Below are 455,640 nucleotides of genomic sequence, written 5' to 3'. Positions count from 1 at the left end.
TCGGCCGCGGCGCGCCCTCTGTCATGTCCTTCATTCTCCTTCTCGCGACAGGTGGTCCAGAATCCGGGCCGCGGCCGTGCGGGCGGTCGCGATGCAGGCGGGGACGCCGATGCCGTCGTAGGCCGCGCCGCACACGGCGAGCCCGGCGGCGCCCGAGACCGCGGCGCGCACCCTGGCCACCCGGTCGAGGTGGCCCACGTTGTACTGCGGCAGCCCGCCGCCCCAGCGGGTGACCCGGCTGTCGACCGGCAGGCCGCGCACGCCGATCACGTCGGCCAGCTCGGCCGTGGCCAGCGACACCAGCTCGGCGTCGTCGCGCTGGAGCAGGTGCTCCTCGCCGATCCTGCCGACCGAGCAGCGGACGAGCAGCAGGTCCTGGGCCAGGTGGGGCCACTTGACCGAGCTGAACGTCACCGCCTTGACCGGCCGGCCCTCCACCGGCGGCACCAGGTAGCCGCTGCCGGTCGGCGGCTGCGGGAGCGCATCGATCGGGTAGGCGAGCGTGACGACGGCCATGCTGGCGTACTCGATCCTGGCCAGCTCGGCGGCGGCCTTGGGCACCTCGGCCTTGAGCAGGCGGGCGGCGGCGGGCGCGGGCGTGGCCAGGATGACGGCGTCGGCCTCGATCACCTCGGGCCGCGGCACCGGCCCGGCGACCAGCCGCCAGCCGTGCTCGGTGCGGTGGAGCTCGCGCACGGTCACGCCGGTGCGGACGTCGGCCCCGGACGCCTTGGCCACCGCCTCGGGCAGGCCGCCCAGGCCCTGGCGCAGCGTCGTGAAGACCGGCCCGCCGTTCTTGGGCGCCTCCTCGACGATGTGCCGGGCGGCGCTCAGCAACGAGCGCTCGGCCCTGGCGACGGCCGCGACCTGCGGCATCGTCGCCTCCAGCGACAGCATGTCGGAACGGCCGGCGTAGACCCCGCCGAGCAGCGGCTCGACCAGGCGCTCGACGATCTCACCGCCCATCCTGGCCCGGATGTAGGAGGCCACGGACACGTCGGTGCGCACCAGCGTGGGCGGCAGGACCTGGTCGAGCGGCACTCGCAGCAGGCCGCCGGGCGAGACGATGCCGGACCTGGCCAGCTCCGCCAGGTCGGCCGGCACGCCCATGACGTGCCCCTTCGGCATCTGCCGCAGCGCGCCCCTGGAGTAGACGGCCGACCGCACGGTGCCGGGAAGGACCAACTCGTCCTCCAGCCCGACAGCCTTGGCCAGCTCGACGCCCTCCGGCCGGCGGGCCAGCATGGCCTCGGCCCCGGCGTCGAGGCTCACCCCCGCGACCTCGGAGGCGTGCAGCTTGCCGCCGAGGCGGGGGCTGCCCTCCAACACGGTCACCTTGACCTGCTCGCTCGTACCCTGACGGAGGAACCACGCGGCCGCCAGGCCGGAGATCCCACCGCCGATGACGACGACGTGCGCCCGTTTCCCTTCCACGTCTCCTGACGCTACCGCCTCGGCAGACCACCCAGCTGATCGGGGCACGTGACCCTACCGTGATGTATGTCGCCAAACCGGGGTGATCCAGTTTCCGTCATAAGGGCATGAGGAGAATCCGGTTAGGCATCGCGCTCTCGGCCTGCGCCACTCTGCTGCTCGCGGGCTGCGGCGGCGGCAGCGCCGAGATGACGTCGGGCGGCTCGCCCGCGGTGGCCTCGCAGGGCATGGCCGCCCCCGAGGCGCGGGACCTGGCCGCGCCGCAGAAGCAGGCCGCGCCGCAGGACGGCGACAGCGCGGTCTCCGGCGTCAAACTGGCCCAGCGGCAGCTGGACCGGCAGGTGATCTACACCGGCAGCATGACCGTCCGCGCCAAGCAGGTCACCTCGGCCGCGCAGCAGGCCAAGCAGCTCGTCACGGCGGCGGGCGGCTACCTGTCGAAGGAGGAGGCCGAGTCGGCCGGCGACACCGAGGACTCGGCCCTGCTGGAGTTCAAGATCCCGCCCACCCGGTACGCCGACGTGACCGCCAGGCTGGGCAAGGAGCTGGGCAAGCAGCTCTCGATGACCCAGGGCACCCAGGACGTCACCCTCCAGGTCGCCGACGTCGAGAGCCGGCTGAAGTCGGCGCAGAAGTCGCTGGAGTCGCTGCGCACGCTGCTGAAGAAGGCCGAGACCATCGGGCAGGTGCTGCAGGTGGAGCGGGAGATCAACTCCCGCGAGGCGGACCTGGAGGCGTTGCAGGCGCAGCAGAAGGAGCTTGCCACCCAGGTCGCGATGGCCACGCTGACGCTCCGGCTGGTCGGGCCGGTGACCGTGGTCGAGGACCCGGCCGAGGAGCCGGCGGGCTTCCTCGGCGGGCTGAAGACCGGGTGGGAGGCGCTGGTGTCGTTCACCAAGACGGCGCTGACCGTGGTCGGCGCGCTGCTGCCGTGGCTGCTCGTCCTGGCGCCGCTGGTGGCCGTGGCGGTGTTCCTGGTGCGGCGCAACCGCGCGCGCCGCCCCGCGCGCCCTGCCGAGCCCGAGCCCGCCGAGCCCGAGCCCGCCGAGCCCGGGCCGTCGGCGGCGTGAGGGTCAGGCGCCCGCTTCGTGCACCAGGTCGGTCAGGCGCTTGAGCTGGTCGGGGTCGGTCGAGGGGAGCACGCCGTGGCCGAGGTTGAACACGTGCCCCTCGGCCGCCGCGCCGCGCCGCAGCACCTCGCGGGCCCTGCGCTCCACGACCTCCCACGGCGCGAGCAGGATCGCCGGGTCGAGGTTTCCTTGCAGCGCCTTGCCCGGCCCGACGCGCCGGGCCGCCTCGTCGAGCGGCACCCGCCAGTCGACGCCCACGACGTCGGCCCCGGCCTCGCCGAGCACGCCGAGCAGCTCGCCGGTGCCCACGCCGAAGTGGATGCGGGGCACGCCCGCGACGCCCTCGAAGATGCGCCGGGTGTGGGGCAGGACGAACTCGCGGTAGTCCTCCGGGGCCACCGCGCCCACCCACGAGTCGAACAGCTGGATCGCCGAGGCGCCGGCCGCGATCTGGATGCGCAGGTGCTCCAGCACGATGTCGGACAGGCGTTCCATGAGGGAGTGCCACAGGGCGGGCTCGCCGTACATCATGGCCTTGGTGCGGTCGTGGTTCTTCGACGGGCCGCCCTCGATGAGGTAGGACCCGAGCGTGAAGGGCGCGCCGGCGAAGCCGATCAGCGGGGTGCCGCCCAGCTCGCCGACCAGGGCCGAGATCGCCTCCGTCACGTACGGCACGTCGCCCGGCTCCAGCGGGCGCAGCGCCTCCACGGCCCGCGCGTCGCGGATCGGGTCGGCGACGACCGGGCCGACGCCCGGCTTGATGTCGAGGTCGACGCCGATGGCCTTGAGCGGGACGACGATGTCGCTGAAGAAGATGGCCGCGTCGACGCCGTAGCGGCGCACGGGCTGCATGGTGATCTCGACGATCAGGTCGGGCGTCGCGCAGGCGGTGAGCATCGGCACACCCTCGCGGACCTTCAGGTATTCGGGCAGCGATCGCCCGGCCTGCCTCATGTACCAGACCGGGGTGTGCGGGACGGGCTGCCTGCGGCAGGCGCGCAGGAAGGCTGAGTCGGCGAGATTCACCCTCCAAGGGTGCCATGGCACCCGATCGGCCGGGACATCGGCGCGGGGTGACCGGATCGGCCGGGACATCGGCGCGGGGTGTCGGAAAAACATGCATTGGATACCCAAAATCATGATCAGATAGCCAGATGAAGGTTTACCGGTCTGCCCGGCAGCGGCGTCACACTCGGGTCGAACACACCCCATGCCCGCCCAGAGAGCCGGTCTCGACTGGACCAAATGTTCACCAACCCACCGCGCGGCACCGATTCAGCGACCACTTTCGGGACACGCCGAGCGCGTTGCGGGGAATTGTCAGCGGCTCGTGCCAACGTCGGAGCCACGACCCGAAGAAAGGCCCCGGTTCGATGACTGGTGCGATGACCGCGTTGTGGAGTTCCCCGGAGGTTCGCAGCGAGCGCTGTGCTGCCTGCGCCGGCGAGCGGCTGTTCGAGCAGCCGCCCTGCTTCGACGGACACGGTCCTGGCGAGTGCCCGGAATGGTCCTGCGCCGAATGCGGCCACGCGATCCTGCTCGGCTCGGCCGAGACCACCCGACCGGTTCGCCAGCTGGTTACGGCAGCGGCTTGATCACCAAGGATGAGCACCCCCGTGGTCCCCTTCCGTCCGTCCTCGACCTACGCTTCGGCTATGACCCTCGGTGACCAGCCACCGCCGCCCGCCGCGTTCACCCGCGCGGCGCAGAGCCTGCGGCTGTCCGAGGTCAGGCCGGAGATCGAGCTGGAGGACCTCCCCGCGCCGCAGCGGCTGGCCCCCTACTCGGCCGCCATCGGCGCCTCGGTCTACCGCGACGACGACGAGCTCGCGGTCGGCCGGCTGATCCTGCTCTACGACCCCGACGGCCAGCGCGGCTGGGAGGGCCCGTTCCGGCTGGTGGCCTACGTCCGGGCCGACATGGAGCCGGAGATCACTTCCGACCCGCTGCTCGGCCCGGTCGTGTGGAGCTGGCTGACCGAGGCCCTGGAGGCGCACGAAGCCGACTACTCCGCCGCGGGCGGTACCGTGACTAGAGCCGTGTCCGAGGGCTTCGGCAACAAGGCGGAAGACCCGGTCACGACCGAGCTTGAGCTGCGTGCGTCCTGGTCGCCCGCCGAGGAGGATCTGTCCGGCCACGTCGCCGCCTGGTGCGACCTCATGTGCCTGGCGGCGGGGATCCCGCCGCTCCCGCCCGACGTGGCCGCGCTGCCGCGCCGACGTGATGATCCGGAGAGTGACCGTACGAAGTGAGGGCACCAGTCAAGACAGCACCAGCGTCATGAGGTCGGTGAGCTCATGACAGAAGAACGCATCGTCGAGCCCCTGCTCGAACCCCGCGAGGGCATCCCCCCGGTGATCGCCGACGCGCACGGGCTGGCGCGGGTCGTCGACGCCTTCGCCGCGGGCACCGGCCCCGTGGCGGTCGACGCCGAGCGCGCCTCCGGCTACCGCTACGGCAACCGGGCCTACCTGGTCCAGCTCCGCCGGGCCGGCGCCGGCACCGCGTTGATCGACCCGGTCGGCTGCCCCGACCTGTCGGCGCTCGACGCCGCGCTCACCGGCACCGAGGTCGTGCTGCACGCCGCGTCCCAGGACCTGCCGTGCCTGATGGAGGTCGGCTTCAAGCCGCGCGAGATCTTCGACACCGAGCTGGCCGGCCGGCTGCTCGGTTACGAACGCGTCGGGCTCGGCACGATGGTCGAGACCGTGCTCGGGCTGCGGCTGGAGAAGGGCCACTCGGCCGCCGACTGGTCCACCAGGCCGCTGCCGGAGGACTGGCTGCGCTACGCCGCCCTCGACGTCGAGGTGCTGGTCGAGCTGCGCGACATGCTCCACCAGGAGCTGGCCGGGTCGGGGAAGCTGGAGTGGGCGCGCGAGGAGTTCGCGGCCGTGCTCAACACCCCGCCGCCGGCGCCGCGCTCCGACCCGTGGCGGCGTACGTCGGGCATCCACAAGGTGCGCAACGTGCGCGCGCTGGCCATCGTGCGCGAGCTGTGGACCATGCGCGACACGATCGCCAGGGAGAACGACCTGGCCCCCGGCCGGGTGCTGCCCGACGCCGCGATCGTCACCGCCGCCCTTGAGGGGCCCCGCACGAAGAAGGCCCTGACCGAGATCTCGGCCTTCACCGGCCGCAGCGCCCGCCGCTACATGAACGACTGGCTGGCCGCCGTCAACCGGGCGCGGACGTTGCCCGACGGCGAGCTGCCCCAGCCGAGCACGCCCGGCGACGGGCCGCCCCCGCCCAACCGCTGGGCCGACCGCGACCCGGCGGCGGCCAAGCGTCTCGCGGCGGCGCGGGCCGTGGTGGCCGCGCTGGCCGAGGAGCACCGCATGCCCACGGAGAACCTGCTCCAGCCCGACGCGGTGCGCAGGCTCACCTGGGAACCCCCCGCTGAGATCACCGACGAGAGCGTGACCGCGCGGCTGCGGGCGCTCGGGGCGCGTGAGTGGCAGCTCTCGCTCACGGCCCATCCCATCGCCAAGGCGCTGGCCCGGCTCGACGGTTAGCTTTCCCCGCCGGCGTACGGGCGGAGGGCCCGCCTCCGCCCGCCGGCGTCACCGTCCCACTTGACGCTCGGAGGGGGACGGCCGTACGTTTCGGGAAAGCGCTTTCCCCATCCGTTGCCTGAAGGGATCCCCATGAGCGTGCGCACCATCGGCGTCGTGATGAACGGCGTCACCGGACGAATGGGCTATCGCCAGCACCTCGTCCGTTCCGTCCTGGCCATCAACGAGCAGGGCGGCGTCACGCTCTCGGACGGCGACCGGGTCAGGCTGCGCCCGGTCCTGGTCGGCCGGAACGCCGACAAGCTCGCCGACATCGCCGACCGGCACGGGATCCCCGACTTCACCACCGACCTCGACGCCGCCCTCGCCGACGACGACAACCTGATCTACTTCGACGCCCAGGTCACCAGCGCCCGCGTCAAGGCCGTGCTCAAGGCCATCGAGGCGGGCAAGCACGTCTACGCCGAGAAGCCCACGGCCGAGTCGGTGCAGGAGGCCGTCGCGCTGGCCGAGGCCGCCACGGCCAGGGGTGTGAAGAACGGCGTCGTGCAGGACAAGCTGTTCCTGCCGGGCCTGCTCAAGCTGAAGCGGCTGATCGACGGCGGGTTCTTCGGCCGGATCCTGTCGGTGCGCGGCGAGTTCGGCTACTGGGTGTTCGAGGGCGACTGGCAGGAGGCGCAGCGCCCGTCCTGGAACTACCGGGCGCAGGACGGCGGCGGGATCGTGCTCGACATGTTCCCGCACTGGCACTACGTGCTGGAGAACCTGTTCGGCCGGGTCCGGTCGGTCTACGCCAAGGCCGTGACGCACGTCCCGTCCCGGGTGGACGAGCAGGGCCGCGCGTACGAGGCCACCGCGGACGACGCCGCGTACGGCATCTTCGAGCTCGAAGGGGACGTGATCGCGCAGATCAACTCCTCCTGGACGGTCCGCGTGAACCGCGACGAGCTGGTCGAGTTCCAGGTGGACGGCACGCACGGCAGCGCCGTCGCGGGCCTGCGCAACTGCCGCTTCCAGCACCGGGCCGCCACCCCCAAGCCGGTCTGGAACCCCGACCTGCCCGCCACGGCCCGCTTCCGCGACGACTGGCAGGAGGTGCCGGACAACGCCGAGTTCGACAACGGGTTCAAGGTCCAGTGGGCGGCGTTCGTCCGGCACGTGCTGGAGGACGCGCCGTTCCCCAACGACTTCGCCTCGGGGGCGCGCGGCGTGCAGCTCGCCGAGCTGGGCCTGCGCTCGAACGCCGAGGGCCGCCGGATCGAGGTGCCGCAGCTGTGAGGATCGACCTGCCGGGCGGCGCGTACGAGCTGCGCGAGCCGGTGACCTGGCCGGCCTCGGCCGCCCCGGCCGCGAGCCGGGTGGTCTACGCGGCCGCGCACGTCGTCGCCGACCCGCTCGGCGACAACACGCCGGGCTCCCCCGCCGCCGTCGACTGGGAGGCCACGCTGCGCTTCCGCCGCCACCTGTGGTCGCACGGCCTGCGGGTGGCCGACGCCATGGACACCGCCCAGCGCAACATGGGCCTGGACTGGGCGGCGACCAGGGAGCTGATCCGGCTCAGCGCCGAGGAGGCGCGCGCCTTCGGCGACCCGGCGGCGCTGGTGGCCTGCGGCGCGGGCACCGACCACGCGCCCGGCGCCGCCGACCTGCACACGATCACCGCCGCGTACGCCGAGCAGGTGGAGGCCGTCCAGGCGGCCGGGGCGGGCGTGATCGTGATGGCCTCCCGGCAGCTGGCCAGGGTGGCGGCCGGGCCCGCCGACTACCACCAGGTGTACGGCAAGGTCCTCGGCCTGGCCGACCGCCCGGTGATCCTGCACTGGCTGGGCGAGATGTTCGACCCGCAACTCGCCGGCTACTGGGGCGCGCCGGACGTGGACGCGGCGACGGAGTCGTTCCTGGAGCTGGTCCACGCCCACGCCGCCGTGGTGGACGGCGTCAAGGTGTCGCTGCTGGACGAGGAGCACGAGGTGCGGCTGCGCGCCGCGCTCCCCGAGGGCGTCCGGCTCTACACCGGCGACGACTTCAACTACCCCTCCCTCATCAGGTCGGGCTCGCACGCGCTGCTCGGCATCTTCGACGCGATCGCCCCGGCCGCCGCCGCCGCCCTGCGCGAGCTGGACGCCGCCGAAACAACCAGTGGCGAGGAGGCGGCCCGCCACCTGGCCCGCTACGACGAGATCCTGGCCCCCACGGTCGCCCTGTCGCGGAAGATCTTCGAGGCGCCGACGTACCACTACAAGACCGGCATCGTCTTCCTGGCCTGGCTCAACGGCCACCAGGACGCGTTCGCCATGGTGAACGGCGCCCAGTCGGCGCGCTCGCTGCGCCACCTGGCGGAGGTGTTCAGGCTGGCCGACCGGGCCGGGCTGCTGGCCGACCAGGAGCTGGCCGTGCGCAGGATGACGGCGCTGCTGGCGGTGAACGGCCTGTGAGCCTGTCGCTGAACCAGTGGACGACCAGGCGCTGGTCGGTCGCCGAAGCCGTGGACGGCTGCGCGCGGCACGGCCTGGAGGCGATCGGGCTGTGGCGCGAGAAGGTGGCCGAGGAGGGGCTCGCGCGCAGCGCCAAGCTGGTGCGCGAGGCCGGGCTGCGGGTGTCCTCGCTGTGCCGGGGCGGCTTCCTCACGGCGGGCGGGCTGCCCGGCGAGGAGGGGCGGCGCGCGTTCGAGCGGGCGCTCGACGACAACCGGCGGGCCGTGGACGAGGCGGCCGAGCTGGCGGCCGCGTGCCTGGTGATGGTGGTCGGCGGGCTGCCGGGAGTGCGGCCGGGCGAGCCGCTGCCGTCCGGTTTCTCCAAGGACGTCGCCGGTGCGCGGGAGCGGGTCGCCGAGGCGCTGTCGGTGCTGGCGCCCTACGCCGGCGAGCGCGGCGTCAGGCTGGCGCTGGAGCCGCTGCATCCGATCTACTGCCCCGACCGGGCGGTGCTGTCCACGCTGGGCCAGGCGCTCGACCTCAGCCTGCCCTACCCGGAGGAGCAGGTCGGGGTGGTGGTGGACACCTTCCACGTGTGGTGGGACCCCAGGCTGGCCGAGGACGTCGCGCGGGCCGGGCGGCGCATCGCGTCGTACCAGGTGTGCGACTACCTGCACCCGCTGCCCGCCGACGTGCTGCTCGGGCGGGGCATGATGGGCGACGGGGTGATCGACTTCGCGCCGATCACCCGGGCCGTGCTGGCCGCCGGGTACGCGGGCGACATCGAGGTCGAGATCTTCAACGCCGACGTCTGGGCGGCCGACCCGGACGAGGTGCTGGCCACGATGAAGGCCCGCTACGCCGAGCTGGTGGTCTAGACGCGGCCGGGGTCGATCGTGCCGTCGAGGGTGAGGGCGGCTTCGAGCAGGAAGTAGTCGCCCCAGACCAGCTCGTGGGCGGTGGCCAGGCCCTTGCGCCGGTCGTAGCAGCCGTCCACCAAGCCGCCGTGCTCGTTGAGGTGGTCGCGGGCCAGCGCGTCCAGCGTGCGGGCGGCCTGCTCGCGGTAGCCGTCCTTGGCCAGCGGCGCGAGCTTGGCCAGGGCGGCGGCGGCGATCGCGGTGGCCGAGGTGTCGCGGGGCGCGGCGGGGATGCCGGGGTCGTCGAAGTCCCAGTAGCAGACCAGGTCGGACGGGACGTGGGCCAGGTACCAGTCGGCGACCTCGGTGGCCGGGCCGATGAACTCGGCCGACAGGTGGGCGGCCTGGGCCAGGCCCAGCATGGCCCACGCCTGCGCGCGGGCCCAGGTGCTGGTAGGAGAGGAGCCGTTGACGGCGCCGGCCGAGGTCTGGGCGACCGAGCCGTCCTCCCGTACGCACATGGCGTAGCCGGTGCGGGCGTGGGACTCGGCCATCACCAGCAGCTCGCGGGCTCCGGTGCGTTCGCAGGCGAAGGCCAGCAGCGGGACGGTGCCGGGCAGGCCGTCCACGCAGGCGCCGGGGCGCGGCCAGCCGTATTTGACGACGTCCTCCTCCTGGGGCGGCAGCAGGCCGGCCAGCGGGTCGAAGCCGATGCTCAGCGACCGGGCGGCGGCCACGGCGGTCGTGGCGCCGGGGTCCTCGTCGCCGGCGAGCACGGCCGGGAGCGCGGCGCCGTACCAGAACAACATGCCGCGCAGCAGCGTGGGGGCGTCGGTGCGGGCGGCCAGCCGCTCGGCGACCTGGCCGGCGGCGCGGGCGTAGCGGGGCTCGCCGGTGGCGGCCGCGGCCAGGGACAGCAGGCCGCCCCAGAAGCCGCCGCACCAGTCTCCGTCCTCGGACCAGGTCCATTCGCCCGTCACGGGGTCGGCGTAGAGGGGGAAGCGTCCTTGAGACTGCGGGAGGGTCCCGCCGACCCTGCGCACCAGCTCTGTGACCAGCATGGAACCGCCTCATCCGGAAACGTGATGCCTCCTCCGGTTACCCGGGGCGGCACGGGCTTAACGGGACGCGTCCCAGACGATCAGGTAGCGCCGCAGCAACAACCGGCGGAACCGGCAGCCGGGGGCGCGGGACGAGCCGGGTGGGATCAGGCTGAGCACCAGCCGCTGGTAGTGCACGTTGTGATTCCAGTACGGATCGGGCACCTGATCACCATAGTGCTCTAAAGGGTCACCGTGCCCGCCGCTCCGTCGACGGTGATCTCCTGGCCCGTGGCGATGCGGCCGGTGGCGTCGCGGACGCCGACGACGGCGGGGATGCCGTACTCGCGGGCCACCACGGCGCCGTGCGACATGGCGCCGCCCATCTCCATCACCAGGCCGCCGGCCGTGAGGAACAGCGGGGTCCAGCCGGGGTCGGTCGAGGGGCAGACCAGGATCTCGCCCGGTTCGAGGTGGGCGCCGTTCGGGTCGAGCACCACCCTGGCGAGGCCGGTGACCGTGCCGGCCGAGGCCGCCGTGCCGGTCAGCGCGCCGTCGGGGACGGGCCCGGCCAGGGCCTCGGGCTCGGTGCCGTCGGAGAGCATGATCCTGGGCACGTGCCGGCGGCGCGACTCCCGCTCGTACGCCGTCCGCCGCTCGCGCACCAGGTCGCGCAGGTCGCCGCCGGACAGGGCGGGCCTGGCCTCCTCCAGGCGCAGGAAGTACACGTCGGCGGCGTCGTCCAGGACGCCGGCGGCGACCAGGTGCTCCCCGACCGCGCGCAGGCTGTGCCGGACGGCGGCGATGGCCCTGACCGCGTGGTACTTGGGCAGTTCGCGCAGCCCCGCGTACGCCCGGGTGCGGCCGAGCGCGAAGCGCACCACGGGCGCCCGCCACCGGCCCCTGCGGGCGGCCAGCGCGGCGACCCGCTCGACCTCCTCCCGCGCCGCCCGCGCGCTCCCGGCGAACAGCGCGTCGGGGGCGAGGGCGGAGCCGGCGTCCATGCGCAGGTAGTTGGCCAGTACGCCGAGGATGTGCGTGGGGTCGTCGGACCAGCGGGGCACGCCGACGTCGATCTCGGCCACGCCGCGGTGGCCGTACCGGCCGAGGAAGGCGGCGAGCTCCTTCTGGGCCAGCGGCGGCAGCTCGCCGGCCCGGTAGCGGCGGGCCAGCTCGGCCGCGGGCGCCTCACGGAACGCCTCGGGCTCGACGCGGCCGGCCAGGTCCCACAGTTCCAGGTCCATCTCGGTGGTCGGGTTGTTCGGGACGCCGCGCAGGACGTCCTGCAGGTCGCCCACCCGCGTGCCGGAGAGCCGGGCGGCCAGGCCGAGCAGGGCGTAGCCGGTGATCACGATCGGCATGATCGAGACGATGGCCGGGAACGTCCCGGCGAGCAGGCGTTCGGCGTGGTCGAGGCGCTGGGCGGGGGTGGCGCCGGGCGGCGGTTCGAGCCTGCGGTCCAGCTCCTCGCCGACGCGGGCGGCGTGGGCGAGCGCCCTGGCCGGGCTCAGCAGCGCGTCGCGGACCCGCGCCGGCGCGTGCACGCGGCGCGCGAAGCGGCGCAGCCCGCGCAGGAACGGGCGCGGCGAGGTCTGGACGACCGACAGCCGCGGGTCGCCCGCCAGCTCCCGCACGACGGCCGCGGCCCGCGCCTCCCCCAGGGGCATCATGCGGGTCAGGACCGCCCGGCCGGTACGGCTGCGCAGCGGCGTGGTCAGGTCGATCCACAATCGCTGCCCCGCCTCGGACAGGAACGCCGGGCCGTCGAGCCGGTCGGCGGGCGCGTGCCCGAACAGGGTCGCCGCCCCCGAGGCGACCAGGTTGAACACCGACACCCCCATCGGCGTGAACGGCCCCATCACGCCCTGGGCGACGTTGAGCGACAGGTGGACGCGCAGGCCGGGCCCGGCCGGCCGGGGCAGCGGATAGAGGGTGGTGATCGGCCTGGCCTGGGTGAGCCAGAGCGTGCCGTCCTGGCCGATGGCCCACTCGGTGTCCTGCGGCGTGCCGTAGTGGTCCTCGACGCGCGCGCCGAGCTCGGCCAGGGCGAGCACCTGCGCGTCGGTCAGGCACAGGCCCCCGGCGGCGGTCCCGACGTGTTCGACGCCGCCGCCGGGCAGCGGCCGGACGGCCGGCTTCGGGCCGCCCGCCCGCCGTTCCAGCACCTCGCCGCCCGAGACGACGAACCGGTCGGGATCGACGGCTCCGGAGACGACCGCCTCGCCGAGTCCGGGTGCGGCGTCGAGGACGGTCTCGCGCCGCCTGCCGGTCACCGGATTCGCGGTGAACATCACCCCGGCCACCCGCGCGTCCACCATCACCTGGACGACCACCGCGAGCCGGACGCCGGCGTGGCCGACGCCGCTCGCCTCCCGGTAGGCCACGGCCCGGTCGCTCCACAGCGAGGCCCAGCAGCGGCGCACGGCGTCGAGCACCGCCTCGGCGCCCACCACGTTGAGGAAGGTGTCCTGCTGGCCGGCGAAGCTGGCGAACGGCAGGTCCTCCGCCGTGGCCGAGGAGCGCACGGCCACCGGGACGTCCGCGCCGAGCCGCGCGTAGGACGTCACGATCGCCGCGCGCACCGGGGCGGGCATCTCGGCCCGCAGCAGGTGGCGCCTGGCCCGCGCGGCGAGCCCGTCGTCCGGGGTGAGGTCGAGCCCCGCGGCGACCTGCCGGTAGGCGTCGGTGGTCAGGGCCCAGCCGGGCGGGACGGGCAGGCCGGCGCGGGTCAGCTCGCCGAGGTTGGCGGCCTTTCCGCCCACTTCGGCGAGCATCGTGGCGTCGATCTCGGAGAGGTCGAGTGTGGTCCTCATGGAAGGCACCCCTTCTCCGGAGTCTGCCACAAATTCACCAACTGTTGAACAGCGGCGTCCCGTCCAGTTCCCAGGCCGGGTCGAGCGGCACGCCGAGCAGGGCCAGCGCGGTCGGGCCGACGTCCACCAGGCGGGGCTCGGCCAGTGGGCGGCCGCCGAGGTCCGCGTCCAGCCGGTTCGCGATGACGAACACCGTGCGCTCCTCGGCCGAGGTGCCGCCGTGGCCGCCCTCGTCCACGTGGCCGTGGTCGGTGGTGACCAGCACGGTCCAGCTCTCCCCCGGACGGGCGCGGACGGCGTCGAGCAGGCGGCCCAGGTAGGCGTCCTGGGCGTGCAGGGCGGCGGCGTACTCGGGGCAGTGGGGGCCGAGGGCGTGGGCCACCTCGTCGGTGTCGCCGAGATAGACGAAGGCGAGGTCGGGGCCGGTCTCGGCGAGGTGGCGCTCGGCGGCGTCGGCGATCTGCCGGTCGGCGGCGGTCCAGGTGAGGGCGTAGCCGTCCAGGACCATGCGGTGGTCGATGGCGGGGCCGAACGCGCCGTGCTCGCCGAGGGCGGCCCAGGAGAGGAAGGCGGCGGTCACGAGGTCGGGGCGGGCATTCTTCGCACGACTCAAAAAGTCCGGAAATTTCGTGAACTGGGGGCTGATGAAGCTGTTGTCCACGACGCCGTGTTTGTCAGGCCAGGCGCCCGTGGCGATCGACGACCAGCCGGGGCCCGAGTCCGTGCGCGACCTGATCACGCGGCCCGCCGCCGGCGGCTCCGGAGCCTTGGGCACGACCTCGCCGGGCGACTCCGTCCTGGGGGCCGCCGCCTCGCCGTACGGGAGCTTGCTGGTGCCGTACGCGCCGGAGGCCATCAGCGACGACAGGACCGGCGGGGCCAGGGCGACGAGCCGGTCGAAGCGCAGGCCGTCCATGCCGACCACGAGGACTTTGTTCTTGTTAAGGGGCATTCCCCTATCTAAGCGGTGAACCGTCGCACCCAGGCGACCGCGCCCGGCAGGATCTCCTCGACCGGCGCCACGTCCGGGTACCAGGTGCGCTCCCACTCCAGCGAGACCCATCCGGCGTACCCGGCCGCGCGCAGCAGGTCGCCGGCCTCCTCCAGCGGGACCGAGCCCGTCCCCATCGGGACCGGGGTGGTGTCCTCGGCCGAGACGGCGTCCTTGACCTGGACGTAGGCGAGCGAGGGGCCGAGCGCCGCCAGCGTGGCGGCCGGGGACTCGCCGTGCCGCCAGGGGTGCAGCAGGTCCCACAGCGCGCCGGTGACCTCGGGGCGGCCCGCCTCGGCCAGCAGCCCGGCCACGGCCGCGCCGGTGGGCATCCGGTCGTGCGTCTCGACCAGGACGCGTACACCGAGGGCGGCGGCCGTACCGGCCACAGACCTCAGCCGGCGGGCGCCGACCGCCGGATCGTCGCCGCGCGGGAACACCCGCACGCCCGGCGCGCCCAGATCGGCGGCCAGCCGCAGGTCGGCGAGGAGCGCGTCGGCGACCGGCGCGTCCGGTCCCGGCTCACAGATGCCGACATATCCAGCCAGGGCAGCGATCTCCAGCCCCGCCCGCTCCACCCGTTCCCGCACCGCGCGCCGCTCCCGCGCGGTGAGCCCGGCATGGACGCCGGTGTCCGGATGCAGCCGCAGCTCAAGCCCCTGGCAGCCGTGCGCGACGGCGATCCCGGCCGCCCGCTCCAGCCCCTCCCCCGGCATCCCCAACGTGCTGACCGCCGGCTTCACGCCGTCACCCCGGCTTCCGCGCCCGTCACTCTCACGCCATCCTCCTAACGCTCTCCCGCAGCACGACCTCGCCCGCGACGTGCTCGACCACGGGGGCGGCGGCGTCCTCGCGGCCGAGCGCGAGCTCCAGGGCCCGCGCCCCCATGTCCGTCAACGGCAGCCGCACGGTCGTCAGCGCGGGCACATGATCACGCAGCGTGACGATGTCGTCGAACCCGGCCACCGAGACGTCCTCGGGCACCCGGATCCCGCGCTCGCGGCAGGCGGCCAGCGCGCCCACGGCCATCACGTCGTTGACCGCGAACACGCAGGTCGTCGCCGCGCCGATCTCGGTCGCGGCCCGGTAGCCGCCGTCACGGTCGAACGGCCCGTGGACCACGACGGGCTCGGGCAGGCCCAGCTCCCGCAGCGCCTGCGTGAACCCCTCGCACCGGTCGGCGGCGGTCACCAGGTGGGGCGGCCCGGCCAGCACGGCGAAGCGTGTGTGCCCGAGCCCGGCCAGCGCGCGGGCCAGGGCCGCGGCGCCGGCCCGGTTGGCGGGCGCGACGGTGTCCACGCCGAGCAGGTCCTGGCCGACGCACGCGGCCCGCCCGCCGCCCTCCTGGTAGCGGGCCAGCTCCTCGCGCAGTCGCCCGGTCACGACGGGGTCGGCGACCCGCGAGCCGACCAGCAGCACGGCGCGCACGCGCTGGGCGTTCATGGTGGCGACGTAGGCGATCTCCTGCTCGGGGTCGCGGTGGGTGGTGCCCACCATGACGAGCATGCCCTCGGTGGCGGCGGCCCGCATCGCGCCGTCGGCCAGCGCGGCGAAGTAGGGGTCGGTCAGGTCGTGGACGACGATGCCGATGACGTTGCTCGCCCCCCGGGCCAGCGTCTGGGCGGCGATGTTGGCGCGGTAGCCGAGCTCGTCGGCGGCCCGTTCGACGCGGGCCCGCAGGGTCGCGCCCACCTGGCGGGTGCTGCCGTTGAGCACCCGCGAGGCGGTGGCGAGGGAGACGCCGGCCTGTTTGGCGACGTCCTCAAGCGTGACCACGAGACCTCCCGGAAAGCGGTTTCCAAGTCTGCCAGACGACGACCTGGCTCCGCATCCTCGCACGCCCGCCCGCGGCGGTGACACAACTCGCGGCACCGCGCTCACCAGGACGGCGACGGGACCCTCACGCCCAGGGGAACAGGATGTCGAACAGGCCCTTCTTCTCGCTCGGCGTGGGGGCGGGCTGCTCCTGCTGCGCGGGCGGCGCCTGGGTGGGGGGTGCGCTCTCCTGCCGCTCCGGCTGCCTGGTGGCGGGCGCCTTGGCAGCCGAGTCCTCGGCCGAGTCCTCGGGGGTGCCGTCGGAGGTCTCGTTCATCCCGTCCTGCGGGCCGTGGGTGACCTTCTCGTCGGGCGTGGCCGTCGGACGGCTCTCGCGGGTGGCGGTGGGCCGCGCCGACGGCTCGCGGGTGGGACGGGGGCGGCGGGCCACGGGGGTGGGGGTTACGGTCTCGGACACGGTCGGCTCGGCGGTGTCCGTTTCCTCGGGCTCGGGGGCGGACTCGGTCTCCTCCGGGAGCGCGGTCTGCGGCGGGGCGGTGACCTGGCTCGCGCCGGCGCAGGCGCCGACCCCGCACGGGTCGTCGGAGGAGGTGCCGGTGAGCAGCCAGCCCGCCCCGGCGCCGACCAGCACCACCGCGGCGGCCGCCAGCACCAGCACCCTGGTACGCCGGCGCACCTCGCGATCGCGCCCGGCGCCGCCCCGGCGGTCGTCGGCGTCGTCGGTCCAGCCGGAGCCGAGGAAGCCGCGCCTGGTCTCGCCCGCGTCGTCGTCGCCGTCGGGCTTGTAGCCCTGGTCCAGCGGCAGGTAGGGCAGGTCGTCGTCGTCGTGGGCCGCGCGGTCTGCGCCGGGGACGTCGGGGCCGTCCGCCCCGACGACGGCGTGCGGCCCGCTCAGGCTCTCGTGCGGCCCGGCCAGCGTCTCGTGCGGCCCGCTCAGGGCCTCGTGGGACCCGCTCGGCCCGTCCAGGACGTCGTGCGGGCCGCTCGGGCCGTCGAGCACGTCGTGCGGCGCGTCGGCCGGGGCCACGGGAGGCGCGGGGGTCGCGGGGGTCGCGGGGGTCGCCGGGGCTTCGACGGGCTGCGCGGCCTGGCCGGCCGGGAGGATGTAGGTCTCGTTGCCGGAGACCTGGATCGCGGGCTGCTCGTCGGTGTCCTCGGTGCTCCACCGGGGGGACAGCACGTCTCCGGTCAGCTCCGGGTTTAACGGTTTACCCTGCCCATCCTCGTACGGCCTGTCGTTCTCGTCGCGCGCCACGATGGAACCTCTCTAGCTCTGAATACGGACCGCGACCTTTCTTAACAGACTTGTCCGGAAATTTCACATGTTTCACTAAAGTTACTCAGCGTCACATTCGTCCCAGCCAGCGGGCGAGCGCGGCCTCCAGCGGGTGCCCCCGCGCCTCCGACGTCCAGGCCGTATAGCCGTCGGGCCGCACGAGCAGCGCCTCGGCGTCGTGCTCCGCGCTGCCCCGCACGATCTCCAGCCGGTCCGCCCACGGAGCGGCCGCCGCCACCAGGTCGTCGCGCCCGCCGAGGTCCAGCAGCAGCGCCCGGCCTCCGCGCAGCAGCTCCGCGGTGCGTACCACGCCGCCGGCCGTCTTGACCGGCAGGTCGGGAGCCATCCGCCCGGCTCCGGGCACGCCCACGTCGTAGGCGGTGTCCACCCCGGCGATCATCCCGCTCAGGTACTCGTTGACCTGGTCGAACCGCATCAGCTCGGCGAACAGCTCGCGCAGCGGGTCGACGGCCGGGTCGGGGTGGGCCAGCGCGCTCTGGGCCCGCACGTTCCACAACACCCGCGCGCCGACCGGATGCCGCTCCGCGTGGTAGCTGTCCAGCAGCCCGGCGGGGGCCTCGCCGCGCACCTCGGCGGCCAGCTTCCAGCCCAGGTTGAAGGCGTCCCCCAGGCCGGTGTTGAGCCCCTGGCCGCCCCACGGGAAGTGCACGTGCGCGGCGTCCCCGGCCAGCAGGACGCGGCCCGCGCGGTAGGTCTCGGCCTGCAGGGCGGCGTCGCCGTACCGGGACAGGTTGCGCGCGCCGGCCATCGGGACCGGGACGCCGAGGATGTGCTCGGCCGCCTCCTGGAGCTCCTCGATCGCGACGGGCGCCTCCCGGTCGGCGTGCGGGGCGCGGAAGTCGTAGGTGGTGACGCGGCTGTGCCCGGCGGGGTCGAGCCAGACGATGGCCCAGCCCCGCGGCGTACGCGTGTAACCCGGCGGCACCGTGTACGGGTCGAGCAGCCGCACGTCGCCCATGAGCGCGGCGACGCGGGCCCCGGCGCCGGTGAACGGGATGCCGGCGGCCTTGCGCACGACGCTGCGCGCGCCGTCGGCGCCGACGACGTAGCGGGCGGTCAGCTCGCGGCCGTTCACGGTCAGGGCGACGTGGTCGTCCCGCTGCTCCAGGCCGGTGACCTCCTGGCCGCGCCGGATCTCCGCGCCGAGGGCCGCCGCGCGGCGGGCGAACACCTGCTCGGCCCACGCCTGAGGGCTGCCCACGATGCTCGGGCCGCCGTCCGAGACCGCGCCGAGGTCGAGCCCGAACATGCCGGAGAAGTGGAAGCTCACGCTCCCGTACGTGGACCGCCCCACCGCCTCCAGCAGCCCCCGCCGGTCCAGACTCTGAGCCGTGCCCGCGTGCAGCGTCCCGGCCTTGGACTGGCCGGTCGGCACGGCGAGCCGTTCGAGCACCAGCGGCCGCACCCCCTGCAGGCCCAGCTCGGCGGCGAGCAACATGCCCACGGGCCCGCCACCCACCACGGCGACATCGAACACAGGAGCCTCCTCGAACCCGGATGAGTACGTAATCCTCGTACATACGAACAATGTCCGTCAAATCACCGTTCGTGTTATCCGTACAATGGCGGCATGCTGCACCCGTCGCGTGACCAGATCCAGTTGGTGGAGGTGCTCGCCGCGCTCGGCCATCCCGTACGCGCCAAGATCGTGCGCGCGCTGGCCTCGGGGGACGAGCTGTTCTGCGGCGAGGTCGTGGCCGACGTGCCGAAGTCGACGCTGACCGCCCACTGGCGGGTGCTGCGCGAGGCCGGCGTCATCTGCCAGCGCCCGGAGGGCCGCAAGTTGTTCATCCGGCTGCGCCGCGACGACCTCGACGCCCGCTTCCCCGGCCTGGTCGATCTGCTGCTGGCCGAGGACCTCTAACCCGCCGGCCGGGTCACAGGCAGGGGTTCGTGGTGGAGTCGACCACCTTGTCCTTGAGCGAGCCCGGGATCGCCGACGCCACCCGCACGCCCGGCCAGTCGGCCCCGATGACGAGCTGCACGATCGGCCCGTCGGGCAGCGGGGTGACCTTGGTCGCGTACGGCTTCGGGTTCACCGGGGCGACCTTGCCCGCCACCGGCGTGCGCTTGTCCTTCGACAGCCGGGCGGCCACGGCGTCCCCGTAGGCGGCGCCGTTGTCGGCGTCCTTCTTCGCGTACCGGATCGACGTGGTGGCCACCGGCGCCGCGTTGCCGACCTGGACGACGGCGAACCCCTGGTCGGCCAGCTCGTCGGCCACCTGGCCGGCCTTGCCGAGCTCGGTGGTGCCGTTGAGCACCTGGACGCGCACCCGCCCGTTCTCGACCTTCGGCTTGGCGGCGGCCGAGGGCGGGGTCACGTTGACGTCGGAGCGCACGGCCTCGAAGAAGTTGCGCGCGTCCGGCTGCTTGAGCTGCACCCGGTTCTTGTCGGCCGGGTACGCCTCCACCGGCACGGTGATGCCCTTGAGCTCCTTGGCGGTCAGCCCCTTGACGCTGCCCGCGATCTCCAGCATCCGCGACAGCGTGAGCTTGTCGTCCACGGTGACGGCCTTGATCGCGGCCCTGAGGAACCCGTCGGCCTTGATGGGGTCGGTGAGCAGCCCGCCATCGGTGATCTTGTCCAGCACCTTGGTGAGGAAGACCTGCTGACGCTGGATGCGGCCGAGGTCGCTGCCGTCGCCGAGGGTGTAGCGGGTGCGCACGTACCCGAGGGCCTGCTCGCCCTTGACGACGTGCTTGCCCGCGCTGAGCACGAGCTTGGCCTTGGGGTCGTCGACCGCCTTGGGCAGGCAGATCTCGATGCCGCCCAGGGCGTCGACGATGCCCTTGAAGCCGGTGAAGTCGACCTTCACGATGTGGTTGATCTTGATGTTGGTGAGCGACTCCAGCGTGCGGACCGTGCAGTCGATGCCGCCGTCGTTGAAGGCGGAGTTGATCTGGCGCAGCCCGCCGGCCAGCATCGTGCCGGTGCGGCTCCGGCACTGCGGGATCATGACCATGGTGTCCCGGGGGAAGCTGATCATGGTGGCCTTGTCCCGGTCGGGGGAGATGTGCAGCACCATGATCGTGTCGGTGCGCTCGCCGAGGCCCTGCGACTTCGCGCCGTACTTCTTGTTGTCGCCCTCGCGCGAGTCCGAGCCGACGAGCAGCACGTTGAGCGCGCCGGTCTCGGGCGGCCGCGACGGCCCGGCGTCCACGGAAATGCGCGGGATCCCGTTGTCGATGCTGCGGTAGTACGCGTACCCGCCCAGCGTGACGGCGACCAGCACGAACGTCAGCGCCATGCTCACCCACGCCATCGGCGTGATCCGCCGCACGCGCCCCGGGGGCCGGCCCGGGCGACGGTCGGGGCGCTGATCGGGGTGGCGGTCCGGGCGGCGGTCGGGGCGATGCTGCGGCCGTTCCGGCGCTCTCCGGCCCTCGCTCACGCGCCCCCCTCTACGCGCGCCCGCACAGGACGCAACCCCGCGCGCCCCTCGCAGAGCGCGGCCCCCTCTGGTGTGACGCGCAGCATACTGATAATCCGCCGCATATACGGCGTGTCGCAAATTTCACCCCATAGCAGCCTCCGGCGGACGCGTCCGGCGAGGGCTCCATGCAATGCGCGCGAATCCACGGCGTCACTACGGTCCGTGACGCCATCATGACGTCCATGCTTCTGACCGAGATGGCGCCCCCTCCAGGCGCCGAGGCGCTGGCCGGGCTGCGCACCGCCGCCCGGACCGCCCGCCGGGCCGTCTTCGTCGCGCTCGCCGGCTCGATCGCGCTGCTGGCCACGTCACAGGTGCTGGCCGACCGCGCGCCGACCAGAGAGCAGACGTTACCGCTCGCCGTGCTCTCGCTGGTGGTATTCGCGATCGCGGTGCCCGTCCTGGCGGTCACCCAGCTGGTGTGGGGCGCGCGGGCGCGCCTGGTGCGCCGGCGCGAGCGCGAGCTGTTCGCCGTGCCGCCCTCGGCCCGGCGGCGTCCGCTGAGCCGGCTCGGCGTCGCGTCCGGCTGGGCCGTGCTGCTGCTCCTCGGCGCCACCTCTCCCGGCCAGTTCAGGGCGGCCGCTCTGTACGCCTTCGCCGACGCCCTGAGCTGGGCCGTCGAGGCCGCCATGGTGATCGGCCTGGCCGCGGGGGTGTCGTTCCTCATCTGGTGGGCACGGGACGCCCTGGGGATAGTGGCGCGCGCCGGTCGTCCGGGAGGATCACCTGGCGATCCGTGGGATCCCGGCCGGGGCGCGCGTCCACGAGGGGGCGCGGCGCTCTGGACGGGCGCGGCCGTGGCGGTCGCCGCCCTGCTCGGAGCCCGCGCCCATCTCTGGGAACCGCCCATGCCGATCGTTTACGCGCTGCTGACCGCCGCCCTCGTCTGCGGGGTGGTTACCGACGAGTAGCATAGGCGCGGAACCCCATCCAAGAACGAGGAGCGAATCCGTGCCTTCCTCTCGTGACGTCGTGTTCGTCGACGGCGTACGCACGCCCTTCGGCAGGTCAGGGCCGAAGGGACTGTACGCGGAGACCCGCGCCGACGACATGGTCGTCCGCGTCATCCGCGAGCTCATCCGGCGCAACCCCGGTCTGCCTCCCGAGCGCGTGGACGAGGTGGCCATCGCCGCGACGACCCAGATCGGCGACCAGGGCCTGACCATCGGCCGCTCTGCGGCGGTGCTGGCCGGTCTGCCCAAGAGCGTGCCCGGCTACGCGATCGACCGCATGTGCGCGGGCGCGATGACCGCGGTCACCACGGTCGCGGGCGGCATCGCCTTCGGCGCCTACGACGTGGCCATCGCCGGCGGCGTCGAGCACATGGGCCGCCACCCCATGGGCGAGGGCGTGGACCCCAACCCGCGGTTCCTGTCGGAGAAGCTGGTCGACCCGAGCGCGCTGGTCATGGGCATGACCGCCGAGAACCTGCACGACCGCTACCCGTCGATCTCCAAGGAGCGCGCCGACGCCTACGCGGTGCTCTCGCAGGAGAAGGCGGCCAAGGCGTACGCCGACGGCAAGATCCAGCCCGACCTCGTGCCCACCGCGGTCCGGACGGCCGAGAAGGGCTGGGGCCTGGCCGCCGAGGACGAGGCGCCGCGCCCCGGCACCACGATGGAGGCGCTGGGCGCGCTCAAGACGCCCTTCCGCCCACACGGCAACGTCACCGCGGGCAACTCCTCCGGCATCAACGACGGCGCCACCGGCTGCATCGTGGCCGCCCGCGAGGTCGCCGGCGAGCTGGGCCTGACGCCGAAGATGCGCCTGGTCTCCTACGCCTTCGCGGGCGTGGACCCCGAGGTGATGGGCGTGGGCCCGATCCCGTCCACCGAGCGGGCGCTGCGGCTGGCCGGGCTGTCCATCGGCGACATCGGCCTGTTCGAGATCAACGAGGCGTTCGCCGTCCAGGTGCTGGCCTTCCTGGAGCACTTCGGCATCGCCGACGACGACCAGCGCGTCAACCCCTACGGCGGCGCGATCGCCTTCGGCCACCCGCTGGCCTCCTCGGGCGTCCGGCTCATGACGCAGCTCGCCCGCCAGTTCGGCGAGCGGCCCGACGTGCGGTACGGCATCACCACCATGTGCGTCGGCATGGGCATGGGCGGCACTGTGATCTGGGAGAACCTGGCATGAGCGACATCGAGACCTGGCGCGCGCTGCTGAGCGGGCGCAACACCGACGAGGTCGTCACCAAGGCCCTCGTGCGCGACGTGCCGCTGCCCGGCGGCGCCGGCACGATGGCCCTGATCACCCTGGACAACGGCTTCGACCACACCAAGCCCAACACCTTCGGCCCGCACGGCCTGTTCGCGCTGGAGGAGGCCCTGTCGCGGATCGCGGAGCGCACCGACCTGGCCGCCGTGGGCGTCACCGGCAAGCCGTTCATCTTCGCCGTCGGCGCCGACCTCAAGGGCGCGGCCGCCGTGGCCTCCCGCGAGGAGGCCGAGGCCATCGGCGCGCTGGGCCACCACGTCTTCCGCAGGCTGGGCGAGCTGCCGATCCCGACGTTCGCGTTCGTGAACGGCGCGGCCATGGGCGGCGGCCTGGAGATCGCGCTGCACTGCGCGTACCGGACGATCTCCTCCGGCGTGCCCGCGGTGGCGCTGCCCGAGTGCTTCCTCGGCCTGGTGCCCGGCTGGGGCGGCACGCAGCTGCTCCCCCGCCTGATCGGCCCGGCGAACGCGATCAAGCTGATCATCGAGAACCCGCTGTCGCAGAACCGCATGATCAAGGGCGCGGACGCGTACAAGCTGGGCGTCGCGGACGCGATGTTCGAGCCGGCCGACTTCCTTGAGGAGTCGCTGCGCTGGGCCGCCCGCGTGGTCAAGGGCGAGGTCGCCGTCGAGCGGCAGGAGCACGACGGCTGGGACAAGGCCGTCGCCGACGCGCGCTTCCTGGTGGACATGAAGCTGCGCGGCGCCTCTCCCGCCCCCTACCGGGCGCTCGACCTGATCGCCCTGGCCGCGACCGCCTCGCGCGACGAGGGCTTCGCCGCCGAGACGCAGGCGCTGGCCGACCTGCTGATGGGCGACGAGCTGCGGGCCGGGCTCTACTCCTTCGACCTGGCCCAGCGCCGGGCCAAGCGTCCGGCCGGCGCGCCGGACAGGTCGCTGGCCCGCAAGGTCACCAAGGTCGGCGTCGTGGGCGCCGGGCTGATGGCCTCGCAGATGGCGCTGCTGTTCGCCCGCCGCCTGGAGGTCCCGGTCGTGCTGACCGACCTCGACCAGTCCCGCCTGGACAAGGGCGTGGGGTACGTGCACGCCGAGGTCGACAAGCTGCTGGGCAAGGGCCGCGTCTCCGCCGACCAGGCCAACCGGCTCAAGTCCCTGGTCACCGGCTCCCTGACCAAGGACGCCTTCGCCGACGCCGACTTCGTCATCGAGGCCGTCTTCGAGGACATGGCGGTCAAGAAGCAGGTGTTCGCCGAGGTCGAGGCCGTGGTGTCGGCCGAGTGCGTGCTCGCCACCAACACCTCCTCGCTCTCGCTCACCGAGATGGGCGCCGGGCTGGCGCACCCCGAGCGGCTGGTCGGGTTCCACTTCTTCAACCCGGTCGCCGTGATGCCGCTGCTGGAGATCATCAGGGGCGCCTCGACCGACGACGCCACGCTGGCCACGGCGTTCGCGGTGGGCAAGTCGCTGCGGAAGTCGTCCGTGCTGGTCAAGGACGCGCCGGCGTTCGTGGTCAACCGGCTGCTGACCTGCTTCATGGGCGAGGTCGTGGCCGCCGTGGACGAGGGCACGCCGCTGGAGGTCGCCGAGCACGCGCTCGACGGCCTGGGGCTGCCGATGACGCCGTTCGCGCTGCTGCAGCTCGTCGGCCCGGCCGTCGGCCTGCACGTCGCCGAGACGCTGCACGCGGCCTTCCCCGAGCGGTTCGGCGTCTCGGAGAACATGGCCAAGCTGGTCGCCTCGGGCAAGCCCGGCGTCTACCGTCCGGACTTCTCGCTCGACCCGGAGGCGGTGGCCCTGTTCGCCGGCGGCACGTCGCCGTCCACGGCCGAGCAGGTCCGCGAGCGCGTGCTCGGGGCGCTGTCCCGGGAGATCCGGATCATGCTGGACGAGGGCGTCGTCGCCGGGCCGCAGGACATCGACCTGTGCATGATCCTGGGCGCCGGCTGGCCGTTCCATCTGGGTGGCATCACGCCTTATCTGGACAGGTCGGGGATCGCCCAGCCCCGGTTCCTTCCGCCCGGTGTGGCCTCGCTGCCCGCGTGATTTTACGGAGGCCCGCCCGGCGGGTCTCCGTACGTCATGGCCGCCTTCGCCGTAGCGTACTGTGCCGTCCTACGAACGGAGAGTAACCATGATGCGAGCAGTCGGCACGATCGCTCTGTGCGGAGCCCTCGTGCTGGGCGCGTCGTCGCCCTCCCTGGCGGCGGCGCCCCCCACCCCCAAGGTCGTCCTCAAGGTCACCGTGGCAGTGAAGAACGGCCCCACCAAGGGCGCCTGGCTCAACTGCAGCCCCGACGGCGGCACCCACCCCTCCGCCCACGCCGCCTGCGAGCTCCTGCGCAAGGTGAAGGGCGACCCGGCCAAGATCAACGTCTCGCCGAAGGCGGCCGCGGCCTGCGGCAAGGAGGTGGAGCCGCGCGCCGTCATGATCCTCGGCAAGTGGTACGGCAAGACCGTCCAGTGGGGCAAGGTCTACACCAACGCCTGCACGATGAAGGCGGGCCTCGGAACGCTCCTGGCGATCTGAGCGGGTGAGGGGGGCGGGCGGCCGGCCCGCCCCTCTCGCGCGTCACCGGCCGGGCACGGCGCCCCGCCTGCTGTGCCGGTAGCCGTAGGCGAAGTAGACGACCACGCCGATGATCATCCAGACGACGAACCTGAGCCAGGTCTCCAGCGGCAGGTTGAGCATCAGGTAGAGGCAGGCCAGCACCGACAGGATCGGCAGCAGCGGCACCATCGGCACCCGGAAGGCCCGCTCCAGGTCGGGCCGGGTGCGCCGGAGCACGATCACGCCGACGGACACCACCATGAACGCGAACAGCGTGCCGATGTTGACCAGCTCGGCCAGCTCCCCGAACGACACGAACCCGGCCAGCGCCATGGTCACCAGGCCGATGAGGACGGTGAGCCTGGCGGGCGTGCCGAAGGTCGGGTGGACGACGGCCAGCCGGCGCGGCAGCAGGCCGTCGCGGCACATGGCGAACAACACTCGGGTCTGCCCGAGCAGCAGCACCAGCACCACGGTGGTCAGACCGGCGATGGCGCCCACGCTGATGATGGCGGCCAGCCAGGGGTGGCCGACGGCGGTGAACGCGTCCGACAGCGGCGCGCTGGTGCTCAGCTGCTTGTACGGCTGCATGCCGACCACGACCAGCGAGACGGCGACGTAGAGGATCGTGCAGACGGCCAGCGAGCCGATGATGCCGCGCGGCACGTCGCGCTGCGGGCGCACGGTCTCCTCGGCGGCGGTGGCCACGATGTCGAAGCCGATGAAGGCGAAGAACACGATCGCCGCGGCCGAGAAAATGCCGATCACGCCGAACGCGACGGGCGTGACCCCGAACAGCACCTGGATCAGCGGCGCCTTCAGCCCCTCGACCCGCGGCGAGGCCACCGGCTCGGGGATGAAGGGCGTGTAGTTGGCGGCCTTGACGAAGAACAGCCCGGCCACGATGACCAGCAGCACCACCGTGATCTTGGTGATCACCAGGATCAGGTTGACCCGCGAGGAGATCTTGATGCCGGCCACCAGGATCGCGGTGAGGATCAGCACGATGGCCACCGCGGGCACGTTGACCACGGGATCGTCGCCCGCGATGGAGGCCGGCAGGTGGATGCCGACGGAGTCGAGCATCGAGGCGAAGTAGCCCGACCAGCCGACCGACACCACGGCCGCGGCCAGCGCCAGCTCCAGGATCAGGTCCCAGCCGATCACCCAGGCGGGGAACTCGCCGAGGGTGGCGAAGGAGAAGGTGTAGGCGGACCCGGCCACGGGGATCGTCGAGGCGAACTCGGCGTAGCACAGCGCCGCCAGTCCGCACACGACGGCCGCCACGACGAACGAGACCGCGACCGCCGGCCCGGCCACCTCCTTGGCCACCTGGCCGGTGAGCACGAAGATCCCGGTGCCGACGATCACGCCGATGCCGAACACCATCAGGTCCATGGCGGTCAGGCGTTTACGCAGCTGATGCTCGGGAGTCTCGGTGTCGCGGATCGACTGTTCGACGCTCTTCGTGCGAAAGATGTCCACGATCAGCGATCCTTCCCAGACCCTCCGTGATCATGCGCTCGGGCCGCGCCGGCCGGTGAAGCGCCTCGTCGGGGGTAGCGGACCCGCATCATGGTGGACGACCTGCTGGACACGCTGGCCGGTCAGGACGTGGCGGTGGTGCTGGCGCTCGTCCTGGTCTTCCTGACCCTGGACGCCTCGGTCGGGATCGGCCTGATCACGCCGGGCGACGGCCTGCTGATCGTCGCGGGCGCCACGTCGGGCAGCGTGCCGGAGACGCTGGCCCTGATCGGCACCGGCGTGCTGGCCTGCCTCCTGGGCGCGACGGGCGGCCACCGCCTGGGCCGCCGGTACGGCCTCCGCCTGCGCAACAGCAGGCTCGGCCGGCGCGTCGGCGAGGAGCGCTGGAGCCGGGCGGAGCAGATCCTGCGGCGCAGCGGCTGGGCGCTGGCCCTGGCCTACTTCTTGCCGGTGGTGCACGCGCTGACGCCGGCCCTGGCGGGCGCGGTGGGCATGCCCTACCGCCGGTTCATGCCGTGGGCCCTGCTGGGCAGCACGGCGTGGGTGAGCACGTACATCGTGCTGGGGGCGGTGGCCGGGCAGATGGCGCGGCGGGAGGCGGGCCTGCTGCTGCCGGCGGCGGCCGCGGCGGTGGTCGTCATGCTGGCGATCACCGCCGTGGTCCGCCGGGTGCTCAACGGCGGACCGGCTGCTCCACGCGGGAGGTCCGCTTCGCGACGGCCTCGGTGATCTGGCGCGCGAGGTCCTGGCCGGTCAGGCCGATGCGGCCGAGGATCGCGGCCCGCTTGGCGTGGTCGAGGAACTCCTGCGGGATGCCGAAGGTGCGCACCGGGACGTCGACGTCGGCGTCGCGGAGCAGGCGGGCCACGGCGTCGCCCACGCCGCCCACGCGGCCGTTGTCCTCGACCACGGCGACCAGCTTGTGGGCGCCGGCGGCCAGCGTCAGCGCCTCGTCGAGCGGCTTGACCCAGCGCGGGTCGACCACGGTGGCCGAGATGCCCTGCGCGTCGAGCAGGACGGCCGCCTCCATGCACACGTGCGCCATCGGGCCGACGCCCACCAGCAGCACGTCCGGCTCGCCCTCGGCGGCCCGCAGCAGGTCCATCTCGCCCAGGCGGCCCACGGACTCCAGGGGCTCGGCCACCGGGCCCTTGGGGAAGCGCAGCACGGTCGGCCCGTCGGTGACCTCCACGGCCTCGCGCAGCAGCTCGGTGACGCGGTCGCCGTCGCGCGGCACCGCGATCCGCAGGCCGGGCACGACCTGGAGGATCGACAGGTCCCACATGCCGTTGTGGCTGGCGCCGTCGTCGCCGGTGACGCCGGCCCGGTCGAGGACGACGGTGACCGGCAGCCGGTGCAGGGCGACGTCCATCAGGAGCTGGTCGAAGGCCCGGTTGAGGAAGGTGGCGTAGACGGCCACGACCGGGTGCAGGCCGCCGAGCGCCAGACCGGCGGCGCTGGTCAGCGCGTGCTGCTCGGCGATGCCGACGTCGTAGATGCGGTCGGGGAAGGCGTCGGCGAAGGCGTTGAGGCCGGTGGGGTGGAGCATGGCCGCGGTGATGGCGACCAGGTCCTCGCGCTCCTTGCCGAGCCTGACCAGCTCCTCGCTGAAGACGTTGGTCCAGATGCGCGGCTTGGGCTTCTCGGCGCCGGTGGCGCGGTCGAAGGCGCCGGGCGAGTGGAACTGGTCTTCGTCGTGGTTCTCGGCGGGGGTGTAGCCGCGGCCCTTCTGGGTGAGGGCGTGGACGATGACCGGGCCGCGGAAGGCGCGGGCCTTGCGCAGCGCCGCCTCCATGGCCTGCTCGTCGTGGCCGTCGATGGGGCCGACGTACTTCAGGCCGAGGTCCTCGAACATGACCTGCGGTGCCAGGACGTCCTTGACGCCCTTCTTGAAGCCGTGGAGGGCGTCGTAGAGGACGGGAACGTTCCCGAGCTTGTCCTTGACGTATTCGAGCATGTCCTCGTAGCGGCGGTTGACGCGCAGCGAGGACAGGTGGGAGGCCAGGCCGCCGATGGTCGGGGAGTAGGAGCGGCCGTTGTCGTTGACCACGATCACGACGGGCAGGTCTTTGATCGCGGCGATGTTGTTCAGCGCCTCCCAGGCCATGCCGCCGGTGAGCGCGCCGTCGCCGATCACCGCGACGACCGTGCGCTCGCGCTCGCCGCGCAGCTTGAACGCCTTGGCCAGGCCGTCGGCGTAGGACAGCGCGGTGGAGGCGTGGGAGTTCTCGACGAAGTCGTGCTCGGACTCGGTCTGGCTCGGGTAGCCGGACAGGCCGCCCTCCTGCTTGAGCGCCTCGAAGCCGGCCGCGCGGCCGGTGAGCAGCTTGTGCACGTACGCCTGGTGGCCGGTGTCCCAGATGACCGGGTCGCGCGGGGAGTCGAAGACGCGGTGGACGGCGATGGTGAGCTCGACCACGCCCAGGTTCGGCCCGAGGTGGCCGCCGAACCTGGCGCAGGCGTCGACGAGCAGGTCACGGATCTCCCCCGCGAGCCGCGGCAGCTCATCGACAGCGAGCCGTTTGACGTCGTGCGGTCCCTCTATCGAGCCCAGCAACCCGCTCACGGATGCGACTCCCCTCTGCCTCGTTCGCCGTCTGTTCCTTTTCGACGACGCAGAAGAGTCTAGTTCGCCGACGTCTCGCTGACTCCATCGAGTCAAATCCGCCCACCTATGTCAGATCTTGACCTAGTCTTGCAGGACATATGAACTCCGTCCCAAAAGGTAAGGTCGCGGCATTGGTCGGCGCGGCCATCGCGCTCGCCCTGGCCGCGGCCTCCCTGGTGCTCGTGCTCGCCGAGGTCGCCACGACCTCGACCGGGCGCTCGCCGATCAACGAGGCCCAGCAGGTCGCCTCGCCGCCGGCCAAGGCGACCGCCAAGAGCAAGGGACCGACCACCTCCGGCGGCAGGACACTGGCCACGGCCAACCCGCTGTACAGGACCGGCAAGCTCGTGGACGTGAACTGCGAGCCCGGCGACCTGCCCCCGGGCAGCATGATCGCCTACCGCCGCTACCTCACCCGGGTCACGAACTGCCTCAACAGGACGTGGGCGGCCCAGTTCCGCAAGGCGGGGCTGCCGTTCACCAAGCCGCGCCTGCGCATCATCACCAAGAAGGTCAGGACGCCCTGCGGCGCGTGGAACACCGGCGCCGACGGCGTCTACTGCTCCACGGACCGCACCATGTACCTGATGATCAGCCGCGACCAGCTCCGCAACCCGTTCCCGCTCGGCATCACCCGCCTGGTCGCCCACGAGTACGGCCACCACGTCCAGCAGGCCTCCGGCATCTGGAACTACTACTGGACGGCCAGGTCCACCGCGAGCAAGGCCAGGCGCCTGCAGTTGTCGCGCAACTCCGAGCTCCAGGCCGAGTGCTTCTCCTCCATCTTCATGAGCACGATGAAGGAGTCGCCGCTGGTCACGCAGTCCGACTGGGCCTACACGGTGGAGTGGTTCTACAAGAACGGCGCCAAGGGCTGGCCGCAGAACGACCACGGCAAGGGCCCGACGCAGGCGGCCTGGATGACCAGGGGCTTCAACCGGGGCGCGCCGGGCTCGTGCAACACGTGGGCGGCGGCTGCGCGAAACGTCCAGTGACGTCTGGCATTTCCGCTTTACCTTGATCTCTCTCTTTTGTAGTGTGCCTTCCCATGCGTACCCCCCGATTGGCGATCATTGCCGGAGCCCTGGCGAGCGTTTTCGTCGCCGGTACGGCCCACGCGGCCGTGGCCGCCCCGGCGAGCAAGCCGGTCCTGACGAAGAACCCGATCTACAAGACCGGCCGGCTCGCGCTCAGGACGTGCGAGGAGCCGCCGGTCCGGTCCGGGACCGAGGACGAGGCGCGGGTCTACTTCGAGGCGGTGCTCGAATGCCTCGACAAGGCCTGGGCCCCCAAGCTCAAGCAGGCGGGCTTCGCCTTCAGCAAGCCGAAGTTCCAGGTGATCACCAAGCTGGGCGCCCCCACGGGCTGCGGCGGCTTCCCGGAGGGCGCGCAGGCGCTGTACTGCCCGGTCAACAAGACGATGACCCTCCTGCTCAGCCCGAACGTCGTGGAGGAGCCGTCGGACCCGGTGCTGATGCTGGTGGTGGCCCACGAGTACGGCCACCACGTCCAGAAGCTCACCGGCATGCTCCGGCACAACAAGCGCGGCGAGTACGTCCTGGACAACCCGCGGAACCTGGAGCCGGTGCGCCGCACCGAGCTGCAGGCCGAGTGCTACGCCGGGGTGTTCATGGGCAGCGTCTGGGACTCGCTGGGCCGTAGCCAGAAGGAGTTCGACTCCCTGCTCAAGGGCACGCACGACCCGGCCGACCTGAGCGCGCTCGGCGTGAAGACGCGCTCCTCGGCCGACCTGAGCCACGGCTCGGACGCCAACGTCGCGTGGTGGCTCAAGCGCGGCTTCACCGGCAAGTCGGCGGGCTCCTGCAACACCTGGGCCGCCCCCAAGGGCAAGGTCAGCTAAGCCAAACTCGTACAAACTCCTCTAAGATCCGCGATCGTGCGCATTCCCCTCATGGCGCTCGCCATGTGCATGATCGCGGTTCTTCTGTCGCCGGCTCCGTCGGCCGCGGCGGGCCGCCCGGCGCGAGGGGGGTTGTCGGCCGCGCCGGTCGTCTCACGGGAACGCCTGGCCTGCGCCGTCCCCGCCATCCGGGCGGGCAGCGCCGCCTCGCTCAAGTCCTTCCACCGGGCCATGGCCAGGTGCGCCGACCGGTTCTGGGCCGGCCGGTTCGCGGCCGCGGGCCTGACCTACACCCCGCCCGAGGTGACCGTCACCACCGGCGCCGACTCGGTCTGCGGCCGGATCACCGCCAACGGCGCGCAGTACTGCCCGGTGCAGCGCACGATCGTCATCCGCGTCATGAAGCACGACCTGGACGACCCGTTCCGGATGAACGTCGCGCACTCCGTCGCGCACGAGTGGGGACACCACGTCCAGGAGCTCACCGGCGTGCTGGACGCGCAGAACGCCCTGTACCAGCCCGCCTCCACGGGGGCCCGCACCCTGCTCAGCCACCGGCTGGAGATGCAGGCCGAGTGCTTCGCCGGCGTCTTCTACAGCGCCGCCCTCGCCTCGATCAAACCCGACGTCACCTGGCGCGAATGGCTGGACGCCGTCCGCCGGGCGGACTACAGCAAGATCCACGGACGCCCGCGCAACCTGGCCTACTGGCAGAACCGCGGCTACCGCGACGGCTCCGCCGCCGCCTGCGACACCTGGACGGCCCCCAAGGCCCGGGTGCGCTAGGAGCTGACCCTGGCCAGCACTTCCAGCGGGTCGGCCAGCACGTGGGCGAAGGCCAGCTCGGCCGCCCCGACCAGGGTCACGTGGTCGCCGAGCGCCGACGTGCGCAGCCGTACGTGCTCGCGCTGGGGGGCCATGGCGTGCAGCGCCAGCCGGGTGCGGACCTGCGCCGCCGAGCCGAGGTAGACCTCCCGCAACATGCCCCCGAAGATCACCATCTCCGGGTTGAAGATGTTGACCAGGTTCGCCACGCCGAGCCCGAGCCAGTCGCCGACCCGGCTCAGCGCCTCCTGCGCGACGATGTCGCCCCGGTCGGCCGCGTCGACCACGGCGCGGACCGCGTCGCGGCCGTGCTGGCCGGGCCCGAACCGGCCGGCCAGCTCCAGCAGCGCCCGCTCCCCCACCTCGGCCTCCAGACAGCCGTGCGAGCCGCAGGAGCACTCGCGCCCGCCGGGGTTGACGACCATGTGGCCGACCTCGCCGCCGTAGCCGTCGAAGCCGCCGAGCAGGTGGCCGCCGGTGATGATGCCGCCGCCGATGCCCACGTCGCCGTGCAGGCAGATGAGGTCGCGCACGCCCACGCCGAGGCCCCGGCTGTGCTCGGCCAGGGCCGCCAGGTTGGCGTCGTTGCCCACGCTGACCGGCAGCCCGAGGCCCAGCCTGCGGCCCAGCTCCTCGCCGAACGGCACGTCGTGGGCCATCAGGTTGGGCCCGAACGTCACCACGCCGTCGCCCTTGCGCACCCCGCCGGACACGGCGGCGGCGGCGCCGACGCACACGGTGTCGTCGCGCGTCTTGCGCCGCATCTGCCTGGCGAACCCCGACAGCACCCCGGCCAGCTCGTCGAGGGCGAACCTGCCCCGGTCGCGGGTGGTCTCCCTGCGGTCGAGGATGACGCCGCCCAGCCCCACCCGCGCCGCCACGAGCCGGTCGGGGCCCACGTCGAACGCGAACACGTAGACGCGCGCCGACTCCGGGCGCACCACCAGCGAGGGCCGGCCGGCCCGGCCGGTCTCGCGCGGCAGCTCCTCCCGCACCAGCCCGGCGGCGGTGAGGTCGGACGTCAGCGCCATGATGGTGCTGCGGTTGAGCCCCATCTTCGAGGTCAGCTCGGCGCGCGAGATCGGCCCGCCCAGATGGACATGGCGAAGCAGCGCGCCGAGATTGTGGCGCCTGATGTCCTCCTGGGACGGTCCGGCACGCATCGTCTGGGGTTCCTTCAGGGGCTGCGGGTCGCTGATCACCTTAGACCAGCAGCCGCCGCCCGCTTGCGCGCCAGGGCGTCGACGCCCGCGGCGAGCAGCAGCACGCACCCGGTGACCAGGTACTTCACGCTCGCACCGTAGCCCATCAGGCCCATGCCGTTCTCGATCACGGCCACCACGGCGCCGCCGAGCACCGCGTCGAGCACCCGCCCCTTGCCGCCGAACAGGCTGGTGCCGCCGATGACGGCCGCGCCGACCGCGTACAGCAGCACCGAGCTGCCGCCCGTGTTCGGGTCGACCGAGCTGGCCCGGGAGGCGGCCACGATCCCGCCGACCGCCGCCATCGCGGAGCAGATCACGAACGCCGCGATCTTGATGCGGTCGACCGGGATGCCCGCCCGGCGCGCGGCCTCGGTGTTGCCGCCGACCGCGTACAGGTGCCGGCCGAACGCGGTGCGCCGCAGCACCAGCGTCCAGACCACCAGCAGCACGACGATCACCGGCACCACGATCGGCACGCCGGTGAGCGAGACCAGCGCGGGGTTGCGGCTGCGCTCCAGGTTGAGCACGTAGACCGCGAGCCCGCCGAGCAGCGCCAGGGCGCCCACACGGGCCGCGATCAGCGACAGCGGGTCGGCGACCAGGCCGCGCGCGGACCGGTTCCTGGCCCGCAGGAGCTGCACGGCCGCGAAGCCCGCCACGCACACCGCGTACAGGATCCAGCCGAGCAGCGGCGGCAGGTTCTTGTTGGCCACGGCGACGATCACGCTGTCCCGGACGGAGATGTTGGTGCCCTCGTTGACCAGCACCAGGACCAGGCCCTGGAAGGCCAGGAAGGCGGCCAGCGTGACCACGAACGACGGTATGCCGACCTTGGCCACCAGCGTGCCCAGGACGATGCCGATGAGCACGCCGGTGGCGATGGCGGCCAGTACGCAGACGTACCAGGGCAGGCCGAAGGTGGCCAGTGTGACGGCGAGCACCGCCGCGCAGACGCCGCTGGCGAAGCCGGCCGACAGGTCGATCTCGCCCAGCAGCAGGACGAACACCAGGCCCATGGCGATGAGCGTGACGTTCGCGCCCTGGGTGAACAGGTTGGCGAAGTTGATCGAGGTGACGAACGCGGGCCGGGCCAGGGCGAAGACCGTGCAGAGCACGATCAGGCCGAGCACGGCGGGCAGCGCGCCCATGTCGCCGCCCCGGACGCGCTCCCAGTACGCCCGCACGCTGTGCGCGATCGACGGGGACTGCGCGGCGACGACGATGGCCTCGCCCGGGAGTTCCTTGACCTTGCTCATGGGGTGACCCCGTTCTTGAGGCCGAGTTCGCCGCTGCGACCCGAGGTGATCAGCTCGACGACCTGGGCGTGCGTCACGTCGGCGGTCTTGACCTGGGCGGCCATCCTGCCGAGGTAGAGCGCCGCGATCCGGTCGGAGACGGCGAACACGTCGTTCATGTTGTGCGAGATGAGGACGACCGCGAGGCCCGTGTCGGCCAGCCTGCGCACGAGTTCGAGCACCTGCGCCGTCTGGGCCACGCCGAGGGCCGCGGTGGGCTCGTCGAGGATGACGACCTTGCTGTTCCACAACACGGCCTTGGCGATCGCGACGGTCTGCCGCTGGCCGCCGGACAGGCTGGAGACCTGCTGCCTGATGGACTTCACCGTGCGCACGGACAGGCTGCTGAGCGTCTTCTCGGCCAGCTCCTCCATGCTGTCCTCGTCGAGCAGGAAGCCGTTCTTGCGTTCCCTGCCGAGGAACATGTTCTGGACGATGTCGAGGTTGTCGCAGAGCGCCAGGTCCTGGTAGACGATCTCGATGCCGAGCTCGCCCGCGTCCCGGGGGGTGTGGACGGCGACCTGGCGGCCGTCGAAGAGGATCTGGCCCGAATCGATGGGGTAGATGCCGCCGATGCACTTGACCAGCGTCGACTTGCCGGCGCCGTTGTCGCCGACCAGCGCCGTGACCTCGCCGGGGTAGGCGGAGAACTCGACCTCGTGCAGCACCTTCACCGGACCGAAACTCTTGTCGATCCCGCGCACTTCGAGGAGGGGGGTCATGGGGCTCCCTAAAGAGGGGCGCGGCCTCGCGCCGGTGGCACCCGGCCGCGCCCGTCCATGCTATTGAATTCCGGCCTCAGTGCACTTCTTGGCGAAGTCGGCGGTGCAGAGCTCCTCCTTGGTGACGTAACCGTCGGCCACGACGTCCTTGACGTTGTCGAAGGTGATGGCCTGCGGCTCCAGCAGCTCGGAGGGCACGTCCTGGCTGGTCTCGGGGTCCTTGACGCTGGCGCTCGCCGTGGGCTTCTCGCCCTTGGCCAGCGCGACGGCGAGCTTGGCCCCGGCGTCGGCCTCCTTCTTGACCGCCTTGTAGACCGTCATGCACTGGTCGCCCGCCAGGATGTTCTGCAGGCCCTGGACGGTGGCGTCCTGGCCGGTGACCGGCACCTTGCCGTTGAGGTTCTGCTTCTTCAGCACGGTGATGGCGGCGTTGCCGAGGCCGTCGTTGGCGGCCAGCACCCCGGCGATCTTCGGCTGCTGGGTGAGCATCTGCTCGAAGATCGTCCCGGCCTGGGTGTTGTCCCAGTCGGGCACGGCCTGGTCGGGGCCCTTGACGTACTCGCCGGCGTCGAACTTGGGCTTGAGCACGCCGTCGTAGCCGTTCTTGAACAGGGTCGCGTTGTTGTCGGTCGGCGAGCCGTTCAGGTAGGCGACGATGGGCTTGTCGGCCTTCTTGTCGGCCAGGCACTTGCTCAGGCCCTCGCCCTGGAGCGTGCCGACCTTGGTGTTGTCGAAGCTGACGTAGTAGGCGGCGCCGCCGCCCAGGGTCAGGCGGTCGTAGTCGATGGTGGCCACGCCCTGCGACTTGGCCTTCTCGATGACGGCCTTGCCGCTGCCGCTGTCCAGGTTGACGATCATCAGGACGGTGGCCCCGTTGGTGATCATCTGGTCGGCGATGGTCTGGAACGCCGTCTTGTCGTTCTGGGCGTTCTGGATGTCGTACTGGACGCCCGCGGCCTTGAACGCCTCTTCCAGGTACTTGCGGTCCGCCGTCTCCCAGCGCGCCGACGACTTGCTGTCCGGGAGGATGACGCCGATCTTGCCGGCCTTCGCGGCCTGCGTCGCCGAGGCGGAGGAGGTGGAGGTGGTGCCGGTCTGACCGCTGTCGCCCCCGCAGGCGGTGAGACCGAGGGCGAGCGTCGCCGCCGCGGCGGTCAGGCTGAGGATCCCCTTGCGCATGATGCAGGGTCCTTTCTTCCGGAGGGGCCCGGATGAATGTTGTTTGCGGCAACGTATTCCGCCGCGGCCTGCTTTGGAAGACCCTTCCGTCCAGCAGTTTGTTGTTTCCGGTAACAATCCAGAAACGTGGAGGCGAAGGATGGTAACTGACAGTGACTGTTTAGTTACTGTGCGTGACGGACGGGGCGCATGAGGATGGAGAGGCCCTCGAAACGAAAGGAATCCCGCCCATGCGCCACCGTGCCCGCCTGGCCGCGCTGAGTCTCGCCCTCGCCTCCGCGACCGCCGCGCTCCTCGCGCCCCTGCCCGCCCAGGCCGCGACCGGTCAGGTCGTCGTCTTCCAGGTCGAGCCGCTGCCCCTGGAGATCTACAACGACCCCGGCGGCTGCACGAAGCTGCCCGCCGCCGCGCACGTGCTCAACAACCAGACCGATCAGGTCGTCCGCATCTACGGCGACCCGTTCTGCTTCGGGTCGTCTGTCACGGTCCGGCCCGGCTACGGCAGCCACGTCCCGGCCGGGTCGGGAAGCTTCTCCGTGGCGTAGTCGAGCGCCGTACCGCGAACGGCCCCCGCGGGGGCCGTTCGCTCAGCGGCGTGGGGTGTACGGAGCCAGCGCCCCGAAGTCGACGTCCGCGTCCGGCCACCGGCGCCGCAGGGCCGCGCCCGCCTGGCGGCACCATCCGGCCAGCCGGGGCAGCGCCCCTTCCGCGGTACGGGCGGCCGCCTCCAGGGTCGCGACGAGCTGGGCCCGGCTGTCGTCCCCCGCCGGGCGGCCGTCCAGCACGGCCAGCCGGGTGAGCCGGGCCAGCGCGTACGACACGCACGCCGCCGCCAGCCCCCTCCCGTAACGCCCGTCGTCCTCGGCCTGCGGGACGCCGGCCGCCAGCGCCCGCCGGTAGACCTCGCCCTCGGCGGGGCCGCCCAGCGACAGCCAGCCCGGACCCGGCACGTGCAGGGGGACCGCGTCGTGCAGCGCGTGCGTGAACCCGGCGAACTCGAAGTCGATCAGCCGCGCGTCGGCCGGCCCCGCCGCGTGCACCAGGACGTTGTTGGCCTCGGCGTCGCCGTTGCTGAGCACCAGGAACGGCCCGGGCTCGGCCAGTTCCGCCAGCGCCGCGCCGAACTCCCGCTCCACCCCGCCCGGGACCGGCACCCCGGGCAACGACGGCATCCCCGACTCGCGCTGCCGGGCGACCCGTCCGAGCCGGTCGGCGGCCGGATCGACCGGCCCGAGCGCGGCCCGCCGCCGGTAGTACGCCTCCGCGTGGCCCGCGGTGAGCGCGCCGAGCTCGCCCCGGGCGCGGGCGGCGGCCGTCAGCCGGTCCGCGTGCGCGGCGGCGCCGTGGCGGCGCAGCAGCCCGTCGAGCGCGGTCCGCGGCGCGAGGTCCTCCAGCACCAGCCGCCCCTCCGCCAGATCGACGGCCAGCACGCGCGGCGCCAAGGCCGCCCCCAGGTCCTCCGACAGGAACCGCAGGGCGGCCGCCTCCGTCCGCAGCCGCCACGGCTCGTCGCGGACGCGGGAGGCGTGCGGCCCGGTCCACTTGATGATCACGGTCTCGTCGCGGTCGGTACGGGCGCGGGCGACCCGCCACGGCTCCAACCTGGTCCACTCCACCACGTTGATCACCATGCGAGCGTACCGAAGGACCGCGAATCGCCCCATCGCTAGACTGCCCGACCATGACCGAATTCGACGAGCAGGGACGCCCAGAACCGCCCTTCATGGGCGACGAGACCGAGACCCTCCTGGGCTTCCTCGACTTCCTGCGGGCCACCCTGGAGTGGAAGTGCTCCGGCCTCGACGCGGCGGGCCTCGGCGCCACCATCGCCGCCTCCCCGATGACGCTCGGCGGCATGCTCAAGCACCTGGCCTACGTCGAGGACCACTGGTTCTCCCGCCGTCTGCACGGGAACGACTTGAACGCCCCGTGGGACGCCGTCGACTGGACGGCCGACCCCGACTGGGACTGGCACTCCGCCGCCCACGACTCCCCCGACGAGCTGCGCGCGCTCTGGCGGGACGCGGTGGCCCGCTCGCGCGCCCTGACCGCCGAGGCGCTGGCCGCCGGCGGCCTCGACCAGCCCGCCCAGCGTCCCTGGCCGGACGGCCGCCGCCCGCACCTGCGCTGGATCCTCGTCCACATGATCGAGGAGTACGCCCGGCACAACGGCCACGCCGACCTCATCCGCGAGTCCGTCGACGGGCAGACCGGCGAGTAGCCCGGCGGATCAGGCCAGCAGGCTCTGCGCGATCAGGGCCAGCGCCGACGCGGTCGCCACGACCAGGACGGCCGCCCGCACCTTGCCGCCGTCCAGGTAGCGGCGCAGCGGCCGCGACGCCAGGAAGCCCAGGACCATCGGCACGATCAGGGTCGCGCCGGTGGCCAGGGCGCGGGCGGGCAGATGGCCGACGAACGCCAGGATGGCGATCGACTGCGCGGCGCTCAGGAAGAAGAACATCGCCAGGGTGGCCCGGATCTGCGGCCCCTTGGCGCTCTGGTACACCAGTGCCAGGGGCGGGCCGCCGATGCCCGTGGCGGTGCCGGTGATCCCGGACACGAAGCCCGCGCCGGTGATCGTTGCGCCGTTGCGGACGACGCTGACCGTACGCGCGGTGAGCCCGACCGCCAGCAGCACCATCACCCCGACCAGCACGCCGAGCGCCTGGACGGAGACGTACACGACGATGACGGCGCCGACGGCGCTGCCGGGGACCCGGCCCAGCAGCGCGAACCCGAGCCCCCGCCAGTCCACCCGCCGCCACTCGGCGGCCAGCGTGAACAGCGGCAGCGTCATGTTGACCACCTGGATCGCGCCGGGCATCAGGCTGTGGTCGAGCATCGTCAGCACGGGCGCGGCCACCAGCCCCAGCCCGAACCCCACACTCCCCTGCACGACCGCACCCAGAAAAACCGCCATACTCCCGACAAGCAACACAAATCCCGCATCACTCACGCCGAAAGTCAACCACCCTCACCCAGCGTCACCCTTGATGGACAGCCCCACCGGGCGAGCGGGCCGCGGGGGCGGGGCGCGGGGTGCGGGAGCGGGGTGCGGGAGCGGGGTGCGGGAGCGGGGTGCGGGAGCGGGGTGCGGGAGCGGGGTGCGTTGGCCGGGAAGCTCTATGCTGCTCACCGTGCACTCCCCCGCTCCGCGTGCCCTCGTCGCCCTCGTCGCCCTGTCGGTGCTGGCGGTCGTCCTTCAGGCCGGGCCCGTGGAGGCCGTCGCGGCGCCGAGGCTCGCCCGGTCGGCCTGCCCCGAGACGCCGATGAGCTCAGGCGGGATCCCCAGGAGCCGCGAATACCTCACAGCGCTTCTGAAGTGCCTGGACAAGTCGTGGTCCGCCCATTTCAGGCGCACCGGCCGGACGTTCCGCAAGCCCGTCGTCCGCTACTACGACGAGCCGGTGCGTGAGGTGTGCGGGTTCGCCTGGCCCGAGCACGCGGCGGCCTTCTACTGCATCGGCCGTGACACCCTCGTCCTCCCGCTGACCGGCGCCTGGATCGAGGGCCGCACCGACCTCTACCCGTTCAAGGTCGCCGCCCACGAGTACGGCCACCACGTGCAGAGCCTCCTCGGCGTGCGCAAGGGCGCGCAGAGCCGGCGCTACGAGCTCCAGGCCGACTGCCTGGCCGGCGCGTTCCTGGGCAGCGTGTGGCCGTCGCTGAGCCGTACCCGGCAGGACTGGACGGCGCTGCTCGACGCCACCAGGGCCACCGGCGACGAGGGCGAGGAGCACAGCCACGGCACGGGCGCCAACCGGGTGCGCTGGCTGGAACGCGGCTACCGGGCGGTCTCGCCGGCGGCCTGCGACACCTGGTCGGCCCCCGCCTCGCAGGTCTCCTGACGGTCGAGGCGGGCCTGCATGCCGTCGAGGATGAGCCGCAGCCCGTCCTCGAACGACCGCTCCCCCTGCGGGTCGCCCACCTCCGCCAGCCCGGCCGTCAGCCGGGGGTGGGCCCGCTGGAAGGCGGCCATGTCCGGCATGGCGCCGCCGGCGTCCGGCCGGGTCCGGTCGGCCTGCTCCTCCAGCACGAACCCGGCGACGTACACGCTCGTCGCGAACAGCCCGCGGACGGCGTCGCCCACCGCGAACCCGGCGGACTCCAGGGCCGCCACCGACCGCTCCACCACCTCGAACAGCAGCGGTGACGGCCGGGTGCCGGCCACCAGCCGGGCGCCGTCGCGGTAGGAGTTGAGCATCGCCCGGTCGCGGTGGGCGTGGTCCCTCATCCACTCGCGCCAGGCGGCGGGCTCGGTGAGCGCGGGGCGGGTCAGGTGGGCGGCGGTCATCGCCTCGGCCATCGCGTCGAGGAGCTCCTGCTTGTTCGTGAAGTGCCAGTAGAGCGCGGGCGCCTGCACGCCCAGCTCGCCCGCGAGCCGCCGCAGCGTGAGCCCGTCGAGCCCGGTCTCCTGCAGCAGCCGCAGCGCCGCGGCCACGATGGTGCCCTTCTCAAGTGCCACGGTTGACAGCTTAACAACGTTCAATGCATCCTCGACGCGTTGGATTTAACGCCGTTAAGGAGCCTCGCGATGATCTGCGCGGAGGGTTTGCGCAAGCGGTACGCGGCCACGGAGGCGCTCAGGGGCATCGACCTCGACGTCTCGGCCGGCACGGTGTGCGGGCTGCTCGGCCCCAACGGAGCAGGCAAGACGACGACCGTGCGCATCCTGGCCACCCTGCTCCGCCCGGACGGCGGCCGGGCCGAGGTCGCCGGGCTCGACGTGGTGCGCGACGCGGCCCGGCTGCGCTTCCGCATCGGCCTGGCCGGTCAGCACGCCGCCGTGGACGAGCTGCTGACCGGCCGGCGCAATCTGGAGCTGTTCGGCCGCCTCTACCACCTGTCCAGGGCGCGGGCCAGGAGCAGGGCCGAGGAGCTGCTGGAGCGGTTCGGGCTGGCCGCGGCCGGGCGGCGGCTGGTCAGGACGTACTCGGGCGGCATGCGGCGGCGGCTCGACCTGGCCGCGAGCCTGATCGTCGCGCCGCCCGTGCTGTTCATGGACGAGCCGACCGCCGGGCTCGACCCGCGCAGCCGCCGCGAGCTCTGGGACGCGCTGCGCGACCTGGTCCGCGAGGGCACCACGCTGCTGCTGACCACCCAGTACCTCGACGAGGCCGACCACCTGGCGGACCAGGTCGTGGTGCTGCGCGAGGGCCGGGTCGCGGCGGCGGGTTCCCCCGCCGAGCTCAAGAGGCAGGTCGGCGGCGACCGCGTGCAGATCGTCTTCCGCCACCCCGGCGACGCGGCGGCGGCCCTCGGAGCGCTCGGGCCCATGTCCGGGCCCACGTCCGGGCCCACGTCCGGGCCCACGTCCGGGCTCGCCTTCGAGCCGGGCGGGACCCGGGTGACCCTGCCGGCGCCCGACGGCGCCCAGTCGCTGGTCCGCGTCGCCCGCGCCCTCGACGCGGCCGGGATCGCCGTCGAGGATCTCGCGCTCCGCCGTCCGACGCTCGACGAGGTCTTCCTCCACCTGACCGCATGACAGGAGCCACGAGCATGAACCTGCGCTGGACCGTCACCGATTCCCTGACCATCGCGGGCCGCACGTACTCGCGGTGGAAGGCCCAACCGGGGGAGATCGCCGGATTCCTGGTGTTCCCCATCATCATGACCGTGCTGTTCGGGTACGTCTTCGGCAGCGCGATCACCCTGCCCGGCGGCGGCGACTACCGCAGCTTCCTCATGCCGGGCATCTTCATGCAGGTGATGGCCATGACGGCGACCGCGGCCGCCACGGCGGTGGCCGAGGACATGGAACGCGGGATCATCGACCGGTTCCGCGCGCAACCCATCGCCCGCAGCGCCGTGCTCATCGGGCGCAGCGTGGCCGACCTGTCGATGCACCTGATGTCGCTGGCCGCCATGGTCGCGGCGGCCGTGCTGCTGGCCGGCTGGCGTGCGCACGGCTCCCCGGGCCAGACGGCGGCGGCGTTCGGCCTGCTGGCGCTGTTCGGCCTGGCGATGATCTGGGTGGGCACCTGCATCGGCCTGTACGTGCGCAGCGGCACGCAGGCCGACGCCGCCACGTTCGGCTGGCTGTTCCCGATGACCTTCCTGGCCAACACGTTCGTGCCCACCGAGGGCCTGCCCGCCTGGCTGCGGCCGGTGGCCGACTGGAACCCGATGAGCGCGACCGTGGCCGCCGCCCGCCGCCTGTTCGGCAACCCCACCTCGGCCGGGTCGGTCTGGCCGCTGCAACATCCGGTCGCGGCGAGCCTGCTGTGGTCGGTGGCGCTCATCGCCGTCTTCGCCCCGCTGGCGACCCACCGTTACCGCACGTCCAGCCGCTGAGACGCCGCTGGACAGCGGAGAGCCGCCCGGCGGAGGGTGTTCCGCCGGGCGGCTCTCACGGGTCGGGTGAAACCCCCGATGCGGGCGCGTGAGGATCCGCGCCCCGTCCCCGGCCCGCGTCCGGCTCTTGACCGGGCGCGGGCGCGGGAAGTTCTACTTGGCCAGCAGCGAGCGCAGGACGTACTGCATGATGCCACCGTGCCGGTAGTAGTCGGCCTCGCCGGGCGTGTCGATGCGGACGACCGCGTCGAACTCGACGTCACCGGCCTTGACGTGCACGGTGGACGGGATGCCGCCGCCGTTGAGCGCCTCGACGCCGGTGATGTCGAACGTCTCCTCGCCGGTCAGCCCGAGCGAGGCCGCCGTGGCGCCCTCGGGGAACTGCAGCGGGAGCACGCCCATGCCGATCAGGTTGGAGCGGTGGATGCGCTCGTAGGACTCGGCGATCACGGCGCGCACGCCGAGCAGCGCGGTGCCCTTGGCCGCCCAGTCGCGCGAGGAGCCCGAGCCGTACTCCTTGCCCGCCAGCACCACCAGCGGCGTGCCGGCCTCGGCGTAGTTGACCGAGGCGTCGTAGATGAACGACACCGGGCCGTCGGGCTGGGTGAAGTCGCGGGTGTAGCCGCCCTCGGTACCCGGCGCGATCTGGTTGCGCAGGCGGATGTTGGCGAACGTGCCGCGGATCATCACCTCGTGGTTGCCGCGCCGCGAGCCGTAGGAGTTGAAGTCGCGCACCTCGACGCCGTTGGCCTGCAGGTACTGGGCCGCGGGGGTGCCGACCTTGATCGAGCCGGCCGGGGAGATGTGGTCGGTGGTGACCGAGTCGCCGACCTTGACCAGCACGCGGGCGCCCGAGATGTCGGTCACCGGCTCCGGCTTCTCCGGCATGCCCTCGAAGTAGGGGGCCTTGCGCACGTACGTGGAGGACGGGTCCCACTCGAAGGTGTCGCCGGTCGGGATCGGCAGCGAACGCCAGTGGTCGTCGCCCTTGAACACGTCGGCGTAGTCGCGCTCGAACATGTCGCGGCCGATCGAGGAGTGGACCACCGCGGCGATCTCCTCCGGCGCGGGCCAGACGTCGCGCAGGAACACCGGCTGCCCGTCGGAGCCGAGGCCGAGCGGCTCGTTGTCCAGGTCGATGTCCATCGTGCCGGCCAGCGCGTACGCCACCACGAGCGGCGGCGAGGCCAGGTAGTTCATCTTGACGTCGGGGTTGATGCGGCCCTCGAAGTTCCGGTTGCCGGACAGGACCGCGGTGACCGCGAGGTCGTTGGCCTGGATGGCGTCGGAGATCTCGGGGGGCAGCGGGCCCGAGTTGCCGATGCAGGTGGTGCAGCCGTAGCCGACCAGGTTGAAGCCGATCTTGTCGAGGTACGGCTGGAGCCCGGAGCGCTCGAAGTAGCCGGTGACGACCTGCGAACCCGGGGCCAGCGAGGTCTTGACCCACGGCTTGCGGGTCAGGCCCTTCTCGACGGCGTTGCGGGCCAGCAGCGCGGCGCCGATCATGACGTACGGGTTGGAGGTGTTGGTGCACGAGGTGATCGCGGCGATCGACACGATGCCGTGGTCGATCTCGAACGACGTGCCGTCGGCCAGCGTGACCGGGACCGGCTTGTGCGGCCGGCCGCCGTCGGCGCGGGCGTTGGAGGCGGGCGCGTCGGAGGCCGGGAAGGACTCCTCGCCCTCCTCGTCGACGCCGTCGGCCACGTAGTTCTGGACGTCGCGACGCCAGGCGTCCTTGGCCGCCGACAGCTCGATGCGGTCCTGGGGACGCTTGGGGCCGGCGATCGACGGCACGACCGTGTCGAGGTCGAGCTCGATGTACTCGGAGAAGACCGGCTCGGGGCCCTGCGGGTCGAGCCAGAGGCCCTGGGTCTTGGCGTACGCCTCGACCAGCGCGACCTGCTCCTCGGAGCGGCCGGTCAGGCGCAGGTATTCGACGGTCTGGCCGTCGATCGGGAAGATGGCGCAGGTGGAGCCGAACTCGGGGCTCATGTTGCCGATCGTGGCCCGGTCGGCCAGCGGCACGGAGGAGACGCCCTCGCCGTAGAACTCGACGAACTTGCCGACCACGCCGTGCTTGCGCAGGATCTCGGTGATCGTCAGGACCAGGTCGGTGGCGGTGGCGCCGGCGGGCAGCTTGCCGCTGAGCTTGAAGCCGACCACGCGCGGGATCAGCATGGAGATCGGCTGGCCGAGCATGGCGGCCTCGGCCTCGATGCCGCCGACGCCCCAGCCGAGCACGCCGATGCCGTTCTCCATCGTGGTGTGGGAGTCGGTGCCGACGCAGGTGTCGGGGTAGGCCTTGCCGTCGCGGATCATGACGACGCGGGCCAGGTGCTCGATGTTGACCTGGTGGACGATGCCGGTGCCGGGCGGCACGACCTTGAACTCGTCGAAGGCCGTCTGGCCCCAGCGCAGGAACTGGTAGCGCTCGCGGTTGCGCTCGTACTCGCGCTCGACGTTGCGCTGGAAGGCGTCGGGGTGGCCGAAGTAGTCGACGATGACGGAGTGGTCGATGACCATCTCGGCGGGCGCGAGCGGGTTGATCCTGGCGGCGTCGCCGCCCAGGTCGCGCACGGCCTCGCGCATGGTGGCCAGGTCGACCACGCAGGGGACGCCGGTGAAGTCCTGCATGATGACGCGGGCCGGGGTGAACTGGATCTCCACGCTGGGCGTCGCGGCCGGGTCCCAGCCGCCGAGCGCCCGGATGTGGTCGGCGGTGATGTTGGCGCCGTCCTCGGTGCGGAGGAGGTTCTCCAGCAGGATCTTCAGGCTGTACGGGAGGCGTGCGGCGCCCTCGACGGCGTCAAGCCGGAAAATCTCGTACGACGCGTCGCCGACGCGTAGCGTGTCACGGCTGCCGAAGCTGTTCGCGGACACGGTGATTCGCCTCCTCCATCAGACAATTGCTCAGTTAAATCCTGCCGCACCCACGGAACGACACGTACGTTAGGTGAACCTAACTTGCGGGGCTCGCGGCGGATGTCTCGACGTCAAGATATTACTACGGTATCTCGACATCAAGTTAAAGCGGGGCGAGCCGCCAGAAGAGCAGGCCGATGATGGCGACGGAGAGGATCGGTGCGAGGATCTTCTGCTCGAACTTCTTGCCGGTCTTGATGCCGATCTTCCACGGCAGCACGAACTTGGCGCCGAGCGGCCACAGCACCGGGCAGCCCCGTTCCGTCATGCAGTCGCCGACGACGTGGATCAGGCAGCCGACCCCCACGGCCAGCCCGAGCCAGGCGTAGCCGACGTTCAGGGAGAGGAACACGGCGTAGAGCCCGGCCGTCATGCCGATGTTGATCATGATGGACCCGGCCTTGTTGCCCGGGATGCCGATGCCGATCGCCCGCAGGGCCAGCCCGATCATCAGCACGACCGTGATGTCACGGGCGATCGGATAGGAGTTGACCAGCCAGTGGACGCCGAACCCGAGCGCCGCCGCGAAGGCCAGCGAGTGCGTCATGCCGCGGTGGCCGCCGCTGATCCAGGACACGAACTTGCTGAGCAGCCAGGTGACCGGGCCGAAGGTCTGGGCGATGGTCGCGCTGGGATGGTCGAGGTCGGGCAGCATGGCCGCCCCCGCGCAGACCAGGGCGCCGGCGATCAGCTCGGCCGGGCCGAGCGCGCCGGCCATGATGCCGGTCTCGATGAACCGGGAGCTCTCGTTCAGCAGCGGCAGTGCGGCGAGCGGCGGCGCCAGCGCCAGCCACGCGATCGCCCCGGTCATCGCGTGCGTGTGCCCCATCATGATCGGGACTGTATTGCAAAGAGCCGCTTTACGCGGAGATCCCGGCCGCCAGGTTCTGCTGACGCTGGAACGGTCCGCCCGAAAACACCCGCAAACGCAGACGAGGTCGTCTCCGCGGCGACAGCACCCCCCAGCCCTGCCGACGCGGAACGACCTCGTCTGCTCTGTTCAACGGCGGACATCCCAAGACTGTTCCCCAATTCCGCAACTTTTTCGTGATCTGGCTCACTCTGCACCCTGCCTTGCCAACGAAACAGTAGCGATATATCGTTGACGCATCGAGAACAGATCGCGATATAGGGAGAAAGAACATGACTTACGCACACGCAGCGGGCGACCAGTGGTTCGGCCCTCGGGAGAACCTGCGCGCGGCCCGCGAGAAGCTGAGGGCCATCGCCGACGCCTTCGAGCAGATGGGCGGCCATCACCACCATCACCGGGGCGGCGGCGGGCCGGGCGAGCGCAGGCAACGCGGCCGGCGCGGCGGGCCGGGCGGACCGTTCCCGTTCGACTTCGGCCGCGGCGGCCCCTTCGGCCCGGGCGGGCCCTGGGGCGGGCACCACGGCTGGGGCGGCGGCCGGGGCCGTAAGGCCAAGCGGGGCGACGTCCGCGCCGCGATCCTGGCCCTGCTCGCCGAGGAGCCGCGCAACGGCTACCAGATCATCCAGGAGATCGCCGAGCGCAGCGAGGGCGGCTGGAAGCCCAGCCCCGGCGCCGTCTACCCGGCGTTGCAGCAGCTCACCGACGAGGGCCTGGTGATCGCCGAGGAGAACGAGGGCCGCAAGACCTTCCGCCTCACCGACGAGGGCCGCGCCTACATCGACGCGCACACCGACGAGGTCCGCGCCCCCTGGGACGAGATGCGTCCGGACATCGACGACAACACCGCCGATCTCTGGCACATCGCCCGACAGTCGGCATTCGCCATGATGCAGGTTCTTCAGACCGGAAACGACGCACAAATCCGCGAAGCGCGTAAGACTCTGGTTGAGACCCGGCGCAAGCTCTACCAGATCCTGGCCGACGGCGAACCGGGCGAGGAGTAACCAGGTGACCGGCTCCGCAGCGACAGGCCGGTTCGGGGAGAGCGAGGAACCAGACATGGACCACAACGATCTCCGCATCGGCGACGCCGAGCGCGAGCAGACGATGGCGGCCCTGCGCGAGCACTTCGCCCAGGGCCGCCTGACCCACGAAGAGCTCGACGAACGCCTCGACCGGGCGCTGGCCTCCAAGACGGTCCGCGACCTGTCCCAGGTGACGGCCGACCTGCCCGGCTCGTCCCCCTCCTACGCCCACCCTCAGCAGATGCCCCAGTTCGACCGGGACGCCTGGCGCCAGGCGATGAGGGCGCACCGCCACCAGATGCAGACCATGCGCCACGCGCAGGCCGGCCGTCCCTGGCACGACCATTCCCGCCGTCACTGGCGCGGCCACCGCGGTCCCGGCCTCCTCCCCCTCCTGATCGTCTTCGGGGTGCTGGGGCTGGTCTTCGGGTTCGGCCTCTTCAAGATCCTGCTGGCGGTCTTCCTGGTGGCCACCGTGTTCAACCTGGTGCACCGCCGCTTTCACTACCGCGGGTGACCTTCGCGTCCCTTCGTGACGTTGGGCCTTGACCAGAATCAACTGACATTTCATGATCTGGCGGGCGGATCTCACCGAACGAAGGGGCGTCGCATGACCGAGCCGGGTTCAGTGGCGGCCCTCACGAATCCGTTCGCCGCGGTGGGCGGCGCCGACGCGCTCGTCCTGGACGCGCCCGGCTACCTCACGGCCTTCGAGCGCGACCACGCGGACTGCGTCGTCCCCCTGTGGAAGCTGGAACGCGCCCAGAGCTTCTACGAGCCGGACGTGGCGAGCTGGCGGGCCATGATGGACGGCGACTGGGCCGGCTCCCTCTCCCTGGCCGAGCAGATGGCGCCGCTCGTGGCCGGTTACTTCCGCCACCGGATGCCGGTGAGCCGGGTGCGCGTGGTGGAGTTCCCCGTCAGCGCGTACCTGCAGTGGGAGATGCACCTGCTGGACATGCGGGCCAGGGCGGGCTCGCCCTGCCGGGTGGTGCCCGCGGCGCGCGTGGCCGCCCTCGAACCGGTGCCCGAGCTGGTGATCTTCTCCCCCGTCCTGATGTACGAGGTCCTCTACGACGAGTACGGCGGCGGCCGGGGCGGCCGGCGCATCACCGATCCCGGCGTGATCGGCCCCTGCCTGCGGGCGGTCCGGGAACTGTTCGCCGAGGGCGAGGACGTGCGCGACTTCCACCGGCGGGAGATCGTGCCGCTGCCGCCGCCGTCGGTCACCGACGAGATGCGGGCCGCGGTGCCCCCGTACGCCCACCGGACGGAGGAGTTCCGGGTCTGAGCGCGCCCGGGTTCCGGCCCGCGGCTGGAACGGGCCACGACGCATCTCCTGACACTTTGGTTTACCCGGACATCAGGGAAATTTCGCAAATTTCGTGACAGGGGGGTTGCGGTCCTACCAGAATGCGGTGCGATCCAGCGTCCATCGCAACTGGAGGAAGCCCCCATGCGCAGACCCCTAGGGGTACTCGCCGGCCTGGTGAGCCTGGCTGCACTCGGTACGCCGACGACCCCGGCGAACGCCGCGACGGCAGCCGCGGCCGGCAGCGAGGCCGCCGGCCGCTGCCGGGTCACCGTGGCCACGCCTCGCGTCAACGACACCGCTCAGATCGTCTCCTCCGCCGCCCGTCAGGGCTGCCTTACGGACGCGCTCCTGCGTGTCCGGCTCAAGCGCGCCGTCCCGGGCACGGACCCCGTCGTCAAGAGCGGCTCCACCCGGTCCGGCAGCGTCGCGCTCACCTTCCCCTGCGCGCCCGGCGTCTACTACGCGGTCGCCACCGACCACCGGGGCCGCGGCGCGACGTCCAGGGCGGTCCGGCTGACCTGCGCCCCGGCCTCGACGCCCACGGCGTCCCCCAAGCCCACCCCGACGGCCACCTCGACGGCCACCGCCACCCCTGCCCCTCAGCCGACCGCGACCGGCCCCGCCGGCACGGTGGGCACCGCCGAGGAGAACGAGGTCCTGCGCCTGGTCAACGCCGAGCGCGCCAAGGGCGGCTGCCAGCCGCTCAAGCACGACGCCCAGCTGCGCGCCGCGGCGTACGGCCACTCCGCCGACATGGCCGCCAAGGGCTACTTCAACCACACCTCGAAGGACGGCCGCAGCTTCATGGACCGCATCAGGGCGGCCGGCTTCACCGGCGGGACCGCCTTCGCCGAGAACATCGCCAGGGGCCAGGCCACCCCGGCCGCCGTGATGAACTCCTGGATGAACAGCTCGGGTCACCGGGCCAACATCATGAACTGCCGGTACACGGTGATCGGCGTGGGCGCGGCCAGGAACGGCCAGGGCCCCGTCCACTGGACGCAGGACTTCGCGGCCAGGTAGCCCTCGACGGGCGCCCCGCGCGCGTCGCGGGGCACCCCAGGGTCAGACGCGGGTCAGCAGGACGTTCCCGTCGCCGGCCTTCCTGACCACGATGACCGCGTACAGCCCGGTCACCTTCGGGTCGCTGATGGTCAGGCGTTCCATCTTGTTCGGGCCGCCGCTCGCGGACTTGCGGGCGGCGGAACGCGGCAGGCCCCACGCGGCGGAGTCGGGCGCCATCACGAAGAGGTCGAGGTCCTGCCCGTTGCGCGGCACGACCGTGAGCGTGGCGGGCACGCCCTTCTCGATCCACGTCGTCCGCACCTCGGCCAGCCGGCCGGCGGCGATGGGGAACTCCTGCGGCGTCCCGGCCTCCAGGTTGCCCGCGGCTGCCTCGGTCACCTCCATCGCGTACTCCTCGTAGTCGGCGTCGGAGCTGACCGAGTTGACGAACCAGTTGCGGGTGGCGGAGCTGGGCTGCACGGCGACGAAGTCCGCGCTGGTGGCGGTCCAGTCGGCGCTCCTGACGGCGTCGCCGCCGGCGTTGGGCGTGGTGGCCAGGTCGACGTCCGCGCCGTCCGGTCCGGTGACGGCGGCCACCACGTGCCATTTGCCGGGCGTGGTGACGAAGGCCGTCTGCAGCGGGACGTTGGCGGGCCGGCGGATCGGATGCCGGTCGGCCAGGTCCTCCACGTGCTGGGTGGAGACGGCGTTCTGGAACAGCGCCCCCTCCGCGAGGTCGTGGTGCTGGGGGTCGAGCAGGGTCATGAAGTGGTCGAGGTCCTGGGCGACCGCCTTCCTGAACGCGGCCACGACGGTCTCGGGCCCGACGCCGCCGAGGTCCCAGTACTTCTCGTCCCGCGTGCCCGAGTCGGCCAGGTCGAGCAGCACCCCGGCCACGCGGCCCTCGGTCCTGACCGCGTCCGCCCCGCTCGGCCAGCCGTCGCTGAACCAGCGCGGGCTTTCCAGGTCGATCGCGGAGGTCGACCACCGGTAGTGCGTGTCGTCGTAGGTCTGGACGGCGACCCAGTCGGCCCACCCCTCGATCCAGGCGCAGGCCGGGTTGATCATCGGCGCCTTCATGTAGTGCTGTCCGCAGAGGCCCGTCGACGGCGTCACGCCGGTGTAGTCCATGATGAAGTGCCCAAGCTCGTGGGGAAGCGTCATCTTCTCCAGCGGTATCGAGGCGTCCAGGTTGATCTGGAAGCGGCCCAGGCAGTCGGGGCCGGCACTCGGGCAGTAGTAAGACGTGGGCAGCACCTTGTCCGGCCGCCAGATCAGCGTCACGGACTGGCAGTTCGCCTCGCCCGGCTTCCAGCAGTCGTCGGCCGGGTCGTTCAGCCAGCCGGTGTAGGCCTTCCACGTGTCGTAGGCGGCCGAGTGCAGGCGGAACGCCCCCTCCATCGGGTCGCCGGCCGCGCTGCGGTAGTCGATGACGGTGGCCGACGTGCCGGGGGGAACGTCCGGCGTGGTGGGGCCGGCGTCGGTGTAGATGTCGCCGGCCTTCTCCGACATGCCCACGGACCAGTAATTGCTGACCGGGCTGACCTCGATGTTGACGTCCTGGCCCGTGCCGTCCTCCTCGGTGCCGGGGAAGCACAGCTTGTAGGCGCCGGACGCGTCCGTCTCGGCCCAGCCGAGATTGAGCCGGCCGTTCGTGTCGGTGTCGAACGCGTCCACCTCGGCCATGGGCACGCCGCCGACGGTTCCGTCCGCCTTGAAGTAGGTGACGCGCCCCTGCACGCACGTGTCGCCGGCCGCCGCCGCCCTCGCGGTCCTCCCCGTACGGCGCCCGCGGCCCTCGCGCGGCATGCCGAACACCGACGACTGCGCGCCCACGGTGACGTAGGCGAGCCCGCCGGAAGAGGGCCCCGGACGCCCGTCGCGAGCCTGGACGCGGATGGAGGCGGGGCCGGGCCCGACCGCCGTGACGACGCCCTCGTACCGGACCGTCCGGCCCGCACGGGCCCGCCAGGTCCGGGTGGCCCGGTCCACCGGGCTGCGGCCGATCGTCGCGGCGGCGCGGTCGAGCCCGGCGGGCGGGGTCGCCCACTTCAGGGTGTCCGGCAGCTCGATGATCGTGGTGGCGTCGGGCAAGTCCTGTTTCGGGGTCACCTCGACCGTGAGCCTCGCGCTCTGCCCCACGGCGGGGGCGCGATCGAGCGAGACATTCACGGTGAAACAGTCCCCCGGGACGCAGGACGGCTGTCCCGGGGCGGCGGCGTGGGCCGGGGCCGTGGTGAGTCCCACGGCCGCCAGCACCCCCGCCAGAGTGGTCGCCATCAGTCGGCGTGACATCGGCATGTCTCCTGATCAGCCCGCGCAGGCCACGGGCGAGTCGAAGTGGCCAGGTGAGGTGGGATAGGGCGAACCGCTGTCGCCCGAGACCGGGACGGCCACCTCCCGCGAACCCGACGGGTCGCCCGCGCTGCGGCCCGCGCCCGCGCCCCAGGCCACCTTGGCCAGGAAGTCGAGCATCGCCGGGGAGTGCTGGCGGACGATGTTGTGCCCGCCGTTGGCCGGGCCGCAGTGGGTGTAGAGGTTGAAGCCGCCGTTCCAGTCGATCATCTTGTCGCCGGGGTTGGGCCCGTTGGCCGTGCGGTCGCCCTGCATGACGTCGCGGTCCGCGCCGCCGTACTGCCAGTCCACGCCCTGGTGGTGCTGGTCGTCGGTGGTGGCGGCGTTGTCCTTGTCGGTCATGCGGAACCACGCGCACGGGTCCACCACCGTGGTCAGCTCGCCTTCGGGCGTCTTGCCGGGGGCGCACGAGCCGGGGTAGGAGCCGCGCGGGTTGTAGTCGAGCAGGTCGGCGCCGGCCCCGCCGAAGACGTGGTCGACGAAGCGGTCGCCGGTGCCGCGGGCGGCCGGGTCGAACACGCCGCCGGACAGGCAGTCGGCGGTGGCCGCGTCCAGGGCCGGGTCGCAGCCCTTTCCGCCCCACAGCAGGTCGTCGCCGTCGCCGCCGAACACCTCGTCGCCGCCGCTGTCGCCGTTGACCAGGTCGTCGCCGGCGCCGCCGTGCATGCTGTCGCGTCCGGGGCCGCCGCGCATGCGGTCCGCGCCGCCCTTGGCGAAACCGTCGTGCGGCATGGCGGCGGCCGTCCAGGTGTCGCCGTCGGTGTCGTGCAGCAGGTCGGTGCGGCGGTCGTAGGTGCCGGGCTGGAAGCCCTTGTAGGTCTCCTTCGGCGGGGCGTTGAGGCTGACGGTGAAGCCGAGCCGCTGGGCGTCGGAGGCGTCGATGCGCTCGTTCAGCACGCCGCCGCGGTCGCCGAGCATGGCGTCCTCGCCCGCGCCGCCGGACAGGTCGTCGTCGCCCAGCTCGCCGAACAGGTCGTCGTCGCCCTGGCCGCCGTGCAGTTCGTCGTCGCCGTCCTGGCCCCACAGCGCGTCGTCGCCGTCGTCGCCGTACAGGTGGTCGGCGCCGTAGGAGCCGGCCGGCTCGCAGGTGGCCTGGGCCTGGGTGCAGAACCTGGTCGAGTCGCCCGGCAGGGCCGGGTCGTGGCTGCGTACGCGGGTGGCGTCCGCGGGCGCCTGGCCCGCCGGGTAGCGCTCGGTGTAGACCTTCTCGGCGTTGCCCGTCACGGTTCGGACGAGCGAGCCGTTGTCACCGAGCAGGACGTCGGCGCCGCCGTTGCCCTCGATCGCGTCGGCCTTGTCGGCGGCGGCCTGCTTGGCCGAGCCGCCGATCAGGTCGTCCTGACCGGGGGTGTCGTCGCCCTCCAGGTCGGCCTGGCCACTGGCGTCGCCTCTCCAGCCGGGGTCGGTCAGCGGTCGCGTGGTGGTGCGGGTGGACTCGGCCGTCAGCGGCAGGTCGCCGCGGATCTGGTCCGCGCCGTCGCCGCCCTCGGCGTGGTCGCCCTGGCCGCCGCCGGACATCTGGTCGTCGCCGCCCTGCCCCCACAGGACGTCCACGCCACCCCCACCGGACACCCGATCCGCCCCGGCCCCGCCGCCTGAGCCCTCGCTCGAACTCTTGCGTGAGCCTTCGCCTGGGCCGTCGGCCAGGAGGGTGACCGCGCGTGGGGTCATCGGGGCGCCCGCCGAGCCGATGCGGACGGCGGCCCTGGCCGGGGTGCCCGTCAGCGTCACCACGGCGTTGTCGCCGGCCACGACGTCGTCGCCGGGGCCGCCGTAGAGCGCGTCGGCGGCGTCGTCGGCCGCGGTGTGGGTGCCGCCGACCAGGTCGTCGTCGCCCTGGTCGCCCTCGACCCAGTCCACGCCCGCGCCGCCCTCGGCGTAGTCGTCGCCCTCCTGGCCGCGCAGCCGGTCGGGGCCGCCCTGGCCGAAGATCGCGTCGTTGCCCGCGCCGCCGTCGGCCACGTCCGGGCCGAAGCCGCCCGCGAGCAGCTTCACCTGGTGCACGGCCGCCTGGCCCGGCCGCACGGCGACCGAGCTCGCCGGGTCGGCCGCCTCCGCACCGGACACCGGCTCACCGGACGGCGTCGCCGCGACGGACGGCGTCCCCGAAGGGCTCCCCGCCGCAGACGGGCTAGCAGTCGCAGACGGGCCTCCGGTCGGTGACGGGCCTCCCGTGGGCGACGAGCTCTCCGACGGCGTGGCCGACGGACTGCCCGACGGCGTGGCCGACGGGGTGGCCGACGGGGTGGCCGACGGGGTGGCCGACGGGGTGGCCGACGGGGTGGCGGTGGTGGTCAGGGTGGCGTTGTCGGCGGCGATCATGTCCGGGCCGTCGCCGCCCAGCAGCGTGTCACCACCGTCCGGGTACGCGCCAGAAGCGCCGCCCACCAGCTCGTCCTCCCCCGCCTCGCCGTACACCTCGTCGCCGCCGACGCCGCCCTCCAGGTGGTCGTCGCCCGCGTCGCCGTGCACCTCGTCGGCGCCGATCCCGCCGTGAGCCCGGTCGGCGCCGTCGCCGCCGTGGATCACGTCCGGGCCGCCGGCCTCCTGCGGGGTGCCGTCGAGGTCGAACGGGCCACCGGCGTCGCCGTTGTCGCCGATCAGCCGGTCCGCCCCGGCGTCGCCGTACAGGAAGTCGCCCTTGTCGTCCTTGCCCGCCGTGCGGGCGCCGCCGATGACCAGGTCGTCACCGTCGCCGCCGAACGCGCGGTCCTGCCCGGACTCGCCCACGACGGTGTCGGCGTGCGCGCCGCCGTACAGGGTGTCGTCGCCGGAGCCGCCGGTCACCTCGTCGGCGCCGTCGTCGCCGAGCGCCGTGTCGTCACCGGAGCCGCCCGAGACCCGGTCGTCGCCCGAGCCGCCGGCCAGGCGGTCGTCGCCGCGTTCGCCGCAGACCACGTCCTGGCCGCCGCCGGCCTCGACCCGGTCGGCGCCGCCGCCGGCCGACACGGTCTCCTTGCCCGCGCCGCCGATGATCAGGTCCCGGCCGTCGGCGTCGCCGTCGTGCTCCTCGCACGGCTCGTCCCGCCGGCGGTCGCCGAAGACGGTCGCTCCTCCGTCGCCGCCGATGACGTGGTCGTTCCCGTCGCCGCCGGACAGCTCCTTGGCCGAGGGCTGGACGCCCGCCGGCAGCGGCAGGTGACGCACCAGCCGGGCCGGGCCGAAGTCGTCGCGCCCCTGGGCCTCGCCGACGTCGGACGGCTCGGCGATCACCCAGTCGTCGCCGGGGCCGCCGGAGATGTCGTCCTTGCCGTGGCCGCCCGCGAGGACGTCGTCCCCGCCACCGCCGATGATCTGCACGGCCTCGCCGGGGGCCGAGTGGCCGGCGACCAGGTCGACGGCCTGACCGCCGTACACCTTGTCGGCGCCCGCGCCGGTGTCGACGTAGTTCGGCCCGGAGTCGGCGGGTCCCGCCTCGTCGCGGCCGATCTCCGCGCGCGGCCCGGTGTAGATCTCGTCGGCCGCCGAGCCGCCGGTCAGGGTGTCGGCGCCGGGGCCGCCGACCAGCAGGCTCGGCTGCGCGCGGAACCGCGGCGAGGGGTCGGTGGCGGCCAGCGGGCTGTCGGAGGCGACGGCGATGGTGTCGTTCCCGCCGTTGCCGTACAGCCGGTTCTCGCCGAGACCGGCCGCGATGCGGTCGCCGCCGTCGGCCGGGCCGTCGTCCGGCGCGCCGGGCAGGTCGTCGCCGGTCCAGTCGGCCACGTCGACGTCGCCGACCTTGCGGGTGGCGGGGGTCAGGCGGCCGTCACCGGCCACCCAGCCGCCCGCGCCGCCCATGGTGACGTAGTCGTCGCCGGGGCCGCCGGCCACGATCGCGGCGGGCCCGTCGTACTGGTCGCCGCTGGTGATCTGGTCGTCGCCCTTGCCGCCGTCGATCACGTTGCGGCCGGCGCCGGCCAGGATCAGGTCGTCGCCGTCGCCGCCGAACGCCACCACCGTCCGGTCGAACGGGTGAGCTCCGGCGGTGTCGTCGCCGTACCCCTGGAAGACCAGCCGCAGCGCGCCCTTCGCGCCCCGGCCGTCGGCCAGCACCCGCGTCAGTCCGGACGCGCGGTGCTCCTCGCGCACGCCCAGCGCGCTGACCACGAAGCCCTCGTCGCCGGGGAGCTGGCTGACGGTCCACTGCTCGGCGTCGTCGCCCGGCTTGGCGGTGCTGCCGCCTCTGGCCTTGCGCATCCCGCCGACGTGCAGCACCAGGGCGTCGCCCGCCTCGGTCGCGAGCTTCGGCGGGTCCTCGTCGCACTTGGGCCGGATGGAGAAGTCGAGCAGTTTGGCCTCGACGATGGTCCAGTCGAACCGCTTCTTGAAGATCGAGATGCCCACCTCGACCCATGCCTTCAGGTAGACCTTCAGCTCGCCGTCCAGCGAGAACAGGCACAGCGGGTTGCGCAGCAGGACGTCGGCGAACTCGAAGAACCGGAACTTGCCGTCGTTGGTGGGATCGAGCCAGTTCATGGCGACGGTGAGGAAGATGCCGCCGCTCACGCCCGCCTTGACCAGCACCACGTCGACCGCCGCGCCCGCCTCCAGCCGCCCGGTCAGGGAGATCGCCGGCAGCGGTCGGCCCTGGTCGTCGGTGGTCTTCAGGTAGAGGCTGTCGAGGACCTGGAGGTCGACCTTGCCCTGCTCGATCGCCTTGCGGATGCCGTACGTGTCGAAGCCCGCCCTGATCTGGGCCTCGACCCCGGCGGTGCCGGAGATGACCACCATGATCGGCGGCGGCGACCAGACCGGGCCGAAGGACTGGCTGTAGGAGAAGCCGAGGCGCAGCGGCCCGGAGTCGAACGCGACCAGCTCCACGTCCTTGCCCATCAGCAGGCTGAAGATCGACCGCCCGGCGTTCTGCAGCACGGGGAAGCTGAAGCCCGCCTTCGCGGAGTGCTCCATCGGCCCCTGCGCGTCGGCGGCGGCGGCCTTGGCCTTCCCGCACGACCTGGCGCCCTGGTCGAGCGCGGCGAACAGGTCGTCCGTGGCGGGCGCCACGTCCTTGATCAGCGAGTCGGCGACGTCGGGCGAGTTCTCGGTGTCCAGCGCGCGGTCACCGGCCACGGTGAAGCTGCCGATCGGGATGTACAGCTCTCCCTGGCAGTCGGGCAGCGACGTGACCAGTCTGCCGACCTCGATCATCCGCTCGATGAACTTCGTCGTGCCGCCGCCGGCGACCGTGTTGTACTTCTTGGCGATCGTCATCAGGTTCACCTCGCCGCCGCCCGCGGCCTTGCTCAGGTCCGACAGCACGGGGATGGGCGCGTAGAGCTGGTCGATCACCGGTTTGACCGGGTCTGTGACCTTCTTGACCTGGGTCACCACCGGCCCGAGGACGCTCCGGAAGAAGTCGCCGGCCTCCAGGTTCACGTTGTTGAAGGCGATGTTCAGGTTCGCCGGGTCCGGCGAGCCGCCCTTGGTGAGGTCCCAGTCCAGGTCGAAGTCGCCGTACAGGCCGGGGAACATGGCCGAGCCGGCCGTCACCTTGAAGCGCCAGTCCACCGCGACCTTGGCGTTCAGTGACGTCTCCACCAGGCCGCCGGCGTCGGCGAGCTGGTCCAGGCCGATCCGGCCGACCGGCTTGAAGCCGATGGTGAAGGCGCCCGCGAACAGGTCGGGGGCGTTCTGCTCGCGGTTCTTGAGCGTGACGTCGAGGATCGCCAGCCGGGCGTTGATCTCCTCGGGCAGCGAGACGTTCACGCCGACGGTCGCCCGCGGCCGGTTGGCCTCGCCGGCGTCGACGTAGAAGCCGCTGGTCCGGTCCAGGCCCACCATGACCTCGGCGTGCCAGCCGAGCTCGGCCCGTACGCCCTTGCCCTTGCCCTGCTTCAGCGCGAGGCCGGGGACGCCGACGTCGAGCGGCCGCTCCACGCCCAGGCAGTCCTTGACGCAGCCCTGTTCGGGATCGACGTCGCCCTTGCCGACGCTGACCTTGAACGCGATGCCGGTCAGCTCGGTGCCCTTGGCCGCGTCGCAGGCCTCGGGCTCGGCGGGGTCGGGGACGGGCGCCTGCACGCAGGTGATCACCGGCTGCACGCCCGGCCCGACCTTGGGCGCGAGCTCATCGTTGTACCACTTGCGCAGGTCGCCACCGGTGGGCACCTTGCCGCCGTTCGGCAGCTTGGCGAGTGCGGCCTTGATCTCCTGACGCTTGGCGCCGACGAAGTCGGCCCCCTGCTGGAGGTCGGCGCCGACCATGGGCAACCTGCCCTTCCCGGAGGCCATGCGCATGCCGGTCTCCAGGGCGGTGAGGTACCGGTCGATGCCGTCGCCCAGGTTGGTCCAGTCCAGCTCCAGGCCCGGAGGCAGGGTGGAGAAGTCGAAGGAGGGCAGCTCCAGCCGGTTCACGTCGCCGGGCAGCTTCTTGGACAGGTCGAACATCTCGGCCAGCGGGGCGGCCCTGGGCAACCGCAGCACGAGCGCGTGCTTGCCGTCCGCGGTGAGCGGCGCGCCGTTGAGGTAGGCGGGCAGGACGGCGCACAGCGCCAGGTCGGTGTCGTCGCGGTGCGGGTCGCGGTCGCAGGCGACCGGCTCGCTCGTCTCGTTCAGCGCCAGGTCGAGCCCGGAGAAGAACGCGGCAGGGGTCACCGCGTCCTGGGACTCGCCGCCGTAGCGCAGGCTCACGCCGTAACCTAGTCTGGCCTGCAGCGGGTCGTCGCCCTCCTTGCCGATCGCCAGCGGCAGCGGGCCGACGTCGGCCTGGACCGTGCCGTCGAGCTGCGCCTTCGCCTGGAGGTCGAGGCCGGAGTCGGTCTCGATGAGCAGGTCGCGGGCCGGGTCGAAGCCGCGCTTGAGCGCCACGCGCAGGCCGAGGCGCACCTCGCCCTCGACGGCGGCGTCCAGCGTGGCCGAGCCCTTGGCGGCGACCAGGCTGCTGTCGCCGAAGGCGAAGCGCAGCGGCTCCTGCACGGCCGCTTTCTTGTCGTAGGCCAGTGACAGCCGCAGGGCGCCGTCCTCGTAGCCGATGCGCACCTGGCCGCCCAGCGCCTTGTTCAGCTCGGCCACCAGCGCCTGGACGGTGTCCGGCGGCGCGGCGGTCAGGCGGTCGATCGCGTCCCGCAGCGGCGAGCGCAGCGCGTAGGCGGCGCCCGCCTCGGGCACGGCCTGGCCGAACTTCTCGGCGAAGGACAACGTGTGCTCGCCGCACGCCGTCGCGACGGTCAGCACCCGGGTGCCGACGGCGACGCGGCGGCCGACGTGCGCCTGGGTGAACGTGCGCGAAGGGTCGGTGACGTAGGCGTTCTCGTTGCCGCAGGCGCCGTCGCCGTAGACGACGCCGGGGCCCGAGCCCATCTCCTCCGCGGCCACCAGGTCGGACAGCGAGCGGCCGAGCAGCGGCAGCTTCGCCGTCATCGCCTCGTTGACCGGCCCGGTGCCCTTGACGCCGTCGAGGTAGGCGGCCACCGCGCCCAGGGACTTGATCAGCGCGCCGAACAGCGCCTGCGGATTGTCGGGGTCGAAGGCGAAGTCCTTGACCCGGCCGATCTGGTCGAAGCCGCGGAAGCTGACGGTGGCGGGCTTGCCGAGGTCCGGCATCTCCACCTCGCCGGAGACCCTGCCGCCGAAGAAGTCGGCCAGGCCCGGCACGCCCAGTGTGAGCCGCGCCTTGGCCACCGCGTCCACCTGGGAGGTCAGGACGTCGCCCGGCTTGCTCGCCAGCCGCTCGAACAGCCTGGTCAGCGGCACGTCGCCGAGGTCCTTGAGGCCGACCTTGACCAGGTCGCCGCCGTTCCTGCTGCCCATGGTCAGGTCGCCGGTGAGCTGGACGCCCAGGTAGCCCGCGACGGCGTTGACGTTGACCGAGGAGAGCACCGACACGCGGGCGCCGAACAGGTCGCGGCCGGTCCGCAACATGATCCGGTCCGCGGCCCTGGGCAGCTCGTTCACCACGGTGGCGCTGCCGTCGCCGTTGACGTGCTGGTACGGACACGCCTTCTGCTGCCCGTCCGGCCGCTGCGCGCATCCCTGGCCCGTCACCGGGTCGCTCAGGTCGAGCACGACCGTGGCCGAGGCGTGGTAGCCGCGCATGACGCCCGCCACCGCGGCGGTCGCGTTGGCGCGGTCGAGCCCGGCGGCGGCCTTGAACGTGTCGCCGAAGGCGATCTGCCCGATCATGGGGTCGTTCGCGGAGATCCGGTACGGCGCGCCCGCGGCGGGCACGCCCCCGCGCCATCCCTCCTCGGCGAGGGTGACGGTGTCGGCGGTGTTGTCGGCCACGATGCCGCTCGACGCTCCGGCGGTGACCGTGCGCCCGGCGAACTGCCCCGGCGTCCACTTCTGCCCGGCGTGCCGCAGCGCCTTGGCCGCGTACGTGACGCCCGCGCCCGTCCCGCTGACGGTCTGGCCGGCGGGGTTGAGCGGCTCGGGGGCCGGGTTGACGGTCCGGTCCACGACGAGGGTGAAGGCGATCTTCTTGGCGGCGTCGTCGTAACCGGCGTCGGCGACCTTGATGATCGCGCCTCCGGGCAGGCCGCGGGCCTTGCCCAGCGCGGCGAACAGGTCCTGGATCGAGGTGAAGGTGGGCCGGCCGGTGTTGCGGTCCACGCTGGCGGCGGCGAAGGCGTGGATCGCCTCCGACACCTGCACGGCATCGGCCAGCGAGCCGCGCATGAACGGCAGGTCGAGGTCGCCCTGCCCGTCCCAGCGGGCACGCTGGGCGGCGGTGACGGCGTTGGCCAGGTGGGTCAGGCCGTCGAGCAGGTCCTTGGGCGTGAGCGTCTGGAAGCGGCCGAGCCGGTCCAGGTCGGCCTGGGTCACGCTGACGGCGGGCCCGCCGGTGGCGAGGTCGGGCCAGCTCGCGTCGATGGTCGCGGCGGCCCCCTCGACCTGGGCGCCGGCGAACGGCTGCGCGGTGACCTGCAGCCTGGCGGCGGCCGAGCCCTTGCGGGCGAAGCTGAACAGGCTCTCCGAGCCCAGTTCCGAGGTGTCCAGCCTGCCGTTGCCGTCCGGGTCTGCGGCGGTGGCGGCGAACTCGGCGTCGACGGAGAGCGTCGAGGCCGCCGAGAGGTCGACGCCGAGGATGCCGAAGGCGGCGGTGGGCCTGGCCCCGGCGGCGAGCCTGCCTTCGGCCCGCACGGTCAGGCCGGCGTCCTTGGCCAGCCAGGCGGACTTGGTGGCCGGGTCGTAGGCGAAGGGCAGCTTCGCGGTGAGCTTCAGCGTGACGTCCACGCCGCCCGAGGTGGTCAGCGAGACCTTGGGCTGGGCGCTGCTGACGGAGATCGGGCGGCCGGCCGCCGTCCTGGAGACCTCCAGGGTCAGGTCGAGCCGCCTGATCCCGTTCTGCGTGCTCGCCTTGGCCAGGAGCTTTCCTGCGCGGGGGCCGGACAGCTCGTACTCGTCCTGGAGGTCGTCCAGGGTGGTGAGGCCCTTGAGCTTGTCGTGGACGGCCACCTGGAACAGGTCGGCCAGGCCCAGGGCGTCCTCGCCGCCGGGCACCAGGCCGACGAACGGCAGCTGCTCGCCCATCGGGCCGAGCGTGGCCAGGCCGCCGCCGGCGGCCGTGAACCGTTCCACCGCGGACAGCAGCGCCGCGGTCTCGGCGTCCGGTGCCGCGGACGCGACGGCCGGTGGCGGCACGGCCGCGACCAGACCCACTGATAACGCCAATGCGCAGACCACGCGCGACAATCGCCGGCTTGCCACCAGACCCCCCAGTGCGAAGACACAACGAACCGGGTACGTATCTAGCGATCAAGGCTTGTGCGTGACTTGGATCCGGCTACAAGCGCAGGTCAGAGACCGCCGGTTCCGGGCCCGGGCGCAGCGTGGCGCGCAGGCGGGCCATCTCCCCGGCGATCGTGGCGACGGTCCAGTGGGCGTTGAGCCCGCTCGGGTTCGGCAGCACCCACACGCGGGCGCCGCCGACCTGCTCGGGCTGGGGGCCGATGACCGCCTTGTGCCGCGCGAAGGCCGTCCGGTACGCCGAGATGCCGAGCACGGCCAGCACCTGCGGCCCCAGCCCGGCCACCTTCTCCGCCAGCTGCCGGCCGCCCGCCACCAGCTCGTCCCTGGTCAGCTCCGCCGCCTTGGCGCTGGCCCGGGGGACGATGTTCGTGATGCCCAGCCCGTACGAGGGGAGCAGGTGCTGCTCGGCCGGGGCCAGCAGGCGCGGCGTGAAGCCGGACAGGTGCAGCGCGGGCCAGAACCTGTTGCCCGGCCGGGCGAAGTGGTGGCCGGTGGCCTCCGACATCAGGCCGGGGTTGATGCCGCAGAAGAGCACGTTCAGGCCGGGACCGAGCACGTCGACAAGCACGTGCCGGAGGTTAGCCCACTCCGCGGCGTGGTCAGCCCATGTCTTCCAGCTTGCGGCCCTTGGTCTCCTTGACCCATTTGCTGACGAAGAAGAAGGACAGCGCGGCGAACAGGGCGTACATGGCGTAGGTGAGCGGCAGGTTCCACTCCGACAGCGCCGGGAACGAGACCGTGATCAGCCAGTTGGCGATCCACTGCGCGGCGGCGGCGACGCCGAGCGCGGCGGCGCGGATGCGGTTGGGGAACATCTCGCCGAGCAGCACCCAGACCACCACGCCCCACGACAGGGCGAAGAACAGCACGAACACGTTGGCCGCGACGAGCGCGATCGGCCCCTGCGGGCTGGGCAGCGAGACCACGCCGCCGACCTCCCGCGACGCGCTGAACGCCCAGGCCGCGGTGCCCAGCGCGATCGCCATGCCGGCCGAGCCGACGAGCAGCAGCGGCTTGCGCCCGATCCGGTCGACCAGCGCGATCGCGATGAACGTGCCGATGATGTTGATGATCGAGCTGGAGAAGCTGATCAGCAGCGAGTTGCTCTGGTTGATGCCCACCGACTGCCACAACACCGACGAGTAGTAGAAGATCACGTTGATACCGACGAGCTGCTGGAACGCCGACAGGACGACGCCGACCCAGACGATCGGCAGCAGGCCGAGCGCGCTGCCGCGCAGGTCCTTCAGCCCCGGCACGCGTTCGGTCCGCAGCACGTGCTGGATCTCGGCGATCCGGGCGTCTAGGTCCACGTCCTCGCCCTCGACCTCGGCCAGCACCTCGCGGGCCTTCCGCGACCGTCCCGACATGATCAGGTAGCGCGGCGACTCGGGGATGGTGGAGGCGAACAGCAGGTAGAGCAGGGCCGGGACGGCGCAGGCCCCCAGCATCCACTGCCACGCCTGCAACCCCCACAGGTGGTTGTTGACGTCGCCGCCGGCCAGCTCGGCGATCAGGTAGTTGACGAGCTGCGAGACCGCGATGCCGAGCACGATGGCGAGCTGCTGGAACGAGCCCAGCCGCCCCCGGTACGCGGGCGGCGCCACCTCGGCGATGTAGGCCGGCCCGAGCACCGAGGCCATGCCGATCGCGAAGCCCGCGATGACCCGCCACAACCCCAGGTCCCAGATGGCGAACGGCAACATCTGCCCGATCGAGCTGACGGTGAACAGACCGGCGGCCACCTGCATCGACCGGGTACGCCCCCACCGGTCGGCCAGCCCGCCGCCGATCCAGGCCCCGAGCGCGGACCCGAGCAGCGCGATGGCCACGACGAAGCCGATCTGGACCGCTCCCACGTCGAAGTGCCGCTGGATGCCGGTGACCGCGCCGTTGATGACCGAGCTGTCGTATCCGAACAGGAACCCGCCGATGGCCGCCGCCGCGGTGATGAAGACGACGTGGCCCAGATGCTCCTGATGGGTGTGCCGAGTTGCCATACAGGTCCCTTCCCCGTGATCGGGGACCTACCCGGAGATCACCTGTGTAGCGCGGCGCTTACCCAACCTTGCCACAAACCGGACGTCAGGCCCGGGTCAGCCAGAAGACCGCGATCACCACGACCGCCACCGCCACCGCCACGGCGTACCGCAGCAGCGCGCGCCCGAGAGCGCGCCGGACGTGGCCGGGACGGTGACGGTCGGCGGTCATCACGGGCTCCTTCGGAGGGACGGGGTCACAGGCGCGGGTCCACCGGCTCGGACTCCAGGGCGAGCACCGCGAAGACCGGCTCGTGCACCCGCCAGCCCGCCTCGCCGTCCGCCAGGCGCGACAGCGCCTCCAGGCCGAGGGCGTACTCGCGCAGCGCGAGCGAGCGCTTCTTGCCGAGGAAACGGCGGCGCAGCACGTCGAGGGACTCGGTGTAGTCGGGCCCGTAGATGATCCGCAGGTACTCCCGGCCGCGCACCTTCACGCCGGGCTGCACCCGGCCGGGCACGTACGTGGCCGGCTTGACCACCATGCCCTCTCCCCCGGCGGCGGTCAGCGCCTCCCACCACGCGGTGGCCGCGGCCCTGGACTCCGGCGAGCCGAGGGTGACCGTCACGTTCCTGGTCGGCGCGATCAGCGGCGAGTCGAGCAGCGCCAGCGTGGACAGGTGCCAGGCGTGCGGCTCCAGCGCGGTGGCCCGTCCCTCGCAGGCCAGGATCTGGAACGGCGCCAGCCTGATCCCGTCGAGACCGTCCACCGGCCAGCAGTAGCGCGCATAGGCGTCGCGGAACAGGGCAGCGTTGTCGAAGCGGCGTCGGGTGCGGGTCAACAACCCACCCACATCCAGCCCGCGTCCGGCCGCCGCTTCCAGAGCCGTGACGGCCTCCGGCAGCGCGGCCCGCGCGGCGGCGCCGACGGAGGCGTACTGCGACCTGATCAGCTCGCCCGCCTTGGCCGACCAGGGCAGCAGCTCGCAGTCGAGCACGACCCAGTCGGAGCCCAGCTCCTCCCACAGCGGCTCGCAGGCCGCGCGCACCGCCTCGACCAGCGGCGTCATGTCCCGGAAGAACGGCCGCCCGGTACGCGTGTAGACCGCCCCGGCGCTACCGTCGGCCACGCCGAACCGGGCCGCGGCGACCTCGGGCGTCCTGGCCAGCACGGCGACGGCCCGCGAGCCCATGTGCTTCTCCTCGCACACGACCTCGGTCACCCCCGCCGCGGCGAACTCCTCGAACGCCTCGTGCGGGTGCTCCAGGTAGCCGTCGAGCCTGGACGTCTCCGGCGGCGCCATCGTCGGCGGCAGGTAGACCAGCCAGCTCGGGTCGACCGCGAACCGGCTCATGACCTCCAGCGCGGCGGCCGCGTTCTGCTCCAGCACCTTGACCCGGCCGCCGAAGCGGGTCTCGACGTGCCGGGTGCCGATCACGTCGCCGACGTCGAGCATGCCCGGCTCGCGGGCGGGGTCGCCGAGCGGCTTGGCCGGCTCGTACCAGACCTGCTCGGCCGGCACCTGGACGATCTCGCGCTCGGGGTAGCGCAGCGCGGTCAGGTGGCCGCCGAAGACGCAGCCGGTGTCCAGGCAGATCGTGTTGTTGATCCACTCGGGGGTGACCGTGGGCGTGTGGCCGTAGACGACCATGGCCCGGCCGCGGTACTCGTCGGCCCACGGGTAGCGGACCGGCAGGCCGTACTCGTCGGTCTCGCCGGTGGTGTCGCCGTACAGGGCGAAGGCGCGCACGCGCTTGGAGGCGCGGCCGTGGTAGGACTCCTTCAGCCCGGCGTGCGCGACGACGAGCCGGCCGCCGTCCAGGCGGTAGTGGCTGAGCAGGCCGTCCATGAACGTGCGAGCCCGCTCGGCGAACTCGGGCGGCCCGGCGGCGAGCTGGTCCAGCGACTCGCGCAGGCCGTGGGCGACGGTGACCTTGCGGCCGTTCATCGCCCGCACGAGCTTCTGCTCGTGGTTGCCGGCCACGCAGATCGCGGTGCCCGCCTCGACCATGTCCATGACCAGGCGCAGCACGCCCGGCGTGTCGGGCCCGCGGTCGACCAGGTCGCCGACGAACACGGCGGTGCGGCCCTCGGGGTGGGTCAGGCCCTGCCAGCCGAGCTTGGCCAGCAGCGTCTCCAGCTCCGAGCGGCAGCCGTGCACGTCGCCGATGATGTCGAACGGGCCGGTCAGCTCGGTCCGGTCCGACCACGCCTTCTCGTAGGTGATCTCGGCGTTGTCGATCTCCTCCAGGCCGCGCAGCACGTGCACCCGCCGGAAGCCGTCGGCGGAGATCTTGGACAGCGAGCGGCGCAGCTCCTTGCGCTGGCGGATCACCACGCCGGGGCCGAAGTCGCGGTCCGGACGCGCGGCGTTGCGCTCGATGGCCACCTCCTCGGGCGTGTCCAGCACGATGGCGTCGGCCAGCACGTCGTGCTTCCTGGCCAGCTCGATGAGGCTCTTGCGGGCGGGGTACTGGACGTTGGTGGCGTCCACGACAGTGAACAGCCCCCTGGCCAAGCGCACGCCGACGATGTGGTGCAGCAGGTCGAACGCCGCCGGCGTGGCGGCCTGGTCGTTCTCGTCGTCGGACACCAGGCCGCGGCAGAAGTCGGAGGAGATGACCTGCGTGGGCTTGAAGTGCCGGCGCGCGAAGGTGGACTTGCCGCTGCCGGAGACGCCGACGAGCACCACGAGGGACAGCTCAGGAACGCTGATCACGGGTGAAGACTCCCATCTGGGTGGGCGGGCCGACCTCGGGATCGTCCTCGCCGACGGGTTCGACGGCGACGTGGTAGCCGTACTGGGCGGCCACCCGGGCGGCCCAGGCGGCGAACTCGGCCCGCGTCCACTCGAAGCGGTGGTCGGGGTGGCGCAGGCCGGTCAGGAACTCGTAGCGCACGTTGTGCTCGATGTTGGGGGTGGTGACGAGCACGTGGCGTGGCCGGGCGCGGCCGAAGACGACGCGTTCGAGCGCGGCCAGGCGCGGCGGGTCGACGTGCTCGACGACCTCCATGAGCACGGCGGCGTCGTAGCCCGCCAGGCGCTTGTCGGTGTAGGTGAGCGCGCCCTGGAACAGGGTGAGCCGGGCCCGCTTGCTGTCGGGCATGCGGTCCAGGCGCAGCTTGCGGGCGGCGACGGTGAGCGCCAGGGAGGAGACGTCCATGCCGGCGACGCGCGCGAACCTGGGCCTGGCCAGCAGCGCGGCGACCAGCTCGCCCTGCCCGCAGCCCAGGTCGATCACGCTGACCGCGCCGAGCTCTTCGAGCCTGCGCAGCACGGCCTCGCGCCGCAGCGTGTTGAGCGGCCGCGCCTTCCGCGCCGCGCCCGCCTCCTCACCCCCGCCTTCCGCAGCGCCTTCGACCGCCTCGGCCTCCGCGACGGCGGCCTCCGCGACGGCGGCCTCCGCGACGGCGGCCTCGTCGCCCGCGGTCTCCCCGGCGGGGGCCTCCTCGGCGAGCGCCGGCTCCAGCTGCTCCTCGGTCTCGTCGCCCAGCTCGGCCAGCCTGGTCAGCGCGGTGCGGGCCAGCGCCCAGCGCCGCCCGAAGTAGCGCCGGGCGATCAGGCCGCGCTCCGGATGACCGCCGAGCCAGCCCGCCCCCGCCCTGACCAGCTTGTCGATCTCGTCGGAGGCCATCCAGTAGTGCTTGCCGTCGTCGAGCACGGGGAGCAGCACGTAGAGGTGGTTGAGCGCGTCGGCCAGCAGGACGGTGCCGCGCAGGGTCAGCCGCACGTACCGGGACTCGCCCCACTCGGGGAAACCCTCGTCGAGCGGCAGCGTCTGCGCCTCCACCGCCCACCCCAGCGGCTCGAACAGCCGCCGGGCCAGCTCCGGGCCGCCCCGGCAGGGCAGCGCGGGCACCTGGATCTCCAGCGGCAGCGGGGTGCCCGGCAGTTCGGGACGGGCCTTGCAGCGGCCCGCCCGCGCGGTGCGGAAGACGTCGGCGAGCGCGACGGCCAGCAGCGAGGAGGCCGCGTACGGGCGGTCGTTGACGTACTGCGACAGGCTGAAGTCGGGCGAGTTCCGGCCGCGCGAGCGGACCAGCGCGATCGGGTCGACCTCCAGCAGGAGGGCCGCCGTGCAGCGCTCCTCGCCCGCCTCCGGATAGAACACCGTGGCCGTGCCGAACGATTGGCCGAACTCCTGCACGCGCTCAGGATGCTTGTGCAGGAGAAAGCCCAGGTCGGTGGCCGGCGTGGCGGTGGTCGTGATCGTCAGCAGCACGTGCCAAGTGTGCCGTAGCCGGACGAAGCACCGCCAACGGAATTACACGTGCGGCAGGACCTCGGCGGCGATGAGCTCCAGGTGCTCCAGGTCGGCCAGGTCGAGGACCTGGAGGTAGACGCGCTCGGCCCCGAGCTTGGCGAAGGCGCCCAGCTTGGCCAGCACCTCGTCGGGGGTGCCGCACAGGCCGCCCTCGCTCAGCGCGCCGGGGTCCTGGCCGATGGCGGCGGCGCGCCGCTCGATCTCGGCCTGGTCGGCGCCCACGACGACGGTCTGCGCCGCCGACAGGATCAGGCCGCGGCCCGCCTCGTCGGCCGCCTCCCGGACCCGCGTGAACGCCTGCCCGGTGTCGGCCAGGGTGCGGAACGGCACGTTGTACTCGTCGGCGTACGTGGCCGCCAGCCGGGGCGTGCGCTTGGCGCCGAAGCCGCCGATGATCACCGGCGGGCGGGGCCGCTGGACCGGCTTGGGCAGCGCCGGCGAGTCGACCAGCCGGTAGTAGCGGCCCTCGAAGGAGTAGGAGTCCTTCGCCGTCCACAGACCGGTGACGATCTCCAGCTGCTCCTCGAACCGGCCGAACCGCTCGCCGAGCGGCGGGAACGGGATGCCGTACGCGGAGTGCTCCCCGTCGAACCAGCCGGTGCCGAAGCCCAGCTCGACCCGGCCGCCGCTCATCTGGTCGACCTGGGCCACGCTGATCGCCAGCGGGCCGGGCAGCCGGAACGTGGCCGGCGTCACCAGCGTGCCGAGCCTGATCGTGGAGGTCTCCCTGGCCAGGGCGCCGAGCGTCACCCAGGCGTCGGTGGAGCCGGCGCCGGGGTCGCCGGGGCCGATGCGCTGGTAGTGGTCGGACCGGAAGAAGGCGTCGAACCCCAGGCGTTCCGCGGCCTGGGCGACGGCGAGCAGGTCGTCATAGGTGGCGCCCTGCTGGGGCTCGGTGAAGATCCGCAGCTTCATGAGCCTCATTATCCGCCCACATCGGACGGCGACCGGAAAAGCCCCGCGCCGTCCGGCGAACGCTTGCTACCTTCACCAGCAACCGCTGAAAGTAGCCGATCGATCACGATGGGTGGCATATGTCGCGGAAAGCAAGAGAGTCCGGCACGCTCCCCCGCCCGCTGGCGGTGCTGGCCGCGCTCGCGCTCGCCGGAGCCACGGCCCTGGCGATCCGGATGTTGCCCGCGGGCGCCGAGCCCGCGCCGCCGTCCGGCGCCGCTCCCGTCCGCTTCGCGCCGCCGGAGCGGCCGGCGGCGGTCCGGCAGCCGCCGCGTTCGTTCGTGGGGTTCGTCGACACAGCCCGCGACCCGGGCTTCGACCTGGCGGCCGAGTCGCGCGCCACCGGCGTCGCCCGGTACGCGCTCGGCCATCTCGTCGCCGGCGACAACGGCTGCCTCGTCCGGTGGGCCGGGCCGCCGCGGCCGGCGGGCGACCCGGTGGCCGCCGGGCTCGGGCGGCTGAGGGCGGCGGGCGGCGACGCCTTCCCGGTGTTCGGCGGGCCCGGCGGGGACGACCCGGCCGTCACGTGCACCAGGCCGGGCGGCCTGGCCACCGCCTACCGCAGGGCGGTCGGCGCGTTCGGGGCCGCCGCGGCGGGGTTCGAGATCCGCGACGCCGACCCGGCCGCCGCGCTGCGCAGGGCGCGGGCGCTGCACGCCCTCCAGGGGGAACGGCCGCTGCGGGTCTTCTTCACCCTGCGCCTGGCACCGGACGGCCTGGACGCGGCCGACCTGGCGGCGCTGCGCGCGACCCGGCGGGAGGGCGTCCGGGTGGACGCCGTCGAGCTGCTGGCCGAGATGGAGCCGCGCACCGGGCCGCAGGGGCGGCTGCGCAGACTGGGATCGGCCGTGCGGGCGGCGGCCGGGCAGCTCGCGCGGGCCTACGGCCTGCCCGGCGAGGAGCAGGCGTGGGAGCGGCTCGCCCTGACCCCGGTGCTCGCCAGGCCCGGCGATCTGGACGAGCCGGAGGCCCGCAAGTTGTCGGAGTACGCCGTCCGGCACGGGCTGGCCTGGTTGTCGCTGCGCGGCGCACCCCCCAAACCGGAAATATCCCGCATTCTCTGGAGGACCCACTCCTGACATAGGATTTTCCCCGAATCCAGGGGGTGAGGAAGACGATGGCGAGCCGTGCCGCGAGCGCGCGCAAGATCCTCATCCACTGGATGGACGCCATGGTCATCCTCCTGGGCCTGGTGTTCGTCACCCTCGTCCTCATCTACACCGCGCGCGGCCAGATGGGCGTCCCGCAGGCGCTGCTCGCGATCGCCTTCCTGGCGGGCCAGTTCACGCTGTTCCCCTCCGTCCTGCGGGCCGCCTTCGACGACCGCCCGCGGCCCACGGCGAAGCTGCTGGTGTCCGGGGCGTGCGCGGCCGGCTCGGTGCTGCTGCTGCCGCACGACGAGATCGCGAGCACGGCCACCTGGCTGGAGACCGGCGTCCTGTGGGTGTCGGTGGTCGCGTTCTACCTGCCGCTGTGGGCCACGACCTGCCTGGGCGCCGCCGTGACCGTCCTGGTCAGCGCGTACGTCGTGCTGATCACCGACCGGTCCTGGGCCGGCACGCTGATCCCCGAGGCGGCCAGTTGCGCGCTCATGGTCGCGGCCATGCTGCTGTGGCGCTGGCTGTGGTGGACGATCAGGGACGCCAACGACGGCCAGGAGGCCAAGGCGCGCCTGGCCATCGCCGAGGAGCGCCTGCGCTTCGCCCGCGACCTGCACGACCTGCTCGGCCGCAGCCTGTCGGTGATCACGCTGAAGAGCGAGCTGGCGGCCAAGTTGTCGGCCAAGGACCAGGCCAGGGCCCTGGCCGAGATGGACGCGGTGCGCGAGCTGGCCCGCGACTCGCTGGCCGAGGTGCAACTGGCCGTGGACGGCTACCACACGCTCGACCTGGACACCGAGCTGGCCGGCGTGCGGTCGGCGCTGGAGGCGGCCGGCGCCCGCTGCCTGATCGAGACCAGGGCCGGCGACCTGTCCCCCGCCGGGCGCGCGTTGCTGGCGTGGGTCGTGCGCGAGGGCGGCACGAACGTGCTCAAGCACAGCTCGGCCACCACCTGCGCGATCACGATCGAGGGCGGCGTGCTGGAGATGCGCAACGACGGCGTCAAGGACCTCTCCGCGGCCCCGGGCAGCGGCCTGCGCGGCCTGTCGGAGCGTCTGACCACGGCGGGCGGCTCGCTCTCGGCCGCCCCGACGCCCACCGGCGAGTTCCTGCTGCGCGCGGCGGTGCCCGCGTGAGGCGGCCGACCCGGCTGGACAAGGTCCGCTGGCTGATCGTCTACTCCACCGACATCATCCTGCTGGTGTCCGCGACCGGCTTCTACAACCTGTACCTGCTCGGGCAGAACGTCGACCTGCCCCGGCAGGTGTTCGTGGCCGCCGGCGTGCTGCTGCTGGTGTTCATGGCGCTGGCCACGCGGCCGTTCCGGATCGCCGTGCGCGGCGGACCCCGCCCGACGGCGCTGCTGGCCGTCTCCGGGGTGCTCGCCCTGGTCCTCGCGGCCGGCACGATCCTGTACACCGTGCCGGTGTGGCTGGCGATGCTGGCCCCCTTCGTCCGCCGCCGGACGATCGTCACGTTGTCGGTCGGCTGGATCGCCGTCCTGGTGGTCGTCCTCGCGCTGACCATGGGCCTGCCCGTGGAGATGTTGTCGGCGGTCGTGGTGCTGGCGGTGTTCACCGCGATCGGCGTGGGCGGCGTGCTGGCGAACCTGTGGTTGTGGCGGGTGGCCAAGGAGGCGCACGAAGGGCAGGAGGCCAGGTCCAGGCTGGCCGTCTCGGAGGAACGGCTGCGCTTCGCCCGCGACCTCAACGACCTGCTCGGGCAGAGCCTGGCCGACGTCTCGGCCAGGACCGCCCGCGCCGCCGGCTCGCTGCCCGGCGACCCGGCCGCCGCCGAGCGGGCCATGTTCGAGGTGCGCGACCTGGCCAGGCGGTCGCTGCGCGAGGTGCGGGCCGTGGTGCAGAACTACCGGGCGCTCGACCTGGACGAGGTGCTGGCCGGCGTCCGGGCGGTGCTGGAGGCGGCCGAGGTCCGCTGCACGGTACGGGCCGACACCACGGCGCTGGCCCCGGAGGCGCGCACCCTGCTCGCCACCGTCGTCCGCGAGGGCGCCACCAACGTGCTCAAGCACAGCAAGGCCGAACGCTGCACGATCACGATCGAGAACGGGGTCCTGGAGATGTCCAACGACGGGGTGAGCGGCCCGGTGGGCGAGCACGCGGCCAACGGGCTGGCGGGCCTGGCCCAGCGGGTCGGCGCGGCGGGCGGCGTGCTGCGGGCCGAGCCGACGTCCGACGGCGGCTACCTGCTGCGCGCGGCGGTGCCGGCATGACCACCCGCGTGCTGCTCGCCGACGACGAGCACCTGATCCGCGGCGCGATCGCCGCCCTGCTCGACCTGGAGGACGGCATCGAGGTCGTGGCCCAGGTGGGCCGGGGCGACGAGGTCGTGGACGCGGTCGCCGAACACCGCCCCGACGTGGCCGTGCTGGACATCGAGATGCCCGGCATGGACGGCCTGAGCGCCGCCGAGCGGATCAGCGCCCAGTGCAAGATCGTCATCCTGACCAGCCTGGGCCGCCCCGGCTACCTGCGCAGGGCGATGGCCGCCGGCGTGAGCGGCTTCCTGGGCAAGGACGCCTCCGCCGAGGAACTGGCCATGGCGATCCGCAAGGTCATGGCCGGCGGCCGCTACCTGGACGCCGAGCTGGCCGCCGCCGCGATGGCCGCCGGCGACAGCCCGCTGACCGAACGGGAGCGCGACGCGCTGCGCCTGGCGGGCGACGGGGCGACGATCTCCAGGATCGCCGGCGAGCTGCACCTCACCGAGGGCACGGTGCGCAACTACCTGTCCAGCGCCATGACCAAGCTCAACGCCCAGAACCGGCTGGAGGCGATCCGCACCGCCCAGCGCATGGGCTGGCTCTGACCTCAGCGCCAGTTGGTGATCCGGCGCAGCACGTACTCCACCGGGCCGTGGCGGTGGGTGCGCAGCCAGCGTCCGCTCGCCCACACGAGCACGGTGTAGATCACCAGGGCGACGCCCATCACCGCGATCGGTGACAGCCTGCCCGCGAGTGCGAGCCCGTACCCGGTGAAGACCAGGGCGATGAGCAGCGACTGGCCGACGTAGTTGGAGGCGGCCACCCGTCCCGGCGCGGCCAGGACGCGGCCCGCCGCCGGGAAGCGGCCGATCAGCCGGAGCAGGGTGGCGACGTAGGCGGCGGCCAGCAGGATCGAGGTGAGCGTGTTGACCGCGCCGCCGAGCAGCTCGACCGCGCCGGTCCGGCCGGACGTCCAGGCGTACAGCAGGCCGCCGGGCAGGCCGACGCCGAAGCCCGCCCACTGGACGCGGGCCAGCAGGCGGGGCCGCTGCCCGAGGCCCTCCAGCAGCCTGGACTTGCCGGCCGCGAGCCCGAACAGGAACATGGCCAGCGCGGTCGGCCCCTGGAAGAGCCAGATCATGGCCACCAGCGGCGGGTAGAGCTCGGTCTGCATCGTCAGGAAGTCCAGTGGCCCGCCGGTGGCCAGGGCCAGCACGCGGGCGGCCGCCGCCGGGTCGGCCGCGGCGGGCTGCCCGGCGGCCGGGTCGAGGGTGGACAGCCAGGCGAGGGCCAGCCAGAACAGGGTCAGCGCGCCGATGATCGAGGAGCCGGCGATGACGGCCGTCCTGGGGCTGAGCCCGCGCAGGGCCAGCAGGACCAGGCCGAGCACGGCGTACAGGGTGAGGATGTCGCCGATCCACAGCAGCAGGCCGTGGGCCAGCCCGATGACGAACAGCGCCAGGCAGCGGCGCAACGTCCTGGCCCGCACGCTCGCCCCCGCCCGCTCGGCCGCCCGCATCTGCAGCGTGAAGGAGTACCCGAACAGGAACGAGAAGATGATGTAGAACTTCGTCAGCACGAACGCCGTGATCGCCAGAGCCACGGGCCCGTCGGGGATGGGCATGGCGCCCGACAGCGCGTACCCCGGGTCGGCCAGGAAGCCGATGTTCGCGACCAGGATGCCCGCCAGCGCGAACCCGCGTACGGCGTCGATCTCCTGAACGCGTCCGGCGAGGGTGGTTTGCGTCATGCCCCGACGCTAGGGACGCCTCCCCGCGCGGCGCGTCCGTCCTTGGTCTGGACGGGCGTGACCAAAGGCTCAGCGGGGCGGATCGGCCGCGGCGGCGGCCACCGCGGCCTCGGCGGTGGGGTAGACCGGCAGGTGGGCGTCGACCCCGGTGATCTCCAGCAGCCGGGCGGGGGCGCCCTGCGGGGCCGCGAGGTAGACCCGCGCGTCGTGCGTGCGGGCCTCCTGGTGGCAGGCGAGCAGCGCGTGCAGCCCCGAGCTGTCCATGAACGTCATCGCGCTCAGGTCGAACACCACGTGATCGGCCGGACGCGCCCTGGCCTGCCGGACGTGCTCCCGTAATCGCGTGTGGTTGGTGGCGTCGACCTCACCGCACACCTCGATCACGGTCACGCCGGGCAGGTGCCGATGGCTCATCGTCAGCGGCGTCATCGGCGGCCTGCCCGATCCTGGGCGGCCCGCGCCTCCGGAGGCGACCATGGATGCACGATAGACAGCTTCACCCGCCCGGGGTTCCGGCAAACCGTCACGATGAGGTCACGCCTTGGCCGGGCGGCGGCAGTCAGCGCTTCACCAGCAGCGCCACGCACTCGACGTGGTGGGTCATCGGGAAGGCGTCGAAGGCGCGCAGGTCGGTCAGCTCGTAGCCCAGCTCGCCCAGCCACTTGAGGTCTCTGGCCAGCGTCGCCGGGTCGCAGGAGACGTAGACGATGCGCAGCGCCTCCAGCCCCGCGACGCGCTCCACCACCTCGCGCCCGAGGCCCGACCGCGGCGGGTCGACCACGACGAGGTCGGCGCGCTCGATCTGGAACCGGTCGAGCGCCTCCTCGACCCGGCCGCGCTCGACCCTGGCCTGCGGCAGGTCGCGCAGGTTGGCGCGGGCGTCACGGACGGCCGCCGCGTCGGACTCCAGCCCGAACACCGCGCCCTCAGGCCCGACCGCCTCGGCCAGCCCGGCCGCGAACAGGCCGACCCCGCAGTAGAGGTCGAGCGCCCACTCCCCCGGCTCGGGCGCGGCGTAGGCCAGCACCGCGTCGAGCAGCGTCTCGGCCGCCCCCGGGTGCACCTGCCAGAAGCCGCTGCCCGCGACCCGGAACTCGCGGTCGCCCACGTGCTCGTGCAGCACGCCGGAGCCGCGGCGCGGCACCGTGCGGCCCTTGCCCTGGTCGAGCAGGATCGAGGCGGGCGCGTCGAGCTCGGGCACGCTCACGCTGCGCCGCGGACGCGGCGAGACCACCACGGCACGGTCGCCCCCGGCGGAGGCGATGACCTCGATGCCGGCCGCGCCGGGCCACTCGTGGTCTTCGGCGGCGACCGCCTCGACCTCGGGGTGGGCGATCAGGCAGGCGTCGACGACCTCGATCTCGTGCGAGCGGTGCCGGCGGAAGCCCAGCTCACCGGCGGGCGTGGCGGCGAACTGCACGCGGGTGCGCCAGCCGAGCCCGTCCTTGGCGCCGGGCACCTCCTCCACGACGACCTCGCGCTCGATGCCCGCCAGCCGGTGCAGCTGCTCGGCCACGACCTGGGCCTTGAGCCGGCGCTGCGCCTCAAGCGTGGCGTGCTGCCAGTCGCAGCCGCCGCAGCGGCCGGGGCCGGCGTACTGGCAGGGCGGGACGACGCGGTCGGGCGAGGGCTCCAGGATCTCCACGGCGTCGGCGCGCAGGAACCGGCTGGTCTCCTCGGTCACGTCGGCGATCACCCGCTCGCCGGGCAACGCGTGCCGGACGAAGACCACCCGCCCTTCATGGCGTGCCACACACCAGCCGCCATGCGCGACCGGACCGACCGTCAGCTCCAGAGATGCCTGTTCCACACCCCCACCCTATGGTGAGCCGCCACGGGCGACGTCCTCGTCCCCGCCTCGCGCCCCGGACGCCCACTTTCCGGACTTGAGTGACTACTGTGGGTGATGATGGACAGAAGTCGGGTGGTGCGCCGGCGGCTCGGATTCGGGGGCACGCTGCTGGCCGTGCTGTTCGCCTGCGCCTCGCTGACGCCGTCGCTGCTGCCGCGCACGTGGCTGTTCCAGGGCGTGATGGGCGCGGTCACCGGCATCCTCGGCTACGGCGTGGGGGCCGCGGCGGGCGCGCTGGGGCGGGCGGCGATCCCGTACCGGCTGCCGGAACGGGGACGGCGGGCCGCCTGGCAGATCATGATCGGCGGCTGCTCGGGGCTGACCGTCGTGGCGCTCTGGTACAGCATCGACTGGCAGCGCGACGTGCGGGCGCTCATGGGCATGGACACCCGGATCACCTGGTTCCCGCCGGTGATCCTCGCGGTGGCGGTCACGCTCTTCGCGCTGTGCCTGCTGCTGGCCCGTCTCGTCCGGCTGGCCGGGCGCAGGCTGATCGACTGGCTCGACCGGTACGTCCCCGCCTACGTGGGCCACATCGCCGGCGTGCTGATCGTCGCCTCCGTGGTCACGGTGCTCGCCGACGACGTGCTGTTCTCGGGGTTCCTCAACACGATGAGCGACGTCTCCTCGGTCACCAACCAGGGCACCCATCCGGGCGTGCGCAGGCCCGGCTCGGCCAAGGTGTCCGGCGGGCCCGGGTCGCTGGTGGCCTGGGACTCCCTGGGCCGCGAGGGCCGCCGCTTCACCGGCACCGCCTCCACGGTCTCCGAGCTGACCGCCTTCTCCGGCCGGCCGGCGACCGAGCCCATCCGCGTGTACGTCGGCCTCGGCGCCACCTCCTCGCCCCGGCACCAGGCCGCGGTGGCCGTACGGGAGCTGGAACGGACGGGCGGCTTCGGCCGTCCGGTGCTCGCGGTGCTCGGCACGACCGGCACCGGCTGGGTCGACCAGCACATCGCCGACTCGCTGGAGTTCATGTACAACGGCGACACCGCCATGGTCGCGGTGCAGTACTCCTACCTGCCGAGCTGGGTGTCGTTCCTGGCCGACCGGCACAAGGCGGCGGCCGCCGGGCGGGCCCTGTTCGAGGCGGTGCGCGCCAGGTGGGACCGGCTCCCGCCCGGCCACCGGCCCCGGCTGCTGGTCGCCGGCGAGAGCCTCGGCTCCTACGAGCTGGAGAACGCCTTCCGCGACCTGCACGACCTGGTCGCCCGGACCGACGGCGCGCTGTTCGTCGGCCCGCCCAACGCCAACCACATCTGGGACCACCTCACCGCCCACCGCGATCCCGGCACCCCCGTCTGGCGGCCGGTCTACCAGGGCGGCAGGACGGCCCGCTTCGCCCAGCACCCGGCCGACCTGTGGCGTCCCCAGAGCCCGTGGCCGCCGCCGCGCGTGGTCTACCTGCAGAACGCCACCGACCCCGTCGTGTGGTGGTCGCCCACGCTGATCTACCACCGGCCCGCCTGGCTGGAGGGCCCGCGGGGGCCCGGGGTGAACCCGCAGATGAACTGGTTCCCGCTGGTGACGTTCTGGCAGGTGCTGGTGGACATGACGGCGGCGATGTCCGTGCCGCCCGGCCACGGCCACCGCTACGGCGCCAACATCGTGGACGGGTGGGCCGCCGTAGCCGCGCCGCCGGGCTGGACGGCGTTCGACACGTGGCGGCTGCGGACGCTGGTCAGCGCGCCTTGATCTCCCCCTCGTCCTTGACGGTCTGGTGCCAGGGACGGCGCACCGCGCCCGGCGCGTACGGCTCGGGCCGGCCCTTGAGCCGGTCGGAGGAGTGGAGCTGCCAGGGCACGCTGGTCACCATGACGCCCGGCTTGAACAGCAGCCTGGCCTTCAGCCGCAGCGCGCTCTGGTTGTGCAGCAGGTGCTCCCACCAGTGGCCGACGACGTACTCGGGGATGAAGACGGTGACCACGTCGCGCGGCGAGCGGCGGCGCAGGGTCTTGACGTAGTCGAGGATCGGCTGGGTGATCTCGCGGTAGGGCGAGTCGAGCATCTTGAGCGGCACCGGGATGCCGCGCCGCTCCCACTCCTCCTGCAGCTGACGCGCCTCCTCGCCCTCGACGCCGACCGTGATCGCCTCCAGCGAGGACGGCCGGGTGGCGCGGGCGTAGGCGAGCGCCCGCATGGTCGGCTTGTGGATCTTGGAGACCAGCACGATCGCGTGGTTGCGGGCCGGCAGCATGGCGGGCTCGTAGTCGTCGGTGATCTCCAGCTCGGTCGCGACCTTGTCGTAGTGGCGGCGGATGCCCTTCATCATGAGGAACAGCACCGGCATCGCGATGACCACGATCCACGCCCCGACCAGGAACTTTGTCAGCAGTACGACGATCAGCACCAGGCCGGTCATGATGGCGCCGAAGAAGTTGATCACGCGCGAGCGGTGCATCTGGTGGCGGACCTGGCGGTCGGTCTCCGTCTTCAGGTGACGGGTCCAGTGGATGACCATGCCGGTCTGGCTGAGCGTGAAGGAGACGAACACGCCGACGATGTAGAGGTTGAGCAGGCGGCTGACGTCGGCCTGGAAGCCCCACAGCAGCAGGCAGGCGCCGAGGGCCAGGATGATGATGCCGTTGGAGAAGGCCAGGCGGTCGCCACGGGTGTGCAGCTGGCGCGGCAGGTAGCGGTCCTGGGCGAGGATCGAGCCGAGCACGGGGAAGCCGTTGAAGGCGGTGTTCGCGGCCAGGAACAGGATGAGCGCGGTCACCGCGGAGATCACCACGAACGGCAGCGAGCCGCCGCCGAACACCGCGTCGGCCACCTGCGAGATGATCGGCTGCTGGTAGTAGCCCTCGCCGACCGGGGTGCCGTCGGGCCTGAGCAGGTCGTGGGCGACGACGCTCGGCTCGGCCACCCGCACGCCGGAGGCCAGCCCCAGCGCGATGATGCCGCCGAACATGGTGATGGCGATCAGGCCCATCATGAGCAGGGTCGTGGCGGCGTTCTTGCTCTTGGGCTTGCGGAAGGCGGGCACGCCGTTGCTGATGGCCTCGACGCCGGTCAGCGCGGCGCAGCCGGAGGAGAAGGCGCGCAGGATCAGGAAGGCCGCGGCGAAGGAGGCCAGGTTCGTCTGCTCGGGCCGGATGGTGAACCCGGCGCTGGGCGCTCTCAGCTCGTCGCCGAACACCAGCAGCCGGATGCCGCCCCAGGCGACCAGGCCGATCACCGCGAACATGAACGCGTACGTGGGGACGGCGAAGGCGGCGCCGGACTCGCGGATGCCGCGCAGGTTGACCACCGTGAGCAGGATCACGATGATGATGGCGATCGCGGGCCGGTGCTCGGCCACGAACGGGATGGTCGCGCCGACGTAGTCGACGCCGTTGGCCACCGACACTGCGACGGTCAGCACGTAGTCGACCATGAGGGCGCTGGCGACGGTGAGCCCCGCGTTCTTGCCCAGGTTGGTGGTGGCCACCTCGTAGTCGCCGCCGCCGCTCGGATAGGCGTGCACGTTCTGCCGGTACGACGCCACGACCGTGAGCATCACCACCACGACGGCGCCGGCGATCCACGGACTGTAGGAATAGAACGAGACGCCCGCCAGCGACAGGATGACCAAAATCTCCTGCGGGGCGTAGGCCACCGAGGACAGCGCGTCACTGGCGAAGACCGGCAGGGCGATGCGTTTGGGCAGGAGTTGCTCGTGGAGCTGCCCGCTTCGCAGGGCACGTCCCACGAGCACGCGTTTGACAAGATCCGTTACCTTCGCCACGTAACGAGATGCTAGCCGCATGCCGATGCCCTAAACGCGGCGCTCCCCCATCGGGCCATACTGGTGTCGAGCAACCGGCCGACCGCGAAGTGCGGGGGAGTATGCATATTGTGATCATGGGATGCGGCAGGGTCGGTTCGACCCTCGCCCACATCCTCGAGGACAGCGGCCATTCCGTCGCCATCATCGACCGTGACCCGCAGGCGTTCCGCCGCCTGCGCGCGGGGTTCCGGGGGCGGCGGGTGACGGGCGTCGGCTTCGATCGCGACGTGCTCACCGAGGCCGGCATCGAGTCGGCGGCCGCCTACGTCGCCGTCTCCAGCGGCGACAACTCCAACATCATCTCCGCGCGCGTGGCCCGCGAGACGTTCGGCGTCGACAACGTGGTGGCCCGCATCTACGACCCCCGGCGCGCCGAGGTCTACCAGCGGCTGGGCATCCCCACGGTGGCCACCGTCCGCTGGACGGCCGACCAGATCCTGCGCCGCATCCTCCCCGAGGGCGCCGAGCCGCTGTGGCGCGACCCCACGGGCACGGTCGTGCTGGCCGAGGTGGCCGCCAACCAGGCCTGGATCGCCACTCGCGTCGTCGACCTGGAGAGCCGGGCCGGCGCCCGCGTGGCCTTCATCAACCGCATGGGCGAGGCCCTGACCATCACGGACGAGACCGTGGTGCAGGAGGGCGACCTGCTCCACGTCATCGCGGCCGAGAACGACATGGACCGGATCAACAAGGTGCTCGCCGCGGCGCCGGAACAGGACGACTGATGCGCATCGCCATCGCCGGCGCGGGCGCCGTGGGCCGTTCCATCGCCTCCGAGCTGCTGGAGAACGGCCACGAGGTCCTGCTCATCGACGTCGACCCGCGGGCGATCAAGATCGACAGCGTGCCGCGCGCCGAGTGGCTGCTCGCCGACGCGTGCGAGATCGCCTCGCTCGACGAGGCCGGCCTCGGCAACTGCCACGTCGTGGTGGCCTCCTCCGGCGACGACAAGGTCAACCTCGTGGTGTCGCTGCTGGCCAAGACCGAGTACGGCGTGCCGCGCGTGGTGGCCCGCATCAACCACCCCAACAACGAGTGGCTGTTCAACGAGTCGTGGGGCGTCGATGTCGCCGTCTCGACGCCGCGGCTGCTGAGCGCGCTGGTGGAGGAGGCGGTCAGCGTCGGCGACCTGGTGCGGCTGATGACGTTCCGCCAGGGCCAGGCCAACCTGGTCGAGCTGACGCTGGCCGAGGACGCCCCGGTGGTGGGCCAGCGCGCCGGGTCGGTGCCGTGGCCGGTCGACTCCGCGCTGGTGGCGATCCTGCGCGAGGGCCGGGTGCTGGTGCCCACCGCCGACGACCCCCTGGAGGCCGGCGACGAGCTGCTGTTCGTGGCCAGCCAGGAGGTCGAGGAGGAGCTCGCCCACCTGCTCTCGCAGCGCTGAGCATGGACGCCGGCCGCGCCCGGTCGCTGTTCGAGGGCGCCCGCGTCGCCCGCCTGGCGACGGCCGACGCGGCCGGGGTGCCGCGTGTGGTGCCCGTCACCTTCGCCGTCCTCGGGAACGACGTGGTCACCGCCGTCGACCACAAGCCGAAGAGCACCCACGACCTGGCGCGGCTGCGCGACATCCGGGCGAACCCGCGGGTCAGCCTGCTCGCCGACCACTACGAGGACGACTGGACCAGGCTGTGGTGGGCGCGCGCCGACGGCATCGCGACCGTGCGCGAGGACGGCCACGACGCCGCCCTGCGGGCGCTGGCCGGCAAGTACGACCAGTACCGGCGGCGGCCGCCCGAAGGGCCGGTGATCGTGGTCGCGGTCAGTCGGTGGTCGGGGTGGGCGTACTCGGGATGAGCAGGTCGCGGTGGGCGCCCTGCAGGCCCTCGGGCAGGTCGTCGGCGCTGACCCAGCGGGCTTCGAGGATCTCCAGCGGGTCGATCCTGAGCGTGCCGCCGACGAGCCGGGCCTCGTAGGCCACCTCGGCCCGCAGCCCGAACCCGCTGCGCACGCGCAGCAGGCGGCCGGTGCGCACGCGCAGGCCGGTCTCCTCGTACACCTCGCGTTCGACCGTGCCCTCGAATGTCTCGTCCCGCCTGGCGAACCCGGTGGGGAAGCCCCACTGCCGCCCCTCCTGCCACAGACGGTGACGCAGGACGAGCACCCGGCCGTCGGAATCGCGTACGAGGCCGGTGACGCCGACCATGAAGGTGGCGTGGGTCAGCCACAACACCCGCCAGCGAACCCGCCCGCCCAGCGCCTTCCACACCCGCGCCACCACCCAGCCCACCACATTCCCCCTCATCTCCCCCAGACTCCCACGCCCACGGACCTTCCGCTCCCCGCTCCGGTTCCGCCCGCGAACGCCGTCCCATCGGGTTCCGGGTTCACCTGCCCAGCGGCGTAAGCCGCCCCCGGAGTGGACGACCTGGCCCATGATCCACGCGCCCCCGTCCGTGACAAGCCGACGCACCCGGCCGGGCGCTCTCCGCCGGCCACCCCACCGGCCCGCCGTCAACGCGTCCCCGCCTTGACGGGCCCGCTTCGATTCATCGTGCCGGGCGGTGAACGCCAGCGTCAGCAGCGCACTGGCCCGCGCGTTGACCGCCCATGCCAGGCCGAGCTCGGCGTTCCGCTCTGCCAGCGCCTGGCGGGGAGCTGCGCGCGTGGTCGGCCACCGGCACGTCCACGCGTCCCCGATCCCGGTCCCCGGCCCGCTCCATCACGCGCTCAAGGGCGTCAGGTCGGCCTCCATGTGCATCAACTCGTCACCAGTGCCACCCGGCGCGCCGAGCACGCCGTCGATGCCCGCCGGGTCTCCGCGCCAGGGCTGGCCAGGGCCCTGCGAGGTCCAAACCGCACCGCAACCCGCGCGCCGGACGCCGGCAGCTCGCGTGCCACCGCGAACCCGATGCCCGCCCGGCGGCTCACCCCGGTCACCACCGCCACCGGCCCCGCCAGGGACCCTCATCCAGGGCTCGTCCGAGCATCATGGCGGGCCGAGAGGTCAGAGGCGATGGATCCGGCTCAGGTCGACGTCGAGGTCGAAGGGGACGGTCAGCTTGAGCCTGTCGTGGTGGATGCCGGTGAGCGCGTAGGCGCGGGTGGCGGGGTCCCGCTCGTAGACGTAGACGACGGGCTCGCCGCCGTCGTCCTCGACCCGCCAGAAGTGCGGAATCCCGGCCGCGGCATAGAGAGCCGGCTTGCGCTCGCGGTCCCGGCTACGGGACTCGGGTGACACCACTTCGACAGCCAGGACCACGTCCTGCGCCTTGTAGAAGGTCTCGCGACCGCTGCCCAGGGCCTCGGCCTTCAGCACGACGAGGTCAGGCTCGGGGCGTTGATCGTGTCCCAGAACCACGCTCATCTCGCGGCGAACCCGGAGCTCTTCAGGAGCGGCTCCGCGCAGGTCAGCAGCAAGGAGGTCGACGATCACGGCGTGGAAGGACGCTTGGGGGCTCACGAAGACCAAGCTTCCGTCAATCAACTCTGTGTGCGCAGGCAGATTCGGAATGTTATCCAGGTCTTCTGCGACAAAGCCTCCCGGCGGCGGGAAGACCCAGTCAGGCAGCGAGGAAGTGGTCATCTCGAGGCTCACCGCTTCGGCTGTCATGCATCTACGCTACCAATGTAATGCGCTCACGCCAGGTGAACAGGCGCACACGTTTCGGCGGCCGGGAGGTCCACTGCGGGTCAGGCCGGGGCGACCGGAGGCTTGATGGGGGTGCGGCCGCGGCCGAGCAGCCAGAGCATCGCGGCCAGGGCCGCCACCTGGAGAGGCCAGCCCATCACGATCTTGGCGAAGCCGAGCGCGGCCACCGCCTCGTCACCGCCGCCGAACAGGTAGACCGGGCCCTGCACGGCCACCCGCACCACGCACGGCACCATGAGCAGCCAGGTCAGCCGCGTGCAGAGCCGGACGACGCCCGCGTCTTTGTGCCAGCCCACCGGGTCGTTGGTGACCGAGCCGATGAGGAACCCGACGACCGGCCAGCGGGTGACGATGGACACCAACATGCCCAGCGAGTACGCGCCGTTCCACAGGATGCCGGGCAGGAAGTAGTCTTTCGCGTTGCCGGTGCGGCTGGCGAAGAAGGCGCCGATGGCGATGCCGATCAGGCTGTTGATCACGAACTGCGGCGTGGACCGCTGGACCACCCTGACCAGCAGGAGCACCACCGAGAGCGAGATGCTGACGATGAGCGACGTCTTCAGGTCTTCGGTGACGATCCACGAGACCGTGAAGGCGATCGTCGGCACCGCGGCCTCGATGATGCCGCGGACGCCGCCGAAGGCCTTGGCGAGCTGGGCTCGCACCGCCGACTCGACGGTCTCGTGCGCGGCCTCTTCCGCCTCAGCACTCACCTGATCAACTCCCTGGGCGCAGTTCGTATCGCGGATTGAACATCACCTTGCGCCCGTCCTGCATGCTGACCAGGCCCTCGGCCTTGACCGTGCGGCCCGGCTCGATGCCGACGATCTTGCGGCGGCCGAGCCACACCAGGTCGATCACGTCGGACCCGTCGTACAGCTCGGCCTCCAGGGCGGGGGCGCCGCCCCTCGGACGCAATGTCACCGTACGTAGCGTACCCGCTACACAGAACCTGCGGCGCCCGCCACACGACACGATGGGCGTCGCGCCGACCTCGTCGGCGTCTTCCCGCAGTTCCTGGGCCTCGATCTCCGACTGGGTGGTGGCCAGCCGGCTGAAGAAGCCGCGCAATCCCCCGCGTTTCGGAGGCTCTGCCGTACTCATGATGGTTCAGCCTATGTGATGGTAAGCCGTCAGCGAATAGCCGATGGGGGGTCTTGGGAATGTCGCCGGGCTGGGCCGGGCGGGGCCCGGAGAGGTAACGCTCAGCGGGTCTCGCTGATTTCCGGCCCGCGCTTGAAGGGGCTGAACGCCGGGCGTTCGTCCTGCTCGCCGGCCTGCCGCTCGTGCGGACGGCTCAGCGTGATGGGCTCCTCGCGGGCCATCGGCTCGTCGCCGCGCACGACCACGACGTCCTTGACGAAGTCGATGAACGCCCCGGAGACGCGCTCGTCGAGGGCGCCGGGGCCGGTGATGGCGGCCAGGAGGAACCAGCGCGGGCCGTCGATGCCGATGTAGCGGGCCGCCCGGCTGCCGCCCTCCATGGCGACCTCGCCGGCCAGCTCGACGCCGAACGGGCCCTCCCGCTCCTCCAGCGTCTTGGCCTGGGCGACGATCTTGGTCCTGACGTCGTCCCACAGGCCGGCCGAGCGCGGCGCGGCCAGGGCCTGGAGCTGCAGCGAGCTGTCCTCGTACAGGACGACGACACCGACGTGCTGGTCGCCGAGCGAGGCCAGGCGCACGTCGAAGTCGGGGTTGTGCGGCAGCCGCAGGCCGCCGAGGTCGATCCTGTCCGTGTCGGGGTGGGGCTCGTCGGCGTCCCACGGGCCGGACTCGCGGGTAGGGGCCGGGGACTCCTGCTCGGCCACCGTCTCCGGCTGCTCACGACGACGACGTCGGAACACGTTCCTCACTCTCCCTGTTCGCGGGGCCGGAGCCCCAGGCTTGCTTCGGGCCGGCCGCTTCAGCGGCCCGTCGATCCGAATCCGTTGGCGCCGCGCACCGAGCCGGGCAGGCGTTCGACCTCGTAGAAGGCCGCGCGCTCGACCCGCTGGACCACGAGCTGGGCCACCCGGTCGCCGCGCTGGAGGCGGAACGGCTCCTTGGCGTCGGTGTTGATCAGCGTGACCTTGATCTCGCCCCGGTAGCCCGCGTCGACGGTGCCGGGGGCGTTGACGAGCGTGACGCCGTGGCGGGCCGCCAGGCCGGAGCGCGGGTGCACGAACGCGGCGTAGCCGTCGGGCAGCGCGATCGCCACGCCAGTGCCGACCACGGCCCGCTCGCCGGGCAGCAGCTCGACGTCCTCGGCCGCGTAGAGGTCGGCGCCGGCGTCGCCCGGGTGGGCGTAGGACGGCACCGGCAGCCCGGTGTCGAGCCGCTGGATGAGGACCTCCACGTCGCTCACGGGTTCACCTCGAAGTCCTGGTGTTCGGCGGCGATGGCCGCGAGGTCGCCGTGCTCAGCGAAGTGTTCCATGCTCACCTCGATGAACAGCGCCGCCGCGCGGACGGCGACCGGTCCGTCGGGGGCGCCGACGCGCCCCTCAGCCTCAAGGTACGCCTTCCTGCCCGTGATCCCGTTGCACCAGGCGCGCAGGTGGAGTGTCGTGCCCACGGGAACGGGGAGAAGGTAGTCGGTCTCCAGCCGGGCCGTCACATAGGGCTTGTGGAACAGGTAGACCGACATTCCGATGACCTCGTCCATCGCGGCGGCCAGCACGCCGCCGTGGGCGAGCATCGGCGCGCCCTGGTGGGCCTCCCCCACGGTGAACTCGGCCTCGACCGTGACGCCGTCGGGCGTGGCGGCCTTCAGGTGCAGGCCGGTCGGGTGGTCGCCGCCGCAGCCGAAGCAGCGGCTGTAGTGGGAGCCGAGGGAACTGCCCGGCGCCGGGGCGCCGGGATGGGCCGCGGGCGCCGAGGCGTCCGGCGGCGGGGTGGTGAGGGAGGAACGCGTCACGGGTGACGAGGTTACTCGCTGCGGCCCCTGGACTCGCCCTCGACACCGGATCGGAACCACCCGGCCCGCCTCACGTCACCCCGCCGCGGGGACCGCACCCCCGGACGGCGGCTCGCCGACGGGAGGGGCGCCTCCGGACGACGGCTCCTCCGCCGGCGGCTCGTGGTGGGGCGGCGGCGGCAGGGCGGGCGGTTTGTGGCGCAGCTCGGGCAGCGCCCGGTAGATCACCGCCGCGACCGGCACGGCCACGGCCGCTCCGGCGATGCCCGCCAGGATGCCGCCGACCGACAGCACCAGGATGATCGCCAGCGGGTGGAAGTTGAGCGCTCTGCCCACGATCAGCGGCTGGAGCACGTGGTTCTCCAGCTGCTGCTCGACGATGAGGATGCCGAGGAAGATCAGCGCGTAGACCAGGCCCTTGGCGCCGAGGGTGACGAGGGTGGCGACGGTGCCGGCGAAGAAGATGCCGACGATGGGGATGAAGCTGGCGAAGAAGATCAGCACCGCCAGCGGCGCCCACAGCGGCACCCCCATGCCGGCCAGCACGATGCCCATGATGAGGCCGTGCACGGCGGCCACGGCCACGGTGCCCTGGACGTAGTGGGAAAGCGTGGTCCAGGCCGCCCGGCCCGCCCGGTCGACCCGCGGCGACATCGAGCCGAAGGCGCGCAGGAACCACGACCAGATGCGGTCGCCGTCCTTGAGCAGGAAGAACGTCACGAACAGCAGCAGCACGATGGACGCGAGCACCTCGATCGCGACGGCGCTGGCCGACAGCACCGTGCCGGTGATGGCGGTGCGCTGGGCGTTGACCATCGTGGCGATCTCGTCGACGTACCCGGTGATCTGGGCCTGCTTCAGGTGCAGCGGGCCGGTGATCAGCCACTCCTGGACCGAGCGCGCGGTGGCCTGCACCTGCGTGACCAGGTTGGGGAACTCCTCGCTGGCCCGCGCGCCGACCAGCCAGCCGGTGCCGGCCAGGACGGCGAGCGCGACCAGCATGGTCAGCCAGGTGGCGTAGATGGGCCGCAGGCCCGCCCGCCGCAGGCTCTTGGTCAGCGGGAACAGCAGCGCGGTCAGCAGCAGCGCGATCGCCACGGGCAGCGCCACGAAGGTGAGCCGGGCGATCGCCTGGACGAAGAAGTAGACGACCACGCCGACGAGGATCAGGCACCCGCACCATGCGGCCATCTTGGCCAGCACGGGCGGTACGAGTGTGGTGGGGCGGTCGATCTGCACGTGTTCAAGACTGGCACGTCCGGGCCGGGGATGCGCACCGATAAGACGCCGGGATGCCGGAAGGGCGGTGAGGGAGGCGCCCTCACCGCCCGTGCCGGACGGCCGTGCCTCAGCCCAGGTGCACCTCGACGGTCAGCACGTCGCCGCCGTCGAGGACGAACTCCTCGACGACTCCGGCCGCGCACAGGTCGTCCTGGGCCTGCCGGACGAGATCGGCCTCGGGCCCCGTCACGGTCAGCCTGGACACCTCGGCCCGCATCGACGACTTGGCCTCCGACTTGGCCTTGCGGATCCGCCGCAGCACCTCCGAGGCCACGGTCAGCACCGCCGGGTCGCCCGTGCCGCGCTCGGGAGCCGGCCAGGCGGCGCGGTGGACCGAGCCCTCGCGCCACCAGGACCACACCTCCTCGGTCACGAACGGCAGCACCGGCGCGAACAGCCGCAGCAGCACGTCGAGCGCCTGCCGCAGCGCCGCGTGCGCCGAGGCGGCGGCCGGCCCGGACTCGTACGCCCGCGCCTTGACCAGCTCCAGGTAGTCGTCGCAGAAGGACCAGAAGAACCGCTCGACGGCCTCCAGCGCGCGGGTGTGGTCGTAGGACTCGAACGCCTGCGTGGCCTCGCGGGCCATGTCGGACAGGGCGGCGAGCATCGACAGGTCGACCGGCTCGGTGACCTCGCCGTCGCTGCCGGCCAGCCCGAGCACGAACTTCGAGGCGTTGAGGATCTTGATCGCCAGCCGCCGCCCGATCTTGAGCTGGCCCACGTCGAACGTGGTGTCCACGCCGTAGCGGCCGTTGGCGGCCCAGTAGCGGACGGCGTCGGAGCCGTGCTGCTCCAGCAGGTCGAGCGGGGTGACCACGTTGCCCTTGGACTTGGACATCTTCTTGCGGTCGGGGTCGAGGATCCAGCCGGAGATCGCCACGTCGGTCCACGGCAGCGCGTCGAACTCCAGATGGGAGCGGACCACCGTGGAGAACAGCCAGGTGCGGATGATCTCGTGCGCCTGCGGCCGCAGGTCGTAGGGGGACACGCGCCGGTAGAGGTCGTCGTCGGTCGCCCAGCGGCCGGCGATCTGCGGCGTCAGGGACGAGGTCGCCCAGGTGTCCATGACGTCGGGGTCGGCCATGAACCCGCCGGGCACGCCCCGCTGCTCCTCGCTGTAGCCGGGCGGCACGTCGGAGGACGGGTCGACCGGCAGCGACTCCTCGGCCGGCAGGATCGGCGCGTCGTGGACCGGGTTGCCGGCCTCGTCCAGCGGATACCACACCGGGAACGGCACGCCGAAGAAGCGCTGGCGGGAGATCAGCCAGTCGCTGGTCAGGCCCTCGACCCAGTTGTCGTAGCGCACCCGCATGTGCGGCGGGTGCCAGGCCAGCTCGCTGCCGCGCTCCAGCAGCCGGGCGCGCAGCGCCTGCTCGCGCCCGCCGTTGCGGATGTACCACTGGCGGGTGGTGACGATCTCCAGCGGCTTGTCGCCGCGCTCGTAGAACTTCACCGGGCGCCGCACCGGACGCGGGTCGCCGTCGAGGTCGCCGGACTCGCGCAGCAGCTCGACGATGCGCTCGCGCGCGCTGTGGACGGTCTTGCCGGCCAGCTCCTTGTACGGCTCCGGCTCCACGCCGTCGGGCGGCTCGGGCAGCAGCCGGCCGTCCCAGCCGATGACCGGCCGGGTGGGCAGGTGCAGCTCACGCCACCAGGTGACGTCGGTGACGTCGCCGAACGTGCAGATCATCGCGATGCCGGACCCCTTGTCGGGCTCGGCCAGGTGGTGGGCCAGGATCGGCACCTCGACGCCGAACAGCGGCGTGAGCGCGGACGTGCCGAACAGCGGCTTGTAGCGCTCGTCGTCGGGATGGGCGACCAGCGCGACGCAGGCCGGGATCAGCTCGGGCCTGGTCGTCTCGATCCAGATCGGCCCGCGCTCGCCGTAGAAGGAGACGCGGTGGAAGGCGCCGGGCCACTCGCGGTCCTCCAGCTCGGCCTGGGCCACCGCGGTGCGGTAGGTGACGTCCCACAGCGTGGGCGCCTCGGCGAGGTAGGCCTCGCCGCGGCCGAGGTTGCGCAGGAACGCCCGCTGGGAGACCGCCTGCGACTCGTCGCTGATCGTGGTGTAGAGCAGGTCCCAGTCGACCGACAGGCCGACCCGGCGCCAGACCTCCTCGAACGCCTTCTCGTCGATGGCGGTGAGCTGGTGACACAGCTCGACGAAGTTGCGCCGCGAAATCGAGATCTCACGTTTGCCCGGCTTGTCCGGTGGAACGAAGTCAGGATCGTACGGCAGCGACGGATCGCAGCGCACCCCGTAGACGTTCTGCACCCGCCGTTCGGTAGGCAGGCCGTTGTCGTCCCAGCCGATGGGGTAGAACACCGACTTGCCGATCATCCGCTGGTAGCGGGCCATGATGTCGCTGTGGGTGTAGGAGAAGACATGACCGACGTGGAGGGAGCCGGACACGGTCGGCGGCGGCGTGTCGATGGAGTAGACCTGCTCGCGCGGCTTGGACCGGTCGAAGCGGTAGGTGCCCTCCTCCTGCCAGCGAGCTACCCATACCTGCTCCAAGCCGTCGAGGGTCGGCTTTTCCGGCATGGATGCATGGCGTAGTCGCTGTTGAGTCATGCCTCCTTATGGTACGGCTTCGGGGGCCCGGCAAGCGTTAGAGACTAGTGTTCGTTACATAGGGGAAGGGAGTTGGCATGGCGGAGGACAAACCCGACATCGCCTGGCGCGTCATCGGTGGTCTGGTGGGCATGGCGACCGCCTGGGGGATGAGGAAACTCCTCGGGTTCGTCTGGGTCAAGGCGACCGGCAAGGAGCCGCCCCTCGACGACGACTCGCCCGAGGTGAGCATGGGTGAGGCGATCGGTTACGCGATCCTCACCGGCGTCGGGATGTCCGTGGCGCAGATCGTGGTCAACCGGACCGCCAAGAAGCGCTACGACGCGTGGAAGTCTGTGAAGCAGGTGACTCAAGGGCACTGAGGAACTCGCTCGCCCAGCGGTCCACGTCGTAGGTGGCCACCCGGCGGCGCATCGTGCGCATCCGCCGGGCCAGCTCGTGCGGCGTGGCCCGCATGGCGGCGATCATCTGCCGCTTGACGTCCTCGATGTCGTACGGGTTCACCAGGTACGCCTGCCGCAGCTCGTCGGCCGCGCCGGTGAACTCGCTGAGCACCAGCGCGCCGTGCAGGTCGTGGTGGCAGGAGATGTACTCCTTGGCCACCAGGTTCATCCCGTCGCGCAGGGGCGTGACGACCATGACGTCGGCCGCCAGGTAGAGCGCGGCCAGCTCGTCGTGGCCGTAGGACTGGTGGAAGTACTGGATCGGCTGCACCCCGATCTGGGCGTGCTCGCCGTTGATCCGGCCCACCTGCAGCTCGATGTCGTCGCGCAGCTTGCGGTACTCGTCCACGCGTTCGCGGCTCGGGGTGGCGATCTGCACGAAGACCGCCTCGTTCGGGCGCAGGCTGCCGTCCTTGAGCAGCTCGCCGAACGCCTCCAGACGCTGGCCGATGCCCTTGGTGTAGTCGAGCCGGTCCACGCCGAGCAGCACATGCTCGGGATCGCCCAGCTCACCCCTGATCTCCTTGGCCCGCGCCACGACGTGCGGCTCGCGCACCAGCGAGTCGAGCTGCCCGAAGTCCACCGAGATCGGGAACGCCTGCGTGGTCACCACCCGGTCGTCCAGGAAGATCTCGTTCCCCTTGTACGGCAGCCCGAGCAGCCGCCGGCACAGCCTGCGGAAGTTCGAGGCGCCGCCGGGCAGCTGGAAGCCGACCAGGTCGGCGCCGAGCAGCCCCTCGACCAGCTCCTTGCGCCAGGGCAGCCGCCAGAACAGCTCGACGGGCGGGAAGGGGATGTGCAGGAAGAAGCCGATCCGCAGGTCGGGCCGGAGCCGCCGGAGCATCGCGGGCACGAGCTGGAGCTGGTAGTCCTGCACCCAGACGACGGCCCCCTCATCGGCGGCCTCGGCGGCGGCCGCGGCGAAGCGCTCGTTGACCGAACGGTAGGTCTCCCACATCTCCCGCTCGAACACCGGCGGCGCCACCACGTCGTGGTAGAGCGGCCAGAGCGTGGCGTTGGAGAAACCCTCGTAGTAGAGCTCGACCTCGCGGGCCGACAGCGGGATGGGGATGAGGCTCATGCCGTCCTGCTCGAACGGTTCGAGCTTCTCGTCCGGCGCGCCGTGCCAACCGGCCCAGGCGCCGTGGCGGCGCTTCATCACGGGCGCTATGGCCGTCACGAGCCCCCCCGGGCTCCTGCGCCACGAGGCCGTTCCGTCTGGCTCGATCGTGCGATCGACCGGCAAGCGGTTCGCGACGATCAGAAACGAGCTACGGCCGGTCACGCAGTCCTCCTAGGGCTCAGGTCGAGGAGAGCCGCAGGCGCGGCTCACGGCGGCCGCGACCTCGTCCGGCCCCCCGCGGGGAATGATCGCGGCGATGTGGGCATCTGGCCTGATCACCCATGCTTCATCCGGCCGCGCACCGAGTCTTTCGGCGAGCGAGCCGGTCGCATCCATCTCCGTGAGCTCGCGGACGGCGAGCGGTGCCGTAATGACCTTGCCCAGGACCTGCACAAACAAACTCGAATCGCACATATCGCCCAGCAGAATGAGGAAACCATCCCGGCAGAACTCGCGCAGTCTGCCCTTCGCCAGCGGCACGTCCGGCAGGATCACTCCGGGGGCCGGATCGCACAGCGCGCCCTTCGGCGGACGCCCCCCGAACGGCCGGCCCGGCTCGGGCGTGGTGAGCGGCGAGTCCACGTACCAGTAGGGCTCGGCGAAGCGCCCGGAGTCCACCTCGGCGACCAGGCCGGCCTCCAGGACCTCCCGCCGCCTGGCCCGGTCTTTGTCCGTCCTGGGCGCGAGGAAGCGCATGGTGGCGGCGGTCACCTCCAGGTTCTCCCGCGCCGCCGCGTGCCGCTCGGCGTGGTACGACTCCAGCAGTTCGGGCCCGGCCCAGCCGTTGAGCGCGAAGGCCAGCTTCCAGGCCGCGTTCTCGGCGTCGGGCACGCCGGAGTTGAGCCCCCGGGCCCCGAAGGGCGCCACCAGATGGGCGCAGTCGCCCGCCAGCAGCACCCGTCCGACCCGCATCCGCGAGGCGATGCGCGAGTGGAACCGGTACGTGCTGTGCCAGATCAGCTCGTACGGCCGATCCCCGATGATTTGCTGGACTTTCTGCGAAATATCGTCTCTTGTTGGGATGAAGTCCGGCGCGATCTGCCAATCGATCCGGTACGTCCCGTTGGGGCAGGGATGGATGAGGACCTGCCGGCCCGGGTTCCACACGGGGTCGAAGTAGAAGCGGCGCTCGTTCTCCCAACCGGGCAGATCCGCCCGGATGTCGCAGATCAGGAACTGGTCGTCGAACGCCTCGCCGTCGAAGGAGACGCCGAGCGACCGGCGTACCTGCTGGGCCCGCGCGCCCGCGCAGACCAGCACGTAGGGGGCGCGCAGCAGCCGCTGCCCGCACTGGACCTCCACCCCCGCCGGGTCCTGGACCAGCCCGGTGACCTCGTGGCCCCAGCGCACCTCGATGAGCGGCTGGTCGGCGATGACCTCGTCGAGCAGCTGCTCGGTGCGGGCCTGGGAGATGTTCACGCACGGCGGCAGCGGGCCCTGGCCGTCGAAGGACCAGGAGAACAGCTCGCGGTCGCGGTAGTACGTGCGGGCGGTGGTCCAGGCCAGCCCCTCCTCCGCCACCCGGCCCGCGCCCGCCGCGGCCCAGATGTCGAGCACGTCGCGCTGCTGGCAGATCGACTTCGAGCCGCCGCCGTCGCGGGCCTGCCGCCGGTCCAGCACCAGCACCCGGATGCCCCAGCGGGCCAGCAGCAACGCGGCGGTCTGGCCGACCGGGCCCGCGCCGACGACGATGACCTGCGGCACGGACTCCGCGGGCCTCATGACTGGAGCTCGTCCCACACTTCGCGGTCGCGCTCGGCGGTCCAGACGCGCGGCCGTTCGACGCCGTGGAGCTCGTCCCAGAGGCGGGAGACGTTGAAGGGCAGGCAGTGCTCGAAGATGGGCCAGCCGCCGTAGCGCGGCCGCAGGGCCCGGTGGGTGCGCTCGAACGCCTCCTTCAGCCCGCTCGCCGCGCCGACCTCGCGCAGCATCACGGTGAGGAAGTCGCGGCTCTGGGCGATGGCCGCCTCGACCTCGGCCTTGCCGTGGGCCACCGCTCCCCTGCCGCCGACCAGCGTCTCGGCCCCGAACGAGGCGACGCGGTCGAGCGTGCCGGAGGCCCATTCGCGGTGGAAGGCGTCGCCGGTGTAGAGCGCGGCCTGCGACTCGACCAGGTCGCCGGCGAACAGGATGCGCCGGTCGGGCAGCCAGGCCACCAGGTCGCCCTCGGTGTGGCCGCGTCCGCAGTGGGCCAGCACCAGGTCGCCCCTGCCGCCGCCGAGGTCGATGGTGAAGGTGTCGCTGAAGGTGGCGGTGGGCCAGGTCAGGCCGGGGATCGAGCCGGGATCCTTGAACAGGCGGGGCATCCGGGCGTACTCGCTGGCCCAGTCCTGCTCGCCGCGCTCGGCGATCAGCTCGCGGGTCTTGTCGTGGGCCACGACGACGTCCGCGCCGAACGCCGAGGCGCCCAGCACGCGGACCGCGTGGTAGTGCGAGAGCACGAGGTACCTGACCGGTTTGCCGGTGTGCTCGCGCAGCCTGGCCAGCCAGTCGCCGGCGGCCGTGGGCGTGGCCAGGGCCTCGAAGCAGACCAGGAAGTCCTCGCCCTCGATCGCGCCCACGTTGGGGTCGCCCTCGGCGGTGAGCGCGTAGACGCCTTCCGCCAGCACCTCAAGGGACTGCCGCTTCTCACCGAGATCCGCCGACGAGGCGAACGGCTTGATCATCGTCTCTCCTCACGCGCTGAGGCCGACCCGCTGACGAACCAGGACATACCCCACAGACGGCCCTTGCAGCTGCGCTGCGCCGGCCCTCCCTTGACAGTGCTCGGCAGGACGGGGAAGTGTTTACCGAACATTCGGTCAGTAAGCAAGGGAGACCAGTTGGAGAGCGCGCGTCGCATGCTGGACGCCGACACCGCCTCCGCCGCCCTGGGCATCGAGCTGGTGGAGCTGGCCGAGGGGCGCGCGGTGTGCCGGATGACCGTGACCGGCCAGATGATCAACGGACACGCCATCTGCCACGGCGGCTACGTCTTCCTCCTGGCCGACACCGCCTTCGCCTGCGCGTGCAACACCCGGGGCCCGGTCACCGTGGCGGCCGGGGCCGAGATCACCTTCGTCGCCCCCGCCCACGAGGGCGACGTGCTGGTGGCCGAGGCGGCCGAGCGCACCACCTACGGCCGCAGCGGCATCTACGACATCACCGTGCGCGGGTCCGGCGGCCGGGTGGTCGCGGAGTTCCGCGGGCGCAGCAGGGAGCTGAGATGAGGCCCTTCCCGCCGCCGTCCCCCGAGGAGCTCGACCCGGTCGAGCGCGTCTCCAGGGATGAGCTCATGGCCCTGCAACTGCGGCGCCTGCGCTGGACGCTGTCCCACGCCTACGACAACGTGCCGCTCTACCGGCGCAAGTTCGACGAGCACGGCGTCCGTCCCGGCGACTGCCGGAGCCTGGACGACCTCGCGCTCTTCCCGTTCACCACCAAGGAGGACCTGCGCGAGTCGTACCCCTTCGGCATGTTCGCCGTGCCGCGCGAGCGGGTGGCGCGCGTCCACGCCTCCTCGGGCACGACGGGCAAGCCCACGGTCGTCGGGTACACCAAGGCCGACCTCGACGTCTGGGCGCAGGTGATGGCCCGGTCGATCCGGGCGTCCGGCGGGCGTCCAGGCGACGTGGTGCACGTGGCGTACGGCTACGGGCTGTTCACCGGCGGTCTCGGCGCCCACTACGGGGCCGAGCGGCTGGGCTGCACGGTGGTGCCGGTCTCCGGCGGCATGACGGCCCGGCAGGTCCAGCTCATCACCGACCTGCGGCCCAGGGTCATCATGGTCACGCCGTCGTACCTGCTGGCGCTGCTCGACGAGTTCGCCGCCCAGGGCCTCGACCCGCGCGAGAGCTCGCTGGAGATCGGCATCTTCGGCGCCGAGCCCTGGACCGAGCGCATGCGCGCCGAGATCGAGGAGCGCTTCGACCTGCACGCCGTCGACATCTACGGGCTGTCGGAGGTCATGGGCCCCGGCGTGGCCAACGAGTGCGTCGAGACCAAGGACGGCCTGCATGTCTGGGAGGACCACTTCTATCCCGAGACCGTCGACCCGTTCACCGGCGAGCCCGCCCCCGACGGCGGCGAGCTGGTGTTCACCAGCCTCACCAAGGAGGCCATGCCGGTCATCCGCTACCGCACCCGCGACCTGACCCGGTTGCTGCCCGGCACGGCCAGGCCCGCCTTCCGCCGCATGGAGAAGGTCACCGGCCGCACCGACGACATGATCATCCTGCGCGGCGTGAACGTGTTCCCGACCCAGATCGAGGAGCTCGTGCTGCGCGTGCCCGGCCTGTCGCCGCACTTCCAGCTGCACCTGACCCGACCGGACCGGCTCGACGTGCTCACCGTCAGGGTCGAGGCGCGGCCGGGCGCGACCGGCCGCGAGGAGGCCGGGCGCGCGCTGCGGCACGCGGTCAAGGCGGGCGTCGGCGTGAGCGTCGAGGTCGAGGTGGTGGACCCCGAGACGCTGGAACGGTCGGTGGGCAAGCTCAAGCGCGTGGTGGACAGCCGGGACGTCTGACCTCGCGGCCGCCTGGCTACGGCGTCAGCTCGTCACGGGGGTCGGGCGGCGGCAACGACGGGCCCTTGAGGCGCAGGTCGGCGCGGATGGCCTTGCCGAGCTTGCCGGTCGCGCCGCGGTTGAGCGCGCCGCCGGCGACGGCTCCGGTGAGGAAGGGGCCGAACGTGGTCAGATGGCGCCCGAGCGTGCGCATGAGACGGTTGCGAAGAGCGGCCTTGGACGCGGCTCCGAGCGCGAGCGAGACGGACGCGGGGGCGAGGGGGTCGATCCCGCGCTGCTTGGCCCAGGCGGAGGCGAAGGCGAAGGCGCGCTGCGTGCCGTTGCCCTGGACGCGGACGCCGTAGACCTCGTGCAGCTCGGCCAGAAGCTTGACCTCGATCGCGGCGACGACGATGGTCTCCGCGACGAGCTGCGCGGGCGCGGAGAGCAGGAGGGGTGGTGCGGCGAACTGGGCCGCCGCCAGTGCTCCGCCGATGGCTCCGACCGTCATCGTGGCCTTCTGGGCGGTGCGCACCAGGTCGTCGGCGAGTTCCTCGCCGGTGAGGCCGTGATGATGCTCGGACAGCGTCGACAGGTCGCGGATGGGGATGCGGGGCGCGATGTTGAGGAAGACGTCGGCCAGCCAGCGGCCGCGGCCTGCGCCGCTCTCGCGGGCCTTCTTCGCCCCTGCGGCCAGGGACCTGGCTAGGCGGCCGAGCAGTCTGCGCCGCTCGGCCGGCTCCAGCTCACCGGGCGCGGTGAGCCGCACAACGAGCTCGCCGACCTCCTTGTCGGGGTCGGCGATCCCGTCGTCCGTCTGTTGCTTGTCCTTCTCGGGCTCGGCCAACGCGATGCCTCCGTCCTCTTGGTCGCGACCGCTCAGGGTAGGCGGGCTCGGTCGTGCCTTGGGTCCCTCACCCTGAGCTCCTTCGCTCCAGCGGTCAGGCGGCGCACTCCCGGCAGATCTGCTGGCCGTTCTTCTCGGAGGCCAGCTGGCTGCGGTGGTGCACCAGGAAGCAGCGCGAGCAGGTGAACTCGTCGGCCTGACGGGGAATGACCCGCAGGGAGAGCTCTTCGTTCGACAGATCCGCGCCGGGCAGCTCCAGCGACTCGGCGAGGTCGGTCTCGTCGATGTCGATGCTGCCGGACGACTTGTCGGTACGCCGTGCCTGGAGTTCTTGGAGGCTGTCCTCCCCCAGGTCGTCGTCTGTCTTCCGCGGGCTGTCGTAGTCGGTAGCCATTGTGCTTACTCCATCCCCCTCATCTATATGTCTTCGCGCTCATCGCGCGTCTTCTAACGTCCGGGAGGCCCATCTTGTGCCCGTTCCGTCGGGGAGATTTTCCATCGGTACCCCGCGCGAACGGACAACGAACCTCCCAACACGACAGGGCCTGCTGCCGACGGCAATGGTTAGCCAAATATGGCGAAACCCACAGCCTTGGCGTCATGCGCCACCGTGTTCGACGGCACATCCAACCACATGTACGGCGAGAACGAGACGCCCCCACTACATCAACACGCGGACGAACACGCCTGAACCTCTCCCGTCGGCGCCCCATGGCCCACTCAAGGTCGCTCGGTCAACGCGTCGGAAGCCGAATCGTCACCACAAGTCCTCCGCCATCACGCGGCACCGCAGTCACGTTTCCACCGTGTGCCTGCACCACCGCACGGACGATGGACAGCCCCAGACCCGATCCCTTGGCCGATTCCACGCGGTCGGCGTGGAGCCTCCTGAACGGCTCGAACAGGCTGTTCACCTCGTACGCCGGGACGTGCTGCCCCGTGTTGGCCACCTGAACAACCAGCCCCCCGTCTGCCATTCCCGTCCGGATCCAGACTTTTCCGTTTTCGGGAAGGTTGTACTTCACGGCGTTCTCCAGCAGGTTGCTGACCGACCGCTCCAGAAGCACCGGGTCGCCCACGGTAGGCGCGCTGACCAGTTCGGCCACAACGGTCACGCCGTGTTCGGCGGCGAAGGGCGCGAGCTGTTCCACGGCCGTCTGCGCGACTTCCTGAACGTCGAGCGGTTTGCGCACCGCGAGTTCTCGTTCGCTCCTGGCGAGCAACAGCAGTCCCTCGATGAGCTTCTCGTTACGCGCGTTGACTTCCAGCAGCGTGCGGCCGAGCGCTTTGAGGTCCTCGGACGCCTCCGGATCCGACAACGCGATCTCCAGGACGGTCCGGTTAATCGTCAACGGCGTGCGCAATTCGTGGGAGGCGTTGGCCACGAATCTGCGCTGGGTGTCGAAGGCGATGTTGAGCCGGGTGAGCATGGCGTCAAAGGTGTCGGCCAGCTCCTTCAGCTCGTCGTTGGGGCCGCGCAGGGCGATGCGCTGGTGGGCGAGCGTGCTCTCCGACAGCTTGCGGGCCGCGCTGGTCATCTGGGTGACCGGCCGCAGCGCCCGGTCGGCCACGAAGTAGCCGATGATGAGCGCGAGGATGCCGACCCCGGCCAGCGCCATGAAGGAGCTGGTGAACAGCGCGTCGCGCGCGCTGCTGACGGCCCGCCCCTTGGCCAGGGTCCACCGGTTCTGCATGATGGCGGCGTCGAGCGGGTCGAGGTCGTCGGTGATCAGGTCGGGCCAGGCGTTCTCGATCGATTTGCCGACGATCGAGTAGACGACGAACAGCAACACCGCCGCGGCGGCGAACACCAGAGCGCTGTAGGTGAGCGTGAGCCGCCACCGGATGCTCACCTTGGCCGGCAGCCCCCTGACCCGTTCCAGGGTGCTGCGGGCGGGCGTCTCGGACTCGGGCGGGGGCGGGCCGTCCCAGGCCGGCGGGCCGGTCGGGGGTGGCGCCTCCTGCACGCGCGTCGCCTTCCTTGCCGAATGGGGGCTGATCATCGGATGCGTCGGCCCCGCCCCGCGCTCTGGCCGTTCGCTCACAACTTGTACCCAACCCCGGGCACGGTCTCGATCACCTGAGGCTCGCCCAGCTTCTTCCGCAGCGTCATCATGGTCACCCGGACGACGTTGGTGAACGGGTCGATGTTCTCGTCCCACGCCTTGTCCAGCAGGTCCTCCTGGCTGACCACCGCGCCCTCGGCGCGCATCAGCTCCTCCAGGACCGCGAACTCCTTCTTGGTGAGCACGATCTCCTTGCCGTCGCGCTCGACCAGCCGCTTGCCCGGGTCGAGGCGGATCCCGGCCCGCTCCAGCACGGGCGGCAGGGCGGGCGCCGAACGCCGGCCGAGCGCGCGCACCCGGGCCACCAGCTCGATGAACACGAACGGCTTGGCCAGGTAGTCGTCGGCCCCGAGGCCGAGCCCCTCCACCTTGTCGTCCACGTCGCCGGAGGCGGTCAGCATGAGGATCCGCGAGGCCGAGCGCTGCTCGACCAGCCGGCGGCACACCTCGTCGCCGTGCACGACCGGCAGGTCGCGGTCGAGCACGATCACGTCGTAGTCGATGTAGGAGGTGCGCTCAAGGGCGCCGCCGCCGTCGTAGGCGACGTCGACGGCCATGGCCTCACGCCGCAGCCCGGTCGCGATCGCGTCGGCGAGCACCCGCTCATCCTCGACAACCAGCACTCGCACGCCTGGTACACCCTCTTTCCGGTTCCGGTGTCTCATTCTGCCTACAGGCTCGATAAGCGCACGGTAAGGCATGTCCAGGGGTGTGCCGGGCAGGGGCCGCACAAATTCATGTTTCAGAGGGCGATAACCCGGGGTATGCCGTCGGGACACCCATTGCCCGGACATCCACTGGCAATGGGGTCCCTTCGCCCCGCACGGATCGAACCCCTGAGAGAGTAGGTGAGATGGGCGAGTTCACCACCACGATCGAACGCCGCCTCGACCAGGCTTACAAGAGCCTCTCCGAGGCCCGCAGCACCGGCGACGACTACCTCGCCGACACCCTCACCGCCGAGATCGAGGACCTGCGCCGCCTGGCCGACGATCACGGCGTCCCGCTGCCGCGCTAGACATACGCGTGCGACGGCCGGGGCCCGATGGGCCCCGGCCGTCCTGTCATGCCCGCGGCCCGGTCAGGAGTCGCGTTCGGGGTCAAGCGGCACGAGCAGGTCGTGCAGCTCCTCGAACAGGCCGGGAGCCGCGCACAGCGCGAACTCCGGGCCGACCGGCCGGCCGTGCAGGCCGCCGAGCCGGGCGCCCGCCTCGGTCGCCACCAGCCCGGCCGCGGCGTGGTCCCACGCGTTGGTGCCGCGCTCGTAGTACGCGTCCACCCGGCCCGCCGCCACCGAGCACAGGTCGATGGCGCACGAGCCGCCGCGCCGGATGTCGCGCACCCGCGGCAGCACCGCCGCCACGACCCGTCCCTGCACCTCGCGGCGCGGCGCCGAGTAGCCGAACCCGGTCGCGACCAGCGCCCGGGCCAACGGCACCCCGCTGTTGCAGCGCAGCCGCGCGCCGCCCAGCCAGGCTCCCTCGCCGAGCGCGGCGGTGAACACCTCGCCCCGCGCCGGCACGTTGACGACCCCCGCCACGACCCGCCCGGCCACCTCGACGGCGATGGACACCGCCCAGTCGGGCAGGCCGTACAGGAAGTTGACGGTGCCGTCGACGGGATCGACGATCCACCGCACGTCGGACGCGCCCGGCGCCTCGCCGCCCTCCTCGCCCAGGAACCGGTCGTCCGGACGGACCGCCAGGACGCGCTCGCGGATCAGCTCCTCCGACGCCTTGTCCAGGATGGTGACGACGTCCGTGGGGCTGGACTTGGTCTCGACGTCCTCCGACATCGTGGGCCGCTTGGCCAGGAGCATGTCCCCGGCCTCGCGGGCGACGTCCTCGGCCAGCCGCAGGAAGTCGGTCATCAGGCCACCGAGTCCGGGCGCTTCCACTCCTCGCCGAGCACGTGCTGGGCGAGGAAGGCGAGCACGGTCTCGTACCAGGCGACGATGTTGCCCGGCTTGAGGATCCAGTGGTTCTCGTCGGGGAAGTACAGGAACTTCGACTCGACGTCGGTGCGCTGCAGGTCCCACCACAGGCGCAGGGACTCGCCGATCGGCACCCGGTAGTCCTTGTCGCCGTGGATGACGAGCATCGGGGTGGTGATCTTGCCGAGCCCCAGGTGCGGGGAGAGCTGGTCGTAGCGCTCCGAGCCGGGCTCGCCGAACTCGCGCTGCCAGTACAGCGAGGAGTCGGTGGTGCCGGCGAACTGGTCGAGGTTCCACAGCGCGGCGTGGGTGACGATGGCCTGGTAGCGGTCGGTGTGCCCGGCCAGCCAGTTGGCCATGTAGCCGCCGAACGAGCCGCCCATCGCCGCCACGCGCTCGTCGTCGATGTCGTCCCTGGCCAGGGCGACGTCCACGATGGCGTCGAGGTCGGCCTGGGTGCGCGGGCCCCAGGCGCCCCAGCCGCGGTCGATCATCTCCTGGCCGTAGCCGGTGGACAGGCAGGGGTCGGGCATGAGGACGGCGTACCCGCGCTGCGCCATGATCCACGACTGCCAGCGCCACTGCCAGTCGTTCCAGGACGCGACCGGTCCGCCGTGGATCCACAGCAGGAACGGCGCCGGGTTATCGGCCGAGGCGCCCTCGGGCAGCACGAGCCAGCCGCGCACGGTCGCGCCGTCGTCGGCGGTGGCCGAGATCTCGGTCAGCGTGCCCGGCACCTCGGGGCGCGGGGCCGGCGAGGGCAGGTCGGCGATCTCGCCGGTGGCGGCGTCGATCCTGGCGGGGGCGGGGGCGAGGGCGATGTTGCTGCGCAGGGCGTAGACGTACGCGCCGTCGGCGCTCGCGTTGACCCCGAGGTAGGCGGCGTCGTCGCCGGTGAGCCTGGTGTGCTCGCCGTCCAGCGGGACGCGGAAGACCGGGCGGCGGCCCTGGTGGTCGGCGACGAGGTAGAGGGCCGAGGAATCGGGGGCCCAGGCGAGGTCCATCGGGAACAGGTCGGGGGCGTGGGCCCGGCCCTCGCCGGTGGCCAGGTCGGCGATCCACAGCTCCACGCGGACGGAGACGTCCGTGCTCGTGATGCGCTCGCGCGCGCAGGCCACCCGCGTGCCGTCGGGCGAGACGGCGATCGGGCCGCCGAAGTCGTGCGCCTCGTCGGTGAGCAGGGTGCGCCGCTCGCCGGTGGCCACGTCGATGGCGACCAGGTCCGTACGGCTGTCGCCGCCGGACAGGTACCTGCGCCAGGTGGCGATCACGGTGGAGCCGTCGGGGGTGAGCTCGAAGGCGGCCTCGCGCAGCGCCTCGCCCGCGTCGGGGGTCAGCTCGCGCACGTCCTCCAGGCGGTCGGCGCCGAGCCGGCCGGTGAACAGCCGGGTGCGGGCCGGGCCGAGGTCGTGGTCCCAGTAGCGGACCGGGTAGCCCTCGTGCAGGATCGCGCTGGTCCCGGCGTCCTTGCGAGCCTTGCGCCGCTCGTCCTCGGTCGACTCGTCGCCGTCGAGCACGTCGGAGGCGAACACCACCACGTCGCCCGCCGTGCGCGCGGCGCCGATGCCGCCGGGGCGGGTGGCGATCTGGCGGGCCTCGCCGCCGGCGCGCGGCAGCAGCCACAGCGCGGGCACCTCGTCGGTCGCGTCCTTGACGGTGGTGTCGGGGCGCGCGGAGGTGAACAGCACGTCCCCGGCGTCGGTGAAGACGGCGGCCGTCTCGCCCTTGGCGGAACGGGTCAGACGGTACGGCTCACCGTCGAGGGGGATCGCCCAGAGCGCGGTGCCGTACGACTTGCCGTCCGGATTGAGGGCCTGCACGGCCGAGATCAGACGGGAGCCGTCAGGCGAGAGCTTCAGGGAGAGGACCCGGGGAATGGCCACATAGTCACGAATGTCATCGAATGCGCTCACTCGATCGAACCTACCTGGTCACCGGCGCTCCGCGGGCGACACCGCGCTCCGCGCCTCCTCACCCTCCCTCGGGCCGGACCGCCCGCTCTCCTGACTAGGCTTGACACGTGGCTGATTACGACGCTCTGCTCGTCCTGTCGTTCGGCGGCCCCGAGGGTCCCGACGACGTGCTGCCGTTCCTGGAGAACGTCGTGCGGGGGCGCGGCGTGCCGCGCGAGCGGCTGCTCGCGGTGGCCGAGCACTACCAGGGGTTCGGCGGCGTCAGCCCGATCAACCGGCAGAACCGCGAGCTGGTCGAGGCGCTGGGCCCGGTCGCGGGCGTGCCGGTCTACTGGGGCAACCGCAACTGGCACCCCTTCGGCGAGGACACCGTGCGGCGGATGGCGGCCGACGGCGTGCGCCGGGCCGCCGTCTTCGCCACCTCGGCGTTCGCCGGATATTCGAGCTGCCGCCAGTACTACGAGGACATCGCCAGGATCTCCGTCGAGGGCGGCCCCGAGCTGATCAAGATGCGGCACTTCGGCGACCACCCGGGGTTCGTCGCGGCGATGGCCGACCACACGCGCCAGGCGCTGGAGCGGCTGGGCCGCCAGGACGCCCGGCTGGTGTTCACCGCCCACAGCATCCCGGTGTCGATGGCCGAGACCGCCGGCCCCTCGGGCGGCCTGTACGAGTCCCAGCTCCGCCGCAGCGCCGAGCTGGTCAACCAGGCGCTGGGCCGCGAGGAGCCCTGGCACCTGGTGTGGCAGTCGCGCAGCGGCCCCCCGCAGGTGCCGTGGCTGGAGCCCGACGTGTGCGACTTCCTGCGCAAGACGGACGCCGGCTCGGTCGTGCTGGTGCCGATCGGGTTCGTCTCCGACCACATGGAGGTCGTCTACGACCTCGACACCGAGGCCCGGCAGGTGGCCGCCGAGCTGGGCCTGCCGATGGAGCGCGCGGCGACGGCCGGCACCCATCCGGCGTTCGTGCACATGGTCAGGGAGCTGATGGACGAGCCGGAGCCCGTCGCGTGCCCGCTCACCTGCTGCCCGCGTCCGGTCCGGCCCGGCGGGCGGCCTCAGGCGTAGGTGCGGGCGTACGCCTCGGCGATGCCCATGACCTTGTCCACGTAGTCCCACGAGTGGTTGTAGAACCAGATCGACTTGCGCAGCTTCGCGCCGCCCTTGCCCGCGCCGTTGGCGCACAGGTAGTTGGCGGCGCCGGGCACCGCGTCGTAGGGGCTCCAGATGTCGGCCTTGCCGTCGCCGTCGCCGTCCACGCCGTAGTGCTTCCAGGTGGCGGGCATGAACTGCATCGGCCCCAGGGCGCCCGCGCTGGAGGGGCCGTTGTTGCGGCCGTGGCTGCTCTCGACCTGGCCGATGGCCGCCAGCACCGTCCAGGACAGGCCGGGGCAGCGGGTGGCGGCGGCCTTGTAGAGGTCGAGGTAGCTGTTCGGGCGGCCGACGGTGACCGGCTGCTGTTGTTGTCGCTGCGGTTGCTGCTGCTGTTGCCGCTGGGTGCGGCTGGCCGCGTCGAGCACGACGACCTGCGCGCCCTTGCCGAGCAGCCGCCGCACGCCGGCCTCGGCGATCGTGCCCGGCTTGCCGTGCAGCAGCACCGCGACGCCCTTCGCGAAGCCGAGCGACCTGCCCACCTCCAGGCTGACCAGGCCGTCCACGCCGGAGAGCCCGAGCGTGGCCGAGGCCGCGACCCGGAGTCTCGGGCCGCCGTCCACCTGGTACATCGCGCCGAGGATCATGCCGTACCTGCGCGTCGTGCCGGCCTCGGCGACCAGCTCGCCCCTGGCCAGCGCGCTCCAGACGGCGGGCTGGTCGGCGACGGGCTGGGGCGTCCAGGAGCGGAAGTCGGCCGGGTCGACGGCCAGCAGGTTGAGCGACGTGCCGGCGACCTTGACCGCGCCGGCGTCCACGACGGCGGCCTTCTGCACGTGCTTGAGCGCGCCCAGAGCGAGCCTGGTCCGCCGGGAGACCGTGGCGGGCGCGATCGCCAGCACGCGCGGCGGCGTCACGGTGACGCCCGGCCCGCCCTGGCCGAAATCCTTGACCGGAGCCGTCGTGGGTACGAGCTGGTCGAGGCGGGGAGCGGCCTCCGGAACCGCGCGGGTGATCGGCCTGCGCACCGGCTCCTGGGCCGTTCTGACCAGGTCATCGCCCATGAGCACGACGACTCCCCCGGCCACGGCGGTGACCACGAGCACGCCGAGGACCATGAGCAGGACCGCGCGGAGAGAGGGAAGACCGGACATCAGCCACACGTTAACCCACTCACCGGAAATATCACTTGCCATCCGGACAGACGGTGCGCCATCGTGGGGGCGCCAAGTAAGGGGGAAACAGCGTGGTCGGGCCTTACCGGGGATTGTTCAACGGGCCCGGAGTCAAAGGATTCGTGCTGGCCGGGTTCGTCGGCCGGATGCCGATGTCCATGCTCGGCATCGGCGTCGTGCTGCTGATCTCCACCGTCACCGGGTCCTTCGCCACCGCCGGCGCGGTCGGCGCCACCACCAACGTGGCCTTCGCGATCGCGGCGCCGCTGTCGGGGCGGCTGGTGGACAGGTTCGGCCAGAACCGGGTGATCGCCCCCTTCTCGGTGGTCAACGCGCTGGCGATGGCCGCGCTGATGCTCAGCGCCGCGCTCGGCCTGCCCGAGTGGACCCTGTACGTCTCCGGCCTGCTGATCGGCGCGTCCTCCCTGTCCATCGGGTCGATGGTGCGGGCCCGCTGGTCCACGATCCACGGCGGCACCGGGACGCTGCACACCGCCTTCGCCTTCGAGTCCGTGGCCGACGAGGTCGTCTTCGTCACCGGGCCCGCGCTCGTCACCGTGCTGGCCACCGCGATCAACCCGTACGCGGGGCTGCTGGTCGCGCTGGTGTGCATGCTCGGCGGCTGCCTGGCCCTGGCGGCGCAGCGGCGTACGCAGCCGCCCGTGCAACCGGTCAGGACGGCCGGCGGCACGCCCATCCTGATCCCCGGCATCGCCCTGCTGGCGTGCGTCTACCTCGGGCTCGGCGCGGTGTTCGGCTCGGTGGACCTGATCATGGTCGCCTTCGCCGAGGAGCACGGCGTGAAGGGCGCCTCGGGATTCCTGCTGGCGGCGTTCGCGGGCGGGTCGATGGTGTCGGGGCTGTGGTTCGGCTCGCGGGAGTGGCGGATCTCGCTGCGCGCCCGGTTCATCCGCGCGCTGGGCGTGTTCGTGGTGGGCCTGCTGCCGATCCTGCTCGTGGACGACCCGTGGATCATGGCCGCCGTGGCGTTCGTGGCCGGTCTGGCCATCTCGCCGACGCTCATCACCGGGTTCTCGCTCACCGAGCGGCTGGTCCCGCCGTCCCTGCTCACCGAGGGCATGGCCTGGATCTCCACCTCGATCGGGTTCGGCGTGGCGATCGGCGCGTGGGCGGGCGGGCAGCTCACCGACACCGTCGGCGCGTCCAGCGCGTTCGGCTTCGCCGTGTGCGCGGCGCTCCTGGCGGCGGTCGTGGGCGTCGGAGGTTCGGGTTTGCTGAGACTTCCGGAAGCGCCTTCACCCCTGAAGAGCTGATCCGCTACGGTCGGGAGTTATCCCTCGCAACACCCATCACACCGGAAGCTTTGCTATGTCCCGACAAATCACTTCACTTCTAGCTATCGCGGCAGTTTGCGTCACCCTGGCGCCCGCGCCCGCGTTCGCCCAGACGCCGAAGAAGGCCGAGGTCGATTGCGAGCAGGTCAAGTGCATCGCGCTGACCTTCGACGACGGGCCCGGCCAGTACGCGGGCACCCTGCTGGACACCCTCAAGAAGTACAACGCCAAGGCGACGTTCTTCCTGGAGGGCCAGTACGTGAACAGCCGCCCGGCCTTCGTCAAGCGCATGGTCACCGAGGGCCACGAGGTGGGCAACCACAGCTACAAGCACCCCGACTTCACCAAGATCGACGCCGGGGTCATCAGAAGCGAGATCAAGAAGACCCAGGACGCGGTCAAGAAGGCGGCGGGCGTCGAGCCCAAGCTGCTGCGCCCGCCGTACGGGCTGGCCGACATCCAGGTGTCGGACGTCGCGACCGAGTTCGGCATGCCCATGATCCTGTGGACGGCCGGCTCGCACGACTGGGACACCAAGAACGTCGAGGCCATCAAGAAGAAGACCCTTGAGGTGGCCGAGCGCGACGGCATCATCCTCATGCACGACTGGGTCAAGCAGACCGTGGACGCCATGCCCTCGATCGTCAAGTCGCTGCAGGCGAAGGGGTACCAGCTGGTCACGGTCTCCGACGTGATCAAGCAGCAGAACCTGCAGCCCGGTCAGATTTTCCCGGTTCCCGAAGGCTGGGAGAAGTGAGTATCGTTCACGTTTAATCGGAACGACGCTCGGAGGGGCGCCTCATGGTCTTCACTAACTGGGCCGGGAATCAGACGGGCGCCCCTGCCGAGGTGCGCACCCCCGCGAGCGTGGCGGACGTCGTCCAGGCCGTGCGGGACGCCTCGGCCGCCGGGCGCCGCCTGCGCATGGTCGGCACGGGCCACTCCTTCACCGGGGTGGCCCTCACCGACGGGATCATGCTCCGCCCCGAGGGGCTGAGCGGCATCAGGTCCGCCGGCGAGGGCCGCGTCACGGTGCTGGCCGGCACGCCGCTCAAGGTGCTGAACGAGTTGCTCGACCAGCGCGGGCTGGCCCTGGCCAACATGGGCGACATCACCGAGCAGACCGTCGCCGGCGCGATCCAGACCGGCACCCACGGCACCGGGCGCGACAGCGGCGGCCTGGCCGACCAGGTCACCGAGCTGGAGCTGGTGCTCGCCGACGGCTCGGTCGCCACGGCCGTGCCCGGCGAGGACCTGTTCGACGCGGCCCGGGTCGGCCTCGGGGCGCTGGGCGTGCTGACGGCCGTGACGTTCCGGGTGGAGCCCGCGTTCCTGCTGCGCAACCGCCGGCGCAGGATGACGCTCACCGACATCCTCTCCTCGCTCGACTCGCTGACCTCGGCCAACGAGCACCTCGACTTCTTCTGGCTGCCGCACACCGACGCCTGCCTGGTCAAGACCAACAACAGGGACGCGGGCCCGGCCAGGCCGCCGAGCCCGTTCAAGCACTGGCTGGACAACGTGTTCCTGGAGAACACCGTCTTCGGCGCCGCCTGCGCCGTCGGCGGGCGGCGTCCGGCGCTGATCCCGCGGATCAACGCGATCAGCGCGGCGGCCCTCGGCGACTCGGAGGCGGTGGACACCTCGTACAAGGTGTTCACCGCCCGCCGGGACGTGCGGTTCCTGGAGATGGAGTACGCCGTGCCGCGCGAGCACCTGGCCCAGGCGCTGCGCGAGACCCGCGACCTGATCGACAGGATGGACTGGAAGATCACCTTCCCCGTCGAGGTGCGCGTCACGCCGCCCAGCGACGCCTGGCTGTCCACCGCGTACGGCCGCGACTCGGCCTACGTCGCCTGCCACATCTACCGGCCCACGCCCAACCCCGCCTACTTCGAGGGCGTGGAGGAGATCATGAACCGGCTGGACGGCCGGCCGCACTGGGGCAAGATGCACACCCGGGACGCCGCGTACCTGCGCAAGGTCTACCCCCGCTTCGACGACTTCGTCGCGCTGCGCGACCGGCTGGACCCGCGCCGGGTGTTCACCAACGACTACCTCGACGTGGTGCTCGGCTAGCGCCCCTCCTGCTGCGCCGGCGGCTCGTCCGGCTGCGTCGTGGCCGGGGGCGCGCTGGACTGCTGCTCACCCGGGTCGGGACGCTCCTGCTCCTCCTCGCCGGGCCCGGGCGTCTCGGGGACGGGCTCGACCGTGTCCGTGGGAGTGGGCGTCGGCGTGCCGCTCGGACTCGGCTCGCCGGTCCCTGACGGCGGCGGAGTGCGCGGCGTGTCCGTGGGCGTCGGGGTGGGGGTCGGGGTCGGCGACCGCGTCGGACCGATCGGCCGGTCGTCGCGGTCCTGGCGGTCGTGCCCCTGATCCTTGACGGGGGCGCGCTGCTGCTCCTTCACCGGCGTCTGCCCGCCGGTGACCCGCTCGTGCAGCGTCCGGTGGTCGAGGGCCTGGAAGGCGAGGATGCCGCCCATGCTGACCGCGAACACCAGCGCGGCCGCGACCGCCATCTTCAGCCACGGCAGCCCGCCGCGCCCGGCGGGCTCGGCGACCGGCATGACCAGCGTGTCATTCCCCTGGCCGCCGCCTCCCCGGACGGCGTGCGCGGCGGTCTGCTCCCCCGCGGCCCGGGCGGCGTGCGCGGCGGTCCCTTCCCCTGCGGCCCTGGTGGCGTGCGCGGCGGTCTCCTCGCCCGCGGCCGGGGTGGCGTTCGCCGCGGCGGCGAGCAGGCCCTGCCCCTCCTCCTGCTCCTCGCGCCACGCGGACAGCGTGTGCTGCTTGACCCGGTCGCCGGTGCGCTTGAGATAGTGCGTATAGACGGCACTGGCCACCGTGCTCGCGATGCTGACCACGGCGGCGCCGATCACGGTGCCCGCCACCCCGAGGTAGGAGGCGGCCACCGCGGCGGTGACGGCGGCGAGGGCGCTCCCGAGGATCTGTGGCACGCTCAGCTCGAACTTCCGCTGCTCGCCGGTCATCCCCCGGATCAGTCCCCTCTGGTCATGCGTACGGTAAAGAGCTTCCTCGTGAATAGACGCGAGCGCGTGTCCCGTTGTTCCTGTGACCTGCGCGACAGGCATCCTCGTAACTCGTGCCCCGACGATTCGGCCTACCCTCCGTCTACCTCGCCGCGGCCGTGGCGACGGCCGCGACGACCGCTGTCCCTCTCGCCATGACGCCCGCCTCCGGACTCGCCCTGCGCCCCTCGGCCTCCGAGCCCACCCGGCCCTACATCGTCACGGCGCGCAGCCGCGCGGACGCCCGGGATCTCGTCGCGGAGGTGAGATGGCGGGTACGGCGTTACTACACCGAGGCTCTGCCGGGTTTCGCCACCTTCCTCACCGTCGGCGAGCTGGCCGAGCTCAGATCCGATCGCCGGGTCCTGGCCGTCGAGCCCGACCGCGAGATCCACGCCATGCCCGGCGACGCCCCCGCCCCCGCCCCCGACATGGACGCCGACACGGCCACCGACACGGCCACCGACTCGGGCGCCGGCTCGGGCGCGGGCACGACCGTGTTCGTCGTGGACACCGGCGTCGACGTCGCCCGGGCCGAGTTCGGCGACCGGGCCTGGCGCGCCTTCGACGCCACCGGCGGCACCGGGCGCGACTGCGGCGGGCACGGCACGCGCGTGGCCAGGGCCGTCGCCTCGCGGGCGCCGGAGGCCAGGATCGCCTCGGTGCGGGTGCTCGGCTGCGCGGGGTCGGGCTCGCTGGCCGACGTGCTGGCCGGGCTCGACTGGATCCGGCGGCACGCGCGCGGCCCGTCCGTCGTCACGCTCGCCGCCGACGGGGCCGACTCGCCCGCGCTCGGCGCCGCCGTACGGTCGCTGGTGCGCTCGGGGGTGTTCGTCGTGGGCGCGGCCGACTCGGGCTGGTGCCAGGTTTCCTCCGGCGGGCAGGCGTTCTCGGCGGGCGCCCCGTATCTCGCCGCCGCCGCGGCGCGTCTTCTCGAACGCCGTCCCGACGCCGCCCCCTCCCTTGTCGCGAGTTCGCTGAAGTGCACAACAGCACGCGCCGCGATTCGCCAGAATCCGTCGAGGAGCTCTAACCTCCTCATGCACAGCGGCGGGCGTTAGAGGAAATGGAATCCACAAATGTGACCGGCGTCACATCGCCCCCGGGGCTTCCCAGGAAGGCGATGTTCGGACATGCCGGGTACGGTGCTGGCAGGCAACCGGCACACGCGAGAGACTCAAGGGTCCGGGGGAAGAATGGCGACGCTGACGAAGGGACTCGCATGCAGGAGCTCCGACTCGTCGCGGTGAGTGAGGACGGCACCTATCTCGTGCTGGCTACTGCCGGGCGAGGTACGCGCTTCACCCTTCCCGTGGACGACCGGCTCCGTGCTGCCGTCCGCGGCAACTTCTCCCGTCTCGGCCAGTACGAGATCGAAGTGGAGAGCCCGTTGCGCCCCAAGGAGATCCAGGCACGCATCCGCGCCGGAGAGACAGCGGAAGAGATCGCCGCGACCGCCGGGATCCCGGTCGAACGAGTCCGCTGGTTCGAGGGCCCGGTGCTGCAGGAGCGGGAGTACGTCGCCCAGCAGGCGCAGCGCGTCGCCGTCCGCATGCCCGGGGAGACCGCGCCCGGTCCCACCCTCGGCGAGCTGGTGGCCGAGCGGCTGACCAGGCGCGGCGTGCCCACCGACGAGATCGACTGGGACTCCGCCAAGCGCGACGACGGCCTGTGGCGGGTCAAGCTCGGCTACGTCTGGAACGGTCACACGCGCCACGCCGAATGGCTCTTCGACCCGCGCAAGCGCCACGTCTCCCCGCACGACGACGAGGCCATGCGCCTGTCGTCGGCCGACTTCGATCCCGAGCCCGCCGTGGTGGAGGACACCACGGTCACGCCGTTCGCGCCGCGGGTGGCCAAGCTGCAGCCGGTGCCGCCGCTCGCCTCCGACCCGCTGCCGTTCCCCTCGGTCGTGCGCCGCGAGCCGGAGGAACCGGCCGTCGGCTACACCCCGCCGCCCAGGCCCGCCGACACCGGCGGCTACGGCCGCGGCCCCGACCTGCCGGGGCGTGACCTCGCGGGACGCGACGTCTCCGGGCGTGACGTGCCGTTCGATCGGCCGTCCCCGGGGCGGGAGAGCGCGTCGGACGGCTCGTCGTCCCTGCCCGAGAGCAGCCGCGCCCCCTTCCGGGGCGAGGGCTTCCACCCGGACCCGTCCCGTGCCGAGGGGCAGCGCGGGGAGCGTGGGGAGCGCGCTGAGGGGCAGCGCGGGGAGACCGCAGGCCGCGAGACCGGCTTCAGCCGCTCTCCGGACGCCTCCTCCCGCCGCGGCGGCACGTCACCGTGGCTGCCCGACTTCGGCTCGGGCCGCTCGGGCGAGCGCGACGACTCCATCTACGCGCCCACCACCCCGCCGCCCTCCCGCCCGCTCGCCTCCCACCCGTCACCCGCCGAACCCACGACATCCACCCAGCCCCCCGCCGCCCCGGACCTCCGCACGCAGCCACCCGCCGCCCCGAACTTCGGTACGCCGCCGCCTGCTGCCTCGGACTTCCGTACGCCGCCGCCTGCGACCCCGGCACCTGGCACACAGCTGCCGGCCGGCCCGTCGCTGGATGGGGAACCGTCGGTCAGTCCGTCGCCGGGTGCGCAGCAGCCTGCCGCTTCGGAGTCCGGCGTCCAGTCGCCCGCCGCTTCGGAGGCCGGCGCTCAGTCACCTGCCGCTTCGGAGGCCGGCCTCCAGTCGCCCGCCGCTTCGGAGGCTCTTGGTCGGCAGGCGGCGGTGTCCGCTCCCGAGGTCGCCGCCACGTCGGCGGCTCCTGAGGTCCTGCCGACGTCGGCCGGTGCTGAAGGGCCGGTGACGCCGCCGTCCTCGCCGACGGCCGCCGGGGAGGGCACGGCCCAGCCCGCCACCTCGACACCCGCCACCTCGACGCCCGCCGCCGCGGCGCCCGTCCAGCCGGAGCCCTCCGCCACGTCCGACGTGCAGCAGGAGACCGCGGCCACCACGGAGGCCCAGCCGACGGGCTCGGCCGTGGATGCTCAGCACTCCACGACGCCGGAGGCCGACACCACGTCCGTCTCCGCCACGCCCGAGACCGACACCACCGGTTCTCCCGCGCCCGAAGACGCCGCCACCACCTCCGACACCGGCGATGCCCAGGTCACCACGCCTGAGGCAAGCGACTCCGCCGCGCCCTCGTCGGACGCCTCGACGGCCGGTGCGACGACCGGTGCGACGGACGTCCCGGACGCCGCTGCGGAGGCTTCCTCCGCCGCATCCACCGAAACGCCCACGGTGGCCACCACCGACTCCACGCCCGCCACCACCGAGGCGACCGCCTCGGACGTGACGTCAAGCGCACCGACCGCCGCGGAGCCCGCGCCCAAGACGCCCGGATCCACCGAGCCGGAGGACGCGACGACCGCGCCGACCGCGGCAACCCCGGCAGCCGCCGAGGACTCCCCGGAAGCCGGCACGACCGCCGAGGCGGAGGCCACCCCTCAGGCCGAGCCGGCCCCGACCGAGACGGCGACGCCCGACGCACCCGCCGCCGAGACAGCTGCAGCCCAGGACGCACCGGCCGACGAGCCCTCAGCCGCCACCTCGCAGGACGCACCGGCCGACGAGCCCTCAGCCGCCACCTCGCAGGACGCGCCGGCCGACGAGACCGACCAAGAATCCTCGACCGTTCCGGAGCCGGCTGCCGCGACGTCCCCGGACGCCGAGCAGGAGCGCCCGGCGACGGCATCGGAGCCCGCCGCCCTGGACGTGCCCGCCGAGGACGTGCCTGCCCAGGACGTGGCCGTGCCGGAGGCGTCCGTGCCGGAAGCGCCCGAGGAGGCGCCCGAGGAGGTGGCGGAGAAGGTCGAGGTGGTCGAGAAGAAGGCGCCCGCGCCCAGGCCCAAGCCTGGCCCCGGCGCGTCCAAGGGCACCCCGCCGGTCCCGGCCGCGCGTCCCGGCAAGGACGACGCCAAGGGCCCCGGCAAGGACGACGTCCCGGTGCCCTCTCCGCCGCCCGCTCCGGCCGCGCGTCAGGCGCGCAAGAATTCGCGGGGCCGCCGAGCCTCCGTGCCGACGTGGGACGAGATCATGTTCGGCGCCCGCCGCCAGGACTGACCCCCACCCGATCAAGCGACCACAGGCCGCGCCCACCTCGACAGGAGGGCGCGGCCTCGGTCGTTCAAGAAGGAAGTACCGCGGTGTTCGGCGGAGGCGTTCAGTCCTGGGGCGGGACGGTGTGGGGCCGCATGAACGGGGCCAGCCACTCCGGCGTCACCTCGGCGGGGAACGCCGCGCCCTGAGCCTCCGAGACGTCCAGCGCGTCGTAGCCGCCCTTGCCCGCTCCGACCCCCGCGATCAGCGTCAGCACCCCGGCCCGTCGCTGGAACCAGGTCTGGCGCAGCCGCCAGCCCACCACGGCCCGGCGTTCGATCACCGCCTCGGCACGGCGCAACGATCCCGACCGGACCGCCAGCCGGGCGCCGTCGTAGCCGTGGCCCAGGGAGGCGTACCGGTCGAGGCCCAGGAACACCCCAGCGCCCGCCAGGAGCAACGCCAGGACCGTCAGGATCCACCAGAGCATCATTCCTGTGGCCCACGCCCCGGCGGCGCTCAGCGTGGCCAGGAGGAGCCAGGGGAAGACCGCCCGGAACAGACGGCGGTTGCGGGCGATCGGCGGATGGGCGCGAAGGGTGGAGCGGAAGGGGCCCACGGCGTCGGCGGTGACGCCGACGGCGACCTGGCGCGGCACGTCGGGCAACAGCTGCCCGCGCGTCTCGGAGTCGCCGAGCCCGGTCACGATCGCCCAGACGCGTACGACCCCGGCCAGGCGTTCGGCCAGGCCGTCGACGATCTCGTAGCCGCGCACCCGCCGGGACTCCAGCGACACGCTGCGCCGGTTGATCAGCCCGCGTTCGGCCACGAGGTAGCCGTCGCGGCGGGTGAGCCTGAAGTCCCAGTTGAAGACCGCGTACATCACGCCGCCGACGAACGGCATGGCGACGACCAGCAGCAGCGCCACGACGAGCAGCAGGTAGGGGTGCTCCCACAGCCACTCCCCCGCGCTCCAGGCGGCGTCCTGGCCGAAGCCCAGGTCGTCGCCCCACTGGAAGGCCAGCCCCACCGCGCCGCCGGCGAGCGCGAACGGCGTGAGCAGGTACGCTCCGGACAGCGGCCCGTACAGGAGCCACCGGCGCGGGACGGCGATGATCGGCCGGTTCACGGGCGCGGGGCCGGGCCCGGGGATGTGCTCGGCCTCCCTGACCTGGACGGCGCGGCGCAGCAGCACCGCCTTGAGGCGTTCGGCCTCGCCCAGCGTGACGCCGTCGAGCGCGGCCTCCTCGTCGTCGCCGCTCGCGCCCGTGTCGACCTTGAGCACGGCCAGCCCGAGAATGCGGTGCATGGGCGGCGTGGACACGTCGACGCCGCGCACCCGTTCCAGCGGGATGGTCCGGATCGAGCGGCTGATGAGCGACCGCTTGGTCTCCAGGCGGTCGCCGACGATCTCGTACGTGAAGGTGGCCCAGCGGATGACCGCGAACACGACGGTGCCGACGACGCCGAACGCCGCCCATGCGTACGACCTGGCCGAGAAGCCGCCCACGAACAGCACGCCGACCAGGGGCAGCAGCAGCGAGGGCAGCATGCGTACCGGGTCGATGAGCAGCACTTTGGGGCTCAGCCGCCTGGGTGCGGGGGGCGGGGGCGGCGGAGGAGGCAGAGAGGGCGGTGGTGGTGGCGGCTGGGTCACGTGGCGTCGTCCCTGAGCTCTTCGGCGCGGTGGGCGAGCCGTTCGGCGAGCCCGGCCGCCACCTCGAAGTCGAGGCCCTTGATCGTGGACGAGCCCGCGTGCGAGGCGGTGCGGATCTCCAGCGTGGCCAGGCCGAGCAGCCGTTCCATCCACCCCTGGCCCTTGTCGACCGTCTGGATGCGGCTCACCGGCACGAACACCCATTCCCTGGTCAGGAACCCCGACCTGGCGTAGACGACGTCGCCCGACAACTCCCAGCGGTGGACGGCGTACCTGATGAACGGCTCCGCCGCCAGGAACGGCGTCAGCACGACCCCGACCACCAGCGGCAACAACCAGGAACGCGCGGCGAACCAGGACGGCACCCACGACCAGCCGCTGCCGCCCACCCACCCGGCCACCACGGCCGAACCGCCCACGAAGAGCACGAATCCGATCGCCGCCTGCAGCAACCACAGGCGGCGGGCCTTGGGCGAGACGCGGTGCGCGGGGTCACGCAGTGGGCCTTTTGACGTCACAAGAACCAGCTTAGGGCGCACGCCCCGAAAGACGATCTGACCCCGACCCCAAGATCTCTCCCATCCCCGGCACGGCTGCCAAGGCCACCCACGAGAGGCATCCCCACAGCCAGGGCCCAGCCGGCCCTCGGGGGGTCCGGAGTCCAGAGCCGGTGAACGGGCGAAAGAGGGTGCCGGTCGGCAGGCCCGAGCCGGCGAGCAGAAGCCAAGGGGCCCGCAAGTCCCGGACCCGAGGGGCCGAGGGACCGGGGGCGGAGGGACGAGGGGCCGAGGGCCCAGGGGCGGAGGGGCTTCCTCTGCTCGGGCCTTGGGAGCGCACGGCCCGCACACGCTGAGAGCACGAGGGCATAGACGACGCTCAGGCTGCTCGGAGGGCCACAGGCCAAGAGCCGAAGGGAGCCCGGCCCGGCCGAGGAGCGCCAGTGCCTGCCACGGCGGCATTGCGCAGGCCCCCGCGTGCACCGCCCGGCGGCAGGTAAAGATCGGACGGGCGGCGCGGCGTGTCGGACGGCCGGCCGGGGGCGGCGGGTGCATGCTCGGTGGCGGCCGGCCGCAGGCTGTCGAGCTGGGCCACGTCGGCGGCGCCACGTTCGTGCCATCCAGGCCCGGCGGCGCGTTACCGCACCACGCGCGAAACGCCCTCACGAAGCGTGGCAGCCGCCGTCCGCCCCGCAAGCCGCAGCGACGCGGCAGCCACCCCCGGCTCGCAAGCCATAGGCAGCCGCCGCCCTTCCGCAGGGCGCAGCCACCTGGGCAACCGCACCCCCGCGCAAAGCACATCTGCCTCGTCCGGCGCATCTGAATTTTGCGTGCCGGGCGCCGTCCGAAACCATGCCCGTTTTGTCCTGTGAGCTCGCGCGCCGCGACCGCGCCGCCCGCCCCAGGGAACAGGCAGGCCAGGAAGGTCATCGGATCGTCACCCCCGGGCCTCCGCCGACGGCGTCCCTGTGGCCAACTTCACCCCCAGGATCCCCGCGTTCTGGCCGGTTTCGGCTCCTTTACCGACGACCGACCATCGGGAAACGGTCTGCGCACCGCCGAGAGCCGCGTAGCATCATCCGGCATGGGGCTGTGTAACACGGCATCACGTGTGAGGCGGGCCGCTGTCAGTGTGACAGTGGTGGCTTTCGCGCTCACCCTGTCAGGTTGCGCCGCCCTGGGCATCGGAAGATCCCAGGCCAAGGAGATCGCGGAGATCAACGTCTCGAGCCCCGAGTTGCGCGACGGCATGCCGCTGCCGAGCGAGTTCTCCTGCCGAGGCCGCCAGGGCAGCCCGCCGCTGCGCTGGTCCAGCGAACCCTTGCCGAAGGCGAAGTCGATCGCGATCGTGGTCGATTCCCATACTCCCTCCGAATCGGCCGTTCACTGGGTGCTCTACAACATCCCGGCGACCACGACCGAGCTGGGGCCGGGCGCCGCCGAGAGTCCTCCCGAGGGCTCCGGCCAGGCCACGGTGACCAGTGGGAAGGCGGGCTACGAACCGCCCTGCAACACTCCGGGCAGCTATCGGTTCACCGTCTACACGCTGAACGACAAGGTCGGGGCGAAGGAGGGCGGCCTCCCCGAGATCTTGAAGGAGATCGCCGACCACACGATCGCCCGGGGCCGGCTGACGGCGGTGAACATCCAGTGACAGGTCGATCACCGCAGGTAGACCGGATGAACCAATTCTTTGCGTAGGGTGTGACAACTCTCATAGTGGTCCGACAGAATCAGATCCAATTGTTAGGCATTGGTGATCAAAGGGGGCAGATCGCGTCGATGGCCGCGCGATCTCACCGATGCCACAGGGAGGCCATGGCTTTGAGGGTGGTGCAATGATCGCGGTCGTCGTGAGCTTGGTCGCTGTCGTGCTCCTCGTGCTCGTCGTCGTGGCACTGGGCATGCGTTCCATGAACCGCCGGGAGAGCTCTCTCCCTCCGGAACGGCTGAAGGAGATGGCCGAGAAGGAGGAGATGACGCACGCCCGGTCCACCGACGAGTTCGCCGCGCACGAACCGCGCATGGCCAATTTCAGCCCTGACTTCTCCCCGATCGACGAGGTGAAGCCGAAGCCGGTGCGCACCGGCCAGCGTGGCAGGCGGGGCGTCGACGAGTGGGGCAACCCCACCACCGACCACGAGGACGAGGAGTTCTGGGCGAACATCCGCAGCGACGCCGAGGAGGGCGGTTTCGGCGCCGGCGGCACCGTGGCGGCCCGGAAGGGCGCCTCCCGTCCCGTCGAGCGTGAGCAGCCCGCCGAGCGCCGTGAGCGTCCCGCGAAGCCCAAGCCCGTGGCCGCCGCGGCCGACCCCAACGCCGCGACCGTCCAGGCCCCGCTGCCCCAGCGCCAGCCCGCCGCCGCCGCCGCCGCGGCCAACCTCGCCGACCTGGTGGAGCCCGCCAAGCGGCCCACCCCCTCCGCCTCCGACATGGCCGACCAGCGCACGGTGACGTTCGCGGCGCCCACGCCCGACGTGCTCAGCCTCCTCGGCGGCGCCCAGCCGGTCGTGCCGGCCTCCCGCCCCGAGCCCCTGCCCGCGAGCGGCGCCCACCCGGCCGTCCCGGCAGCGGGCGGCTCGTTCCCCGCCAACCCGGCCGCCGGCGGCGGGTCCTACGCGGGCGTCACCTCCAGCGGGTCCTTCCCGGTCGCGCCCGTCGCGCCGATCCACGGCGCGCCGACCAGCGACCCGTTCCCCGCGTACAACAACGCCGCCAACAACGCGGCCGACGCTCTTGAGACCACCTGGACGGGCGTGCCCGCCGCGGCCACCTCCGGCTCCTGGCCCGCCGCCTCGCCCGACATCCTCGACGACCCCTCCCCGGCCTCCTACGGCGGCCCGGCGAGCTCCTGGCCCGCCTTCGTGGAGCAGCCCGCCGCCACCGCCTCGCCGGCCGCCGCGTTCCCGGCCTCGTACGAGGTGCGCGCCGGCTGGGCCGTGGCCGACGACTCCGGCTCGCCCATCACGGGCCCCTCTCCGGCCACCGGCACGCCGACCGTCCCCGCCCGCGCGGTCTCGGCCTACGACGACGTCCTGTCGGCTCCGCCGGTGCCGCCCGCGCCGTCCTCCATCGCGTACGAGACCGGCGACTTCACCGCCGGGTCCGGCCCCGCCTGGCCCGAGCCGCCGTCCGGCACGGCGAACTGGCCGACGTACGGCGGGCAGTCGCAGGGTGCTGCCGCTCCCGGCCAGGCCGACAACGGCGGCGGCCGTCGCCGGGCCCCCGAGCAGGACTACAACGACTACTACCGGTGATCTCCGGCCCCTTACCGAATGAGTAAAACCCCCGCGACGACCCCCTAAAGCGGGGGTGGCGCACCACTAGGGTTTCCGACATGATCGGCGATACCCTCAGTAGCTGGTTGCGTACGCTACGGCATGATCTACCCGCTTCGCTCGTGGTCTTCCTCGTCGCAGTCCCGTTCTCCCTGGGCATCGCGGCGGCCTCGGGCGCCCCGCCGGCGGCCGGGCTCATCGCCGCCGTCGTGGGCGGGGTCGTGGCCGGGTCGCTGGGCGGGTCGGCCGTCCAGGTGAGCGGGCCCGCGGCAGGGGTGTCCGTGGTGGTCGTGGAGTTGGTGCGGACGCACGGCTGGCGGGCCACGTGCATGATCACGCTGCTGGCGGGGGTCGTCCAGCTCGTGCTCGGCGTGGTCAAGGCCGCCCGGGTCGTCCCGGCCGTCTCCCCCGCGGTTCTGCGCGGCCTGCTGGCCGCGGTCGGCGTGATCCTCGCACTCTCCCAGCTCCACGTGGTGCTCGGCGGACAGCCCCAGCTGTCGGCCCTGGCCAACCTCGCCGAGCTGCCCGGCCAGATCGCCGGCCTGCACGGGCACAAGGTCGCGCTGGGCCTGTTCACGATCATGGTGCTGGCGTCGTGGACGCGGCTGCCGGCCCGCGTCAGGGTGGTGCCCGCGCCGCTGGTCGCGCTGCCGGCCACGGCGGGCGTCGCCTGGCTGGCCGGCTGGGACGTCACCCACATCGACCTGGCGGGCAGCTTCTCCGGGTGGGGATTCCCCGTGCTGCCGTCCGCCGACTGGCACACGATCGTGGGCGCGGTGCTGCTCGTCGCGCTGCTGGGCAGCGTCGAGTCGCTGCTGTGCGCGTCCGCCGCCGACGGGACGCACCCCGGCCGCCGGGCCGACCTCGACCAGGAGCTGACCGGCCAGGGCGTGGCCAACATGGTGTCGGGGGCGCTGGGCGGGCTGCCGATCGCCGGCGGCGTCGTCCGTACGGAGGCGAACGTGCGGGCGGGCGGGCGCACCCGGTCGGCGGCGATCCTGCACGGGGTGTGGGTGCTGGGCTTCGCGGTGGGTCTCGGCTGGTCGGTGCGGCTGATCCCGCTGGAGGCGCTGGCGGCGCTGCTGGTGTTCACCGGCGTGCGGATGGTGGGGCTGGCGCGCGTCAGGAGGGGCCGCGGGCACGGCGAGGTGCCGGTCTACATGGTGACGGCGGCGACCGTGATCGTGCTGGGCCTGGCCGAGGGGGTGCTGGCGGGGGCGGCGCTGGCCGCACTGCTGGCGCTGCGCCGGCTGACCTGGGTGAACGTGCGCAGGCGCGAGGAGCCGGACGGCCGGCTGCACGTGACGATCACCGGCTCGCTGACGTTCCTCGGCGTGCCCAGGCTGACGCACGAGCTGCGGTCGATCCCCGCGGGCACGCCGGTCGACCTCGACCTCACCATCGACTTCATGGACAACGCGGCCTTCGAGGCCATCCACTCCTGGCGGCTGGACCACGAGCAGACGGGCGGCACGGTCGACCTCGACGAGCCGCACGACGAGTGGTACACGCTGGCGGCCGGCGGGGCCCGCGCGTACCCCGGCAAGTCACCGGACCGGCGATGGGTGCCGTGGGCGCAGCGGCGGACGCGCCCGCAGCGCCGCCTCATCCCCGACGACGGCGGCTCGACCCCGGCGACCTGCACCGAGGGGGCGCGCGACTTCCACCGCACCACGGCGCCGCTGGTCCGGCCGATCTTCACCGAGCTCGCGCACAAGCGGCAGCCGACCCACCTGTTCATCACGTGCGCCGACTCCAGGATCGTGCCCAGCCTGATCACGGCGAGCGGTCCCGGCGACCTGTTCACCGTGCGCAACATCGGCAACCTGGTGCCGCGCCGCGGCTCCGAGCCGCACGACGACTCGGTGGTGGCCGCGATCGAGTACGCCACGCAGGTGCTCGGCGTGCGCACGATCACCGTGTGCGGGCACTCGGGATGCGGGGCCATGGCCGGGGTGCTCAGCGCCGGGGTGCAGGCCGGCAGCCTGCCGGGGCTGCGGCGGTGGCTGCGGCACGGGAACCACAGCCTGGCCAGGTTCATCGAGACCGAGGGCGACCGGCTGCACAAGGGGGCCCTCGACGTGTTGTGCCGGGTGAACGTCCAGCAGCAGCTGGAGAACCTGCGCACCTACCGGAAGGTGGACGAGCAGGTCAGGGCGGGCAAGCTGGAGCTGGTGGGCCTGTACTTCGACATCGGGTCGGCGCGGGTGCACCTGGTGCCGCCGCTGCGGTCTTCGCTCTCCGTGAAGTTGTGAGCCCGCGCCCCGCCGGGCGCCGAAGATGGGTTCATGAATATTTTGCTCATCGGCGGCACGGGGTTCCTGGGGCGCGCCATCGCGGAAGAGGCGTTGGCGCGCGGCCATGAGGTCACGACGTTCAACAGAGGGCAGAGCGGCGGCGACGTGCCGGGCGTCGAGGCCGTGCGCGGCGACCGTGAGTCCGTCGCCGACCTGGAGCGGCTGGCCGACGGCCGGTCGTGGGACTTCGTGGTGGACACGTCCGGGTATGTGCCGCGGGTGGTGGGCGAGTCGGTGCGGGCGCTGTCGGGCCGGGCGGCGACGTACGCGTTCATCTCCAGCGTCTCGGCCCTCGACGGGTTCCCCGCCAAGGCCGCGACCGAGGACACCGGCGGATGGCCGTGCGAGCCCGACGCCGGTCCCGACGACGGCGACTACGGTGTGCTGAAGGCCGGGTGCGAGCGGGCGGTCGAGCAGGGTTTCGACGGCAACGCGCTGATCATCCAGCCTGGGCTGATCCTCGGCCCGTACGAGAACGTGGCCCGGCTGCCCTGGTGGCTGACCCGCATCTCGCGGGGCGGCCGGGTGCTGGCGCCCGGCGATCCCGCCGAGCCGATGCAGCTCATCGACGCCCGCGACGTCGCCATCTTCACCCTTGACCAGGCCGAGCAGGGCGTCGCCGGCCGCTTCGCGGTGACCGGCCCGGCGGGCAACACCACCTACGGCGAGTGGCTGGAGCTGTGCAAGCAGGTCACCGGGTCCGACGCGGAGTTCGTGTGGATGGACGCGGAGTTCCTGGTCGCGCAGGGGGCCGGGGCGTTCGTGGAGCTGCCGCTGTGGGGCGGGCCGCCGTCGGAGGAGAACGCCAACTTCTGGAGCGTGCCGACGGGCAAGGCCGAGGCGGCGGGGCTGCGGGCGCGTCCGGTCGCGGAGACCGTGCGTGACACGTGGGCGTGGCTGCGGGAGATCCCGGAGGAGGAGCGTTCCTACGGGCGCAGGATGGTCCACGGGATGGCCCCGGAGAAGGAGGCCACCATCCTCGCCGCCTGGGACGCCCGCTCCGCCTGACCCCGAAAGCGCCGCCAGGCCCCAGCGGAAGCGCCGTCGAGCCCCGGGCGGAGTAGCGCCGTCCGGGCCTCGGCGCAGACGCCGTCGGGCCTCGGCGCAGACGCCGTCGGGGCTCGGCGCAGACGCCGTCGGGGCTCCCGCGGAGGCGGGCCGTCAGGGTTCGGCCGAGGCGTCGTCAGGGTGCCGCGGCTGTCAGGCATCCCCGAAGGCGGCTGGGTTTCCGCCCCTCGCCGCCGGGCGCCTGACGCGTCGTCGAAACCTTGTGAGCTGGGAAGACGCATACAGCTCAGCTCGACGGGCAGGTGACTGCACGGTGTACGTGAACTCACGGGGGAGGGTTCGACGATGACGTACCAGAGCAGGCCCGTCACGGGCTGGGTTGGCTGGGTATGGTTCGCCGGCATGCTCATGATCATGGCCGGCGTGTTCAACATCATCACCGGTCTCTACGCGGTGATCAACAGCGGGCTGTTCGTCCGCACACCATCCCGCCTGCTTTTCTTCAACGTCGGCACTTGGGGCTGGATCCACCTGTTGTTCGGGATCGTCCTGCTCCTGACCGGTATCGCGGTGAGCGTGGGGCAGACCTGGGCCCGCGTCGTGGCGGTGGTTCTCGTCATGATCAACGCGATGACGCAGCTGACCTGGATCGCGGTCAACCCGTGGTGGTCGCTCGCGGTCATCGCGGTGGACGTACTGGTGCTGTACGCCCTGATCGTGCACGGCCGCGAGGCCCAGGAACTGGGAGGTGAGAGACGAGCCGGCCTGTAGGCCGGGTTCTGTCCTTCGCGAACGAAGGTGCGACCATCCATCTAGGGCCGCCGTTGCCGGCGGCCTCAAGCGGTCTACCCGCGCGGCTCGGGCGGGCAGCCCTCGAACGTCGCGCGCGGAACGCTCCGGAGAGCGTCCCTTCTTGACCTTGCTCCGGGTGGGGTTTACCTAGCCGCCCACGTCACCGTGGGCGCTGGTGGTCTCTTACACCACCCTTTCACCCTCACCTCCCACCGAGGCGGGAGGCGGTCTGCTTTCTGTGGCACTGTCCCGCGGGTCACCCCGGGTCGGCGTTACCGACCACCCTGCCCTGTGGAGCCCGGACCTTCCTCGGCGGGCCCGAAGGCCCGACGCGGCCGCCCGGCCGACTCGTCTTCAGGGAGGTTATCAAACCTCAAGCCGTTCCCAACCGAGTCGCAAGATCGATTGGGTGGGATGGGCATGTCACCGCCTGAGGGGGGCGGAGGCAGCAGCGGCCGCGCCGGGATGTTCTGGCGGCTCCCGGCGCGGCCGCGCTCAGCGCCCGCAGGCTGCTCGAAGCACGACTTCGCCACCGCTGCGCTCAACGCGAACGGGTCGTGTCACCGGCCGCGCTCAACGTGGGGGCCGGTCGCCGCACGGCTTCGCCACCGCTGCGCTCAACGCGAACGGGTCGTGTCGCCGGGCGTGCTCAACGGAGGTGGGCGGTGTCGTTGAAGGACTTCACCACGGCCGGGCCGTCGGCGTAGTACTCGATCAGCGACAGGCAGGCCAGGTCGAGGTGCATGCGGTAGAGCGCGCCCAGAGGCGCCGTGAGGGCGTCGCGCAGCAACATCTTGATCGGTGTCACGTGGGAGACGACGAGGACGGTCTTGCCCTCGTAGCGCTCCACCAGCCGCTCCCCCGCCGCCTGGACGCGGCGGGCCGCCGTGGCGAAGCTCTCGCCCCCGGGCGGCGCGGCGTCGGGGCCGGCCAGCCAGGCGGCCAGCTCGGCGGGCCACTCACGCTGCACCTCGGTGAACGTGTGCCCCTCCCAGGCGCCGAAGTCGGCTTCCCTGAGGTCTTCGTCGATCTCGACGTCGAGCCCGGTGCGCTGGGCCACGGCCTCGGCCGTCTGCCTGGCCCGCTTGAGCGGCGAGGAGACGATGACGTCCGGCCGGTACGGCTCCCGCGACAACCGGTCGGCCGCCGCCGCCGCCTGGGCCAGCCCGTTGGCGGTGAGCTCGGCGTCGCCGAGGCCGGAGAACCTGCGTTCGACCGACAGCGGCGTCTCGCCGTGCCTGAGCAGCAGCAACGAGGTGGCCACGCGGGTGGGCGGGGCCCAGCCGGTGCCCTTGGAGCGCTGCTGGGCGGCGGCCACGGAGGCCGTGGGGGCCGACAGCTCGGCGATGGCGCCCGCGTCGAGGAGGTCGGTCTGCTCGACGACCGGCGCCGGTGTGCGGGCCGCGGGCACGGCGGCAGCCGGGACGGACCCCGGCGCGCCGGTGTCGTGGGTGCCGCCCGCCTTCCAGGTCAGGCCCTTGGCGGCGGCGTCCATGGCCTCGTTGGCCAGCCGGTCGGCGTGTTTGTTGTGCTCGCGCGGGATCCAGGTCCACTCGACCACCCGCAGCCGCCTGGCCAGCGCGCCGGCCTCAAGGGCGAGCGGACGCAGCCCCTCGTTCTTGATCTTCCAGCGGCCGGCCATCTGCTCGATGACCAGCTTGGAGTCCATCCGCACGGCCACCTCGGCGCCCTCGCCGCCCACCCCCAGCACGGCGGTCAGCCCGGCGATCAGCCCCCGGTACTCGGCCACGTTGTTGGTCGCGACGCCGATCGCCTCGGCGGCCTCGGCCAGCACCTGGCCGTCGGCGGCGTCCCGGACGACCGCGCCGTAGCCGGCGGGGCCCGGGTTGCCGCGCGAGCCGCCGTCGGCCTCGATGACGTAGGACGTCACAGGCCGGACTCCGGGGTGCGGACCAGGATCCGCCGGCACTCCTCGCAGCGCAGCACCTCGTCGTGGGGGGCGGCCTTGATGGAGTTCATCTCGGCGATGGACAGGGCGACCTTGCAGCCCTGGCAACGACCGCCGTGCAGCATGGCGGCGCCCACGACGTACTGCTCCTTGAGCTTGTCGTAGAGCTTGAGCAGGTCGGCGGGGATCTCGCCGGCGACGGCGGCGCGGCGGCCCCGGACCTCGCCCGCCTCCTTGTCGATCTCGGCCAGCGCGGCGTCACGGCGGTCTTCGGCGGCGGCGCGGGTGGCGGCCACCTCGTCGCGCTGGGCGACCAGGTCGGTGACCTTGCTGTCGGCCGCCTCCCTGCGCTCCATGATCTCCAGCACGACCTCCTCCAGGTCGCCCTGGCGCTTCTGCAGCGAGGCGATCTCGGACTGCAGGCTCGCCAGGTCGCGGGGCGAGGTCACGGCGCCGGAGTCGAGGCGCTTCTGGTCGCGGTCGGCGCGGGTGCGCACGGCGTCGACGTCGTTCTCCGCCTTGGTCTGCTCGCGCGCGAGGTCGCCGGCCTCGGTCTCTGCCTCGATGACCTGGGTGACGAGCCGGGCCAGGCGCTTGGACTGCTCGTCGATCTCGGCCAGCTCGGGCAGGGTGCGCCGGCGGTGCGCCAGCCGGTCGATCACGGAGTCGAGCTCTGCCAGGTCGAGCAGTCGCTTCTGGGCCTCAGGGGCTGCTTTCATGATCAATATCCTCTTGTCCAAGCATCGGTGACCGTGGCGGAGACGCGCGTTTCAACGGTAACGCCACTGGAGCGCAGGATGGACGCCGCGCTGTCGAGCCAGGGCCACTCGGTGGCCCAGTGGGCGGCGTCGATCAGGGCGGGGCCACCGGACTCGACGAACTCACCGGCCGGATGGTGCCGCAGGTCGGCCGTGAGGAACACGTCGACGTCCGCGGACCTGGCCGCGCCGAGCAGCGAGTCGCCCGCGCCGCCGCTGACCGCGACGCGCGAGACCGGCCGGGCCAGGTCGCCCGCCACGCGCAGGCCCCCGGCGGTGCGCGGCAGCCCCTTGGCGGCCTGCGCGGCGAACTCCCCCAGCGTCGTGGGCTCGGGCAGCTCGCCGATGCGGCCCAGGCCGCGCCAGGGATCGTCGGGGAAGGGCTGGAGCGGTACGAGGTCGCCGGTCAGGCCCACGGCCCTGGCCAGGGCGTCGGAGACGCCGGGATTGGCGGTGTCGGCGTTGGTGTGGGCGGTGTAGAGGGCGACCTCGTGCTTGATCAGGCGGTGGATCAGGCGGCCCTTGGGCGTGGTGGCGGCCACGCTGGTGGTGCCGCGCAGGTAGAGCGGATGGTGGGTGACGATCAGGTCGGCGCCCCAGTCGAGGGCCTCCTCGCCCACGACCGCGACCGGATCGACGGCGAACAGCACCTTGTGCACCCGCTGGGCGGGGTCGCCGCAGACCAGCCCCACCGCGTCCCACGACTCGGCCCGGGCGGGCGGGTAGGCCGCCTCGAGCACCTCGATCACCTCAGTCAGCGTCACAGCAGCCACCTGCGCAGACTACCGGCCCGCGGAAGGGTCGCGCGGGGCGCGGCGGAGGGTGTCGCCGGAACGCGGTTCGGCGTACTGTAAGTGGATCCTGACTTCGCGGAGGACGGCATGGCACCCAGCGTCGCGATCATCGGAGCGGGCTTCGGCGGCCTGTGCATGGCGATCCGGCTGCGGCGCGCCGGGATCGACTCTTTCACCGTCTTCGAGAAGGCCGCCGACCTCGGCGGCACGTGGCGGGACAACAGCTATCCGGGCGCCGGCTGCGACATCCCCTCGCACCTGTACTCGTACTCGTTCGAGAAGTACGCGAGCTGGACCCGCCGTTACCCAGCCCAACCCGAAATCCTCGCCTATCTAGAGCATTGCGCTGATAAATACGACGTCAGGCGAAAAATCCGCTTCGGCGCGGAAGTACGGCGCGCGGCCTTCGACGGCCGCCGCTGGCAGGTCACCAGCGTCCACGACGGCGGCGAGCGCACCGAGGCGTTCGACGTGGTCGTCATGAGCGTGGGCCAGCTCAACCGCCCCCACCTGCCCGAGATCCCCGGCATGTCCGACTTCGAGGGCGTCTCCTTCCACTCGGCCCGCTGGAACCACGACCACGACCTCGCCGGCCGCCGCGTCGCCGTGATCGGCAGCGGCTCGTCGGCGGCCCAGCTCATCCCGGCCGTCGCCGAGCGGGCCGCGCACCTCGACGTCTTCCAGCGCACGCCCAACTGGGTGATCCCCAAGCCCGACGCCACCTTCGGCCCGCTGGCCCGGCTGGCCTTCCACTACGTCCCGGGCCTCCAGCGGGTCTACCGGGAGTTGATCTACCGGTACGGCGAGGCCACGCTCTACCCGGCCCTGGCCGAGGGCTGGAGCGCCGGCCTGCTGAAGAAGCGCGCCCTGGCCCACCTGCGCGCCCAGGTCCCCGACCCCGTCCTGCGGGCGAAGCTGACGCCCGGCTATCCGCCCGGTTGCAAGCGCGTCGTCATCGACAGCGCCTTCTACCCGGCGCTGACCAGGCCGGACGTCGACGTCGTCACCGATCCGATCGTCCGGATCGGGCCGAAGGGCGTGGAGACCGCCGAGGGGCTGCGCGAGGCCGACACGATCGTGTACGCCACCGGCTTCCTCAGCACCGAGTTCCTGGCCCCGATGGAGGTCACCGGGCTCGGCGGACGGTCGCTGGCCGAGCAGTGGCGCGACGGCGCGCACGCCTACCTCGGCATCTCGGTGCCCGGCTTCCCCAGCATGTTCCTGCTCTACGGCCCGAACACGAACCTGGGGCACAACTCGATCATCTACATGATCGAGTGCCAGGTGCGGCACGTCATGGCGTGCCTGGCGCGGGTGGCCGAGCAGGGGCCGATCGAGGTGCGTCCCGAGGCGATGGCCGCCTGGACCAGGCAGCTCGACGCGGCGATGGACCGCATGGTGTGGGGCGAGGGGTGCCGGAGCTGGTACAAGACGGCCGAGGGACGGGTCACCAACAACTGGCCCGGCCCGACGACGCTCTACCGGCGGCTCACCGCCCGGCCGCCGCGCGGGGCGTACCGGAGGGTCGAGGAGGTCCCGTCTTCGGTGCGGTGAACAAGATATGGGCAAAAAATCGGACTTGAGGCGCATTGGAGCAGGTCGGGGGCGCGCGGTAACGTCCTTCGCATGACGCTTCCCCTGCACCGGCGTGCCGTCGTGGCCGACACCCACAATGATCTCCTCATGGCGGTCGCCGCCCGGCCGCCCCAGCAGTGGGCCTCCTTCTTCCGCCGGCGGTGGCTGCCGCAGCTCGTCGAGGGCGGGGTCGACCTGCAGATCCTGCCGGTCTTCATCGACGACCAGTACCGGCCCGAGGGCGCGCTGCGGCAGACGCTGCGCATGATCGAGTGCGCCCACGTGATCGCGGAGGGCAACCCCGACGCCGTACGGCTCTGCCTCGACGGCTCGGCGATCGACGCGGCGCTGGCGGAGGGCAAGATCGCCCTGGTGCTCGCGCTGGAGAGCATGCCGGGGCTCGACGAGAGCGTCGAGCTGATCTCGACCGTCCACCGGCTGGGCGTGCGGGTGGCCTCGATCGCGCACTTCGGGCGCACGCCGCTGGCCGACGGCAGCGCCGAGGACGCCACCGGCAGCGGCCTGACCAGCCGCGGCGTGGCCGCCCTGAGCGAGATGGAGCGGCTGGGCATGGTGTTCGACGTCTCGCACCTCGGCGCGTCGGGCGTGGCCCACGTGCTGGAGCTGGCGACCAAGCCGGTCATGGCCACCCACTCCGCGGCCCGCGCGCTGCGCGACCACCACCGCAACCTCACCGACGACCAGCTCCGCGCGGTCGCCGCCACGGGCGGCGTGGTCTGCGTGAACTTCTTCGCCCCCTTCCTGGCCGAGCGTAAGGAGGACATGACGCTCGACCGCCTGCTCGACCACATCGAGCACGTCGCGCAGGTGGCCGGGATCGACCACGTCGGCCTCGGCCCCGACTTCATCCGCGAGGTCATGGACGACCTGACGCCCCCGTGCTGCGAGGACCTGGAGCCCGACGACCTCGACTCCAAGGCGTCGATCCCCGGCCTGGAGGGCCCCGTCGGGCTGCCCATGGTGACCGAGGGGCTGCTCGCCCGCGGCCTGCCGGAGAAGGACGTCGCCAAGATCATCGGAGGGAACGTCCACCGGTTCCTCGGAGAGCGGCTGGCATGATCGAGGATCTGGAGGAGCTGGTCCTGTGCGAGTCGTTCTCGCGTGACCTCGCGGCCGTGGCCCGCAGCGCCGAGGTCGTGGCCGCGATGGGGGCCCGCTACCTAGGGGCCCGGCCGGAGTTCCTGGTGATCGACGGCGTCACCCATCTGCGCTGGTCGTTCGGCACGCCCAGGGTGCTGCTGCTCGGCCACCACGACACCGTCTGGCCGATCGGCACGCTGGCGACCCACCCCTGGTCGGTCGTCGACGGCGTGGCGCGCGGGCCGGGCGTGTTCGACATGAAGGCCGGGCTGGTGCAGACCTTCCACGCGCTCGCCGGGCTCGGCTCGCTCGACGGCGTCACGCTGCTGATCACCGGTGACGAGGAGCTGGGCTCGATCACGTCCGCGCCGCTGATCACGGACACCGCGCGAGGGCTGGCCGCCGCGTTCGTCATGGAGGCCAGCGCGGACGGCGGCGCGCTGAAGACGTCCCGCAAGGGCACGTCGATGTACACGCTGCGGGTGCGCGGCAAGGCGGCCCACGCCGGGCTGGAGCCGGAGAAGGGCGCGAACGCGGGCGTCGAGCTGGCGCACCAGATCCTGGCCATCGCCGCCCTCGGAGCCGGTGACACGACGGTCACCCCGACCGTGCTGCGCGGCGGGACGACGCTCAACACCGTCCCGGCCGAGGCGACGGTGGGGGTCGACGTGCGGGCGAGCACGGTGGCCGAGCAGCTGCGGGTGGACGCGGCGATGCGGGCGCTGGCGCCCGTGGTGCCCGGCACGCGGCTGGAGGTCGAAGGGGGCCCCAACCGGCCGCCGCTCGAAGCCGCGATGTCGGCCTCGCTGTACGCCCTGGCCCAGGATCTGGCCGCAGGGCTGGACGTGGGCCCGCTGACCGCCGCCGCGGTGGGCGGCGCCTCCGACGGGAACTTCACCGCGGGGGCCGGCTGCCCGACGCTCGACGGGCTGGGCGCGGTGGGCGGCGGCGCGCACGCCGACCACGAGCACGTGGTGGTGGCCGAGATGCCGCGCCGCGCAGCCCTCCTCCGCGCCCTGATCGAGGCCGTGCGCTGACCGAGGCCGTCCTGACCGAGGCCGCGCGCTGACCGAGGCCGCACTTTGACCGAGGCCGTGCGCTGACCGAGGCCGCGCCGGAGCGACCTGGGCCCGGCGTCGCGGCCCCGGCCAGGGCGGCCGGGCCCGGTCGGCGGGAGCGGGGGTGAGCGGCGGGGACAGCATTCTGTCACTCCTTCACCAGTGGTATCGATATGGTGACTGCCTGTAGTCATTTGACGTGCGCCGCCACTCTCGGGGCGCACGTTGACCAGGGAGGTTCCATGAAATCCGTGCTGACCGCCGCTCGCAGGACGGCCGCCCTAGCCCTGTGCGCGTCCGCCGCGCTCGTCGTCTCGTTCGGGGCGAGCCCGGCCGGTGCCGCCGCCGCCGACGAGCCGGGCGTGCTGCTGTACATCACCGTCACGCCGAGCAACGGCGGCGGCGCGTACGCGATGCGGCTCACCTGCGACCCCGACGGCGGCACCCACCCGCGCCCGCGCACGGCCTGCGCCGAGCTGCACGAGGTCGACGGCGTGGTCAAGGACCTCAACGTCGACCCGGGCGCGTGCCCGCGCAACTACTCCCCCGTCTCCGTGCGCGTCAGGGGCCACTGGTACGGCCGTACGACGTCCTACGACAGGAAGTTCGAGAACGACTGCCTGATGGAACGCACGCTCGGGCCGCTGGTGAAGTGATTCCCGGCAGTCCCTGACATGCCCGTCCGCGGACCGCGGGCGGGCATGTCGCCGTCCGGCGGGCATAGTGGGGGGCATGACGAGCCGGGAGGAGGCCGCCGAGGCGGCGGCCAAGAGTGGTGTGACCATCCGCGAGTTGCACGAGATGGGCGAGTTCGCACAGGTCTTCCGGCTCTTCGACGAGATCTGGCGGCCTGATCCGGGCAACGCGCCGATCAGCGTCGAGCTGATGGCCGGGTTCGCGCACACCGGCAACTACGTGGCCGGCGCGTACGAGGACGACGTGCTGGTGGGCGCGTCGGTGGGCTTCCGGGCGGCGGAGGGCGCGCTGCACTCGCACGTGACGGGCGCCTCGATCGGCCGAGGCATCGGCTACGCGCTCAAGCTGCACCAGCGGGCGTGGTGCCTGGATCGGGGCCTGGACCGCGTCACCTGGACCTTCGATCCGCTCGTCCGTCGCAACGCCCGGTTCAACCTGGTCAAGCTGGGCGCCCGCCCGCAGGAGTACCTGCGCGACTTCTACGGCGTCATGGCCGACGCGATCAACGAGGGCGACTCCTCCGACCGGCTGCTGGCGGTGTGGCCGCTGGACGAGCGCCCGCTCGGGCCACGGGCGGAACCGGCCGAGGGCCGCGTCCGGGTGCTGGCCGAGGACGGCTCCGGCCCGGTCGTGCGGCCGGCCGACGCGGACGCCGTGCTGGTGGGCACGCCGCACGACGTCGAACGGCTGCGCGTGCACGACCCGGCGGCGGCCAGGGCCTGGCGGACGGCGATGCGCGAGGTGCTGGGCGGCCTGATGGAGTCCGGCGGGCGGGTGGACGGGCTCACCGACCAGGGGGACTACGTGGTGACCCAGACCGGATAGTTCACCGGCGTAAGCGATCTGCGTAAGGTGACGGTACGGGAAGCCGACCGAGGAGATCCGCATGACGGACTTCACCCCCACCGTCCCCGCGCGAGTCCTGCCGTCCGTCGCCGTCCGCGACCTGCCCGACCCTCCCCGCTCGACCTGGCGCGTCATCGGCCCGGGGCTGGTCGGGGCGGGGGTGGGGCTGGCGTCGGGCGAGTTCATCCTCTGGCCCTACATCGCCTCCCAGGTAGGGCTGGTGTTCGTCTGGGGCGCGGCGGTCGGCATCGTCACCCAGTGGTTCCTGAACATGGAGATCGAGCGGTACACGCTGGCCACCGGCGAGACCGCGCTGACCGGGTTCAGCCGGATGTGGCGGCACTGGGGGCTGGTCTTCGTCGTGATGACGCTGGCCTCGAACCTGTGGCCGGGGTGGGTGACCACGTCCGCGACCATGGTGACGTACCTGACCGGGGCCGGGGCGGGTGGGGTGCGCTGGATCGCGATCGGCATGCTCGTCGTGATCGCGCTGGGCCTGACGCTGGCGCCGGTGATCTACACGGTCCTCGAACGGGTGATCTTCGTGAAGATCGCTCTGGTGGCCACGCTGGCGGTGGTCGCCATCCTGTTCGCGATCAACGCCGACAGCTGGGTCGAGCTGGGCAAGGGGCTCACCGTAGGCGCCCGCTTCCCGGCCGGGGAGCTCGGGATCGCCGTGCTCATGGGCGCCGTCGCCTACGCCGGCGCGGGCGGCGGCCAGAACCTGTGCCAGAGCAACTGGATCCGCGACAAGGGCTTCGGCATGGGCGTGTACGTCCCGCGCCTGGTCAGCCCGGTCACCGGCGAGGAGGAGGCGGCCGCCTCGACCGGCTTCCAGTTCCCGCCGACCGACGACAACCTGGCGCGCTGGCGCCGGTGGTGGCGCTTCGCCAACGCCGAGCAGGGCGCCACGTTCGCGCTGGTGTCGTTCCTGACGATCGGGCTGATGTCGATGCTGGCCTACTCGACCGTCTTCGGCCGGCCGGAGGTGGCGGGCAAGAACGACATCGGCTTCCTGAAGGTCGAGGGCGAGGTGCTGCAGGGCGTGGTCGGCACGTGGTTCGGGATCCTGTTCTGGCTGATCGGCGCGCTGGCCCTGTTCGCCTCGGCGATGGGCATCGTCGACTACACCTCGCGGCTGGCCTCGGACACGATCAAGACGGTCTACCTGCGCGACCGTCCCGTGTCGGTGAACCGGGTGTACTTCGTCACCGTCTGGGCGATGACGCTGGTCGGCATCGCGATCCTGCTGCTCGGGCTCGACCAGCCGCTGATCCTGCTGGTGTTCTCGGCGTGCTTCGCGGCGGTGATGATGTTCGTGTACTCGATCCTGCTGATCGTGCTGAACCGGCGGGCGCTGCCGGAGGCGATCAAGGTCAGGTCGTACCGGCTGGGGGCGCTGGTCTGGTCGGTGCTGTTCTTCGGGACGCTGACCGTCCTGGTGGTCGTCCAGCAGGTGCAGAAGCTGACCGGCTGAGCGCCTGGGGTTGACCTCAAGTTCACTTGAGGTAGGACACTCGGCGGCATGGATGTTGTCGAGGTGACGAAGTTCGGTGGTCCCGACGTGCTTCAGGTGCGGCGGGTGGACGATCCCGTCGCGGGGCCGGGGCAGGTGGTCATCGGCGTCTCGGTGGCCGACGTGATGTCGCTGGACGCCCAGTTGCGCGCCGGGTGGGGGCAGGAGTGGTTCCCGAACCGACCGCCGTTCGTGCCGGGGACCGGGGTGGCCGGGCGGGTGGTGTCGGTGGGCGAGGGGGTGGATCCCGGCTGGACGGGGCGTCGGGTCGCGGCCCTGGTGTCCGGCGGGTACGCCGAGCGGGTCGTGACCGGCGTGGACACGCTCGTGCCGGTGCCCGACGAGGTGAGCTCGTGGCTGGCGGCGGCGTTGCTGCAGGTGGGCCCGGCGGCGATCAGCCTGGTGGCGGCGGCGGAGCTGAAGCCGGGGGCGCGGGTGCTGGTCACGGGGGCCGGCGGGGCGCTGGGCCTGCCGATCGTCCGGCTCGCGCGGGCCGCCGGCGCCCGGGTGACGGCCGCCGCGCACGGCCCGGCCAAGCGGGCGGCGGCGCTGGCGGCGGGCGCGGCCGAGGCGGTCGACTACCCGGCCCTGGCCACCCGTGAGACCGATGGGGGCACCGACCACCACGCCCTGAACGCCACCGGCCCCCACGAGACGGAAGCGGGCGCGGGAGCTGACGTGACCATGGCCGGCGGGGGCGCGGTGGGGGCGTTCGACGTGGTCTTCGACGGGGTCGGGGGGCGGGTGGGGGCCGAGGCGTTCGCGTCGCTCGGGCCCGGCGGGGTGTTCTTCGCGTACGGGGTGCCGAGCGGTTCGACCGCGCTGGTGGACCCGGCCGAGGCGGCGCGCCGGGGGGTGCGGCTGGTCGGCATGGAACAGGTGCAGTTCGCCCCCGAGGAGTTCCGCCGCCTGGCCGGGCAGGCGCTGCGCATGGCGGCCACCGGCGAGCTGACGACCGTCGTCGGCCTGGCCGTGCCGCTCGACCGCGCCCACGAGGCGCACGCCGCCCTGGAGGCCCGCGAGCTGGTCGGCAAGGCGGTCCTGCTGGTCACCGCCCAGGCCGTGCGCTACCACGAGCACGGCGGCCCCGAGGTGCTGGCGCTGGAGGAGGTGCCGCTGCCCCGGCCCGGGGCCGGGCAGGTACGCGTGGCGGTCCGGGCGGCCGGGGTGAACGCCCTGGACTGGAAATTGCGCACCGGCTTCCGCGGCACGCCGCCCGACGGCCCGCAGGGCACCGGGATCGAGCTGGCCGGGACGGTCGACGCACTCGGCCCCGGGGTGACCGGCCTGGCGGTGGGCCAGGGGGTGTTCGGGCAGGTCCCGTCCGGGGCGGCGGCCACGTACGCGCTGGCCGAGGCCGCCGCGCTGCGTCCCAAGCCGGAGCACCTGTCGTACGCGGAGGCGGCCGCGCTGCCCGTCGCGCTGGAGACCGCCCACCGCGCGCTGGCGGAGCTGGGCCTGCGCGCGGGTGAGACGCTGCTCGTCCACGCGGTCGCGGGCGGCGTCGGCCTGGCCGCCGCGCAACTCGCGCTGGCCCGGGGCGCCCGCGTGATCGGCACCGCGAGCGAACGCCACCACGCCTTCCTGCGCGACCTCGGCGTCGTGCCGGTCACCTACGGGGACGGGCTGGAGCAGCGCCTCCCCGGCCCCGTGGACCGGGTGCTGGACGCCTCGGGACGCGGCGAGGTCGCGCTGTCGGTCAGGCTCACCGGCGATCCGGCCAAGGTGATCACCATCGCCGACCCGGCGGGCGCGGCCGAGCACGGCGTGCGGTTCTCCACGGGCAAGGGCGGGCCGTTCCCGGCGGACGTGCTGCCGCGCGTCCCGGTCGCGGAGGTGTTCCCGCTGGAGCGGGTGGCCGACGCCCACCGGCGCAGCCAGGACGGCCACTTCCTCGGCAAGCTGGTCCTCGACGCGGAAGCCTCCTTGCCGCGTTAGCGGGCAGACTGGGCGCACGCTGGAAGACTCCGCCCGCCTGCTCAAGCTGCTCTCGCTGCTCCAGGCGCACCGCGAACGGACGGGCCCGGAGCTGGCCACCCGGCTGCGGGTCTCGACCAGGACGATCCGCAACGACGTCGGGCGCTTGCGCACGCTCGGCTACCCCGTGCACGCCACGCCCGGGGCAGCCGACGGGTACCGGCTCGGCGCGGGGGCGGCGCTGCCGCCGCTGCTGTCCTGCCCGCCCGGCTGCGGCGCAGGGTGAGCACGCTCAACGCCTGCACCGTGCAGATCCCGGGGCAGCTCCCAGGGGTCGGCCGCGGCGCCCGTCCGGCCGGAGGCGCTGACCGCGATCGCGAACGCCGCCCGCGACCACGAGCGCCTGCGCTTCGACCACACCGGGCACGACGGCTCGTCGACGGTCCGGGACGTGGAGCCGTACCGGCTGGTCCACCGGCGCGGACGGTGGTATCTGATGGGCTACGACGTCGAGCGGGACGACTGGCGCACCTTCCGGGTCGACCGCCTGCTCCCCCGGACACCGGCGGGCGGTCAGCGGACGGTAGGAGCCCGGTCAGCGGGCGGCGGCAACATCGGCGGCATGACCAACATGACCTGCGTGGCCGGCGGCAATGACGACTTCCAGCTCGTCACGCACCTCACCGTCACCGGCAGCCAGTTCGAGATCGGCCGGGTGCTCACCGAGGAGGCCCGCCGGCTCGGCTGGTCGCCCAGGACCGCCGACCCGGCGGTGATCAGAGCAAGGATGTCCTGGTTCGAACGGAACTGGCCGCAACACCACGCCCGCATGGACGGCGCCGCCGCGGCGCTCGGCCTCGACCCCGACCAGGACGAGCTGGCCCTCGACGGCTGGAACTACGTGCCCGCGGGCGCCGCCTGCTCGGCCCTGTGGTGCCCGCCGTCCGCCTCCGCCGACGGGCACGGCAGGGTGGGCCGCAACTACGACTTCTTCCTGCACACCACCAGTCAGCTCATGGGCGAGCCGGCCCGCCCCGGCGAGCTGCCCATGGCCGCCCGCCCGTACGTGATCAGCACCGTGCCCGACGACGGGCTCGCCTCGACCGTCATCACCATGAACGGCCTCGACGGCTGCATCGACGGCATCAACGAGGCCGGCCTGGCCGTCATGCTGCTGATCGCCGACGCCGAGACCGCCACCCCGCCGCGGCTGGACGTCCCGCAGGTGGGGCTCGGCAGCCTGCAACTGCCCCGGTTCCTCATGGACACCTGCGAGACCGCGGCCCAGGCCAGGCAGGCGCTGCTGGGGGCCAAGCAGTACGACCTCGGCCTGCCCCTGCACTACCTGGTCGCCGACGCCCACGGCCAGGCGTTCGTGTGGGAGCGCGGCACGGACGGCACCGAGCACGCCGTCGAGTTCGGCGACGGCCCGCTGTGCGTCACCAACCACCTGCTGCACCGCCATCCCGACCCGATGGCCCTGCCCGCCGACACTCCGGCGAGCCTGGGCACCTACGGCCGGCTGCGCACCCTGTACGAGCGCAGCAAGGGCGCCACCATGTCCGCCGAAGACCTGCGGGACAGCCTGCGCGCGGTGCGGCCGGAGGAGGATGCCGCCGGGCCGTTCCGCACGCTGTGGACCACGGTCTTCGACACCGCCGACCGCACCCTCGCCACCCGCTTCTACCTCGGCGACGGCCGCGACTACAGCGAGGAGCTGGTGTTCCCCGCCTCGGCCAGGTAACCCTCGCGCACCTTCGAGCGCGACAGCTTGCCCGTGGGGGTGCGCGGGAGCCGGTCGCGGTACTCGACGACCTTCGGGTGCTTGAACCGGGCGAGCCGGGGCCCGCAGTGTTCGAGCAGCTCGGCGGTGAGCTCGGGGCCCGGCTCGACGCCCTCGGCGGGCTGGACGAGCGCGACCACGTTGTGGCCCCACTCCTCGTCGGGCACGCCGATGACCGCGACGTCGGCCACCGCGGGGTGCTCCAGCAGCGCGGCCTCGATCTCGGCGGGGTAGATGTTCACCCCGCCGGAGACGATCAGGTCGGTGCGCCGGTCGCACAGGAACAGGAACCCGTCGTCGTCGAGGTAGCCGATGTCGCCGGGGGCGTACCACTCGCCCAGCATGCTGGCGGCGGTCTTGGCCGGGTCCTTGCGGTACTCGAAGGAGCCCATCGAGGACTTGACGTAGATCATGCCGGGCTCGCCCGGCGGCAGCTCCTCGCCCTTCTCGTCGCAGATCTTCGCCTCGAACGTCGGCGCCGGGCGGCCCACCGTGCCGGGCCTGGCCAGCCAGTCCTGCGGCTTGACGGAGAAGGCGATCGTGGACTCGGTGGAGCCGTAGTACTCGTACAGCACCGGGCCCCACCAGTCCATGATCGCCTGCTTGACGGCGACCGGGCAGGCCGCGGCCGTGTGGATGACCTGGCGCAGGCTCGACACGTCGTACTTGGCCCGGACGTCCTCGGGGAGCTGGAGCATGCGGTGGAACATGGTCGGCACCATCATGGCGTTGGTGACGTGGTGACGCTGGATCAGCTCCAGGATGTCGACCGGGTCGAACCTGGGCGTGATCACCACCGTGTGCCCCAGGTGCAGCGCGAACTGGGTGTGCGCGCAGGGCGCCGAGTGGTACATGGGCGAGGTCACCAGGTGCACGCCGTCGCCCGGCGTGAGGTCGACGACCTCGCCGAGGAACCACGTGTACAGCGGCACGACGGCCTCCGGCTCGGCGTCGGGCAGCGCGCGCTGCACGCCCTTGGGGAAGCCGGTGGTGCCGGAGGTGTACCACATGACCGCCCCGGCCGTACGTCCGTCGGGGGCGTCCGCGGGCTGCCCCTCGGCCAGTCCGGACGTGCCGATCTCGGCGCCCGGCACGGCGTGCGCGGCGTCGGTGACCACGACCTTGGCGTCGCAGTCGGCCAGGATGTAGGACACCTCGGACTCGGTGAGGTGCCAGTTGACCGGCACGTAGTAGAGCCCGATCTGGCCGGTCGCCATGAGCATGACGACGGCGTCGACGCCGTTGGTCAGCACGCCCGCGACCACGTCGCCCTTGCCCAGCCCGCGGGCCCGCAGGCCGTGGGAGACCTGGTTGACCCTGGCGAGCAGCTCGCCGTACGTGGTCCGCGTGCCGTCGGTGTCGATCACGGCCAGGCGGCCGGGGTCGGCGGCGGCGATGGCGTAGAAGCCGGGAAGGCCGCTGATGTCCATCTACAGCTCCAGGAGTTCCGCGAGACGGGCCCGGTGGATGCGGGGCGGGCCGAGCAGCACCTCGTCGGTCTTGGCCCGCTTGTAGAACAGGTGCGCGTCGTGCTCCCAGGTGAAACCTATGCCGCCGTGCAGGAGCAGGTGGTCGCGGGCGACCTCGAAGCAGGCGCGGCCCACGTACGCCTGGGCCAGGGCGGCGGCGCCGGGCAGCTCGGCGGGCGACTCGTCGGCGGCCCAGGCGGCGTACCTGACGATCGACTCGGCCTGTTCGAGCTTGCCGTGCATGTCGGCGAGCTTGTGCTTGACGCCCTGGTAGGAGCCGATGTAACGGCCGAAGGCGACGCGGATCTTGGCGTAGGCGACGATGGCGTCCAGCGAGGCGCGCAGCACGCCCAGCTGCTCGGCGGCGAGCGCGACGCACAGCCGGTCGCCGATGCCGCTGCCGGCGGGCGGACGGCCGAGCACGCGGGCGGGGGCGTGCTCCAGGGTCACCCGGGCCTGGCCGCGCGTGAGGTCGAGCGTCTCCAGCGGGGTCCGCGTGACGCCGGGGCCGGCCAGGTCGACGGCCACCAGCAGCACGCCGCCGTCGCCGGGCGCGGGTGCGAGCAGCACGTCCGCCTCCATGCCGGACAGCACCCGGGGCAGGGAGCCGGTGACGGCCGTGCCGTCGAAGGCGAGGTCGCTCTCGGGCTGGACGAGCGTGGCGGCGACGCGGCCCTCGGCGATGCCGCCCAGCAGCTCCTTGTCGGGCACCTGGGTGAGCGCCAGCGCGGCGAACTGGGTGGCGAGGAAGGGGCCGGGCAGCAGCGCGGCGCCGGTCTCCTCCAGGGCCACCGCGAGGTCGGCGAGCCCGGCCCCGGCGCCGCCGTGCTCCTCGGGGACGACCAGGCCGGACAGGCCGAGCTCGCCGTTGAGCCGGGCGTACACCTGGGGGTCGTAGCCCTCGCGGGCCTTGCGCAGCGGCGAGGCGGCGCGCAGGAAGTCGCGCACGGCCTCGCGGAGCTGCTGCTGTTCCTGGCTGAGTACGAGCTTCACCCCTGCGTCCCCACCTTCAGGTCCTTGAACGGCACGGTCTTGTCCACCCGCGGCTCCGGCGGCAGGCCGAGCACGCGGTCGCCGACGATGTTGCGCATGATCTCGTTGGTGCCGCCGCCCAGCGCCATGCCGGGGGCCAGCGAGATCGACCGGGACAGCGGGTGGTCGCCGACCACGGACTCGGGGCCGGCGAGCTGGGTGGCGAGGTCGGCCTGGAACAGGGTCAGCTCGGCCAGCAGCAGCTTGGCGGCGCTGCCGCGGGCGCCGGGGAAGATGCCCGCCCTGGTCTCCTGGGCCAGCCGCTGGTTGAACAGGGCCAGGGCGCGGCTGCGGATGTGCAGCTCGACGAGCTGGTCGCGGACCAGCGGGTCGCTGGTGTCGAGCGTCTCGCGCAGCGCCTCGAAGGTGGCCGGGTTGTCCTTCTGGCCGCCCATGCCGACGCCCGCCGAGATCGACAGCCGCTCGTGCAGCAGGGTGGTGACGGCCACGCTCCAGCCGTCGTTCACCTCGCCGATCCGGTGCTCGTCGGGGATCGTCACGTTGTCGAAGAAGATCTCGTTGAAGTTGGCCCGGCCGGACATGTCCTTGAGCGGCCGGACCGTCACGCCGGGGTGGTGCATGTCCACCACGAACATGGTCAGGCCGCGGTGCTTGGGCACCTCGACGTCGGTGCGGGCCAGCAGCAGGCCCCAGTCGGCGTGGTGGGCGACCGAGGTCCAGACCTTCTGGCCGTTGACGACCCAGGTGTCGCCGTCGCGTACGGCGCGGGTCTGGAGGCTGGCCACGTCGCTGCCGGCGCCCGGCTCGGAGAACAGCTGGCACCAGACCTCCTCGCCGCGCAGCAGCGGCCGGACGAACCGCTCGCGCTGCGCGTCGGTGCCCCGGTCCACCAGCGTCGGCCCGGTCATGCCGAGCCCGATGGAGAAGACGTACGTGGGGAGGGTGTAGTCACGCGCCTCGGCGGCGAAGGCGCGCTCCTCGGCCTGCGTCAGCCCTTGGCCGCCCCACTCCCGCGGCCAGGTGATGCCGGAGTAGCCGGCGTCGTACAGCCTGGCCATGAACTCCTTGGCGCGGGCGAGGGCGTCGGCCCCTGACTGATCGTCGGCCGGGACGTTGTCGCGCAGCCACTCCGCGGCGGCACGCCGATACTCTGCAAGGTCCACATCGACTCCTTGGCATCAGTGTTCACTTACTCTAGTCAGGTCGCGGCGGCACGCATAGAGCAATGCTCTGGAGGACCTTTCGGCCGCATTTGTCGACGAAACTCCGCTTATTAGGATCACTCCCGCCTCCTGTGATCACCTGGTCACCGGAGGGGTGCGTGCGCATGTTCAGACGCTGGTCCGTGCAACGGCGGCTGACGCTGGCCGCCCTGCTGTGCGCGCTGGCGGGTTACGGCGTCACCGCGCTCCTCGTCACGCCGCTCGTGCACACGATGGCCACCGGCTATCTCGTCGAGGAGACCGCCAAGGCCGCGCGCCGCATCGCCTTCGTCGTCGAGCGGGACGCCCCCGGCCGGCTGCGGCCCGTGGCCGTCACCGAGGGCACCGACCTCATCCAGGTCGTCGACGCGGACGGCCGGATCCGGCAGGCCAGCCCACGCCTGACGGGGCTGCCGCCGCTCAGCACCGCCACCGCCACCGGCGACGACGCCCGCCTCGACACCACGACCTGCACGAACCGGGTGCCCGGCGTGAACTGCCTGATCACCGTCGGCTTCCGGGCGCACGTCGGCGGCAGACCTTGGATGATCTACGCCTACACCCCCGCGCTCCCTTGGTACATCAGCCCCTTGTACCTGCCGGTCACCGGGCTCGGCGTGCTGCTGCTGGCCGCCGTCACCGCCTGCGTGGCCTGGCTGACCGCGCGCAACGCGCTGACCCCGGTCTCGGCGATCAGGAACGAACTGGCCGAGATCACCGCCACCGACCTCGGCCGCCGGGTGCCCAGGGGACGGCGCCGGGACGAGCTCGACGACCTCGCCCGTACCGTGAACGAGACCCTCGACCGGCTCGAACGCGCGGTGGAGCAGCAGCGCAGGTTCGCCTCCGACGCCTCCCACGACCTGCGCAGCCCGATCGCGGCGATGCGCACGCAGGTCGAGGAGGCGATGCTCGCCCCCGAGGAGGCCGACTGGCCCCGGACCGGCCGGCGCGTGATCGAGGGCCTCGACCGCCTGCAGAACATCGTCGGCGACCTGCTGACCCTGGCCCGGCTGGAGGCGGGCGCGCCCGGCCGGCGCGAGCCGGTGGACCTGGCCAGGCTGGTGCGCGAGGAGCTGCTCCGCCGTCCGGAGCGCAAGCCGGTGGAGACGCGGCTGCGCTCGGGCGTGGTCGTCGAGGGCGACGCACTGCGGCTGTCCCGCCTGCTGGCGAACCTGCTCGACAACGCCGAGAGGCACGCCGATACCATGATCACTGTGACTGTGGGTGAACACGAGGGACGGGCGGTGCTGGAGGTGCTCGACGACGGCGCCGGCATCGCCCCCGACCAGCGCGAAGCCGTCTTCCGGCGGTTCACCCGGCTGGCCGACTCCCGCCGCCGCGACGCCGGCGGCACCGGGCTCGGCCTGCCCATCGCCCGCGAGATCGCCGAGGCCCACGAGGGCAGGCTCACCATCGAGCCCTCCGAACGCGGCGCCCGGTTTGTCCTACAAATACCGTTGATCAGTAGTTAGAGTTACTCGCTGTGACACCCACTTTCAGCCGATTAAGGCGCGAAGACCTCCTCAAGACGGCCTGCGAAGTGATCGCCGAGCAGGGGTTCGGTCACACCCGGACCCTCGACATCGCCCGCGCGGCGGGCGTCAGCCAGGCGTTGCTCTTCTACCACTTCGACACCAAGGACAGGCTGTTCGCGCAGGCGTTCGGCTACGCGGCCAGGCTGCATCTGGACGCGCTGTCCGACATCGAGGAGTCCCCCGCCGGCCCGCTCGAACGGCTGCGCGCCCTGCTGCGGCGCTGCTCGCCGGCGATCCCCTCGGATGAGTGGCGGCTGTGGATCGACGCCTGGGCCGAGGCGATGCGCAGTTCGGAGCTGGCGGAGATCTCCCGTCGGATCGACGCGCGCAGCCGTTCGCTGCTGCGCTCGATCATCGAGGACGGCGTGCGCTCCGGCGCGTTCGCCTGCGGCGATCCGGAGGAGGCGGCCTGGCGGATCTTCGCGCTCATCGACGGCCTGGCGGTCCAGACGCACGTGCATCCCCATGTGCTCTCGCGCCGCCGGGCCGCCGTCCTGCTGCGTACGGCGGTCGCCGGAGAGCTGGGGCTGCCCGTCGAGAACCTGTGACCCGGGTCCCTCTTCCACGCCTATTGGATCCTTCGTACAATTACAAGGGCGAGGAGAGGAGCACCCGCGATGACATCCGCACCGAGCTCTGCCGCCGCCAGGGAGAACGACGAGAGGATCGCCGACCGCGCCGCCTACGAGGCGGTCGTCGAACGCCTGTCGAAGGCGTCGGTCGACAGACACTGGGAGCCCTACCGCGACATCCCGTGGGACGCCCCGGAGTTCCGCGTGGACCAGGCCGACCCGCGCTGGGAGCTGCCCGAGGTCGACAAGCTGGGCGGCCACCCGTGGTACCGCAGCCGCTCCCCCGAGGTCCGCGCCAGGATCGGCCTGTGGCGGGTCGCCACCGCCATGAAGATCGGCCTGCAGTTCGAGAACCTGCTCAAGCGCGGCCTGCTCAACTACGCCTACCGCCTGCCGAACGGCTCCCCCGAGTTCCGGTACGTCTACCACGAGACCATCGAAGAGGGACATCACGGGATGATGTTCCAGGAGTTCGTGAACCGCACGAAGCTCCCGATACGCGGCATGCCGCGGCCGCTGTCCCTGGTCGCCCAGATCGCGCCCTGGATCCCGCTGATCTCCACCGAGCTGTTCTTCGTCTTCGTCCTGGGTGGCGAGGACCCGATCGACCACGTGCAGCGTAAGGTGCTGAAGGACGGCCGGGCCCACCATCCGCTGGAAGAGACGATCATGCGCATCCACATCGCGGAGGAGGCCAGGCACATCTCCTTCGCCCGCCACTACCTCCGCGACCGGGTGCCGCGCATGCCCCGCCACCGGCGGATGTTGCTGAGCGTGATCTCGCCGGTCGTGCTCGGCGTGATGGCCCGCATCATGCTGGCGCCGCCCGGCCCGCTGATCAGGCACTTCCGCGTCCCGCCGCAGGTCGTGGCCGAGATCTACCGTGACAACCCGGCCGCCCGGCGGGAGATCCGCGACTCGGTCGGCCGCACCCGCGAGCTGTGCGCCGAGATCGGGCTCGTCAACGTCGTCAGCAGGAAGGTCTGGCAGGCCATGGGGATATGGGCGGAGCCGGGCCGGTGAAGGTCGCGGTGGTGACCGGGGGCGCCTCCGGGATCGGCCTCGCGGTGGCGCGGGAGCTGCGGCGCAGGGGCGTGACGGTGGTGATCGCCGACGTCGACGAGCGGGCGGGCAAGCAGGCCGCCGCCGACTCCGGGTTGGAGTTCGCCCGGCTCGACGTCACCGACGCCGAGGCCGTGGCCGCGCTGGTCACCCGGGTGAAGGCCGAACGCGGACGGCTGGACTTCCTGTTCAACAACGCCGGCATCGCGGTCGGCGGCCGCACCCGCGAGCTGACGCTCGACCACTGGAACCGGACGATCGACGTGAACCTGCGCGGCGTCGTCCACGGCGTGCACGCGGCCTATCCGATCATGGTGGACCAGGGCTTCGGGCACATCGTCAACACCGCCTCGCTGGCCGGGCTGGTGCCCGCGCCGCTGATGCTGCCGTACACGACGAGCAAGCACGCCGTGGTCGGGCTCTCGCTGGCGCTGCGGGCCGAGGCGGCCGCGTACGGGGTGCGGGTGAGCGTGGTCTGCCCGGGGTTCATCGACACGCCGCTGCTCGACCACGCCAACCCGGGGCTGCCGCAGAACGAGATCGCCGCCCATGCCAGGCGCGCGGCGGTGCGGGCACAGGGGCGGCTCTATCCCGTCGACGCGCTGGCCGGGGACATCCTGCGCGGGGTGGCCAGGAACAAGGCGCTGATCGTGGCGCCGGCCTCGGGCCGGATCGCCTGGCGCGCCGCCCGGCTGTGGCCGTCGGCGGCGGTGCGGGTGGCGGGCTTCGCGGTCCGGCGGCTCGCCCGGCGCTGAGTCCCGTCCGTCCGGGCCACCGGACCGGTCAGGCGGGGCGACGGGCGATGAGGACCTCGGTGGTCGTCGTCAGCTCCCAGCGGCCCGACGGCTCGGCGGCCAGCAGGGCGGCCCTGGCCGCCTCGACGAACGCGGGCAGACGGTCGCCGAGCCTGGCCGGGGCCGTGTAGGAGTAGGAGAGCTGCAGGCCTAGCACGGCGTCGAGGTCGTAGGCGAGGCGGTGCTCGTACTGGCTCGACTCCAGGTCGGCGAAGGGCGAGGCGGCCAGCACGTCGTGGTGGTGCTCGCCGGTCTGTTGGAAGGAGCCGGCGGCCGTCCAGGTGTTCACCCCGACCTCCTCGCGCACCCGGCGCATGACCGGCTCCCACGGCTCCTCGGCGGGGTCGCGGGTGGGGCCGACGAGGGCGACGACGCCGCCGGGCGGCAGCAGCGCGTCGAGGTCGGCCAGCACCGCGCGGCGGTCCATCCAGTGGAACGACCGGCCCATCACGACGTGACCGAACGGCGGCAGCTCCCGCAGCGTCGTCGAGTCGCCGCGCAGCCAGCGGACGCCGGGGACGCCCGCCGCCAGCCGCCGCCCCTCGGCCAGCATCTCCTCGTCGGGGTCCACGGCCAGCACCTCGCGCACCCGCCCGGCCAGCGGGATCGCGATCGTCCCCGGGCCGCAGCCGAGGTCGAGCACGACGCCGTCCGGGCCGAACGCGCGGGCCAGCCGGTCGATGGCCGGATCGCCGTGCCCGGGCCGGTACTTGGCGTAGTAGGGCGCCGCGCCGCCGAAGAGGTCCGTCATGGGTGGGACCATATACGGGTTCGAGACTCGTTCGATGGAAGGTTTTGATCGGTGAGGCGGCTACTCACGGTCCTGTTGCTCGCGTGCGCCGCGGTCGGGTTCGCCCTTCCCGCGCAGGCGCACAACGTGCTGGTCGGCAGCGATCCGAAGGACGGCGCCACGCTGTCCGCCTCGCCCGCGCGGGTGACGCTGGTGTTCGACCAGGCGGTGCGCCAGGGCTACGCGCAGGTGGGCGTGACGGGGGCGGACGGCTCCTCGTGGGCCGACGGCGCGGCGGAGGTGGCCGCCGAGCGGGTCTCCGTCAAGGTCAGGCCGCTGCCCGCGGGCGGCTCGTACGTGGTGGGCTACCGGATCCTGTCCTCCGACGGCCATCCGGTGACCGGGAAGATCAGCTTCACCATGGCCGCCTCCGCCACCGGCGTCTCGGCCGGGCAGGCCGAGCAGGGCGACAGCGCCGAGGCGGCCGAGGCGGCGGCCAACGGCGGGGCCGGCATGGCCGTCGTGTGGATCGTGGCCGCGCTGCTGCTGCTGGCCGCGGGCACCGCCGTCGCCCTCCGCCGTGCCGCCCCGGCCCCCGAGCCCGCCTCTGCGGAGCCGGAGCCGAAGCCGGAATCGGCATCGGAGTCGGAGCCGGAGTCGGAGGGGACGCGGGCGTGACCGCGACCGTCTCCTCCCGTTCCGGGCAGCAGGTGGTGGGCGGGCGGCTCGTCACCGGCGCCTTCGTCGTGTGCGGGATCGTGGCCGCCGTGGCGGCGTCCACGTTCACCGCGCAGGAGTCCGTGCCGGGCATCCCCATGCCGGGGCCGGTCGTGGCCTACGGCCTGCCGGTCGTCCGGGTGCTGCTCGACCTGGCCGCCGTCGCCGTGGTCGGGCTGAGCCTGGTGCCCAAGCTGCTCGGCTTCGACGACCCCGACGCCACCGAGCCGGTGCTGCGCCGGGTGCGTCCGCTCGCCGTGCTGGCGGCCTGGGCGTGGGCGATCTGCGCGCTGCTCACCATCGTGTTCCAGACGGCCGAGCTCAATCCGGGGCGGGTGCCCACGTTCGGCCTGATCGCCTCCTACGTCGAGGAGGTCGGCACCGGGCAGGGGCTGCTGTTCAGCGCGGCGTGCGCGCTGGCGGCGGCAGGCATCGGGCTGATGGCGGTCAGGTTCGGCGAGAAGGTGCCCGCGGAGCTGCGGATCATTGTGGCGCTGTTCGGGCTGCTGCCCATCCCGGTCACCGGGCACGCGGTCAACTCCGTCTGGCACGACCCCATCATGATCTCGATGGAGATCCACGTGATGGGCGCGGCTGCCTGGGCGGGCGGCCTGGCCGCCACGGCCGTGTTCGTCGCCCCCCACCGGGGGCTGCTGGCCGTGGCGCTGCCGAAGTTCTCCAGGATGGCCACCGTCTGCCTGCTCCTGGTCTCGCTGTCCGGGCTGGTCACGGGGCTCGGCACGATGGCCCTCACGCCCGGCGTCGAGCTGCCCGGCGCGATCCTGACCAGCCACTACGGCGTGCTCGTGGTGATCAAGACGGCGCTGGTGGCGCTGCTGGTGCCGCTGGCGGCCCACATCCGCTTCCGCCTGCTGCCGGTGATCCGCCGCGGCGGGGCCACCGCCCTGGTGAGCTGGACGGCGGCCGAGGTGGGCGTGATGGGGCTGGCCTACGGGGTGGCGGTCGCGATCACCCGGGCCTCGATCGGCTGAGCTCGCCGGTCGCGCCGCCCGGCGAGCCATTCGGCGGCCAGCCAGGCGACCATCAGGCCGAGCCCGGCCCACAGGGCCGACGACGTGACCAGGGGCGGGGCTCCGTACAGGCCGGTCTGGCCCTTGATCGCGCCGTAGACCGGGCCCAGGGCCGCGTTCTGCGCGACCAGCGCGCCGTAGGCGCCGGCGGTCACCACGGCCGCCCCCACGACGGCGCGCACGGCCGGGACGCGCACCAGGAACGCCAGGTCCACCAGCAGGCCGGCCGCCACGAAGAAGAACGGCACCGCCGACGGCGGGAAGCCGCCGAAGGTGAGCAGCGGCCAGATCAGCGTGCGGAACCCGACGTACGCGCCGGCCACCAGCGTCGCCGCGCCGAACCTGCCGATCAGCAGCCTGGCCGCGACCAGCACCGACAGCCCGCCGACGACGGCGTAGACCGGGTAGAGGTAGTCGGGCACCGGCAGGGTGAACCCGGCCATCATGATCCGGTCGACCGGACGGCCCATCTGGTCGGCGGCGAAGCGCAGCAGGATCGGCTCGGCGTAGGTGGCCTGGTTGTCCCAGGCGCCGAGCGACAGGATGCCGTACTCCTGGTGCTGCTCGGGGAAGTGCACGTTCTCCAGGAAGAACGCGAGGAAGGCGCCCAGCACGACCGTGCGCTCCCGGCCGGGGGGCGCGCCCATGAACCAGCCCCTGATCACGCCCATGATCATGAAGAACGTTCCAACGTAGAGCATGATGTGCGACGGGCTCCACGAGGTGATGTCGAGCCCGTTGACGCGGTGGTTGATCAGGTCGAGCGGCACCGCGACGAGGAAGATCCCGGTTCCCCACTGGATGAGCCGCAGCGCCGCCTTGTCGACGCCGTAGCCGGTGTAGCCGTGGACGACGGTCAGCACGACGACGAGGGCGGTGCCGGCGGAGTTGAGCAGGTGGGGCGGGGCGAGGTCGTCGCGCAGCCATTTGAAGTGCCACGAGACGTCCCAGGCCGAGCCGAGGAGCTTGAGCGTGAGCGCCACCAGCCATCCGAAGTAGAGCACCCGGAACAGGTCTTGCGGCGTCTCGCGCCCCGCCTGGCCTCTGGTCCAGTACGGCAAGGCCCATGCTGCGGCCTTCTTGAACGATGCTGGTGACTTCACGGCGCAAATCTTACGGTCATCCGGCCCATCGGTCTCAGATGTCCCATTTGTCTGGATGGGCGGCGGCCTTCAGGCCGGGCGGCGGGTCAGGCGTACCGGGAGGTGTTTGAGGCCGTTCTGGAAGTTGGAGGTGAGGCGTACCGGGGGGCCGGCAAGTTCGACGTCCCAGGCGAGCAACTCGGCGAAGACCGCCCGGAGCTGGACGCGGGCGAGGTGGGCGCCGAGGCAGAAGTGCGGGCCGAACCCGAAGCTGACGTGGTCGTTGGGGGTGCGGGCGACGTCGAAGCGGTCGGGGTCGGCGAAGACGGCCGGGTCGCGGTTGGCCGAGGCGTGGTAGACGACCACCTTCTCGCCCGCCTGGATGCGCCGGCCGCCGAGCGTCAGGTCACGGGTGGCCGTACGGCGGAAGTCCATCACCGGGGGCCAGTGGCGCAGCATCTCCTCGACCGCGGACTCCAGCAACGACGGGTCGGCGCGCAGGCGGGCCAGCTCGGCGGGGTGGCGCAGCAGGCTGAGCAGGCCGCCGGGGATGCCGTTGCGCAGGGTCTCGTTCCCGGCGACGGCGAACAGGAAGAACATGTTCTCGAACTCGGCCCCGGTCAGGCCGCCCTTCCTCATGGCGGACATGACGGACTCGTGCGGGGTGTCGGCCAGGGCGTGGGCAAAGGCGAACATGTCCGTCAGCGCGGCCCTGGACCTGGGGTTCATGCCCGGTTCGAGCTCGGGACGGGCGGCGACCGCCAGCCGGCCCACGGGGGTCAGGGACTCGACCTCGGCCGTGGACAGGCCGGCGTAGTCGTCGTCCTGGTAGCCGATGACGCGGGAGGCCCAGTCGTACAGCAGCCGCCTGTCCTGCTCGGGCACGCCCATCACGTGGGCCAGCGTCCAGACCGGCAGGTCGGCGGCCACCTCGACGAAGTCGCACTCACCGGGCGCGAGCAGCGCGGCCACCCGGTCCTTGATCGTGCGTTCCAGGGCGCGGACCGCGCGCGGCGTGAAGGCGGCCGCCACGATCCGGCGCAGCCTGGAGTGCTCGGGCGGGTCCATGTTGAGCATCATCGACCGGACGAACTCCAGGTCGGCGGGGGTGTCGGGGTCGCGGATCTGGGTGGCGCCAAGGCGGGAGGAGAAGTCGTCGGGGCTGCGCAGCACCCGTTTGACGTCGGCGTGCCGGAACACGCCCCAGTAGCCGGGCCCCTCGCGCCAGGGGCCGACGGCCGGCTCGGGGATCCAGCAGACCGGGCTCTCCCGGCGGAGCCGGGCGTACAGGTCGTAGGGGACGTCCGCCGCGTAGGTGGACGGCAGGAACACCTCGGCCAGGTCACGCTCCTCCCCCTGCCTCGCGTTATCCACAGGACGCTCGCTCCGCTCCTCCGCCATGCCCTACAGCGTGCATGATGAGCGCGTGACTCCAGAAGACGCACAGGCGATTCTCCGGCAATACTTCGCTCCCTGGATCCAGGAGCTCGGGCTGCGGGTGGAGGAGGTGGGCGAGCGCCACGCCGTCGTCCGGCTCCCCTGGTCCGACTCTCTGGCCAGGGAAGGCGGCGGGTTGTGCGGCCAGGCGATGATGGCCGCCGCCGACACCGCCACCGTCGTCGCGATCTCCTCCGCCAGAGGCGGGTTCGTGCCGATGACCACCGTGCAGCAGTCGACCACGTTCCAGCGGCCGGTGGTGGGCCGCGACGTGCTGCTCGACGTGCGCGTCACCAAGCTGGGGCGCTCGCTGGCCTTCTCGGAGGTCACGCTGACGCCCGACGGCGACGGCGACCCGGCCGCGCACGCCTCGACCGTCTACGCGATCCTCGGCTGAGGGCCGTCTCAGGGATCTCTCAGGTGCGGAAAGTAGGCTCACCGCCATGAAACGTGTGGCCGCGCTGGTCGCGGTGCTCGCCGTCATCGGGGTGACGACGTGGCTGGTGTGGCCGTCCACCGCGGAGGCGCGCGGTCAGGACCAGCGGATCACGGTCGTCGACGGGCCCGCCGACGACCAGCGGGTGGAGCTCGACGCCACGTTCTTCCCGCCCGCCGGCGGCGGGAAGGCGCCCGCCGTGCTGGTCGCCCACGGGTTCGGCGGCAGCAAGCAGAGCGTCCGCCAGCAGGCCGCCCGCCTGGCCCAGGACGGCTACGCCGTGCTGACCTGGTCCGCGCGCGGCTTCGGCCGCTCCACGGGCGAGATCGCGCTCAACTCGCCCGACTACGAGGTCAAAGACGTCAAGCAACTCGTCGACTGGCTGGCCAGGCGGCCCGAGGTGGAACTCGACGCCGCCGGCGACCCGCGCGTGGGCATCACGGGCGGCTCGTACGGCGGGGCCATCGCCCTGATGGCCGCCGCCTACGACCAGCGCGTCGACGCCATCGTCCCGCAGATCACCTGGGCCGACCTGGCCGACGCCCTCTTCCCCAACGCCGCCGGGTCCGCCACGGGCCCGCAGGCCGCGATCGGGCAGGGCGTGGCCGACGGCGTCTTCAAGCGCATGTGGGCGGGCATCTTCTTCGGCCAGGGCGTCTCCCTCGACACCTTCGCCGCCCAGTCCCGCCGCGAGGCCGCCGCCCCGCTGACCGTCGAGCAGGCCAGGTGCGGCCGCTTCCTGCCGGCGATCTGCGCCATCTACCAGCAGGTCGCCGAAGACGGCCGGGCGACGCCCGAGGCCGTCGCGCTGCTGCGCAGATCCAGCCCGGTCACCGTGGCCGGCCGGATCAAGGCGCCCACCCTGCTGCTCCAGGGCCAGCGCGACTCCCTGTTCCCGCTCGCCCACGCCGACGCCAACGCCCGGGCCATCGCCGCCGCCGGCACGCCGGTGAGCATGGCCTGGTTCGACGGCGGGCACGACGGCGGCAACGGCGAGGCCGACTGGCTCCACGACCAGTCCTCGGCCTGGTTCGCCCGCCACCTCAAGCGCGAGGCCGCGCCCGCGGTGAGCGCGTTCACCGTCACCCGCGACGGCGGCCGCGACCCCGGCACCCGCCAGCGCATCAGGCTCCACCCCGAGGCCGCCGCCTACCCCGGCCTGGCCGGCACCGACACCGCCACGGTGCAGCTCGCCGGCCCCGAGCAGAACGTCGTCAACCCGCCCGGCGGCGCCCCCGCCTCGATCTCGACCGTTCCCGGCGTCGGGGGGCTGCTGAGCGGCCAGGGCGGCGGCGCGGGCGTGTCCATCGACATGCCCGGCCAGAGCGCGGCGTTCGAGTCGCCGCCGCTCACCGCCCCGCTCCAGCTCACCGGCAGCCCCACGGTCAAGGTCAAGGTGTCGGGCAAGGGCCAGGCGACCCTGTTCGCCAAGCTCTACGACGTCGCCGACGCCGTCCAGCCGCCCGCCCTGCCGGCGGGGCTGGTGGCGCCGTTCCGGGTCACGATCCCCGAGGGGGCCGGCTCGGCCGAGGCCACGGTCACCCTGCCGGCCGTCGACCACCGGTTCGCCGTGGGCCACCGGCTGCGGCTGGTCGTGACCACGACGGACATGGGGTTCGCGACCCCGGCCGAGCCCGCCGCGTTCGGCGTCTCCCTGGCCTCGCCCGCGCTGGCCGTCCCCACGGTCCGCACGCTCGCCGCGCCGCCGACCGGGGTGGACTGGTGGGTGTGGGCGATGCCGCTGGCCGCCGTACTCGCCGCCGCCGTCCTCCTGGCCACCGGCCGTCCCTCGGGCCGCAGCTCGGCTGCGAAGGCCGGCGTGAGCCCGAACGGCGACCGGGCGTCGGAGTCGCCGGGCGGTGACGATGGGCGAGAGTCGCCGGGCGGTGACGATGGGCGAGAGTCGCCGGGCGGTGACGATGGGCGTGAGTCGCCGGGCGGTGACGATGGGCGTGAGGCGCCGGGCGGTGACGGCGGGCGTGAGGTGCCGTTGGAGATCGTCGGGCTGACCAAGGCGTACCGCAACGGCGAGCGGGCCGTCGACGGGCTGTCGTTCCGGGTCGAGCAGGGCCAGGTTCTCGGCCTCCTCGGCCCCAACGGCGCCGGCAAGACGACCACGATGCGGATGATGATGGGCCTGATCCGCCCCGACTCCGGCGAGATCCGGATCTTCGGCGACCCCGTCACCCCCGGTGCGCCCGTGTTGTCCAGGCTGGGGTCGTTCGTGGAGGGCCCCGGCTTCCTGCCCCACCTGTCCGGCCGCGACAACATCGAGCTCTACTGGGCCGCCACCGGCCGCCCCGCCGCCGACGCCCACTTCGAGGAGGCGCTGGAGATCGCGGGCCTGGGCAAGGCGCTCGACCGCGCGGTGCGCACCTACTCCCAGGGCATGCGCCAGCGGCTGGCCATCGCCCAGGCCATGCTCGGCCTGCCCGACCTGCTGGTGCTCGACGAGCCCACCAACGGTCTCGACCCGCCCCAGATCCGGGAGATGCGCGAGGTGCTCAAGCGCTACGCGCGCGACGGCCGTACCGTCATCGTCTCCAGCCACATGCTGGCGGAGGTGGAGCAGACCTGCAGCCACGTGGTCGTCATGCACCGCGGCCGGCTGGTCTCCACCGGGCCCGTGTCGCGGCTGCTGAGCTCGGCGGCGGGCAACGGCAACGGGCACGGCGGTCCGCGCCTGGAAGACGTGTTCCTCGACCTCATCGGAGACAGATCATGACCGCCGCGCCCGGCTACGCGCCGCGCCGCACGCTGCCGCTGCGCGTGGAGATCGTCAGGCAGTTCAAGCGGCGGCGGACGCTGGTCATGTTCGGGCTGCTGCTGGCGTTGCCCTGGGTGCTGGTGATCGCGTTCCAGTTCGGGCCGCAGTCCGGCAACCAGGGGCAGTCGTCGGTGCGGATCAGCGACCTGGCCACCGCGAGCGGCCTGAACTTCGCCGCGTTCGCCCTGTCGGTGTCGGCGAGCTTCCTGCTGGTGGTGGCGGTCGCCCTGTTCTGCGGCGACACGGTGGCCGCCGAGGCCAACTGGTCGTCGTTGCGTTACCTGCTGGCCGCGCCGGTCCCCCGCGACCGCCTGCTGCGCCAGAAGCTGATCGTGGCGCTCGGCTTCTCGGCGGCGGCGGTGATCTGCCTGCCGCTGATGGCGCTGCTGGCCGGCACGGTCGCGTTCGGCTGGCACGACATCCAGGTGCCCGGCACCGGCGAGACGATCCCGGCGCTCGACGTGCTGCCCCGGTTCGGCATCGTGATCGGTTACGCCCTGGTCAGCCAGCTCGTGGTGGCGGCCCTGGCGTTCCTGGTCTCCACGGTGACCGACTCGCCGCTCGGCGCGGTGGGCGGGGCGGTGGGCCTGTGGATCGTGAGCACCATCCTGCAGGCGGTCGAGGCGCTGGGCACGCTGCGCGAGTTCCTGCCGACGTTCTGGAACAACGCGTGGCTGGACGCCCTGGCCCCCGAGCTCGACTGGAGCGGGATGGCCAAGGGCGCCTCGGTGTCGATCACCTATGCCGCGATCCTGATCGCCGTGGCCTTCCGCAGGTTCCGGCGCAAGGACGTGGTCAGCTGACGCCCTTGGCGGCGTCCTCCAGGCCCTTGATCTCGATCTTCCGCATGCCCAGCATGGCCTGCACGACCCGCTGGGCGGCGGCCGGGTCCGGCACGCTCATCAGCTCCTGCAGCGCCCTCGGGACGATCTGCCACGACAGGCCGTACCGGTCCTTCAGCCAGCCGCACTGCGACTCCTCGCCGCCGTCGGTGAGCCTGGCCCACAGGTCGTCGACCTCCTCCTGGGAGGCGCAGTCGACGTAGAGGGAGATCGCCTCGGTGAAGGTGAACTGCGGGCCGCCGTTCAGGGCGAGGAAGCGCTGCCCGGCCAGCTCGAAGGAGACCACCATGGCCTGCCCGGCAGGCCCGGGGGCGCCCTCGGGGTAGCGCTGGACCTCCAGGATGCGGGAGTCGGCGAAGATCGAGGTGTAGAACTCGGCCGCCTCTTCGGCCTGGTTGTCGAACCACAGGTAGGTCGTGATCTTCTGCATGTCGCCGGTCGTCCTTTCGAGACGTGTCGCGGGGGCCGGATCCGTGCCCGTCCCCTTCCTTTCATCGACGCGTCGAACGGGACGGGGGCGGATCGACACGCGTCCCGAAGAATTTTGAAAAAGGTCTGAGACGTCGCGGAAGGTCTTGGCGCCGGCACGGACGGCGTCAGGCGGAAGGTTCTGGGGCCGCCGTCCTGAAGAAGCGGGCGGTGACGTTCCGCGCCGAGGCCAGGTGCGGGTCCTTCAGCGGCCGTTCGCGGACGACGGGCGCGTGACCGGCCGCGACCAGCAGGCGGTTGCGTTCCCGCAGCGGGACCCCCAGATGCTCGGCCAGGCGCAGCACCATCGCGCTGCTGGGGATGGTCCGTCCCGTCTCCACGAAGCTGACGTGCCTGGCGGACACGTCCGCCTGGAGCGCCAGATCGAGCTGGCTGAGCCCCCTGCGGCGCCGCCACTCGCGCAGCGACTCGCCGATCGGCCGGTCCAGATTCACCCGGCGATTATCGTCGCCCCCTGCTGACCTGCGCGATTACATGCCATGTAATCGACACCTCCGGGCGAGCGCTGCGACGGTGTCCCCCATGAACGACAGCAGCACGACCACCCGCAACAAGCACCTGGTCCTCGACGGCTTCACCCGCTTCGCGGCCGGGGACATCGACGTGCTCCGCACACTCCTGCGCGAGGACTTCGTCGAGCACAGCCCGGGCAACCCGTCCGGGCGGGACGCGTTCATTGCCTACATCGCCAAGGCTCCCGTGGCGCGTGCCCGGCTCGACCTCAAGCGGGTCATCGCCGACGACGATCACGTGATGATCCACCACCTCATGACCACGGACGACGACCCGCGCGGCGTCGCCGTCGTCGACATCTGGCGGCTGGCCGGCGGGCAGATCGTCGAGCACTGGGACGTGGTGCAGCCGGTGCCGGAAGCGGCGCACGTTCCGCACGGAATGTTCTGAGGCGAGGCGCGTGCGGCAGACATCAACCCGTTCCACGATCGGCGCCCCGGCGCCGGAGGTCCCATGAAACTCGCTCCCCATCTGCACCGCCTCGGCAACGACGTCGTGGCCTGCCATCTCGTCGACACCGGCGAGGGCATCACGCTCATCGACGCCGGGCTGCCCGGCCACTGGCGGGATCTGCAGCGCGAACTCCGTTCCCTCGGCAAGTCCGTGGACGACATCCGGGGACTCGTCCTGACCCACGGCGACTCCGACCACCTCGGTTTCGCCGAACGCCTGCGCAGCGAGCACGGCGTGCCGGTGTTCGTGCACGCCGCCGACGCCGTCCGCGCCCGTACCGGGCAGAAGCCCAAGGTCGCGGTCGGGCCTGTGCGGCTCGGGCCGGCGACCGGGTGACGATCCTTTGAGACACGCCCTAATGGGGCGAGTGGGATTCGGCGGGATACAAAGTTACGTACCGGGATAGGGCGGGCCTGAGTGTGATGGGCCGGAAAGGGGAATCAGGCGGGCCGTTTCGGGAACGGCCGGGAGCCAGCAAGGCGGGCGCCCGGCCACAGGGCGGCGCGGGCGGCCAGGTCAGCCCCAGTGCGGAGGCTTGTTGTCGAGGTAGAAGGCGTCGGCGTCGGCTTCGCGCCAGTCGCCCCAGCCGAGATCGGTGTCGTCCGAAGTCTGCTCCGGGAGAAATTCGTCCACGGAAAACATGCTACCGAGACATACAAACCAACACCGGTCGTCTGCCCGGCTCCACGGACAGCCCTCGCGCCCGGCGGTACGATGCCAGGGCAGGTGTCGCCGATCCCCCGTGAGGCTGCGCATGGCCACCCCTACAGGCTGGCGGAGAGAAAGGCAATCTACCGGCGGAGCTCACCAGCTTCGTGGGGCGGACCCGGTTACTCGCCAACCTCAAGCGGCATCTCGCCGAGTCCCGGCTGGTGACCGTCACCGGCATCGGCGGGGTGGGCAAGTCGCGCACGGTGCTGCGGCTGGCGCACCAGGTTCGCACGCAGTACCCCGACGGCGTGTGGTTCGCCGACCTGGCCCGGCTGCAGGACGCGGGCATGGTCAAGCACACGATCGCCTCGGCGCTCGGCATCGCCGACCAGTCCTCGCGGGCGGAGTCGGAGTCGTTGTCGGAGTGGGTCGGCGAACGCGACATGCTGCTCATCATCGACACCTGCGAACACCTCGTGCAGGGCTGCGCCGAGCTGGTCCACGAGCTGCTGGAGGCCGCGCCCAACCTGAAGGTGCTGGCCACGAGCAGGCAGTCGCTGCACCTGCCGTACGAGCAGGTGGTGCCGGTGCCGCCGCTGGTGGTGCCCGGCGACGACCCGACGGAGAACCTGTTCACCAACGAGTCGGTGCAGTTGTTCGCGCTGCGGGCCGGGGCGGTCGTGCCCGACTTCCAGCTCGACGAGGACAACATCGGCGCGGTGGCCGAGCTGTGCCGCAGGCTCGACGGCATCCCGCTGGCGATCGAGCTGGCGGCGGTGCGGCTGCGCGCCCTGTCGGTGGAGCAGATCCTCGGGCTGCTGGCCGACCGGTTCAGCCTGCTGGCCGGCGCGAGCCGTACGGCGCTGCCGCGCCATGCGACGCTGCGGGCGGCGATCGGCTGGAGTCACGAGCTGTGCGAGCCCGCCGAGCGGCTGCTGTGGGCGCGGCTGTCGGTGTTCGCCGGCGACTTCGAGCTCGACGCGGCCAGGTTCGTCTGCTCCGACGGGCGCCTGCCCTCGGAGGACATCACCGATCTGGTCACCGGGCTGGTGGAGAAGTCGATCCTGATGATCAGGAGCCACCACTCCGGCGTCCGCTACAAGCTGATCGACACGCTGGCCGAGTACGGCGAGGAGTGGCTGGACAAGCTCGGCCAGGCCCAGCAGATGCGGCAGCGCCACCTGGAGTACTACCTGAGCCTGGCCCAGCGCAGCGAAGACGCGTGGTCGGGTCCGCGGCAGATCTACTGGTTCGTGCGCATGCGTCAGGAGCACGACAACGTGCGGGTCGCGCTGGAGCACGCGTTGTCCTCGTCCATGCGCAGCGGCTCGGCGCTCACGCTGCTGGCGTCGTTGTGGTTCATGTGGGTGTGCTGCGGTTTCGTCCGGGAGGGGCGGCTCTACCTCGAACGCGCGCTGGAGGCCAACCCCTCGCCGAGCAAGGAGCGCTGCAAGGCCCTGTGGGTGCTGTCCTACGTGCGCAGCGCGCAGGGTGACAGCGAGGGCGCGCTGGCGGCGGCCGAGCAGTGCAGCACGGAGGCCGTCCGGGTGGGCGACTCCAGGGCGGTGATCCTGGCCTCGAAGATGCAGGGCACGGCCGCGCTGCTCCAGGGCGACCTGCAGAAGGCCAGCGCGCTGCTGGGCGTGGCGATCGAGTTCAACACCGACAACAAGGAGCTCAACCCGGGCCTGCTGCCCGCGATCGTCGAGCTGTCGCTGGTGTTGTCGGCGCAGGGCGAGCTGTTCGAGGCCGAGTCGCTGCTCCAGGACTGCCTTCAGGTGTGCCGGGAGCGCGGCGAGCTGTGGGTCAGCTCGTACGCCCAGTGGGCGATGTCGCGCACGAGGCTCGCGACCGGCAGGCCGGGCGAGGCGCTGCACAACGCCCGCGAGGGCCTGCGGATCAAGCGGCACTTCCACGACACGCTGGGCACGCTGCTGGTGCTGGAGACGACCGCGCGCATCCTCATCGCGCTCAAGCAGGCGCCGACGGCGGCCAAGCTGCTGGGCGCGTTGCAGCAGAACTGGCGGACGGCCGGCCTGCCGCAGATGGGCGCCCCGTTCCTGACCGACGACCACGACGCGTGCGTCGAGGACTGCAAGTCGATGATGGGCGAGCTGGCCTACAAGAACGCCTTCGAGAACGGCGCCCGCCTCGACCTCGACGAGGCGTCCACGCTCGCGCTCGGCGACCTGGACGCCCCGGCCGAGGACTGATCCCGGGGCCTCACACGGCCTGCGGCCAGCGAGTGCCCTCCGGCCACGCGTGCACGTAGCGCGCGCTGCCGAGCGAGAACTCGATGTGCCCGCGTACCCAGTGCTCAAGGCCGCGGACGTACGCGCGGACGGGCGGCGGGGCCCACTTCTCCAGCGCCGCGCGCCGGTCGAGGAAGGCGGCGAGCGCCTGGTTGTGCATGTCGGAGACCTCCAGGAGGGCGTCCTGGAGGGTGAGGTTCCGGTGGGTGGCCAGCACGGTGACGAGGTTGTGCCGGGCCTTGTCGTTGTCGCACTCCTTGGCGTAGGAGAGCAGGTCGTTGTCCCAGCCGATGAGGTCGCAGGCCAGGTCCGACAACATCCGCACGTCGGGATGGTGCCACTCCTCGGCTTCGAGGCGGTAGCCGCCGCCGGCGTCGATGAGGGCGAAGCAGGTGTAGGTGGCTCCGGTGATGCGGCGCATCAGGATGTAGTCCTGCGGGGTGGGGATCAGGTCGGCCTCCCGGTTGGCCGCCTCCCAGATCTGGGCGAACAGGTACTCCTTGACCGTGATGCGCCACCGGTCCACCTGCGCCGGGGTGGAGGTGGAGACGATGCGGTGGAGGAGTTCGTTGAGGGCGAGCCCGAAGGGGTCGTCGTCGTCGGGCTTCCTGCGGTCGTCCAGGATCTCCAGGAGCGGCGGCAGGGCGCGGGCGAGCGCGGAGGCCCGGTGCCCCATCAGCTCTCCCTCGCAGAAGGCGTCGTCGAACGCGAAGAGCCAGTTGTACCAGTCGTTGATCAGCCGGAGGCTGTCGCGCGGCACCTCGGGGTTGGTGCGGGCGGCGAGCAGGCCGATCTTGGAACGCCGGAAGTGCTCGATGGTGTCGGCGTCCTTGAGCATGCTGGAGGCGGCCAGCCACGTATGGCTCTCCGCGTCGACCTCCGCGGCATGCACGTTGATCTCGTTGGGGAACGGGCATGGGAGCGGAGGGATGTGGAGCGGTCGCCTACTGAAGGAATGCGCAGAAGTTGCCACGCCCTTCAGCATGACGATCGGCTGTTCAAAAGGCCACACTCGACAACTTGGAGCCCTTTAATGCCTTTTTCACACTATGGATACCCCCAAGGGAACCGGTGGATAAACTGGGCATTTGCCAACATTGAGGCCGGGTCCAATGCCGACAGGACGCCGTCCCGCTGATCGGCTCCGGTCCACGGCACCGCTCTGACCACGGCCGACTCCTGCGTGAACCCGCCCCCCGGGAAGCGGCCCGCGCGCGCGGCCGCACGCGCGGCGGAAGCCGGATCGAGACGCGACGATCATTCACCGGGTTCCGCGCGACCATGATCGGTCGCCACCATCAGCAAAATGTCACCTTCGATGCTGGCGAGATTGACCGGAACGCCAGCCTCCGGAGTCGGCGGACGACATCCTGGAGCCGCCGCGTCGGCCAGGGCGGACCCCCGCCTCCGACCGGATGCCGGATTGGGCCTCGATAGGGTGCCTTGCGCGGAATCGATCCGACTCGCCATAGGTTCTGGGGAAGAGTACCTAGGGAAAGGCTGTCCAACCGTGTTCGACCCGAAGGATCTCTACAGGCTCGCAGACGACGCGCCCGAGCTGACTGATCCGGTGTTGCTGTACCACTTCGACGGTTTCGTCGACGCGGGCGGCGCCGGACGCCTCGCGCTGGGCCACCTGCTGGCCGAGCTGGAGCACCGGGTCGTGGCGACGTTCGACGTGGACCGGTTGCTCGACTACCGGTCCCGGCGGCCCATCATGACCTTCGACACCGACCGCTGGGTCGAGTGTGAGAGCCCCGAGCTCGCCGTCCATGTCGCCCATGACGCCACGGGCACGCCGTTCCTGTTGATGAGCGGCCCGGAGCCGGACCGGGAATGGGAGCTGTTCACCCGCGCGGTGGGAGAGCTGCTGGACCGGCTGAAGGTGAGCAAGATCGTCACGCTGCACGGCATCCCGATGGCGGTGCCGCACACGCGTCCGCTGGGCATCACCATGCACGCCAGCCGGCCCGAGCTGATCAACTCCCAGACCAGCGCCTTCGGCCGGGTCCAGGTTCCGGGGAGCGCGGCCGCGCTGCTGGAGCTGCGGCTGGGCGCGCAGGGGCACGACGCGGTCGGGTACGCGGTGCACGTGCCGCACTACCTGTCGCAGGCGGAGTACCCGACGGCGGCGGTGACCGGGCTGGAGGCGGTGACGCGGGGCACCGGCCTGGTGTTCCCGATGGAGGCGCTGCGCGACGCGGCCCACCGTACGACGGCGGAGATCGAGGAGCAGATCCAGGCGTCCTCGGAGCTGTCGACTGCCATCAGCGGGCTGGAGCAGCAGTACGACGCGTTCGCGGGCGGCACGGAGCGGCAGAACCTGATGGCCGAGACGACCCCGATGCCCACGGGCGACGAGCTGGCCGCCCAGTTCGAACGTTTCCTGGCCGAACGCGACGACGAGTGACGGGCGGCCCGGGCCGTACCGGTTAGCCTGGGCGGATGAGCGAGATCCGGGTCGGCCTGATCGGATACGGCACCGCGGGCGCGTACTTCCACGCCCCGCTCGTCCATGCCACTCCGGGTCTGCGGCTGTCGGCGGTCGTCACGCGCAATCCGGAGCGGCAGGCCGAGGTGGCCCACCGGTACGGCGCGGCCGGCGTGCCGGACGTGCGTGAGCTGTGGGAGCACAGCGACCTCGTGGTGGTCGCCTCCCCCAACCGCACGCACGTGAGCATGGCCGCCGCCGCGCTCGCCGAGGGCCTGCCCGTCGTCGTGGACAAACCGGTCGCCCGCACCGCCGAGGAGGCCCGCGAGCTGGTCCGGCTGGCCGAGCAGGCCGGCGTCATGCTGACGGTGTTCCAGAACCGGCGCTGGGACGGCGACTTCCGCACCGTGCGGCGGCTGATCACCGAAGGGCGGCTCGGCGACGTGCTGCGCTTCGAGTCGAGGTTCGAGCGCTGGCGGCCGGTGCCCAAGGGCGGCTGGCGGGAGACCGGCGGCGCGGAGGAGATCGGCGGCCTGCTCTACGACCTGGGCAGCCACCTGGTCGACCAGGCGTTGCAGCTGTTCGGCCCGGCGCACGAGGTCTACTGCGAGAGCGACGTGCGGCGGCCCGGCGTGGCCTCCGACGACGACACGTTCATCGCGCTGCGGCACGCGGGCGGGGTGCGTTCCCACCTGTGGGCCAGCTCGGTGGCGGCCCGGCTCGGGCCGCGGCTGCGGGTGCTGGGCTCGGCGGGCGCGTACGTCAAGCACGGCATGGACGTGCAGGAGGAGCGCCTGCGGTCGGGCCTGACCCCCGACTCCCCCGGGTTCGGCGCCGACGAGGAGAGCCGCTGGGGCCTGCTCGGCACCGACGACGACGCCCGGCCCGTTCCCACCGAGCCGGGCGCGTACCTGGACTTCTACCGCGGGGTGGAGCGCGCCCTGCGCGAGGGCGCGCCGCCGCCGGTCGACCCGCGCGGCTCGATCGACACGCTGGCCGTCATCGAGGCCGCCCACCTGTCGGCCGCCCGGCGCATGGTCGTCCACCTGGGCTGAAACCTGAGCCGATCGTGCCCATCAGTCGCGCAGGCGGGCGCGCAGGGCCGCGTCGTCGGCGTCGGTCCAGCCGTGGCCGCGCAGCCAGCCCATCGGGCCGTCGAAGCGGTCGTCCAGCACCTTGAGGAACTGCTCGATGTAGCGGGCCCGGGGCCTGTGGTCGTCCGCCGGGCGGGAGTCGAGGTCGTCCCGGTAGGTGTCGCTGGCGCGCAGGCGCTTGAGTATCAGCTCCAGGCGCTCGCCCGTGGCCACGTAGTCCCGCACGATGGCCTCGCGGGTGGCCCCGGCGACCTCCAGCGCCAGCGCCGACAGCACGCCGGTGCGGTCCTTGCCCGCCGCGCAGTGCACCAGCGCGGCGCCGTCGTCGAGGGCCATGGCGCGCAGGGCCGCCACGACGGCGTCCGGACGGTCGCGCAGGTAGCCGAAGTAGAAGCCGGTCACGCGCAGCTCCTCGTCGACGTCCCGTTCCTGCCAGGGCAGCACGCGGTCGCCGTCGATGGAGTCGGCCTCGACGTCGGTGTGCCTGCCGCCCTCGGCGAACAGCGTCAGATGGTGGTGGGTCACCTCCGGCACCCGGGTGAGCGGGCCGGGGCCCTCCAGGTTGACCTCGGCGGTCGAGCGCAGGTCCACGACGCGGCGCAGGTTCAGCTCGCCCACCAGGAGCGACACGTCCGCCGGGGTGAGGCCCTGCAGGTTGTCGGCTCGGAAGATCCGGCCGCGGCGGGTGAGCCCGCCGTCACGGGTGGGAAGTTCGCCCAGGTCACGTACGTTGACGGCGCCTTCCAGATCGATCCATCTTGTCATCTCATCCATTACTTCGACCTTATATGTCGGCCAATCATGAGCGGATTCCTTGTTCATAACGCAGCATGAACGTATGGATCCACGCGCGCTGCCTCCCCGGCTGGTGATCGATCCATCGCTGCCCCCGGACGTCTCGGTCGAGTTGCGGTCGAGCCCGCACATCCTTCATATGGCCCGTTCCGGCAGGCGGATGGATCCCAGTTTCAGCCCCGCCCTGCTCTTCGCGCTTCCGGCCCTGCTGGTGATGGTCCTGATCGTGACCAGCAGCCTTGAGGTCGTCTTCGTGGCCGGGCTCGGCATGGGGCTGATCGCCCTGATCCGGTGGATGGCGTTGGACAGCTCCCACCGGATCGTCAAACGACGACTACGACTCGCCACCACCCACGCCGACCACTACGTCCTGCCCGAGGACCTCGACCGTCCCTGCCAGGTGCTGCTGCGCCGCGCCCAGGACGCGGCCACGGCCGTGCTGAACTCCAAGGTGCACAAGGCCGGGCTGATCGACTCGGCGGAGAACCAGGTGTCGCTGCCCGAGGAGGTCTGGCAGATCGCCCACCGGCTGCGGCGGCTGTCGTCGATGCACGCCGAGCAGGGCAGGCTCATCCCCCGCGAGCTGCCGCCGGGCATGGAGGACGCCTTCAAGCCGTACACCAGCGCCCTCGACGCCGCCTGGACCTCGCTCTCGCACCGCGTACGCCACCTGGAGAAGTACGCCAAGCAGGTGCTCAAGGCCGACAAGGTGTACCACGCGCACAGACGCCTGGAGGCGCTGGCCGCCAAGACCCCCGAGTACCAGCAGCTCCTCGCCGACACCGTACGGGACGAGCTCGCGCACGAGCGCATCAGGGAGCTGTCCGACCAGGCGGCCCACGTGCGCAAGCTGTTCGAGGAGAGCGTGCTGCAGGCCAGACAGGCGGCGGGCGAGCTGCTGAGAAGCCCCTTCAGCGACGCCTACGGCACCGGCGCGCTCGGCCCCCGCACCGGCGGGCAGGACCGCGCCGCGCACCGCACGACCGGCCCGCGTGACCGGCACGATCGTGGCGCGACCGGCCCGCAGCGGCACCCCTCGCGCGACTCCTGACCCCCGCGGGCGGTCAGGGCCGGGCCTGCCGCAGGAGCTCCAGGGTGCGGCGCATGCCTGCCTCGTTCCCCAGGCTGCGGTAGATCTCCCTGGCCTGCTCCAGCGGCCCGACCGCCGCGTCCGGCCCGCCCCCGTCGAGGTGCGCCTCGCCGAGGTAGCGCAGGCTCCTGGCCATCCACCAGCGGTCCTCCAGCTCCTGGAACCCGCGTACGGCGCGGCGCAGCTCGTGCTCGGCCTCCCCGATCCGGCCCAGCCGGGCCAGGGCGCGCCCGGCCGACACCGCGGTGCGCGCCACCCCCCACGAGTCGCCGAGCGCCACCAGGATCTCCTCGGCCCGCCGGACGTACTCCAGCTCCCGCAGCCCGCCCGCCGGATCGCCCACCTCGCCCGCGGCGCGCAGGCAGCGGGCCTCCTCCCACAGCTCGCCGCGCTGCCGGAACATCTCGGCCGCCCGGTCGAGACTGAACCCGGCCCGGACGAACAGGGCGTCGGAGGCCCGGTGGTCGCCGGCCCGGCGCTCGCCGCGCGCCTGGGCGGCCAGCACCTCACCGTAGACGCGCAGGGTCTGGGCCTCGGAGTAGCGGTTGCCCGCCCGCTGGAAGATCTCCAGGGCGTCTTCGAGCAGGTCGCGGGCCTCCTCGGGACGGCGTTCCGCCATGCGCATCTCGGCCAGGTTGCGCTGGGTGCGGGCCATCCACCACAGGTCGTCCTCGCCCTTGAACGCGGTGATCGCCCCGATCAGGTAGTCCTGGGCGCGGTCGAGGTGCCCGCCGCTGATCAGGGTCATGCCGACCGTGCGCCTGGCCCTGGCCGCCCACCAGGTCTCGCCGAGGTCGCCGAAGATCTCCAGCGCCTGCTCGGCCTCGCGCAGAGCGCGCTCGCGCAGGCCCATGCCGCCGCGCACGATCGCGCTGTTCAGCAGCGCGATGGCCAGCGCGCGCCGGTCACCGGTACGCCGGCCCGCCTCGCAGCCGATGTCGGCGACGTCCGCCCAGTCGGCCCAGTAGGCCCGCAGCGAGTGACACAACGAGCAGAACGCCCTGCTCAGCCCCCAGGTCAGCTCCCAGAGCCGGAGCTGCGCGGCCAGGTTGATCATGGCGAGCAGGGACAGCCGCTCGGCGTTGAGCCAGTCGCCCGCCCCGAGCTGGCCCTCCGCGTCGGCGCGCCGGCCGCCCTTGCTCCAGTCCTGCGGCCAGCGGTTCTGGGCGGCCTCCTCGGCCCGGCGGCGGTAACCGTGCAGGACGCGCTCGACGGCGGCCCTGCGGCGTTCCTCCTCGTCCTGGCCCGCCAGCTCGGCGGCGAACACCCGGACCAGGTCGTGCAGGCGGTAGCGCATCGCGCCGGTCTGGTCGGTGCCGGAGCACTCGGCCAGCTGGGCGTCGATCAGCGCTTCGAGCTGGTCGGCGCCGTCGAGGCCGGAGATGTCGAGCAGCTCGCCGGCCACCCAGCCGGGCACGTCGGGCGCGGGCAGCGCGCTGAGCAGGCGCAGCAGGCGGCGCTGGATGCCGGTGCAGTCGTCGTAGCTGAGCTGCACGGAGGCCCGCACGCTCTTGTCCACGCCCTGGGCCACCTCCAGCTGGTCGAGACGGCGGCGCTCGTCGGTCAGCCGCCCGGCCATCTCGCGCATGGTCCACTGCTCGCGGGTGGCCAGCCGGCCGCCGCAGATGTTGATCGCCAGCGGCAGGTGGTCGCAGAGCCGGACGATCTCCTTGGCCGACTCCAGGTCGTCCACGACCCGCGCGCCGCCGGCCAGCCGGGCCAGCAGCTCCACGCCTTGCGCCTCGGTGAGCACGCCGAGCCGGGTGTCGTGGGTGCCGTCCAGGAACAGCGGGGAGCGCGAGGTGACCAGCACCGCGCAGCCCGGCTCGGCCGGGATCAGCGGTTTGACCTGGGCTGCGTCGTGGGCGTTGTCCAGGCCGATGAGGATCTTGCGGCCCTTGGTCCAGGTCAGCCAGAGGGTGCGCAGCTCGTCGAGGCCGCCGGGGTCGGTGGCCAGGCGCACGCCCAGGCCGCGCAGGAAGCCGATCAGCACCTCCTCGGGGCGTACCGGGGCGTCGACGCCGCTGCGCAGGTCGGCGTGCAGCCGGCCGTCGGGGAACCAGTCGGCGACCTCCTGCCCGAACCTGGTCATCAGCGCCGACTTGCCGACGCCGCCGCGGCCGTACACGGAGACGACCAGGGGCGGGGACAGGTCGGAGGACTTGCGGCGGGCGGCGAAGACCTCGCGCAGGGTGGCGAGGGAGTCGGCGCGCCCGGTGAAGTGCTCGGGCACGGGCGGCCACTGGTCGGGCGGCCGTACGCCGGGCTCGGGCGCGGGCGCGGCGCGCCGCCGGGGCGTGGCCTCGGTGGTGGCCCACGTGGTCACGCCGACGAGCAGCGCCGCCGCGAGCGTCACGCCGATCTTGGCCATCGGCGGGATGTCCCACTCCAGCGAGGCGGCCAGCACACTGGCGGCGCCGGCCGCGAGCCCCGCCGAGACGGGCGCTGCCCATGTGACCCGCTTACGGCGCGGTTTGTCCGGTAAGTTTCCCGGCACCGAACACCCCCTTCCGGGGGTGATTCAAGCCGATGGGGCACGGCGAGCGCCAGCCGTACCCCATCGTTCCGCTACAGGCCGATCACGTGGCAGGTGGCCGTGGCGGTCTTGGTCGGGTCGCTCTCCGAGACGGCGGTGAGCTTGACGCGGGCCAGACGGTCGCCGCCGGGCGCGCGCACCGCGTTGACCGTCACCGGCGCCTGCTTGCCGAAGGCGACGGAGGCCAGGGCGTTGGGCACCTGGGCGGTCCAGCCCTTGCCCTGCACCTCGGCCTTGACCCGGTAGACGTCGGAGTCGAGGTAGGCGCTGACGTCCTCGGGGTGCTGCCCCTGAGCGGGGGCCGCCTTGCCGGTGTTGAACACCGGGAACGTGCAGGTGGAGACGTTCTTGCCGGTGGGGACGCCGGCCGCGGGCAGCACCCGCACGCCGCGCTTCTGCGGGCCCGCGCCGTCCAGCGACCGGATGGCGACGGTGTAGGACAGTTCGCCGTTCCGGTTGCGCTTGAGGTCGGTGACGTAGAAGTGCAGGCGGTTGGCCTGGTCCACGTACTCGTACTCGCTGCCGGAGTCGGTCCCGGCGTGGAAGAGGGCGTCGGAGAGCTGGCGGTAGTCGCCGACGGTGATCGGCACCTTGGTCCCGTCGGGCATCACGTAGTCGGTCATGCCGATGTCCTGCGGGTTGGCGTCGATCACCCACTCGAACGGCGCCCGGTCCTCGTTCTTGGTCTTGGCCAGGAGCACGCCGGAGTCGGGGGTGAAGGAGTCGGAGCCCATCCGGTCCACGACCTCGACCGTGTAGTTCTGGTAACCGCCGCGGTCGCACAGCGGGTCGGTCGCCGGGCAGGTGCTCTTGTCGCCGGGGGCGTCGAAGGAGATGTTGACGCCCGACAGGTCGTTCTGCCCCGGGCGCACGGCGCGGGCCAGGATCTTGGCCGTGACCAGGCCGGACTCGTCGAGCGCCTCACGCGACAGGCGCAGGACGTTCTGCTCGTCCACCATGCCGAGCTTGAGCTTGTTGCGCAGCATGTGCTGGGCGCCCATGGACGCGCCCGCCGTGGGCGGGATCAGCCAGCGGGAGTGCGGTCCACCTGGGCCGTTGAAGCTGCCGCGGCTGAGCATCTCCCAGACGCCGGTGTACGCCCGGACCGGCGGCACCCCGTACGGGTTGTTGTAGTTGTCCAGCACGCCGAGGATGTGGCTGAACTCGTGGGCGTAGACGGCCATGCCGGAGCTCTCGGCCTGGACGGAGTCGACGCCGATGTTGGCGTTGGGCCAGAAGTTGGAGGCCGCCTGCCAGGAGGACCAGTCGACGTAGCGCGTCTTCAGCCAGTTGGGCAGGGCCGGGTCGGGCGGGCCCCACTCGTCGGGCACGTCCTCCTTGGTCGGGAACTTCATCATCCCGAACTCCTGCCAGGTGGACGACTCGTCCTGGCCTGCGCTGAGGTAGAAGATGAAGTCGTACTGCTTGGCGACGTCCTCGCCGACGGCGTTGATCCAGGCGTTGTGGCCGTCGGTGCGCAGGTTCTTGTTGCAGGTGTCGCCCGCCGGGCAGCCCGAGGTGCCGTTGAAGCCGGGCTCCAGCGCGTACTCGTGGTCCTTGCCCGGCATCGTGTACGGGCCGAACCCGGTCAGCTCGACGCCGTACCGGCCGCCGGAGTCCTCCATCCAGTACTCGTGGATGGTGTGGCCCTTGTTGAGGTCGTTCGGGGTGTTGAGGAAGTCCTGGTAGAACTTGGCCACCTGGTCGCGCGGGACGTCATGCGCCTCGGCGCTCGGGTTGGCGTAGATCGTCGAGCCCTTGGGCTGGGTGACGACGAACGCCTGGTTGGGGTAGTCGAGCAGCACCAGCGCGCCCTTGAAGGTGCGCTTGGAGCCCTTGACGGCCGGGTCGTTCCAGTTCGTGCCCGGAGGCTTCTTGTAGTCCGCCCACGTCATGTGGTCGGGGTTCTCCCAGTTCTGCGGGTCGAGAGGCGTGAGGCCGCCGGGAGGACGGGCGCGCAACGTCTGGGCGTCGGCCGATTCGTCCTGCTGCCAGGGCTGGGTCTGCGGCCAGTGGTTCTGCCGCCAGGGGTACTCGGGATCGACGGTGGGGGGTGCTGCGGAAGCAGGGGTCGCCATCAGGCTCACCGGGAACAGCACGATGGCCGCCAGCAAACCCTTCAGCAGCTTCTTCGGGGCATTCACGGATTGACGGTATAGACGTTATTGACGGAGATCACCGATCAGCTGTAGGGAAGACGTGTAGCAACCCTTCCGACATTTGTCGAAATGTCCAGCGTGACCTAGGTGGAGCTGTGGCGGATCTCCAGCGGATCGTGGACGACCTCGCCGTGCGCCTCGGGCGTCCCCTCCTGCTGGAGGACCGCGTGCAGCGCGTGATCGCCTACAGCGAGCAGAACGGCGCCATGGACGACATCCGCCGCGACTCCATCCTGCGCCGGCACACCACCCCCGAGGTGCGCGAGTGGCTGCGGGCGGCCGGCGTGCACGAGGCGCAGGCCCCGCTGCGCACGGCCGGCGCGCCGCACCTGGGCCTGCTGCCACGCGTGTGCGTCCCGCTGCGGCACTCCGACGGCCTGCTCGGCTTCCTGTGGTTCATCGACGCCGAGCCGGCCATGTCCGAGGAGAAGGTGGCCGAGGCCGTGGCGGCCGTCCCCGGGCTGGCGCTGGCGCTGTTCCACGAGAGCCTGGCGACCGGGCTGGCCTCCCACCGGGAGCTGGAGGCGGTCACCGGGCTGCTGCGCGGCGAGCGGGACGCGGCCAGGCAGCTCATCGAGGCGGGCGCGTTCCCACAGGGCCAGCCGGTGACCGTGCTGGTGGCCCGGCCCCGCTCGGCCGAGCCCGACGAGGGCCTGCGCCTGGCGCTCGAACAGGGGCTGCTGGCGCTGCGCCGGCGGCTGAGCGGCCACCACCCGCTGCACCTGGTGCGCTACGACCACGCCGTGCTGCTCACCGCCGGGCCGCCGGTCCCGCCCGACGAGCTGCACGCGGCCATGCCGGTGCCCGTGGTGGTGGGGGTCGGGCGCACCCGGCTCGAACTGGCGCAGGCGGCCGGGTCGTACGCGGAGGCCCGGCACGCGGCGGAGGTGACCGCGCGGGTGCCGGGGCTCGGACGGTCGGCCGAGTGGGCCCGGCTCGGCGTCTACCGGATGCTCACCCAGCTCGCGGACCAGGAGGTGCATCCCGGGCTCGACGGGCTGCTGGCCGACGAGCAGTACCTGCCGCTGCTGGAGACGCTGGAGACGTACCTGGACCTGGCGGGCAGCGCGGTGGCGACGTCCCGGGCGCTGCGGCTGCACCGCACCTCGCTGTACTACCGGCTGCAACGGGTGGAGGAGCTGGCGCGTACGGACCTCAAGGACGGCGGCGAGCGGCTGGCCCTGCACCTCGGCCTGAAACTGGCCCGGCTGTCCGGCCGCTACCAGCCCCGGGACGCCCGCGGCGACTGATTGCCTTCACCGCCGCCGCTCGCGTTTAATGCCAAAAGGGCAAATCCGACGGGAGCGCCGATGCCGGGTGCGAAGCGTGCTGCGCGGGTTCCAGGGCCGTTTCCGGGGAGGCGTGTGCCCTCGCGCGTCGTGGCCCATTCCGCTCCGCTGGTGCTACCGGTCTGCGCCGAGCCCGTGCGCGACGGGACGGTGGTGATCAGGGGCGGGCGGGTGCTCCAGGTGGGCTCGCGGGCCGAGCTGCTGTCCCGCTTCCGCGTCGCGGAGGAGGTCCGCTGGCCGGGCATGATCGTGGCCGGGCTGGTGGACGCCTGCTGCGCGCCGACGCCCCCGGGCCACGGCGTCACCACGCGGGCCGCCGTGGTGTCCGACCCCGCCGATCTCGCCGGCGTTCCCGGCATCTCGTACGTCGAGGCGTCCAGCGCCGGCGAGCAGGAGTGGGAGGAGCACGACCGGGACGCGCTGATCACGGCGCTGCGCGAGGTGGACCGGCCGTGCCCGGTCGGCATCGCGGCCCGGACCCGCGACCCCCACGTGCTGGAGGACGTCGCCGTGCTGGCCAGGACGTTCGGCCTGCGGCTGCTGGCCGGGCTGGACCGGCACTCGCCCATGGCCCTGGACGAGGCCGGCGCGCTCGGCCCCCACTGCCACGTGGCCTGCGCCCGCCCGCTCGACCCCGGCGAGCGCAAGCTGCTGCGCCTGCGCCGCAGCGTGGTCGCGATCTGCCCGCCGGGGCAGGAGCAGGCCGCCGACGTGCTGGCCCTGCTGGAGGAGGGCAACAGCCTCGCCCTGGGCAGCCACGCCCTGGGCCACCACGCCCTGGGCCACCATGCCCTTGGCCACCACGCTCCGGGCCAGCACGCTCCGGGCCAGCACGCTCCGGGCCAGCACGCTCCGGGCCACCTCGACCCGGGCGGCCTCGACCCGGCCGGCACCGGGCTCGGCGACCTGCTCGGGCCGGGCGACCTGCTCGGGCTCGCGGCCGGTGTCCGGCGGCGGGCCCGGGAGCTCGGACTGCGGGTGCGAGGGCTGGACCGCCGCCTGGTCGAGGCCGCGACGCTGGGCGGGGCGCGGGCACTGGGACTGGACGCCGGGCCGGGCCGGATCGGCTCCCTCGGGCCGGGCAGCCGGGCCGACTTCGCCGTCTTCGACGCCCGCGGACGCTACCCGTACTCGGCCCTGATGGCCCGCCCACCCTGCCTGGCCACGGTCGTCGGCGGCGCGGTCACCGGAACTGGCCGTCCACCGCGCCGAGCAGATCCCTGAGCTGGTCGCGCTGCTCCTGGGACAGCACCGCGAACAGGCCCTCGCCGGCCTCCCTGCGCGCGTCCCTGGCCCGTTCGGCCATGGCCCGGCCCGCGTCGGTGATCACGACGAGCGTCGAGCGGCGGTTGGCCGGATCGACCTCCCTGCGCACCAGCCCGGCCTCCTCCAGCGCGTCCACGACGGGCGTCAGCGAGCGCGGCACGATCCGCAGCTCGTCGGCCAGTTGCACCATCCGCAGCGGCCGGCCGGCCTCGCCGAGCGCGCGCAACGCCCGAGCCTGCCCCGGATTGAGCCCGAGCGGCACCAGCCGATGCACGTATCCGTGCCGCAGACGCCTGCTGACCAGGTGCAAGAGCTCCGCGAGCTCCTTCTCTCCCATACCGACGATTTTAGCCGGAACAATTATGAGTTAACCTCTGTTTGAGTGGACATCCGAAAGGAGGCCCCATATTGGCCGACGAACCACGCGCGCCGCTGCGGCGCATCATCGGACTCTTCACCCCTTATCGCGGCCGGCTGATCCTGGTGGGCGCGTTCATCCTGCTGTCGTCCCTGGTCGGGCTGGCCTCGCCGTTCCTGCTGCGTGAGGTGCTGGACGTGGCGATCCCGTCCCGCGACGCGCTGCTGCTCACGCTGCTGGCGCTCGGCATGATCGCGGTCGCGGTCACCACGAGCGTGTTCGACGTGCTGCAGACGCTCATCTCCACCACCGTGGGCCAGCGGGTGATGCACGACCTGCGCATCTCGGTCTACTCCCACCTCCAGCGCATGTCGCTCGCCTTCTTCACCCGCACCAAGACAGGCGAGGTGCAGTCGCGCATCGCCAATGACATCGGCGGCATGCAGTCGGTGGTCACCTCGACCGCCACCTCGATCATCTCCAACCTCACCACCGTGATCGCCACGATCGTGGCCATGCTCGCCCTCGACTGGCGGCTGACGGTGGTCTCGCTGCTGCTGCTGCCGGTGTTCGTGTGGATCAGCAGGAAGGTCGGCGCCGAGCGCAAGCGCATCACCAACGAACGGCAGCGCAAGCTCGCCGTGATCTCCTCGATGGTCCAGGAGTCGCTGTCGATCAGCGGCGTCCTGCTGGGCCGGACGATGGGCCGCTCCGCCGAGCTGACCGACCGGTTCGGCCGCGCCTCCGACGAGCTGGCCGAGCTCGGCGTACGGACGAGCATGGCCGGACGCTGGCGGCAGTCGTCGATCCAGATCATCATGGCCGCGATGCCCGCCCTGATCTACTGGGCCGTGGGCTACACCGGCATCCTCTCCGTCGGCACCCTGGTCGCCTTCACCACGCTGCAGTCGAGCCTGTTCCGGCCGACGGTGTCGCTGCTGCGGCTGGGCGTCGAGGTGCAGAGCTCGCTGGCGCTGTTCGGCCGCATCTTCGAGTACCTCGACCTGTCGGTGGACATCCACCCCGGCACCAGCACCCTCGACCGGGTACGCGGCGAGGTGCGCTTCGAGCGGGTCGACTTCGCCTACGAGGACGAGCGCACCCTGCACGCCGTAGACGTGACCGTCCCCGCGGGCACGACGCTGGCCGTCGTGGGCGAGACCGGCTCGGGCAAGACCACCCTCAGCTACCTGCTCCCCCGCCTGTACGACGTGACCGGCGGCCGGGTCACCATCGACGGCGTGGACGTGCGCGACCTGACGTTCGAGACGCTGAGCGAGGTCGTCGGGGTGGTCTCGCAGGAGACGTACCTGTTCCACGCCTCGATCGCGGACAACCTGCGCTTCGCCCGTCCGGCGGCCACCGACGAGGAGCTGGAGGCGGCGGCACGGGCCGCGCGCATCCACGACCACATCGCCTCGCTGCCCGACGGCTACGACACGATGGTGGGCGAGCGCGGCTACCGGTTCTCCGGCGGCGAGAAGCAGCGCCTGGCCATCGCCCGCACGCTGCTGCGCAACCCGCCGGTGCTGATCCTCGACGAGGCCACCAGCGCCCTCGACACCCAGACCGAGCGAGCCGTCCAGGAAGCCCTGGACACGCTGGCGCGGGGGCGTACGACGATCACGATCGCCCACCGCCTGTCGACCGTCCGCGACGCGGACCAGATCGTCGTGCTCGACCACGGCAAGGTCGTCGAGCGCGGCACCCACGACGAGCTGATGGCGCTCGACGGCCACTACGCGGCCCTGGTGGACCGGGACCGCCCCCTCGAACTGGTCTAATTTTTCACGCTAAACCTACTTTAACCGTGTCTTACCTCACATTTCGGGCAAATCGGAATCATCGCGATCGTGGCGCGCGTTGACTCCCGCGTTTCCCCGTACCGAGGCTAGGACCAGTCTTGCCACCGCGCTCCTCCACCTTCCGCGCCCTGCGCCACCACAACTACCGGCTCTGGGCGGGAGCCGACATCGTCTCCGTCACCGGCACCTGGATGCAGGTCCTGGGGGTGAACTGGCTCATCCTCACCATGACGGGGTCGGCCACCAGCGTGGGGCTGAGCCTGGTGATGCAGGCGCTGCCGACGCTGCTGCTGGGCATGTGGGGCGGCGCGCTGGCCGACCGGCTGCCGACCCGGCCCGTCGTCGTCGCCGCGCAGCTCGCGCAGGCCGCGCTGGCCGCCGTCCTGGCGCTGATCGCCTTCTCCGGCGCCGACTCCGTCGTGCCGATCTACGCGGTGGCGCTGGCGGGCGGCGTGGTCTCCGCGCTCGGCGGGCCCGCGCTCGGACGCTTCGGGGCCGAGGTGGTGCCACCGGCCGACCTGCCCAACGCCATGGCGCTCGGCTCGATCCTGAACTCCTCAGGACGCATCCTCGGCATGAGCCTGGCCGGCGTGCTGCTGCCGTTGACCGGCAACGGCGGGCTCTTCCTGCTCAACGCGGCCACCTTCTTCGTCGTGATCGCGGCCGTCGCGCTCATGCGGCGCGCGGAGTTCCACCGGCTCGCCGGCTCCGAGCGGCAGCCCGGCGCGGTCGCCGCCGGCCTGCGGTACGTGCTGCGCACCCCCTGGCTGCTCGTGGTGCTGGCGCTCTCGCTCGTGCTGGGCAGCCTCGGCCGCAACTACCAGGTCACCATGGCCGCCATGAGCGCGGGCCCGCTGGCGGCCGGCGCCGCCGGGTACGGCCTGCTGTCCAGCGTGTTCGCCGCGGGCACGGTCGTGGGCGGCTTCCTGGCCGCCGCCCGGCCGCACCTGACGATCCGGCTGCTGCTGATCACCGCGTTCCTGACCGGGGTCGCGCAGACGCTGAGCGGCCTGATGCCCGCGCTGGGGACGTTCGCCGCGATGATGCTGCCGATCGCGGCGGGCGCGGTGATCATCGACACCACGGTCTCGGCGCGGGCGCAGCTCGACAGCCCCGACGAGATGCGCGGACGGGTCATCGCCGCGCTGGGCATGGTGAGCGCGGGCGCGGGCGCGATCGGCGGGCCGCTGCTCGGATGGCTGAGCGACGCGTTCGGGCCACGCCTGTCGCTGGGCATCGGCGGCGTGTCGTGCGTGGCTGCGACGCTGCTCGCGGCGCTCGCGCTGGCCCGCCTGTCCGGCCGGACCGTCCGGCAGGCGGCCTTCCGTCCGCTCCTGGAGAACCGCCTGGAGAACCGCCTGGCCCCGGAACGGGCTTAGTCTCTTCACGTGCACAACACCAGATACGCCCCGAACGGCATGGTCTGCAGCGTCGACCACCTGGCCTCGGCCGCCGGGGTGGGCGCGCTGGACCGCGGCGGTTCGGCGGCCGACGCGGCGATCGCGGCCAACGCCGTGCTCGCCGTGGTCGCGCCGCACATGTGCGGGCTCGGCGGAGACCTGTTCGCGCTCGTCCACGACGGCACGGCCACTGGCACGGTCACCGCGCTCAACGCCTCCGGTCGCGCCGGGTCCGGCGCCGACCCCGCCCGGCTGCGCGCCGAGGGGCACACCCGCATGCCGCACCTGCACGACGTCCGGTCCGTGCCGGTGCCCGGCTGCGTCGACGGGTGGCTCGCCCTGCACGCCAGGCACGGCCGGCTGCCCATGGCCGAGCTGCTGCGGCCCGCGATCGCGCTGGCCCGCGACGGCTTCCCCGCCTCCCCGCTGCTGGTCCCCGGCGCCCGTACGGCGGCCGCGCGGCCGGGCGGCGGCGACTTCGCCCCCGTACGCCAGGCCGGCGACCGCGTCACCCGCCCCGGCGTGGCCCGCGCGCTCCAGGCGGTGGCCGACGGCGGCCGCGACGGCTTCTACCTCGGCGAGTTCGGGCAGGGCCTGATCGAGCTCGGCGCGGGCGAGTACACCGCCGCCGACCTGGCCGCCCCCGGCGCCGACTGGGTCGAGCCGCTGCGGGTGCGCGCCTTCGGCCACGACGTCTGGTCGATGCCGCCCAACTCCCAGGGTTACCTGCTGCTGATGTCCCTGGCCGTCCTCGACGGGCTCGACCTGCCCGGCTCGCCCCGCCATCCGGCCTGGGCCCACCTGCTGGCCGAGGCCGCCAGGGCCGCCGGGCACGACCGGCTCGACCTGCTGCACGAAGACGCCAAAGACCTGCTCGACCCCGGAGAGATCGCCCGCCGCCGGGCCCTGGTCGACCCGGTCAGGCGCAGCCGCCTGCGGGCCCCGTCCGCCGACGGTGACACGACGTACCTGTGCGCGGTCGACGGCGACGGCATGGGGGTGTCGCTGATCCAGTCAAACGCGTCCGGGTTCGGCGGCATGCTCTTCGAGCCGCGTACCGGGATCAACCTCCACAACCGTGGCATCGGTTTCTCGCTGCGTCCCGGCCACCCGGCCGAGTACGGCCCCGGCCGGCGTCCGCCGCACACCCTGGCCCCCGCGCTGATCACCCGTCCCGGCGGCGGGCTGCGCACGGTCGTGGGCACGATGGGCGGCGACGCCCAGCCGCAGATCCTGGCCCAGGTCATCACCCGCCTGCTGCGTCACGGCGAGGAGCCCGGCCAGGCGCTCGCCGCCCCGCGCTGGCGGCTGGGCAGCGGCAACGGTTTCGACACCTGGGACGCCCCCGACGACGCCGTGCTCGACCTGGAGGAGGGCACGACCTGGGCCGACGGCCTGACCGCGCTCGGCCACCCGGTGCGCACGCTGCCGTACGGCGGCTCCTTCGGCCACGCCCACCTCATCGACGTGCGCCCCGACGGCATGCTGGCCGGCGCCGCCGACCCCCGCTCCCTGGTCGGCGCCGCGATCGGCCGCTAGATGGACAAGGATGAGCTACCGGAGGCCCTAAGCCGGGCCAAGTCGTAGGATTCCGGTCCGTACGGTGGGTAGAGGGCGCAGTATGAGCGAACTACCTCCGGACCGATTCGGCATGGCCGACGAGCAGGACATCGAGGTCAGGGAGTGGACCGACGACCTCGGCCTGCACCACGAGGTCAAAGAGGACGACCCCCAGCACGAGGCCACGCTCGACGAACGGCTGCGCCAGGAGTTGCCCGACCGCCCGCGCCGGGCCCCGCGCGAGGAGCACCGCCTGACCGAGCCCGACGAGGGCGCCCACCCCGACACCGAGGACGAGGCCATCGGCGTGGACTGGGACGCGGACCGGGAGGACCTGTCGGCCGAGGAGCGCGCCCTGCGCATCGACCCCGACGAGGACCTCACCTGACCCGCACAACCCTCGCGCGACTCACCCGACCCGCACAAGCCTCGCGCGACTCACCTGTGCCCCGGAAGCCCCTCGCGGGCCTCAGGTGAGCCGGCGCAGGGCGGGCAGCAGGGCGTGCAGGTCGTCGACGATCATGTCGGCGGCCTTCGCCTGCGGGCGCTCGGCGTGCAGGAAGCCCCACGGGCCGCGGCGCAGCAACGCCGTGCGCATGCCCGCACGGGCGGCGGGCAGCACGTCGTTGTCGAGCCGGTCGCCGACGTAGAGGATCTCGCCGGGCGCACGACCGGCCACCGAGGCCACCTTGACGAAGAACTCGGGGGCGGGCTTGGACAACCCCCAGCCCTCGGAGGTGTGCACCGAATCGACCGGCAGGTCCATCGCCACCAGGGCGTCGAAGGCCCGGCGGGGCTGGTTGCCGGCGATGATCACCTGGAACCCGGCCGCGCGCAGCGCCGCCAGGGCCTCCCGGACATCGGGGTAGAGGTCGTCGGCGTCGAAGTGGTTGCGCAGCCCGGCCGGGTCGTCGCGCTCCCAGGCGGCGATCTCCGCCTCCACGTCGAGACCGGGCCGGACGAGCTCGAACGCCTCACGGTGGGAACGGTCGAGCGCCGCCATGCCGCCGAGCGCGCCCATGAGCACGAACCTGCTGACCCCCAGCCGGTCGGCCCAGCGCGACCAGATGCGCGTCTCGTCGATCAGCGTCTCGCCGACGTCGAGCACGACGGCCTTGACGGCCTTGACCATCACTCCCCCTGTACGTCCGTGTGAAGCCCCGAGCTCAGGGCCGCAGCTTCTCCATCGCCTTGGCGATGCGTTTCTCCGACACCGGCGTGGGGGTGCCGAGGGTCTGGGCGAAGAAGCTGACCCGCAGCTCCTCGATCATCCAGCGGATCTCCGTCACGTCGGGGTCGCCCCGGCGGGCCGGGTGGAGGCTCGCCAGCAGGTCGTGGTAGTCGTCCTCGATCTTGTGCACGCGGTCCATCCACTCCTCGTCCCGCCAGGGCTCCTCCGGGAGCTTGGTGAGACGCCGCTCGATGGCCCGCAGGTAACGCAGGACGTCGGGCAGGCGGCGGGTGCCGGTGGCGGTGACGAAGCCCTTGAAGACGAGCTTGCCGAGCTGCTCGCGCACGTCGTCGGTCGAGGCGCTCGCGCGCAGGCCGTCGAGGCGGGTGCCCACGGCGTGCCAGACGCTCAGGATCTGCTCGACCTTGGCCAGCACGTCGGCCGCCGTGTCGTGCAGCTCGGCCCGGACGTGCTGGTGGAGGCGGTCGAAGCCGGCCGGGTCCCAGGCCGGGCCGCCGAGGTCGAGCATGAGCTTGTCGACGGCCGCGTTGACGACGTCGTCGAACAGCGCCACGGCGCCGCCGTGGGGGCTGCGCGACAGCGCCAGCTTGGCCTGGTTGGACAGGCCGCCGAGCAGCGACCTGGCCGGGTTGGTGACGTTGAGCAGGAGCAGCCGGCGGGTGCCGGGCCAGTGGGCGCGGCGCTGCTCGGCGGCCGTCTCGAAGATCTTGACGGAGACCGACTCGCCCGCGTCGACGAGCGCCGGGTAACCCTTCATCCGGCCCTGTTCGAACACCTTGGGCAGGGTGCCGAAGCTCCAGGTGCGCAGGCCGGTGCGCTCCAGGTCGTCGCCGGCCTCCGACAGGGTCTTGCGCAGGCGCGGCGCGAGCCGGCGCTTGAGCGCGTCGAGGTCCTTGTCCTCGGCCACCGTGCGCTTGCGCTCGTCGATCACCCGGTAGGTGATGCGCAGGTGGTCCGGCACCTGGTCGAGCTGCCAGGCCTCGCGCGGCACCCGGACGCCGGTGAGCCGCAGCAGCTCGCGCTCCACGGCCTCCAGCAGCGGCTCGCCGCCCTGCCTGACCCCGGTCAGCACCTGCCTGGCGTAGTTGGGGGCGGGCACGAAGTTGCGGCGCAGGTGTTTGGGCAGCGACCGGATCAGCGCGGTGATCAGGTCTTCGCGCAGGCCCGGGATCTGCCAGTCGAAGCCGTCGGAGTTGACCTGGTTGAGCACCTGCAACGGCACGTGGACGGTGACGCCGTCGGCGTTGGCGCCCGGCTCGAACTGGTAGGTCAGCTTCATCCGCTGACCGAGCTGCTTCCAGGTGTCGGGATAGTCGCGGGCGCTGATGTCGGCGCCCTCGTTGACCAGCATCTCCGGCGAGAACGTGAGCAGCTCGGGCTGCTCGCGCCCGGCCTTCTTCCACCAGGAGTCGAAGTGCCTGGCCGAGACGACGTCGGCCGGGACGCGCTGGTCGTAGAAGTCGTACAGGACCTCCTCGTCGACCATGATGTCGCGGCGGCGGGCCCGGTTCTCCAGCTCCTCGACCTCTTCGAGCAGCCGGCGGTTGTCCTTGAGGAAGCGGTGGTGGGTGTCCCAGTCGCCCTCGACCAGGGCGTGCCGGATGAACAGCTCGCGCGACAGGTCGGGGTCGATGCGGCCGTAGTTGACCTTGCGGCCGACCACGAGCGGCACACCGTACAGGGTGACCTTCTCCAGGGCGATCACCGCGCCCTGGTTCTTCTCCCAGTGGGGCTCGGAGTAGGTGCGCTTGACCAGGTGCTGGGCGAGCGGCTCGACCCAGTCGGGCTCGATCTTGGCGTTGACCCGGGCCCACAGCCGCGAGGTCTCGACCAGCTCGGCCGACATCACCCACTGCGGCTGCTTCTTGGCCAGGGCCGAGCCGGGGAAGATCGCGAAGCGGGCGTTGCGCGCGCCGATGTACTCCTGCATCGGCCGCCGCCCGTCGGCGGCGCGCTGCTTGTCCATGACGTCCTTGACGCCGATGTGCGACAGCAGCCCGACCAGCAGCGACACGTGCACCTGGTAGGGGTCGGCGGGCACGCTGCCGGGCTGGGCGCCGAGCGCCTGGCGGACCTGGCTGTAGATGTCCTGCCACTCGCGGACCCGCAGGTAGTTGAGGAACTCGGCCTTGCACAGCCGCCGGAACGCGCTGGAGGACAGCTCCTTCTGCTTGTCGCGCAGGTAGTTCCACAGGTTGAGGTAGGTCAGGAAGTCGGACTCGGGGTCGGCGAAGCGCCGGTGCTTCTCGTCGGCCTGCTGCTGCTTGTCGGACGGCCGCTCGCGCGGGTCCTGGATGGACAGGGCGGAGGCGATCACCATGACCTCGCGCAGGCAGCCGTTCTTCTCGGCCTCCAGCACCATGCGGCCGAGGCGCGGGTCGACCGGCAGGGTCGCCAGCTTGCGGCCGACGCCGGTGAGGTTGCCCTGGGCGTCGAACGCGCCCAGCTCGTGGAGCAGGTTGACGCCGTCCTTGACCTGCCGGCGGTCGGGCGGCTCGACGAACGGGAACGCCTCGATGTCGCCCAGCCCGATCGAGGTCATCTGCAGGATGACCGAGGCCAGGTTGGTGCGCAGGATCTCCGGGTCGGTGAACTCCGGCCGGGAGAGGAAGTCCTCCTCCTCGTAGAGCCGGATGCAGATGCCGTCGGAGGTGCGGCCCGAGCGGCCCTTGCGCTGGTTGGCGCTGGCCTGCGAGATGGGCTCGATGGGCAGGCGCTGGACCTTGGTGCGGTGGCTGTAGCGGGAGATGCGGGCGAAACCCGGATCGACCACGTATTTGATGCCGGGCACGGTCAGCGAGGTCTCGGCCACGTTGGTGGCCAGCACGATCCGGCGGCCGGTGTGGCGCTGGAAGACGCGGTGCTGCTCGGCGGCGCTCAGCCGGGCGTAGAGCGGCAGGATCTCGGTGTTCCGGAAGTCGGCCTTGGACAGGGCGTCGGCGGCGTCGCGGATCTCCCGCTCGCCGGACAGGAAGACCAGGATGTCGCCGGGCCCCTCAGTGATCAGCTCGCGGCAGGCGTCGACGATGCCGCCGGTCTGGTCGTCGTCCTCCGCCAGCGGGCGGTAGCGGACCTCGACCGGGTAGGTGCGGCCGGAGACCTCGATGATCGGCGCGTCGCCGAAGTGGCGGGAGAAGCGCTCGGGGTCGATGGTGGCGCTGGTGATGACGACCTTGAGGTCGGGGCGCTGCGGGAGGAGCTGTTTGAGGTAGCCGAGGATGAAGTCGATGTTGAGGCTGCGCTCGTGGGCCTCGTCGATGATCAGGGTGTCGTACTGGTCGAGCATGCGGTCGTTCTGCAGCTCGGCCAGCAGGATGCCGTCGGTCATCAGCTTGACCAGCGTGCGGTCGCTCGCCTGGTCGGTGAAGCGCACCTTGTAGCCGACGACCTCGCCGAGCTCGGTGCCGAGCTCCTCGGCGACGCGCTCGGCGACGGTGCGGGCGGCGATGCGGCGCGGCTGGGTGTGGCCGATCAGCCCGCGCACGCCGCGCCCGAGCTCAAGGCAGATCTTGGGGATCTGGGTGGTCTTGCCGGAGCCCGTCTCGCCCGCGATGATCACGACCTGGTGGTCGCGGATGGCGGCCAGGATGTCGTCCTTGCGCTGGGAGACCGGCAGGTTCTCCGGGTAGCGGACCTGCGGCACGGCCTCGCGGCGGCGCGCCAGCCGCTGCTCGGCACGCTCGACGTCGGCGAGGATCTCGGTGACGATCTTGTCCCGGGCGTCGCGGGAGCGGACCCGGCGCATGCCGTCGAGCCTGCGCCGCAGCCGCCGCTGGTCGCGCGGCATGAGCTCGGGCAGGCGGGACTGGAGGTCGGCGAGCGGAGAGGACAACGAAGGCGTTCCCATACTGCTTTCAGGATATTTGAGCCCCGTGGCCCCGGAGCCAACGGCCCATGGTGCCCGACGCGACCCGCCCCCCGCATCCCAATATCGCGCCGGCACCGCGGCCGCGCTCCCCGGCCGCGCCGGGACGGCGGCCGCGGCCCCCCCTACCGCGCCGGCCGGGTGGTGGCGGCGTGGCGGGCGGCGCCGATGATGCCGGCCTCGTTCTGCAGGGCGGCGGGCACCACGGGGGTGTCGATGGTGACGTGCGGCAGGAACTTGTCGGCCTTCTTGCTCACGCCCCCGCCGATCACGATCAGCCCCGGCGAGAACAGCATCTCCACGTGCCTGAGGTACTCCTCGACCCGCTCGGCCCACTTCTCCCAGCTCAGGTCGTGCTCCTCGCGGGCCCGCGCCGACGCGCGCTCCTCGGCGTCCTTGCCGCGCAGCTCCAGGTGGCCGAGCTCGGTGTTGCAGACGAGTGTGCCGTCGGCGAACAGGGCGCTGCCGATGCCGGTGCCGAAGGTCAGGATCAGCACCGTGCCCTTCTGGTCGCGTCCCCTGCCGAAGGTCATCTCGGCGATGCCGGCGGCGTCGGCGTCGTTGAGCACCGTCGCCCCGCCGAAGAGCGCGGCGGCGTCGACGCCGATCCACGAGTGGTGGACGTTGGCCGCCGTCTGCACGACCCCGTCGACGACGACGCCGGGGAAGGTGACGCCGACCGGGCCGTCCCAGTCGAACTGCTTGACGATCTCGGCCACCACCTCGGCCACCCCCTCGGGCTTGGCCGGCTGGGGCGTGGCGATGCGCAACCGCTCCTGGACGAGCTCTCCGGCCTCGGTGTCGACCGGGGCGCCCTTGATTCCCGAACCGCCGATGTCGATGCCCAACACGTTCATGACTCTCCTTCTCCCCCACCCTGGACGGGAAAACTCGCCCGCCGGTATTTCCGGCCCCGCTGAACCCGCTCCGCGTCCGCCGCGTATCTCGCGTCACAAGCGCTCACTAGGAGGCACGGATGCGGCTCCGCATCATCACGCTCTGCGCTGTCGCCGTCGTGGCGGGGACGACCCTCACCGCCCCCGCGCAGGCGACCACCAGGACCCGTTTCGACGTCATCAACCTTGTGTCGGACGTCAAGGGCAAGGCCCCGGTCACCGACCCCAAGGTCGTCAACCCGTGGGGCCTGGCCATGGGCAAGACCTTGTGGGTCTCCAACGCCGGCACCGGCACCGCCACCGTCTACTCCGGCACGGGCCGTAAGGAGAAGACGGAGGTGTGGATCCCGGGCGGCTCCCCGACCGGCCAGGTGTTCAACCCGGGTGACGGCTTCACCGTGAAGGGGCGACCGGCCACGTTCATCTTCTGCAGCCCGAGCGGCGCGATCACCGGCTGGAACGCCGAGGCCGACCCGGCCAACGCCGTGATCGCCGCGTTCACCCGCGGCGCCGACTACAAGGGCCTGGAGCTCGTACGGACCGACGAGGGCGAGTTCCTGCTGGCCGCCGACTTCGCCCACGGCCGGGTGCACGCCTTCGACGAGAACTTCCGGCGCATCCGCCTGGCCGGCTGGCAGTTCCAGGACTCGCGGGTGCCGCGCGGCTACAACGCCTACAACGTGGCCGTGGTCAACGGCAGCGTCTGGGTGGCGTACGCGCTGCGCGACCGTGCCACCGGCAAGCCCGTCTTCGGCGCCGGCAAGGGCTTCGTGAGCCGCTTCAACGCCGACGGCCGCCTGACCGGCCGCATCTCCAGGGTCGGGCTCGACGCGCCCTGGGCCATGACCGCCGCGCCGCGCGGCTGGGGCCAGTACGCGGGCGCCCTGCTGGTCGGCAACTTCGGCGACGGCACCGTGCACGCCTACAAGGGCGACCGCCACCTGGGCGCGATCACCACGTCCGGCGGCCGGCCCGTCAAGCTCCCCGGCCTGTGGGACCTCGAACCCGGCACCGCGGCCACCGGCGGCGTGAACACGCTGTGGTTCTCGGCCGGCATCGAGGGCGCCAAGCACGGCCTGATCGGCGTGATCGCCCCCGCCGGCACGAAGCCGACCTCCACGGCCGCCGCCCCCGCGAGCACGCCGGCGCCCACCCGCTCCGCCGCCCCCAAGACGAAGTCGCCCTACGGCGGCGGCAGCGGCTACTGACCGCGGCCGCGCCCTGGCCCATGATCGGGGCCACTCGACGTTTCCGGCGCGGCCGGCGCGGGCCGCGCCGGAAACCCGGATTCCCGGAAAACCTGCGAACCACATATGGACACGGAATGCGACGGAGCAGATACTCAACGTGTCAACACCCTCATCCCTGCTCTCACGTCGCCCCCTTAAGCACCGCATGAGCCGGCGTGTCGTGTGCTGCCCGGAAACCGTGCCTGTCAGGGAACAGGACAAGGAGAGACCATGCCCGTCAAGAAGTCTCTGTTCCTTTCCGTCATCGCCCTCGCCACCGCGGCCTGCGTGACGGCCACCGTCGTGGCCCTCCAGGCGTCCAGTCCCGTGTCGGCGGCCACGCGCGCCGCGCTGCCGCCCGGCTACCAGCTCGTCACCCTGCCCAACGCCAACGTCCCCAACTTCCAGCGCCGCACGGTCTACTGTCCGGGCTCCAAGCACGTGCTCGGCGGCGGCGGCGAGGCCCGCGGCAACGGCGCGATCCTGGTGGGGTCGTTCCCCACCGATGACGCCCGCGGCTGGATCGCCCTCGGCCGCCAGATCGGCTACAACGACGTCGGCATCAGCGTGTTCGCCATCTGCGCCGACTGACCCGCCCGCCGGCCCCGCCCGCTCTCCCGCGGGCGGGGCCGGCGCACGTCCGGCCTCAGAGCCCGCCGAGGACGGCCGCCAGATCGGCGACGCTGCGGTAGTGGACGCCCGTCATGCCGAGCGCCCTGGCGGCCTCCACGTTCGGCAGCCGGTCGTCGACGAACAGGCAGCGCGCGGGGTCGGCCCCGGCGCGTTCGGCGGCGATCTCGTAGATGCGCGGGTCGGGTTTGATCACGCCGACCCTGGCGCTGCTGACCAGGTCGTCGGCGAAGTAGGTGAGCCCCAGCCGGTCGAGGTGCTCCTCCACGGTGTCCATGGCGTTGGTCACGATGACCACCGGCACGTGCTGCTGCGCCTTGGCCAGCAGCTCCCTGACCTCCTCGTCAACCCGGAACGGCACCGCCCCGAACTCGGCCACCGCCCTGCGGGCCCGCTCGTCGCCGCCGAGGGCGACCGCCACCGCCTCCAGCCATTCGCGCTCGCTGATCCGGCCCAGGATGGCCGGCTCGATCAGCTCGGGGGCGAAGGCCGTGGCCATGAGCGGCAGGGCGTACCGGGCCTCGATCTCGGCCTGGACGGTGTGGTCGAAGAGGCGGAGCACGCCATCAAGATCGGTGAGAACCGCATCAAAGGGGATCACAGCCATCATTGTGCCGTGAAGTACCGCATCCGCTGGTCCGAGAAGGTTTCGCGTGCCGCCAAAGCCCCGGGGCGACCGGCGGCACTACCATCTCCGAGACAGGATTCGGTATCGGAACGGTAGGGCATGGACGATCACCAGCTGCCACCTGAGTTGTGCCAGCTGTTCGCCGACGGCGGCAGGGGGCGCAGACTGCCCCCGGGCCTGCCCGCGGGCGACGTGGTCTGGCCCGACCCCGCCTACACCCGGCAGGTCGTGGCGGCCCGGCCGGCGTTCTGGATGAGCGACGAGCACGCCGCCGGCGAGGACTGGTCGTTCATGCGGGTCTGGCACGCGCACAGCGGCCTGTGGCCGGTGCTGCTCGACGAGTCGGCCCAGCCGTGGGCGATCGGGCAGATCGTGCCCGACGACCCGATGCTGATCGGCCACTTCACCGCCGAGGGGTTCATGACCGAGGTCTGGCAGGAGTGGGTGTCGCAGATGCCGCGCGACGCGCTGGCGGAGTTAGAGCCGTACGGGGCGCTCTGCCCGGGGCTGGCGCCGCCGGGGGTGCCCCGCGCCGACCCCGGCGACGTGGCCGACTGGCTGGCCCGCGAGCTCGCCCCCAGGGGCATGCCGCTCGGGCTGGTCGCGGCCGGCCGGGGGGCCGACGCGCTGGCGGTCATGGGCTGGCAGGGCGCGCTGCACCACAACGAGTGGATGGTGCCGATGGCGGCCGTGGTGCGCAGCTGGGAGGACCGCTTCGGGGCCCGCGTGGTGAGCGTCGGGTTCAACACCCTCGACCTGAGCGTGGCCGCGCCGCCGGCCGACCCCGAGCACGCCCTCCACGTCGCCGCCGAGCACTGGGCGTTCTGCCCCGACAACGTCGTGCAGGGACCGGGCGACCTCCAGGGGTACGCCGACCAGATCATCGGGCAACACGCCTGGTCGTTCTGGTGGGACTGAATCCCCGGCCTTTACGCTACTTTTAACCGCGACAGGGAGGGCTCGGTCACAGCATGTCACGGGGAGATCTCACTCCGGAGCTACTGCATTCCTCGTCCTGGACGGACTGGCTGGTGCAGTCGGCCGGCATCCCCGTCCACGACGTGCCGCTGGTGTCGGTGGGCGGCGGGCTCGGCTCGTTCACGCTGGTCGACGTGCTGCGCATCAGAGGGGTGCCGATCCCGGCCATGCGGGTGCTCTCGACCAGCGACACCCCCTGGCAGACGTGGGAGTACCTGACCCGCGTCTCGCAGCTGCCCGCGCACGAGCGCATCCGGTCCGACGCGGGGGCGCGTCCCGACAACATCTGGGGCTTCCCCTCCTACGCGGTGCAGGAGGCCTGGCAGGACGGCTCCCTCAAGCCGATCCTCCAGGTGCTCGCCGAGCCGCTGTTCACCGACTTCTACAGCCCGCGCGCCGGGCTGGTCACGCAGACCCTGCGGCGCGAGGCCGACCGCATCGGCTACTGGCACATGCTGGCCAAGGGCCAGGTGCGCATGGTCAGGAAGCGGCTGGGCGGCGGGTACTTCACCGTGCTGACGCCGCCGCCGGGCACCTCGCCGACCAAGCGGGTGGTGCTGCGCTCCCAGTACGTGCACCTGGCCGTCGGCTACCCGGGGCTGAAGTTCCTCGACGACCTCCAGGAGTTCCGGCAGGCGCAGGGCGAGCGTTACCGGGTGGTCAACGCCTACGAGCCGCACGAGCACGTCTACGACCAGCTGCGCAAGCGGCCCGGGGTGGTGGTCGTGCGCGGCGCCGGGATCGTGGCCTCCCGGGTGCTCCAGCGCCTGATGGACGACCGCGAGCGGTACGGCCTGCACACCCAGATCATCCACCTGTTCCGCACGTACGTGGCCGGTCCGCACGGCCCGAGCGTGTTCATGCGGCGCAAGGGCGGCGACGGCTGGGCCTACCAGGCGTTCACGATGCCCAAGTCGGCCTTCGGCGGCCAGCTCAAGGCCCGGTTCAGGAAGGCCACGCCCGAGCAGCGCGCCCTGATCTCCAAGGCGCTGGCCGGCACCACCACCCCGAAGCTGGCCCGCTGGCAGGAGCAGATGCGCAGGGGCCGGCAGGGCAACTGGTACCACCCCACGCAGGCCGTCGTCGACCGCATCGAACGGGCCCCCGACGGCCGCCTGGTCACCCACACCCGCAGCGTCGACGCCGCCGCCATGCAGTACGTGTCCGACTTCATCATCGACTGCACCGGCCTGGAGGCCGACATGCCGGAGCATCGCGTCCTCGACGACCTGCTGCGGCACGGCGGCGCCCGGCCCAACAAGGCCGGCCGGCTGAGCGTGGGCCAGAACTTCGAGGTGCTCGGCGCCGAGAGCGAGGGCGGCGTCCTGTACGCCTCCGGCGCCGCCACGGCCGGCAACCACTTCCTGGCCGTGGACAGCTTCCTCGGCATGCAGACCGCCGCGCTCGACATCGCCGCCGACCTGACCAGGCGCGGGTTCTGCAAGGGGCTCGGGCCGGTGCGGTCCACGTCCCAGTGGCTGCGGTGGGCGGGAAACAGGAGGCTCGCTTGATCCCGACGCTGGCCGGGCGGCTGCAGACCCGGCTGTTCACGCTGGCCACGGTGGGGGCGGCGCTGACCGCGCTGATCACCCTGGTGCTGCCGATGTCCTTCCGGGACGCCTTCCTCGTGCTGCTGGCCGTCGCCGTCGTGGGCGCCGGGTGGGAGCTGCTGTACCACCTGCTCATGCAGTTCCGCTGGGACAAGGACTGGCCGACGCTGTTCGGGCTGGTCACGGCCGTGCCCGAGGGGCTGCTGATGTGGGTGCTGGTGGACGGCGGGCTCGTCCCCGGCGTCGCCGGCCCGGTCAGGGCGTGGGCGTTCGCGGTGATGTTCGCCTTCGTCTGGCTCGGCCAGTGGTTGTTCGTGAACGGGCCGATGCGGGTGTTGTTCGTCGAATGGCGGCTGCGCGGCGGCCGCCTGCTCTGATCTCGGATCTGCTCACGGTTCTGCTTACGGAGGGGCAATGGGGGGCGTCGAGCTGGCTCGACCGCTGTACTTCTGGCTCGGTTTCCTGGCCACGGTGGCCGGGGTCGTGCTGCACCTGCCGATGTACCTGCACGGCGCCGACATGCACTACCGCCTGGCGGGCATGCCGATGGACCTGCCGATGACCATCGGCATGGCGCTGATCGTGGCGGGGCTGGCGGTCACCGCGTACGGGCTGATCCCGCCCGGCGCGCTGACGGCCAGACCGGCCGCCGAGGTACGCGTCCGCGCGCTGGACGACGCGCGCATGCGGCCGGCGCACATCGGGCTGATCGTGGTCATGTCGGTCGCGGTGATCATCGACGCCATGAAGCCGATCACGCTCGGTTTCGTCGCGCCCGGCATGGCCAAGGAGTACGGCCTGAAGTCCGCGCTCAACCCGGCCGGCGAGCTGCCCGTGGCGCTGCTGCCGCTGGCCGGGCTCACCGGGACGGTGCTCGGCTCGCTGCTGTGGGGCTGGATGGGCGACAAGATCGGGCGCAAGCCGTCGATCCTGTTCGCCGGGGTGCTGTTCATCGGCACCGCGATCTGCGGCGTCATGCCGGACTTCGAGTGGAACCTGGCCATGTGCGTGGCCATGGGGCTGGGCGCGGGCGGCATGTTGCCGATCACGTTCTCGCTGCTGGCCGAGACGATCCCGCCGCGGCACAAGGGCTGGGTGATGGTGCTCATCGGCGGCAACCTGGCGGTCGCCTACCTGGCGGCCAGCTGGTTGTCGGCGTCGCTGGCGCCGACGTTCTCCTGGCGGGTGCTGTGGCTGGTCGGGCTGCCGACCGGCGTGTTCCTCATCCTGCTCAACCGCTTCATCCCCGAGTCGCCGCGTTTCCTGCTCGCGCACGGCCGCGACGCCGAGGCCCGCGCCGTCCTGGCCAGGTACGGCGCGGCCGCCACCACCGAGGAGGCCACCGCCGGCGTCGAGCGGGTGGAGGACGAGCACGCGGGCGGCTACTCGAGGCTGTTCCGCCGTCCGTTCACCGGGCTGACGGTGGCCGTCGTGGTGCTCGGGCTGAGCATCGGCCTGGTCACCTACGGCTTCCAGCTGTGGATCCCGTCCAACCTGCAGAAGCTGGGCCTGGACCAGCAGACGGCCGACCGGGCGCTGCGCGACTCGACGCTGCTGGGCCTGCCGCTGATCTTCGTCTCGGCCGCCATGTACGGCCTGTGGAGCGCGAAGAAGACGATCGTCACGCTGTCGGCGCTGGTCGGCGTGGCGCTGGCGGTGCTGGCCTTCTCCGGCGAGACGCTGGCGCACGACCGTACCTGGCTGTACCTGCTGCTGGCCGGGCCGATCGTGGGAACGGCGACGATCGCCGCGGTGCTGGCCGCCTACAGCTCGGAGATCTACCCGACCCGGGTGCGCTCGCGCGGCTCCGGGCTGTCGGCGGGGATGGGCAAGGCCGGCGGCGTGGCCGTGACCGCCGTGCTCGTGGCCGGGGCGGCGGCGCCGTCGATCGGCACGACCGCGCTGCTCGGGGCGGTCCCGCTCATCCTGGCGGTGGTGGCGGTGCTGGCGTTCGGGGTCGAGCCGGCGAAGGGCGCGGCCGGCGACCCGGCCACGCCCGCCGCCGCCTCGACAGGGGCCTGAGGGCGCCCTGGCGTTCACCGGGGCCTGACGCCCAGGGCGCCCGGGAGTTCACGGGACGCGCGCCACGACGCCGTACGTGCCCGACGAGCTCGGCCGGCCGGAGCAGGCGGCGCCGTGGTCGTCGGGCCGCCACTCCGGGACCCACACCAGCCCCGGCTCGACCAGCGCCAGCCCGCCGAGCAGCGCCGCCACCTCCTGCCTGCCGCGGATCGCGTGGCCGGGCAGCGTCATCGCCAGCAGGTCCCGGACCGCCGGCAGCAGCTCGCCCGGCACGCCGTCGAAGGTGGTCTGCAGCAGCGACAGGTAGCTGCCGTCGGACGCCGCCCGGCGGACCCGGCTGATCACGTAGTGGACGTGCTCGTCGTCGGCCAGGCTGTGGGTGGACAGCAGCAGCACGGCCACGGGACGGTCCCAGTCGAGGAAGGCGCGCACCACCCGGTCGCCGAGGATCGCGTCGATCTCGCGCACGTCGCCCTCGACCACGCGGACCAGATCGGTGCCCGGCTCGATGGTGGCCCGCGCGCCGGCCAGCACCATCGGATCGTTCTCCACGTAGACCACCCGGGCGGGCACACCTCCGGAGCCGCCGTGGCAGCCCGCGGCCACGTCGTGCAACCGGCCGCCCGGAGGCAGGCCGCTGGGCACGCCGCTGCCCACGACGACGAACTGGTCCACTCCTTCGGCCGCCAGATGCCGGACCACGCGCACCAGGAACTGCAGCACGGCCCGCGCGGCGGCGGTCGTCACGGACGCGGCCTGGTCATATCGGCGTACCAGATCGCGGTCGGCCGAGAAGTTGTTCTTCCCGCCCGCGGCCGCGTCGAGCACCCGGGTAGTCATGGCTCGGGTCATCTCCAGCTTCGCCAAGTTTCGGATGGCACGCTGACGCATTGAGTGTTGCCCCTTTCCCCTCGCCCACTATCTCGGGAAAAGCCGGTCCTTTCGGACCCCACTCGATGACCCAGACCATATGATCCTCGTTGCACGCCGGAAGACAACAGGAAAAGCATGAATTCTGCGGAAATATGCCTTACCTGAATGGCGCCGGCCGGAGATCATTTCCCTGTCGAGCGCGACAGGCGTTCGCGGTGGGACTCCAGCACCTCGTACGTCTCCTCGCGGGTGGTGGTCGTCACCGACAACTTCGTGAACGCCTGGTGGTAGGTCTCGACCGCGGCGACGTCGGTGATCAGCTCGTCGGCCTCGACGCCGTGGGCGCAGGCGACGTCGGGCTCGAACGCCTCGGCGAAGCGCCACAGCGTGAACGGGCCGGTGCGGGGCACGTACGCCGGGTCGTCGATCGGCACGACGTGCAGCGAGACGTTGGGCCGCTTGGCATGGTCGAGCAGCAGGTCGAGCTGGCGAAGCTGGGCGTGCGGGCCGACGATCGAGCGCAGCAGCACGGCCTCGTCGATCACCGCCCACAACACCGTGTCACCGGCCCCGGCCAGCGCCTCCTGGCGGGCCATGACCAGCGCCAGGGCCTCCTCCACCGACGACTGCCCGAGCGTGGCCGGCCCGGCCACGGTGATCGCGGCCCGCGCGTAGTCCTCGGTCTGCAACATCGGCGGGACGAACTGGGGATGGTACGTGCGGATCACCGTGGCCCGCTGCTCCAGCGCGTAGGCCGTGGCCAGCCAGACGGGCACCGACTGGGCGTCGTACCAGGCGGCCTCTCGCTCGCCCCTGGCCAGCGAGAGCACGTACTCGCGGACGGGCGGGGCGGTGACGCCGTAGAGGCCGAGCAGGCGCTCGACCGTGATCGGCGTGGGCGCGAGACGGCCCTCCTCGATCGCGGGGATCGCGGCGGCGCCCTTGCCGAGCGAGCCCTCGACCTGCTCGACCGAGAGCCGCACGCCCATGCGCAGGCCGTGCAGCCGCTTGCCGAGCGCGCGGCGCTGTGAGTCGTTGAGCGGCGTGGCGGCCTCGGGGATCTCGGCCGCCGGCTCCGGCTCGCCCGGCAGCCCCTCGGCCCGGCGCGCCAGCTCGACCACACCGCGCAGGACGGCCAGCGACCCCTCCGACAACCCGGAGGCCGACAGGCCGATCGCGGCCGCCCGCAGCTGCAGGTCCTCGACCGCGCCGGACTCGTAGTGCTCGTCGCCCACCAGCCAGCCCACGCTCACCTGGAGGCAGGCGGCCAGCGCCCGCAGCACCTGGAGGGTGGGGTTGGTCTGCTTGCCGGTGCGCAGCTGGCTGACGTAGGCGCGCGTGATGGGTATGCCCGCCTCGGTGAGGGCGGAGGCGACCTGGGCGCCCGTGAAGCCGCGCTTGGTCAGCGCGAGATCGAGCCGTTCGGCGAAGTTCGCCACGGCGCACCTCCTACCGCCCGTCAACTTTTCCCAGCCTAAGGTACGAGACCCCCACTGTCCCCTGCCACGCGGGCCAGCTCTGCCCGGCGGGTAGGTATCAACTTATTCGCAAAGTGTGAGTTGACATAGCCCCTCTTTCCCGCACAGTATCGGAGCGCGTGGTAACTGTGGCTTAACAGCCCGGACGATTCGCGAGAGTCTCCGGCAAGGAGGTGGCCGGACGTGACCATGGACTCCCTCGACGGCTCACGCTTCCTGGAGGATCCGGTCTCCCGGGGGCAGCAGCAGGTCGTCCGGCGCATCTGCGCGCGGGTCGCCGGCCCGCTGACGAGCCGCGACGTCCAGGTCGCCGAGCTGCCGCTGGGCGGGGTCGAGATCTGGCTGGACAGCCCCCGTCACCGCTGGCGCCTGCACCACCGCATGGCCCGCGAGCTGCGGTTGGCCGGCTGGCACACCGAGCCAGGACCCGACCGGCTGCTGCTGCTCGGCTGGAGCGCGGTCTGCCTGGGCCACCGCGCCAGGATGCTGGGCGCGGCCCTGTCCGGGCGGCTGGCGCACTTCGACCGCACGTCGTTCGCGGCCGTCATGATCGCCACCCGGCTGCGGCACGAAGGGCTGCCCGCCGCCGAGCTGCCCGCCGCGGTGGTCGAGCGCTGCCGCGACGCGCTGCGCTGGCCCGTCCGGCTGGCCGACCTCGACGGACTCGAACGCCGGTCGTCGCTGGAACCCATCAGGCTCAGGCTGGCCCAGGTGGCCGGGCTGGAGTCGGCGGTGAGCCGGCGCTGCGCCGAGCACCTCGCGCTGGCCGCCAGGGTCGCGCGCACGGTGGCCGGCACCGCGCCGCCCGCCCGCTCGCGCGCCTCGGGCCCGCGCGCGGGGCTGACCGAGCGCATGGTCTGCGTCAGCGTGCCCAACAGGGCCGCCGCCGCGCTCGACCCGGAGACGGCGCGATGACGCCGCTCCCCCTCCCCCGCCGGGCCTCGCCGCCCGCCGGCCCGCCCGCGCCGCGCGCGGCCGTGCCGGCGGCCCTCATGCGGCCGGCTCCGGCGCTACCCCATCCCTCCGGCACCGTGCGTCACGTGCCCGACAGAGTCGGCACGGTGCTGTCGGCCGGCGCGGTAGCGGCTGGCGTGCCGGCCAAACCAAGGGGTAGTGCCTGGGGCCGGCTTTCCTCGCGGCCGTCCGCCCGTGATCGGGCGGCGGTCTCCCCGACCGGGGAGGCGGGCCCGCCCGGCTCCCCGGCCGGCGCCACCGGCACGGCGGCGACGCCGGGCGGGACGATCGGCGTGACGGGCGCCACGGCTCTGATCGACCGCCCCCTCAGGGGGCCGGCGCCCGCGTGGGCCCCCGTGCCGGTGGCCATGACGTCAGCGGGCCGCGCCCGGCCCGCGTCACCCGGATCCGCGACCGACAGGAGTGATCATGCTCACCGACGAGATGTCCAGGCGGCAGCCGCACGAGGTGCACGCCCGGGGCGCACGGCCCCAGCCCGCCGAGCCGAGGGGCGAGGGCCGCGACGAGCCGTCGCGGGCCGAGGCCCCGGCGCGCACCGTCCACCGGCTGCGCCGGATCCGGCAGGTGTCCGTGCAGGCGATCGGCGAGATCGACCAGGCGCTGGCCTGACCGTCATGCGGACGGTCCCCGACCCGGAAGGTGCGAGATGAGCCGCGGCAGGGTGGGCGTGATCGTCGCCCCCGCCAATCCCTCGGCGGAGCCCGAGCTGACCCGCCTGCTCGGCTCGCGCGCCGACATGCACGTCACCCGATTCCCCGTGCACCGGGGAGTGTCGCTCGCCGAACGGCTGGAGAGCTACAACGAGGCCCTGCCCGGCATGGTCTGCGCGTTCGACGGCCTGCCGCTGGACGCCCTGGTCATGGCCTGCAGCGAGTCCCGCTACCTGCTGGGCCCCGACGACGACGCCGACCAGTGCGCGCGGCTGTCGGCCTCGACCGGCGTGCCGTTCGCCTCCTCCACGCAGGCCACCAGGGAGGCGGTGGAACACGTCGGCGTGAGCGACATCGTGCTGATCTCGCCGTACCAGCCGTGGCTGACCGAGCTGGCCGAGCGCTTCTGGAAGACGGCGGGGCTCAACGTCACGCAGGTCGTGCAGGTGCGGGCGGCCAAGGGCGGCTACTCCTCCTACGCGGTCACCCCGGCCGAGCTGATCACCCAGGTCGAGCGGGCCGAGGTGCCCGGCGACGCGGTGCTGCTGTTCACCGGCACCGGCATGGCCACGCTACCCGTGCTCGGGCCGCTCAGCGCCGGCAACGACCGCACGCTGCTCACGTCCAACCTCTGCACCGCCTGGTGGGCCCTGTCGCGGGCCATCGGCGAGCACGTCACGCTCAGCCGCGTGCCCTACCGCCGCCACATGGCGGAGCAGGGGAGGCGCCCCGCATGAACGGCGTGATCGTCGTCGGGGCCGGCCCGGCGGGGCTGACCGCGGCGCTCTCGCTGGCCAGGGCCGGGATCCCGGTCACCGTGCTGGAGCGGGAGAACGAGCTCGCCGGGCAGGCGCGGGCCTGCACCTTCCATCCGGCCACGCTCGACCTGCTCGACGAGCTGGGCGTGGCCTCGCAACTCGTCGCCAAGGGCCGCGTGGTCGAGCGGGTGCAGTGGCGCGACCGGTCGGGGATCGTGCTGGCCGAGATGGGCATGAACCGGCTCAACGGCCTGACCAAGCACCCGTTCAGGGTCCACGCCGACCAGGCCGCGCTCACCCCGCTGCTGCTCGCGGCCCTGAACGCCTACCCCGACGTCGACGTGCGCTTCGGCACCCGCGTCGACGGGGTCTCCGAGGGCGGCACCGGCATCCGCGTCCGCGTCGGCCAGACCTGGACGCGGGCCCGGTACATGATCGCCGCCGACGGCGGCCACAGCACGGTGCGCGGCTCGCTGGGGCTGCCCTTCCCCAGGTCGGCCTACCCGACGCAGGCGCTGCGGGTGTTCACCGACTCGCCGCTCGACCGGCTGCTGCCGAGCCTGGCGCCGCTCACCTACGTCCGCGACGTGCAGCAGTCGTGCACGCTGCTCGCGCTGCCCGACCACTGGCGGATCATCTTCAGGATCCCCTGCGACGCCACCGAGCCGCTGTCCTCGCCCAACGTCTCGATGCTGGTCCGCCGCGCCCTGCCGGGGGCGAGCGGGCCCATCCACGTGACCGGGGCCGACCGGTTCGGGCTGTCCAGGGGCGTGCTGACCTCCTACCGCTGCGGGCGGGTGCTGTTCGTGGGCGACGCCGCGCACCTGACCTCCACGGTCGGCGGCCTGAACATGAACGCCGGCATCCACGACGCCGTCGAGGTCGGCCAGGTGATCGCGGCCGTGCTCGGCGGTTTCGCGCCGCCCACCGCGCTGGAGGCGTGGGCGTGGCGGCGGCGGGCCGTGCTGCTGCAGCGGGTGATGCCGCGCGGCGAGACGCGGCCGGCCGGCGTGCGCGAGCGCGACAGCGCCCGGCTGGCCGCGGCGATGGCCGGGCTGCGGGCCATCGCCGGCGACCCGGAGGCCACGCGGGCCTATCTCGCGCAGGCCTCGCTGCTCGACACCGTTCCCGGCTCCGCCGGTGGGGCCCGGCCCGTCTGACACCGCTGAGGAGGTGCGACACCGCATGTGGCGAACGCTCTCGGACGAAGCGCGCCAGGCCATCCGCGAGCTGTGCGACACGCACGGCTCCCGCCTCTACGACTACTGCCGCACCGAGCTGGCCGCGGGCGACGCCGAGCAGGCGGCCGCCGGCGCGCTGGTGTCCGCCCACCTCTACGCGGACCGGCTGCGCGACCCCGCCCTGCACCGGCCCTGGCTCTACGCCCTGGCCCGCGCCCACCGCGCGTTCGTGGCCAAGCCGGCCAGCATCGGCTCCTGGTCGCGGCCGGGGCGGATGTCGGAGCTGCTGCCCGAGGCGCTGCTCTCCCTCGACCGCCCGCTGCGCGAGCTGCTCGACCTGTCCCTGCGCCACGGCCTGTCCGACGCCGAGCTGGCCACCGTCTTCAGCCTGAGCCAGGACGAGGTCAGCGCCGTGGTGGCGCGGGCGGCCGACGCGCTGGAGGGCTGGTTCGCCGCGATCATCGCCGCGCGCGGCCGTACGGGATGTCCTGATCTGACCACGCGGGTGGCGGCCTGGGTCACCTCGCCGGGCCGCCGGGCCCGCGCCCGGATCAGCCGGCACATCCAGGGCTGCGCCGCCTGCCGGGCCGCGCCCCGCACCATGTCGGCCGCCACGCTGCTGCGCCGGCTGCCGATCGCGGAGCTGCCCGGCACACTGACCAACCGGCTCGCCTCGGCGCAGCCGCTGCCCGGAGAGGGACCCCTCTGGCGGGCGGACGGCTTCCCCGTGCTGGCACGCACCCTGGTGGAGCCGCTCGCGGCCCCGCCGGGCGTGGGGGCGACGCCGATGCCCCCGGTCGCCGACCCCACGACGGCGACACCGGGAAACCCCTGGTCGGCGGCGGGCGCGGCCGCCGCCGACCAGGAGCCCCCGGGGCGGGCGGCGCGCGGGCGGCACCCGTTCACGCCGACGAGCCGCGCCCGGCCCTTCCGCGGCGGCTCCCCGGGCGACAAGCTCGTCTACGACAACCGGGCCGAAGGCGGCCTCAGCGGCACCGTGGTCAACGGCTCGGTCAACGGACCGGGCGGCAGCCCGGTGAACAGCCCCGTGACCGGTCCGTTGAGCGCGCCGGTCGGCGGCGGTGAGGCCGGTGGTGGTGACGGCGCCGCCGCCCCGCCCGGCGCGATGATCATCCGGTACGGCGGCATCGGCTGGAACGGCGAGCCCGGCGGTCTCGACCGGTTCGACGGGGAGGCCCCCTGGCAGGAGTTCTGGCGGGAGCAGCCGGCGGAACCCGAGGAGGAGACCGAGGCCCCGATCCGCACGGTGGCCAGGCTGGGCCTGCTGCTGGGCGTCGGGCTGCTGGTGGTGGGCCTGGTGTGGGCCGTGCTCAACGCGCGCGCGCATCCCGCGGTGGTCACCAGGGCGGCGGCGCAGGCGGCCGTCCCGGCCGAGACGCCCACGCGCTGGACGGCCGCGATCGGCCCGGCCGCCGGGTCCGCCCTGTCGTCCCTGGACCGGCGGGCCGACCTGCCGAGACCGGCGGCGCCCACGGCCCGGGTGTCGCCCCGGTCGGCGTGGCTGGGGTCCGGGCGGGCGGGGGCGTTCTCGCTGGCGTGCACCGGGACGTGCCGGGTCGTCTCGGCCACCGGCACGCGCGGCATCGTCGTCGACGGCACGACGTTCCGCGTCCTGGACCCGCGTTCGCGGCCCGGCTGTCCGGGCGGGCCCGACGTGCGGCGCGGCCGGATCACCATCGTCTGGACGGGCCGCGCCACCGGCGACGGCCTGCGCACCGGCGGCACGGCGACCGCCGGCGGCACGCTCACCCTGAAGGTGGGCTGGACCGTCGCCAGGGACAAGGGCGTGCGGCGGCTCGACGCCGGCGGCGTCCGCTGGAGCAACTGCCGATGAGGCCCCGGACCGGCCGGGGCCCCACGCGCGGCTAGAAGAACCGGAACCCGGGCTCGGGCTCGGGCAGGTCGAGCTGTCGCGGCCCCCTGAACGTCGCGCTGTCCTTGGGCACGTCGGCCAGCGGCGTCCCGAGCACGAGCGGCACGGTCACGCTGCTGCGAGTCAGATCGACGGTGACGGTCGCGCCGGTGCCCTCCTCACTGGTGTAGGTGGTGTCGGTCCCGGCGAGCACCAGGCCGATCCGATGGCCCTTCCTGAAGGTGTAGTCCTGCGGCAGCGTCTGCCACCTGACCGTCCCGTACGTGCCGACGGGCAGTGGCTGGGCCTGGCTGAGCGAGTCGCGGTTCTGGACGTCGATCCAGCCGCGGGCGACGATCTCCAGCGGCCGGGTGGCCACGTTCGTGGTGACCTTCTTGTAGCAGGCGTCGTCGGCCGCGGTGCTCTCGCCGTGGCAGTCCTCCTCGGTGAGCGTGGTGACGCCCTGACCGCGGCGCCAGTCGACGCGGGTGTCCTCGCCGAAGTCGACGAGCAGGGCGGTCAGGTTGGCGGTGGGCTTGTCGAGCTTGACCCGCAGGTCGGCGGTGGGCGTGCCGGACAGGCGCAGGTCCAGCGAGAGCGCACCGGTGGTGAAGGCGGCGCGGCCCGGCTTGGCCGTGCCGACGTCGGCCACCATCTCGGTCTCGCTCAGCGCGAGGTCGGTGAAGGTGGCGGTGCTGTCGCCGCGCGCCTTGAGCAGGCCGAGCGAGCCGTCGGCGGCGGGCCGCAGCACGGCCTTGAGCGCGTACGGGGCCGGCCAGTCGCGCTGGGTGGTCCACTGCGCCGGGCCGAGCTGCACGTCGGCGCGGGGCTCGTTGGTGATCCCGTTGCGGACGCCGTGCAGCCAGTGGTCGAACCAGCGGTGCAGGGTGTCCACCCACAGGTCCCTGCGGCCCTCGAAGTCGAACGGGTCCACGTGCTGGTACTGGCCGACCCAGATCTTGCGCGGCACGTTCCGCTGGGCCAGGGCCTGCCACCAGGCGGAGAAGTTGTCCGGCCGGACGTTGAGGTCGTTGACCGTGTGCACGACGAAGACGCTGGCCTTGACCTTCGAGGCGTCGCCGAGCAGGCCCTTGAGGTAGTCGCGTTCGTTCCAGAAGGCGTTGTAGTTCCCGGTGTCGTCGCCGTCCTCGGCGTCCATGCGGTCGCGGACGGCCTGGCACTTGGCCTCGGGGTCGGTGTCGACGTAGTTGGTCAGCCAGGAGGCGTAGTCGTAGTTGTAGACCACGCCGTTCGAGCGCTGGTACTTGTACCAGGAGCTGATGGCCGAGATGGGGACGATCGTCTTCAGGCCCTCGACGCCGGTGGCGGCCACGGCGTTGGCCAGCGTGCCGTCGTAGGACTTGCCGATCATGGCGGCGTTGCCGGTGGTCCAGTCGGCCACGGCGGGGGTGCCGTCGGCCCTGACCGCCTTGGCGCGGCCGTTCAGCCAGTCGATGACCGCCTTGCCGCCCAGCACGTCGGCCTTGCCGCCCATGTCGGGGCAGCCGTCGGACCTGGTGGTGCCGAGCATGTCCACGTTGAGCACGGCGTAGCCGCGCGGGACGAAGTAGTTGTCGTAGAACAGGGGGAATTTCGTGACATTGCCGGAGGCGTCGTACGCCTTGCGCTCCCCCTCGTTCCCACGCCCGGAGTTGTCGTAGTACGGACTCTCGTCGATGATCACGGGCACCTTCAGGCCCGGACCGGACTCCTTGGGACGGATGATGTCCACCCTGACCCGGTCGAGCGCGCCGTCGAGGTCGCTGTCCACGGTGGACTCGACGTACACGTGCTCGCGGACGGCGTCGGCGTAGGAGAAGACCGGCTGCGTCCGGCCGTCCTTGACGGTGATCGTGGGTCCGGCAGCGGCTTGCGCCGGGGTCGCGATCGCCAAGGTGAGGGCGACCGCGAAGAGGGCCGGGCGTAATTGTGGCACGCGTGACCTCCGTGACAAGTGTCGTAATTTCCCCCGCAATCTCTCACCCGGCCAGAAAGCTGACAAGATCCCACCTATGGAGGCACAGGACCGGATCCGGGGCTGCCTGCTCGGCGGCGCGATCGGCGACGCCCTCGGGGCGCCCATCGAGTTCGAGTCGTTGCGGGAGATCCGCCGGCAGCACGGCCAGGACGGCGTCACCGGCTATGTCACGACCTGGCGGGGCAGGAGCGCGCTCGTCACCGACGACACCCAGATGACCCTGTTCACCGTCGAGGCGCTGACCCGCGACCGCACGCCCGGCGAGGTGCGGCAGGCGTACCTGCGCTGGCTCGACACCCAGGAGCACCAGGCCCCGCCACCCGCCGACCGGCCGCACCGGACCGGCTCGCTGCGCGAGGAGGGCTGGCTGTACTCCCGGCGGGCCCCGGGCAACGCCTGCCTGTCCGGGCTGCGGCAACCCTTCCCCGGCCCGTCGCCGTCCGGCGTGCCCGGCCCGGTGAACCCGGATTCCAAGGGCTGCGGCACCGTCATGCGCTCGGCGCCGTTCGGGCTCGTCGCGCCGTACGACGCGGGCGCCGCGTTCGAGCTGGCGGCGGTCTGCGCGCAGATCACCCACGGCCATCCGACCGGCTACCTGGCCGCGGGCGCGTTCGCCGCGATCGTCGCCCGCCTGATGGCCGGCGAGCCGCTGGAGGCCGCCGTCGGCCACGCCCTCGGCCTGCTCGCCGGTCGTCCGGGGCACGAGGAGACGTCCGGCGCCCTGCGGGCGGCGCTCGACCTGGCCGCGTCCGGCCCGCACTCCCCCGAGCGGGTGGAGACGCTGGGCGGCGCGTGGGTGGCCGAGGAGGCGCTGGCCATCGGCGTCTACTGCGCCCTGGCCGAGCCCTCGCCCGAGCGGGCGCTGCTGCTGTCGGTCAACCACTCCGGCGACAGCGACTCGACCGGCTCGGTCTGCGGCAACCTGGTGGGCGCGCTGCGCGGCGCGGACGCGCTGCCGGCCGCCTGGGTGACACCGCTGGAGGGCCGCGAGACGATCGAGCGCCTGGCCGCCGCGCTCCTCTAGGCTGGAGGCTCACCGAGACGGAAGAGATCGCATGCGAAACGTCGCGCGGACCTCGCTCGTCGATGCCGCCATCGAGGAGCTCCGCGGGGAGATCACCAGTGGGGCGTGGCCGGTCGGGACGAAGATCCCGTCCGAGAGCCGGCTCGCCGAGAGCCTCGGCATGAGCCGGTTGTCGGTGCGCGAGGCGGTGCGGGTGCTGGCCCACGCCGGGCTGCTGCAGACCAGGCAGGGCGACGGCACGTACGTCACCGCCACCGACGAGTCGCAGGTGGCGCTGCGCCGGCGGCTCGACCGGGCGGCCGCGATGGACATCATCGACGTGCGCCGTGGGCTCGACCTGGTGGCCGCCCGGCTGGCGGCGGTCAAGCGCACCGGCGGCGACGTGGCCGCGATGCGCGAGGCGCTGGCCCGCCGCGGGTCGGCCGCGCGCGCGGGCGACCTCGACGGGTTCGCCGACGCCGACGCCGACTTCCACCTGCTGGTGGCCGACGCCGCGCACAACCCGCTGCTGGCCGACCTCTACCGCAGCATGCGCGACGCGCTGCGCGACAGCGTCCGGGACAAGGAGCAGGCCGCGCTGGCGCCCGACCCGTCGCACGACGACCTGCTGGCCGCGATCGAGGCGGGCGACGCGGCCAGGGCGGTCGAGGTCTCGGTCGCCATCCTCGACGCCCAGGAACGCGACCTGTGACCCGCGCGCCGGGTCAGCGGGCGATCAGCACGGCGAGCCCGGCGGCCGGGCCGAGCAGGATCGAGGCGGCGGCGCACACCTGCGCGACCGGGCTCGACGCGGCGGGCGGCGCCGGGCCTTCCTGGGCGAAGACCGGGCGGATCCAGCGCAGGTAGTAGAACAGGCTCGCGACGGTGTTGGCGGCGGCGACCACCGCGAGCCAGGCGTAGCCGCCGTCCCAGGCGGCCGCGAACATCAGCAGCTTCCCGGCGAAGACCGCGGTCGGCGGCGTCCCGACCAGGCCGAGCAGGCACACCACCAGCGCGAACGCCGTCCAGGGCGAGCGGCGGCCGAGCCCCGCGTAGTCCGCCAGCCGCTCGGCCCCGGTGGCGACCACGACGGCGAACGCGCCCAGGTTCGTGACCGCGTAGGCGGCCAGGTAGACCAGCAGGGCGGGCGCGGCCAGGGCGGTGCGTCCGGCCACCGCGACCGGGACCAGCAGGTAACCGGCCTGGCTGACCGTCGAGTACGCCAGCAACCGCCGTACGTTCTCCTGCTGGAAGGCGGCCAGGTTGCCCAGCGTCATCGTCACGGCGGCCAGCACCGCGAGCAGCGCGGGCTCGTCCAGCACCGTCGTCGCCAGCCGGTACAGCGCCACCAGCGCCCCGATCTTGGGCACCGTGGTCACGAACGCGGCCACCGGCGCCGACGTGCCCTCGGTGACGTCGGGCACCCAGAAGTGCGCGGGCGCTCCCCCGGCCTTGAACAGCGGCCCTGCCAGCAGCAGCACCGCGCCCACCGCCGGGGCGCGCGCGGCGGGGTAGGCGGTGGCGCCGGACCAGCCGTACACGACGGTGGCCCCGGCCAGCATGAGCACGCCGAGGAAGGCGCCCATCAGGTAGTACTTGAGCGCCGCCTCGGTGCCGGACGCGTCCTTGGCGAACCCCGCCAGCGCGTACGCCGGGACGCTCGCCAGCAGGTACGCCGCCACCAGCACGAGCAGGTCGTCCGCCCCCGCCATGAGCACGGCCCCCAGCGCCGCCAGCACCATCAGCGTGTACAGCTCGGCCTCCCTGCCGTCCCCCCTGACCCGGCCGGTCGCCAGCCACACGGCCAGCAGGGTGGCCAGGCAGACGGTCAGCCGGGCGGCTCCGGTCGGCGGATCGACGGCGTAGGCGTCGAAGGCCAGGACGGCGGGGCGCGGCAGGGCGGCGGCACTCGCCGCGGCGGCCGCGGCGAGCGCCGCCATGCACACCCAGGCGGCGACGCGCTGCCGCCCGCGTGCCACGAACAGCCCCGCGAGCAGCGCCGTCACCGCGCCCAGCACCATCAGGACCTCGGGCAGCATCGCGGTCACCGCCGCGCCGCCGTGGGGTGCGCTCACCGGCCCGCCAGGGCGACGACGGCGCGGGCGGCGGGCTCGATCAGGTCCAGCAGCGGACCCGGCGCCAGGCCGATGAGCAGGGACAGGACGAGCAGCGGGGCGATCGCGCCGAGTTCGCGCGGCCGCACGTCGGTGACCCGCGGCGTCAGCTCGCCCGGCTCGCCGAGGAACGCGCGTTGCAGCGCCCGCAGGAACAGCGCCGCGGTGATCAGGATGCCGGTCACGGAGAGCGCGCCCGCGAGCACGGCCCCCGAGCCGATCACCCCGGTGAAGATCTGGAACTCGGCGATGAACCCCGACAGTCCGGGCAGCCCGAGCGAGGCGAACGCCGCCACCGCCGTGAGCCAGGCCAGCACGGGCGCCCGTCCCGCGATGCCGCCGTAGCGGCCGAGGGCGTAGCCGCCCGCGCGGTCCCAGAGCACGCCGGTGATCAGGAACAGCGCGCCGGTGACCAGACCGTGGCTGACCATCTGGGTGACCGCGCCGCTGACCGCCAGCTCCTTGGCCCGCGCCGGGCCCCCGGCCAGCCCGGCGGCGCCCAGGGCGAGCACGACGTAGCCCATGTGGTTGACCGAGGTGTAGGCGACGAGCCGTTTGAGGTTCTCCTGGGCGAGCGCCACCAGGGCGCCGTACAGGACGCTGACCAGGCCGATCACGATGATCAGCCAGGCGTGGGCGCGCCACGGGCCGGGCAGCAGCGGCACGGCGATGCGGGCCAGCCCGTACGCGCCCATCTTGAGCAGCACCCCGGCGAGGATGGCCGATCCGGCGGCCGGGGCGTCGGTGTGCGCGGGCGGCAGCCAGGTGTGCACGGGCACGACCGGCGTCTTGACCCCCAGGCCGATCCCGATGGCGAGCAGCACGGCCGGGCCCGCGTCCGGCGGGCGGCGGGTGAGGTCGGCCAGGTCGAAGGTGTGCGGGTCGGCGGCCAGGTAGAGGCCGACGAAGCCGAGCAGCAGCGCCAGCGAGCCCAGGAAGGTGTAGAGGAAGAACGTCAGCGCGGACCTGGCCCGGTCGCCGTGCCCCCAGCCGACGATCACGAAGTACATGCCGACGATGGACAGGTCGAAGAAGACGAAGAACAGCAGCAGGTCGAGCGCCGCGAACAGCCCGGTGGAGACGGTCTGCAGGAACAGGAACAGCGCCGCGTGGGCCTTGGGCCTGGCGGGCTCGCCCAGCGAGTGGACGGCGCAGAGCAGGAACAGCACCGCGGTCATGGCGATCAGCGGCAGCGACAGGCCGTCCACGCCGACGTGGTAGCCGGCCCCCGCCGTCGGGATCCAGCGCAGCCTGGTCTCGTACGCCAGGCCGCCTCCGTACCCGGTCCACAGGACGATGACCAGGGCGAGATCGGCGGCGGACGCGGCCACCCGGACCAGGCCGGCCGCGCGCGCCGTGACGCCGGGCAGGACGAACAGGGCGGCGGCGGCCAGCGGCAGGAACACGACGACGTCGAGCACGCCTCACCTCACGATCGCGAACACGACGGCCAGCACGACGAGGGCGACGGCAGCCTGGGCGAAGTAGGTGTGGATCTGTCCGGTCTGGGGGCGTCTGGCCAGCCCGCCGAGGCGTCGTACCGCGCCGCCGGTCCGTCGTACGAGCCCGTCGAGCCCCGACTCCAGCGGGCTTCCGGCCAGCCGCGCGGCCCGCAGTCCCGCCCGCGCGACCGCCTCGACCGCGCCGTGCACGACCCGCTCGTCGAACCAGGCCGCCCACCGCGCCGCCCGCAGCAGCGGCCGCCACACCACGGCCCGCGCCGCCCGCTCCAGCCCCAGCCAGCGCCCGAACACCCCGCCCACGCCCGAAGGCGCGACCGTCCCTGGCCGCACCCCGATCACGGCGGTCACCAGGGCGAGCGCCGGGACCCCGGACAGGGCCAGCTCGCCCGCCGTGAGGCCGGGCGCGCCCGGGTCGCCCACCAGCCGGGACCACCAGCCGTGCAGCGCGGGCAGCCCGACGATCCCGAACCCGGCCGCCACCAGGGCGAGCACCGGCAGCGGCAGCAGCTCGGGCCAGGCCACCCGGCCCGAGGCCCGCCGCTCGCTCCCGGCGCCGGTCGCCGCGTCGGCGGGCCGCCAGACCGCGGCCAGCGCCTTCCCCGCGTACAGGGCGGCCACCAACCCGGCGGCGAAGGCCACCACGCGCGGTCCAGGCTGCGCGACCCCGCCCAGGACGGCGTCCTTGGTCACCCACAACGACAGCGGCGGCAACCCGGCCAGCGCCGCGGCCCCCACCCCGAACACCACCCCCACCAGCGGGAACCGCCGGGCCGCGCCGTGCAGCCCGGCCAGGTCCTTGGTGCCGAGCGCCGCCAGCCAGGCCCCCGCCGCGAGGAACAGCAGGCTCTTGACGGCGGCGTGCGCGACCAGGTGGGCCGTTCCGCCGGAGACCGCCGACGCCCCCGCCGCCAGCACCATGAACCCGACCTGCGCGCAGGTCGAGGCGGCCAGGAGCTGTTTGAGGTCCCGCTGCGCCAGCGCGACCAGGCCGAGCAGCAGCGCGGTCAGCGCGCCCGTCCAAGCCGCCACCGCCGCCGCCCAGCCGGTGGCCGCGAGCAGGGCGTGCAGCCGCAGCAGCAGGTACGCCCCCGCGACCACCATGGTCGCCGCGTGCAGGAACGCCGACACCGGGCTCGGGCCCGCCATCGCCCGCGACAGCCAGAACGCGAACGGCCCCTGCGCCGACTTGCCCAGCGCGGCCAGCACGATCCCGCCCGCCACCACGTCCCGCCACGGCGGCGGCAGCCCCGGCAGCCCGGCGAGCGCCAGGCCGCCGCCCGCGGCCAGGGCCGCGCCGCAGGCGACGTACAGGCCCAGGTCGCCGGCCCGGGTGGTGACGAAGGCGACGGCTCCGGACCGTACGCGCTCCCGGTCGCGCCACCGGTAGCCGATCAGCGCGTACGACATCGCGCCCATGACCTCCCAGCCCATCAGCAGCAGGACGAGGTCCGTCGCGGTCACCGTGGCCAGCATCGCGCCCAGGAAGATCAGCATCAGCCCGTGGAAGCGCCCCGACCGCTGCTCCGCCGCCGCGAACACCAGCACGGCCAGCCCGACCGCCGCCACGGTGACCACCATGACCGCCGAGAGCCCGTCCACGGCCAGCCCTTCGCCGAGGATCAGCCGGGCGGTCGCCGAGGGCCTGGTCGCCGCCGCGTGCCCGGCCAGCCCGAGGGTGAGCGCGGCCGTGGCGACGGACAGGGCGGGGGCGGCGCGGCGCACGGGGATCAGCAGCGCGCCGGCGGCGGCGGGCAGCGCGGGCAGCAGCCACAGGGACGGGCTCATCCCTTGAGGTCTCCGGCGGCGTCGGTCGTGTCCACGTCGCGGGCGCGGAAGACGGCCGTGGTGACGGCGAAGCCCATCGCCATCTCCAGCGCCATCACGGTGACCGCGACCAGGACGAGGACCTGGCCGTCCGCGGCGGCCGGGGCGACGTGGTACCAGAAGGCGCCGGCGGCCGCGAGCACGCCGTTGATCATGAGTTCGAGGCCCATCATGAGCATGACGATCGACTGCTGGGACAGCACGCCGTACAGGCCGACGGCGAACAGGGCGGCGGCCAGCAGCAGGAAGGCCTGGAGCGTCACCGGTCGTACCGTCCCCGGTGGGTGGCCAGCAGCACGGCCGAGATCATCGTCGCCAGGATCGCCACTCCGACGACCATCATGACCAGCATCTTCGGTCCCATCAGGGACAGGCCGAGCGCGTGCGTGGGGTCCGCCGGCGGCCGTCCGCGCCGGCTCGGCGGGCGGACGAGCAGCGTCCCGGCGGCCAGCAGGACGAACACCGTTCCGGCGACGGCCGCCGCGCCCCGCTGGTTGTGCGCCATCTTCATCGGCACGAGCCCGGCCGGGTTCATCATGTACATGATCATGAAGACGGCCATGACCAGCATCTCCATGACCATCATGAGGACGACCAGCACCCCCAGGTACTCCAGGTCGATCAGCAGCAGCGTCCCGCCCACGGCCAGCAGCGAGACCAGCAGCGCGAACGTCGCCCGCGCCATCGAGTCCACCACGAACACCGCCACCCCGCCCGCCACCGCGACGACCGCCAGCGCCCAGAACGCCACCTTCACGGCAGCACCGCCACCGCGACGACCAGCAGTTGCACGAGCGTGACCGGGATCAGCACCACCCACGCGAACTGCACGAACCGGTCCATCCGCACGACCGGCATGCGATGCCCGGCCAGCACCAGCACGGCCAGCACCGCCGCCGTCTTGACCGGCCCCCACGCCCAGCCGGGCAGCACGGGCCCCGCCGCGCCCCCGAGGAACAGCGGCACCGCCCCGGCCGCCGCCACGACCAGCAGCGCGTGGCGTCCGGCCAGGAAGACCAGCCGGTCGGGGCCGCCCAGCTCGCCCGGCACGCCGCCGCACACGTCCCGCCCGACCGGCTGCCCCATCGGCCCCCAGAACGCCATCGCCACCGCCGAGACGAGATAGACCGCGAACGCGACCGGCATCCACACCACGAACCACAACCCGCGCTGCGCCGCCACGAGATCCGCGAACCGCAACGACCCCGCCCCCACGCCCGCGGTGATCAGCACGAACATGTGCGGCAGCTCGTACGCCAGGCCCTGGGCCAGGAACCGGTAGCCGCCGACCAGCGGCCACACCGCGTTGACCCCCCACCCGACCAGCCACAGAGCCCCCCAGACGCACACCTCCATGGCGTTGAACCACACCACCCCCGCCCCCAGGTCCAGCACCGGCGCGCCCCCGACCGGCAGGACGACGGCGGCCAGCAGCGCGGCCGCCGGCAACGCCACGACCCCGGCCCGGGTGAGCAGGACGTCGGCCCGGTCCGTCCGCCGCCGCTGCTGCACCACCAGCCGCGCCCCCTCCCTGAACGGCGCCACCGCCGCCGCCCGCCACGAGCTCCGGCCCGCGCCGAGCGCCGCGTCGAAGGCCGCCGCCCCCCACGTCAGCACCGCCATCCCCAGGACCGTCCCCGCGGCCGTCCCCGCGGCCGTCCCCGCAGCCACCGGCTCACCCGTCCCTGGCCGGCGACGGCAGCCGGTCGAGGTCCGGATCGAGACCGGCCACGATCAGCCGCGCCACGGCGAGCTCGGCCCCGGCCAGCAGGCCCGGCAACAACGCCAGCACCCGGTCCACCGGGACGTCATCGCCGTCCCCGGGTCCGGAGCGCTCTTCGGACAGGGCCTCCACGTCCTCTTCGGTCAGGACCTCCACGTCGTCGAGCCACCGGCGCGCACGATCCCAGGTGTCCCCACGCAGCCGCTGTGGGGCGTCGGGGCCGAGCTCACCCGCGCCGCGCAACATCCACCGCAGGACCCATGACCGGCGCACCCGCCGCGTGAACCGGACGCATCGGCGTCTTCCCCGCTCGTCCACGGCGTCCGCGAGCAGGCGGTCGCGCAGGCGCCGGGCGTCCGCGGCGGCGGCGGGCCATCCGGCCACGCCGAGCAGCCTGCCGAGGCCGTCCAGCCGGGCCGCCGCCGTCCGCCGCCGCGCCTCCGCCGGGCTCGCGTCCGGCTGCGGCGTCCAGAACGCGTCCCCCGTGCCGTCGGCCGGCAGGGTTCGCACCCGCGCCTCCTGGATGACGTCCCCTTGCAGGACGGTCTCCACCACCAGCCCCGCGGGCCAGTCCGCGAGCACGGGTCCCAGCGGCACGTGCAGCCGGTCCAGCTTCAGCCCGTCCCGGTCGGCCCCTCGGTCGGCCATGGGAGTGTCGTCCGCGGACGTCCCCGTGGCCAGGACGCCGGCCTGCCGCCACTGGACGGGTTCGTCCCCCAGCGTGCGGACGGCGTCGTCCAGCGCGGCCACGACCCGGTCGGCCGGTACGTCCGGCGGCAGTTCCACCAGCGCCCTCGGCACCGGAACCGCCCTCCAGACCTCCCGTACGGCCGCCGCCAGCTCCGCCCCGGGACACCCGCACACCACCATCACGCTCGCCTCCGCCGCCGACGCCCCCACCGGCCAGCCACGGCGGTCCGCCTCCGCCTCGGCCAGCAGCCGCGCGCCCGTCCCGTACGGGCAGGCGACGAGGAGCACCCGGGGCCGCAGCGCCGCCTCCCGCAGCAGCCACCCCCTCAGGCCCACCGGAACGCCCCTTCCCGCCACGCGTACAGGACGCCGACCAGCAGCAGCCCCAGGAAGGCGAACATCTCCACCACCGCCGGCAGCCCCACCTCGGCCACCACGAGGGCCCACGGGTACATGAAGACCATCTCCATGTCGAAGGCGAGGAAGACCAGCGTCACGGCGTACCACCGGACGTGGAAGCGGGACACCGCGTGCTCCCGGGGCCGCGCCCCGGACAGGAACGGCCCCACCCGCACGACTCCGCCGGGCGACAGGGCCAGGGAGGCCAGGTACACCGCGGCGACCCCGGCGGCGAGCAGCGCCACGAGCCCCAGCACAGCGCCCACCGCTCTCACCTGCCGCAGAGCCCGAAGATCAGATCACCTGCCCCTCACGGTAGCAACCGGAATCCGACTTGCCCGCGACCGACATCCCCCCTTACCAGCACGAACGCGGCCGGCCAGGCGACCGGAGGGTCAGTGCGCGAGGCCGAGAGAGGTGACCAGGTCGCGCATCTCGTCGTCGTAGACGGCGGCCGGGTCGCGGACGAGGGCGCGCAGGTGGCCGTAGATCTCCAGGGCGACGAGCCCGTGCATGCGGCCCCAAACCCGCAGCGTCACCGCGATGGCCGCCGGCGGCAGGTCCGGGAAGTCCTCCCGGACGTGGGCGACCAGGGCGGGGTCGAAGTCGTCCCAGGTGTAGGCGCCGCCCCCGGACGCGCACTCCCGGGCCGCCGGCCAGGCCGCGGCGACCAGCCCGACGATGCCGGCGCAGGCGCGCGCTTCGGCCTCCTTGCCCGGACCTTCTTCGGGCGGACGGTAGCCCGGCACGGGGTCACCGTAGACCAGCCGGAAGCCCTCGGGGTTGGCCAGCGCCCACTCGCGCATGGCCCGGGCCCAGGCCAGGATCCGCCCGCCCGGATCGTTCTCCGGCACCGCGTCGCGGGCGGCCTCGGCCGCGTCGACGGCCGAGGTGTAGACGTCGCCGATGAGCGTCGTGACCAGGTCGTCGCGGGTGGGGAAGTAGCTGTAGATCGCACCGGCCGTCATGCCCATCTCGCGGGCGATCGCGCGCAGCGAGATGGCGTCGGGGCCGCCGTCTGCCATGAGCCGCAGGGCGATCGTCTTGATCTCGGCGCTGGTCTGGGCGCGTAGCCGGTCCCGGCGGCTCGTCCTGGGGTCGCTCACGGTCGACAGCTTACACGGCATGCTGTTTACTGAACGGCGTGTAGTAATCGAACACTGTGTTGGGAGTCAGCAGGTGAGCACCATCGATGTGATCCACGCCTACCTCGACGTCTGGAACGAGCCGGACGCCGCCGCCCGGTCGGCCCTGATGAAGTCCGTCCTCACCGAGGACTCGCTCTACGTCGATCCCGAGAACGCGGGCCTGCGCGGGCACGCCGAGCTGTCCGAGGTGATCGGCCGCGTCCGGAGCGGGCTCGGCGACCTCCGGTTCAGCCTCGACGCCGTGGTCGGCGTCCACCATGACCGCGCGTTGTTCCGCTGGCGGCTCGGCCCGGCCGTCACCGGCTACGACGTCGTGGAGTTCGACGGGGGCCGCATCCGCAGCATCGTCGGGTTCTTCGCCTGAACCGCCCCCCGCCGGACCGCAGCCCCGCCATCCAGTCGCGGCGCAAGCCGCGCGAATCACACACAGGAGCCCACATGTCCCTCTCGTCCGCCTCCCGGGCGCCCGTCACCGTCGTCGGCCTCGGGCTGATGGGTCAGGCGCTGGCCACGGCCTTCCTGGCGAACGGTCACCCGACCACCGTCTGGAACCGCTCGGCGGCCAAGGCCCGCGACCTCGTCGCCAAGGGAGCCACCCTGGCCGGCTCCGTCGCAAGCGCGGTCGAGGCGAGCCCGCTCGTCGTCGTCTGCGTCTCGGACCACGACACCGTGCACGGGTTGCTGGACCCGGTCGCCTCCTCGCTGGCCGGCCGCACCCTCGTCAACCTGACCACGTCGACCTCCGTCCAGGCCCGCGACACGGCGAGGTGGGCGGCCACGATCGGGAGCGCCTGTCTCGACGGGGCGATCCTCGCCCTCCCCCAGGCGATCGGCACCGCCGACGCCACGGTGCTGTACTCCGGCCCGGAGGCCGCCTTCGCGGAGCACCTGCCCACCTTGCGGGCGCTCTCCGGAGGCGGGACCGTCCATCTCGGCGAGGACCACGCCCTGTCCGCCCTGTACGACATGTCCGTCCTGAGCGTCATGTGGGGCGTGCTGAACGGCTTCCTCCAGGGCGCGGCCCTGCTGGGCGCCGCGAACGTCAAGGCGACAACCTTCGCGTCCCTGGCCACCACCGCCATCGGCGTGACGACCGGCTACGTCTCCGCCTACGCCCGGCAGATCGACGAGGGCCGGTACCCGGCCGCCGACGCCACCCTCGCCGTCCACCTGGGCGGGCTGGAGCACCTGGCGCAGGAGAGCCGGGCGCTCGGCGTCAACACCGAGCTGCCGGACCTCTTCCTGGACCTGGCCCGGCGCGCGGCGGCCGGCGGGCGTGCCGGCGACGGTTACGCGGCGATGATCGAACAGTTCCGCGAGCCCTCCGCCTGACCTGTCCTGGCGGCGCTAACCGCCGATGACGAGGGTCTCCGTGGAGCCGTCCTCGTCGGGAGGGTCGTCGGCGGCGGCGTTCCGGCGCGCGCCGGCCGGTCGCCCCGGTCGCCCCGGTCGTCCCGGCGTCCCGCGAAGGCGCGGCAGGCGGGACGCCACGAGCGCCACCAGCGCGCCGGCCACCGCCGCGGGCACCAGCAGGTACGCCGGAACCCCGCCGCCCGGCGCCTCTCCGGCCGGAACCCGCGCAGCCGCACTCCCAGCGGCCCCGACCCCGCTTCCGGCCTGCGTCCCGGCCTGCACCCCGGTCGGCGCCCCGGCCGGCGCCCCGGCCGGCGTCCCGGTCGGCTCACCGCTCGGCCCACCGATCAGCTCATCGGTCGGCACCGGTGTGCTCTTGCCCGGGGGGAAGCCCGGCGGCCGGACCGCGCCCCAAGGGTCCTTCCCGTCGCCGCCGAACGTCGCCACCTTGTCCGGCGGCACCGGGTCGGCCAGCAGCCGCCCGGGAACCGTGAGCGTCCCCACGGCGTACGGCTCGAACCAGCCCTGGAGGCCCTCCACCCGCCACACCCCGTCCGGCACGGCCACCGACGTGGCGTAGTGTCCGGCCTCCGGCAGCGGGGTGCCGGCGAAGGTGACGGTCCTGCCGTCGGCCCGGGTGAGGCGCAGGCCGACGGGGTCCAGCTCGCCCGCGTAGGGATGCGTGCCGTGCTGCAGCACCCAGAACCCCACCGTGTACGTCTTCCCGCCCGCGAACGCCCCCGGCGGCGGATCGAGGTAGGTCACCGCCCACCCCCCGCGCGAGGAGGCGGACGCCACCCCCACCCACCATCCGGACACCACCAGGACGATCAGCACGGCAGCCGTCAGAGCGGCCGTCAGAGCAGCCGGTACGGCCACGTTTCTCTTCATCACGCACCTCCGACCTCCCTACACCGCCCGGCCCCGCCGGGTTCCGCCCGCGACTCGGCGGAGCAGCCGGCCGTTTTCCGCCGGACGGGTGCGACAATTCCCGGTGCGGCGCGCACAATGGAGTCAGCACGAAGGAATCAGGGCGAGAATTCGGCGAGGAGCGAGGAGGCTTACGCCGTGTCCGCCACCGGAGGCGAATATCTGACCGCGATGCTCGACGTTCTGGTTTACGAGAACGTATTGGTCGCCTGGCGCCGCGCGCCGGGTGGATATCTGATCGTCACGCACGAGGGCGAGGAGATCCGGCTGACCGCGCAGCAGGCGGGGATGTGGGCGCAGGGGGCGTTCGCGGTTTATCTGGCGTTGGTGGATCAGCGCCGTATCACTCCGCGTATTCCCGGTGACACCACAGCGCAATAACACGTGTCAGAACAAAAACCCATTTTTCCAGATTTGTCGCCACAGGGGGCGGGAAGAACCGTCCAGGCAGCCGGTCAAACCGGTTTCCTGGCGCGTCCGAGAATGTGCGGCAACCTCGGCGACAACGGCAGCGGCCGGAAGGCGAACCGTTCGCGCTCCTCGACCACCAGCCCGCTGTCGATCAGGGCGCGCTCGGTGTCGCGGTTGAGGCGGCACCCGCCGGCCATCCGCCGCCACAACGGCGTCACGAGGTCCTGCACCAGCGCGCCGGCGGCGCGCGAGGAGCGCACGTGCTCGTAGAACCGCACCTCGCCGCCGGGCCTGAGCACCCGGGACACCTCGCCGAGCACCGCGCGCTGGTCGGGCACCGAGCACAACACCAGCGAGAGCACCACGGCGTCGAAGGAGGCGTCGGCGAACCGCAGGTCCGCGGCGTGCCCGGCGACCACGCTCACGGGCACCGGCGCGCCGGCCGCGGCCCGGCCGGCCAGCCTCCGCAGCCGGTCCTCCGGCTCGACGGCGACCACCTCGCGCACCCCCGCCGGGTAGTGCGCGAAGTTCAGCCCGTTGCCCGCGCCGACCTCCAGCACCCGCCCGGCCAGCCCGGCCAGCAGGCGCCGCCGGTGTTCGGCCGCGCCCCGCCGCTCCGACTCGGCGCTCATCCGCTCGTACGCCTGGGCGAAGCGGGGGTTCTGGAACCGCGTCAGGTCCTGCACGTCCTCCACGCTAACCCGCCCGCGCACGCCCCGCGTGGATCCGTCACGACCGGACGAGCCGGGCGATGGCGTCGGCCGCCTCCTTCACCTTGGCCTCCGCCTCGGCCCCGCCCTTGTGCGCCGCCTCGACCACACAGTGCGCCATGTGCTCCTCCAGCAGCGACAACGCGAACGACTGCAACGCGCTCGTCGTCGCCGAGACCTGCGTCAGGAGCCGCCCTGGTTGTTCATGAAGCGCGAGATCAGCCACTGGCCGCCCTGGTGCGAGAGCATGAAGAGCTCGCGGTAGGTGGTGTCGCCCTGCTTGCTGGTCGAGCGCGCGAAGGCGTCCTGGGTGCCCGCGTTCCGCGTCTCGTCGATGGTGTGCGTGGCCGACTTCAGGTCGGCGCCGTCCTTGAGCAGCTTCTCGTAGAGGCTGCGGACGGCCTGCGAGCCCGTGGCCGTGGCCTGCCCGTCAAAGGCCACCACGGCGTCGCTGGTGAACGTCTTCGCGACCGCGTCCACGTTGCCGGACTTCAGGGCGTCGAAGTAGTTCTGGACGGCGGCGCGCGGCTGGGTGGCCGCCGTCATGGTGCCGGTCGGCGTGGCGGTCTCGGTCATGGTCTCGGTCATGGTCGGCGACTCCATGCCGGTCTCGGTGGGCGTCATCATGGTCTCGGTCGGCGTGGCCGGGCTGGCCTCCCCCTTCATCGCCTGCGTGTTGCTCCCCGCGGAGCAGCCCGCGACCAGGACGACGGGAACGATCGCGGCCAGCAGGAGTGCCCTGCGCTCAGAAATCTTGCTCATGGCCGGGTTGATGCCCTCGCCGGTCGTTCCCGAATGCCCGGTTTAGGCACTCCGCACGACCCTTTTACCTCATGTCGGCATTACTCACGGTAACGCTTCACTGTCATTGGTGAGACCGGTCAGAGCTGTGATCGTTGCCGCCCCGAGACCGGGCGGGTAGGGGCCGCCTATAGCGTCCCTCCAGTGCGGCCAACACAGGCGAACCCGGAACCACTGCCCCAGCGTGAGGACGCCGAGCGCTGTGCCAGCGTCCGGTCCGGGCGGCGGTGCGTCCTTCCCGCGGCCCACCCCACCCCGCACGTCTACCCGCCCGTGGAGGCCCTCTAGCGACGTCCTCGCAGGTGAGAGGGCCGGCCGGCGGGGCAGGTGACGACGATGGACGAGCCGACGACCACCGTCACGCCCTGCGAGGACGGCCCGCTGCTGATCAGAGGCCCCTTCGAGCTGCTGACTCAGGACGGCGAGCCGATCGACCCGGGAAGGGCCACGGTGGCCCTGTGCCGGTGCGGCCGATCGTCGACCAAGCCGTTCTGCGACGGCTCGCACAAGTCCGTCGGCTTCCGGGCGTCGAGCGAGCCCGACCCGCCGGCCGACTCCTGAGCCCGCGCGCGCAGCCACCGCGCCGAGTGGGCGGCCAGCGCGAGCCGTCCCCCCGCATACGGCACGCCGCCCGCGCAGGCCGCCCCCACCGCCAGCCAGGAGCACACCGCCCGCTCCAGCACCCACACCGGCGCGAACAGCGAGGCGCCGGCGGGGAAGACCCGCCGCCCGCCGGCCCGCCGCCGCCCGGCCTCGGCCAGTGCGACGGCCGCCCCGGCGGCGGCCAGCAGCGGCAGCGGACGGCGCACCAGCGCGAGCGCGGGCAGCACCGCCAGGAAGGACGCCAGCCGCACCGGCTGGGCGAGGTCGTCGTAGGCCTGCCGGACCCGCTGCGACCAGAACCGCCGCGCGTCGCACGGCAGCCTCCGGACGTACAGGCCGGGCGGGCGCAGCTCGCGGCCACCGTGGGCGCGCACGGTGCGGACGAGCTCCAGGTTCTCGAACAGCACGTCGCCGTCGTAGCCGCCCATGGCCAGGAAGAATGACCGCCGGACGCCGAACGTGCCCGGGTAGTCGGCGCCGAACGCGCGGTTGAGCAGGGAGCGGGCGGTGTCCCAGCGGGCGTGCCAGGGGGCGGGGTCGAAGTAGTTCTGCGGCCTGACCAGCTCGGCGCGGGCGAGCAGGGCGTGGATCTCGGCCAGCGCGGGCAGGTCGTAGCGCACGTCGTCGTCGGCGATCACGACCCGGTCGCCCTCGGCCAGCCGCATCCCGGTCGTCACGCCGTTGACCTTGCCGTTGGCGAAGGACAGGCCAACCGCCGGGCTGACGTGCCGGACCAGGCAGCGCCAGCGGCGGGCGTGACGGGCGTACAGCTCGGGCCGGCTGCCGTCGACCACGGTCACGCGTACGTGCGGCGCGAGGGCGCGCAGGTACTCGGTCAGCTCGTCGAGGCCGGAGTCGTCCTGCCAGCGCAGCGGGATCACGTAGTCCAGGTCGATCACGCGGGCACCTCCTGGCCGAGCAGCGAGGACGCGCCGCGTTCCCAGCGGCCCATGACGTGCTCGGCCCAGCGGCGTTCGAGGGCCAGGGCGCAGGCTGCGCCGTACAGGACGTCGCCGGTCAGGGCGGGGAAGGCGGCGGCGAACCCGCCGCACAGGTCGGCCGCGGCGATCTGCTCGTGCACGGCGTCGGCCTGCACGTGCTCCTCGTAGAACCGGGCCGCCGCCGCGTCGCCGCCGAGCCGGCGCAGGCCCGCGGCGTAGCGGCGGTTGGGCAGCGACGAGGTCATCTCGATCGCGGCCAGGTGGCCGACCAGCGCGCCGCGCAGCCGCCGGTGCAGCCCGAACAGCGACATGGCGTTGCTGACGGCCAGGGTGACCGCGGGGACCCGCGGCAGGTACGCGCCGTAGGAGTCGTCGAGGCCGAGGCCGCGCATGGTGTGGCCGAACAGCTCGCAGTGCATGCGCTCAGGCCGGCCGCCGCCGTACTCGTCGGCCTGGATCTCCACCAGGGCCGCCTTGGGCCGGCCGCGCAGGCGCGGGATCGCCCAGGTGTGCGGGTCGGCCTCCTTCAGGTGGTAGATCGAGCGGTGGATCACGAACTCGCGGAAGGTGTCGATGTCGGCCTCGCGCTGGAGGTGCAGCGAGACCGACGGGCCGTCGTCGTCCTCGGCGGTCAGCGCGGTGAGCGCGCGCCGCACCTCGCCGGGCGGCACCGGCCCGGGACGCGGCACGGCCCCGGCCAGCTCCCGCTCGAACCGGTCCTCCAGCAGGCCGCGCAGGCGCAGCAGCGACGGCTCCCACTCCCAGCGGTCGTCCACCTCGTCGAAGCCCTGGTAGTGCAGCTCGTAGCAGGCGAACAGGGCGAGCTGGAGATCCTCCTCGCCGTCGGGGCCGGGGGCGTCGGGCAGCGTCGCGGGCGGCCGGGCGAGCCGGTCGAAGAGCAGGTCGGTGAGCGGGCCACGCGCGGGCGGCAGGCGCATCAGGCGGCCTTGCGGTAGACGGAGACGTGCGCGCGGCTCTCGTCGGTGAACGGGGTGCCGATCCAGTCGGCCCAGCGGTGTTCCAGGGCCATCCCGGCCAGCCTGGCCATCAGGTCGAGCTCGCCGGGCCAGGCGTAGCGGTGGTTGGCGGGCAGCAGCCGCACGCCCTCGCCGGTCAGCCGTACGCGGGTGGTGCGCATGTGCTGGGTGGCCGGGGCGAGCCTGGCCGCCTCGATGACGACGGCGTCCTCGGCCAGCGAGAGCAGCCGCAGCGCCGAGCCGTCGCGGAAGGCGGCCGGGTCGGGCACCCACGCCTCGACCACGAACCGCCCGCCGCCGCGCAGGTGCCGGGCCGCGTTGGCGAAGCAATTGACCTGCGCCTCCTGGGTGGGCAGGGCGAAGATCGTGTTGATCGCGAGCACCACCAGCGCGTACGAGCCCTCGACCCGCATGGTGGAGAAGTCGCCCACCGTCACGGGGACGGCCGCGCCGCCGGGTTTGGCGCGCAGCTCGCGGGTCATCTCCGGCGAGGCGTCGATCCCGGCGACGGACAGGCCGCGGGCGGCGAGCGGGAGCGCCAGCCGCCCGGTGCCGATGCCGAACTCCAGCACGGGGCCGCCCTCGGCCAGCGTCGCCAGCCGCTCGACGGCCGCGCCGGTGGGCAGCTCCGTCACCGTGGCGTCGTAGATGTCGGCGATCGCGCGCCCGTAGGCGGAGGCGTCGTAGGCCACGCGCACCTCCTGTCCCCCGTGTTTCAGCAGGTCAATGCCCCTGCCCTGATCGGCTAAACGCTCACCTCCACCCGTCCGGCCGCCACCCGCACGGCGTAGACGGGCACCTGGACGGCCTCCTCGTCCAGGCACGCCCCCGACACCAGCGAGAAGACCTGCTTGTGCAGCGGCGAGGCCACGGTGGGCTCGCCCCGCCTGGTGCCGACGATGCCGCGGGAGAGCACGTACGCGCCGCTGAACGGGTCGAGGTTGTCCAGGGCGTGCACGTGCCCCTCGTAGGTGCGGAACAGCGCCACCTGCCGGTCGCCGACCAGCGCGCAGACGCCGCGCTCCGGCGGCAGGGCCGCGTACTCGCAGACCGGGGTCCAGCTCATCGGGCCATCACCGGCCTGATCTGGCCGCGCTCGGAGGCGAACACGATCGACGGGTCGGGCACGCCGGGGGCGTTGACGAAGCTGACGAACCTGCCCAGCTTCTCCGGGTCGTCCAGGGTCGCCGCCCACTCGTCGGCGTAGGTGGCGACGTGCTGTTCCATCTGGGCGTCGAGGTCGGCGCAGATGCCGAGCGAGTCTTCCATGATCACCTTCCGGAGATGGTCGAGGCCGCCGTCCAGCGACTCCAGCCAGGCGGCGGTGCGCTGCAGCCGGTCGGCGGTGCGGACGTAGAACATCAGGAACCGGTCGACGGTCCTGATCAGGTCGCCGGTGCTCAGGTCGGTGGCCAGCAGGTCGGCGTGGCGGGGCCGGAAGCCGCCGTTGCCGCCGACGTACAGGTTCCAGCCCTGCTCGGTGGCGATGACGCCGAAGTCCTTCGACCTGGCCTCGGCGCACTCGCGGGCGCAGCCGGACACCGCCGACTTGAGCTTGTGCGGCGAGCGCAGGCCGCGGTAGCGCAGCTCCAGGGCGATGGCCAGGCCGACGGAGTCCTGGACGCCGTAGCGGCACCAGGTGGAGCCCACGCACGACTTCACCGTGCGCAGCGCCTTGCCGTAGGCGTGGCCGGACTCGAAGCCGGCGTCCACCAGGCGTCGCCAGATCTCCGGGAGCTGCTCGACCCGGGCGCCGAACAGGTCGATGCGCTGGCCGCCGGTGATCTTGGTGTAGAGCCCGAAGTCGCGGGCGACCTCGCCGATCACGATGAGCTTGTCCGGCGTGATCTCGCCGCCCGGGATGCGCGGGACGACCGAGTACGTGCCGTTCTTCTGGATGTTGGCGAGGAAGGCGTCGTTGGTGTCCTGCAACGCGGCCCGCTCGCCGTCGAGCACGTGCCCGTTGTGCAGCGAGGCCAGGATCGAGGCCACCGCGGGCTTGCAGACGTCGCAGCCGCGCCCCTGCCCGTGCTCGGCGATGAGCCGCGAGAACGTCGTGATCTTCCGCACCCGGACGATGTCGAACAGCTCGGCCCGCGAGTACGCGAAGTGCTCGCACAGCGACCTGCCGACCTCGACCCCCGACTCCTCCAGGAGCTGCCGGAGCATCGGCACGCAGCTCCCGCAGGTGGTGCCGGCCCGCGTGCACGCCTTGAGGCCGGGCACGTCGGTCACGCCCAGCTCGGCGACGGCGTGCCGGACGTCCCCCGCGCACACGTTGTTGCAGGAGCAGACCTGCGCGTCGCCGGGCAGGTCGAGCGGCGCCCCGGAGCCGCTGAACAGCAGGTCGGAGGGCGGCGCGGGCAACGGCTTGCCGACGAACGGCCGCAGCGCCGCGTACGGCCCGGCGTCCCCCACGCAGATGCCGCCGAGCAGCGTGCGGGCGTCGTCGCTGATGAACAGCTTCTTGTAGATCCCGGCGACCGGGTCCATGTAGGTGACGTCGAGGGCGCCGTCCATCGCGCCGAACTGGGCGACCTCGACGCCGAGCAGCTTCAGCTTCGTGGAGGTGTCCCCGCCCGCGAACGAGGACGTCCCGCCCATGATCCGGTCGGCGGCCACCTCGGCCATCGTGTTGCACGGCCCGACCAGGCCGTGGACCGTGCCGCCGGCCAGCGCGCACTCGCCGATCGCGTAGACCGACGGGTCGGAGGTGCGCATGCCGTCGTCGACCACGACGCCGCCCCGCTCCCCCACCTCCAGCCCGCACGCCCTGGCCAGCTCGTCGCGCGGCCTGACGCCCGCCGAGAACACCACGACCTGGCCCTCGATCAGCGTGCCGGACGGCGTGCGCACCCCGGCGACCCGGCCGTCCGGCCCGGTGACGACCTCCTGGACGCCCGACCCGGCGTGCACGCCGAGCCCGAGGGCCTCGATGTGGCCCTTGAGCACCGCGCCGCCGCCCTCGTCCACCTGGCGGGGCATCAGCCAGGGGCTCATCTCGACGATGTGCGCCCTCAGGCCGAGCGCCCGCAGCGCGTCGGCCGCCTCCAGGCCGAGCAGGCCGCCGCCGACCACGACGCCTTCGGCCGCGTCCCGGGCGGCCGCCCGGATGGCGTCCAGGTCGTCGATCGTGCGGTAGACGTGGGCGTGCTCGCGTCCTGGCACCGGCGGCACGAACGGCGCCGACCCGGTGGCCAGCACGAGCACGTCGTACGGCTCGGCGGCCCCGCCCTCGACGGTCACCGTCCGCGCCGCCCGGTCGACGGCGACGGCCCGGCTGCCCAGCCGCGTCACGGTCCCGGCGGGCACCGGGTAGGTGAGGTCGGCCAGGGTGGCCCCCGACAGGTACGAGGTCAGCGCCACCCGGTCGTAGGCCGGGCGCGGCTCCTCCCCGACGACGGTGATCCGCCCGTCGAAGCCCCGGCTCGCCAGGGTCTCCACGAAGCGGTGCGCGGCCGGGCCGTACCCGACGACGACGATCCTCCTCATACCGGCACTCCTTCCTGATCGCACAACCAGCCGACGATGCCCTCCACGGCGTCGCGGCAGGTGCCGCAGCCGGTGGTGGCCCTGGTGGCGGCGGCCACCCCGGCCACGTCGCGGGCGCCGGCCTCCCAGCACGCCCGGATCTGTCCCTTGGTCACGTTGTTGCACCGGCAGACCTCGGCCGCGTCCGGCATCAGCACCGGGCTGCCCGCGACCGGCGCCGGCGACAGGCCCGGGAACAGCAGGCCGGCGCGGTCGCCCGGCACCGGGCCACCGCGGTCGAAGAGCTGGGTGAGGGTGCCGACGGCGTCGCTCTCGCCCAGCAGGATCGCGCCCACCAGCCGCCCGTCGCGGATGACGAGCTTGCGGTAGGTGCCGCGGGCGCGGTGGCTGAAGCGCACCACCTCGGCGTGCTCCTCGCCTAGCTGCGTCTCGCCCATGGCGGCCAGCTCGACGCTCCTGGCCTTGAGCCTGGTGACCAGCCGGGAGCCGCGGTAGCGGGCCTTGCCGCCGGTGATCACCTCGGCCGCCACGGCGGCCTGCTCCCAGGCGGGGGCGACCAGGCCGTACACCGTGCCGTCGTGCTCGGCGCACTCGCCGACGGCGAAGATCGACGGGTCGCCGGTGCGCAGCTCGTCGTCCACGACGACGCCGCGCCGCACCTCCAGCCCCGCCGCGGCGGCGAGCCCGGTGACCGGGCGCACCCCGCAGGCCAGGACGACCAGGTCGGCCTCGACCAGCTCGCCGCCGGCCAGGCGGACGCCGTCCGGCTCGACCGCGGCCGCGCTGACGCCGGTGCGGGCCGCCACGCCGAGCCCGGCCAGGGTCTCGCCGAGCACCTGGCCCGCCTCGGCGTCGAGCTGGCGTTCCATCAGGTGCCCGGCCAGGTGCAGCAGCGTGACCGGCAGGCCGCGCCCGGCCAGGCCGCGGGCGGCCTCGATGCCGAGCAGCCCGCCGCCGACGACGGCCGCGCGGCGCGCCCGTCCGGCGGCCCGCACGATCCGCTCGCAGTCCGCCAGCGTGCGGAACGGCACGGCCCGCCCGACGCCGGGCAGCGGCGGCACGACCGCCTGGCTGCCGGTGGCCAGGACCAGCAGGTCGTACGGCTCGCGCCGCCCGTCCGCGGTCACCACGTGCCTGGCGTCCCGGTCGATGCGGGCGACCTCGGCGCCGGGCACGGCCTCGACGCCGTGCGCGGCGTACCAGGAGGGGTCCACCAGGCGCACCTGGTCGGGACGCGCGCTCCCGGCCAGCACGTCCGACAGCAGCACCCGGTTGTACGGCGGGCCCGCCTCGGCCCCGAACACGGTCACCCGCATCCGCGGGTCGCGCGCCCGCACCTCGCTGACCAGGCGTGACCCGGCCATCCCGTTCCCCACGACGACGAGCCTCATGAGTCCCTCTCCACCCTGACCGCGCAGACCTTGAACTCCGGCATGCCGGACACCGGGTCGAGCGCCGGGTTGGTGAGCCGGTTGGCGCCCTCCCAGTGGAAGGGCATGAACACGGTGTCGCGCCTGATGGCGTCGCTGATCCTGGCCACCGCCCTGCTCCGGCCCCTGCGGCTGCTGACCCGCACCAGGTCGCCCGCGGCGACGCCGAGCTGCGCGGCCAGGTCGGGATGCAGCTCCACGAACGGCTCGGGGGCGGCCCGCACCAGCGACGCGATCCGGCGGGTCTGGGCGCCGCTCTGGTAGTGGGACAGGACGCGGCCGGTGCTCAGGTACACCGGGTAGTCCGCGTCGGGCTCCTCGGCCGCGGGCCGGTGCTCGACCGGGATGAACCGGGCGCGGCCGTCCGGGTGGGCGAAGCGGTCCAGGAACGGCCGGGGCGTGCCGGGGTGGTCCTGCGACGGGCAGGGCCAGAAGACGCCGGTCTCGGCGGCGATGCGCTCGTAGCTGATGCCGGAGTAGTCCGCGACGCCGCCCGCCGCGGCCCGGCGCAGCTCGTCGAAGACGGCGGCCGGCTCGGTGTCGAAGCGGTGGCCGAGCCGGGCGGCCAGCCCGGCGATGACGTCCAGGTCGCTCCGGACGCCCTCCGGCGGCGCGACGGCCCGGCGGCGGAGCAGGACGCGGCCCTCCAGGTTGGTCATCGTGCCGCTCTCCTCGGCCCACTGGGTGACCGGGAGCACCACGTCGGCCATGGCCGCGGTCTCCGAGCGCACCACGTCGGCCACGACCAGCAGGTCCAGCCCGGCGATCCGGCCGCCGACGTGCCCGGACGCGGGCGCCGACACCACCGGGTTGGACCCGAACAGCAGCAGCGCCCGCGGCCCCCGCGGGGTGCCGAGCGCGTCCAGCAGCTCGTACGCCGTCCGCCCCGGCCCCGGCAGGTCCTCGGCCCGCACGCCCCACACCTCTGCCACGTGCGCGCGGGCCGCCGGGTCGTCGATCCTGCGGTAGCCGGGGAGCTGGTCGGCCTTCTGGCCGTGCTCCCTGCCGCCCTGGCCGTTGCCCTGGCCGGTCAGGCAGCCGTAGCCGGAGCCGTACCGGCCGGGCAGGCCGAGCGCCAGCGCCAGGTTGATGAACGCGGTGACGGTGTCGGTGCCCTTGGCGTGCTGCTCGGCGCCGCGCCCGGTCAGCACGTACGCGTTCCCGGCGGCGGCCAGCGCGCGGACGGCCTGCCGCATCCGGTGCACCGGCACCCCGGTGACGCGCTCGACGCGTTCGGGCCACCAGGCGGCCAGCGAGGTGCGCACGTCGTCGAAGCCGGTGGTCCTGGCGGCCACGTAATCCGCGTCCACGAGGTCGTCGGCGATCGCCAGGTGCAGCAGCCCGAGGGCGAGCGCCAGGTCGGTGCCGGGCGTGGGCTGCAGGTGCAGCCAGGCGAGCCGGGCCGTCGGGGTGCGGCGCGGATCGACGACGATCAGCCGCGGCCCCGACAGGTGCCGGACGAACGGCGGCATGGTCTCGGCCACGTTCGCGCCGGCCAGCAGCACGACGTCGGCGTCGGCCAGGTCGGTGACCGGGAACGGCAGGCCCCGGTCCATGCCGAAGGCCCGGAGGGAGGCGGCGGCGGCCGAGGACATGCAGAAGCGGCCGTTGTAGTCGATCTGGCTGGTGCCGAGCGCGACCCTGGCGAACTTACCGAGCTGGTAGGCCTTCTCGTTGGTCAGCCCGCCGCCGCCGAACACGGCCACGGCGTCGGGGCCGTGCTCGGCGCGGATCGCGCGCAGCCGGGCGGCGACGTGGTCGAGGGCGGTCTCCCACTCCACCGGCTCGCCGTGCAGGAGCGGCGTGGTCAGGCGCTCGCCGTTGGTGAGCAGCTCGGCCGCCGTCCAGCCCTTCTGGCACAGCGCGCCGGGGGCGTTGGCCGGGACGTCGGTCCTGGGGGTGATCTCCAGTGCCGGGCCGATCTCCATGCCGCACTGGAGGGCGCAGTAGGGGCAGTGTGTCTTCGTCATGTCAGACCCGGGCGTGGGCGAGGCTGGCGACGACCGTGACGCCGACGGTGCGCGTGTAGCACCACCAGGTCAGCGCCAGGCAGCCGGCGTAGAAGACGGCGAAGGCCAGGAACGCCGGCGCCGGGGTGCCGGCCGCGGCGAACGCCATGCCGAAGGCCCGGTTGACGAGGAACCCGCCGAGCGCGCCGACCGCCGAGATGACGCCGATCGCCGCCGCGGCCTGGCGCCGGCCGTGCAGCAGGGCCTCCGCGCCCGCGCCGCGCTCGGCGACCGCCTTGGCGTGGAAGATCGCCGGGATCATCCGGTACGTCGAGCCGTTGCCGATGCCCGCGGTGAGGAACAGCAGCTGGAAGGCCAGGAAGAACAGCCAGAAGCCGCCCGCGACGCCGGCCGCCCAGGCCAGCAGCACCCCGGCGCCCATGGCCGCGAAGTTCCACTGCGTCACCCGCGCGCCGCCCAGCCGGTCGGCCAGCCAGCCGCCCACCGGCCTGATCAGCGAGCCGAGCAGCGGCCCGGCGAAGGCGACCGCCGCGTACGGCGCCTCGGGGAACAGGCTCTTGCTCAGCAGCGGGAACGCCGTCGAATAGCCGATGAACGACCCGAACGTGCCGACGTACAGGACCGACATGATCCACGTCTGCGCCCGTCCGGCCACCGCGAGCTGCTCGCGCGGCTCGGCCCTGGCGCCGGCCAGGTTGTCCATGAAGAACCACGCGCAGGCCGCGGCCACCACGATGAACGGGATCCAGAACCAGCCGGCGGCGGCCGTCCCGAGCGAGCCGATCACCAGCGGCACGACGAGCTGCACCGAGCTGACCCCGACGTTGCCGCCCGCCGCGTTCAGCCCGAGCGCCAGCCCCTGCCTGCCGCGCGGGTAGAAGTAGGTGATGTTGGCCATGCTGGAGGCGAAGTTCCCGCCGCCCACCCCGGCCAGCGCCGCGATCACCAGGAACAGCCAGTACGGCGTGCCGGGATCGTTCACCGCCACCCCGAGCAGCACGGCCGGGACCAGCAGCAGCGCCGCGCTGGCCACGGTGAAGTCGCGCCCGCCGAACCGGCCCGGCCCGAACGTGTAGGGCACCCGCAGCACGGCCCCGACCAGGTTCGGCAGCGCGACGAGCCAGAAGAGCTGGTCGGTGGAGAAGTCGTAGGCCCCCATCCGGGTGGCGACGACGCTCCACAGGGTCCAGACGGTGAACCCGAGATGCTCGGCCACGATGGAGAAGACCAGGTTGCGCCGGGCGACGTGCCTGCCGGTCCGCTGCCAGAAGGCCGGGTCGTCGGGGTGCCACTCGGTGATCCAGCGCGCCATCGATCTCTCCTCCGCTCGGCGTCGGGAGCACCACGGTAGGAGGGCCGCGTTACGCGTTCCGGCAGCCGGCGGGGGTACGGCGGTTACGGGTGATTCACCGCGGTAACAAGGCGCGCACAAGCGTCACCGGCGAAACACGCCGGTAATGAACGGAGTTCTGGCTGGTTACATGGTCTTCCCCGGGGTAACAGCACTCATGGCAAGGGGGGAATAATGATCAAAAAGCTGCACCAGATGGGCATCAAGTCAGGCCACATGTACGCCGCGGGGCTGGCGTCCATCGGCCTGTCCTTCGCTTCTTGGATGATCTCCAAGAACCAGGAGGGCGCGGGCCTCGACCGGGCCGACCGGTGGGGGATCTTCATCGGCGAGTGGGCGCCCACGTTCTTCGCGATGGGCGTCGCGCTGCGGATCGAGGAGACGCACAAGGACCTCGAAGAGCGCGGCACCGAGATGTTCGACAGCACGCAGGGCCAGCGGTCCCGCTCGCACGTCGGCGTTTGAGCCGGCGTTTGACCAGGAGGCCGCGCAGGTCACGCCGGGGGGCCGGCCTGCGCGGCACACCTGTTCGCCGGCGGCCTCAGCTTCACCGACGGCCTCAGCGGGACAGCCGCTCCAGCGGCTCGTCGGTCAGCCGGTACTTCAGCCACTCGTCCTGCCGCTCGGCGCCGAGCTTGTCGTAGAAGGCGATGGACGGCTCGTTCCAGTCGAGCACCGACCACTCCAGGCGCTGGTAGCCGCGTTCGGCGCAGATCTTCGCCAGTTCCGCCATCAGCGCGCGGCCGTGGCCGCCGCCCCGGTGCTCGGGGCGCACGTACAGGTCCTCCATGTAGATGCCGTGCACGCCGCGCCAGGTGGAGTAGGTCAGGAACCAGATCGTGAAGCCGACGGGCTCGCCGTCCTGCTCGGCGATGTGCGCGAACACGGCGGGCCGCTCGCCGAAGAGCGAGGTCCGCAGCATCTCCTCGGTCACGCGCACCTCGTGCGCGGCGTTCTCGTACGTGGCCAGCTCAAGGATCATGCGCACGATGGCGGGGACGTCTGCTGGGGTGGCGGGGCGAATCATGCGCACAGGGTAGCCAGCGCATTTGGTTGAACCGTCCACCGCCCCCGTACGTCGTTACGGCAGAACGGTATTCGGGGGACCGTCTGGAAGCTCAGCCCGGATGACCGAATGGGGACGGAAACCGTGGGCGTTTTAGAGGAGCTGGGGGTTCGCCTGCCCCCGTATCCGGACATCAGGCTCGCGCTCGTGCTCGGTGAGCGCGCTTTGTACGTGAACGGGGATCTGCAGACCGCCAGACGCTGGTTCGACTCGGCCTACCGGCAGGCCGAGGCGGGCGGCGACGTGCCCGCCCTGGCCAGGGCGGCGCTCGGCCTGGGCGGGGTGTGGGTGCAGGAGCACCGCACGTGCGCGGAGTCGGAGATGGTGCGCGCGCGTCAGCGGCACGCGTTGTCGCTGATCGATCCGCACTCGTCGCTGGCACTGCGACTGCGGATCAGGATGACCGGGGAGGAGGACTACAGTGCGGGCAGCCACGAGGAGATCCTCCGGCTCGTCGCGCGGGCCAGGAGCGCGGGCGATCCGGCGGCGCTGGCCGAGGCGCTGAGCCTGGCCCACCACTGCCTGCTCGGGCCGGAGCACGGGCCGGCCCGCTTGGAGCTGGCCAGGGAGCTGATCGGCCAGGCGGCGGTCACCCGGCGCAGGGGCGACCTGCTGATGGGCCTGCTGTGGCGGACGGTCGACCTCTACCTGGCGGCCGACCCGCACGCCGGACGCTGCCTGGAGGAGCTGCGGGGCCTGCTGGCCGAGCACGACCACCTGGCCGTCGGGTTCGTGACCGACGTGATCAGGGTGATGCTGGCCATCCGGGCGGGCCGGTTCGAGCAGGCGGAGAAGATGGCCGGCGACTGCTTCGAGCGCGGCGTCCAGGCCGGCGACATGGACGCCACCGGCTGGTACGGCGGCCAGATCGCCGCCATCCGCTGGTACCAGGGCCGCACGGCCGAGCTGCTGCCGGTGCTGGCCGACCTGGTCAGCTCACCCACGCTCAGCCCGGTCGACAACTCCTACCTGGCGGGCCTCGCGCTGGCCGCGGCCACCTCGGGCGACCGCAGGGCGGCGGCCGGTCACCTGGCCCGGCTGCGCGGCCGGGACCTGGCCGACCTGCCGAGGTCGAGCACGTGGCTGTTCTCGATGTACTGCGTCGTCGAGACCGCCCACCTGCTCCAGGACGCCGGCGCCGCCGCCGAGGCGTACGCGCTGCTGCTGCCGTTCGCGGCTCTGCCGGTGGTGGCCAGCCTGGGCGTGCTCTGCCTCGGCTCGGTGCAGCACAGCCTGGGCATGGCCGCGCTCACGACCGGCGACGTGGACCGCGCCGCCGGGCACCTGGCAGAGGCCGTCCGGGCCAGTCTCGCGCTCGGCCACTGGCCCGCCGCGACGCTGTCGCGCTGGCGGCTCGGCCAGACGCTCGCGCTGCGCGACGGGCCGCACGACAAAGCGGCGCGGGCCGCCCAGAACGCCGCCGCGCAGGAGGCCAGGGAGCTCGGCATGGTGCTGCCCGCCGTGGTCGGCAGGGCGGGCGCGGCGCACGGGGCGTTCCGGCTGCGCAGGCACGGACGGCGCTGGCAGGTCGAGCACGGCGGGCGGCTGGTGATCGTCGAGCACAGCGTCGGCATGCAGCACCTGGCGACCCTGATCGCCAACCCGGGGCGCGAGATCCTGGCCGCCGACATGGCCGCGGGCGCGCCGGCGCAGGACAGCGAGCCGGCCTCGGCGCAGCCGGTGCTGGACGACCTGGCCAGGGAGACCTACCGGCAGCGGCTGACCCAGTTGCAGGCCGACATCGACGAGCTGGAGGCGATGAACGACCTCGAACGGGCCGCCGCGCTGCGCCTGGAACGCGAATGGCTGGTGGCCGAGCTGTCGGCGGCGACCGGGATCGGCGGGCGGGCGCGGCCGTTCACCGGCACGGAGGAACGCGCGCGGATCGCGGTGGGCAAGGCGATCCGGCGGGCGATCTCCCGCGTCTCGTCGGCCGACCAGGCACTGGGGGACGAGCTGCGGGCCACCGTGCACACGGGCGTGCGGTGCAGCTACCGGCCCCGATGACGGCCGTACGGGCGTGCCCCCGCGGCGCGCCCGTACCTTTCGTCCGGGACACTGGTCGCAGGAACCAGACGAACGGACAAACAGCATGGAACACCGCATACTCGGACGTACGGGACGCCGGGTCGGCGTCGTGGGCCTCGGCGCCTGGCAGCTCGGCGCCGACTGGGGCGAGGTGAGCGAGGACGAGGCGTTCGCCACCCTGGAGGCGGCCGTGGCGGCGGGCGTCACGTTCGTCGACACCGCCGACGTCTACGGCGACGGCCGCAGCGAGCAGATCGTCGGCCGCTTCGCCAAGGCGCATCCCGGGCTCACCGTGGCCACCAAGATGGGCCGCCGGACGGCGCAGGTGCCGGCCAACTACGTGATGGACAACTTCCGCGCCTGGAACGAGCGCTCCCGGCGCAACCTCGGCGTGGACACCCTCGACCTGGTCCAGCTCCACTGCCCGCCCACCCCGGTGTACTCCTCCGACGCGGTCTTCGACGCCCTGGACACGCTGGTCGCCGAGCAGAAGATCGCGGCGTACGGCGTCAGCGTCGAGACCTGCGAGGAGGCGCTGACCGCCATCGCCCGGCCCGGCGTGGCGACCGTGCAGATCATCCTCAACGCGTTCCGGCTCAAGCCGCTGGAGCGGGTGCTGCCCGCCGCCCGCGCGGCCGGGGTGGGCGTCATCGCCCGCGTCCCGCTGGCCAGCGGCCTGCTGTCGGGCCGCTACGACGAGCACACCGTGTTCGCCCCCGACGACCATCGCGCCTACAACCGGCACGGCGAGTCGTTCGACGTCGGCGAGACCTTCTCCGGCGTGGAGTTCGCCACCGGCCTGGAGGCGGTGCGGCGGCTGGCCGGGCTGGCGCCCGAGGGGGCGTCCATGGCCCAGTTCGCGCTGCGCTGGATCCTCGACCAGCCCGGCGTCTCGGTCGTCATCCCCGGCGCGCGCAACCCCGGCCAGGCACGGTCCAACGCGGCCGCGGCCGATCTGGAGCCGCTTCCGGAGGAGACGCTGGAGGCCGTGCGGGCCGTCTACGACGAGCTGATCCGGCCGCAGGTGCACGACCGGTGGTGAACCGTTGACGGTACGGCTTCCCGGGCTCTAATGTTTAGGAAACTTTCCTAAGCAATTCTCGCCGCGCGCACACCTTCGAGGAGCCCCGCATGAACGCGAGAAGACGGACCGCCGGCTGCGCCGCCCTCGTCACGGGCCTGGTCCTGCTGGGCGCCCCGGCCGCCTCCGCCGCGCCCACCGGTTGCACGTACCAGCTCAACCAGGCCGAACGCTGGGCCACCAGCTACTGCCCGAGCGGCACCGGCGAGCACCGCATCCACGTGATCCAGCGCCACTTCCTGCCCGAGGTCGGCCTGATCCCGATCGAGGGCCCGTGGGTGCCGGCCGGGCAGACCTCCTACACCGGGATCACACCGCACACCACGGTGAGCGTCTGGGTGGACACCCGCGGATGAACACCAACGGCTACGGCGGCTTCTGTCCGCACGCGACCATGAACCCCAACGGCTACGGCGGCTTCACCGCCCGCTGACGCGCGGCTTCACCGCCTGCTGACACGGGGCTTCGGCGCCCGCCGACACGGCGGCCTCACCGCCTGCGGCCTCTCCCCCTTCGCCTGCCGTACGCCAGGTAGGCGATGGGCCCGAACGGCTGCACGAAGATGCCCAGCCACCAGATGCCCTTCCAGCCGTGGATCTCCCGCTGCGGCCGGCGCCACAGATCCACGGCGGCGGCCCCGGTGAGCACCAACTCCGCCGAACCGAGCCCGAGCAGCACCGCCCGCCGCCGACCCGACATGTCACTCCATCGCACGGCCGAACACCCCGATCGACCTCTCTGACGCATGGTCGAGCACTCCGATCGACCTCTCCATCGCATGGCCGAACACTCGGATCGACCTCTCTGTCGCATGGGGGCCGAGTGCTCCGAGCGATCTCTTTGAGGACAATCCCGTCCTTCCGTCGTCTACCCCACCCGTCGCCTCCCGGCAAGCCCCTTCGCCCCGGCCGGCCCTCACCGCCGGATCGCGATCTCGTAGGAGTAGCGGTCGCCACGGTAGATCGACTTGGCCGCCTCGACCGCCCTTCCCCGCTGGTCGTAGGCCACCCGTTCGACCAGCAACGCCGGCGCCAGGGGCGCCGCCTCCAGCAGCTCCGCCTCCTCCGGCTCCAGCACCGTGGCCCTGATCGACTGCTCGGCCCGCTCCAGCCTGATCCGGTACGCCCCCGCCAGCACCTCGTACAGCGACCCGCCGAGCGGCCGATCGAGCAGTCCGGGCACGAACGCGGCCGGCACGTGGGCACGCTCCAGGCACATCGGAGAACCGTTGGCCGTACGGACCCGGCACAGCCGCACGACCGCGTCCGCCGGGCTGATGCCGAGCGCCTGCCCCACCCGCGCCCCGGCGGGCACCTCGGCCGCCTCCAGCAGCCGCGACCCCGGCTCCAGCCCCCGCCCCCGCATGTCCTCGCTGAACGACGTCAGCTCGATCGTCTTGGCGATGCTCCGGTGCGCGACGAACGTCCCCGCCCCCTGGACGCGGTAGACCCTCTGGTCCGTCTCCAGTCGGTCGACCGCCCGCCGCACGGTCAGCCTGCTGACCCCGAACTCCTCGGCGAGATCGCGCTCGGCGGGCAGCCGTTCGCCCGGCTTCAGCTCGGTCTCGATGAGCGTGAGCAGATGGTCTGTGAGCCGGCCGATCTTCGTCACGGGTGGTCGTCCTCGGTCAGGGGGGTGCTCTTGACGCTCCGATCGTAATTGGGCTATACCAATCGGGCAAGTGAGGTAGGCCACTCTGCCTCTATGCCGGAAGATTGGGCTGTACCAAATGGATGTGGTGACCGCGATCGAAGGCGGCCTGGTCGTGAGCTGCCAGGCCCCCGAGGGCCACCCCCTCCGCGACCCGCACACCATCGCGCTCCTCGCCCGCTGCGCCGAACTCGGCGGCGCGGCCGGACTGCGCGTGAACGGCCCCGAGGACGTCCGCGCGGTCAAGGCCGTCACCGGCCTGCCCCTGATCGGCCTGGCCAAGGTCCCCCGCCCCCACGCCCGCCCCCTGATCACCCCCACCTTCGCCCTGTGCGAATCCCTGGTGCGAGCCGGCGCCGACATGGTCGCCCTGGAGGTGACGGCGGAGGCCGAACCGGAAGCGGGCGACCTGCCGTTCCTGGTCGAACGGGTATGGAAGGAGCTGGGCTTGCCCGTGATGGCCGACGTCTCGACAGCGGAGGAAGGACTGCTGGCCTGGAACCGAGGCGCAGCCCTGATCTCCACCACCCTCGCCGGCTACACCCCCTACACCGCCCCCACCCCCGCCCTGCTCGCCGATCCCACCCTCCACGGCGCCCAGACCCTCGCGGGCGACCCCGCCGTAACCCGGAGTTCCACCACCACTGATCCCGCCGCACCCCTGAGGGCCGCCGCCGCTAACTCCACCTCCCGCCCCGGGGCCCGGGCCGCTCCACGGCCGGGGCTCCTCCATGAGCCTGACCTCGACCTGGTCGGAGAACTCGCCGCCCTCGGGGTCCGTACGGTCGCCGAGGGCCGGCTCCGCACCGACGCCCACGTGGCGGAGGCGTTCGCCCGCGGCGCCTGGTCGGTCGTGATCGGCGCCGCCATCACCGACCCCCTCGCCCTCACCCGCCACCTCACCGCGGCCACCCCCGGGGCAAGCCGGTGACCCCCACCCCACCCCGCGCCCACCCTCACCACACCGACGACCCCATTCCCACCTCAGCACGTCCCCCAGCCGCCGCCCGCGCCACCTCCCCGAACAGCACCGCGCAAGTCACCGCAGCCGAACACCCCCACCCGAACAGCACCGCGAGACCCCTCCCAGACAGCACCCCGGCGGTACACACCCACCTGAACAGCACCCCCACCGTGCGACGCCGCACGAACGGCATCCCCGCCGTGCTCGGCATCGACATCGGCGGCACCAAGACCGCCGCCGCCCTGATCCCGGCCTCGGCCACCGGGGGCGAGGCGGAGATCCACCTCCCCGCCCGCGTCCCCACACCCGCCGAAGGTGGCGCCGCAGCGGTGCTGGCCGCCGCGCTGGAGCTGGCCGAAGACCGCCTCACCCAGGCACGCGCCGCCGGAATGGACGTCATCGCCTGCGGAGTCGGCAGCGCCGGGACGATCGACGGCAACGGCGTGGTCACGCACGCCACCGACGCCCTGCCCGGCTGGCGGGGGACCGACCTGGCCACCGCCTTCACCCAACGCCTCGGCCTGCCCGTCACCGTGCTCAACGACGTCCACGCCTGGGCGCTCGGCGAGGCCCGGCACGGCGCGGCCCGGGGCAGCCGCCTGGCCCTGGTCCTCACGATCGGCACCGGCGTCGGCGGCGCCCTCGTACGGGACGGCGAGCTCCTGCGTGGCCGCAACGGCATGGCGGGCTCCCTCGGCCACACCCTGGCCGTCCTGCCCCCGGACGCCGACGCCGACCGCCCGTGCCCCTGCGGCGCGCCGGGCCACCTGGAGGCGTACGCGTCAGGCCCGGCGATCCTGTCGGCCTACCACGCCCGCGGCGGCACCGCCCCCGACCTCAAATCCCTCTCCCCGGCCCGCCACAACACCGGGTCCCCCGACCTCGGATTCCTCCCCCCAGCCCTGCACAACACCGAGCCCCCCGCCCTACGACACCCGGCCGAAACCCCCGACCCGCGGAACCCCCTAGGGGCCACCGGACATCAGGCTGGGCCGGAAACCGCCGACCCCTTGGCCCGCGAGGTGATCCGCGAGGCCGCCGTCATCCTCGGCCGTTCGATCGCCTCCGCCGCCGCCCTCCTGGACCCGGACGTGATCGTCCTGGGCGGCGGCGTCACCGGCCTCGGCGAGCCCCTGACCGTCCCCCTGTTCGAGACGATCCGCCGGTACGCGCCCCGCGCCCTGGACTCCGTTCCCGTCCGGCTCTCGACCCTGGGCGCACACGGAGCCGTGCTGGGCGCGGCCTCGGCCGCCATGCCCTGACTCCGGAGCAGCACCTACCGGCCGACCGGCGTCAGCCGCGAGGCGGGAGGTGCAGCCAGATGTCGGGCGGCCCCAGGACGGGCCGGGCGTCGGTGAGCCGCAGCCCCGTGTACGCGCAGCAGTACGCCACACCCTCCCCCTGGTAGAGGAAGGCGTTCAGCACCTCGTCCGCCGAGCTGTCCGGCGACACCCAGCCGCCGCCCGGATACGCGTCCCACTCCTCGACGACACCGTCCCGCGAGCTGTAGCCCTGGTTGCCGCCCTTCGGATCGGCGTACATCGCGTAGCAGACCGTCCCGGCCGAGAGGCGGTTGATCACGTCGGCGCTGGTCACCTCGGAACCCCGGCGCCGGCTGATCACGCATCCGCCCGGCACGTCGGTGGCTCCCACCAGGCCGTTCCGCTCGAACGGGTACGGCTCGTCGAGCACCCCGTCGATCCCGGCTCCCTCGGCCACCGTCGCCCCGAGTCGCCGCGCGGCCTCCGCCGCGGTGACGCCCGCGACGCACACCAGCCCCAGCCCGTCGTACTCGAAGTCGCCCAGGGCCTCGATCAGCCGCTCGGCCTCCACGACGGCGGCGTTCTCCGCCTCCGAGAGCGTGGGCTTGTCGCGCGGGAAGGGGAAGAACAGGCCCGGGTTGGGACCGGCCAGGCTGAGCCGCCCGGGCGACCAGCCGCCCGTCATCGGCCGCCACGGATCGGCCCCGGCGGCGACCAGGGCGAGCGCGTTGTCCCTCTGGTGGGCGAACACGGCCCGCCAGAGGGCGCTGTGCCCTTCGTACGCGGCATCGACGTCGCCGACCCGGCGGGCCAGCTCGGCGACCACCTCGGGCGAGCCGTACTCGGCCGCGAGGTGGAGGGGCGGCCCCTCGTGCCACAGGTCGGCATGCGGATCGGCGCCGGAGTCGAGGCGGGCGCGGATCTCGCTCAGATCGGACCAGTCATCCCAGCCCAAGCCCACCCATCCGGCTTCCTTGGTGACAACCACGACACTCCCCCAGAGGCAGGCAGCTTATCGAACACCAGTACGAGCATATCGTGGCTCCGGCGCCCGACCGTCCCTGACGACCCACCCGGCCCCGCACGCGCAACCGTCCGCACGAGGCAGGCCGAGGAGGGCCGCACAAGCCTCTGACCTTGGACGTCGGCCACCCCGCGGGGGCCGGCGACCAGTCAAACCCTAAGCGCAGCGTCGCCGCACCTCGACCAGGAGTGACACAACCGTGCCCTTCCGGCGGTACACCCCTGTCTCCGTCGGCGCGTCTCCTCACGTCCGGACCATCCGTCCCTGGAGTCACGCCATGCCTACGAACGCGAGCACGGCCAGGATCGTCACCGCCACGGCCGCCCTGCTGCCCCTCACCCTCGCCCTGAGCGCGCCGGCCGACGCGGCCGCCGTCCCCAGGGGCACGGTCGCGGCCCGGGTCGTCAAGATCGTGGACGGCGACACCGTCGACGTCGTGCGCGGCACCACGAAGATCCGCGTGCAGCTGCTCGGCGTGGACACCCCCGAGCGCGGGCGGTGCTGGTCCAGGGCGGCCACCGCCCGTACGGCGGCGCTCCTGCCACCCGGGACGACGGCCCACCTGCTCACCGCCAGGACGCCGGGCGTCCCGCCCGCGCACGTGTGGAACGCCAAGGGCGTGCACGTCAACCGCAACCTGATCCGCTACGGCTACGGCAAGGCCGTCCCGTTCAAGCCGGACGACGGGTACAAGAGCCTCTTCCGCACGGAGCAGGCGAAGGCCAAGGCGGAGAAGTTGCGGATCTGGTCCGGCAGGTGCGACACGTCCACCTCCACACCGACGCCGTCCCCGACTCCGACCCCGTCCCCCACATCGCCCCCGCCCGCCGGCACGGACCCGCGCTTCCGCACCTGCGCCGAGGCGAACGCCGCCGGCTACGGCCCGTACCGCCGCGGCATCGACCCCGAGTACGCCTGGTACCAGGACCGCGACGGCGACGGCGTCGTCTGCGAACGCTGACCCGCGCGAGCCCGCCGAACGTCCCGCCCGAACGTCCCGGCCGACCGGCCGGGACACAGGCCGGTCGGGAGGGGCGCCGGGTCAGCGAGCGGAACGCGCCAGGATCGCCGCCTCGACGCCGGTCGTCCCGAGCACTCGAAGTGTCACGACGGTCTCGCGCTCATCGGCGGCGGGGCGGCCCCGCGACCCTGGCGCACTCACGGAGGCGAGCCTCCCAGGTCCCACCCGTCCCGAAAGACCCGGCAGAGGTCCGACGAACACTTCCGAACAGACACCGGAAGGCGAGAGACCGACCTCCAGGCGGACACCACCACCCTCGCATAGATGCCAAATCCGGGCTAACATCGCCACATGGCGATTGATTTTGAAGGTGGCCGTTGTGTCAGTGCGGACATCGCCGCCGGCATCTCCCCCGCGGCCGCGCTGTTCCACTCCCTGGCCGACGAGACCCGGCTGCGCATCGTCCAGCGCCTGGCCCGCGGCGAGGCCCGCGTGGTCGACCTGACCACCCAGCTCGGCCTGGCCCAGTCCACGGTGTCCAAGCATCTGGCCTGTCTGCGCGACTGCGGCCTGATCGACTACCGCGCCGAGGGCCGCCAGTCGTTCTACTCCCTGACCCGGCCCGAGCTGATGGACCTGCTCGCCTCCGCCGAACAGCTGCTGGCCGCCGCCGGACACGCCGTGACGCTGCGTCCCGGCCCCGTCGAGGTCACGCAGGAGCCGGTGTCGTGACCGCCGCGCACCTCACCACCCCGGCGCGCCGGACGGCCCTGCGGCGCCGCATCCGCCTGCTGGTCGCGGCCACCATCACCTACAACGTGATCGAGGCGGTGGTGGCCATCACCGCCGGCACTCTGGCCTCCTCCGCCGCGCTGGTCGGATTCGGGCTGGACTCGGTGGTGGAGGTCGCCTCGGCCGCCGCGGTGGCCTGGCAGTTCTCCGCGGCCGACCATGAAAGGCGGGAGAGGACGGCACTGCGCGTCATCGCGATCTCCTTCTTCGCGCTGGCCGCCTACGTCACCTTCGACGCCGTCCGTACGCTGCTGGGGGTGGGTGAGGCCGAGCATTCGACGCCCGGCCTGATCCTGGCCGCGTTGTCGCTGGTGATCATGCCGTTCCTGTCCCACGCGCAGCGCCGCGCCGGACGTGAGCTCGGCTCCGCCTCCGCGGTGGCCGACTCCAAGCAGACCCTGCTGTGCACCTACCTGTCCGGCGTGCTGCTGGTGGGACTGGCGCTCAACAGCCTGTTCGGCTGGTCCTGGGCCGACCCGGTCGCCGCGCTGGTGATCGCGGCGGTCGCGGTCAAGGAAGGCCGCGAAGCCTGGCGCGGCGACGCCTGCTGCGCCGTCCCGGCCGGCCTTGAGGAGCAGGCGGACGGACGTGCCCCCGACTGCTCCTGCTGCTCCGCGTCCGGAGAATGACAGGCCGCGCCCCCGGGGGAGGTGAGAAGCGTGAACACCGTCCTGGTCGTGGTCGTCATGGTGGCGGCGACGTTCGCCACCACGACGCTGTCGGCGGTGGCCGGGTTCGGCGGCGGGGTGCTGCTGCTGCCGGTGTTCGTCGCGGTCCTGGGCACCCGGGACGCCGTCGCGGTGCTGACCGTCGCGCAGCTCGCCGGCAACGGCAGCCGGGTGTGGTTCAACCGGGACGAGGTCGACCGGCGTCTGGTGGGCGTCTTCGCGGCCGGGGCGGTTCCCGCCGCCGCGGCCGGCGCGCTGGTGTTCGCCGCCGCCCCGCTGGCCGCGCTGACCCGGGTTATCGGGGTGTTCCTGCTGGTCATGGTGGTCTGGCGACGCAGGCGGCCGCATGGCGTCCGGCTGGACGACACGGCGTTCGCGGCCGTCGGAGCCGTGTCCGGGTTCGGCTCGGCGCTGGTCGGCTCCATGGGGCCGATGGTCGCGCCGTTCTTCCTGGCCCGTGGCCTGCTGCGGGGCGCCTACATCGGCACCGAGGCCGCGGCGGCGGTGGTGATGCACCTGACCAAGCTGGTCGTCTTCGGCGCGGCCGCCGTGCTCACCGCGTCCGGCGTCGCCACCGGGCTGGCGCTGGCGCCGGCGAGCGCGGTCGGGGCCTGGGCGGGCAAGAAGATCGTCGACCGGCTGCCCGCCGGCGCGTTCGTGGTGGTGGTCGAGGTGGGGCTGGTCGCGTCGGGGCTGGTGCTCGTCGTCACCGGAGGCTGAGGGTCCGGCCGCCTGGACGACGTCAGCCCCGGACCCTCACGCCCCGCCCAGCCGGGCCGCCTGGCGGGTGAGGTGGTCGCGTTCGGGGAGGGTGGGGGCCGATCGGGCGGCCTCGGCGTAGAGCCGGGCCGCGGTGGCCGGGTCGCCGGCGCGTTCGTGCAGGTAGGCCGCGACGGCGGCGTGGCGGGGCAGGTCCGGGTCGAGCTCGGCCAGGGCGGCCAGACCGGCCCGCGGGCCGTCGGCCTCGCCGACGGCGACGGCCCGGTTGAGTCGGGCCACCGGGCTGCCGGTGAGGCGCACGAGCTCGTCGTACCACTCGACGATCTGCGGCCAGTCGGTCTCCCCGGCCGTCGGGGCGTCGGCGTGCAGCGCGGCGATGGCGGCCTGGGCCTGGAACTCGCCCAGCCGGTCGCGGGCGAGGGCCGCCTGGAGCACGTCGACGCCCTCGGCGATCAGGCGGGTGTCCCACAGGCCGCGGTCCTGCTCGGCGAGGGGCACGAGGCTCCCGTCGGGAGCGGTGCGTGCCGGTCGCCGGGCGTGGTGCAGCAGCATGAGCGCGAGCAGGCCCGCGACCTCCTCGTGCCTGATCTTCGCCGCGAGCAGCCGGGTGAGCCGGATCGCCTCGGCGGCGAGGTCGACGTCGCCGGAGTAGCCCTCGTTGAAGACCAGGTAGAGCACGCGCAGCACGGTGGCGACGTCGCCGGGCTGGTTGAACCGCACGCCGGAGACGGTGCGCTTGGCCCGGCTGATCCGCTGGGCCATGGTCGCCTCCGGCACCAGGTACGCCTGCGCGATCTGGCGCGTGGTCAGCCCGCCGACCGCGCGCAGCGTGAGCGCGACGGCCGAGGCCGGCGTCAGGGACGGATGCGCGCACAGGAAGTACAGCTGGAGCGTGTCGTCCACCGCCTCCGCGTAGCCCGGCGGGGGCTCGCTGTCGACGCGGGTCTCGCGGTGCCGCCGCGAGGCGTCGGCGCGGGCGGCGTCGAGGAACTTGCGCCAGGCCACCGTGACCAGCCAGCCCTTGGGGTCGCGGGGCGGGTCGTCCGGCCATACGCGCACGGCCTCGGTCAGGGCGTCCTGGACGGCGTCCTCGGCCGCCGCGAAGTCCGCGCCCCGCCGGACGACGACGCCGATCACGGCGGGCACCAGCTCCCGCAGCAGCGACTCGTTCACCCGGCCACCAGGTGCGGCCTGGTCAGGAAACGACTCGTTCACTCGGCCACCAGGTGGGTCCCGGTCAGGAAGGGCCGCACCTCCAGCCACTCGTGGATCGGCTCGCCACCCGCGCCGGGGGCCGCGGACAGCTCGCCGGCCAGGTGCAGCGCCCGTTCGTAGCTCGCGACGTCGATCACCATCCAGCCGGCGACCAGGTCCTTGGTCTCGGCGAACGGCCCGTCGGTGACCGGCGGCCGCCCCTCGCCGTCGTAGCGGACGAACGTGCCCTCGGGCGAAAGCCCCTGACTGTCGACGAACTCACCGCTCTCCTGCAGCCGGGCGGCGAAGTCCCGCATGTACTGGACGTGGGCCGCGACCTCCTCCGGCGTCCACTGTCCCATCGGCACGTCGTTGACCGCCGCCGGCGCGCCCCGATAGTGCTTGAGCAGCAGGTATTTGGCCATCAGGTTCTCCTTCGAACTGTCCGGCCCAGTCTGGCCGGGTTCCGCCCTGGGACAAAACCCGGTTTGACGTTGACGTTGCGGCAGGCGAAGAGGGTCTGACATGGTCTGAAGGAGTCGAACGGGGAGCCTTCCACCTGCCTCATCGTCACTGCCGGTCTCGTGATGTCGGTCTTCGTCGGCGGGCTTTGACTCCCTCCCCTGGCTCCCGAACCGCTGGCCGTTGCCCGTCCCCAGCGTGTCCGAGGACCTGAACGAGCTGGCGATTCGTCCGCCACCGCTCTGCGGCCGATTCGTTGGCTGGAGCATGCAAAGGGCAGCCATGATGCGAGCGCCTCAGAACTTTCCCTTGCCTGCCCCCCGCGCCTCGGAGCCATCCCCGCGCGTGCGCGGCCTCGTCCTGTTCCTGGTGGGCCTGGATCCAGGGGAAGGCGCGCATCAGGTACGCCTCCCAGCGGGGGCGCTCGCCCCCGCCGAGGGGCGCGCTTAGCCGGAGCTCTCCCTGATGGCATAGCGGGTGTGCGTGCCGTCGAGCCACGCGTCGTCGATCTCCCTGCCGGTGATCCGGCCGATGAGGCGCAGGGCCGAGGTGACCTCCGCGTACGCGGTGTCGCCGAAGAAGGACAGGCCGTCGAGGTAGTCGTCGAGCGCGTCGGGATCGCTACCGTCCCGCTCCTCGGGGTCGCCGACGACCAGGGAGGTGACTAGTTCCCCGCCGACAAGGTACTGGAGGTCTTCCACACCATCGAGGTCGTGCAGTGGCCAGCCGAGGCTGAGCAGTCTGCCCTTCTCGCCGGAGAGACGCGCCCAGGCGTCCCACTCCCAGAGCCGGTTCCCGTCGAGCTGGATTGCCAGGATCCAGCCGGGGGCGTAATCGCCGATCCAGACAACTCCGCCCTCTTGCCCGCGATACTCGCCCGTCACGATCTCCCGGATGACGCCGGGCCGGGCGGTGTCCGGGTCGGCGCCCAGCCGGTGCGCCGCCTGCTCGACGGTGAGCCCCTCGCACCAGACGCCGCGGAAGGGGGTCTCGAAGTCGATGCCGTGCGCGGCGAGCCGATTCCACAGATCGGTGTCGTGATCCATGCGTTCCTCCTTCGAGGTGGAGGCCGGGGGCGCGACGAAGTCGCCTCCGCGCCCCCGACCGGTGTCAGTTGGCGATTCTGACCCAGAACTGGTTCTCATTCCCGACGCGGTAGCGGGAGTAGAAAGCCGCCAGGTACTGACCGTGCAGGTGGTTCTTGTCGCGGTTCACGTACCGCACGGAGAAGTGTCCCTTGGAGTTGTATGCGCCGTTCTTGGTCGAGGCGAACGGGTACTCGTCGCACTGCAGAGCGGGGACGGATTTCCCGTTCACTATGACATTCGCGGGCCAGGTACCCGCCGTTTTCATCTCGGCACGCCGCGCGCGGCAGGCCGGACCGATCGCCTTTCTGTTCTTGTAGGTGAGAGTGTCGCGTTTCGGGGTGTCCTTCGGATCGGTGTGCCGCACCAGCGGCAGGATCGCCGGATTGGTGTAGGCGTTCCCCTGATCGTTGTAGACCCGGGGTGCGTCGACGAAGCCGGGCATGATCTTCTGCTGAGGGCCGTTCTCGCCGATCGGCGGCAGTTTGGGGATCGTGTCGCCCGGTGTCTTCATCGCGGTGTCGAGGTGGTCGACGACCTCGTCGATCCCCGTGTCGCTGCGTTTCATGGTGAAGATCCGCTTTGCGAAGGGGAAGATGCAGGCCCCCCTGTGCTGGCGGTCGGTGAAGCCCTTGGAGAAGGTTATGTCGTCGCAGCGGACCGTGGGCGCGTACTCGCGGCCGGGATGGGTGGGCAGCCCGATCGCCTGGATCCCGTAGGGCAGCTTGATGTCACCCAGGACGTTCTGGTACTCCATCTTGGCCCACAGCGGCCGCGCCTCGTTGAACCAGGGGATTCCGCCGAACTCGAAGAGCAGCGGACGGATCGTGCAGTTGTGCGAGCCCCCCTCCGCGACCTTGGACTTGACGAGCCACTCGTTGTAGCCGTTGGCCTTCCACTTCTTGATCGTCTCGCGCCGGGAAGCGCCTTCGACGAGTTCGCAATCGGTGCCGTCGCTGCCGGTCGGCTGGACGTCGAGCTGCAGCGACTTGGATTCGTCGTAGTCGTCGGTCTCCTCGCCGTCGTCGTAGCCCTTGATGTTGCTGAGCTGCGTCCAGATCTTGATCTCGTCGGGTTTGCGGTCGCCGCCGCCCACGACCGCGCTGCCGTCGGCGGTGCCGAGGTAGCTGTGCATGACGACGGTGGCCTCGACCTTGTATCCGTCGTCAGGCGTGGGCGGGTACTTGTCCGGCTCCAGGGGGTGGAAGGTCCAGTCGCCGTAGGCGAGGAACTTGCTCCAGCAACCGCTGTAGGGACGGACGTCGGCCCAGCCCGGTGTCGCGTACGGCGAGCCGGAGGTGGTGCGCGCCCGGGCGCAGTCCGCGAGGGTCTTCACTCGGTCGTAGTCGAACGGGGGAAGGGCCGCTGCCGCCGCAGTGGTGGTGGTGGCCGCCGGGGCGTCGTCCTCGACGGCGGCGCTCGGCGGGCTGGCCAGTGCGGTGATCTCGGATCCGGTGAGGGCCCGCTGGTAGAGACGGACCTCGTCGACCGCTCCGACCATGGCACTGCCGAGGGTGAGCGCGCCCTCCGCCCGCCACGCGGGCGATGCCACGGTCTCCGACTTGAGCAGCGTCCCGTTCCGGTACAGGGACACGCTCGAGGAGGCCGCGTCGTAGACGCCCGCGAGGTGGAACCACTCCCCGACGGGCGGCTCGACATCGGAGTACACGCCCGCCGAGCTCGCGTCGGCCGTGTCACCCGAGGTCAGGGTGAACTGCAGGCCCCGGTCGGCGCTGTTGCCCAGCCGGAAGGCGGGCTGCTGGGTGCCGCGCTGTTCGACGGCGGTGTAAGTGCCCTCCTTGTCCTGCCAGCGGAGCCAGGTGCTGACGGTGAAGCTCTGGTCCGTCCTGATGACCGGTCCCGAGGTGCGCGCGAGCGGCTCCTCGCCGGGAGCGGTCAGATCGACGGTGGCCTGCTGCCAGTCCGACCAGGCCGAGGAGGCGCCGGTGCCGACGGCGCGCACGCGCCAGCGGAACAGCCAGCCGTCGGTGAGCTTGCCCGCGGGTACCTCGATCGACGCCTGGGAGCCGGAGGCGACGCCGTCGACCCCACCCGCCCAGATCTGGCCCGAGCCCTGTCCGGCCGGGGCGGCCGGGTCGTGTTCGAGCTCGATCTCCGCGCGGAGCGGCTGCCCGGCGGGATCGGTGACGCTCGCCCGCATGGTGGGGGTCACGCTGGTGACCACGGTCTTGCCCGCCACCACGGTGGAGGGGGAGACGGTGGGGCCGGCCACGGTCGGCGTCGGCTGGGAGACACGCAACAGCCGCCAGTCCGCCCACGCCGAGGCGGCCGAGGCCGAAACGGCGCGTGCCCGCCAGCGAAGGTGCCAGCCGTACTGAAGCCTGTCGGCGGGGAGGGTGACAGTGGCCTGCGTACCCGCGGCGATGCCGTCGACTCCACCCGCCCAGATCTGGCCCGAGCCCTGTCCGGCGGGAGCGGCCGGATCGTGTTCGACCTCGAATTCGGCGCGCAGCGTGCCCGCCGCCGGGTCGGCGACGGTGGCCAGCAGGGACGGTGTCAGCACGCCGGTGACGGTCTCGCCGCCGACCTGCGTGGACGGGTTCACCTGGAGGTCGGTGACGCTCGGATCGGACGCCGGGTCGGGCGGGTCGACAGTGAGGCTCTGCCAGTCCGACCACGGCGAGCTGACGGAGGCGGCGTCGACCGCCCTGATCCGCCAGCGGACCTTCCAGCCGTCGCTCAGCTTGCCCCCGGGAACGGTGACGCTCGCCCGGGTGCCAGAGGGTACGCCGTCGACGCCGCCGCTCCAGATCTGGCCGCTGCCCTGGCCGGTGGCGGCCGGGTCGTGCTCGACCTCGACCTCCGCTCTGACCGGCTGTGCGGCCGGGTGGGTGACGATCGCCCGCAGGCTCGGGGTGAGGCTGCCGGTCGAGACCACACCGCCGGTGCTGGTCGACGGGCTGACGTCGAAGCCGGACACCGTCGGGTTGGGCACGTCGACGAGCGCGGACTGCCAGGCCGACCAGGCGGAGGCCGTGGTCGCGGCCGCGTTGACCGCGCGGGCCCGCCAGCGGATCCGCCAGCCGTCGGCGAGCTTGCCCGAAGGCAGTGTCACAGCGGAGCTGCCACCGGAGGTGACCGGCGTAGAGGCACCCGCCCAGATCTGGCCGCTGCCCTGCCCGGTCGCCGCCGGGTCGTGCTCGACCTCGAACTCGCCGGTCAGGTTGCCCCCGACGGTGTCGGTGACGACCGCTGCCAGCTGTGGGGTGAGCGAGCCGGTCACGACGCTGCCGTTCACCGTCTGCGCGGGGCTGATCTGCAAGGTGCCCACCGCCGGGGTGGAGGCGGGCGCGCTGGTGGTGACGGTCAGCTTCGGCGTGGGATCGGCGTACTCGGTGTTCTCCGAGGTCGCGAAAACGCGGTAGTTGTCGGCGGGACTGGACTCGGTCGGATGCATCAGCACCAGGCCGTGGTTGGCCGCGCCCGCCGCCCAGTCCTGGGCGATGCCGGTGACGTTCCACTCCATCACGCCGGGGAAGGTCGCGCAGTCCGAGTTGGTCGCCGCCCTGTTGATCTGCGCGTCCTCCGTGGTGGATGCGGGCTTGCCGGTCCAGGTGAGGTTGTTCGCGTCCCACGCGCCGGTCAGCCTGCGCACCTGGATGCCCGCGCCCACCGCGCTCCCGCAGGCGGGGGCGTCGACGTTCAGCAGCGACAGCTTGGCGTTGGTGACGGTCTTCCCGGCCAGGCCTGTGGTGTCGAAACGCAGGTGAGGACGGTAGATGGAGCCGACCATCCGCCCGGCCATCATGTAATCCAGGTCGGGATCGGCCGGGTCGCTGGGGAAGTCGGAGCCGGTCTCGACGTCGTCCTGGAAGAGCAGGGCGACCGTCGGGTCGACCCGGATCGGCAGCACGGTGGCCGGATCGGACAGGAAGGCGTGGTCGGGCTTGAGCACCAGCTCCGTCTTGCCCTTGGCGGTGATCACCCGGGTGTCGATCGGCGCCCGCCTGGCGCGTTGCGCCCGGCCCTTGTCGCTGGCGTCCCACATGATCGGCCGCGCGCCCGAGGCGACGGTCTTCTTGTCGCGGTCCTTGAGCAGCAGCCGCCCGCTGCTGTCGGCCGAGAGGGTGAGACCCGAGCTCTCCACGCCGATCCGGATCTCGAGCGGCCTGGCGGGCCGCTCGCGGACCACTACGTCGTGACGGAACCCGGCCGGCAGGACGGTGACCACGAGATCGGCGCCCTTGCCCGCGGCGTCGCTCCAGGTGACCACGTTGCCCTTGACCGTCGGTTTGGGTAGAGCGGTCGGCCAGCGCAGGCCGTAGTTCTTATTGCCGGAGGTCATGCGCACGAAGGGCCCGGCACCGCCCGTGGAGATCTCCAGGCTGGCCCCGCCCGCGATCGCCTTGGGCCGCAGCACGCCCGCCCGCTCGGTGAGCGAGGTGTCGATCGGCACCCAGCCGTCGCCGGATCGGGTGCGGATCGGCCCGGTGGTGATCTCGGTCTTGACCGTGCCGTCCGGCATCGCATGCGTGATGCTGGACTCGGTCGTCTTCGCGCTCAGCTCGACCGGCGCTCCGCGCTGGCGCGCCTCGTGCAGGGCGATGGCGGCCTGCTGGTCCTCCGGGAGGTTCGACAGCGCCTGGCCGATTCGGCCCGGCACCCAGCGGGCGCCCTCCGACAACGTCGCGTCGTGGTCGAGCCCGCCGACGTCGGCGGCCGTCCGCCCGGCGCCCTCGTCGAGCGGCCAGTGCGCGGCCTCCACGCTCGCCGCCGCCGTCGTGGTGAAAGACCAGGTGTACGGTGTGACCACGTTGTCCCAGACGTCGGCGGCCTCCCGCACCTCAGCCGTGTAGGTGATGCCTGGCCGCAACGCGGCGCCCGGTGTGAAGGTCAGGGTCGTGTTGGCGGCGTCCATCACCGCCGTCCCGTCGACCAGGGCTCCCGTGTCGTCCTTGAAGGTGAACGCGGCGTCCCAGACCTCCTGGTCGAAGGTGACGCTGACGCTCGTGCCGGTCGGCACCTCCCGGGCGCCCGCCGAGGGCGTGACCGTGACGACCGTCGGTTCCGTGGTGTCCTGCACGTCCGGGTCGGGGCTGCTCCACGTGGTTCCCGGCGCCGGCTGGAGCTGTTCCGGCTTCACCTCGTAGCCGCCGTTGACGGCGGCGTCCAGGACCGCGGCCTCGTTCAGGGAGACCGTCGACTGGTCGGCGGCGTTGGCCTCCGGCTGGGCCATGGCGACCGCCTGGTCGTAGCTGGGCCAGGTGGAGAAGTCGTAGTCGGAGGAGAAGGCGACGCGTCGCTTCGGCGCGGGCTCGTAGTCGATGAACAGCACCGGGCCTCGGCCGTCGCCGCCCGTGTACTGGTCGGAGCGGTACTGCCGCCAGTTGGCCGCGGCGACGCCCTCGGTGGCGGCGCGGATCATCAGGCCGTGGTCGGCGGTACCGTTGGCCCACGCCTGGACGATGCCCTCGATGGAGTGGTAGATCTCGCCGCTGCCCGAGCAGCCCGCGAGCGTCGCGCTGTAGCCGCCGGGGGCGACGACGGCGTCGGTGCTCGTGCTGGAGGGCTGGTTGGCCCAGGTGAGCGTGGAGTAGTCGTAGGGCGACGTGAGGCGGCGCGCGACGATGCCGACGCCGACGGAGGTGCCGCACGCGTTGGCGTGGTAGTTCCACAGGCGCAGGTCGGCGTTACGGATGATGGCGTAGTCGAGGTCGGTGCCGTTGATCACGTAGCGCAGGTAGGTGCGCCACAGTTCGCCGTCGGCCGATCGCCCGGCGCGCAGCCAGGAGGACAGCGTGGCCGAGTTGGGGTACTGCACGCTGGAGACGAAGGTGTCGGACGAGTCACCCGCGCCGATCCAAGTGCCGGTGATCGAGACGGTCACCGGGTAGGTCACCGCCGTGTCGGCCAGGAAGGCGGCGTCGGGGGTGAGTTCGATGGTGGAGCGCCCTGAGGTGTCGGTGGTGAACGCAGTGTCCACTTGTCCGGTCTTGCCCTGCTCGGGCGCCTGGGCGGCGAGGGCGTCGACGGCCTGGGCGATGAGCGGGGGCGTCTCGGCCTGTCCTTGGGCGGACATGAGCCGGGGATGGCCGTCGGCGGCCTTGCCATACACCTTGCCCTTGGGGAGGGTGACCGGAAGGCTGACCTTGACCGGGCCGGTGGGACGGGTGCGGAAGACCACGTCCTGCGCGAAGCCGTCGGCGAGCGCGGTGAGCACCAGGTCGGCGCCCTTGGCGACGGCGTCGGGGTAGGTGATCGTGTTGCCGTTCACGGTTGGCTTGGGTAGCTTGCGGCCCACACCGATGGAAACGGGGCCGTCGGCGCCGGTGGCGGTGACCAGGGTCTTGGCGCCTTCGCCGCCAAAGGTCAGCGGGGTTTTGACGAGCGTGGCCGCGAGTGTGCCGTCGGACTTGGCGGCGATGGTGGTGTCGATCGGCCGCCAGGCGCGCTTGCCGCCGGCGTCCGCCACCGCCAGCTGGACCGGGGTCGTGCTCAATTCGGCGTGCAGGGTCTTGCCGTCGGGGTTGGCCCAGACCTGCATGGTCTCGGTCTCGCTGGTGGGCACTCTGACGCGTCTGCCCGCGTCGGCCGCCTTCCGCTGCGCGGTCGCGACCTCTTTCTCGATCTTCGCTTCGGGTAACCGCTTGGCAGCGGTGGCCGACGGGGCGGGATCGGCCGCCGCCGGGCTTGGGGGGAGCGCCACCAGGAAGGAGGCGCTCAAGGCTAACGCGAGCCGTGCCGCGCGCCGTTGCTGAATCGTCACTTAACCCTCGTCATGGGAGAAAGTAAGCAGGGACGATGATCTTCTATCAGTGGTGATCAACAAGGGGCAATGGCTTCGGCCTGGCGGCACGATGGCTGCCATGTTCGCGACGAGTACCACGCGGGCCGGATGATCGATCTGCCTCGTCTGACCGTCAGGAGCGACATCCTCAGCGTCCTGGTCAGCCATCACCCCGGCCGCCCGACCTCCGCGCAGATCGTGCGGGCCGCGGGTGTCTTCGGCATCAACGAGTCGGCGACGCGCGACGCGCTGACCCGGCTGGTATCTGGCGGCGATCTGACCCACACCCGTGACAGGTTCCCGTTGAGCGAGTCGCTGCCGGGCGCGCAGGCAGCGGGTGCTGCACGAGATCGACCAGGGGACGCGGCCGTGGGCGGGCGAGTGGGAGCTGGTCGTCGTGGTCGGCGGCGGGCGCGGTCCGGGTGACCGGGCGTCGCTGCGGGTGCGGCTGTCGCGGCTGCGGCTAGCCAGGGTGCGGGAGGGTGTGCGGTCACAGCCAGCGCCCCTGACGCGGCCCCTCCATCTGGGCGACGCGCCGCTCACGGATACCAGAATCGAGCACTTTCGAGAATTGAGACATTTGCGACACCGGCCAGGACAGGCGCCAGCGCGGCAAACTCGTCATGGGTTAGCCACCGAATGTAGGGTCTCTCTGCGCCTTAGCAACAGGAGCCGCTCACGACGTGGCCATTGAAGAGATCGCACGCATCGTTGGCCACTCCTCAACGCACGTGACCGAGACCGTCTATCGGCAAGAGATCAGGCCGGCCCTGACCAGGGGCGCGGTCGTGATGGACGAGATCTTCAAGCCGCAAGCCGGGTAGAGCAGTGGCTCCCCGTCTGGCTCCCAGAGATCAGTACAGACCCCCGAAGCCCCTTCCGACCAGCCAGAGAGCCGAAATCACATCGGTTTGACGTTGACGTTGCGTCAACTTCTAGCATCGGGGCCATGTCGATCACCGTTCTTGACACCTGTTCCGCCATGCGGCGGATCCTGCTGGCCCCGATGGCGGACCGCGCCGGCCTGCTGCGTTCGATGCTGGAGCCCAACGCCGGGATGTACCGCTACCACCCGGGCGAGGTCGATCTGGTGTCCGTGCATCTCCAGACGTCCGGGTTCCCCATCGACCGGGACGAGGAGCGTTGCCTCGACGCGCTGGACACCCTGGAGGCGGCCGGAGCCTGGGAGCGCATGCGGCGCGCGCTCGACGACGCTCTCGCCGTGCTGACGGAGGCGACGCCGGGGCTGGCGGTGCCGGACATCACCGTGCTGTTCGTGCTCGGCGACCCGGCTGACGAGCATTTCATGGGGCCCTGCAAGGGGCTGACCGGGTTCGGCGGCATCTCGGGCAACATCGCCATCACGCTCTGGCCCTTCCCCGAGAACGTGGAGCGGCTGGAGGCCACCGCCGTGCACGAGCTCCACCACAACCTGCGATGGAGCCCGGGCGGAGTGGTGTGGGACCCGATGACCGTCACGGTCGGCGAGCACATCGTCGGCGAGGGCCTGGCCGACGCCTTCGCCCGCCAGCTCTACGGCGACGAGCTCGGCTACGCCCGCATCGGCGTGCCGCACCTGCACGACGACGCGGTCTTCGACAAGGTGCTCACCGGCCTCGACGTCACGGGCATGGAGAACTTCACCGCCTGGGTGCACGGCGACGCCGGCGCCGAGCACCTCGGCGTCACCCCGGTGGGCCTGCCGATGGGCGCCGGGTACGCCGCGGGCAACCGTCTGGTCGACGCCTACCTGGCGGCGACCGGCCGGACGGCGGCGCAGGCCCTGCACGCCGACAGCGCCGAGATCATCGCGACCACGCTCCGCCGCGGGTGACACTGGAACGATGGAGTGGACGATCCAGGAGCTGGCGGCCAGGGCCGGCGTCAGCAGCCGCACCCTGCGGCACTACGACAGCGTCGGGCTCCTGATCCCGTCCCGGGTGGGCGCGAACGGCCACCGCCATTACGACTCCGCCGCGGTCGTGCGGCTGCAGCGGATCCTGCTGCTGCGCCGGCTCGGCATGGGCCTGCCGGCCATCGCCGAGGTCCTGGCCGACGAGGTGGACGCGTGCGACGGGCTGCGGGCCCACATCGCCGCGCTGGAGGACGAGCGCGACCGCATCGACCGGCAGATCAGCTCCGTCCGTCACACGCTGGACGCCCTGCTGGCGGGGGCCGAACCGCGGATGGACGTCATGCTGGCCGGCTTCAACGACCACTACAAGGACGACGTGATCGCACGCTGGGGCGAGCGCGCGTTCCAGGTGAGCAACGACTGGTGGCACGGCAAGACGCTCGACCAGCAGCGGGCCTGGAAGCGGGCGGCCGAGGACCTGGTCGCCGCGTGGGTCGCCGCGGCGCAGGCCGGGGTCTCGCCGACGTCCGACCGCGCCCAGTCGCTGGCCGCCCGGCACGTGCGGTGGCTGAGCCAGATCCCGGGCACGCCCACGGCCGAGGGCGACCGGGAGCGCTCGATCGAGATGGTGAGCTGCCTCGGCGACATGTACGTGGACGACCCTCGCTTCGCCGCCATGTACGACGACGCCGCCGGGGCGAGGTTCGTCCGCGACGCGCTGCAGGCGTACGCGCGCACCCGGATGTAGGACGCGCTGCAGGCGTACGCGCGTACCCGGATGTGAGCGCGCCTACCCGGATGTAGCGGTCATCCCTCGCGTCCCGGGACGGACGGAGGGACGATCGAGGGCATGCGGGTCTTGTCCCTGTGACTGTTCGCGGCGTTCCTCATGATCACGGCGTGCGGTGACGGCCCCCAGGAACCCCGCGCTGCGGGCCGAACTGTTGAAGATGCTCAAGACGGACCAGGAGCAGCGCACCCTAGAGGCCAGCCAGGAGGACTGGAACCGGACCGAGAAGGCCAGCACGGAGCGCATGCGGCAGATCCTCGACGCCTACGGCTGGCCGGGGTACGAACTGGTCGGCAAGGACGGCGCGCAGGCGGCCTGGGCCCTCGTCCAGCACGCCGACCGCGACCTGGCCTTCCAGCGCCGAGGCCTGGAGATGCCCCCGGGTGTACGGGACGCAGTGGGAGACCACCCCCGAGGGCGGATGGCGGCCCCGCACCCCGATCGAGGACGAGGCGCGGGTCGACGAACGGCGCACGGAGGTGGGTCTCAAGCCGCTGAAGGACTACCTCAAGGAGCTCCAGTCACTGAAATGAGCACCTGAAGCCCGCGATGTGCTCAGCCGTGGTGATGTCCCGGCGCTTGGCGGCGTGTTCAGAAGTAACGGGACGTCAGGTCCGTCGTGGGCCAGGAGGAGACGGTGACCTTGTTCATGTCGTCGTCGAGCGTGTCGAAGTCGAGCGACCCGGTCTCCTCCCTGCGGTTGAACACGACCGCGTAGCTGAAGCCGTTCTGCAGCCGGGCCAGGTAGGAGTACGTGCCGGGCATCGAGCCGCTGTGCCAGGTGTTGAGGTGGCCGGTGACCTGGCGCACCCACCAGCCGCCGCCGTACCAGGATCCGTTCTGGTTGACGCCGATCTCCGGCTTGGCGACCAGCTTGGCGATCGAGGCCGAGCTCAGCACCGTGCCGGGCTTGTCGAAAGCGAGGGTCCAGCGGACCAGGTCGACGGCGGAGGCGAGCCAGCCGCCGTTGGCGTCCTGGTTCGGCATGTTGAAGCCGCCGTACGGGTAGGGGACGACGGTGCCGGAGGCGTCCACCACCGACTTGTTCGTGTACTGCGACTCGTAGGCGACCTCGCCGGGCGCGGCCTCGCTCCGCAGGCTGGCGCCGAGCCGCATGCGGGTGATGCCGAGCGGCTGGAGCAGCTTGGTCGTGACGTACGACTCGTACGACATGCCGGAGACCTTCTCGATCACGCGGCCCAGCAGCAGGTAGCCGTAGTTGCTGTAGACCATCTTGGTGCCGGGGTCGAAGTCGAGCTGCCGGGCGGTGGCGTACTTGACGATGTCGGCGTGGCTGATCGGCAGCGGCACGTCGAGCGCGGCGGAGATGGTGTGGTCCAGCCAGAGCTGGTCCTTGGAGACGTCGCGGTCCCAGCCGCCGAGGTGCTGCATGAGGCGCAGCACGGTGACCTGGCCCATGCGCTCGTCGAGCGGGGTGAGCCCGAGGAGCTGGGTGACCTTGGCCGACAGGCTGAGCTTGCCGTCCTGCACCAGGCGCATGATCGCGGCGGAGGTGATGTTCTTGCTCAGGCTGGCGATCCGGAACAACGACGTCGGCGAGACCGCGGGCAGCGCCCTGGAGAAGTCGTTGTAGCGGTAGCCCCGGGCCAGCACGATCTTGCCGCTCTTCATGATGGCGAGCTGCGCGGCGGTGATCTGCCGGTCCAGCACGAACTTCTTCAACAGGTTGTCGAAACCGGCCAGCGAGGCGGACGCGACGCCCGACATCTCGACCCCGGGCAGCTCGGGCCGCGCGGCCCGAGCCGCCCGGGCCGCCGTTGCGGGCGCGAGGATCGCGGCCGGAACCGCGATCGCGCCGGTTCTGAGAAGATTTCGCCGGGACAGCAGCGTCACGTCAGGGCCCCCAAGTCACATCCGTACCATTAAGGGCCGTATCTTACGGACTTTTCGGTCATCCTTGACAAGGATCTGCCAAATCACGCCCGGCCGCAGCCCGGCGACCTCGCCGCCGGGCCGGAGCGCCGAACGGGGCTAGACCCGGGTCATCGTGGACTGGTAGCCGCCACCGGGCCACTCCCAGGCGCCGGAGTTGGTGTCGCCGTCCTCGCTGAACTTGCCGACGAAGCGGGCGGGCGAGCCCTGGTCGCCGTACCAGATGGTCAGCGTGTCGCCGCTGACCTCCCAGGTGTACTTGAGGATCTCGGCGGACTGGCCGAACAGGTGCGACTTGAGGGTCTTGCTCTCCTCGTCGTAGCCGATGTACTCCACGGCCTTGGTGTCGGCCAGGTCGACGTGCTGGACCAGGAAGTTGCCGCCCTCCAGCCATTCGAAGCGCACGGTGCCGGCGTCGGTCGCCTTGCCGTCCTCGACGTTGCTGACCCGCCAGGTGCCGATGAGGACGTCGAGCTGCCGGAGCGCGGGATTGGGGGATTTATCGGTCATGGTGGTTTCCCTCCGTTTCAGGGTGACAGTGCACGGCTTGGCGCGGCGGGACCAACGGCCCGATGCCGTCCGGCGAGGGCCGGTGATTTCGCGGCTGACCTGCGAGGACACCGATCGGCGGCACTCCGGTCGCGCGTCCAGCATCCCTTGGCGTCGAGCTGATTGTCCACTGAAAGAGCACGTTGAAAGAAGCCGCGACACGGGCGCCGTGCGATTCTCGGGAAGAATTGCTTTCGTGCGGGAATTGTCGCGCGGCAGCGAATAGGCTGGAGGATTTTCATGGATTCGCCGTCGGTCTTCCGCAGGCCGCCGGCCCGCATCCCCGGCGCCGCTCCCGCCCTTCTCTCTCCTCCCGCCGCACCGCCGGCCGCTCCCCCGCCCCTCGCCTGAGCAGACCGTCCATCTCGACCCCAAGGAGACGCATGTGAGCCGCCGTGGCTGGGTGCTGTTCGCCCTGATGTCCGTGATCTGGGGCATCCCCTACCTCCTCATCAAGGTCGCGGTCGGCGGCGTGCCGGTGCCCGTGCTGGTCTTCGCGCGCACCGCGATCGGCGCCGCGCTGCTGCTGCCGCTGGCGATCCGCGGCGGGCAGCTGGCGATGGTCCGGCGGTACTGGCGGCCGGTCTTCGCGTTCGCCTGCCTGGAGATCCTGGCGCCCTGGTGGCTGCTGTCGGACGCCGAACGGCGGCTGACCAGCTCGACCAGCGGCCTGCTGATCGCCGCGGCGCCCATCCTCGGCGTGGCGCTGGCCCGCCTGAGCGGCGGCAGCGAACGGCTCGGCCGGGCCCGCTGGATCGGGCTGGTGATCGGCCTGGCCGGCGTCGCCGTGCTGGCCGGGCCGCACCTGGGCGGCGGGGACGCCTGGGCGATGGGCGAGGTGCTGCTGACCGCGCTCTGCTACTCGATCGCCCCGCTCGTCGCCGACCGGCACCTGCGGGACCTGCCCACCATCCCGCTGACCGCCGCCTGCCTCACCCTGGCCGCGCTGGTCTACACGCCCGCCGCGATCTGGACCTGGCCGTCCGCCATGCCGAGCTGGCAGGTGCTGGCGGCGCTGGGCGGCCTCGGCGTGGTCTGCACCGGGCTGGCGTTCGTGGTGTTCGTGGAGCTCATCAAGGAGGCCGGGCCGTCGCGGGCGCTGGTGTCGACGTACATGAACCCGGCGGTGGCGATCGTCGCCGGGGTGCTGATCCTGGACGAGCCGCTGACCGCCCTGATCGTCGTCTCGTTCGCGCTGATCCTGGGCGGCTGCGTGCTGGCCACCCGCGCCGAGGAGGAGCCGCCCGCCCCGGCGGCCGGCCCGCCGGAGCGGGCCGAAGAACTGGAAGTACGGTCCTGACTCGTTCTCGTGGTCGAGGCGTTGCAGGAAGCTGCCGGACGCGGGCAATTAGCTGAAGCCCGCATTTCCGATTTCGCGGTCGCACATCGAACAAAATCATTGGTATCCGGCAACCAAGAAATCGATGGGTGACCTTCCGATGACCACAGAACTGCTCCGCGATTTCATCGCGCACGCCGAGAGAGAACCGTCCGCGCCGGCGCTGCGCACCAGGACGGAGAAAGTCAGCTACGCCGAACTGGCCGCCATGGCCGGACGGGCCCAGAAAGAACTCGACGCTTTTGCGCCGGGCCCGGTCGCGGTGCTCGCCCGTAAGTCGCCGCAGGCGGTCGCGCTCGTGCTCGGCTGCCTGGCGGCCGGGCGTCCGCTGCTGCTGCCGCCGATCGACCTCGGCGCGGTCGCGCTCGGCGAGCTGTGCGCGCGGGCGGGCTGCGTCGAGGTGCTGGCCGCCACCCCCGAGGACGCCGCCGAACACCCCGACGTGGTGACCGCCGTGATCGGCGGGCGCGACAACGAGCCCAGCGGCGGGCCGGCGGTTCCCCACCCGGTGGCCGTCGCCGACCAGGACACCGCGTTCATGCTGACCACGTCCGGCTCGACCGGCACCCCGAAGATCGTCCCGCTGTCGGCGGGCGCGGTGGCGCGGTTCACCGGCTGGGCCGGCGACGCGTTCGGCCTCGGCCCCGGCGAGGTGGTGTTCAACTACGCGCCGCTCAACTTCGACCTGTGCCTGCTGGACGTGTGGGCCACGCTGCGGCACGGCGGCTGCGTCGCCCTGGTCGACCCCGCGCTGGCCGCCAACCCGCGCTACGTCTGCGACTTCTTCGCCGCCTGCGGGGTCACCGTCGTCCAGGGCGTGCCCATGCTGTACCAGCTGCTGGAGGAGGGCGTCTTCCCCGGCGTGCGGCACGTCATCGTCACCGGCGACCACGCGCCGGTCCCGCTGCGCGCCGGCCTGCCGCGCAGGTTCCCGCGCGCCCGGCTGCACAACGTCTACGGCTGCACCGAGACCAACGACAGCTTCTGGCACGAGTTCGACGCCGCCGAGGCGGCCGGGCCCGCCCCCCTGCCGATCGGCCGCCCGCTGCCCGGCGTCGTCGTGGCCTTCGGCCCCGATCTGGCCCCCGTCCCGCCGGACGACGGCGGCACCGAGCTCCTGGTCTGGACGCCCTTCCAGACCGACGGGTACGTGACCCCGGACCCGGCCGCGGCGACCGGCAGGTTCGTGACCGGGCCGGACGGCCGCCGCTTCTTCCGCACCGGCGACCTGGTCCGCCGGGACGCCGCCGGCCGGCTGTTCCTCGTCGGCCGGGACGACTTCCAGCTCAAGGTGCGCGGCATCCGGGTGAACCTGGAGCAGATCGAGCGGGTGCTGCTGGAGCACGACGACGTCCTGGAGGCCGCCGTCGTCCCGGCCGTGGACGGCGCCGAGACCCGGCTCACCGCGTTCGTCCGCGGGACGGGGCCGGGGCGGCTGTCGAGGCTGCGCCTGCGTACGCACTGCGCGATGCGGCTGCCGCGGGCCGCGATCCCGTCCGCCATCAGGCTGGTCGAGCAGCCGTTCCCGCGCACCTCGACCGGAAAGGTGGACCGAAAGCGCATCGGCTGACACGCAAAAGCCTATTGCGGGCACGCGCATTCTCGGAGATGCGACCGCGTGCGCGCGCGTGTGATGCTGCCTTTCGTGGACATCACACACCGCATTAAAGAATTCGTGGTGACCGAGTATCTCCCCGATACTCCGCCCGACGAACTAGAGGCCGACTACGACCTTTTCCGCAACGGGGTCATCAGCAGTCTGGGCCTGTTGAAGCTCATCGGCTGGATCAAGGACGAGTTCGACGTCCCGGTCGACGAGCTGGACATCGCCCCGGAGAACTTCCGGACCGTGGCCGCCATTGACGAATTCGTCGGAAAAGCATTATCAGCACCAGCAGAACGGACACTGCAATGATCATCCGCAAGATCTCTGACGTGACGCCGGTCGAGTGGGGGAACGGGCTGAGCCACCGCTTCCTGGTCGAGCGCGACGGCATGGGCTACTCGCTCACGGACACGATCGTCTGGGCCGGCACCAGCTCCCCCCTCCAGTACCGCAAGCACCTGGAGGCGTGCTACTGCATCAGCGGCCGGGGCGCCGTGATCGACGCCGACGGCCGCCAGCACGTCCTGGAGCCGGGCACCATGTACGCGCTCGACCAGAACGACCCGCATCACCTGATCGCCGACCCCGGCGAGGACCTGCGGCTGATCTGCGTCTTCTCCCCCGCGCTGCAGGGCGACGAGCGCCACCAGCTCGCTGAGGCTGAGTTCTCCCACTACTGACGGATCTGGTCACCCATGGACGAGTGGAGCGACACACACCGCGAGCTCAGGGCCGAGTTCGCGGACTGGTACGAGGTGCTGGGCGAAGGCCACCTGGACGCCGACCGCGACGCCGACCGGACCGCCGGCCTGCCGGCGCACAAGTGGGAGCAGGTGCGCGCCTCCGGGCTGCTGCGCCTGCCGTTCTCGCCGGAATGGGGCGGCCGCGGCCTGGACCTGCTCAGCACCATGTACGTCCTGGAGGGTCTCGGCGAGGGCTGCCGGGACGGCGGGCTGTGCTTCTCGCTCTGCACGCAGATCGTGAGCGCCGGGATCCCGCTGCAACGCTTCGGCAGCCCCGAGCTGAAGGCCCGCCACCTGCCGGGCATCTGCGACGGCACGACGATCACCGCGCACGCGATCACCGACCCCGGGGGCGGCTCCGACGTGCTGGGCATGGGCATGACCGCCAAACCGGACGGCGACGACTGGATCCTCGACGGCGACAAGGTGTTCGTGACTAACGGCCCGGTCGCCGACCTGATCGTGGTCTACGCGGTGACCGACCGCGACCTGGGCCCGTTCGGCCTGACCGCCTTCCTGGTCGAACGGGACACCCCGGGCCTGCTGACCGGCCCGGACGTGCCCAAGATGGGGTTGCGCACGTCCCCGCTCGGCGAGCTGACGCTGCGCGACTGCCGGGTCCCGGCCGCCAACGTGGTGGGCCGGCCCGGCATGGGCTTCACCGTGCTGGAGCACGTGATGCGGTGGGAGATCCTGTGCTCCTTCATCGTCCAGGCCGGCGCGATGCGGCACCGGCTGGACCGCTGCGTCGAGCACGCCTCCCGGCGCCGCCAGTTCGGCCGGCCGATCGGCTCGTTCCAGATGGTCGCCGGCCAGATCGTGGACATGAAGATCGGCGTGGAGACCGCCCGGCGCTGGTTGTACGACGCCGCGCGCGGCTTCGCCGCCGGCCGGGACGTCGCCACCGACATCGCGATCGCCAAGGTGGTCACCAGCGAGGCGAACGTCAGGTCGGCGCTGGCCGCGATCCAGATCTTCGGCGGCAGCGGCTACCTGACCGGGACCGGGCTGGAGAAGGAGCTCCGGGACGCGGTCGGCGGCACCATCTACTCCGGCACCTCGGAGATGCAACGGATCCGCATCGCCCGGATGCTCGGCCTCAAGGAGTCACACACATGACCGCTGACCTGGCCGCCACGAAGTTCCTGGACGCCGGCCACCCCGTGGTGCGCGAGTTCGCCGAACGGGCCGTCGAGGGCGCCACCACGCCCACGGAGCAGGCCGTACGCCTCTACTACAAGGTGCGCGACACCATCCTGTACGACGTCTACGACATCGACATGTCCCGCGACGGCCTGCGGGCCAGCACGATCATCGCCCGGGGCAGCGGCTTCTGCCTGCACAAGTCGGTGGTGTACGCCGCCGCCGCCCGTGCGCTCGGCATCCCGTGCCGGCTGGTGTTCGCCGACGTGCGCAACCACCTGGCCTCCGGACGGCTCAAGGAGCTCGTCGGCGGCGACGTGTTCCGCTTCCACGGCCTGGTCTCCGTCCAGCTCGAAGGCCGCTGGGTGAAGGCCACCCCCGTGTTCAACAAGCTGTTGTGCCGGCTGTACCGCCTGAAGCCCCTGGAGTTCGACGGCACCGCCGACAGCGTCTACCACCCGCACGACGAGGCAGGCCGGCGGCACATGGAGTTCCTGCACTGGCACGGCGAGTTCGACGACTTCCCCTACGAGCTGGTCCTGGAGGGCTTCAGGACGTCCCACCCCGGGCTGCTGGGCGGCCGGGACCAGACCGTGAAGGGCTCGCTGACCGCGGAAGCGGGCGTCTGACATCCCTCGACGAAGTCCTTATGAGAGGTATCCGTTGAACGAGACCGTCAAATACACCCTGAACGAGGACGACATCCCGTACACGTGGCTGAACATCGCCGCGGACTTCGGCGAGCCGGCCCCCATCCTCGACCCGGCCACCGGCGCGGCGATCACCCGGGCCGAGCTGTGCAGGACGATCGCCGAGCCCCTGGTGGACCAGGAGCTCAGCACCGAGCCGGAGTTCGAGATCCCCGGCCCGGTCCGCGACATCTACCGCCAGTGGCGGCCCACCCCGCTCTACCGGGCGCGCCGCCTCGAACGCGCCCTCGACACCCCCGCCCGCATCTACTACAAGTACGAGGGCGTCTCGCCGGTCGGCAGCCTCAAGCCCAACTCGGCGGTGCCGCAGGCGTACTACAACAAGCAGATCGGCAAGACGGGGCTGGTCACCGAGACCGGCGCGGGCCAGTGGGGCAGCTCGATCGCCTCGGCCGCGGCCATGTTCGGGCTGAGCGCGCAGGTGTTCATGGTGGGCGTCAGCTACCGGCAGAAGCCGTACCGCCGGGCCCTCATGGAGGCGTACGGCGCGGTCTGCAACTCCAGCCCCAGCCCGCTGACCGCGGCCGGACGGGCCGTGCTGGCCGAGGACCCCGACCACCCCGGCAGCCTCGGCATCGCCAAGTCCGAGGCCCTGGAGGTCGCCTACGGCAACCCCGACCTGGGCTACACCCGCGGCAGCTCGCTCAACCACGTGTGCGCCCACCAGACCGTCATCGGCCAGGAGGCGATGCTCCAGATGGAGCTCGCCGAGGACTACCCGGACATCGTGGTCGGCCCCTGCGGCGGCGGCAGCACCCTGGCCGGGATGTGCTTCCCGTTCCTGCGCGACAAGCTGCGCCGCGGGCGCGAGATACGGCTCGTCGCGGCCGAACCGGTCGCCTGCCCCACGCTGACCCGTGGCCGCATCGCCTACGACCACTCCGACGCGGCCCGGCTCACCCCGCTGTCGCGGATGCACACGCTGGGCCACAAGTTCGTGCCGCCGCCCGTGCACGCCGGCGGCCTGCGCGCCCACGACATCTCGCCGCTGATCAGCCGGGCCGTCGAGAACGGGCTGATGGAGGCGGTCGCGGTGCGGCAGACCGCCTGCTTCGAGGCCGGCGTGCTGTTCGCCCGCGAGGAGGGCATCGTGCCCGCCCCCGAGTCGGCGCACGCGGTGCGGGCCGCCATCGACGAGGCGCTGCGCTGCCGTGAGCAGGGCCAGTCGAAGGCGATCCTCATCGCGCTGTCCGGGCACGGCCACTTCGACCTGGCCGCGTACGAGATGTTCCAGGCCGGGCTGCTGCCCGACGACGAGCCGACGGACGACGACCTCGCCCACGGCCTGTCCAGCATCCCCGACCTGGCACGCGCCTGACCGCGCGTTGACGCGCGGCCTGCCCGCCGGCGGGCCGCGCCGTCATGTCTGGAACGCGGCGACTAGCGCTGCTTGAGCCGGACGGCTTCCTTGCGGGTCTCCGCCTGGACGGTGCGCTCGCGCTCCAGCCAGTCGGGGTTCTCCGCCTTCAGCGCGTCGATCTCGGCGGTCGTGAGCGGCTCGGTGATCCCGGCCCGCAGCAGCCCCGAGATGGAGACGCCGAGCTTGGCGGCCACGACCTGCTTGGGGTGCGGCCCGTTACGACGCAGGTCGGCGAGCCACGCGGGCGGCTTGGCCTGCAGCTCGTTCAGCTCGTCCCTGGAGACGACGCCCGCCTGGAACTCCGCGGGCGTGGCCGAGAGGAGGACACCCAGCTTCTTGGCCGCCGTCTCGGGCTTCATCGTCTGGATGCTCTTCGGTTTGGACGAGGTCATGCCCCCAAGCCTAGCCAGTCGGGACAGCGTCCCCGACATCGATACCCTGAGGACGTGACTGACGAGAGCGGCGAAGACTTCCGGCTGGCGTACGCGCCCGGCGTGACCCCCGCCAAGTGGGCCGGCGTCTGGGCCGAGAGGCTGCCCGACGTGCCGCTCACGCTGGTCACGGCCCCCACCCCCGAGGCGCTGGCCCTCCTGCGGGGCGGCGGGGCCGACGCCGCGTTCGTCCGGCTCCCGATCGACCGCGAGGGCCTGAGCGCGATCCCCCTCTACGTCGAGACCACGGTGGTCGTGGTGCCGAAGGACCACGCCGTGGCCGCCGCCGACGAGGTGACCCTCGCCGACCTGGCCGAGGAGGAGATCTTCCATCCCCTCGACGACGCCATCGAGTGGGCGTCGCGGCCCGGGCAACCGGCCTTCACCCGTCCCGCCACCACGGCCGAGGCGGTCGAGATGGTGGCCGCCGGCACCGGCCTGCTCCTGGTCCCCCAGTCGCTGGCCCGCCTCCACCACCGCAAAGACCTCACCTACCGCCCGGTCACGGACGCGCCCCAGTCCCAGGTCGCCCTGGCCTGGCCCACCGACGCGACCACCGACCTGGTGGAGGACTTCATCGGCATCGTGCGCGGCCGCACGGTCAACAGCTCCCGCGGCCGCGCTCCCGCCGCCCCCGCCAGTCCTCAGGAGAAGCAGGCACGACGCCAGCCCCCCAAGCCCGCCGCCCAGAACCGCGCCGGTCGCCGCGCCGCGCCGACGAGCCGCAAGAAGAAGGGCCCGCGTCCCCGCTGACGGCGGCGTCCCGGAGACCGGACAGGGGCTTGACGACGAGGACGGTGCGGCTACTTTCTCTTAAGAAGCTTTCCTAAGAGTGCACTGCCTGACGACCACTGGAGGTCAGCACATGCGCGCGAGAAAGCACTTGACCCTCCCCCTCGCGACCGCCCTCACCACCGTCCTCACCAGCGTCGCCCTCTTCGGCGCCGCCTCCCCCGCGCACGCCTCCCCCACCGGCTGCACCACCGGCCGGGACGGCAAGACCGCCTGGGCGTACTGCAGCGGCGGTTCCGGCAACTACGCCGTGGTCATCCGCGTCACCCATCCGGACCCCACGGTGGGCTCGTGGCCGGAGGTCGGCCCCTGCGTCTCCCCCGGCCAGCGGTCGGAGTACACGCCGTACCACAACATCCCGTTCACCGTCACAGGCATCACCTACTGCTGAACCCGCACGGGCCGGGCGGCCGGTCTCCTTCGCCTATGTGACGATGAGACCGGCGTCCGCCAGCACGGACATGAACAGCCCCCCGCACAACAACGCGATGGGCCACACCCTCTGGGTGAGGGCGACCAGGATTCCGGCGAGGAGTGCCAGCAGAGCGACGATGGTGAGGGCGTCCATGTGCGTGTTCCTGCCCGTAGGGGGTGGTCTCAGGCGCCGGGGATCAGAGCTGGCCGAGCTTCGGGATGATCTCGCTGAGCACCCAGAGCGCCAGACCGAGTGCGAGCAGGTTGACGCGCGCGCCGCCGATGTTGAAGGCGGACAGGACGAAGCAGGCCAGGGCGAGGATGAGCAGGATGAGAGTGATCATGCCGTGTTCCACTTCTGTAGCTGGGGTGGTCGCACAGCGCTACCCGTGATCATCCGATGTAGGCATGACCGGCGAGTCGGAGGAAGTGGATCGCGGTGTTGGCACGGCAGCCGATGCCTTCGTAGACCGGCTGCCCGGCCGGCGTGGCGTGCAGGACCAGCCGCCGGTGCCCGCTCCGCCTGCCGCCTTCGTGGATCGCCTTGCGGGTGACGGCCTCGCCGTACCCCTTGCGCATCTCCTCCGGCAGGGTGGCGACCAGCGCCAGGAAGATGGAACGCGGCCCGGCGACGGTGGCGGCGCAGGTCACGGGCCGTCCGTCGCGGTATCCGAGGTAGGCGTGCACATCGCCGCGCCACAGTTGGGAGCCGGCCAGGGCGAGCCTGCCCGCCTCGGGCGGCATGCCGTAGGCGCGTGCGTTGATGTCGCCGTACGCGGCGAGGTGCTCCTCGTTCTCCACCCGCCGGAACTCCAGGTCCGGATGATCCGGCTCGGGCACGGACAGGTCGCCCGCCATGCCCCGGCCCGAGAACGCCGGCTCCAGCCCGGCCTCGGCCGCGCGCCGGAACAGGCTCTGTCGCGCATGGGGGCTCAACAGATCCTCGAAGACCCACAGATATCCGCTTTCGGACCTGCCCCTCATGAAGGACGCCGCCCGCGCGAGCCGCTCGCCGAGCGCGTCCGCGGGGATGCCCGTACCGGCCAGGGTCACGGTGTTCCAGAAGCCGAAGGGGCTGTCGGCCCACATGTGCACGACGCCGTCGTCCGTACCGATCCGGCCGCCTCTGTCCCGTACCAGCTCGCTCCAGACGGCGACGAGATGATCCCTGGACTCCACGGCCTCTTCGAGCGACGACACAACCGGCCCCTTCCCGAGGAGACACCACGAGCGACCCAAGCGGATCGTACGACGCGGAACCCCCGGCCGGGCCACTATCCATGATGACCTTCCCTGCGGTACCCGGCTGTGCTTCCCTTGGGGGTGGCGACCGAAGGGTGGTATCTCGAAGAGATGAAGCGCGATGACTCCCGCTCCATCAACGCCTTGCGCGCCACGTCCCAATTCGCCGCCTTGGAACCGATCTGGGCCGGCATCAGCTCCACCATGCAGCTGCGGGCCCTGCTGGTGTTCGGGGCGCTCTTCAACGAGCGGGTCTACGTGCATGACACGCAGCTCGTGGACAACCCCCGGGTCGTGGGCGACTTCAGCAGGTCGGACCTGCGGGAGAACAACTTCTACCGCCTGCTCAGAGATCTCGTCGCGGGAGGCGTCGTCGCGGTCGGGCTCCGCGCCCACAACTACCTCTACCAGGAGGACCGGCTCGACCCCTGCGACTCTCTGGCGGACGTGCTGGACAGCTGGAAGCGGAACAGCCCCGACGGGAAGGGATGGGTCGTCTCGCCGGTCTCGGCCGCCCGCGACCGCATGATCAGGGAACTCGACGGCGTTCTCGCCGGGGACGGTTCCGTCGTCGTCCGCTACGACTATGTCACCGCCAAGGACGACTTCATGCGGCAGGTCCGCGAGGCCGCCAACTCGCCTGACTCCGTCCTGACCGGCCTGCTGTCGGCGCAGCCGATCGAACTGAGAAGACGGTACGACGACATCCTGTCGAGGCCGCGGTTCTCCCACACTCCCATCTTCGCGCTGCTCCACGACTCCGGCCTGCCGGTGAGCAGCGAGCTGATCCAGATCCACGGCCTCTTCGACGAGACCGCGCACGCACGCGCGTTCAACGCGAGGATCATGGGCTCTGACTGGAACTCCGGGGACGCCACCGGCCTCGCCGAGGCCGTCCTCACCGGTGCGCAGCGTGCGCCCAGCCGGCCGGATCCCCAGTTCGACGTGCGGGAGCTCGTCGAGACGGCCTATCGGATGGTCGAGGGTCCGCCGCCCGACCTGCTGGCCATGCTCCGTTTCGAGGAGATCGTCGAACTGCGCGAACAGGGCAGGGAGCTGTTCGAGATCCAGTCCTACCTCGAAGTCTCCAACGCCCATGACGCGGACGACGTGCTGGCCGCGGCCCTGGCCGACTGCGCCGCCGACTACTGGCAGCGCATCTGCGACCACATCCGGGCGACGCGTCCTCATCTGGCGGTCAAACCCACGAAGCTCGGCATCTTCCTGCGCAGGAAGATGCCCGGACTGGCGAAGGTCGCCGAACGGTTCGCGATGACCGGCCTGTCGACGCTCACCGAAGTGGCGGTCAACGCGGTCCCGCTGGTCGGGGGCCTGCTGGGCGAGGAGGCGAAACACAGCATGCTGCGGCGGGCCAACCTGGAGTTCGTCTTCTTCACGGACTCCTCGCGCATGCGGGAACTCAGGAGCTACTACCCGCACCGAAGCTGGATCTCCTCCGACGCGAGAACGATCACACGTGGGTGAGCGCGGAACACCTCCCCGGGAGTCCTGATGTCGACGACACCTTCCCTCTCGCAGCGCGACGGACTCACCTGGGCCCTCCGGCCCGCCAGCGGTGACCGCGTCGGTCCGGGGCCGCACGAGCAGGACATCTGGCGCCTCCTGCAGTCCTTCGCCGAGCCGGGCTCGGCCTTCCTCGACGTCGGCGCCCACGTCGGCCACTACGCCCTACGGATGGCCAGGGCCTTCACGAAGGTCATCGCCGTCGAGCCGAACCCCGTCGCACTGCGCGCGCTGCACCACAATCTGCAGCTCAACGAGATCGGCAACGTCGACGTCCACCCGGTGGCCGCGCACGACTCCGGAGCACGACTGCGACTCTGGGACCCCTACGACGTCACCGCCGGCCCCTGCACCCGTACGCTCGCCGCCGGCGAGCCGGCGACCATCCCCGCCGACTGCGTCACTTCCACCCTCCACCACGGCGAGGAGGGGTACGGCGCGTTCCTCGGGGAGGCCGACGGCCTGCCGATCGACGTCATGGCCTCCCGGTCCCGGGAGAGGATCCGGCTGGTCAAGATGGACATCGAGGGTCATGAGGGGAGGGCGCTGGCGGGCGCGGCGGAGACGATCGCCCACCATCAGCCGGCGCTCCTGATCGAGATGCACGACTCCATGTACGGCGCACACATCAGAGAGGAGGTGATCGAGCAGCTCCTCCGGCACGACTACGCCTGGTGCGACTTCTCGCTCTACCAGCGATCGAAGATGACCCGGTCGGACATGTGCCCCTACGTCTACGCCGAGCCGGTCAGCACGCGGCGGATGCGGGACGTCCGCGACTTCGCCGTCCGGGCGAACGAGGGCGCGGCGTCACGCTGGGTGACGACTCCGTGAGACGGTCAGGATCACCAGGCTCATCTCGTCGTGCCGCACCCAGCACAGGGCCTCGAAGTCGCCCATCTCCGCCTTGAGCAGGCCCGCTTCCTTGTCGATCGTGCGCAGCAGACCCGAGTCGAGGTCGGTGGAGAGATACTCCAGGCCGTTGAGGACGAACGTGGCGGCCATCGGCTCCGCGGCGTGCACGGCACGGATCTGCCGCACCGCCGATGACGAGAGCTGGATCTCGTAGTAGCCCTTCATGAGGCAAGCTCACGGCGCAGGTCGCTGAGCCGCATCGTCTCCATGCCGGCTTCGAGCTCCGCGATCAGCCTGAGCCCCGACAGCCGGTCAGCGGCGTCCTGGGCCTCGTTGAGCAGATCGACGCCGGCGGCGGCCACCTCGTAGGGCACCACCGCGGCCACGAGGCGGCCGTCCTGCTCCAGCAGGACGACCTCTCCCGCCGTCGCCTGGTCAATGGCTTCCTGGACGGCGGCCGCGGTGGCGGGGATCCGCAGCGTGCGATTTCGCATGGCAGGTGGCTCTCCGTTCACGGACTGCGCAGCCCCTTCGGCTTAAGAGCCCTTACCCCGGGGACCTCCACCACAATACTTCGCCGCCGCTACGGAGAAGTCGCAGTCAGTGCACATCGACCTGGCGATCGGACAGTGTTCCCGCCCGGCCCGTGCCGCATCCGCTCCTTGCCGCTGACCAGCCCCGGCTCGCCCGGCCTCGGATCAGGACTTCAGCTTCAGCCTCTTCCTCGACGCGCCCGGGAACACGACGACCAGGTGCTCCTCCCCCGCCTCACCGATCCGCACGTGGACACGGAGCCGGTAGCGGCCCTTCCCGGCGATCGCCAGGTTCGGCATCGGGGCGCCCGCGCCCACGTCGCCGCCGTCGCCCATCTCGGGCACCGCGAGCCGGCCGCCGCGGCTGACGACCGGCACCTCGTGGACCTGATCCCACCCGGCGGTCCGCAGTGGCGGCGCGGCGCGGAAGGCCTTCACCGTGAGGCACAGATCGACGACGTCCTCGACGTGCCCGATGAGCGCCGTGCCGCCGGCCACCCCGATGAGGGCGCCGTCTTCGTAGGACCGGGCCGTGGCCAGCTCCGCCTCCTCCATGGCCGACTCGCCCTCGCCGTCCTGGACCAGGTATCCGGGATCGCCGTCGACGAACAGGAAGTACTTGGCCGTGGCCTGGACGACACCCTTCGTCCGGGGCCACGGGTCCCGGCACGTCGCGTTCTCCCCGGCGATGTGGGCCGCGTTCGCCGCCGCCTCCTCCGCCGTCGACCGCAGCAGGTCGGGGCGGGTGGCGCCGATGATCTCCGGACAGACGTAGACGAGCTCATCGGGGTCCACCCGCCAGGCCGCGCGGGCGCTGCCGGCCCGCGTCAGGATCGCCTCCTGCTCGCCGGCGTCCTTGGCACGGCACAGCGCCCGTCCGTACGCGAGGACCGCCTGGTCCGACGTGGTGTCGGGGAACATGGGCGGAGTCGCGCCGTCTGTGCTCCGCGCCCGGCACAGGAACACGGCGTCGCGTTCCGCGGGCTTCACGTCGCCGAAGCTGGGCCGGTCGTAGCAGTCCGCCGACCCGGCGGTGTAGGTCAGGCGCGCGTCCTGCTCTGGATTGATCAGTACGACGGGCGACAGCACGGCGACGGCCGCCACCGCGACGCGGAACCCGCGCCGCCGGACGGACGGAAGATCCGCCGGGCGGCCCTCGGCGGGCAGCTCACGAGCGGTGGCCGCGATCCACACGGTGGTGACGAGCCCTATCGCGTCCATCGCGATCACCATCGCCAGACCGCCACCGAAGGGTCCTCCGACGAGGAGGTTGAACGGGATCGCCAGCGCGTAACCGCCCACCGACGCCACCCCGGCGATCAGCGTGCCGCGGCTCCAGCGGCCATCGCGCCACTGCCCGAGGACGGTGACGAGGGTCGCCAGCACTCCGCCCCCGATCAGGACCGCCTGGATGACGCCGCCCGGTCCGAGCTCCGGGAGGTCGAGGTCGTCGAGCAGGTCGTCGGCCGCCCCGGCCAGCTCGACCGCGAACAGCACTCCGGCCGCCCCGCGCAACAGGCGGGACCGCCACCGGATGACGAGCAGGTAGAGGACGTCGATCGCGGCCCACAGAACGAGCGTGAACGCCGCGTCGACCGCGTCCGGGAGCAGCGCGATCGGGTACCACAGCACGAGCGCGTGGGCCACCGCCAGATACAACAGCCGGCGCAGCGCCCTCTCCCCGCGGTCCAGCGGCCCCCGTTCCGGGGTGCGCAGAATCAGCCACAGGAGCGCCAGCTTCACCAGGGCGGCCCCGAACAGCGCAAGACCGACCGAGGCGTCGGACCCGTCGGCCGTGTAGAGCTCGCCGAAGGTCGGCGGCGACCACTCGGCGGCCACCCAGAGCCAGGTGTCGCCGAGCACCAGCCCCGCGACCGCCGCCAGGAGAATCAGACTTACTAATCCGATCCTGATAAACCGCCATAAATGTTCCGAAGACACGGGACGCGATCTTAGTGCGATCTTGGTGCGGCACTGCTACACCAGCCGCCACAGCTACACCGGCCGGCACGGCGGAACAAACGATGCCGTACCGGTGTCGGCCAGGCGCCCCCATTCACCGGCGATCTGGTTTGATCATCACTGTTCGACCGGCATCGGCACGCACGGGAGACCCCCTTGACCGCAGACAGCCGCACCAGGAATTCACGCAGAACCGGGTACGTCATCGTCGTCATGCTCGTTCTGCTCGCCTGTCTGGCCGAAGGCGTGCACCTGTTCGGCGGGCGCGCTGAACGCATGCGCGAGGTCTATGGCGGCGCCTTTCAGGTGGCGCATCCGGAGTACGACGTCATCGTGGGCCACGAGGTGGGTGTGGGCCCCCTGTCGATGGGCGTGACGGTCAGCACTTTCGAGACGCATCCGAGTCTGCGAGGTCGTCCAGCACACGAAGAGATAGTGACCGACGCGCTGGGCACGACCTCCGCTCCGGCCATGCCGGAGGCGATGATGAGCCCATTGCTGCGCTCGTTCCACGGCGGCGAGGGGGTCGACGAGCCGGCCAAAAGCCAGGCCCGCCAGGCGATTGCGGCCCTGGGCAGGAATGACTTCTCCACCGCCGTCGTGGAACTGACCGCCCCCATGACCGAGAACGAACTGACCACCACCCTGGGCGTGCGAGGAATCCGATCGGACGCCGTGTTCCTGTTCCTCTCCCGATCGCGCGGGGACGCCGCCAAACCGGTCTACTGGCGGTCGTGCGCGGTCTATGAAACCGAATGCGAGAACACTTCACCGATCGAGCTGTACAGACGTTGGGCGGCCAAGTTGCAGTGGACCGACGCGCTGAACCTGAAGTCGTTCGGGCTCGATCTCCACCGTTTACGTCAGGCGGCACATGAAGGCAGGATCTATGGATTGGTCGTCTACGGACACTCGAAACCGGCACTCGCCGAGCTGATCGGAAAACCCGGAGTACGCACGATCAAAATCGTTGGCTCATCTCGCAGAGGGCCATGACCACCCCGCTCGGCGCCCCGCCTCAGAACGACAGCTTGAACCCGTCGTGACTGCGGACGAAGCCGAGAGAGTCGTAGAAACGATGGGCCTCGGTGCGTCGCTTGTTGCTGGTGAGCTGGACCAGGGTGCAGCCGCGGGCGCGTGCCCGCTCGATCGCCCAGGTGAGCAGTTCGCGCCCGAGCCCTGCCCCACGTCGATCGGCACGCACCCGTACCGCCTCGATGAGCGCCCGCTCCTGCCCGTGTCGTCCCAGGCCAGGGATGTACGTCAGCTGGAGGCAGCCGACGACCGTACCGTCTCCCTCATCCAGAACGATCATCTCGTTGCGTTCGTCGATGTCGACGGCTTCGAAGGCTCGCTCGTACGCCTCGTCGACCTCAACGGTCCGGGGATCGACCACGGTGTCCTCATCAGCCAGGAGCGCGATGATCGCGGGCAGATCCCGGCGCGTCGCAGTACGAATCGTCACGCCCCAGAGCATGCCAGGCACCTGAGCCCCGTCGAGCACCACGCCGCCGCCGCTGACGCAGAGATCGGGAAGAGCTCCCGCACCGACTGATCCCCCGTTGACGGCACGAAGCCTCGTTGCCACAAATGGAAACGGGGCTGCCCCCTGGCGCTTGTCGTCCCCCTGGCTGAGCCAGACGTCTTCCCGGCTCAAGCCTCGCCATGAAATGATCCACTGCGGTTGGATCCACGTAAGGACTGGCATGCCTCCCAGAGCGATGGCGTTTGTCGCCTTCCTGTTAATCGGCTCGGGCATTCTCACCGGCCTGATGTCTGTTACGTCAGGCGGTGAATCTTGCGGCTCGGCCTTTGTCGGAGTTACCTGGACGCAACTCGATCCGTCCTCCGCCTTGCCCGACAGGCTGCACCATTTGGACAACTGCACAGACCTGCGGAGCCTCGTCAGGATTCCCGCGACCGTACTGATCGCTGCGGGTGGGGCCTCGTTGTTCGCTGCCTTCCTTTCACGGCGACGCGTATCCCTTTCACGCGGATAGGGTGGCCAACCACCAGGAGGGCACCCCTTCCAGCGTGCGCAGATGCCAAGGATGTTCTACGCGATCACGAGGATGACCTTGCGATCACACAACTAACCACACCGTCGCAGACGCGCTGAATTGCCGGCTGACCAACGGGCGCCCACGTTGGCCCGGGCGGAACCCGTCCCGAGGGCGGCCGCGAGCGGCTGGGATCACAAAAATTCGCCGAGCCTACCAGTCGTACATCGTGGAGTTCTACAAGCGATACGACTTCGGAAACGGCCGCGAGAATCGCGGCCCGGACCCCCGAGTTCGAGACTCCCAGCGTGCGATCTCGAATCTGCACACAGTCGGGCCGGCTCGGGGTTTCAATCTCTACGGGTCGATACGGTCGACCCGGGCCACGCCTGACATAAACCCACAGGATGCACGGTGCGGTGTCATGTCGGAGTCTCTCCGCCCTGGAGCCCGAAATTACGCGATTGCAGGACTTGAGCGGTCCTGTCGTGTAACGGTGCAAACCGCACCCGCTGTCGACGCGTCTTACGCACGCACCCCTACTCCCTCAGGAGCCCCACATGGCGTATCCCGGCCCGCAGGACCAGGACGGCCAGCCGTATCCCCACCAACCATCACAGCCGTACGGGCAGCACTCTCATCAGCCGCCTCTGCCAGCCCCGGCAATGCGCAACTGGGCAGGTGTCGTCGGCCTCTGCCTCGGCATCCTCGCCCTCCTGCTCGACGTGACCATGGTGTTGGCCCCCGTCGGGATCTGGATGTCGTTAGTCGCCATCTTCATGTCGGGGTTGGGCATGTCCCACGCTCGCGCCGGGACAGCCACCAATCGAACTTTGTCGATCGTCGCGGTGATCCTCAGCTGGACGGCGTTGGAGCTGTCCATCGCCGTCCAGTCCGTCTGGCGCTCTATCTGAGCATCGACCGAACCTTCAGGTAGACGCGGAACAGCAGCCCCGTGAAGCTCGCGTGCAGGCGTGGCACCGCCTCGGGGGTGGAGCCTCGTACCTGCCCTCGCTATTCGGGTCGGCCGTCTCGGAGAGGGCCAGCCCACAGCCAGGACATTTGCCGTTCTCGTTCCGCCGATGAGCCTTGCGTATATGACACGCACGCTCCTGGCCCGAACTGCCCGAGCCGCGAACCCCTGCCGACCGCAAGATCGCCGACGCCCTGAACCCGAAGACCGCAAAGAGTCCTCGCACCGGCTGATGGCACGAAGCCCCGTTTCCGCGATGGGAAACGGGGCCTTCTAGGAGGTGGGCGGTAACTGGGTTCGAACCAGTGACCCCTCGCTTGTAAGGAGCCATGATCGGCTCGGCGTGCTGCTGACCTGGGACAGTTCGACGCGGTTCCTGTCTCGCCGAAAGCGGTCCGGTCAGAGCTAATGGCACACTAATGGCACGGTGATCATGCCTCTTCGGCATGTAGCCATGCCGACCGACCAGGGCATTCTTATCGCTCCACGGTCCCTGAATGGCACGGGAATGGCACGCGCCGGTACGCCTGTACACGCCAGGCCTCCTGGTGCCCGTCACGATCGCGGCGGGGAGCAACAACGGCGTCAGACCCACGTTCGACGATCAGCCACGATGCTCGGTGGGCCAGGGCTGAGGAACGAAGCCCTGGCCCACCGAGCGCCCTCTTCATGTACGGCGACCAACCATGCCATGGCGATCGTGAGGGCTGTATGTGTGCGGCGGTGCGGCAACCCCCGGTCGGAGCATTCAAGTCCGTGCGGCGAGGCGGGCGTACGGTGGCCGGCCCGCAGTCCCGCGCCGTCCGGGACCGGCCTCCAGGCCGCACGCCCGGACGGCGGGCGGGTGGCGGGCCGGGGTACGGCGGCGCGCCGGGCCGCCGCTTGATACCTACAAGAGCTATTCGGCAAAGCACCCCGTGAGAACCCGATCCTGGGTACCAGAGCAAATCTTGAGGGCTACATCGCACTGGGTGCTGCACCGCAATGTCGAGTCGGACGCATGGGAGACGGATGAGCTGGGCCGAAGAGGGGAATCCTTCACTATTCCAAAGGCGCGACGAAGTGCAAGGTACCCAGCGCCCAGTCCCGTAGAATTGCATTCCAACCCTTCGATACGGGAAGCACAGGAAGGACTTCTTTCGATTTACCCAGCCGGGCGAGCACGAAAGGCAAAAAGGCTTCGTGTACTCCGATCTTCTTGAGATGGCTCGACGTACGATCTCCAAGCAATTCCTTGTCTCGACGGATTGCCATCTCAACCGCTACCGCGATGAAATAGCAGCTTGGCCCTAATCGGCGACGTCCCGGTACTGCAACATTCAAACCATCGCGTTCATTGCGATCTTCAAGGACAAAAGACCTAGCGTGGATCTCATTGATCTCAAAGCATCGTACTCGTCGTTCAAGTGCGTCGTTGTTTGTATTGCAATAATTGCACAAGTCCTCAGCCCATGCGGGCACACGAGATCCCTCCTTAAGAAACCTATATAAAACTCCTGACAAGGAGACTCTTCCAGTCGAGAAGTAGGGGTCTAGATAGGACACAAAGAAGGCCGTCAAATCGCCCCCACTATAAGCGATAACATCATTCACGGAAATTATACCCTGCTCAATTGCTAATGGGGCAAGGTCGAACTCGGAGTAAAGATTGTTAGCGATATGCTGCTTATTGCGCTTCAATACATTATCTAGCCATGGAATCCAGGCAGCCGTAGCCGTTTCGTTGGCACTATACATAGTCCTTAGCCACAGCAGGGCACGCAATAAAGCAGGCGCATCACATTGCTTCAGATTTTCATCGACACATTTTTCAAGCTCGCCCAAAATCGGGCCAAAATCACTCACGTGGATTCGAGAAAGCCTGTAAAGCCCGTTATAGTACGCTCTTCTCGCCGCATCCACTTCAAGGAAGCCCATTAGTGTTCTTCGTGCTACCTGCCTTGCAAGGTTGGGGGATGGGCTTACAACTTCCAAGCACCGAATGAGGAAGCAAATAATATTAGCACGACTTGTTGCGCTCGTATACTTTTTATTTCGGAGCAGGACTTCGAATATGCGATCTGCACCTCGGTCGCTGATAGAGTTCTTGATCTGCACCGCCAGCTCCGCAACAACCTCCCACTCTTCCCGGGCAACATGGGGCGCCAGGAGCCTTGCCAACTTCTCAGGTGTATCCGTAGAGGTTGCCAGATGATAAGCCGCAAAGTACTCCATGAAAGTGCGATGCGTAAATGTATAGAGGCAGTCTCCATCGGGCGTCAGACCGGCATCGCTAAATACCCAGGCTCGCCCGCGGCAGAAGCTGACAAATTCTTCTGCAGCAGCTTCGGCCTCATCTAGCATCTCGAAACCCCTTCCATGAAGGAAAGAGGTTACCTTTCTAACTAGTTCACGTTCTGTCACAGCCGTGCCGCTAGGGGCTCGGTCAAACAGCCAATACGCGAGTAGTCGTATAGCTGGTTCGATTAGTTCATGGCTTCGTAGCTCTACATGTATCCCGCGAGCTGTATCCCATTTTACAAACAGTAGCCGAGCACACTGGCCATACACCTCCGCCCGATTTCTTGGGATGTAGCCTTCACCGCGATATAGAATGCACATAAGTGAAAGCATTAACGGATTACGTATGAGCTCGGAGACTGCTGCACTTTCCTTTAGAAAGTTTTTGGCATAATCGATCTTCTCTTTCTTTGATAATCCCGCTTCCTGGTCAAACCAATTATGCACATACTGAGCAACGCGCCTTTCGTCAAATCCAGCGATCCCCCAGCATTCGAATTGAGAGGTGTCCAGTCGCGCTTCCTCATATCCAACACGCCTTGAAGTAACTAGAACACGGCAAAGTGGATACTGAGAGCAGAACAGTTCAATTATATCGGCGACTTGACCCCGCAGCGTGCTATCAAGGAGTTCATCAAGGCCATCAAATATCACAAGGGCAGAGCCGTTCAGGAACAACCGCTCTAGCATGCCAGGCCGTGGAGGAGAACATTGATACAACGCAGAAATTTGTCGCTCAATATGGCTTACTACAGACTCCATTCCTATCGTACCCGAAGTAAAGTCCCTCAGTACCACAATAAATGGTGTAGGCAGCCCGTCACCTTGGGCGTAACGATCCATGATGTAATGAGTGGCCGTGGTTTTCCCGCCACCTGGATCGCCTAAGAGGACGGTGCGATCGAGAAGTGCTGCAAAGCCATCGATTTGCAGCACTTGGCGCTGATTGAGATTATGGTACTGGGATCGGCTCTTCTGTCTGTTGAGAGCACGCCCACTTATCACTGCCGTATCTTCTGGGCTTATGTCAGGCGACACATATAGTCGGTCAAGTGGAACACGGCGGCGACGCTGGAAGTCAGGAGGCTCTAGCTTTCCATGATGCCTGATTACTTGCCGACGATAGCGCGCCCAGTAAGTTGCCTCCGTTTTAGGGTCAGGTTGATCGACCAGGGCTTCCAGCTGTCGATCTATGGCCTCGAGTGTCGAAGTCACTCTGCTAAAGTAGGCTTCCGTTCGAATTGCGCGGAGTATGTTTTCGTCCAGATCTACTAGACGCTCCAACATACTGAATATGTACGAGTCGAAGACCTCGAAAACCGAGTCTACATACGGCCCAGCGTCCATGGTGCCACAATGCGTGGCAAAGCTCACGTGGAACCCCTCTTTCAGGTGCTCTATTGTCGACTCCGGTGCATCCGTAAGTCGAGCAGCCAAGAGGCCATGCACAAAAGCGTGCGTGTCCGCGCTAGAGAGCCATTCTGCAACATCCTCTGGAGCGCATCCCAATGGGGCTTTTGGCATTTCTGCGACACTAGTAATCGCGTAGGTGTCAAAGAAATGCGCCATCCTCAAAGCGTTCAACTTCTCATCGCTTTTTATGGCTTTTGCCGTGAGAGCAAGATGTCGCCCTGCCTGCTTTATTGTCTCTACAGCTAATCCGCCCACAAGGGCGTCAAGTCCTCCCTGCGTGAGGATATTCAAGGCCGTCACCTCCGTTGAACCGAAGGTCAGGTTACCCGTATAAGCTCACTGCAGGCCAGACTTTGGGCAAAAAGCCAATATGTAACATTTTTCTACTTCATCACTCACTGCGCCGTATGGGCGATTCCGCTAAATTGCTTTTCTAAAATTAGCTTTAACGACAGACCGTAATCGATTGACGGTGTCCCAACCTGCGCAGCACTCGATGCACCGCAAGGCGGCATGCCTCCGTTGTGGAGATCTTTGGCTCATCGACAAGATCTCGCATGGCAAGCGCTGTCATCGCCCTCGTCCGGTTCGAACTTAGTCGAGCAAGTCTGGACGCCGGCCAGCGAGAGCCCTTCGTGCTGTCACGAACCGTTCGTGGAACTCATCAGCAAGTGGTTCCTGTCGGTAGCGCAGTCGTATGACGCGATCAAGATCTCCAGCGCGGTTGACGAGGTCGGTGAGGGACCGTCGGTCAATATGGAACGCTGCCACACCTTGCTCAAGCGCGGCGTCGAGGTCACCCCGCCGCGCGTGGACGATGCCAAGATCTATACGCGCATCGGCGACGCGCATAGGGGCGTTGGAGGTGCCGTCGGGGCGGGTGTGCATTTGGATGGTTTCGCGGGCGTGTTCTTCGGCCCGGTCGTCGTCACCAAGCCACGTGTAGCAGGTGGCGGCGTAGAAGACCCACTTGGCGTGGTCGAAGATGAAGTGGTGGTCGGGGTGCTCAGGCATAGGCAGACTCCCGAGCACCTCGGCTCCGCGGGTGAGGGCGCGGTCGGCTTCGCGACGGTCGCCGATGCGGGCCAGGCCTCGGGCTTCTTGGAGGGTGAGTTAGACCATGGCGCTGGATTGGCCGGCGACTGCTTGGCCCATGCGGGCGGCGGTGACGACGTTTTCGTAGCGGCCTTCGACGAGGGCGAACCATGCTGACATCTCGTGCGCCCAGCCCATGAGTTCGCCGTGTCCGACCTGGCGGCCCATTTCGAAGGCGGCGCGTCGGGCGGTCTCGGCCTCTTCCCTCTCCCCTAGGTCGTAGTGGACGCAACCCAGCAGAGCGGTAAGCCAACCGGTGATCACGAGTAGTTCGCGATGCTGGTCCAAAGTGAGGCGTCCGGCGAGCAGCGGTTGATCTGCGCCAGGCGCTTCTGGGTGCGATCCCTGAGCATGCTTGCGGGCACGACGGGATAGGCGCGACACAGGAGATCGACGGCCTCGGCGAGGGCTTCCAGGGTGCCGGTTCCGACGTCGGATGCCTGGAGTTGCTGGGCGAGTTCCATCGTCCCGTAGAGATCGGCTTCGGCTTGTAGCGCGTCGGCTGGGATGACGCGAGCTTCGATGAGGCGGCTGTCGTTCTGCCTGCCCTGGAAGAACCCGAGTGCCTCCGGTTTCAGGCCGGTCAGTTGCGTCAGTGCGAGCCGGTAGGGCGTGCGGGGCCATCGGACTTCGCCTGCCTCCCAGCGTCGGACGCGTTCCTCGTCGCAGGCCAGGCGTTCGGCGATGCCGATGGGGGTGGCGTTGATCCGCTCGGCCATCTGGACGCGGGACAGGTGCTTTTCGTTGCGCCAGGCGCGAAGTCGCACGTTCGGGATGTAGTCGGGCATCTGCGGGTCTTCCTCCCGGCTGGGGGCTCGAAAGGGGGAACAAGGGGGCCGTTCAGGGGTCCTGCAGAAACACGGTTGCCGGTGGACTTGTCATCAAGCAACCACGGTACGTCACGCGGCCTCCCGCCACAGGGAACGCCGGATGAACGAGGAGATGGCGACGGTGACCCGGCCAGACGAGACATGCAAGACGTCGTGCTGCCCCGCCTGCCGGGGACGCGGGATCAAGCTGCGTGACTCACGCCGTGCGCTCCTCATCGGCGACGACGACGGAGATCAGACCTTGAGTGAGGAGCGGGAGTGTCTCGACTGCCTCGGAAGCGGCCGGGCCGAAGGGAGCGTGAAATGAATTCGATCATGCAGGCGGTGGAAGCGGGTTTCCCGCACGGCGAGGACGAGGGCACCATGCTCGTCCGGCTGCGGGACCGGCTCACCGCCCTCGGTGTGAATGCCGAGCTGCGCGACAACAACAGTGTGCTTCTGGTTCACAAACAGGGGCCGGGGCTGCCGGTGTGGGTGTTCGTCGGATACGGCGGCGCCTATTACTCCTGGCAGCACGCCGAGAAGCGGCATCCGACCGGCGACTCGGAGGGTGCTGGAAGCTGACCAGTGCATCCGCTACCTGTCCAAGTACCTCACCAAGTCCATCGGCGACTCCCTCGACGGCGGCCAGGCCAAGCAACAGCACGCCACTCGCATGCTGGACGCCCTGCGCTACGAACCCTGCTCACCTGCCTGCCCGAACTGGCTCCGCTACGGCGTCCAGCCCAAGAACGCCAAACCGGGCATGCTCCCTGGCCGCTGCCGCAGCAAGGCCCACAAGCCCGAACACCTCAGGCTACGCCGGACGCCGCGTCCTCGTCTCCCGCAAGTGGAGCAACAAGACCCTCGCTGAACACAAGCAGGACCGCCGTACCTGGGTCCTGGAAGCCCTCGGCCAGGCCGACGAACCCACCGACCCACATCGCTACGTCTGGCGACCCCGTCCCGGCCGGAGACGCCAACGTGCCACCACTCGCCGTACGGCTCCTGCGCACCGTGGCCGAACGCCAACGCTGGCGAGCCCACCTCAGAGAGCTGGAAACCAGAGCAGCGGTACAAGATCTTTCGGCAACGGATCTGAGAGGGGAGGCGTGATGACGAACAAGCCAGGCAAGCAGCGCTTCGGCAGCATCCGTCAACTCCCCGTCCGGGAGATTTCAGATCCGCCATCCAGGTCCGGACGGCAAGATCCGCATGGGAGAGACCGCCTATGCCCGCGAGCGCGACGCGGACAAGGCACTCTCGCTGATCGAAGCCAAGCTGATCACGGGCGAATGGACAGACCCACAGCGCGCCAGGTCAAGCTCAGCGACTACGCGGACAAGTGGATCAACGAACGGACGAACCTGCGGCCCCGCACGGTCGAGATCTACAAGGGACTACTCAAGCGCTACATCCTCCCCCACCTGGGCGGCACGCCCATCGGCAAGGTGGACACGGCCAACATCCGCGAATGGCGCGTCCTGTTGCTCGGCAGTGGCATCGGCCACTCCGAGGTGGCCAAGGCGTATCGCTTCCTGCGAGCCGTTCTCATGACGGCGGCGGACGATCAGATCATCCCGCGTAACCCGTGCCACATCCGTGGTGCCGGCGAGGAGAAACCCGAGGAGCGGCCCGTCCTCACCGTGGCCAAGGTGTTCGAGCTGGCTGCCCCGATGCCGGCCCGCCTGCGCGCCCCGGTCCTCCTCTCCACCTTCGCCAGTCTGCGTTGGGGTGAGGTGGCGGCCCTCCGGCGGATGGACCTGGACCTGAACGCCCGGACCGTCAGCGTTCGGCAACAACATGTCGAACTCGACACGGGCGAACTCCTCGTCGGGCCGCCCAAGTCCCGCGCGGGTGTCCGTACGATCGCCATCCCGGAAGCGATCATTCCCATGCTCCGCGAACATCTGGACGAGTTCACGACTGCGGAAACCAACGCGCTGATCTTCACCGGGGCGCGGCGGCATCCTTCGACGCAGCAACTTCCGCCGCGGCGCTAAGTGGGACGCGAACACCAGGAAGATTGGCTTTCCGGCCTGCACTTCCACGATCTGCGGCACACCGGGAACACGATCGCAGCGAGCTCCGGCGCGAGCCTCAAAGATCTCATGCAGCGCATGGGACACGACTCCGTCCGGGCCGCACTGATCTATCAGCACAGCACGGCGGAGGACGATCGCAAGATCGCCGACGCCATGAACGCGAAGATTGAGAAGAGTCCTCGCACCGGCTGATGGCACGCTGATGGCACGAAGCCCCGTTTCCGCGATGGGAAACGGGGCCTTCTAGGAGGTGGGCGGTACTGGGTTCGAACCAGTGACCCCTCGCTTGTAAGGCGAGTGCTCTACCGCTGAGCTAACCGCCCCCTGATCGGCACTAACCTTACGACACCAGAGGGGCCGATCGCACATTCACCGTCCAGCCGGGGCCCAGTTCGGGGCGGCCGGCGGCTCGCCAGCCCAGCAGGGCGGCGCCCAGCATGCCGGCGTCGACGCCCAGCGCGGCCGGGACGAGCGGAGGCGCGTCGCGGAAGGCCAGGCGCTTGACCAGGCGGGTACGTACGGGATCGAAGAGGGCGGGACCGGCCTCGGCCAGACCGCCGCCGAGGACGATCACCGAGGGGTCCAGCAGCAGCGTGTACGTCGCCAGGGCGAGCGACAGGGCCTCCACGGCCTCGTCCCACACCTCGATGGCGATGGGGTCGTCGGAGGCGACCACCTGCTCGGCGCGTACGCCCTCCACGCCCGCGCGCTGGCTGTAGCGGCGGCCGACCGAGGCCGCCGAGGCGTACGTCTCCAGGCAGCCGAACTGGCCGCACGCGCACTGTTCGCCGTCGGGGAAGACGGGGGTGTGGCCGATCTCGCCGGCCCAGCCGGAGGAGCCGCCGTACGGGTCGCCGTTGATGATCGAGGCTCCGGCGATACCGGTGCCGATCGGGAGGAAGAGGAAGTCGGAGACGCCTCTTCCGGCGCCGAGGATGCTCTCGGCCAGGCCGCCCGTGCGGACGTCGTGGCCCAGCATGACGGGGATGTCCAGGGTGGTGAAGTTCGAGGCGGGGACGTCACGCCAGCCCAGGTTCGCCGCATAGAGGGCCGCGCTCTCGGACACCAGCCCCGGGACGGCCAGACCGACGCCTGCCGGTTCCCCGTCGCCGGAGGAGGCCAGGTGGCCGATGAAGTCTGAAATGGCGGACACGACCGCCTCAGGGCCCTCCTCGCGAGGAGTGTGGCGCCGCTCGCTCAGCAACACCTCACCGGACTCGCTGACCAGGCCGCCCTTCATGGACGTGCCACCGACGTCGAGCGCGACGACGAACGAACTCATAGCGGACACGAAAGGAGACGATAGCGCAGGTCAGCAAATGTCTGAAAAGGCGCTTGAGAATCTCTCAGCTGGAAGGAGGGCGCCGCGCCGCGATCCAGGCCGGCGACACCAGGGCCCTGAACTGGCGATCAACCACACGACGCCTGTGCCTCGAACTCAAGATCACCCAGGCGGCCAGGCCCTGCCCAGCACCCGGTTGAGCGCCGCCTCGACCTCCGCCGACAGCCCGGGCGGAGCCCCGGACCCCACGTACGCCCCCTGCTCCTCGAACCCCTTCGGCGCCCGGGCCTGCCGGACGGCGCCGCAGCCGCGGCACTCGATCTCCCCCAGCCGGCAGATGAGCGCGGTGGACCCGCAGGTGGCGCAGGAGTCGAGATCGAGGTCGTGCAGCCGTTGACAGTCCGGGCAGATCAGCACCTGGGACTCGTTGCGCACCCCGCGCTGCCACGGGCTGGCGCCACGGACCGGGTCGGTCTGCCGGGCCCCGCATCGGTAGCAGGGCATCGTTCCCTCCGAAGTCAGGAAATGTCGGCGAGTGCCTTGACGTAGTCGGCGACGTCACGTGCCGAGGAGATCGGACTGATCACCGACCACCGGATCACGCCCTCGCCGTCGATGACGAAGGTCCCCCGACGTGCGAGCCCCTTCGCCTCATCGAACACACCGTACGCCTGGGCGACCTGTCCATGTGGCCAGAAATCGGAGAGTAGGGCGAATCCGTAACCTTCCCGATCGGACCAGGCACGCAAGGCGAACACGGAGTCGACCGACACGGCGAGCACCCGCGCGTCGAGAGGCTGGTCGCGCAGCGCGGTGAGCTCGCCCTCGCAGATCCCGCTGAAGGCAAGCGGATAGAAGACCAGCACGACCTTCTCGCCCCGGAACATGGACAGTCTCACCGGGGCGCCGTGCTGGTCCTGCAGCTCGAAATCCGGAGCCAGTGCGCCGACCTCGGCAGGATGTGCGTTCACAGCCCACCATCCTGCCGTATCGGCCGGCCTCGGAGTTTCCTAACGTCGGCCCTTCGGGGCGACGAGCCTGGTCCCGGACCAGTCGGGTGCGGCTGAGATGCTGCTGGTCTGCGAGAGACCCGCGGTAGCGGCATCCTCCCCGATGTCGCTCGGCTCCACGTGGCCATCGCGCCCGGCCTTGGGAGTCAGCAGCCAGATCTGGCCGGCTTCGGCGAGTGCTCGCATGGCGTCGCTGAGGGCGTCGAAGAGGTCCCCGTCGCCGTCGCGCCACCACAGCAGCACCACGTCGACGACGTCGTCACTCTCCTCGTCCAGCAGCTCGTTGCCGGTCAGGTCCTCGATGGAGTCGCGAAGCTCGTCGTCGACGTCCTCGTCCCAACCGATCTCCTGCACCACCTGACCCGGCTTGAGGCCGAGTCGTTCGGCCAGGCCGCGCTCGCCCTGCGCCTGACCCGCGGTCGCGCTCACGTTTATCCCTCCTGCTTGAGTGGCCCCGCTCTATGCGGTTTATCGCTTCGGCACAGTCCACACGCTGTGACCCTCAGTCGTCAACGGTCGCCACGGGTACGGCCGTAGTCGGCCAGAATCAATCTGACAAAAACGACAGGCGAACCTGGCGTTGCGTGTTGTCGACATTGAGGTCGACCAGCGCGACGGACTGCCATGTGCCCAACGCCATTCTCCCGCCCAGCACGGGGATCGTGGCGTACGGCGGGATCAGCGCGGGCATGACGTGTGACCTGCCGTGACCGCGCGAACCGTGGGCATGACGCCAGCGGTCGTCGGCCGGGAGCAGGTCACGCAGCGCGGCGAGCAGGTCGTCGTCGCTGCCGGAGCCGAGCTCCAGCAGCGCCACGCCCGCGGTCGCGTGCGGCACGAAAACGTGCAACAGGCCGTCTTCTCCCTGCGCGCGCACGAATTCAGCGCATTCAGCGGTGATGTCGTGCACGGTCTCGCGTGAACCCGTGGCCACGGAGATGATTTCTGATCTCACAGGGAAATCCTACTGAGGCACAACGACCGCATCAGGGCCGGGAAAGACCAGCCCGGTGTGGCCGTCGTCGAACCGCACCATGTACGGAGGCTCGCCGTCCGTGCCGTGGACCTCGGTGATGACGCCGCTCCGCTCCCTTTCGCCGACGGTGTTGCCGTGCATCAGGAGCCGGTCTCCTGCCGTCGCATTCATACCTTCCACATTGGTACGACGAACGGCCCGAGAAAAGAGCGGATGCCGGGGACGGCGATTTTTTGCCCGGTCTTCATTGGGGCCGAAAATGATGACCGAAACGTTACGCGGCACGGGCGCGGCGTTTCAGTCGCCACGGCCGGACCGTGGTCGTCGGATCACCTGACCACCACGGCGTTATGGCTGGTCAGGGGCAGGACGGCGGGGTCGGGTCCGGCTCTGTCGCCTGATGGTTCCGATATGGCCTCATTTCGGCAGCGGCCCGGCCGAGGGCCGTTTGTGCACTCGCGCGGAGGCAGCGGCGGGACGCGCGACAGAGGGTCGGCTCGACAAGAGAGACAAGGAGAGAGGCGTCCAGGGAGCCGGCCACACAGCTTCAGGCGAGCCGACAGGATGCGGGCCCGGCTTCGCGACGGCCGACAGGATGTGGGCCCGACTTCGGGCGGACCGACAGGATGCGGGGCCCGGCTTCGCGACGGCCTGGCGCTCCCTTAGTTCCCAGGAGGCCACCCTCCGCGTTCTCCAACGGGATACACCCGAGACAGGCCGAACGCCCCGCGGCCCGCCCGAGACCGCCGTCCGCCGCGATGGCGATGGCGATGACGATGGCCCCGAGAGGCGGATCCGAAGCGCGTACAGAAGCAAGGAGAAGTGGTGTGCGCCTCGGCCCTCCCGGCGGACGCCGCCCCGCCCGCCCCCGCCACGAAGACGGTGGCTAGACTCGCGCGGCGCGGCGCGGCCGCCCCCTCCGGGTGAGGGCCGCCCGGTTCGGGGGAGGGTTGAGGGCGGAGGCCGACCCACCGGGCCAGCCCCCTAGGATTGGGGGGAAATTTCGTCCGTTTTCTAGTCTTGTTAAATTACTCCACCGATGTAACCTTTGGTGGCGATTCGTCCTACCATCGGTGGTCTAGGCCACCAACATGGCCCTGCCAGCAGGGACGCTCTGGTTACCCGTCAGTAGAGATGCGTTTTCTACGACTAGCGACCAGGATGGAAGGCGACCCAGACCAGACTTCAGTCATTCTCGGAAGGCGAGACCCAGTGGCTTCCGGACGCCAGCGATTCTCGATCATCAGCGACGGCCTACCCAGCCAGCTGCCTGATGTCGACCCCAGTGAGACCAACGAGTGGCTCGAGTCTCTCGACAATGTCGTCAAGACCGAAGGCCGCACCAGAGCCCGCTACCTCATGCTCCGCATGCTGGAACGGGCCCGCGAGCACCAGGTCGGCGTGCCGGGCCTGCGCAGCACCGACTACATCAACACGATCCCGCCGGAGCGCGAGCCCTGGTTCCCGGGCGACGAGCACGTCGAGCGGCGCATCCGCGCCTACATCCGGTGGAACGCCGCGGTCATGGTGTCGCGGGCCAACGCCCGTACGAACGTGGGCGGCCACATCGCCACCTACGCCTCGGCGGCCTCGCTCTACGAGGTGGGCTTCAACCACTTCTTCCGTGGCAAGGACCACGGCGAGTCGGGCGACCAGGTGTTCTTCCAGGGCCACGCCGCGCCGGGCATCTACGCCCGCGCCTTCCTGGAGGGCCGCCTCAACGAGGCCCAGCTCGACGCGTTCCGGCAGGAGCTGTCGCACGGCTTCCGCGGCCTGCCCTCCTACCCGCACCCGCGGCTCATGCCCGACTTCTGGGAGTTCCCGACGGTCTCCATGGGCCTCGGCCCGATCGGCGCGATCTACCAGGCGCGGTTCAACCGCTACCTGCTCAACCGCGAGCTCAAGGACACCTCGCGCAGCCACGTGTGGGCCTTCCTCGGCGACGGCGAGATGGACGAGCCCGAGTCGCTCGGCGCGATCGGCCTGGCCGCCCGCGAGGAGCTGGACAACCTCACGTTCGTCATCAACTGCAACCTGCAGCGGCTCGACGGCCCGGTTCGCGGCAACGGCAAGATCATTCAGGAGCTGGAGTCGTACTTCCGCGGCGCCGGCTGGAACGTGATCAAGGTCGTGTGGGGCCGCGACTGGGACCCGCTGCTCGCGGCCGACGTCGACGGCGTGCTGGTCAACCAGATGAACACCACGCCCGACGGCCAGTTCCAGACCTACTCGGTCGAGACCGGCGGCTACATCCGCGACCACTTCTTCGGCGGCGACCCGCGCCTGCGCAAGATGGTCGAGCACCTGTCCGACGACGACATCCGCAAGCTGTCGCGCGGCGGCCACGACTACCGCAAGGTCTACGCGGCCTTCAAGGCGGCCCGCGAGCACGTCGGCCAGCCGACGGTGATCCTCGCCCAGACCATCAAGGGCTGGACGCTGGGCAAGGACTTCGAGGCGCGCAACGCCACCCACCAGATGAAGAAGCTCACCAAGGCCGAGCTGAAGGAGTTCCGCGACCGGCTCTACCTGCCGATCCCGGACTCGGCCCTGGAGGGCGAGCTGCCCCCGTACTTCCACCCGGGCGAGAACGACCCCGAGATCCAGTACATGAAGGAGCGCCGCGCGGCGCTCGGCGGTGTGCTGCCCAAGCGGGTCATGCGCGCCAAGCCGGTCAAGCTGCCCGGCGACGACGTCTACAGCCAGTTCCGCAAGGGCTCGGGCAAGCAGCAGGTCGCCACCACCATGGCGTTCGTGCGCCTGCTGAAGGACCTCATGCGCGACAAGGAGATCGGCCACCGGTTCGTGCCGATCATCCCCGACGAGGCCCGCACGTTCGGTCTCGACGCCATGTTCCCGACGGCCAAGATCTACTCGCCCCACGGGCAGACGTACGAGGCGGTCGACAGGGAGCTGCTGCTGTCGTACAAGGAGGCCGTGCAGGGGCAGATCCTGCACGAGGGCATCAGCGAGTCGGGCTCGATGGCCTCGACCATCGCGGCCGGCACCTCCTACGCCACGCACGGCGAGCACATGATCCCGGTCTACATCTTCTACTCGATGTTCGGGTGGCAGCGCACCGGCGACCAGATGTGGCAGATGGGCGACCAGATGGGCCGCGGCTTCCTGCTCGGCGCCACTGCCGGCCGCACCACGCTCAACGGCGAGGGCCTGCAGCACGAAGACGGCCACACGCCGCTCATCGCCTCGACGAACCCGGCCGCGGTCTCCTACGACCCGTCCTGGGCCTTCGAGGTCGCCCACATCGTCAAGGACGGCCTGCGCCGCATGTACGGCGAGCAGCCCGAGGACGTCTTCTACTACCTGACCGTCTACAACGAGCCCTACCTGCAGCCCGCGCAGCCGGCCGACCTCGACGTCGAGGGCCTGCTCAAGGGCCTGTACAAGTTCGCCGAGGGCCCGCAGACGCAGGGGCCGAAGGCCAACATCCTGGCCTCGGGCGTGGCGGGTCCGTGGGCCATGGAGGCCCAGCGCCTGCTGGCCGAGGAGTGGGGCGTGTCCGCCGACGTGTGGTCGGCGACGTCGTGGTCGGAGCTGCGGCGCGACGCGCTGGCGTGCGAGGAGCACAACCTGCTCAACCCCGACGCCGAGCAGCGCGTCCCGTACGTGACGCAGGCGCTCTCGCAGGCCAGCGGCCCGTTCGTGGGCGTCAGCGACTACATGAAGGCGGTCCAGGACCAGATCGCGCAGTGGGTGCCGGGTGACTGGTCCTCGCTGGGCACCGACGGGTTCGGCCTGTCCGACACCCGCTCGGCGCTGCGTCGCCACTTCCACGTGGACGCCGCCTCGATCACGCTGGCCGTGCTCACCCGGCTGGTCAAGCGGGGCGAGCTCGACGGCGAGGTGCTGCGCGAGGCCATCGCCCGCTACCACCTGAAGAACGGCGTCACCGAAGCCGGCGGCGCGGAAAGCAACGACACCCAGTCGATGGGCGTCTGAGTCATCCGGAAGGCGCGCTCCCGCGAACTGTCTCTCGCGGGAGCGCCGTCATGTCCGGGCCTGCGCTCCGTTCGACGGATGAGGCGGCACGTCCAGGAGGGGTACGTGCCGCCTCACCCAGGGCCGCCTCACCCAGGTTCGACGCGAGGTCCCGTATCGTGGGCACTACTTCCCCCGAAGACACGAAGGGGAATGTTCGTATGCGACGCGTCCTAGCCGCCGCCCTGCTCGTAACGGCCGCGGGCTGCGCGAGTGCACCCGCAGAGCCCGCCACCGACGGGCCCGCCGCCGACACCGACACGATCGCGTGGGGGCCGTGCACCGACATCAAGCGCCCGGACGGCGAGCCACCGGCACAGCAGGACGCCTCGGTGCGCTGCGGGAAGCTGGCGGTGCCCCTCGACTACTCCCGCCCCGACGGCGACAAGCTGGAGCTGGCGCTCATCAAGCTGACGGCCACCGATCCGAAGAAGCGGCTCGGCTCGATGGTGTTCAACTTCGGCGGGCCGGGCGCCTCCGGCGTGGACACCCTCGACCAGGCCGCCAAGGTGCTCACCACCCTGCGCGCCCACTACGACCTGGTCAGCTTCGACCCGCGCGGCGTCGAGCGCAGCGCGGGAGTGCGCTGCGGCGACAGCGCGCAGATGGACCGGTTCGTCTCCCTGGACACGCTACCCACCAACGCGCAGACCCGTCAGGAGAGCCTGGACGCCAACAAGGAGTTCGCGCAGCTCTGCCAGCAGCACTCCGGCAAGGTCCTCCCCTACGTCGGCACCGTCAACGCCGCCCGTGACATGGACCGCATCCGCGCCGCCGTCGGCGACCCCAAGCTCAACTACGTCGGCATGTCGTACGGCACCCAGCTCGGCGCCGTCTACGCCACCCAGTTCCCCAAGAACGTGGGCCGGATGCTGCTCGACGCGCCGCTCGACCCGACGGTCACCTTCGAGCAGCGCACGCTGACCCAGACCCGCGGCTTCCAGCAGGCGTACGAGAGCTTCCTGCGCAGCTGCGTCAAGGGCGGCTGCGAGGTCGGCAAGGACGTGACCGCCGCGAACGCCAACGTCGAGAACCTGATGAACCAGCTCACCACCAAGCCGCTGAAGGTGGACGGCCGCCAGCTCACCCAGGGCCTGGCCTCCACCGGCGTGGCCGCCGCCCTGTACTCCGAGCTGACCTGGCCGTTCCTGGAGAAGGCGCTCGGCGAGGCGCTGAAGGGCCACGGCGAGGCGCTGATGTACCTGGCCGACTCCTACACCGGACGCTCGGAGGACGGCACCTACTCCACGCAGATGACCAGCTTCCCGGCCATCACCTGCGTGGACACCGCCGAGCGGCCCAGCGAGGCCGAGCTGCGGCGCACCGAGGCGGCGGCGCTGCGGATCTCGCCGCTGTTCGGCAGCGAGGGCTCGGGCGGGCTGTGCCGGGTGTGGCCGGCCAAGGGCAGCAACGAGGCGCGGCACGTCAACGCCACCGGGTCGGCGCCGATCCTGGTCGTGGGCGGCAAGGGCGACCCCGCCACGCCGTACCAGTGGGCGCCGCGGCTGACGGCCCAGCTCAGGACCGCGCGGCTGGTGACGTACGAGGGCGAGGGGCACGGGGCGTACCTGTCAGGCAGCAAGTGCGTGCAGGGGCTGGTGGACGCGTACCTGGTGGAGGGCAAGCTGCCCGCCAAGGGCGCGACCTGCCCGGCGGCCTAGTGTGTGACGGGTGACCGACAACGACACCTTCATCGCCCGGATCGAGGGCGAAGCCGCGCGGCTGGCGGCGCTGGCGACCGATCTGTCCGTCCCGGTGCCGACGTGTCCGGGATGGACGATCGGCGATCTCGTCACGCATGTCGGCCGGACCCACCGCTGGGCGACGTACCTGCTGCGCAACCGGGTCCAGGAGCGCGTCTGGTCGCGCGAGGTGCCCAGCGGCCTGGCCGAGGGCGCGCACGGCGACGCCGCCTGGCTCATGGAGGGCGCCGCCGCCCTCCTGGACGTGCTGCGCACCACCGACCCGGACCTCGCGGTGTGGACGTGGGGCCCGGACCGGCGGGCCGGATGGTGGGCGCCCAGGATGCTCTTCGAGCTGGTGATCCACCGGGCCGACGCCGAGCTCGCACTCGGCCTCGACCCGGAGATCCCGGCGGCGACCGCCGTGGACGGCGTCGAGGAGTTCCTGCACAACCTGCCGTACGCGTTCTGGGTGACCGGGTCGCTGGCCGGGCTCGGCGCGGAAGGGGCCACGATCCACCTCCACGCGAGCGACCTCGACGGCGAGTGGACCATCACGCAGGGCGCCGACGGGGCGGTCAGCTGCGAACGCGGCCACACCAAGGGCGACGTCGCCGTACGCGGCCCGGCGAGCGAGCTGCTCCTGGTGCTCTACGGTCGGCGGCCCCCGCGGTCGCCGGCCGTCTTCGGCGACCACGACCTGCTGACCCGCTGGCTGGCGGCCGCCGCCTTCTGACGCTTCTGACGCTTCTGACGCGAACCCCCTGCCGGGGGAAGGGGCCCTGGACGCGCCGCCGCTCGGCGATCGGCGGCGTGTCCAGGGCGGGTGAACCGCTCTCAGGCGGGACGGCCCGCGTCGCGCGGCCCCGGTTCGGCGGGGAAGGTGCTTCCCCGGGGGCGCGATCGCGGCGAGGTCCCGCGAGCTCCGGCGGCGTCCGCCGCCGGAGGGCTCACCTGCGGTGGAAGACTCCGAACAGGCTCCCCGAGACGTCACGCAGATAGGCGAAGTCGGTGCCGGCGCCGTCGTCGATCACCTTCATCTCGACCTTGCCGCCGAGCGCCTCGCTCTTGGCGCACGCGGCCTCGACGTCGGCGACCTGCACGTGGAACACCGCGTGGGCGGGGAAGTCGCCCTTGTTGTTGAACAGCCCGCCGCCGGGCCGCTCGCCACCCGGGTAGCCGATCATGCGGTAGTCGAGCGGGCCGTCGTCGTCGCGGCTGAACGACCAGCCGAACAGCTCGCCGTAGAAACGTTCGGCGCCTTCGGGGTCGTCGGTCGCGATCTCGAACCAGGTCACCGTGTTGTCCATCATCGTCTCCTCGTCTTTCGAACAAGACAACGATGTATCGCTATGGCGACAACCCTATGTCGGTGTTTTCGCATGATTAATCGAGCATGGTTCCGTGGACCACCATCTCCGGCACGTCGGGGGCGAACCCTTCGAGCGGCCGTTCGGGGCAGCGCTCGACGGTGACGACGGCCGCGGCGATGCGGTCGAGCCGGAAGACGCGGACGTCCTCCCGCAACCGGCACCACGCCACGAGGTACCAGAAACCGCCGCGCCCGCCCAGGAACACCCCCGGCTCGACGTCGCGCGAGGTGAGCGCGCCCTTGGCGTCGGCGTAGTCGAGCCTGAGCACGCGCCGCCGCAGCAGCGCCTCCTCGATGGCCCTGGAGATGCCCTCGGCGCCGAGCGGCCGGCTCGGGGAGCCGGGCTCGGGCGGCTCGCTGACGAGCTGCACCCGCCGCGCCAGCTCCCTGGCCAGATCGCCCTCGGGCCCCGGCATGGCCGAGACCACCTTGCGTAACGCGCTGCGGGCCTGGCGACCGAACGGCTGGTCGCCGGCCTGGCTGAGGGCCACCGCGATGGCCACCGCCTCGGCCGGGGTGAAGTTGAGCGGGGGCAGCGACATCTTCTTGTCGAGGGCGTAGCCGCCCCTGCGACCGGGCTCGGCGTAGATCGGCACCCCGGACCCCTGCAACGCGGTGATGTCGCGCTCGATGGTGCGCACGCTGACCTCGAACCGCTCGGCGAGCTCGCGGGCGGAGCGGCAGCGTGGCGCGATGGCGCGCAGGTCCTCGACGAGCGCATAGAGCCGGTCGGTACGGTTCACAGCCGGAACGCTACGCGCCGCCACCGACAATCACCGGCCCCGCGCGGCCCCCGCGACAACGACCTGACTCCGCCGCCACCCAGGGCTCACCCCGCCGTCCACTCCAGCAGCCGGTCCAGGGGCCAGGTGTTGACGATCCGCGCGGCCTCGATCCCGCACCGGGCCGCCCGCTCGCAGCCGAAGCGCTGCCAGTCGAGCTGGCCGGGCGCGTGCGCGTCGGAGTCGATCGAGAACACGCACCCCGTCTCGTACGCCAGCCGCATGAGCCGCTTGGGCGGGTCGAGCCGGTCGGGCCTGGAGTTGATCTCCACGGCGACCCCGAACCGCCGGCACGCCTCGAAGACCAGCTCGGCGTCGAACTCCGACTCCGGCCTCTTGACCCCGCGCTCGCCGCCCGCCCGCACCACCCGCCCCGTGCAGTGGCCGAGGACGTCGACCAGGGGGTTCGCGACGGCGGTGACCATGCGGCGAGTCATCTCCTCGCGGTCCATGCGCAGCTTGGAGTGGACGCTGGCCACGACCACGTCGAGCCGTCCGAGCAGCGCCGGGTCCTGGTCGAGCGAGCCGTCGAGGTGGACGTCGACCTCGATGCCGGTCAGGATCCGGAAGGGCGCCAGCCGCTCGTTGAGCCCGGCCACCACGTCGAGCTGCCGTTCCAGCCGCTCGGCCGACAGTCCCTTGGCCACGGTCAGGCGCGGCGAGTGGTCGGTCAGCGCCCAGTACTCGTGCCCGAGCCCCCTGGCGGCCTCGGCCATCTCCTCGATCGGCGAGCCGCCGTCGGACCAGTCGGAGTGGCTGTGCAGGTCGCCCTTCAGCGCCTCGCGCAGGGCCGCGGTCTCGGCGTCCAGCTCGACGCCCTCGGTGGCTCGCAACCTACGCAAATACGTCGGAACCTGACCGTCGAGCGCTTCGTTGATCACGAGGGCGGTGACCTTGCCGATGCCGGGGAGGTCGCCCAGCCCGCCGGCTCCGGCCAGCCGCGCGAGCTCCCCTTCCGGCAGGTCGTCCACGACCGCGGCCGCGCGACGGAACGCGCGGACCCGATAGGTGGGCTCACCTGCGCGTTCGAGCAGGAAGGCGATCTCGCGCAGGGCCTGGACCGGTTCCATGAGTCATTCATACCCGAGCGGACGACGACCGGCATTGAACAGGGGCGAAGCGCACCGATAGGCTGATTCGCCCAGGAAAGCAGGAACCACATGGCACAACCGCCGCGCATGCCGGCTCCCCCACCTCCGCGCAAGTCGTCCAAGGCCGTCCCACTGACCATTCTCGGGGTCCTGTCGGTGATGCTGGTGGGCTACTGCGCGGCGACCCAGGACGACGACGACGTCACCGCCGACTGCGTGGTGCAGCTGGAGGACGGCACGTACGAGGTCGTCGACGACGACTACTGCGACGACGACGGCGGCAGCGGCGGCGGCGGCGGGTCCCACTACTACGCCGGGTCGCGCGGCGCGTACATGTGGTACTACGGCGGCCGCCGGGTCGGCAACCGCATGCAGGGCGGCACCACGTACCGGCCGTCCGACGTGAACATCTCCAGCCGCAGCGGCAAGTCGATCCAGCGCGGCGGCTTCGGCAACAGCTGGGGCGGCGGGAGCTGACGTGCGCCGCGAGCATGGCATCGCCCGTCCCGGCTGGGAGAAGACGATCGAGAGCCAGGGCCTGGCCTACCACCGGGTGGCCCACCCCGAGGGCCTGAGCAGGCCCTACTGGGACGAGTCGGTCCACTACGTCCTGTCCCTGGAGGAGGTGGAGTCGCTGGAGGAGCAGGTCGAGGAGCTGCACGGCATGTGCCTGCGGGCCGTCGAGCACGTCGTCTCCACCGGCCGCTACGCCGACTTCGCCGTCCCCGAGTGGGCCAGGGACGCCGTGGCCCGCTCCTGGGAGCGCCGCGACCCCCACCTGTACGGCCGCTTCGACCTGCGCTACGACGGCACCGGCCCGGCCCGGCTGCTGGAGTACAACGCCGACACGCCGACGTCGCTGGTGGAGTCGTCGGTGATCCAGTGGTTCTGGCTGCAGGACGTCCACCCCGGCGACGACCAGTGGAACTCCCTGCACGAGCGGCTCATCGAGCGCTGGCGCGAGCTGCCGCTGCCGCCCGGCCCCACGCACTTCGCCTTCACCAACGCCGACGAGACGGGCGAGGAGGCCATGACGGTCGCCTACCTGCAGGAGACCGCCGAGCAGGCGGGCCGGCGGACGGTCGCCGTCGCCATGGAGGACATCGGCTGGGACGAGCTCAACCGCCGTTTCGTCGACGCCGGGGAGGAGATGATCCGCTCGGCGTTCAAGCTCTACCCCTGGGAGTGGATGCTCGCCGACGACTTCGGCCGGCACGCGGTGCGCCACTCCACCTGGATCGAGCCGCTGTGGAAGTCGCTGCTGTCGAACAAGGCGCTGCTCGCCGTGTTGTGGGAGCTCTACCCCGGCCATCCCAACCTGCTGCCCGCCTACCTCGACGGGCCGCGCGAGCTGACCTCCTACATCGCCAAGCCGCTGCTGGGCCGGGAGGGCGCCTCGATGCGCGTCGTCACCCCCGAGGGCGCCCAGGAGACCCCGGGCCGTTACGGCCGGGAAGGCTACGTCTTCCAGGGGTTCGAGGCCCTGCCCGCGTTCGAGGGCCAGCGGCCGGTGCTCGGCGCCTGGGTGGTCGCCGACGAGGCCGCCGGGCTCGGCATCAGGGAGACCACCGGCCTGATCACCGACGACACCTCCTCCTTCGTCCCTCATCGCATCGCGAACTGAAGCACCCCCGTGATTGGAAATGACGTGACCCTTCTCGAAGTCCTGGCCCGCGGCGCCGGCGCGATCGCCGCGTACGCGGCCGTCGGCGTGATCCTGCTGATCGTCGGCTTCTACGTGATCGACTGGGCCACGCCCGGCAAGCTGAGCGAGATCATCCGCACCCAGCGCAACGCGAACGCGACGCTGCTCACGACGTCCGCGCTGGCGGCGATCGGGCTCATCGTGGCCGCGTCCATCTGGTCCTCCGGCGGCCGGCTGGCCGAGGGGCTCGCGGGCACGGCCGTGTTCGGGCTGGTCGGCATCGTGGTGCAGACGGTGGCGATGCTGGTGTTCGACAAGGTCGTCGGGATCTCCGTACGCGAGCTGGTGAAGGAGCCGGAGCTGCAGCCCGGCGCGCGCCTGCTGGCGGTCACCCACGTGGCGATCGGCCTGATCACGGCGGTTGCGGTCATCTGAAACACCACCGTTCCGGTCATCGGAAGCGACCTGGCACTCTAGGAGGCGTGACAGACCGGACCCGGGAGGACACCACGCGAAGGCTCGAGCGCGCCATGGGCGCGCTCGGCACGGCGGCGATGGCCCGCATGGACGACCAGCTCCCCTGGTTCCGGGCGCTCAGCGCCGAGGACCGCTCGTGGGTGGGCCTGGTCGCCCAGGCCGGCATCGCCGCGTTCGTGGAGTGGTTCCAGCACGCCGGCGAGAACCGGCCGACGCCCAGCATCGAGTTCTTCGGCACGGCCCCACGCGAGCTCAAGCGCTCGATCTCGCTCCAGCAGACGGTCGACATCGTCCGGATCGTGGTCGAGGTGGTCGAGGCCCAGACCGACGAGCTGGCCGCGCCGGGCGGCGAGGACCAGCTCCAGCAGGCCATGCTGCGCTACACCCGCGACGTGGCCTTCGCCGCCGCGCACGTCTACGCCCGCGAGGCCGAGGCCCGCGGCTCCTGGGACGCCAGGCTGGAGGCGCTGATCGTCGACGCGCTGGTGCGCGGCGAGGTCGACGACGGCCTCCACTCCTGGGCCGCCGCCCTCGGCTGGACCTCCTCCCCCGTCGTCGTGATCGCCGGGCACGCCCCCGACGACGACCCGCGCGCGGTCATCGACGGCCTGCGCGACAAGGGCCGCCGCATCGGCATGGACCTGCTGGCAGGCGTGCAGGCCGACCGGCTGATCGTGATCGTGGGCGGCGCCGACAGCGTCCACGACGCGGCCCGGCAGGTCGTGGCGCGCTTCGGCGTGGGCCCGATCGTCATCGGTCCCGAGGTGCCCGACCTGCACGCCGCCGCGCGGTCGGCGCGGGCCGCGCTGGCCGGGCTGAAGGCGTCCGCGGGCTGGCCGGACGCCCCCAGGCCGGTGCACGCCGAGGACCTGCTGGCCGAACGCGCCCTCGACGGCGACGCCGACGCCAGGGAGCAGCTCATCGAGAACGTCTACCTGCCGTTGGCCGGCACACCCCTGCTCGATACGCTGGCCACCTACCTCGAACAGGGCACCTCCCTGGAGGCGACGGCGCGGCTGCTGTTCGTGCACCCGAACACGGTCCGCTACCGTCTGAAGAAGATCACCGAGCTCACGGGCTACCAGCCCACCGAGGGCAGGTCGGCCTTCACGCTGCAGGTCGGTCTCATCCTGGGCCGGCTTTCCGAAGGCGCCGCGGCATGGCGGGCCCTAACGTAACATTCCCGAAATCTTCACTGTAGGGTTCCTACAAAGCACCCGGGACAAAGTTCGTACGGATCTCCATCCGCGTGTCGAAGTTCTACAGGGCATGGTGGTTTTTGTGCTTGTACTCGTCGCTCCGGGCCAAGGCGCCCAAACCCCAGGCTTCCTGACCCCCTGGCTTGAGTTGCCCGGTCTGGCCGACAGACTCGGCGCCTGGTCGGAGGTCGCCGGGATCGACCTGGTGGCCTACGGCACCACGGCCGACGCCGACGAGATCCGCGACACCGCCGTGGCCCAGCCGCTGCTGGTGGCCGCCGCGCTGGCCGCCGCCGAAGCGCTGGGGGCCTCCCCCGACGTGCTGGCCGGCCACAGCGTGGGCGAGTTCGCCGCGGCCGCGCTGGCCGGGGTGCTCACCTCCGAGCAGGCCCTGGGCCTGGTCCGCGAGCGCGCCCAGGCCATGGCCAAGGCCGCCGCCGTCACCGAGACCGGCATGACCGCCGTGCTCGGCGGCGTGGAGGCCGACGTGCTGGCCGCGATCGAGCGTCACGCGCTGACCCCGGCCAACATCAACGGCGCGGGCCAGATCGTGGCGGGCGGCACGCTGGAGCAGCTCGCCGCCTTCAAGGACGACGCGCCCGCCCGCGCCAGGCTCATCCCGCTCAAGGTGGCCGGCGCGTTCCACACCGAGCACATGGCCCCCGCCGTCGACGCCCTGCGCGAGGCGGCCTGGAACGTCGTGCCCGGCGACCCGCAGGTCACGCTGCTGTCCAACGCCGACGGCCGGCCCGCCGCCGGCGGCGCCGAGTTCGTCCAGCGGCTCATCTCGCAGATCAGCAGCCCCGTCCGCTGGGACCTGTGCATGGCGACGATGGCCGAGCTGGGCGTGACCAAGATGATCGAGCTGCTGCCCGGCGGCACGCTGACGGGGCTCGCCAAGCGCGGCCTGCGCGGCGTCGAGACCGTGGCGCTGAAGACACCCGACGACCTCGACGCGGCCAGGGAGCTGATCAAGTGAGGATCCCCGACATCGCCCCCGGCGCCCGGATTCTGGCCCTTGGCCATTACCAGCCGGACAACGTCGTCACCAACGACGACCTGGCCAAGACCATGGACACCAACGACGAGTGGATCCAGTCCCGCGTCGGGATCAAGGAGCGCCGGGTCGCCTCGGCCACCGAGTCCGTCGAGGACATGGCGGTCCAGGCCGGCGGCAAGGCGCTGGCCGCCAGCGGCCTGACCCCCGACGAGGTCGACCTGGTGATCGTGGCCACCTGCACGCTGGAGACCCAGATCCCCAACGCCGCGGCGGTCGTGGCCCACCGGCTGGGCATCAAGTCCCCGGGCGCCTTCGACGTCAACGCCGCCTGCGCCGGCTTCTGCTACGCGCTGGCCACCGCCAGCGCCGCCGTCCGCGGCGGCGCGGCCAGGAACGTGCTGGTCGTCGGCTCGGAGAAGCTGTCACAGTGGGTCGACTGGACCGACCGGTCCACGGCCGTGATCTTCGCCGACGGCGCCGGCGCCGCGGTGGTCGGCCCGACCGACACGCCCGGCATCGGCCCGGTCGTCTGGGGCAGCGCCGGCGACAAGTCCGAGGCCATCTCCATCGCCGACCGGACGAAGTTCCTCTCCCAGGAGGGCCAGACGGTCTTCCGCTGGGCCACCGCGCTGCACCCGGTGGCACTGGAGGCGTGCGCCCGCGCCGGGGTCGACCCCTCGGAGCTGGCGGCGTTCGTCCCCCACCAGGCCAACCTGCGCATCATCGAGGCCATCGCGCGCAAGCTCGGTGCCGACAAGGCCGTCATCGGCCGTGACATCGTCACCGCGGGCAACACGTCGGCGGCCTCCATCCCGCTCGCGCTCTCGCGGATGCTGGAGCGCGGCGAGGTCCGCTCAGGCGACCTCGCGCTCATCCTCGGCTTCGGCGCCGGTCTGACCTATGCGGGCCAAGTGATCGAGATTCCGTAGGATCCGGTACGGCTCCCGCCGTACCTCAGCTCGTACGGCGGAAGCCGTACAGAAACCAGAAAATGAAGGAGAAGTAGCGACATGGCTGCCACCGAGCAGGAGATCCTCGCGGGCCTCGGCAAGATCATCAACGAGATCACCGGCATTCCGGCCGGCGAGGTGACCCCCGAGAAGAGCTTCGTCGACGACCTCGACATCGACTCCCTGTCCATGGTCGAGATCGCCGTGGCCGCTCAGGACGAGTTCGGCGTCGAGATCCCCGACGACCAGCTGAAGAACCTGAAGACGGTCAAGGACGTCCTCAACTTCATCCAGGCCTGACACCCAGCAGTTCTGACCAGTAAGGAGCGCGAAAACGTGAGTGCGAACCGGGTACGTGTCGTCGTCACCGGGCTCGGCGCGACGACGCCCGTCGGTGGAGACGTCACCTCGACCTGGACGGCGCTCCTCGCCGGTCAGTCGGGTGTGGAGACCCTCACCACGGAGTGGATCGACTCCGTCCCCGTGCGGTTCGCGGGGACGGCGGCGGTCGACCCCACCGAGGTGCTGCCCCGCCCCGAGTCCCGCCGTCTCGACCGCAGCGAGCAGTTCGCCCTGGTCGCCGCCAGGGAGGCCTGGCAGGACGCCGGCGCCCCCGAGGTGGCCCCCGAGCGGCTGGGCGTCGTGGTCTCCAGCGGCATCGGCGGCATCAGCACCACCCTGACCGCCTACGACACGTGGAAGGAGCGCGGCTGGAACCGGCTGTCGCCCTTCACCGTGCCGATGCTCATGCCCAACGGCCCGGCCGCCTGGATCGGCATCGACCTGGGCGCCCAGGCGGGCGTGCACGCCACCGTCTCCGCCTGCGCCTCCGGCGCCGAGGCGATCGGCTACGCCATGGACATGATCCGGCTCGGCCGCGCCGACGTGGTGGTCGCCGGCGGCACCGAGGCCGCCATCCACGGCCTCAACATCGCCGCCTTCGCCGCCGCGCGGGCGATGTCCACCCGCAACGACGACCCGCAGGGCGCCTCCCGGCCGTGGGACCGCGACCGTGACGGGTTCGTGCTCGGCGAGGGCGCCGGCATCGTGGTGCTGGAGTCCGAGGAGCACGCCAAGGCGCGCGGCGCGCGCATCTACGCCTACGCCTCCGGCGTCGGCTACTCGGCCGACGCCCACCACATCACCCAGCCCGAGCCCGAGGGCCGCGGCATCATCATGGCGATGACGCAGGCGCTGACCGACGCCGAGATCACCGGCCTCGACGTCAAGCACGTCAACGCGCACGCCACCTCCACCCCGGCGGGCGACGTCGGCGAGGTGCAGGCCGTGGCCAAGGCCATCGGCACCCACCCGCTGGTCACCTCGACCAAGTCCATGACCGGTCACCTGCTCGGCGGCGCCGGCGGCATCGAGTCCGTCTTCACGATCAAGGCGCTGCAGGAGCGGATCGTCCCGGCCACCATCAACCTCGACAACCTCGACGACGGCATCGAGGTCGACATCGTCCACGGCGCGAACCGCTCGCTGCCGCAGGGCGACATCGCCGCGGTCAACAACTCCTTCGGGTTCGGCGGGCACAACGTGACCGTCGTCTTCAAGGGGGCTTGATGACCGTACTGGACAGCCGGGTGGTGGGTGAAGGCTCCGGCCAGGAGCCCGCCGACCCCCGCGATCCAGTCGTCCGCCTGGCAGCGCTGCTCGACGAGGGCTCGCTGCGGCTCATCACCCCGCAGGACAACAGCGGCGTCCTGGCCGCCATGGGCAGGATCGAGGGCGTGCCCGTCGCCGCCTTCTGCAGCGACGCGCGCTACCAGGGCGGCGCGATGGGCAGCGAGGGCTGCGAGCACATCGTGCACGCCTACGACGTGGCCGTCCGCGAGCGGGTGCCGGTCATCGGCATCTGGCACTCCGGCGGCGCCCGGCTCGCCGAAGGCGTCGAGTCGCTGCACGCAGTCGGCCGGGTGTTCGCGGCCATGACCAAGGCGTCGGGCGTCGTACCGCAGATCTCGGTGGTCGTCGGCCCGGCGGCCGGCGGCGCCGCCTACGGCCCCGCGCTCACCGACCTGGTGATCCTGGCCGACACCGGCCGCATCTTCGTGACCGGCCCCGACGTCGTGCGCAGCGTCACCGGCGAGAGCGTCGACAGCGAGGCGCTGGGCGGCCCCGAGCCGCACAGCAGGCGCAGCGGCGTCGTGCACGTCGTCACCAAGACCGAGGCCGAGGCCTACCTCCAGGCGCGCCGGCTCGCCACGCTGCTCGGTCACCAGGGCCGGGTGCGGCCCGGCGCGGTCGAGGAGGTCGACTTCTCCTCGCTGCTGCCGGAGTCCGCGCGCCGGGCCTACGACGTCAAGCCGCTGGTCAACGGCCTGCTCGACGAGGCCGGCGTCGAACTGCACGCCAAATGGGCGCCCAACGTCGTCACGTCCCTGGGCCGTCTCGGCGGCCGGACGGTCGGCGTCGTCGCCAACAACCCGTTGCGGCTGGGCGGCTGCCTCGACGCCACGTCCGCCGAGAAAGCCGCTCGCTTCGTACGTATGTGTGACGCGTTCGGAGTGCCGTTGGTTGTCCTCGTGGACGTACCCGGTTACCTGCCGGGCGTCGGCCAGGAGCACGACGGCGTCGTCCGGCGCGGCGCCAAGCTGCTGCACGCCTTCGCCGAGGCGTCGGTGCCCCGGGTCACCGTGGTCACGCGCAAGGCGTACGGCGGGGCGTACATCGCGATGAACTCGCGGGCGCTGGGCGCCACCAAGGTGTTCGCCTGGCCGACCACCCAGGTGGCGGTCATGGGGGCGGTGGCGGCGGTGCGCGTGCTCAAGCGGCGCGAGCTCGCCGCCGCGTCCGAGGAGGAGCGGCCCGCGCTGGAGCAGCGGCTCGCCGAGGAGCACGAGCAGCTCGCCGGCGGCCTGGCCCGCGCCCAGGAGCTGGGCGTCATCGACGAGGTGATCAAGCCCGCCGAGACGCGCGGCGCCATCGCCAAGGTGCTCGCCCAGGCCACCCCGGCCAGGGGCGCCCACGGCAACATCCCGCTGTAGAGGACGGTTCCACGCGAAAGGCCCCGCACCGCGACCCGGTGCGGGGCCTTTCCGTTGTTCGGGAAGCCGGACGGCTCCAGGGCATGACGTGCTTGCCGCGGGCCGCCCCGGCAGGCGCTCGGCGGGAGGCGGGAGGGGTCAGACGGCGGCGTGCAGCCAGCGGACGGGAGCGCCGTCGCCGGCGTACCTGAACGGCTCCAGCTCTTCGTCCCACGGCCGGCCGAGCAGCTTGTCGAGCTCGTCCTCCAGCACGCACCGGCCCTGGGCGGCCATCATCATGGCGGCACGCAGGCGGTCTTCGGGGATCATGATGTCCCCGGCCGCGCCGATGACCGCCGTGAAGGCGCCGAGCGTCGGCGTGTAGGCGTGTCTGGAGCCGTCGACGCCGGGCGAGGGATCCTCGGTGATCTCGAATCTCAGGCGCTGCCAGCCCATGAGGGAAGAGGCGATGGCCGCCGCGATGCCGGCGCGGCCCTCCCACTCCGCCTGCGCGCGCACGACGTTCGGCGCGGCTGGTTGCGGAGTCCACGTCAGATCAACGGGCACGCCGAGGACACCCGCGACTGCCCATTCGATGTGAGGGCACAGCGCGGGCTGAGCCGAGTGGACGTAAAGCACGCCACGAGCAGACACCGGACCTCCCGTTTCGGTACGAGGTGCGCCTTCCCCAACGGCCTCGCCCCGGGATGATCACAAGTGACTAGGGGAAGACTACCGTCGGTCGCCATCGGACACCAGAGGGGGGCCATACCAAGTTGGTGCGGGCGTGTCACGTGACAGTTGTGGCGGGCGGGGAAACAACCGGCTCATGGACATGCAATCTGTCGGCGAGGCGTTCATCCGGCCAGGTCAGGTGCTGGTCGACCGGGGCGCGGTGTCGGCCGCCGCCCGCTGGACGCAGGCGGTCTCCGAGGCCGACGGGGTCACCGTCCTGCATCTGTCGGCCGGGGTGGACCCGTGCGAGATCACCGCCGAGCTTCGTGACCGGGGCTTCCGGGCCTCACCCAACCACGTGCTCACCGGCCAGCCGCTGTTCTTCGGCGGACCGGCGTCCCGGCCGTTCCCCACGCCGCCCATATCCTTCAGGCCGGCCAGGTCGCGTTCGGACGTGGTCGTGGCCCTGCTCGACACCGGCGTGGCCAAGCACCCGTGGTGGTCGGGCAGCGACTGGTACTCCAGGCTCGGCCCGGAGAGCGCCGACGCGGCCCAGGGGGCGCAGGCCGGGCACGGCACGTTCGTCGCCGGCCTGCTGGCCCGCCGGGCCCCGGGCGCCCGGCTGCGGGTCCGCCGGGTGCTCGACGGCGACGGCCTGGGCGACGAGGCGACCGTGGTGCGCACCCTCCACCGCATGCGCGAGGACCCGCCCCAGGTGCTCAACCTCTCCTTCGGCTGCCACTCCTTCGACGACCGGCCGCCGCCCCTGCTGGCCGACGCCATCGGCGCGCTGAAGGACACCGTGACAGTGGCCTGCGCCGGCAACACTGCCTCCGACCGGCCGTTCTGGCCCGCCGCCCTGCCGTGCGCGGTGGGCGTGGCGGCCCTCGACGCCGCCCAGGAGCGCCGCGCGCCCTTCTCCGGGTACGGCACCTGGGTCGACGCCTGCGCCCGCGGCGACTGGCTGACCAGCAGTTTCCTGGACACCGGCGAGTTCGCCGGCTACGCGGCCTGGAGCGGCACGTCGTTCGCCACCGCGCTGGTGTCGGGGGCCGTGGCCGACGCCGCCCGGCGCGAACCCGCCAAGGAAGCCGTCGAACGACTGCTCGACCCCCGGCAGTCCCGGCAAATTCCCGATCTGGGAGTTCTCGTACCGACGAGTCTGTAGAGTTTACGCTCAGTCCTCGGCCAATCACGGTGAGGCAGGATGACCTCCCCGTGCGGGACGAAAGGAGGCCGCATGAGCGACTTGCGCGATCCGGCGGAGCTGCTCCGCGACGCGGCCGACGGCGACCGATCCGCCTGGGACGAGATGGAGTCCCGGTTCGGCCCGCGCATGTGGGCGCTGGCCCGCTCGTGCGGGCTGGGCGAGGCCGACGCCGCCGACGCGGTCCAGGGCGCCTGGCTGCGGCTGCTCCAGCACATGCACGACATCCGCGACCCCTCGCGGGTGGGCGGCTGGCTGATGACCACCACCCGCCGTGAGGCGCTCCTCCTGCTCCGGAAGGAGCCGTCGGGCCTGCTGGTCGCCGATCCGGAGGGCAGGCCCACCTTCGGGGCCGTCGAGGAGCCCGATCCGGCGTCCGCCGTGCTGGAGGCCGACGGCAGGCGGCTGCTGTGGAAGTCGGTCTCCGCCCTGCAGGAACCCTGCCGCACGCTGCTGCAGCTGGTCGCGACCGATCTGGGAAACCAGCAGATGGCGATGCGGCTCGGATTGCCCGTGGGCAGCGTGGGGCCGACCAGGGCCCGCTGCCTGGAGAAACTGCGCACTCTGCTCTCACTACAGGAGACAGCGCAATGATCAACGACGAGTACTTCCTGGCGGCGCTCCGGCTGGCCGCCGGCATGGATCCGATGCCCGGGCACGTGTCGGCCGCCGCGCGTGACATCTACGGGCTGCGCGTCCCCCAGGCGGTGACCGCCAACCCCGCCGACCACGGCGGTGGCCGGGCGGCGCGGTCCGGCGCGCCCGACCGCGACGACGGCTCGCATCTGGTGCGGTTCGTCACCGACGGTCTCACCTTCGACCTGGAGGTGACCGTGGGCGACGGGCTGATCGACGTCGCCGGGCAGATCTTTCCTGATCCCGGGGAGGGCGCCGCCATCGACGTGCGCACCCCCCACCTGACGCTCACCCGGCAGGTCGCCCAGGACGGCCGGTTCGCCGCCACCGGGCTGCCGCCCGGATGGCTGAGCATCGTGTGCCACCGTCCCGGTCATGCCCCCGTCCAGACCAGGTGGGTGCGCATCCGGCCGTGACGCCGCCGCCCACGCAGTACGCCCCCACCCCTCCTCCCCGCCGGTCAGCCCCCCATGAGCGTCACTTCTCCCCCACCGGGATCAGCACCCGACCACGGCCCGCTCGTCGAGGCGGCCGAGGCCGCCGTGCTGCGCGCGCACGTCGATCCCGAGCAGGCCCTTTACGCCGGCCGCACCGTCCTGGCCGCCGCCCGCCGCGCCGAGGCGCCCGAAGCCGAGGCGATCGCGCTGCGCGCCATGGCTCTGGCCGCCCGCGAGCTGGGCGACCTCCTCAGCGCCGAACACTGCCTGCGGCAGGCCATCGCCACTCCGGGCGCCCCGGCCGAGCGCCAGGCCCAGGCGCGGCTGTCGCTGGTCACCGTGCGCACCGAGCGCGGGCACCCGCTCCAGGCCCTGCGCGTGGCCGCCCTGGCCTGGGCCTACCTGTCGCCCCTCGACCGCGCCAAGCTCGACACGCAGCGCGCGGTCGCCCTGGCCCACCTGGGCCGCCACCAGGAGGCCATCGCCGCCTGCGACCGGTCGCTGCGGGCCCTGGTGGCCGCGCCCGGCACGGTCGACGACCGGCGTTTCCTGGCCGGCGGCCTGCTCAACCGCGGCCTGATCCACGCCTACCGCGGCGACTGGGACGCCGCCATGCGCGACATCGCGGCCTGCCTGCAGATCGCCCAGTACGCCGGCCTGCGCCACCTGGCCCGGCTGTCGGCCGCCAACCTGCCGTTCCTGGCCGTGCGGCGGGGGGACATCGCGGGCGCGTTCGAGCACTACCGGGAGGCCGAGGACACCCTGTTCGGCTTCCCCGAGCGGCTGGCCACGATGCGGGCCGACTTCGCCGGCGCGCTGCTGGCGGCGCACCTGCCCGGCGAGGCCAGGGCGATGCTGAGCCTGGCCGTGCCCGATCTGGAGTCCTCCGGCGCGCAGGTGGCGCTGGCCGAGGCGCGGCTGAAGCTGGCCCAGGTCGAGCTGCTCACCGGCGACCCCCACCGGGCCCGGCAGGTGGCCGAGCAGGCGGCGCGCGAGCTGGCCGAGCAGGAGCGGCTGTCGTGGCTGCCGCTGGCCGGCGAGGTCGTCCTGCGCGCCAGGCTGGCGATAGGGCCGGTCACGTCCGAGCTGGTCACCGATCTGATCAAGTGCGCCGACGAGCTGGAGGACGTCTCCTCGCACGTGGCCGCCGCCGCGGCGCTGCGGCTGAGCGCGGCCGAGGCGGCGCTGGCCGTCGACGACCATCCGGTGGCCTCGGCGCAGCTGCGCAGGCTCACCCGGCACGCCGAGCGCGCCGAACGCTGGATGCCGGCCGGCACCCGCCTGACCTCGCTGGCCCCCGAGCCGCAGACCACGCAGCTCGCGCAGATCCCGGCGACCGTCCGCCAGCACGCCCTGGCTCTGGAGGCGGCCCTGCGGGAGGACGTCACGGGGGCGCTGCGGGCGGTCCGCGACGGGCTGGCCGAGGTGAGCGGACAGGTGGAGACGTTCGAGGATCCGGCGCTGCGGGCGCACGCGGCCCGGTCCGGTGAGCGGCTGGCCGCCTTCGGGCTGGGCCTGGCGGTGCGCGACGGGTACGCGGGCGAGGTGTTCGAGTGGGCCGAGCGGTGGCGCGCGGTCGCGGCGCCGGAACACGCGTGCGGCCTGGTGGAGATCGACCGGGTCCGGGCGGCGCTCGACGGCGCGGCGCTGGTGGAGTTCGTGGCCGAGGAGGAGACGCTGCTGGTGGTGCTGATCACCGCTGACCGGCTGATCCTGCGGCGGCTGGGCGGCGTGCGGCAGGCGCGTGAGGCGATCATGCGGCTGCGCCACGCCCTGCGTCAGTGGGGTGCGGGGCTCGACGTGGCCGGTCCCGCGCAGGCGCTCACCGAGCTGACCGGCGCCGGCGCGGAGCTGGAGCGGCTGCTGCTGGGGCCGCTCGCGGCCGAGCTGGGTGACCGGCCGCTGGTGGTGGTGCCGGTGGGGCCGCTGCACACCCTGCCCTGGGGCGCGCTGCCGGGGCTGCGCGAGCGTCCTGTGAGCGTGGCGGCGAGCGCGGCGGCGTGGGTGGGCGCGCGGCGGCGGGCCCGCGTGCGGGAGGGAGCGCCGGTGGTGCTTGCGGCGGCCGGGCCCGAGCTGGCCCACGCGGAGGAGGAGGTGGCCCGCGTGCTGGCCTGCCATCCGGGCGCGCGGGCGGTGCCCGGCCGCCGGGACGCCGTGCTGGCGGCGCTCGGCGAGGCCGACGTCCTCCATCTGGCCGCGCACGGCGCCTTCCACGCCCGCAGCCCGCTGCTGTCCGGCATCACCCTCGGCGACGGGCAGCTCATGGCCTACGACCTGCTGGGCCTGCACCGCGCGCCGGAGCTGGTCGTGTTGTCGGCGTGCAACTCGGGCATGGCCCGCACGCCGGCGGAGGGGGCGCCGCTGGGGCTGCCGGGCACGTTCCTGGCGCGCGGGAGCTCGTGCGTGGTGGCGGGGATGGTGCCCATCGGGGACGAGGCCGCGATGGCCATGATGGGCGCCTTCCACGAGCTGCTGGCCGATGGGCAGGCGCCGGACGCGGCTCTGGCCTGCGCGTCGGCCAAGACCGGCCTGCTGGGGTTCGTCTGTTTCGGGGCGGGCGACCGGCCGGTCCGTCCGGCCGGCTGACCGCGTTCGGGCGTCAGCCGGTGGCCACCGGGCGGGCGAGGTCGGCGACCCAGTTCGACCAGGAGCCGACGTAGAGGGCCGCGGGCACGCCGGCCAGCTCCAGGGCCAGCACCTCGTGGGCGGCGGTGACCCCCGACCCGCAGTAGGCGCCCACCGGGACGCCCTCGCGCACGCCCAGCCCGGCGAAGCGGTCGCGCAGGACGGCCGGGGCGAGGAACCTGCCGCCCTGGTCGACGTTGCCGGTCGTGGGCGCGCTCACCGCGCCGGGCACGTGCCCGGCCACCGGATCGACGGGCTCGACCTCGCCCCGGTACCGCTCGGCGGCGCGGGCGTCGAGCAGCACGCCCTCGGCGGCCACCGCGGCGGCCTCGTCGGCGGTCAGCGTCGGCATGCCGCCGGGCCTGGCGGTGAAGTCGCCCGGCGCGACCTCGGGCTCGTCCTTCGTGATCGGCAGGCCGGCCTCGGCCCAGGCCGCCAGGCCGCCGTCGAGCACGCGTACGGACCGGTGGCCGAAGTAGCGCAGGGCCCACCAGGCGCGGGCGGCGGTCGTGGAGCCGGCGTCGTCGTAGACCACGACCGGGCGCCCGTCGGACACGCCCAGCGCGCGCATGGCCCGCTGGAACTCGTCGGCGCCGGGCAGCGGGTGGCGGCCGGCGGGACCGGGCGGCGCGGCGAGGTCGGCGTCGACGTCGCAGAAGACGGCGCCCGCGAGGTGCCCCTCTCGATAGAGCTGCACGCCGGGCGGGCCGCCGAGCCGCCAGCGCACGTCGAGCACGGACACGTCGGGCAGCGCGGCGAGCTCGGCGGGCGTGATCAGCGCACTCATCGGGTGGATACCTCCAGCAGCGGGACGTTGAGCTCGGCGGCGGTCAGCGAGCCGTGGTAGCCGGTGAACAGCGCCTCGATCGGATGACGGGTGGGGGCGGTGAGGGCCAGACCGGCGCGGGGCACGGCCACGACGTCGCCGATGCGGCCCAGCCACGCCTCGCGCACCCGGGGCCCGAACCAGCCGGACTCGACCGCCTCCTGCCTGGACACTACCCAGGCGCGGTCGCTGAGCGTCGCGCGCCACGCCTCCAGGACGTGCCCGGCGGCTCCGGGTTCGGCGTAGACGTGCCTGGCCCGGGCCTCGCCGCCGAGCAGCGCCACGCCCTCGGTCAGCGCGGGCACCCGCTCGGCGTCGAGCTTCTCGGTGGCGTTGACCATGCCGTGGTCGGCGGTGACGTAGAGGGCCGAACCGGGCGGCAGCGACTCGGCCAGCCGCCGGGCCAGGCCGTCGACGACGGCCAGCTCGCCCAGCCACTCCTCGCCACCCCATCCGGACATGTGGCCGACGGCGTCGAGCTTGCCGTAGTAGGCGGTGACGTGGGCGCGGGGCGCGGCGCGCAGCGCCTCGCCGACGCGGGCGACGGTGTCGTCGACGCCGTCGGCGGGCACGTGGCGCACGCCTCGGTACACGGCCCTGGTCAGGCCGGAGCCCTCGAACTCGGCGGGGGCGACGTAGACGGCGTCGACGCCCTGGGCCGCGGCTCGCTGGTAGACGGTGGGGGCGGGCTGCCACTCGTCGGGGTCCATCGTCCGGCCGCCGGGGAGGGTCCAGCGCAGGCAGTTGAACAGGTGGCCGGTGCCGGGGACGGCCAGCGTCAGGCCGACCATGCCGTGCTCGCCCGGGGTCAGGCCGGTGCCGAGCGAGCACAGGCTGGTGACGGTGGTGGCGGGGAAACCGGCGGTGAGGGTGCGGGCGGGCAGGGCGGACAGGAAGGGGGCGGTCTCGGGGTGGGCGCGGAGCAGCTCGGCCCCCAGGCCGTCGACCAGGAGCAGGCAGACGCGCGCCGCGGGGTCGAGGGCCAGCGGGTTGGGCTCGGTCAGGCCGAGGGCGGCCAGCAGCGAACCGGGGAGGTCCGCCAGCGACCCGGCGCCGTAGTCCGGCAGCATCCCCACATCCTAGTGGCCGGGGGTGGTCAGGCGGCGGCCCTGACGGTCATCTGGGGTGGCCGCGCGATGCGCCGAACGGCGGGCCGTCGTGGTCAGGCGGCGGCTCGGGCGGTGGCCTCGGACAGGGCCTTGGCGAAGGCCAGCACGTGGGTGACCGCCTCGGGGCCGTCGGCCGCCTCGCTGACCCGCAGCGACAGGTCGTCAGCCGTGATCGCGCCGGTGTAGCCGTGGTCGGCGTCGCAGTTCTCGTCGCCGCAGGTGGCCGGCTCCAGGTCGACGTGGGAGATCGCGCCCCAGCCGATGGTGAGGGTGACCTCCGTGGGCGGGACGCCCGGCACGTAGGAGGCCGGGTCGGGCACCACGCGGGTGACGGCCACCGACTGCACGCGGCTCAGCCGGACCGCCTCGGTGGTCGTGGACGCGTGGGAGGCCGAGACGCCCTCGACCGCCGGATGCTCGTCGGTGTGGCAGACCAGCAGCCTCGTCGTCGACAGCACCAGGACGGTGACGTGCCTGCGGACCTCCATCGCGGGATCGAAGGTGGCCTCGTGGTGGACCACGAACGCGGTCACGGCCTCCTTGCCCAGCGCGGATTCGACCGCATCGGTGACGAGGTCGGGGTAGTAGCCGCTGCGCTCGATCGCTTCACGCAGGCCCGCGGCTGAGACTCGGGTTTCCCTCATGCCTCCATCCTGCCAGGGCCGCGCAGTGCACTCACCCGCCAGACATAACGCTCTATGAACGTCTTTGTCCAGACATGAACGACATTGTGCGCGCGGTCAGGAGAGCCTTCTCGGGCCGCCGTCCAGGCGTGGTCCGGCCGGGGTGCGCAGAGTGGCGCGGGCGCCCAGGATGAGCACCTCCGACTCGCCCACCAGCACCTGGTCGAGGTCGAGCCGGGCCACCTGCGGCAGGTCGTTGGCCAGGCGGCCCACGCGGACGAGCAGCTCCTCCAGGGCGGGGACGGCGACGGGCGGGTAGCCGTACTCGCCGAACAGCAGCGGGGCCGCGCGTACGGAACGCACCAGGGCGGCGGCATCCTCGCCGGTCAGCGGCGCCAGCCGGAAGCCCTGGTCGAGCAGCAGCCGGGCGGTCACCTCACCGAGCCCGAACGAGACCACCGGCCCGAACGCGCGGTCCTCGACGACCCCCACGACGGTGGGCACGGCCGGCTGCGGCGCCATGCGCTGCACGGCCAGCTCGACCCGCTCGCCGAGCTGGTCGGCGAACTCGGCGTAGGCGTGGCGCACCATCTCGGGGCCGGTGAGCCCCAGGCGTACGGTGCCCGCGCGGCGCGAGGCCCCCGGGTCGGCCACCTTGAGCACCACGGGCCAGCCGAGCCGTTCGGCGGCGGCCACGGCCTCCTCCGGCGAGCGGACGACCTCGGCGGGCCAGACGGTCAGCCCGTAGGACGACAGCAGCTCGGTGGCGTCGATCTCGACCGGCGGGCCCGGCTCGGCGAACCCGCCCGGCTCCTCCCCCGCCGGGGCAGGGGCGCCGGACAGCGCGGCCAGCACCAGCTCGCGGGCGCGGGCTGTGTCGAGGCCGTCGAGCTCGGGCGGCGGCACGGCCGGATGCGCCCGCCAGGTGGCGTACCGCACGACGTGGGCCAGGGCCCTGACCGCCTCCTCCGGAGCCGCGTACGACGGGATGGAGCCCCGCGCGGGCGTGCCGCCGGAGCCGCTGGGCACGCGCAGCGACGGATGCATGCCGAGATGCCCGCGGAACGTGGCCAGCACCGGCTTGGCGGACCCCTGCGAGACGCGCAGCAGCTCGGCCGCCACCTCGTCCGACTCGCCGGGGATCGGCGGCATGTAGATCACGACGGCCGCGTCGACCTCGTCGGCGGCCAGCTCGCCGGCGAGCGCCGCGCCGAACTCGGCCGGCCCGGCCGCGGCGCCCAGGTTGACCGGCGGGCGCGGTTCGAGGCCGGCCGCCAGGCAGGAGTCGGCGGCCAGCAGGCCGAGGGCGTCGGAGTTGGTCACGAGCGCGACCCTGGGCCCGGCGGGCAGCGGCTGGTAGGCCAGCAACTGGCCCACGTCGAAGAGCTGGATGAGGTCGTCGACCCTGATCAGGCCGGCCTGGGCGAACAGGGAGCTGATCGCGGAGTCGGGCAGCCCGAGCTCCTCGGCCGAGTGGCCGGCCGGGGTGCCGCCGCTCTTGACCACCACGATCGGCTTGTTGCGCGCGATGCGCCTGGCCAGCCGGGTGAACTTGCGCGGGTTTCCCAGCGACTCCAGGTAGAGCAGGATGACCTCGGTCGCGGCGTCCTCCTCCCAGTACTGCAGGAGGTCGTTGCCCGAGACGTCGGCGCGGTTGCCGGCCGAGACGAACGACGAGATGCCCATGCCGCGCTGGGCCACGCGCTGGAGCAGCGCGGTGCCGAGCGCGCCCGACTGGCTGAAGAAGCCCACCCGGCCGCGGCCCGGCACGGTGGCGGCCAGCGTGGCGTTGAGCTTGACGGCCGGGTCGGTGTTGGCGATGCCCAGGCAGTTGGGGCCGACCACGCGCAGGCCGTAGGAGCGGGCGATGCGGGCCAGCTCGTCCTGCCGGGCGCGGCCGGACGCGCCGGTCTCGCCGAACCCGGAGGAGACCACGACCAGCCCGTGCACGCCCTTCTCGGCGCACTCCTTGACCACGTCGAGGACGCCCTCGGCGGGCACGGCCACGACCGCCAGGTCGACCTCGCCGTCGATCTCGGTCACGCTGGGGTAGGCCCGCACGCCCGCGACGGCCCGCACCTGCCGGTGGACGGGGTAGACCGGGCCGGTGAAGTCGGCCGCCAGCAGGTTGCGCAGGACGGTCTGGCCGACGCCGCCGGGCTCGCGCGAGGCGCCGATGACCGCGACCGAGCCGGGGGCCAGCAGGCGCGCGATCGACCGCGACTCGGCCCGGTGCTCGCGCGAGGTCGTCACCTCGGCCGAGGTCTCGGTCGGGGTCAGGTCGAGGGTCATGCGGACGACGCCGTCGGCGAACTGGCTCTGCGCGGTGTAGCCGGCCTGTCGCAGGACGCCCATCATCTTCATGTTGGCGGGCAGCACGTCGGCGACGAACCGCTCGATGCCGCGCTCGCGGGCCGTGGCCGCCAGGTGCTCCAGCAGCACGGAGGCCACGCCCCTGCCCTGGTGGGCGTCCTCGACCAGGAAGGCGACCTCGGCCTCGCCCGGCTCGGTGCGGTCGTAGCGGATGACCGCGACCATCTCGGCGCCGATGGTGGCGATGAGGGCCACGCGGTTGACGTAGTCGACGTTGGTGAAGCGCTCGACGTCGCGGTCGGACAGCCGGGGCCGTGGGCCGAAGAACCGGAAATAGATCGACTCGGCCGACAGACGGGAGTAGAAAGCACGCAGACGGTCGGCGTCGGCGGGCCTGATGGGGCGCACGTGCGCGGTGCCTCCGTCGGCCAGGACGACGTCGGCCTCCCAGTGAGCCGGATACTGTGCCTCCACGCCACGAGCGTAAACCCGCATCCCACATGCCAAGACCGGCGGGCCTCTTGGGCAACGCTTGTGCATCGACTGCTGCCCGGTGTCCGGGGTCAGCCCCACGAACAGCCCGGAAGCTGTTAGTTTTGCCGTGGCCAGGGTCGTTCTGAAGGCAGCAAGGTGGTGGCATCATGACGCGGGTCGTCGTGGTGGGCGATCTCATGACCGACGCGGTCGCGCGCGCCCGTTACGCGCTCGCCAGGGCGAGTGACACGCCCGCGATCGTGACGATGCACGGCGGCGGCTCCGGCGCCAACATCGCCTCGTGGCTCGCCGTCGAGGGCGCGGAGGTGGCCTTCATCGGCCGCCGGGGCGCCGACATCACCGGCCGCAACCGCGACATGGAGCTGATGGGCTACGGCGTCGACGCCCGGCTCGTCATGGATCCCGAGCGGCCCACCGGCACCTGCGTGGTGCTCGTCACGCACAAGGGCGAGCGCACGATGCTCTCCGACCCGGGCGCCAACGCCGCCCTGTCCCCCGAAGACCTGCCGCGCGACCTGTTCGCCTCGGGCGCCCACCTGCACCTTTCGGGCTACACGCTGGTCAACGAGGGCTCGCGCGACGCCGGTCTGGCGGCGCTCGACATGGCGCGCCGCACGGGCATGTCGATCTCGGTCGACTGCGCCTCCTCGGCGCCGCTGGAGCGCACGGGCGCCGAGCCGTTCCTCGAATGGACCAACGGCGCGAAGCTGCTGTTCGCCAACATCGACCAGGCCAAGGTGCTGACCGGCCGCGACGACGCCGAGGCCGCCGCCAAGGTGCTCACCGCGTGGTTCCCGCAGGTCGTCATCAAGATGAACGCCGAGGGCGCGCTGTGGTTCAGCAACGGCCGCCCCGACCCGGTCCGGGTGGCCGCCGAGCCGGTCGACAAGATCGTCGACGGCACGGGCGCGGGTGACGCGTTCTCGGCCGGGTTCCTGCCGCCGTGGCTGGCCGGCAAGCCGCCGGCCGAGTCGCTGGCCGCCGGGTGCCGGCTCGCCGCCAAGGCCATCATGCACCTGGGCGCGCGCCCGCCGTTCTGACCCGCTCCCCGGCCGGGCTTCCCCTGCCCCGGCCGGGCTTCCTTCCGCCGGTCAGGACGTGGTGGCCAGCGCGAGCGGCAGCACCGCCGGCGCGCCGGCGTGCCGGATCAGGGCCGCCGCCAGGGTCATCGTCCAGCCCGTGTCCACGCGGTCGTCGATCAGCAGCACCGGGCCGCCGCACTGCGCGATCGCGGCGCCGAGGTCCTTCGGCATCGCCAGCGTGCCCCTGATCGCCTGGACGCGCTTGGCGCTGTTGAACTGCCGGCCGGGCGACCCCGCCCGGTAGCCCAGCTCGCCCAGGTAGGTCAGCCGGCCCACCTGCGCCAGCCGTTCGGCGAAGCCGCGCACGAGCAGCGGGCGCGTGGCCGACGGCACGTTGACCACGGCCACCGGCCGCTCCTGCCAGTCCCACGCCGACAACACCTGGACGACGGCCTTGAACATGTCGTCGGCCATCGGCCCGTCGGCTCCGGCGAGCAGCTCGCGCAGCCGGTTGCCCCAGCCGATGTCGGTCAGCCGGCCGAGCGCGCGGCCCGGCTCGGCGCCGAGTTCGGGCTTGATCCTGCCGGACAGGTCGGCCAGGCCGGTGGGCCACTGCCTGCGCGCCTCGATCTCGACGCCGGGCCTGCTCAGACGCTCGCGGGCGGTCTCGACGGCCTGGGCGGCGATCTCCGGCGAGCGGTGGCGGCCGGTGCAGTTGTCGCAGCGGCCGCAGGGCGTGGCGGTGTCGTCGTCGAGGTGCCTGCGCAGGTACTGCTCGCGGCACTCCTCGGTGGTCAGGTAGCGCAGCATGGCGTCCTGCTCGGCCTTGCGCTCGGCGGCGATGCGGGCGTAGCGCTCGGTGTCGTAGGCCCAGGGCTCGCCGGTGGACTCCCAGCCGCCCTTGACCCGGCGCACGGCTCCGTCGACGTCGAGGACCTTGAGCATCATCTCCAGGCGGCTGCGGCTCAGGTCGACCGCGGTCTCCAGGGCCTGGGTGGACATCACGCCGCCCTGTTCGAGCGCCTGGAGCGTGGCGCGCACGACGGGCTCGGGCGGGAAGGCCAGGGAGGTGAAGTAGGCCCAGATCTCGCGGTCTTCCGTGCCGGGCAGCAGGATGACCTCGGCCCGCTCGACGCCGCGCCCGGCCCGGCCGACCTGCTGGTAGTAGGCGACGGGCGACTGCGGCGCGCCGACGTGCACGACGAAGCCCAGGTCGGGCTTGTCGAACCCCATGCCGAGCGCGCTCGTGGCGACCAGCGCCTTGATCTTGTTGTTGAGCAGCGCCTCCTCCGCGGCCAGCCGCTCGGCCGGGTCGGTCTGGCCGGAGTAGGCGGCCACCTCGTGGCCCTGCTCGCGCAGGTAGCCGGCGATCTCGTGGGCGGCGGCGACGGTGAGCGTGTAGACGATGCCGGAGCCCGGCAGCTCGCGCAGGGTCTGGGCCAGCCAGGCCAGGCGCTGCTCGGCCGAGGGCAGCTTGACGACGCTCAGGTGGAGGCTCTCGCGCTCCAGCGGGCCGCGCAGCACGAACGTGCCCTCGCCCATCTGCTCGGCGACGTCGCGGGTGACGCGGGCGTTGGCCGTGGCGGTGGTGGCCAGCACCGGGATGCCGGGCGGCAGCTCGTCGAACAGCGTGGCGAGCCGGCGGTAGTCGGGCCGGAAGTCGTGGCCCCAGTCGGAGATGCAGTGGGCCTCGTCGACGACCACGAGCCCGGCGCTCTCGGCCAGCTCGGGCAGCACGTTGTCGCGGAAGTCGGGGTTGTTGAGCCGCTCGGGGCTGACCAGCAGCACGTCGACCATGCCCTCGGCGACCTGGCCGTAGATCTCCTCCCACGCCTCGGGGTTGGCGGAGTTGATGGTGACGGCCCTGATGCCGGCGCGCTCGGCGGCGGCGATCTGGTTGCGCATGAGGGCGAGCAGCGGCGAGACGATGACCGTGGGGCCCTCGCCGAGCTCGCGCAGCAGGGCTGTGGCCACGAAGTAGACGGCGGACTTGCCCCAGCCGGTGCGCTGCACGACGAGCACCCTGCGCCGGTCGAGCACGAGCGCCTCGATGGCGGACCACTGGTCGTCTCGCAGCCGGGCGTGGTCGCCGGCCAGGGCCCGCAGCCGCTCCTCGGCCTCTTCGCGCAGCATCGCCGCGTCGGGGGCTTCAATCATGCCCCCCTTATTACCAGCTTCCACCGACGGAACAGGCCCACCGCGCGTCCCCGCCCGGACGAAGGTGCGGGGTCCGCCGTGCGGAACCGGGGGGCCGGACGGAACGTTGAGCAGACGTCAAGCGCTTTCGCCCCCCAGGAGGGCTGATGACGGGGCTTGTCCACACCCCGGTCGTACCGGCGGCGACGCGTCGCCGGAGGAACACGAAAGATCACTTTGAGATGATGGCCCGGGTGGTGCTGGCCGTCATGATCCTCACCACGGCGGGCTGCGCCGGGACCGATGTGAAGGCGTCCTACCACCCCGCCTTCCTGCCGGTGAAGCTGGAATGGGGAAGCGACGGCAAGGTGCAGGTCTCGGGGGAGACCTCGCTGGTCACGCCGGTCGGCATCTTCTCGATCGGCGCCGAGTACAACCTGCCCGAGGCCGACGACGACGCCTTCTACGTCGTCGTCCGCGACGCCCGCAGAAGCCCGGACAAGCCGGACGTGGCCGGCTTCGATCACATCTACAAGGTCAACAGCGGTTCCGGCGAGTTCATGGCCGTGGTGAACGGCACGGCCGTGATCCAGGTCGTCCGCCGGCAGGTGCTCATCGACGTGACGAACGGCGCCGTGCGGACCATCGAGTTCAAGAACGCCCAGGCCACCGTCAAGGAGCGGTCGGCGGGCATCGGGGAGCGCTGGCAGGAGTACTGGGACACCTCCTTCTACTCCCCCATGGCGCTGTCCAGGTGGGCCTACGACGACTCCACGATGTCGAGCTGGTTCGGCCTGGGCTTCCTGTGGTTCCTGGTGCGCCTCGCGCTGGCGATCGTGCTCGGGGTGGTGGACGTGCTCCTCGTGGTCGGGTGCACGCTCGCCGCCGTGGCGTACGTGCTGGTCGGCCCGACCGGACGCAACATCGTCTACGGCGTGGAGACGCTGCTGTTCCTGTTCTTCGCCCTGTCAGGTTGGGCCGCGCTCAAGCTGTGAGGCGCTCCTCGTCCGCGTGCTCGGGGAAGGCGTTGATCGTGACGCGGTGCATGCGGCGGCGTTCGGTGTAGTCGGCGACCGCGTAGTGCTGGGTGGGTCGGTTGTCCCAGAAGGCCAGCGTGCCGGGACGCCAGTTCAGCCTGCACTGGTACTCGGGCGAGCGGATGTGGTCGATGAGCAGCGGCAGCAGGGCCTCGTTCTCCCGGTCGCTCAGCCCCACCAGGCGGGTGGTGGAGGCCCGGTTGACGAACAGGGCCTTGCGCCCGGTCTCGGCGTGCACGCGGACCACCGGGCGCTCCACCGGCGGCCACTTGGCCTGGATCTCGGCCAGGTCGAACGGGTGCCCCTTGGAGATCGCCTTCTTCATCGACATCGTGATGTCGTGCACGGCGGTCAGCTCGTCGCACAGCCGCTGGATCGACGGCGACAGCGTCTCGTAGGCCAGGTAGGTGTTGGCCCAGCAGGTGTCGCCGCCCACGCTCGGCAGTTGCATGCAGCGCAGCAGCGAGCCCATCGGCGGCGTGGGCTCGAAGGTGTTGTCGCTGTGCCATTCGTCCCCGCCCTCGCCCTTCGGGGAGGTCTGGTCGAGGATGTGGATCGGGCTGCCGGAGTCCTTCTTGAACGCCGGATGGTTGATCGTGCCGAAGTTGAGGGCGAACTGCAGGTGCTGCTCGTCGTCGATGTGCTGGTCGCGGAAGAACAGCACCAGGTGCCGCAGCCACCCCTCGCGCAGGGTCGCGACGTCTTCCGGGGAGAGGGGTTTGCGCAGATCGACCCCGGTGACCTCGGCGCCGATGTGCTTGGTCACGGGATGGAACTCGATCATGGCGAAGCCTCCGGAGGCGGGTGGACGGGGTCCTCGCCTCTGACGGTAAGACCCAAGCAATTGCTTGGTCAAGAGCAGGGCGGCGCGCCGACGAGTCGCGGGCACCCGAGTCTCTTCGGCACAATGTTCGACATGGCCCGACGTACGACTGCACCCCCGCCTGAGGACTTCGAGGAGCGGATCGTCGACATCGACGTCTCCTCCGAGATGCGCAAGAGCTATCTCGAGTACGCGTACTCGGTGATCTACCAGCGGGCTCTGCCCGACGCTCGCGACGGCCTCAAACCGGTGCAGCGGCGCATCCTCTACTCCATGAGCGAGATGGGCCTGCGTCCAGAGCGCGGCCACGTCAAGTCCTCGCGCGTCGTCGGCGACGTCATGGGCAAGCTCCACCCCCATGGCGACAGCGCCATCTACGACGCCCTCGTGCGCCTGGCGCAGCCGTTCTCGATGCGCCTGCCGCTGGTCGACGGCCACGGCAACTTCGGCTCCCCCGACGACCTGCCGGCCGCCATGCGCTACACCGAGGCCAGGCTGGCCCCGGCGGCGATGCTCATGGTGGAGTCGCTCGACGAGGACACCGTCAACTTCAAGCCCAACTACGACGGCCAGGAGACCGAGCCCACGGTCATGCCGTCGGCGTTCCCCAACCTGCTGGTCAACGGCACCACCGGCATCGCGGTCGGCATGGCGACCAACATGGCGCCGCACAACCTCGCCGAGGTCGTGGCCGCCGCCCGCCATCTGATCAAGAAGCCCGACGCCACGCTCGACGAGCTGATGAAGTTCGTGCCCGGCCCCGACCTGCCGACCGGCGGCTCGATCATCGGGCTGCAGGGCGTGCGCGACGCCTACGAGACCGGGCGCGGCACGTTCCGCATGCGGGCCAGGTGCGCGGTCGAGCAGATCACGCCGCGGCGCAAGGGCATCATCGTCACCGAGCTGCCCTACAACGTCGGCCCCGAGCGCGTGGTCACCAAGATCAAGGAGCTGGTGACCAGCAAGAAGCTCCAGGGCATCGCCGATCTGAAGGACCTCACCGACCGGCACAAGGGCCTGCGCCTGGTCATCGAGATCAAGAACGGCTTCATCCCCGAGGCCGTCCTGGAAGAGCTCTACCGGCTCACGCCGATGGAGGAGACCTTCGGCATCAACAACGTCGCCCTGGTCGACGGCGAGCCGCGCACGCTCGGCCTGCGCGAGCTGCTGCAGGTCTACGTCGACCACCGGCTGGAGGTCGTGCGGCGCAGGTCCGAGTACCGCCGGCGCAAGCGCGAGGAGCGCCTGCACCTGGTCGACGGCCTGATCATCGCGCTGCTCAACATCGACGAGGTCATCCAGGTCATCCGTTCCTCCGACGACTCGGCGCAGGCCCGCGCCCGGTTGATGGAGGTCTTCGACCTGACCGAGATCCAGGCCGCCTACATCCTCGACACGCCGCTGCGCCGGCTGACCCGGTTCGACAAGCTGGAGCTCGACCAGGAGAAGCAGACGCTGAGCGAGGAGATCGCGGCGCTCACCGAGATCCTGTCCTCGGAGGCGAAGCTGCGGCAGGTGGTCTCGGGCGAGCTGGCCGAGGTGGCCAAGAAGTACGCCACGCCGCGCCGTACCGTGCTGCTGGAGGCGCCGGGCGTGGCCCGCACGCCGGTGGCCTCGCTCCAGGTGGCCGACGACCCGTGCTGGGCGCTGCTGTCCTCCACGGGGCTGCTGGCCCGCACCTCCGACGCGGCTCCGCTGGCGGGTGAGGGCGACCGTTCGGCGCACGACGTGCTGGTGTCGGTGGCGCGCACGTCCGTACGCGGCGAGGTGGGCGTGGTGACGTCGTTGGGCCGGTTGATCCGGGTCCAGGTCGTCGACCTGCCGACGCTGCCGCCCTCGGCCAACCCGCCGACGCTGTCGGGCGGCCATCCGGTCTCCGAGTTCGTCTCGCTGCAGCCCGACGAGAAGGTCGTGGGCCTCGGCTCGCTCGACCCCGACAGCCCCGGGCTGGCGCTCGGCACGGCCCAGGGCGTGGTCAAGCGGGTGGTGCCCGACTACCCGGCCAACCGCGACGACTTCGAAGTGATCACCCTCAAGGACGGCGACACCGTGGTGGGCGCCGCCGAGCTCGACTCCGAGGACCACGACCTGGTCTTCATCTCCTCCGACGCCCAGCTCCTGCGTTACCCGGCCTCGCTGGTGCGTCCCCAGGGGCGTCCGGCCGGCGGCATGGCCGGCATCCGGCTCGACGGCGGCGCCCGGGTGATCTGGTTCGGCGTGGTCGACCCCTCGCGTCCGGCGCAGGTGGTCACCGTGGCCGGGTCCTCGACGGCGCTGCCGGGCACGCAGGTCGGGGGCGGCAAGGTCTCCGACTACGCCGAGTTCCCTGCCAAGGGCCGGGCCACCGGCGGCGTGCGGGCCCAGCGGTTCCTGAAGGGCGAGGACGAGCTGCTGCTCGCCTGGGCCGGCCCCGCGCCCGCCAAGGCCGTGTCGGCGGTGGGCAAGCCGGTGCCGCTGCCGGAGGAGATCGGCCGCCGCGACGGCTCCGGCGTGCGGCTGACCCACACCATCGGCGCCGTCGGCGGCGCCCTGGCCGCGGGGCCGCAGGCCGACGCGCCGGCGCCGCCGGTGACCGAGGCGGAGTGATCCCCGGCCGGCGGAGGGCGGTCTCGGCCCCCTCCGCCGGCTCAGGGAGACCTGAACGGCGGGCGTGCGGTCAGTCGCGGCAGAGGCAGAACGTGTGGCCGGCGGGGTCGAGGAAGACCCGGAAGCTGTCGTCCTCGCTCGGCTGCCGCTCGTGCTTGGTCGCGCCGATCTCCAGCACCTGCCGCTCGGCCTTGTCCATGTCGGTGACGGTGACGTCGATGTGGAGCTGCTGCGGCCGATCGCCCTCCGGCCAGGTCGGCGGCCGGTGGCCGGGCACGCGCTGGAAGGCCAGGCGCTTGGGCGAGCCGCCGTCCTCGACGACCACCCAGCTGTCGTCCTCGTACGTGACGGGCCAGCCGAGCAGGCGCGAGTAGAACTCGGCGAGCGCCCGCGGCTCCGGGCAGTCGAGGACCGTCGTGCGGAACTCCGCGATGCCGGCCATCATTCACCTCCTGGACTTGTTTCGCCGGCGTCCCGGCCGACGAGAATGAGGGTCATGGCTGCCAATTCGTTCATGGTTCCCCTGGGCACTCCCGCGCCCGCCTTCGACCTCACCGCCATCGACGGCGGCAGCGTCTCGCTGGCGGACCTCAAGGGCTCCCCCGCCACGCTCGTGGTCTTCCTGTCCAACCACTGCCCCTACGTACGGCACATCGAGACGGGCCTCGGCACGCTGGCCGCGGGCTACGGCTCCAGGCTGTCGGTGGTGGGCATCTGCAGCAACGACAGCGTGAACTACCCCGACGATGATCCCACACACCTGGCCGGACAGGCCCGGCGCGCGGGGTTCCCGTTCCCGTACCTGCTGGACGACACCCAGGACGTCGCCAAGGCCTACCGCGCGGCCTGCACGCCCGACTTCTTCCTCTACGACGGCGACCTGCGGCTCGTCTACCGGGGAGAGTTCGACGGGTCGCGCCCGGGCAACTCGGTCCCGGTGACGGGCTCCTCGCTGCGCGCGGCGGTCGACGCGCTGCTGGCGGGCGATCCCGTCCCGGCCGAGCAGCGCGCCTCGATCGGCTGCGGCATCAAGTGGCGGCCGGGGAACGAGCCCACGGCCTGAACGCAGCCTGAACGCAGCCTGAACCCGGCCTGAACACGGTCAGGCGGAGGCGGCGGCCTCGATGGCGGCGGGCAGGGCGAGCAGGAGTTCGTGGGGCTCGCCGCCGGTCCACGACCGGATCAGCCGGACCCCGGCCTCCCCCGGGTCGAACTCCTCGCAGCCGAGCGGCCCGTAGCAGCCCGCCTGGTCGAGCATGAGGATGATGGGGTCGTCCTCGGGCAGGCCGGCGGCGTACGCGGCGGTGTCGAGCAGGGCCAGCGCGCATCTGGCGTTGCGCCCGTCGTCGTTGGACTCCACACGGTCGAGGCGGCGCCGGGCCTGAGCGCGGAGATACGCGGCGAGCGATTCGGACCTACTCACGACTGACCTTCTTCGACGGCGTACAGATGGTGACGACATCATCACTCAAGGTGAGTGATTTTCGTGGGACCTTCGGGAACTCGCGCCAGTCGCCACCCCGGAAAGCATCATCTTTGGGACGTAAGGGAAGATCTGAGGCATGACTGCGTTCGACGACCTGTATGCCGCCAACGCGAAGTACGCCAAGGACTTCGGCGACTCCGGGCTCACCGGCCGGGCAGCCCGCGGGCTTGCCGTGGTGACCTGCATGGACTCCCGCATCGACCCGCTGGGCCTGCTGGGCCTGCAGCCCGGCGACGCCAAGATCCTGCGCAACGCCGGCGCACGGGTCACCGACGACGTGCTGCGCACGCTGGTCCTCGCCGTGTACCTGCTGGGCGTCGAGCGCGTCCTGGTCATGCCGCACACCGACTGCGGGATGACCAAGGTGACGGACGCCGACGTGCACGACCTGACCAGCGCCCGCGGGGTGGACACCCGCAGCCTGGAGTTCCACACCGTCCCCGACCAGGGCGAGGCGCTGCGCCACGACCTCACCCGCATCCGCACGACCCCGTTCCTGCCTGCCGACATGCCGGTGACGGGCGCGATCTACGACGTGCGCACGGGCCTGCTCACGCCGGTCGGCGACTGATCTCGCCGCGCTCGCGCTGGAAGGTGGCGTACAACCACCACAACGACGGGACCAGCAGGACCGCGCCGACGGCCAGCGAGCCCAGGCTGGCCCCCAGCACCGCGTCGGTGGCCGCGGCCTGGTCGAGGGTGAGGCCGGGGAGCAGCACGGGGTACTGCCCCACGCCCCAGCCCCACAGCAGCCCGGTCACGGCCAGCGCGGCGCTGAGGCGTACCGCCAGATAGGCCCGCCGCCACAGCAGCACCAGCGAGGCCAGCCCGGCCAGCACCGACAGCGCCAGCAGCGGCAGGGCGCGGCCGGTGGTCAGCTCGGCGAACAGGGCGGGCGCGTCGGCGCGCAGCACGAGCAGGCTCACCGCCGCCAGCACGCCGACCACCGCCCCGCAGCCCAGCGCCCGCCGCCGGAACTCCTCGGCCAGGTCCTCCTGGCCGCCGCGCTGGGCGTCGCGGGTCAGGTAGACGGCGGCCAGGTACGCGGCCGTGCCGACGCCCAGCGCGCCGACCGCCATCGACGTGGGGTTGACCCAGCTCCCGACCAGGTCGCCCTTGGCGACGCCGGGCGGCACCCGGCCGGAGGCGATGCCGCCCGCCGCGGCGCCGAGGAAGAACGGGGTCACCACCGAGGAGAAGGCGAAGGTGGCGCCGAACAGCCGCCGCTGCCAGAGCCGCGCGGAGACCTTGCGGAACGCGAACGCCGCGCCGCGCCCGATCACGCCCAGCGCCACCAGCGTGAGCGGGATGTAGAGGGTGGAGGCGACCGAGGCGAACACCGACGGCACGCCGGTCCAGGCCAGCACGATCACGAAGATCAACCAGACGTGGTTGGCCTCCCAGACCGGACCGATGGAGTGCTCCACCAGGTCCCGCCGCCGCCGGCCGCGCTCGGCGCCGCCCGCCAGCAGGTCCCAGACGCCGCCGCCGAAGTCGGCGCCGCCGAACAGGACGTACGCCGTCAGCCCGACCCACAGGACGGCCAGCATGATCTGCGGCAGCGGCATCGTCACACGACCTTGTAGCCGGTGACGTCGGGCTCCTGCGGCGCCAGCGGCACCGGCACGTCGCGGGACAGACGGCGCATCACGTACACGGTGGCCACGGTCAGGGCCACATAGACAGCCGTGACCAGCGCGAACCCGTACACCAGGCCCGGCGCGGGGTTGACCGCCTCCGCCGTGCGCATCACCCGGAACACGATCCACGGCTGGCGTCCGACCTCGGTGACCACCCAGCCGCTCTCCAGCGCCAGCACGGCGGCCACGCCCGACAGCGCGGCGGCGCGCAGGAACCACGGGGACTCCGGCAGGTCACGCCGCCGTTTCCAGGACAGCGCGAGGCAGGCCCCGAGCAGCAACAGCCCGAAGCCCACCAGCACCATGATCTGGAACGCCCAGTGCACCATGTTGACCGGCGGCCGGTCGGCGAGCGGCACCTGCTCCAGGCCGGCGATCTCCGCGTGCGGGTTCCAGTGGGCCAGCAGGGACAGGCCGTAGGGGATCTCCAGGGCGTACTTCAGCTCGCCGTCCACCGCGATCCCGCCCAGGTGCAGCGGCACGCCCCGGCCCGTGCGGAACACGCCCTCCATGGCGGCCAGCTTGACCGGCTGGTACTCGGCCACGAAGTGCGCGGCCCAGTCGCCGACGCCGATCTGCACGGGTGTGACGGCCGCCGCGACCGTGAGCGGCAGCAGCAGGCCGAGCCGGTGGTAGCGGTCGCGCCGGCCGCGCAGCATGGCGACCGCGTACACGCCGGCCATCAGGAACCCGGCCACCATGAACGCCGCCAGGATCATGTGCACGGTCTGGGGCGGCGTGGCCCGGTTGAACATCGCCGCCCATGGATCGACGGCCACGATCCGGCCGCCCGCGACCTCGTACCCCGTGGGCTGCTGCATCCAGGCGTTGGCGGCGACCACGAAGAACGCGCTGGCCACCCCCGCCAGCACGATCGGGATCCCGGTCAGCAGGTGCGGGACGGGACGCAGGCGGTCCCAGGCGTACAGGTAGATGCCGAGGAAGATGGCCTCGACGAAGAACGCGATGCCCTCCAGCGAGAACGGCAGGCCGATGACCTCGCCGTACACGCCCATCATGCCCGGCCACAGGAGGCCCATCTCGAACGACAGGATCGTCCCCGAGACCGCGCCGACCGCGAACAGCACCCCGAGCGCCCTGGCCCAGCGTCGCGCCAGCAGCCGGTAGTTGTTGTCCCCGGTGCGATGCCCGCGCCACTCGGCCAGCAGGGTGATGGCGGGCATGCCGACGCCGAGACAGGCGATGATGATGTGCCAGCCGAGGGACAACGCCATCTGCATGCGCGCCGCCCCCAGATCCACCGCCGCCCCCGCGGTCACCCCCATCGCCGTTCCTCTCCCCCGGCCCATCGGGGCCGTGAACTTCGTCGGGGGATCTGGCAGGGCTCGTCCCAGGAGGTAATCCGCGAAACGGCTGCGTCCCGCCCGTACCCCGCCCACCCGTGGATGACACTACGTAACTGGCGATCACCGTCCGCAAGGGTTGCGTGCGGAAGTCCACGAGGCCCCAGGAGCCTCCAGAACGCCCTACTAGCACTCGGACCCCAGCCGCTGACCTCAGAAGCCCTACGTGAGGCTCTGAGAGCCTTGGGACCAGTGCCGGTGCGACGCCGGTCGACGAAGCTGGTCCAAGGCCCTCGCTGACTCAAGCGCGACATGCTCTTACCAGCGGCCACCGTGATGACCGGCTCCCACGTCCTGCGCGGGCACACCGAAGCGGCGCAGGTTCCGGGTGACGCCCCAAGCCGACACGCCCACAGCCCCGGCCGGGGCTCTAGGCGAAGCCATGAACGGGCCCGAGCGGCCCACACCCGCTGCGCATCTCTGCAGCGGACACAGAACCTGAGGCGCGCTGCGCTGCAAACGAAGCCCATCCCAGCCGGCCGAACCGTCGGTGGCGGGCGAGACCGAGGTGCCTGCGAAAGACCACGTGCGACAGAGAGCGCATCACCGCAAGCGCCCCCTGAACGCCCTGTGACCGGCGTGCCGCCAGGGCGGCCGTCTGGCGGCGGGAGCGACGGGCCCTTTCCGACTTGGGCAGAACCCTTCGAGACCAGGTCGCCGGGGTTGCCAAGCAGCCCCTCGCCCTACCAAACGTGCAGCGCCCGCGCATCGGCCGGGAGCTCCGCCCCGACCTCCCATGAGGACTTCCTCAAGCCAGCCCGCACGCCATCCGCCGGCAACGCCACACCTCCTTGGGCCAGAAATTCTGCTGCCGGAGGGCGTTCCGAGGCCCTGAATGTCCCCCTGAACCCGATGCCCGCCCTGAGCCCGATGCCGCCCCAATCCGGCGTCCTCCTGAGCCCGGCGTCGCCCTGGCCCGATGACACCCGGAATCCGGCGTCCTCCCGCACCCGACGTCGCCTGGCCCGATGACGCCGCCATCACCTTGAGCCCAGGGGCCAGATTGAGGCGCGGTGATGTAACCTTCGGCGGCCCCAGTAGCCCGGTCGCGTTGAGACCCGGTGGCGTTCTGCCGGCGAGGTTGCAGCACGGCAGCGCCGCGGACATGGGCGCAAGGCCCCTTGAAACCTGGGCCCTTGCTTGAGCCGGTGGCAGCGAAACCCGGGGCCAGATACGTGACCCCGGGTGAGAGCCTCCAGGCTCAGGCGTCGATGTGGTCGCGGTCGACCTCGGCCGCGCTGCTGACGATGAACTCCCGTCGCGGCGCCACGTCGCTCCCCATGAGCAGGCTGAAGATGGCCTCGGCCCCCTCGGCGTCCTCGATGCGGACCCGGCGCAGCACCCGGTGCCGCGGGTCCATCGTGGTCTCGGCGAGCTGGTCGGCGTCCATCTCCCCGAGGCCCTTGTACCGCTGCACCGGGTCCTTCCAGCGCTTGCCCCGCCGTTCCAGGTCGCGCAGGACCTTCTGCAGCTCGGCGTCGGAGTAGCAGTAGATGTACTTCTCCTTGCCGCGCCCGGGGTTGGTGAGCTCGATGCGGTGCAGCGGCGGCACGGCCGCGAACACCCGGCCGGCCTCCACCATCGGCCGCATGTAGCGGTGGAACAGGGTGAGCAGCAGGCAGCGGATGTGCGCGCCGTCGACGTCGGCGTCGGCCATGAGGATGACCTTGCCGTAGCGGGCCGCCTCGATGTCGAACGAACGCCCCGACCCGGCCCCCACCACCTGGATGATCGCGGCGCATTCGGCGTTCTTGAGCATGTCGCTCACGGACGCCTTCTGCACGTTGAGGATCTTGCCGCGGATCGGCAGCAGCGCCTGGAACTCGGAGTCGCGGGCCAGCTTGGCCGTGCCGAGCGCGGAGTCGCCCTCGACGATGAACAGCTCGCTGCGGTCGACGGCGTCGCTGCGGCAGTCGACCAGCTTGGCGGGCAGCGCGGAGTTCTCCAGGGCGCTCTTGCGCCGCTGGTTGTCGCGGTGCTCGCGGGCCGCGATGCGGGCCTTGGCAGCGGCGACGATCTTCTCCAGCACGGCCCGCAGCGGCTGCTTGAACCCGCGCGGCGGGTTGGCGAACAGCTCCTTGAGCTCGCGCGAGACCACGTGGGAGACGATGCGGGTGGCCGCGGAGGTGCCGAGCACCTCCTTGGTCTGCCCCTCGAACTGCGGCTCGGGCACCCGGACGGTGACCACGCCGGTCAGCCCCTCGGAGATGTCCTCCTTGTTGACCGGGTCGTCGCCGCTCTTCAGCAGCCGGGTCTCGCGCAGCAGCTCGTTGATCGTGCGGACCAGGCCGCGCTCGAAACCGGTCAGGTGGGTGCCGCCCTTGGGCGTGGCGATCACGTTGACGAACGAGCGCACGGTCGACTCGTAACCCTTGCCCCACCGGACCGCCACGTCGACGGTGAGCTCGCGCTGCACCTCGGTGGGCGTCATGTGGCCCTGGTCGTCGAGGACCGGCACGGTCTCGTGGAAGTGGCCCACGCCCTGCAGCCGCAGCACCTCGCAGACGGGCTCGTCGCGGGCCAGGAACTCGGTGAACTCGGAGATGCCGCCGTCGAAGCGGAACTCCTCGCCGGTACGCTCCTCGCCCCTGCTGTCGAAGACCGCGAGGGTCAGGCCGGGCACCAGGAACGCGGTCTGCCGCAGGCGCACGTGGATCTCGTCGAGCGAGACCTCGGCGTCGGGCAGGAAGATCTGCTTGTCGGCCCAGAAGCGCACACGGGTGCCCGTGACGTTCTTGGGCAGGTTGCCGCCGATCCGCAGCCCGGACTTCTTCTTGAACTTGGCCGTGGGCCCGTCGCCGTCGAAGACGCCGGGCACGCCGCGCCTGAAGCTGATCTCGTGGACCCGCCCGTCGAGGTCGACCTCGACGTCGAGCCGGGAGGACAGGGCGTTGACCACGGAGGCGCCCACGCCGTGGAGGCCGCCGGAGGCGCCGTAGGAGCCGCTGCCGAACTTGCCGCCGGCATGGAGCTTGGTGTAGACGAGCTCGACGCCGGCCAGGCCGGTCTTGGGGTGGATGTCAACGGGGATGCCGCGGCCGTTGTCCCGCACCTCGATGGAGCCGTCGGCGTAGAGCTCGACCTCGATGCGGTCGCAGTGGCCGGCCAGGGCCTCGTCGACCCCGTTGTCCACGATCTCCCAGAGGCAGTGCATGAGCCCGCGGCTGTCGGTGGACCCGATGTACATGCCCGGCCGCTTGCGTACGGCCTCGAGGCCCTCAAGCACCGACAGGTGACGAGCTGTGTAACCCGCCTCCACTACCGTCACTCTTGCTCCCCTGGTCTAAGCATCGAACACGTGTGCGTAGCCTACCGTTCTTCCCTCAGGCGCGCGTACAAGCTTGCCATGGCGACACGTTTGCCGTTACCAACCGGCTGATCACCATTACTTTCGGACACATTCTGCTCTGGGCGTAGCGAGGCGGAGGTTGGGAACGTCCACGTCCGGTTAGATGTTGTCTCAAGTGACTGACGCCAGATCCTCGCTTCGGCGGGGGTGACCCGAAAGGCGATACGTGACTGGAGCTCTCGCCCCCGTTAAGCCGCTGACGGCCCTCGACCGCTGCGACCGCTGCGGCGCCCAGGCCTACATTCGCGCGACCCTGCCTGTTGGTGGGGAGCTGCTGTTCTGCGCCCACCATGGGCGTCAGCACGTCGCAGCGCTGCGCGAAAAGGGCGCCGACATCCTGGACGAGTCGGCTCGCCTCAGCGAAACCCCGTCAATGAACCCCAACGACGACCGCTGACGCGTTCGTTGTGATCACATAACCACATATTGCACGACCAGTTCGGCGATCCCGGCACACCACGCCGGGATCGCTGTTCTGCGTTCAGCCCCGTCGTTCAGCCCTGTCCAGGCGGTGGTCAGAGCGCCCGCAAGCGATGGTTCAGGTCACACGCACGTAGGTGGCCAGACCGCGCACAGGCAGGGCTGGGTGCGCGAAGGCGGTCGCCAGGTTGCGCGAAGACGGTGGTCCAGGGCACACGCAGACGGTGAATCAGGCCACACGCAGGGGATCTCCGGGCGCACGCAGACTGTGGCCCTGGACACCCGTACACGCGGATCCAGAGCGCGGACGGAGACGGGGCGCAGGCCGTGCCTGCCGTGTGCCAGGCCCCCGCACGGTGGTCAGAGGGCCGCCCGGGCGCCGGAGCCAAGACCCTCCGCACGCGGCGTGGTTCGGGCCGTGCACACGCCTTTGGTCCAGGCCGGTCGTACGGCTCAGGTCACGGTGTTCGCACGCGGTAGTGGTATCGGCCGATGGTCTGGAAACCCTCGCCGCGGTACAAAGCCTGAGCCCCGTGGTTGGGCTCGGTGGTGACCAGGTACGCGCTCTTCGCCCCGGCATGCCTGGTCAGGGCGCGCAGCACCGTACGGGCCAGCCCGCGCCGCCGGGCCCGCGGCAACGTCGCCATGCAGAAGATCCCCGCCGTGTCCCCCTGCGGCACGACCCGGCCGACCGCGACCGGCACGCCGTCCTCCTCGACGGCCCCGTACCAGGCGGGCACGCCGGTGCAGATGCGGGCGGCCTCCTCCAGGCCGGCGCCGTACCTGCCGTCCACGGACCACCAGGTCTCCAGCCATTCCGGCCACGGATGGTCCTCGATCCGCACCGGGCCGCGCGGCTCGGCCGACGGCGATCCGGCCATGACGACCGTCGGATCGACCAGCTCGTACCCTCTGCGGGCCAGCTCGGCGTCCAGGCCGGCCCAGGTGCCGGGGCCGACGGAGAAGGCGCAGCTCTGTCCCCGCTCGCCGTAGAACGCCTCGGCGGCGCCGATCGCGGCGTCCAGGTCGGCGGGGGCGTTCAGGGCGAGCACCGAGTTCGCCCGTTTGGTCACGCCGCTGGCGGAACGCAGCACCCAGCCGTCGTGGACACGCTGCTCGTAGGCCGGCCACGCCTGGTGCACCAGCAGGTCGACGTTCATCCGCGCAGCCTAGCCGACCAGCGCGAACACCCTCTGACCGGCCCGTTAGAGTGTGGGGTTGTGCTGATTCTGCTGCCGCCGTCCGAAGGAAAGGCCGCCGAGGGGAGCGGTCCGCCGCTCGGCGAGCTGTCCTTCCCCAAGCTCGACCGTGCCCGCAAGCGGGTCGTGACCGCGCTCATCCGGGCCTCCAAGCGCCGCGACGCCGCGCAGGTGCTCGGGCTGACGCCCGGTCTGGCGGGCGAGGCGGCCAAGAACACGGCGCTGAAGACCGCGCCCACCCTTCCCGCCGCCGACCTCTACACCGGCGTCCTGTACGACAACCTCGGCCTGAACACCCTGGACGACGCCGCCAGGGCCAGGGCGGAGGAGTCCGTGCTGATCTTCTCCGGCCTGTGGGGCGTGTTGCGCGTCTCCGACCGGGTGCCGCCGTACCGCCTGTCCATGGGCGTCAGCCTGCCGCCGCTGGGCGGCCTGGCCGCCTACTGGCGCACGCACCTGGCCAAGGAGCTGGACCGGATGCCGGGGCTGGTGGTGGACCTGCGCTCGGCCACGTACGCGGGGGCCTGGCAGCCCGGCGACCGGTCGGTGTCGGTACGCGTCTTCCGCGACGGCAAGGTCGTCAGCCACATGGCCAAGGCCACGCGAGGCGAGATCGCCCGCGTCCTGCTCCAGCAGGAGGAGGCCCCCGGCACGCCCGGCGAGCTGGCCAAGACCCTCGGCAACCTGGGCTGGACGGTCGACCTCGCCGAACCCGCCCGGCCGAACCGCCCCTGGCTGCTCGACGTGCACGTCACCGACCCGGCCTGACGCCCCCGGAAACGGCGATCGCCCCGCCCGGAGGGTTCCGGACGGGGCGATCGACGAGGTGGCTCCTAGTCCAGGTAGTCGCGCAGGACCTGGGACCGGGACGGGTGACGCAGCTTGGACATGGTCTTCGACTCGATCTGGCGGATGCGCTCACGAGTGACCCCGTAAACCTTGCCGATCTCGTCGAGCGTCTTCGGCTGCCCGTCGGTGAGGCCGAACCGCATCGACACGACGCCCGCCTCCCGCTCCGACAACGTGTCGAGAACGGAGTGCAGCTGCTCCTGCAGCAGCGTGAAGCTGACGGCGTCGGCCGGCACGATGGCCTCGGAGTCCTCGATGAGGTCACCGAACTCGCTGTCGCCCTCCTCACCCAGCGGGGTGTGGAGGGAGATGGGCTCGCGGCCGTACTTCTGGACCTCGACGACCTTCTCGGGCGTCATGTCCAGCTCGCGGGCCAGCTCTTCCGGCGTGGGCTCGCGGCCGAGGTCCTGCAGCATCTGCCGCTGGACCCGGGCCAGCTTGTTGATCACTTCGACCATGTGGACCGGGATGCGGATGGTCCGCGCCTGGTCGGCCATGGCACGCGTGATCGCCTGCCGGATCCACCACGTGGCGTAGGTGGAGAACTTGTAGCCCTTGGTGTAGTCGAACTTCTCCACGGCCCTGATCAGACCGAGGTTGCCCTCCTGGATCAGGTCGAGGAACAGCATGCCGCGCCCGGTGTAGCGCTTGGCCAGCGAGACCACGAGCCGGAGGTTGGCCTCCAGCAGGTGGTTCTTGGCCCGGCGGCCGTCTTCGGCGATCCATTCGAGCTCGGCCCGGACGTCGACCGGCAGGCTGTCGGTCTCGCCGCCGCCGAGCTGCTCCTCGGCGAACAGACCGGCCTCGATGCGCTTGGCCAGCTCGACCTCCTGCTCAGCGTTGAGCAGGGGGACCTTGCCGATCTGCTTGAGGTAGTCCTTCACCGGGTCGGCGGTGGCGCCGGCGGCGGCCACCTGGGCGACCGGGGCGTCGTCGTCGTCGTCGGACAGGATGAGGACCTCGTCCTCGGTCTTGTCCGCGGTGGCGGCGGCGACGTCGGCGGCCTTGGGCTCGTCGTCGGAGTCGTCGTCGGAGTCGGAGTCACCCTCGGAGTCGGAGTCGTCCTCGGCCACGATGTCGTCGACCTCGATGTCCTCGAGGTCCTCCAGCTCCACGTCGCCGTCGAGCTCGAGATCGTCGTCGTCGGAGTCGGTCGCCTTGAGGCCCTCGGGTGCCTTCGGCTTGGTCTCGGCAGGCCCAGCGCTGACTTCTGGCTTGGCCTTCTTGGCGGCGGCCGGAGCCGCCTTCTTCGGAGCGGGAGCGGCCTTCTTGGCCGGAGCCGGCTTCTTGGCGGCCGGCTCGGCCTCAGCGGCGCCCACGACCGCGGTCACGGTCTCGGGCTGCTGCTCTTTGGCGGCCGCTGCCGTCTTGGTCTTGACGGGGGCAGCGGTGCGGCGCTTTGCTGGACCACGAGACTTCTTCGGCGCAGCCGAATCCGCGGCGGTCACCACCACGGTCACGCCCTCTTTGCTGAGGTTCCGCAAGAACGCGGCGGCGTGCGACATGGGGATGTCCGCCTCCTCGAAGGCCTGACGGACATCCTCAGACTCGAGGAAACCCTGCGAGCGCCCACGCTCGAGCAGTCGCTGAATGACGGGCTCGTTCAGCTCTTGTGGCTTCGAGCGAGTCGAACTTGCAGGCGACACGAACACCTCTCGAACGAACGCGTGGCGACAATGGACCCAGATGCCCGCTGGGGGCTGTTGCCTCTCTCGGAGATCGGTGAGGCCGTGCGAAGCGCGACGGACCTGACACAGCATTGTGGCACGACCCCGCACTCCATACGGCCACCTCCCGGCGGTTGTCCTCCACCCTAGGCCGACCAAGACAGTAGTGCGTACGTAAGCGGGGCACTGATACCCGAAAGCAACCGTTATGACTGTTTCATTCAGTCACTCTTCGTGGCCGGCGGGACGTGAATTGCGAGCGCGGTAACGTCATCATCCTGTTCATATCCAGACAACATCCGGTCAACCAGGAAGTCCAGCAACATGTGCGGACTGCTGACCACCTCAGGCGGCGCTTCGGTCACAACACTGCAAATCTCTGCGAGACCGGCGTCAAGCCCTCGCTTCCTGTTCTCCACGAGACCGTCTGAGTAGAGCACCGCGGTGTGTCCCGGCGGCACCACGAACCGGAACTGCCGGCGGCTGGTCGGCCAGCCCAGCGGCGTGCCGGGCTCGGCGTCGCACAGGATCGCCGTGCCCTGGGGCGAGACCAGGACGGGCGGCGGGTGGCCCGCCATGGCCAGCGTGCCCTCGCCGGTGACCGGCTCGACGACCATGTAGGCCAGCGTGGTGACCTGCTCCTCCTCTTCCGTGGCCTCGAAGACCCGGTCGAGGCCCGTGAGCACGGCGGCGGGCGGCGGGTTGGTGAGGGCGAGCGCCCGCATCGCGTTGCGGATGCGGCCCATGCCCGCCGCGGCCTTGACGCCCTTGCCCATGACGTCGCCGACGACCGCCGCGACACGCCCGTCCTGCAGGACGAACGCGTCGTACCAGTCGCCGCCGACCTGGACGTGGCGGCTGCCCGAACGGAAGCGCTGGGCCAGCACCAGGCCCTTGACCACGGGCAGGCGGTCGGGCAGCAGGCTGCGCTGGAGCGTCTCGGCGGTGCGGTGCTCGCGCTCGAAGAGCGTGGCCCGCTCGACGGCCAGGGCGCACTGTCCGGCCAGCGCCTCCAGGAAGACGCCGTCCTCCTGGGAGATCTTCTGCGGGCGCGTGAACGAGAAGCGCAGCGCGCCGAGCGCCCGGCCGGCGGCCAGCAGCGGCAGGCCGACCCAGGCGCGCTCGTCGCCCTGGCTGATGAACCCGGCCAGCGCCTCCTCGTCGTCGCCGGCCTCCAGCAGCTGCGCCTTCAGCGACTCGGGCGACTCGGCGAAGACCGGACGGCGGCTGTTGACGGCCATCGTCATCACGTTGGAGTGGGACAGCGGGATCTCGTCGCCCGAGCCCTGGACCTCGGGGATGCCCTCGCCGTTGACCAGCTTGAGCGCGGCGCGGTCGGTGTCGAGCAGCGCCACGGCCGAGCGGTCGGCGGCCAGGGCGGTGCGGCCGACGTCGATGATGACCTGGACGACCTGCTCGACCGTCAGGGCCTCGGCGAGCTGGGCCGTGGCGCCCTGGAGCCGGGCGGTACGCAGGGCCGCGGCGCCGAGCTGGTCGGTCAGCCTGCCGCGCATCTCCTCGGCCTCGCGCTGCGGGGTGACGTCGGTGTTGGCGCCGACCCACTCCACGACCCTGCCGTGCCTGATGATCGGCACCGCGCGCACCTCGAAGTGGCGGTAGCCGCTGGCCCGGGTGCGGACCCGGTAGTTCCACTCGAACATCGTGCGGCCGCGCAGCGCCTCGCGCCAGGCCTCCTCGGTCTGCTGGCGCTCCTCGGGGTGGACCACCTCCAGCCAGCCGTTGGCGAGGTACTCCTCCAGCCCCTGGCCGGTGATGGCGCGCCACTGGGGCGCGTCCTCGACGACGGCGCCCGTGGGCGAGGTGATCCAGACGAGCTGGGACTGCGCCTCGACCAGCGAGCGGTAGCGCTCCTCGCTGCGGCGCAGCGCCTCCTCGGTCTGCCGGCTCTCGGTCACGTCGAGGCCCACGAGCGCGATGGCGCGCAGCTCGCCCGCCTCGTCGTGGACCGGCGAGAACGACAGCGACCAGTGGCGGGTGTCGCCCTCGGCGGACCGCACGCGCACGCGGCCCTCGGTGACCGGCGCGTCGCTCTCGATGACGGCCTGGACGGCGTGGGTGATGATCTGGCTCAGGTCGGCCGCCAGCACCTCGACCGGCAGGCGGCCCACCAGGCGCTCGGCGGGCACGCTGACGACGTCGCTGAACACGTCGTTGACCCGCTGGACGCGGCCATCGCCGTCGAAGAACGCGAAGGCGAACTCGGCCTCCGACAGCATGCCCTTGAACAGGGCGGAGTCTGAGATGTCCACATCCGACTCCCGGGGACGGGGAACGGAGGTCTCGGCGCTCATGGTCGGCACCTCCGTCGCGTGCCAGGGTCTCCCACGCGGCACATCTCCATAACTGTGTATCGGCGTAGCGCAGCTCCGGGCGACCGGATTCTGCAGTACATCATCGGCGATGGGCATGCGCCGACGGAAGCCCCCGCCGCCGCCCGGTCGCCATAAGGGTCAACGCATCCTGTCAAAGTCGCTCCACATTGCGCAGCAAGATCAGGTTACTCGCCCTTGGCCGCGCGCTTGGCCTCCTGCTTGGCGGCGCGCACCCGGCCCAGGCTGTCGGTGTCGACCACGTCGGCGACCGAACGGTATGACCCCTCCTCGCCGTAGAGTCCGGCTGCCTCACGCCAGCCTGACGGCTGGACCCCCAGCTGCTTGCCCAGCAATGCCAAAAAGATCTGGGCCTTCTGCTTGCCGTATCCCGGAAGGGCCTGCAGTCGTTTCAACAAGTCTTTCCCGTCGGCCGCGTCGCTCCAGATGAGCTCGGGCCGCCCGTCGTAGTGTTCGACGAGGTAGGCCGCGAGCTGCTGGACGCGGGCGGCCATCGACTTGGGGTATCGGTGCACGGCCGGCTTCTGCGCCAGGAGCGCGGCGAACGCCTCGGGGTCGCAGGCGGCGATCTCCTCGGCGGTCAGGTCGTGCCCCAGGCGCTCCGAGATGGTGTACGGCCCAGTGAACGCCCATTCCATGGGAATCTGCTGGTCGAGCAGCATGCCGACGAGCAGGGCGAGCGGGCTGCGGCCGAGGAGCTCGTCTGCCTCGTCCCGCTGGGCGAGCTGGATGCGCATGGAAACAGCTTTGCACGAGAAGCGAACACAGGCGCCTCAGAGCCTTGACACAAGGCCGAGAAAAGATGAAATGGGAGCGCAAGTCACCCTGCATACGTTCCTGGGGGTTTGCTCCCGGGTCTCCAGAGGAATCTCACATCTATGCTCGCTCTGGCCACACGCTTCCTCAGGGAGCCGGTCAGTCTCCGGCTGGCCGAAGAGTTCCTGACCGTACCCGTGGACACGATCGACCGGTGCGTGGCCGACGTGTGCGCGTGCGCCGAGCATCTCGGCGTCCCGCCCACACCGGAGGTCGTGGAGCGCATCGCGCGCGAGCATCTGCTCGCCATCGTGAACTCCGCCCCGCCGCCCCGAAGTCCCCGCTGATCGCGGCTCCACCGATAACATCGGGGTCACCAGGCCGAGTTCTCTTCACCGTTTGCGCCTGGAATACGAGAGAGTGAGGGCGTGCGCCGACACCGACGAGATCCCCGGGAGAGCAGCCCGCCCGACGACGTGTTCCAGGAGATGGTGCAGGCGGCCCGCGAGCTGCTCGCGGTGCGCAGCCCTCTCGACGCGGAGCTGATGGTCTCAGACATGATCGGGGCCTGGTGGGGCAGGCGGGTCAGGGGCGGTGACGTGGAGCAGGTCCTCGGGGAGGGCCTGGTCGACTACGCGGCCAAGGCCGGCACCCCGGCCTCCCTGACGCTGCTGGTGTGCCTGGCCTACCTGGGCACCGCCCGCCAGGGCGCCAAGGCCGAGGGCGCGGCGCTGGCGATGATGGAGTCGGGCGTGGCCAGGCCGGGCTGGGCCGACAAGGTCGGCGCGGTCAAGCCCACCGGCTGCTACGTCTCCCGCGACGCCTACGGCGACCAGGACACGGTGATCTGCACGTTCGCCTACCGATGGAACGAGGCATCGGTGCCCAGCGACCGGCACGCGCTGGTGGTGGTCGTCGACCACAACATGAACGGCATGGCCCGCGACGCGTGGGTGTCCTCGCACGTCGACAAGCTGCTGGAGCAGGCCAGGGCCGAGGCGGCGGGCAACCCGATGCTGCTGTTCGAGGAGATCCAGCCCGAGCAGGCCAGGGCGCTCCTGGACTCGGCCATGAAGGCCACCAGGGAGCCCAAGACGCCGCCGCCGGTGAGCGAGAGCTACAGCGCCTACCACGCCTTCGCCCGCGCCCGGCTCAAGGCGCTGCCGCCGGGCCGCAAACGTCCGGCGCCGCTGCACATCGAGGCGCCCTACAGCCGCGAGCGGCGGGCCATGCTGGCCGCCGAGTTCCTGGCCTCCGACGCGGCCGAGCACCTGTCCGACCCGTCGGCGGCCTCGCGCTGCGCCGACCACATCATCGACTACGGCTGCGAGCGCGACTTCAACCGGCCGCTGCGGGTCAGCCCGACCAAGTGCGAGACGTTCCTGCTCGACTGGCTGCCGCGCAAGGTGATGCTGAGCTCGGCCGAGCAGGAGGCGATGCCGCACGTGCTGTCGGCGTGGGTGCGCTTCGCCGCGCGCCGCACCGGCCTGCCCGAGCAGGGGCTCAAGGCCACCCTCGACGCGGTGTGGGAGGCCACGGGCAAGTTCCCCGAGGCCTACCGCGACCCGACGTCGTTCGGGCTCGACCGGCCGCTGCTGGAGCGGCTGCTGCCCGACGGCGACCTGTCGGCGCTGGCCAGGCGGGTGTTCGCGTTCCCCTACCTGCAGGGCGTGCACAACGGCATCGACCTCGACCGGCTCAACCCGGCCGACGAGGCCGACCGGCGCACGTTACTGGAGATCGACCACGGCGGCGTCATCGACCAGGAGCACCTGGCCTGGCACGAGGAGATCGCGACCCGGCTGTGGGACGGCGACCCGCCCCAGCTGTGGGAAGCCGCCCAGCGCCTGCTCGACCTCGGCCACGACCGCCACGACGTGCTCCACGTGCTGATCGAGATCGCCGAGCGCATCGGCGGCGACCCCGACGAGCTGGCCGCCGCCCTCGACGACATCGCCGACATCCCCGACGAGATCTAGAGTCCGTCCCATGTCGATGTACCGCCGGCTGGCCATGGGCCGCTACCTCGCCTTCGAGCACACCCAGGGGCCGTGGGACCCGGGCTCCCAGCACATGGGCCCGGTGACCGCCCTGATGGTGCACGAGCTCGACCGCACCGCGCCGCTGCCCGGCCTGGCGCTGTCCAGGCTGGCGGTCGACGTCTTCGCCCCGGTGCCCGTGGCCGAGCTGGAGGTCGTCACCGACGTCGTCCGCGACGGCAAGCGGGTGCAGTGCCTGTCGGCGGCCGTGCTGTCCGGCGGGCGCGAGTACGCCAGGGCCACCGCGTGGCGCATCCGCGAGGCCGACACGCCCGCCACGCCGGCCGCCGGGCCGCCCGCGCCCGTGCCGCCGCCCTCGCCCGAGCACGCGGCGTCCTACCTGGTGTCGGGGTTCGGCTACGGCAGGGCGTTCGACTGGCGGTTCGCCCGCGGCGGCCCGATGCTGCCCGGCCCGGCCACGGTGTGGGGCAGGCTGACCGTGCCGCTGGTGGAGGGCGAGGAGATCACCCCGTTCGAGCGGCTGGCCGCGTTCGCCGACAGCGGCAACGGCGTGAGCCCGGCCGTCGACTTCGCCACCCACGTCTTCGTCAACGTCGACCTGACGATCTCGCTGTTCCGCACCCCGGTGGGCGAGTGGACCTGCATGGACGCGGCAACCGCGATCGGCCCCTCCGGCCGCGGCCTGACCCGCACCACCCTGTACGACGAGCGCGGCGAAGTCGGCACGGCGACTCAGACGTTGTTCGTCGCGCCGAGGTAGCGCTGCGCCATGATGGTGGGATGGTGATCGACCTCAACGCCGACCTCGGTGAGGGCTTCGGCATCTGGCGGCTCGGCGACGACCTCGCGCTGCTCGACATCGTCACCAGCGCCAACGTCGCCTGCGGCTTCCACGCGGGCGATCCGGTGACGATCAGGCGCACGTGCGCCGCGGCCGTCGACCGCGGCGTGTCGATCGGCGCCCAGGTGTCCTACCGCGACCTGGCCCACTTCGGCCGCAGGGAGATGGAGGTCGAGCCCGAGGAGCTGTGCGCCGAGGTGCTCTACCAGCTCGCGGCCGTCGACGGCATCGCCAGGGCGATGGGCGGCCGGGTCTCCTACGTCAAGCCGCACGGCGCCCTGTACAACCGGGTCTGCCGCGACGAGGTGCAGGCGGCGGCGATGATCGACGCGGTCGCCGACTACGACCCGTCGCTGCCGGTGCTGACGCTGCCGGTCTCGGTCGTGCACGAGGTGGCCGCGACGGCGGGCGTCCCGACGGTGAGCGAGGCGTTCGCCGACCGGGCGTACACGGCGGCGGGGGCGCTGGTGCCGCGGCGCGAGGCGGGGGCGGTGATCCACGACGCGGCGGCGGTGACCGCGCGGGCCCGCCGGATGGCCCTGGAAGGCTCTGTGACGGCCGTCGACGGCAGTCAGGTGTCCGTCTCCGCCCGGTCGCTGTGCGTCCACGGAGACACCCCTGACGCCGTCGGGCTGGCCCGTGCCGTGCGCAACGACCTGCTGGCGGCCGGAGTGGTCCTGCAGGCGTTCGCGTGATCCGTCCGGCGGGAGAGCACGCGCTGCTCGTCGAGACCGGGTCGCTGGCGGCCTCCCACCGGCTCGACGCGGCGCTGCGGGCCGAGCGGCCCGAGGGGGTCGTGGAGGTCGTGCCGGGGCCGGAGACCGTGCTGGTGGTGGCGCCGGGCGCCGACCGGGAGCGGTTGCGGGCCAGGCTGACGGCCTTGACGGGATCGGCGCGCGAGGCGGCGGCCGGGGCGGACGCGTCGGCCGGGCCGGTGGTGACGATTCCCGTCGTCTATGACGGGGCCGATCTCGATTCCGTCGCGGCGCTGGCCGGGATCTCGGCCGAGGAGGTGGTCGCCCGGCACACCGGGCGCGAGCTGGTGGTGGGGTGGCTGGGGTTCGCCCCGGGGTTCGCCTATCTGACCGGGCTCGACCCCGTGCTGGAGCTGCCCCGGCTGGACACGCCGCGCACGTCGGTGCCGGCCGGCTCGGTGGCGGTCGCGGGGCCGTACTCGGCGGTCTACCCGACGGCCTCGCCCGGCGGGTGGCGGCTGCTGGGGCGCACGGAGACGCGGGTGTGGGACGTGACGGCCGAGCCGCCGTCGTTGTTCCGGCCGGGGATGCGCGTGCGGTTCGAGCGCGCATGATCGAGGTGATCGCGCCCGGCCCTTACGCGACCGTCCAGGATCTGGGGCGGCCGGGCCTGGCCCATCTGGGCGTCCCGCGCTCGGGGGCGGCCGACGCGGCGAGCCTGCGGCTGGCCAACCGGCTGGTGGGCAACCGCGAGGACGCGGCGGGCGTCGAGGTGACGTTCGGGCTGGCGCGGCTGCGCTTCCACGAGGGCGCGTGGGCGGCGCTGACCGGCGCGCCGGCGGAGGCGCGGATGGGGGCGCCGTTCTGGGTGCCGCCGGGGGGCGAGCTGCGGCTGGGGGCGCCGGAGTGGGGGCTGCGCACGTACGTGGCGGTGCGCGGCGGGATCGCGGTCGAGCCGGTGCTGGGCAGCCGGTCCACCGACTCGCTGTCGGGGCTCGGCCCCGAGCCGTTGCGGGCCGGGACGCTGCTGCCGGTGGGCGGGTCCGCCGCCGGGGAGATCTCGGTGGACCTGGCGCCGCCGCCGGGGCCCGCGCCCGCCGTGCTGCGGGTGCTCGCCGGGCCGCGGGACGACTGGTTCGTCCCTGGGGCGCTGGAGGCGCTGTGCGGGGGGCCGTACGAGGTGAGCCAGGACAGCAACCGCGTCGGGGTGCGGCTGCGCGGCCCCGGGCTGACGCGGGCCAGGAAGGGCGAGCTGCCCAGCGAGGGCATGGTCACCGGCGCGGTGCAGGTGCCGCCGAGCGGGCAGCCGATCGTGTTCCTCGCCGACCACCCGCCCACGGGCGGCTACCCGGTGATCGCGGTGGTGCGGCAGGCCGACCTGCCGGTCGCGGCGCAGCTGCGGCCCGGCGACGAGGTGCGCTTCACAACGCGACCTGGCCGCTGACGCAGGTGACGACCGACCCGCCGACCCACACGTCACGATCGTCGGCGGTGATCCGCACGCGCCCGGCGCGGCCGAGCACGGTCCCCTGCCCCGCCGTGTACGGCGCCTTCGCCCGCCCGGTGCGCAGCAGGAACTGCGCCAGGGACGCGTGCAGGCTGCCGGTCACCGGATCCTCGACGTCGGGGGCGAAGACGCGCACCTCGTAGGCGTACGGCGAGCCCTCCGGGCAGGGCCCCGCCACGCCGACCATGTGCTCGATCGCGCCCGGCCGCAGCTCCAGCACCTCCTCGGCGGCGGCGAGCAGCACGACCACCCAGCCGGGCCCGTTGTCGGCCCATTCGACGGCCAGCATGCGCTCGCGTCCGATGCGCAGGGTCTCGGCCAGCCGCTCGGCGAGCTCCTCCTCGACCGGCCCCGACCGCAGCAGCTCGGGCGCGGCGAAGGCGAGCCCGTCCGCGGTCCTGCGCACCCGGATCAGCCCGGCGTCGCACTCCTGGACGATCTCCGCCGGGTCCCGCGGCCGGCCGCCGCTCTCCAGCCAGGCGTGGCAGGTGCCGAGCGTGGGATGCCCGGCGAAGGGCAGCTCGCCGCCCCCGGTGAAGATCCGGACCCGGTAGTCGGCCCCGGGCACGGTCGGGGGCAGCACGAACGTCGTCTCGGACAGGTTCGTCCAGGCGGCGAAGCGCCGCATCTCCTCGGCGTCCAGCCCTCGGCCGTCGAGCACGACCGCGAGCGGGTTGCCGCGATACGGGACGGAGGTGAACACATCGACCTGACGGAATGCACGTTGCATACGCGCAGTCTGGCCGACGGGTCTTCCGCCGGTAACCCCGCGCGCTCACACTGGGCGATGTGGCGGACTACGACGTGCTGGTGCTCGGCTCCGGTCCCGGCGGGCAGAAGGCCGCCATCGCGGCGGCGAAGCTGGGCCGGCGCGTCGCCATGGTCGAGAAACGGAACATGATCGGCGGCGTCTGCATCAACACGGGCACGATCCCGTCCAAGACGCTGCGCGAGGCGGTCCTCTACCTCACCGGCCTCAACCAGCGGGAGCTGTACGGCGCCAGCTACCGCGTCAAGGACGAGATCACGGTCGCCGACCTCGGGATGCGCACCCAGCACGTGATCGGCCGCGAGATCCAGGTGATCCGCAGCCAGCTCGGCCGCAACCACGTCACGGTCCTGCCCGGCACCGGACGCTTCCTCGACCCGCACACCATCGGGATCAGCGGCGACGAGGAGCGCAAGGTCACCGCCGACCGGATCGTGATCGCCACCGGCACCTCCCCCGCCCGCCCGGACAGCGTGCAGTTCGACGAGCGCACGGTCATCGACTCCGACGCGATCCTGCACCTGGACCGGGTGCCCGAGACCATGGTCGTGGTCGGCGCCGGGGTCATCGGCATCGAGTACGCCTCCATGTTCGCCGCCCTCGGCACCAAGGTGACCGTGGTCGAACGGCGCGAGCGCATGCTGGAGTTCTGCGACCTGGAGATCGTCGAGGCGCTCAAGTACCACCTGCGCGACCTGGCGGTGACCTTCCGCTTCGGCGAGCACGTCGCCGCCGTCGAACGCCGCCCGCGCGGCGCGCTGACCCTGCTGGAGAGCGGCAAGCGCATCCCCGCCGACTGCGTCATGTACTCGGCCGGACGCCAGGGCAGGACGGCCGAGCTGAACCTGGAGGCCGCCGGGCTGGCCGCCGACGACCGCGGCCGGATCCGGGTGGACGAGCACTACGCCACGGCCGTGCCGCACATCTACGCGGTCGGCGACGTGATCGGCTTCCCGGCGCTGGCCGCCACCTCGATGGAGCAGGGCCGGGTGGCCGCCCAGCACGCCTGCGGCGAACCCGTGGCTGAGCTGCGGGAGCTGCCGCCCATCGGCATCTACACGATCCCCGAGATCAGCTTCGTCGGGAGGTCGGAGGACGAGCTGACCCGCGACCGGATCCCGTTCGAGGTGGGCATCTCGCGCTACCGGGAGCTGGCCAGGGGGCAGATCATCGGCGACTCGTACGGGATGCTCAAGCTGCTGGTCTCCTCGGAGGACCGGCGGCTGCTCGGCGTGCACGTGTTCGGCACGGGGGCCACCGAGCTGGTGCACATCGGCCAGACCGTGATGGGCTGCGGCGGGACCGTCGACTACCTGGTCAACGCGGTGTTCAACTATCCGACGCTGGCGGAGTCGTACAAGGTGGCGGCGCTGGACGCGATGAACAAGATGCGGGTGGTGGCCCGGCTCACCGCCGACATGTGACTTCTCCCAATTGTCGGTTGTGACCGCTACGCTCCTCGATGGTTCATCTACAGGAGGCGTACGTGCGCAGCGAGGCCACGGGGAGGTGGCTGCCCGCGTTCCTGCTGCTGGCCGCCATCTGGGGCAACAGTTTCTTCTTCATCAAGATCGCCGTCGGCGCGCTGCACCCGCTGCAGGTGTCGTTCGGCCGCATGGCGGTCGGCGCGGTCACCCTGCTGGTCGCGCTCGCGGTGACCAGGCGGCCGCTCCCCCGCGACCCGCGGCTGTGGGGGCACTTCCAGATCGCCTCCGTCGTGCTCACCACACTGCCCTTCACCCTGTTCGCCTACGGCGAGCAGTACGTCTCCTCCGTCGTCGCCGCGATCTGGAACGCCACCACGCCGCTGTGCACCCTGGCCTTCACGCTGGTGCTGCGCGCCGAGCGGGCGACCGCCGCGCGGGCGGCCGGGCTCGGTCTCGGGTTCGCCGGCGTCATGGTGGTGCTCGGGGTGTGGCAGCCCATGGCGGGCGGGCAGCTCGGCGGCAGCCTGGCCTGCTTCGGGGCGGCGCTGTGCTACGGGGTCGGCGGGGCGTACATGGGGCGTTTCATCACCGGGCGGCGGTCCGAGCCGCCGGTGGTGCTGGCCGCGGGGCAGCTTCTGACCGGCGCGGTCCAGCTCGCGGTGATCACGCTGGTGGCGGGCGTGCCGCTGGTGGACACCGCGGCGCCCGCCGAGGTCTGGTGGAGCCTGCTGGGCCTCGGCGGCCTCGGCACGGGCGTGGCCTACCTGCTGCTGTACCGGGTCCAGGCCCTGGCGGGCGTGACGACGACCTCGACGGTGACGTACCTGCTGCCGGTGTTCGCGGTGGCCTCCGGCGTGCTGCTGCTCGACGAGACGATCACCTGGAACCAGCCGGTGGGCGCGCTGGTCATCCTGCTGGCCATCGCGCTCACCCAGGGCGCGCTGCGCGTGCCCGCGCGCTCAGCCGTCCGCTGAGGGACGGCGTCCGCGGGGCGCGGGCTTCTTGCGGCCCGCCACCAGCGTGTCGCCGGGCACGGGGGCCGGCGCGGGCTCCTCGGTGGCCGGCGGGCCGGCGGGCCGCGTGCGGGGCCGGGGGTGCGGCATGGTGTCCGTCATGGGCGAGGGCGCGTCCCCGGCCTGCTGACCGGCCTCCTCGGGGACGGCGTCCTCGGCCGGTCTCGACCGGCGGGCGGGCGGGACGGCGTCCTCGGCCGGCTTCGACTGGCGGGCGGGCGCGTCGGCGTCGCGCAGGGAGGCGATGACCCGGTCGGCCTCGGCGTCGGCGGCGAACTCGTTGGCCGCCTCCGTCTCCCGCCTGCGGATCACCACCATGTGGTCGACCGACAGCCGTCCGGCGCCCACGACGGCGAGCAGGATGGCGGCCGCCCCGAGCAGGATCAGCTCGTTCATGCTGATGGGGTTGAGCGGCGGAGCCACCAGGAAGACGCCCAGCGCCTCGGCGAACAGGATCAGCCCGGTGACGGCGACCCCCAGCCCGGCGATCAGCAGCGCCCCGCCGATCAGCTCGGTGAGCATGGTGACCGTGGCCCACGCGCCCGGCGCGGGCGCGCCCTGCTGGAGGAACTTCGCGCCGGTGGCGGTGAGCCCGTCCTCCAGCTTGGTCCAGCCGTTGGCGAAGAAGATGCCGCCCACGCCGACGCGGGCGACTAAGGCGGCGACATCACGCAGGGCCTGTTTCACGATATTTGTCTGCCCTGTCCGGGGCACGGCACACCTCAATCACGGCTGAGCAGCATGGCCACCGCGACGGCGGTCAGGCCGAGCAGGACGACGCTGACGACCACGGTCGTGTGCAGGGCGTTGACGAAGGCCCAGCGTGCGGCGTCGAGCAGCGCGTCGCCGGTGCTGCCGCCGATCTCGCGGGCGACGTGGGCGGCGCCGGCCAGCGACTGCCTGGCCTGGTCCATGCCGCCCGCGGACACGCCGGGCACGGCGGGCAGGGCGGGCGCGTAGGCGAGCGTGGTGATCGTGCCGAGCACGGCGACGCCGAGGCCCGCGCCCAGCTCGTACGCGGTCTCCTCGATGGCCGCGGCCCCGCCGGCCCGGGACTCGGGCACCGAGGACATGATCGTGTCGGAGGCGGCCAGCAGCGCCACCTGGACGCCGAACCCGATGCCCACGAAGCAGACCGCCAGCATCACCGGATGGCCCTCGACGCCCCAGCCCAGCGTGGGCGTCAGGGCCAGCGCGACGAGCCCGAGCCCGCCGCTCATCGTGGCGCGCATGCCGATCCTGGGCAGGATGTGGGCCGCCGCGAGCCCGCCGGTGACGGCCGACAGCACCAGCGGCAACATCCTGACCGCCGCGCGCACCGGGCTGTCGCCCAGCACGAGCTGCAGGTACTGGGCCAGCATGAGCTGGAGCCCGACCAGCGCGAACACGCCCAGCAGCACGCCGGCCACGCCGGTGGTGAACTCCCGCCGCCGGAACAGGGCCAGCTCCAGCAGCGGCGCCGGCAGACGGGACTGGCGGCGGACGAAGGCGACGAGCAGGCCCGCGCCGCCGAGGAAGACCAGCACCGAGGCCCAGAACGGCAGCAGGGTCCCCGACCCGGCCTCCTTCAGCCCGAAGGCCAGGGCGAGCAGGCCGAGCACCGACAACACGGCGCTCGTCGCGTCCCAAGGACGTTCCCTGCGCAGCGGCGACTCCGGCAGCAGCCGGACGGCCAGGGGCAGCAGCACCAGCAGGATCGGCACGTTGATCAGGAAGACCGCGCCCCACCAGAGGCCGACCAGCACGCCGCCGATCAGCGGGCCCACCGCCGCCCCGGCCGCGGCGACCGCGCTCCAGACGCCGAGCGCGACGGCCCGCTCGCGCCGGTCGGTGAACACCTGGCGGATCAGCGAGAGCGTGGCCGGCATGATCATGGCGCCGCCGACGCCGAGCAGCGCCCTGGCCAGGATCAGGGTCAGCGGCGTGGGCGCGAACGCCGCTCCCGCCGAGGCCACGCCGAACAGCACGAAACCGCCCAGGACCAGCCGCTTGCGGCCGTAACGGTCGCCGAGCGTGCCGAACACGATGAGCAGCGGCGCGACGACGAGCGAGTAGCTGTCGATGATCCACAGCAGCTCGACGGAGGACGGTTCGAGCGCGGCCGTGAGCGCGGGCACCGCGATGTGCAGGACGGTGGCGTCGACCGTGATCAGCAGCAGGCTCAGGCAGAGCAGCACGAGGACGGCCCAGCGGTTGTCCCGTCGCGGGCGATCGGCACGCCGTACGAGGGGTGCGGCCTGGGTGACGGTCATGGGCCTCCTTGCAGGCCGATCCGGTCACCAGGGCCTGCACGTGCAGAACGGTCGAAAGCGGGGGAACTCACGGGGGGCGGTCTCGCGCCCTCTCCTGCCGCGGCTCTCCACTCCGGCTTGCGTGGCAGCTTAGGCCATGCCAGGCGCTCGGCATAGCGGTATGGGCCGATCCGCGAGGCCCCCCACCTCTCTAGTGAGATACAGCCATATGTCCGGATCTACCCAACCTCCATCCGTCACCCGATCATGGGAGCCGTGGGGAACGCTGGAAGTGCCGGTAAAGATGATATTTCCGATAAGTCCTCACGCGAGTGGTGCACCGAGGCCCTGACCAGGCTGAACGCGGGCCGTCCCGAATCGGCGCTGGAGGCCGCGCGCCGGGCGGCCGACCTCGACCCCGGCGACGAATGGGCCTGCCGCCTCATCAGCCTGGCCCACGAGCGCCAGGGCCGCGACGCCGACGCCCTCCCCCCGGCAGAACGCGCGGTGGACCTCGCGCCCGGCTCCTGGTCGGCCCGCCTGCGCCTGGCCGCGATCTCCCGCCGGATCCCCGGCCGCTGGCCCGCGGCGGTCGCCGACGCCGTGCTGGCCGCGCGGTTCGCCCCCGAGGAGGCCGACCCCGCGGTCCTGCTCGGCGACCTGGCGCTGCTGCGCGGCGACCATCCGCGGGCCGGGCGGGCCTACCGCGCCGCGCTCGCCACGGCTCCGGCCCATCCGCAGGCCCGCGTGAACCTGGCGCTGTGCCTGCTGCGCTGGGACCGTCCGCGCCCGCACCACGATCCCGCCTGGCCGGTCGATCCGCGCCAGACGGGACGGGCCAGGCGGGCGCTGGAGGTGTGGGCGCGCCAGGCCCGGCTGCTGCTCGCCCTGGCCACGATCGCCGTCACGGCGGCCGCGCTGACCCTCGACTCCGCGGGGTGGGCCCGTTGGTGCGGGTTCGCCGCGCTGGCCGCGCTGGTGCCGCTGACGGTCCGGCAGGCGCGACGGGTGGGGGTCTGGGCGTACGTGCCGGCCATGGCGGGGCGTGATCCCTGGCTGGGCGCGGCCGTGGTGTCGGCCGGGTTGTCGGTGCCGGCGTTCGCGGGGTGGCTGCTGCTGGGCGCGGCGCACGCGGCGCCGTCCTGGCGGGATCCGGTCTGGGCGGGGCTGGCCGGGATCGTGGTGCTGATGTGGCCGGCGCTGACGGTCGTCCGGGTGCTGGCGGAGTCGTGGCGGGGGCGGCCGATGCCCGCGCTGGCCGAGCTGGCCCGCGTCACGGGCGAGCGCACGGCGGCCAGGAACGCCGGCGTGACGTTGTGGATCGTGCTCATCAGGACCTGGTCGGTGCTGGTGCCGCTGGTCGGCGGGGCGCTGGCGGTCGAGCCGCGGGCCGCGGTGGCGGCGGTGGCGGTGCCGTTCCCGATGGTGCGGGCCTGGCTGCGGGCCCGCCGCGGGGGCGACGGCTGGCTGCGGGCCGCGGGCGGTCTGGTGGCGCTCGCCGCCCTCGGCTGCGCCGTCGGCGGCGCGCTGGGGTCGGCCTGGGGCTGGCGGGCGGGGGTGGGCGCGCTCGGCGCGGCGATGACGGTGTTCGCGGCCCGCGCCCTGCGCGCGTGGTGGCGCGGCGCGCCGGGGCCGTGGCGGGCCTCGCTCGTCATGTGCGACCTGCCCATGGGCGGCGCGCCCTCGGTGGCCCTGACCCCGGAGGCGCGCCAGGCGTTCTCCTACGCCAGGAGCCTCGTCCTGTCCTACGGCGACCCCGCGGGCCCCCGGGTCGTGGGCGCGGCCGGGTCCGTCACCTCCTCCGGCGAGCTGCGGCTGATCGCCGGGCCCGAGGCGTGGGAGGGCGTGGCGGCCGACCCGCGCGTCGCGGTGTTCGCGGCCGACCCGTTGCAGCGGCGGTTCTGGGTGGAGGTGCGCGGCATCGCCCTGGCCGGTCCGGACGTGCTGCGCGTCACCCCCAAGCAGGTGCTCGTCGGCGAGTTCCCCGGCAGGCACCAGCGACGGTGAATAGAGTTTTGTTCTATGCGGACCCTGCGCACCCCCGAAGAGCGTTTCGCGAACCTGCCCGACTTCCCCTACGAGCCCCGCCACGCCGACCTGCCGGACGGCCCGCGCATGGCCTACGTCGAGGCCGGCCCCGCGGACGGCGAGCCGGTCGTCCTGCTGCACGGCGAGCCGAGCTGGTCCTTCCTCTACCGCCACGTCATGCGCGAGCTGGCCGCGGCCGGGTTGCGCGCGATCGCCCCCGACCTGATCGGCTTCGGCCGCTCGGACAAACCCGTGGACCCCGCCGACCACACCTACGCCAGGCACGTCGAGTGGACCCGCGCGCTGCTGTTCGACGCGCTGGCCCTGGACCGCGTCACCGTCGTCGGCCAGGACTGGGGCGGCCTGATCGGGCTGCGGATCGCCGCCGAGCACCCCGAGCGCGTGGCCAGGATCGTGGCCGCCAACACGGGGTTGCCCTCGGGTGACATTCCCATGCCCGACGTCTGGCACCGCTTCAGGGACACCGTTGCCAGTGCCCCCACGCTGGACATCGCCCGGCTGGTCCAGGCGGGCTGCCGGACGCGCCTCAGCGACGAGGTGCGGGCGGCCTACGACGCGCCGTTCCCGGACGAGTCGTACAAAGCGGGCCCGCGTGCCCTGCCCGGACTCGTGCCGATCACGCCCGACGACCCCGCCGCGCCCGCCAACCGCGCTGCCTGGCAGATCCTCACCACGCTCGACCGCCCGTTCCTGGTGGCCTTCTCCGACGGCGACCCCATCACCGGCGGCATGGCGCCCATCATGCTCAAGGCCGTCGCGGGCACGGCCGGGCTGTCCCATCCGGTGATCGCCGGCGCCGGCCACTTCCTCCAGGAGGACGCCGGCACCGAACTCGGACGGCGGATCGCCCTTTTCGTGACCTCCACCTAGCGTGTCAGGCCCGCCCAATCGTCGGTCGGGTGCGGTATAACCGGGGGCGGACCGGGGAGGCGTGATGCGTGAGTCCGACAGGGCCCAGGCCGCGGGGCGGGCCGCGGCGCGGGATCTGTTCGAGCAGGTGAGACTGCGTTATTTCCAGATTCCCCCCGCCGTGCGCCGGGTGCTCTACGCCGTCCTGCTCATCGTCGTCATGGGCGTGGGCGCGGCGCTCGGCTGGGATCTGCTGAAGACGTTCCCCCTCGTCCTGATGGCGCTCGCCTTCGTGGCGCTGACCATGCGCTTCCCGCGGGCCGCCGCGACCGCGCTGGTCGTGGCCGGGTGGGTGGTGCTGGCGCTGCCGCTGTTCTCCTGGCGCTTCCCCCCGGGCTCCATGGCGCTGCACGCGATGGTCGCGCTGGCCCTGCCCGTGGCCGCCGCCGCCCACCTCATCCGCTGGGTCACGCCGTGGGTGACCACGCTGGCCGCGCTCGTGCCCGCCGGGGTGCTGGCCTTCGGGCTGTCCTTCCTGTCGGCCGCCGTCGCGCTCTGGGGCGCCTGCCTGGCGGCCGTCGTCGTGCTGGTCCACCGGTTCCTCCAGGCGCGCCGGGCCAAGGCCGAGCTGTCCGCCGAGGAGCAGCAGGTGCGCGTGCGCGCCCGCGAGGGCCGGCCCGAGCCGCAGGCCGACAAGGCGGGCGCGCCGCCGCAGATCTCCGTCGAGGAGGCGCTGGCCGAGCTGGAGGGCATGATCGGGCTGGCGCCGGTCAAGGAGCAGGTCCGCTCGATCGCCGCCTCCATCGAGGCCACCCGGCTGCGGGCCGAGGCCGGCTACACCGCCGAACGCCCGACCAGGCACTTCGTCTTCGTCGGCCCGCCGGGCACCGGCAAGACCAGCGTGGCGCGCGCGCTGGCCAAGATCTTCTACGCGTTCGGCCTGCTGGAGACCCCCTACGTGGTCGAGGCGCAGCGGGCCGACCTGGTGGGCGAGTTCCTGGGCGCGACCGCGATCAAGACGAACGAGCTGGTCGACCGGGCGCTCGGCGGCGTGCTGTTCGTCGACGAGGCCTACAGCCTGGTCAACTCCTCCGACGGCCAGCCCGACAGGTTCGGCGCCGAGGCCGTCCAGACCCTGCTCAAACGGGCCGAGGACGACCGCGAGCGCCTGATCATCATCCTGGCCGGCTACGAGCAGGAGATGGCCTCGTTCCTGTCCAGCAACCCGGGCCTGGCCAGCAGGTTCGCCACCCGGGTGCGCTTCCCCAGCTACTCCGCCCCCGAGCTGGCCGAGATCACCGAGGTGCTCCAGCGGCGCAGGGGCGACACGATGGCCCCCGACGCCAGGCGCGCCCTGCTCGGCCTCTACGAGGACGTCCAGCGGCGCGGCCTGGTCGACGAGCTGGGCAACGCCCGCTTCGTGCGCAGCCTGGTCGAGGCCGCCGCGCAGGCCAGAGACGTGCGCGTGGTGGGCGCCGGCGGCACCCCGACCACCCACGACCTGGTGACCACCACCACGCCCGACGTGACGAAGGCGTTCGAGGAGCTGACCGCCCGCTTCCGCGGCTACGTGGCCACGCCCACGCTGGAGGAGGCGCTGGCCGACCTCGACGCGATGGCCGGTCTGGAGCCGGTCAAGCGGCAGGTGCACGCCATCGCCGCCCAGCTCCAGGTGGCCCGCATGCGGCAGGAGCGCGGGCTGCCCACGCCGCCCCAGATGCGGCACTTCGTCTTCGCCGGGCCGCCCGGCACCGGCAAGACCACCGTCGCGCGGGTGCTCGGCCGCGTCTTCGCCGCGCTCGGCCTGCTGGCCAGGCCCGACGTCGTCGAGGCCCACCGGGCCGACCTGGTCGGCCAGCACCTCGGCGCGACCGCGATCAAGACCAACGAGCTGGTCGACCGGGCGCTCGGCGGCGTGCTGTTCATCGACGAGGCCTACAGCCTGGTCAACCCCGGCTACGCGGGGGGCGACGCCTTCGGCTCCGAGGCCGTCCAGACGCTGCTCAAACGGGCCGAGGACGACCGCGACCGGCTGGTCATCGTGCTGGCCGGCTACTCGCGCGAGATGGACTCCTTCCTGGCCACCAACCCGGGCCTGGCCAGCCGGTTCAACCAGCGCGTGGCCTTCCCCAGCTACTCGCCGCGCGAGCTGTCGCAGATCGCGGTGCTGCTGGCCGGCAAGGCCGGCGACAGCTTCGACGAGCAGGCCCTGCGCGACCTCGACGAGGTGTTCGCCTGGGTGTGCGAGGAACGCCTGATCGACGGCCTGGGCAACGGCCGCTTCGCCCGCTCGTTGTTCGAACGGGCCGCGATGCGCCGCGACGTGCGCCTGGCCGCCCACGCGTCGGGCGGCGGGTCGGCCAGCGCCGCCGACCTCACGACGATCACCAGCGACGACGTGCGCACCGCCGTGGACGAACTTTCCGGACGTTAACCCCTCTTTGGCATTTCCCCGCGCCACGATGCTGCTGGGTGTAGCAGTATGACTACCTATCGTGCGCGTCCGGGAGGGGGACGATGGCGGGGTTCCTGGCCCGCAGGCTGCTCAACTATGTGGTGCTGGTCGGCGTGGCCGCGAGCCTGGCGTACCTGCTGGCCGCCGGGGCGCTCGACCCGCGTTCCAACTACGCCGACCGCACCCCGAAACCGCCGCCCGCCGTCGTCGACGCCCAGCTCACCGCCCTCAACCTCAACGACAAGACCCCGCTGCTCCAGCGCTACGCCACCTGGGCCGCGGGCGTGCTGCACGGCGACTTCGGCAAGACCGTCACCGGCTCGCCCGTGAACGAGGACCTTCGTCGGCGGATGGGGGTCACGTTCCGGCTGGTCATCCTGGGGCTGCTGTTCGGGAGCCTGCTGGGGGTGCTGGTGGGCGCGTACGCGGCGGTGCGGCAGTACGGCTGGTTCGACCGGCTCTCCACGGGCCTGTCGTTCGTCGTGCTCGCGGTGCCGGTCGTGGTGCTGGCCAACATGCTGATCCTGGCCGGCGCCTGGGCCAACGACAACCTCTTCGGCCGCCAGGTGCTGCTGGTCAGCGGCGAGTACAGCGCCGGCCTGCAGACCGGGTTCTGGGGCTACGTGCTCGACCGGGTGCAACACCTGATCCTGCCGACGATCTCGCTGTCCGTCGGCCTGGTCGCGGTCTTCAGCCGCTACCAGCGCAACATGATGCTCGACGTGCTCGGCGCCGACTTCGTCCGCACGGCCAGGGCCAAGGGGCTGAGCAGGGGCCGGGCGCTGACCCGCCACGCGCTGCGCACCGCGCTGATCCCGGTGGCCACCTACTTCGCCTTCACGTTCGGCACCCTGCTGACCGGGGCCACCTTCACCGAGAAGATCTTCGGCTGGCACGGGCTGGGCGAGCAGCTGATCAACTCGATCTTCACCAACGACGTCAACACCGTGGCGGCGATCTCCTTCCTGGCCGCGGTGGCCGTGTTGTGCGCCGCGCTCGCCTCCGACCTGCTGCACGCCGCGCTCGACCCCAGGGTGCGGGCGTGATGACGCTCTCCGACGAGGAGCTGGCGGAGGAGCTGACCGGCGACCTGGGCCGGGCGCCGTCGCGGCTGCGGGTGGTGGCCGGGCGGTTCTTCCGCTCGCCGCAGGGGCTGGTGGGGTTCGCGGTGCTGGCGCTGATGTTCCTGCTGGCGTTCGCGGGCCCGCTGTTCAGCCCGTGGTCCTACACCGACAAGGACTTCACGGCGTTCCTGCAGCCGCCCTCGCCGCGGCACTGGTTCGGAACGCTCCAAACAGGCTCCGACGTCTACGCGGTGACGCTGCGCGGCATGCAGAAGTCGCTGATCGTGGGCCTGCTGGCGGCGCTGGTGTCCACGGCGGTGGCGGCCGTGGTGGGCGCCTTCTCCGGCTACTTCCTGGGCTGGACCGACCGGGCGCTGAGCTGGGTGACCGACCTGCTGCTCGTGCTGCCCGCGTTCCTCATCCTGGCGATCATGTCGCCGCTGTTCGGGGCCGGGCAGTGGGTGCTGTTCGTGGTCATGCTGGCGCTGTTCCTGTGGATGGTGACGTCGAAGATCGTCCGGGGGATGACGATCTCGCTGAAGGAGCGCGAGTACATCCAGGCCGCCCGTTTCATGGGGGTGCCGCCGGTGCGGATCATCTTCCGGCACGTGATCCCCAACCTGTCCTCGCTGCTCATCGTCGACGCCACGCTCAACGTCAGCGCGGCCATCCTGACCGAGACCTCGCTGTCGTACTTCGGGTTCGGCATCCAGCCGCCCGACGTGTCCTTCGGCACGCTGATCGCCGACGGCTCGCGCACGGCGGTCTACGCGCCCTGGACGTTCTGGTTCGTGGCCGGGCTGCTGGTGGTCACCGTGCTGGCGGTCAACCTCATGGGCGACGCGCTGCGCGACGCCTTCGACCCGGCGGCGCGGCGATGAGGCCGGCGGCGAACCCCGTCCTGGAGGTCAGCGACCTGCACGTGTCCTTCGGCGACGTGCGCGCGGTGCGCGGGGTCACCTACTCGGTGAGCCCGGGCGAGGTGCTGGGCATCGTGGGCGAGTCCGGGTCGGGCAAGTCGGTCACCTCGGCCGCGGTCATGGGCCTGCTGCCGCCGAGCGCCCGGGTCACCGGGTCGGTGCGGCTGCACGGCAAGGAGCTGATCGGCGCCTCCGAGCGGGAGCTGACCCGCTTCCGCGGCAAGACCGTGTCGATGGTGTTCCAGGACCCGCTGTCGGCGCTCACACCCGTCTACCGGGTGGGCGACCAGATCGCCGAGGCCGTCCGCATCCACCAGCGGGTGAGCAAGGAGAACGCCGCGGTCAAGGCCGTCGAGCTGCTGGAGCTGGTCGGCATCCCGTCGCCGAGCGAGCGCGCGCTCGCCTTCCCGCACGAGTTCTCCGGCGGCATGCGGCAGCGCGTGATGATCGCGATGGCCATCGCCAACGACCCCGACGTGATCATCTGCGACGAGCCCACCACCGCGCTCGACGTGACCATCCAGGCACAGGTGCTGGAGGTGCTGAAGAAGGCCCAGCGGAAGACCGGCGCGGCGATCATCATGATCACGCACGACCTCGGCGTGGTGGCCGGCTTCGCCGACCGGGTCCTGGTCATGTACGCCGGGCGCCCGGTCGAGGTGGGCGACGTCGACGACATCTACTACCGGATGCGCATGCCGTACACGGCGGGGTTGCTGGCCTCGATCCCGCGGGTCGACCGCGGCGGCCGTCAGCCGCTGCTGCCGATCGCCGGGAACCCGCCCTCCCCCGCGGCGCTGCCGCCGGGCTGCCCGTTCGCGCCGCGCTGCCCGCTGAAGATCCACGAGTGCGACGCGGCCGAGCCGCCGCTGTTCGAGGTGGCGACGGGCCACCGGGCGGCGTGCATCCGCTGGGAGATCGTCCGGCCCCAGGGCCCCGGCCGCCACGCGGCCGGGGAGCCCGTCGCCCCCGCGGTCCGCGCCGAGCAGCCGGTGCTGGAGGTCGACGGCCTGGTCAAGGACTACCCGCTGCTCAAGGGGGCGCTGTTCAAGCGCAGGGTCGGCACGGTGCACGCGGTGGCGGGCGTCAGCTTCGACATCCGCCGGGGCGAGACGCTGGGCCTGGTCGGCGAGTCGGGCAGCGGCAAGACCACCACGCTCACCCAGATCCTGGAGCTGGTCCCGCCGCAGGAGGGGCGCGTGGTCGTGCTCGGCCGCGACACCGCCCGGCTGGACGGCCCCGGGCGCACCGCGATCCGGCGCGACATGCAGGTCGTCTTCCAGGACCCGATGGCCTCGCTCGACCCGCGCATGACGGTCTACGACATCCTGGCCGAGCCGCTGCGCACCCACGGCGAGCGCCGGCCGGGCCGGCGGGTGGGCGAGCTGCTCGCCCTGGTGGGCCTCGACCCGGCGCACGCCGCCCGCTACCCCCAGGACTTCTCCGGCGGCCAGCGGCAGCGCATCGGCATCGCCAGGGCGCTGGCGCTGGAGCCCAGGCTGCTGGTGCTGGACGAGCCGGTCTCCGCGCTCGACGTGTCGATCCAGGCCGGGATCATCAATCTGCTCGGCTCGCTGCGGTCCAGGCTCGGGCTGTCGTACCTGTTCGTCGCGCACGACCTGGCGGTGGTGCGGTACATCGCCGACCGGGTGGCGGTCATGTACCTGGGCAGGATCGCCGAGATCGGGCAGGTCGACGCGGTCTACGGGGCTCCGGCGCATCCGTACACGCAGGCTCTGCTGTCGGCGATCCCGCTGCCCGACCCGGCGCGTGAGCGCGTACGCGAGCGCATCCTGCTCGAAGGCGACCTGCCCAGCCCGGCCCACCCTCCGACCGGCTGCCGCTTCCGCACCCGCTGCCCGAAGTTCCGCTCGGTGCTCACCCACGACGAGCGCGCGCTCTGCGTGGACGTCGAGCCCGAGGTCCTGCCGGTGGGCGACGACCAGGGCGCGGCCTGCCATTACGCCGAGAGGCTCGACGTCGTCTAGATCAGGAGGAATGCGCTCGATGAAAGCTTCACGTCTTGTCGTGGCCGTCGCCGTGACTGGCTCGCTGTCGCTGGTGAGCTGCGGCGGCTCGGGGGGCGGCTCGGCGAGCGGCACGGAAGGCGCGCACAAGACCATCAAGGCCTTCGACATCAACCCGCAGCCGCGCGACAAGGTCAAGGACGGCGGCACGCTGCGCTGGGGCATCAACGAGTTCCCCACCCAGTGGAACCGGAACCACGTCGACGGCAACCTGGCGATGGCGGCCGTGATCAGCAACGCGTTGCTGCCCTCGCCGTTCGTCTCCGACGAGAAGGCCGAGATCACCGTCGATCCCGACTACGTGCTCGACGCCAAGGTCACCGACCAGAGCCCGAAGCAGGTCGTCACCTACACGCTCAACCCCAAGGCCAAGTGGTCGGACGGGCAGCCGATCACCTGGGCCGACTACCAGGCCCAGTGGCAGGCGCTCAACGGCCGCAACCCCGAGTTCCACATCGTCTCGGCCACCGGCTACCAGGACATCGAGAAGGTCGAGCGGGGCAAGGACGACCACGAGGTGAAGGTCACCTTCGCCAAGCCGTTCGGCGACTGGCAGTCGCTGTTCGGGCCGCTGCTGCCGGCCGCCACGAACCGGACGCCGCAGGCCTTCAACACCGCGTGGCTGAACAAGATCCCGGTGACCGCCGGGCCGTTCAAGTTCAAGGGCTTCGACCAGACGGCCAAGACGATCACGATCGTCCGCGACGACGCCTGGTGGGGCAACCGGGCCAAGCTCGACCAGATCATCTACCGGGCCTCGGAGCAGGACTCACTGATCGGCGCGTTCAGCAATGGGGAGCTCGACCTCATCGACGTCGGCCCGTCGGCGCCCGACTACGCGCGGGCCAGGGCCACGCAGGGCGCCCAGGTGCGCCAGGCCGCCGGGCCCGACTTCCGGCACTTCACCTTCAACGGGTCGAGCGAGCCGCTCAAGGACGTGAACGTGCGGCAGGCCATCCAGCTCGGCATCAACCGGCAGGCCATCGCGCAGTCCGACCTGCAGGGGCTCGACTGGCCGATCGCGCTGCTGAACAACCACTTCTTCATGAACACCCAGGAGGGCTACCTGGACAACGCCGGAAGTCTCGGCGTCTACAACCCCGAACGCGCCAAGCAAATGCTCGACGCGGCCGGCTGGAAGCTGAACGGGGCCGTCAGGCAGAAGAACGGGCAGCCGCTCGACCTGCGGTTCGTGGTGCCGTCCGGGGTGCAGCTCAGCAAGTCCGAGGGTGAGCTGGCCCAGAACATGCTGGCCCAGATCGGGGTGAAGCTCACCATCAAGGCGGTGCCGAGCGACGACTTCTTCACCAAGTACGTCATCCCCGGCAACTTCGACATCACGCCCTTCGCCTACATCGGGACGCCTTACCCGATTTCGAGCAGCTACGGGATCTACGCGAACTCGGCGAACGGCAAGACGTGGAACGCCAACTTCGGCCGTACCGGCTCGCCGGAGATCGACCAGGCCATGGACAAGGCGGCCCAGAACCTCGACCCGGCCGGCGCCCGCACCCAGACGAACGAGGCCGACGGGCTGATCTGGAAGCTGGTCAACGTCCTGCCGCTCTACCAGCGTCCGCAGAACGTGGCGGCCAAGCAGACGCTGGCCAACGTCGGCGCGCGCGGCTTCTACGACCTGCGCTACGAGGACATCGGCTTCACCGGCTGACCGGCGTTCAACGCTCCACGGCGAGCTTCACGCCGAGCCCGACGAAGATGCCGCCCGTCGCCGTGTTCACCCGGCGGCGGGCGACGGCGCTGCGGCGCAGCCATCCCCCGATGCGCCCGGCCAGCACGCCCACCGCGCCGTCCACGACGAACTCGAAGGCGATCAGGACGGCGCCGAGCACGGCGAACTGCAGCCACATCCGCCCCAGCCCCGGATCGACGAACTGCGGGAGGAAGGCGACGGTGAAGGTGACCATCTTGGGGTTGAGCAGGTTCGTCAGCAGGCCGCTCAGGTAGGCCCGGCGGCCGGACATCCCGGTGCCCGGCTCGGGCATGTCGCTCACCCCGCCCTTACGGTCCCGCAACATCCGCACGCCCAGGTAGATCAGGTACGCGGCGCCGCCGATCCGTACGACGGTGAAGGCGACCGGCACGGCCGCGAAGAGCGCGGCCAGCCCCGCGGCGGCCACGGCGACGTGGATCGCCTCGCTGGTCGCCACCCCGGCCGTGGCCAGCAGTCCGACCCTGGGGCCGCCCCGCATCCCGCAGCCCAGGACGAACAGCATGTCGGGGCCGGGCGTGATCATCGCCACGATGGTGGTGACCGCGAACAGCGCGAGAAGATGACCGTCGAGAGGCACGCTTGATCCTCTCATATCCCCTTTTTCGCCCAATGTGCGGAATGTCGGTGGGAGGCGGTAGAAGTGACGCATGACGATGGAGCTCACCTGGCCGCAGATCCTCACCTGGCGCCTGCGCAGGCAGTTCGTGGCGGCGGCCGACGGGCCGGACGCGGTGTCGGTGGCCCGCCGGCTGTGCGGGGTGCAGGCCCAGGTCGCCTCCTCGGCCCAGCTCGCGGTGGCGGTCAGGAGCGCCCGGCCCGACCCCGGTGAGATCGACCGGGCCCTGTGGAGCGATCGGACCCTGGTCAAGACCTGGCTCATGCGCGGCACCCTCCACCTGGTGCCCGCCGACGAGCTGGCCGGCCTGTGCGCGGCGCTGAGCACGCTGCGCTTCTGGGAGAAGGGCTCCTGGCAGCGCGGGCACGGCGTGACCGCCCCGGAGATCGAGGCCGTCATCGAGGCCGTTCCCGAGGCGCTGAAGGGAGCGCCGCTGACCCGCGAGGAGCTGGTCGACGCGATCGTGGCGCTGACCGGCGACGCCCATCTCCGCGAGGCGCTGACGTCCGGATGGGGGGCGCTGCTCAAGCCGCTGAGCCGCCTGGGCGAGCTGTGCTACGGGCCGCCCCGCGAGGGCAAGGTGACCTTCACCGCGCCGCGGTCGTGGGTGCCGGGCTGGCCTGGGGAGCTGCCCGGCCAGGAGGAGGCGGGCGTGCGGGTGCTGCGGGCGTTCCTGGGGGCCCACGGGCCGGCCACGCCGGAGATGTTCGACACCTGGCTGTTCGGCGGCGTGGCCAGGAAGGCGGTGCTCAAGGCGTGGGTCAAGGGCCTGGCCCCGGAGCTGGTGGAGGTCAGGGCCGACGACGGCACGACCCTGTACGCGCTGGCCGAGCACGCCGACGACCTGGCCGCCACCCGGCCCTCGCAGGAGGTCCACCTGCTGCCGGGCTTCGACCAGTTCATCCTGGGGGCGCCGCGGACGCTCGCCCCGCTCGTCCCGCCGTCGCTCAAGCCCAAGGTCAGCCGCCAGGCGGGCTGGATCTCGCCCGTCGTGGTGCACGAGGGCCGGGTGGCCGGTGTGTGGGAGGCGAAGAACGGCGCCGTCACCCTCGACCTGGCCGCGCCGGTGCCCCAGGACGCGCTCGACCGCGCCCTGGGCCGCATGCGGTCGCTGCTGGGCCCGGCCTGACGCCGTTCGGTCAGGCGGACGAGCTCGCCATCACCCGGTCGACGATGCCCTTGTTGCCCTCCTCGCGGGCGCAGTGGGCGCAGCAGTACCAGTGCTCGCCCGACTGGACGCCGTGCCCGATGACCTTGGTGCCGCAGTGCTCGCAGATCGGCGCCATGGCCTCGATCGCGCACTGGAAGCAGTCGAAGGTGTGCACGGCCCCCTGCGCGTGCACCTCGAAGGCCATGTCGTAGTCGTTGCCGCAGTTGTCGCAGACGGCCATGGTGATCCCCTCTTCACGTCCGAATCACCTGGGGCAATACCCCGAACCGTGGTGCGCTTTCCCCAACGAAACGCCATATTCACGCCGAGTCACCGTCGATGATGACGAAACGTACGATCAGCGGCAGCCCCAGGAGGCCTAGCGCGGCGAGCGCGACGGGCAGCCCGAACGGTCCGGTCAGCCCCGCCACCAGCAGCGGGCTGACGACGAACCCGGCGTAGGAGACCATCGAGACGCCCCACACCAGCGTCCCGGTCGGGTCGTCGGCGGCCGAGCGGCTGAGCAGCGCGGGCACCAGCGGCCCGAGCGCCAGCCCGGTCAGGGCGAAGCCCGCCATCGACAGCGGCACGCCGTCACCGAGGCCGGCCAGGCCGATCCCGGCCGCGCCGCCCACCCCGGCGACCAGGTACAACGCGCGCAGGGGCACCGGAGGCAGGGTCTGCGCGGCGATCCGGCCGGCCGTGAGCGCGGCCATGTAGACCGAGGGGGCCAGGCTCGCCATGAGGGGCGTGGCGGCCCGGTGCTCCTCCAGCAGGAGCACCGACCACTGCTCGACGGCGTTCTCGATCACCAGCACGCATCCGGCCAGCGTCCCGAGCAGCAGCGCGACGCCCCACAGCCGGCGCCCCGCGTGGTGGTCGCCGGAGGGGGCGGCCCGGCCGCCGCCCACGGGCAGCGCGGGCAGCGTCAGGGACGTCGCCGCCACCAGCACCGCGATCACCAGCAGCACGGCCCGGACGTCCAGGCCGAGCGACCGGGCCAGGCCGGTGAGCGGGGCGGCCACGATGACCGCGAGCGGGAAGGCCGCGTGCACCGCCTGGAAGAGCCGCCGGCCGCTCTCGCGCTCGACGCGTCCCGTGGTCAGGTTGAGCGCCACGTCGAGCGCCCCGCTGGCCGCGCCGAGCAGCAGCAGCCCGGCCACGAGCGGCCAGTACGCGGTGACCGCGGCCAGGCCCGCCACGGCCAGCCCGAACAGGACGGTCGTCGCCATGAGGGCATGGCGCTCGCGCCCGCGGGCCAGCCGGCCGGTCAGCGCCATCGCGGGCAGGGCCCCGACGGGCACCGCGCTCAGCGCCGTGCCGAGCTGCGCCGCCGAGACGCCGAGCTCGTGCTTCACGGCAGGCAGCAGAGCCGCCCAGGACCCCCAGAACACCGCCCAGACGGCGGACACCGCGATGAGCGGCATTCACCAACCCCCTTGTATTGCGGTCAAGTCTCGGTAAAGATCGACGACGTCCTTAATGTCCCCCGCCGAAGGGAATATCGTGCTGACGCGAACGGTCATCGCGGCCGGACTGGTCGCCGCCGGTCTCGCCGCCACCCCCTCCGCCGCCTCCGCGGCCACCGCCCCCGAGACGCCCGAGCGCGTCTGCGGCGCGGGCTACCACCGGGTGCAGGACGGCCACCGGGCGATGAAGACGCGCGACGGGAAGGTGCTCGGTCACGTCTACCTCATGTACGACAAGAGCGCCGGGAAGAACTGCGTGGCGGCGATCAAGACCGCCTTCCGCGGCACCCCTACGGTCACCGGCGCCTCCATCGAGGTCCGCGGCGGCGGCCGCAGCGAGGACGTGCAGCGTTACCGCTTCTACGCCGAGACCGGCCACATCGACGGTAGCTGGAAGTGCGTGAAGTACGCGGGCTGGACGCGCACCCCGGACAACCGTGTCGAGGCATGGGGCGGCCGCGGCTCGTGGGGCAACTGCCGGGGCTGAGAACGAATCCGGTCCTCCCCCCCGGAGCTGTCACATCGAACCGGGCCGTCTCGTCGTGTGTCATGGAAATGACGACACAGGGAGGATCACCATGACCCAGCGCATCGACATCGCCGAGCTCGCCCCGGAGGCGTACCGGGGGTTCCTGGCGGTGGAGGCGTACATGCACGGCAGCGACCTGCCCGCGGCCACGATCGAGCTGGTCAAGCTGCGGGCCAGCCAGATCAACGGCTGCGGCTACTGCGTGCACATGCACAGCGGGGACATGAAGAAGGCCGGGGAGAGCGACGAGCGGCTGTGGTCGGTCGCCGCCTGGCGGGAGGCCACGGTCTTCACCCCGGCCGAGCGGGCGGCGCTGGCGCTGACCGAGGAGGCGACCCGCCTGGCCGACCGCGGCGAGACCGTGCCGGACGAGGTGTGGCAGCAGGCGGCCGAGCACTATGACGACAAGCAGCTCGCCGCCCTCGTCGTCTCCATCGCGATGATCAATGCCTGGAACCGGATCGGCGTGACCGCCCGCCTGGTTCCGGGAACGTGACGCGGGCGCACCCGCACGCGAGGCCGTAGAAATGCGTTGAGCGGTCCCGGGAGCCCCGGTTAGGTTGGCGCGCAAGGCGGGTGGCGGCACCCGCCGAGCCGCCGTCAGCCGGCGGCGGCCCGGAAGGGGGAAGACCGTGAAACGTGTCAGAGTCCCGAAATCAACGGCCGTCAGGCGTCCGCATCCGTCGGCCGAACCGGATCTGCGCACCCCGTCAGGGCGAAAGTTGCCCTATTAGCTACCCTTTACAGCGAACTTACGGCTGTATCGGTAGATAACAGAGGTAACAGAAACATCACGGGGGCTCACATGAAGAGGCTTGCGGTGGTGCCGCCGCACATCGCCAGGCACAAGATCCGCGACATCCGGGCGGCGGTCCGCCGCCGAAGGACCGAGGCCACCGACCCCAAGGTGGTCGACCTGCGGGCCTACAGCGGCCGGAACGTCATCCGCTTCCCCGGCGGACCGACGCCGGCCGCCTGAACCGCACGGATTCACCGCACCGCTGAGGCCCGACACGACCGGCTCCCCCCGCCGGCCGTCCGGTCTCAGCCGTAGAGCCTCTTGGCGTAGCCCTCGCCGTAGTACGACTCCAGCTGCTCCAGCGTCTCCTCGACCACCTGAACCTCCTTGATCAGAGTGGCGTGCGAGGGCAGGACGGACGGGTTCCAGGAGTCGGGCGCCCAGAGCTGCGAGCGCAGGAACGCCTTGGCGCAGTGGAAGAAGATCTGCTCGATCTCCACCACCAGGGCCAGCCGCGGCCGGTGACCCTTGACGACCATCTCGTCGAAGAACGGCGCCTCGCGCACGAGCCGGGCGCGACCGTTCACGCGCAGGGTCTCGTTGCGGCCGGGGATCAGGAAGATCAGGCCGACGTGCGGGTTCTTCAGCACGTTGAGGAACCCGTCGGCGCGGCGGTTGCCCGGCCGGTCGGGGATGGCGATGGTGGTGTCGTCGATGACGTGGACGAACCCGGCCGGGTCGCCCTTGGGCGAGACGTCGCAGTTGCCCTCGGCGTCGGACGTGGCGATCAGGCAGAACGGGGAGGCCGCCAGCCAGTCGCGGTCACGCGCGTGCAGCCGGACCCGCTCCTTGGTCACGGCCCTCGGCATCACCTCGCCCAGCAGTTCCCGCAACTCCTCCTCGGACCCGATCTCCGCCCAGCTCATCTGATCTCCTTTCGAGGGGTACCGCCCGATTTTGTCAGGAGATCGGAGCAAGCATCCTGTGGGGTGCCCTGAGCAGAACGCTGACCGGATCATCACGGTTGTCCGTCAGGCCGGGGCCGGGGCGCACCTCGATGTCCTCCAGCCCGACGGCCGTGCCGCACGACGGGCACCGGGACACCGGGTCGAGCCGGGCGCCGCAGGCGGCGTGGTGGAACAGGCGGCGCGGGCCGTCCCCGCCGAGGTTGCGCTCGCCCCACTGGGACAGGGCCAGCATGGGGACCCACAACTCGCGGCCCGTGGCGGTCAGGACGTACTCGTCGCGGGGCGGGTTGTCCTGGTAGCGGCTTCTGGCCAGCACGCCGGCCTCGACCAGCGCCCCGAGCCGCTGGGACAGGACCGCCCGCGGGATGTCGAGGTGGGCGAGGAAGTCGCCGTAGCGGCGCACGCCGTACATGGCGTCGCGGACGACCAGCAGCGTCCACCGTTCGCCGATCACTTCCAGGGCCCTGGCCAGCGAGCAGTCCTGGCCTTCGTAGTTCTTGCCGAGCGCCATGGGAGCCATGTTAGTTCATTCACCGAACCGTGATACGTTGCGCCGCATGAGTTCAATGACCGAACTGACCCGGGTCCGGCCGGGCACGCTGGCCGTGGCGTCCTCGGCGCCCCTGCTCGTGCTGACGAACTACACGGTGCCGATGGTGACGTTGCCGCAGACGGCCGCGTCCCTGGACGCCGGGCCGACGGGGCCGGTGTGGATGCTGGGCGGCATCTCGCTCGGGCTGTCGGCGCTGCTGCTGGTCTCCGGCGGGCTGGCCGACGACCACGGGCGCCGGCGGGTGCTGGTGTGGGGGGCGGCCGTGCTGGCCGCCGCCGGGGTGGCGGCCGCGCTGAGCACGTCGGTGCCGGTGTTCGTGCTGGCCAGGCTGGCGCAGGGCGGGGCGAGCGCGGCGATGCTGGCCGCCAGCCTGGGCATCGTCGGCCACGCCTTCCCCTCGGGCGCCGCGCGGGTGCGGGCCACCGGGCTGTACGGCGCCATGATCGGGCTGGGCACCGCGCTCGGCCCGCTGGCCTCCGGCGTGCTGGCCACGGCGGTGAGCTGGCGGGCGGTCTACTGGGTGTTGTCGGCCGTCGCGCTCGCCCTGGCGGTGGCCTCGGCGCGGCTGCTGGCCGAGTCGCGCTCCCCCGCGCCGCGCCGTTTCGACGTGCCCGGCGTGGTGCTGCTCAGCCTGGGGGTGGGGGCGCTGGTCGCGGGGGTCACCGAAGGGCGTGCCGGGTGGGGGCGTCCGGTGGTGATCGGGGCGTTCGCGCTGGCGGCGGTGCTGGTGGCGGCGTTCGTGTCGGTGGAGCGCCGGCGTCCGGAGCCGCTGCTCGATCTGGAGCTGTTCGGACGGCCGGTGTTCCTGGTCGCCACCGGTGGCGCGCTGGTCGTCGGGGCGGCGGTGGTGGGCCTGCTCAGCTACCTGCCGACCGTGCTCCAGACCGCGCACGCGCTGACGCCGCTGCAGACCGGCCTGCTGTTCTGCCTCTGGTCGGGCACGTCGTTCGCGGTGTCGCTGGCGTCCCGGCTGGTACGCCTGCGCACCGCCGCCCGGCTGGCCCTCGGCCTCGGCCTGACCGCGCTCGGGTTCGCCGGCCTGCTGGGCGTGGGCGGCTCGCTGGACCTGCCGCTGGTCATCGCCGGGCTGGTGGTGAGCGGCGCCGGGTCCGGGCTGATCAACTCCTCGATCACCCACCTGGCGATCGAGAGCGTGCCGGCCCACCGGGTCAGCATGGGGTCGGGCGCCAACAACACCGCCCGCTACGTCGGCTCCTCCCTGGGCGCGGCCGGCGTGGCCGCGGTCGTCGGCGCGTTCGGCGTGGACCGGGGGGCGACGGTCGCGGTGGCGGCCTGCATCGTGCTGGCGGCGGTGACGGCCCTGGCCGCCGTGCTCACGCGCCCCTGAGCCCGCCCCTGAGCCCGCCCCTGAGCCCGCCGCCGGGTCCGGCCCTGAGCCCGGTCGCGGCTACCAGCGGCGGGCGTGGGCCATCGAGGTGAGCAGGGCGTCGCGTTCCATGGCGAACCTGGCCGGGTCCATGCCCTGCCGTTCGGCCCGCAGGTGCAGCACGGTCAGCTCGGTCGCCGCCTGCTGGTAGTCGCTCATCGCGCGGCCGAGCCCGGCGCCCCTGGCCCACCTGCGGGCCGCCTTGCGGGCCTTGAGCGTGCTGAGCATCTTCAGGTCCGCCGCCGTGACCAGGCCGGTCTGGCCGTAGCCGGGCAGGTAGACGCCCATCTTCGAGACGAGCTGGCGGCGTTCGACGACGGTGACCACGACGAGCAGGACCAGCGCCACCATGATCACCAGGTACGCCGTGCCCAGCCAGGCCAGCGACTGCGTGGAGGCGGCGCCGTTCCACAGCCCGTGCAGGACGACCGCGCCCAGGTAGCCGAGCGGGATCGCGGCGAACCTGGCGGGCGTGCGGCGGGTGAGCGCGTAGGCGACGCCGAGCCCGATCATCGAGGTGTAGATGGGGTGGCCGAGCGGGTCGATCAGCCCTCTGAGCACGAACAGCCGGACCGCGGCGCCGGTGCCGTCCTGGCCGAACGCGATCAGGTAGTAGCCGATGTTCTCCACGGCGGCGAAGCCGAGCCCCGCCATGGAGGCGTAGACGATGCCGTCGGTCAGGCCGTCGATCTCCTGCTTCCTGCGCAGGAGCAGCAGCAGCGCCGACCCCTTCAGCGCCTCCTCGATCACCGGGGCCAGGAACACGGTGCCGACGTCGTTGACGAGCTGGGCGCCGTACCCGGCCCGCAGGAACAGCGCCTGTCCGGCCAGCGTCAGCCCGACGCCGAGCACGATCGCCAGGCCCGCGCCCCACGCGAAGGCGAAGGCCAGGTGCAGCTTCGGCTCCGGCTCCAGCCGGTCGAGCGAGAGCACCGCGGCCAGCAGCACCGGCAGCGGCGCGAGCCCGAGCACCGCCGACAGCCCGAACCCGACCGGCCCGCCTTTGTGCAGCATGAGACCGAGGACGATCAGCGCGAGGACGCCTGAGACGACGAGTCCGATCAGGAGCGCCTTGCTGGGTCTCCTGGCGGGGTGCGGAGCTGTCATGGGGGGCGCCTTTCTCCGACTCAGTGCACCTACTATGAGCGTTCCCGGCCGTCGCGCACTTGACAGTCGCCTACATCACCGTGACTCGCGGTAATAGGGATCGGCCACGACGGATTCCCCGTCCACGTAGGAGTACACCTCACGTCCGGCGATGAACACCCTCAGCGCCCGGCTCATCACGTCGAGCGGGTCGCCCGACCAGATCACCACGTCGCCGTCGAGGCCGGGGCGCAGCGAGCCCACCCGGTCGTCGAGGCCCATGATGCGGGCGGGGTTGACGGTGATCGAGCGCAGCGCGGTGTCCCTGTCGAGCCCTTCCTTGACGGCGAGGGTGGCCTGGTGGACGAGGAAGTGGATGGGCACCACCGGATGGTCGGTGGTGATCGCCAGCTCGACCCCGGCCCGCGCGAGGATGCCCGGGTTGCGCAGGGCGCGCTGCCGCAGCTCGACCTTCGACCGGCTGGTGAACAGCGGGCCGATGATGACCGGCACGTTCCGCTCGGCCAGCGTGTCGGCCAGCAGGTGGCCCTCGGTGCCGTGGTTGAGGATCAGCCGGTGGCCGAACTCGTCGGCCAGGCGCAGCGCGGTGGCGATGTCGTCGGCGCGGTGCGCGTGCTGGCACCACGGCAGCTCGCCGTCGAGCACGCGGACCAGGATCTCCAGCGTGCCGTCGCGGTCGAACGGCTTGTCCTCGCGCTCGGCCGCGGCCTTCTTCGCCTTGTAGTCCTGCGCCTTCATGAGGGCGTCGCGGATCACCGCGGCCACGCCCTGCCGGGTGGAGGGCAGCTTCTTCTGGTCGCCGTAGACGCGCTTGGGGTTCTCCCCCAGTGCGCTCTTGACGCTCACCGGCTCTCTGACCAGCATCTCGTCGACCGACCTGCCCCAGCACTTGACCGCGACCGTCTGGCCGCCGATCGGGTTGCCGGAGCCCGGCTTGATCACGACCGTGGTGACGCCGCCGGACAGCGCGTCGGCGAAGCCCTGGTCGGCCGGGTTGATGGCGTCGAGGGCGCGCAGCCGGGCCCCGTTGGGGTCGGTCATCTCGTTGGTGTCGTTGCCCGCCCAGCCCTCGGCCTCCTCGTACACGCCGAGATGGCCGTGCGCCTCGACGAAACCGGGCAGCACCCAGCCGCCGTCCGCGTCCACGACGGTGGCGGAGTCGGGGATGGTCACGTCCCGCCCCACGGCGAGGATCTTCCCGTCGCCGACCAGGACGGTGCCGCCCTCGATGGGATCTCCGTCAACCGGCACGACATATCCGTTGATGATGGCGAGAGTCATAGCGGCAACTTACCGTTGCCATGCTTACCCCCGTAAAGCCTGGACCGATAACCAGATTTCGGGCATGCTTGTCGAGATCTTCAGTCAAGGCCAATCGAAAGGGACGTACTGGTGCGCATGCCCGCAAAGGCAATCCTTCTGACGGCGGCGATCGGTCTCAGCGGCGTTCTCGCGACCCCGGCGAACGCCACGGCCGCGAGCACCCCGCAGGGCGTCTGCGGATCGGGCTTCGGGCTCGTCTCCGGCGGCGCCAAGCCCGTCAAGACCCAGGGCGGCAAGCGCTACGGCACGGTCTACCTCCTGTACAACCGCGGCACCGGCCAGAACTGCGTGGTCACCATCAAGTCCAGCTTCATCGGCTCGAAGACGCAGATGAGCGCCAGGCTCACCGTCATGCCCAAGCCGCACAAGGACGAGAAGCAGGACCCGATCGTGCGCATGGACGCCGGCAAGTTCGGGCAGTACGCCGGGCCGGTCAAGTACTGGGCCAAGAGCGCCTGCGTGAAGTTCTGGGGCACGATCCAGGGCACCGACGGGTCCATCGCCGGCGGCGGCCGTACCAGCTGGGGCAACTGCGGCTAGGGGCCTCCCGCGCGGGTAGTCGTGCCGCCATGCTGACCGAACTGTACGAGCGCTGGCTGCTCGAACTGTGGAACGGCGACTTCCCCCTCGCGCACGACCTGGTGACCCCCGAGTTCGTCGGCCACTGGCCCGGCGCGGACGTGCACGGCCCCGACGGGCTGATCGAGGCGATCCGGCAGGGCCACGAGCCGTTCGACGACGTCCGGGTCACGCTCGACGTGGGCCCGGCCGTCGACGGCGACCTGGTCGCCGCCCGGTGGACGTTCACCGGCGCCTACCGGGGCGGCCTGCCCGGCGCGAGCGCCCAGCCGGGCACCCCCGTCTCCTTCTCCGGGCACGACCTCCTGCGTGCCACGGACGGACGATTCTCCGAATACTGGGTGATCTCCGACGTCCAGTCGTTCTCCCGGCAACTCGGGATAGGCTGACATATTCGCATCACGACGGGGGTCGAAGGATGTCACAGGAGGCAATGGGGGCGATGGGCTCGATGGGCTCGATGGGCGCACAGCCGCTGGAGCTGCCCGAGGAGGACCTGTCGGCGCTGCTCGCCGGCCAGCGCTTCGGCGCGCTCGCCACGAACGGCGGCGGCGGCCGTCCGCAGTTGTCCACGGTGGTCTACACCTGGGACCCGCCGCGGCGGGTGGTGCGGATCTCGACCGTCGCCGACCGGCTGACGGTGCGCCGCCTGCACCAGGACCCCCGCTGCGCGCTCTACGTCGCCAGCGACGACTTCGGCTCCTACGCCGTCGCCGAGGGCGAGGCCGAGCTGTCCCCCGTGAGCGACCGGCCGGGTGACGAGGTGGGCCTGGAACTGCTGGCCATGCAGCCGTCCTTCGGTGACGCCGCGGGCGAGCTGGCGTTCCTGCACCGCATGGTCGCCGACCGCCGGCTGGTGGTCAGGATCCAGGCGAGACGGCTCTACGGGGCCCTGCTGCCGACGCCCTGACCGCGCGCCGCCGGTTGTAGGCCACCATCGCGACCACCAGCAGGATCAGCGCCAGGTCGATGGCCGCCGACCAGCGCATGGCCCGCGCGTGGTGGCCGCCCTCGGCGACCGCGAAGTAGACCGCCCCGATCACCGCCACGCCGCCCGCGCCGGCGAACTGCTGCGCCGTGCTGAGCACGCCCGACCCGATGCCGGCCTGGTGCGGCGCGACCTCCACCAGCGCCGCGCCGATGAGCCGCGGCAGGACCAGGCCGTTGCCCGAGCCCACGAGCATGAGCGCGACCATGACGTACGGCAGCCCCCACCCGGCCCCGGCCACCAGCAGCGCCAGCCCCAGGGCGGTGACCAGGCCGCCGATCATGACGACGACCAGCCCGTACCGGCCGACCAGGCGGGTGCCGAGCAGCGAGGTCACGGTGAACAGCACGCCCATCGGCGCGAAGGCCAGGCCCGCCTGGAACGCGGTGAGCCCGAGCCCGCTCTGCAGCAGCAGCGTCAGCGTGAACATGAACGAGGCGAAGTACGCCATGAACGCGACGATCGCCCCGACGCCCGCCAGGTAGGAGTGGACCTTGAGCAGGCCGAGGTCGAGCACCGGCTGCCCGCCCCGGGCGGCCAGCGTCCGCTGCCACCACCAGGTCAGCGCGAACACCGGCGCGCTCGCCGCCATGGCGGCCCACGTCCAGGCGGGCCAGCCCAGGCTGTTGCCGAGGCCGAGCGGCACCAGCAGCAGCGCCAGCCCGGCGGCCAGCCCCGCCGCGCCCGGCAGGTCGAACGCGACGGGCTTGTGCGGGTCGGCCTCGGGCAGCAGCCAGCGGGCCAGCGGCACGACGACCAGCCCGACCGGCAGGTTGATCAGGAAGATCACCCGCCAGCCGAGGCCGAACACGTCGGCGGTGAGCAGCAGGCCGCCGAGCACCTGGCCGGCGATGGAGCCGAGGCCGCCGGCGGCGCCGTACCAGCCGAGGGCGCGGCCGCGGCGCTCCGGCGGGTAGACGGCCGAGATCATGGCCAGCACCTGGGGCACCATGACGGCGCCGGCCAGGCCCTGGAGCAGCCGGGCGGCGACCAGCCAGGCGGCGCCGGGCGCGAGGCCGCACAACACCGAGGCGACGGTGAACCCGGCCACGCCGAGGACGAACAGCCGCCGGTAGCCGTAGCGGTCGCCGAGCCGGCCGCCGGTGATCATGCCGGCCGCGTACGTGAAGGCGTACCCGGCCACGATCAGCTCCAGGGCGGCCGGACCGGCGCTCAGGTCGTGCTCGATGGCCGGCGCGGCCACGTTGACCACGAAGAAGTCGAACTGGGCCATGAACCACGCCGACAGCAGGACCGGCAGCACCCCTCGCATCTTGTCAGGCTAGATCAGACAGGCTCTTGCAAGTTGAGTGGGAGGGGCTTACGATCCGCGTGATTGTTAGGAAACTTTCTTTAAAGAAAGGTCCTTGACGTGCGCCGATTAGTCACCCCCCTGATCGCCGTCCTCGTGATCATCGGCATGTGCACCCTTCCCGCACAGGCCGCGAGCCGCCTCATCGCCACGTTCTCCCTCTCCGGGAACACCGGCACCTTCCTGGTGAGCAACCCGGGCACGACCGCCGTCAGCGGCTGGTCGATCGTCTTCGAGCTGCCGTCCGGGGTCACCGCGAGCAACCCCCAGAACGCCACCATCCGCCAGAACGGCACCAAGGTGACGCTCACCCCCGCTTTCTACATCAACACCGTGCAGGCGGGGAAGAACACCGAACCCTACAGCCCCAAGGTGACGCTGAGCTCGGCCGTCCAGCCGACGAGCTGCCTGATCAACGGCGCCAACTGCGACGGCACCGGCGGTGACCCGCCCGCCAAGCCGCCGGTCAGCGCGACGTACGACGTCAACGGCACCTCGGCCAAGTTCATCGTCGCCAACAACAGCACCACCGCGCTGAACGGCTGGTCGATCGTGTTCGAGCTGCCCGCGGGCGTCACCGCGAGCAACGCCCAGAACGGCTCACTCACCCAGAGCGGGCGGACCGTCACCCTGACCCCCGTCCACTACAACACCACCGTGAACGCGGGCGCGACCACCGAGCCCTACAGCCCGAGCTTCACCGTGAGCACGGCCAACGCCGAGCCGACGAGCTGCCGGATCAACGACGTCAACTGCGACGGCACCCCCGACGCGCCGCCCGGCGCCCCCGGGAACCTGCGCTCGCCGGTCAAGACCACCAAGACGGTCTCCCTCGCCTGGGACGCCGCCACCCAGGGCAGCCTGCCCATCGTCGGGTACGAGATCTACAACGGCTCCGCCCTGGCCGCCTCGGTCACCGAGACCTCCGGCACGGTCTCCGGCCTGACGCCGAACACCGAGTACACGTTCACCGTCAAGGCCAAGGACCGCAAGGGCGCCCTGTCGGCCGCCTCCGCGCCGCTGAAGGTGACCACCCGCAACCCGGCCGACGACTCGCAGGCGCCGTCGGTGCCGTCGGGACTGCGCAGCACGGCCAAGTCCTCCAGCAGCGTCACGCTGGCCTGGACGGCCTCCACCGACAACACCGGCGTGGCCAACTACGACGTCTTCGCCGGCTCGACCCTGGCCACGACCGTCACGGGCACGACGGCGGTCGTCTCCGGCCTGTCCCCCTCGACCGAGTACTCCTTCACGGTCAAGGCCCGCGACCTGTACGACAACCTCTCGGCCGCCTCCACCCCGGTGAAGGTGACGACGTCGGACATCGTCGAGACCGGGTACGCCCGCGTCGGCTACTTCGTCCAGTGGGGCATCTACGGCCGGCAGTACTTCGTCCGCAACCTGGACACCACCGGGGCCGCGGCGAAGCTGACCCACATCAACTACGCCTTCGCCAACATCGACCCCAAGAACCTGACCTGCCTGCAGGGCGTCACCAAGGGCACCACGTCCGACCCGCAGGACCCGAACCAGGGCGACGGCGCCGGTGACGCCGAGGCCGACTACGGCAGGCCGTTCAGCTCCGCCCAGTCGGTCGACGGGGTCGCCGACACCGGCTGGGAGAAGCTGCAGGGCAACTTCAACCAGCTCAAGAAGCTCAAGGCGAAGTACCCGAACCTCAAGGTGCTGATCTCGCTCGGCGGCTGGACGTACTCCAAGTACTTCTCCGACGTGGCGGCGACCGACGCCTCCCGCAAGAAGTTCGTGTCCTCCTGCATCGACACCTACATCAAGGGCAACCTGCCCGACTACAACGGCAAGGGCGGTCCGGGCACGGCCGCGGGCATCTTCGACGGCATCGACCTCGACTGGGAGTGGCCGGGCGCCGAGGGGCACGCGGGCAACCACATCGGCCAGAACGACAAGGCCAACAACACGCTGCTGATCGCCGAGTTCCGCCGCCAGCTCGACGCGCTGACGACGACGACCGGCAAGCGGTACCAGCTCACGGCGTTCACCCCGGCCGACCCGGCCAAGATCGCCGCCGGCTGGGACCTGCCCGAGGTCGCCAAGTCGCTGGACATCTTCAACATCCAGGGCTACGACTTCCACGGCGCGGGCAGCGACAACTCCTGGGAGCCGAACCGCACCGGCCACCAGGGCAACCTGTACCTCGACGCGGACAGCCCGTACAACCCGGACTTCAGCGTCGAGAAGGCCGTGGACGTCTACCTCCAGGCCGGCGTCAACCCGCGCAAGCTGACCATCGGCCTGGCCTACTACGGCCGCGGCTGGCAGCAGGTGACCGACGGCGGCAAGGCGGGCGAGTGGCAGGACGCGCACGGCGCCGCTCCCGGCCAGTTCCAGGAGGAGGCGGGCACGCGCGGCTACAGCAACCTGCTCGCCATGGTGCCCGGCTGCACGATCCGCCATGACGAGGTCGCCGTCGCCACCTACTGCTACACCGGCAACAACGGGCAGTGGTGGACGTTCGACGACGCCTGGTCGATCGGCAAGAAGACGGCCTGGCTGAAGAGCAAGGGCCTGCTGGGCGCGATGATCTGGGAGATGTCCGGCGATCCGGGCGTCCTCACCACCGCGCTGGACGCCGGCCTGAAGTAACCCGGGTTCGGTGACAGCCGAGGGCGGGCCGCCGCGGGCGGCCCGCCCTCAGGCATGTCCGCGTGTCGAAGCCTCATCGGATGGGCACCGCTGCGTTACTCTGCCCTCAACTCACGGTCATCATTGCTGGTCATGGTCGGGGTTGTCGGTCTCTCCCCCACCGAGGAGATCCATGTTGCGGCGACTCGCCCTGTTCCTGCCCCTCGCCCTCCTCCCCCTGGCCTCCCCGCCCTCCTCCGCCGCCGCTGTGACCACAGTGGTCAACGTCGCCCATCGGGGCGCCTCGGCGTACGCGCCGGAGAACACCGTCGCAGCCTTCCAGCTCGCCGCCCGTCAGGGGGCCGACCTGTTCGAGCTGGACGTTCAGGAGACCAAGGACCACGAGCTGGTCCTGATGCACGACACCACCCTCGCCCGCACCACCGACGCCGAGCGCGCCCTGCCGGGCCTTGCGCCCTGGCGGGTGCGCGACCTCACGCTCGCGCAGATCCGCAGGCTGGACGCGGGTTCCTGGTTCGACCGGGAGTACACCGGCGAGCGGGTCCCGACCTTGCAGGAGGCGCTGCGCGCGACGGCGGGGTCCCGCGCCGGCATGCTGCTGGAGGTCAAGGAGCCGAAGCTCTACCCCGGCATCGAGGCCCGCATCGTCCGCGCGCTGCGCGCCGAGCCCTCCTGGCTCGCGCCGGGGCGGCTGGTGGTTCAGTCGTTCGACTGGGACTCGATGCGCGCCTTCCACCGGCTGCTGCCCGACGTGCCGATCGGGCTGCTCGGCACGCCGAGCGCCGCCGCGCTGCCCGGCCTGGCCAGGTTCGCCGACCATGTCAACCCGCCGTACGCCGCGCTCACCCCTTCGTACGTGAAGCTGGCCCACGAGCACGGCATGAAGGTCTTCGCCTGGACGGTCGACAGCCCCGACGTCATGCAACGCCTGCTCACGTACCAGGTGGACGGCATCATCACCGACAAACCCGACATCCTGCGCGACCTGCTGACCGAAGCCTGACCCCGGAACCCCTGACCGGAACCTGACCCCGAACACCTGACGGGAACCCGACCCCGGAAAGCCGATGAGGGGGGCCCGTTCCCGGGCCCCCCTCATCTCAGTTCAGCGTGGATCAGCTGCAGCCGCTGGTCGAGCCGCAGCCCTCGCAGACGTAGCAGCTTCCGGCCGGCCGCATCTTGGTGCCGCAGGTCATGCAGAGCGGCGCGTCGGCGGTGAAGCGCTGGTGGCTCTCCAGCGTCAGCTCCCGGACCGGCTCCTCCTTCGGCTCCTCCTTGGGCTTCTCGATGGGCGCCGACTGGGCCAGCGCCTCCCGGTCGACCGCCTCCGGCAGCGCCGCCGGGTCCTCGCCGCGCTGCTGCGCGGCGCGCTCGGCCGCCGAGAAGATGCCGAGCGCCGCCCGCTCGTCGTAGGGCAGGTGGTCGAGGGCCAGGCGGCGGAAGATGTAGTCCATCACCGACGTGGCCATCCGGATGTCCGGGTCGTCCGTCATGCCCGCCGGCTCGAACCGCATGTTCACGAACTTGCTCATGTACGTCTCCAGCGGCACCCCGTACTGGAGGCCGATGGAGATCGCCACCGAGAAGGCGTCCATGACGCCCGCCAGCGTCGAGCCCTGCTTGGACATCTTGAGGAAGACCTCGCCGAGCCCGTCGTCAGGGTAGGACGAAGCGGTCATGTAGCCCTTGGCGCCGCCCACGGTGAAGCGGGTGGTCATGCTGGGACGCTGGTTGGGCATGCGCCGCCGGGTCGGCCGGTTGACCTCGATGACCTTGACCTCGGGCTCGGCCTCGACGGCCTTCGGCTCGTCCTTCTTGGCGCCGTTGCCGGCCGACAGCGGCTGGCCGACCTTGCAGTTGTCGCGGTAGACGGCCAGCGCCTTCAGGCCGAGCTTCCAGCCCTCCAGGTAGACCTGCTCGATGTCGTCGATCGTGGCCGACTCCGGCAGGTTGACCGTCTTGGAGATCGCGCCGGACAGGAACGGCTGGGTCGCCGCCATCATCCGCACATGGCCCATCGGCGCGATGGCCCGCTCGCCCATCGCGCAGTCGAACACCTCGTAGTGCTCCTTGCGCAGGCCGGGAGCGTCGACGACGTGGCTGTGCTCGCCGATGTACTCGACGATGGCCTCGATCTGCTCCTGCTGGTAGCCGAGCTGCTTGAGCGCCCTCGGGATCGTCTGGTTGACGATCTGCATCGAGCCGCCGCCGACCAGCTTCTTGAACTTGACCAGCGCGAGGTCGGGCTCGATGCCGGTGGTGTCACAGTCCATCATCAGGCCGATGGTGCCGGTGGGGGCGAGCAGGCTGGCCTGGGCGTTGCGGTAGCCGTTCTTCTCGCCGACCTTCAGGCACTCCGACCACTGGCGCGACGCCTCGGCGTGGATCTTCGCGTCCATGGTGCCGACCGTGCGCAGGTTGTCGTTGGCGGCGGCGTGCTTGCGCATGACCCGCTTGTGCGGCTCGGCGTTGCGGGCGTAACCGTCGTACGCGCCCACCACGCCGGCCAGCTCGGCGCTGCGCCGGTAGGACACACCGGTCATCAGCGACGTGATCGCCCCGGCCACCGCGCGGCCGCCGTCGGAGTCGTAGGCGTGGCCCGTGGCCATGAGCAGCGCGCCCAGGTTGGCGTAGCCGATGCCGAGCTGGCGGTAGGCCCGCGTGGTCTCGCCGATCTTCTCGGTGGGGAAGTCGGCGAAGGTGATCGAGATGTCCATCGCGGTGATGATCAGCTCGGTCAGCTTGACGAAGTCGGCGACGTTGAAGGTGTTGTCGTCCTTCAGGAACTTCAGCAGGTTGATGCTGGCCAGGTTGCACGAGGAGTTGTCCAGGTGCACGTACTCCGAGCACGGGTTGCTGGCGGTGATCCGGCCGGTCTCCGGCGTGGTGTGCCAGTCGTTGATCGTGTCGTCGTACTGCACGCCCGGGTCGGCGCACTCCCAGGCGGCCTTGGCCATCTTGCGGAACAGGTCCTTGGCGTCGACCTTCTCGATGACCTCGCCGGTCAGGCGGGCACGCAGGCCGAACTGGTCGCCCTTCTCCACCGCGCGCATGAACTCGTCGGAGACGCGCACCGAGTTGTTGGCGTTCTGGTACTGGACGGAGACGATGTCCTTGCCGCCCAGGTCCATGTCGAAACCGGCGTCACGCAGGGCGCGGACCTTGTCCTCCTCGCGCGCCTTGGTCTCGATGAACTCCTCGATGTCGGGGTGGTCGACGTCGAGCACGACCATCTTGGCCGCCCGGCGCGTCGCGCCGCCCGACTTGATCGTGCCCGCGGAGGCGTCCGCGCCGCGCATGAAGCTGACCGGCCCGCTGGCCGTGCCGCCGCTGGAGAGCAGTTCCTTGGACGAACGGATGCGGGACAGGTTGACGCCCGACCCCGAACCGCCCTTGAAGATCACGCCCTCTTCCTTGTACCACTCCAGGATCGACTCCATCTGGTCGTCCACGGAGAGGATGAAACAGGCGCTGACCTGCTGCGGCGAGGCGGTGCCCACGTTGAACCAGACCGGCGAGTTGAACGCGAAGACCTGGTGGACCAGCGCGTGCTTGAGCTCGTGGTCGAAGATCTCGGCGTCCTCGTCGCTGGCGAAGTAGCCGTGCTCGACGCCCGTGCGGGTGTAGACGCCGACCACCCGGTCGACGAGCTGCTTCAGGCTCCACTCGCGCTGCGGCGTGCCGACGGCGCCGCGGAAGTACTTGGTCGTCACGATGTTGGCCGCGTTCACCGACCAGAACTCGGGGAACTCGACACCCCGCTGCTCGAAGTTGATCGAGCCGTCGCGCCAGTTCGTCATCACGACGTCGCGGCGCTCCCACTGGACCTCGTCATACGGGTGCACGCCGGGCTTCGTGAAGATCCGCTTCATCCTCAGCCCCTTACGCGGCCGCTTACCCCCGCGCGCCACTGAACCGCTGGCCGTGTCCGTCATGACTCCCCCTTCTCCGCCTTCAACTGTGAGATCTCGGCCTCGAAGTCCGCCAGGCTCTCGAAACCGCGATAAACCGATGCGAATCGCAGGTAGGCCACCTCGTCCAGCTCCCGGAGCGGGCCGAGGATCGCCAGGCCCACCTCGTTCGACGGCAGCTCGGCCGCGCCCTTGGCCCGGATGGCCTCCTCTACCCGCTGCCCGAGCTGGGCCAGCGAGTCCTCGCTGACCGGCCTGCCCTGACAGGCCCGCCGCACGCCCGCGACGACCTTGTCCCGCGAGAACGGCTCCGTCACCCCGCTACGCTTGCTCACCATCAGCAGGACGGTCTCCTGCGTGGTGAACCTGCGCCCGCACTCGGGACAGGTGCGCCGGCGCCTGATGGCCGCGCCGTCGTCCGTGGACCGGCTGTCGATGACCCTGGTGTCAGGGTGGCGACAGAACGGACAGTGCACGGCTTCGCCTCCTCGACCCGCCCGGCCCACCACACGCGTAAAACCCTCGCCGCGGTACGCTCGCGCACGCCCCACGGCTCGCCATGGTGCGGTCACGGAAACACAAGGTGTGGTGAACCGACATCGGTGTAACTACTAGATGTTGTGGTCCAACCGTAGAAGCGCGCGACCATGAACGCAAGTTGAGCAACACCGTGGAGCTGAAGTCGCTGATCAGCCCCCGCGTCACACGGGCCCCGGGCGTGTCGCCCCGGCCGACCCCTCGCGCGCCTCACCCGACCGGCCCCCTCGCACCCGACGGCGACCAGCCCAAACAGGCCCCACAAAGGTACCGGAGCCCACAGCCTCCCCCCACCTCCCACCACCCCCGAAGCCCCCTCCCCTACCCCCACAAAACACCCCGGAACCCCCACCCCGGCACTTCGCTTGCCTCCCCGTCCTTCGCTTGCCTCCCCGGCCTTTCGCTTGCATCCCTGCCCCCTGAGCCCCGCCCCTGAGCCATGCACGCGGCAGCAGTGGAAGGCCGGCTCCTTGAAGACGACCACCCAGCCGTCAGGGGCAACGCTGTGGGTCGCGGCCACCGCGCGATCTTCGGCTGTCTTCACAAGCTCCGAATGATCACGCGGTGGCCGTCTCCATGCGACCCCAACGCCTCAAGATCACCAAGCGTCACTGGAGTCGTGGAGGGTCATCCCACGGGGTGGCGGACGGAGCCCGTCACGGGCACTTGGCGCGCATCGTGGGGCTCCAGCCGTTGTGGACGACGTACTTGCTTCCCGCGTAGTAGCTGACCTGGCCCTGCAGGCGGTAGGTGAAGGTGTCCCCCCGCTTGCAGCCCTTGTACAACGTCCTCTTGCCGGCCCCGTACCAGGAGGCGCTGGAGATGTTCTGCCAGCCCCACCAGCGCTTGCGCTGAAGCATGATCTTGACGCGCTGGTTGCTGGAGCAGCCGATCGCCCAGCCGGTCGCGGCCACGTGTCCCTTGCGCATCTCCGGACGGTACACACGCACCTCACGGCAGGACATCGTCGCCGAGCCGGCCGCCGCGGCGGCCGTGGTGACGGCGGTGAGGGAGGTCTGGGCGCCGGTCTGGACGGAGGCCTGCGCCGGGGCACCCGCGGTCAGAGCCGCGGCGGCGACCGCCGCACCGACGACCATCGTGTTGAACGTTCGCATCGAGTTCTCCTTGGTGCTCGTCGTACTGGACACCGCGAAGGTAGCCAGGCCGATGTTGAGAACCTGTGGAGTGCCTGTTGAGCGACCGATCGGCTAGCTGTCCTCCAGTGACACATCGCGATCATGGTGGGGATCCGCCCTGGCAGTGGCAGTGTCGGACGGCTGCCTGATGATGACGCCACCACCCTGACCAGCGCACGACGTCCGTGATCGTGCGGGTCGTGGTCAAGATGAGCGCGGCCGGTAACCGCCAGATCTGAAGGGCCGTCAGCAAGACGCCGTCATGAAGTACTGGGCGGCCGGGCGACGGCGATGGCCGCGCGCAGGGCCGGAGCGAGCAGAGCCAGCGCGAGCAGAGCCAGGGCGTGCAGGGCCAGGGCGTGCAGGGCCAGGGCGTGCAGGGCCAGGGCGTGCAGGGCCAGGGCGATGTGCCGGTGTCAGGCTGTCCAGTGCCCGCCTGGTGGTGGCCCAGGCCGGCCTGACCCTTGGCGGCTTGGACAGACTCCTTGCCCCCGCTTTCTTGAGGCCAGGCCACCTGCCGCTTGCCGCTTTCTTGAGGCCAGGCCAGCCTGCGCCCGTTCCCGTGGGACCCCGTTTGTGCCTGCTAGCTGGGCCTGGGCCCATCAGCCTGGGCCCATCCCCTGACCCCTTGGGGCCGGCCCCCGGAGCTCTACCCCCTGCGCTCAGCGGCCGGCGATCCCCCGCAGGGAGGCCTTCAGCCGACCTCCGCCCCTGGCTACCCCGCCCGGCCGGGCAGCCCAGCACGCACGGCCGCGCGGCCAGCCACTCCGACGCCCACAGCCGAAGCGCCGGGCGCCCCGGCCCCCGCAGCCGCATGCCCGGCCGCCCGCGTCCCGAGCCAGAACCCGCCCAGGGACAACAACACCATCACCACCACCAGCAGCACGATCCGCCCCCGGCGGGTCAGCCGCACCGGAGGAGCCGCAGCCTTGACGCCAGCCCCCGCGGGAATCACCCCGACACCCCGCCCACGGCCCCGCCGCCGCCGCAAGACCGTAGGGGTCGTACGACCATTCCGTGCAAGCCCCGCACCGTCACCGGCCGGAGCACTTTCCGCCCCCACAACACGTCCCAACATCTCCTGCCCCCCGCGAGCCTCACCGTCACCAGAACCCCCGTTCCTCCGCGCCCCCCGGCGCCGCGAGCCCCCCGGCCCGCTCACCACCTGCCCCCGATCCCGGCCCTTGGCCTCCCCAGAGCGCCGCCCCCGTACCGAGAACCGCTCCGCCACCCGTCCCGACCGCCGCCCCCGCCTGTCCGACCGCTCGGCCGACTGCTCCGAGCGCCGCCCTGGCTCGCCCTGCCGCTCCACCGACTGTCCCGAGCGTCGGCCCTGCTCGCCCAGCCGCTCGCTCCTCTTCCGGCGCCGCCCCTCAGCTTCGGGCTGCTCGGTCGAGTCGCCCGAGCGGCGCCTTCGCGTCTCGGGCCGGGCCGTGGGCTCACCAGAGCGCCGCCTACGAAGCTCGGGCCGGCCCGTGGCCTCCCCTGGACGCCGCCGTTCCCAGGGGCGGTCCGCCCGGGCCTCCGCCCGGCGCTCCCGCTCCCCTTCTGGCACCATCGCCGAGTTCCGGCCCGCCGGTCGCGCCGCACGGCCCCCCTGACCTCGCCTCCCCGACGCCTCCGCCAGACCTCGGCTTCCTGACATGTCGGCCTCGCCGCGCCTGCCCGGCCCCTCCGCCTGACCTCGGCCTCGCCGCCCCTCCGTCTCGTCTTCCGTATGCCGTCCGCTCGCTTCGGGCGGCCGTCGGCGCCAGGTGCCGGGCTCGGGCGGACGGGCGCGGGGTTTTGTCACGTCCGTGCCGGGGGTGCCCTGTTCACCTTCGGGGCGGCGGCCAGTCAGTGTGTCGTCGGCGAGAGGCTGTCCACCGCCCTTCTGAGGCAGCGTCCGGTCGGCGTCCGTGTCCGTGTCCGCGTCGGGACGCGGGGAGGGGACCAGCCACAGCCGGGGGCGGCCCGAGCCTTGGACGGCTCCCCCTGAGCCGCCGGCGCGGCGCCGCCGGGTGTTCGAATCGGGAGCCGGTCGTTTTCCCGGATTTTCGTGGCGGCCGGAGCCGGTGTGCGGGTCGTCTCCCCGTCGGCCCGCGCCCCGGGTGGCGTCGGCGATGAGGGTGAGCCGGTTGGCGTCTTCGCTGGTCGTGTCGGTGCTCGGGGTCGTTCGCACGATTGACCTCCCGCCGTCTGGCCCGAGGAAACGGCCAAAATAAGATCAGCAAATCGAACACGGTGTCGATCGAACTCCCGTACGATGTTGTACACCACGCTGGCGACAATTTCGAGGAAGACTCGAACAATTGTTTGAAGATGATCTTCAACAGCGATACGGTCGCTGTGTGCGACATCAAGACCACGGACCGGGAGGTTCGCCGGTGAGGCGGGCCGCCGCCAGGCGAGGAGGAAGAGCATGAGCGAGCGGGAAGACGCTAACGGGGTCACAGACCTCGCGGTGCGCCGGCGTGACTCCCTGGGCCTGACGCCCAGGCAGCGCAAGATCCTCGAAGTGATCCGCGATTCGGTGCAGCAGCGCGGCTATCCGCCATCGATGCGCGAGATCGGCGAGGCCGTGCAGCTGACGAGCACGTCCAGCGTGTCGCACCAGTTGACCGCCCTTCAGCGCAAGGGATACCTGCGCCGCGACCCGCACCGGCCGCGCGCCCTGGAGGTGCGCCTGCCGGGCGAGCCCGTGCTGTGGGTCGACCCCGACGCCACCGACGACGAGGCTCCGGTGAGCCGGCCGACCGCCGCCTACGTCCCGCTCGTGGGCCGCATCGCCGCCGGTGGCCCGATCCTGGCCGAGGAGAGCGTGGAGGACGTCTTCGCCCTCCCCAAGCAGCTCGTCGGCGAGGGCACGCTCTTCCTGCTCCAGGTGGCCGGTGACTCGATGATCGAGGCCGCCATCGCCGACGGCGACTGGGTGGTCGTCCGCCAGCAGCCGGTCGCCGAGAGCGGTGACATCGTGGCCGCCATGATCGAGGGCGAGGCCACGGTCAAGACGTTCAAGCGCAAGGACGGGCACGTGTGGCTGGTGCCTCACAACTCGAACTACGAGCCCATCCCCGGTGACGAGGCCAGCGTGCTGGGCAAGGTGGTGGCCGTCCTCCGCCGCCTCTAGCCCGTCCGCCGGCCGGCCGCCCTCCTTGAGGCTGCGGCCGCCGTTCGGTTTCTCCGCGATCCGGCTTCCCTCGCACGGGGGCTGTGGTCGTCGGCGCCATGTGGCGATTCCTCGCAAGTCGCACGCACCGAACGCCGCCCTCCAGCGTCGAGGCCCTTCCACCCCGGCCTCGCGTGGAGGGCGGCGTCGCATTGCCCGCTCGCCTTTCTCCCGGGACGTTCCTTCGGGCCCCGGAACACAACGCGCCCACCCCCGCGCAGCCGCCCACGCCCCAGACGGCAGGCGCCAGCATCAGGCCCCCCATACCGCCACACCGCAGACTCCTAGACTGTGCCCGTGACCGACACGAATGCCCCAAAAGAGACCCCCGCCTCCAAAGAGATGAAGGACCTCAAAGAGACGCATGACGGTCTCAAATGGGCAATCACCGCCCCCGGTGTCATCCCCGCCTGGATCGCCGACATGGACCTGTCCACCGCCCCCGAGGTGATCGAGGCCCTGACCCGCCGCGCCGCCGGCGACCTCGGCTACCCGACCTGGCTGGACAAGCCGCAGGCCGGCCCCCTGGCCGAGGCGTTCGCCGAGCGCATGGCCGTCCGCCACGGCTGGACGGCCGACCCCTCGCACGTCCACACGTTCAGCGACATCAACCAGGCCCTCCAGGTGCTGCTGCACCTCTGGACCAAGCCGGGGGACGGCGTCGCGCTGCACACCCCCGCCTACCACCCGTTCCTGACGACCCTCGATGTCATGGAACGTCCGCTCGTCCCCATCCAGCTGGAACCGGACGGCGACGCGTGGCGGTTCGAGGTGCCCGACCTGTCCGGCTGCCGGGTGCTGCTGCTGGTCAACCCGCAGAACCCGACGGGCCGCGTGTTCACCCGCGCCGAGCTGGAAGGGCTGGCCGAGCACGCCGAACGCCACGACCTGCTGGTGCTGGCCGACGAGATCCACGCCGACCTCACCTACGCGCCCCACCGGCACATCCCCTTCGCGACGATCCTCCCCGAGCGCACGGTCACCCTCACCTCGGCCACGAAGGCGTTCAACCTGGGCGGCATCCGCTGCTCGGTCGCCCACATCGGACACGCCGGGATACGCGCGGCCCTGGCGGCGCAGCCGCCGTTCCTCTTCGGCTCGACGCACCTGTTCGGGGTGGAGGCCACGGTCGCGGCCTGGCGGCACGGCGACGCCTGGCTGGACCGGACCCGGGCGCTGCTCGACCGCAACCGCCGGCTGATCGCCGAGCGGCTGCCGGACCGGTTCGGGTACCGGATGCCCCAGGCCACCTACCTGGCCTGGCTGCACACCGGCCAGCCCGGCATGGCCGAGGTCATCGAGCGGGAGGCCAAGGTGCGGCTCAACGACGGCGCGTCGTTCGGGCCGGGCGGCGCGGACTACGTACGGCTGAACTTCGCGACGACCGAACCGGTGCTCTCGGAGATCCTCACCAGGCTGACCTGAGAAGGGGCCCGGCGCTCTTCGAGACCACCAGGCCGGGCCCGCAGACGGCCGAACCGGCCGCGCTCCGAGATCCCGCCAGGCTGAGGGGCGGCCCCGACGGGCCGCCCCTCAGGACGGTCAGCTCAGCGGCGGCAGGTCCGGCGGGGTGGCGGCCGGACGCTCCTCCAGCGCGGCGAGCGCCAGTTCGACCGCCTTCGCCAGCTGCGGGTCGCGGCCCGCCACCCGGTCCTGCGGCGTGATCACGACCTCGACGTCGGGATCGACGCCGTGGTTCTCCACGCCCCAGCCCGGCCCCTCCAGCCAGAACGCGTACCGCGGCTGGGTCACCACGGTCCCGTCCACCAGGGAGTAGCGCGAGTCGATGCCGATGACGCCGCCCCAGGTCCTGGTGCCGACCAGCGGGCCGAGGCCGCGGTTCTTGATCCCGGCGCTGACGATGTCGCCGTCGGACCCGGCGAACTCGTCGGCGACGGCCACGATGGGCCCGCGGGGCGAGTCCTCGGGGTAGCGCATCGGCTCGTAGCCGCGGGCCCGCGCCCAGCCGGTGACCTTGCGCGACAACTTCTCCAGCACCAGCTCCGACAGGTGCCCGCCGCCGTTCTCGCGCACGTCCACGACCAGCCCGTCGAAGGCCATCTCGGTACGCAGGTCGCGGTGGAACTGCGCCCACCCCGAGGCCACCATGTCCGGGACGTGCAGGTAACCGAGCCGCCCACCGGACGACTCGCGGACGAAGGCCCGCCGGCTCTCCACCCAGTCGTGGTAGCGCAGCTGGCTGTCGTCGGCGAGCGGGGTGACGACGACCCGGCGCGTCGAGCCGCCGGCCGCGGGCCGCACGGTCAGCTCCACGGGCTGGTCGGCGGTGCCGGACAGCAGCGCGAGCGGGCCGCGTACCGGATCGACCGGACGCCCGCCCACCGCCACGATCGCGTCGCCGGGACGGATCGCGACGCCGGGCGCGAGCAGCGGCGAGCGGGCCGCGTGGTCGGAGGTCTCGCCCGGCAGGATGCGCTCGACCCGCCAGGTCCCGTCCTCGTCCTTGGCCAGGTCGGCGCCGAGCAGGCCCTGGCGGCGGCGCGGGTCGCTGACGCCGTCGTGGCCCCTGGCGTAGGCGTGCGAGGTGCCGAGCTCGCCCTGCACCTCCCACAGCAGGTCGATCAGCTCGGAGTGGCAGCCGAGGCGGTCGACCAGCGGCTCGTACCGGTCGAGCGTGGCCTGCCAGTCGTGGCCGCCCATGTCCTCGCGCCAGAAGTGGTCGCGCATGAGCCGGCCGGCCTCGCGGTAGCCCTGGAGCCATTCGGCGACCGGGTCGATCTGGACGGTGATGCGGTCGAGGTCGATGGTGACGACCTCGTCGCCCTCGCCGGCCGCCCGCGTCTGCAGGCCGTTCTTGCCGTTGGTGACGAGCCTGGTGCCGTCGCCGCTGACCTCGAAGGCCCGCACCTCCTTGCCGAGTTCGGCCTTGGCGCGCTTCTTGAGGTCGTAGCGTTCGAGCACGGTCTCGTTCACCGGCTCGGTGCCGTCGCCGAGCTGGCCCGTCAGGGGGTGGCGGAGCCAGAGCAGCGCGTCCTTGGCGGTCCTGAGGTTGCCGTAGCGGCCCGCCGGCACGGGTACGGGCACCACGCGGGAGGCCAGCGCCTCCGGGTCCACCTCGGTACGCGGCGGCGCGTCGTCCTTCTTGTCGTCCTTGCCGGGCTTGTCGTCCTCCCCGTTGAACCCCCGTCCCTGCAACGACGGGTCGAACGGCGACGGCGTGGCGGCCTGCAGCGGCACGATGTACGGCCGGCAGCCCGCCGGGAACGACAGGTCGAACACGTGCGCGTCGTACACCGGGTCGAACGTGCGCACCGACAGGAAGGCCAGGTGCTTGCCGTCCTGGGTGAACACCGGGTCGTAGTCGGAGAAGCGCAGCGGCGTCACGTCGATCACCGATGTGCCGTCCACGCGGCCCATCTTGATCTGCGACAGCGGCTCGTGGTCCGGATGCACCCAGGCCAGCCAGCCGGAGTCCGGCGAGAAGGTGACTCCGCTGATGTCGCCCTGGGTGGTGCGGTCGAGCTCGCGCAGGTCGCCGGACTCCAGGTCCACGACGAGCAGCCGCCCGTCGTGCGTGGCCACGGCCGCGTGCTTGCCGTCGGGGGCGGCGGTCAGTTCGAGCACCCTGCCGAGCTGCCCGCCGGCCAGGCTCCTGATCTCGCCGCCGGGGGCGCCGATCTCCAGGCCGTCCTCGCCGCCGGCGTCGGAGACCCACACGGCCCGGCCGTCGGCGCCGAGGGCGCGCGGCAGGCGTACCCGCACGCCGGGTTCCACCCGCAGCGCGCCCGCGGGCCCGTCGCGGTGGGTCACCCAGTGCGCGGTGCCGCGGATCTCGACCGCGCTGGCCCGCCCGGTCGTGTCCGGGGAGAAGGCGCCGACGCGCGTGGGCGCGGGGCGGCGCGCCCGTCCCGGCCGCGGGCCGCCGAGCTTCACCTCCAGCTTGTACGGCTCGGCGTCCAGGCTCTCCAGCAGCCACAGGTCCCCCGCGTGGCTGTAGATCACCCGCTCGCCGTCGCTCGTGGCGTGACGGGCGTAGAACTCGTCGTGGCTGGTGTGCCGGCGCACGTCGGACCCGTCGGGAAGGGCCGAGTAGAGGTTCCCCACGCCGTCCGCGTCGGACAGGTAGACGATCCGGTCGCCGACCCAGTTCACCGCCCAGTGCTGGGCGGGGCTGTCGGCGAACAGCCGGACGAACTCCCCGTCGCCGTCGGCGTCGACCCAGATCTTGGCCGCCGTCCCGCCCCGGTAGCGCTTCCACTGGGACGGCTCGCGCCAGACCGGCGACACCGTGGCCACCTTCGCGCCGCTGACGGCCGCGTCGCTGACCCACCCGTACGGCAGCCGCCCGGCCGGCCCCCCGTCGAGCGGGACGGCGTACGCCCACAGCCGGGTACGCGACGCCTCCCCGGTGGAGCTGACCGCGAGCACGGCTCCGTCCGCGGTCCAGCCGCGGACGCCGGTCATGGCGTTGCCCCAGTGCGTCAGCCGGGTGCCTTCGGCGCCGTCGAGCTCGGCCGCGAACACCTCGGGGGCGCCCTCCTTGCCGCTGGTCCACGCGATGCGCGAGCCGTCGGGCGAGAAGCGCGGGGTGGAGACCGGCACGCGGTCGGCGGTGAAGCGCCAGGCCCGGCCGCCGGCGACGGGGGCGAGCCAGACATCGTCGTCGGCGACGAAGGTGACCAGGTCACCAGACAGATGTGGATATCTCAGGTATGCGCCATATGTCACAGCTAGACACTAATGCGAGACACCAAACCAGCTAAAGATTTTCTCTCAGAGCGGCGGTCCACCGTCCGCGAACAGCCAAGACCGTCCGATGTCCCGGATGTGCGGGGAACGGCAGGGAAGGAGCCAATCGCCACAAATCACACGCTGTGAGGAATCATGCGATTTTTCGTCCGCCCACACCAGGTCCCGGGCCGCCTGGCCGCCGCCGCCATCATCCTCAACTCCGGGATCGGCAAGACCAAGGCCGACGAGCAGACGGCGGCCGGCCTGCACGGCATGGCCGCGGGCACGTACCCGTTCCTGCGCGACCAGGACCCGGTGGCCTTCACCCGGCTGCTGTCCAAGGGCGAGCTCGCCCTCGGGGCCGCGCTCGTCCTGCCGTTCGTGCCGTCGCTGCTGGCCGGCGCGGGGCTGACCGCGTTCGCCGCGGGCCTGCTCGGGCTCTACCTCAGGACGCCGGGCATGCGCGAGGAGGGCAGCCTGCGCCCGACCCAGCAGGGCATCGGCCTGTCCAAGGACCTCTGGCTGCTGGCCATCGGCCTCGGGCTGGTGATCGAGGAGCTGCGCAGTGACGATTGATCTCCGGACGCCCGACCCTAATCCGGACAAACGTGGGTAGCCCGACCACATGGTACAAATCGGCTACACCTTGATGTCCGAGCAGACCCCGGCCCGCGAACTGGTGGACTACGCCGCCACCGCCGAGCGCGTCGGCTTCGACTACGCGGTCATCTCCGACCATTACTTCCCGTGGATCGAGGAGATGGGCCACTCGCCGTACTGCTGGTCGGTGCTGGGCGCGGCGGCGCAGGTGACCGAGCGCCTGCCGCTCATGACGTACGTGACCTGCCCCATCATGCGCTACCACCCGGCCGTGGTGGCGCAGAAGGCGGCCACGATGGGGGTGCTGAGCGAGGGCAGGTTCACCCTGGGCCTGGGCGCCGGCGAGAACCTCAACGAGCACGTCGTCGGCGAGGGCTGGCCGCCGGTGGACACCAGGCACCGGATGTTCGCCGAGGCCGTGCAGATCATCAAGGAGCTGTTCAGCGGCGAGTACGTCACCTACCAGGGCGAGTTCTTCGACGTCGACTCCGCCAAGCTCTACGACCTGCCGGACGAGCAGGTGCCGATCGGGATCGCCGCCTCCGGCGGCCGGTCGGCCGAGCTCGCCGCGGAGCTGGGCGACGTGCTGGTCATCAACGACCCGATGCCCGAGGTGGTGCAGCAGTTCCACGCCGCGGGCGGCCAGGGCAAACCGGTCTACGGCCAGCTCCCCATCGCCTACGACACCGACCCCGAGGCCGCCAAGGAGCGGGCCCACCGGCTGTGGCGCTGGTCGGGCGTCGGCGGCTGGAAGGTCATGGCCGAGCTGCCCGGCCCGGTGAACTTCGCCGCCGCGGCCGGCTCGGTGCGCCCCGAGGACGTCGCCGAGAGCGTGCCCTGCGGCGACGACCTGGACGCGGTCGTGCAGGGCGTCAAGAAGTTCGCCGACGCCGGGTACACGCACGTGGCGCTCGTGCAGATCGGGCACGACCAGCAGGAGCCGTTCTTCGACTGGGCGGAGAAGGAGCTCCTGCCGGCCCTGCGCCGGATCTAGCCGCCTACGGGACGATGTTGACCAGCTTGGGCGCGCGCACGATCACCTTGCGCGGCGCGCCCTGGAGGTAGCCGGACACCTTGTCGGAGGCCAGGGCCAGGGCCCGCAGCTCGTCCTCGGAGATGTCGGGGGCGACCTCCAGCCGGTCGCGCACCTTGCCCGCCACCTGCACCACGCACGTGACCGACTCCTGCACCAGCAGCGCGGGGTCGGCGACGGGCCAGCCGGCGAAGGCGACCGGACCGGTGCGGCCCAGGCGCTCCCAACCCTCCTCGGCGACGTAGGGCGCCACCAGCGACAGCATGACGGCCAGCGACTCGGCGGCCTCGCGCACCGCCGGGTCGGCCGCGCCGGGACCGGAGTCGATGGCCTTGCGGGCGGCCGAGGTCAGCTCCATCATGCGGGCCACCGCGACGTTGAAGCGCTGTGACTCGACCAGCTTGGTGACCTCGTCGATCGTGCGGTGGGTGACCTTGCGCAGCTCGGCGTCGCCGCCCTCGAACGACACGCCGGGCTCGGCGGTCACCTCCGACATCACGCGCAGCACCCGGGCCAGGAACTTCTGCGAGGCGGCCGGCGAGACGTCGGCCCAGTCGATGTCGTCCTCCGGCGGACCGGCGAAGATCATCGTCAGGCGTACGGCGTCGACGCCGTACGCGTCGATCTGCTGGCCCAGGTCGATGCCGTTGCCCAGGGACTTCGACATCGCCTTGCCGCCGTTGATCACCTGCCCCTGGTTCAGCATGCGCAGGAACGGCTCGGTGAAGCTCACCATGCCCATGTCGTGCAGGACCTTGGTGAAGAAGCGCGAGTACAGCAGGTGGAGGACGGCGTGCTCGATGCCGCCGACGTACTGGTCGATCGGGCCCCACTTGCGCACCTGCTCGGGGTCGAACGGCCCGTCGGTGTAGCCGGGCGAGGTGTAACGCAGGAAGTACCAGGACGAGTCGACGAACGTGTCCATCGTGTCGGTGTCGCGCTTGGCCGGACCACCGCACTTGGGGCACTCGACGTTGACCCACTCGGTGGCGCTGGCCAGCGGGGAGACGCCCTTGGGCGCCAGCGCCTCGCCGCGCAGGTCGGGCAGCGTGACGGGCAGCTGCTCGTCGGGGACGGGCACCTCGCCGCAGTCGGCGCAGTGGATGATCGGGATCGGCGTGCCCCAGAACCGCTGACGGGACAGCAGCCAGTCGCGCAGCCGGAAGTTGACCGCGCCGGTGCCCCGGCCCTCGGCCTCCAGGATCTCGATGATCTTGGCGATGGCCTCGGCCTTGGTCAGCCCGTCGAGCGGGCCGGAGTTGACCAGCGTGCCCTCGCCGGGCGTGGCCTCGCCGGTCTCGCCGGGGTCGGCCAGGCCGGTGTGGACGACGACCTTGACCGGCAGCTCGAACTTCCTGGCGAAGTCGAGGTCGCGCTGGTCGTGGGCGGGCACGGCCATGATCGCGCCGTGGCCGTAGTCGGACAGCACGTAGTCGGCCGCCCAGACCGGGATGCGCTCGCCGCTGACCGGGTTGACCGCGTGGCGGCCCAGGAAGACGCCGGTCTTCTCCTTGTCGGTGGACAGGCGCTCGATGTCGCTCAGCTTGGCGACCTCGGCGCGGTAGGCCTCGAAGGCCGGGCGCTGCTCGTCGGTGACGATCTCGTCGGCCAGCGCGGCGTCGACCGCGACCACGAAGAACGTGGCGCCGTACAGGGTGTCGGGGCGCGTGGTGTAGACGTGGACCGGCTCGTCGCGGCCCTCGATCTCGAACAGCACGTCGGCGCCCTCGGAGCGGCCGATCCAGTTGCGCTGCATGGTCAGCAGGCGCTCGGGCCAGCCGTCGAGCTGCTCCATGTCGTCCAGCAGGCGCTGGGCATAGTCAGTGATCTTGAAGTACCACTGCGTCAGCTCGCGGCGGACGACGTCGGCGCCGCAGCGCTCGCACTTGCCCGCCACGACCTGCTCGTTGGCCAGCACCGTCTGGTCGTTGGGGCACCAGTTGACCAGGCCGCCCTTGCGGTAGGCCAGGCCGCGCTCGAAGAAGCGGTTGAACAGCCACTGGTTCCAGCGGTAGTACTCGGGGTCGCTGGTGTGCAGGCGGCGCGACCAGTCGAAGGAGATGCCGTAGCGCCGGAAGGAGTGGGCCTGCGTCTCGATGTTGGCGTAGGTCCACTCGGCGGGGTGGGCGTTGCGCTTGATCGCGGCGTTCTCGGCGGGCAGGCCGAAGGAGTCCCAGCCGATCGGGTGCAGGACGTTGTAGCCCTGCTGCATCCAGTAGCGCGCGACGACGTCGCCGATGGCGAACACCTCGCCGTGGCCCATGTGGAGGTCGCCCGACGGGTAGGGGAACATGTCGAGCATGTAGCGCCGCTCCCGGGTGTCGGCCGCGTCCTCGCTCGCCCGGTAGGGCTCCTGTTCCTCCCATCGCTGCTGCCACTTGGCCTGCAGCGCCTGCGGGTCGTACTCACTCACGGCTACTGTCCTTCTGGCTTGACTCGGACCCATAAGAAAACCCCTCGTGCACGACGAGGGGTAGCCGCGACGGCGAGACCTCTCAGGGCCGTCGCGGCCCGCTAAGAAGCAGGGTCGCGGAACGCATGTGTCAAGCCTAGCGCACGTCTTCGACGGAATGCAGATACTCCGGGGACCGGCGCAGGCACAATAGACCCTTCAGGTCCAGCGAGACCTGATGGTGATGTATCCGTTGTGACCTCATCTGTCCCTTTAGAATACTGTCGTCGCGTGGTGTACCCAGCTGAGCCAGATCGACCGGAGGGCGACCTGCCGCTGCAGGATCCGCCAACCGATCCGCACGGCTTCGCTCGTTTCGCTGCGAAACCAGCCGTATCTCCTGGAAAATCCCATGAGATCATGCCTGGTACGTCAAATCCGGATATAGCGGCACATCCGGACACAACCTCGGGAGGGCCGGCAGCAATGGCAACGGAGAATTCCGCGAGCTCCGGAGCGTCGCACCTGCCACCGTCCTGGCCGGAGGTCCGCAACGACGTGCCTTCCTCCTGGCCGTCCGGCGGGCAGGAGTCCTCCGGCGTGCCGATGTCGTGGCCGGAGGCCGCCCCGGCCCAGCCGTCCTGGCCCGAGGCCCCGCAGGCGCCCTCCTGGCCCGAGCCGCCGCGCCCCGACCCCTCCTGGCCCGACGTCCCGCGCAACGATTCAGCGCGGACCGACTCACCGCGCAACGACTCACCGCGCAACGACCCGTCTCGCAACGACTCCCGCGCGCAGCAGCGGGGCGGCGACGCGTCGTGGCCGGAGCCGGCGCGGCCGTCCTGGCCCGACCCGCCCCGGCAGGAGCAGGGCTGGCCCGAGGCCCCCCGCCAGGAGGTCCCCGTCTCCTGGCCGGAGCAGCAGCAGCCGGCCCAGCCGCAGGACCCGGTGCCCGCCTGGTCGCAGCCGCCGACGCCGTCCCCCGGCGCGTGGTCCAACCTGTCCACGCCGGCGCCCTGGCCCAACAGCCCCGCCCCCGCCCCCGCCCCGTCGGCGTCCGCCGCCGACCCGCTGGACCGCACGGTCACGCTGGGCCGCGCGCCCGGCCCGCTCGACGCCCCCGTCCAGCCCGCGCCGTCGCCGCTCGACGGGCCCGGCGGACCTGGCGGACCTGGCGGACCTGGCGCGCCGTCCGCCGGCCCGGCCGACGAGCACACCGTCATGTACGGCGGCCGGCAGGCCGACACCATGGTGGGCGACCCCGCGATGCCCCCGGGCCCGCTCGCGGCGGCCCACGTCGGAGCGCCTCCGGCCGGACCGGGCATGCCCGGCGACGGCCACCCCGACCACCCGCGCCCCGGCTCGAACCTCAACCGCGACCCCTCCGACCCCGACCGCCGGTTCGTGACGGCCGGTCAGATCAGCGGCTCGCGCACCCCGCCCCCCGACCGCCAGCAGGAGCTCTGGAACAACGTCTTCGGCGACGAGTACCAGGGCGGCGACCACGACTCCCTGGACGACGAGCCGGGCAAGCCCATCTGGATCTACGCGCTCGGCGGCTCGGTCGTGATCGCCCTGGTCGCGGCGCTGCTGTGGGCCTTCCTCGCGGGCCCGCTGGCCGGCGAGGACACCCCGGAGGGCAAGACCGCCTCCTCCCCAGCGGCCTCGGCCGGCCCCACGAAGGCGGGCACGGGCAAGCGCTCCACCACGATCCCCGCGCTGCCCAAGTACCCGGGCAAGGCGTCCCCGGTGACCGGCCGGGTCGAGGACGCGGCGGCCGGGGTCTCCCTGCCCCGCCTGGGCGGCAGCTGGCAGCTCGACCAGCGGGCCACGGTCAAGTCCACGTTCGGCTACGACACCCGCCAGTACACGGAGGTCGCGCCCGACAAGTACGCCCAGGTCATGTCGGGCCCGCTGCCGGCGAACCTGTCCTCCCTGTACCAGGAGGACGACCTGGAGCCGGTCATCCGGCGCATGGTGCTGCAGGCCCGCAAGGACTTCTACCCCGACGGCAACAAGGTCAGGAAGATCGCGCAGCAGCCGATCAAGGTGGGCGCCTCCACCGGCCGGCTCATCGCCTACGCCATGACCGCCGGCACGGAGAAGGCCACGATCGTCACGATGGCGGTCAACACCGGCGGCAGCGTGCCCGCCATCGTGTTCGTGTCGATCCCGGACGAGGGCAAGCAGCTCCTGCCGGACATCCGTACCGTGATGAACCAGCTCAAGCTGAGCGCGCAGTCCTGAGCCCCGGGCGCCGCCGCGCCCGGCTCAGAACGTGCACTCCATGTGCTTGATCCCGTTGATGAACGAGGAGTGCAGGCGGTCGGGCCTGCCGCCCTCGATCTGCGGCACCCGGCGCAGCAGCTCGCGGAACATCACCGTGATCTCCCGCCGGGCCAGGTGGGCGCCGAGGCAGAAGTGCGGCCCCGGCCCGCCGAAGCCGACGTGCGGGTTGGGGTGGCGGGTGATGTCGAAGCGGTACGGGTCGGCGAACACCCGCTCGTCCCGGTTCGCCGCCCAGTAGAACAGCACCACCTTCTCGCCGGTGCGGTAGAGGTGGCCGTTCATCTCGTGGTCGCGGGTGACCTTGCGGCGCATGAAGTTCACCGGCGAGGCCAGCCGGACGATCTCCTCCACGGCCCCGGGGGCGCGGCCCTCGACGTCCTCCAGCCACAGGGCGCGCTGGTCGGGGTTCTTGGTGAGCAGGCGCAGGCCGTAGGAGATAGCGTTCCTGGTCGTCTCGTTGCCCGCGACCACCAGCAGGATGAAGAACGACCCCAGCTCCTGCATCGTCAGCCGCTCGCCGTCGATGTTGGCGTTGACCAGCGAGGACGTCAGGTCGTTGGTGGGGTTGGCGGTGCGGTGGGCGGCGAGGTCCTGGACGAGCTGTTGCAGCTCCATCCCGGCGGTGAGCAGCCGGGTGGCGAGCTGGTCGAGGTCGCCGCCGGTGTACTCGGGGTCGAAGCCGCCGAGGATGATGTTCGAGCGGTCGAAGACGAACCGGTAGTCGCGCTCGGGGATGCCCATCATGTCGCAGATGATCTTCAGCGGAAGGCGCGCGGCCACGTCGGTGACGAAGTCGCCGCCGGGACCGGCGGCCACCAGGTCGTCGACGATGCGCACGGCGGCGGCCTCGACGTCCGACTCGAACTGCTTGATCATCTTGGGCGTGAACGCCCGGGAGACGATCCTGCGCAGCCGGGCGTGCCGGGGGTCGTCCATGTTGATCATGGAGCCGAAGTACTCGGTGAACTCGGCGGGCATGTCGGGGATGTTCGTCGCGCCGCCGTCGCCGGAGCAGAAGACCTCGGGGTTGCGGCTCGCCTCCAGGATGTCGGCGTGCCTGGCCAGCGCGTAGTAGCCGGGCCCCTTGGGCGCGACGGCCATCTCCATCTCCTCGAAGAAGGCCGGCGTCTCGCGGGCGCGCAACCGGTCGAACGCCGCCTCGCGCTCGCTCATGGGCCTGGCCCAGAAGTTCCGGTCCGAAAGGTCGAAGTCCAGGACGGTCATAGGGCCATCATTCGGAAAGCGACCACTTACGTCAATGGGTTCGACGTACACCGTACGTGGCTGCCGGAAAAACCGGTGGCTCGTGCGGACGGGGCTTTGTAGGGTGCCGCGCATGACGTTCTTCTTCCTCCTCGGCTAGCGATCCGCCGGCGGGCCGTGGGCTGACCCACCGCCGGTGATGCGGGGCGGCCTGCCGCCGTCCCGGGTCGCTACGTGGGAGAAGAACAGTTGCTCACCTTGGCGGTGGCCAGGGCGGTGCGTGGCACCGAGCCCTTGGTCGCGGCGGAGATTCGGCGTGCCCGTCTCGGGGTCGTCGTCGGCGTCCGCCATCGGGAGGTGTGGTTCGAGGTCCGGCCCGGCGCCGGGCTCCTGGGATTGCGCACCGCGGACGACGTACTGCTGGCCGCGGCCGTGGTGGACGGGGTCGGCCACGGCCGCTCCGCGCTCGCCCGGCTGGCGCGGGCGGCCCGCGGGATCGACCTCGGCCCGCCCGGCGGCCCCGACGTCGAGGTCTCGGCCTCGTTCGTGGGACGCCGCAACTACACCAGGCACGAGATCGAGGACGCCGTCGGGACCGAGCTGGCCCGGTCGTGGCGGCTGCGCTACCACTCCCGGCGGGACGGCGGCCGGCCACCCGCGGGGGCGACGGCGTGGCGGGTGACGATCGAGGGCGACCAGGCGGTCATCGCCCGGCGGGCCGGTGACCGGCCGCTGCACCGCAGGCCGTACAAGACGGCCTCGATCCCGGGCACGCTGCACCCGCCGCTGGCGGCCGCGATGGCCCAGTTCGCCGGGCTGGGCGCGGAGGGCTTCCGCGGCGTCGTGCTCGACCCCTGCTGCGGGGCGGGCACCACACTCATCGAGGCCCACGCGCTCACGCGCGCGCCGCACACCGGGCCCGCCGGGCTTTCCGGGCTTTCCGGGTTCTCCGGGCTCGCCGGGGGTGTCGGGAGTGTCGGGTTCGTCGGGTTCGACCGCGATCCGGCCGCCGTCGCGGCGGCCGCCGCGAACGCGCGGGCCGCCCTGCCACCGGACGGTCCGGGCCCGTTCCGCTGGGGGCTCGCCGACGCCGGGCGGCTCCCCGTGGCGGACGGAAGCGTGCGGCGGGTGCTGGTGAACCCGCCCTGGGGACGTCAGGTGCCGCCGCGCGGCCTGCTCGGGCCCGGCCTGGACCCGTTGTGGCGGGAGGTGCGGCGGGTGCTGGAACCCGGCGGCCTGGCCGTTGCGCTGCTCCACGACGATCCCGGCGCCGGCGGGACACCGGGCGGCGCTCCGCGCGGGTTCACGATCGAGCAGGCGCTCCCGGTGAGCCTGTCGGGACGCCACCCGGTGATCACCGTACTCAGCAGGCGGAACCGTGCCGGCCGAGGTGGCACCCGGTGATCGCCGAGGTCAGGAGGCGGGGCCGAGCCAGTCGAGGATGAGGCGGTTGACCTCGGCGGGCCGTTCCAGGTGCAGGAAGTGGCCCGCGTCCGCCACCAGCTCGACCCGCGACCCCGGCGGCAGGCTGCCGGCCGCGTCCTTGGCCATCTCCACGCCCATGCACCCGTCGCGCTCGCCGTGCAGGTACAGGACCGGGCCCGCGGTGGCGGGGTCGACGTCCGGGTAGCGGCCGGAGGGGGGCGTGGTGCCGAGCGCGGCGCGGTAGTACCCGATGGCCGCCGCCATGTTGGCGGGCTCGCCCAGGCTGCGCCGGACGAACGCCAGGTCCTCGGCCGGGTCGTGGCCGGGCGACCAGTCCCGCCACAGCCGGTCGAGGAAGGCCGGGTCTGCGGCGGCCGGCTCGGCCAGCACGGTCTGGAACAGGAAGATGTAGAACGACCGCTTGAGCTGCTCGTACGCCAGCAGCCCGGGAAGCTGCGCGCCCGGCGGCGGCACCGCGAGCGCGACCGCCCGGCGGAAACGCCCGGCCAGGGCGTAGGCGGGGAAGGCCCCCCAGTCGTGCCCGACGATCACCGCGTTCTCGTCGCCGCCGAGTTCCTCGTGCAGCGCGCGCACGTCGGCGACCAGGGCCGCCTCCTCGTACGCGCCGTCGGCCGGGATCTCGGTGGGCGCGTAGCCGCGGCTGAACGGCGCGACGGCGCGGTAGCCGCGCCCGGCCAGCTCGGGCATCAGGTGCCGCCAGGTGTGCGCGGTGTCGGGGAACCCGTGCAGGCACAACGCCAGCGGCCCCTCCCCCACGGTCAGATACGCGAACTCCACACCGTTGGCGTGGATCGTTCTGATCTCCATGACTGGGAAACCTAGCATTCGCCTCCTTCCGGGAGTACCACTGCACAAGGGGCCTTTCATCGTGAGGAGCAGGTATGCGACGCGGATGGGTTCTCGCTCTCGCCTCACTGACCATCGTGCTCGTGGTGGTGGACCTGACCGCCGTGACCATCGCGCTGCCCGACATCCGCGCCGCCCTGGGGGCGAGCCTGCCCGAGGTGCAGTGGGTGGTGGACGCGTACGCGCTGACGCTGGCCGCCGTCCTGCTGCCCGCCGGGGTGCTGGCCGACAGGTACGGCCGCCGCCGGATGCTGGCCGTGGGCGTGACGGTCTTCACGGTGGCCTCGCTGGCCTGCGCGCTGGCCCCCACGGCTGCCCTGCTGGACGTGGCCAGGGGCGTCCAGGGCCTGGGCGCGTCCGCGCTGTGCGGCACCACGACCCCGCTGATCGCCTCGGTCTACCCGGAGGGCCCGGCCCGGGGCCGGGCGCTCGGCATCTTCAGCGCCGTCTCCGGCCTGGCGATGACGCTGGGCCCGGTGGTGGGCGGCGTGCTGACGGCGACGTTCGGCTGGCGGGCCATCTTCCTGATCAACCTGCCGATCGGCGTGTTCATCCTGGTGGCGCTGCGGCAGCGGGTGCCGGAGTCGCGCGGCCGGGGCCACCTGGACCCGCTGGGCGTCGTGCTGATCGCCGCGGCGCTGTTCGCCATCATCCCGGCGCTCATCCACGACGTGCCGCTGCTGCTGGTGGCCGGGCTCGCGCTGCTGGCGGCGTTCGTGTTCGCCGAGCGGCGGACGGCGACGCCGATGATCGACTTCGGACTGTTCCGTAACCGGGTGTTCGCGGTCGGCTCGGCCACGACGCTGCTCATGCTGGCCGCGCTGCTGGGCGGGTTCACGTACCTCACCCTGTACGTGCAGGGCCCCCTGGAGGCGAGCCCGATCGAGGCCGGGGTGCGTTTCCTGGCCTTCAGCGCGGCCGCGGTCATCGGCCCGATCGCGGTCGGCCAGGTGCTGCACCGCTGGCCCATGGGCGTGCTGATCGCCGCCGGCCCGGCGCTGATCACCGTGGCGCTGCTGGTGATGGCGATCCCGGCGGCCGACCGGTGGACGCCCATCATGGCCGGGCTGTTCCTCGGCGGCCTGGGGCTCGGCGCGGGCAACGTGGTGGCCAACCAGGTCGGCCTGACCGCGCCGATGGATCAGGTGGGCATGGCCACCGGGACGGTGAACACGCTCAAGCAGGTCGGCACGGCGGTGGGCGTGGCGGTGCTGGCGGCGCCGTACCGGTCGGGGGTGTCGGCGATGTTGCTGGTGGCGGCCGGGCTGGCGCTGGCGGGCGCGCTGCTGCCGCTGGCCCTGGCGGGCGGGCGGATCAGTCGGTCTCCGGCCAGTCCCAGCCCAGCTGGAGGAACAGGCCCAGCCGGTCGCTGACCGCGCGGATCTCGCTGATCCGCCCATCGCGCAGGGTGACCAGGAAGATCGCCTCGACGTCGAAACTGCGCCCGGTGGGCGTGGGCATGCGCGGGTGGGCGCCGGAGTGCGTACCGGTCATGCGGAGCCGGGCGACCAGTTTGTCCCCCTCGGCGACGACCTCCTCGACCTCGATGCGGAACGGGTCGAACGCGTCGAGCTGCATCCGGATGCCCTCGAAGGCGGCGCCGGGCTCGTCCGGCTCACCGAAAATGATCTTGTTGTGGTCGACGACGTCGGGGGTCAGGTAGTCGCCCAGGTCGTCGAGGCGGCGTTCGTTGACGGCGGCGAAGAAGTCGGTGATCACTGTCGACCCTCTCTCTTACGGTGTAAGACGGCAGTATCTTACGGTGTATGAGAGAGCGGATGTCAAGGGAGCGGGTGCTGGAGGCGGCCCTCGAACTCCTCGACCGCGAGGGCGCGGCCGGGCTGTCCATGCGCAAGCTGGGCAAGGAGCTGGGCGTCGAGGCGATGACGCTCTACTACTACGTGCCGAACAAGGACGCGGTCCTCGACGGGCTGGTCGAGCTGGTGCTCTCGCGCGTCACGATCGAGCCCTCCGGCGACTGGCGGGTGTGGATGCGGGCGTTCGCCGAGTCGATCAGGGACGAGCTGCTGCGGCATCCCGCGCTCATGCCGGTGGTCGCGATCCGGCCGGTGGCCACGCCGGGAGCCCTGGGCATGGTCGAAGGCGCCGCCGCCGCGCTGACCCGGGCGGGCTTCACGGCCAAGGAGGCGCTGCACGTCATCAACGCGGTGTCGACGTTCGTGATCGGGCACACGCTGGCCGAGGCGGGGCCGGACAGCCCGCGGCAGCCCGACCTTGACCTGGCGGACCATCCGGTGCTGGCGCGGGCGGTCGCCGACGGCCTCGGCACGCCCGAGGACCACCGGGAGCGCTTCGAGCTGGCCGTGGCGGCCCTGCTCAGCGGATTCGCTCCGCGAACCCCTGAAGGAGGCACTCCAGCCCGAACTCGAACTGGTCGGCGAAGCTGAGGTCGTCGGCCTCGGCCACCCGCCGGTTGAACTCCGGATAGGCGCCGGTGGCCATCACCTCGCGGACATAGGGGCCGATCGTCGCCCGCCACTCCTCCTCCGACAGCCCCGTGCGGCGCAGCGCCTCCTGCTCGGCCAGCTCCTTGGCCACCGCGCCGAGCACGTAGTCGCCGATCACCCCGATCACGGCGGCGGCCCGGGTGATGTCGGAGGTCAGCGGCCGGGCCGCGGACAGCGCGTGCTCCACCCGCCGCAGCGAGTTGGGCCCGAGCGCCGGCCTGCTCGTCATCAGCGCGGCCAGCCACGGATGGCGCAGCACGCCGGCGCGCTGGTCGCGGGCCACCCCGGCCAGGTCGGCCCGCCAGTCTCCGGTCAGCGGACCGGGTTCGCCCTCGCCCCACACCGCGTCGACCATGAGGTCGAGCAGCTCGTCGCGGTTCTCCAGGTAGCGGTAGAGCGAGGTGGTGCCCGACTTGACCTCGCTCGCCACCCGGCGCATGGACACCGCGTCGAGGCCCTCGGCGTCGGCCACCGCGATCGCGGCCCGCACGATCGCCTCGACGCTCAGGGCCTGACGCTTCGGCGCGTACGGCTCGCGACTCCACACCAGTGACATCCGGCTCCCCCCTCTGGCCTTCATCGTACGCCTGTGGTTACAGTGTTCCCATGACGGAAACAGTGTTCCCACAAAACGCCGACGTCCTGATCGTCGGCGGCGGCAGCGTCGGGCTGAGCGCGGCCGTGTTCCTCGCCCGCCACGGCGTGCCCGCCCTGGTCGTCGAGCGCGAGCCCGGCCCGCGGGCGCACCCCCGCGCCACCGGCATCGGCCCGCGGACGGTCGAGCTGCTCCGCGAGGCCGGCCTTGAGCGGGCGGTGGACGAGGTGGCCATCGACATGACGAACGCGACCCTCGGCAAGATCACCGTGGACACGCTGGCCGGCGCCGACCTCGCCGCGATCGCGGCCGGTCTGCCCGCCCGGACGCGGATGTTCGACACGGCGGCCTACAGCCCGGCCCGGCTGCGCGGCATATGCCCGCAGAACCGGCTGGACCGGGTGCTGCTCGACGCCGCCCGCGAGCGCGGCGCGCACGTCGCGTACGACACCGAACTGCTCTCCCTGGAGCAGGACGCCGACGGCGTGACGGCGGCCGTGTCCGGCCCGGACGGGACCCGCACCCTGCGCGCCCGCTACGTGATCGCCGCGGACGGCGTGCGCAGCGGGGTGCGGGCGGCGCTCGGCATCGGCGTGACCGGCCCCGGCGCGCTCGGCCCCGAGCTGCACAACGTCATGTTCCACGCCGACCTGAGCCACCTGACCGACGGCTACGGCTTCGCGCTCGCCGAGCTCACCACTCCCGACGCGCCCGGCATGCTCATGGCGATCGACGGCGAGACCGAATGGGTCTTCCACACCGCCCAGGAACCCAGCCCCGACCTGCTCAGGACCGCGATCGGCGACCCCGGGCTGAAGGTCGAGATCGTCAGCGTGCTGGGCTGGCGGGCCCGTGGCCAGGTCGCCGACCGGTTCCGCGAGGGCCGCGTCTTCCTGGCCGGCGACGCGGCGCACGCCGTGCCGCCGACGGGCGCGTTCGGACTGAACACGGGGGTCGCCGACGCCCACAACCTGGCCTGGAAGCTGGCCCGCGTGCTGACCGGCCGGTCGGCGCCCGCGCTGCTGGACACCTACCACGACGAGCGGCGGCCGGTCGCGCTGCTGGCGCTGGAGCAGTCGCGGCTGCGGATGCGGGACCTGCGGATGCACTTCGGCTCCGGCCCCGAGGCCGCCCGGCTCAGGGCGGCGGCGGGCGCGGTGAACGCCCCGATCGTGCACGTCGGTTACCGTTACGGCGGCGCCTCGGCGGTCGAGGGCCTGCCCTCCACCGAGGACGTGACGCTCTGCCTCGACGGCTCGCCCGGCTCGCGGCTGCCGCACGTGTGGATCGGCGAACGGTCCAGCCTCGACCTGGTCGGGCCCGATTTCAGCGTGTTCACCGGCGCGCCGGTGCCCGACCCCGGCGTCCCGGTGCACGTGGTCGAGGGCTGGCCGTACGGGACCGTGCTGGTGCGGCCGGACGGGTTCGTGGCCTGGCGCGGCGCGGACGACGACCTGGCCGAGGCGGTCAGAACGTGTACGGCAGGTGCTTGATGCCGTTGATGAAGTTCGACAGCAGGAAGTCGGGCTCGCCGACCGTCCTGATGCCGGGCAGGCGGGTGAACAGCTCGCGGAACATCACGCTCATCTCCCTGCGCGCCAGGTGGGCGCCCAGGCAGTAGTGGGGCCCCGGGCCGCCGAAGCCGACGTGCGGGTTGGGGTCGCGGGTGATGTCGAAGACGTCCGGGTCGGTGAAGACGGACTCGTCGCGGTTGGCCGAGTTGTAGAAGAGCAGCACCTTGTCGCCCTTCTTGTACGGCACGCCGTTCATCTCGTGGTCCCGGGTCAGCGTGCGGCGGAACTGGATCACCGGGGTCGCGTAGCGCACGATCTCGTCGCACGCCCGGCCGGCGCGCGCGTCGAAGTCGGCCAGCAGCAGCTCCCGCTGGCCGGGATGGTCGGTGAACAGCTTCAGCCCGTAGGCGATGGCGTTGCGGGTGGTCTCGCTGCCGGCCACCACCAGCAGGATGAAGAACGACCCCAGTTCCTGCGGGCTGAGCCGCTCCTCGCCGCCCACGAGCAGGCTGACCAGGTCGCCGGTCGGGCGTTTGCGGCGCTCGTCGCCGAGGCGGGCGGCCATCCGGTTCAGCGAGTAGCCGGCGCGCAGCAGCTTGGCCAGGCCGCGGGCGACGTTGACGCGGCTGAAGTTCGGGTCGATGCCGGTGTACTCGGGGTCGGCGTTGCCGAGGATGACGTTGGTCCGCCGCAACACCAGGTCATGAAATTTCGGCGGAATCCCCATCATGTCGCAGATGACCCGTACGGGGAGCCGGGCGGCGACCTGCGCCACGAAGTCGCCCGGCCCCTGCTCGATCGCCTCGTCCACGATCTCGGCGGCGGCCCTGGCCAGGTCCTCCTCCATCTTGGACAGGATGCGCGGGGTGAAGGCCCTGGAGACGATCCTGCGCAGGCGGGCGTGGCGCGGGTCGTCCATGTTGATCATCGAGCCGAAGTAGACGCTGAGCCAGCGCGGCATGTCCGGGATGCTGTTGGAGCACGGCTCACTGCTGAAGACGGCCGCGTTCCTGCTGGCCTCGGTGACGTCGGCGTGGCGCACGAGGGCGTGGTAGCCGGGCCCGCCGCCGATGAACGGCACGGTCTGCTCCGGCACGAAGAGGGGCCGTTCGAGCCGGCGCAGGCGGCGGAAGGTCTCCAAGCGGTCCGCCTGCGGCAGTCCCCAGAACGGTATCTGCGAGATGTCCAGATCCGCGGAGAGCGTCATACCGTACAAGCCTTGGGCAAGTGCTCACTTACGTCAAGGTCCGCCGCATCGCGGCTACCAGTTTCCCAGGATCAACTCGGAGCCCTTCTCGCCGATCATGATCGCCGGGGCGTGCGTGTGGCCGCGGTTGAGCGTCGGCATGACGGAGACGTCCACCACCCTGAGCCCTTCGAGGCCGCGCACCCGGAGCGACGGGTCCACGACCGACCCCTCGTCGGCGCCCATCCGGCAGGTGCCGACGGGGTGGTAGAGGGTCTCGCCGCGTTCGCGCACCCACCGGGCCAGCTCCTCGTCGCTCTCCGGACCCCAGTAGGGCGCCATCGGGCCGCCCGCGTACCGCTTCATCGCGCTCGTCGCGAACACCTGCTTGGCCGTCTTCAGCCCGGCGACCAGGCGCTTGACGTCGGCCTCCGCGCTCAGATAGCCGGGGTCGATCAGCACGTCGCGGCCGCTCAGCCCGACCCTGCCGCGGCTCTGCGGCTGCAGCAGCACGACGCCGACGGTCAGGCCGTGGCCGGTCGGCGGGGTGAGCCCGTGGTCGACGAACGGGCCGGGGGCGAAGACGAGCTCGATGTCGGGGGCGGGCTCCTCGGCCGAGGTCCGGACGAAGGCGACCGCCTCGCCGACGTTCGTGGTCAGCATGCCCGAACGCAGCACGATGTAGCGCAGCAGGTTCACCAGGGACTCGGCCTTGGTCAGCGTCACCGGCTCCTTGCACTCGACGTACACGCCGGAGGCGAGGTGGTCCTGGAGGTTCTTGCCGACCTCGGGCAGCTCGCGCACGACCGGCACCCCCGCGTCGCGCAGCTCCTCGGCCGCGCCCACCCCGGAGCGCATCAGCAGGTACGGCGAGCCGATCGCCCCCGCCGACAGGACGACCTCCCTGGCCGCTCTGACCAGGGTGCCGCCGCTGTGCTCGATGCCGACCGCGCGGGAGCCCTCGAACACCACGCGGTCCACGGTCGCGCCGGTGAGCACGGTGAGGTTCGGCCTGGCGGCGGCCGGGCGCAGGTAGGCGTCCGCGGCGCTCCACCTGCGGCCGCGGTTCTGGGTGACGGGGGTGGGGCAGTAGCCCTCGTTGGAGCGGCCGTTCAGCTCCGCCAGCCGGGTCAGGCCCAGCTCCTCGCAGGCCCGCAGGAAGGCCGCCGTGGTGACGTTGGGGCTGCGCAGCTCGGAGACGTAGAGCGGGCCGGAGGTGCCGTAGACGCCGCCGTGGTTGCTGCCGACGCGCTGCTCGGCCCTGGTGAAGTACGGCAGGACCTCCTCGTACGTCCAGCCGGGCACCCCCCACTGGTCGTAGTCCTCCTGGCAGCCGCGCACCCACATCTGCGCGTTGAGCGAGGACGAGCCGCCGATCACCCGGCCGCGCGGCCAGTAGAGCTCGCGGCCGGACATCTCGCCCTGCTTGGCCGTCGTGAAGTTCCAGTCGTAGTCGGTCTTGAACAGCTTGGCGAAGCCGGCGGGCATGCGGATCTCCAGCTTGTCGTCATGCCCGCCCGCCTCGACCAGCGCCACCGACACCGACGGGTCCGCCGACAGCCGGTTGGCCAGCACGCACCCGGCGGACCCCGCTCCGACGATCACGTAGTCGTACTGCATGAGCACTCCAGGGGGCTAAGTAACCTGCCACTTGCTTACTCCAGGTGAGCTTTCGCGTCCATATGCATCTGTAACCTTGGTTACCTACCGGTCGGTATGGGCTGATGCCAAGATGGCGGCAAGCGCGTACAGAGGAGGAAGGCGTTCATGCTCAACTTGTCGGTCGTCCTGGAGGACAGCGCCAGAAACAACCCCGACGGCACGGCGATCGTCTTCGGCGACATGCGCCTGCCGTACGGCATGATCGACACTGTCGCCCGCCAGGTGGCGAACCTGCTGGTGTCGCGTGGCATCGGCAAGGGCGACAAGGTGGCGCTGGCCTGTCCCAACCTGCCGTACTTCCCGTTCGTCTACTTCGGCATCCTCAAGGCCGGCGCCACCGTGGTGCCGCTGAACGTGCTGCTGCAGGGCCGGGAGATCGCCTACCATCTCGACGACAGCGACGCCAAGGCGCTGTTCTGCTTCGAGGGCTCGCCGGAGCTGCCACTGGGCGAGCGCGGCAAGGCGGGCTTCGAGGCCGCGGACGGCTGCGAGCACTTCTTCGTGCTGCCCGCCACCCCGCTGGCCACCGAGTCCCCGTACGGCGAGACGGTGTGGGCGGCGCTCAACGGCGTGCCGGCCGACTTCGAGACGGTGCAGACCGACCCCGAGGACACGGCCGTGATCCTCTACACCTCGGGCACCACGGGCCAGCCCAAGGGCGCCGAGCTCAGCCACCAGAACATGCTGATGAACGCCCTGATCAGCGACCGGATGTTCCCGCGCAGCGAGGGCGGCGACACCTATCTCGCGGTGCTGCCGCTGTTCCACTCCTTCGGCCAGACGACCGTCATGAACACCGCCTTCATGCGCGGCGCGACGGTCGTGCTGATGCCGCGCTTCGAGCCGGGCGAGGCCCTGGAGCTCATGCGCAAGGAGAGCGTGACGACCTTCGCCGGCGTCCCGACGATGTACTGGGGCATGCTCACGAAGATCCACGCCGAGGGCGTCGAGGTGCCGCGCAGCCTGAAGGTGGCCGTGGCCGGCGGCGCGTCCTCGCCGGTGGAGGTGCTGAAGGACTTCGAGCAGACCTTCGGCATCGGCATCCTGGAGGGGTACGGCCTGTCGGAGACCTCCCCCGTGGCCAGCTTCAACCAGCTCGGACGGCCCACCAAGCCCGGCACGATCGGCACGCCCATCTGGGGCGTGGAGATGAAGCTGATCGACGGCGACTGGAAGACGGTCGAGGGCGAGGGCCCCGGCGAGATCGCCATCCGCGGCCACAACGTCATGAAGGGCTACTACGGCCGCCCGGAGGCGACGGCCGAGGTGCTCAAGGACGGCTGGTTCCGCACCGGCGACATCGCCACCCGCGACGCCGACGGCTACTACGCCATCATCGACCGGGCCAAGGACATGATCATCCGGGGCGGCTTCAACGTCTACCCGCGCGAGCTGGAGGAGGTGCTCATGACCCACGAGGCGGTGTCGCTGGCGGCAGTCGTGGGCGTCCCGCACGAGTCGCACGGCGAGGAGGTCAAGGCGTACGTCATCCGCACGCCCGGCTCGTCGGTCACCGAGGACGAGCTGATCGCCTGGGCCAAGGAGAACATGGCGGCCTACAAGTACCCGAGGATCGTCGAGTTCCGCGACGCCCTGCCGATGACGGCCACGGGCAAGATCCTCAAGCGCGAGCTCCGCTGACCGGCCGCGGCGCGGGCCCCGGCCCGCGCCTTCCCGCCGCGCCGCCCCCTGCGCCGCCCCCTGCGCCGATCGTCGAGCCGACCGCTGAGCCGATCATCAAGGCCCGCCCGCTCGTGCTGTTCGACCTGGACAACACGCTGATCGACCGGCTGGCGGCGTTCCGGCTGTGGGCGGCCGAGTTCGCCGCGGGCCGCGGGCTGGGCCCGGACGCCGTGGACTGGCTGGTGCGGCTGGACGCCGACGGGTCCGTGCCGATGGACGTCTTCTTCGCCCGCGTACGCGAGCGCTTCGCGCTTGCCGAGCCCGTCGAGGAGTTGTGGCGGGCCTACCGGGCCAGGCTCCCGTGGCTGGTGGAGTGCCGTGCCGAGGTGCTGGCGGGGCTCGACCGGCTGCGGGCGGCGGGGTGGGCGGTCGGGATCGTGACGAACGGGATGGCCGACAACCAGACGGGCAAGATCCGGCGTACCGGGCTGGCCGAGCGGGTGGACGGGTGGGCGATCTCCGGCGCGGAGGGCGTGCGCAAACCCGGCGCGCGGCTGTTCCGGATCGCCGCCGACCGGTGCGGAGCCGTGCCGGCGGGCGGGTGGATGGTGGGCGACGACCCGGAGAAGGACATCGCGGGCGGACGCGCGGCCGGACTGCGGACGATCTGGATCGACCGCGGGACGGGCGCGGCGGCTCCCCCGGCGGACCTCACGGTGGACGACGTGCTGGCGGCCATGGAGCTGTTGATCGGGATGCCCGGCGGCGGGGACGGTCGCTAATGTGGCCGGATGCGTGACAAACCCGCGGATCTGGACGAATCGCTGCTGGCGCCCGCCCTGGAGGCGTGGGGGATCAAGGCTGTCGGGCTGGCGCACGCGCCGGTGGGCTTCGGCGACCACCACTGGATCGCGACCGGCGCCGACGGACGACGCTGGTTCCTCACCGCCGCCACCCTGCCCTCCGCACCGCACACCGCCCCACCCCCCTCACCGGCTCCCGACGGCCTCCTCCAAGAGCCACGGGCTGCCGGTGGCCTGGACGAAGGGGCGCGGGTGGCGTTCGGGGAGCTGGGGCGGGCGCTGGAGACGGCGGCGGCGCTGTCAGCGACCCTGAAGTTCGTGGTCGCGCCCGTGCCGGACCTCGACGGCGGCGCGCTGCTTCGCCCGCTCGCCGCCCGGTACGCGCTGAGCGTCTTCCCGTTCGTCGACGGCGTCACCGGCGGCTTCGACGACGAGCCGGCCGAGCACGACCGCGCCCAGGTCATCGACCTGCTGGCCGAGCTGCACGGCACGTCCCCGCCCCCGTCCACCCCGTCCCGCCCCCTGCAGCCGGCCGGACGGGCGGCGCTGGAGCGGGCCCTCGCCGAGACCGGCCGCCCGTGGACCGGCGGCCCGTACGCCGAGCGGGCCCGAGCCCTGCTCGACCGGCACGCCGGAACCCTGCACGCCCGGCTGCGCGACTTCGACCGCGGCTGCCGCGACCTCGGCCCACCCGTCGTCACCCACGGCGAACCCCACCCCGGCAACGTGCTCCGGCACGAGGGCCGCTGCCTGCTGATCGACTGGGACACCGTCGGCCTGGCCGTGCCGGAACGGGACCTGTGGCTGGTCGCCAGGACCCCCGGCGACCTGGCCAGGTACGCGGCCGCCACCGGCCGTACGCCCGACCCCGCCGCCCTGGCCCTCTACCGGCTGCGCTGGAGCCTCGACGACGTGGCCCAGTACGTCGCCCTGTTCCGCGCCCCGCACGGCAACACCCGCGACGCCGAGCTGAGCTGGCACTTCCTCACCCGTACGCTCGACGGCCTGGCCGCCGGCGGGCCCTCCGCCCGCTGAGCGTTCCCGGCGGTCAGGCGCCGAGCAGTTCGGCGAGCACCGCGGCCTCGCTGATCTCGGGCTGCTTGGTGGCGGTGAGCAGGGTCAGCGGGCCCTTCCCGGCGAGCTCGCGCAGGTGGGCGACCGCCTCGGCCCGCTCAGGCTCGGCCAGCTCGTCCCGGTAGCGGTCGCCGAACTCCGCGAACCGGTCGGGGTCGTGCCGGTACCAGGTGCGCAGCTCGGTGGAGGGAGCGACCTGTTTGCACCATTCGTCGAGGTGGGCGTCGGCCTTGGCCAGCCCGCGCGGCCACAGCCGGTCGACCAGCACCCGGGCGCCGTCGTCCGGCGCGGGCTCCTCGTAGACCCGGCGCACCCGAACCTTGTTCCCAGCCGTCACCGTCCACCCCTCCTTCCGACCGTGAGACCACGCTACGCCGGGCGATGCCAAGCGCCGTTCAGGGACCCGGCCGGGGGACTGTGAGGCCGGCCGTTCGGACAGCGCCTTGGGGGGTGAGACGTGGGGAGAGGGCGAGGGGCCCTCTCCCGCCCGTCACGGCCAGTTGACCGCCGGGCGCAGCTGCACGCCGGACCGGCCGTCGTCGTCGAGCTTGACGCCCAGCACCTGGTGCAGCTGGACCTTGTTGCGCTCGAAGCCCACGATGCAGCCCGCCATGTACAGGGCCCACACCCTGGCCGTGCCCATCCCGACCTCCTGGACGGCCTCGTCCCAGTTGGCGTCGAGGTTGTCGCACCAGTGGCGCAGGGTCTTGGCGTAGTGCTCGCGCAGGTTCTCCTCGTGGCGGATCTCGAAGCCGATGTCCTCCATCTGCCTGATCAGCCAGCCCACCGACTCCAGCTCGCCGTCGGGGAAGACGTAGCGGTTGATGAAGCCGCCCTTGTTGAACGTCTTCTCCTTGCCCGTCGGACGGGTGATGCAGTGGTTGAGCAGCCGGCCGCCCGGCTTGAGCTTGCCGTAGAGGAACTCGAAGTACGACGGGACGTTGTCCTTGCCGATGTGCTCGGTCAGGCCGATGGAGCTGACCGCGTCGAAGCCGGTCTCCCGCACGTCGCGGTAGTCCATGAAGCGCACCTCGGCGAGGTCCTGGAGGCCCTCGTCGGCGATCGCCTTCTGGGCCCACTCGGCCTGCTGGCGGCTCAGCGTCACGCCCAGCGCCTTGACGCCGTAGTGCTTGGCGGCGTGGATGACCATGCCGCCCCAGCCGCAGCCGACGTCGAGCAGGCGCATGCCCGGCTTGAGGTCGAGCTTCCTGGCCACCAGGTCGAACTTCGTGTACTGGGCCTCCTCCAGCGTCGCGCCCTCCTCGGGGTAGGTCGCGCACGTGTAGGCCATGGACGGCCCCAGCACCCACCGGTAGAACCGGTTGGACACGTCGTAGTGGTGGTGGATCGCCTCGGCGTCACGCTGCTTGGCGTGCCGCGAGCCGAGCCGGGCCAGGGCGCTCTGACGCACCTCCTGCGGAGGCGGCGGCACCCGCATCAGCAACGGCTTGACGCCCAGCGACCGTACGGCGGCCAGCTTCTCGCCCGCGGTCAGGTCGTTGGTGGTGATGTTCCACATGCGGTCGAGCAGGGTGTACAGATCGCCGTGCACGTCGATGTGCCCCGAGATGTACGCCCTGGCCAGACCCAGTTCCCCGGGGGCCTGTGCCAGGTAGGCCACCGCGATGGGCGACTTGACCTCAAGACCGAGGTCGGCGCCGTCGGGACCGGCCTTGCTGCCGTCATAGGCCATGAACGAGATGTTCGCGTCAGAGCCGACGATCTTCTCAAAGATGCTTGCGAGAGCCATGCTCACCTTCCCCGTACACACTTTTCGTACAGGTCCAGCAGGCGACCGTTCGGGTCGTATTCCCGCTTGACCGGCCAATAAGCATCACCGTTGTACAGCTCCCAGAACTGCTCACGGGCGTAGAAGGAGGTCGAGTAGAGCGACTTGTGGCCGTCCAGCTCGTGTACCGAGTCCTCGATGAGCCTGTTGTAGTAGCCGTCGAACTGGCCGCGCGGCAGCGGGACCATGCCCCAGAAGCCGAAGTTGACGTAGAGCTTCCCGGGCTCCAGCGGGTACAGCGGCCACTGGGAGCTCGACCGCAGCGGGCACATCCAGACGGGGGTCATGCCCACCTTGTCGTGGAAGAACTCCAGGAACTGCGCGCCGCGCTCGACCGGCACCTCGACGTCCTGGATGACCGACTCCTGGACGGGCTGGTCGCGCCAGCGGTCGATGCGGGCGGTCAGGCCGGTCCGCCGGTCGAGGGCGACGAGCCTGCGGTAGACGTCGGAGCGCATCCAGCGGCGCGGCATCAGCGAGCGGACCACCGGCTGCTGCACGCCGAACGCCCGCGAGCACCAGAACCAGTCGGTGTCCCAGCGCCACAGGTAGTCGTGGATGCTCAGCCAGTCGCGGCTGCGCTGCCTGATCGACTGGTAGTAGATGCGCATGCCGGTGTAGTCGGAGACGTAGGGCGCGCGGTCGGCGAAGCGGCCCAGCGTGATGTACATCTCCTCCGGGTCGAAGAAGACGCCGTCCACGAAGTCGACCTGCTCGCCGTCGTGCACCATGCTGTCGCAGATCTCCTGCATGGCCAGCATGCACTTGGCCGCGTCGGTGAACCTGATGTGCGTCAGGTGCACGTACGGCTGGACCTTGCGGAGCTTGATCCGGATGCGCAGGGCGTAGCCGAGCGTCCCGTAGGAGTTGGGGAAGGCGCGGAACAGATCCTGGTGCTCGTTGTCGTCACGGGCCACGACGATGCGGCCGTCGCCGGTGAGGATCTCCAGTTCCTCCACCGACTCGTGCGGCAGGCCGTCCCGGAAGCTGGTCGACTCGATGCCGAGGCCGGTGACGGCGCCGCCGAGCGTGATCGTCTTGAGCTGCGGCACCACGTACGGCATGAGCCCGTGCGGCAACGTGGCCTCGACGAGGTGCTCGTAGGTGGTCATGCCCTGGACCTCGGCCGTCATCGTCGCCGGATCCACGCTGATGACCTCGTCGAGCTCTCTGGCCGACAGCTTGGCCGTCCTGCCTCCGTCACGGAACCTGAACAGGTTGGACGTGGACTTGGCCAACCGGGGAGCGGCGTCGCCGGGGATCTCGGCGTAGGACTGCCGGATCTGCTCTACTGCCCGTTGGTGTGTCGACATCGTCGTCGTCACGGAAGCACCCCCTTGAGCTGGTAGAGATCGTCCGTAAGACCGTATCTCCCGCAGCCCGGCTCGAACAGACCGGGGTCGTTAAAGACACGAAAACTGTTCATCGTGCCAGGTGAAACGCCTATGTGGCAGGCAAATGCGGAAATCTGCGTCGAACCAGGGGTGAGACCCCATTGAGCACGGCACGCACCTCTCGTCCCTCCAGTGCCGCCGTGAGGTTGTCCAGCACGGCCGTGAGCAGGCGCGTCGTCGCCTCGGGCGTCACCCCGGCGGCGTGCGGCGACAGCAGCACGTCCGGCAGATCGCGCAGCGGGTCGCCGACGGGCAGCGGCTCGGTGTCGAACACGTCGAGCGCGGCCCCGCCGAGGTGCCCGTCACGCAGCGCGGCGACCAGCGCCGCCTGGTCGACGACGCCGCCCCTGGCCGCGTTGACCAGCAGGGCGCCCTGCTTCATGCGGCGCGGGTCGATCAGCCCGCGGGTCTCCTCCGACAGCGCGATCACCACCACCAGCACGTCGCTGGCGGCCACCAGCGTCTCCAGGTCGGCGCGGCCCGGCGCCTGCCGCGGGGACCTGGTCCAGTAGGAGACCTCGCAGCCCAGGGCGCCGAACAGGCGCACGCAGTTCTCGCCGATCGGGCCGTACCCGACGACGCCGACCCGGCGGCCGCTCAGCTCACGCGGGCGCAGGCCCTGCTGCGGCCACTCCCCCGCGCGCACGGCGGCGTCGGCGGCCCCCAGCCGGCGCGACAGCGACAGCGTGGCGGCCAGGCACCACTCCGACACCGCGACGGCGCTGACGCCCGGCGTGTTGGCCAGCGGCACCCCGGCCTCGGCCAGGGCGGCCAGGTCGTGGCCGTCGACGCCCACCGAGGGCTGCTGCACGAAGGCCAGCGCGGGCGCGTGCTTGACCGCCTCGGCGTCGAGCACGAGCGTGGAGGTCCAGTCGCCGAGCACGATCTCGGCCTCGGGCAGCTCGGCCAGCAGCCCGGCCCGGTCGCGGGTGGCGGGCACGCGGACCGTCACCCGGTCGCCGAGCGGGGCGAGCAGGCCGCGCGTCGCCTCCTCGGGGAGCGGCGGCAGGGCGAGCAGGTTCCAGGGGCTCATGCCTTCACAGTAAAGCTGTCGATCACCTGTCGCATCAGTGCCCTGTTGCGCAGCCACTGGTCCTGGGTGACCGTCCACGACAGGATGTAGGCCGTCTCGCCGGACACCACCGCGCGGCGCACCTCGTGGTAGGTCATGCCCGGCCTGATCCAGTGGGTGCCGGCGGCGCTGGCGGCGGTCCAGGAGAACTCCCACTCGACCGCCTTGACGCCCCGGTGGTTGACCACGCGGCGGCCGCGGCTGATCACCTCCTGGCCCTCCTGCCGCAGCGTCTCCTCCGAGTCGCGCAGGATCTGGTTGGCGTCGAGGCTGGAGTACAGGGCCTCCACGCCGAGGTGGGCGTTGCCGTCGCGGCGCGTCCACTCGGTGACGGACTCGCGCAGCGCGCCCCGCCAGCCGATCGGGCGCAGGATCGACCAGCCCTCCCGCGAGGTCCACGCGCGTACGGCCGGGCGCACCCGCCGCACGGTCGGCGTGGGGGTCGCCGACGGCGGCCGGCTCGTCGTGGGCTGCTGCGAGGGTGACGGGCTCAGCGGGCTGGCCGCGGCGGCCGGCTGGGCGGTGCGCGGGGCGCCCTCGGCGGGCGTGGCGAGCTTGAAGTAGGCGACCGCGCCGCCCGCGACGACCACGACGGCGGCGGCGGCCACGGCCAGCACGGCCCGCCCGCGCCCGCTGCCCGGCTTCTTCTCCGGCAGGTCGGTGTAGGCGGGCTTGGCCGCCACCTCGATGGCCGCGAGCAGCCGGTCGGCCTCCTCGGCGTCCACCCGGTCGGCGGGCTCCTTGCGCAGCAGGCCCTTCAGGATCGGGTGCATGATCGGCGGGATGCGCCGGTAGTCGGGCTCCTCGTTGAGCAGCGCGTTGATCGTCGCCATGGCCTCGCCGCGGTCGAAGGGCGAGCGGCCGACCATCGCGGCGAACAGCGTCGCGCCGAGCGACCACAGGTCGGAGGGCGGTCCGGCCTCGTCCGCGCGCACCCGTTCCGGGGCCAGGAAGCTGGGCGAACCGGTCACCATGCCCGTCCTGGTCAGCGAGGCGTCGCCCTCGACCGTGGCGATGCCGAAGTCCATCAGCACCACGCGGCCGTCGTCGGCGAGCAGGATGTTGGCGGGCTTGACGTCCCTGTGCAGGATCCCGGCCTCGTGGGCGGCCCTGAGCGCCGACAGCACCTGGCGGCCCACGTCGGCCGCCTGCCGCACGGGCAGGGCCCCCGAGGTGGCCACGACCTCTTCGAGCGAGGGGTGCGCGACCAGCTCCATGACGATCCAGGGCCGGCCGCCCTCCTCGACCACGTCGTAGACCGCGACCACGGAGGGGTGGTTGAGCTTGGCCGCCGTACGGGCCTCGCGGGCGGTGCGCATGAGGTGGCGCTCCTGCTCGCCCGGCGACAGCCCCTCGGGCAGCAGCACCTCCTTGATGGCCACCTGCCGGTTGAGCAGCGTGTCGTAACCCTCCCAGACGACGCCCATACCCCCGCGGCCCAGTTCGCGCCGTAACTGGTAGCGCCTGGCGACAAGCCGGTTGCTCTCCGAAACCATGTCCTACCCCTGTAGCGGCGCGAGCGCCTGCTGCAGACAGCCGCTGGACGCCGGCGATCTGTAGACCACCCGAACAGTGGGCAAGTTTCCCATACCTCCCACGAGTTCGCGGGAAGGACGCAAAAGGCCGCTTGCCACGACTTGCCGAATGTTGTTCTACTGAGGCAGGTTCGGAGCCGTGAAGACAACCGTTTGCCTGTGCGACTGTCGAGGAGATGTCCATGTCGAAGGGTAGTGGCGGCCCGCTGGCCGGAGTGCGCGTGCTGGAGCTCGCGGGGCTGGCCCCGGGGCCGTTCGCCGGGATGATGCTGGCCGACCACGGCGCCGAGGTGCTGCGGGTCGACCGGGTGCAGGCCGTCTCCGACCGACCTCGTACGGACGTCATGGACCGCGGCAAGCGGACGATCGGCCTGGACCTGAAGTCGCCCGAGGGCGTGGCCGCCTTCAAGGAGCTGGCCCGCAACGCCGACGTGGTGATCGAGGTCTTCCGTCCCGGCGTCGCCGAACGGCTCGGCATCGGCCCCGCCGACCTGCACGCGGTGAACGAGCGGCTGGTCTACGGCCGGATGACCGGCTGGGGCCAGGACGGCCCGCTCGCGCCCACCGCCGGCCACGACATCGACTACATCGCGATCTCCGGCGTGCTGTCGATGCTCGGCCGCGAGGGCGGCAAGCCGACCCCGCCGATCAACATCCTCGGCGACTTCGCCGGCGGCGGCCTCATGCTCGCCTACGGCGTGCTGCTGGCCCTGTTCGAACGCGAGCGCACCGGGAAGGGCCGGGTGATCGACGCCGCCATGGTGGACGGCGCCGCCCTGCTGTTCTCGATGTTCTACCAGGCCGCGCAGAGCGGCTTCTGGGGCCCGCGCGGCACCAACCTGCTCGACACCGGCGCCCCCCAGTACGACACCTACGAGACCGCCGACGGCGGCTTCCTGGCCGTCGGCTCGCTCGAACCGCAGTTCTGGGACGCCATGGTGAACCTGATGGGCCTGACCGGCCTGCCCGACCGCAACGACAGGACGCAGTGGCCCGCGCTCAAGGCCCGGCTGGCCGAGGAGTTCGCCAAGCGCACCCGTGCCGAGTGGGAGGCCCTGTTCGAGGGCTCGGACGCCTGCGTCTCGCCCGTCCTGTCCATGGCCGAGGCCGCGCGGCACCCGCACAACGTCGCCCGGGGCACGTTCGCCGAGGTCGGCGGCGTGACCCATCCGGTGCCCGCGCCGCGCCTGCTCGGCGTGCCGGACCCGGACCTGTCGCCGGCCACCCGCCTCACGGACCTGTCCGCGTGGGGGCTGCCGGCGGCGGAGGCGGAGAAGCTGCGGGAGCAGGGCGTGCTGGCCTGAGCCTTCGTCAGGGGCGGGACGACGTCGCCGGGCGCGCGTGGGCGGCGTAGTCCTTGAGCCGGATCGAGTCGTGCAGGCGCACCCCCTTGCTGCTGATCTTGGTGGCGGCCCTGGTGAGGGCGACCGGCAGGTGGTTGACCAGGCGGATGCCCTGGGTGAGCGCCCACACGTCGAAGCGGCTCCCGGGGACGATCCCCCTGGCCGCGCGGCGGGCGAAGGCGCGGCTGCGGCGCACGTACTCGCCGATCTCGGCCTCGTAGGCGGGGTAGGCCGTGCGGTGGTCGCCGCCGTGCGCGGCCAGCTCGCCCGCCAGCACGTACGCCCCCACGACCGCCAGGCTCGTGCTGCCGCCCACGGCCGGCCCCGGGCAGTAACCGGCGTCGCCGGCCAGCGTCACCCGGCCGCGTGACCAGGAGTCGAGCCTGAGCTGGGTGATGGAGTCGAAGTAGAAGACGGACGTGCGGTCCACCTCGTCCAGGATCCTGGGGACCTGCCAGCCGAGGCCGCCGAACCGCTCGCGCAGCAGTTCCTTCTGCCGGGCCACGTCCCGGTAGTGGTAGTCGAGCGGCTCCGGCGTCCTGAACAGGAAGCCGGCGCGGGCGTCGTCCATGTGCGCGGCGCTGTAGACGGCGGCCATGTAGCCCTCGCCCGCCATGGCCTCCATCCGGCCGTCGAGCCCCAGGAAGTTCGGCACGGAGGCGACGGCGAGGTACGCGCCGATCCAGGCGGCGAAGCGCTCCTCGGGGCCGAAGGTCAGGCGGCGCACGTTGGAGTGCAGTCCGTCGGCGCCGATCACCAGGTCGAAGCGGTCCTGCCGGCCGCTGTCGAAGCGCACCTCGCCGTCCTCGGCGATCGAGGCGATGGAGTCGCCGAAGACGTAGGCGGCGTCGTGCCGGGTGGCCTCGTGGAAGACCTCGCTCAGGTCGTCGCGCATGATCTCGATGTGCCGGTCGGAGACGGCGGTGAGGATGCGGCGCAGCTCCAGCTCCACGGGCCGCGCCCGGCCCTCGCGGTGGACCCGGAGCCGGTCGGTGCCGGTCTTCCTCGCCATGACCGGCTCCAGCAGCCCCATCTTCTCGACGATGTCCATGGCGGGCCGGAACAGGTCCACCGCGTGGCCGCCCGACTTCCTGAGCGCCGGGGCGCGTTCGACCACCGTGACCTCGAAGCCGTACCTGGTCAGCCAGTACGCCAGCACCGGCCCGGTGACGCTGGCGCCCGAGACGAGGACCTTCATGGACCCCTCCTTACTTAACGGTTGGTAAGTCCACGCTAGCACGCGCCCTTACTTAACGGTAGGTAAGGGATAAACTTCAGGCATGCCCAGTGACACCAAGTCCCGTATCCAGGCGGTGGCCCGCGAGCTGTTCGCCGAGCAGGGCGTGCAGAACACCAGCCTGCGCCAGATCTCCGACCGGCTGGGCATCACCAAGCCGGCGCTCTACTACCACTTCGCCTCACGCGACGACCTGGTGCGCAGCATCGTGCAGCCGCTGGTGGAGGACTTCGAGCGCTTCGCCGCCAGGCAGGAGCCCGGCGACCCGCGGGCGCTGCTCGACGACTACTTCGAGCTCATGTGGCGCCACCGCGACGTGACCGGGATGATGGTGCGCGACATCTCGATCCTGGCCTACCTCGACCTGGGTCAGCGCATGTTCGAATGGCGGCGCGAGCTGATCGCCCTGCTGCTCGGCCCCGACCTCACGCAGGCCCAGCAGATCCGCGCCACACTGGCGCTCGGCGGCATGGCCGACTGCACGGTCGAGTACGCCGGCCTTCCCCTGGAGGAGGTCAAGCCGACGGCCGTCGCGGCGGCGGCCGAGGCGCTCGGCCTGTGACCCCCCGGGCCTAGACGGCCACGTAGAGGTCGGCGCCCTCGAAGTGATGGACCTCCAGGTCCGTGGTGAAGGCGCGGGAGGGCTGGCCGCCCGACTCGGTGTGCTGCCACACCTGCTGCCACGCCTCGATCAGCGCCTGCGGCAGCTGCCCGCGGGCCGCCAGCCGGATCGACTTGGCGGCCGGCACGCGCACCGCCACCATGCCCTCGGGCAGGCGCGGCACCGTGCGCACGCCGATGCCGACGATCTGCGTGTAGGCGCCGGTGTGGTCGCTCTCGTAGTCGGTCAGCACCGCGTAGAGGTTCTCGTCGATGCGGCCCGGCACGTGCGCGAAGGCCCCCGGCGCGCCCGCCCGCTGCCACAGCGCGGGCAACGCGGCCCGCGCCGGATCCGCCTCGTCGGCGTTCGTCGTGCGTACGGCGAAGCCCACGACGGTCAGCTCGGCCCGTTCGACGATGTCCACGACTTACCTCCCCCAAATATGTCCCCGGCCGATCATAAGCCCCGGAGAACGGGGGAAACCCCTTGTTGGACCTGTCACCCCATAAGATGGATGAACGTGAAGTTTCTCAACGACCAAGAGCCTCGTTACGATTTGACTTACAGCGACGTGTTCATGGTGCCGTCGCGCTCCTCGGTCGGATCGCGGCTCGCGGTCGACCTCTCCACGAATGACGGCACGGGCACCACGATCCCCGTCGTCGTCGCCAACATGACCGCGGTCGCCGGCCGCCGCATGGCCGAGACCGTGGCCCGCCGCGGCGGGATCACCGTGATCCCCCAGGACATCCCCCTCGACGTCGTCGCCGACGTGGTCGACTGGGTCAAGAAGCGCGACCTGGTCCACGACACGCCGCTCACCCTCACCCCGCACGACACCGTGGGCGAGGCGCTGCAACTGCTGCCCAAACGCGCCCACAACGCGGTCATCGTCGTCGACTGGGACAACCGGCCCGTCGGCGTGGTGACCGAGGCCGACTGCCAGGGCGTGGACATGTACACGCAACTGTCCGAGGTCATGTCGAGCGAGCTGCTCACGCTGCCCGCCGGACTCGACCCGCGCGGCGCCTTCGACCGCCTGCACGAGGGCCGCCACCGCCTCGCCCCCATCGTGGACGACGAGGGCCGGCTGGTCGGCATCCTCACCCGCACGGGCGCGTTGCGGGCCACCCTCTACCAGCCCGCGCTCGACGCCCAGGGCCGCCTGCGCATCGCCGCGGCCGTCGGCGTGAACGGCGACGTCGCCGCCAAGGCCAAGGAACTGCTGGAGGCCGGGGCCGACTGCCTGGTCGTGGACACCGCCCACGGCCACCAGGAGAAGATGATCGCCGCCCTGCGCGCCGTCCGGGCGCTCGACCCCGGCGTGCCGGTCGCGGCGGGCAACGTGGTGACCGCCGAGGGCGTGCGCGACCTGGTCGAGGCCGGGGCCGACATCCTCAAGGTCGGCGTGGGGCCGGGCGCCATGTGCACCACGCGGATGATGACCGGCGTCGGGCGGCCGCAGTTCTCGGCGGTGCTCGAATGCTCGGCCGAGGCCCGCCGGCTCGGCAGGCACGTCTGGGCGGACGGCGGCGTCCGGCACCCCCGCGACGTGGCCCTGGCGCTGGCGGCCGGGGCGTCCAACGTCATGATCGGCTCGTGGTTCGCCGGCACGTACGAGTCGCCCGGCGACGCCCGCACCGACGCCGACGGGCGCAAGTACAAGGAGAACTTCGGCATGGCCTCCTCCCGCGCCGTACGGCTCAGGACGGCCGAGGACTCCGCCTACGACCGGGCCAGGAAGGCGCTGTTCGAGGAGGGCATCTCGACCTCGCGCATGTACCTCGACCCCAAGCGGCCCAGCGTGGAGGACCAGATCGACGGGATCGTCGCGGGCCTGCGGTCGTCGTGCACGTACGCGGGCGCGGCGAACCTGGAGGAGTTCCACCAGCAGGCCGTCGTCGGCATCCAGAGCTCCTCCGGCTACGCCGAGGGCATGCCGCTGCACCAGAGCTGGTGATCCACCGGCGCCGGTGACGTGCCCTTTCTCCCGGCTTCGGGCGGCCCGGCGCCGGGAGAAAGGGCGGGCATGAACGACGGCCGTACCCCGACGGCATAGAGTCGTCGGGTTATTGTCATCGTCAACAGGAGCACATTCGTGGCACTCGAGAAGCCCGAGATCGACTTCCCCGAGGGCAACCCGCCCGCCGACCTGGAGATCGTCGACCTCGTCGAAGGCACTGGCCCCGAGGCCAAGCCGGGCCACAACGTCAGCGTCCACTACGTGGGTGTCTCGTTCTCGTCCGGGGAGGAGTTCGACGCGTCGTGGAACCGCGGCCAGGCGTTCGAGTTCCCGCTCGGGGGCGGCCGCGTCATCGCGGGCTGGGACCGCGGGGTCGCCGGGATGAAGGTCGGCGGCCGTCGCAAGCTGGTCATCCCGCCGCACCTCGGTTACGGCGACCGCGGCGCGCCGCCGCGCATCAAGGGCGGCGAGACGCTGATCTTCGTGGTCGACCTGCTCGGCGTCAGCTAGACCGGGAACGGGCGGGCCGCCGACGGTGGCCCGCCCGGCTACCCCTGCTTTGGAAAACCCGGCACATATCGGGTGGGGAAATGTCGGCGTGGTGAGGCACGATAGCGGTGTGCTTCTGATCGACGTGGTCCGGACCTCCGACGCGGTGACGCGCACCTCCGCACGGCTGGGCAAGGTCGGGCATCTGGCCGAGCTGCTCGCCCGGGTCGGCCCGGACGAGGCGGAGATCGCCATCGCCTACCTGTCGGGCGACCTGCCGCAGCGCCAGATCGGCGTGGGCTGGCGCTCACTGGAGGACGTCCCGCAGCCCAAACTCGCCGCCACCGCCACCCTCACGACCGTCGACGCGCTGCTGACCCGGATCAAGGCCGTCTCCGGCCCCGGCTCGCAGGCGGCGCGCAGAGCGCTGGTCGCCGAGCTGTTCGCCGGGCTGACCAGCCAGGAGCAGCAGTTCATGCGCAGGCTGCTCAACGGCGAGCTGCGCCAGGGCGCCCTCGACGGCGTGATGATCGAAGCGCTGGCCAAGGCGTCCGGCGCGCCGTCGGCCGACGTGCGGCGGGCGCTCACCCTGCGCGGCTGGCTGCCCGCCGTGGGCGCGGCGGCGCTGACGGGCGGCGTGGCGGCGCTGCACGCGTTCAAGCTGGAGGTGGGGCGGCCGGTCTCCCCCATGCTCGCCGGCAGCGCACCCAACGTGGCCGCCGCGCTGGAGAAGGCCGGCTCGCCCGCGTCCCTGGAGTGGAAGCTCGACGGCGTACGCGTGCAGGCCCACCGCTCGGGCGCGCAGGTGCGGGTCTTCACCCGCACTCTCGACGACATCACCGCGCAGGTGCCCGAGCTGGTCGAGGCGGTGCTCGGGCTCGACTCCGCCGACCTAGTGCTCGACGGCGAGGTCCTCGCGCTGCGGCCGGACGGGCGTCCCCACCCGTTCCAGGTGACCGCGAGCCGCGTCTCCAGCAAGACCGACGTCGCCAGGCTGCGCGAGCAGACCCCGCTCAGCGTGTTCTTCTTCGACGCGCTGCGCGCCGACGGCGCCGACCTGCTCGACCTGCCGTACTCGCAGCGCCAGGAGGCCCTGGCCCGCGCCGTCCCGCCCGGTCTGCTGACGCCGCGACTGATCACCGCCGACGTGGCCGAGGCGGAGAAGTTCTTCACCGACGTGGTCAAGGCGGGCCACGAGGGCCTGGTGGTGAAGTCCCTGTCCTCCCCGTACGCGGCCGGCCGGCGCGGCGCGGGCTGGATCAAGGTCAAGCCCCGGCACACGCTCGACCTGGTCGTCCTGGCGGCCGAGTGGGGCCATGGCCGGCGCGAGGGCAAGCTGTCCAACCTGCATCTGGGCGCGCGCGACCCCGAGGGCGGGTTCGTCATGCTCGGCAAGACGTTCAAGGGGCTCACCGACGAGCTGCTGGCCTGGCAGACCGAACGCTTCCTCGAACTCGCCGACGGCCCCACCGACGAATGGGCGGTCAAGCTGCGGCCCGAGCTGGTGGTGGAGATCGCCTTCGACGGCGTGCAGCGTTCGCCGCGCTACCCCGGGGGGATGGCGCTGCGGTTCGCCCGGGTGCTGCGCTACCGCCCGGACAAACGCCCCGAGGACGCCGACACCGTCGCCACCGTCCGCTCCCTCATGCTCTGACCACGCCCGCCGGCCTGCACGTCCGCAGCGCAGAGCCCGGCCCGTGCAGGTAAGCGAGGGGTCACCTGGAGCTCCCATCGCTTCCACCTGCACACACTCCCGAACGCCTTACGAGTCCGCACCCATGACCGCCGCGCCACCTTCCCGCCAGATCCCCCGCCCCCTCCCAGGACGGACTGCACGTCCAAAGAGCAGGCACCGCGGCGAGTGAAGAGCGGCGAGGAGGGGGTGGCCGTCTTGTCGCCGTGCTCTGCTGTTCATGGCGTGAGGATGCCCTCGGTCTCGACCTGAGGGGCGGGTTGGGCAGGTTGGGGCCGTTGCGGCCTTAGATCACGGTCAGCCCAGTTGCGGCCTTAGATCAAGTTGCGCCCGTTTGTGGGCTGCGGTCGGGTTGGCCTGAGGCGTGGTGTTAGACGAGTTCTGTCGTTCTTCGGAAACCCCAAGATCCTCGGCGTACGCTCGACGTTCTGGGCCTCTTGCGCCCTTAAGTGAGATATGTCACTGTATGTCGCATTAAGTTGTCTTTACCTGCTGTTTGTCGCATATGTTCGTCCTCGCCCGCCGGATCCCCCATCCCTTGCGGGCGGACAGGCCGTCACACGCCTCCCACCCCCATGACCTGGCCTTTCCCTTTCCTGTCCCCTAGCTAGGACCGTGGTTTACCTTGGGCCAGCACTCCCACAAATCGTCCCCCAACGACCGCAAGCTCTCCCCGGGCAAGCGCCGCTGGACCGCCATCGCCGCTGGGGCCGCCGTAGTGGCCGCCGCCTCGACCACCGCCTGGGCCGCCGTCGGCAACGATGCCCCCGGCACCACCGCCGCCAAGGACGCCGCCACGGCGACCTCCACCGGCACCCCCAACCCGCCGGTCGCGGCCAACGTCTCCCAGGCCAGGACCACTACCCCGGCTCCCACGGCTTCGAGCCCCAGCGCCTCGACCTCCACTGCTTCGGGGCCGAGCGCGAAGGGCGTCCCGAACTCCCCGCACGGCGCCAACCCCGCGCCGAAGGCCCCCGCTGCCGCCCGGCCCGACGCCACCGAGACGCCGGCCTCCGACACAGCCTCGTCCGATACGGCGGCATCCGACGCGGCAACGTCCGACTCGGCGAAGAAGACGACCAAGACCGTCAAGCCGGTCAAGCTCCGGGCCACGAAGCCGAAGGTCCGCGTCCTGTCCTCCGGGACGTGTGGCGCCTCGTACTACGGCGAGCCCCAGATGACGGCCAGCGGCGAACGCTTCAACCCCTCCGCCATGACCGCCGCGCACAAGACCCTTTCGCTGGGCAGCCGCGTCCGCGTCACCAACCCGCGCAACGGCTCGGCGGTCACCGTACGCATCAACGACCGCGGCCCGTACGTGGGCGGCCGGTGCCTCGACCTCTCCAGGGCCGCGTTCGACGCGATCGGCAGCCTGGGGGCGGGCGTGATGACCGTCCGCTACGAAGTTCTGGCCCGCTGACCGCGTTCGGTCTCTCTCCTCGGCCCCGCCCCCGCTCATTCGTCCCTGGGGGCGGGCCGGGCTCTCGCCCAACACCGCCCACCACGAATCCCACAATGCGCCGATCCTGGCTGCCGACATCCCAGCCCCGATCGCCGGTCTCTATCGGAGGGCCGGGGAGCCGAGGAGATGGAACCGCGACATCGGGATCGGGATGTTCGGGGGGACGGACATCGGTCGCCCGGGGGACCGAACCCGGAATGTCGGGGCTGCGACCGGATTGCCCGAAGGGCTGGAACCCGAGGACTGGGCTCCGGGACGTCCGGGAGCTGCGACCGGGATCCCTGGAGACCTAGATGGACAACTGGTTCCGGACATCACTGACATCCGTCGGGCCGTTACCGCAGCCCGCGATCCGAACCCCGTGCCCCCTGCTCTTCCAGACGTCCTTGAATCCCTCGGCCCCGCTGCCCGGACGTCTCTTCGATGGCGGTCTCGATACCGCGATTTCGATGGCTCGGGCCCCCGCCGCTGAATCCCCGCACCCCGATTCCTCGGGGACGCCCCGATGTTCCCGGACGTCCCCCGACGTCCCACGGTCCAGATGCCCGGGTCCCGACCCCCTGCCATTCCCGGACGTCCCCCGACATCCCGCAGGCCCGCTCCCCGAACGGCTACCCGATCGCGGGCCCGATACCGCGGTTTCAATGGCTCGGGCCCCGACCGGAAATCCTCGCACCCCGATATCCTGGGGACGCCCTCGATGTCCCCCGCGGTCCGGCTCCCCGGACGCTCCCCGGTCGCGGCCCTGATCCCACGGGGCCCTTGACCAGAGATCCCTCGTCCTCCGCACCTCCGGATACCTCGATGCGGTCCTGGTCCCGTGATCCCTCGGGCCCCGCCCCTAATCCCCAGCCCCGATTTCCCGGGGACGCCCCCGATGTCCCCGGACGTCCCCCGACGTCCCTTGGTTCCGGTACCGCGTGTCTCGGCCCCCGGTCCCCCGCGATTCCTGAGACGTCCCCCGACATCCCTTGAGCCCGATCTGAGTTCCCGGGTCTCGGCATCGCTCGGTCCTGATCCAGATCCTTGGACGTCGCGATCCACCTCTCGGATATCCCCCCGATATCCGGTACCCGCGAGACCCCCGCATCTGCGATCCGCGCGTCCGTCTTTTAGCCGCCGCCGCGCGTCGGCTTCTCTCCAACCCGTGCGCACGCCGCCGTTTCGTCGAGAGCAGGCTCCCCCGCGTGCTGCCGGGAGGCGTTACTTGACCAGGCGGACCGTCAGCGGGTAGCGGAAGCTGCTCTCGGCCAGGGCTGAGATGCCACCGACGATGCCCAGGACGACGGCGCCGACCCAGATCACCGGCAGCAGCACGATGCCGATGACGGTGAGCGGCAGGATGCAGCTCGCCCCCACCACGGTGAGCTGGAAGTTCAGGGCCTCCAGCGCATGCCGCCGCAGGTACGGAGAGGTCTTGGCCGCCGTGAGCAGCAGGATCAACGGGCCCACCACCGGGATCCCGACGGCCATCAGCAAGTGGCCGAGGGCGGCCTGGACGCGTTCGTTGCTCTCCGGAGCCCGCTCCGGACGGACCGGCCGGGGCATCGGCGGCGCGAATCTCGGCACCGCCATCGTCCCGTACAGCTCGTTCATGATGGGCATCAGGTCGCCGTGCGTACGCGCGGTCATCGCACGTTCCAGCCGGTCGTCGAACTCCAGCTTGTCGAAGCGGCCCTCCGCGTAGGCAGCCTTGACGTGCTCGACGACGTGCTCTCGGTCCTGGTGGGTGACGCGCAGATGAGCTGGCGGCACCTGTCCCGGCCCGGGGGTCTTGGGTACCCCAGCCATGATGGTCATGCCTCTCCTTGGAATCGGCAGTCAACTTTCATACTGCGTCCTCGGAGCCGGACGTGCCATCGGGAGAAACCCCGAGCTGTCCCCGAGATCATCCCCGACACCGGCGCTCCGGACGGTATAAAAAGGATCCATGAGATGGCGAGACCGCTACGGTATCCGTCGGCTGCGCGGGCAGAAGATCGCGCGGTTCGACCGCGAGGCGACCGATGCCGACATCGAAGCGCTCATCGCCTTCGCACGTTCGCGGCGTGGCGTCGAGTTCTACGTCGAGCCTGAGACCTTCGCCACCGACACGACCGCTGTGGCGGTGGCCGACGACGGCGAGTGGACCAGGCGCAGGGTCGGGTCGCCCGCGGTGATCCACAAGGTGGCCCGAGATCTGGCGTTACCGGTGTACGACGTGCAGCTGACGGGCTATCCCCCTCGGATGCGTGCTTACAACGAGCGCCGGCGCCGCGAAGAAGGCAGCCTGTAGTTCCGGCGGAAAGGGTGCTGGTGGAGGCCACCGGCACCCTTTCTTCATGCGCTCCCGCCCGGCCCCCGGTGCCGGTCGGGCCCCGGCGGGGGCGGGACGTCGTCGAGCAGGCCGAGCATGGGGATCAGCCAGCCGCCGTTGGCCGGCCCCATGGCGGTGTCGAGCTCGGCGGGGCTGGGCAGGCGGTCTCGGACGACGGCGGGTGAGAGCAGGCTCTGCAGGGCGTGCATCAGGAGATTGGCCATCGAGTAGTGGGGGTCGGTGGTGAGGGCGCGTTCGAGGGCGATGGTGGCCAGGATGTTGTCGCCCGTACGCCAGGCCGCCATGGCCAGCAGGGAGGCGGCCGGCGGGACGAAGCGGGGCTCCAGGCGGCGGGTGAGGTCTTTCCACAGAGGCAAATGGGCCTCGCGCATCATGGTCCAGGCTTCGTCGCGGACTCTGATCACGGTCAGGGCCAGGCCCAGCCGGGCGGCTGCGATGTCGTCGAGGCGGGTGCCGTCGGCGTGGGCGGTCAGGGTCGCGCGGACTTCGGCGAGCGCCTCGGCGACGTAGCCGCGGGCGAAGGTGTCCAGGTCCGGGGCGGCCACCAGGCGGGCGCGGACCTCGGCGACGGCGGTGGCGGTGGCCTGTCGCATCGCCATGCGGACCGGGCCGGCGGCGGGGGCGATCGTGCGTTCGAGACTGCGGCGGTCGGGGAGGGCGACCAGGCCGCGCACGGTGGCCTCGGCCGCGATCTGGCTGGTGGTCGGGTCGTATGGAGTGCCTTCGGGCGGGCAGCACCGGAGCAGGTCGCAGACGTAGGACCAGTAGCGGCCCTCGTGGGCGCGGAGCGCCTCGCCCACGCGGATCTCCGATGCGGCGGCGAGCCGCCTGGCCTCGTCGACGGCGGGTGTGACCGTGTCGCCTCTGCCGTAGCCGACGATGACCAGCTCGGTGACGCCTTCACGGGACAGCAGGCCGGGGAGGGGGTCGAGGGTGCCCCGGGGGAACGGGAGGTCCCACCTCGCGGCCACCTTGGCCTGGCCCCGGTGGAGGCCGACCACGACCAGGCTGTCGTGGGGGTGGAAGCCGACCAGGTAGGGGACGGCGGCCAGGATGTCGGCCGGGCTGGTGAGCGTGAGGCAGGGGGCCGAGGCGTTGGTCGTCATGAGCGTCAAGGGTGCCGGGGAGGCACGCCTCGCAAACGCCCGAGCGCGGTTCTGTGGATGACGAGCGCCCCGACGACCCACCCTGTGGACGACCTCGCACGAATGGAACAAACCGGCAGGTCAGGCGGCGAAGCGGGGAGGGGGATCAGGCGGGTGGGAGGTCACGCAGGTGAGGGGGCGCGGGTGGGTTATGCCGGTGGGGTCAGGTGGGGTGGGTTGGTGGGTGGGGTGGGGGTTGTGCGGGCGCGTACGAGGAGGGCGGCGCCGGCCACCGCGGCCGGCATGGCCACCACCGCCACGAACGGCACCAGGAACAGCAGGAACCCCACCACCCCGAACCCCAGCGTGGTCGCCATGTTCCGGCGCAGCAGCGCGAACCGTTCCTTCCTGGCCACCCCCCGCCTTTCGAGGGCCAGCGTGGTCAGCTCGACCGTCAGGAAGAACCCGGAGACGAAGGCGCCGACCACGGGCACCACCGTCTGGCCGATCACCGGCACGAACCCCAGGAAGAACAGCGGCACGGTGAACAGCAGCACGTAGAACAGGGTGATCAGACTGTCCCTGATCGAGCGGGGCAGCGTCCGCCACCACGGCTGCTCCACCGCGCCGGGCAGCGGGTCGGCCTCGGCCGAGAGCCGTTCGTAGAACGGCTCGCCGATCGCCAGCGTCAGCGCCGTGAACGTCAGCACCGCCAGCGCCAGCCCGCCGAGGAAGATCGCGATGCCGACCAGCGTGCGGAACAGGTCGGCCCAGCTCCACGAGTCGGCGAACGGGGTGAAGAACTCGGCCACGTCGCGCGCGTGGGTGCCGAGCAGGATCAGCGCCGCCACGTAGACGGCGAACGCGATCACCGCCGGGATCAGCCCGAACAGCCACCACCGGCCGTGCCGCGACACCCATCCGAGACCCTGGAAGAAGAAGCCGACGCCGGCGGCGAAGTCGCGCAGAGATCGCATGCCCGGCAGGCTAGCGCCAGAACGACGTGACCGCGTAACCCAGCTCGTCGAACAGCTCGCGCAGCAGCGGCAGGGACACCCCGAGCACGTTGCCGTGGTCGCCCTCGATGCCCTCGACGAACCAGCCGCCGCGCCCCTCGATGCTGAACCCGCCGGCCAGGCCGAGCGGCTCGCCGGTGGCGACGTAGGCGGCGATCTCCTCCTCCGACGGCTGGCCGAAGCGCACCACGGTGGTGGCCACCTGCGCCGCCTGCCGGCCGGCCGGCACGTCGATCACGCAGTGGCCGGTCACCAGGCGGCCGGTGCGCCCGCGCATGATGCGCCAGCGCTCGACGGCCTCCTCGGGGGTGCCGGGCTTGCCGTAGGGGCGGCCGTCGAGTTCGAGGATCGAGTCGCAGCCGATGACCAGCCCCTCCTCCAGCCCGCTCGCGACGGCCTGCGCCTTGGCCTTGGCCAGGACGAGGCTGAGCGCCGCCGGCGAGTGCGCGGAGAAGGCGTCCTCGTCGACACCGGAGACGATCACCTTGGGGTCGAGGCCGGCGTTGCGCAGAACGGTGAGGCGGGTGGGCGAGGCAGAGGCCAGAACGATCACCGTCCCAGCTTACCGAAGGCCCGCGCGGTCACCAGTCGTGGTTGGGGGTGCCCCTCGCGGGCTGCCGGTCGGCCGGGTCGTACGGGCCGCCCTGGGCCGGGACGGTGCCGCCGAAGATGCCGCTCAGCAGGCCGTCGAGCAGGTGGCCGAGGCCGCCGGGCAGCGAGGCGTGCTCCTCGCGCAGGTCGGCGGCCAGGGCGGAGGCGTCCATGTTGGCCTTGGCGGCGCGGCCGGCCAGGAGGGACATGACCATGGGGGCGACGAGCGGGAGCAGCCGCATGATGGTGCCGGAGCTGACGCCGGCCAGTTGCGAGAGCCCGGCCGCGGCCCGTTCGGTGCCCTGGCCGCCGAGGACGTGGCCGAGGATGCTGTGGCCGTCGCGGGTCAGGGAGGCCACGTCGCCGTTGAAGGGGTCGGCGTCGACGTGGTCGTCGAGGGCGCCGCGCAGGGCCTCGGCGCCGTCGGGGTGCTCGGCGTTGCGGGCCATGCCGCCGATGACGGTGCCGGCCACGGCCTCGACGACCTTGCGCGCCGTGGCCGTGTCGGTGCCGAGCATGCCGGCGATCTGGTCTACGCCTGAGTCGCCGAGCTGGGTGAGAAGCTCGTCATTCAGTGTCAAGGCAGTCCCCCGATCCGAGTCGCGGGAGACGTTCCCCGGCCGTGATCGAGGCAAGGCCGGGGTTCCCCTAAGTCTCGGGAAAGGCGGGTCTCCCGCGGGGCTCAGTCGAGGGCGGGCTGCTTGCTGCCGCTGGCCAGGCCGGCGGCGGCGTACGCGCTCGCCTCGTCGAGCGTCTCGTGTTCGAGCAGGGCCGCCACGATGCCGTCGAGCCGTTCGCGGTTCTCGGTGAGCACCTGGACGGCGCGCTCGTAGCACTCGTCCACGATGCGCCGCGCCTCCTCGTCGACGGTGGCCAGCGTGGCCGGCGACGCCTGCGGCGAGGAGCCGTCGTTGGGCAGGATGGTCAGCGGGCCGATCTTCTCCGACATGCCCCAGCGGCCCACCATGCCGCGCGCGATCATGGTGACCTGTTCGAGGTCGTTCTCGGCGCCGGTGGTGATGATGCCGTAGACGACCTGCTCGGCCGCCATGCCGCCGAGCGCGCCGGTGATGCGCCCGCGCAGGTACGGCTCGTCGTAGGCGTAGCGGTCGGTGTCGGGGGTGGACAGCGTGACGCCGAGCGCCCGGCCGCGGGGGATGATCGAGATCTTCCTGACCGGGTCGGCGCCGGGCTGGAGCATGCCGAGCAGGGCGTGCCCGGCCTCGTGGAAGGCGGTGCGGGTGCGCTCCTCCTCCGGCATCACGATGCTGCGGGCGGCGCCGAGCTGGAGCTTCTCCAGCGCGTCCGCGAAGTCGGACATGTCGACCTTCTCCTTGCCGCGCTTGGCGGCGAGGAGTGCGGCCTCGTTGACCAGGTTGGCCAGGTCGGCGCCGGTCATGCCGGGGGTGGTCTTGGCGATGCGGTCGAGGCTGACCTCGCCGTCGAGCGGCACGCCGCGCGAGTGGACCTCCAGGATGGCCGTGCGTCCTGCCGCGTCGGGCAGGCCCACCTGCACGGTACGGTCGAAGCGCCCGGGACGCAGCAGCGCCGGGTCGAGGATCTCGGGCCGGTTGGTGGCCCCGATGACGATCACGCCCTCGGCGCCGGAGAAGCCGTCCATCTCGGTGAGGATCTGGTTCAGCGTCTGCTCGCGCTCGTCGTGGCCGCCGATGCCGCCCGCGCCGCCGCGGGCGCGTCCGATGGCGTCGATCTCGTCGATGAACACGATCGAGGGCGCGACCTTGCGGGCCTCCTCGAACAGGTCGCGGACGCGCGAGGCGCCCACGCCGACGATCATCTCGATGAACTCGGAGGCGCTGGCCGAGAAGTACGGCACCTTGGCCTCGCCCGCCACGGCCCTGGCCAGCAGCGTCTTGCCGGTGCCGGGAGGGCCGGCGAGCAGCACGCCCTTGGGCAGCTTGGCGCCCAGCCTGCGGTACTTGCCGGGGTCCTTCAGGTAGTCGACGACCTCGACGAGCTCGTTCTCCACCTCGTCGATGCCGGCGACGTCGTCGAACGTGACGCGCACCTTGTGGGCCTCGACCGGCTTGGCGGCCTTGGACTTGCCGAGCCCGCTCAGTCCGCCGCCCATCATGCTGGCGCCGCGGCGCATGATCCAGATCCACAGGCCGGCCAGCAGCAGCACGGGCAGCAGCGACAGCAGAAGGTTGGAGAAGAAGCCGCGGGTCAGCGGCTTGGACGTGGTCTCCACCTGGGCCGACTTGAGCTGCTGGTCGAGCTGGTCGGTGTTGGCGAAGGCGGGGATCTCGGTCTGGAACTTGGTGTAGGACTCGTTGCTCTCGGGGTTCTTGGCCGCGCTCCTCAGGTCGCCCTCGACCGACAGCCCCTGGGCGTAGATGTCCTTGACGTTCTTCGCCTCGACCTGCTTGGTGAACTCGGTGTAGGAGATCGTCTCGACCGAGTTGTTGTCGACCAGGGAGGAGACGACGAAGAAGCCCGCGTACACCACGAGCAGGGTGACGACGAAGCGCCACCAGTTGATCTTCGGCCGCCCGCCTGGCGAACCGGGCAGGCCTTCCGAGCGCCAGGGCGGCTTGACCTTGCCCTTGTTCGGTGCCTGCGGCGGTCCAGAGCGTTCCACGGCGTCACTCCCCCACATCGCCGCATACATGATCTTTCTAGCCTAGAACACGCACTCCTGAGACCACGCGGCCAATATCACGCCAACGCTTTCTCTGCGAGTCAGGCACTGTGACGAACGCAAGTCCTGGCTTGCTCATTCCCCCGTCCATCACCACGACGGCCGCCCGGGAGGAATGTTTGCCGTATTTGACGCGGTATACGAGCATCCATCCGGTTTTGACGCGTTGCGAGGCGAGCCAACTGATCTCGGAGCCCTTGGGGTGGTGGTTGAGCGTCCAGCGCGCCGCCAGCAGCGCCGTGTCGCGCGGCGACTTCTGCTCCATGATCGGCAGCGGGCAGGTCACCAGCATGCCGCGCAGCCTGCCGCCGCGCACCGCCGGCAGCACCTGCTTGCTGGTGAACGGCGCCGCCCCGTGCGTCTTCCACGGCTTGCCCAGCCGGGGCACGGCCAGGCCGGTGCGCCGGTCCTTCACCAGCCGTTTGGCCGGCCGGGGCAGGGCCATCCGCTTGACGCGGCCGGTCAGGCGGGGCACCCGCGGGTCGGCGTAAAGGGCCTGCATGGCGGTGTAGCCGGGCGCGAGCGAGGAGCCCGGCGACGGCGTCGGGGTCGGCGTGAGAGCGGACGTCGGCGTGGCGGACGACGTCGGCGTGGGGGTGGCCGACGGCGTGGGGGCCGGCGCGGAGGAGGCGGGTGCGGACGAGGCGGGTGCGGCCGGCGGCGCGGTTACCGGCCCCGCCACGACCTCGTCCGGCCCGGACGGGAGCGCCAGGACGATCACCGTGGCACCGACCGCCACGGCCGCCACGACGGCGAGCCCCCGATATATCGACCGCATCCGGACATCGCCGATGCGGGAGCGCCTGGGCGGTGAAACAGGGTTCGCAGGGCGGTCTGTGGTTCTCACTCGTGAACCCTCGGTCTCATCTTCCCCATGGAGCACGACGGGAGCGTACGACATATCCCGCCATTGCGTGTGTGAAGCGACCGAAGTGCAATCATGGCGGGGTGGAACAGGTGGAACTGCGGTTCGGCGAGGACTCCCGGTTCGCCCAGACGCACACGAATCTCTCCGCGGTCAGGTGGGAGCCGTCGGGACTGTGGGTGGCCGGCGACGAGACCGCCACCGTCGAGCGGCTCACCTGGACCGGCGACCACTTCGGCGACGAGCGCTCCTTCTTCCTGGCCGACTACGTGGACCTGCCCGCCGGACGCTTCGACGAGGCCGACATCGAGGGCCTGGCCAGGGCCGACGGCCATCTGTGGGCGGTCGGCTCGCACAGCCTCAAGCGCCGCAAGGCCAAGCCGGGCAGCCCGGAGAAGTCGATCAGGCGGCTGGGCACGGTCGTCCGCGAGGAGAACCGGTTCATCCTGGTCCGCCTGCCGCTGGACGCGACCGGTGAACGTCCGCTGCCCGGCGCGATCCTGTCCGACGAGCGCAACGTCGCCGCCATGCTGTCCGGCGACCGCCATCTGGCGCCGTTCCTGGCGCTGCCGGGCAAGGACAACGGGCTCGACATCGAGGGCATCGCGGTCGTGGGGGAACGGGTCTACCTCGGGCTGCGCGGGCCGGTGCTGCGCGGCTGGGCCGTGGTGCTGGAGATCCGTCCCGTGGACGACGGCGGCGGCCGGTTACGGCTCGACGGGCCGTACCGCAAGCACTTCCTGGACCTCGGCGGGCTGGGCGTGCGGGACATGTGCCCGCACGGCGGCGACCTGCTGCTGCTCACCGGGCCCACGATGAGCCTGGACGGCCCGGTTCGGGTCGTGCGCTGGCGGGAGCGGCAGGGCGGCGGGCTGGTGCCCGCGCACGACCTGGAGACGGTCCTGGAGCTGCCCTACGGCGTCGGCGACGACCATCCGGAGGGGCTGGCCGTGCTGCCCGACGGCCGGCTCATGGTCGTCTACGACAGCCCGTCGCCCGCCCGGATCACCCCGGCGGGCGGCGTGCTGGCCGACGTCTTCACGATCTAGCGACCCGCCCCAGGAGCCAGGGCGCCTCGGCGACGAACGTGCACGAACCCGGCTCGATCTCGGTGAACCCGGCGTCGCGCACCACGGGCAGCCCGGCGGCCACCTTGGCGTCGAAGTCGTCCCTGCCGGGCGCGGCGCGCACGGAGACCGCAAGGCCGTCCGCCCGCCAGGCGGCCCGCTCGGCCTCGTCGCTGGCCCACCAGGCGAGCTGCGCGGCGTGCCCGGCCTGGGCCATGGCCTTGCCCGCCGACATGGTCAGCACGGGGTTCTCCCACAGGACCGGCGGGCCGGAGGGCGGGTCGCCGGGCTCGGCGGCGTCGCTCAGCTCGGTGCCGCCCACCTGGAGCCGGGCCAGATCCTTGGGCCAGGCGTCGAGCGGGACGGGCGGGTGCACCCGCACCTGCGCCGTGCGGTGCTCGACCGTGCGGCCGGGGAGCGCGGCGGCCCTGCGCCACTCGGCGCCCCTGGCGCGCCGCACCACCTTGCGGATCTTGCCGGTGGACTGCCAGGCGTGCAGCTCGGCGGCCCACTCCCCCGGGTCGTCCAGCAGGCTCAGCACGGCCATGGCGGCGGCCTCCAGCGCGTCGGTGCGCTCGGGGGGAGCGGCCCTCTCGATCCTGACCACGAGGGGGAGGACCATCAGTTCGGTCTCGTTCATCACCGTCTAGCATGCCGGATGGCCAGGGACATTCCCGCGGCCAGCAGGCAGAGGGCGCCGGCGGCGTACCAGGCCAGGTCGTAGGCGCCGAGATGGTCGCGGGTCAGGCCGGCGCCCACGGCGGCGACGGCGGCGCCCACCTGGTGCGAGGCGAACACCCAGCCGAACACGACCGCGCCGTCCTGGCCGTAGATCTGGCGGCACAGGGCGACGGTCGGGGGCACGGTGGCCACCCAGTCCAGGCCGTAGAACACGATGAAGATCAGCATGCTGGGCTCGGTGGTGGCCGCGAACAGGCCGGGCAGCAGCATCAGCGACAGGCCGCGCAGGCCGTAGTAGACGCCGAGCAGCAGCTTGGGGTTGACCTTGTCGCTGAGCCAGCCGGAGGCGACCGTCCCGGCGATGTCGAAGATCCCGATGATCGCGAGCAGGCCGGCGGCGACCGGCTCGGCCATGCCGTGGTCGTGCGCGGCGGGGATGAAGTGCGTGCCGACCAGGCCGTTCGTGCTCATGCCGCAGATCGCGAAGCCGCCGGCGAGGAACCAGAAGGGTCGCGTGCGCGCGGCCGAGCGCAGCACCGTCAGCGCCCGCGCCGCCGCGTTCCCGCCGGCCGGCCCGGTCCGTACGGCGCCCGCCTCGGCGCCGAGCGCCGTCGTGCCCACTTCCTCGGGGTGGTCGCGCAGCAGCCACCAGACGAACGGCACCACCGCGAGCGCGGCGCCCGCCACCGTCAGGGAGGCCACCCGCCAGCCCGGCCCCTCGGCGAGCCAGGCCAGCACGGGCAGGAAGATGAGCTGCCCCGTCGCGCCCGCCGCGGTCAGGATGCCGGTGACCAGCCCCCGGTGCCGGACGAACCAGCGGTCGGTCACCGTGGCGGCGAACACCAGCGCCATCGACCCGGTGCCGAGCCCGATGAACACGCCCCAGAACAGCAGCAGGTGCCAGCTCGCCGTCATGATCACGGTGAGCCCGCTGCCCACCGCGACCAGCAGCAGGGCCAGCGACACCACGCGGCGCATGCCGAAGCGGTCCATCAGCGCGGCGGCGAAGGGCGCGGTCATCCCGTAGAGCACCAGGTTGATCGACACGGCCAGCGAGATCGTGCCCGTGCTCCAGCCGAACTCGTCGTGCAGCGGGGTGATCAGCACGCCGGGGGTGGCGCGGAAGCCGGCCGCGCCGAGGATGGCCACGAAGGCCACGGCCGCGACCCACCAGGCGCGGTGGATCCGGCGGGTCCGCGTGGGGGCGGGGGTGGTGCTCAACGTCATGCGCCAATCCTGATTCATCGCATTTTGACGGCGCGAGTGGCCCGAAAGCCAATATGTGCAAGAATCGGGCCATGGCCCATCGTGTCGCGGTCGTCGTGCTGAACCACTTCGCCCCGCTCGACCTCGGCGTGCCCGGCCAGGTCTTCGAGTCGGCCGAGACGCCGGACGGCGAGAAGCTCTACGAGGTCGTGACCTGCTCCCCCGACCGCGAGCCGGTCCGCTGCACGGCCGGTTACACCGTGCTGCCCGACCACGACCTCGACGTGCTGGACACGGCCGACACGGTGCTGGTCCCCGGCATCCACGCGGGCCGGGCGATGAAGGACGGCACGATCACCGCCACCCTGCGCGGGGCCCTGCAGGACCGGCCGCGGGTCATGTCGATCTGCACGGGCGCGTTCGTGCTGGCCGCGGCGGGCCTGCTGGACGGCCGTCCGGCCACCACGCACTGGCGCGAGGCGGCCCGGTTCGCCGCCCTGTTTCCCCAGGTCAAGCTGGACCCCGACGTGCTCTTCGTGGACGACGGCGACGTGCTGACCTCGGCCGGCGTCGCGGCGGGCCTCGACCTGTGCCTGTACGTGATCAAGCGCGACCACGGCACCGAGGTGGCCAACCGGGCCGCCCGCCGCTGCGTGATGCCGCCCTGGCGGGACGGCGGCCAGGCGCAGTACATCGAGCGCCCCCTGCCGCACGACGGAGCCGGCGGCACCGCCGCGACCCGCGACTGGATGCTGGCCCACCTCGACGCCCCGCTCGACCTGGCCGTGCTGGCCGCCCACGCCAGGATGAGCGTGCGCACCTTCACCAGGCGCTTTCGCGAGGAGACCGGGATGAGCCCGGCCAAATGGCTGTCCGGCCACCGAGTCCGCCACGCCAGGCGGCTGCTGGAGACCACCGACCTCGGCGTGGAGGAGGTGGCCAGGCGCTCCGGCTTCGGCACGGCGGTCTCGCTCCGGCAGCACCTGCACGCGGCCGTCGGCGTCGCGCCGCTGACCTACCGGCACACCTTCCGCAGCTCCTGAGAGCGCCTACTCGAACAGGTCGGGCTGCTCGCGCACGATCTGGTCGTGCAGCGGCTGGTAGTTGATCCAGCCGACCAGGTCGTTGCCGATCTGCTGGTGGGTGAGCGCGGCGTTGTCGGGCTCGATGGGCACGACCTGCCCGGCGGCCTTGGCCAGGAGCTGCACCTGGGCCGAGCGTTCCATGGTGATGAACCACCAGGCGGCCGCGTCGACCGTGTCGCCGACGGTCAGCAGGCCGTGGTTGCGCAGCACGAGGGCCTTGTTGCCGCCCAGCGTCGCGGCGATGCGCTTGCCCTCCTCCAGGTCGGTCACGACGCCCGTGTAGTCGTCGAACAGCGCGTTGTCCTGGTAGAAGGCGCAGGCGTCCTGGGTGATGGGCTCGATGGTCTGGCCGAGCGCCGACAGGGCGCGGCCGTGGATCGAGTGGCTGTGGGCGGCCGCGACGACGTCGGGACGGGCCTGGTGCACCTGCGAGTGGATGGCGAAGGCGGCCTCGTTGACGTGGTAGCGGCCCTCGACGACCTGGCCCTCGTGGTTGACCAGGATGAGGTCGCTGACCCTGACGTGCTTGAACGACATGCCGAACGGGTTGACCCAGAAGTGGTCGCTCAGCTCGGGGTCGCGGGCGGTGATGTGCCCGGCCACGCCCTCCTCGAACCCGAACCTGCCGAAGATGCGCAGCGCCGCCGCGAGGCGTTCCTTGCGGTGCCGCCGCTCCTCCTCGATCGTCTCGAACGTCGGCGGCAGGCGGAAGATGAGGTTGTCCGGCATGGCTCTCCTCGTGCACAGAATGTTGTTCTGACCGCAGACTAACGCCTGAACGGCACGCCCGCCGTCCGCGACCTGGCCAGGATCACCAGGGCCTCGCCGAGCAGGCCGACGCCGATCGACAGCGGGATCGAGCGAACCTCCTCGTGCATGCCGGTGGCCAGCGCCAGCGCGCCCACGCCGAAGCTGATCGCGAACGTCACGACCCACACGACCAGCGTCCGCCAGGTGTAGCGCTGCCAGAGCACGCCGTCCTTGGGGAAGACCTGCGTGGTGGCCGCACGCAGGGCGCCGAAGGCGACGCCGATCAGGGCGGTGACCGCCAGCCACATGATGTCGAGCGCGGTGGGGCGCAGGTCGAGCAGGCCGTGGAGGCCGATGCCGATAAGGATGACCGGCGGCGCGTACACGTCCTTGGCGACGAGCGGCTGGCCGATCATGCGGCGGGCCACGGAGTAGACGACGAGTGCGGCGATTAGTAGCACGTCCATGCTAAATAAATTAGCAGGGCCGTGCTATAAAGGACAACATGCCGAAAGTCGTGGATCCCGAGGCCCGCCGCGACGAGGTGGCCGACGCCGTGTTCCGGGTCGTGCGCCGCGCCGGGTTCGAGCAGGCGTCGCTGCGGAACGTGGCGGAGGAGGCCGGGCTCGCCATCGGCTCGGTCCGCCACTACTTCGCCGGGCACACCGAGCTGATGACCTTCGCGATGCGCGCCTCGATCGAGCGGATCAGCGCGCGGCTGGAGGAACGCGTCGGCCCGCTGCTCGCCGCGCGGAACGGCGAGGAGCGGGCCGAGCTGGTGGAGCAGATGTTGTCGGAGCTGCTGCCCCTGGACGAGCCGCGGCTGGAGGAGGCGGCGGTCTGGCTGGCCTTCACGACGGCCGCGCGCACCCGGCCGGAGCTGCGGCCGCAGGCCCGCGAGGCGTACGACGGCATGCGCCGCCTGGTCGGCCGGATCATCGAGGGCATCGCCGCGCACGGCCGCCTGGACGCCGACGTCGAGGTGGAGACCGAACGGCTTTGCGCGCTGATCGACGGGCTCACGGTCGAGGGCGTGCTGCACCCCGAGCGGATGACGCCCGGCCTGATGCGCCGCTGTCTACGCCGCCACCTCGACACCCTTGCCGAACCAGGTCTCTAGCGCCCGCGTCAGCGTCTCGTCCGGCGTGCCCGCCCAGGCCACGTAGCCGTCGGGGCGGACCAGCACGGCCTCGGCCGGGCACGACGGCACGGTGATCGTCTCGACCCGCTCGTGGCGCACGCGCAGCTCGCCGGTGCGGTCGAGCAGCAGCGGACGGGCCCGGGAGGCGGGCTCGGCGGGCAGATCGGCCAGGAACCGGCCGGCGAGGGGGTGCCCGCTGCCGGGCGTCGGGTAGGGCAGGTCGGAGCCCGCCATGAGCGCCGCGACGCGCCGCCGGTTGGCGTCGTCGTCCAGCAGCTCGGCGAACAGCGTGCGCAGGGCGGTCACGTCGGGGCCCGGCGCGGCCAGGGCGAGCTGGGCGCTGGAGTGCAGGGCCACCCGCTCGGCGGCGGGCCTGCGCTCGGCGTCGTAGGTGTCGAGCAGCCCCTCGGGCGCCCAGCCCTGGAGCTCGGCGGCCAGCTTCCAGGCCAGGTTGGCGGCGTCCTGGAGGCCGAGGTTGAGCCCGGGGGCGCCCATGGCCGAGTGCACGTGGGCGGCGTCGCCGGCCACCAGGACGCGGCCCGCCCGGTAGCGGTCGGCCACCCGGGTCTCGCGGCCGTTCAGCCGCCGGAGCAGGTGGGGGCCCTCGCCGGTGGGCGGGGCGAGCGGCAGGTCGGCCCCGAGCACGCGGGCCAGGCTCGCGCGCAGCTCGCCGATCGTCATCGGCACGTCGTCGCCGGGGACCTCGCAGCCCCACTCCATCGCGGTGACCGAGAGCTCGCCCGGCCCCGTGGGGAGCATCGCGTACGCGCCGCGCTCGGTCCGGTGCCAGGTGTAGAGCGCGAACGTGCCGTGGCCGGGCACCTCCATCTCGGCCGTGCCGGGCCGCACGACCGCTCCCGGCACGGTGACGTGGGCCGTGCGGCTGACGACGTCGGGCGCGCTCACCCCCGGGAAGCCGATGCCGGCCCGCTTCCTGACCAGGCTGTGTGCGCCGTCGCAGCCCACCAGGTAGCGCGTCCGCAGCTCGAAGGGGCCTTCGGGGCCCGTCACCGCGAGCGTGACGCCCTCGGCGTCCTGCTCGAAGCCGGTCAGCTCGTGGCCGCGCCGGATCTGCACGGCCAGCTCGGTGGCCCGCCGCTCGAACAGCTCCTCCAGCTCCGGCTGCCGGACGGGCAGCGCGCGCAGCGGGTTGCCGTCGAGCCCGGCCAGGTTGAGCGGCATGGCGCCGAAGACGAACGCGGGCACCGGCGCGGGCGCCCCGGCGAGCCCGCGCTGGTGCAGCAGGCCGACGACCTGACCGATGATGCCGTTGGCCTTGGGCCGGCCGCTGCGGGCGGGCAGGCGTTCGAGCACGACGGGCCGGACTCCGGCCAGGCTGAGCTCGCAGGCCAGCATCAGGCCGTTGGGCCCGGCGCCGGCGATGACGACGTCCGCGACCGCGGCGTCTGTCGAGGTCATGGGGTCTCTCCTTCGGTTCTGGGGTGGGGGGCAGGCAGCCCCGCGGCCAGGCGGTGCAGCGCCTCGCGCAGCACCGGCACCAGCGGGACGGGCGGGTCGGAGCGCAGCCAGTGGCCGACGGCCACCTGCACGGCGGCGCTCACCGTGGCCGCCACCAGGTGCGGGTAGAGGTCTTCGTCCGGATCGGTGCCCGTGCGCTCGGCCACGGCCGCGGCCAGCTCGCCGTCGGCCGCGAACTGGGCCTTCAGCGCCTCGGCGCGCAACGCGGGCTCCTCGGCCAGCAGCCTGGTGAGGGCCAGCCGGTCGGCGTCGGGCGGCCCCGGGCTGGTCAAGGCGTGTTCCCAGGGCTCGGCGACGGCCGCGATCAGCGCCTCCCACAGCGGCTCGGCCGCCGGGCGGGCGCGCAGCACGGCCACCGTCCGCCGGACGCGGTCGGTGTGGCGGGCGGCGAGGGCCTCGTACTTGCTGGAGAAGTAGTTGTTGAACGTGCGCGGCGACACGCCGACCAGCTCGGCGACGTCCTCCACCCGGACGTTCTCCAGCCCGCGCTCCACGGCCAGCCGGAGCGCCGCGTCCATCAGCGCCTCGCGGGTCGCCCGCTTCTTCCGTTCCCTCAATCCGGTCACTCTTTCAGAGTACGCATTTTTTCTGATCGCGCAATCTTTCTGAAAAAGCAATTCTTTACCTAACGGCCGCACGATCGAGCAGGCGTTAGATTGGAGAGATGTCCACCACGCTGACCATGGAGTTCGCCGGCACGGTCAGAGCCGACCGCACCGGGCCCGTCGACCGGCTGCGCGACGCCGCCGCGATGACCGAATGGCTGCGCGAGCACGCGGCCGACCTGGACCTGCCGCCCGGCTTCACCGCCACGGAGGAGTTGCGCGAGCAGACCGTACGGCTACGCCAGGCCGTCCGGGCGCTGCTGGCCAGGGCGATCACCCCGGAGCCGCCGAGCGTCGCAGACGCGGCCACCCTGCCCGGTTTCGCCGAGTCGCTGGCCCTGGTCAACGCCACCGCCCTGGCCGCTCCCACGGCCCCGCAACTGTCATGGACCGGCGAGCCGGCGCTGACCATGGCCCCCGCGACCAAGGCGAACCCGTCCACGCGCCTGCGGGGGCGGCTCGCCGTCGCGGCGGTGGAGTTCCTGGCCGGGCCCGACCGCGCCCTGCTCCGCACCTGCGGGGCCCCGCGCTGCGTGCTCTATTTCGTCAAGGAGCACCCGCGCCAGGAGTGGTGCTCACCGGCGTGCGGCAACCGCGCGCGGGCGGCGCGGCACTACCGGGAACACAAGAAATAGCCCTCTCTAACGCCAACGACCCACTTTTGCCGTTATATTGATTTCTAACGGCCAATCAGTCGTGCAACCGTTAGACGAGGAGAGTCGCATGTCATTCCGGACCGGGCACGTCGGGCTCAACGTCACCGACCTCGACAGGTCGAAGGAGTTCTACGGCCGCGTCTTCGGCTTCACCGTCGCCCACGAGTCCGCCGAGGACGGCCGCCGCTACGCCCTCCTCACCCAGGACGGCAAGCTGGTCGTCACGCTCTGGCAGCAGAGCGACGGCCGCTTCCCCACCGCCCTGCCCGGCCTGCACCACCTGTCCTTCCAGGTCGAGGACCTCGACGCGGTGCGCAGGGCCGAGCAGGTCATCAGGGAGATCGGCGCGAAGCTGCACCACGACGGCGTGGTCCCGCACGGCGAGGGCGCCTCCTCCGGCGGCGTGTTCTTCGAGGACCCCGACGGCATCCGGCTGGAGATCTCCGCCCCCGGCGCCGCGGGCGACCGTCCCGCTCCCACGGCCGGCGCTCCCACCTGCGGATTCTTCTAAATGAGACATCCGGGGGAGATCGCCGTCCAGGCCCGCGCCGGGGTGCGGACGCCGGGCGCGTTCGGCAGCTCGCGCACCCGCCCCGAGATCCCCGAGGTGGCCGCCGCGTTCCTGCGGGCCCAGCACCTGCTGGTCGCGGGCGCGGCCGACGACCTCGGCCAGGTGTGGGCCGACGTGCTGACCGGGCAGCCGGGGTTCGCCGACGCCGACGACGACCGCACGATCACCGTCCGCGCCCTGCCCGCGGCGCCGCTGCGCGGCCTGTTCACGGCGGAACGCGACATCGGGCTGCTGGCCATCGAGCCGCGCACCCGGCGCCGGATGCGCGTGAACGGCACCGCCGTCCAGGCGGGTGACGGCCTGGTGATCTGGACGGAGCAGGTGTACGCCAACTGCCCCAAGTACATCCAGGCGCGCGAGCCCACCGCCGCGCCCGGCGTCCCGGAGGTCGTCGGCGGCGGGACGCGGCTCGCGCCGGGCCACGTCGAGTGGATCGAGCGGGCCGACACGTTCTTCATCGCCACCCGCGCCGCGGGCCTGGGGGCCGACGTGTCCCACCGGGGCGGCAACCCCGGGTTCGTCCGGGTGACCGGGCCGGGGTCGCTGGAGTTCCCGGACTACGTCGGCAACTCGATGTACATGACGCTCGGCAACCTGGAGCTCGACCCGGCCGCCGGGCTGCTGTTCGTCGACTGGGACGCCGGCCGGACCCTCCACCTGACCGGCCGGGCGGAGGTGGACTGGGCCGCGGAGCAGCGGTCGGTGCGGTTCGAGCTGACCGCGTACACGGAGGTGGACGGCACGGTCGGGGCGGGCTGGACCCCGCCGGAACTCCACCGCTTCAACCCGCCCGTCACCCGCTGACGCCGGGCGGCGGGCGGCGGGCGGCGGGCGGCGGGCGGCGGGCTCAGAGGTTCTCGGGCATCGAGGTCATGCCGTTCAGCAGCGGGACGAGCTGTTCCTCCTCGTAGTCCAGGTGGGCCTCCAGCTCGGCGGCCAGCCGGTCGAGCTCGTCGCCCGCGCTCGCGTCCGTGCCCCCGTCCGTGCCCCCGTCCGTGCCCCCGTCCGTGCCGGCCAGGTCGCGGACGCGGGCCACCAGCCGGGCCACCACGCGGTGCTCGGCCCCCAGCCGGGCCAGGACGTCGGCCAGCTCGGGACGCTCGGCGGCCAGGTGCGGGAACAGCACCGCGTCCTCGCCCTCGTGGTGGGCGTGCAGGGCGGCGCAGAAGGCCAGGCAGTGCGTGCGCAGGTCGAACCCCTCGCCGCCGGCCCGCAGACGTGCCAGCTCCCGCCGGAAGCCGTCGTGCAGCTTCACCAGTTCGTCACCCCACGCGATCAGGCGCTGTTCCCCGCTCATGCCCACGCCACCGCCCTCGCCCGGTGGACGGCCGCGAACACGGCGGCCAGCAGGGCGGCCCCGGCGGCGACGCCGAAGCTCCAGCCCGCTCCCCCCGCGGCCGACACGGCCGCGCCGACGGCTCCGGCCAGGCTGCTGCCCACGACCCTGACCAGCGCGTTCACGCCTCCGGCCGCCGCGGTCTTGGCCGGTTCGACGTGCTCGACGGCCATCGTGCCGAGCGCCGCGTACACCAGGCCGACGCCGAGGCCCAGGACGGCGGCGGCCCCGTACAGGTCGGCGGCGGTGTCGCGGAAGACCACCAGCCACACCGCGGCGGCGGTGACCAGCGCGGAGCCGCCGGAGACCAGCGCCGCGGCCGGGAAGCGCCGCATCAGCGGCCCGGCCAGCATCGAGACGGCGAGCATCAGCACCGTGGTCGGCAGCAGGTACAGCCCCACCTGCAGCACCGAGGCCCCGAGGGCGCCCTGGGCGACCGCCGACAGCGTGGTGATCGCCCCGAACAGCGCGAACCCGATGAGGAACGAGGCCACCGTGGCCCCCACCGTGCCCCGGTGCAGCAGCATGGGGATCTCGATCAGCGGCGAGGCGGTGCGCCGGGCCGTGACCACCCACGCCACCGCGAGCACGACCGCCCCCGCGAGCAGGCCCAACGTCGGCGGCGACGTCCAGCCCCAGGCACCGCCCTTGCTGATCGCGAGCAGCAGGCAGACCAGCCAGCCGGCAACGAGCACGGCCCCCACCAGGTCGGGACGCCCGGCCCGCCCGGCCGGCACGGCCTCCCGCACCAGCGCCGCCACCAGCACGAAGCTCAGCGCGCCCAGCGCCGCCAGGATCCAGAACATGGCCCGGTGGTCGCCGCCGACCAGCCCGGCCAGGATCATGCCGCCGCCGCTGCCCACGCCGATCGTGGCGCTGAGCACGCCGATCGCCGTGGCCAGGCGGTGGGCGGGGACCGCCTGCCTGGCCAGCCCCATGGCCAGCGGGAGCAGCGCGGCGGACACGCCCTGCAGCACCCGCCCGGCGACGACCGCGCCGAGCGCGCCGGACAGCGCGGCGACCGCCGCACCGGCCACGAGCAGGGCGAGCGCGGACAGGGCGACCGGGCGGCGGCCGTACATGTCGCCGAGCCGGGACAGCAGCGGGATCGCGACCGCGCCGGACAGCAGGCCGGCGGTGAGCGTCCAGGAGACGGAGGTGGGTGACGCGCCGAACTGCCTCTGGAGCAGCGGGAGCATCGGGACGACGACGGTCATCTGAAGTGACCCGACGGCGACCGCGAACGCCAGGACCACCACCGGCGTCCAGGGAGATGTCTTTTTATACATGTATAGAAAGTAACATGACGGCATGCCCGCACGCACTGGAAGGCCGCCCCGGATCTCGCGGGCGGACATCGTGGCAGCGGCGCACCGGGTCATCGAGGCCGACGGCGTCGGCGGGCTGACCATGCGCAGGCTGGCCAAGGAGGTCGGCAGCACGCCGATGGCGCTCTACCACCACGTCCGCGACAAGGAGGAGCTGCTGCTGCTCCTGCTCGACGAGTACGCGGCCGGGCTGCCGCGCCCCGACCTGCCCGCCGACCCGCGCGAGCGGGTGGTCGTGGTGGCCCTGGCCATGCGCGACGCGGTGGCCGGCTGCCCCTGGGCGGTGGACGTGCTGCGCGCCGACGACCTGCTCGCGGTCGGCGCGCTGTGGTACCCGGAGAAGATCATCGACGCGGCCCTCGGCGCGGGCCTGACGGCCGAGCGCGCCGTGCACCTCTACCGGATCATCTGGCACTACACGGCGGGCGAGATCGCCGTCCGCGCGGCGGCCGGGCGCAGGCGCGAGGAGGGCGGGCCGACCTACCGCGACCAGGTCTTCGCCGGCCTCGACCCGGCCGCCCTGCCCCGCCTGGCCGAACTGGGCGGCCGCTGGGCCGAGCTCACCGCCGAGGACACCTACGAGCTGGGGTTGCGCGCCCTGGTGGACGGCCTGCTCCCCCGCCCCGGCCACACGGCGACGGGTTGAGTCAGGGGCCGAAGGCGCGGCGGTAGGCGGAGGGTGAGGTGCGCATCGCGCGGGTGAAGTGGTGGCGGAACGTCGCCGGGCTCTCGAACCCGACCGCCGCCCCGATCTCCTCCACCGGCACCGCCGTCGTCTCCAGCATCGGCAGGCTCGCCGCCACCCGCTGCGAGATCACCCACCGCAGCGGGCTGGTCCCGGTCTGCCGCTTGAAGTGCCTGATGAACGAGCGTTGCGACATGTGCGCCACCGCGGCCAGGTCCGCCACGCCGATCGGCTCGGCCAGGTGGTCGAGCGCCCACCCCATCGCCCTGGCCACGCCGCCGTCGTCGGCCACGGGCGTGACGGCGGCCTCGATGAACTGGGCCTGACCGCCCTCCCGGTGCGGCGGGACGACCAGGCGGCGGGCGACCGCGTTGGCCACGTTCGGCCCGTGGTCGTTGCGTACCAGGTGGACGAGCAGGTCGAGGCCGGCGGCGCTGCCCGCGCTGGTCAGCACGTCGCCGCCGTCCACGTACAGGACCGAGGGGTTGACGCGGACCGCGGGGAAGCGCCGCTGGAGCAGGTCGGCGTACCTCCAGTGGGTGGTGGCCTCGCGGCCGTCCAGGAGGCCGGCGGCGGCCAGCGCGAACGCGCCGGAGCAGATCGACACCATCCGGGCGCCCCGGCCGTGGGCCAGGCGCAGCGCCTCGACCAGCTCGCCCGAGACCTCGCCCCGGACGTCGGCCACGCCGGGCACGATCACCGTCCCGGCCCCGGCCAGGACGTCGAGCCCGTGCGCGGCCTGCATGGTGAACCCGCCGACCACGCGCAGCGGCTCGGCGGTCTCGGCGCACACCTTGAGGTCGTACCAGGGGACGTCCAGCTCGGGCCGGGGCAGCCCGAAGAACTCCACGACGCACCCCAGCTCGAACGGCGCCATCCCGTCGAAGGCCAGCACGGCGACCGTGGGCAACCGGGCGGGAACCGGCAGCGGAACCGGAACCGGCAGCGGAACGGGAGGCGGAACCGGAACCGGCGGCCGGGCGGGGGCCCGAAGCGGGGCGGCGGGGGTCGAGGGCGGTCGGCCGGAGGACGGAAGCGGCACATCCGCATATTAACCGCCCATATCCGGCGCGAGCAGGTTAGCGCTCCGCTCCCTGCGGCAGGAGTGATATATGCATATTTCGGGGGTAGAGACCGTTTTCCCCGATCACCGCTACGAGCAGGCGGAGATCACCGAAGCGTTCTCCCGTCTGACGGACTGCGACGAGGAGTTGCTGCGGCGCTTCCACGCGGCCACCGGCGTCGTGGGCCGCAACCTCGCACTCCCGCTGGACGGCTACACCAAGCTCGACTCCTTCGCCCGCGCCAACGCCATGTACGTCGAGATCGCCCTCGACCTGGGCGAACAGGCCGTCCGAGGCGCCCTAGAAAAGGCCGACGTGCCGCCGGGGAAGATCGACCACCTGCTGTTCTGCTCGACCACCGGCCTGGCCACGCCCTCGCTGGACGCCAGGCTCGCCCAGCGCCTCGGGCTGCGCGGCGACGTCAAGCGGGTGCCCGTGTTCGGCCTCGGCTGCGCCGCCGGGGCCTCGGGCCTGTCGCGTCTGCATGACTATCTGCGCGGCTGGCCGGACCACGCCGCCGTGCTGGTCTGCGTGGAGCTGTGCTCCCTGACCATCCAGCGCGACGACTCCTCGATCGCCAACATGATCGCCAGCGGCCTGTTCGGGGACGGCGCGGCGGCCGTCGTGGCCACCGGGCGCGGCCGGGGCCCCGAGGTCGTCGCCACCCGCAGCAGGCTCTACCCCGACACCGAGCACCTGATGGGATGGGAGGTGGGCGACCACGGCTTCCACATCGTGCTCGACGCCGACCTCACCCACTTCGTGGACCAGGTGCTGGCCGACGACATCAGGGCCTTCCTGGCCGACTACGGCCTGACCCCCGACCAGGTGCCGACGTGGATCTGCCACCCCGGCGGCCCCAAGGTCATCGACAAGATCGTGCAGAGCCTCGATCTCGATCCCAGGGCCCTGGACGTGACCTGGCGGTCGCTGCGGACGTACGGGAACCTGTCGTCAGTCTCGGTGCTCCACGTGCTCCAGGAGACCCGCGGGCACCCCGGGCGTCCCGCCGTCCTGATGGCCCTGGGGCCCGGTTTCTCCGCCGAACTGCTCCTGCTGCACTGGTGACGCGACCGGCCGACGACCGGCCCGACAACCAGGCGACAACCGGGCGACGGGCGGGCGAAGGTCGATAACGACCGGGCGACGGCCGGTAACGGCAGGGCGACGGCGGCCTCCTCCGGGCCCGCGCGACCGTCCGCGCCGCTCATCCCCGCCCATCCCATCAATCCTGATTTGTCACAACTGATCACGTGACGATCGCGGTTTGTGCTCGCTTGCGTCTCCGGCCCGGCCGCTCCCACACGGATCTCCGTCATAGGACGCGGAGGTGGTTGTGATGAGATGTCGCCCCTTAGCCATTCGTCCCCTGGCCATCAGCGTCGGGCTCGCCGCGCTTCTCGGACTCGCCGCGTGCGGCGGCTCCGGCGGATCGTCCAGCGGCAGCGCCGCGCGGGCCCCCCTGTCCGACACGCAGCGTCAACCCGCGCCGAGCGCGTCCCCGGCCGGCACCCAGGAATCCGAGCAGGACACGACCAAGGCGCAGATCTCCACCTTCGCCCTGGACGTGGACACGGCCTCGTACGGCTACGCCCGCCGTACGCTCCAGGAAGGGCGCTGGCCCGCGCCCGGCGAGATCCGCCCCGAGGAGTGGGTCAACGCCTTCGGGCAGGACTACGCGCAGCCCTCCGACGACGGCTTCGCCGTGCACGTGGACGGCGCCCGGCTGCCCGGCCGCGACGAGGCCGTGCTCCGCGTGGGCCTGCAGACCCGCGCCTCCGACTCGGCCGCGCGCCGCCCGGCCAACCTCACGTTCGTGGTCGACGTCTCCGGCTCGATGGCCGAGACCGGCCGTCTCGACCTGGTCAAGTCGGCCCTGCACAAGCTGCTCGACCAGCTCGCGCCCGGCGACCAGGTGTCGCTCGTGGCGTTCAGCGACGAGGCGGAGGTGCTGGCCTCCATGACGCCGCTCACCGCCAGGAGCCAGCTCCACGCCGCGGTGGACGAGCTGGCCACCGCCGGCGGCACGAATTTGCAGAGCGGCGTCCTGGCCGGGTACCGGGAGGCGTCCCAGGCGTTCCGGGCCGCCGCCACGAACCGGGTCGTCCTGCTCTCCGACGGCCTGGCCAACCAGGGCGACACCGAGTGGCGGTCCATCGTGGAGCAGGTCAAGGAGTACGCGGGCAAGCAGGTCACGCTGCTCACCGTCGGCGTCGGCCGCGACTACGGCGACGAGCTGATGGAGCAGCTGGCCGACAACGGCGACGGCATGGCCGTTTACGTGGACTCCGAGCAGGAGGCCGAGAAGGTCTTCACCACCCAGCTCCCGGCCACCATCGAGGTACGGGCCCGCGACGCCAAGGCGCAGGTCGTCTTCAACCCCTCGGTCGTGGAGAGCTACCAGCTCATCGGCTACGAGAACCGCGCGATGTCGGCCGAGGAGTTCCGTGACGACAGCCGCGACGGCGGCGAGATCGGCCCCGGCCACTCGGTCACGGCCCTGTACGCCCTGCACCTCAAGCCGGGCGCGCGGGGCCAGCTCGCCCAGGCGACCGTGCGCTGGCAGGACCCCGACACCCGGGCAGCCTCCGAGGCCGGCAAGTCGCTGCGGGCCGACGAGCTGAACGCCTCGATCTGGACCGGTACACCGGTCCGGCTGCAGGTGGACGTGGTGGTCGCGGCCTTCGCGGTCTACCTGCGCGACAGGAAGGCGTTCGGCCTGGACCTGCCGGCGCTGCGCGAGCACGCCGGGCGCCTGGCGCGGACCTCGGAGGACCCGATGGTCGCCGAGCTGGTCACCCTGATCGACAAGGCCCGCTCGGTCGGCTGACCGCCCGGCGGGGTCAGGCGGGGTCGGGGGCCGGCCGGGAGGCGACGAAGCCCTGGTGGGGCGAGCGCGAGACGGGCAGTGTGCCCGCGTAGAGCTCCCCCACCAGCGGCATGGGCTCGGGATGGCAGAACACCGACGAGCCCGTGCGCAGGATCGCCGGGCTGTTCAGCACCAGCGGCAGCCCGGCCAGCAGGAACGGCAGCGCGTTCGCGGCCTGTTCGGGGGTGAGCTCCTGGCCGCCGACGCTCGGCAGCACCGCCGCCACGCACCGGGCGCGGAACGCGGCGTCCTTGGCGGCCAGCCGCTCCAGCTCCCGCCGGGAGCGCCGGTAGGCGCGGTTGCCGGCCAGCTCGTTCCAGTCGAAGACGGTGGCGTTGGCCGCGCCCATGCCTTCGAGCACCCGGATCACCCGGTTGCGCGTGTTGTTGGCCGCCGACCGCGCCTTGATCAGCGCCGCCCCGGACGGGAGCCCGCGCGCGACCAGCGTGCCGGCCAGCTCGACGCCCGGCACGAGCACGTGCACGCCGGTGAACGTGCGGGTCGCCCACTCCAGCAGGCTGCGGATGGCCCGCAGGGTGAAGAACCCGTTGAACGCGCTGACCTCGACGACGGCATGCTCGCGAGCGGCGAGGATCTTCGCGCACCGCGGGGTCAACGGGACGGCCTGCACGCTGGACATGGCACGGAGAGTAGCAAGATTTGACTCAGCGTATGCCTGGTACGCGCATGTGTGTGGCGGGTCCCGGAGTCCGATACACTTGTGACCGCAGCAAGGGGCTATGGCGCAGTTGGTAGCGCGCCTCCATGGCATGGAGGAGGTCTGGGGTTCGAATCCCCATAGCTCCACCCCTCATCCACCCGGGCGTCCGCCCGGGTCACTTCCTCTCCCGCAGCTCGTAGTCCAGGGTGTAGGAGTGCGAGCCGTCCGGGGCGATGGTGATGTTCATCCGTCCCGTGATGCCGGTCAGCTCGCCGACGCCCGAGTCGGGCACGATCGTGATGATGAGCGACTGGCCTCCGCGGTCGCTCAGCGCCTGGTGCGCCACGACGAAGCCGCCCTTCCTGCCCTCCAAGGCGCCCTCGATGCGTTCCAGCGCCACGTAGGCGCGCGAGTCCTCCACCGGGGTCGAGGCCACCATCAGATGGACGACGCTCGTCCCGGTCAGGTCGCCGTGGAAGGTCTTGGTCATGCTGACGAGGCCGAGCGCGACGCCGTCGCGGTCGTCGAAGGGCGGCTTGGCGTCCCAGCCGGCGGTGTCGAAGGTTCCCTGTGCGGTCATGGGAAACATCGTGCCGGTCTTACCTGTCAGCTACCGTCAGGTACCGGCCAGACGTTCCACGACGGGCGCGAAGGCGTCGATGAACTGGGCGTTCACCGTCACGTACGAGATCCCGAGCCGGTCCCTGCGCCGCCGCAGGACGTCGGCCATCTCGTCGGGGGTGCCGGTGAGCAGGCCGGTGGCCTCGGGGCCGAGCGGGCCGAAGCGGCCGGCCAGCCAGGCGGGCGGCTCGCCGCCGGCGGCCACCAGGTTCATGCCGAGCTCCAGGTCGTGGAAGCGGTCGCCGGCCAGCTCGTACAGCTCGTCCAGCTTGGCGGCGACCTGGTCCTCGGTGTGCTGCGGCGGCACGCCGAGCGCCACCGTGTCGGCCGTGCGCGCGGCCAGCCCCAGCACGCGCGCGCCCGTCGCGGCGACCAGGATCGGCACGTCCTTGACCGCGTCGATCGTGGCGGCCAGGCGTGCCACGCGCTCGGCAGGGGTGCCGAACGGCACGCCGAGCGCCGCCGCGTCCTGCTCGGCGCCCGGACGCCCGGCGCCCAGCCCCAGCTCGAAGCGTCCGCCGGTGAGGGTGTGCAGGGTGGCGGTCTCCCAGGCGACGGTCTCGGGCGTGCGGTACGGGGCGCTGATCACGTACGTGCCGACGCGCAACGTCGTGGTGACGGCGGCGGCCGCGGCCGCGGCGGCGAACGGCGACAGCGTCCCGAGCGTGTCGGGGACGAGCAGGGTGGAGAAGCCCAGGCTCTCGACCCTGCGGGCCAGCCCGGTCCAGGCCTGCGCGGTGGGGGCGTAACCGGCGACGGCCCCGAATCTGAACGGGTGATCGGTCATGCGCTCCACGATGCCGCGTACCGCCCGGCCGGCACATCGTCCGCCGGACCGGTGGCCCGCTACGACGGCGGGCGCATGCCCGGCGCGGGCCGCTACTCCCCCGGCAGTAGCCGGACGAAGTCGTTGGCGAACTTGCCCGCCGGGTCCAGCCGCCCGGCCAGCTCACGGAAGCCGGCGGGGCAGCCGGGGCGGCGGGTGAACAGCTTGCCCCAGTGGGGCCGCGGGTCGAAGGGGGCGAGCGTCCGCTCGACCAGGTCGATCGCCGGGAGCACGGTGGCGACGTCCCTGATCCAGGTGAAGTGCACGCCGACGCTGTCGCGGTCGCGGAAGGGGCTGAGCCACAGGTCGTCGGCGGCGATCGTGCGCACCTCCGAGATCTGCAGGGCCGGGCGGACGCGGTCGCCGACGGCGTACAGCTCGCGCAGCGCGGCGACCGCGTGCGCGCGGGGCAGCAGGAACTCCGACTGGAGCTCGTCGCCGGCGCCGCTCGGCGGGGCGTCGGGCCGGAAGTGCGGCAGCCGCTCGTGCCAGGGGCCCGGCACGCCGAGCTGCGTGGTGCAGGCGTCGGCGGGCATCCCGGGCAGCGGGTGGCGGGGTTCGGGGGCGGGGCGGGTGCCGTGCCAGGAGCCGGCGGTGAACTGCTCGCGGCGCTTGAGCCAGATCCGGGTGTCGCGCCAGTCGGTGAACAGGCTGACGCTGTAGCCGTTCGCCATGATGTCGTCGAATCCGTCGAGCGCGTCGGGCGTCAGGCCCTCGCGGACGTACTGGCGCAGCTCGAAGGCCGGTACGAGGTCGAGCGTCAGCGTGTGGACGACGCCGAGGGCGCCCAGCGAGACGACCGCGCCGGCGAAGTCGTCGTCCCCGCGCGACAAGGACAGCAGCGAGCCGTCGGCGGTGACCAGCTCCAGCCCGGACACGGCGGCGGCCAGGCAGCGGTTGGCGTCGCCGGAGCCGTGCGTGCCGGTCGCGACCGAGCCGGCGACCGAGATGTGCGGCAGCGAGGCCATGTTCTCCAGCGCGAACCCGGCCGCGTGCACCGCCTCGGCCAGCCGCGCGTACGTGGTGCCGGCCGCGACCCGGACCTTGCGCGCCGCGCTGTCGATCTCGATCGTCGCGGGCATGCGGTCGAGCACGACGAGGTCGCCGGTGGTGTCGGCGACGTCGTTGAAGGAATGACCGCTGCCCAGGGCCCGCACCCGGTCGCTCTCGGCCACCAGGCCGCGCAGCTCGTCGAGCGAGGCGGGGCGGTGGACGGCCCGCGCCCGGAAGGCGGTGTTGCCCGCCCAGTTGGTCAACATCACGGCTTCACCCTATTCATCCGGTTTCCCTTGCCGACTCCCCCGCCCGTCACTACGTTCGGCCCCGTGCTGTATCTGTCCGAGGCCATGGGCCTGGCCACCCTCGTGTTGTGGCTCTACTGCCTCTTCGACGTGATCACCACGCCGGACGCGGTCTGCAGGAACCTGCCCAAGATCGTATGGGTGCTGGTGGTCCTGCTGTTCCCGCTGGTCGGCTCGGTCGTCTGGCTTCTGGCCGGCCGTCCGGAACGCGCCCCGCAGGCGGCCTCGCGCCCGAGCGCGTTCCCCGAGTACGACCGCCCGGGGCGGTTCGCCGCCACCGACCCCGACGACGACGCCGAGTTCCTGCGCCGCTGCCGCGAACGCGCCGAGGAGCAGCGCAGGAACGCCCCGAAGAAGCCGCCGGAGGACTAGAAGCCCTGGGCGAGCCGGTAGTACGCCTGGTTCCAGCGCAGCTCCTTGGTGAACTGCGCCGTCGTGGTGTCCTTGTCGATCACCAGCAGCTCCACGCCGAGCATGTCGGCCAGGTCGGTCAGCTCCTCGCGCCCGACGGCCGTGGACAGCACGGTGTGGTGCGGCGCCCCGGCGGTCAGCCAGGACTCGGTCGAGGTGCGCAGGTTCGGCCGCGGCGACCAGACGGCGCGGGCCACGGGCAGCTTCGGCAGCGGCTGCGGCGGCGCGACGACGTCGATCTCGTTGGCCACCAGGCGGAACCTGTCGCCCATGTCGGCCAGGCCGACGACGATGCCGGGGCCGGGCGCGGCGTCGAACACCAGCCGCACCGGGTCCTCCCGCCCGCCGATGCTCAGCGGGTGGATCTCGCACGACGGCGTCCCGGCGGCGATGGACGGGCAGACCTCCAGCATGTGCGCGCCGAGGATGAGCTCGTTGCCGGGCGTCAGGTCGTAGGTGTAGTCCTCCATGAACGACGTCCCGCCCGGCTTCATGGCCTTGAGGGTGCGCAGCAGGACCGAGGTCTTCCAGTCGCCCTCGCCGCCGAAGCCGTAGCCGTCGGCCATCAGGCGCTGCACGGCCAGGCCGGGGAGCTGGCGCAGGCCGCCGAGGTCCTCGAAGTTCGTGGTGAAGGCGCGGAAGCCGCCGCGCTCCAGGAAGCCGCGCAGGCCGAGCTCGATCCTGGCGGCGTACCGCAGCGACTCGTGGCGCTCGCCGAGCAGCTCGGGGGCCACCCGGTACAGCTCGGCGTACTCCTTGACCAGTGCCGACACGTCGGCGTCGGAGGCCGCGTCCACGGCCTCGACCAGCTCGTTGACGCCGTAGGTGTTGACCGAGACGCCGAACCGCAGCTGCGCCTCGACCTTGTCGCCCTCGGTCACGGCCACGTCGCGCATGTTGTCGCCGAAGCGGGCCAGCCGCAGCGCCCGCACCTCGGCCACGCCCCTGGCCGCCCGCGCCCACGCCTCGACGCGCGCGCCGACGGCCGGGTCGCTGACGTGCCCGGCGACGGTCTTGCGCGGCACGCCGAGCCGGGTCTGCACGAACCCGAACTCGCGGTCGCCGTGCGCGGCCTGGTTGAGGTTCATGAAGTCCATGTCGATGGAGCTCCACGGCAGTTCGACGTCGGCCTGCGTGTGCAGGTGCAGCAGCGGCTTGCGCAGCGCGTCGAGGCCGGCGATCCACATCTTGGCCGGGGAGAAGGTGTGCATCCAGGCGATGACGCCGGCGCACTCGTCGTCCGCGTTGGCCTCCAGCATGACGCGCCTGATCGCGGCGGCGTCGGTCAGCACGGGCCGCCACTGCACGGGCACGGGAAGCTGCTCGGCGATGCGCCGCGACTGCTCGGCCACCTGGCTCAGCGTGTCCTCGCCGTACAGTCCCTGGCTGCCGGTCAGAAACCAGATGTTCAACGCGGGCTCCTCTGTCCGTAGACGTTCTGATAGCGGTCGTACAGGCGGTCGATGTGGGCCGGGCCGATGGGCAGCGGCGTGCCGAGCTGCCTGGACACGTGGACGGTGCGGGCCACGTCCTCGCACATCACGGCGGCCTTGACGGCGGCCTTGGGGTCCTTGCCGATGGTGAAGACGCCGTGGTTCTGCATGAGGACGGCCGGCGAGCGGTGCCCCTTGAGCGTCTCCACGACGCCCTGGCCGATGGAGTCGTCCCCGATCAGCGCGAACGGGCCGACCGGGATCTCGCCGCCGAACTCGTCGGCCATCGCCGTCAGCACGCACGGGATGGGCTCGCCGCGGGCCGCCCACGCCGAGGCGTAGGTCGAGTGGGTGTGCACGACGCCGCCGACCTCGGGCATCTCGCGGTAGACGTAGGCGTGCGCGGCGGTGTCGCTGGAGGGCGCGTGGGCCCCCTCGACGAGGTTGCCGTCGAGGTCGCAGACGACCATGTTCTCCGGGGTCAGCTCGTCGTAGGAGACCCCGGACGGCTTGATGACGAACAGGTCCTCGCCCGGGACGCGGCCCGAGACGTTGCCCGCGGTCCAGACGACCAGGCCGTAGTGCACCAGTTCGGCGTGCAGCCCGGCGACGGTCGCTCTCATTGCCTCGTGGTTCACTTGGCGGCCTCGTTCCTGATCGCGCGGAGGGTGTGCAGCATGCGCCCGTCCCCGAAGTGGTCGTGCAGGTCGCGGTACTGGGCGTACAGGCGGTCGTAGGCGTCGGCGCGGGCCTCGTCCGGCACGTACGCCGCCCGCGCGCGCTTGCCCATCGCCGCGGCGGCCTCCTCGATGCCCGGGTAGGCCCCGGCGGCGACGGCCGCGTGCACGGCCGAGCCGAGCGCCGGGCCCTGGTCGGAGCCGATGACCGACAGCGGGCGGCGCAGCACGTCGGCGTAGACCTGCATGAGGAAGCGGTTCTTGAGCAGCCCGCCGGCGACGACGAACTCCTCGACCGGCACGCCGGACTTCTCGAACGTCTCGACGATCATGCGGGCGCCGTACGCGGTGGACTCGATGAGCGCGCGGTAGACGTCCTCGGGCCTGGTCGCGAGGGTCTGGCCGACGATCACGCCGGACAGGTCGTGGTCCACGAGCACCGAGCGGTTGCCGCCGAACCAGTCGAGCGCGACCAGCCCGTGCGCGCCGACGGCCTGGCGCTCGGCCAGCTCGGTCAGGCGCTCGTGGCCGTCGGTGCCGAAGGTGTCGACGTACCAGGCGAAGATGTCGCCGACGGCGGACTGGCCGGCCTCGTAGCCCCACAGGCCGGGCACGATGCCGTCCCGGACGACACCGCACATCCCGGGCACCTCGGCCAGCCGGTCGCTGGGCATGATGTGGCAGGTGGAGGTGCCCATGATGGCCACCATCTGGCCGGGTCGCACGGCGTCCGCGGCGGCGGCCGTGACGTGGGCGTCCACGTTGCCGACGGCCACGGCGATGCCCTCGGGCAGGCCGGTCCATCCGGCCGCCCGCGCCGTCAGGACGCCGGCCAGGCCGCCGAGGGGGGCCAGGGTGACGCCGCCGACGTCGTCGCCGACCACGCCGGTGGCCAGTTTGCCGGCGAAGCCGGAGAAGCCGGGGTTGAGCGCGGCGAGGAAGTCCTCGGAGGGGTAGCTCCCGTCCTGGAAGACGCCCTTGTAGCCGGCGGTGCAGATGTTGCGGCTCTCGACGCCGGACAGCTGCCAGACGATCCAGTCAGCCGCCTCGATCCAGCGCTCGGCCCGGGCGTACACCTCGGGGGCCTCCTCCAGGACCTGCAGGGCCTTGGCGAACTCCCACTCCGAGGAGATCTTGCCGCCGTAGCGCGGCAGCCAGCTCTCGCCCCGCCGCGCGGCCAGCTCGTTGATGCGGTCGGCGTGCGGCTGGGCGGCGTGGTGCTTCCACAACTTCGGCCAGGCGTGCGGCTGCTCGGGCGTCTCGAAGCACAGGGGCGTGCCGTCGGCCGTGGCCGGCAGGACGGTGCAGGCGGTGAAGTCGGTGCCGATGCCGATCACGTCCTCGGCGGCGACCCCGGCGGCGGCCAGGGCCCCGGGCACGGCCACGCGCAGCACGTCCAGCCAGTCCTGCGGCGACTGCAGCGCCCAGTCGGGGCCGAGCCGCACGCCGGTGCCGGGGAGCGTGTGCTCGATGACGCGCTCGGCGTACTCGTGGACGGCGCTGCCCAGCTCGGCGCCGTCGGACACGCGGACGACGACCGCGCGCCCCGACAGCGTGCCGAAGTCCACTCCGACCACGAACTTGTTAGCGTTCACATTGCACTCCAGAGAGTTGTCTGTTCGCCTGCCGGCTATCGGGCCGGCGCGGTGCTGGACCTGACGACGAAGCTGGGACGCACCACCATGCGCTCGTACGCCGCCGGCCCGGCGTCGATCTGCCGCAGCAGCACCTCGATGCAGTGGCGGCCCACCACGTCGAAGTCCTGCCGGACCGTGGTGAGCGGCGGGGAGAAGAACTCGGACTCGGGGATGTCGTCGAAGCCCACGACGCTGATCCGCCCGGGGACGGGCACCCCGGCCTCGCTGAGCGCGCGCAGCACGCCCAGCGCCATCTGGTCGTTGGCGGCGAACACCGCGGTGACCCCCTCCATCCCGGCCAGGCGCCGGCCGGCCGCGTACCCGGCGCGCGGGCTCCAGTCGCCGGGCAGCGGCTCGGGCACCGGGCGGCCGGCCGCCTCCAGCGTGGCCCGCCAGCCCTCGACGCGCCCCTCGGTCTCCAGCCAGTCGGACGGCCCCGCGACGTGCCAGACCGTCTCGTGGCCCAGGTCGAGCAGGTGCTGGGTGGCGAGCCTGGCGCCCTCGACCTGGTCGATGCAGACCGCGGAGACGTCGGCGCCGTGCGCGCCCTCGACCACGACCGCGGGCACCCCGGCCGGCAGGCTCTCCAGGGCGGAGGCGGCCGAGCGCTGCGGCGCGACCACCACCACCCCGTCCACGCTCTGCTCGGCCAGGTAGTCGAGCGCGTCGCGGACGCTGGCCGCGTCGATCGACTTCAGGCTCACGATGCTGACGAAGTACCCCGCGGTCCTGGCCGCCTGCTCGATGCCGTAGACCATGCTGGCCGGGCCGTACAGGGTGGTGTCGAAGCTCACCACCCCGAGGGTGCGCGACCGCTTGGTGACCAGCGCGCGGGCGACCAGGTTGCGCCGGTAGCCCAGCCGGACGATCGCCTCCTCCACCCGGGCACGGGTGTCAGCCCGGACGTTCGGGTGGTCGTTGAGCACCCGTGAGACCGTCTGGTGCGACACGCCGGCCTCCTTGGCCACGTCGGCCATGACCGGCGGACGCGGCCTGGGGCTCGGTACCACGGGTTCTCCTTTCGCGGGGCTTGCCGGACCTGCGGTGGTCAGCGGGAGGCGCCGGCGCGCCGCTTGGTCCACACGTCGAACGCGACGGCGGCCAGCAGCACGGCGCCCTTGACGAGCATCACGCGCTCACTGGGCGAGCCGATGAGCGACATGCCGTTGTTGATGACAGCCATGATCAAACCGCCGGTGATCGCGCCGACGACCTTGCCCACGCCGCCCTGGACGGCCGCGCCGCCGATGAAGGCCGCCGCGATGGCGTCCAGCTCGAAGCTGTTGCCCGCGGTCGGGCCCGCCTGGTTGAGCCGGCCGGCGAAGATGATGCCGGCCACGGAGGCCAGCACGCCCATGTTCACGAAGATCCAGAAGACCACCGACTTGACCTTGACGCCGGACATGACCGCCGCCTGCAGGTTGCCGCCGATGGCGTAGATCTGCCGGCCGAAGACCGTGCGGTTGGCCATCAGCGAGTACGCCAGCACCAGCGCGGCCAGCAGCACCAGCACCCACGGCAGGTTCTTGAAGCGGGCGAGCTGCACGACCAGGAACAGGATCAGCGCGGCGCCGGCCGCCATCTTCAGCGCGAACACGGCCATCGGCTCGACCGACTGGCCGTAGCCCCTGCGGGCGTTGCGGGTGCGCCACTGCGCGGCGACCATGCCGCCGATCGCGACCAGGCCGATGAGCAGGCTGAACAGGTCGGCGCCGCCCAGCGGGCCGAGGCCCACGTTGCCGAGGTAGCCGTCGGTGAAGCCGTTGGCCAGCGTGCGGACCTGGTCGGGGAACGGGCCGATGCCCTGGTTGCCGAGCACGGTCATGGTGAGCGCGCGGAACAGCAGCATGCCGGCCAGCGTGACGATGAAGGCCGGGATGCCGAAGTAGGCGATCCAGTACCCCTGCCAGGCCCCGATCAGCGCGCCGGCGGCGACCGTGATCAGCAGGGCCAGCGGCCACGGCAGGCCCATGTTCACCATGAGCACGGCGGCCAGCGCCCCGGTGACCGCCACCACCGAGCCGACCGACAGGTCGATGTGCCCGGCGATGATGACCAGGATCATCCCGATCGCCAGGATCAGGACGTAGGAGTTCTGGACGATGATGTTGGAGATGTTCTGCGGCTGGAGCAACGCGCCGTCGGTGAGCACCGAGAACAGCACGATGATCAGCGCGAAGGCGATGTAGATGCCGCTCGAACGCAGGTTCAGCGACAGGCCGCCCAGCGACACCCGGCCGGGCCGCCGCGGCGCTCCCCCCTCGCCTCCCGCGCCGACCTGCACGTCGGCGGGCGTGATGCTGCTCATCGGAGCTACTCCTGTCCCTTGGTCATGAGATGCATGAGGCTTTCCTGGGTGGCCTCCCGGCGGGGGACCTCGCCGGTGACGCGACCTTCGGAGAGCGTGTAGATGCGGTCGCACAGGCCGAGCAGCTCAGGCAACTCACTGGAGATCACCAGCACGGCCTTGCCCTGGTCGGCGAGGCGGTTGATGATCGTGTAGATCTCGTACTTGGCGCCGACGTCGATGCCGCGGGTGGGCTCGTCGAGGATGAGCACGTCAGGTTGCGTCAGGATCCACTTGGAGAGCACGACCTTCTGCTGGTTGCCGCCGCTCAGCTTGCCGACGACGCTGTTGACGCTGGGCGCCTTGATGTTCATGCTCCGGTGGAACTCCTCGGCGACCTTGTACTCCTCGTTCTCGTTCACCCAGCCGCGCCGGGCCAGGCCCTTGAGCCCGGCGGCGCTGATGTTGCGCTTGATGTCCTCGATGAGGTTGAGGCCGTACCGCTTGCGGTCCTCGGTGGCGTAGGCCAGGCCGTGGCGGATCGCGTCCTGCACGTTGCGGATCTCGATCGGCTCACCGTCCTTGAAGACCTTGCCGGAGATGTGCACGCCGTACGTGCGGCCGAACAGGCTCATCGCCAGCTCGGTGCGCCCGGCGCCCATCAGGCCGGCCAGGCCGACGATCTCGCCCCTGCGCAGGGTGAGTGAGGCGCCGTCCACGACCTTCCGGCCGGGCTGGCTCGGGCTGTGCACCGTCCAGTCCTCGATCCGCAGCACCTCCTCGCCGATCGTCGACTCGTGCGGCGGGAAGCGGTTGTCCAGCGCGCGGCCGACCATGCCGGAGATGATCCGGTCCTCGGTGACGTGGTCGGTGGCCATGTCCAGGGTCTCGATCGTGCGGCCGTCGCGGATGATCGTGACGGAGTCGGCGATCGCGGTCACCTCGTTGAGCTTGTGCGAGATGATCACGCAGGTGATGCCCTCGTCCCGCAGGCCGCGCAGCAGGTCGAGCAGGTGGGCCGAGTCGTCGTCGTTGAGCGCGGCGGTCGGCTCGTCGAGGATGAGCAGCTTCACCTCCTTCGACAGCGCCTTGGCGATCTCGACGAGCTGCTGCTTGCCGACGCCGAGGTCGGAGACCGTGGTGGTGGGGTTCTCCTGGAGGCCGACGCGGCGCATCAGCTCGGCGGCCTCGTAGTTGGTGCGGTTCCAGTCGATGAAGCCGCGCCTGGCGCGCTCGTTGCCGAGGAAGATGTTCTCCGCGATCGACAGCTGCGGGCTGAGCGCCAGCTCCTGGTGGATGATGACGATCCCGGCGTGCTCGCTGTCGCGGATGCCGGCGAACTCGCAGCGCGCGCCCTCGAAGGTGATCTCGCCCTCGTAGTCGCCGTGCGGGTAGACCCCGGACAGCACCTTCATCAGCGTCGACTTGCCGGCGCCGTTCTCGCCGCAGATGGCGTGGATCTCGCCGCGCCGGACGGCCAGGTTGACGTCCTGCAGCGCCTTGACACCGGGGAACGTCTTGGTGATCCCGCTCATCCGCAAGATGTGCTCGGTCATATGCCCCTCGCTCAGGTGTGGGAAGTGCCCCCGGGGGACCGCGGTCCCCCGGGGCGGGCCCTTACTTGAGCTGGTCCTCGGTGTAGTAGTTGCCGCCGACGATGATCTCCTTGTAGTTGCTCTTGTCCACGATCACCGGGTCGAGCAGGTAGGAGGGGACGACCTTGTTGCCGTTGTCGTAGTCCTTGGTGTTGTTCACCTCGGGCTTGCCGCCCTTGAGGACCGCGTCGGCCATCTTCACCGTCTGCTCGGCGAGCTTGCGGGTGTCCTTGAAGATGGTGGAGTACTGCTCGCCGGCGATGATCGACTTGACCGAGGCGAGCTCGGCGTCCTGGCCGGTCACGACGGGGTAGGGCTGGCCGCTGGTGCCGTAGCCGGAGCTCTTGAGCGCCGACAGGATGCCGATGGACAGGCCGTCGTACGGGGACAGCACGCCGTCCACCTTGGTGCCGCCGGTGTAGGTCTTGGTGAGGATGTCCTCCATGCGCTTCTGGGCCGTGGCCGGGTCCCAGCGCAGGATGGCGGCGGTCTTGAAGTCCTTCTGGCCGCTCTTGACCAGCAGGGTGCCGTCGTCGATCTTGGGCTGGAGCACCGACATGGCGCCGTTCCAGAAGAACGTGGCGTTGTTGTCGTCGGGCGAGCCGCCGAACAGCTCGACGTTGAACGGGCCCTTCTTGCCGTCGTCCACGCCGAGGCCCTTGAGCAGCGAGGTCGCCTGCTGCACGCCGACCTTGAAGTTGTCGAAGGTGGCGTAGTAGTCGACGTTGGGGCTGTTGCGGATCAGGCGGTCGTAGGAGATGACCGGGATCTTGGCGTCGGCGGCCTGCTGGAGCTGCGAGGTGATCGCGGTGCCGTCGATCGAGGCGATGATCAGGAGCTTGGCGCCCTTGGTGATCTGGTTCTCGATCTGGTTGGCCTGCGTCGGGATGTCGTTCTCCGCGTACTGGAGGTCGACCTTGTAGCCCAGCTGTTCGAGCTGCTGCTTGACGTTGTCGCCGTCGTGGATCCACCGCTCGGACGACTTGGTGGGCATCGTGACGCCGATCAGGGCGCCCGCGCCGCCGGCGGCGGCCGACGTGGAGGCGTCGGCGTCGACCGTCTTCTGGCTGGAGCCGCAGGCCGTCATGGTCGCGGCGAGCGCGATGGCGGACACCACGCCCCCGATACGTCCCAACCTCATGTGGCACTCCTTGCAATGGGGGTTGCGGCAGCGGAATGTGAGCGTTAACTGCCGATCTTGCAGAGGACTCAGTCACAGAACGTGCCGAATCAGAACAAAGTTCTCGCTTCGTTCCCGCCGATTGTTATCGCTAACAAAGACGATGTCAACGGTTGAGCATAACCTGGCGGAAACCTTTAGGTAACTTTCGCGGCAGACTCCTCGCAGGTCAGCGCCTTGGACGCGCGCTGAAGATCCGTTGCAGCACGATGAAGACGAAGAGCAGCAGGCCGATGAAGATCTTGGTCCACCAGGAGCTGAGCGTGCCCTCGAAGCTGATGATCGTCTGGATCAGCCCGAGCACCAGCACGCCGAGCACCGTGCCGAGCAGGAAGCCGCTGCCGCCCGTGAGCAGCGTGCCGCCGATCACCACGGCGGCGATGGCGTCCAGCTCCATGCCCACGGCGTGCAGGCCGTAGCCCGAGAGCATGTAGAACGACAGCAGCACGCCGCCGAGCGCCGAGCAGAAGCCGCTCACCGTGTAGACCGTGATCTTCGTCCGGCCCACCGGCAGGCCCATGAGCAGCGCCGACTGCTCGCTGCCGCCCGTCGCGTACACGGCCCGGCCGAGCCGGGTGTAGTGCAGCACGTACGCCGCCACCAGCACGACCCCCACCGCGATGAGCACGCTCGGCGAGATCCACAGACCGGCGAACAGGTCGATCCTGGTCTGCGCGAACGCCGTGAACGTCGGGTCCTCGATCGGGATCGAGTCCGTGCCGATCGTGTAGCACAGCCCTCGGGCCAGGAACATCCCGGCCAGCGTCACGATGAACGGCTGGATGTCGAAGGCGTGCACGATGTACCCCATCACCAGCCCGAGCCCGGACCCGACGGCCAGCACCACCGGCACCACCACGTACGGCGGCCACCCCGGCCCCGACATCAGCGACGCCGAGATCATCGTGGACAGCGCCACCACCGACCCCACCGACAGGTCGATGCCCCCGGCCAGGATCACGAACGTCATCCCCACCGCCACCACCAGCAGGAACGCGTTGTCGATGAAGACGTTGAGCACCACCTGCCCGCTGGCGAACCCCTCGTACCGGAGGCCGCCGACGACGAACATCGCCACGAACAGGCACGCCGTCACCAGCACGGGCAGGTGGCGGGCCGGCAACGCGACCCGGCCCACGGTCATGGTCGTCACAGGGTCACCCGCACTTTCTCCTCGGGGGCCGGGCTGGGCGGCGCGCTGCCGCCGCGCCGGCGCAGCGCCTTCGCGCGGAACGACGGCGACTGCACGAGACAGACCGCCGTCACGACCAGCGCCTTGAACAGCAGGGTCGTCTCGGGCGGCACGCCGATGGAGTAGATCGTCGTGGTGAGCGTCTGGATGACGAGCGCGCCGGCCACGGTCCCGCCCAGCGAGAACCGGCCGCCCGACAACGAGGTGCCGCCGATCACCACGGCCAGGATCGCGTCCAGCTCGATCCACAGGCCGGCGTTGTTGCCGTCGGCGCTGGAGACGTTCGAGCTGATCAGGATGCCGGCGATGCCCGCGCACAGGGCGGCGAAGGCGTAGACCATGATGACGATCCCGCGCGACCTGATGCCCGCGAGCCGGCTGGCCTCGGCGTTCCCGCCGACCGACTCGATCAGCAGGCCCAGCGCCAGCCGCCGGGTCAGGAACGCGGTGACCGCCAGCACGACCGGCACCAGCAGCACCCCGAACGGCACCGCCAGCAGATACCCACCGCCGATCAGCTTGTACGACGGGCTGTTGACCGTGATGATCTGCCCGTCGGTGATGAGCTGGGCCAGGCCGCGCCCGGCCACCATGAGGATCAGCGTGGCGATGATCGGCTGGATGCCCGCCTGCGCGACCAGGAACCCGTTCCAGGCGCCGAGCAGCAGGCACAATCCGAGCGCGAGCGCCACGGCGGCGAGCACGCCGGCGTCCTCGCTGATCCGCAGGCAGGCCAGCGCGCCCGAGATCGCCACCACCGAGCCCACCGACAGGTCGATGCCGCCGGTCGCGATGACCAGCGTCATGCCCAGCGAGACCAGGATCAGCGGCGCGCCGAAGCGCAGGATGTCGATCAGGCTCCCGTACAGGTGCCCGTCCCTGACCTGGACGGACAGGAAGCTGGGGGTGAAGAACACGTTCAGGGC

At 72.0% G+C, this 455,640-nt stretch carries 404 protein-coding genes, 2 tRNA genes, 1 other RNA gene and 5 pseudogenes (2 of these 412 cut by a window edge); 206 read left to right on the top strand and 206 right to left on the bottom strand.

Going from position 1 to position 455,640, the window contains the following annotated elements; translation table 11 throughout:
* Together hemQ and hemG are read right to left on the bottom strand one after the other, a co-directional pair.
* Positions 1–25, bottom strand: the 5' end (the start) of a protein-coding gene (gene hemQ / locus AB0C33_RS07895) for a hydrogen peroxide-dependent heme synthase (protein WP_352365611.1). Its footprint begins 677 nt before the window's first position; the window shows 25 of its 702 coding nt (coding positions 1–25); its start codon is at positions 23–25; its stop codon lies off the left edge, out of view.
* A gap of 5 nt (positions 26–30) precedes the next feature.
* Entirely contained in the window at positions 31–1,434 is a 1,404-nt protein-coding gene (hemG, locus tag AB0C33_RS07890) for a protoporphyrinogen oxidase (RefSeq protein ID WP_358284764.1), read from the bottom strand.
* Positions 1,435–1,541: 107 nt separating this feature from the next.
* On the opposite strand from hemG, the gene AB0C33_RS07885 reads away from it, so the two are divergent.
* Positions 1,542–2,504: a DUF4349 domain-containing protein gene (locus tag AB0C33_RS07885; protein ID WP_358284762.1), complete on the top strand. Its 963-nt coding sequence runs from the start codon at positions 1,542–1,544 to the stop codon at positions 2,502–2,504.
* Positions 2,505–2,507: 3 nt separating this feature from the next.
* Here AB0C33_RS07885 and hemE read toward each other — a convergent pair whose 3' ends face one another.
* Positions 2,508–3,506, bottom strand: coding sequence for a uroporphyrinogen decarboxylase (hemE, locus tag AB0C33_RS07880; protein ID WP_358285965.1), 999 nt, complete (start codon positions 3,504–3,506; stop codon positions 2,508–2,510).
* Between the two features lie 653 nt (positions 3,507–4,159).
* On the opposite strand from hemE, the gene AB0C33_RS07875 reads away from it, so the two are divergent.
* The 5 genes from AB0C33_RS07875 to AB0C33_RS07855 all read left to right on the top strand — a co-directional run bounded on the left by AB0C33_RS07875 (position 4,160) and on the right by AB0C33_RS07855 (position 9,308).
* Positions 4,160–4,756 (top strand): DUF3000 domain-containing protein, encoded by a 597-nt coding sequence (locus AB0C33_RS07875; RefSeq protein ID WP_352365603.1) that lies wholly within the window; start codon positions 4,160–4,162, stop codon positions 4,754–4,756.
* A 45-nt stretch (positions 4,757–4,801) separates the two neighbouring features.
* Entirely contained in the window at positions 4,802–6,016 is a 1,215-nt protein-coding gene (locus AB0C33_RS07870) for a ribonuclease D (RefSeq protein ID WP_358284760.1), read from the top strand.
* Positions 6,017–6,148: 132 nt separating this feature from the next.
* Complete coding sequence (locus tag AB0C33_RS07865) at positions 6,149–7,294, top strand: Gfo/Idh/MocA family oxidoreductase (RefSeq protein ID WP_358284758.1); 1,146 nt, start codon at positions 6,149–6,151, stop codon at positions 7,292–7,294.
* A complete protein-coding gene (locus AB0C33_RS07860) occupies positions 7,291–8,451 on the top strand; it encodes a DUF993 family protein (RefSeq protein ID WP_358284756.1) in 1,161 nt (386 codons plus the stop codon). Before AB0C33_RS07865 ends, AB0C33_RS07860 begins: the two co-directional genes overlap by 4 nt.
* Positions 8,448–9,308, top strand: a complete 861-nt coding sequence (locus AB0C33_RS07855) for a sugar phosphate isomerase/epimerase (RefSeq protein WP_358284754.1) — start codon at positions 8,448–8,450, stop codon at positions 9,306–9,308. The genes AB0C33_RS07860 and AB0C33_RS07855 overlap by 4 nt, the downstream gene beginning before the upstream one ends.
* Here the strand turns inward: AB0C33_RS07855 and AB0C33_RS07850 are convergent.
* The 8 genes from AB0C33_RS07850 to AB0C33_RS07815 all read right to left on the bottom strand — a co-directional run bounded on the left by AB0C33_RS07850 (position 9,305) and on the right by AB0C33_RS07815 (position 18,681).
* Complete coding sequence (locus tag AB0C33_RS07850) at positions 9,305–10,348, bottom strand: glycoside hydrolase family 88 protein (protein ID WP_358284752.1); 1,044 nt, start codon at positions 10,346–10,348, stop codon at positions 9,305–9,307. The two genes, AB0C33_RS07855 and AB0C33_RS07850, sit on opposite strands and share 4 nt — an antisense overlap.
* A gap of 57 nt (positions 10,349–10,405) precedes the next feature.
* Entirely contained in the window at positions 10,406–10,552 is a 147-nt protein-coding gene (locus AB0C33_RS07845; protein WP_358284750.1) for a hypothetical protein, read from the bottom strand.
* 17 nt (positions 10,553–10,569) lie between these two features.
* Complete coding sequence (locus AB0C33_RS07840) at positions 10,570–13,140, bottom strand: PEP/pyruvate-binding domain-containing protein (RefSeq protein ID WP_358284748.1); 2,571 nt, start codon at positions 13,138–13,140, stop codon at positions 10,570–10,572.
* 34 nt (positions 13,141–13,174) lie between these two features.
* Positions 13,175–14,092 carry an alkaline phosphatase family protein gene (locus AB0C33_RS07835; protein WP_358284746.1) on the bottom strand — a complete coding sequence of 306 codons (918 nt, stop codon included), beginning with the start codon at positions 14,090–14,092 and terminating at the stop codon, positions 13,175–13,177.
* 8 nt (positions 14,093–14,100) lie between these two features.
* The gene (locus AB0C33_RS07830) at positions 14,101–14,874 is read right to left on the bottom strand and encodes a TIM barrel protein (protein ID WP_358284743.1); all 774 of its coding nucleotides are present in this window, start codon (positions 14,872–14,874) and stop codon (positions 14,101–14,103) included.
* Between the two features lie 31 nt (positions 14,875–14,905).
* A complete protein-coding gene (locus tag AB0C33_RS07825; protein ID WP_358284741.1) occupies positions 14,906–15,907 on the bottom strand; it encodes a LacI family DNA-binding transcriptional regulator in 1,002 nt (333 codons plus the stop codon).
* Between the two features lie 124 nt (positions 15,908–16,031).
* Positions 16,032–17,087, bottom strand: coding sequence for a hypothetical protein (locus AB0C33_RS07820; RefSeq protein ID WP_358284738.1), 1,056 nt, complete (start codon positions 17,085–17,087; stop codon positions 16,032–16,034).
* 166 nt (positions 17,088–17,253) lie between these two features.
* A complete protein-coding gene (locus AB0C33_RS07815) occupies positions 17,254–18,681 on the bottom strand; it encodes an FAD-dependent monooxygenase (RefSeq protein ID WP_358284736.1) in 1,428 nt (475 codons plus the stop codon).
* Between the two features lie 93 nt (positions 18,682–18,774).
* Here AB0C33_RS07815 and AB0C33_RS07810 point away from each other — a divergent pair, with 93 nt between their 5' ends.
* Positions 18,775–19,068: a helix-turn-helix domain-containing protein gene (locus tag AB0C33_RS07810; RefSeq protein WP_352365580.1), complete on the top strand. Its 294-nt coding sequence runs from the start codon at positions 18,775–18,777 to the stop codon at positions 19,066–19,068.
* Positions 19,069–19,081: 13 nt separating this feature from the next.
* Here the strand turns inward: AB0C33_RS07810 and AB0C33_RS07805 are convergent, their stop codons facing one another.
* The gene (locus AB0C33_RS07805) at positions 19,082–20,467 is read right to left on the bottom strand and encodes an LCP family protein (protein ID WP_358284734.1); all 1,386 of its coding nucleotides are present in this window, start codon (positions 20,465–20,467) and stop codon (positions 19,082–19,084) included.
* 353 nt (positions 20,468–20,820) lie between these two features.
* On the opposite strand from AB0C33_RS07805, the gene AB0C33_RS07800 reads away from it, so the two are divergent.
* The 4 genes from AB0C33_RS07800 to AB0C33_RS07785 all read left to right on the top strand — a co-directional run bounded on the left by AB0C33_RS07800 (position 20,821) and on the right by AB0C33_RS07785 (position 25,342).
* Entirely contained in the window at positions 20,821–21,549 is a 729-nt protein-coding gene (locus tag AB0C33_RS07800) for a hypothetical protein (protein WP_358284731.1), read from the top strand.
* Between the two features lie 40 nt (positions 21,550–21,589).
* Entirely contained in the window at positions 21,590–22,774 is a 1,185-nt protein-coding gene (locus AB0C33_RS07795; protein ID WP_352365574.1) for a thiolase family protein, read from the top strand.
* Positions 22,771–24,858: a 3-hydroxyacyl-CoA dehydrogenase NAD-binding domain-containing protein gene (locus AB0C33_RS07790; RefSeq protein ID WP_358284729.1), complete on the top strand. Its 2,088-nt coding sequence runs from the start codon at positions 22,771–22,773 to the stop codon at positions 24,856–24,858. The genes AB0C33_RS07795 and AB0C33_RS07790 overlap by 4 nt, the downstream gene beginning before the upstream one ends.
* Before the next feature lie 88 nt (positions 24,859–24,946).
* Positions 24,947–25,342, top strand: a complete 396-nt coding sequence (locus AB0C33_RS07785; RefSeq protein WP_358284727.1) for an SSI family serine proteinase inhibitor — start codon at positions 24,947–24,949, stop codon at positions 25,340–25,342.
* Positions 25,343–25,384: 42 nt separating this feature from the next.
* Here the strand turns inward: AB0C33_RS07785 and AB0C33_RS07780 are convergent, their stop codons facing one another.
* Positions 25,385–26,848, bottom strand: coding sequence for an amino acid permease (locus tag AB0C33_RS07780; protein WP_358284725.1), 1,464 nt, complete (start codon positions 26,846–26,848; stop codon positions 25,385–25,387).
* Positions 26,849–26,938: 90 nt separating this feature from the next.
* Here AB0C33_RS07780 and AB0C33_RS07775 point away from each other — a divergent pair, with 90 nt between their 5' ends.
* Positions 26,939–27,577, top strand: coding sequence for a DedA family protein (locus AB0C33_RS07775; protein ID WP_358284722.1), 639 nt, complete (start codon positions 26,939–26,941; stop codon positions 27,575–27,577).
* Here the strand turns inward: AB0C33_RS07775 and dxs are convergent.
* Positions 27,522–29,405, bottom strand: a complete 1,884-nt coding sequence (dxs, locus tag AB0C33_RS07770; protein ID WP_358285963.1) for a 1-deoxy-D-xylulose-5-phosphate synthase — start codon at positions 29,403–29,405, stop codon at positions 27,522–27,524. The two genes, AB0C33_RS07775 and dxs, sit on opposite strands and share 56 nt — an antisense overlap.
* A gap of 149 nt (positions 29,406–29,554) precedes the next feature.
* Between dxs and AB0C33_RS07765 the strand changes: the two genes are divergently transcribed.
* Genes AB0C33_RS07765 through AB0C33_RS07755 form a run of 3 tightly spaced genes read left to right on the top strand, consistent with a single transcriptional unit; the run spans position 29,555 to position 32,103 of the window.
* Positions 29,555–30,451, top strand: a complete 897-nt coding sequence (locus tag AB0C33_RS07765; protein WP_358284720.1) for a neutral zinc metallopeptidase — start codon at positions 29,555–29,557, stop codon at positions 30,449–30,451.
* Positions 30,452–30,504: 53 nt separating this feature from the next.
* Positions 30,505–31,317: a neutral zinc metallopeptidase gene (locus AB0C33_RS07760; RefSeq protein WP_358284717.1), complete on the top strand. Its 813-nt coding sequence runs from the start codon at positions 30,505–30,507 to the stop codon at positions 31,315–31,317.
* 36 nt (positions 31,318–31,353) lie between these two features.
* Positions 31,354–32,103, top strand: coding sequence for a neutral zinc metallopeptidase (locus AB0C33_RS07755; RefSeq protein WP_358284715.1), 750 nt, complete (start codon positions 31,354–31,356; stop codon positions 32,101–32,103).
* Here AB0C33_RS07755 and AB0C33_RS07750 read toward each other — a convergent pair.
* The 4 genes from AB0C33_RS07750 to AB0C33_RS07735 are packed head-to-tail and all read right to left on the bottom strand — an operon-like array spanning position 32,100 to position 36,543.
* Positions 32,100–33,305, bottom strand: coding sequence for an ROK family transcriptional regulator (locus tag AB0C33_RS07750; protein WP_352325906.1), 1,206 nt, complete (start codon positions 33,303–33,305; stop codon positions 32,100–32,102). The genes AB0C33_RS07755 and AB0C33_RS07750 overlap by 4 nt on opposite strands.
* 35 nt (positions 33,306–33,340) lie before the next feature.
* Positions 33,341–34,603 carry an ABC transporter permease gene (locus tag AB0C33_RS07745; RefSeq protein ID WP_358284713.1) on the bottom strand — a complete coding sequence of 421 codons (1,263 nt, stop codon included), beginning with the start codon at positions 34,601–34,603 and terminating at the stop codon, positions 33,341–33,343.
* Positions 34,600–35,364, bottom strand: a complete 765-nt coding sequence (locus tag AB0C33_RS07740; protein WP_352365555.1) for an ATP-binding cassette domain-containing protein — start codon at positions 35,362–35,364, stop codon at positions 34,600–34,602. The genes AB0C33_RS07745 and AB0C33_RS07740 overlap by 4 nt, the downstream gene beginning before the upstream one ends.
* Positions 35,365–35,424: 60 nt before the next feature.
* Positions 35,425–36,543, bottom strand: a complete 1,119-nt coding sequence (locus AB0C33_RS07735; RefSeq protein ID WP_358284711.1) for a substrate-binding domain-containing protein — start codon at positions 36,541–36,543, stop codon at positions 35,425–35,427.
* A 230-nt stretch (positions 36,544–36,773) separates the two neighbouring features.
* On the opposite strand from AB0C33_RS07735, the gene AB0C33_RS07730 reads away from it, so the two are divergent.
* Positions 36,774–37,088 (top strand): hypothetical protein, encoded by a 315-nt coding sequence (locus AB0C33_RS07730; protein ID WP_358284709.1) that lies wholly within the window; start codon positions 36,774–36,776, stop codon positions 37,086–37,088.
* 42 nt (positions 37,089–37,130) lie between these two features.
* On the opposite strand, the gene AB0C33_RS07725 is transcribed toward AB0C33_RS07730, so the two are convergent.
* Entirely contained in the window at positions 37,131–38,174 is a 1,044-nt protein-coding gene (locus AB0C33_RS07725) for a hypothetical protein (RefSeq protein ID WP_358284706.1), read from the bottom strand.
* Between the two features lie 50 nt (positions 38,175–38,224).
* Here AB0C33_RS07725 and AB0C33_RS07720 point away from each other — a divergent pair, with 50 nt between their 5' ends.
* Positions 38,225–38,764: a DinB family protein gene (locus AB0C33_RS07720; protein ID WP_358284704.1), complete on the top strand. Its 540-nt coding sequence runs from the start codon at positions 38,225–38,227 to the stop codon at positions 38,762–38,764.
* Between the two features lie 9 nt (positions 38,765–38,773).
* On the opposite strand, the gene AB0C33_RS07715 is transcribed toward AB0C33_RS07720, so the two are convergent.
* On the bottom strand, positions 38,774–39,463 hold the full coding sequence (locus AB0C33_RS07715; RefSeq protein ID WP_358284702.1) for a sulfite exporter TauE/SafE family protein: 690 nt from the start codon (positions 39,461–39,463) through the stop codon (positions 38,774–38,776).
* 217 nt (positions 39,464–39,680) lie between these two features.
* Between AB0C33_RS07715 and AB0C33_RS07710 the strand changes: the two genes are divergently transcribed.
* Entirely contained in the window at positions 39,681–40,391 is a 711-nt protein-coding gene (locus AB0C33_RS07710; RefSeq protein WP_358284699.1) for a neutral zinc metallopeptidase, read from the top strand.
* Here the strand turns inward: AB0C33_RS07710 and AB0C33_RS07705 are convergent.
* Complete coding sequence (locus AB0C33_RS07705; RefSeq protein WP_358284696.1) at positions 40,328–41,008, bottom strand: TetR/AcrR family transcriptional regulator C-terminal domain-containing protein; 681 nt, start codon at positions 41,006–41,008, stop codon at positions 40,328–40,330. The genes AB0C33_RS07710 and AB0C33_RS07705 overlap by 64 nt on opposite strands.
* Before the next feature lie 69 nt (positions 41,009–41,077).
* On the opposite strand from AB0C33_RS07705, the gene AB0C33_RS07700 reads away from it, so the two are divergent.
* Positions 41,078–42,028, top strand: a complete 951-nt coding sequence (locus tag AB0C33_RS07700) for an ATP-binding cassette domain-containing protein (protein ID WP_358284694.1) — start codon at positions 41,078–41,080, stop codon at positions 42,026–42,028.
* 14 nt (positions 42,029–42,042) lie between these two features.
* Positions 42,043–42,837, top strand: a complete 795-nt coding sequence (locus AB0C33_RS07695) for an ABC transporter permease (protein WP_358284692.1) — start codon at positions 42,043–42,045, stop codon at positions 42,835–42,837.
* A 153-nt stretch (positions 42,838–42,990) separates the two neighbouring features.
* Here AB0C33_RS07695 and acnA read toward each other — a convergent pair whose 3' ends face one another.
* Positions 42,991–45,720 carry an aconitate hydratase AcnA gene (gene acnA, locus AB0C33_RS07690; protein ID WP_358284690.1) on the bottom strand — a complete coding sequence of 910 codons (2,730 nt, stop codon included), beginning with the start codon at positions 45,718–45,720 and terminating at the stop codon, positions 42,991–42,993.
* A 145-nt stretch (positions 45,721–45,865) separates the two neighbouring features.
* Positions 45,866–46,594, bottom strand: a complete 729-nt coding sequence (locus AB0C33_RS07685; protein WP_358284688.1) for a metal-dependent hydrolase — start codon at positions 46,592–46,594, stop codon at positions 45,866–45,868.
* 311 nt (positions 46,595–46,905) lie between these two features.
* Here AB0C33_RS07685 and AB0C33_RS07680 point away from each other — a divergent pair, with 311 nt between their 5' ends.
* The 4 genes from AB0C33_RS07680 to AB0C33_RS07665 all read left to right on the top strand — a co-directional run bounded on the left by AB0C33_RS07680 (position 46,906) and on the right by AB0C33_RS07665 (position 49,999).
* Positions 46,906–47,640, top strand: coding sequence for a PadR family transcriptional regulator (locus AB0C33_RS07680; RefSeq protein WP_358284686.1), 735 nt, complete (start codon positions 46,906–46,908; stop codon positions 47,638–47,640).
* Positions 47,641–47,695: 55 nt separating this feature from the next.
* Positions 47,696–48,178 (top strand): DUF1707 domain-containing protein, encoded by a 483-nt coding sequence (locus AB0C33_RS07675; RefSeq protein WP_358284683.1) that lies wholly within the window; start codon positions 47,696–47,698, stop codon positions 48,176–48,178.
* 93 nt (positions 48,179–48,271) lie between these two features.
* Positions 48,272–48,952 carry a DUF6879 family protein gene (locus AB0C33_RS07670; protein ID WP_358284680.1) on the top strand — a complete coding sequence of 227 codons (681 nt, stop codon included), beginning with the start codon at positions 48,272–48,274 and terminating at the stop codon, positions 48,950–48,952.
* 165 nt (positions 48,953–49,117) lie between these two features.
* Positions 49,118–49,999 carry a CAP domain-containing protein gene (locus AB0C33_RS07665; RefSeq protein WP_358284677.1) on the top strand — a complete coding sequence of 294 codons (882 nt, stop codon included), beginning with the start codon at positions 49,118–49,120 and terminating at the stop codon, positions 49,997–49,999.
* A 42-nt stretch (positions 50,000–50,041) separates the two neighbouring features.
* On the opposite strand, the gene AB0C33_RS07660 is transcribed toward AB0C33_RS07665, so the two are convergent.
* From AB0C33_RS07660 to AB0C33_RS07625, 8 genes are all read right to left on the bottom strand, one after another.
* Positions 50,042–52,276 (bottom strand): hypothetical protein, encoded by a 2,235-nt coding sequence (locus tag AB0C33_RS07660; protein WP_358284675.1) that lies wholly within the window; start codon positions 52,274–52,276, stop codon positions 50,042–50,044.
* A 15-nt stretch (positions 52,277–52,291) separates the two neighbouring features.
* Positions 52,292–61,915 (bottom strand): hypothetical protein, encoded by a 9,624-nt coding sequence (locus tag AB0C33_RS07655; protein ID WP_358284673.1) that lies wholly within the window; start codon positions 61,913–61,915, stop codon positions 52,292–52,294.
* 124 nt (positions 61,916–62,039) lie between these two features.
* Positions 62,040–62,573 (bottom strand): G/U mismatch-specific DNA glycosylase, encoded by a 534-nt coding sequence (gene mug / locus AB0C33_RS07650; RefSeq protein WP_358284670.1) that lies wholly within the window; start codon positions 62,571–62,573, stop codon positions 62,040–62,042.
* A 31-nt stretch (positions 62,574–62,604) separates the two neighbouring features.
* Positions 62,605–64,005 carry a sugar porter family MFS transporter gene (locus tag AB0C33_RS07645; protein ID WP_358284668.1) on the bottom strand — a complete coding sequence of 467 codons (1,401 nt, stop codon included), beginning with the start codon at positions 64,003–64,005 and terminating at the stop codon, positions 62,605–62,607.
* Between the two features lie 85 nt (positions 64,006–64,090).
* The gene (locus AB0C33_RS07640) at positions 64,091–64,216 is read right to left on the bottom strand and encodes a hypothetical protein (protein WP_358284666.1); all 126 of its coding nucleotides are present in this window, start codon (positions 64,214–64,216) and stop codon (positions 64,091–64,093) included.
* 25 nt (positions 64,217–64,241) lie between these two features.
* Positions 64,242–66,701, bottom strand: a complete 2,460-nt coding sequence (locus AB0C33_RS07635) for a polynucleotide kinase-phosphatase (protein WP_358284664.1) — start codon at positions 66,699–66,701, stop codon at positions 64,242–64,244.
* On the bottom strand, positions 66,685–68,205 hold the full coding sequence (locus AB0C33_RS07630; RefSeq protein ID WP_358284662.1) for a 3' terminal RNA ribose 2'-O-methyltransferase Hen1: 1,521 nt from the start codon (positions 68,203–68,205) through the stop codon (positions 66,685–66,687). Before AB0C33_RS07630 ends, AB0C33_RS07635 begins: the two co-directional genes overlap by 17 nt.
* 42 nt (positions 68,206–68,247) lie before the next feature.
* Entirely contained in the window at positions 68,248–69,162 is a 915-nt protein-coding gene (locus AB0C33_RS07625) for an LLM class F420-dependent oxidoreductase (protein ID WP_358284659.1), read from the bottom strand.
* A 119-nt stretch (positions 69,163–69,281) separates the two neighbouring features.
* On the opposite strand from AB0C33_RS07625, the gene AB0C33_RS07620 reads away from it, so the two are divergent.
* From AB0C33_RS07620 to AB0C33_RS07605, 4 genes are read left to right on the top strand one after another with little or no spacing between them, the layout of a single operon-like run.
* Entirely contained in the window at positions 69,282–70,280 is a 999-nt protein-coding gene (locus AB0C33_RS07620) for a hypothetical protein (protein WP_358284657.1), read from the top strand.
* 38 nt (positions 70,281–70,318) lie between these two features.
* On the top strand, positions 70,319–71,437 hold the full coding sequence (locus AB0C33_RS07615) for a histidine kinase (protein ID WP_358284654.1): 1,119 nt from the start codon (positions 70,319–70,321) through the stop codon (positions 71,435–71,437).
* Positions 71,434–72,534, top strand: coding sequence for a histidine kinase (locus AB0C33_RS07610; protein ID WP_358284651.1), 1,101 nt, complete (start codon positions 71,434–71,436; stop codon positions 72,532–72,534). Before AB0C33_RS07615 ends, AB0C33_RS07610 begins: the two co-directional genes overlap by 4 nt.
* Positions 72,531–73,130 carry a response regulator transcription factor gene (locus AB0C33_RS07605; protein WP_125646369.1) on the top strand — a complete coding sequence of 200 codons (600 nt, stop codon included), beginning with the start codon at positions 72,531–72,533 and terminating at the stop codon, positions 73,128–73,130. Before AB0C33_RS07610 ends, AB0C33_RS07605 begins: the two co-directional genes overlap by 4 nt.
* A gap of 2 nt (positions 73,131–73,132) precedes the next feature.
* On the opposite strand, the gene AB0C33_RS07600 is transcribed toward AB0C33_RS07605, so the two are convergent.
* The 3 genes from AB0C33_RS07600 to AB0C33_RS07590 all read right to left on the bottom strand — a co-directional run bounded on the left by AB0C33_RS07600 (position 73,133) and on the right by AB0C33_RS07590 (position 76,064).
* Positions 73,133–74,275: a DUF418 domain-containing protein gene (locus AB0C33_RS07600; RefSeq protein ID WP_358284648.1), complete on the bottom strand. Its 1,143-nt coding sequence runs from the start codon at positions 74,273–74,275 to the stop codon at positions 73,133–73,135.
* A gap of 69 nt (positions 74,276–74,344) precedes the next feature.
* Positions 74,345–74,752, bottom strand: coding sequence for an STAS domain-containing protein (locus AB0C33_RS07595; RefSeq protein WP_358284645.1), 408 nt, complete (start codon positions 74,750–74,752; stop codon positions 74,345–74,347).
* Between the two features lie 82 nt (positions 74,753–74,834).
* On the bottom strand, positions 74,835–76,064 hold the full coding sequence (locus AB0C33_RS07590) for a class I SAM-dependent RNA methyltransferase (RefSeq protein ID WP_358285960.1): 1,230 nt from the start codon (positions 76,062–76,064) through the stop codon (positions 74,835–74,837).
* A gap of 117 nt (positions 76,065–76,181) precedes the next feature.
* On the opposite strand from AB0C33_RS07590, the gene AB0C33_RS07585 reads away from it, so the two are divergent.
* Positions 76,182–77,822, top strand: a complete 1,641-nt coding sequence (locus AB0C33_RS07585; RefSeq protein ID WP_358284643.1) for an alpha/beta-hydrolase family protein — start codon at positions 76,182–76,184, stop codon at positions 77,820–77,822.
* Here AB0C33_RS07585 and AB0C33_RS07580 read toward each other — a convergent pair.
* The gene (locus AB0C33_RS07580; protein ID WP_358284640.1) at positions 77,809–79,854 is read right to left on the bottom strand and encodes an APC family permease; all 2,046 of its coding nucleotides are present in this window, start codon (positions 79,852–79,854) and stop codon (positions 77,809–77,811) included. The genes AB0C33_RS07585 and AB0C33_RS07580 overlap by 14 nt on opposite strands.
* A gap of 101 nt (positions 79,855–79,955) precedes the next feature.
* Between AB0C33_RS07580 and AB0C33_RS07575 the strand changes: the two genes are divergently transcribed.
* The 3 genes from AB0C33_RS07575 to AB0C33_RS07565 are packed head-to-tail and all read left to right on the top strand — an operon-like array spanning position 79,956 to position 81,690.
* Positions 79,956–80,621 carry a TrkA family potassium uptake protein gene (locus tag AB0C33_RS07575; protein ID WP_352324052.1) on the top strand — a complete coding sequence of 222 codons (666 nt, stop codon included), beginning with the start codon at positions 79,956–79,958 and terminating at the stop codon, positions 80,619–80,621.
* Positions 80,621–81,280, top strand: a complete 660-nt coding sequence (locus tag AB0C33_RS07570; RefSeq protein WP_352324051.1) for a TrkA family potassium uptake protein — start codon at positions 80,621–80,623, stop codon at positions 81,278–81,280. The genes AB0C33_RS07575 and AB0C33_RS07570 overlap by 1 nt, the downstream gene beginning before the upstream one ends.
* 2 nt (positions 81,281–81,282) lie before the next feature.
* Positions 81,283–81,690: a TIGR03668 family PPOX class F420-dependent oxidoreductase gene (locus tag AB0C33_RS07565; RefSeq protein WP_358284637.1), complete on the top strand. Its 408-nt coding sequence runs from the start codon at positions 81,283–81,285 to the stop codon at positions 81,688–81,690.
* Here the strand turns inward: AB0C33_RS07565 and AB0C33_RS07560 are convergent.
* The 9 genes from AB0C33_RS07560 to valS all read right to left on the bottom strand — a co-directional run bounded on the left by AB0C33_RS07560 (position 81,656) and on the right by valS (position 90,206).
* On the bottom strand, positions 81,656–82,138 hold the full coding sequence (locus AB0C33_RS07560; RefSeq protein WP_358284635.1) for an NUDIX domain-containing protein: 483 nt from the start codon (positions 82,136–82,138) through the stop codon (positions 81,656–81,658). The two genes, AB0C33_RS07565 and AB0C33_RS07560, sit on opposite strands and share 35 nt — an antisense overlap.
* Positions 82,139–82,840: 702 nt before the next feature.
* Positions 82,841–83,446, bottom strand: coding sequence for a Uma2 family endonuclease (locus AB0C33_RS07555; RefSeq protein WP_352359167.1), 606 nt, complete (start codon positions 83,444–83,446; stop codon positions 82,841–82,843).
* An 80-nt stretch (positions 83,447–83,526) separates the two neighbouring features.
* Positions 83,527–84,198 carry a DUF3159 domain-containing protein gene (locus AB0C33_RS07550; RefSeq protein WP_358284632.1) on the bottom strand — a complete coding sequence of 224 codons (672 nt, stop codon included), beginning with the start codon at positions 84,196–84,198 and terminating at the stop codon, positions 83,527–83,529.
* Between the two features lie 4 nt (positions 84,199–84,202).
* A complete protein-coding gene (locus tag AB0C33_RS07545; protein ID WP_352324045.1) occupies positions 84,203–84,589 on the bottom strand; it encodes an OB-fold nucleic acid binding domain-containing protein in 387 nt (128 codons plus the stop codon).
* A gap of 101 nt (positions 84,590–84,690) precedes the next feature.
* Positions 84,691–85,329, bottom strand: a complete 639-nt coding sequence (locus AB0C33_RS07540; protein ID WP_358284631.1) for a DUF3710 domain-containing protein — start codon at positions 85,327–85,329, stop codon at positions 84,691–84,693.
* 59 nt (positions 85,330–85,388) lie between these two features.
* Complete coding sequence (gene dut / locus AB0C33_RS07535; protein ID WP_352324043.1) at positions 85,389–85,829, bottom strand: dUTP diphosphatase; 441 nt, start codon at positions 85,827–85,829, stop codon at positions 85,389–85,391.
* Positions 85,826–86,380 (bottom strand): PaaI family thioesterase, encoded by a 555-nt coding sequence (locus AB0C33_RS07530; RefSeq protein WP_352324042.1) that lies wholly within the window; start codon positions 86,378–86,380, stop codon positions 85,826–85,828. The genes dut and AB0C33_RS07530 overlap by 4 nt, the downstream gene beginning before the upstream one ends.
* Positions 86,381–86,455: 75 nt before the next feature.
* Positions 86,456–87,619 (bottom strand): AI-2E family transporter, encoded by a 1,164-nt coding sequence (locus AB0C33_RS07525; protein ID WP_358284628.1) that lies wholly within the window; start codon positions 87,617–87,619, stop codon positions 86,456–86,458.
* A 109-nt stretch (positions 87,620–87,728) separates the two neighbouring features.
* Positions 87,729–90,206 (bottom strand): valine--tRNA ligase, encoded by a 2,478-nt coding sequence (valS, locus tag AB0C33_RS07520; protein ID WP_358284626.1) that lies wholly within the window; start codon positions 90,204–90,206, stop codon positions 87,729–87,731.
* Between the two features lie 107 nt (positions 90,207–90,313).
* Here valS and AB0C33_RS07515 point away from each other — a divergent pair, with 107 nt between their 5' ends.
* Positions 90,314–90,598: a DUF4235 domain-containing protein gene (locus AB0C33_RS07515; RefSeq protein ID WP_352324039.1), complete on the top strand. Its 285-nt coding sequence runs from the start codon at positions 90,314–90,316 to the stop codon at positions 90,596–90,598.
* On the opposite strand, the gene AB0C33_RS07510 is transcribed toward AB0C33_RS07515, so the two are convergent.
* From AB0C33_RS07510 to AB0C33_RS07500, 3 genes are read right to left on the bottom strand one after another with little or no spacing between them, the layout of a single operon-like run.
* Positions 90,531–91,964 carry a trehalose-6-phosphate synthase gene (locus tag AB0C33_RS07510; RefSeq protein WP_358284623.1) on the bottom strand — a complete coding sequence of 478 codons (1,434 nt, stop codon included), beginning with the start codon at positions 91,962–91,964 and terminating at the stop codon, positions 90,531–90,533. The genes AB0C33_RS07515 and AB0C33_RS07510 overlap by 68 nt on opposite strands.
* 9 nt (positions 91,965–91,973) lie before the next feature.
* Positions 91,974–93,524, bottom strand: a complete 1,551-nt coding sequence (locus AB0C33_RS07505) for an FAD-dependent monooxygenase (protein ID WP_358284621.1) — start codon at positions 93,522–93,524, stop codon at positions 91,974–91,976.
* Positions 93,521–94,468 carry an MBL fold metallo-hydrolase gene (locus AB0C33_RS07500; protein WP_352359151.1) on the bottom strand — a complete coding sequence of 316 codons (948 nt, stop codon included), beginning with the start codon at positions 94,466–94,468 and terminating at the stop codon, positions 93,521–93,523. Before AB0C33_RS07500 ends, AB0C33_RS07505 begins: the two co-directional genes overlap by 4 nt.
* A gap of 174 nt (positions 94,469–94,642) precedes the next feature.
* Here AB0C33_RS07500 and paaI point away from each other — a divergent pair, with 174 nt between their 5' ends.
* Both paaI and paaK read left to right on the top strand, forming a co-directional pair.
* The gene (gene paaI, locus AB0C33_RS07495) at positions 94,643–95,011 is read left to right on the top strand and encodes a hydroxyphenylacetyl-CoA thioesterase PaaI (RefSeq protein ID WP_358285958.1); all 369 of its coding nucleotides are present in this window, start codon (positions 94,643–94,645) and stop codon (positions 95,009–95,011) included.
* Positions 95,008–96,306: a phenylacetate--CoA ligase PaaK gene (gene paaK, locus AB0C33_RS07490; RefSeq protein ID WP_358284619.1), complete on the top strand. Its 1,299-nt coding sequence runs from the start codon at positions 95,008–95,010 to the stop codon at positions 96,304–96,306. Before paaI ends, paaK begins: the two co-directional genes overlap by 4 nt.
* Positions 96,307–96,322: 16 nt before the next feature.
* Here the strand turns inward: paaK and AB0C33_RS07485 are convergent, their stop codons facing one another.
* The 4 genes from AB0C33_RS07485 to AB0C33_RS07470 form a co-directional block, all read right to left on the bottom strand.
* The gene (locus AB0C33_RS07485; RefSeq protein WP_358284617.1) at positions 96,323–97,132 is read right to left on the bottom strand and encodes a hypothetical protein; all 810 of its coding nucleotides are present in this window, start codon (positions 97,130–97,132) and stop codon (positions 96,323–96,325) included.
* A 94-nt stretch (positions 97,133–97,226) separates the two neighbouring features.
* Positions 97,227–97,526 (bottom strand): DUF4193 domain-containing protein, encoded by a 300-nt coding sequence (locus AB0C33_RS07480; protein WP_352324238.1) that lies wholly within the window; start codon positions 97,524–97,526, stop codon positions 97,227–97,229.
* 340 nt (positions 97,527–97,866) lie between these two features.
* Entirely contained in the window at positions 97,867–99,099 is a 1,233-nt protein-coding gene (locus tag AB0C33_RS07475; protein ID WP_358284614.1) for a HAMP domain-containing sensor histidine kinase, read from the bottom strand.
* A 74-nt stretch (positions 99,100–99,173) separates the two neighbouring features.
* Positions 99,174–99,827 carry a response regulator transcription factor gene (locus tag AB0C33_RS07470; protein WP_349451511.1) on the bottom strand — a complete coding sequence of 218 codons (654 nt, stop codon included), beginning with the start codon at positions 99,825–99,827 and terminating at the stop codon, positions 99,174–99,176.
* 224 nt (positions 99,828–100,051) lie between these two features.
* Between AB0C33_RS07470 and AB0C33_RS07465 the strand changes: the two genes are divergently transcribed.
* The gene (locus AB0C33_RS07465) at positions 100,052–100,216 is read left to right on the top strand and encodes a hypothetical protein (protein ID WP_352324241.1); all 165 of its coding nucleotides are present in this window, start codon (positions 100,052–100,054) and stop codon (positions 100,214–100,216) included.
* 63 nt (positions 100,217–100,279) lie between these two features.
* Here AB0C33_RS07465 and AB0C33_RS07460 read toward each other — a convergent pair whose 3' ends face one another.
* Positions 100,280–101,068, bottom strand: a complete 789-nt coding sequence (locus tag AB0C33_RS07460) for an inositol monophosphatase family protein (RefSeq protein ID WP_358284610.1) — start codon at positions 101,066–101,068, stop codon at positions 100,280–100,282.
* Positions 101,068–103,014: a prolyl oligopeptidase family serine peptidase gene (locus AB0C33_RS07455; protein ID WP_358285956.1), complete on the bottom strand. Its 1,947-nt coding sequence runs from the start codon at positions 103,012–103,014 to the stop codon at positions 101,068–101,070. Before AB0C33_RS07455 ends, AB0C33_RS07460 begins: the two co-directional genes overlap by 1 nt.
* Before the next feature lie 137 nt (positions 103,015–103,151).
* On the opposite strand from AB0C33_RS07455, the gene AB0C33_RS07450 reads away from it, so the two are divergent.
* Positions 103,152–104,111 carry a ferrochelatase gene (locus AB0C33_RS07450; RefSeq protein WP_358284607.1) on the top strand — a complete coding sequence of 320 codons (960 nt, stop codon included), beginning with the start codon at positions 103,152–103,154 and terminating at the stop codon, positions 104,109–104,111.
* Here the strand turns inward: AB0C33_RS07450 and AB0C33_RS07445 are convergent.
* On the bottom strand, positions 104,102–105,289 hold the full coding sequence (locus AB0C33_RS07445) for a lytic transglycosylase domain-containing protein (protein WP_358284604.1): 1,188 nt from the start codon (positions 105,287–105,289) through the stop codon (positions 104,102–104,104). The genes AB0C33_RS07450 and AB0C33_RS07445 overlap by 10 nt on opposite strands.
* A 143-nt stretch (positions 105,290–105,432) precedes the next feature.
* Between AB0C33_RS07445 and AB0C33_RS07440 the strand changes: the two genes are divergently transcribed.
* Genes AB0C33_RS07440 through AB0C33_RS07430 form a run of 3 tightly spaced genes read left to right on the top strand, consistent with a single transcriptional unit; the run spans position 105,433 to position 108,684 of the window.
* Positions 105,433–106,584, top strand: coding sequence for an MFS transporter (locus tag AB0C33_RS07440; protein ID WP_358284602.1), 1,152 nt, complete (start codon positions 105,433–105,435; stop codon positions 106,582–106,584).
* A 55-nt stretch (positions 106,585–106,639) separates the two neighbouring features.
* The gene (locus tag AB0C33_RS07435; protein ID WP_358284600.1) at positions 106,640–107,362 is read left to right on the top strand and encodes a polysaccharide deacetylase family protein; all 723 of its coding nucleotides are present in this window, start codon (positions 106,640–106,642) and stop codon (positions 107,360–107,362) included.
* Between the two features lie 44 nt (positions 107,363–107,406).
* Positions 107,407–108,684: a D-arabinono-1,4-lactone oxidase gene (locus tag AB0C33_RS07430; protein ID WP_358284598.1), complete on the top strand. Its 1,278-nt coding sequence runs from the start codon at positions 107,407–107,409 to the stop codon at positions 108,682–108,684.
* On the opposite strand, the gene AB0C33_RS07425 is transcribed toward AB0C33_RS07430, so the two are convergent.
* Positions 108,681–109,592, bottom strand: a complete 912-nt coding sequence (locus tag AB0C33_RS07425; RefSeq protein WP_358284596.1) for a hypothetical protein — start codon at positions 109,590–109,592, stop codon at positions 108,681–108,683. The genes AB0C33_RS07430 and AB0C33_RS07425 overlap by 4 nt on opposite strands.
* A gap of 113 nt (positions 109,593–109,705) precedes the next feature.
* On the opposite strand from AB0C33_RS07425, the gene AB0C33_RS07420 reads away from it, so the two are divergent.
* Together AB0C33_RS07420 and sepH are read left to right on the top strand one after the other, a co-directional pair.
* Positions 109,706–110,692, top strand: coding sequence for a S8 family serine peptidase (locus AB0C33_RS07420; protein ID WP_358284594.1), 987 nt, complete (start codon positions 109,706–109,708; stop codon positions 110,690–110,692).
* Positions 110,693–110,853: 161 nt separating this feature from the next.
* Positions 110,854–113,691, top strand: coding sequence for a septation protein SepH (gene sepH / locus AB0C33_RS07415; protein ID WP_358284592.1), 2,838 nt, complete (start codon positions 110,854–110,856; stop codon positions 113,689–113,691).
* 100 nt (positions 113,692–113,791) lie between these two features.
* Here the strand turns inward: sepH and AB0C33_RS07410 are convergent, their stop codons facing one another.
* Both AB0C33_RS07410 and AB0C33_RS07405 read right to left on the bottom strand, forming a co-directional pair.
* Positions 113,792–115,243: a PH domain-containing protein gene (locus tag AB0C33_RS07410; protein WP_358284590.1), complete on the bottom strand. Its 1,452-nt coding sequence runs from the start codon at positions 115,241–115,243 to the stop codon at positions 113,792–113,794.
* 77 nt (positions 115,244–115,320) lie between these two features.
* Positions 115,321–115,842, bottom strand: coding sequence for a PH domain-containing protein (locus AB0C33_RS07405; RefSeq protein WP_358284587.1), 522 nt, complete (start codon positions 115,840–115,842; stop codon positions 115,321–115,323).
* A 1,063-nt stretch (positions 115,843–116,905) separates the two neighbouring features.
* On the opposite strand from AB0C33_RS07405, the gene AB0C33_RS07400 reads away from it, so the two are divergent.
* From AB0C33_RS07400 to AB0C33_RS07385, 4 genes are all read left to right on the top strand, one after another.
* Positions 116,906–117,475, top strand: a complete 570-nt coding sequence (locus tag AB0C33_RS07400; protein WP_358284585.1) for a YbhB/YbcL family Raf kinase inhibitor-like protein — start codon at positions 116,906–116,908, stop codon at positions 117,473–117,475.
* A 199-nt stretch (positions 117,476–117,674) separates the two neighbouring features.
* Positions 117,675–119,078 (top strand): hypothetical protein, encoded by a 1,404-nt coding sequence (locus AB0C33_RS07395; protein WP_358284583.1) that lies wholly within the window; start codon positions 117,675–117,677, stop codon positions 119,076–119,078.
* Between the two features lie 80 nt (positions 119,079–119,158).
* Complete coding sequence (locus AB0C33_RS07390; protein ID WP_358284581.1) at positions 119,159–121,354, top strand: SulP family inorganic anion transporter; 2,196 nt, start codon at positions 119,159–119,161, stop codon at positions 121,352–121,354.
* A 33-nt stretch (positions 121,355–121,387) separates the two neighbouring features.
* Positions 121,388–122,404 carry an NAD-dependent epimerase/dehydratase family protein gene (locus tag AB0C33_RS07385; RefSeq protein WP_358284578.1) on the top strand — a complete coding sequence of 339 codons (1,017 nt, stop codon included), beginning with the start codon at positions 121,388–121,390 and terminating at the stop codon, positions 122,402–122,404.
* A 752-nt stretch (positions 122,405–123,156) separates the two neighbouring features.
* Here AB0C33_RS07385 and rnpB read toward each other — a convergent pair.
* The 4 genes from rnpB to AB0C33_RS07365 form a co-directional block, all read right to left on the bottom strand.
* Positions 123,157–123,547: RNase P RNA component class A (gene rnpB, locus AB0C33_RS07380), an RNA gene on the bottom strand.
* A gap of 298 nt (positions 123,548–123,845) precedes the next feature.
* Entirely contained in the window at positions 123,846–125,087 is a 1,242-nt protein-coding gene (locus tag AB0C33_RS07375) for a bifunctional RNase H/acid phosphatase (RefSeq protein ID WP_358284575.1), read from the bottom strand.
* Entirely contained in the window at positions 125,084–125,824 is a 741-nt protein-coding gene (locus tag AB0C33_RS07370) for a C4-type zinc ribbon domain-containing protein (protein ID WP_358284573.1), read from the bottom strand. Before AB0C33_RS07370 ends, AB0C33_RS07375 begins: the two co-directional genes overlap by 4 nt.
* Positions 125,825–125,826: 2 nt before the next feature.
* Positions 125,827–126,627: a Nif3-like dinuclear metal center hexameric protein gene (locus AB0C33_RS07365; protein ID WP_358284571.1), complete on the bottom strand. Its 801-nt coding sequence runs from the start codon at positions 126,625–126,627 to the stop codon at positions 125,827–125,829.
* Between the two features lie 117 nt (positions 126,628–126,744).
* On the opposite strand from AB0C33_RS07365, the gene AB0C33_RS07360 reads away from it, so the two are divergent.
* The 10 genes and pseudogenes from AB0C33_RS07360 to AB0C33_RS07315 all read left to right on the top strand — a co-directional run bounded on the left by AB0C33_RS07360 (position 126,745) and on the right by AB0C33_RS07315 (position 137,110).
* A complete protein-coding gene (locus AB0C33_RS07360; RefSeq protein WP_358284569.1) occupies positions 126,745–128,211 on the top strand; it encodes an NAD(P)/FAD-dependent oxidoreductase in 1,467 nt (488 codons plus the stop codon).
* A 72-nt stretch (positions 128,212–128,283) separates the two neighbouring features.
* Complete coding sequence (locus AB0C33_RS07355; protein WP_358284567.1) at positions 128,284–129,312, top strand: membrane dipeptidase; 1,029 nt, start codon at positions 128,284–128,286, stop codon at positions 129,310–129,312.
* On the top strand, positions 129,309–130,370 hold the full coding sequence (locus tag AB0C33_RS07350) for a M20 family metallopeptidase (protein WP_358284565.1): 1,062 nt from the start codon (positions 129,309–129,311) through the stop codon (positions 130,368–130,370). The genes AB0C33_RS07355 and AB0C33_RS07350 overlap by 4 nt, the downstream gene beginning before the upstream one ends.
* A 263-nt stretch (positions 130,371–130,633) precedes the next feature.
* A complete protein-coding gene (locus AB0C33_RS07345; RefSeq protein ID WP_358284564.1) occupies positions 130,634–131,047 on the top strand; it encodes an SSI family serine proteinase inhibitor in 414 nt (137 codons plus the stop codon).
* A gap of 76 nt (positions 131,048–131,123) precedes the next feature.
* Positions 131,124–131,912 (top strand): GNAT family N-acetyltransferase, encoded by a 789-nt coding sequence (locus tag AB0C33_RS07340; protein WP_358284562.1) that lies wholly within the window; start codon positions 131,124–131,126, stop codon positions 131,910–131,912.
* 61 nt (positions 131,913–131,973) lie between these two features.
* Positions 131,974–133,410: an Nramp family divalent metal transporter gene (locus AB0C33_RS07335; protein WP_358284560.1), complete on the top strand. Its 1,437-nt coding sequence runs from the start codon at positions 131,974–131,976 to the stop codon at positions 133,408–133,410.
* 48 nt (positions 133,411–133,458) lie between these two features.
* Positions 133,459–134,481, top strand: a pseudogene (locus tag AB0C33_RS07330) (zinc-binding dehydrogenase); the annotation flags it as partial.
* A 12-nt stretch (positions 134,482–134,493) separates the two neighbouring features.
* Positions 134,494–135,387, top strand: a complete 894-nt coding sequence (locus AB0C33_RS07325; RefSeq protein ID WP_358285954.1) for an NADP-dependent oxidoreductase — start codon at positions 134,494–134,496, stop codon at positions 135,385–135,387.
* A 19-nt stretch (positions 135,388–135,406) separates the two neighbouring features.
* Positions 135,407–135,937: pseudogene (locus AB0C33_RS07320) on the top strand (WYL domain-containing protein); the annotation flags it as partial.
* Positions 135,938–135,988: 51 nt separating this feature from the next.
* On the top strand, positions 135,989–137,110 hold the full coding sequence (locus tag AB0C33_RS07315) for a C45 family peptidase (RefSeq protein WP_358285952.1): 1,122 nt from the start codon (positions 135,989–135,991) through the stop codon (positions 137,108–137,110).
* Here AB0C33_RS07315 and AB0C33_RS07310 read toward each other — a convergent pair.
* From AB0C33_RS07310 to AB0C33_RS07300, 3 genes are read right to left on the bottom strand one after another with little or no spacing between them, the layout of a single operon-like run.
* Positions 137,071–138,579 (bottom strand): AMP-binding protein, encoded by a 1,509-nt coding sequence (locus AB0C33_RS07310; RefSeq protein ID WP_358284558.1) that lies wholly within the window; start codon positions 138,577–138,579, stop codon positions 137,071–137,073. The genes AB0C33_RS07315 and AB0C33_RS07310 overlap by 40 nt on opposite strands.
* Positions 138,580–139,611: an acyl-CoA dehydrogenase family protein gene (locus AB0C33_RS07305; protein WP_358284556.1), complete on the bottom strand. Its 1,032-nt coding sequence runs from the start codon at positions 139,609–139,611 to the stop codon at positions 138,580–138,582.
* A complete protein-coding gene (locus AB0C33_RS07300; RefSeq protein WP_358284554.1) occupies positions 139,608–140,774 on the bottom strand; it encodes an acyl-CoA dehydrogenase family protein in 1,167 nt (388 codons plus the stop codon). Before AB0C33_RS07300 ends, AB0C33_RS07305 begins: the two co-directional genes overlap by 4 nt.
* A gap of 164 nt (positions 140,775–140,938) precedes the next feature.
* On the opposite strand from AB0C33_RS07300, the gene AB0C33_RS07295 reads away from it, so the two are divergent.
* From AB0C33_RS07295 to AB0C33_RS07280, 4 genes are all read left to right on the top strand, one after another.
* Positions 140,939–142,288, top strand: coding sequence for a HAMP domain-containing sensor histidine kinase (locus AB0C33_RS07295; protein ID WP_358284552.1), 1,350 nt, complete (start codon positions 140,939–140,941; stop codon positions 142,286–142,288).
* Between the two features lie 11 nt (positions 142,289–142,299).
* Positions 142,300–142,899, top strand: coding sequence for a TetR family transcriptional regulator C-terminal domain-containing protein (locus AB0C33_RS07290; RefSeq protein ID WP_358284550.1), 600 nt, complete (start codon positions 142,300–142,302; stop codon positions 142,897–142,899).
* 69 nt (positions 142,900–142,968) lie between these two features.
* Positions 142,969–143,946, top strand: coding sequence for a diiron oxygenase (locus AB0C33_RS07285; protein ID WP_358284548.1), 978 nt, complete (start codon positions 142,969–142,971; stop codon positions 143,944–143,946).
* Entirely contained in the window at positions 143,943–144,740 is a 798-nt protein-coding gene (locus tag AB0C33_RS07280; RefSeq protein ID WP_358284546.1) for an SDR family oxidoreductase, read from the top strand. The genes AB0C33_RS07285 and AB0C33_RS07280 overlap by 4 nt, the downstream gene beginning before the upstream one ends.
* A 28-nt stretch (positions 144,741–144,768) precedes the next feature.
* Here the strand turns inward: AB0C33_RS07280 and AB0C33_RS07275 are convergent, their stop codons facing one another.
* A complete protein-coding gene (locus tag AB0C33_RS07275) occupies positions 144,769–145,530 on the bottom strand; it encodes a class I SAM-dependent methyltransferase (protein WP_358284543.1) in 762 nt (253 codons plus the stop codon).
* Between the two features lie 51 nt (positions 145,531–145,581).
* Here AB0C33_RS07275 and AB0C33_RS07270 point away from each other — a divergent pair, with 51 nt between their 5' ends.
* Positions 145,582–146,187: a copper resistance CopC family protein gene (locus AB0C33_RS07270; RefSeq protein ID WP_358284540.1), complete on the top strand. Its 606-nt coding sequence runs from the start codon at positions 145,582–145,584 to the stop codon at positions 146,185–146,187.
* Positions 146,184–147,218, top strand: a complete 1,035-nt coding sequence (locus tag AB0C33_RS07265) for a CopD family protein (RefSeq protein ID WP_358284538.1) — start codon at positions 146,184–146,186, stop codon at positions 147,216–147,218. The genes AB0C33_RS07270 and AB0C33_RS07265 overlap by 4 nt, the downstream gene beginning before the upstream one ends.
* Here AB0C33_RS07265 and AB0C33_RS07260 read toward each other — a convergent pair.
* Both AB0C33_RS07260 and AB0C33_RS07255 read right to left on the bottom strand, forming a co-directional pair.
* On the bottom strand, positions 147,176–148,360 hold the full coding sequence (locus AB0C33_RS07260; protein WP_358284536.1) for a hypothetical protein: 1,185 nt from the start codon (positions 148,358–148,360) through the stop codon (positions 147,176–147,178). The two genes, AB0C33_RS07265 and AB0C33_RS07260, sit on opposite strands and share 43 nt — an antisense overlap.
* Before the next feature lie 69 nt (positions 148,361–148,429).
* Complete coding sequence (locus AB0C33_RS07255; protein ID WP_358284534.1) at positions 148,430–149,713, bottom strand: cytochrome P450; 1,284 nt, start codon at positions 149,711–149,713, stop codon at positions 148,430–148,432.
* Positions 149,714–149,765: 52 nt separating this feature from the next.
* On the opposite strand from AB0C33_RS07255, the gene AB0C33_RS07250 reads away from it, so the two are divergent.
* The 3 genes from AB0C33_RS07250 to AB0C33_RS07240 are packed head-to-tail and all read left to right on the top strand — an operon-like array spanning position 149,766 to position 153,782.
* On the top strand, positions 149,766–150,173 hold the full coding sequence (locus AB0C33_RS07250; protein WP_352321529.1) for a PaaI family thioesterase: 408 nt from the start codon (positions 149,766–149,768) through the stop codon (positions 150,171–150,173).
* Positions 150,174–150,219: 46 nt separating this feature from the next.
* Positions 150,220–152,937, top strand: coding sequence for a CocE/NonD family hydrolase (locus AB0C33_RS07245; RefSeq protein ID WP_358284532.1), 2,718 nt, complete (start codon positions 150,220–150,222; stop codon positions 152,935–152,937).
* Positions 152,934–153,782 carry an ABC transporter permease subunit gene (locus AB0C33_RS07240; protein ID WP_358284530.1) on the top strand — a complete coding sequence of 283 codons (849 nt, stop codon included), beginning with the start codon at positions 152,934–152,936 and terminating at the stop codon, positions 153,780–153,782. Before AB0C33_RS07245 ends, AB0C33_RS07240 begins: the two co-directional genes overlap by 4 nt.
* On the opposite strand, the gene AB0C33_RS07235 is transcribed toward AB0C33_RS07240, so the two are convergent.
* Positions 153,775–154,251: a VOC family protein gene (locus AB0C33_RS07235; protein ID WP_358284528.1), complete on the bottom strand. Its 477-nt coding sequence runs from the start codon at positions 154,249–154,251 to the stop codon at positions 153,775–153,777. The genes AB0C33_RS07240 and AB0C33_RS07235 overlap by 8 nt on opposite strands.
* A 166-nt stretch (positions 154,252–154,417) precedes the next feature.
* Complete coding sequence (locus AB0C33_RS07230; protein WP_358284526.1) at positions 154,418–154,744, bottom strand: helix-turn-helix transcriptional regulator; 327 nt, start codon at positions 154,742–154,744, stop codon at positions 154,418–154,420.
* A gap of 88 nt (positions 154,745–154,832) precedes the next feature.
* Between AB0C33_RS07230 and AB0C33_RS07225 the strand changes: the two genes are divergently transcribed.
* The 3 genes from AB0C33_RS07225 (at position 154,833) to AB0C33_RS07215 (ending at position 158,140) form a co-directional block, all read left to right on the top strand.
* A complete protein-coding gene (locus AB0C33_RS07225; RefSeq protein WP_358284524.1) occupies positions 154,833–155,213 on the top strand; it encodes a nuclear transport factor 2 family protein in 381 nt (126 codons plus the stop codon).
* Positions 155,214–155,276: 63 nt separating this feature from the next.
* Complete coding sequence (locus AB0C33_RS07220) at positions 155,277–155,612, top strand: MBL fold metallo-hydrolase (RefSeq protein WP_358284522.1); 336 nt, start codon at positions 155,277–155,279, stop codon at positions 155,610–155,612.
* Between the two features lie 479 nt (positions 155,613–156,091).
* Positions 156,092–158,140, top strand: coding sequence for an ATPase (locus AB0C33_RS07215; protein ID WP_358284520.1), 2,049 nt, complete (start codon positions 156,092–156,094; stop codon positions 158,138–158,140).
* A gap of 10 nt (positions 158,141–158,150) precedes the next feature.
* Here the strand turns inward: AB0C33_RS07215 and AB0C33_RS07210 are convergent, their stop codons facing one another.
* Positions 158,151–159,071, bottom strand: coding sequence for a hypothetical protein (locus tag AB0C33_RS07210; protein WP_358284517.1), 921 nt, complete (start codon positions 159,069–159,071; stop codon positions 158,151–158,153).
* 618 nt (positions 159,072–159,689) lie between these two features.
* Here AB0C33_RS07210 and AB0C33_RS07205 point away from each other — a divergent pair.
* A complete protein-coding gene (locus tag AB0C33_RS07205; RefSeq protein ID WP_352359047.1) occupies positions 159,690–160,589 on the top strand; it encodes a PAC2 family protein in 900 nt (299 codons plus the stop codon).
* 35 nt (positions 160,590–160,624) lie between these two features.
* Complete coding sequence (locus AB0C33_RS07200) at positions 160,625–161,665, top strand: Gfo/Idh/MocA family oxidoreductase (RefSeq protein ID WP_358284515.1); 1,041 nt, start codon at positions 160,625–160,627, stop codon at positions 161,663–161,665.
* A 21-nt stretch (positions 161,666–161,686) separates the two neighbouring features.
* Here the strand turns inward: AB0C33_RS07200 and AB0C33_RS07195 are convergent, their stop codons facing one another.
* On the bottom strand, positions 161,687–162,469 hold the full coding sequence (locus tag AB0C33_RS07195; protein WP_358284513.1) for a tyrosine-protein phosphatase: 783 nt from the start codon (positions 162,467–162,469) through the stop codon (positions 161,687–161,689).
* Positions 162,470–162,542: 73 nt separating this feature from the next.
* On the opposite strand from AB0C33_RS07195, the gene AB0C33_RS07190 reads away from it, so the two are divergent.
* A complete protein-coding gene (locus tag AB0C33_RS07190; protein WP_358284511.1) occupies positions 162,543–163,550 on the top strand; it encodes a hypothetical protein in 1,008 nt (335 codons plus the stop codon).
* A 13-nt stretch (positions 163,551–163,563) separates the two neighbouring features.
* Here AB0C33_RS07190 and AB0C33_RS07185 read toward each other — a convergent pair whose 3' ends face one another.
* The gene (locus AB0C33_RS07185; protein ID WP_358284509.1) at positions 163,564–166,086 is read right to left on the bottom strand and encodes a tetratricopeptide repeat protein; all 2,523 of its coding nucleotides are present in this window, start codon (positions 166,084–166,086) and stop codon (positions 163,564–163,566) included.
* Positions 166,087–166,157: 71 nt separating this feature from the next.
* Positions 166,158–168,269: a M6 family metalloprotease domain-containing protein gene (locus AB0C33_RS07180; protein WP_358284507.1), complete on the bottom strand. Its 2,112-nt coding sequence runs from the start codon at positions 168,267–168,269 to the stop codon at positions 166,158–166,160.
* Between the two features lie 110 nt (positions 168,270–168,379).
* Here AB0C33_RS07180 and AB0C33_RS07175 point away from each other — a divergent pair, with 110 nt between their 5' ends.
* Together AB0C33_RS07175 and AB0C33_RS07170 are read left to right on the top strand one after the other, a co-directional pair.
* Positions 168,380–169,534: a helix-turn-helix domain-containing protein gene (locus tag AB0C33_RS07175; RefSeq protein ID WP_358284505.1), complete on the top strand. Its 1,155-nt coding sequence runs from the start codon at positions 168,380–168,382 to the stop codon at positions 169,532–169,534.
* A gap of 129 nt (positions 169,535–169,663) precedes the next feature.
* Entirely contained in the window at positions 169,664–170,797 is a 1,134-nt protein-coding gene (locus AB0C33_RS07170) for a hypothetical protein (RefSeq protein ID WP_358284504.1), read from the top strand.
* Here the strand turns inward: AB0C33_RS07170 and AB0C33_RS07165 are convergent.
* Entirely contained in the window at positions 170,757–171,176 is a 420-nt protein-coding gene (locus AB0C33_RS07165) for a MarR family transcriptional regulator (protein ID WP_358284501.1), read from the bottom strand. The two genes, AB0C33_RS07170 and AB0C33_RS07165, sit on opposite strands and share 41 nt — an antisense overlap.
* A 71-nt stretch (positions 171,177–171,247) precedes the next feature.
* On the opposite strand from AB0C33_RS07165, the gene AB0C33_RS07160 reads away from it, so the two are divergent.
* From AB0C33_RS07160 to AB0C33_RS07145, 4 genes are all read left to right on the top strand, one after another.
* Positions 171,248–172,981: an ABC transporter ATP-binding protein gene (locus AB0C33_RS07160; protein ID WP_358284499.1), complete on the top strand. Its 1,734-nt coding sequence runs from the start codon at positions 171,248–171,250 to the stop codon at positions 172,979–172,981.
* Positions 172,982–173,100: 119 nt separating this feature from the next.
* Entirely contained in the window at positions 173,101–174,381 is a 1,281-nt protein-coding gene (locus AB0C33_RS07155; protein ID WP_358284496.1) for an MFS transporter, read from the top strand.
* 9 nt (positions 174,382–174,390) lie between these two features.
* Positions 174,391–175,941, top strand: coding sequence for a gamma-glutamyltransferase (locus tag AB0C33_RS07150; RefSeq protein ID WP_358284494.1), 1,551 nt, complete (start codon positions 174,391–174,393; stop codon positions 175,939–175,941).
* An 82-nt stretch (positions 175,942–176,023) separates the two neighbouring features.
* The gene (locus AB0C33_RS07145) at positions 176,024–176,350 is read left to right on the top strand and encodes a DUF5709 domain-containing protein (RefSeq protein ID WP_352359025.1); all 327 of its coding nucleotides are present in this window, start codon (positions 176,024–176,026) and stop codon (positions 176,348–176,350) included.
* Positions 176,351–176,431: 81 nt separating this feature from the next.
* Here the strand turns inward: AB0C33_RS07145 and AB0C33_RS07140 are convergent, their stop codons facing one another.
* The 3 genes from AB0C33_RS07140 to ppgK form a co-directional block, all read right to left on the bottom strand.
* Positions 176,432–177,094 (bottom strand): HAD family hydrolase, encoded by a 663-nt coding sequence (locus tag AB0C33_RS07140; protein WP_358284492.1) that lies wholly within the window; start codon positions 177,092–177,094, stop codon positions 176,432–176,434.
* A gap of 34 nt (positions 177,095–177,128) precedes the next feature.
* Positions 177,129–181,001 carry an ATP-dependent RNA helicase HrpA gene (hrpA, locus tag AB0C33_RS07135; protein WP_358284490.1) on the bottom strand — a complete coding sequence of 1,291 codons (3,873 nt, stop codon included), beginning with the start codon at positions 180,999–181,001 and terminating at the stop codon, positions 177,129–177,131.
* A gap of 143 nt (positions 181,002–181,144) precedes the next feature.
* Complete coding sequence (gene ppgK / locus AB0C33_RS07130; protein ID WP_358284488.1) at positions 181,145–181,876, bottom strand: polyphosphate--glucose phosphotransferase; 732 nt, start codon at positions 181,874–181,876, stop codon at positions 181,145–181,147.
* A 119-nt stretch (positions 181,877–181,995) separates the two neighbouring features.
* Between ppgK and AB0C33_RS07125 the strand changes: the two genes are divergently transcribed.
* Entirely contained in the window at positions 181,996–183,123 is a 1,128-nt protein-coding gene (locus tag AB0C33_RS07125) for a TIGR03118 family protein (RefSeq protein ID WP_358284486.1), read from the top strand.
* A gap of 252 nt (positions 183,124–183,375) precedes the next feature.
* The gene (locus tag AB0C33_RS07120; RefSeq protein WP_358284483.1) at positions 183,376–183,735 is read left to right on the top strand and encodes a hypothetical protein; all 360 of its coding nucleotides are present in this window, start codon (positions 183,376–183,378) and stop codon (positions 183,733–183,735) included.
* 55 nt (positions 183,736–183,790) lie between these two features.
* On the opposite strand, the gene AB0C33_RS07115 is transcribed toward AB0C33_RS07120, so the two are convergent.
* Complete coding sequence (locus AB0C33_RS07115; protein ID WP_358284481.1) at positions 183,791–184,375, bottom strand: HAD-IA family hydrolase; 585 nt, start codon at positions 184,373–184,375, stop codon at positions 183,791–183,793.
* Between the two features lie 126 nt (positions 184,376–184,501).
* Between AB0C33_RS07115 and AB0C33_RS07110 the strand changes: the two genes are divergently transcribed.
* The 4 genes from AB0C33_RS07110 to AB0C33_RS07095 are packed head-to-tail and all read left to right on the top strand — an operon-like array spanning position 184,502 to position 188,952.
* Entirely contained in the window at positions 184,502–185,320 is an 819-nt protein-coding gene (locus AB0C33_RS07110; protein WP_358284479.1) for a DUF4253 domain-containing protein, read from the top strand.
* A 53-nt stretch (positions 185,321–185,373) separates the two neighbouring features.
* Complete coding sequence (locus AB0C33_RS07105; protein ID WP_358284477.1) at positions 185,374–186,891, top strand: hypothetical protein; 1,518 nt, start codon at positions 185,374–185,376, stop codon at positions 186,889–186,891.
* Positions 186,888–187,307 carry a hypothetical protein gene (locus AB0C33_RS07100; protein WP_358284475.1) on the top strand — a complete coding sequence of 140 codons (420 nt, stop codon included), beginning with the start codon at positions 186,888–186,890 and terminating at the stop codon, positions 187,305–187,307. Before AB0C33_RS07105 ends, AB0C33_RS07100 begins: the two co-directional genes overlap by 4 nt.
* Positions 187,308–187,344: 37 nt before the next feature.
* The gene (locus AB0C33_RS07095; protein ID WP_358284473.1) at positions 187,345–188,952 is read left to right on the top strand and encodes an MFS transporter; all 1,608 of its coding nucleotides are present in this window, start codon (positions 187,345–187,347) and stop codon (positions 188,950–188,952) included.
* Positions 188,953–189,000: 48 nt separating this feature from the next.
* On the opposite strand, the gene AB0C33_RS07090 is transcribed toward AB0C33_RS07095, so the two are convergent.
* Positions 189,001–189,804, bottom strand: a complete 804-nt coding sequence (locus tag AB0C33_RS07090) for an SAM-dependent methyltransferase (protein WP_358285950.1) — start codon at positions 189,802–189,804, stop codon at positions 189,001–189,003.
* A gap of 203 nt (positions 189,805–190,007) precedes the next feature.
* Positions 190,008–191,264 carry a Scr1 family TA system antitoxin-like transcriptional regulator gene (locus AB0C33_RS07085; RefSeq protein WP_358284471.1) on the bottom strand — a complete coding sequence of 419 codons (1,257 nt, stop codon included), beginning with the start codon at positions 191,262–191,264 and terminating at the stop codon, positions 190,008–190,010.
* Between the two features lie 222 nt (positions 191,265–191,486).
* Between AB0C33_RS07085 and AB0C33_RS07080 the strand changes: the two genes are divergently transcribed.
* The 5 genes from AB0C33_RS07080 (at position 191,487) to AB0C33_RS07060 (ending at position 196,722) form a co-directional block, all read left to right on the top strand.
* Positions 191,487–192,218, top strand: a complete 732-nt coding sequence (locus tag AB0C33_RS07080; protein ID WP_358284469.1) for a hypothetical protein — start codon at positions 191,487–191,489, stop codon at positions 192,216–192,218.
* Positions 192,219–192,686: 468 nt separating this feature from the next.
* Positions 192,687–192,887 carry a hypothetical protein gene (locus AB0C33_RS07075; RefSeq protein ID WP_358284467.1) on the top strand — a complete coding sequence of 67 codons (201 nt, stop codon included), beginning with the start codon at positions 192,687–192,689 and terminating at the stop codon, positions 192,885–192,887.
* Between the two features lie 37 nt (positions 192,888–192,924).
* Positions 192,925–193,665 carry a hypothetical protein gene (locus AB0C33_RS07070; RefSeq protein ID WP_358284465.1) on the top strand — a complete coding sequence of 247 codons (741 nt, stop codon included), beginning with the start codon at positions 192,925–192,927 and terminating at the stop codon, positions 193,663–193,665.
* Entirely contained in the window at positions 193,662–194,846 is a 1,185-nt protein-coding gene (locus AB0C33_RS07065) for an FAD-dependent oxidoreductase (RefSeq protein WP_358284463.1), read from the top strand. The genes AB0C33_RS07070 and AB0C33_RS07065 overlap by 4 nt, the downstream gene beginning before the upstream one ends.
* Positions 194,847–194,871: 25 nt before the next feature.
* The gene (locus AB0C33_RS07060) at positions 194,872–196,722 is read left to right on the top strand and encodes a hypothetical protein (protein ID WP_358284461.1); all 1,851 of its coding nucleotides are present in this window, start codon (positions 194,872–194,874) and stop codon (positions 196,720–196,722) included.
* 31 nt (positions 196,723–196,753) lie between these two features.
* On the opposite strand, the gene AB0C33_RS07055 is transcribed toward AB0C33_RS07060, so the two are convergent.
* The gene (locus AB0C33_RS07055) at positions 196,754–198,676 is read right to left on the bottom strand and encodes a Xaa-Pro dipeptidyl-peptidase (protein ID WP_358284459.1); all 1,923 of its coding nucleotides are present in this window, start codon (positions 198,674–198,676) and stop codon (positions 196,754–196,756) included.
* 76 nt (positions 198,677–198,752) lie between these two features.
* On the opposite strand from AB0C33_RS07055, the gene AB0C33_RS07050 reads away from it, so the two are divergent.
* Together AB0C33_RS07050 and AB0C33_RS07045 are read left to right on the top strand one after the other, a co-directional pair.
* Positions 198,753–199,742 (top strand): ADP-ribosylglycohydrolase family protein, encoded by a 990-nt coding sequence (locus AB0C33_RS07050; protein ID WP_358284457.1) that lies wholly within the window; start codon positions 198,753–198,755, stop codon positions 199,740–199,742.
* Between the two features lie 31 nt (positions 199,743–199,773).
* Positions 199,774–200,433 (top strand): FadR/GntR family transcriptional regulator, encoded by a 660-nt coding sequence (locus AB0C33_RS07045; protein ID WP_358284455.1) that lies wholly within the window; start codon positions 199,774–199,776, stop codon positions 200,431–200,433.
* A 13-nt stretch (positions 200,434–200,446) separates the two neighbouring features.
* Here the strand turns inward: AB0C33_RS07045 and AB0C33_RS07040 are convergent, their stop codons facing one another.
* From AB0C33_RS07040 to AB0C33_RS07000, 9 genes are all read right to left on the bottom strand, one after another.
* Positions 200,447–201,796 carry an NADH-quinone oxidoreductase subunit N gene (locus AB0C33_RS07040; RefSeq protein WP_358284453.1) on the bottom strand — a complete coding sequence of 450 codons (1,350 nt, stop codon included), beginning with the start codon at positions 201,794–201,796 and terminating at the stop codon, positions 200,447–200,449.
* Positions 201,793–203,256: an NADH-quinone oxidoreductase subunit M gene (locus AB0C33_RS07035; RefSeq protein ID WP_358284451.1), complete on the bottom strand. Its 1,464-nt coding sequence runs from the start codon at positions 203,254–203,256 to the stop codon at positions 201,793–201,795. Before AB0C33_RS07035 ends, AB0C33_RS07040 begins: the two co-directional genes overlap by 4 nt.
* 3 nt (positions 203,257–203,259) lie before the next feature.
* On the bottom strand, positions 203,260–205,083 hold the full coding sequence (locus tag AB0C33_RS07030; protein WP_358284448.1) for a proton-conducting transporter membrane subunit: 1,824 nt from the start codon (positions 205,081–205,083) through the stop codon (positions 203,260–203,262).
* Complete coding sequence (nuoK, locus tag AB0C33_RS07025; protein ID WP_352358980.1) at positions 205,080–205,385, bottom strand: NADH-quinone oxidoreductase subunit NuoK; 306 nt, start codon at positions 205,383–205,385, stop codon at positions 205,080–205,082. Before nuoK ends, AB0C33_RS07030 begins: the two co-directional genes overlap by 4 nt.
* Positions 205,382–205,879, bottom strand: a complete 498-nt coding sequence (locus AB0C33_RS07020) for an NADH-quinone oxidoreductase subunit J (RefSeq protein WP_358284446.1) — start codon at positions 205,877–205,879, stop codon at positions 205,382–205,384. Before AB0C33_RS07020 ends, nuoK begins: the two co-directional genes overlap by 4 nt.
* Positions 205,876–206,793: an NADH-quinone oxidoreductase subunit H gene (locus tag AB0C33_RS07015; RefSeq protein WP_358284444.1), complete on the bottom strand. Its 918-nt coding sequence runs from the start codon at positions 206,791–206,793 to the stop codon at positions 205,876–205,878. Before AB0C33_RS07015 ends, AB0C33_RS07020 begins: the two co-directional genes overlap by 4 nt.
* A gap of 4 nt (positions 206,794–206,797) precedes the next feature.
* Positions 206,798–207,871 carry a hypothetical protein gene (locus AB0C33_RS07010; protein WP_358284442.1) on the bottom strand — a complete coding sequence of 358 codons (1,074 nt, stop codon included), beginning with the start codon at positions 207,869–207,871 and terminating at the stop codon, positions 206,798–206,800.
* Entirely contained in the window at positions 207,862–208,200 is a 339-nt protein-coding gene (locus AB0C33_RS07005; protein WP_352358972.1) for an NADH-quinone oxidoreductase subunit A, read from the bottom strand. Before AB0C33_RS07005 ends, AB0C33_RS07010 begins: the two co-directional genes overlap by 10 nt.
* Positions 208,201–208,329: 129 nt before the next feature.
* Complete coding sequence (locus tag AB0C33_RS07000) at positions 208,330–209,040, bottom strand: TetR/AcrR family transcriptional regulator (RefSeq protein ID WP_358284440.1); 711 nt, start codon at positions 209,038–209,040, stop codon at positions 208,330–208,332.
* Between the two features lie 73 nt (positions 209,041–209,113).
* Here AB0C33_RS07000 and AB0C33_RS06995 point away from each other — a divergent pair, with 73 nt between their 5' ends.
* Both AB0C33_RS06995 and AB0C33_RS06990 read left to right on the top strand, forming a co-directional pair.
* Positions 209,114–209,446 (top strand): nuclear transport factor 2 family protein, encoded by a 333-nt coding sequence (locus AB0C33_RS06995; protein WP_358284438.1) that lies wholly within the window; start codon positions 209,114–209,116, stop codon positions 209,444–209,446.
* Between the two features lie 74 nt (positions 209,447–209,520).
* Complete coding sequence (locus AB0C33_RS06990; RefSeq protein ID WP_358284436.1) at positions 209,521–210,414, top strand: NAD(P)-binding domain-containing protein; 894 nt, start codon at positions 209,521–209,523, stop codon at positions 210,412–210,414.
* 15 nt (positions 210,415–210,429) lie between these two features.
* Here the strand turns inward: AB0C33_RS06990 and AB0C33_RS06985 are convergent, their stop codons facing one another.
* Entirely contained in the window at positions 210,430–211,326 is an 897-nt protein-coding gene (locus tag AB0C33_RS06985; RefSeq protein ID WP_358284434.1) for a hypothetical protein, read from the bottom strand.
* 177 nt (positions 211,327–211,503) lie between these two features.
* On the opposite strand from AB0C33_RS06985, the gene AB0C33_RS06980 reads away from it, so the two are divergent.
* A complete protein-coding gene (locus AB0C33_RS06980; RefSeq protein WP_358284431.1) occupies positions 211,504–211,746 on the top strand; it encodes a hypothetical protein in 243 nt (80 codons plus the stop codon).
* Between the two features lie 74 nt (positions 211,747–211,820).
* Here AB0C33_RS06980 and AB0C33_RS06975 read toward each other — a convergent pair whose 3' ends face one another.
* From AB0C33_RS06975 to AB0C33_RS06965, 3 genes and pseudogenes are all read right to left on the bottom strand, one after another.
* A complete protein-coding gene (locus AB0C33_RS06975; RefSeq protein ID WP_358284429.1) occupies positions 211,821–212,462 on the bottom strand; it encodes a class I SAM-dependent methyltransferase in 642 nt (213 codons plus the stop codon).
* Between the two features lie 43 nt (positions 212,463–212,505).
* Positions 212,506–212,676 (bottom strand): annotated as a pseudogene (locus AB0C33_RS06970) (metal-sensitive transcriptional regulator); the annotation flags it as partial.
* Positions 212,670–213,032 (bottom strand): nuclear transport factor 2 family protein, encoded by a 363-nt coding sequence (locus AB0C33_RS06965; RefSeq protein WP_358285947.1) that lies wholly within the window; start codon positions 213,030–213,032, stop codon positions 212,670–212,672. The gene AB0C33_RS06965 and the pseudogene AB0C33_RS06970, both read right to left, overlap by 7 nt.
* A 591-nt stretch (positions 213,033–213,623) precedes the next feature.
* Here AB0C33_RS06965 and AB0C33_RS06960 point away from each other — a divergent pair.
* Positions 213,624–213,737 (top strand): annotated as a pseudogene (locus tag AB0C33_RS06960) (hypothetical protein); the annotation flags it as partial.
* Here AB0C33_RS06960 and AB0C33_RS06955 read toward each other — a convergent pair.
* Genes AB0C33_RS06955 through AB0C33_RS06920 form a run of 8 tightly spaced genes read right to left on the bottom strand, consistent with a single transcriptional unit; the run spans position 213,701 to position 224,012 of the window.
* The gene (locus tag AB0C33_RS06955; protein WP_358284427.1) at positions 213,701–214,789 is read right to left on the bottom strand and encodes a glycosyltransferase family 2 protein; all 1,089 of its coding nucleotides are present in this window, start codon (positions 214,787–214,789) and stop codon (positions 213,701–213,703) included. The pseudogene AB0C33_RS06960 and the gene AB0C33_RS06955 overlap by 37 nt on opposite strands.
* A complete protein-coding gene (locus tag AB0C33_RS06950; protein ID WP_358284425.1) occupies positions 214,786–215,769 on the bottom strand; it encodes an iron-containing redox enzyme family protein in 984 nt (327 codons plus the stop codon). The genes AB0C33_RS06955 and AB0C33_RS06950 overlap by 4 nt, the downstream gene beginning before the upstream one ends.
* The gene (locus AB0C33_RS06945; RefSeq protein ID WP_358284423.1) at positions 215,769–216,500 is read right to left on the bottom strand and encodes a class I SAM-dependent methyltransferase; all 732 of its coding nucleotides are present in this window, start codon (positions 216,498–216,500) and stop codon (positions 215,769–215,771) included. The genes AB0C33_RS06950 and AB0C33_RS06945 overlap by 1 nt, the downstream gene beginning before the upstream one ends.
* A gap of 53 nt (positions 216,501–216,553) precedes the next feature.
* Entirely contained in the window at positions 216,554–216,874 is a 321-nt protein-coding gene (gene nirD, locus AB0C33_RS06940) for a nitrite reductase small subunit NirD (RefSeq protein ID WP_358284421.1), read from the bottom strand.
* Positions 216,871–219,300 carry a nitrite reductase large subunit NirB gene (gene nirB, locus AB0C33_RS06935; protein ID WP_358284419.1) on the bottom strand — a complete coding sequence of 810 codons (2,430 nt, stop codon included), beginning with the start codon at positions 219,298–219,300 and terminating at the stop codon, positions 216,871–216,873. Before nirB ends, nirD begins: the two co-directional genes overlap by 4 nt.
* Positions 219,297–220,691 carry an FAD-dependent oxidoreductase gene (locus tag AB0C33_RS06930; protein WP_358284416.1) on the bottom strand — a complete coding sequence of 465 codons (1,395 nt, stop codon included), beginning with the start codon at positions 220,689–220,691 and terminating at the stop codon, positions 219,297–219,299. The genes nirB and AB0C33_RS06930 overlap by 4 nt, the downstream gene beginning before the upstream one ends.
* Positions 220,688–222,700: a molybdopterin oxidoreductase family protein gene (locus AB0C33_RS06925; protein WP_358284414.1), complete on the bottom strand. Its 2,013-nt coding sequence runs from the start codon at positions 222,698–222,700 to the stop codon at positions 220,688–220,690. The genes AB0C33_RS06930 and AB0C33_RS06925 overlap by 4 nt, the downstream gene beginning before the upstream one ends.
* 1 nt (position 222,701) lies before the next feature.
* Positions 222,702–224,012 carry an MFS transporter gene (locus tag AB0C33_RS06920; RefSeq protein WP_358284412.1) on the bottom strand — a complete coding sequence of 437 codons (1,311 nt, stop codon included), beginning with the start codon at positions 224,010–224,012 and terminating at the stop codon, positions 222,702–222,704.
* Positions 224,013–224,225: 213 nt separating this feature from the next.
* Here AB0C33_RS06920 and AB0C33_RS06915 point away from each other — a divergent pair, with 213 nt between their 5' ends.
* Positions 224,226–224,516, top strand: coding sequence for a hypothetical protein (locus AB0C33_RS06915; RefSeq protein ID WP_352322735.1), 291 nt, complete (start codon positions 224,226–224,228; stop codon positions 224,514–224,516).
* Between the two features lie 94 nt (positions 224,517–224,610).
* Here the strand turns inward: AB0C33_RS06915 and AB0C33_RS06910 are convergent, their stop codons facing one another.
* Positions 224,611–225,078 (bottom strand): GNAT family N-acetyltransferase, encoded by a 468-nt coding sequence (locus AB0C33_RS06910; protein ID WP_358284410.1) that lies wholly within the window; start codon positions 225,076–225,078, stop codon positions 224,611–224,613.
* Between the two features lie 123 nt (positions 225,079–225,201).
* On the opposite strand from AB0C33_RS06910, the gene AB0C33_RS06905 reads away from it, so the two are divergent.
* The 3 genes from AB0C33_RS06905 (at position 225,202) to AB0C33_RS06895 (ending at position 228,582) form a co-directional block, all read left to right on the top strand.
* Positions 225,202–227,124, top strand: a complete 1,923-nt coding sequence (locus AB0C33_RS06905; protein WP_358284408.1) for a hypothetical protein — start codon at positions 225,202–225,204, stop codon at positions 227,122–227,124.
* Positions 227,125–227,209: 85 nt separating this feature from the next.
* Positions 227,210–228,187, top strand: a complete 978-nt coding sequence (locus tag AB0C33_RS06900; protein ID WP_358284406.1) for an aldo/keto reductase — start codon at positions 227,210–227,212, stop codon at positions 228,185–228,187.
* A gap of 89 nt (positions 228,188–228,276) precedes the next feature.
* Positions 228,277–228,582 carry a hypothetical protein gene (locus tag AB0C33_RS06895; protein ID WP_358284404.1) on the top strand — a complete coding sequence of 102 codons (306 nt, stop codon included), beginning with the start codon at positions 228,277–228,279 and terminating at the stop codon, positions 228,580–228,582.
* A 133-nt stretch (positions 228,583–228,715) separates the two neighbouring features.
* On the opposite strand, the gene AB0C33_RS06890 is transcribed toward AB0C33_RS06895, so the two are convergent.
* Together AB0C33_RS06890 and AB0C33_RS06885 are read right to left on the bottom strand one after the other, a co-directional pair.
* The gene (locus AB0C33_RS06890) at positions 228,716–228,925 is read right to left on the bottom strand and encodes a PLDc N-terminal domain-containing protein (protein WP_358284402.1); all 210 of its coding nucleotides are present in this window, start codon (positions 228,923–228,925) and stop codon (positions 228,716–228,718) included.
* A gap of 216 nt (positions 228,926–229,141) precedes the next feature.
* Positions 229,142–229,837 carry a GntR family transcriptional regulator gene (locus AB0C33_RS06885; protein ID WP_358284400.1) on the bottom strand — a complete coding sequence of 232 codons (696 nt, stop codon included), beginning with the start codon at positions 229,835–229,837 and terminating at the stop codon, positions 229,142–229,144.
* A 118-nt stretch (positions 229,838–229,955) separates the two neighbouring features.
* Here AB0C33_RS06885 and AB0C33_RS06880 point away from each other — a divergent pair, with 118 nt between their 5' ends.
* A complete protein-coding gene (locus AB0C33_RS06880; protein ID WP_358284398.1) occupies positions 229,956–230,807 on the top strand; it encodes a hypothetical protein in 852 nt (283 codons plus the stop codon).
* A gap of 203 nt (positions 230,808–231,010) precedes the next feature.
* On the top strand, positions 231,011–232,102 hold the full coding sequence (locus tag AB0C33_RS06875; protein ID WP_358284396.1) for an ROK family protein: 1,092 nt from the start codon (positions 231,011–231,013) through the stop codon (positions 232,100–232,102).
* A gap of 31 nt (positions 232,103–232,133) precedes the next feature.
* On the opposite strand, the gene AB0C33_RS06870 is transcribed toward AB0C33_RS06875, so the two are convergent.
* On the bottom strand, positions 232,134–233,090 hold the full coding sequence (locus AB0C33_RS06870) for an ankyrin repeat domain-containing protein (protein WP_358284394.1): 957 nt from the start codon (positions 233,088–233,090) through the stop codon (positions 232,134–232,136).
* Positions 233,091–233,403: 313 nt separating this feature from the next.
* Here AB0C33_RS06870 and AB0C33_RS06865 point away from each other — a divergent pair, with 313 nt between their 5' ends.
* The 4 genes from AB0C33_RS06865 (at position 233,404) to AB0C33_RS06850 (ending at position 236,267) form a co-directional block, all read left to right on the top strand.
* Positions 233,404–234,087: an excalibur calcium-binding domain-containing protein gene (locus tag AB0C33_RS06865; protein ID WP_358284392.1), complete on the top strand. Its 684-nt coding sequence runs from the start codon at positions 233,404–233,406 to the stop codon at positions 234,085–234,087.
* A gap of 351 nt (positions 234,088–234,438) precedes the next feature.
* Entirely contained in the window at positions 234,439–234,819 is a 381-nt protein-coding gene (locus AB0C33_RS06860) for a metalloregulator ArsR/SmtB family transcription factor (RefSeq protein ID WP_358284390.1), read from the top strand.
* Positions 234,816–235,508: a cation transporter gene (locus tag AB0C33_RS06855; RefSeq protein ID WP_358284389.1), complete on the top strand. Its 693-nt coding sequence runs from the start codon at positions 234,816–234,818 to the stop codon at positions 235,506–235,508. Before AB0C33_RS06860 ends, AB0C33_RS06855 begins: the two co-directional genes overlap by 4 nt.
* 30 nt (positions 235,509–235,538) lie before the next feature.
* Complete coding sequence (locus AB0C33_RS06850) at positions 235,539–236,267, top strand: sulfite exporter TauE/SafE family protein (protein WP_358284387.1); 729 nt, start codon at positions 235,539–235,541, stop codon at positions 236,265–236,267.
* A gap of 36 nt (positions 236,268–236,303) precedes the next feature.
* On the opposite strand, the gene AB0C33_RS06845 is transcribed toward AB0C33_RS06850, so the two are convergent.
* The 4 genes from AB0C33_RS06845 to AB0C33_RS06830 form a co-directional block, all read right to left on the bottom strand.
* Positions 236,304–237,440: a DUF6596 domain-containing protein gene (locus AB0C33_RS06845; protein WP_358285944.1), complete on the bottom strand. Its 1,137-nt coding sequence runs from the start codon at positions 237,438–237,440 to the stop codon at positions 236,304–236,306.
* A 38-nt stretch (positions 237,441–237,478) separates the two neighbouring features.
* On the bottom strand, positions 237,479–237,886 hold the full coding sequence (locus AB0C33_RS06840) for a YciI family protein (RefSeq protein WP_358284386.1): 408 nt from the start codon (positions 237,884–237,886) through the stop codon (positions 237,479–237,481).
* A gap of 483 nt (positions 237,887–238,369) precedes the next feature.
* On the bottom strand, positions 238,370–238,969 hold the full coding sequence (locus AB0C33_RS06835) for a hypothetical protein (RefSeq protein ID WP_352323174.1): 600 nt from the start codon (positions 238,967–238,969) through the stop codon (positions 238,370–238,372).
* 64 nt (positions 238,970–239,033) lie between these two features.
* The gene (locus AB0C33_RS06830) at positions 239,034–245,537 is read right to left on the bottom strand and encodes a DNRLRE domain-containing protein (protein ID WP_358284384.1); all 6,504 of its coding nucleotides are present in this window, start codon (positions 245,535–245,537) and stop codon (positions 239,034–239,036) included.
* 267 nt (positions 245,538–245,804) lie between these two features.
* Between AB0C33_RS06830 and AB0C33_RS06825 the strand changes: the two genes are divergently transcribed.
* The 6 genes and pseudogenes from AB0C33_RS06825 (at position 245,805) to AB0C33_RS06800 (ending at position 248,934) form a co-directional block, all read left to right on the top strand.
* Entirely contained in the window at positions 245,805–246,182 is a 378-nt protein-coding gene (locus AB0C33_RS06825) for a hypothetical protein (RefSeq protein ID WP_358284382.1), read from the top strand.
* Positions 246,183–246,439: 257 nt separating this feature from the next.
* Entirely contained in the window at positions 246,440–246,580 is a 141-nt protein-coding gene (locus AB0C33_RS06820; RefSeq protein ID WP_358284379.1) for a hypothetical protein, read from the top strand.
* A 125-nt stretch (positions 246,581–246,705) separates the two neighbouring features.
* Entirely contained in the window at positions 246,706–247,590 is an 885-nt protein-coding gene (locus AB0C33_RS06815; protein ID WP_358284377.1) for a DUF2268 domain-containing putative Zn-dependent protease, read from the top strand.
* A gap of 10 nt (positions 247,591–247,600) precedes the next feature.
* The gene (locus tag AB0C33_RS06810; RefSeq protein WP_358284375.1) at positions 247,601–248,359 is read left to right on the top strand and encodes a TipAS antibiotic-recognition domain-containing protein; all 759 of its coding nucleotides are present in this window, start codon (positions 247,601–247,603) and stop codon (positions 248,357–248,359) included.
* A gap of 202 nt (positions 248,360–248,561) precedes the next feature.
* Positions 248,562–248,753: pseudogene (locus tag AB0C33_RS06805) on the top strand (hypothetical protein); the annotation flags it as partial.
* Positions 248,754–248,784: 31 nt separating this feature from the next.
* Entirely contained in the window at positions 248,785–248,934 is a 150-nt protein-coding gene (locus AB0C33_RS06800; protein ID WP_358286004.1) for a hypothetical protein, read from the top strand.
* Positions 248,935–248,992: 58 nt separating this feature from the next.
* On the opposite strand, the gene AB0C33_RS06795 is transcribed toward AB0C33_RS06800, so the two are convergent.
* Together AB0C33_RS06795 and AB0C33_RS06790 are read right to left on the bottom strand one after the other, a co-directional pair.
* Positions 248,993–250,255: a serine hydrolase domain-containing protein gene (locus AB0C33_RS06795; RefSeq protein WP_358284373.1), complete on the bottom strand. Its 1,263-nt coding sequence runs from the start codon at positions 250,253–250,255 to the stop codon at positions 248,993–248,995.
* A 138-nt stretch (positions 250,256–250,393) separates the two neighbouring features.
* On the bottom strand, positions 250,394–250,804 hold the full coding sequence (locus AB0C33_RS06790; RefSeq protein WP_358284371.1) for a hypothetical protein: 411 nt from the start codon (positions 250,802–250,804) through the stop codon (positions 250,394–250,396).
* 424 nt (positions 250,805–251,228) lie between these two features.
* On the opposite strand from AB0C33_RS06790, the gene AB0C33_RS06785 reads away from it, so the two are divergent.
* From AB0C33_RS06785 to AB0C33_RS06755, 7 genes are all read left to right on the top strand, one after another.
* On the top strand, positions 251,229–252,143 hold the full coding sequence (locus AB0C33_RS06785) for a DMT family transporter (protein ID WP_352358898.1): 915 nt from the start codon (positions 251,229–251,231) through the stop codon (positions 252,141–252,143).
* 139 nt (positions 252,144–252,282) lie between these two features.
* Positions 252,283–253,752: an AMP-binding protein gene (locus AB0C33_RS06780; protein WP_358284369.1), complete on the top strand. Its 1,470-nt coding sequence runs from the start codon at positions 252,283–252,285 to the stop codon at positions 253,750–253,752.
* A 75-nt stretch (positions 253,753–253,827) separates the two neighbouring features.
* The gene (locus AB0C33_RS06775) at positions 253,828–254,097 is read left to right on the top strand and encodes an acyl carrier protein (RefSeq protein ID WP_358284366.1); all 270 of its coding nucleotides are present in this window, start codon (positions 253,828–253,830) and stop codon (positions 254,095–254,097) included.
* Positions 254,094–254,468: an ectoine synthase gene (locus AB0C33_RS06770; RefSeq protein ID WP_352323183.1), complete on the top strand. Its 375-nt coding sequence runs from the start codon at positions 254,094–254,096 to the stop codon at positions 254,466–254,468. The genes AB0C33_RS06775 and AB0C33_RS06770 overlap by 4 nt, the downstream gene beginning before the upstream one ends.
* 15 nt (positions 254,469–254,483) lie before the next feature.
* The gene (locus AB0C33_RS06765) at positions 254,484–255,650 is read left to right on the top strand and encodes an acyl-CoA dehydrogenase family protein (RefSeq protein WP_358284364.1); all 1,167 of its coding nucleotides are present in this window, start codon (positions 254,484–254,486) and stop codon (positions 255,648–255,650) included.
* On the top strand, positions 255,647–256,303 hold the full coding sequence (locus tag AB0C33_RS06760) for a transglutaminase-like domain-containing protein (RefSeq protein WP_358284363.1): 657 nt from the start codon (positions 255,647–255,649) through the stop codon (positions 256,301–256,303). Before AB0C33_RS06765 ends, AB0C33_RS06760 begins: the two co-directional genes overlap by 4 nt.
* A 34-nt stretch (positions 256,304–256,337) precedes the next feature.
* The gene (locus AB0C33_RS06755) at positions 256,338–257,702 is read left to right on the top strand and encodes a TrpB-like pyridoxal phosphate-dependent enzyme (RefSeq protein WP_358284361.1); all 1,365 of its coding nucleotides are present in this window, start codon (positions 256,338–256,340) and stop codon (positions 257,700–257,702) included.
* A gap of 62 nt (positions 257,703–257,764) precedes the next feature.
* On the opposite strand, the gene AB0C33_RS06750 is transcribed toward AB0C33_RS06755, so the two are convergent.
* Positions 257,765–258,136, bottom strand: a complete 372-nt coding sequence (locus AB0C33_RS06750) for a DUF5997 family protein (protein ID WP_358284359.1) — start codon at positions 258,134–258,136, stop codon at positions 257,765–257,767.
* Positions 258,137–258,190: 54 nt separating this feature from the next.
* Between AB0C33_RS06750 and AB0C33_RS06745 the strand changes: the two genes are divergently transcribed.
* Entirely contained in the window at positions 258,191–258,928 is a 738-nt protein-coding gene (locus tag AB0C33_RS06745) for a LysR family substrate-binding domain-containing protein (RefSeq protein ID WP_358284357.1), read from the top strand.
* A 130-nt stretch (positions 258,929–259,058) separates the two neighbouring features.
* Positions 259,059–259,358: a hypothetical protein gene (locus tag AB0C33_RS06740; protein ID WP_358284355.1), complete on the top strand. Its 300-nt coding sequence runs from the start codon at positions 259,059–259,061 to the stop codon at positions 259,356–259,358.
* 33 nt (positions 259,359–259,391) lie between these two features.
* On the opposite strand, the gene AB0C33_RS06735 is transcribed toward AB0C33_RS06740, so the two are convergent.
* From AB0C33_RS06735 to AB0C33_RS06725, 3 genes are read right to left on the bottom strand one after another with little or no spacing between them, the layout of a single operon-like run.
* The gene (locus AB0C33_RS06735) at positions 259,392–259,535 is read right to left on the bottom strand and encodes a hypothetical protein (protein ID WP_357965512.1); all 144 of its coding nucleotides are present in this window, start codon (positions 259,533–259,535) and stop codon (positions 259,392–259,394) included.
* A gap of 43 nt (positions 259,536–259,578) precedes the next feature.
* Positions 259,579–259,725, bottom strand: a complete 147-nt coding sequence (locus AB0C33_RS06730; protein ID WP_352323191.1) for a hypothetical protein — start codon at positions 259,723–259,725, stop codon at positions 259,579–259,581.
* 49 nt (positions 259,726–259,774) lie between these two features.
* Positions 259,775–260,581: a GNAT family N-acetyltransferase gene (locus AB0C33_RS06725; RefSeq protein WP_358284353.1), complete on the bottom strand. Its 807-nt coding sequence runs from the start codon at positions 260,579–260,581 to the stop codon at positions 259,775–259,777.
* A 153-nt stretch (positions 260,582–260,734) separates the two neighbouring features.
* Here AB0C33_RS06725 and AB0C33_RS06720 point away from each other — a divergent pair, with 153 nt between their 5' ends.
* Both AB0C33_RS06720 and AB0C33_RS06715 read left to right on the top strand, forming a co-directional pair.
* Positions 260,735–262,108, top strand: coding sequence for a hypothetical protein (locus AB0C33_RS06720; protein WP_358284351.1), 1,374 nt, complete (start codon positions 260,735–260,737; stop codon positions 262,106–262,108).
* 27 nt (positions 262,109–262,135) lie between these two features.
* The gene (locus AB0C33_RS06715; RefSeq protein ID WP_358284349.1) at positions 262,136–262,981 is read left to right on the top strand and encodes an FkbM family methyltransferase; all 846 of its coding nucleotides are present in this window, start codon (positions 262,136–262,138) and stop codon (positions 262,979–262,981) included.
* On the opposite strand, the gene AB0C33_RS06710 is transcribed toward AB0C33_RS06715, so the two are convergent.
* The 3 genes from AB0C33_RS06710 to AB0C33_RS06700 form a co-directional block, all read right to left on the bottom strand.
* Complete coding sequence (locus AB0C33_RS06710; RefSeq protein WP_358284347.1) at positions 262,958–263,227, bottom strand: hypothetical protein; 270 nt, start codon at positions 263,225–263,227, stop codon at positions 262,958–262,960. The two genes, AB0C33_RS06715 and AB0C33_RS06710, sit on opposite strands and share 24 nt — an antisense overlap.
* Positions 263,224–263,496, bottom strand: coding sequence for a hypothetical protein (locus AB0C33_RS06705; RefSeq protein ID WP_352358868.1), 273 nt, complete (start codon positions 263,494–263,496; stop codon positions 263,224–263,226). Before AB0C33_RS06705 ends, AB0C33_RS06710 begins: the two co-directional genes overlap by 4 nt.
* Positions 263,497–263,700: 204 nt before the next feature.
* Positions 263,701–265,398, bottom strand: a complete 1,698-nt coding sequence (locus tag AB0C33_RS06700; protein WP_358284344.1) for a hypothetical protein — start codon at positions 265,396–265,398, stop codon at positions 263,701–263,703.
* A 255-nt stretch (positions 265,399–265,653) separates the two neighbouring features.
* On the opposite strand from AB0C33_RS06700, the gene AB0C33_RS06695 reads away from it, so the two are divergent.
* The gene (locus AB0C33_RS06695; RefSeq protein ID WP_358284341.1) at positions 265,654–266,493 is read left to right on the top strand and encodes a hypothetical protein; all 840 of its coding nucleotides are present in this window, start codon (positions 265,654–265,656) and stop codon (positions 266,491–266,493) included.
* 22 nt (positions 266,494–266,515) lie between these two features.
* Here AB0C33_RS06695 and AB0C33_RS06690 read toward each other — a convergent pair whose 3' ends face one another.
* Positions 266,516–267,154 (bottom strand): GNAT family N-acetyltransferase, encoded by a 639-nt coding sequence (locus AB0C33_RS06690; protein WP_358284339.1) that lies wholly within the window; start codon positions 267,152–267,154, stop codon positions 266,516–266,518.
* A gap of 903 nt (positions 267,155–268,057) precedes the next feature.
* Here AB0C33_RS06690 and AB0C33_RS06685 point away from each other — a divergent pair.
* On the top strand, positions 268,058–268,411 hold the full coding sequence (locus AB0C33_RS06685) for a hypothetical protein (RefSeq protein ID WP_358284337.1): 354 nt from the start codon (positions 268,058–268,060) through the stop codon (positions 268,409–268,411).
* Between the two features lie 1,100 nt (positions 268,412–269,511).
* Here AB0C33_RS06685 and AB0C33_RS06680 read toward each other — a convergent pair.
* Positions 269,512–271,965, bottom strand: coding sequence for an NACHT domain-containing protein (locus AB0C33_RS06680; RefSeq protein ID WP_358284335.1), 2,454 nt, complete (start codon positions 271,963–271,965; stop codon positions 269,512–269,514).
* An 852-nt stretch (positions 271,966–272,817) separates the two neighbouring features.
* On the opposite strand from AB0C33_RS06680, the gene AB0C33_RS06675 reads away from it, so the two are divergent.
* On the top strand, positions 272,818–273,375 hold the full coding sequence (locus tag AB0C33_RS06675) for a hypothetical protein (RefSeq protein ID WP_358284333.1): 558 nt from the start codon (positions 272,818–272,820) through the stop codon (positions 273,373–273,375).
* Positions 273,376–273,518: 143 nt separating this feature from the next.
* Here AB0C33_RS06675 and AB0C33_RS06670 read toward each other — a convergent pair whose 3' ends face one another.
* The gene (locus AB0C33_RS06670; RefSeq protein WP_358284331.1) at positions 273,519–274,046 is read right to left on the bottom strand and encodes a hypothetical protein; all 528 of its coding nucleotides are present in this window, start codon (positions 274,044–274,046) and stop codon (positions 273,519–273,521) included.
* 345 nt (positions 274,047–274,391) lie between these two features.
* Between AB0C33_RS06670 and AB0C33_RS06665 the strand changes: the two genes are divergently transcribed.
* The 4 genes from AB0C33_RS06665 to AB0C33_RS06650 all read left to right on the top strand — a co-directional run bounded on the left by AB0C33_RS06665 (position 274,392) and on the right by AB0C33_RS06650 (position 276,304).
* Positions 274,392–274,652: a hypothetical protein gene (locus tag AB0C33_RS06665; protein WP_358284329.1), complete on the top strand. Its 261-nt coding sequence runs from the start codon at positions 274,392–274,394 to the stop codon at positions 274,650–274,652.
* Positions 274,639–274,941, top strand: a complete 303-nt coding sequence (locus tag AB0C33_RS06660; RefSeq protein ID WP_358284327.1) for a replication initiator — start codon at positions 274,639–274,641, stop codon at positions 274,939–274,941. Before AB0C33_RS06665 ends, AB0C33_RS06660 begins: the two co-directional genes overlap by 14 nt.
* Before the next feature lie 421 nt (positions 274,942–275,362).
* Positions 275,363–276,070, top strand: a complete 708-nt coding sequence (locus AB0C33_RS06655) for a site-specific integrase (protein WP_358285941.1) — start codon at positions 275,363–275,365, stop codon at positions 276,068–276,070.
* Positions 276,071–276,304 (top strand): tyrosine-type recombinase/integrase, encoded by a 234-nt coding sequence (locus tag AB0C33_RS06650; protein WP_358284325.1) that lies wholly within the window; start codon positions 276,071–276,073, stop codon positions 276,302–276,304.
* Between the two features lie 59 nt (positions 276,305–276,363).
* Here the strand turns inward: AB0C33_RS06650 and AB0C33_RS06645 are convergent.
* The 7 genes from AB0C33_RS06645 to AB0C33_RS06615 all read right to left on the bottom strand — a co-directional run bounded on the left by AB0C33_RS06645 (position 276,364) and on the right by AB0C33_RS06615 (position 279,551).
* Positions 276,364–276,435, bottom strand: a tRNA-Val gene (locus AB0C33_RS06645).
* Positions 276,436–276,452: 17 nt separating this feature from the next.
* On the bottom strand, positions 276,453–277,394 hold the full coding sequence (locus tag AB0C33_RS06640) for an ROK family protein (protein ID WP_358284323.1): 942 nt from the start codon (positions 277,392–277,394) through the stop codon (positions 276,453–276,455).
* Positions 277,395–277,556: 162 nt separating this feature from the next.
* Positions 277,557–277,898 carry a hypothetical protein gene (locus AB0C33_RS06635; RefSeq protein ID WP_358284321.1) on the bottom strand — a complete coding sequence of 114 codons (342 nt, stop codon included), beginning with the start codon at positions 277,896–277,898 and terminating at the stop codon, positions 277,557–277,559.
* Positions 277,899–277,912: 14 nt separating this feature from the next.
* Complete coding sequence (locus AB0C33_RS06630) at positions 277,913–278,365, bottom strand: peroxiredoxin (RefSeq protein ID WP_358284319.1); 453 nt, start codon at positions 278,363–278,365, stop codon at positions 277,913–277,915.
* A gap of 39 nt (positions 278,366–278,404) precedes the next feature.
* Positions 278,405–278,833 carry a DUF3052 domain-containing protein gene (locus AB0C33_RS06625; RefSeq protein WP_352321051.1) on the bottom strand — a complete coding sequence of 143 codons (429 nt, stop codon included), beginning with the start codon at positions 278,831–278,833 and terminating at the stop codon, positions 278,405–278,407.
* 118 nt (positions 278,834–278,951) lie between these two features.
* Positions 278,952–279,359 carry a secondary thiamine-phosphate synthase enzyme YjbQ gene (locus AB0C33_RS06620; RefSeq protein ID WP_352321050.1) on the bottom strand — a complete coding sequence of 136 codons (408 nt, stop codon included), beginning with the start codon at positions 279,357–279,359 and terminating at the stop codon, positions 278,952–278,954.
* Between the two features lie 9 nt (positions 279,360–279,368).
* Positions 279,369–279,551, bottom strand: a complete 183-nt coding sequence (locus AB0C33_RS06615) for a DUF1918 domain-containing protein (RefSeq protein ID WP_358285939.1) — start codon at positions 279,549–279,551, stop codon at positions 279,369–279,371.
* A gap of 990 nt (positions 279,552–280,541) precedes the next feature.
* On the opposite strand from AB0C33_RS06615, the gene aceE reads away from it, so the two are divergent.
* From aceE to AB0C33_RS06600, 3 genes are all read left to right on the top strand, one after another.
* Complete coding sequence (gene aceE / locus AB0C33_RS06610) at positions 280,542–283,340, top strand: pyruvate dehydrogenase (acetyl-transferring), homodimeric type (RefSeq protein ID WP_358284315.1); 2,799 nt, start codon at positions 280,542–280,544, stop codon at positions 283,338–283,340.
* 200 nt (positions 283,341–283,540) lie between these two features.
* Complete coding sequence (locus AB0C33_RS06605) at positions 283,541–285,040, top strand: alpha/beta fold hydrolase (RefSeq protein WP_358284313.1); 1,500 nt, start codon at positions 283,541–283,543, stop codon at positions 285,038–285,040.
* Between the two features lie 10 nt (positions 285,041–285,050).
* Positions 285,051–285,797 carry a maleylpyruvate isomerase family mycothiol-dependent enzyme gene (locus AB0C33_RS06600; protein ID WP_358284311.1) on the top strand — a complete coding sequence of 249 codons (747 nt, stop codon included), beginning with the start codon at positions 285,051–285,053 and terminating at the stop codon, positions 285,795–285,797.
* Positions 285,798–286,011: 214 nt separating this feature from the next.
* Here the strand turns inward: AB0C33_RS06600 and AB0C33_RS06595 are convergent, their stop codons facing one another.
* From AB0C33_RS06595 to AB0C33_RS06585, 3 genes are all read right to left on the bottom strand, one after another.
* Positions 286,012–286,374, bottom strand: a complete 363-nt coding sequence (locus tag AB0C33_RS06595) for a VOC family protein (RefSeq protein ID WP_358284308.1) — start codon at positions 286,372–286,374, stop codon at positions 286,012–286,014.
* A gap of 73 nt (positions 286,375–286,447) precedes the next feature.
* Positions 286,448–287,176, bottom strand: a complete 729-nt coding sequence (locus AB0C33_RS06590; RefSeq protein WP_358284306.1) for a YafY family protein — start codon at positions 287,174–287,176, stop codon at positions 286,448–286,450.
* A gap of 86 nt (positions 287,177–287,262) precedes the next feature.
* On the bottom strand, positions 287,263–288,285 hold the full coding sequence (locus AB0C33_RS06585; RefSeq protein WP_358284304.1) for a PHP domain-containing protein: 1,023 nt from the start codon (positions 288,283–288,285) through the stop codon (positions 287,263–287,265).
* Between the two features lie 90 nt (positions 288,286–288,375).
* On the opposite strand from AB0C33_RS06585, the gene AB0C33_RS06580 reads away from it, so the two are divergent.
* The 9 genes from AB0C33_RS06580 (at position 288,376) to AB0C33_RS06540 (ending at position 296,570) form a co-directional block, all read left to right on the top strand.
* On the top strand, positions 288,376–288,783 hold the full coding sequence (locus AB0C33_RS06580) for a hypothetical protein (protein ID WP_358284302.1): 408 nt from the start codon (positions 288,376–288,378) through the stop codon (positions 288,781–288,783).
* A 1-nt stretch (position 288,784) separates the two neighbouring features.
* Positions 288,785–289,930 (top strand): glutathionylspermidine synthase family protein, encoded by a 1,146-nt coding sequence (locus AB0C33_RS06575; RefSeq protein ID WP_358284300.1) that lies wholly within the window; start codon positions 288,785–288,787, stop codon positions 289,928–289,930.
* A gap of 24 nt (positions 289,931–289,954) precedes the next feature.
* Complete coding sequence (locus AB0C33_RS06570) at positions 289,955–290,386, top strand: DUF350 domain-containing protein (RefSeq protein ID WP_352323647.1); 432 nt, start codon at positions 289,955–289,957, stop codon at positions 290,384–290,386.
* A gap of 95 nt (positions 290,387–290,481) precedes the next feature.
* Entirely contained in the window at positions 290,482–291,606 is a 1,125-nt protein-coding gene (locus tag AB0C33_RS06565) for a helix-turn-helix domain-containing protein (RefSeq protein WP_352358034.1), read from the top strand.
* Positions 291,607–291,709: 103 nt separating this feature from the next.
* Positions 291,710–292,606 (top strand): ACP S-malonyltransferase, encoded by an 897-nt coding sequence (locus AB0C33_RS06560; RefSeq protein ID WP_358284298.1) that lies wholly within the window; start codon positions 291,710–291,712, stop codon positions 292,604–292,606.
* The gene (locus tag AB0C33_RS06555) at positions 292,603–293,556 is read left to right on the top strand and encodes a beta-ketoacyl-ACP synthase III (RefSeq protein ID WP_358284296.1); all 954 of its coding nucleotides are present in this window, start codon (positions 292,603–292,605) and stop codon (positions 293,554–293,556) included. Before AB0C33_RS06560 ends, AB0C33_RS06555 begins: the two co-directional genes overlap by 4 nt.
* 81 nt (positions 293,557–293,637) lie before the next feature.
* Positions 293,638–293,877: an acyl carrier protein gene (locus AB0C33_RS06550; RefSeq protein WP_125639869.1), complete on the top strand. Its 240-nt coding sequence runs from the start codon at positions 293,638–293,640 to the stop codon at positions 293,875–293,877.
* A 36-nt stretch (positions 293,878–293,913) separates the two neighbouring features.
* A complete protein-coding gene (gene fabF, locus AB0C33_RS06545; protein WP_358284293.1) occupies positions 293,914–295,146 on the top strand; it encodes a beta-ketoacyl-ACP synthase II in 1,233 nt (410 codons plus the stop codon).
* The gene (locus tag AB0C33_RS06540) at positions 295,146–296,570 is read left to right on the top strand and encodes a carboxyl transferase domain-containing protein (RefSeq protein ID WP_358284291.1); all 1,425 of its coding nucleotides are present in this window, start codon (positions 295,146–295,148) and stop codon (positions 296,568–296,570) included. Before fabF ends, AB0C33_RS06540 begins: the two co-directional genes overlap by 1 nt.
* A gap of 138 nt (positions 296,571–296,708) precedes the next feature.
* On the opposite strand, the gene AB0C33_RS06535 is transcribed toward AB0C33_RS06540, so the two are convergent.
* The gene (locus tag AB0C33_RS06535) at positions 296,709–297,203 is read right to left on the bottom strand and encodes a DUF3145 domain-containing protein (RefSeq protein WP_352323642.1); all 495 of its coding nucleotides are present in this window, start codon (positions 297,201–297,203) and stop codon (positions 296,709–296,711) included.
* Positions 297,204–297,378: 175 nt separating this feature from the next.
* Here AB0C33_RS06535 and AB0C33_RS06530 point away from each other — a divergent pair, with 175 nt between their 5' ends.
* The 4 genes from AB0C33_RS06530 (at position 297,379) to AB0C33_RS06515 (ending at position 302,090) form a co-directional block, all read left to right on the top strand.
* A complete protein-coding gene (locus AB0C33_RS06530) occupies positions 297,379–298,392 on the top strand; it encodes a S8/S53 family peptidase (RefSeq protein WP_358284289.1) in 1,014 nt (337 codons plus the stop codon).
* A gap of 72 nt (positions 298,393–298,464) precedes the next feature.
* Positions 298,465–299,025, top strand: coding sequence for a sigma-70 family RNA polymerase sigma factor (locus AB0C33_RS06525; protein ID WP_352357697.1), 561 nt, complete (start codon positions 298,465–298,467; stop codon positions 299,023–299,025).
* Positions 299,022–299,483, top strand: a complete 462-nt coding sequence (locus AB0C33_RS06520) for a hypothetical protein (protein ID WP_352323638.1) — start codon at positions 299,022–299,024, stop codon at positions 299,481–299,483. The genes AB0C33_RS06525 and AB0C33_RS06520 overlap by 4 nt, the downstream gene beginning before the upstream one ends.
* Positions 299,484–299,537: 54 nt before the next feature.
* Positions 299,538–302,090 (top strand): CHAT domain-containing tetratricopeptide repeat protein, encoded by a 2,553-nt coding sequence (locus tag AB0C33_RS06515; protein WP_358284287.1) that lies wholly within the window; start codon positions 299,538–299,540, stop codon positions 302,088–302,090.
* A 13-nt stretch (positions 302,091–302,103) separates the two neighbouring features.
* Here AB0C33_RS06515 and AB0C33_RS06510 read toward each other — a convergent pair whose 3' ends face one another.
* The 4 genes from AB0C33_RS06510 to AB0C33_RS06495 form a co-directional block, all read right to left on the bottom strand.
* The gene (locus AB0C33_RS06510) at positions 302,104–302,916 is read right to left on the bottom strand and encodes a sulfurtransferase (RefSeq protein ID WP_358284284.1); all 813 of its coding nucleotides are present in this window, start codon (positions 302,914–302,916) and stop codon (positions 302,104–302,106) included.
* On the bottom strand, positions 302,913–304,025 hold the full coding sequence (locus tag AB0C33_RS06505; protein WP_358284282.1) for a nucleotide pyrophosphatase/phosphodiesterase family protein: 1,113 nt from the start codon (positions 304,023–304,025) through the stop codon (positions 302,913–302,915). Before AB0C33_RS06505 ends, AB0C33_RS06510 begins: the two co-directional genes overlap by 4 nt.
* Positions 304,026–304,117: 92 nt before the next feature.
* Entirely contained in the window at positions 304,118–304,708 is a 591-nt protein-coding gene (locus AB0C33_RS06500) for a DUF5998 family protein (RefSeq protein ID WP_352323634.1), read from the bottom strand.
* A gap of 96 nt (positions 304,709–304,804) precedes the next feature.
* Entirely contained in the window at positions 304,805–307,474 is a 2,670-nt protein-coding gene (locus AB0C33_RS06495) for a GNAT family N-acetyltransferase (protein WP_358284279.1), read from the bottom strand.
* 167 nt (positions 307,475–307,641) lie between these two features.
* Here AB0C33_RS06495 and AB0C33_RS06490 point away from each other — a divergent pair, with 167 nt between their 5' ends.
* The gene (locus AB0C33_RS06490) at positions 307,642–308,535 is read left to right on the top strand and encodes a sugar kinase (protein ID WP_352323632.1); all 894 of its coding nucleotides are present in this window, start codon (positions 307,642–307,644) and stop codon (positions 308,533–308,535) included.
* Between the two features lie 51 nt (positions 308,536–308,586).
* On the opposite strand, the gene AB0C33_RS06485 is transcribed toward AB0C33_RS06490, so the two are convergent.
* Entirely contained in the window at positions 308,587–310,674 is a 2,088-nt protein-coding gene (locus AB0C33_RS06485) for a RecQ family ATP-dependent DNA helicase (protein WP_358284275.1), read from the bottom strand.
* Between the two features lie 221 nt (positions 310,675–310,895).
* Here AB0C33_RS06485 and AB0C33_RS06480 point away from each other — a divergent pair, with 221 nt between their 5' ends.
* Positions 310,896–311,648, top strand: coding sequence for a hypothetical protein (locus AB0C33_RS06480; protein ID WP_358284273.1), 753 nt, complete (start codon positions 310,896–310,898; stop codon positions 311,646–311,648).
* Here AB0C33_RS06480 and AB0C33_RS06475 read toward each other — a convergent pair.
* Complete coding sequence (locus tag AB0C33_RS06475; protein ID WP_358284271.1) at positions 311,638–312,474, bottom strand: TauD/TfdA family dioxygenase; 837 nt, start codon at positions 312,472–312,474, stop codon at positions 311,638–311,640. The genes AB0C33_RS06480 and AB0C33_RS06475 overlap by 11 nt on opposite strands.
* Positions 312,475–312,597: 123 nt before the next feature.
* Here AB0C33_RS06475 and AB0C33_RS06470 point away from each other — a divergent pair, with 123 nt between their 5' ends.
* Positions 312,598–315,099, top strand: a complete 2,502-nt coding sequence (locus AB0C33_RS06470) for a DNA topoisomerase IV subunit A (RefSeq protein ID WP_358284269.1) — start codon at positions 312,598–312,600, stop codon at positions 315,097–315,099.
* Between the two features lie 70 nt (positions 315,100–315,169).
* On the opposite strand, the gene AB0C33_RS06465 is transcribed toward AB0C33_RS06470, so the two are convergent.
* Positions 315,170–315,544 (bottom strand): VOC family protein, encoded by a 375-nt coding sequence (locus tag AB0C33_RS06465; RefSeq protein ID WP_358284267.1) that lies wholly within the window; start codon positions 315,542–315,544, stop codon positions 315,170–315,172.
* A 51-nt stretch (positions 315,545–315,595) separates the two neighbouring features.
* On the opposite strand from AB0C33_RS06465, the gene AB0C33_RS06460 reads away from it, so the two are divergent.
* Entirely contained in the window at positions 315,596–316,162 is a 567-nt protein-coding gene (locus AB0C33_RS06460) for a thioredoxin family protein (RefSeq protein ID WP_358284265.1), read from the top strand.
* Between the two features lie 39 nt (positions 316,163–316,201).
* Here the strand turns inward: AB0C33_RS06460 and AB0C33_RS06455 are convergent, their stop codons facing one another.
* Positions 316,202–316,522, bottom strand: coding sequence for a hypothetical protein (locus AB0C33_RS06455; RefSeq protein ID WP_352357718.1), 321 nt, complete (start codon positions 316,520–316,522; stop codon positions 316,202–316,204).
* A gap of 139 nt (positions 316,523–316,661) precedes the next feature.
* Between AB0C33_RS06455 and AB0C33_RS06450 the strand changes: the two genes are divergently transcribed.
* Positions 316,662–317,156, top strand: coding sequence for a carbonic anhydrase (locus AB0C33_RS06450; RefSeq protein WP_358284263.1), 495 nt, complete (start codon positions 316,662–316,664; stop codon positions 317,154–317,156).
* Here the strand turns inward: AB0C33_RS06450 and AB0C33_RS06445 are convergent.
* The 3 genes from AB0C33_RS06445 to AB0C33_RS06435 all read right to left on the bottom strand — a co-directional run bounded on the left by AB0C33_RS06445 (position 317,137) and on the right by AB0C33_RS06435 (position 322,857).
* Positions 317,137–318,153 carry a cytochrome d ubiquinol oxidase subunit II gene (locus AB0C33_RS06445; RefSeq protein ID WP_358284261.1) on the bottom strand — a complete coding sequence of 339 codons (1,017 nt, stop codon included), beginning with the start codon at positions 318,151–318,153 and terminating at the stop codon, positions 317,137–317,139. The two genes, AB0C33_RS06450 and AB0C33_RS06445, sit on opposite strands and share 20 nt — an antisense overlap.
* Before the next feature lie 2 nt (positions 318,154–318,155).
* Positions 318,156–319,511 carry a cytochrome ubiquinol oxidase subunit I gene (locus AB0C33_RS06440; RefSeq protein WP_358284258.1) on the bottom strand — a complete coding sequence of 452 codons (1,356 nt, stop codon included), beginning with the start codon at positions 319,509–319,511 and terminating at the stop codon, positions 318,156–318,158.
* 1,279 nt (positions 319,512–320,790) lie between these two features.
* Positions 320,791–322,857 carry a DNA topoisomerase IV subunit B gene (locus tag AB0C33_RS06435; RefSeq protein ID WP_352327648.1) on the bottom strand — a complete coding sequence of 689 codons (2,067 nt, stop codon included), beginning with the start codon at positions 322,855–322,857 and terminating at the stop codon, positions 320,791–320,793.
* A 247-nt stretch (positions 322,858–323,104) separates the two neighbouring features.
* Between AB0C33_RS06435 and AB0C33_RS06430 the strand changes: the two genes are divergently transcribed.
* Entirely contained in the window at positions 323,105–323,335 is a 231-nt protein-coding gene (locus tag AB0C33_RS06430; protein ID WP_125639804.1) for a hypothetical protein, read from the top strand.
* A gap of 481 nt (positions 323,336–323,816) precedes the next feature.
* On the opposite strand, the gene AB0C33_RS06425 is transcribed toward AB0C33_RS06430, so the two are convergent.
* Positions 323,817–324,518 (bottom strand): GNAT family N-acetyltransferase, encoded by a 702-nt coding sequence (locus tag AB0C33_RS06425; protein WP_358284255.1) that lies wholly within the window; start codon positions 324,516–324,518, stop codon positions 323,817–323,819.
* A gap of 60 nt (positions 324,519–324,578) precedes the next feature.
* On the opposite strand from AB0C33_RS06425, the gene AB0C33_RS06420 reads away from it, so the two are divergent.
* Positions 324,579–325,325 carry a peroxide stress protein YaaA gene (locus AB0C33_RS06420; protein ID WP_358284253.1) on the top strand — a complete coding sequence of 249 codons (747 nt, stop codon included), beginning with the start codon at positions 324,579–324,581 and terminating at the stop codon, positions 325,323–325,325.
* A 65-nt stretch (positions 325,326–325,390) separates the two neighbouring features.
* On the opposite strand, the gene AB0C33_RS06415 is transcribed toward AB0C33_RS06420, so the two are convergent.
* The 3 genes from AB0C33_RS06415 to AB0C33_RS06405 form a co-directional block, all read right to left on the bottom strand.
* Positions 325,391–327,052 carry an RNA polymerase sigma factor gene (locus AB0C33_RS06415; RefSeq protein WP_358285936.1) on the bottom strand — a complete coding sequence of 554 codons (1,662 nt, stop codon included), beginning with the start codon at positions 327,050–327,052 and terminating at the stop codon, positions 325,391–325,393.
* A gap of 242 nt (positions 327,053–327,294) precedes the next feature.
* Entirely contained in the window at positions 327,295–329,385 is a 2,091-nt protein-coding gene (locus AB0C33_RS06410; protein ID WP_352329755.1) for a SpoIIE family protein phosphatase, read from the bottom strand.
* Between the two features lie 206 nt (positions 329,386–329,591).
* On the bottom strand, positions 329,592–330,161 hold the full coding sequence (locus AB0C33_RS06405) for an HhH-GPD-type base excision DNA repair protein (protein WP_352329753.1): 570 nt from the start codon (positions 330,159–330,161) through the stop codon (positions 329,592–329,594).
* Positions 330,162–330,302: 141 nt separating this feature from the next.
* On the opposite strand from AB0C33_RS06405, the gene AB0C33_RS06400 reads away from it, so the two are divergent.
* From AB0C33_RS06400 to AB0C33_RS06375, 6 genes are all read left to right on the top strand, one after another.
* A complete protein-coding gene (locus tag AB0C33_RS06400; protein ID WP_125639785.1) occupies positions 330,303–330,527 on the top strand; it encodes a hypothetical protein in 225 nt (74 codons plus the stop codon).
* A 141-nt stretch (positions 330,528–330,668) separates the two neighbouring features.
* Positions 330,669–332,159, top strand: coding sequence for a hypothetical protein (locus AB0C33_RS06395; protein WP_358285933.1), 1,491 nt, complete (start codon positions 330,669–330,671; stop codon positions 332,157–332,159).
* A gap of 10 nt (positions 332,160–332,169) precedes the next feature.
* A complete protein-coding gene (locus tag AB0C33_RS06390) occupies positions 332,170–332,940 on the top strand; it encodes a thioesterase family protein (RefSeq protein ID WP_358284250.1) in 771 nt (256 codons plus the stop codon).
* Positions 332,941–332,960: 20 nt separating this feature from the next.
* Positions 332,961–333,716 (top strand): 5-oxoprolinase subunit PxpA, encoded by a 756-nt coding sequence (locus AB0C33_RS06385; RefSeq protein ID WP_358284248.1) that lies wholly within the window; start codon positions 332,961–332,963, stop codon positions 333,714–333,716.
* Positions 333,713–334,330, top strand: a complete 618-nt coding sequence (locus AB0C33_RS06380) for an allophanate hydrolase subunit 1 (RefSeq protein ID WP_358284246.1) — start codon at positions 333,713–333,715, stop codon at positions 334,328–334,330. The genes AB0C33_RS06385 and AB0C33_RS06380 overlap by 4 nt, the downstream gene beginning before the upstream one ends.
* On the top strand, positions 334,327–335,160 hold the full coding sequence (locus AB0C33_RS06375) for a biotin-dependent carboxyltransferase family protein (protein ID WP_358284243.1): 834 nt from the start codon (positions 334,327–334,329) through the stop codon (positions 335,158–335,160). The genes AB0C33_RS06380 and AB0C33_RS06375 overlap by 4 nt, the downstream gene beginning before the upstream one ends.
* Here AB0C33_RS06375 and AB0C33_RS06370 read toward each other — a convergent pair.
* Positions 335,138–335,953 carry a PhzF family phenazine biosynthesis protein gene (locus tag AB0C33_RS06370; RefSeq protein WP_358284241.1) on the bottom strand — a complete coding sequence of 272 codons (816 nt, stop codon included), beginning with the start codon at positions 335,951–335,953 and terminating at the stop codon, positions 335,138–335,140. The genes AB0C33_RS06375 and AB0C33_RS06370 overlap by 23 nt on opposite strands.
* Positions 335,954–336,012: 59 nt before the next feature.
* Here AB0C33_RS06370 and sthA point away from each other — a divergent pair, with 59 nt between their 5' ends.
* Positions 336,013–337,416, top strand: a complete 1,404-nt coding sequence (gene sthA / locus AB0C33_RS06365) for a Si-specific NAD(P)(+) transhydrogenase (protein WP_358284239.1) — start codon at positions 336,013–336,015, stop codon at positions 337,414–337,416.
* Between the two features lie 38 nt (positions 337,417–337,454).
* The gene (locus AB0C33_RS06360) at positions 337,455–338,393 is read left to right on the top strand and encodes a DMT family transporter (protein WP_358284237.1); all 939 of its coding nucleotides are present in this window, start codon (positions 337,455–337,457) and stop codon (positions 338,391–338,393) included.
* On the opposite strand, the gene AB0C33_RS06355 is transcribed toward AB0C33_RS06360, so the two are convergent.
* Both AB0C33_RS06355 and AB0C33_RS06350 read right to left on the bottom strand, forming a co-directional pair.
* Positions 338,379–339,119 carry a DoxX family membrane protein gene (locus AB0C33_RS06355; protein ID WP_358284235.1) on the bottom strand — a complete coding sequence of 247 codons (741 nt, stop codon included), beginning with the start codon at positions 339,117–339,119 and terminating at the stop codon, positions 338,379–338,381. The genes AB0C33_RS06360 and AB0C33_RS06355 overlap by 15 nt on opposite strands.
* 35 nt (positions 339,120–339,154) lie before the next feature.
* Positions 339,155–340,684 carry an MFS transporter gene (locus tag AB0C33_RS06350; RefSeq protein WP_358284233.1) on the bottom strand — a complete coding sequence of 510 codons (1,530 nt, stop codon included), beginning with the start codon at positions 340,682–340,684 and terminating at the stop codon, positions 339,155–339,157.
* Positions 340,685–340,939: 255 nt separating this feature from the next.
* Here AB0C33_RS06350 and AB0C33_RS06345 point away from each other — a divergent pair, with 255 nt between their 5' ends.
* The 7 genes from AB0C33_RS06345 to AB0C33_RS06315 all read left to right on the top strand — a co-directional run bounded on the left by AB0C33_RS06345 (position 340,940) and on the right by AB0C33_RS06315 (position 351,696).
* Entirely contained in the window at positions 340,940–342,670 is a 1,731-nt protein-coding gene (locus tag AB0C33_RS06345) for a hypothetical protein (protein ID WP_358284232.1), read from the top strand.
* 15 nt (positions 342,671–342,685) lie between these two features.
* Entirely contained in the window at positions 342,686–343,582 is an 897-nt protein-coding gene (locus tag AB0C33_RS06340) for a haloalkane dehalogenase (protein WP_358284229.1), read from the top strand.
* A 64-nt stretch (positions 343,583–343,646) separates the two neighbouring features.
* A complete protein-coding gene (locus AB0C33_RS06335; RefSeq protein ID WP_358284226.1) occupies positions 343,647–345,995 on the top strand; it encodes an AAA family ATPase in 2,349 nt (782 codons plus the stop codon).
* 83 nt (positions 345,996–346,078) lie between these two features.
* Positions 346,079–347,062: an ABC transporter permease gene (locus tag AB0C33_RS06330; protein ID WP_358284224.1), complete on the top strand. Its 984-nt coding sequence runs from the start codon at positions 346,079–346,081 to the stop codon at positions 347,060–347,062.
* Positions 347,062–347,961 carry an ABC transporter permease gene (locus tag AB0C33_RS06325; RefSeq protein WP_358284222.1) on the top strand — a complete coding sequence of 300 codons (900 nt, stop codon included), beginning with the start codon at positions 347,062–347,064 and terminating at the stop codon, positions 347,959–347,961. The genes AB0C33_RS06330 and AB0C33_RS06325 overlap by 1 nt, the downstream gene beginning before the upstream one ends.
* The gene (locus AB0C33_RS06320) at positions 347,958–349,988 is read left to right on the top strand and encodes an ABC transporter ATP-binding protein (RefSeq protein WP_358284220.1); all 2,031 of its coding nucleotides are present in this window, start codon (positions 347,958–347,960) and stop codon (positions 349,986–349,988) included. The genes AB0C33_RS06325 and AB0C33_RS06320 overlap by 4 nt, the downstream gene beginning before the upstream one ends.
* 19 nt (positions 349,989–350,007) lie before the next feature.
* Complete coding sequence (locus tag AB0C33_RS06315) at positions 350,008–351,696, top strand: ABC transporter family substrate-binding protein (RefSeq protein WP_358284217.1); 1,689 nt, start codon at positions 350,008–350,010, stop codon at positions 351,694–351,696.
* A gap of 7 nt (positions 351,697–351,703) precedes the next feature.
* Here the strand turns inward: AB0C33_RS06315 and AB0C33_RS06310 are convergent, their stop codons facing one another.
* The gene (locus AB0C33_RS06310) at positions 351,704–352,336 is read right to left on the bottom strand and encodes a LysE family translocator (RefSeq protein ID WP_358284215.1); all 633 of its coding nucleotides are present in this window, start codon (positions 352,334–352,336) and stop codon (positions 351,704–351,706) included.
* A gap of 70 nt (positions 352,337–352,406) precedes the next feature.
* Between AB0C33_RS06310 and AB0C33_RS06305 the strand changes: the two genes are divergently transcribed.
* The gene (locus AB0C33_RS06305; protein WP_358284212.1) at positions 352,407–353,504 is read left to right on the top strand and encodes a winged helix DNA-binding domain-containing protein; all 1,098 of its coding nucleotides are present in this window, start codon (positions 352,407–352,409) and stop codon (positions 353,502–353,504) included.
* 10 nt (positions 353,505–353,514) lie between these two features.
* On the opposite strand, the gene AB0C33_RS06300 is transcribed toward AB0C33_RS06305, so the two are convergent.
* Together AB0C33_RS06300 and AB0C33_RS06295 are read right to left on the bottom strand one after the other, a co-directional pair.
* A complete protein-coding gene (locus AB0C33_RS06300) occupies positions 353,515–353,766 on the bottom strand; it encodes a hypothetical protein (RefSeq protein WP_352326656.1) in 252 nt (83 codons plus the stop codon).
* Positions 353,767–353,845: 79 nt separating this feature from the next.
* Complete coding sequence (locus tag AB0C33_RS06295; protein WP_358284210.1) at positions 353,846–354,952, bottom strand: MFS transporter; 1,107 nt, start codon at positions 354,950–354,952, stop codon at positions 353,846–353,848.
* Between the two features lie 79 nt (positions 354,953–355,031).
* Between AB0C33_RS06295 and AB0C33_RS06290 the strand changes: the two genes are divergently transcribed.
* The 3 genes from AB0C33_RS06290 (at position 355,032) to AB0C33_RS06280 (ending at position 356,502) form a co-directional block, all read left to right on the top strand.
* Entirely contained in the window at positions 355,032–355,481 is a 450-nt protein-coding gene (locus AB0C33_RS06290) for a hypothetical protein (RefSeq protein ID WP_358284207.1), read from the top strand.
* A 91-nt stretch (positions 355,482–355,572) separates the two neighbouring features.
* Positions 355,573–356,019, top strand: coding sequence for a carboxymuconolactone decarboxylase family protein (locus tag AB0C33_RS06285; RefSeq protein WP_358284205.1), 447 nt, complete (start codon positions 355,573–355,575; stop codon positions 356,017–356,019).
* Positions 356,020–356,328: 309 nt separating this feature from the next.
* Complete coding sequence (locus tag AB0C33_RS06280; protein WP_352357779.1) at positions 356,329–356,502, top strand: hypothetical protein; 174 nt, start codon at positions 356,329–356,331, stop codon at positions 356,500–356,502.
* A gap of 65 nt (positions 356,503–356,567) precedes the next feature.
* On the opposite strand, the gene AB0C33_RS06275 is transcribed toward AB0C33_RS06280, so the two are convergent.
* Both AB0C33_RS06275 and AB0C33_RS06270 read right to left on the bottom strand, forming a co-directional pair.
* Positions 356,568–357,188: a pyridoxamine 5'-phosphate oxidase family protein gene (locus AB0C33_RS06275; RefSeq protein WP_358284203.1), complete on the bottom strand. Its 621-nt coding sequence runs from the start codon at positions 357,186–357,188 to the stop codon at positions 356,568–356,570.
* Between the two features lie 34 nt (positions 357,189–357,222).
* The gene (locus AB0C33_RS06270; protein WP_358284201.1) at positions 357,223–357,741 is read right to left on the bottom strand and encodes a helix-turn-helix domain-containing protein; all 519 of its coding nucleotides are present in this window, start codon (positions 357,739–357,741) and stop codon (positions 357,223–357,225) included.
* A gap of 46 nt (positions 357,742–357,787) precedes the next feature.
* Between AB0C33_RS06270 and AB0C33_RS06265 the strand changes: the two genes are divergently transcribed.
* Positions 357,788–359,131 carry an MFS transporter gene (locus AB0C33_RS06265; RefSeq protein WP_358284198.1) on the top strand — a complete coding sequence of 448 codons (1,344 nt, stop codon included), beginning with the start codon at positions 357,788–357,790 and terminating at the stop codon, positions 359,129–359,131.
* Between the two features lie 60 nt (positions 359,132–359,191).
* On the opposite strand, the gene AB0C33_RS06260 is transcribed toward AB0C33_RS06265, so the two are convergent.
* Both AB0C33_RS06260 and AB0C33_RS06255 read right to left on the bottom strand, forming a co-directional pair.
* The gene (locus AB0C33_RS06260) at positions 359,192–360,277 is read right to left on the bottom strand and encodes a PrsW family intramembrane metalloprotease (protein ID WP_358284195.1); all 1,086 of its coding nucleotides are present in this window, start codon (positions 360,275–360,277) and stop codon (positions 359,192–359,194) included.
* A 75-nt stretch (positions 360,278–360,352) separates the two neighbouring features.
* Positions 360,353–361,558: an amidohydrolase gene (locus tag AB0C33_RS06255; protein ID WP_358284192.1), complete on the bottom strand. Its 1,206-nt coding sequence runs from the start codon at positions 361,556–361,558 to the stop codon at positions 360,353–360,355.
* 117 nt (positions 361,559–361,675) lie between these two features.
* On the opposite strand from AB0C33_RS06255, the gene AB0C33_RS06250 reads away from it, so the two are divergent.
* Genes AB0C33_RS06250 through AB0C33_RS06240 form a run of 3 tightly spaced genes read left to right on the top strand, consistent with a single transcriptional unit; the run spans position 361,676 to position 363,089 of the window.
* Positions 361,676–362,140: a hypothetical protein gene (locus AB0C33_RS06250; protein WP_358284190.1), complete on the top strand. Its 465-nt coding sequence runs from the start codon at positions 361,676–361,678 to the stop codon at positions 362,138–362,140.
* Positions 362,141–362,169: 29 nt separating this feature from the next.
* Positions 362,170–362,568 (top strand): ester cyclase, encoded by a 399-nt coding sequence (locus AB0C33_RS06245; RefSeq protein WP_358284188.1) that lies wholly within the window; start codon positions 362,170–362,172, stop codon positions 362,566–362,568.
* Positions 362,569–362,597: 29 nt separating this feature from the next.
* Positions 362,598–363,089: a pyridoxamine 5'-phosphate oxidase family protein gene (locus tag AB0C33_RS06240; RefSeq protein WP_358284186.1), complete on the top strand. Its 492-nt coding sequence runs from the start codon at positions 362,598–362,600 to the stop codon at positions 363,087–363,089.
* Here the strand turns inward: AB0C33_RS06240 and AB0C33_RS06235 are convergent.
* Complete coding sequence (locus AB0C33_RS06235) at positions 363,040–364,440, bottom strand: MFS transporter (RefSeq protein WP_358284184.1); 1,401 nt, start codon at positions 364,438–364,440, stop codon at positions 363,040–363,042. The two genes, AB0C33_RS06240 and AB0C33_RS06235, sit on opposite strands and share 50 nt — an antisense overlap.
* Positions 364,441–364,539: 99 nt before the next feature.
* Here AB0C33_RS06235 and AB0C33_RS06230 point away from each other — a divergent pair, with 99 nt between their 5' ends.
* Both AB0C33_RS06230 and AB0C33_RS06225 read left to right on the top strand, forming a co-directional pair.
* Complete coding sequence (locus AB0C33_RS06230) at positions 364,540–367,101, top strand: glycosyl hydrolase family 18 protein (protein ID WP_358284183.1); 2,562 nt, start codon at positions 364,540–364,542, stop codon at positions 367,099–367,101.
* Positions 367,102–367,273: 172 nt separating this feature from the next.
* Positions 367,274–368,104 (top strand): glycerophosphodiester phosphodiesterase family protein, encoded by an 831-nt coding sequence (locus tag AB0C33_RS06225; protein WP_358284180.1) that lies wholly within the window; start codon positions 367,274–367,276, stop codon positions 368,102–368,104.
* A 112-nt stretch (positions 368,105–368,216) separates the two neighbouring features.
* Here AB0C33_RS06225 and AB0C33_RS06220 read toward each other — a convergent pair whose 3' ends face one another.
* From AB0C33_RS06220 to AB0C33_RS06210, 3 genes are all read right to left on the bottom strand, one after another.
* The gene (locus AB0C33_RS06220) at positions 368,217–371,036 is read right to left on the bottom strand and encodes a vitamin B12-dependent ribonucleotide reductase (RefSeq protein WP_358284177.1); all 2,820 of its coding nucleotides are present in this window, start codon (positions 371,034–371,036) and stop codon (positions 368,217–368,219) included.
* Entirely contained in the window at positions 371,033–371,488 is a 456-nt protein-coding gene (gene nrdR / locus AB0C33_RS06215; protein WP_103955744.1) for a transcriptional regulator NrdR, read from the bottom strand. Before nrdR ends, AB0C33_RS06220 begins: the two co-directional genes overlap by 4 nt.
* A gap of 717 nt (positions 371,489–372,205) precedes the next feature.
* Positions 372,206–372,664 (bottom strand): hypothetical protein, encoded by a 459-nt coding sequence (locus AB0C33_RS06210; RefSeq protein WP_352325990.1) that lies wholly within the window; start codon positions 372,662–372,664, stop codon positions 372,206–372,208.
* Between the two features lie 2,422 nt (positions 372,665–375,086).
* Here AB0C33_RS06210 and lexA point away from each other — a divergent pair.
* The gene (gene lexA / locus AB0C33_RS06205; protein ID WP_352357808.1) at positions 375,087–375,794 is read left to right on the top strand and encodes a transcriptional repressor LexA; all 708 of its coding nucleotides are present in this window, start codon (positions 375,087–375,089) and stop codon (positions 375,792–375,794) included.
* A 336-nt stretch (positions 375,795–376,130) separates the two neighbouring features.
* Entirely contained in the window at positions 376,131–377,258 is a 1,128-nt protein-coding gene (locus AB0C33_RS06200) for an aminotransferase class I/II-fold pyridoxal phosphate-dependent enzyme (protein WP_358284173.1), read from the top strand.
* A 117-nt stretch (positions 377,259–377,375) separates the two neighbouring features.
* Here the strand turns inward: AB0C33_RS06200 and AB0C33_RS06195 are convergent, their stop codons facing one another.
* Positions 377,376–380,522: a PDZ domain-containing protein gene (locus AB0C33_RS06195; protein WP_358284172.1), complete on the bottom strand. Its 3,147-nt coding sequence runs from the start codon at positions 380,520–380,522 to the stop codon at positions 377,376–377,378.
* Between the two features lie 156 nt (positions 380,523–380,678).
* On the opposite strand from AB0C33_RS06195, the gene AB0C33_RS06190 reads away from it, so the two are divergent.
* Both AB0C33_RS06190 and AB0C33_RS06185 read left to right on the top strand, forming a co-directional pair.
* Positions 380,679–381,101 carry a hypothetical protein gene (locus tag AB0C33_RS06190; RefSeq protein ID WP_358284171.1) on the top strand — a complete coding sequence of 141 codons (423 nt, stop codon included), beginning with the start codon at positions 380,679–380,681 and terminating at the stop codon, positions 381,099–381,101.
* A 49-nt stretch (positions 381,102–381,150) separates the two neighbouring features.
* Positions 381,151–382,119 (top strand): TIGR03557 family F420-dependent LLM class oxidoreductase, encoded by a 969-nt coding sequence (locus AB0C33_RS06185; protein ID WP_358284170.1) that lies wholly within the window; start codon positions 381,151–381,153, stop codon positions 382,117–382,119.
* Positions 382,120–382,123: 4 nt separating this feature from the next.
* Here the strand turns inward: AB0C33_RS06185 and leuS are convergent, their stop codons facing one another.
* Entirely contained in the window at positions 382,124–384,604 is a 2,481-nt protein-coding gene (gene leuS / locus AB0C33_RS06180; RefSeq protein ID WP_358284168.1) for a leucine--tRNA ligase, read from the bottom strand.
* A gap of 504 nt (positions 384,605–385,108) precedes the next feature.
* On the opposite strand from leuS, the gene AB0C33_RS06175 reads away from it, so the two are divergent.
* The gene (locus AB0C33_RS06175; RefSeq protein ID WP_358284166.1) at positions 385,109–386,794 is read left to right on the top strand and encodes a hypothetical protein; all 1,686 of its coding nucleotides are present in this window, start codon (positions 385,109–385,111) and stop codon (positions 386,792–386,794) included.
* Positions 386,795–386,818: 24 nt separating this feature from the next.
* On the opposite strand, the gene AB0C33_RS06170 is transcribed toward AB0C33_RS06175, so the two are convergent.
* Positions 386,819–388,060: a cytochrome P450 gene (locus AB0C33_RS06170; RefSeq protein ID WP_358284164.1), complete on the bottom strand. Its 1,242-nt coding sequence runs from the start codon at positions 388,058–388,060 to the stop codon at positions 386,819–386,821.
* A gap of 228 nt (positions 388,061–388,288) precedes the next feature.
* On the opposite strand from AB0C33_RS06170, the gene AB0C33_RS06165 reads away from it, so the two are divergent.
* The gene (locus tag AB0C33_RS06165) at positions 388,289–389,443 is read left to right on the top strand and encodes an RNA methyltransferase (protein WP_358284162.1); all 1,155 of its coding nucleotides are present in this window, start codon (positions 388,289–388,291) and stop codon (positions 389,441–389,443) included.
* A gap of 9 nt (positions 389,444–389,452) precedes the next feature.
* Here AB0C33_RS06165 and AB0C33_RS06160 read toward each other — a convergent pair whose 3' ends face one another.
* Positions 389,453–390,292: an alpha/beta hydrolase gene (locus AB0C33_RS06160; protein ID WP_358284160.1), complete on the bottom strand. Its 840-nt coding sequence runs from the start codon at positions 390,290–390,292 to the stop codon at positions 389,453–389,455.
* Between the two features lie 74 nt (positions 390,293–390,366).
* On the opposite strand from AB0C33_RS06160, the gene AB0C33_RS06155 reads away from it, so the two are divergent.
* Entirely contained in the window at positions 390,367–391,704 is a 1,338-nt protein-coding gene (locus tag AB0C33_RS06155) for an MFS transporter (RefSeq protein WP_358284158.1), read from the top strand.
* Here the strand turns inward: AB0C33_RS06155 and AB0C33_RS06150 are convergent.
* Positions 391,646–392,050, bottom strand: coding sequence for an ester cyclase (locus AB0C33_RS06150; RefSeq protein WP_358284156.1), 405 nt, complete (start codon positions 392,048–392,050; stop codon positions 391,646–391,648). The genes AB0C33_RS06155 and AB0C33_RS06150 overlap by 59 nt on opposite strands.
* 47 nt (positions 392,051–392,097) lie before the next feature.
* Between AB0C33_RS06150 and AB0C33_RS06145 the strand changes: the two genes are divergently transcribed.
* Positions 392,098–392,739: a TetR/AcrR family transcriptional regulator C-terminal domain-containing protein gene (locus AB0C33_RS06145; protein ID WP_358284154.1), complete on the top strand. Its 642-nt coding sequence runs from the start codon at positions 392,098–392,100 to the stop codon at positions 392,737–392,739.
* On the opposite strand, the gene AB0C33_RS06140 is transcribed toward AB0C33_RS06145, so the two are convergent.
* Positions 392,669–393,355, bottom strand: coding sequence for a TetR/AcrR family transcriptional regulator C-terminal domain-containing protein (locus AB0C33_RS06140; RefSeq protein ID WP_358284151.1), 687 nt, complete (start codon positions 393,353–393,355; stop codon positions 392,669–392,671). The two genes, AB0C33_RS06145 and AB0C33_RS06140, sit on opposite strands and share 71 nt — an antisense overlap.
* 50 nt (positions 393,356–393,405) lie before the next feature.
* On the opposite strand from AB0C33_RS06140, the gene AB0C33_RS06135 reads away from it, so the two are divergent.
* Positions 393,406–394,887: an FAD-dependent oxidoreductase gene (locus AB0C33_RS06135; RefSeq protein WP_358284148.1), complete on the top strand. Its 1,482-nt coding sequence runs from the start codon at positions 393,406–393,408 to the stop codon at positions 394,885–394,887.
* Here the strand turns inward: AB0C33_RS06135 and AB0C33_RS06130 are convergent.
* Positions 394,862–396,115 carry a cytochrome P450 gene (locus AB0C33_RS06130; RefSeq protein ID WP_358284145.1) on the bottom strand — a complete coding sequence of 418 codons (1,254 nt, stop codon included), beginning with the start codon at positions 396,113–396,115 and terminating at the stop codon, positions 394,862–394,864. The genes AB0C33_RS06135 and AB0C33_RS06130 overlap by 26 nt on opposite strands.
* A 54-nt stretch (positions 396,116–396,169) precedes the next feature.
* Positions 396,170–397,714, bottom strand: a complete 1,545-nt coding sequence (locus AB0C33_RS06125; RefSeq protein ID WP_358284143.1) for a GMC family oxidoreductase N-terminal domain-containing protein — start codon at positions 397,712–397,714, stop codon at positions 396,170–396,172.
* Between the two features lie 147 nt (positions 397,715–397,861).
* Between AB0C33_RS06125 and AB0C33_RS06120 the strand changes: the two genes are divergently transcribed.
* The 3 genes from AB0C33_RS06120 to AB0C33_RS06110 all read left to right on the top strand — a co-directional run bounded on the left by AB0C33_RS06120 (position 397,862) and on the right by AB0C33_RS06110 (position 401,217).
* Positions 397,862–399,397: a long-chain fatty acid--CoA ligase gene (locus AB0C33_RS06120; RefSeq protein WP_358284140.1), complete on the top strand. Its 1,536-nt coding sequence runs from the start codon at positions 397,862–397,864 to the stop codon at positions 399,395–399,397.
* A gap of 113 nt (positions 399,398–399,510) precedes the next feature.
* Positions 399,511–400,161, top strand: a complete 651-nt coding sequence (locus AB0C33_RS06115; RefSeq protein ID WP_358284137.1) for an HAD-IA family hydrolase — start codon at positions 399,511–399,513, stop codon at positions 400,159–400,161.
* A 9-nt stretch (positions 400,162–400,170) separates the two neighbouring features.
* Positions 400,171–401,217, top strand: a complete 1,047-nt coding sequence (locus AB0C33_RS06110; protein WP_358284135.1) for a phosphotransferase — start codon at positions 400,171–400,173, stop codon at positions 401,215–401,217.
* 13 nt (positions 401,218–401,230) lie between these two features.
* Here AB0C33_RS06110 and AB0C33_RS06105 read toward each other — a convergent pair whose 3' ends face one another.
* The 5 genes from AB0C33_RS06105 to AB0C33_RS06085 all read right to left on the bottom strand — a co-directional run bounded on the left by AB0C33_RS06105 (position 401,231) and on the right by AB0C33_RS06085 (position 407,007).
* The gene (locus AB0C33_RS06105; protein ID WP_358284134.1) at positions 401,231–401,593 is read right to left on the bottom strand and encodes a DUF488 family protein; all 363 of its coding nucleotides are present in this window, start codon (positions 401,591–401,593) and stop codon (positions 401,231–401,233) included.
* A gap of 153 nt (positions 401,594–401,746) precedes the next feature.
* Entirely contained in the window at positions 401,747–403,006 is a 1,260-nt protein-coding gene (locus tag AB0C33_RS06100) for a cyclopropane-fatty-acyl-phospholipid synthase family protein (protein ID WP_352357847.1), read from the bottom strand.
* Between the two features lie 2 nt (positions 403,007–403,008).
* Positions 403,009–404,358, bottom strand: a complete 1,350-nt coding sequence (locus tag AB0C33_RS06095; protein ID WP_358285930.1) for an FAD-binding oxidoreductase — start codon at positions 404,356–404,358, stop codon at positions 403,009–403,011.
* A 130-nt stretch (positions 404,359–404,488) separates the two neighbouring features.
* Complete coding sequence (locus AB0C33_RS06090; protein ID WP_358284132.1) at positions 404,489–405,472, bottom strand: 2-hydroxyacid dehydrogenase; 984 nt, start codon at positions 405,470–405,472, stop codon at positions 404,489–404,491.
* Positions 405,469–407,007: a protein kinase gene (locus AB0C33_RS06085; protein WP_358284129.1), complete on the bottom strand. Its 1,539-nt coding sequence runs from the start codon at positions 407,005–407,007 to the stop codon at positions 405,469–405,471. The genes AB0C33_RS06090 and AB0C33_RS06085 overlap by 4 nt, the downstream gene beginning before the upstream one ends.
* A 221-nt stretch (positions 407,008–407,228) precedes the next feature.
* Here AB0C33_RS06085 and AB0C33_RS06080 point away from each other — a divergent pair, with 221 nt between their 5' ends.
* Positions 407,229–408,350 (top strand): CaiB/BaiF CoA-transferase family protein, encoded by a 1,122-nt coding sequence (locus tag AB0C33_RS06080; protein ID WP_358284127.1) that lies wholly within the window; start codon positions 407,229–407,231, stop codon positions 408,348–408,350.
* A 7-nt stretch (positions 408,351–408,357) separates the two neighbouring features.
* Here AB0C33_RS06080 and AB0C33_RS06075 read toward each other — a convergent pair whose 3' ends face one another.
* Complete coding sequence (locus AB0C33_RS06075) at positions 408,358–409,587, bottom strand: FAD-dependent monooxygenase (protein WP_358284125.1); 1,230 nt, start codon at positions 409,585–409,587, stop codon at positions 408,358–408,360.
* A gap of 82 nt (positions 409,588–409,669) precedes the next feature.
* Here AB0C33_RS06075 and AB0C33_RS06070 point away from each other — a divergent pair, with 82 nt between their 5' ends.
* Positions 409,670–410,188, top strand: a complete 519-nt coding sequence (locus AB0C33_RS06070; RefSeq protein WP_358284123.1) for a helix-turn-helix domain-containing protein — start codon at positions 409,670–409,672, stop codon at positions 410,186–410,188.
* 10 nt (positions 410,189–410,198) lie between these two features.
* Here AB0C33_RS06070 and AB0C33_RS06065 read toward each other — a convergent pair whose 3' ends face one another.
* Positions 410,199–410,651: an effector binding domain-containing protein gene (locus AB0C33_RS06065; protein WP_358284121.1), complete on the bottom strand. Its 453-nt coding sequence runs from the start codon at positions 410,649–410,651 to the stop codon at positions 410,199–410,201.
* A gap of 96 nt (positions 410,652–410,747) precedes the next feature.
* Between AB0C33_RS06065 and AB0C33_RS06060 the strand changes: the two genes are divergently transcribed.
* The 4 genes from AB0C33_RS06060 to AB0C33_RS06045 all read left to right on the top strand — a co-directional run bounded on the left by AB0C33_RS06060 (position 410,748) and on the right by AB0C33_RS06045 (position 415,792).
* Complete coding sequence (locus tag AB0C33_RS06060; protein WP_357965821.1) at positions 410,748–412,187, top strand: GuaB1 family IMP dehydrogenase-related protein; 1,440 nt, start codon at positions 410,748–410,750, stop codon at positions 412,185–412,187.
* Positions 412,188–412,325: 138 nt separating this feature from the next.
* A complete protein-coding gene (locus AB0C33_RS06055) occupies positions 412,326–412,700 on the top strand; it encodes an FKBP-type peptidyl-prolyl cis-trans isomerase (protein ID WP_352357863.1) in 375 nt (124 codons plus the stop codon).
* Positions 412,701–412,809: 109 nt separating this feature from the next.
* Positions 412,810–414,333, top strand: coding sequence for an ATP-dependent DNA ligase (locus AB0C33_RS06050; protein WP_358284120.1), 1,524 nt, complete (start codon positions 412,810–412,812; stop codon positions 414,331–414,333).
* A 664-nt stretch (positions 414,334–414,997) separates the two neighbouring features.
* Positions 414,998–415,792, top strand: a complete 795-nt coding sequence (locus tag AB0C33_RS06045) for a septal ring lytic transglycosylase RlpA family protein (RefSeq protein WP_358284118.1) — start codon at positions 414,998–415,000, stop codon at positions 415,790–415,792.
* A gap of 1,245 nt (positions 415,793–417,037) precedes the next feature.
* On the opposite strand, the gene AB0C33_RS06040 is transcribed toward AB0C33_RS06045, so the two are convergent.
* Entirely contained in the window at positions 417,038–417,634 is a 597-nt protein-coding gene (locus AB0C33_RS06040; RefSeq protein ID WP_358284116.1) for a DUF1707 and DUF4870 domain-containing protein, read from the bottom strand.
* Positions 417,635–417,764: 130 nt separating this feature from the next.
* Between AB0C33_RS06040 and AB0C33_RS06035 the strand changes: the two genes are divergently transcribed.
* Positions 417,765–418,109: a hypothetical protein gene (locus AB0C33_RS06035; RefSeq protein WP_352327808.1), complete on the top strand. Its 345-nt coding sequence runs from the start codon at positions 417,765–417,767 to the stop codon at positions 418,107–418,109.
* 44 nt (positions 418,110–418,153) lie between these two features.
* Here the strand turns inward: AB0C33_RS06035 and AB0C33_RS06030 are convergent, their stop codons facing one another.
* The 6 genes from AB0C33_RS06030 to AB0C33_RS06005 form a co-directional block, all read right to left on the bottom strand.
* Complete coding sequence (locus AB0C33_RS06030; RefSeq protein WP_358284114.1) at positions 418,154–419,257, bottom strand: DUF4192 domain-containing protein; 1,104 nt, start codon at positions 419,255–419,257, stop codon at positions 418,154–418,156.
* A 188-nt stretch (positions 419,258–419,445) separates the two neighbouring features.
* Positions 419,446–420,213: an EI24 domain-containing protein gene (locus AB0C33_RS06025; protein ID WP_358284111.1), complete on the bottom strand. Its 768-nt coding sequence runs from the start codon at positions 420,211–420,213 to the stop codon at positions 419,446–419,448.
* A gap of 10 nt (positions 420,214–420,223) precedes the next feature.
* Positions 420,224–420,805, bottom strand: a complete 582-nt coding sequence (locus AB0C33_RS06020; RefSeq protein WP_352327805.1) for a nucleoside triphosphate pyrophosphatase — start codon at positions 420,803–420,805, stop codon at positions 420,224–420,226.
* Positions 420,806–420,833: 28 nt separating this feature from the next.
* Complete coding sequence (locus AB0C33_RS06015; protein ID WP_358284108.1) at positions 420,834–421,424, bottom strand: DUF937 domain-containing protein; 591 nt, start codon at positions 421,422–421,424, stop codon at positions 420,834–420,836.
* Positions 421,425–421,525: 101 nt separating this feature from the next.
* On the bottom strand, positions 421,526–423,445 hold the full coding sequence (gene ftsH / locus AB0C33_RS06010) for an ATP-dependent zinc metalloprotease FtsH (protein ID WP_358284106.1): 1,920 nt from the start codon (positions 423,443–423,445) through the stop codon (positions 421,526–421,528).
* A gap of 37 nt (positions 423,446–423,482) precedes the next feature.
* A complete protein-coding gene (locus tag AB0C33_RS06005) occupies positions 423,483–424,283 on the bottom strand; it encodes a hypothetical protein (protein ID WP_358284104.1) in 801 nt (266 codons plus the stop codon).
* Positions 424,284–424,453: 170 nt separating this feature from the next.
* Between AB0C33_RS06005 and AB0C33_RS06000 the strand changes: the two genes are divergently transcribed.
* Positions 424,454–425,419, top strand: coding sequence for a DUF3616 domain-containing protein (locus AB0C33_RS06000; protein WP_358284101.1), 966 nt, complete (start codon positions 424,454–424,456; stop codon positions 425,417–425,419).
* On the opposite strand, the gene AB0C33_RS05995 is transcribed toward AB0C33_RS06000, so the two are convergent.
* Both AB0C33_RS05995 and AB0C33_RS05990 read right to left on the bottom strand, forming a co-directional pair.
* Positions 425,409–426,077 (bottom strand): peptidyl-tRNA hydrolase, encoded by a 669-nt coding sequence (locus AB0C33_RS05995; RefSeq protein WP_358284098.1) that lies wholly within the window; start codon positions 426,075–426,077, stop codon positions 425,409–425,411. The genes AB0C33_RS06000 and AB0C33_RS05995 overlap by 11 nt on opposite strands.
* On the bottom strand, positions 426,077–427,345 hold the full coding sequence (locus tag AB0C33_RS05990; protein WP_358284095.1) for an MFS transporter: 1,269 nt from the start codon (positions 427,343–427,345) through the stop codon (positions 426,077–426,079). The genes AB0C33_RS05995 and AB0C33_RS05990 overlap by 1 nt, the downstream gene beginning before the upstream one ends.
* A 71-nt stretch (positions 427,346–427,416) precedes the next feature.
* Here AB0C33_RS05990 and AB0C33_RS05985 point away from each other — a divergent pair, with 71 nt between their 5' ends.
* Complete coding sequence (locus tag AB0C33_RS05985; protein ID WP_358284092.1) at positions 427,417–428,367, top strand: DJ-1/PfpI family protein; 951 nt, start codon at positions 427,417–427,419, stop codon at positions 428,365–428,367.
* Between the two features lie 6 nt (positions 428,368–428,373).
* On the opposite strand, the gene AB0C33_RS05980 is transcribed toward AB0C33_RS05985, so the two are convergent.
* Positions 428,374–429,138 carry a class II aldolase/adducin family protein gene (locus AB0C33_RS05980; protein WP_352357888.1) on the bottom strand — a complete coding sequence of 255 codons (765 nt, stop codon included), beginning with the start codon at positions 429,136–429,138 and terminating at the stop codon, positions 428,374–428,376.
* 38 nt (positions 429,139–429,176) lie between these two features.
* The gene (locus AB0C33_RS05975; RefSeq protein ID WP_358284089.1) at positions 429,177–429,626 is read right to left on the bottom strand and encodes a hypothetical protein; all 450 of its coding nucleotides are present in this window, start codon (positions 429,624–429,626) and stop codon (positions 429,177–429,179) included.
* 38 nt (positions 429,627–429,664) lie between these two features.
* On the opposite strand from AB0C33_RS05975, the gene AB0C33_RS05970 reads away from it, so the two are divergent.
* The gene (locus AB0C33_RS05970) at positions 429,665–430,279 is read left to right on the top strand and encodes a TetR family transcriptional regulator C-terminal domain-containing protein (protein WP_358284086.1); all 615 of its coding nucleotides are present in this window, start codon (positions 429,665–429,667) and stop codon (positions 430,277–430,279) included.
* On the opposite strand, the gene AB0C33_RS05965 is transcribed toward AB0C33_RS05970, so the two are convergent.
* Both AB0C33_RS05965 and AB0C33_RS05960 read right to left on the bottom strand, forming a co-directional pair.
* Positions 430,238–431,719 (bottom strand): FAD-dependent monooxygenase, encoded by a 1,482-nt coding sequence (locus tag AB0C33_RS05965; protein ID WP_358284084.1) that lies wholly within the window; start codon positions 431,717–431,719, stop codon positions 430,238–430,240. The genes AB0C33_RS05970 and AB0C33_RS05965 overlap by 42 nt on opposite strands.
* Entirely contained in the window at positions 431,716–432,345 is a 630-nt protein-coding gene (locus AB0C33_RS05960) for a TetR family transcriptional regulator (RefSeq protein ID WP_358284081.1), read from the bottom strand. Before AB0C33_RS05960 ends, AB0C33_RS05965 begins: the two co-directional genes overlap by 4 nt.
* A 98-nt stretch (positions 432,346–432,443) precedes the next feature.
* Between AB0C33_RS05960 and AB0C33_RS05955 the strand changes: the two genes are divergently transcribed.
* The 3 genes from AB0C33_RS05955 (at position 432,444) to AB0C33_RS05945 (ending at position 434,415) form a co-directional block, all read left to right on the top strand.
* Complete coding sequence (locus AB0C33_RS05955; RefSeq protein ID WP_358284079.1) at positions 432,444–433,019, top strand: ABATE domain-containing protein; 576 nt, start codon at positions 432,444–432,446, stop codon at positions 433,017–433,019.
* An 88-nt stretch (positions 433,020–433,107) separates the two neighbouring features.
* Entirely contained in the window at positions 433,108–433,551 is a 444-nt protein-coding gene (locus tag AB0C33_RS05950) for a VOC family protein (protein WP_358284077.1), read from the top strand.
* Positions 433,552–434,415 (top strand): pyridoxamine 5'-phosphate oxidase family protein, encoded by an 864-nt coding sequence (locus AB0C33_RS05945; protein ID WP_358284071.1) that lies wholly within the window; start codon positions 433,552–433,554, stop codon positions 434,413–434,415.
* Positions 434,416–434,458: 43 nt separating this feature from the next.
* On the opposite strand, the gene AB0C33_RS05940 is transcribed toward AB0C33_RS05945, so the two are convergent.
* Positions 434,459–434,908, bottom strand: coding sequence for a hemerythrin domain-containing protein (locus AB0C33_RS05940; RefSeq protein ID WP_358284069.1), 450 nt, complete (start codon positions 434,906–434,908; stop codon positions 434,459–434,461).
* Positions 434,905–436,236, bottom strand: coding sequence for an MFS transporter (locus AB0C33_RS05935; RefSeq protein ID WP_358284067.1), 1,332 nt, complete (start codon positions 436,234–436,236; stop codon positions 434,905–434,907). The genes AB0C33_RS05940 and AB0C33_RS05935 overlap by 4 nt, the downstream gene beginning before the upstream one ends.
* Positions 436,237–436,258: 22 nt before the next feature.
* Here AB0C33_RS05935 and AB0C33_RS05930 point away from each other — a divergent pair, with 22 nt between their 5' ends.
* Entirely contained in the window at positions 436,259–436,921 is a 663-nt protein-coding gene (locus AB0C33_RS05930) for a TetR/AcrR family transcriptional regulator (protein WP_358284065.1), read from the top strand.
* A 1-nt stretch (position 436,922) separates the two neighbouring features.
* Here AB0C33_RS05930 and AB0C33_RS05925 read toward each other — a convergent pair whose 3' ends face one another.
* A complete protein-coding gene (locus AB0C33_RS05925; protein ID WP_358284063.1) occupies positions 436,923–437,870 on the bottom strand; it encodes a helix-turn-helix domain-containing protein in 948 nt (315 codons plus the stop codon).
* 202 nt (positions 437,871–438,072) lie between these two features.
* Between AB0C33_RS05925 and AB0C33_RS05920 the strand changes: the two genes are divergently transcribed.
* Positions 438,073–439,092 (top strand): 3-oxoacyl-[acyl-carrier-protein] synthase III C-terminal domain-containing protein, encoded by a 1,020-nt coding sequence (locus AB0C33_RS05920; protein ID WP_358284061.1) that lies wholly within the window; start codon positions 438,073–438,075, stop codon positions 439,090–439,092.
* A gap of 271 nt (positions 439,093–439,363) precedes the next feature.
* A complete protein-coding gene (locus tag AB0C33_RS05915) occupies positions 439,364–440,854 on the top strand; it encodes a von Willebrand factor type A domain-containing protein (RefSeq protein ID WP_358284058.1) in 1,491 nt (496 codons plus the stop codon).
* Positions 440,855–440,867: 13 nt separating this feature from the next.
* Here the strand turns inward: AB0C33_RS05915 and AB0C33_RS05910 are convergent, their stop codons facing one another.
* The gene (locus tag AB0C33_RS05910) at positions 440,868–441,533 is read right to left on the bottom strand and encodes a tRNA-dependent cyclodipeptide synthase (RefSeq protein WP_358284056.1); all 666 of its coding nucleotides are present in this window, start codon (positions 441,531–441,533) and stop codon (positions 440,868–440,870) included.
* A gap of 94 nt (positions 441,534–441,627) precedes the next feature.
* Between AB0C33_RS05910 and AB0C33_RS05905 the strand changes: the two genes are divergently transcribed.
* Positions 441,628–441,700 (top strand) — tRNA-Ala (locus tag AB0C33_RS05905).
* Positions 441,701–441,729: 29 nt separating this feature from the next.
* Here the strand turns inward: AB0C33_RS05905 and AB0C33_RS05900 are convergent.
* From AB0C33_RS05900 to AB0C33_RS05890, 3 genes are all read right to left on the bottom strand, one after another.
* Positions 441,730–442,134, bottom strand: coding sequence for a DUF3224 domain-containing protein (locus tag AB0C33_RS05900; RefSeq protein ID WP_358284053.1), 405 nt, complete (start codon positions 442,132–442,134; stop codon positions 441,730–441,732).
* 36 nt (positions 442,135–442,170) lie between these two features.
* Entirely contained in the window at positions 442,171–442,962 is a 792-nt protein-coding gene (locus tag AB0C33_RS05895; RefSeq protein WP_358284051.1) for an LLM class flavin-dependent oxidoreductase, read from the bottom strand.
* 92 nt (positions 442,963–443,054) lie between these two features.
* Positions 443,055–444,260, bottom strand: a complete 1,206-nt coding sequence (locus tag AB0C33_RS05890; RefSeq protein WP_358285927.1) for an FAD-binding protein — start codon at positions 444,258–444,260, stop codon at positions 443,055–443,057.
* Positions 444,261–444,326: 66 nt separating this feature from the next.
* Here AB0C33_RS05890 and AB0C33_RS05885 point away from each other — a divergent pair, with 66 nt between their 5' ends.
* Complete coding sequence (locus tag AB0C33_RS05885) at positions 444,327–444,674, top strand: PLDc N-terminal domain-containing protein (protein WP_358284049.1); 348 nt, start codon at positions 444,327–444,329, stop codon at positions 444,672–444,674.
* Here the strand turns inward: AB0C33_RS05885 and araA are convergent.
* From araA to AB0C33_RS05840, 9 genes are all read right to left on the bottom strand, one after another.
* On the bottom strand, positions 444,671–446,125 hold the full coding sequence (gene araA / locus AB0C33_RS05880; protein ID WP_358284047.1) for an L-arabinose isomerase: 1,455 nt from the start codon (positions 446,123–446,125) through the stop codon (positions 444,671–444,673). The genes AB0C33_RS05885 and araA overlap by 4 nt on opposite strands.
* Positions 446,122–446,769: an L-ribulose-5-phosphate 4-epimerase gene (locus AB0C33_RS05875; protein WP_352324635.1), complete on the bottom strand. Its 648-nt coding sequence runs from the start codon at positions 446,767–446,769 to the stop codon at positions 446,122–446,124. The genes araA and AB0C33_RS05875 overlap by 4 nt, the downstream gene beginning before the upstream one ends.
* A gap of 11 nt (positions 446,770–446,780) precedes the next feature.
* Complete coding sequence (gene araB / locus AB0C33_RS05870) at positions 446,781–448,400, bottom strand: ribulokinase (protein ID WP_358285923.1); 1,620 nt, start codon at positions 448,398–448,400, stop codon at positions 446,781–446,783.
* A 53-nt stretch (positions 448,401–448,453) separates the two neighbouring features.
* Positions 448,454–449,437: a LacI family DNA-binding transcriptional regulator gene (locus tag AB0C33_RS05865; RefSeq protein ID WP_358285920.1), complete on the bottom strand. Its 984-nt coding sequence runs from the start codon at positions 449,435–449,437 to the stop codon at positions 448,454–448,456.
* A gap of 71 nt (positions 449,438–449,508) precedes the next feature.
* Positions 449,509–450,768 (bottom strand): multiple monosaccharide ABC transporter permease, encoded by a 1,260-nt coding sequence (gene mmsB / locus AB0C33_RS05860; RefSeq protein ID WP_358284044.1) that lies wholly within the window; start codon positions 450,766–450,768, stop codon positions 449,509–449,511.
* A 5-nt stretch (positions 450,769–450,773) separates the two neighbouring features.
* On the bottom strand, positions 450,774–452,303 hold the full coding sequence (gene mmsA, locus AB0C33_RS05855; protein WP_358284042.1) for a multiple monosaccharide ABC transporter ATP-binding protein: 1,530 nt from the start codon (positions 452,301–452,303) through the stop codon (positions 450,774–450,776).
* Positions 452,304–452,364: 61 nt separating this feature from the next.
* Positions 452,365–453,483 (bottom strand): multiple monosaccharide ABC transporter substrate-binding protein, encoded by a 1,119-nt coding sequence (chvE, locus tag AB0C33_RS05850; protein ID WP_352326442.1) that lies wholly within the window; start codon positions 453,481–453,483, stop codon positions 452,365–452,367.
* 208 nt (positions 453,484–453,691) lie between these two features.
* On the bottom strand, positions 453,692–454,666 hold the full coding sequence (gene yjfF, locus AB0C33_RS05845; RefSeq protein WP_358285917.1) for a galactofuranose ABC transporter, permease protein YjfF: 975 nt from the start codon (positions 454,664–454,666) through the stop codon (positions 453,692–453,694).
* A 5-nt stretch (positions 454,667–454,671) separates the two neighbouring features.
* Positions 454,672–455,640, bottom strand: the 3' portion of a protein-coding gene (locus AB0C33_RS05840; RefSeq protein ID WP_352326440.1) for an ABC transporter permease. 45 nt of this gene lie beyond the right edge of the window; 969 of the gene's 1,014 nt are visible here — the last part of the coding sequence; the start codon falls outside the window, past its right edge — the gene reads right to left on this strand; its stop codon occupies positions 454,672–454,674.

The organism is Nonomuraea sp. NPDC048881, from assembly GCF_040649795.1.
In the GTDB taxonomy this organism is placed as follows: Bacteria; Actinomycetota; Actinomycetes; order Streptosporangiales; family Streptosporangiaceae; genus Nonomuraea.
Note: the sequence above shows the minus strand (reverse complement) of the source record. Positions and strands in the feature narration are given on the sequence as shown.

What these genes read in the sequence shown, in the direction of transcription:
- AB0C33_RS07445 (WP_358284604.1), bottom strand. Translation starts at nt 105,289, where the DNA reads ATGTCCGGTCTTCCCTCTCTCCGCGCGGTCCTGCTCATGGTCCTCGGC.
- AB0C33_RS07565 (WP_358284637.1), top strand. Translation starts at nt 81,283, where the DNA reads ATGGACGCCGGCCGCGCCCGGTCGCTGTTCGAGGGCGCCCGCGTCGCC.
- AB0C33_RS06270 (WP_358284201.1), bottom strand. Translation starts at nt 357,741, where the DNA reads ATGGCGCTCGGCAAGAACTACGAAGGCCAGGACTGCTCGCTGGCCAGG.
- AB0C33_RS06720 (WP_358284351.1), top strand. Translation starts at nt 260,735, where the DNA reads ATGAAGCGCGATGACTCCCGCTCCATCAACGCCTTGCGCGCCACGTCC.
- AB0C33_RS06245 (WP_358284188.1), top strand. Translation starts at nt 362,170, where the DNA reads ATGCTGACCGAACTGTACGAGCGCTGGCTGCTCGAACTGTGGAACGGC.
- AB0C33_RS06895 (WP_358284404.1), top strand. Translation starts at nt 228,277, where the DNA reads ATGAACGCGAGAAGACGGACCGCCGGCTGCGCCGCCCTCGTCACGGGC.
- AB0C33_RS07775 (WP_358284722.1), top strand. Translation starts at nt 26,939, where the DNA reads ATGGTGGACGACCTGCTGGACACGCTGGCCGGTCAGGACGTGGCGGTG.
- AB0C33_RS06950 (WP_358284425.1), bottom strand. Translation starts at nt 215,769, where the DNA reads ATGCGCCTGCCGCCCGCGCGTGGCCCGCTCACCGACCTGCTCTTCGAC.
- AB0C33_RS07070 (WP_358284465.1), top strand. Translation starts at nt 192,925, where the DNA reads ATGAGCCGCGGCAGGGTGGGCGTGATCGTCGCCCCCGCCAATCCCTCG.
- AB0C33_RS07240 (WP_358284530.1), top strand. Translation starts at nt 152,934, where the DNA reads ATGACCGCCGCGCCCGGCTACGCGCCGCGCCGCACGCTGCCGCTGCGC.
- AB0C33_RS06985 (WP_358284434.1), bottom strand. Translation starts at nt 211,326, where the DNA reads ATGAAGAGAAACGTGGCCGTACCGGCTGCTCTGACGGCCGCTCTGACG.
- mmsA (WP_358284042.1), bottom strand. Translation starts at nt 452,303, where the DNA reads ATGACCGAGCACATCTTGCGGATGAGCGGGATCACCAAGACGTTCCCC.
- AB0C33_RS07220 (WP_358284522.1), top strand. Translation starts at nt 155,277, where the DNA reads ATGAAACTCGCTCCCCATCTGCACCGCCTCGGCAACGACGTCGTGGCC.
- AB0C33_RS07725 (WP_358284706.1), bottom strand. Translation starts at nt 38,174, where the DNA reads ATGGTGATCAACGTGGTGGAGTGGACCAGGTTGGAGCCGTGGCGGGTC.
- AB0C33_RS07805 (WP_358284734.1), bottom strand. Translation starts at nt 20,467, where the DNA reads ATGGCGTGGGTGAGCATGGCGCTGACGTTCGTGCTGGTCGCCGTCACG.
- AB0C33_RS06930 (WP_358284416.1), bottom strand. Translation starts at nt 220,691, where the DNA reads ATGAGGCTCGTCGTCGTGGGGAACGGGATGGCCGGGTCACGCCTGGTC.
- AB0C33_RS06425 (WP_358284255.1), bottom strand. Translation starts at nt 324,518, where the DNA reads ATGAACGTCGACCTGCTGGTGCACCAGGCGTGGCCGGCCTACGAGCAG.
- AB0C33_RS06480 (WP_358284273.1), top strand. Translation starts at nt 310,896, where the DNA reads ATGATGGCCCGGGTGGTGCTGGCCGTCATGATCCTCACCACGGCGGGC.
- AB0C33_RS06140 (WP_358284151.1), bottom strand. Translation starts at nt 393,355, where the DNA reads ATGTCACTGGTGTGGAGTCGCGAGCCGTACGCGCCGAAGCGTCAGGCC.
- AB0C33_RS06685 (WP_358284337.1), top strand. Translation starts at nt 268,058, where the DNA reads ATGGCGTATCCCGGCCCGCAGGACCAGGACGGCCAGCCGTATCCCCAC.
- AB0C33_RS06730 (WP_352323191.1), bottom strand. Translation starts at nt 259,725, where the DNA reads ATGATCACTCTCATCCTGCTCATCCTCGCCCTGGCCTGCTTCGTCCTG.
- AB0C33_RS07090 (WP_358285950.1), bottom strand. Translation starts at nt 189,804, where the DNA reads ATGACCCGAGCCATGACTACCCGGGTGCTCGACGCGGCCGCGGGCGGG.
- AB0C33_RS06860 (WP_358284390.1), top strand. Translation starts at nt 234,439, where the DNA reads ATGGCGATTGATTTTGAAGGTGGCCGTTGTGTCAGTGCGGACATCGCC.
- AB0C33_RS07285 (WP_358284548.1), top strand. Translation starts at nt 142,969, where the DNA reads ATGACATCCGCACCGAGCTCTGCCGCCGCCAGGGAGAACGACGAGAGG.
- AB0C33_RS07465 (WP_352324241.1), top strand. Translation starts at nt 100,052, where the DNA reads ATGGGCGAGTTCACCACCACGATCGAACGCCGCCTCGACCAGGCTTAC.
- AB0C33_RS07295 (WP_358284552.1), top strand. Translation starts at nt 140,939, where the DNA reads ATGTTCAGACGCTGGTCCGTGCAACGGCGGCTGACGCTGGCCGCCCTG.
- AB0C33_RS07730 (WP_358284709.1), top strand. Translation starts at nt 36,774, where the DNA reads ATGCGCCACCGTGCCCGCCTGGCCGCGCTGAGTCTCGCCCTCGCCTCC.
- AB0C33_RS06605 (WP_358284313.1), top strand. Translation starts at nt 283,541, where the DNA reads ATGCGACGCGTCCTAGCCGCCGCCCTGCTCGTAACGGCCGCGGGCTGC.
- AB0C33_RS06255 (WP_358284192.1), bottom strand. Translation starts at nt 361,558, where the DNA reads ATGACTCTCGCCATCATCAACGGATATGTCGTGCCGGTTGACGGAGAT.
- AB0C33_RS07870 (WP_358284760.1), top strand. Translation starts at nt 4,802, where the DNA reads ATGACAGAAGAACGCATCGTCGAGCCCCTGCTCGAACCCCGCGAGGGC.
- AB0C33_RS07560 (WP_358284635.1), bottom strand. Translation starts at nt 82,138, where the DNA reads ATGAGGGGGAATGTGGTGGGCTGGGTGGTGGCGCGGGTGTGGAAGGCG.
- AB0C33_RS07140 (WP_358284492.1), bottom strand. Translation starts at nt 177,094, where the DNA reads ATGGTCAAGGCCGTCAAGGCCGTCGTGCTCGACGTCGGCGAGACGCTG.
- AB0C33_RS07235 (WP_358284528.1), bottom strand. Translation starts at nt 154,251, where the DNA reads ATGCAGAAGATCACGACCTACCTGTGGTTCGACAACCAGGCCGAAGAG.
- AB0C33_RS06475 (WP_358284271.1), bottom strand. Translation starts at nt 312,474, where the DNA reads ATGATCGAGTTCCATCCCGTGACCAAGCACATCGGCGCCGAGGTCACC.
- AB0C33_RS07700 (WP_358284694.1), top strand. Translation starts at nt 41,078, where the DNA reads ATGATCTGCGCGGAGGGTTTGCGCAAGCGGTACGCGGCCACGGAGGCG.
- AB0C33_RS06285 (WP_358284205.1), top strand. Translation starts at nt 355,573, where the DNA reads ATGACCCAGCGCATCGACATCGCCGAGCTCGCCCCGGAGGCGTACCGG.
- AB0C33_RS06325 (WP_358284222.1), top strand. Translation starts at nt 347,062, where the DNA reads ATGACGCTCTCCGACGAGGAGCTGGCGGAGGAGCTGACCGGCGACCTG.
- AB0C33_RS07720 (WP_358284704.1), top strand. Translation starts at nt 38,225, where the DNA reads ATGACCGAATTCGACGAGCAGGGACGCCCAGAACCGCCCTTCATGGGC.
- AB0C33_RS06880 (WP_358284398.1), top strand. Translation starts at nt 229,956, where the DNA reads ATGGATGTGGTGACCGCGATCGAAGGCGGCCTGGTCGTGAGCTGCCAG.
- AB0C33_RS05930 (WP_358284065.1), top strand. Translation starts at nt 436,259, where the DNA reads ATGCCCGCACGCACTGGAAGGCCGCCCCGGATCTCGCGGGCGGACATC.
- AB0C33_RS07355 (WP_358284567.1), top strand. Translation starts at nt 128,284, where the DNA reads ATGACGCTTCCCCTGCACCGGCGTGCCGTCGTGGCCGACACCCACAAT.
- AB0C33_RS07615 (WP_358284654.1), top strand. Translation starts at nt 70,319, where the DNA reads ATGGCGAGCCGTGCCGCGAGCGCGCGCAAGATCCTCATCCACTGGATG.
- AB0C33_RS07310 (WP_358284558.1), bottom strand. Translation starts at nt 138,579, where the DNA reads ATGGACATCAGCGGCCTTCCCGGCTTCTACGCCATCGCCGCCGCCGAC.
- AB0C33_RS06965 (WP_358285947.1), bottom strand. Translation starts at nt 213,032, where the DNA reads ATGACGGCGGCCACCCAGCCGCGCGCCGCCGTCCAGAACTACTTCGAC.
- AB0C33_RS07600 (WP_358284648.1), bottom strand. Translation starts at nt 74,275, where the DNA reads ATGACGCAAACCACCCTCGCCGGACGCGTTCAGGAGATCGACGCCGTA.
- AB0C33_RS06790 (WP_358284371.1), bottom strand. Translation starts at nt 250,804, where the DNA reads ATGACCGATAAATCCCCCAATCCCGCGCTCCGGCAGCTCGACGTCCTC.
- AB0C33_RS06305 (WP_358284212.1), top strand. Translation starts at nt 352,407, where the DNA reads ATGACGATGGAGCTCACCTGGCCGCAGATCCTCACCTGGCGCCTGCGC.
- AB0C33_RS07740 (WP_352365555.1), bottom strand. Translation starts at nt 35,364, where the DNA reads ATGACCCCCCTCCTCGAAGTGCGCGGGATCGACAAGAGTTTCGGTCCG.
- AB0C33_RS05935 (WP_358284067.1), bottom strand. Translation starts at nt 436,236, where the DNA reads ATGTATAAAAAGACATCTCCCTGGACGCCGGTGGTGGTCCTGGCGTTC.
- AB0C33_RS07125 (WP_358284486.1), top strand. Translation starts at nt 181,996, where the DNA reads ATGCGGCTCCGCATCATCACGCTCTGCGCTGTCGCCGTCGTGGCGGGG.
- AB0C33_RS07120 (WP_358284483.1), top strand. Translation starts at nt 183,376, where the DNA reads ATGCCCGTCAAGAAGTCTCTGTTCCTTTCCGTCATCGCCCTCGCCACC.
- AB0C33_RS06210 (WP_352325990.1), bottom strand. Translation starts at nt 372,664, where the DNA reads ATGCGAACGTTCAACACGATGGTCGTCGGTGCGGCGGTCGCCGCCGCG.
- AB0C33_RS07765 (WP_358284720.1), top strand. Translation starts at nt 29,555, where the DNA reads ATGAACTCCGTCCCAAAAGGTAAGGTCGCGGCATTGGTCGGCGCGGCC.
- AB0C33_RS06075 (WP_358284125.1), bottom strand. Translation starts at nt 409,587, where the DNA reads ATGAAGGTCCTCGTCTCGGGCGCCAGCGTCACCGGGCCGGTGCTGGCG.
- AB0C33_RS07785 (WP_358284727.1), top strand. Translation starts at nt 24,947, where the DNA reads ATGATGCGAGCAGTCGGCACGATCGCTCTGTGCGGAGCCCTCGTGCTG.
- AB0C33_RS06335 (WP_358284226.1), top strand. Translation starts at nt 343,647, where the DNA reads ATGCGTGAGTCCGACAGGGCCCAGGCCGCGGGGCGGGCCGCGGCGCGG.
- AB0C33_RS06250 (WP_358284190.1), top strand. Translation starts at nt 361,676, where the DNA reads ATGCCCGCAAAGGCAATCCTTCTGACGGCGGCGATCGGTCTCAGCGGC.
- AB0C33_RS06130 (WP_358284145.1), bottom strand. Translation starts at nt 396,115, where the DNA reads ATGACGCTCTCCGCGGATCTGGACATCTCGCAGATACCGTTCTGGGGA.
- AB0C33_RS07665 (WP_358284677.1), top strand. Translation starts at nt 49,118, where the DNA reads ATGCGCAGACCCCTAGGGGTACTCGCCGGCCTGGTGAGCCTGGCTGCA.
- AB0C33_RS05915 (WP_358284058.1), top strand. Translation starts at nt 439,364, where the DNA reads ATGAGATGTCGCCCCTTAGCCATTCGTCCCCTGGCCATCAGCGTCGGG.
- AB0C33_RS06465 (WP_358284267.1), bottom strand. Translation starts at nt 315,544, where the DNA reads ATGATGGCCGGCATCGCGGAGTTCCGCACGACGGTCCTCGACTGCCCG.
- AB0C33_RS06525 (WP_352357697.1), top strand. Translation starts at nt 298,465, where the DNA reads ATGAGCGACTTGCGCGATCCGGCGGAGCTGCTCCGCGACGCGGCCGAC.
- AB0C33_RS06915 (WP_352322735.1), top strand. Translation starts at nt 224,226, where the DNA reads ATGATCAAAAAGCTGCACCAGATGGGCATCAAGTCAGGCCACATGTAC.
- AB0C33_RS07575 (WP_352324052.1), top strand. Translation starts at nt 79,956, where the DNA reads ATGCATATTGTGATCATGGGATGCGGCAGGGTCGGTTCGACCCTCGCC.
- AB0C33_RS07360 (WP_358284569.1), top strand. Translation starts at nt 126,745, where the DNA reads ATGGCACCCAGCGTCGCGATCATCGGAGCGGGCTTCGGCGGCCTGTGC.
- AB0C33_RS06890 (WP_358284402.1), bottom strand. Translation starts at nt 228,925, where the DNA reads ATGTCGGGTCGGCGGCGGGCGGTGCTGCTCGGGCTCGGTTCGGCGGAG.
- AB0C33_RS06765 (WP_358284364.1), top strand. Translation starts at nt 254,484, where the DNA reads ATGGACGAGTGGAGCGACACACACCGCGAGCTCAGGGCCGAGTTCGCG.
- AB0C33_RS06080 (WP_358284127.1), top strand. Translation starts at nt 407,229, where the DNA reads ATGTCGAAGGGTAGTGGCGGCCCGCTGGCCGGAGTGCGCGTGCTGGAG.
- AB0C33_RS06810 (WP_358284375.1), top strand. Translation starts at nt 247,601, where the DNA reads ATGGAGTGGACGATCCAGGAGCTGGCGGCCAGGGCCGGCGTCAGCAGC.
- AB0C33_RS05910 (WP_358284056.1), bottom strand. Translation starts at nt 441,533, where the DNA reads ATGTCCAGCGTGCAGGCCGTCCCGTTGACCCCGCGGTGCGCGAAGATC.
- AB0C33_RS07245 (WP_358284532.1), top strand. Translation starts at nt 150,220, where the DNA reads ATGAAACGTGTGGCCGCGCTGGTCGCGGTGCTCGCCGTCATCGGGGTG.
- AB0C33_RS07885 (WP_358284762.1), top strand. Translation starts at nt 1,542, where the DNA reads ATGAGGAGAATCCGGTTAGGCATCGCGCTCTCGGCCTGCGCCACTCTG.
- paaI (WP_358285958.1), top strand. Translation starts at nt 94,643, where the DNA reads ATGCTGGACGCCGACACCGCCTCCGCCGCCCTGGGCATCGAGCTGGTG.
- AB0C33_RS06460 (WP_358284265.1), top strand. Translation starts at nt 315,596, where the DNA reads ATGGCTGCCAATTCGTTCATGGTTCCCCTGGGCACTCCCGCGCCCGCC.
- AB0C33_RS07390 (WP_358284581.1), top strand. Translation starts at nt 119,159, where the DNA reads ATGATCGGCGATACCCTCAGTAGCTGGTTGCGTACGCTACGGCATGAT.
- AB0C33_RS05895 (WP_358284051.1), bottom strand. Translation starts at nt 442,962, where the DNA reads ATGACCGATCACCCGTTCAGATTCGGGGCCGTCGCCGGTTACGCCCCC.
- AB0C33_RS06585 (WP_358284304.1), bottom strand. Translation starts at nt 288,285, where the DNA reads ATGGAACCGGTCCAGGCCCTGCGCGAGATCGCCTTCCTGCTCGAACGC.
- AB0C33_RS06265 (WP_358284198.1), top strand. Translation starts at nt 357,788, where the DNA reads ATGAGTTCAATGACCGAACTGACCCGGGTCCGGCCGGGCACGCTGGCC.
- AB0C33_RS05875 (WP_352324635.1), bottom strand. Translation starts at nt 446,769, where the DNA reads ATGAGAGCGACCGTCGCCGGGCTGCACGCCGAACTGGTGCACTACGGC.
- AB0C33_RS07050 (WP_358284457.1), top strand. Translation starts at nt 198,753, where the DNA reads ATGGAGGCACAGGACCGGATCCGGGGCTGCCTGCTCGGCGGCGCGATC.
- AB0C33_RS07850 (WP_358284752.1), bottom strand. Translation starts at nt 10,348, where the DNA reads ATGCTGGTCACAGAGCTGGTGCGCAGGGTCGGCGGGACCCTCCCGCAG.
- AB0C33_RS06735 (WP_357965512.1), bottom strand. Translation starts at nt 259,535, where the DNA reads ATGGACGCCCTCACCATCGTCGCTCTGCTGGCACTCCTCGCCGGAATC.
- AB0C33_RS06340 (WP_358284229.1), top strand. Translation starts at nt 342,686, where the DNA reads ATGCGGACCCTGCGCACCCCCGAAGAGCGTTTCGCGAACCTGCCCGAC.
- AB0C33_RS06135 (WP_358284148.1), top strand. Translation starts at nt 393,406, where the DNA reads ATGACGGAAACAGTGTTCCCACAAAACGCCGACGTCCTGATCGTCGGC.
- AB0C33_RS07620 (WP_358284657.1), top strand. Translation starts at nt 69,282, where the DNA reads ATGTCGCGGAAAGCAAGAGAGTCCGGCACGCTCCCCCGCCCGCTGGCG.
- AB0C33_RS06510 (WP_358284284.1), bottom strand. Translation starts at nt 302,916, where the DNA reads ATGAGTGCGCTGATCACGCCCGCCGAGCTCGCCGCGCTGCCCGACGTG.
- AB0C33_RS06500 (WP_352323634.1), bottom strand. Translation starts at nt 304,708, where the DNA reads ATGAGGGAAACCCGAGTCTCAGCCGCGGGCCTGCGTGAAGCGATCGAG.
- AB0C33_RS06750 (WP_358284359.1), bottom strand. Translation starts at nt 258,136, where the DNA reads ATGACCTCGTCCAAACCGAAGAGCATCCAGACGATGAAGCCCGAGACG.
- AB0C33_RS07385 (WP_358284578.1), top strand. Translation starts at nt 121,388, where the DNA reads ATGAATATTTTGCTCATCGGCGGCACGGGGTTCCTGGGGCGCGCCATC.
- AB0C33_RS07105 (WP_358284477.1), top strand. Translation starts at nt 185,374, where the DNA reads ATGTCACGGGGAGATCTCACTCCGGAGCTACTGCATTCCTCGTCCTGG.
- AB0C33_RS06240 (WP_358284186.1), top strand. Translation starts at nt 362,598, where the DNA reads ATGTCACAGGAGGCAATGGGGGCGATGGGCTCGATGGGCTCGATGGGC.
- AB0C33_RS06410 (WP_352329755.1), bottom strand. Translation starts at nt 329,385, where the DNA reads ATGAGCGCCGAGACCTCCGTTCCCCGTCCCCGGGAGTCGGATGTGGAC.
- AB0C33_RS06145 (WP_358284154.1), top strand. Translation starts at nt 392,098, where the DNA reads ATGAGAGAGCGGATGTCAAGGGAGCGGGTGCTGGAGGCGGCCCTCGAA.
- AB0C33_RS06320 (WP_358284220.1), top strand. Translation starts at nt 347,958, where the DNA reads ATGAGGCCGGCGGCGAACCCCGTCCTGGAGGTCAGCGACCTGCACGTG.
- AB0C33_RS07865 (WP_358284758.1), top strand. Translation starts at nt 6,149, where the DNA reads ATGAGCGTGCGCACCATCGGCGTCGTGATGAACGGCGTCACCGGACGA.
- AB0C33_RS06160 (WP_358284160.1), bottom strand. Translation starts at nt 390,292, where the DNA reads ATGGAGATCAGAACGATCCACGCCAACGGTGTGGAGTTCGCGTATCTG.
- AB0C33_RS06640 (WP_358284323.1), bottom strand. Translation starts at nt 277,394, where the DNA reads ATGAGTTCGTTCGTCGTCGCGCTCGACGTCGGTGGCACGTCCATGAAG.
- AB0C33_RS06395 (WP_358285933.1), top strand. Translation starts at nt 330,669, where the DNA reads ATGGTGCAGGCGGCCCGCGAGCTGCTCGCGGTGCGCAGCCCTCTCGAC.
- AB0C33_RS07875 (WP_352365603.1), top strand. Translation starts at nt 4,160, where the DNA reads ATGACCCTCGGTGACCAGCCACCGCCGCCCGCCGCGTTCACCCGCGCG.
- AB0C33_RS05900 (WP_358284053.1), bottom strand. Translation starts at nt 442,134, where the DNA reads ATGACCGCACAGGGAACCTTCGACACCGCCGGCTGGGACGCCAAGCCG.
- AB0C33_RS05955 (WP_358284079.1), top strand. Translation starts at nt 432,444, where the DNA reads ATGTCCACCACGCTGACCATGGAGTTCGCCGGCACGGTCAGAGCCGAC.
- AB0C33_RS07515 (WP_352324039.1), top strand. Translation starts at nt 90,314, where the DNA reads ATGGCGGAGGACAAACCCGACATCGCCTGGCGCGTCATCGGTGGTCTG.
- AB0C33_RS06170 (WP_358284164.1), bottom strand. Translation starts at nt 388,060, where the DNA reads ATGACCGTCCTGGACTTCGACCTTTCGGACCGGAACTTCTGGGCCAGG.
- AB0C33_RS07670 (WP_358284680.1), top strand. Translation starts at nt 48,272, where the DNA reads ATGACCGAGCCGGGTTCAGTGGCGGCCCTCACGAATCCGTTCGCCGCG.
- AB0C33_RS06925 (WP_358284414.1), bottom strand. Translation starts at nt 222,700, where the DNA reads ATGACGAAGACACACTGCCCCTACTGCGCCCTCCAGTGCGGCATGGAG.
- AB0C33_RS05965 (WP_358284084.1), bottom strand. Translation starts at nt 431,719, where the DNA reads ATGACCTCGACAGACGCCGCGGTCGCGGACGTCGTCATCGCCGGCGCC.
- AB0C33_RS06655 (WP_358285941.1), top strand. Translation starts at nt 275,363, where the DNA reads ATGGACAGACCCACAGCGCGCCAGGTCAAGCTCAGCGACTACGCGGAC.
- AB0C33_RS05865 (WP_358285920.1), bottom strand. Translation starts at nt 449,437, where the DNA reads ATGGCCGACGTGGCCAAGGAGGCCGGCGTGTCGCACCAGACGGTCTCA.
- AB0C33_RS06770 (WP_352323183.1), top strand. Translation starts at nt 254,094, where the DNA reads ATGATCATCCGCAAGATCTCTGACGTGACGCCGGTCGAGTGGGGGAAC.
- AB0C33_RS06370 (WP_358284241.1), bottom strand. Translation starts at nt 335,953, where the DNA reads ATGCAACGTGCATTCCGTCAGGTCGATGTGTTCACCTCCGTCCCGTAT.
- AB0C33_RS05980 (WP_352357888.1), bottom strand. Translation starts at nt 429,138, where the DNA reads ATGCCGGACAACCTCATCTTCCGCCTGCCGCCGACGTTCGAGACGATC.
- AB0C33_RS06490 (WP_352323632.1), top strand. Translation starts at nt 307,642, where the DNA reads ATGACGCGGGTCGTCGTGGTGGGCGATCTCATGACCGACGCGGTCGCG.
- AB0C33_RS07790 (WP_358284729.1), top strand. Translation starts at nt 22,771, where the DNA reads ATGAGCGACATCGAGACCTGGCGCGCGCTGCTGAGCGGGCGCAACACC.
- AB0C33_RS06360 (WP_358284237.1), top strand. Translation starts at nt 337,455, where the DNA reads ATGGTTCATCTACAGGAGGCGTACGTGCGCAGCGAGGCCACGGGGAGG.
- AB0C33_RS06715 (WP_358284349.1), top strand. Translation starts at nt 262,136, where the DNA reads ATGTCGACGACACCTTCCCTCTCGCAGCGCGACGGACTCACCTGGGCC.
- AB0C33_RS07625 (WP_358284659.1), bottom strand. Translation starts at nt 69,162, where the DNA reads ATGAAGCTGCGGATCTTCACCGAGCCCCAGCAGGGCGCCACCTATGAC.
- AB0C33_RS07190 (WP_358284511.1), top strand. Translation starts at nt 162,543, where the DNA reads ATGGATCCACGCGCGCTGCCTCCCCGGCTGGTGATCGATCCATCGCTG.
- AB0C33_RS07460 (WP_358284610.1), bottom strand. Translation starts at nt 101,068, where the DNA reads ATGACCGACTTCCTGCGGCTGGCCGAGGACGTCGCCCGCGAGGCCGGG.
- AB0C33_RS06900 (WP_358284406.1), top strand. Translation starts at nt 227,210, where the DNA reads ATGGAACACCGCATACTCGGACGTACGGGACGCCGGGTCGGCGTCGTG.
- AB0C33_RS06220 (WP_358284177.1), bottom strand. Translation starts at nt 371,036, where the DNA reads ATGACGGACACGGCCAGCGGTTCAGTGGCGCGCGGGGGTAAGCGGCCG.
- AB0C33_RS07595 (WP_358284645.1), bottom strand. Translation starts at nt 74,752, where the DNA reads ATGGTCGCCTCCGGAGGCGCGGGCCGCCCAGGATCGGGCAGGCCGCCG.
- ppgK (WP_358284488.1), bottom strand. Translation starts at nt 181,876, where the DNA reads ATGAACGTGTTGGGCATCGACATCGGCGGTTCGGGAATCAAGGGCGCC.
- AB0C33_RS07605 (WP_125646369.1), top strand. Translation starts at nt 72,531, where the DNA reads ATGACCACCCGCGTGCTGCTCGCCGACGACGAGCACCTGATCCGCGGC.
- AB0C33_RS07195 (WP_358284513.1), bottom strand. Translation starts at nt 162,469, where the DNA reads ATGACAAGATGGATCGATCTGGAAGGCGCCGTCAACGTACGTGACCTG.
- AB0C33_RS07745 (WP_358284713.1), bottom strand. Translation starts at nt 34,603, where the DNA reads ATGAGCAAGGTCAAGGAACTCCCGGGCGAGGCCATCGTCGTCGCCGCG.
- AB0C33_RS07095 (WP_358284473.1), top strand. Translation starts at nt 187,345, where the DNA reads ATGGGGGGCGTCGAGCTGGCTCGACCGCTGTACTTCTGGCTCGGTTTC.
- AB0C33_RS06470 (WP_358284269.1), top strand. Translation starts at nt 312,598, where the DNA reads ATGTTCGACATGGCCCGACGTACGACTGCACCCCCGCCTGAGGACTTC.
- AB0C33_RS07435 (WP_358284600.1), top strand. Translation starts at nt 106,640, where the DNA reads ATGTCCCGACAAATCACTTCACTTCTAGCTATCGCGGCAGTTTGCGTC.
- AB0C33_RS06125 (WP_358284143.1), bottom strand. Translation starts at nt 397,714, where the DNA reads ATGCAGTACGACTACGTGATCGTCGGAGCGGGGTCCGCCGGGTGCGTG.
- AB0C33_RS07835 (WP_358284746.1), bottom strand. Translation starts at nt 14,092, where the DNA reads ATGCCCCTTAACAAGAACAAAGTCCTCGTGGTCGGCATGGACGGCCTG.
- AB0C33_RS07505 (WP_358284621.1), bottom strand. Translation starts at nt 93,524, where the DNA reads ATGAGGCCCGCGGAGTCCGTGCCGCAGGTCATCGTCGTCGGCGCGGGC.
- AB0C33_RS05950 (WP_358284077.1), top strand. Translation starts at nt 433,108, where the DNA reads ATGTCATTCCGGACCGGGCACGTCGGGCTCAACGTCACCGACCTCGAC.
- AB0C33_RS06920 (WP_358284412.1), bottom strand. Translation starts at nt 224,012, where the DNA reads ATGGCGCGCTGGATCACCGAGTGGCACCCCGACGACCCGGCCTTCTGG.
- AB0C33_RS06615 (WP_358285939.1), bottom strand. Translation starts at nt 279,551, where the DNA reads ATGAATGCGACGGCAGGAGACCGGCTCCTGATGCACGGCAACACCGTC.
- AB0C33_RS06400 (WP_125639785.1), top strand. Translation starts at nt 330,303, where the DNA reads ATGCTCGCTCTGGCCACACGCTTCCTCAGGGAGCCGGTCAGTCTCCGG.
- AB0C33_RS06815 (WP_358284377.1), top strand. Translation starts at nt 246,706, where the DNA reads ATGTCGATCACCGTTCTTGACACCTGTTCCGCCATGCGGCGGATCCTG.
- AB0C33_RS07585 (WP_358284643.1), top strand. Translation starts at nt 76,182, where the DNA reads ATGATGGACAGAAGTCGGGTGGTGCGCCGGCGGCTCGGATTCGGGGGC.
- AB0C33_RS06840 (WP_358284386.1), bottom strand. Translation starts at nt 237,886, where the DNA reads ATGGCCAAATACCTGCTGCTCAAGCACTATCGGGGCGCGCCGGCGGCG.
- AB0C33_RS06110 (WP_358284135.1), top strand. Translation starts at nt 400,171, where the DNA reads ATGCGTGACAAACCCGCGGATCTGGACGAATCGCTGCTGGCGCCCGCC.
- AB0C33_RS07640 (WP_358284666.1), bottom strand. Translation starts at nt 64,216, where the DNA reads ATGACCGCCGACCGTCACCGTCCCGGCCACGTCCGGCGCGCTCTCGGG.
- AB0C33_RS07165 (WP_358284501.1), bottom strand. Translation starts at nt 171,176, where the DNA reads ATGGGAGAGAAGGAGCTCGCGGAGCTCTTGCACCTGGTCAGCAGGCGT.
- AB0C33_RS05975 (WP_358284089.1), bottom strand. Translation starts at nt 429,626, where the DNA reads ATGGACGTGCTACTAATCGCCGCACTCGTCGTCTACTCCGTGGCCCGC.
- AB0C33_RS06040 (WP_358284116.1), bottom strand. Translation starts at nt 417,634, where the DNA reads ATGACCATCATGGCTGGGGTACCCAAGACCCCCGGGCCGGGACAGGTG.
- AB0C33_RS07275 (WP_358284543.1), bottom strand. Translation starts at nt 145,530, where the DNA reads ATGACGGACCTCTTCGGCGGCGCGGCGCCCTACTACGCCAAGTACCGG.
- AB0C33_RS05945 (WP_358284071.1), top strand. Translation starts at nt 433,552, where the DNA reads ATGAGACATCCGGGGGAGATCGCCGTCCAGGCCCGCGCCGGGGTGCGG.
- AB0C33_RS06280 (WP_352357779.1), top strand. Translation starts at nt 356,329, where the DNA reads ATGAAGAGGCTTGCGGTGGTGCCGCCGCACATCGCCAGGCACAAGATC.
- AB0C33_RS07110 (WP_358284479.1), top strand. Translation starts at nt 184,502, where the DNA reads ATGGACGATCACCAGCTGCCACCTGAGTTGTGCCAGCTGTTCGCCGAC.
- AB0C33_RS06405 (WP_352329753.1), bottom strand. Translation starts at nt 330,161, where the DNA reads ATGCGCATCCAGCTCGCCCAGCGGGACGAGGCAGACGAGCTCCTCGGC.
- AB0C33_RS06185 (WP_358284170.1), top strand. Translation starts at nt 381,151, where the DNA reads ATGGTACAAATCGGCTACACCTTGATGTCCGAGCAGACCCCGGCCCGC.
- AB0C33_RS07480 (WP_352324238.1), bottom strand. Translation starts at nt 97,526, where the DNA reads ATGGCTACCGACTACGACAGCCCGCGGAAGACAGACGACGACCTGGGG.
- AB0C33_RS07840 (WP_358284748.1), bottom strand. Translation starts at nt 13,140, where the DNA reads ATGAGGACCACACTCGACCTCTCCGAGATCGACGCCACGATGCTCGCC.
- valS (WP_358284626.1), bottom strand. Translation starts at nt 90,206, where the DNA reads ATGCCGGAAAAGCCGACCCTCGACGGCTTGGAGCAGGTATGGGTAGCT.
- AB0C33_RS07500 (WP_352359151.1), bottom strand. Translation starts at nt 94,468, where the DNA reads ATGATCAAGCCGTTCGCCTCGTCGGCGGATCTCGGTGAGAAGCGGCAG.
- AB0C33_RS06990 (WP_358284436.1), top strand. Translation starts at nt 209,521, where the DNA reads ATGTCCCTCTCGTCCGCCTCCCGGGCGCCCGTCACCGTCGTCGGCCTC.
- AB0C33_RS07145 (WP_352359025.1), top strand. Translation starts at nt 176,024, where the DNA reads ATGAGCGAACTACCTCCGGACCGATTCGGCATGGCCGACGAGCAGGAC.
- AB0C33_RS06085 (WP_358284129.1), bottom strand. Translation starts at nt 407,007, where the DNA reads ATGGTTTCGGAGAGCAACCGGCTTGTCGCCAGGCGCTACCAGTTACGG.
- AB0C33_RS06315 (WP_358284217.1), top strand. Translation starts at nt 350,008, where the DNA reads ATGAAAGCTTCACGTCTTGTCGTGGCCGTCGCCGTGACTGGCTCGCTG.
- AB0C33_RS05970 (WP_358284086.1), top strand. Translation starts at nt 429,665, where the DNA reads ATGCCGAAAGTCGTGGATCCCGAGGCCCGCCGCGACGAGGTGGCCGAC.
- hrpA (WP_358284490.1), bottom strand. Translation starts at nt 181,001, where the DNA reads ATGGGAACGCCTTCGTTGTCCTCTCCGCTCGCCGACCTCCAGTCCCGC.
- AB0C33_RS06505 (WP_358284282.1), bottom strand. Translation starts at nt 304,025, where the DNA reads ATGCTGCCGGACTACGGCGCCGGGTCGCTGGCGGACCTCCCCGGTTCG.
- AB0C33_RS06530 (WP_358284289.1), top strand. Translation starts at nt 297,379, where the DNA reads ATGGACATGCAATCTGTCGGCGAGGCGTTCATCCGGCCAGGTCAGGTG.
- aceE (WP_358284315.1), top strand. Translation starts at nt 280,542, where the DNA reads ATGGAAGGCGACCCAGACCAGACTTCAGTCATTCTCGGAAGGCGAGAC.
- AB0C33_RS07645 (WP_358284668.1), bottom strand. Translation starts at nt 64,005, where the DNA reads ATGGCAACTCGGCACACCCATCAGGAGCATCTGGGCCACGTCGTCTTC.
- mmsB (WP_358284044.1), bottom strand. Translation starts at nt 450,768, where the DNA reads ATGAGCAGCATCACGCCCGCCGACGTGCAGGTCGGCGCGGGAGGCGAG.
- AB0C33_RS07675 (WP_358284683.1), top strand. Translation starts at nt 47,696, where the DNA reads ATGGACCACAACGATCTCCGCATCGGCGACGCCGAGCGCGAGCAGACG.
- AB0C33_RS06190 (WP_358284171.1), top strand. Translation starts at nt 380,679, where the DNA reads ATGCGATTTTTCGTCCGCCCACACCAGGTCCCGGGCCGCCTGGCCGCC.
- paaK (WP_358284619.1), top strand. Translation starts at nt 95,008, where the DNA reads ATGAGGCCCTTCCCGCCGCCGTCCCCCGAGGAGCTCGACCCGGTCGAG.
- AB0C33_RS07760 (WP_358284717.1), top strand. Translation starts at nt 30,505, where the DNA reads ATGCGTACCCCCCGATTGGCGATCATTGCCGGAGCCCTGGCGAGCGTT.
- AB0C33_RS07570 (WP_352324051.1), top strand. Translation starts at nt 80,621, where the DNA reads ATGCGCATCGCCATCGCCGGCGCGGGCGCCGTGGGCCGTTCCATCGCC.
- AB0C33_RS05940 (WP_358284069.1), bottom strand. Translation starts at nt 434,908, where the DNA reads ATGAGCGGGGAACAGCGCCTGATCGCGTGGGGTGACGAACTGGTGAAG.
- nirB (WP_358284419.1), bottom strand. Translation starts at nt 219,300, where the DNA reads ATGAGGAGGATCGTCGTCGTCGGGTACGGCCCGGCCGCGCACCGCTTC.
- AB0C33_RS07340 (WP_358284562.1), top strand. Translation starts at nt 131,124, where the DNA reads ATGACGAGCCGGGAGGAGGCCGCCGAGGCGGCGGCCAAGAGTGGTGTG.
- AB0C33_RS06090 (WP_358284132.1), bottom strand. Translation starts at nt 405,472, where the DNA reads ATGAGCCCCTGGAACCTGCTCGCCCTGCCGCCGCTCCCCGAGGAGGCG.
- AB0C33_RS07545 (WP_352324045.1), bottom strand. Translation starts at nt 84,589, where the DNA reads ATGAGTACGGCAGAGCCTCCGAAACGCGGGGGATTGCGCGGCTTCTTC.
- AB0C33_RS07735 (WP_358284711.1), bottom strand. Translation starts at nt 36,543, where the DNA reads ATGCGCAAGGGGATCCTCAGCCTGACCGCCGCGGCGGCGACGCTCGCC.
- AB0C33_RS07225 (WP_358284524.1), top strand. Translation starts at nt 154,833, where the DNA reads ATGAACGACAGCAGCACGACCACCCGCAACAAGCACCTGGTCCTCGAC.
- AB0C33_RS06910 (WP_358284410.1), bottom strand. Translation starts at nt 225,078, where the DNA reads ATGATTCGCCCCGCCACCCCAGCAGACGTCCCCGCCATCGTGCGCATG.
- AB0C33_RS06385 (WP_358284248.1), top strand. Translation starts at nt 332,961, where the DNA reads ATGGTGATCGACCTCAACGCCGACCTCGGTGAGGGCTTCGGCATCTGG.
- AB0C33_RS07315 (WP_358285952.1), top strand. Translation starts at nt 135,989, where the DNA reads ATGACCAACATGACCTGCGTGGCCGGCGGCAATGACGACTTCCAGCTC.
- AB0C33_RS06780 (WP_358284369.1), top strand. Translation starts at nt 252,283, where the DNA reads ATGACCACAGAACTGCTCCGCGATTTCATCGCGCACGCCGAGAGAGAA.
- AB0C33_RS06485 (WP_358284275.1), bottom strand. Translation starts at nt 310,674, where the DNA reads ATGATTGAAGCCCCCGACGCGGCGATGCTGCGCGAAGAGGCCGAGGAG.
- AB0C33_RS06450 (WP_358284263.1), top strand. Translation starts at nt 316,662, where the DNA reads ATGACTGCGTTCGACGACCTGTATGCCGCCAACGCGAAGTACGCCAAG.
- AB0C33_RS07555 (WP_352359167.1), bottom strand. Translation starts at nt 83,446, where the DNA reads ATGACAGCCGAAGCGGTGAGCCTCGAGATGACCACTTCCTCGCTGCCT.
- AB0C33_RS06390 (WP_358284250.1), top strand. Translation starts at nt 332,170, where the DNA reads ATGTCGATGTACCGCCGGCTGGCCATGGGCCGCTACCTCGCCTTCGAG.
- AB0C33_RS05890 (WP_358285927.1), bottom strand. Translation starts at nt 444,260, where the DNA reads ATGTTGACCAACTGGGCGGGCAACACCGCCTTCCGGGCGCGGGCCGTC.
- leuS (WP_358284168.1), bottom strand. Translation starts at nt 384,604, where the DNA reads ATGGGTCCGAGTCAAGCCAGAAGGACAGTAGCCGTGAGTGAGTACGAC.
- AB0C33_RS06760 (WP_358284363.1), top strand. Translation starts at nt 255,647, where the DNA reads ATGACCGCTGACCTGGCCGCCACGAAGTTCCTGGACGCCGGCCACCCC.
- AB0C33_RS07400 (WP_358284585.1), top strand. Translation starts at nt 116,906, where the DNA reads ATGGGGCTGTGTAACACGGCATCACGTGTGAGGCGGGCCGCTGTCAGT.
- AB0C33_RS06635 (WP_358284321.1), bottom strand. Translation starts at nt 277,898, where the DNA reads ATGCCCTGCTACCGATGCGGGGCCCGGCAGACCGACCCGGTCCGTGGC.
- AB0C33_RS06295 (WP_358284210.1), bottom strand. Translation starts at nt 354,952, where the DNA reads ATGCCGCTCATCGCGGTGTCCGCCGTCTGGGCGGTGTTCTGGGGGTCC.
- AB0C33_RS06095 (WP_358285930.1), bottom strand. Translation starts at nt 404,358, where the DNA reads ATGTCGACACACCAACGGGCAGTAGAGCAGATCCGGCAGTCCTACGCC.
- AB0C33_RS06580 (WP_358284302.1), top strand. Translation starts at nt 288,376, where the DNA reads ATGGCACAACCGCCGCGCATGCCGGCTCCCCCACCTCCGCGCAAGTCG.
- AB0C33_RS07685 (WP_358284688.1), bottom strand. Translation starts at nt 46,594, where the DNA reads ATGATGGGGCACACGCACGCGATGACCGGGGCGATCGCGTGGCTGGCG.
- AB0C33_RS06540 (WP_358284291.1), top strand. Translation starts at nt 295,146, where the DNA reads ATGACCGTACTGGACAGCCGGGTGGTGGGTGAAGGCTCCGGCCAGGAG.
- AB0C33_RS06375 (WP_358284243.1), top strand. Translation starts at nt 334,327, where the DNA reads ATGATCGAGGTGATCGCGCCCGGCCCTTACGCGACCGTCCAGGATCTG.
- AB0C33_RS07800 (WP_358284731.1), top strand. Translation starts at nt 20,821, where the DNA reads ATGCTTCTGACCGAGATGGCGCCCCCTCCAGGCGCCGAGGCGCTGGCC.
- yjfF (WP_358285917.1), bottom strand. Translation starts at nt 454,666, where the DNA reads ATGACCGTGGGCCGGGTCGCGTTGCCGGCCCGCCACCTGCCCGTGCTG.
- AB0C33_RS06520 (WP_352323638.1), top strand. Translation starts at nt 299,022, where the DNA reads ATGATCAACGACGAGTACTTCCTGGCGGCGCTCCGGCTGGCCGCCGGC.
- AB0C33_RS07810 (WP_352365580.1), top strand. Translation starts at nt 18,775, where the DNA reads ATGCTGCACCCGTCGCGTGACCAGATCCAGTTGGTGGAGGTGCTCGCC.
- AB0C33_RS07345 (WP_358284564.1), top strand. Translation starts at nt 130,634, where the DNA reads ATGAAATCCGTGCTGACCGCCGCTCGCAGGACGGCCGCCCTAGCCCTG.
- AB0C33_RS05985 (WP_358284092.1), top strand. Translation starts at nt 427,417, where the DNA reads ATGGCCCATCGTGTCGCGGTCGTCGTGCTGAACCACTTCGCCCCGCTC.
- AB0C33_RS07680 (WP_358284686.1), top strand. Translation starts at nt 46,906, where the DNA reads ATGACTTACGCACACGCAGCGGGCGACCAGTGGTTCGGCCCTCGGGAG.
- AB0C33_RS07430 (WP_358284598.1), top strand. Translation starts at nt 107,407, where the DNA reads ATGGTCTTCACTAACTGGGCCGGGAATCAGACGGGCGCCCCTGCCGAG.
- AB0C33_RS06595 (WP_358284308.1), bottom strand. Translation starts at nt 286,374, where the DNA reads ATGATGGACAACACGGTGACCTGGTTCGAGATCGCGACCGACGACCCC.
- AB0C33_RS06565 (WP_352358034.1), top strand. Translation starts at nt 290,482, where the DNA reads ATGGGCGCGCTCGGCACGGCGGCGATGGCCCGCATGGACGACCAGCTC.
- AB0C33_RS07065 (WP_358284463.1), top strand. Translation starts at nt 193,662, where the DNA reads ATGAACGGCGTGATCGTCGTCGGGGCCGGCCCGGCGGGGCTGACCGCG.
- AB0C33_RS07695 (WP_358284692.1), top strand. Translation starts at nt 42,043, where the DNA reads ATGAACCTGCGCTGGACCGTCACCGATTCCCTGACCATCGCGGGCCGC.
- AB0C33_RS06550 (WP_125639869.1), top strand. Translation starts at nt 293,638, where the DNA reads ATGGCTGCCACCGAGCAGGAGATCCTCGCGGGCCTCGGCAAGATCATC.
- AB0C33_RS06120 (WP_358284140.1), top strand. Translation starts at nt 397,862, where the DNA reads ATGCTCAACTTGTCGGTCGTCCTGGAGGACAGCGCCAGAAACAACCCC.
- AB0C33_RS07045 (WP_358284455.1), top strand. Translation starts at nt 199,774, where the DNA reads ATGCGAAACGTCGCGCGGACCTCGCTCGTCGATGCCGCCATCGAGGAG.
- AB0C33_RS07715 (WP_358284702.1), bottom strand. Translation starts at nt 39,463, where the DNA reads ATGGCGGTTTTTCTGGGTGCGGTCGTGCAGGGGAGTGTGGGGTTCGGG.
- AB0C33_RS06710 (WP_358284347.1), bottom strand. Translation starts at nt 263,227, where the DNA reads ATGAAGGGCTACTACGAGATCCAGCTCTCGTCATCGGCGGTGCGGCAG.
- lexA (WP_352357808.1), top strand. Translation starts at nt 375,087, where the DNA reads ATGAGCGAGCGGGAAGACGCTAACGGGGTCACAGACCTCGCGGTGCGC.
- AB0C33_RS06100 (WP_352357847.1), bottom strand. Translation starts at nt 403,006, where the DNA reads ATGGCTCTCGCAAGCATCTTTGAGAAGATCGTCGGCTCTGACGCGAAC.
- AB0C33_RS06330 (WP_358284224.1), top strand. Translation starts at nt 346,079, where the DNA reads ATGGCGGGGTTCCTGGCCCGCAGGCTGCTCAACTATGTGGTGCTGGTC.
- AB0C33_RS06705 (WP_352358868.1), bottom strand. Translation starts at nt 263,496, where the DNA reads ATGCGAAATCGCACGCTGCGGATCCCCGCCACCGCGGCCGCCGTCCAG.
- AB0C33_RS07350 (WP_358284565.1), top strand. Translation starts at nt 129,309, where the DNA reads ATGATCGAGGATCTGGAGGAGCTGGTCCTGTGCGAGTCGTTCTCGCGT.
- AB0C33_RS06445 (WP_358284261.1), bottom strand. Translation starts at nt 318,153, where the DNA reads ATGCCGCTGCCGCAGATCATGCTGGCCGTCCTGTGGGTCGGGCTGACG.
- AB0C33_RS05995 (WP_358284098.1), bottom strand. Translation starts at nt 426,077, where the DNA reads ATGAACGAGACCGAACTGATGGTCCTCCCCCTCGTGGTCAGGATCGAG.
- AB0C33_RS06155 (WP_358284158.1), top strand. Translation starts at nt 390,367, where the DNA reads ATGCGACGCGGATGGGTTCTCGCTCTCGCCTCACTGACCATCGTGCTC.
- AB0C33_RS06070 (WP_358284123.1), top strand. Translation starts at nt 409,670, where the DNA reads ATGCCCAGTGACACCAAGTCCCGTATCCAGGCGGTGGCCCGCGAGCTG.
- AB0C33_RS06030 (WP_358284114.1), bottom strand. Translation starts at nt 419,257, where the DNA reads ATGACGACCAACGCCTCGGCCCCCTGCCTCACGCTCACCAGCCCGGCC.
- AB0C33_RS06825 (WP_358284382.1), top strand. Translation starts at nt 245,805, where the DNA reads ATGGCTTCGGCCTGGCGGCACGATGGCTGCCATGTTCGCGACGAGTAC.
- AB0C33_RS06835 (WP_352323174.1), bottom strand. Translation starts at nt 238,969, where the DNA reads ATGGATCACGACACCGATCTGTGGAATCGGCTCGCCGCGCACGGCATC.
- nirD (WP_358284421.1), bottom strand. Translation starts at nt 216,874, where the DNA reads ATGAGCTGGACCCCGGTCTGCGAGTACGCGGCCCTGCCGCCGGAGCGC.
- AB0C33_RS07030 (WP_358284448.1), bottom strand. Translation starts at nt 205,083, where the DNA reads ATGAGCCCGTCCCTGTGGCTGCTGCCCGCGCTGCCCGCCGCCGCCGGC.
- AB0C33_RS06865 (WP_358284392.1), top strand. Translation starts at nt 233,404, where the DNA reads ATGCCTACGAACGCGAGCACGGCCAGGATCGTCACCGCCACGGCCGCC.
- AB0C33_RS06025 (WP_358284111.1), bottom strand. Translation starts at nt 420,213, where the DNA reads ATGCGATCTCTGCGCGACTTCGCCGCCGGCGTCGGCTTCTTCTTCCAG.
- AB0C33_RS06300 (WP_352326656.1), bottom strand. Translation starts at nt 353,766, where the DNA reads ATGGCCGTCTGCGACAACTGCGGCAACGACTACGACATGGCCTTCGAG.
- AB0C33_RS06665 (WP_358284329.1), top strand. Translation starts at nt 274,392, where the DNA reads ATGAATTCGATCATGCAGGCGGTGGAAGCGGGTTTCCCGCACGGCGAG.
- AB0C33_RS05990 (WP_358284095.1), bottom strand. Translation starts at nt 427,345, where the DNA reads ATGACGTTGAGCACCACCCCCGCCCCCACGCGGACCCGCCGGATCCAC.
- AB0C33_RS06275 (WP_358284203.1), bottom strand. Translation starts at nt 357,188, where the DNA reads ATGAGCTGGGCGGAGATCGGGTCCGAGGAGGAGTTGCGGGAACTGCTG.
- AB0C33_RS06670 (WP_358284331.1), bottom strand. Translation starts at nt 274,046, where the DNA reads ATGCCCGACTACATCCCGAACGTGCGACTTCGCGCCTGGCGCAACGAA.
- AB0C33_RS06260 (WP_358284195.1), bottom strand. Translation starts at nt 360,277, where the DNA reads ATGACAGCTCCGCACCCCGCCAGGAGACCCAGCAAGGCGCTCCTGATC.
- chvE (WP_352326442.1), bottom strand. Translation starts at nt 453,483, where the DNA reads ATGAGGTTGGGACGTATCGGGGGCGTGGTGTCCGCCATCGCGCTCGCC.
- AB0C33_RS07750 (WP_352325906.1), bottom strand. Translation starts at nt 33,305, where the DNA reads ATGCGTGCCGGACCGTCCCAGGAGGACATCAGGCGCCACAATCTCGGC.
- AB0C33_RS06035 (WP_352327808.1), top strand. Translation starts at nt 417,765, where the DNA reads ATGAGATGGCGAGACCGCTACGGTATCCGTCGGCTGCGCGGGCAGAAG.
- AB0C33_RS07335 (WP_358284560.1), top strand. Translation starts at nt 131,974, where the DNA reads ATGACGGACTTCACCCCCACCGTCCCCGCGCGAGTCCTGCCGTCCGTC.
- AB0C33_RS07060 (WP_358284461.1), top strand. Translation starts at nt 194,872, where the DNA reads ATGTGGCGAACGCTCTCGGACGAAGCGCGCCAGGCCATCCGCGAGCTG.
- AB0C33_RS06225 (WP_358284180.1), top strand. Translation starts at nt 367,274, where the DNA reads ATGTTGCGGCGACTCGCCCTGTTCCTGCCCCTCGCCCTCCTCCCCCTG.
- AB0C33_RS07425 (WP_358284596.1), bottom strand. Translation starts at nt 109,592, where the DNA reads ATGACCGGCGAGCAGCGGAAGTTCGAGCTGAGCGTGCCACAGATCCTC.
- AB0C33_RS07200 (WP_358284515.1), top strand. Translation starts at nt 160,625, where the DNA reads ATGAGCGAGATCCGGGTCGGCCTGATCGGATACGGCACCGCGGGCGCG.
- AB0C33_RS06515 (WP_358284287.1), top strand. Translation starts at nt 299,538, where the DNA reads ATGAGCGTCACTTCTCCCCCACCGGGATCAGCACCCGACCACGGCCCG.
- AB0C33_RS07370 (WP_358284573.1), bottom strand. Translation starts at nt 125,824, where the DNA reads ATGAAAGCAGCCCCTGAGGCCCAGAAGCGACTGCTCGACCTGGCAGAG.
- AB0C33_RS07075 (WP_358284467.1), top strand. Translation starts at nt 192,687, where the DNA reads ATGCTCACCGACGAGATGTCCAGGCGGCAGCCGCACGAGGTGCACGCC.
- AB0C33_RS06440 (WP_358284258.1), bottom strand. Translation starts at nt 319,511, where the DNA reads ATGGGGGTGACCGCGGGGGCGGCGGTGGATCTGGGGGCGGCGCGCATG.
- AB0C33_RS05920 (WP_358284061.1), top strand. Translation starts at nt 438,073, where the DNA reads ATGCATATTTCGGGGGTAGAGACCGTTTTCCCCGATCACCGCTACGAG.
- AB0C33_RS06235 (WP_358284184.1), bottom strand. Translation starts at nt 364,440, where the DNA reads ATGCGAGGGGTGCTGCCGGTCCTGCTGTCGGCGTGGTTCATGGCCCAG.
- AB0C33_RS06005 (WP_358284104.1), bottom strand. Translation starts at nt 424,283, where the DNA reads ATGCGGTCGATATATCGGGGGCTCGCCGTCGTGGCGGCCGTGGCGGTC.
- AB0C33_RS07660 (WP_358284675.1), bottom strand. Translation starts at nt 52,276, where the DNA reads ATGTCACGCCGACTGATGGCGACCACTCTGGCGGGGGTGCTGGCGGCC.
- sepH (WP_358284592.1), top strand. Translation starts at nt 110,854, where the DNA reads ATGCAGGAGCTCCGACTCGTCGCGGTGAGTGAGGACGGCACCTATCTC.
- AB0C33_RS06350 (WP_358284233.1), bottom strand. Translation starts at nt 340,684, where the DNA reads ATGACCGTCACCCAGGCCGCACCCCTCGTACGGCGTGCCGATCGCCCG.